At 72.0% G+C, this 347,037-nt stretch carries 314 protein-coding genes, 4 tRNA genes and 7 pseudogenes; 175 read left to right on the forward strand and 150 right to left on the reverse strand.

Annotation, left to right across the window (positions count from 1 at the left end; translation table 11 throughout):
* Positions 1-337 precede the first annotated feature (337 nt).
* The 6 genes from ACZ6ZT_RS13695 to ACZ6ZT_RS13720 form a co-directional block, all read right to left on the reverse strand.
* Positions 338-877, reverse strand: coding sequence for a bacterial proteasome activator family protein (locus ACZ6ZT_RS13695; RefSeq protein ID WP_469719101.1), 540 nt, complete (start codon positions 875-877; stop codon positions 338-340).
* A gap of 82 nt (positions 878-959) precedes the next feature.
* The gene (locus tag ACZ6ZT_RS13700; RefSeq protein ID WP_469719634.1) at positions 960-3,809 is read right to left on the reverse strand and encodes an FtsX-like permease family protein; all 2,850 of its coding nucleotides are present in this window, start codon (positions 3,807-3,809) and stop codon (positions 960-962) included.
* Positions 3,810-3,817: 8 nt separating this feature from the next.
* A complete protein-coding gene (locus ACZ6ZT_RS13705) occupies positions 3,818-4,561 on the reverse strand; it encodes an ABC transporter ATP-binding protein (RefSeq protein ID WP_469719103.1) in 744 nt (247 codons plus the stop codon).
* Positions 4,562-4,584: 23 nt separating this feature from the next.
* Positions 4,585-5,316: a PadR family transcriptional regulator gene (locus tag ACZ6ZT_RS13710; protein WP_469719106.1), complete on the reverse strand. Its 732-nt coding sequence runs from the start codon at positions 5,314-5,316 to the stop codon at positions 4,585-4,587.
* Positions 5,317-5,388: 72 nt separating this feature from the next.
* On the reverse strand, positions 5,389-6,036 hold the full coding sequence (locus ACZ6ZT_RS13715) for a hypothetical protein (protein ID WP_469719108.1): 648 nt from the start codon (positions 6,034-6,036) through the stop codon (positions 5,389-5,391).
* A gap of 219 nt (positions 6,037-6,255) precedes the next feature.
* Positions 6,256-7,905, reverse strand: coding sequence for a Stk1 family PASTA domain-containing Ser/Thr kinase (locus ACZ6ZT_RS13720; protein WP_469719110.1), 1,650 nt, complete (start codon positions 7,903-7,905; stop codon positions 6,256-6,258).
* A gap of 226 nt (positions 7,906-8,131) precedes the next feature.
* On the opposite strand from ACZ6ZT_RS13720, the gene ACZ6ZT_RS13725 reads away from it, so the two are divergent.
* Positions 8,132-9,754, forward strand: a complete 1,623-nt coding sequence (locus ACZ6ZT_RS13725) for a protein kinase domain-containing protein (protein ID WP_469719112.1) — start codon at positions 8,132-8,134, stop codon at positions 9,752-9,754.
* Between the two features lie 88 nt (positions 9,755-9,842).
* Here ACZ6ZT_RS13725 and ACZ6ZT_RS13730 read toward each other — a convergent pair whose 3' ends face one another.
* Together ACZ6ZT_RS13730 and ACZ6ZT_RS13735 are read right to left on the reverse strand one after the other, a co-directional pair.
* Positions 9,843-10,268: a pyridoxamine 5'-phosphate oxidase family protein gene (locus tag ACZ6ZT_RS13730; protein WP_469719114.1), complete on the reverse strand. Its 426-nt coding sequence runs from the start codon at positions 10,266-10,268 to the stop codon at positions 9,843-9,845.
* A gap of 166 nt (positions 10,269-10,434) precedes the next feature.
* Positions 10,435-11,094 carry a response regulator gene (locus ACZ6ZT_RS13735; RefSeq protein ID WP_469719117.1) on the reverse strand — a complete coding sequence of 220 codons (660 nt, stop codon included), beginning with the start codon at positions 11,092-11,094 and terminating at the stop codon, positions 10,435-10,437.
* Between the two features lie 325 nt (positions 11,095-11,419).
* Here ACZ6ZT_RS13735 and pdhA point away from each other — a divergent pair, with 325 nt between their 5' ends.
* The 4 genes from pdhA (at position 11,420) to ACZ6ZT_RS13755 (ending at position 16,193) form a co-directional block, all read left to right on the forward strand.
* Positions 11,420-12,628 carry a pyruvate dehydrogenase (acetyl-transferring) E1 component subunit alpha gene (gene pdhA, locus ACZ6ZT_RS13740; protein ID WP_469719119.1) on the forward strand — a complete coding sequence of 403 codons (1,209 nt, stop codon included), beginning with the start codon at positions 11,420-11,422 and terminating at the stop codon, positions 12,626-12,628.
* 5 nt (positions 12,629-12,633) lie between these two features.
* A complete protein-coding gene (locus ACZ6ZT_RS13745) occupies positions 12,634-13,614 on the forward strand; it encodes an alpha-ketoacid dehydrogenase subunit beta (RefSeq protein ID WP_469719121.1) in 981 nt (326 codons plus the stop codon).
* Positions 13,615-13,626: 12 nt separating this feature from the next.
* Complete coding sequence (locus tag ACZ6ZT_RS13750; protein ID WP_469719124.1) at positions 13,627-15,117, forward strand: dihydrolipoamide acetyltransferase family protein; 1,491 nt, start codon at positions 13,627-13,629, stop codon at positions 15,115-15,117.
* A gap of 128 nt (positions 15,118-15,245) precedes the next feature.
* Positions 15,246-16,193, forward strand: a complete 948-nt coding sequence (locus tag ACZ6ZT_RS13755; protein ID WP_469719127.1) for a GNAT family N-acetyltransferase — start codon at positions 15,246-15,248, stop codon at positions 16,191-16,193.
* Between the two features lie 55 nt (positions 16,194-16,248).
* Here the strand turns inward: ACZ6ZT_RS13755 and ACZ6ZT_RS13760 are convergent, their stop codons facing one another.
* Complete coding sequence (locus tag ACZ6ZT_RS13760) at positions 16,249-16,662, reverse strand: PPOX class F420-dependent oxidoreductase (RefSeq protein WP_469719129.1); 414 nt, start codon at positions 16,660-16,662, stop codon at positions 16,249-16,251.
* A gap of 104 nt (positions 16,663-16,766) precedes the next feature.
* Positions 16,767-17,975: a DUF1266 domain-containing protein gene (locus ACZ6ZT_RS13765; protein WP_469719131.1), complete on the reverse strand. Its 1,209-nt coding sequence runs from the start codon at positions 17,973-17,975 to the stop codon at positions 16,767-16,769.
* Positions 17,976-18,182: 207 nt separating this feature from the next.
* Between ACZ6ZT_RS13765 and ACZ6ZT_RS13770 the strand changes: the two genes are divergently transcribed.
* From ACZ6ZT_RS13770 to ACZ6ZT_RS13785, 4 genes are all read left to right on the forward strand, one after another.
* Positions 18,183-19,409 carry an FAD-dependent monooxygenase gene (locus tag ACZ6ZT_RS13770; RefSeq protein WP_469719133.1) on the forward strand — a complete coding sequence of 409 codons (1,227 nt, stop codon included), beginning with the start codon at positions 18,183-18,185 and terminating at the stop codon, positions 19,407-19,409.
* A gap of 551 nt (positions 19,410-19,960) precedes the next feature.
* Complete coding sequence (locus tag ACZ6ZT_RS13775; RefSeq protein ID WP_469719135.1) at positions 19,961-22,033, forward strand: C1 family peptidase; 2,073 nt, start codon at positions 19,961-19,963, stop codon at positions 22,031-22,033.
* A gap of 76 nt (positions 22,034-22,109) precedes the next feature.
* Positions 22,110-22,760 (forward strand): GntR family transcriptional regulator, encoded by a 651-nt coding sequence (locus ACZ6ZT_RS13780; RefSeq protein WP_469719137.1) that lies wholly within the window; start codon positions 22,110-22,112, stop codon positions 22,758-22,760.
* Positions 22,757-24,076, forward strand: a complete 1,320-nt coding sequence (locus ACZ6ZT_RS13785; RefSeq protein ID WP_469719139.1) for an MFS transporter — start codon at positions 22,757-22,759, stop codon at positions 24,074-24,076. Before ACZ6ZT_RS13780 ends, ACZ6ZT_RS13785 begins: the two co-directional genes overlap by 4 nt.
* Before the next feature lie 22 nt (positions 24,077-24,098).
* Here the strand turns inward: ACZ6ZT_RS13785 and ACZ6ZT_RS13790 are convergent, their stop codons facing one another.
* Positions 24,099-24,923, reverse strand: coding sequence for a maleylpyruvate isomerase family mycothiol-dependent enzyme (locus ACZ6ZT_RS13790; protein ID WP_469719141.1), 825 nt, complete (start codon positions 24,921-24,923; stop codon positions 24,099-24,101).
* Between the two features lie 138 nt (positions 24,924-25,061).
* On the opposite strand from ACZ6ZT_RS13790, the gene ACZ6ZT_RS13795 reads away from it, so the two are divergent.
* Both ACZ6ZT_RS13795 and ACZ6ZT_RS13800 read left to right on the forward strand, forming a co-directional pair.
* Entirely contained in the window at positions 25,062-25,874 is an 813-nt protein-coding gene (locus tag ACZ6ZT_RS13795; protein ID WP_469719142.1) for a carbon-nitrogen family hydrolase, read from the forward strand.
* 28 nt (positions 25,875-25,902) lie between these two features.
* Positions 25,903-26,286 (forward strand): hypothetical protein, encoded by a 384-nt coding sequence (locus tag ACZ6ZT_RS13800; RefSeq protein ID WP_469719144.1) that lies wholly within the window; start codon positions 25,903-25,905, stop codon positions 26,284-26,286.
* 9 nt (positions 26,287-26,295) lie between these two features.
* Here the strand turns inward: ACZ6ZT_RS13800 and ACZ6ZT_RS13805 are convergent, their stop codons facing one another.
* Positions 26,296-26,805 carry an LURP-one-related/scramblase family protein gene (locus ACZ6ZT_RS13805; protein ID WP_469719146.1) on the reverse strand — a complete coding sequence of 170 codons (510 nt, stop codon included), beginning with the start codon at positions 26,803-26,805 and terminating at the stop codon, positions 26,296-26,298.
* 32 nt (positions 26,806-26,837) lie between these two features.
* On the opposite strand from ACZ6ZT_RS13805, the gene ACZ6ZT_RS13810 reads away from it, so the two are divergent.
* On the forward strand, positions 26,838-27,644 hold the full coding sequence (locus ACZ6ZT_RS13810) for an ATP-grasp domain-containing protein (RefSeq protein WP_469719148.1): 807 nt from the start codon (positions 26,838-26,840) through the stop codon (positions 27,642-27,644).
* Here the strand turns inward: ACZ6ZT_RS13810 and ACZ6ZT_RS13815 are convergent.
* Both ACZ6ZT_RS13815 and ACZ6ZT_RS13820 read right to left on the reverse strand, forming a co-directional pair.
* Positions 27,607-28,767 carry an acyltransferase family protein gene (locus ACZ6ZT_RS13815; RefSeq protein WP_469719150.1) on the reverse strand — a complete coding sequence of 387 codons (1,161 nt, stop codon included), beginning with the start codon at positions 28,765-28,767 and terminating at the stop codon, positions 27,607-27,609. The two genes, ACZ6ZT_RS13810 and ACZ6ZT_RS13815, sit on opposite strands and share 38 nt — an antisense overlap.
* Positions 28,768-28,804: 37 nt before the next feature.
* Positions 28,805-29,359, reverse strand: a complete 555-nt coding sequence (locus ACZ6ZT_RS13820; RefSeq protein WP_469719154.1) for a Uma2 family endonuclease — start codon at positions 29,357-29,359, stop codon at positions 28,805-28,807.
* Between the two features lie 103 nt (positions 29,360-29,462).
* On the opposite strand from ACZ6ZT_RS13820, the gene ACZ6ZT_RS13825 reads away from it, so the two are divergent.
* Entirely contained in the window at positions 29,463-31,280 is a 1,818-nt protein-coding gene (locus ACZ6ZT_RS13825) for an NHL domain-containing thioredoxin family protein (protein WP_469719157.1), read from the forward strand.
* 64 nt (positions 31,281-31,344) lie between these two features.
* On the opposite strand, the gene ACZ6ZT_RS13830 is transcribed toward ACZ6ZT_RS13825, so the two are convergent.
* The 5 genes from ACZ6ZT_RS13830 to ACZ6ZT_RS13850 form a co-directional block, all read right to left on the reverse strand.
* Complete coding sequence (locus tag ACZ6ZT_RS13830; RefSeq protein WP_469719160.1) at positions 31,345-32,637, reverse strand: M18 family aminopeptidase; 1,293 nt, start codon at positions 32,635-32,637, stop codon at positions 31,345-31,347.
* Positions 32,638-32,740: 103 nt separating this feature from the next.
* Positions 32,741-33,475, reverse strand: a complete 735-nt coding sequence (locus ACZ6ZT_RS13835) for a hypothetical protein (protein WP_469719163.1) — start codon at positions 33,473-33,475, stop codon at positions 32,741-32,743.
* Positions 33,476-33,653: 178 nt separating this feature from the next.
* Positions 33,654-35,480, reverse strand: coding sequence for an acyl-CoA dehydrogenase (locus tag ACZ6ZT_RS13840; protein ID WP_469719635.1), 1,827 nt, complete (start codon positions 35,478-35,480; stop codon positions 33,654-33,656).
* A 94-nt stretch (positions 35,481-35,574) separates the two neighbouring features.
* Positions 35,575-35,958 (reverse strand): ATP-binding protein, encoded by a 384-nt coding sequence (locus tag ACZ6ZT_RS13845; RefSeq protein ID WP_469719165.1) that lies wholly within the window; start codon positions 35,956-35,958, stop codon positions 35,575-35,577.
* On the reverse strand, positions 35,955-36,164 hold the full coding sequence (locus tag ACZ6ZT_RS13850) for a hypothetical protein (protein WP_469719167.1): 210 nt from the start codon (positions 36,162-36,164) through the stop codon (positions 35,955-35,957). Before ACZ6ZT_RS13850 ends, ACZ6ZT_RS13845 begins: the two co-directional genes overlap by 4 nt.
* A 111-nt stretch (positions 36,165-36,275) precedes the next feature.
* On the opposite strand from ACZ6ZT_RS13850, the gene ACZ6ZT_RS13855 reads away from it, so the two are divergent.
* Genes ACZ6ZT_RS13855 through ACZ6ZT_RS13865 form a run of 3 tightly spaced genes read left to right on the forward strand, consistent with a single transcriptional unit; the run spans position 36,276 to position 37,801 of the window.
* Positions 36,276-37,196: a helix-turn-helix domain-containing protein gene (locus tag ACZ6ZT_RS13855; RefSeq protein WP_469719169.1), complete on the forward strand. Its 921-nt coding sequence runs from the start codon at positions 36,276-36,278 to the stop codon at positions 37,194-37,196.
* The gene (locus ACZ6ZT_RS13860; RefSeq protein ID WP_469719171.1) at positions 37,114-37,344 is read left to right on the forward strand and encodes a DUF397 domain-containing protein; all 231 of its coding nucleotides are present in this window, start codon (positions 37,114-37,116) and stop codon (positions 37,342-37,344) included. The genes ACZ6ZT_RS13855 and ACZ6ZT_RS13860 overlap by 83 nt, the downstream gene beginning before the upstream one ends.
* Before the next feature lie 10 nt (positions 37,345-37,354).
* The gene (locus ACZ6ZT_RS13865) at positions 37,355-37,801 is read left to right on the forward strand and encodes an SseB family protein (protein ID WP_469719173.1); all 447 of its coding nucleotides are present in this window, start codon (positions 37,355-37,357) and stop codon (positions 37,799-37,801) included.
* Here ACZ6ZT_RS13865 and ACZ6ZT_RS13870 read toward each other — a convergent pair.
* The gene (locus ACZ6ZT_RS13870; protein ID WP_469719175.1) at positions 37,798-38,727 is read right to left on the reverse strand and encodes a LysR family transcriptional regulator; all 930 of its coding nucleotides are present in this window, start codon (positions 38,725-38,727) and stop codon (positions 37,798-37,800) included. The genes ACZ6ZT_RS13865 and ACZ6ZT_RS13870 overlap by 4 nt on opposite strands.
* A gap of 126 nt (positions 38,728-38,853) precedes the next feature.
* Between ACZ6ZT_RS13870 and ACZ6ZT_RS13875 the strand changes: the two genes are divergently transcribed.
* Entirely contained in the window at positions 38,854-40,164 is a 1,311-nt protein-coding gene (locus ACZ6ZT_RS13875) for an MFS transporter (RefSeq protein ID WP_469719177.1), read from the forward strand.
* Positions 40,145-41,104, forward strand: coding sequence for a pirin family protein (locus tag ACZ6ZT_RS13880; protein WP_469719179.1), 960 nt, complete (start codon positions 40,145-40,147; stop codon positions 41,102-41,104). The genes ACZ6ZT_RS13875 and ACZ6ZT_RS13880 overlap by 20 nt, the downstream gene beginning before the upstream one ends.
* Positions 41,105-41,201: 97 nt before the next feature.
* On the opposite strand, the gene ACZ6ZT_RS13885 is transcribed toward ACZ6ZT_RS13880, so the two are convergent.
* Positions 41,202-43,391 carry a SpoIIE family protein phosphatase gene (locus ACZ6ZT_RS13885; RefSeq protein ID WP_469719182.1) on the reverse strand — a complete coding sequence of 730 codons (2,190 nt, stop codon included), beginning with the start codon at positions 43,389-43,391 and terminating at the stop codon, positions 41,202-41,204.
* 136 nt (positions 43,392-43,527) lie between these two features.
* Between ACZ6ZT_RS13885 and aspS (ACZ6ZT_RS13890) the strand changes: the two genes are divergently transcribed.
* The gene (gene aspS / locus ACZ6ZT_RS13890; protein ID WP_469719185.1) at positions 43,528-45,363 is read left to right on the forward strand and encodes an aspartate--tRNA ligase; all 1,836 of its coding nucleotides are present in this window, start codon (positions 43,528-43,530) and stop codon (positions 45,361-45,363) included.
* 85 nt (positions 45,364-45,448) lie between these two features.
* Here the strand turns inward: aspS (ACZ6ZT_RS13890) and ACZ6ZT_RS13895 are convergent, their stop codons facing one another.
* Positions 45,449-47,152, reverse strand: coding sequence for a VWA domain-containing protein (locus ACZ6ZT_RS13895; protein ID WP_469719188.1), 1,704 nt, complete (start codon positions 47,150-47,152; stop codon positions 45,449-45,451).
* 294 nt (positions 47,153-47,446) lie between these two features.
* Between ACZ6ZT_RS13895 and ACZ6ZT_RS13900 the strand changes: the two genes are divergently transcribed.
* Complete coding sequence (locus ACZ6ZT_RS13900; protein ID WP_469719190.1) at positions 47,447-49,537, forward strand: PhoX family protein; 2,091 nt, start codon at positions 47,447-47,449, stop codon at positions 49,535-49,537.
* Between the two features lie 118 nt (positions 49,538-49,655).
* Here the strand turns inward: ACZ6ZT_RS13900 and ACZ6ZT_RS13905 are convergent, their stop codons facing one another.
* Both ACZ6ZT_RS13905 and ACZ6ZT_RS13910 read right to left on the reverse strand, forming a co-directional pair.
* On the reverse strand, positions 49,656-51,653 hold the full coding sequence (locus ACZ6ZT_RS13905) for an FUSC family protein (protein ID WP_469719192.1): 1,998 nt from the start codon (positions 51,651-51,653) through the stop codon (positions 49,656-49,658).
* 72 nt (positions 51,654-51,725) lie between these two features.
* Positions 51,726-52,553, reverse strand: a complete 828-nt coding sequence (locus ACZ6ZT_RS13910) for a hypothetical protein (protein WP_469719194.1) — start codon at positions 52,551-52,553, stop codon at positions 51,726-51,728.
* Positions 52,554-52,794: 241 nt separating this feature from the next.
* Between ACZ6ZT_RS13910 and ACZ6ZT_RS13915 the strand changes: the two genes are divergently transcribed.
* Positions 52,795-53,208, forward strand: coding sequence for a hypothetical protein (locus ACZ6ZT_RS13915; protein WP_469719196.1), 414 nt, complete (start codon positions 52,795-52,797; stop codon positions 53,206-53,208).
* A 67-nt stretch (positions 53,209-53,275) separates the two neighbouring features.
* Here the strand turns inward: ACZ6ZT_RS13915 and ACZ6ZT_RS13920 are convergent, their stop codons facing one another.
* The 7 genes from ACZ6ZT_RS13920 to ACZ6ZT_RS13950 form a co-directional block, all read right to left on the reverse strand.
* On the reverse strand, positions 53,276-53,461 hold the full coding sequence (locus ACZ6ZT_RS13920) for a hypothetical protein (protein ID WP_469719197.1): 186 nt from the start codon (positions 53,459-53,461) through the stop codon (positions 53,276-53,278).
* Positions 53,462-53,519: 58 nt separating this feature from the next.
* Entirely contained in the window at positions 53,520-53,891 is a 372-nt protein-coding gene (locus ACZ6ZT_RS13925) for a hypothetical protein (RefSeq protein WP_469719199.1), read from the reverse strand.
* Positions 53,892-54,012: 121 nt separating this feature from the next.
* On the reverse strand, positions 54,013-54,705 hold the full coding sequence (locus ACZ6ZT_RS13930; RefSeq protein ID WP_469719201.1) for a class F sortase: 693 nt from the start codon (positions 54,703-54,705) through the stop codon (positions 54,013-54,015).
* A gap of 261 nt (positions 54,706-54,966) precedes the next feature.
* Positions 54,967-56,028: a PucR family transcriptional regulator gene (locus tag ACZ6ZT_RS13935; RefSeq protein ID WP_469719203.1), complete on the reverse strand. Its 1,062-nt coding sequence runs from the start codon at positions 56,026-56,028 to the stop codon at positions 54,967-54,969.
* Positions 56,029-56,143: 115 nt separating this feature from the next.
* Complete coding sequence (locus tag ACZ6ZT_RS13940; protein WP_469719205.1) at positions 56,144-56,389, reverse strand: hypothetical protein; 246 nt, start codon at positions 56,387-56,389, stop codon at positions 56,144-56,146.
* A gap of 43 nt (positions 56,390-56,432) precedes the next feature.
* Complete coding sequence (locus ACZ6ZT_RS13945; RefSeq protein ID WP_469719208.1) at positions 56,433-57,185, reverse strand: CbtA family protein; 753 nt, start codon at positions 57,183-57,185, stop codon at positions 56,433-56,435.
* 177 nt (positions 57,186-57,362) lie between these two features.
* A complete protein-coding gene (locus ACZ6ZT_RS13950; RefSeq protein WP_469719209.1) occupies positions 57,363-57,578 on the reverse strand; it encodes a CbtB domain-containing protein in 216 nt (71 codons plus the stop codon).
* A 252-nt stretch (positions 57,579-57,830) separates the two neighbouring features.
* On the opposite strand from ACZ6ZT_RS13950, the gene ACZ6ZT_RS13955 reads away from it, so the two are divergent.
* Positions 57,831-58,316 (forward strand): histidine phosphatase family protein, encoded by a 486-nt coding sequence (locus tag ACZ6ZT_RS13955; RefSeq protein WP_469719211.1) that lies wholly within the window; start codon positions 57,831-57,833, stop codon positions 58,314-58,316.
* Between the two features lie 30 nt (positions 58,317-58,346).
* Here ACZ6ZT_RS13955 and pucL read toward each other — a convergent pair whose 3' ends face one another.
* Positions 58,347-59,264, reverse strand: a complete 918-nt coding sequence (gene pucL / locus ACZ6ZT_RS13960) for a factor-independent urate hydroxylase (RefSeq protein ID WP_469719213.1) — start codon at positions 59,262-59,264, stop codon at positions 58,347-58,349.
* A 282-nt stretch (positions 59,265-59,546) separates the two neighbouring features.
* Entirely contained in the window at positions 59,547-60,899 is a 1,353-nt protein-coding gene (locus tag ACZ6ZT_RS13965; RefSeq protein ID WP_469719215.1) for an aminotransferase class III-fold pyridoxal phosphate-dependent enzyme, read from the reverse strand.
* A 324-nt stretch (positions 60,900-61,223) separates the two neighbouring features.
* Between ACZ6ZT_RS13965 and ACZ6ZT_RS13970 the strand changes: the two genes are divergently transcribed.
* Positions 61,224-61,643: an ATP-binding protein gene (locus tag ACZ6ZT_RS13970; protein WP_469719217.1), complete on the forward strand. Its 420-nt coding sequence runs from the start codon at positions 61,224-61,226 to the stop codon at positions 61,641-61,643.
* Positions 61,644-61,661: 18 nt separating this feature from the next.
* Here ACZ6ZT_RS13970 and ACZ6ZT_RS13975 read toward each other — a convergent pair whose 3' ends face one another.
* The 3 genes and pseudogenes from ACZ6ZT_RS13975 to ACZ6ZT_RS13985 all read right to left on the reverse strand — a co-directional run.
* A complete protein-coding gene (locus ACZ6ZT_RS13975) occupies positions 61,662-62,513 on the reverse strand; it encodes a SigB/SigF/SigG family RNA polymerase sigma factor (protein WP_469719219.1) in 852 nt (283 codons plus the stop codon).
* Positions 62,514-62,734: 221 nt separating this feature from the next.
* Entirely contained in the window at positions 62,735-63,634 is a 900-nt protein-coding gene (locus ACZ6ZT_RS13980) for a sigma-70 family RNA polymerase sigma factor (RefSeq protein WP_469719221.1), read from the reverse strand.
* A gap of 199 nt (positions 63,635-63,833) precedes the next feature.
* Positions 63,834-64,172 (reverse strand): annotated as a pseudogene (locus ACZ6ZT_RS13985) (MerR family transcriptional regulator); the annotation flags it as partial.
* A 130-nt stretch (positions 64,173-64,302) separates the two neighbouring features.
* Here ACZ6ZT_RS13985 and ACZ6ZT_RS13990 point away from each other — a divergent pair.
* Positions 64,303-64,683 carry a hypothetical protein gene (locus ACZ6ZT_RS13990; protein WP_469719223.1) on the forward strand — a complete coding sequence of 127 codons (381 nt, stop codon included), beginning with the start codon at positions 64,303-64,305 and terminating at the stop codon, positions 64,681-64,683.
* 101 nt (positions 64,684-64,784) lie between these two features.
* Here the strand turns inward: ACZ6ZT_RS13990 and ACZ6ZT_RS13995 are convergent, their stop codons facing one another.
* The 4 genes from ACZ6ZT_RS13995 to ACZ6ZT_RS14010 all read right to left on the reverse strand — a co-directional run bounded on the left by ACZ6ZT_RS13995 (position 64,785) and on the right by ACZ6ZT_RS14010 (position 68,376).
* Positions 64,785-66,164: a DEAD/DEAH box helicase gene (locus tag ACZ6ZT_RS13995; RefSeq protein ID WP_469719636.1), complete on the reverse strand. Its 1,380-nt coding sequence runs from the start codon at positions 66,162-66,164 to the stop codon at positions 64,785-64,787.
* A 149-nt stretch (positions 66,165-66,313) separates the two neighbouring features.
* Positions 66,314-66,517 carry a cold-shock protein gene (locus ACZ6ZT_RS14000; RefSeq protein WP_030224351.1) on the reverse strand — a complete coding sequence of 68 codons (204 nt, stop codon included), beginning with the start codon at positions 66,515-66,517 and terminating at the stop codon, positions 66,314-66,316.
* Positions 66,518-66,724: 207 nt separating this feature from the next.
* The gene (gene tsaD, locus ACZ6ZT_RS14005) at positions 66,725-67,786 is read right to left on the reverse strand and encodes a tRNA (adenosine(37)-N6)-threonylcarbamoyltransferase complex transferase subunit TsaD (protein ID WP_469719225.1); all 1,062 of its coding nucleotides are present in this window, start codon (positions 67,784-67,786) and stop codon (positions 66,725-66,727) included.
* 77 nt (positions 67,787-67,863) lie between these two features.
* Positions 67,864-68,376, reverse strand: coding sequence for a hypothetical protein (locus tag ACZ6ZT_RS14010; protein ID WP_469719227.1), 513 nt, complete (start codon positions 68,374-68,376; stop codon positions 67,864-67,866).
* 344 nt (positions 68,377-68,720) lie between these two features.
* Between ACZ6ZT_RS14010 and ACZ6ZT_RS14015 the strand changes: the two genes are divergently transcribed.
* The 5 genes from ACZ6ZT_RS14015 to ACZ6ZT_RS14035 all read left to right on the forward strand — a co-directional run bounded on the left by ACZ6ZT_RS14015 (position 68,721) and on the right by ACZ6ZT_RS14035 (position 72,333).
* Positions 68,721-68,861 (forward strand): hypothetical protein, encoded by a 141-nt coding sequence (locus tag ACZ6ZT_RS14015; RefSeq protein WP_469719229.1) that lies wholly within the window; start codon positions 68,721-68,723, stop codon positions 68,859-68,861.
* 300 nt (positions 68,862-69,161) lie between these two features.
* Entirely contained in the window at positions 69,162-69,377 is a 216-nt protein-coding gene (locus ACZ6ZT_RS14020; RefSeq protein WP_469719231.1) for a DUF6243 family protein, read from the forward strand.
* Between the two features lie 271 nt (positions 69,378-69,648).
* Positions 69,649-70,158 carry a hypothetical protein gene (locus ACZ6ZT_RS14025; protein WP_469719233.1) on the forward strand — a complete coding sequence of 170 codons (510 nt, stop codon included), beginning with the start codon at positions 69,649-69,651 and terminating at the stop codon, positions 70,156-70,158.
* A gap of 66 nt (positions 70,159-70,224) precedes the next feature.
* The gene (locus ACZ6ZT_RS14030) at positions 70,225-71,748 is read left to right on the forward strand and encodes a flotillin family protein (protein WP_469719235.1); all 1,524 of its coding nucleotides are present in this window, start codon (positions 70,225-70,227) and stop codon (positions 71,746-71,748) included.
* 21 nt (positions 71,749-71,769) lie between these two features.
* On the forward strand, positions 71,770-72,333 hold the full coding sequence (locus ACZ6ZT_RS14035; protein WP_469719238.1) for a hypothetical protein: 564 nt from the start codon (positions 71,770-71,772) through the stop codon (positions 72,331-72,333).
* Positions 72,334-72,380: 47 nt separating this feature from the next.
* Here ACZ6ZT_RS14035 and ACZ6ZT_RS14040 read toward each other — a convergent pair whose 3' ends face one another.
* The 6 genes from ACZ6ZT_RS14040 to ACZ6ZT_RS14065 form a co-directional block, all read right to left on the reverse strand.
* Entirely contained in the window at positions 72,381-72,719 is a 339-nt protein-coding gene (locus tag ACZ6ZT_RS14040) for a MerR family transcriptional regulator (RefSeq protein WP_469719242.1), read from the reverse strand.
* Between the two features lie 869 nt (positions 72,720-73,588).
* On the reverse strand, positions 73,589-73,909 hold the full coding sequence (locus ACZ6ZT_RS14045) for an SCO5918 family protein (protein WP_469719244.1): 321 nt from the start codon (positions 73,907-73,909) through the stop codon (positions 73,589-73,591).
* A gap of 52 nt (positions 73,910-73,961) precedes the next feature.
* The gene (locus ACZ6ZT_RS14050; RefSeq protein ID WP_469719246.1) at positions 73,962-74,363 is read right to left on the reverse strand and encodes a CBS domain-containing protein; all 402 of its coding nucleotides are present in this window, start codon (positions 74,361-74,363) and stop codon (positions 73,962-73,964) included.
* Between the two features lie 46 nt (positions 74,364-74,409).
* The gene (locus tag ACZ6ZT_RS14055) at positions 74,410-75,924 is read right to left on the reverse strand and encodes a DEAD/DEAH box helicase (protein ID WP_469719248.1); all 1,515 of its coding nucleotides are present in this window, start codon (positions 75,922-75,924) and stop codon (positions 74,410-74,412) included.
* Positions 75,925-76,230: 306 nt separating this feature from the next.
* Positions 76,231-76,434: a cold-shock protein gene (locus tag ACZ6ZT_RS14060; RefSeq protein ID WP_469719250.1), complete on the reverse strand. Its 204-nt coding sequence runs from the start codon at positions 76,432-76,434 to the stop codon at positions 76,231-76,233.
* 544 nt (positions 76,435-76,978) lie between these two features.
* Positions 76,979-78,481 (reverse strand): helix-turn-helix domain-containing protein, encoded by a 1,503-nt coding sequence (locus tag ACZ6ZT_RS14065; protein ID WP_469719252.1) that lies wholly within the window; start codon positions 78,479-78,481, stop codon positions 76,979-76,981.
* Positions 78,482-78,811: 330 nt separating this feature from the next.
* Here ACZ6ZT_RS14065 and ACZ6ZT_RS14070 point away from each other — a divergent pair, with 330 nt between their 5' ends.
* Positions 78,812-79,531: a DUF4232 domain-containing protein gene (locus ACZ6ZT_RS14070; RefSeq protein ID WP_469719254.1), complete on the forward strand. Its 720-nt coding sequence runs from the start codon at positions 78,812-78,814 to the stop codon at positions 79,529-79,531.
* Positions 79,532-79,581: 50 nt separating this feature from the next.
* On the opposite strand, the gene arsM is transcribed toward ACZ6ZT_RS14070, so the two are convergent.
* Positions 79,582-80,460 (reverse strand): arsenite methyltransferase, encoded by an 879-nt coding sequence (gene arsM, locus ACZ6ZT_RS14075; protein WP_469719256.1) that lies wholly within the window; start codon positions 80,458-80,460, stop codon positions 79,582-79,584.
* A 111-nt stretch (positions 80,461-80,571) separates the two neighbouring features.
* Here arsM and ACZ6ZT_RS14080 point away from each other — a divergent pair, with 111 nt between their 5' ends.
* The 3 genes from ACZ6ZT_RS14080 (at position 80,572) to ACZ6ZT_RS14090 (ending at position 82,125) form a co-directional block, all read left to right on the forward strand.
* Positions 80,572-80,946 (forward strand): ArsR/SmtB family transcription factor, encoded by a 375-nt coding sequence (locus ACZ6ZT_RS14080; protein ID WP_469719258.1) that lies wholly within the window; start codon positions 80,572-80,574, stop codon positions 80,944-80,946.
* Positions 80,943-81,683 carry an aquaporin gene (locus ACZ6ZT_RS14085; RefSeq protein ID WP_469719260.1) on the forward strand — a complete coding sequence of 247 codons (741 nt, stop codon included), beginning with the start codon at positions 80,943-80,945 and terminating at the stop codon, positions 81,681-81,683. Before ACZ6ZT_RS14080 ends, ACZ6ZT_RS14085 begins: the two co-directional genes overlap by 4 nt.
* A gap of 85 nt (positions 81,684-81,768) precedes the next feature.
* Complete coding sequence (locus ACZ6ZT_RS14090) at positions 81,769-82,125, forward strand: arsenate reductase ArsC (protein WP_469719637.1); 357 nt, start codon at positions 81,769-81,771, stop codon at positions 82,123-82,125.
* A 192-nt stretch (positions 82,126-82,317) separates the two neighbouring features.
* On the opposite strand, the gene ACZ6ZT_RS14095 is transcribed toward ACZ6ZT_RS14090, so the two are convergent.
* A tRNA-OTHER gene (locus ACZ6ZT_RS14095) sits at positions 82,318-82,413 on the reverse strand.
* Between ACZ6ZT_RS14095 and ACZ6ZT_RS14100 the strand changes: the two genes are divergently transcribed.
* From ACZ6ZT_RS14100 to ACZ6ZT_RS14130, 7 genes and pseudogenes are all read left to right on the forward strand, one after another.
* The gene (locus ACZ6ZT_RS14100) at positions 82,386-82,916 is read left to right on the forward strand and encodes a hypothetical protein (RefSeq protein ID WP_469719262.1); all 531 of its coding nucleotides are present in this window, start codon (positions 82,386-82,388) and stop codon (positions 82,914-82,916) included. The genes ACZ6ZT_RS14095 and ACZ6ZT_RS14100 overlap by 28 nt on opposite strands.
* A 167-nt stretch (positions 82,917-83,083) precedes the next feature.
* Entirely contained in the window at positions 83,084-84,280 is a 1,197-nt protein-coding gene (locus ACZ6ZT_RS14105) for a radical SAM protein (protein ID WP_469719264.1), read from the forward strand.
* A gap of 21 nt (positions 84,281-84,301) precedes the next feature.
* Positions 84,302-85,537, forward strand: a complete 1,236-nt coding sequence (locus tag ACZ6ZT_RS14110; protein WP_469719266.1) for an ATP-grasp domain-containing protein — start codon at positions 84,302-84,304, stop codon at positions 85,535-85,537.
* On the forward strand, positions 85,534-86,412 hold the full coding sequence (locus tag ACZ6ZT_RS14115; RefSeq protein ID WP_469719269.1) for a sulfurtransferase: 879 nt from the start codon (positions 85,534-85,536) through the stop codon (positions 86,410-86,412). Before ACZ6ZT_RS14110 ends, ACZ6ZT_RS14115 begins: the two co-directional genes overlap by 4 nt.
* A complete protein-coding gene (locus ACZ6ZT_RS14120) occupies positions 86,409-87,701 on the forward strand; it encodes an MFS transporter (protein ID WP_469719272.1) in 1,293 nt (430 codons plus the stop codon). The genes ACZ6ZT_RS14115 and ACZ6ZT_RS14120 overlap by 4 nt, the downstream gene beginning before the upstream one ends.
* The gene (gene metC, locus ACZ6ZT_RS14125) at positions 87,698-88,894 is read left to right on the forward strand and encodes a cystathionine beta-lyase (RefSeq protein ID WP_469719274.1); all 1,197 of its coding nucleotides are present in this window, start codon (positions 87,698-87,700) and stop codon (positions 88,892-88,894) included. The genes ACZ6ZT_RS14120 and metC overlap by 4 nt, the downstream gene beginning before the upstream one ends.
* A 101-nt stretch (positions 88,895-88,995) precedes the next feature.
* A pseudogene (locus ACZ6ZT_RS14130) lies at positions 88,996-89,637 on the forward strand (transposase); the annotation flags it as partial.
* Between the two features lie 23 nt (positions 89,638-89,660).
* Here the strand turns inward: ACZ6ZT_RS14130 and ACZ6ZT_RS14135 are convergent.
* Positions 89,661-89,731, reverse strand: a tRNA-Gly gene (locus tag ACZ6ZT_RS14135).
* A gap of 467 nt (positions 89,732-90,198) precedes the next feature.
* Here ACZ6ZT_RS14135 and dcd point away from each other — a divergent pair.
* A complete protein-coding gene (gene dcd, locus ACZ6ZT_RS14140) occupies positions 90,199-90,786 on the forward strand; it encodes a dCTP deaminase (RefSeq protein WP_469719276.1) in 588 nt (195 codons plus the stop codon).
* On the forward strand, positions 90,783-91,283 hold the full coding sequence (locus ACZ6ZT_RS14145; protein ID WP_469719278.1) for a phosphoribosyltransferase: 501 nt from the start codon (positions 90,783-90,785) through the stop codon (positions 91,281-91,283). The genes dcd and ACZ6ZT_RS14145 overlap by 4 nt, the downstream gene beginning before the upstream one ends.
* An 82-nt stretch (positions 91,284-91,365) precedes the next feature.
* Here ACZ6ZT_RS14145 and ACZ6ZT_RS14150 read toward each other — a convergent pair whose 3' ends face one another.
* The 3 genes and pseudogenes from ACZ6ZT_RS14150 to ACZ6ZT_RS14160 all read right to left on the reverse strand — a co-directional run bounded on the left by ACZ6ZT_RS14150 (position 91,366) and on the right by ACZ6ZT_RS14160 (position 96,074).
* A complete protein-coding gene (locus ACZ6ZT_RS14150) occupies positions 91,366-92,304 on the reverse strand; it encodes a Yip1 family protein (RefSeq protein WP_469719280.1) in 939 nt (312 codons plus the stop codon).
* Between the two features lie 903 nt (positions 92,305-93,207).
* A pseudogene (locus ACZ6ZT_RS14155) lies at positions 93,208-95,424 on the reverse strand (heterodisulfide reductase-related iron-sulfur binding cluster); the annotation flags it as partial.
* A gap of 110 nt (positions 95,425-95,534) precedes the next feature.
* The gene (locus ACZ6ZT_RS14160; protein WP_469719283.1) at positions 95,535-96,074 is read right to left on the reverse strand and encodes a sugar transferase; all 540 of its coding nucleotides are present in this window, start codon (positions 96,072-96,074) and stop codon (positions 95,535-95,537) included.
* A gap of 242 nt (positions 96,075-96,316) precedes the next feature.
* On the opposite strand from ACZ6ZT_RS14160, the gene dnaK reads away from it, so the two are divergent.
* Genes dnaK through ACZ6ZT_RS14180 form a run of 4 tightly spaced genes read left to right on the forward strand, consistent with a single transcriptional unit; the run spans position 96,317 to position 100,546 of the window.
* Positions 96,317-98,167, forward strand: coding sequence for a molecular chaperone DnaK (gene dnaK / locus ACZ6ZT_RS14165; protein ID WP_469719285.1), 1,851 nt, complete (start codon positions 96,317-96,319; stop codon positions 98,165-98,167).
* Positions 98,167-98,853: a nucleotide exchange factor GrpE gene (gene grpE, locus ACZ6ZT_RS14170; RefSeq protein ID WP_469719287.1), complete on the forward strand. Its 687-nt coding sequence runs from the start codon at positions 98,167-98,169 to the stop codon at positions 98,851-98,853. The genes dnaK and grpE overlap by 1 nt, the downstream gene beginning before the upstream one ends.
* Positions 98,854-98,892: 39 nt before the next feature.
* Positions 98,893-100,080: a molecular chaperone DnaJ gene (dnaJ, locus tag ACZ6ZT_RS14175; protein WP_469719289.1), complete on the forward strand. Its 1,188-nt coding sequence runs from the start codon at positions 98,893-98,895 to the stop codon at positions 100,078-100,080.
* Between the two features lies 1 nt (position 100,081).
* Entirely contained in the window at positions 100,082-100,546 is a 465-nt protein-coding gene (locus ACZ6ZT_RS14180; protein ID WP_469719291.1) for a heat shock protein transcriptional repressor HspR, read from the forward strand.
* Positions 100,547-100,641: 95 nt separating this feature from the next.
* On the opposite strand, the gene ACZ6ZT_RS14185 is transcribed toward ACZ6ZT_RS14180, so the two are convergent.
* The gene (locus ACZ6ZT_RS14185) at positions 100,642-101,673 is read right to left on the reverse strand and encodes a helix-turn-helix transcriptional regulator (RefSeq protein ID WP_469719295.1); all 1,032 of its coding nucleotides are present in this window, start codon (positions 101,671-101,673) and stop codon (positions 100,642-100,644) included.
* Between the two features lie 102 nt (positions 101,674-101,775).
* Between ACZ6ZT_RS14185 and ACZ6ZT_RS14190 the strand changes: the two genes are divergently transcribed.
* Complete coding sequence (locus ACZ6ZT_RS14190; RefSeq protein WP_469719297.1) at positions 101,776-102,054, forward strand: hypothetical protein; 279 nt, start codon at positions 101,776-101,778, stop codon at positions 102,052-102,054.
* Complete coding sequence (locus ACZ6ZT_RS14195; protein ID WP_362125672.1) at positions 102,054-102,368, forward strand: (2Fe-2S)-binding protein; 315 nt, start codon at positions 102,054-102,056, stop codon at positions 102,366-102,368. Before ACZ6ZT_RS14190 ends, ACZ6ZT_RS14195 begins: the two co-directional genes overlap by 1 nt.
* Before the next feature lie 167 nt (positions 102,369-102,535).
* On the opposite strand, the gene ACZ6ZT_RS14200 is transcribed toward ACZ6ZT_RS14195, so the two are convergent.
* Positions 102,536-102,940, reverse strand: coding sequence for a pyridoxamine 5'-phosphate oxidase family protein (locus ACZ6ZT_RS14200; RefSeq protein ID WP_469719300.1), 405 nt, complete (start codon positions 102,938-102,940; stop codon positions 102,536-102,538).
* 150 nt (positions 102,941-103,090) lie between these two features.
* Here ACZ6ZT_RS14200 and clpB point away from each other — a divergent pair, with 150 nt between their 5' ends.
* Both clpB and ACZ6ZT_RS14210 read left to right on the forward strand, forming a co-directional pair.
* Positions 103,091-105,694 (forward strand): ATP-dependent chaperone ClpB, encoded by a 2,604-nt coding sequence (gene clpB / locus ACZ6ZT_RS14205; RefSeq protein WP_469719303.1) that lies wholly within the window; start codon positions 103,091-103,093, stop codon positions 105,692-105,694.
* 142 nt (positions 105,695-105,836) lie between these two features.
* Positions 105,837-106,382, forward strand: coding sequence for a type III secretion system chaperone family protein (locus ACZ6ZT_RS14210; protein WP_469719305.1), 546 nt, complete (start codon positions 105,837-105,839; stop codon positions 106,380-106,382).
* Between the two features lie 13 nt (positions 106,383-106,395).
* Here the strand turns inward: ACZ6ZT_RS14210 and ACZ6ZT_RS14215 are convergent, their stop codons facing one another.
* Entirely contained in the window at positions 106,396-107,523 is a 1,128-nt protein-coding gene (locus ACZ6ZT_RS14215; RefSeq protein ID WP_469719308.1) for a hypothetical protein, read from the reverse strand.
* A 95-nt stretch (positions 107,524-107,618) separates the two neighbouring features.
* Positions 107,619-108,821, reverse strand: coding sequence for a pyridoxal phosphate-dependent aminotransferase (locus ACZ6ZT_RS14220; RefSeq protein WP_469719310.1), 1,203 nt, complete (start codon positions 108,819-108,821; stop codon positions 107,619-107,621).
* 233 nt (positions 108,822-109,054) lie between these two features.
* On the opposite strand from ACZ6ZT_RS14220, the gene ACZ6ZT_RS14225 reads away from it, so the two are divergent.
* The 10 genes from ACZ6ZT_RS14225 (at position 109,055) to ACZ6ZT_RS14270 (ending at position 119,312) form a co-directional block, all read left to right on the forward strand.
* Positions 109,055-109,324: a hypothetical protein gene (locus ACZ6ZT_RS14225; protein ID WP_469719312.1), complete on the forward strand. Its 270-nt coding sequence runs from the start codon at positions 109,055-109,057 to the stop codon at positions 109,322-109,324.
* A 218-nt stretch (positions 109,325-109,542) separates the two neighbouring features.
* Positions 109,543-110,061, forward strand: a complete 519-nt coding sequence (locus ACZ6ZT_RS14230; RefSeq protein WP_469719314.1) for a DUF2617 family protein — start codon at positions 109,543-109,545, stop codon at positions 110,059-110,061.
* 162 nt (positions 110,062-110,223) lie between these two features.
* Positions 110,224-111,864, forward strand: coding sequence for a polyamine aminopropyltransferase (locus ACZ6ZT_RS14235; RefSeq protein WP_469719316.1), 1,641 nt, complete (start codon positions 110,224-110,226; stop codon positions 111,862-111,864).
* Between the two features lie 82 nt (positions 111,865-111,946).
* Positions 111,947-112,879 carry an SRPBCC family protein gene (locus ACZ6ZT_RS14240; RefSeq protein WP_469719318.1) on the forward strand — a complete coding sequence of 311 codons (933 nt, stop codon included), beginning with the start codon at positions 111,947-111,949 and terminating at the stop codon, positions 112,877-112,879.
* A 19-nt stretch (positions 112,880-112,898) separates the two neighbouring features.
* Entirely contained in the window at positions 112,899-113,687 is a 789-nt protein-coding gene (locus ACZ6ZT_RS14245) for an aldose epimerase family protein (RefSeq protein ID WP_469719320.1), read from the forward strand.
* Between the two features lie 39 nt (positions 113,688-113,726).
* Positions 113,727-114,266, forward strand: coding sequence for an orotate phosphoribosyltransferase (gene pyrE, locus ACZ6ZT_RS14250; protein ID WP_469719322.1), 540 nt, complete (start codon positions 113,727-113,729; stop codon positions 114,264-114,266).
* A gap of 183 nt (positions 114,267-114,449) precedes the next feature.
* Positions 114,450-115,472, forward strand: a complete 1,023-nt coding sequence (gene fbaA / locus ACZ6ZT_RS14255; RefSeq protein ID WP_469719325.1) for a class II fructose-bisphosphate aldolase — start codon at positions 114,450-114,452, stop codon at positions 115,470-115,472.
* Between the two features lie 217 nt (positions 115,473-115,689).
* Positions 115,690-116,442, forward strand: coding sequence for a ScbR family autoregulator-binding transcription factor (locus ACZ6ZT_RS14260; RefSeq protein WP_469719327.1), 753 nt, complete (start codon positions 115,690-115,692; stop codon positions 116,440-116,442).
* Between the two features lie 81 nt (positions 116,443-116,523).
* Complete coding sequence (locus ACZ6ZT_RS14265) at positions 116,524-117,267, forward strand: AfsR/SARP family transcriptional regulator (RefSeq protein ID WP_469719329.1); 744 nt, start codon at positions 116,524-116,526, stop codon at positions 117,265-117,267.
* A gap of 107 nt (positions 117,268-117,374) precedes the next feature.
* Entirely contained in the window at positions 117,375-119,312 is a 1,938-nt protein-coding gene (locus tag ACZ6ZT_RS14270; protein ID WP_469719331.1) for a helix-turn-helix domain-containing protein, read from the forward strand.
* Between the two features lie 12 nt (positions 119,313-119,324).
* Here ACZ6ZT_RS14270 and ACZ6ZT_RS14275 read toward each other — a convergent pair whose 3' ends face one another.
* Positions 119,325-120,524, reverse strand: coding sequence for an IS701 family transposase (locus ACZ6ZT_RS14275; RefSeq protein ID WP_469719638.1), 1,200 nt, complete (start codon positions 120,522-120,524; stop codon positions 119,325-119,327).
* 298 nt (positions 120,525-120,822) lie between these two features.
* Between ACZ6ZT_RS14275 and ACZ6ZT_RS14280 the strand changes: the two genes are divergently transcribed.
* From ACZ6ZT_RS14280 to ACZ6ZT_RS14295, 4 genes are all read left to right on the forward strand, one after another.
* Positions 120,823-121,236, forward strand: coding sequence for a DUF3151 domain-containing protein (locus ACZ6ZT_RS14280; RefSeq protein WP_469719334.1), 414 nt, complete (start codon positions 120,823-120,825; stop codon positions 121,234-121,236).
* 150 nt (positions 121,237-121,386) lie between these two features.
* Positions 121,387-122,235, forward strand: coding sequence for a tryptophan 2,3-dioxygenase family protein (locus tag ACZ6ZT_RS14285; RefSeq protein ID WP_469719336.1), 849 nt, complete (start codon positions 121,387-121,389; stop codon positions 122,233-122,235).
* The gene (kynU, locus tag ACZ6ZT_RS14290) at positions 122,228-123,460 is read left to right on the forward strand and encodes a kynureninase (protein WP_469719338.1); all 1,233 of its coding nucleotides are present in this window, start codon (positions 122,228-122,230) and stop codon (positions 123,458-123,460) included. The genes ACZ6ZT_RS14285 and kynU overlap by 8 nt, the downstream gene beginning before the upstream one ends.
* 169 nt (positions 123,461-123,629) lie before the next feature.
* Positions 123,630-124,505 carry an alpha/beta hydrolase family protein gene (locus ACZ6ZT_RS14295; RefSeq protein WP_469719340.1) on the forward strand — a complete coding sequence of 292 codons (876 nt, stop codon included), beginning with the start codon at positions 123,630-123,632 and terminating at the stop codon, positions 124,503-124,505.
* Positions 124,506-124,535: 30 nt separating this feature from the next.
* On the opposite strand, the gene ACZ6ZT_RS14300 is transcribed toward ACZ6ZT_RS14295, so the two are convergent.
* From ACZ6ZT_RS14300 to ACZ6ZT_RS14310, 3 genes are all read right to left on the reverse strand, one after another.
* The gene (locus ACZ6ZT_RS14300) at positions 124,536-125,759 is read right to left on the reverse strand and encodes a serine hydrolase domain-containing protein (RefSeq protein WP_469719342.1); all 1,224 of its coding nucleotides are present in this window, start codon (positions 125,757-125,759) and stop codon (positions 124,536-124,538) included.
* A 95-nt stretch (positions 125,760-125,854) separates the two neighbouring features.
* Complete coding sequence (locus ACZ6ZT_RS14305; RefSeq protein WP_469719344.1) at positions 125,855-126,352, reverse strand: carboxymuconolactone decarboxylase family protein; 498 nt, start codon at positions 126,350-126,352, stop codon at positions 125,855-125,857.
* Between the two features lie 172 nt (positions 126,353-126,524).
* On the reverse strand, positions 126,525-127,808 hold the full coding sequence (locus ACZ6ZT_RS14310) for an adenylosuccinate synthase (protein WP_351815441.1): 1,284 nt from the start codon (positions 127,806-127,808) through the stop codon (positions 126,525-126,527).
* A gap of 184 nt (positions 127,809-127,992) precedes the next feature.
* Between ACZ6ZT_RS14310 and ACZ6ZT_RS14315 the strand changes: the two genes are divergently transcribed.
* Positions 127,993-128,799, forward strand: a complete 807-nt coding sequence (locus tag ACZ6ZT_RS14315) for a diacylglycerol kinase catalytic domain-containing protein (RefSeq protein WP_469719346.1) — start codon at positions 127,993-127,995, stop codon at positions 128,797-128,799.
* Positions 128,800-128,812: 13 nt separating this feature from the next.
* On the opposite strand, the gene ACZ6ZT_RS14320 is transcribed toward ACZ6ZT_RS14315, so the two are convergent.
* From ACZ6ZT_RS14320 to ACZ6ZT_RS14330, 3 genes are read right to left on the reverse strand one after another with little or no spacing between them, the layout of a single operon-like run.
* Entirely contained in the window at positions 128,813-130,030 is a 1,218-nt protein-coding gene (locus tag ACZ6ZT_RS14320; RefSeq protein ID WP_469719348.1) for a cytochrome P450, read from the reverse strand.
* 53 nt (positions 130,031-130,083) lie between these two features.
* The gene (locus tag ACZ6ZT_RS14325) at positions 130,084-130,743 is read right to left on the reverse strand and encodes a response regulator (protein ID WP_469719352.1); all 660 of its coding nucleotides are present in this window, start codon (positions 130,741-130,743) and stop codon (positions 130,084-130,086) included.
* On the reverse strand, positions 130,740-132,068 hold the full coding sequence (locus ACZ6ZT_RS14330; RefSeq protein WP_469719354.1) for a sensor histidine kinase: 1,329 nt from the start codon (positions 132,066-132,068) through the stop codon (positions 130,740-130,742). The genes ACZ6ZT_RS14325 and ACZ6ZT_RS14330 overlap by 4 nt, the downstream gene beginning before the upstream one ends.
* 214 nt (positions 132,069-132,282) lie before the next feature.
* Between ACZ6ZT_RS14330 and ACZ6ZT_RS14335 the strand changes: the two genes are divergently transcribed.
* Positions 132,283-132,765, forward strand: coding sequence for an HIT family protein (locus ACZ6ZT_RS14335; RefSeq protein WP_469719356.1), 483 nt, complete (start codon positions 132,283-132,285; stop codon positions 132,763-132,765).
* Positions 132,766-132,785: 20 nt separating this feature from the next.
* Here ACZ6ZT_RS14335 and ACZ6ZT_RS14340 read toward each other — a convergent pair whose 3' ends face one another.
* The 4 genes and pseudogenes from ACZ6ZT_RS14340 to ACZ6ZT_RS14355 all read right to left on the reverse strand — a co-directional run.
* Positions 132,786-133,403: a LysE family translocator gene (locus ACZ6ZT_RS14340; RefSeq protein ID WP_469719358.1), complete on the reverse strand. Its 618-nt coding sequence runs from the start codon at positions 133,401-133,403 to the stop codon at positions 132,786-132,788.
* Positions 133,404-133,408: 5 nt separating this feature from the next.
* Positions 133,409-133,828: a nuclear transport factor 2 family protein gene (locus ACZ6ZT_RS14345; protein WP_469719360.1), complete on the reverse strand. Its 420-nt coding sequence runs from the start codon at positions 133,826-133,828 to the stop codon at positions 133,409-133,411.
* A gap of 52 nt (positions 133,829-133,880) precedes the next feature.
* On the reverse strand, positions 133,881-134,387 hold the full coding sequence (locus tag ACZ6ZT_RS14350; protein ID WP_469719362.1) for a MarR family winged helix-turn-helix transcriptional regulator: 507 nt from the start codon (positions 134,385-134,387) through the stop codon (positions 133,881-133,883).
* A pseudogene (locus tag ACZ6ZT_RS14355) lies at positions 134,380-134,742 on the reverse strand (DJ-1/PfpI family protein); the annotation flags it as partial. The gene ACZ6ZT_RS14350 and the pseudogene ACZ6ZT_RS14355, both read right to left, overlap by 8 nt.
* Before the next feature lie 317 nt (positions 134,743-135,059).
* On the opposite strand from ACZ6ZT_RS14355, the gene ACZ6ZT_RS14360 reads away from it, so the two are divergent.
* The 3 genes from ACZ6ZT_RS14360 to ACZ6ZT_RS14370 all read left to right on the forward strand — a co-directional run bounded on the left by ACZ6ZT_RS14360 (position 135,060) and on the right by ACZ6ZT_RS14370 (position 138,009).
* Complete coding sequence (locus ACZ6ZT_RS14360) at positions 135,060-136,418, forward strand: aminotransferase class III-fold pyridoxal phosphate-dependent enzyme (RefSeq protein ID WP_469719364.1); 1,359 nt, start codon at positions 135,060-135,062, stop codon at positions 136,416-136,418.
* Between the two features lie 120 nt (positions 136,419-136,538).
* Positions 136,539-137,210 carry a GntR family transcriptional regulator gene (locus ACZ6ZT_RS14365; RefSeq protein WP_469719366.1) on the forward strand — a complete coding sequence of 224 codons (672 nt, stop codon included), beginning with the start codon at positions 136,539-136,541 and terminating at the stop codon, positions 137,208-137,210.
* A 148-nt stretch (positions 137,211-137,358) separates the two neighbouring features.
* The gene (locus ACZ6ZT_RS14370) at positions 137,359-138,009 is read left to right on the forward strand and encodes a hypothetical protein (protein ID WP_469719368.1); all 651 of its coding nucleotides are present in this window, start codon (positions 137,359-137,361) and stop codon (positions 138,007-138,009) included.
* A gap of 59 nt (positions 138,010-138,068) precedes the next feature.
* Here the strand turns inward: ACZ6ZT_RS14370 and ACZ6ZT_RS14375 are convergent, their stop codons facing one another.
* Positions 138,069-138,800, reverse strand: coding sequence for an SLATT domain-containing protein (locus tag ACZ6ZT_RS14375; protein ID WP_469719370.1), 732 nt, complete (start codon positions 138,798-138,800; stop codon positions 138,069-138,071).
* Positions 138,801-139,076: 276 nt separating this feature from the next.
* Here ACZ6ZT_RS14375 and ACZ6ZT_RS14380 point away from each other — a divergent pair, with 276 nt between their 5' ends.
* The 7 genes from ACZ6ZT_RS14380 to ACZ6ZT_RS14410 all read left to right on the forward strand — a co-directional run bounded on the left by ACZ6ZT_RS14380 (position 139,077) and on the right by ACZ6ZT_RS14410 (position 145,335).
* Positions 139,077-139,421 (forward strand): YbaB/EbfC family nucleoid-associated protein, encoded by a 345-nt coding sequence (locus tag ACZ6ZT_RS14380; protein ID WP_469719374.1) that lies wholly within the window; start codon positions 139,077-139,079, stop codon positions 139,419-139,421.
* 88 nt (positions 139,422-139,509) lie between these two features.
* Entirely contained in the window at positions 139,510-140,109 is a 600-nt protein-coding gene (gene recR, locus ACZ6ZT_RS14385) for a recombination mediator RecR (protein WP_469719376.1), read from the forward strand.
* Positions 140,102-140,749: a DUF5063 domain-containing protein gene (locus tag ACZ6ZT_RS14390; protein WP_469719378.1), complete on the forward strand. Its 648-nt coding sequence runs from the start codon at positions 140,102-140,104 to the stop codon at positions 140,747-140,749. Before recR ends, ACZ6ZT_RS14390 begins: the two co-directional genes overlap by 8 nt.
* A gap of 127 nt (positions 140,750-140,876) precedes the next feature.
* Positions 140,877-142,160 (forward strand): aspartate kinase, encoded by a 1,284-nt coding sequence (locus ACZ6ZT_RS14395; RefSeq protein ID WP_469719380.1) that lies wholly within the window; start codon positions 140,877-140,879, stop codon positions 142,158-142,160.
* Positions 142,157-143,230 carry an aspartate-semialdehyde dehydrogenase gene (locus tag ACZ6ZT_RS14400; RefSeq protein WP_469719383.1) on the forward strand — a complete coding sequence of 358 codons (1,074 nt, stop codon included), beginning with the start codon at positions 142,157-142,159 and terminating at the stop codon, positions 143,228-143,230. Before ACZ6ZT_RS14395 ends, ACZ6ZT_RS14400 begins: the two co-directional genes overlap by 4 nt.
* Before the next feature lie 216 nt (positions 143,231-143,446).
* The gene (locus ACZ6ZT_RS14405; RefSeq protein ID WP_469719639.1) at positions 143,447-144,190 is read left to right on the forward strand and encodes a SigE family RNA polymerase sigma factor; all 744 of its coding nucleotides are present in this window, start codon (positions 143,447-143,449) and stop codon (positions 144,188-144,190) included.
* Entirely contained in the window at positions 144,187-145,335 is a 1,149-nt protein-coding gene (locus tag ACZ6ZT_RS14410) for a hypothetical protein (protein ID WP_469719387.1), read from the forward strand. Before ACZ6ZT_RS14405 ends, ACZ6ZT_RS14410 begins: the two co-directional genes overlap by 4 nt.
* Here the strand turns inward: ACZ6ZT_RS14410 and ACZ6ZT_RS14415 are convergent.
* Positions 145,313-146,173 (reverse strand): SURF1 family protein, encoded by an 861-nt coding sequence (locus ACZ6ZT_RS14415; protein ID WP_469719389.1) that lies wholly within the window; start codon positions 146,171-146,173, stop codon positions 145,313-145,315. The genes ACZ6ZT_RS14410 and ACZ6ZT_RS14415 overlap by 23 nt on opposite strands.
* A 68-nt stretch (positions 146,174-146,241) precedes the next feature.
* Positions 146,242-148,068, reverse strand: a complete 1,827-nt coding sequence (locus tag ACZ6ZT_RS14420) for a S9 family peptidase (protein WP_469719391.1) — start codon at positions 148,066-148,068, stop codon at positions 146,242-146,244.
* A 177-nt stretch (positions 148,069-148,245) separates the two neighbouring features.
* Here ACZ6ZT_RS14420 and codA point away from each other — a divergent pair, with 177 nt between their 5' ends.
* Both codA and ACZ6ZT_RS14430 read left to right on the forward strand, forming a co-directional pair.
* Positions 148,246-149,544, forward strand: a complete 1,299-nt coding sequence (gene codA / locus ACZ6ZT_RS14425) for a cytosine deaminase (RefSeq protein ID WP_469719393.1) — start codon at positions 148,246-148,248, stop codon at positions 149,542-149,544.
* Positions 149,545-149,568: 24 nt separating this feature from the next.
* Entirely contained in the window at positions 149,569-150,171 is a 603-nt protein-coding gene (locus tag ACZ6ZT_RS14430; RefSeq protein ID WP_469719395.1) for an HD domain-containing protein, read from the forward strand.
* Positions 150,172-150,186: 15 nt separating this feature from the next.
* Here ACZ6ZT_RS14430 and ACZ6ZT_RS14435 read toward each other — a convergent pair whose 3' ends face one another.
* From ACZ6ZT_RS14435 to ACZ6ZT_RS14470, 8 genes are all read right to left on the reverse strand, one after another.
* Complete coding sequence (locus tag ACZ6ZT_RS14435) at positions 150,187-151,521, reverse strand: chloride channel protein (protein ID WP_469719397.1); 1,335 nt, start codon at positions 151,519-151,521, stop codon at positions 150,187-150,189.
* Entirely contained in the window at positions 151,518-152,051 is a 534-nt protein-coding gene (locus tag ACZ6ZT_RS14440) for a potassium channel family protein (RefSeq protein WP_469719399.1), read from the reverse strand. The genes ACZ6ZT_RS14435 and ACZ6ZT_RS14440 overlap by 4 nt, the downstream gene beginning before the upstream one ends.
* An 84-nt stretch (positions 152,052-152,135) precedes the next feature.
* On the reverse strand, positions 152,136-153,635 hold the full coding sequence (locus ACZ6ZT_RS14445) for a SulP family inorganic anion transporter (RefSeq protein ID WP_469719401.1): 1,500 nt from the start codon (positions 153,633-153,635) through the stop codon (positions 152,136-152,138).
* 564 nt (positions 153,636-154,199) lie between these two features.
* A complete protein-coding gene (locus tag ACZ6ZT_RS14450; protein WP_469719405.1) occupies positions 154,200-154,862 on the reverse strand; it encodes a hypothetical protein in 663 nt (220 codons plus the stop codon).
* A complete protein-coding gene (locus tag ACZ6ZT_RS14455) occupies positions 154,859-155,335 on the reverse strand; it encodes a hypothetical protein (protein WP_469719407.1) in 477 nt (158 codons plus the stop codon). Before ACZ6ZT_RS14455 ends, ACZ6ZT_RS14450 begins: the two co-directional genes overlap by 4 nt.
* Positions 155,336-155,490: 155 nt before the next feature.
* The gene (locus ACZ6ZT_RS14460; protein WP_469719409.1) at positions 155,491-158,685 is read right to left on the reverse strand and encodes a type I restriction endonuclease subunit R; all 3,195 of its coding nucleotides are present in this window, start codon (positions 158,683-158,685) and stop codon (positions 155,491-155,493) included.
* A gap of 2 nt (positions 158,686-158,687) precedes the next feature.
* Positions 158,688-159,974: a restriction endonuclease subunit S gene (locus ACZ6ZT_RS14465; protein WP_469719411.1), complete on the reverse strand. Its 1,287-nt coding sequence runs from the start codon at positions 159,972-159,974 to the stop codon at positions 158,688-158,690.
* Positions 159,971-161,962 carry a type I restriction-modification system subunit M gene (locus tag ACZ6ZT_RS14470; RefSeq protein ID WP_469719414.1) on the reverse strand — a complete coding sequence of 664 codons (1,992 nt, stop codon included), beginning with the start codon at positions 161,960-161,962 and terminating at the stop codon, positions 159,971-159,973. The genes ACZ6ZT_RS14465 and ACZ6ZT_RS14470 overlap by 4 nt, the downstream gene beginning before the upstream one ends.
* An 839-nt stretch (positions 161,963-162,801) precedes the next feature.
* Here ACZ6ZT_RS14470 and aspS (ACZ6ZT_RS14475) point away from each other — a divergent pair.
* Complete coding sequence (gene aspS / locus ACZ6ZT_RS14475) at positions 162,802-164,118, forward strand: aspartate--tRNA(Asn) ligase (RefSeq protein WP_469719417.1); 1,317 nt, start codon at positions 162,802-162,804, stop codon at positions 164,116-164,118.
* A 138-nt stretch (positions 164,119-164,256) separates the two neighbouring features.
* Here aspS (ACZ6ZT_RS14475) and ACZ6ZT_RS14480 read toward each other — a convergent pair whose 3' ends face one another.
* The 7 genes from ACZ6ZT_RS14480 to ACZ6ZT_RS14510 all read right to left on the reverse strand — a co-directional run bounded on the left by ACZ6ZT_RS14480 (position 164,257) and on the right by ACZ6ZT_RS14510 (position 169,504).
* Complete coding sequence (locus tag ACZ6ZT_RS14480; protein WP_469719419.1) at positions 164,257-164,757, reverse strand: ATP-binding protein; 501 nt, start codon at positions 164,755-164,757, stop codon at positions 164,257-164,259.
* A gap of 120 nt (positions 164,758-164,877) precedes the next feature.
* Positions 164,878-165,615, reverse strand: coding sequence for a class I SAM-dependent methyltransferase (locus ACZ6ZT_RS14485; protein ID WP_469719421.1), 738 nt, complete (start codon positions 165,613-165,615; stop codon positions 164,878-164,880).
* Positions 165,616-165,673: 58 nt separating this feature from the next.
* A complete protein-coding gene (locus ACZ6ZT_RS14490; protein ID WP_469719640.1) occupies positions 165,674-167,068 on the reverse strand; it encodes a hypothetical protein in 1,395 nt (464 codons plus the stop codon).
* Positions 167,069-167,070: 2 nt separating this feature from the next.
* Positions 167,071-167,835, reverse strand: a complete 765-nt coding sequence (locus ACZ6ZT_RS14495; protein WP_469719423.1) for a hypothetical protein — start codon at positions 167,833-167,835, stop codon at positions 167,071-167,073.
* A 40-nt stretch (positions 167,836-167,875) separates the two neighbouring features.
* Positions 167,876-168,460: a CYTH domain-containing protein gene (locus ACZ6ZT_RS14500; protein WP_469719425.1), complete on the reverse strand. Its 585-nt coding sequence runs from the start codon at positions 168,458-168,460 to the stop codon at positions 167,876-167,878.
* Positions 168,461-168,614: 154 nt separating this feature from the next.
* Complete coding sequence (locus ACZ6ZT_RS14505) at positions 168,615-168,914, reverse strand: hypothetical protein (protein WP_008743055.1); 300 nt, start codon at positions 168,912-168,914, stop codon at positions 168,615-168,617.
* Between the two features lie 80 nt (positions 168,915-168,994).
* On the reverse strand, positions 168,995-169,504 hold the full coding sequence (locus ACZ6ZT_RS14510) for a nucleoside-diphosphate kinase (RefSeq protein WP_267829344.1): 510 nt from the start codon (positions 169,502-169,504) through the stop codon (positions 168,995-168,997).
* Between the two features lie 405 nt (positions 169,505-169,909).
* Here ACZ6ZT_RS14510 and ACZ6ZT_RS14515 point away from each other — a divergent pair, with 405 nt between their 5' ends.
* Positions 169,910-170,569, forward strand: a complete 660-nt coding sequence (locus tag ACZ6ZT_RS14515; protein WP_469719428.1) for an NUDIX hydrolase — start codon at positions 169,910-169,912, stop codon at positions 170,567-170,569.
* On the forward strand, positions 170,566-170,979 hold the full coding sequence (locus tag ACZ6ZT_RS14520; protein WP_390360946.1) for an NUDIX hydrolase: 414 nt from the start codon (positions 170,566-170,568) through the stop codon (positions 170,977-170,979). Before ACZ6ZT_RS14515 ends, ACZ6ZT_RS14520 begins: the two co-directional genes overlap by 4 nt.
* Positions 170,980-171,129: 150 nt before the next feature.
* Here the strand turns inward: ACZ6ZT_RS14520 and ACZ6ZT_RS14525 are convergent, their stop codons facing one another.
* The 6 genes and pseudogenes from ACZ6ZT_RS14525 to ACZ6ZT_RS14550 form a co-directional block, all read right to left on the reverse strand.
* Positions 171,130-171,492, reverse strand: a complete 363-nt coding sequence (locus ACZ6ZT_RS14525) for a hypothetical protein (protein WP_469719431.1) — start codon at positions 171,490-171,492, stop codon at positions 171,130-171,132.
* Between the two features lie 251 nt (positions 171,493-171,743).
* Complete coding sequence (locus tag ACZ6ZT_RS14530) at positions 171,744-173,444, reverse strand: relaxase/mobilization nuclease domain-containing protein (RefSeq protein ID WP_469719436.1); 1,701 nt, start codon at positions 173,442-173,444, stop codon at positions 171,744-171,746.
* Positions 173,441-174,004 carry a plasmid mobilization relaxosome protein MobC gene (mobC, locus tag ACZ6ZT_RS14535; RefSeq protein WP_469719439.1) on the reverse strand — a complete coding sequence of 188 codons (564 nt, stop codon included), beginning with the start codon at positions 174,002-174,004 and terminating at the stop codon, positions 173,441-173,443. Before mobC ends, ACZ6ZT_RS14530 begins: the two co-directional genes overlap by 4 nt.
* Positions 174,005-174,337: 333 nt before the next feature.
* Entirely contained in the window at positions 174,338-175,630 is a 1,293-nt protein-coding gene (locus ACZ6ZT_RS14540) for a hypothetical protein (RefSeq protein ID WP_469719441.1), read from the reverse strand.
* A gap of 272 nt (positions 175,631-175,902) precedes the next feature.
* Positions 175,903-176,403 (reverse strand): annotated as a pseudogene (locus ACZ6ZT_RS14545) (zinc finger domain-containing protein); the annotation flags it as partial.
* Between the two features lie 5 nt (positions 176,404-176,408).
* Positions 176,409-177,248, reverse strand: a complete 840-nt coding sequence (locus ACZ6ZT_RS14550; protein ID WP_469719443.1) for a winged helix-turn-helix domain-containing protein — start codon at positions 177,246-177,248, stop codon at positions 176,409-176,411.
* A gap of 584 nt (positions 177,249-177,832) precedes the next feature.
* Between ACZ6ZT_RS14550 and ACZ6ZT_RS14555 the strand changes: the two genes are divergently transcribed.
* From ACZ6ZT_RS14555 to ACZ6ZT_RS14565, 3 genes are all read left to right on the forward strand, one after another.
* Complete coding sequence (locus tag ACZ6ZT_RS14555; RefSeq protein ID WP_469719445.1) at positions 177,833-178,084, forward strand: helix-turn-helix domain-containing protein; 252 nt, start codon at positions 177,833-177,835, stop codon at positions 178,082-178,084.
* 143 nt (positions 178,085-178,227) lie between these two features.
* Positions 178,228-178,551 carry a DNA-binding protein gene (locus ACZ6ZT_RS14560; protein ID WP_469719641.1) on the forward strand — a complete coding sequence of 108 codons (324 nt, stop codon included), beginning with the start codon at positions 178,228-178,230 and terminating at the stop codon, positions 178,549-178,551.
* Between the two features lie 51 nt (positions 178,552-178,602).
* A complete protein-coding gene (locus ACZ6ZT_RS14565; RefSeq protein WP_469719448.1) occupies positions 178,603-180,111 on the forward strand; it encodes a LacI family DNA-binding transcriptional regulator in 1,509 nt (502 codons plus the stop codon).
* A gap of 297 nt (positions 180,112-180,408) precedes the next feature.
* Here ACZ6ZT_RS14565 and ACZ6ZT_RS14570 read toward each other — a convergent pair whose 3' ends face one another.
* From ACZ6ZT_RS14570 to ACZ6ZT_RS14590, 5 genes are all read right to left on the reverse strand, one after another.
* Complete coding sequence (locus ACZ6ZT_RS14570) at positions 180,409-184,413, reverse strand: NACHT domain-containing protein (RefSeq protein ID WP_469719450.1); 4,005 nt, start codon at positions 184,411-184,413, stop codon at positions 180,409-180,411.
* A complete protein-coding gene (locus ACZ6ZT_RS14575; RefSeq protein WP_385314049.1) occupies positions 184,400-184,834 on the reverse strand; it encodes a DUF6375 family protein in 435 nt (144 codons plus the stop codon). The genes ACZ6ZT_RS14570 and ACZ6ZT_RS14575 overlap by 14 nt, the downstream gene beginning before the upstream one ends.
* Positions 184,831-185,730, reverse strand: coding sequence for a radical SAM protein (locus tag ACZ6ZT_RS14580; RefSeq protein WP_469719453.1), 900 nt, complete (start codon positions 185,728-185,730; stop codon positions 184,831-184,833). Before ACZ6ZT_RS14580 ends, ACZ6ZT_RS14575 begins: the two co-directional genes overlap by 4 nt.
* A 429-nt stretch (positions 185,731-186,159) precedes the next feature.
* Positions 186,160-186,233: transfer RNA gene (locus ACZ6ZT_RS14585), tRNA-Pro, on the reverse strand.
* A gap of 90 nt (positions 186,234-186,323) precedes the next feature.
* Positions 186,324-187,262, reverse strand: a complete 939-nt coding sequence (locus tag ACZ6ZT_RS14590; protein WP_469719455.1) for a metallophosphoesterase — start codon at positions 187,260-187,262, stop codon at positions 186,324-186,326.
* Between the two features lie 68 nt (positions 187,263-187,330).
* On the opposite strand from ACZ6ZT_RS14590, the gene ACZ6ZT_RS14595 reads away from it, so the two are divergent.
* Positions 187,331-187,792 carry a GatB/YqeY domain-containing protein gene (locus tag ACZ6ZT_RS14595; protein WP_469719457.1) on the forward strand — a complete coding sequence of 154 codons (462 nt, stop codon included), beginning with the start codon at positions 187,331-187,333 and terminating at the stop codon, positions 187,790-187,792.
* A 94-nt stretch (positions 187,793-187,886) separates the two neighbouring features.
* Here the strand turns inward: ACZ6ZT_RS14595 and ACZ6ZT_RS14600 are convergent, their stop codons facing one another.
* Positions 187,887-190,241, reverse strand: coding sequence for a transglycosylase domain-containing protein (locus tag ACZ6ZT_RS14600; RefSeq protein WP_469719459.1), 2,355 nt, complete (start codon positions 190,239-190,241; stop codon positions 187,887-187,889).
* A gap of 397 nt (positions 190,242-190,638) precedes the next feature.
* Between ACZ6ZT_RS14600 and ACZ6ZT_RS14605 the strand changes: the two genes are divergently transcribed.
* Positions 190,639-190,989, forward strand: coding sequence for a WhiB family transcriptional regulator (locus ACZ6ZT_RS14605; protein WP_469719462.1), 351 nt, complete (start codon positions 190,639-190,641; stop codon positions 190,987-190,989).
* Positions 190,990-191,050: 61 nt separating this feature from the next.
* On the opposite strand, the gene bagB is transcribed toward ACZ6ZT_RS14605, so the two are convergent.
* A complete protein-coding gene (gene bagB / locus ACZ6ZT_RS14610; protein ID WP_469719642.1) occupies positions 191,051-192,325 on the reverse strand; it encodes an ATPase BagB in 1,275 nt (424 codons plus the stop codon).
* 13 nt (positions 192,326-192,338) lie between these two features.
* Entirely contained in the window at positions 192,339-193,331 is a 993-nt protein-coding gene (gene bagA / locus ACZ6ZT_RS14615; protein WP_469719465.1) for an ATPase BagA, read from the reverse strand.
* Positions 193,332-193,377: 46 nt separating this feature from the next.
* On the opposite strand from bagA, the gene ACZ6ZT_RS14620 reads away from it, so the two are divergent.
* The 5 genes from ACZ6ZT_RS14620 to ACZ6ZT_RS14640 all read left to right on the forward strand — a co-directional run bounded on the left by ACZ6ZT_RS14620 (position 193,378) and on the right by ACZ6ZT_RS14640 (position 196,204).
* Complete coding sequence (locus ACZ6ZT_RS14620; protein ID WP_007264966.1) at positions 193,378-193,539, forward strand: DUF4177 domain-containing protein; 162 nt, start codon at positions 193,378-193,380, stop codon at positions 193,537-193,539.
* Positions 193,536-194,009: a RidA family protein gene (locus ACZ6ZT_RS14625; RefSeq protein ID WP_469719467.1), complete on the forward strand. Its 474-nt coding sequence runs from the start codon at positions 193,536-193,538 to the stop codon at positions 194,007-194,009. Before ACZ6ZT_RS14620 ends, ACZ6ZT_RS14625 begins: the two co-directional genes overlap by 4 nt.
* 154 nt (positions 194,010-194,163) lie before the next feature.
* A complete protein-coding gene (locus ACZ6ZT_RS14630; RefSeq protein WP_469719469.1) occupies positions 194,164-195,066 on the forward strand; it encodes an NUDIX hydrolase in 903 nt (300 codons plus the stop codon).
* Entirely contained in the window at positions 195,063-195,908 is an 846-nt protein-coding gene (locus ACZ6ZT_RS14635) for an MBL fold metallo-hydrolase (RefSeq protein ID WP_469719471.1), read from the forward strand. The genes ACZ6ZT_RS14630 and ACZ6ZT_RS14635 overlap by 4 nt, the downstream gene beginning before the upstream one ends.
* On the forward strand, positions 195,905-196,204 hold the full coding sequence (locus ACZ6ZT_RS14640) for a hypothetical protein (protein WP_469719473.1): 300 nt from the start codon (positions 195,905-195,907) through the stop codon (positions 196,202-196,204). Before ACZ6ZT_RS14635 ends, ACZ6ZT_RS14640 begins: the two co-directional genes overlap by 4 nt.
* A 39-nt stretch (positions 196,205-196,243) precedes the next feature.
* Here the strand turns inward: ACZ6ZT_RS14640 and ACZ6ZT_RS14645 are convergent, their stop codons facing one another.
* On the reverse strand, positions 196,244-197,044 hold the full coding sequence (locus ACZ6ZT_RS14645) for a nucleotidyltransferase domain-containing protein (protein ID WP_469719475.1): 801 nt from the start codon (positions 197,042-197,044) through the stop codon (positions 196,244-196,246).
* A gap of 101 nt (positions 197,045-197,145) precedes the next feature.
* A complete protein-coding gene (locus tag ACZ6ZT_RS14650) occupies positions 197,146-197,820 on the reverse strand; it encodes a Crp/Fnr family transcriptional regulator (protein ID WP_003981529.1) in 675 nt (224 codons plus the stop codon).
* A 254-nt stretch (positions 197,821-198,074) separates the two neighbouring features.
* On the opposite strand from ACZ6ZT_RS14650, the gene nth reads away from it, so the two are divergent.
* The 3 genes from nth (at position 198,075) to ACZ6ZT_RS14665 (ending at position 201,077) form a co-directional block, all read left to right on the forward strand.
* Entirely contained in the window at positions 198,075-198,986 is a 912-nt protein-coding gene (gene nth, locus ACZ6ZT_RS14655) for an endonuclease III (protein ID WP_469719477.1), read from the forward strand.
* 158 nt (positions 198,987-199,144) lie between these two features.
* Complete coding sequence (locus ACZ6ZT_RS14660; RefSeq protein ID WP_469719479.1) at positions 199,145-199,861, forward strand: NUDIX hydrolase; 717 nt, start codon at positions 199,145-199,147, stop codon at positions 199,859-199,861.
* 13 nt (positions 199,862-199,874) lie between these two features.
* Positions 199,875-201,077, forward strand: coding sequence for a MarP family serine protease (locus tag ACZ6ZT_RS14665; protein WP_469719643.1), 1,203 nt, complete (start codon positions 199,875-199,877; stop codon positions 201,075-201,077).
* A 319-nt stretch (positions 201,078-201,396) separates the two neighbouring features.
* On the opposite strand, the gene ACZ6ZT_RS14670 is transcribed toward ACZ6ZT_RS14665, so the two are convergent.
* The 5 genes from ACZ6ZT_RS14670 to ACZ6ZT_RS14690 all read right to left on the reverse strand — a co-directional run bounded on the left by ACZ6ZT_RS14670 (position 201,397) and on the right by ACZ6ZT_RS14690 (position 209,381).
* Positions 201,397-202,377, reverse strand: coding sequence for an alpha/beta fold hydrolase (locus ACZ6ZT_RS14670; protein WP_469719481.1), 981 nt, complete (start codon positions 202,375-202,377; stop codon positions 201,397-201,399).
* Positions 202,374-202,832, reverse strand: a complete 459-nt coding sequence (locus ACZ6ZT_RS14675; RefSeq protein WP_469719483.1) for a phage holin family protein — start codon at positions 202,830-202,832, stop codon at positions 202,374-202,376. The genes ACZ6ZT_RS14670 and ACZ6ZT_RS14675 overlap by 4 nt, the downstream gene beginning before the upstream one ends.
* 55 nt (positions 202,833-202,887) lie before the next feature.
* Complete coding sequence (nhaA, locus tag ACZ6ZT_RS14680; RefSeq protein ID WP_469719486.1) at positions 202,888-204,405, reverse strand: Na+/H+ antiporter NhaA; 1,518 nt, start codon at positions 204,403-204,405, stop codon at positions 202,888-202,890.
* A gap of 181 nt (positions 204,406-204,586) precedes the next feature.
* A complete protein-coding gene (gene acs, locus ACZ6ZT_RS14685; protein ID WP_469719489.1) occupies positions 204,587-206,584 on the reverse strand; it encodes an acetate--CoA ligase in 1,998 nt (665 codons plus the stop codon).
* Between the two features lie 202 nt (positions 206,585-206,786).
* Positions 206,787-209,381 (reverse strand): SulP family inorganic anion transporter, encoded by a 2,595-nt coding sequence (locus ACZ6ZT_RS14690; protein WP_469719491.1) that lies wholly within the window; start codon positions 209,379-209,381, stop codon positions 206,787-206,789.
* Positions 209,382-209,615: 234 nt separating this feature from the next.
* Between ACZ6ZT_RS14690 and ACZ6ZT_RS14695 the strand changes: the two genes are divergently transcribed.
* Positions 209,616-210,911, forward strand: a complete 1,296-nt coding sequence (locus tag ACZ6ZT_RS14695) for a polysaccharide deacetylase family protein (protein WP_469719494.1) — start codon at positions 209,616-209,618, stop codon at positions 210,909-210,911.
* Here ACZ6ZT_RS14695 and ACZ6ZT_RS14700 read toward each other — a convergent pair.
* Positions 210,880-211,878, reverse strand: coding sequence for an ATP-binding protein (locus ACZ6ZT_RS14700; RefSeq protein WP_469719496.1), 999 nt, complete (start codon positions 211,876-211,878; stop codon positions 210,880-210,882). The genes ACZ6ZT_RS14695 and ACZ6ZT_RS14700 overlap by 32 nt on opposite strands.
* Before the next feature lie 109 nt (positions 211,879-211,987).
* Here ACZ6ZT_RS14700 and ACZ6ZT_RS14705 point away from each other — a divergent pair, with 109 nt between their 5' ends.
* A complete protein-coding gene (locus ACZ6ZT_RS14705; protein ID WP_469719498.1) occupies positions 211,988-212,833 on the forward strand; it encodes a Fic family protein in 846 nt (281 codons plus the stop codon).
* Positions 212,834-213,279: 446 nt separating this feature from the next.
* Here ACZ6ZT_RS14705 and ACZ6ZT_RS14710 read toward each other — a convergent pair whose 3' ends face one another.
* Complete coding sequence (locus tag ACZ6ZT_RS14710) at positions 213,280-214,146, reverse strand: HAD family hydrolase (protein WP_469719502.1); 867 nt, start codon at positions 214,144-214,146, stop codon at positions 213,280-213,282.
* A gap of 510 nt (positions 214,147-214,656) precedes the next feature.
* Here ACZ6ZT_RS14710 and ssd point away from each other — a divergent pair.
* From ssd to ACZ6ZT_RS14735, 5 genes are all read left to right on the forward strand, one after another.
* Positions 214,657-215,814: a septum site-determining protein Ssd gene (gene ssd / locus ACZ6ZT_RS14715; RefSeq protein ID WP_469719644.1), complete on the forward strand. Its 1,158-nt coding sequence runs from the start codon at positions 214,657-214,659 to the stop codon at positions 215,812-215,814.
* Complete coding sequence (locus ACZ6ZT_RS14720) at positions 215,811-216,959, forward strand: TadA family conjugal transfer-associated ATPase (protein WP_469719504.1); 1,149 nt, start codon at positions 215,811-215,813, stop codon at positions 216,957-216,959. The genes ssd and ACZ6ZT_RS14720 overlap by 4 nt, the downstream gene beginning before the upstream one ends.
* A complete protein-coding gene (locus ACZ6ZT_RS14725) occupies positions 216,956-217,837 on the forward strand; it encodes a type II secretion system F family protein (RefSeq protein ID WP_469719506.1) in 882 nt (293 codons plus the stop codon). Before ACZ6ZT_RS14720 ends, ACZ6ZT_RS14725 begins: the two co-directional genes overlap by 4 nt.
* Positions 217,837-218,619, forward strand: a complete 783-nt coding sequence (locus ACZ6ZT_RS14730; RefSeq protein WP_469719508.1) for a type II secretion system F family protein — start codon at positions 217,837-217,839, stop codon at positions 218,617-218,619. Before ACZ6ZT_RS14725 ends, ACZ6ZT_RS14730 begins: the two co-directional genes overlap by 1 nt.
* Positions 218,620-219,135: 516 nt before the next feature.
* Positions 219,136-221,505 (forward strand): helicase C-terminal domain-containing protein, encoded by a 2,370-nt coding sequence (locus ACZ6ZT_RS14735; RefSeq protein ID WP_469719511.1) that lies wholly within the window; start codon positions 219,136-219,138, stop codon positions 221,503-221,505.
* An 88-nt stretch (positions 221,506-221,593) separates the two neighbouring features.
* Here the strand turns inward: ACZ6ZT_RS14735 and ACZ6ZT_RS14740 are convergent, their stop codons facing one another.
* Positions 221,594-222,292: an LbetaH domain-containing protein gene (locus ACZ6ZT_RS14740; RefSeq protein ID WP_469719513.1), complete on the reverse strand. Its 699-nt coding sequence runs from the start codon at positions 222,290-222,292 to the stop codon at positions 221,594-221,596.
* Positions 222,293-222,380: 88 nt separating this feature from the next.
* Between ACZ6ZT_RS14740 and ACZ6ZT_RS14745 the strand changes: the two genes are divergently transcribed.
* Positions 222,381-223,256, forward strand: a complete 876-nt coding sequence (locus tag ACZ6ZT_RS14745) for a glycosyltransferase family 2 protein (protein ID WP_469719515.1) — start codon at positions 222,381-222,383, stop codon at positions 223,254-223,256.
* Here the strand turns inward: ACZ6ZT_RS14745 and ACZ6ZT_RS14750 are convergent.
* Positions 223,253-224,347, reverse strand: coding sequence for an NAD-dependent epimerase/dehydratase family protein (locus ACZ6ZT_RS14750; protein WP_469719517.1), 1,095 nt, complete (start codon positions 224,345-224,347; stop codon positions 223,253-223,255). The genes ACZ6ZT_RS14745 and ACZ6ZT_RS14750 overlap by 4 nt on opposite strands.
* Positions 224,348-224,489: 142 nt before the next feature.
* Here ACZ6ZT_RS14750 and ACZ6ZT_RS14755 point away from each other — a divergent pair, with 142 nt between their 5' ends.
* The 5 genes from ACZ6ZT_RS14755 (at position 224,490) to ACZ6ZT_RS14775 (ending at position 229,388) form a co-directional block, all read left to right on the forward strand.
* Entirely contained in the window at positions 224,490-225,851 is a 1,362-nt protein-coding gene (locus tag ACZ6ZT_RS14755) for a tetratricopeptide repeat protein (protein WP_469719519.1), read from the forward strand.
* Positions 225,848-226,738, forward strand: coding sequence for a glycosyltransferase family 2 protein (locus ACZ6ZT_RS14760; protein WP_469719521.1), 891 nt, complete (start codon positions 225,848-225,850; stop codon positions 226,736-226,738). Before ACZ6ZT_RS14755 ends, ACZ6ZT_RS14760 begins: the two co-directional genes overlap by 4 nt.
* A gap of 255 nt (positions 226,739-226,993) precedes the next feature.
* Entirely contained in the window at positions 226,994-227,839 is an 846-nt protein-coding gene (locus ACZ6ZT_RS14765) for a hypothetical protein (protein WP_469719524.1), read from the forward strand.
* Positions 227,839-228,816 (forward strand): hypothetical protein, encoded by a 978-nt coding sequence (locus tag ACZ6ZT_RS14770; RefSeq protein ID WP_469719526.1) that lies wholly within the window; start codon positions 227,839-227,841, stop codon positions 228,814-228,816. Before ACZ6ZT_RS14765 ends, ACZ6ZT_RS14770 begins: the two co-directional genes overlap by 1 nt.
* Positions 228,813-229,388 carry a hypothetical protein gene (locus ACZ6ZT_RS14775; RefSeq protein WP_469719529.1) on the forward strand — a complete coding sequence of 192 codons (576 nt, stop codon included), beginning with the start codon at positions 228,813-228,815 and terminating at the stop codon, positions 229,386-229,388. Before ACZ6ZT_RS14770 ends, ACZ6ZT_RS14775 begins: the two co-directional genes overlap by 4 nt.
* A gap of 59 nt (positions 229,389-229,447) precedes the next feature.
* On the opposite strand, the gene ACZ6ZT_RS14780 is transcribed toward ACZ6ZT_RS14775, so the two are convergent.
* From ACZ6ZT_RS14780 to ACZ6ZT_RS14800, 5 genes are all read right to left on the reverse strand, one after another.
* Positions 229,448-229,831, reverse strand: coding sequence for a hypothetical protein (locus ACZ6ZT_RS14780; protein WP_469719533.1), 384 nt, complete (start codon positions 229,829-229,831; stop codon positions 229,448-229,450).
* 167 nt (positions 229,832-229,998) lie between these two features.
* Positions 229,999-230,841: a restriction endonuclease gene (locus ACZ6ZT_RS14785; protein WP_469719535.1), complete on the reverse strand. Its 843-nt coding sequence runs from the start codon at positions 230,839-230,841 to the stop codon at positions 229,999-230,001.
* Positions 230,842-230,930: 89 nt separating this feature from the next.
* Positions 230,931-231,518, reverse strand: a complete 588-nt coding sequence (locus tag ACZ6ZT_RS14790; RefSeq protein ID WP_469719537.1) for a DUF6262 family protein — start codon at positions 231,516-231,518, stop codon at positions 230,931-230,933.
* Positions 231,515-234,052, reverse strand: a complete 2,538-nt coding sequence (locus ACZ6ZT_RS14795) for a tyrosine-type recombinase/integrase (protein ID WP_469719539.1) — start codon at positions 234,050-234,052, stop codon at positions 231,515-231,517. Before ACZ6ZT_RS14795 ends, ACZ6ZT_RS14790 begins: the two co-directional genes overlap by 4 nt.
* Positions 234,049-235,095 (reverse strand): tyrosine-type recombinase/integrase, encoded by a 1,047-nt coding sequence (locus ACZ6ZT_RS14800; RefSeq protein WP_469719645.1) that lies wholly within the window; start codon positions 235,093-235,095, stop codon positions 234,049-234,051. The genes ACZ6ZT_RS14795 and ACZ6ZT_RS14800 overlap by 4 nt, the downstream gene beginning before the upstream one ends.
* Before the next feature lie 213 nt (positions 235,096-235,308).
* Between ACZ6ZT_RS14800 and ACZ6ZT_RS14805 the strand changes: the two are divergent.
* The 3 genes and pseudogenes from ACZ6ZT_RS14805 to ACZ6ZT_RS14815 all read left to right on the forward strand — a co-directional run.
* Positions 235,309-235,419 (forward strand): annotated as a pseudogene (locus ACZ6ZT_RS14805) (DUF4244 domain-containing protein); the annotation flags it as partial.
* Positions 235,420-235,513: 94 nt separating this feature from the next.
* Positions 235,514-235,843 carry a TadE family type IV pilus minor pilin gene (locus tag ACZ6ZT_RS14810; RefSeq protein ID WP_469719541.1) on the forward strand — a complete coding sequence of 110 codons (330 nt, stop codon included), beginning with the start codon at positions 235,514-235,516 and terminating at the stop codon, positions 235,841-235,843.
* Entirely contained in the window at positions 235,840-236,181 is a 342-nt protein-coding gene (locus ACZ6ZT_RS14815; RefSeq protein WP_469719542.1) for an Rv3654c family TadE-like protein, read from the forward strand. The genes ACZ6ZT_RS14810 and ACZ6ZT_RS14815 overlap by 4 nt, the downstream gene beginning before the upstream one ends.
* A 57-nt stretch (positions 236,182-236,238) precedes the next feature.
* Here ACZ6ZT_RS14815 and ACZ6ZT_RS14820 read toward each other — a convergent pair whose 3' ends face one another.
* Positions 236,239-238,773 carry a DEAD/DEAH box helicase gene (locus ACZ6ZT_RS14820; protein WP_469719543.1) on the reverse strand — a complete coding sequence of 845 codons (2,535 nt, stop codon included), beginning with the start codon at positions 238,771-238,773 and terminating at the stop codon, positions 236,239-236,241.
* Positions 238,774-238,854: 81 nt separating this feature from the next.
* Here ACZ6ZT_RS14820 and bldG point away from each other — a divergent pair, with 81 nt between their 5' ends.
* The 11 genes from bldG to ACZ6ZT_RS14875 all read left to right on the forward strand — a co-directional run bounded on the left by bldG (position 238,855) and on the right by ACZ6ZT_RS14875 (position 254,921).
* On the forward strand, positions 238,855-239,196 hold the full coding sequence (bldG, locus tag ACZ6ZT_RS14825; protein ID WP_073917433.1) for an anti-sigma factor antagonist BldG: 342 nt from the start codon (positions 238,855-238,857) through the stop codon (positions 239,194-239,196).
* Positions 239,197-239,311: 115 nt separating this feature from the next.
* On the forward strand, positions 239,312-239,758 hold the full coding sequence (locus ACZ6ZT_RS14830) for an ATP-binding protein (protein WP_469719544.1): 447 nt from the start codon (positions 239,312-239,314) through the stop codon (positions 239,756-239,758).
* Positions 239,759-239,995: 237 nt separating this feature from the next.
* Positions 239,996-242,398: a sodium-translocating pyrophosphatase gene (locus ACZ6ZT_RS14835; protein WP_469719545.1), complete on the forward strand. Its 2,403-nt coding sequence runs from the start codon at positions 239,996-239,998 to the stop codon at positions 242,396-242,398.
* 173 nt (positions 242,399-242,571) lie between these two features.
* A complete protein-coding gene (locus tag ACZ6ZT_RS14840) occupies positions 242,572-243,126 on the forward strand; it encodes a small secreted protein (RefSeq protein WP_469719546.1) in 555 nt (184 codons plus the stop codon).
* A gap of 174 nt (positions 243,127-243,300) precedes the next feature.
* Entirely contained in the window at positions 243,301-244,833 is a 1,533-nt protein-coding gene (locus ACZ6ZT_RS14845; protein ID WP_469719547.1) for a DUF7059 domain-containing protein, read from the forward strand.
* Between the two features lie 156 nt (positions 244,834-244,989).
* Positions 244,990-245,187 carry a hypothetical protein gene (locus ACZ6ZT_RS14850; RefSeq protein WP_469719548.1) on the forward strand — a complete coding sequence of 66 codons (198 nt, stop codon included), beginning with the start codon at positions 244,990-244,992 and terminating at the stop codon, positions 245,185-245,187.
* Positions 245,188-245,453: 266 nt separating this feature from the next.
* The gene (topA, locus tag ACZ6ZT_RS14855) at positions 245,454-248,315 is read left to right on the forward strand and encodes a type I DNA topoisomerase (RefSeq protein WP_469719549.1); all 2,862 of its coding nucleotides are present in this window, start codon (positions 245,454-245,456) and stop codon (positions 248,313-248,315) included.
* Positions 248,316-248,485: 170 nt separating this feature from the next.
* Positions 248,486-251,731, forward strand: a complete 3,246-nt coding sequence (tmk, locus tag ACZ6ZT_RS14860; RefSeq protein ID WP_469719550.1) for a dTMP kinase — start codon at positions 248,486-248,488, stop codon at positions 251,729-251,731.
* 95 nt (positions 251,732-251,826) lie between these two features.
* Positions 251,827-253,038: a DNA polymerase III subunit delta' gene (locus tag ACZ6ZT_RS14865; RefSeq protein ID WP_469719551.1), complete on the forward strand. Its 1,212-nt coding sequence runs from the start codon at positions 251,827-251,829 to the stop codon at positions 253,036-253,038.
* Positions 253,039-253,213: 175 nt separating this feature from the next.
* On the forward strand, positions 253,214-254,743 hold the full coding sequence (locus ACZ6ZT_RS14870) for an alpha/beta hydrolase (RefSeq protein WP_469719552.1): 1,530 nt from the start codon (positions 253,214-253,216) through the stop codon (positions 254,741-254,743).
* A gap of 104 nt (positions 254,744-254,847) precedes the next feature.
* A tRNA-Thr gene (locus ACZ6ZT_RS14875) sits at positions 254,848-254,921 on the forward strand.
* 224 nt (positions 254,922-255,145) lie between these two features.
* Here ACZ6ZT_RS14875 and ACZ6ZT_RS14880 read toward each other — a convergent pair.
* On the reverse strand, positions 255,146-256,204 hold the full coding sequence (locus ACZ6ZT_RS14880) for a cytochrome P450 family protein (RefSeq protein ID WP_469719646.1): 1,059 nt from the start codon (positions 256,202-256,204) through the stop codon (positions 255,146-255,148).
* A 670-nt stretch (positions 256,205-256,874) separates the two neighbouring features.
* Between ACZ6ZT_RS14880 and ACZ6ZT_RS14885 the strand changes: the two genes are divergently transcribed.
* The 4 genes from ACZ6ZT_RS14885 to ACZ6ZT_RS14900 all read left to right on the forward strand — a co-directional run bounded on the left by ACZ6ZT_RS14885 (position 256,875) and on the right by ACZ6ZT_RS14900 (position 259,770).
* Positions 256,875-257,441 (forward strand): NADPH-dependent FMN reductase, encoded by a 567-nt coding sequence (locus tag ACZ6ZT_RS14885; protein WP_469719553.1) that lies wholly within the window; start codon positions 256,875-256,877, stop codon positions 257,439-257,441.
* Positions 257,441-258,055, forward strand: coding sequence for a serine O-acetyltransferase EpsC (epsC, locus tag ACZ6ZT_RS14890; RefSeq protein ID WP_469719554.1), 615 nt, complete (start codon positions 257,441-257,443; stop codon positions 258,053-258,055). Before ACZ6ZT_RS14885 ends, epsC begins: the two co-directional genes overlap by 1 nt.
* A 75-nt stretch (positions 258,056-258,130) precedes the next feature.
* Positions 258,131-259,180, forward strand: coding sequence for a PLP-dependent cysteine synthase family protein (locus ACZ6ZT_RS14895; protein ID WP_469719555.1), 1,050 nt, complete (start codon positions 258,131-258,133; stop codon positions 259,178-259,180).
* A gap of 98 nt (positions 259,181-259,278) precedes the next feature.
* Positions 259,279-259,770 (forward strand): GNAT family N-acetyltransferase, encoded by a 492-nt coding sequence (locus ACZ6ZT_RS14900; protein ID WP_469719556.1) that lies wholly within the window; start codon positions 259,279-259,281, stop codon positions 259,768-259,770.
* A 25-nt stretch (positions 259,771-259,795) separates the two neighbouring features.
* Here the strand turns inward: ACZ6ZT_RS14900 and ACZ6ZT_RS14905 are convergent, their stop codons facing one another.
* Positions 259,796-261,529 (reverse strand): bifunctional 3'-5' exonuclease/DNA polymerase, encoded by a 1,734-nt coding sequence (locus tag ACZ6ZT_RS14905; RefSeq protein WP_469719557.1) that lies wholly within the window; start codon positions 261,527-261,529, stop codon positions 259,796-259,798.
* Between the two features lie 103 nt (positions 261,530-261,632).
* On the opposite strand from ACZ6ZT_RS14905, the gene ACZ6ZT_RS14910 reads away from it, so the two are divergent.
* Positions 261,633-262,805: a DUF2786 domain-containing protein gene (locus ACZ6ZT_RS14910; RefSeq protein ID WP_469719558.1), complete on the forward strand. Its 1,173-nt coding sequence runs from the start codon at positions 261,633-261,635 to the stop codon at positions 262,803-262,805.
* Positions 262,806-262,821: 16 nt separating this feature from the next.
* Here the strand turns inward: ACZ6ZT_RS14910 and tatA are convergent, their stop codons facing one another.
* Positions 262,822-263,010 carry a Sec-independent protein translocase subunit TatA gene (tatA, locus tag ACZ6ZT_RS14915; protein WP_469719559.1) on the reverse strand — a complete coding sequence of 63 codons (189 nt, stop codon included), beginning with the start codon at positions 263,008-263,010 and terminating at the stop codon, positions 262,822-262,824.
* A gap of 112 nt (positions 263,011-263,122) precedes the next feature.
* Between tatA and ACZ6ZT_RS14920 the strand changes: the two genes are divergently transcribed.
* Together ACZ6ZT_RS14920 and ACZ6ZT_RS14925 are read left to right on the forward strand one after the other, a co-directional pair.
* Positions 263,123-265,171: an FUSC family protein gene (locus tag ACZ6ZT_RS14920; RefSeq protein WP_469719560.1), complete on the forward strand. Its 2,049-nt coding sequence runs from the start codon at positions 263,123-263,125 to the stop codon at positions 265,169-265,171.
* 116 nt (positions 265,172-265,287) lie between these two features.
* Positions 265,288-265,533 (forward strand): DUF397 domain-containing protein, encoded by a 246-nt coding sequence (locus ACZ6ZT_RS14925; RefSeq protein WP_469719561.1) that lies wholly within the window; start codon positions 265,288-265,290, stop codon positions 265,531-265,533.
* A gap of 157 nt (positions 265,534-265,690) precedes the next feature.
* Here the strand turns inward: ACZ6ZT_RS14925 and ACZ6ZT_RS14930 are convergent, their stop codons facing one another.
* Complete coding sequence (locus ACZ6ZT_RS14930) at positions 265,691-266,200, reverse strand: ATP-binding protein (RefSeq protein ID WP_469719562.1); 510 nt, start codon at positions 266,198-266,200, stop codon at positions 265,691-265,693.
* A gap of 324 nt (positions 266,201-266,524) precedes the next feature.
* Here ACZ6ZT_RS14930 and ACZ6ZT_RS14935 point away from each other — a divergent pair, with 324 nt between their 5' ends.
* The 5 genes from ACZ6ZT_RS14935 to ACZ6ZT_RS14955 all read left to right on the forward strand — a co-directional run bounded on the left by ACZ6ZT_RS14935 (position 266,525) and on the right by ACZ6ZT_RS14955 (position 271,329).
* On the forward strand, positions 266,525-267,403 hold the full coding sequence (locus ACZ6ZT_RS14935; RefSeq protein ID WP_469719563.1) for a helix-turn-helix domain-containing protein: 879 nt from the start codon (positions 266,525-266,527) through the stop codon (positions 267,401-267,403).
* 89 nt (positions 267,404-267,492) lie between these two features.
* Positions 267,493-268,950 carry an aldehyde dehydrogenase family protein gene (locus ACZ6ZT_RS14940; protein WP_469719564.1) on the forward strand — a complete coding sequence of 486 codons (1,458 nt, stop codon included), beginning with the start codon at positions 267,493-267,495 and terminating at the stop codon, positions 268,948-268,950.
* Between the two features lie 148 nt (positions 268,951-269,098).
* Complete coding sequence (locus ACZ6ZT_RS14945; protein WP_469719565.1) at positions 269,099-269,608, forward strand: DinB family protein; 510 nt, start codon at positions 269,099-269,101, stop codon at positions 269,606-269,608.
* 97 nt (positions 269,609-269,705) lie between these two features.
* Positions 269,706-270,464, forward strand: a complete 759-nt coding sequence (locus ACZ6ZT_RS14950; protein WP_469719566.1) for a MerR family transcriptional regulator — start codon at positions 269,706-269,708, stop codon at positions 270,462-270,464.
* Between the two features lie 148 nt (positions 270,465-270,612).
* Positions 270,613-271,329, forward strand: a complete 717-nt coding sequence (locus ACZ6ZT_RS14955; protein WP_469719567.1) for a DedA family protein — start codon at positions 270,613-270,615, stop codon at positions 271,327-271,329.
* A 137-nt stretch (positions 271,330-271,466) separates the two neighbouring features.
* Here ACZ6ZT_RS14955 and ACZ6ZT_RS14960 read toward each other — a convergent pair whose 3' ends face one another.
* The gene (locus ACZ6ZT_RS14960; protein ID WP_469719568.1) at positions 271,467-273,101 is read right to left on the reverse strand and encodes a threonine/serine exporter family protein; all 1,635 of its coding nucleotides are present in this window, start codon (positions 273,099-273,101) and stop codon (positions 271,467-271,469) included.
* Between the two features lie 223 nt (positions 273,102-273,324).
* Positions 273,325-273,819, reverse strand: coding sequence for an inorganic diphosphatase (locus tag ACZ6ZT_RS14965; RefSeq protein ID WP_030031597.1), 495 nt, complete (start codon positions 273,817-273,819; stop codon positions 273,325-273,327).
* A 137-nt stretch (positions 273,820-273,956) separates the two neighbouring features.
* On the opposite strand from ACZ6ZT_RS14965, the gene dacB reads away from it, so the two are divergent.
* The 6 genes from dacB to folE all read left to right on the forward strand — a co-directional run bounded on the left by dacB (position 273,957) and on the right by folE (position 281,419).
* Positions 273,957-275,426, forward strand: a complete 1,470-nt coding sequence (gene dacB / locus ACZ6ZT_RS14970) for a D-alanyl-D-alanine carboxypeptidase/D-alanyl-D-alanine endopeptidase (protein ID WP_469719569.1) — start codon at positions 273,957-273,959, stop codon at positions 275,424-275,426.
* A 39-nt stretch (positions 275,427-275,465) separates the two neighbouring features.
* Complete coding sequence (locus ACZ6ZT_RS14975; protein WP_469719570.1) at positions 275,466-276,611, forward strand: zinc-dependent metalloprotease; 1,146 nt, start codon at positions 275,466-275,468, stop codon at positions 276,609-276,611.
* A 194-nt stretch (positions 276,612-276,805) separates the two neighbouring features.
* Positions 276,806-277,840, forward strand: coding sequence for a tRNA lysidine(34) synthetase TilS (tilS, locus tag ACZ6ZT_RS14980; RefSeq protein WP_469719571.1), 1,035 nt, complete (start codon positions 276,806-276,808; stop codon positions 277,838-277,840).
* Between the two features lie 66 nt (positions 277,841-277,906).
* On the forward strand, positions 277,907-278,467 hold the full coding sequence (gene hpt, locus ACZ6ZT_RS14985; protein ID WP_266576669.1) for a hypoxanthine phosphoribosyltransferase: 561 nt from the start codon (positions 277,907-277,909) through the stop codon (positions 278,465-278,467).
* Between the two features lie 217 nt (positions 278,468-278,684).
* The gene (gene ftsH / locus ACZ6ZT_RS14990; RefSeq protein ID WP_469719572.1) at positions 278,685-280,715 is read left to right on the forward strand and encodes an ATP-dependent zinc metalloprotease FtsH; all 2,031 of its coding nucleotides are present in this window, start codon (positions 278,685-278,687) and stop codon (positions 280,713-280,715) included.
* Positions 280,716-280,810: 95 nt separating this feature from the next.
* Entirely contained in the window at positions 280,811-281,419 is a 609-nt protein-coding gene (folE, locus tag ACZ6ZT_RS14995; protein ID WP_469719573.1) for a GTP cyclohydrolase I FolE, read from the forward strand.
* A 72-nt stretch (positions 281,420-281,491) separates the two neighbouring features.
* Here folE and ACZ6ZT_RS15000 read toward each other — a convergent pair whose 3' ends face one another.
* The 6 genes from ACZ6ZT_RS15000 to ACZ6ZT_RS15025 all read right to left on the reverse strand — a co-directional run bounded on the left by ACZ6ZT_RS15000 (position 281,492) and on the right by ACZ6ZT_RS15025 (position 286,811).
* Positions 281,492-281,980, reverse strand: a complete 489-nt coding sequence (locus ACZ6ZT_RS15000; RefSeq protein WP_469719574.1) for a DUF3180 domain-containing protein — start codon at positions 281,978-281,980, stop codon at positions 281,492-281,494.
* 58 nt (positions 281,981-282,038) lie between these two features.
* Positions 282,039-282,647 (reverse strand): 2-amino-4-hydroxy-6-hydroxymethyldihydropteridine diphosphokinase, encoded by a 609-nt coding sequence (gene folK, locus ACZ6ZT_RS15005; protein WP_469719575.1) that lies wholly within the window; start codon positions 282,645-282,647, stop codon positions 282,039-282,041.
* Entirely contained in the window at positions 282,644-283,003 is a 360-nt protein-coding gene (folB, locus tag ACZ6ZT_RS15010) for a dihydroneopterin aldolase (protein ID WP_469719576.1), read from the reverse strand. Before folB ends, folK begins: the two co-directional genes overlap by 4 nt.
* 130 nt (positions 283,004-283,133) lie before the next feature.
* Entirely contained in the window at positions 283,134-283,577 is a 444-nt protein-coding gene (locus ACZ6ZT_RS15015; RefSeq protein WP_469719577.1) for a nuclear transport factor 2 family protein, read from the reverse strand.
* 28 nt (positions 283,578-283,605) lie between these two features.
* Positions 283,606-284,463 carry a dihydropteroate synthase gene (gene folP / locus ACZ6ZT_RS15020; RefSeq protein WP_469719578.1) on the reverse strand — a complete coding sequence of 286 codons (858 nt, stop codon included), beginning with the start codon at positions 284,461-284,463 and terminating at the stop codon, positions 283,606-283,608.
* Positions 284,464-284,963: 500 nt separating this feature from the next.
* On the reverse strand, positions 284,964-286,811 hold the full coding sequence (locus ACZ6ZT_RS15025) for a phosphatidylglycerol lysyltransferase domain-containing protein (protein ID WP_469719579.1): 1,848 nt from the start codon (positions 286,809-286,811) through the stop codon (positions 284,964-284,966).
* A 152-nt stretch (positions 286,812-286,963) separates the two neighbouring features.
* Here ACZ6ZT_RS15025 and ACZ6ZT_RS15030 point away from each other — a divergent pair, with 152 nt between their 5' ends.
* Positions 286,964-288,073, forward strand: a complete 1,110-nt coding sequence (locus ACZ6ZT_RS15030) for an alpha/beta hydrolase (protein WP_469719580.1) — start codon at positions 286,964-286,966, stop codon at positions 288,071-288,073.
* A gap of 38 nt (positions 288,074-288,111) precedes the next feature.
* Here the strand turns inward: ACZ6ZT_RS15030 and ACZ6ZT_RS15035 are convergent, their stop codons facing one another.
* Complete coding sequence (locus ACZ6ZT_RS15035) at positions 288,112-289,080, reverse strand: ABC transporter ATP-binding protein (protein WP_469719581.1); 969 nt, start codon at positions 289,078-289,080, stop codon at positions 288,112-288,114.
* Positions 289,081-289,250: 170 nt separating this feature from the next.
* Between ACZ6ZT_RS15035 and ACZ6ZT_RS15040 the strand changes: the two genes are divergently transcribed.
* The 4 genes from ACZ6ZT_RS15040 (at position 289,251) to ACZ6ZT_RS15055 (ending at position 292,859) form a co-directional block, all read left to right on the forward strand.
* On the forward strand, positions 289,251-289,940 hold the full coding sequence (locus ACZ6ZT_RS15040; RefSeq protein WP_469719647.1) for an ABC transporter permease: 690 nt from the start codon (positions 289,251-289,253) through the stop codon (positions 289,938-289,940).
* A 4-nt stretch (positions 289,941-289,944) separates the two neighbouring features.
* The gene (locus ACZ6ZT_RS15045; protein WP_469719582.1) at positions 289,945-290,616 is read left to right on the forward strand and encodes an ABC transporter permease; all 672 of its coding nucleotides are present in this window, start codon (positions 289,945-289,947) and stop codon (positions 290,614-290,616) included.
* Between the two features lie 73 nt (positions 290,617-290,689).
* On the forward strand, positions 290,690-291,679 hold the full coding sequence (locus ACZ6ZT_RS15050; RefSeq protein ID WP_469719583.1) for an ABC transporter substrate-binding protein: 990 nt from the start codon (positions 290,690-290,692) through the stop codon (positions 291,677-291,679).
* 97 nt (positions 291,680-291,776) lie between these two features.
* Positions 291,777-292,859: a hypothetical protein gene (locus ACZ6ZT_RS15055; RefSeq protein WP_469719584.1), complete on the forward strand. Its 1,083-nt coding sequence runs from the start codon at positions 291,777-291,779 to the stop codon at positions 292,857-292,859.
* A 25-nt stretch (positions 292,860-292,884) separates the two neighbouring features.
* On the opposite strand, the gene ACZ6ZT_RS15060 is transcribed toward ACZ6ZT_RS15055, so the two are convergent.
* Positions 292,885-293,100 (reverse strand): hypothetical protein, encoded by a 216-nt coding sequence (locus tag ACZ6ZT_RS15060; RefSeq protein ID WP_469719585.1) that lies wholly within the window; start codon positions 293,098-293,100, stop codon positions 292,885-292,887.
* Positions 293,101-293,158: 58 nt separating this feature from the next.
* The gene (locus ACZ6ZT_RS15065; protein WP_469719586.1) at positions 293,159-294,301 is read right to left on the reverse strand and encodes an NADH-quinone oxidoreductase subunit D; all 1,143 of its coding nucleotides are present in this window, start codon (positions 294,299-294,301) and stop codon (positions 293,159-293,161) included.
* 31 nt (positions 294,302-294,332) lie between these two features.
* Here ACZ6ZT_RS15065 and ACZ6ZT_RS15070 point away from each other — a divergent pair, with 31 nt between their 5' ends.
* The 13 genes from ACZ6ZT_RS15070 (at position 294,333) to ACZ6ZT_RS15130 (ending at position 309,341) form a co-directional block, all read left to right on the forward strand.
* Positions 294,333-294,824 (forward strand): PH domain-containing protein, encoded by a 492-nt coding sequence (locus tag ACZ6ZT_RS15070; RefSeq protein WP_469719587.1) that lies wholly within the window; start codon positions 294,333-294,335, stop codon positions 294,822-294,824.
* Positions 294,821-296,158 (forward strand): PH domain-containing protein, encoded by a 1,338-nt coding sequence (locus ACZ6ZT_RS15075; protein WP_469719588.1) that lies wholly within the window; start codon positions 294,821-294,823, stop codon positions 296,156-296,158. Before ACZ6ZT_RS15070 ends, ACZ6ZT_RS15075 begins: the two co-directional genes overlap by 4 nt.
* Positions 296,159-296,341: 183 nt before the next feature.
* The gene (locus tag ACZ6ZT_RS15080) at positions 296,342-296,674 is read left to right on the forward strand and encodes a hypothetical protein (RefSeq protein WP_469719589.1); all 333 of its coding nucleotides are present in this window, start codon (positions 296,342-296,344) and stop codon (positions 296,672-296,674) included.
* A 20-nt stretch (positions 296,675-296,694) separates the two neighbouring features.
* Positions 296,695-297,006, forward strand: coding sequence for a pore-forming ESAT-6 family protein (locus ACZ6ZT_RS15085; RefSeq protein ID WP_469719590.1), 312 nt, complete (start codon positions 296,695-296,697; stop codon positions 297,004-297,006).
* A 63-nt stretch (positions 297,007-297,069) separates the two neighbouring features.
* Positions 297,070-297,450, forward strand: coding sequence for a DUF6507 family protein (locus tag ACZ6ZT_RS15090; RefSeq protein WP_469719591.1), 381 nt, complete (start codon positions 297,070-297,072; stop codon positions 297,448-297,450).
* A complete protein-coding gene (locus ACZ6ZT_RS15095; protein ID WP_469719592.1) occupies positions 297,447-299,828 on the forward strand; it encodes a hypothetical protein in 2,382 nt (793 codons plus the stop codon). Before ACZ6ZT_RS15090 ends, ACZ6ZT_RS15095 begins: the two co-directional genes overlap by 4 nt.
* Complete coding sequence (locus tag ACZ6ZT_RS15100; RefSeq protein ID WP_469719593.1) at positions 299,825-300,580, forward strand: hypothetical protein; 756 nt, start codon at positions 299,825-299,827, stop codon at positions 300,578-300,580. The genes ACZ6ZT_RS15095 and ACZ6ZT_RS15100 overlap by 4 nt, the downstream gene beginning before the upstream one ends.
* Before the next feature lie 72 nt (positions 300,581-300,652).
* The gene (locus ACZ6ZT_RS15105) at positions 300,653-300,955 is read left to right on the forward strand and encodes a hypothetical protein (protein ID WP_469719594.1); all 303 of its coding nucleotides are present in this window, start codon (positions 300,653-300,655) and stop codon (positions 300,953-300,955) included.
* A gap of 40 nt (positions 300,956-300,995) precedes the next feature.
* Positions 300,996-301,238: a hypothetical protein gene (locus ACZ6ZT_RS15110; protein WP_469719595.1), complete on the forward strand. Its 243-nt coding sequence runs from the start codon at positions 300,996-300,998 to the stop codon at positions 301,236-301,238.
* Positions 301,239-301,260: 22 nt separating this feature from the next.
* Positions 301,261-302,601 carry a type VII secretion integral membrane protein EccD gene (gene eccD / locus ACZ6ZT_RS15115; protein WP_469719648.1) on the forward strand — a complete coding sequence of 447 codons (1,341 nt, stop codon included), beginning with the start codon at positions 301,261-301,263 and terminating at the stop codon, positions 302,599-302,601.
* Between the two features lie 16 nt (positions 302,602-302,617).
* Positions 302,618-303,889 carry a hypothetical protein gene (locus ACZ6ZT_RS15120; RefSeq protein ID WP_469719596.1) on the forward strand — a complete coding sequence of 424 codons (1,272 nt, stop codon included), beginning with the start codon at positions 302,618-302,620 and terminating at the stop codon, positions 303,887-303,889.
* Complete coding sequence (gene eccCa / locus ACZ6ZT_RS15125) at positions 303,886-307,920, forward strand: type VII secretion protein EccCa (RefSeq protein WP_469719597.1); 4,035 nt, start codon at positions 303,886-303,888, stop codon at positions 307,918-307,920. Before ACZ6ZT_RS15120 ends, eccCa begins: the two co-directional genes overlap by 4 nt.
* Positions 307,917-309,341: a DUF6177 family protein gene (locus tag ACZ6ZT_RS15130; RefSeq protein WP_469719598.1), complete on the forward strand. Its 1,425-nt coding sequence runs from the start codon at positions 307,917-307,919 to the stop codon at positions 309,339-309,341. Before eccCa ends, ACZ6ZT_RS15130 begins: the two co-directional genes overlap by 4 nt.
* 18 nt (positions 309,342-309,359) lie before the next feature.
* On the opposite strand, the gene ACZ6ZT_RS15135 is transcribed toward ACZ6ZT_RS15130, so the two are convergent.
* Both ACZ6ZT_RS15135 and ACZ6ZT_RS15140 read right to left on the reverse strand, forming a co-directional pair.
* Entirely contained in the window at positions 309,360-310,028 is a 669-nt protein-coding gene (locus tag ACZ6ZT_RS15135; RefSeq protein WP_469719599.1) for a response regulator transcription factor, read from the reverse strand.
* Positions 310,029-310,045: 17 nt separating this feature from the next.
* Positions 310,046-311,257 carry a sensor histidine kinase gene (locus ACZ6ZT_RS15140; RefSeq protein ID WP_469719600.1) on the reverse strand — a complete coding sequence of 404 codons (1,212 nt, stop codon included), beginning with the start codon at positions 311,255-311,257 and terminating at the stop codon, positions 310,046-310,048.
* Between the two features lie 107 nt (positions 311,258-311,364).
* Here ACZ6ZT_RS15140 and ACZ6ZT_RS15145 point away from each other — a divergent pair, with 107 nt between their 5' ends.
* On the forward strand, positions 311,365-312,357 hold the full coding sequence (locus ACZ6ZT_RS15145; RefSeq protein WP_469719601.1) for an SAM-dependent methyltransferase: 993 nt from the start codon (positions 311,365-311,367) through the stop codon (positions 312,355-312,357).
* A 6-nt stretch (positions 312,358-312,363) separates the two neighbouring features.
* On the opposite strand, the gene ACZ6ZT_RS15150 is transcribed toward ACZ6ZT_RS15145, so the two are convergent.
* The 4 genes and pseudogenes from ACZ6ZT_RS15150 to ACZ6ZT_RS15165 all read right to left on the reverse strand — a co-directional run bounded on the left by ACZ6ZT_RS15150 (position 312,364) and on the right by ACZ6ZT_RS15165 (position 318,300).
* The gene (locus ACZ6ZT_RS15150; RefSeq protein WP_469719602.1) at positions 312,364-313,455 is read right to left on the reverse strand and encodes an NlpC/P60 family protein; all 1,092 of its coding nucleotides are present in this window, start codon (positions 313,453-313,455) and stop codon (positions 312,364-312,366) included.
* Between the two features lie 52 nt (positions 313,456-313,507).
* Positions 313,508-313,990: a poly-gamma-glutamate biosynthesis protein PgsC/CapC gene (locus ACZ6ZT_RS15155; protein WP_469719603.1), complete on the reverse strand. Its 483-nt coding sequence runs from the start codon at positions 313,988-313,990 to the stop codon at positions 313,508-313,510.
* 668 nt (positions 313,991-314,658) lie between these two features.
* Positions 314,659-315,900: pseudogene (gene pgsB, locus ACZ6ZT_RS15160) on the reverse strand (poly-gamma-glutamate synthase PgsB); the annotation flags it as partial.
* A 6-nt stretch (positions 315,901-315,906) separates the two neighbouring features.
* Positions 315,907-318,300 (reverse strand): HAMP domain-containing protein, encoded by a 2,394-nt coding sequence (locus ACZ6ZT_RS15165; protein ID WP_469719604.1) that lies wholly within the window; start codon positions 318,298-318,300, stop codon positions 315,907-315,909.
* Positions 318,301-318,404: 104 nt separating this feature from the next.
* On the opposite strand from ACZ6ZT_RS15165, the gene ACZ6ZT_RS15170 reads away from it, so the two are divergent.
* The gene (locus ACZ6ZT_RS15170) at positions 318,405-319,430 is read left to right on the forward strand and encodes a hypothetical protein (protein WP_469719605.1); all 1,026 of its coding nucleotides are present in this window, start codon (positions 318,405-318,407) and stop codon (positions 319,428-319,430) included.
* A 27-nt stretch (positions 319,431-319,457) separates the two neighbouring features.
* Here the strand turns inward: ACZ6ZT_RS15170 and ACZ6ZT_RS15175 are convergent, their stop codons facing one another.
* Both ACZ6ZT_RS15175 and ACZ6ZT_RS15180 read right to left on the reverse strand, forming a co-directional pair.
* The gene (locus ACZ6ZT_RS15175) at positions 319,458-321,032 is read right to left on the reverse strand and encodes a M28 family metallopeptidase (protein ID WP_469719606.1); all 1,575 of its coding nucleotides are present in this window, start codon (positions 321,030-321,032) and stop codon (positions 319,458-319,460) included.
* A 216-nt stretch (positions 321,033-321,248) separates the two neighbouring features.
* Positions 321,249-322,373, reverse strand: coding sequence for a DUF5937 family protein (locus ACZ6ZT_RS15180; protein WP_469719607.1), 1,125 nt, complete (start codon positions 322,371-322,373; stop codon positions 321,249-321,251).
* Between the two features lie 135 nt (positions 322,374-322,508).
* On the opposite strand from ACZ6ZT_RS15180, the gene ACZ6ZT_RS15185 reads away from it, so the two are divergent.
* Positions 322,509-322,721 carry a hypothetical protein gene (locus ACZ6ZT_RS15185; RefSeq protein ID WP_469719608.1) on the forward strand — a complete coding sequence of 71 codons (213 nt, stop codon included), beginning with the start codon at positions 322,509-322,511 and terminating at the stop codon, positions 322,719-322,721.
* Positions 322,722-323,148: 427 nt separating this feature from the next.
* Here ACZ6ZT_RS15185 and ACZ6ZT_RS15190 read toward each other — a convergent pair whose 3' ends face one another.
* The 3 genes from ACZ6ZT_RS15190 to ACZ6ZT_RS15200 all read right to left on the reverse strand — a co-directional run bounded on the left by ACZ6ZT_RS15190 (position 323,149) and on the right by ACZ6ZT_RS15200 (position 325,329).
* The gene (locus ACZ6ZT_RS15190; protein ID WP_469719609.1) at positions 323,149-323,562 is read right to left on the reverse strand and encodes a PIN domain-containing protein; all 414 of its coding nucleotides are present in this window, start codon (positions 323,560-323,562) and stop codon (positions 323,149-323,151) included.
* Entirely contained in the window at positions 323,544-323,828 is a 285-nt protein-coding gene (locus tag ACZ6ZT_RS15195; protein WP_469719610.1) for a hypothetical protein, read from the reverse strand. Before ACZ6ZT_RS15195 ends, ACZ6ZT_RS15190 begins: the two co-directional genes overlap by 19 nt.
* 343 nt (positions 323,829-324,171) lie before the next feature.
* Complete coding sequence (locus ACZ6ZT_RS15200) at positions 324,172-325,329, reverse strand: threonine aldolase family protein (protein WP_469719611.1); 1,158 nt, start codon at positions 325,327-325,329, stop codon at positions 324,172-324,174.
* A gap of 109 nt (positions 325,330-325,438) precedes the next feature.
* Here ACZ6ZT_RS15200 and ACZ6ZT_RS15205 point away from each other — a divergent pair, with 109 nt between their 5' ends.
* The 12 genes from ACZ6ZT_RS15205 to ACZ6ZT_RS15260 all read left to right on the forward strand — a co-directional run bounded on the left by ACZ6ZT_RS15205 (position 325,439) and on the right by ACZ6ZT_RS15260 (position 334,822).
* Complete coding sequence (locus tag ACZ6ZT_RS15205; RefSeq protein ID WP_469719612.1) at positions 325,439-326,386, forward strand: Rossmann-like and DUF2520 domain-containing protein; 948 nt, start codon at positions 325,439-325,441, stop codon at positions 326,384-326,386.
* Positions 326,383-327,381, forward strand: a complete 999-nt coding sequence (gene panC / locus ACZ6ZT_RS15210; RefSeq protein ID WP_469719613.1) for a pantoate--beta-alanine ligase — start codon at positions 326,383-326,385, stop codon at positions 327,379-327,381. Before ACZ6ZT_RS15205 ends, panC begins: the two co-directional genes overlap by 4 nt.
* On the forward strand, positions 327,378-329,132 hold the full coding sequence (locus tag ACZ6ZT_RS15215; protein ID WP_469719614.1) for an L-aspartate oxidase: 1,755 nt from the start codon (positions 327,378-327,380) through the stop codon (positions 329,130-329,132). Before panC ends, ACZ6ZT_RS15215 begins: the two co-directional genes overlap by 4 nt.
* 2 nt (positions 329,133-329,134) lie before the next feature.
* On the forward strand, positions 329,135-330,103 hold the full coding sequence (gene nadC / locus ACZ6ZT_RS15220; protein ID WP_469719615.1) for a carboxylating nicotinate-nucleotide diphosphorylase: 969 nt from the start codon (positions 329,135-329,137) through the stop codon (positions 330,101-330,103).
* Positions 330,104-330,106: 3 nt separating this feature from the next.
* Positions 330,107-330,916 (forward strand): type III pantothenate kinase, encoded by an 810-nt coding sequence (locus tag ACZ6ZT_RS15225; protein ID WP_469719616.1) that lies wholly within the window; start codon positions 330,107-330,109, stop codon positions 330,914-330,916.
* A gap of 149 nt (positions 330,917-331,065) precedes the next feature.
* Complete coding sequence (locus tag ACZ6ZT_RS15230; protein WP_469719617.1) at positions 331,066-331,818, forward strand: GntR family transcriptional regulator; 753 nt, start codon at positions 331,066-331,068, stop codon at positions 331,816-331,818.
* A gap of 133 nt (positions 331,819-331,951) precedes the next feature.
* Entirely contained in the window at positions 331,952-332,146 is a 195-nt protein-coding gene (locus tag ACZ6ZT_RS15235; RefSeq protein ID WP_469719618.1) for a DUF397 domain-containing protein, read from the forward strand.
* Between the two features lie 109 nt (positions 332,147-332,255).
* Entirely contained in the window at positions 332,256-333,038 is a 783-nt protein-coding gene (locus tag ACZ6ZT_RS15240) for a hypothetical protein (RefSeq protein ID WP_469719619.1), read from the forward strand.
* Positions 333,039-333,052: 14 nt separating this feature from the next.
* Entirely contained in the window at positions 333,053-333,220 is a 168-nt protein-coding gene (locus ACZ6ZT_RS15245) for a hypothetical protein (RefSeq protein ID WP_469719620.1), read from the forward strand.
* Positions 333,221-333,298: 78 nt separating this feature from the next.
* Entirely contained in the window at positions 333,299-333,775 is a 477-nt protein-coding gene (locus ACZ6ZT_RS15250; RefSeq protein WP_469719621.1) for a BlaI/MecI/CopY family transcriptional regulator, read from the forward strand.
* Between the two features lie 9 nt (positions 333,776-333,784).
* Positions 333,785-334,315, forward strand: coding sequence for an amino-acid N-acetyltransferase (locus ACZ6ZT_RS15255; protein WP_469719622.1), 531 nt, complete (start codon positions 333,785-333,787; stop codon positions 334,313-334,315).
* A gap of 165 nt (positions 334,316-334,480) precedes the next feature.
* Complete coding sequence (locus ACZ6ZT_RS15260) at positions 334,481-334,822, forward strand: histone-like nucleoid-structuring protein Lsr2 (protein WP_469719623.1); 342 nt, start codon at positions 334,481-334,483, stop codon at positions 334,820-334,822.
* On the opposite strand, the gene ACZ6ZT_RS15265 is transcribed toward ACZ6ZT_RS15260, so the two are convergent.
* On the reverse strand, positions 334,801-335,379 hold the full coding sequence (locus ACZ6ZT_RS15265; protein WP_469719624.1) for an SCO3374 family protein: 579 nt from the start codon (positions 335,377-335,379) through the stop codon (positions 334,801-334,803). The genes ACZ6ZT_RS15260 and ACZ6ZT_RS15265 overlap by 22 nt on opposite strands.
* 452 nt (positions 335,380-335,831) lie before the next feature.
* Here ACZ6ZT_RS15265 and ACZ6ZT_RS15270 point away from each other — a divergent pair, with 452 nt between their 5' ends.
* On the forward strand, positions 335,832-338,357 hold the full coding sequence (locus ACZ6ZT_RS15270) for an ATP-dependent Clp protease ATP-binding subunit (protein ID WP_469719625.1): 2,526 nt from the start codon (positions 335,832-335,834) through the stop codon (positions 338,355-338,357).
* A gap of 432 nt (positions 338,358-338,789) precedes the next feature.
* Complete coding sequence (locus ACZ6ZT_RS15275; RefSeq protein WP_469719626.1) at positions 338,790-339,404, forward strand: M23 family metallopeptidase; 615 nt, start codon at positions 338,790-338,792, stop codon at positions 339,402-339,404.
* A 52-nt stretch (positions 339,405-339,456) separates the two neighbouring features.
* Here ACZ6ZT_RS15275 and ACZ6ZT_RS15280 read toward each other — a convergent pair whose 3' ends face one another.
* The 7 genes from ACZ6ZT_RS15280 to ACZ6ZT_RS15310 form a co-directional block, all read right to left on the reverse strand.
* Entirely contained in the window at positions 339,457-340,629 is a 1,173-nt protein-coding gene (locus ACZ6ZT_RS15280; RefSeq protein ID WP_469719627.1) for a LamG-like jellyroll fold domain-containing protein, read from the reverse strand.
* Between the two features lie 85 nt (positions 340,630-340,714).
* The gene (cseC, locus tag ACZ6ZT_RS15285; protein WP_469719628.1) at positions 340,715-342,025 is read right to left on the reverse strand and encodes a two-component system sensor histidine kinase CseC; all 1,311 of its coding nucleotides are present in this window, start codon (positions 342,023-342,025) and stop codon (positions 340,715-340,717) included.
* Between the two features lie 63 nt (positions 342,026-342,088).
* Positions 342,089-342,802: a two-component system response regulator CseB gene (gene cseB, locus ACZ6ZT_RS15290; protein WP_469719629.1), complete on the reverse strand. Its 714-nt coding sequence runs from the start codon at positions 342,800-342,802 to the stop codon at positions 342,089-342,091.
* 16 nt (positions 342,803-342,818) lie between these two features.
* Positions 342,819-343,472, reverse strand: a complete 654-nt coding sequence (locus ACZ6ZT_RS15295) for a hypothetical protein (RefSeq protein ID WP_469719649.1) — start codon at positions 343,470-343,472, stop codon at positions 342,819-342,821.
* Positions 343,473-343,510: 38 nt separating this feature from the next.
* On the reverse strand, positions 343,511-344,071 hold the full coding sequence (locus ACZ6ZT_RS15300) for a SigE family RNA polymerase sigma factor (protein WP_469719630.1): 561 nt from the start codon (positions 344,069-344,071) through the stop codon (positions 343,511-343,513).
* Positions 344,072-344,290: 219 nt separating this feature from the next.
* Positions 344,291-345,226 (reverse strand): HhH-GPD family protein, encoded by a 936-nt coding sequence (locus ACZ6ZT_RS15305; protein ID WP_469719631.1) that lies wholly within the window; start codon positions 345,224-345,226, stop codon positions 344,291-344,293.
* A gap of 23 nt (positions 345,227-345,249) precedes the next feature.
* A complete protein-coding gene (locus ACZ6ZT_RS15310) occupies positions 345,250-345,864 on the reverse strand; it encodes a phosphatase PAP2 family protein (protein WP_469719632.1) in 615 nt (204 codons plus the stop codon).
* A 160-nt stretch (positions 345,865-346,024) separates the two neighbouring features.
* Here ACZ6ZT_RS15310 and ACZ6ZT_RS15315 point away from each other — a divergent pair, with 160 nt between their 5' ends.
* On the forward strand, positions 346,025-346,849 hold the full coding sequence (locus ACZ6ZT_RS15315; RefSeq protein ID WP_469719633.1) for a hypothetical protein: 825 nt from the start codon (positions 346,025-346,027) through the stop codon (positions 346,847-346,849).
* The last annotated feature ends 188 nt before the right edge of the window (positions 346,850-347,037 follow it).

Below are 347,037 nucleotides of genomic sequence, written 5' to 3' on the forward strand. Positions count from 1 at the left end.
GGGGCTGGAGGGGGGTGCGGTGGGTGGGGCGCCCACGCGCGGGGCTGGAGGGGGGTGCGGTGGGTGGGGCGCCCACGCGCGGGGCTGGAGGGGGGATGCAGTGGGTGGGGCGCCCACGCGCGGGGGTGGAGGGGGGATGCAGTGGGTGGGGCGCCCATGCGCGGGGGTGGAGGGGGATGCAGTGGGAGGGGCATCCACGCGCGGGGCGGTGTCGGTGTTCCAGGGCCCCGGGCCGGTGGAGGGGGCTGAGGGGGTGCCGGAGTGGCCGGTGAGGGCTCGGCGCCACCGGGGGTGGATGGGGGGGTGGCGCCGGAGGGGGGCCGGCGCCACCGGGGGTTTACAGGTAGGGGCCCGAGCGGATGGCGCCGTGGGGGCCCTCTTCTTCGTCTTCGTGGGAGGAGCCCGGGGGGAGGGCGCGGCGCATCTGTTCCAGTTGGGCGCGGGCCGCCATCTGCTGGGCGAACAGGGCCGTCTGGATGCCGTGGAACAGGCCCTCCAGCCAGCCCACCAACTGCGCCTGCGCGATGCGCAGTTCCGCCTCGGACGGAATGGCCTCCTCCGTGAAGGGGAGGGACAGGCGTTCCAGTTCCTCGACCAGCTCGGGGGCGAGGCCGTCCTCCAGCTCCTTCACCGAGGCGGCATGGATGTCCTTGAGCCGGACCCGGCTCGCCTCGTCGAGAGGCGCGGCACGGACCTCTTCCAGGAGTTGCTTGATCATGCTGCCGATCCGCATGACCTTGGCGGGCTGTTCGACCATCTCCGTCACCGGGACCTCGCGCGACTCGTCATCGGCGCCGCCGACCGCCATCCCGTCCTGTCCCAGGATCAGGACGTTCGGGGGGCTGTCCTGCGACCGTTCACTCCTCGGCATCTCCATGCCGTCATTGTCTCGCACACCTGCGTACTCACACGGTGTGCCCCCGTACGGGCGTGATCCACCCTGTACGGGGGCCGGGACATCAGCCCGCCGCCCGGCGGGCCAGCGCGCCGCTCGACCTCGTGACGAGCGCCGCCAGCAGGGCCGCGCCCAGCGGGACCAGGACCAGCAGCCCGGCGAGCGTCTCCCACGGCACCGCGATCGGCACGTAGAGCTCGCTGTCCTTCAGCGTGGCGTAGCCCATCTCGATGCCGTGGCGGACCAGCCGCTCCTGTTCGCGCTCCTGCGTGAGCCGCAGCCCGACCGCCGGCAGGATCCCCGCCGCCGAGCCGAGCACCACGCCCATCAGGGCGACCACCCCGCACTGGAACCCGCTGAGCGTGCGCCGCACGCGCGGGGCCGCGCCGACCGCCGCCAGCGTCTTCAGGTCGGCCTCCGAGTCGGCCTGGGCGAGGCCGGTCGCGATGCCGGCGGCGCCGATGGTGACCAGGCCCGCGAAGATGCCGAGGGCGAGCACGCCCAGGCTGCTCCGGCCCGTGTACCCCTCCTCGATCAGGAACCGGGCGTCGGCGCCCAGCCGGTCGATGTCCCCTTCGAGCCGCTGCCGCTGCTCGGTGGGGGCCTTGCCGTCGAGGCTGAAGTAGGAGCCGGCCGGGGCGGTGGCCAGGCCCGCCGACTTGGCGGCGGACGGCGGGACGACGAGTACGAAGCCCCAGCTCACGGCGCTCGCGGGCGCCTGGTGGACGGTGAGGACCTTGTCCTGGCCGGGCAGTTCGGCGTGCTTGGCGCCGGCCTCTTCGGCGGCGGCGGTGTCGGTGACGACCCGCAGGGTGACCTTGCCGTCCTTCACGGTGCGCCCGTCGAAGGAGACGGCCCTGCCGTTCTTCAGCGCCGCCACGGAGCCCGGGTCGGTGACCGCCAGCACGGCGAGCAGCTTCTCGTCGGCGACGACCGTCTCGAAGGGGGTGATGAATTCCCGCTGTGCGCACCGGGGGTCCTGCCGAAGGGCCTTGGCCTGGTCCGGTGGAAAGGAGGCGGGGCCGTTCTCGGCCTCCCAGAGCGGACAGCGCTGTTCCTTCGGGGTGATGAGCTCGACGCGCCCGCAGCCGGAATCCGAGGAACCGGCTTCACAGTTCGGGCTCCCGGCCACGAGCCGGTCCACGTCGGCCCGCACGCTGACCGGCAGGTCCTTCGCGAGCGCCGCGCGCAGACCGGGCACCTCCTTGTGGCCGAGGCTGTCGTCGGCGAGCAGATAGCCCGAGTGGGAGGGCAGCTCGGCCCGGTACTCGTGCCGTGCCTGGACGTCCTGGCTGTGCTGGTACGTGGAGACCGCGACCGTTCCGGCGACGGCGGCCAGGACGGCGGCCACGGCGGGCGCGGTACGCCCCCGGTTGCGGACGGCGTCGCGCAGCGCGAGCCGGGGCGACAGCGGCAGCCAGCGTCCGAGCCGCCCGAAGAGGCCGACCAGCACCGGGGTGAGGGCGACGACGCCCAGCTCGGCGATGGCGCTGCCGCCCGCGACGACGGTGGGGCTGACCCGGTAGTTGGTGCCGTAGAGGGCGATCGCGGCGCCGCCGGCGACGGCGAGCAGGCCGAGCACGGGCAGGATCCGGTTGGCACGGCGGGTGCCCCGGCGGCCGGTGAGGGAGGCCAGCACCGTCTGTCGGGACGCGGTGATCGCGGGGGCGACGGCGGCCAGCAGCCCGGTCAGCACGGCGAGCAGGGCGATGCCGAGGAGTTCCAGCGGGCGGACGACGAAGCCGCCGAAGCGGACGCCGAGCTGCTGCTCCAGTACGGGGCGCAGTCCGAGGGTCAGCGCCACGCCGATCACGGTTCCGGTGACGGCGGCGACGGCGCCGATCACCAGGCCGCCGGACAGCACGATGGAGCGGACGTGCCGCCGGTTGCCGCCGTTCGCGCCGACCAGGCCGAGCTGACGCCGCGAGCGCCGGGCGCCCACCGCGAAGGCCGGTCCGGCGAGCAGGCAGATCTCCAGCATGGCGAGGCCCACGACGGTGGCGAGCACGGCCTTCTCGGTGACCCGGCCGCCGTCGGAGACCGACTCGTACTGCTCCTTGCGCTGCTCCTTGAACAGCGGCACTTCGGAGTCGGCGGGCGGGTGCAGGCTCACGGCGCGGGAGAGCACGAGCGCGCCCTTGGCGTTGGCCTCCTTGACCATGTTCCACGTGAAACCATCACCGCCGCCGGCCTTGACCAGGTAGGAGGTGGCGGGGGACAGCCCGGAGCCGCCGGCGGCCCGGAGGTCCCGGTCGAGCGGGCCGAACAGGGTGCCGGGCAGCCCCAGCAGCTCGGTGTTCTTGAGCCGGGAGGGCAGTTCGTACGCGCCCACGATCCGGTACGGGGCGGCGGCGCCGCGCGGGGTGACCGCCGAGCCCACGTACAGCCCGGAGGCGTCGAGGAAGGCCTGCGTGGCGATGACCTCGCCGGGCCCCTGGGGCAGCCGTCCCCGGTCGAGGGTGATCAGGCCCCGGGTCAGCGGGTCGCGTACGTCCAGCTCGCGCAGGTCGGTCGAAAGCAGGCCGTGCGTGGTGTGCACCTTGAGGTGGCCGGTGCTGTCCTCGACGGCCCGGGCGCCGGCCGGGAGGGCCGACGTGAGGGGCTGTTCCTTCTCCTTGCCGGGCCGGTACTTCTCGTAGCCGCCGACCGGGGCGTAGTTGTCGCCGTTGGGGTGCTGGAAGATGGCGGCGTCCAGGCCGGATGCCGACACCCGGGCGTCGGCGGCGCCGATCTGCCGGGTCAGGCGCTGGTCGGTGGAGAGTTCGGAGCTGCGGAACGTGAGGTCGGCGGCGCTCACTCCGACGATCGGCAGGGCGATCATCGACAGGACGAGGGCGCTGCGGCCCTTGGCGCGCCAGGCGTCGCGGCGGGCGATGCGCAGGGCCGCGACCCAGGGGTGGTACCAGGAGCCGATCCGGGAGGTCACAGGCCGGCCGCCCGACCGGAGAGCAGGGAGTCGGCCCCGCTGCGCAGGGTCTCGTCGACGACGCTCCCGTCGCGCAGGAAGACGACTCGGTCGGCCCAGGCGGCGAAGCGGGGCTCGTGGGTGACGAGGACCCCGGCGGCCCCCGCGTCGCAGCGGGAGCGCAGCAGGGCGAGGACGGATTCGCCGGTCTCGGAGTCGAGGGCGCCGGTGGGTTCGTCGGCGAGGACCAGGCGGCGTTCGCCCACCAGGGCGCGGGCGATGGCGACGCGCTGCTGCTGGCCGCCGGACATCTCGTCGGGGAAGCGGTCGGCGAGCGGGCGCAGGCCTATCTCCTCCAGCGAGGCGTGGGCGGCGGCGCGGGCCCGGCGGGCGGAGGTCCCGTCGAGTTCGAGCGGGAGGGCCACGTTCTCGGCGGCGGTGAGGGCCGGGATGAGGTTGTAGTCCTGGAAGACGTAGCCGATGCTGCGGCGGCGCAGGGCGGCCAGCCGCTTGCGGCTCGCGGTGGTGAGGTCGACGCCCTCGACCAGGACGTGGCCGCTGGTGGGGGTGTCGAGTCCGCCCGCGAGGGTGAGCAGGGTGGACTTGCCGGAGCCGGACGGGCCCATGACGGCGACGAGTTCGCCGGGGTGGACGCGCAGGTCGATGCCGCGCAGGGCGTGCACCTCGGTGGCGCCGCTGCCGTGCGTGCGGACGAGGCGGTCGAGCAGGAGTACGGGCTGTGGACGGTGCTGGTCGGGCATGAGGGTCCCCCCTGGGATGGTGGTCAGCCCCGCCGCGTACGGGCGGTGCGGGGCCGGCCGGCGGTGGCGCCGGCGGTGGGGTCGGTGGCCGTGGCGGCGCCGGCCGGGGCGCCGCCGAGGTCCCCGGGCGCGCCGGCCGGGGCGGTGCCCCGAGCGGTGCCCGGAGCGGCCACCGGCGCGGCGCCCTGCGGTGCCGGTTCGGTGGCGGCGCGGGCGGCCAGCCGGACCAGCCGGGACTCGGAGTGGTCGAGCCAGCGGACCTCGGCCTCGGTCTGGAAGATGAGCTGTTCCAGGACCAGCAGCCAGGCCAGGTCGTCCCGTTCGTCGGAGCGGCCGCTCTCGATGGCGGTGAGCGCCTGGCCCTTGAGCCGGGTGTAGTCCTGCATCGCCTGGACCGTGGAGTGGCGCTGGGCCTGGATGACGGCGCGGATGTCCACGCCGGGGGCGCCGACGGCCATGGCGAGCTTGATGGACAGCTCGTCACGGGGCGGGTTGGTGCGGTCGACGGGGCGCTCGTACCACTCGCGGAGTTCGGCGCGTCCGGTGTCGGTGATGGCGTAGAGGGTGTGCCCGGCGGTGTCCTCGCCGCCGGGGGCGACGAGCCCGTCCCGCTCCAGACGGGCGAGGGTCGTGTACACCTGCCCGACGTTGAGGGGCCAGGTGGAGCCGGTGCGTGACTCGAATTCGGACCGGAGCTGGGAGCCGTAGCGCGGGCCCCGTTCCAGCAGGGCGAGAAGCCCGTGACGGATCGACATACTGAGTATGTATACCCAGTATGCTCATCTCCGCAAGCCTCCCCGGCCGCTCCGGCGGCCCGAAGGGAGGGCCTAGCGGCCCTGGCGCAGCCGCACGCCCATGTAGCCCAGACCCAGTCCCATCAGGGCCAGTCCGGTGCCGAGGGGCAGCAGGTGGGCGGCCAGGTCGGCGGCCCGTTCGTTGGGGTCCGTACCGAGCGCGCGGGCGCCGGGGGAGCTGCTCGGCGCGGTCCCGTCGGGGGTGCCCACCGGTTGCCGGGCCCCGGGGCTCGCGGCGGTGCCCGGCGGCCGGGTGCCGTGCGGCAGCGCGCCCGTCGGCAGGTGTCCCGGCCGCTCGTGTCCTGGCTGGTCGCGCCCCGGCTGCTCGTGCCCCGGCTGCTCATGTCCCGGCCGCTCGTGCCCCGGCGGTACGGCGGGCTCCCGGCGGGGCGGGCGCACGGGCGGACGGGCCTGGCGCGCGGGCCGTACGGCGGGGACGAGGTCCTCGGCGGCGGGCTCGCCGACGGGCCGCCCCGGGTGCTCCCGCCCGACGCCCGCCGCGCTGCCGGCGAGCTCCTCGTACGCCTCTTCCGGTACGTCGGCCACCGCGACCACGCTCGTGGGCGCGGCGGCGCCGGGGGCGCGGGCGGAGGTCGCTCCCGCGGGCGCGGCGGCCAGCAGCGCGGCCCCGGCCAGTGCGGCTCCGGCGGTCCAGCGCGGCGCGCGGGGACGTCGAGTCACGGGGAGCCCCTCCCCTTCCGTGCGGCCGGGACGCCGGGACGCCGAGGCACCAGAATGACGCCCTCAGCGTTACACGGTGGGACAAAAGCGGCATCCCGGACCGCCCATGGGGGTGGTCCGGGATGCCGGTGTCAGTCCTTCGGCGGCGCCCCGCCGCTCTCCTGCGGGCCGCCGCCGGAGACGACCGCTCTCCCGCGGGTCGCTCTCCCGCCGGTCGCTCTACTGCGGGTCGCCGGTCGAGACGACCAGCGTGAACTCCGCACCGTCCTTGGCGACGTCCGTGCCCGCCGCCGGGAGCTGCTCCAGGACGGTGTCCTGGCCCCAGACCGCCTCGTCGCGGTTCTGGATGGTGAACTTCCAGCCCGCGGCCTGGAGGCACTCCTTCACCGAGCGCAGGTTCTTGTAGCGCAGGTCCGGCGCGATCACCTTCGAGGCGTCCCGGTAGGACTTCGAGGCGCTCTTGCACTTCTCCGGGTCGATCGTGCGCGAGGTGTCCGGCCCCTTGTGCCCCGCGGCGGCGGGGGCGGAGGCGGACGGGCTCCCGCCGCCGCTCGCGCTCGAACCGCCGGCTTCGTCGCGGTTGTCCCCGCCCATGTTCAGCACCGCGATCAGGCCGCCGACGGCCAGCAGGGCCACCACGACCGCCCCGACCACCACCGGCGTGTTCCGCCTGCCGCCGCCCGACGCGGGGGCCGGAGCCGACGCCGGAGAGAGTGTGAACGGCGGCGGGGTCTGCGGGGCGTACTGCTGCTGCGGCGCCGGGGTGTGCGGGTACGCGTACCCGCCCTGGGCCGGGGCCTGCGGCGCGTACGGGGACGGGGCCGGGGTGTGCGGCGCCTGGTAGGGCTGCTGGAGCGACTGCGGCGGCGGCGCCTGGAAACCGGAGTCCACCGGCGGGAACACGGCCGAGCTCACGCCCGCCCCGCTGCCACCGGGCAGGACGCCCGGAACGATGGCCGGAGCCCCCGTCTGCCCCGCCGACAGGACCCGCTGGATCTCGTCCCGCATGGCCGCCGCCGTCGGGAAACGCTCGTTCGGGTTCTTCTTCAGGGCCCGCGCCACCAGCGCGTCCATCGCCGGGGTGACCGACCGGTTGATGGACGACGGAGCCACCGGCTCCTCCTGGACGTGCGCGTACGCGATCGCCAGCGGGGAGTCCGCCTCGAACGGGATCCGGCCCGTCAGCAGTTGGAAGAGCATGATGCCGACCGAATAGAGGTCGGAGCGGGCGTCCACGCCCCGCCCCAGCGCCTGCTCGGGCGAGAGGTACTGCGGGGTGCCGACGACCATGCCGGTCTGCGTCATCGAGGTGACCCCGGACTGCATGGCCCGCGCGATGCCGAAGTCCATCACCTTGACCACGCCGCGCTTGGTCATCATCACGTTGCCGGGCTTGATGTCGCGGTGGACCAGGCCCATCTCGTGGCTGGTCTCCAGCGCGGCCAGCACGTCGGAGGTCAGCTTCAGCGCCTTGTCGGCCGGCATCGCCCCGTACTGGCGGACGTCCGCCTCCAGGACGGAGCCGAGGGGCAGCCCCTCCACGTACTCCATGACGATGTACGGCATGACCGTGCCGTCGCCCGAGCCGCCGAAGGTCACCTCGCCCTCGCCCGTGTCGAAGACCGAGACGATGTTGGTGTGCGACAGTTTCGCAACAGCCTGTGCCTCACGCCGGAACCGCTCGCGGAAGGACGCCTCGCGGCCCAGTTCGCTGTGCAGGGTCTTGATGGCGACCTGCCGGTCCAGGGCGGAGTCGTACGCGAGGTAGACGGCGGCCATGCCGCCTTCGCCCAGCAAATCCCTTAGCTGGTAACGGCCACCGGCCAGAGAGCCGCCTGCGTACCGGCCCTGTGTGCCGTCCTGGCTCATGACTGTTGCTTCCCCTCGGGCTGTGTCCCTACGCGTCCGGCTGAGCGCATGTCGCGCCCAGTCTGCCGGAGGGCAAGCACACGTCAAGCCGGTGCCCGCTCCGTGACCGGGAGGCCACGGGGCGTCTGTGTCCGAACGGTGACCGGTTCCGAGGCTGTAGCGTTCATCGGAGCACCCGATGAGGACCCACCGCTAGAGCGGACGAGAGAGACGACGGCGAGGACTGATGGCACCCGAACCCGAGGGAAACGGCGCCGGGATGGCCGATGGTCCTGAGCACTGGGGCGCCGGCGGCCTGGTGGGCGACGGACGTTACCGCCTGACCCACCGGCTGGGCCGGGGCGGCATGGCCGAGGTGTTCGCCGCCGAGGACGTGCGCCTGGGCCGCACCGTGGCCGTGAAGCTGCTGCGCGCCGACCTCGCCGAGGACCCGGTGTCCAAGGCCCGCTTCACCCGCGAGGCACAGTCGGTCGCCGGGCTGAACCACCACGCCGTCGTCGCCGTGTACGACTCGGGCGAGGACCGGGTCGGCCCGAACGTCGTCCCCTACATCGTGATGGAGCTGGTCGAGGGCCGCACCATCCGGGACCTGCTGCTCAGCGCCGAAGCCCCCGGCCCCGACCAGGCGCTCATCATCGTCTCGGGCGTGCTGGAGGCACTCGCCTACTCGCACCAGCACGGCATCGTGCACCGCGACATCAAGCCCGCCAACGTCATCATCACCCACAGCGGCGCCGTGAAGGTGATGGACTTCGGCATCGCCCGCGCCCTGCACGGCGCGCAGTCGACGATGACCCAGACCGGCATGGTCATGGGCACCCCGCAGTACCTGTCGCCTGAACAGGCCCTCGGCAAGGCCGTCGACCACCGCAGCGACCTGTACGCGACCGGCTGCCTGCTCTACGAACTCCTCGCGCTGCGGCCCCCCTTCACCGGCGAGACCCCGCTGTCGGTGGTCTACCAGCACGTCCAGGACGCGCCGGTGCCGCCCTCGCAGCTGCCCGAGGGCCACGACATCCCGCAGGAACTCGACGGCCTGGTCATGCGGTCGCTGGCCAAGGACCCGGACGACCGGTTCCAGAGCGCCGAGGAGATGCGCGGGCTCGTCCAGTACGCGCTCCAGATGCTCCAGGACCAGGGGCCGAACACCGGCACCTGGAACACCGGCCCCGTCACCATGTCCCTCCCGCACGGCCAGCCGGGCGGCTCGCCCACCGCGGCGATGCCGGCGGGCGGCAACGGCGGTCCGCGCCAGCAGTACAACGCGCACGCCACGACCTCGCAGTTCCAGCAGCCGATGGTGCCCCCGCTGAACCCCGACGACGGCACCGCCTTCCCGGGCGGCGGCGGTCACGGCGGTCCGGGCGGCGGCCGGGGCGGGCACGGCGGTTACGGCGGCTATGACGGGTACGACGACCGCCGGGGCGGCGGCCGCTGGAAGATGTGGGTCTTCGCGCTGCTCGCGGTCCTCGCCATCGCCGGCGGCGTCGCGTACGCGGTGAAGACGATGGGCGGCGACAGCGCCGGTGGCGGCGGCAAGCCCGGCACCGGCCAGAGCTCTCCGGGCGCGACGCAGAGCAGCCCGGGGGCGACGCCGGACACCCCGTCGGACCCGCCGAGCAGCGACTCGGGCGGCTCCACGCACGAGGAGACGTACTCGCCCGCGCCGAGCCGCAGCAAGTACTCGCCGAGCAACGTCCCGACGCCCTCGGCGAGCAGCTCGCCGCCGAAGACCGAGGACGCGACCACGCCGCCGCCCTCGCCGGTGACCAAGCCGCCGACGACGCCGCCGAAGACGCCGCCGCCCTCGGGCGGCGGCGGGGACCCCCAGGGCAGCGATTCGCAGTGACGCGGTGACGCGGTGACGTGAGAGGGCCCGGCGGAATGAATTCCGCCGGGCCCTCTCACGTACGCGTGTGCGCTTCCGTGCCGGTGTTTCAGAGCGCGTGCTGGTACCGCATGCCGGCGCGGTTCGGATTCGCCGCGAGGGTGTGCACGGTGACGAACTGGGGCTCGATGCGCAGATAGACGGGATCGAAGACCGCGCCGTCCACGAAATGCGGACCCGGACCGAATAGTTCCAGTTCAGCGGTGGTCGGTTCGGCGATCTCCGCCATCCCGGTGAACTGGACGGACCACAGGCGGGGGTCCCGGGAATTGAAGTTGTCCGCCCCGTAGGAGACGACGCTGCCGTTGCAGGCGTGGTGGTGGCCGAAGCCGGCGTGCATCCTCAGCACGACCCTGCCCTCCACCACGATGTGCCGGGCGAGGGCGAGGAAGGGCAGCGCGCGCATGCTGGTGGCGACCCGGCCGTAGGGCACGCGGCGCAGCATTTCGAGGGCGTGGAGATCCTCAGGGGACATGCCGACCACTCTGCGGCACCGGCCCGCCGCCGGGACAGGGGATCCCGCCCCGATGATCAGGGACGTTGGTCCCGAATGACACGGCGCGCCGCGGTGGACCCGGTGGACGGCCGGCCGGGCCGGGGTGGAGGAACGGTCGCGGCGGGCCGGAGGGCCGCCGGAGCGGTCAGCGCTTCTCGGCCTGGAGGCGCGCCACGTACGCGGCGGCCTGGGAGCGGCGCTCCATGCCCAGCTTCGACAGCAGGCTGGAGACGTAGTTCTTGATCGTCTTCTCGGCGAGGTGCAGCCGCTCGCCGATGACGCGGTTGGTCAGGCCCTCGCCGATCAGGTCGAGGATCTTCCGCTCCTGTTCGGTGAGGTTCGACAGCCGGTCGTCGCCCTTGCCGTTCTTGCCGTCACGCAGCCGCTCCAGCACCCGCGCGGTGGCGACCGGGTCCAGCAGGGACTTGCCCTCCGCGACGTCCCGTACGGCGCTGAGCAGCTCGTTCCCGCGGATTGCCTTCAGGACGTAGCCCGAGGCGCCCGCCATGATCGCGTCGAAGAGGGCCTCGTCGTCGGCGAACGAGGTCAGCATCAGGCACTTGATGTCCTCGTCCAGGGAGCGGACCTCGCGGCAGACCTCCACGCCGCTGCCGTCCGGCAGCCGGACGTCGAGCACCGCGACGTCGGGACGGGTGGCCGGAATGCGGACGAGCGCGTCCGCCGCCGTACCGGCCTCGCCGACGATCTCGATGTCGTCTTCGACCGACAAGAGCTCATGAACGCCCCGACGTACCACTTCGTGGTCGTCCAGGAGGAATACCTTGATTTTGCCGTCTTCGCGCACAAAGTCATCTTCACACACTCACCCCTTCCCTGCCGGAGTTACCCGGGATAACGTGCCGTTGTTCCGGCCCCCTGCAAGGCTGTGACCAGTCGTTGTTCCCGCGACCGCCGATTTACTTGGATATCCAAGCAAAAACGCAGGTCAAGCGGGGTTTCGCAGTTATGCGAAGCACTGGGTAACGTGCATTGCGCAGGGCACTCGCCGGGGCACCTGTCACGCCTGAATCCCGTACGTGCCGTGCACCCACCCCGTGCCCGGGTACGGATACAGGTGAGCCGCACTGGTCCCCGGAGAACCCGGGTGCCGGACCGACGGAGGAGCACACGTGACCGTGGAGAGCACTGCCGCGCGCAAGCCGCGACGCAGCAGCGGCACCAAGCGGGCGGCAGGCGCGGCGAGCGCCCGCAAGACCGCCGCTGCCACCGCAACGCCGCACGACGCCGAGCCTCAGCTCGTACAGCTGCTGACGCCCGAGGGCGAACGGATCGAGGCCGGGGCCAACCCCGACGCCGCCGAGTTCGCGCCCTTCGTCGCGGACATCACCACCGAGGACCTGCGCGGGCTCTACCGCGACATGGTCCTCACCCGCCGCTTCGACGGCGAGGCCACCGCTCTCCAGCGCCAGGGCGAGCTGGGCCTGTGGGCCTCGCTGCTCGGCCAGGAGGCCGCCCAGATCGGCTCCGGCCGGGCCCTGCGCGACGACGACTACGTCTTCCCGACCTACCGCGAGCACGGCGTGGCCTGGTGCCGCGGCGTCGACCCGACGAACCTGCTCGGCATGTTCCGCGGCGTCAACCACGGCGGCTGGGACCCGAACACCAACAACTTCCACCTGTACACGATCGTCATCGGCTCGCAGACGCTGCACGCGACCGGGTACGCGATGGGCGTGGCCAAGGACGGCGCGGATTCGGCCGTCATCGCCTACTTCGGCGACGGCGCCTCCAGCCAGGGCGACGTGGCCGAGGCCTTCACCTTCTCCGCGGTCTACAACTCCCCCGTGGTCTTCTTCTGCCAGAACAACCAGTGGGCCATCTCCGAGCCCACCGAGCGGCAGATGCGCGTCCCGCTGTACCAGCGCGCCCAGGGCTTCGGCTTCCCGGGCGTCCGCGTCGACGGCAACGACGTCCTGGCCTGCCTCGCGGTCACCCGCTGGGCGCTGGAGCGGGCGCGCCGGGGCGAGGGCCCGACCCTGGTCGAGGCGTTCACGTACCGCATGGGCGCGCACACCACCTCCGACGACCCGACGAAGTACCGGCGCGACGAGGAGACGGCCGCCTGGGAGGCGAAGGACCCGATCCTGCGCCTGAAGGCCCACCTGCTGGCCTCCGGCGGCGCCGACGAGGCGTTCTTCGCGGAGCTGGAGGCGGAGAGCGAGGCGCTGGGCAAGCGGGTGCGCGAGGTCGTGCGCGCCATGCCCGACCCCGACACCATGGCGATCTTCGAGAACGTCTACGCGGACGGGCACGCGCTCGTCGACGAGGAGCGCGCCCAGTTCGCCGCCTACCTCGCGTCCTTCGAAGGCGGGGAGTGACCACCATGGCCGTACAGAAGCTGACCATCGCGAAGGCGCTCAACGACTCGCTGCGCAAGGCCCTGGAGACCGACCCCAAGGTCCTGATCATGGGTGAGGACGTCGGCAAGCTGGGCGGTGTCTTCCGCATCACCGACGGGCTCCAGAAGGACTTCGGCGAGGAGCGGGTCATCGACACCCCGCTCGCCGAGTCGGGCATCGTCGGCACCGCCATCGGCCTGGCCCTGCGCGGCTACCGGCCGGTCGTGGAGATCCAGTTCGACGGGTTCGTCTTCCCCGCGTACGACCAGATCGTCACGCAGCTCGCGAAGATGCACGCGCGCTCGCTCGGCAAGATCAAGATGCCGGTCGTCATCCGCATCCCGTACGCGGGCGGCATCGGCGCCGTCGAACACCACAGCGAGTCTCCCGAGACGCTCTTCGCGCACGTCCCGGGCCTCAAGGTGGTCTCGCCGTCGAACGCGAGCGACGCCTACTGGATGCTCCAGCAGGCGATCCTCAGCGACGACCCGGTGATCTTCTTCGAGCCGAAGCGGCGCTACTGGGACAAGGGCGAGGTCGACGTCGAGGCGATCCCGGACGCCCTGCACGCCGCCCGCGTCGCACGCGCCGGTACGGACCTCACGCTGGCCGCGTACGGCCCGATGGTGAAGGTCTGCCTGGAGGCGGCGGCCGCGGCGGCCGAGGAGGGCAAGTCGGTGGAGGTCGTCGACCTGCGGTCGATGTCCCCGATCGACTTCGACGGTCTGCAGGCCTCGGTGGAGCGCACCCGGCGACTGGTGATCGTCCACGAGGCCCCGGTGTTCCTGGGCGTGGGCTCGGAGATCGCCGCGCGCATCACGGAGCGGTGTTTCTACCACCTGGAGGCGCCGGTGCTGCGCGTGGGCGGGTTCCACGCCCCGTACCCGCCGGCCCGCCTGGAGGACGAGTACCTGCCGGGCCTGGACAGGGTGCTCGACGCCGTCGACCGCTCGCTGGCGTACTGAGGAGCCACGTTCATGACCATCCGCGAATTCAAGATGCCCGACGTGGGCGAGGGCCTCACCGAGGCCGAGATCCTCAAGTGGTACGTCCAGCCGGGTGACACCGTCACCGACGGGCAGGTCGTCTGCGAGGTCGAGACCGCGAAGGCGGCCGTGGAGCTGCCGATCCCCTTCGACGGGGTGGTGCACGCGCTGCTCTTCGAGGAGGGCGTGACGGTCGACGTCGGCCAGGTCATCATCTCGGTCGAGACGGGTCCCTCCGGGGGTGACGCGGAGGAGGCCGTCGCGGTCGCCGCCGCGCCGGCCGCCGCTGCCGAGGAAGCCACCGTGGCCGCCGCCGGGGAGGCGGCGCCCGCGGCGCGGCAGCCCGTACTGGTGGGCTACGGCGTTTCCACGGCCTCCACCAAGCGCCGCCCGCGCAAGGCGGTCGCGGGCACGGCGGCGGTTCCGGCCGCGGCCCCGGCGCAGAACGGAACCACCGTTCCCGCCCCCGCTCCCGCCCCCGCTCCCGCCCCCGCTCCCGCCCCCGCTCCGGCGGAGCAGAACGGCAGCGCCGTCCGCGTGCCCGGTTCCGGCGCGGGCCGCGCCCTGGCCAAGCCCCCGGTGCGCAAGCTCGCCAAGGACCTCGGCATCGACCTGGCCTCGGTGGTCCCCACCGGCGAGGGCGGGGTCGTGACCCGGGAGGACGTCCACGCGGCGGCCGCCGCGGCGATCACCCCGCAGGCCGCCGTCCCCGCCCCCGCGGCGGCGCCGGCCCCGGCCCCGGCGGCCCCCGTGGCCGCGGCGCCCGTCACCGACGCCCCGGCGCGGGAGACCCGTATCCCGGTCAAGGGCGTCCGCAAGGTCACCGCCCAGGCCATGGTGGGCTCCGCCTTCACCGCGCCGCACGTCACCGAGTTCATCACCCTCGACGTGACCCGCACGATGAAGCTGGTCCAGGAGCTGAAGGACGACCCGGACCTCGCGGGGCTGCGGATCAACCCGCTGCTCCTGATCGCCAAGGCCGTCCTCGTCGCGATCCGCCGCAACCCCGACGTCAACGCGTCGTGGGACGAGGCGGCCCAGGAGATCGTGCTCAAGCACTACGTGAACCTGGGCATCGCGGCGGCCACCCCGCGCGGTCTGATCGTGCCGAACATCAAGGACGCGCACACCAAGACCCTCGGCGAGCTGTCCACGGCCCTGTCCGAGCTGGTCGCCACGGCCCGCGACGGCAAGACCTCCCCGGCCGACATGCAGAACGGCACGATCACCATCACCAACGTCGGCGTCTTCGGCGTCGACACCGGTACGCCGATCCTGAACCCGGGCGAGTCCGCGATCCTCGCGGTCGGCGCGATCAAGCTCCAGCCGTGGGTCCACAAGGGCAAGGTGAAGCCCCGTCAGGTCACCACGCTGGCGCTGTCGTTCGACCACCGCCTGATCGACGGCGAGCTCGGCTCCCGCTTCCTGGCCGACATCGCGGCCGTCCTGGAGCAGCCGCGCCGGCTCGTCACCTGGTCGTAGCGGTACGCGGTACCCCCGAGGGGCCGGTCCCACGCCGCACGGCGCGCGCGGGACCGGCCCCTCGCACCTTTGCCGGAGCCCCACGAAATCGCTGGTCAGCGCAGGTCTGACCGTGTGACCATCGCCGGATGTTCTTCCGCGCTGCCACCGCAGACCCCACCACCGCCGCCGCCGCTGACCGCGCCGCCGCCTACCCCGCCGACGGCCCCGTCGCCGCCCTGGACGCCGACCGCGTGCGCGCGGAGTTCGCCGCGAACCGGCTGCGCCCCGAGTGGACCTGGTTCGCCGAGGACGCGGACGGGCGGCCGCTGGCCCGCGCCCTGTGGTGGGGCCGGGCCGACAGCGAGCGGCCCGTCGCCCTCGACTGCCTCCAGGTCCGCGCGGGCGTCGCCGACCCGGCCGCCGTCGCCGCCGGGCTGCTGGAGGCCGGACACGCCGCCTTCGCCGACGCCCCCGGCTACCACCTGTCGCTGCCGCGCGGCTGGCGGGCCGACCCGGCACTGGGCGCGGCGGTGGCCTGGCGCGTGGAGGCCGCGTACCGGGCCGGCCTGACCCGGGAGATCGAGCGCCTGCGCTACGAGTGGACCCCGGCCGCCGGGATCCCCGCGCCCGGCGGGCGCCTCGTCTTCCGGGAGGGCACCGACGAGGAGTTCCTCGACGTCTTCGCCCGGCTCTCCCGGGGCAGCCTCGACCTGAACACCCAGAGCGAGCTGGCCACCATGACGGAGGAGGAGTTCGCCCGCGCCGACCTCGACTTCTACCTCGGCTGCCCGGGCGAGCGCTCCTGGTGGCGCCTGGCCCACCTGCCCGACGGCACCCCGGCCGGGATGGCCATCCCCTCCGCGACCCCGTACCACCGCAACGTCGGGTACCTGGGCGTCGTCCCCGAGCTGCGCGGCCGGGGCCTGATCGACGAGATCCTCGGGGAGATCACCCGCTTCCACGCCGCCGCCGGCGCCGAGCGCGTCACCGCGACCACCGACACCGTCAACGCGCCGATGGCCGCCGCCTTCGACCGGGCCGGTTACGAGGTCACCGAGATCCGCCTCGTCCTGGAGCGTCCGGCCGCCGGGTGACGCGGTGACCTCCCGCGCCGGGAAAGGGGGCGGGGGTGTCGCCAGGGAAGGGGGCTCAGGCCTTGGCGGCGTTGCCGACGATCTTGGACGGGGTGATGCGCACGATCACCCGTACCGCGCCGTCACCGGTGTCCTGGTACTCCTTGCCGGCGCCCGGGCCCAGGTACTCCTCGGCGATGCGGGCGGCGACCACGCGGCCGGTGTCCTCGGTGATGGCGGCGGTGCCGCGGATCTCCACGTAGAGGTAGGGGTTGGCCAGGTCGAAGACGGTCAGGCCGACCCGCCCGTCGCGGACCATGTTGCGCTCCTTGCGGCGGCCGCGCTCGGTGGAGATCAGGACGTCGTCGCCGTCGCGGCTGACCCAGACCACCGAACTCTGCGGGCTGCCGTCGGGGTTGAGGGTGGAGAGCACGGCCGGGTGCGGGGCGTCGAGGAGCTGCCGGACGGTGTCGTTCATCGCGATCGTCATGCGGGTGAGGGTAGTTGGCGCCCCCGGCGCGCGGGACCCGGCGGGGGCGGCGCGGGGGGACTACCCGAAGTCGGGCCCGCCCGGAGCCCGGGAGCCGCGCCCGGCTACCGCCAGGGGATGTGCAGCCAGGGGCTGGCCGGATCGGTGGTCAGCGTCAGGTGGGTGGCGAGCGAGGAGGCGTACCACTCCCCGAACTCCTCCTCGTCGAAGTGCAGGCAGCGGCCGAGGCAGTACCCGGCGGAGAAGTCGGCCCAGGAGCGGTAGGTCTGGCGGACGGCCGCGCCCGCGCGGAGCACGCCCCGCTCGGCGTCCTCCAGGGTGCCGTAGCGGGTCGCGACGCCCCAGCGGGCCATCTGCGAGGCCCGGCCGAGGTCCCAGCCCTCCACGGAGCGCACCCAGCCGTCCGGGGGGAGCAGCCCGTCCGCGCGGAAGCGCTGCTCGTAGCGGGCGATGCGGCCGATGAGCCGCCGTACGCCGGCGATCTCGCCCTCGACCTCGGCGCTGGGACGCGGCTGGGCGACCGTGACCCCGTCCGGGGTGAGCTGGGGCTCGGCGGAGCGTTCGGCGCTGCGGCGCAGGCTGGTCTCGGCGGCGTGGCGCCAGTGCTCGACGTCGACGGGCCCGGCGAAGTCGGAGGCGAGGACGCGGCGCACGCGCAGCGCGAACTCCCAGACGGGGCTGACGGCTTCGGTGTGCAGCAGCTGCCGCAGGGTCTCCAGCCAGCCCGCGCTGTCCGTGACGTTCCACCACGTACGCAGCCGCTCGCGCTCGCGGGTGTAGCCGCGGCCGTGGTAGGCGAGGGCGTTCCAGAACTCCCCGTTGGAGACGGCCAGATGGGCGCCGACGGCCAGGCCGTGCGCGACCGGCCCGTGCAACGGTCCGCCGGTGTGCAGGGCGTGCACGGCGCCTTCGGCCAGGCCCCAGGATGGGGCCGCGTCCCAGTGCGCCTGCCAGCGGGCGCGGTCGGCGGGGGTGGTGGTGAGGTAGGCCTCGGCGGGCGAGCCGGGGTTCACCGCCAGGTGGGCGGGGTCCCGGTCGTCCCAGGCGTGCGCGAACCAGGCGAGGCTCTGGCGCAGGTACACGGTGTACGGGTCTGGCGCGGGGAGCATGCCCGCGGTGTAGACCGCCAGGGAGGCCCCGCCGGGCGCGGGGTGGAAGCGGGCCAGCGTCGGGTCGGCGTCGACCGCGGCGCGCTGCTGGGGGAGGAACAGTTCGGCGCGGGCGAGGGCGTCCAGGTAGCCGGACCAGTCCCCGCGGGCCTTGGCCCCGTACAGCTCTCTCTCGATCGCGCTCGGCGCCGTCCAGCCATCCATACGGCCCGACTGTATAGGGGCGCCCGGAAGCCGCCGCGGTCCGGTCGGGGCCCTTGCGGGGGGTGGGGTGGTCACCGGCCGGCCGGCCGGTGGGTACGCCCTCCGTACGGTCCTCAACCCGGCTGCCGTCTACGGAAGTTAAGGTGTTCCGCGCGCCGGGGTTCGGCCGGCCGGGGCGACCTTTCCCACGAACGTCAGGAGACGGGCATGCGGGGCGGAACGGTAGCGGTCGTCGGCGGGAGCATCGCGGGGTGCGCGTTCGCGTCGGCGGCGGTACGGGCGGGGGCGGACGGGGTCGTCGTACTGGAGCGCACGCGCGGGCGGCTCGCCGACCGGGGGCTCGGGCTGTGCGTCCACGACGACCGGGCCACCGAGCTGGCCGCGGCCGGGGCGCTGCCCGGGGGGATCCCGGCGCACCGCCTGGAGCGGCGCCGGTGGGTGGTGCGGGATCCGGGGGCGGCCGGGGGCCGGCTCATCTGGGAGCAGCCGTTCCCGTTCCACTCCTACCACTGGGGGCTGCTGTGGCGCGGGCTGCGCGCGGCGACGCCCGACGCCGTGGTCTACCGGCCGGGGGAGACGGTCGAGCGTGTGGCGGGGGCCGGGGGCGGCGCCGCCGAGGTCCGCCTCGCGGGGGGCGCGGCCGAGCGGTACGACCTGGTGGTGGGCGCCGACGGGTACCGCTCGGTGGTGCGCGAGGCGCTCTGCCCGGGGGCGCGTCCGCACTACGCCGGGTACGTGTGCTGGCGCGGGAACCTCGACGCGGGGCGGCTCGCCGGGCTCGGCGGCGACGCGGCCGCCGCGCACCCCGAGTCGGTGACCACCGTGTGCTTCGCGGGCGGGAGCTGCGTGATCTACCGGATCCCCGGGCCGGAGGGGCCCCGGGTGAACTGGGTGCTGTACGCGCCACCGCCGCGCGGCGGCGGGCTGCGCTACGACGACCCCACCAGCTTCCCGGCGGGGGCGCTGACCCCGGAACTCACGGAGCACCTGGGGGCGTTGCTGGAGCGGGAGTTCCCGGCGTACTGGGGGGCGGCGCTCGCGCTGACCGACCCGGCGGACACCTTCGTGCAGCCCATCTACGACCTGGAGACCGAGCGGGTCGGCGGCGGGCGGCTGCTGCTCGCGGGGGACGCGGCCACGGTGGTGCGCCCGCACAACACCAGCGGCGCCGCCAAGGCCCTCCAGGACGCCACCGCCTTCGGCGCGGCCTGGCGGGGCGCGGGGTCCTGGGAGGAGCTGGTGGACGGCTACCAGTCGGCCCGGGGCCCGGCGGGCCGCGACCTGGTCGCCCTGGCGCGACGACTCGGGCGCGCCCAGGTGGAGCGGACCCCGGCCTGGGCCTCGATGAACCCGGACGACCTGGCGGCCTGGTGGCGCACCCAACTGGGCGACGCCCCGAACATCGGCGGCCAGTCCCTCACCCCGACGCCGTAACCGGGGCCGCGGGCCGGCGGCCGTCCCCGGCCCGCAGCCGCGCTGCACCGTAGCCCCGGCCTCCGGTGGCCGCCGGGCTGTTGCCACCCCGACCGGGGGCCGGGCCGCGCCCCCTCCCCCCGACGAGGTAGCCCCGGGCGCCGTGGCCGCCGGGTGGCTGCCGCCCCGGCCGGGAGTCGGGCCGTGCCCTCCCCCCGACGAGGTAGCTCCGGGTGCCGGGGCGCCGGGTGGCTGCCCCCCCGGCCGGGAGTCGGGCCGTGCCCTCGCCCGACGACGTAGCGCCGGGCGCCGGCCCCGCCGGGGGGCGGCCACCCCGGACTGGCGCCGCGCCGTAGCCCCGGGCACCGGGCCCGCCGGGCGGTTGCCCCCCCCCCCCCCCCCCGCCCGGAGCCGCGTCGCCGCCCCGGCCGTCGTCGCACGCGCCCCTCGTTCCTTCCCGTTCCGTACGACGTCCGTGCCCCCGTGCGCCCGCGCGGACTCCCTTGACGGGGGCAGGCGCCGGGGAGACGCTCCCGGGGCTGGGGACCGGGCGGTGACGGCTGGGGGGCGGTATGCCGGGGGAGTCTGTCCAGACGGCGGGGGAGTTGCGGGCGCGGCTCGTGGCGTACGGGGCGCGGTGGTCGGTGAGCGAGCACCTGGCCGACGACGACCCCCTGCCCCGCCCCGCGCTCGGCCTGGAGCCGGGGGTGAACCTGACGCCCGCCGCCGAGGCGGGGACGGTGGACCTGCGGGCGCTGGCCGGCCACCCGAGCGGCAACCCGCACCTGACCCGCCGCCGCGCCGCGCACGGCCTGCTCACCGGAACCCCGGACGGCACCCCGGGTGGCCCCCTAAACGGCCCCCTGGGCGGCTCCCCGGGCGGCCCCCTGGGTGGCCCGCGGGGCGGCCCCCCGTACGGCTCCCCGGGTGGCCCGCCGGGTGGCCCCCCGGGCGGCACCTCGTACGGTCCCCCGGCCAGCCCCCCGTACCGCTCCCCCACCCCCCGCCCCACGGCAGTGGACTGGCGTAGCCGCTGGGGGCGGTCCTGGCTCACCCGGGTGAAGGACCAGAACCCCTGTGCCTCCGGCTGGGTCTTCGCCGCCGCCGGCCTCGTCGAGTCGATGGCCCGCATCGAGCACTGCGTATGGGCGGAGCGCTCCGAGGGGGACGTCCACGACGGGCTGAAGTCCGCCTGCGGGACGGGCGGCAACCCGGAGACCGCGCTGGACTGGATCCAGGACAACGGCGGCCTCGCCGATCCCGGCTGCTGGCCGTACGGCACCCCGCCCCCCGGCCTGCCCGCCGAGCGGCGCGAGGCCTGGCGCGCCGAGTACACGCCCAGCTGGGACCGCTCCGGGCGGACCGTCCGGATCCCCGGCTACGTACGCCTCGGGGACGTGGCGCAGCAGAAGGCCTGGCTGGACACGGTCGGCCCGCTGACCGCCTGCTTCGACGTCTACGAGGACTTCTTCGGGCTCGGCTCCGGCGTCTACCACCACACCGGCGGCCGGCTCGTGGGCGGCCAGTGCGTGCTGGTCGTCGGCTACGACGACGCGGCGGGCTGCTGGCTGTTCAAGAACTCCTGGGGGACCGGCCACCACGTCGGCGGCTACGGCCGGATCGCGTACGGGGAGGTGAACATCGACTACTGGGCCAAGTGCGGCCTGCTCGGCACCAACATCGACCCCTGGAGCAAGCGGCGCCTGCACGCGGGCAACGTCTACGAGAGCGGCAACGGCCGGGCCCACCGCAACTTCGAGCTCGCCGCGACGGCGGGCGGCGGCCGGCTGCGGCACTGGTGGCGCGAGGGCGACGCCCCCTTCCGCTGGACCCGGGCGGCGGCCTTCGCCCAGGACGCCTCCGGCCAGCCCGCCTTCACCGGCTCCACCTACAACCGGAACATGGAGTCCCTGCACGTCACCACCGGTGGCCGGCTGCGCCACTGGTACTACGAGCAGGCCGTCGGCGTCTGGCGCGACGGCGGCGCCTTCGGCCCGGGCGACGCGGCGATCGGCTCGACCCCGGCGTTCATCCAGAGCGACTACGGCAAGCCGGGCAACTTCGAGGTGGTCGTGCGCACCGCCGACGGCCGCCTGGGGCACTGGTGGCGGATCAACGGCGCGCCCTGGACCTGGCACGACGGCGGCCGCTTCGCCTCCGGCATCGCCCACTACGGGCCCGCCCTGGTGCAGACCCGCGGCCGTCACCTGGACCTGGTGGCGGCCCGCACCGACGGCACGATGCAGCTGTGGTGGCGCGACGACCCGAACGGTTTCGTCTGGCGCCCCGGCGAGGTCTTCGGCGACGCCATCACCTCCGCCCCCTGCATGATCGAGGGCCAGTACGGGGCGGCGGACGAGGACACCGCCGGGAACTACGAACTGTGCGCGGCCCGCGCCGACGGCCGCGTCGAGCACTGGTGGCGCGGGAACGCGGCGGGCGCCGCCTGGCGGCGCGGCGCGGTGTTCGGGCACGACGTGCTCACCGTCACCGGGATGCTCCAGGGCAGCTTCGGGTTCAACCTGGAGGTCGTCGTCCTGCGCACGGACCGGCTGCTCCAGCACTACTGGCGGGACGCGGCGGGCTGGCACGAGGGGGCGGAGATCGGCCCGGTGGGGCCGGTGGGACTGTCGAGCCCGGAGTGACGGCGTAACGGCCTGACCGTTGTCCGGATGATGGACGGCGATACCCGTGGCCCCCACATGTATCTATCCTGTGCGCATGTCCGCCCCCCTGAAGCCACCGCCCGCCGCCGACCGCGTCTACCGCCACGTCAAGGAAGGCGTGCTGGAGCGCCGGTACGAGGGCGGGGTGCTGCTCACCGAGGGCGAACTCGCCGAGGCCGTCGGGGTCTCCCGTACGCCCGTGCGCGAGGCGCTGCTGCGGCTGGAGACCGAGGGGCTGCTGAAGCTGTACCCGAAGAAGGGCGCGCTGGTGCTGCCGGTCTCCGCGCAGGAGATCGCCGACGTGCTCGAAACCCGGCTGCTGGTCGAGGAGTTCACCGTACGCGCGGCCGTGCCCGCCCCGCCCGGCCTGCTGGACCGGCTGGCCGCGCTGGTCGCGGAGCACCGGCTGCGCGCCGCCGCCGGGGACCTGCCCGCCGTGATGGCCGCCGACCGGGCCTTCCACGCGGAGATCGTGCGCGGCGCCGGCAACCAGATCCTGTGCCGCCTCTACGACCAGCTGCGCGACCGGCAGTTGCGGATGGGCGTGGCCCTGCTGCACGCCCACCCCGACCGGATCGAGCGCAGCATCGCCGAACACGCCGAGATCCTGGACGCGCTGCGCGCCGGGGACGCGGAGGGCGCCGCCGCCGCCGTACGGGCGCACATCGGGCGGGTCGAGGCGCTGGTGCGGGGGTCCGGCCGGTGAACGGACTCGTCAAGGATCCGCCCGGCGGGCGCCGGGCCGTGGCCGTCTGGTCGATCGGCGTCGCCGTCTACTTCGTCGCCGTGATCTTCCGTACCAGCCTGGGCGTGGCCGGACTCGACGCCGCCGACCGCTTCCACGTCAGCGCCTCCGCGCTGTCCACCTTCTCCCTGCTCCAACTGCTGGTCTACGCGGGGATGCAGATACCCGTCGGCCTGATGGTGGACCGGCTCGGCACCAAGAAGGTGCTGACGCTGGGCGCCGTGCTCTTCACCGCCGGGCAGCTCGGCTTCGCGCTGGCCCCGTCGTACGGGACGGCGCTGGCCGCCCGCGCCCTGCTGGGCTGCGGCGACGCCATGACCTTCATCTCCGTGCTGCGGCTGGGCACCCGCTGGTTCCCCGCCCGGCGCGGGCCGCTGATGGCGCAGCTGGCCGGGCTGGTGGGGATGGCGGGCAACCTCGTCTCCACCCTGGTGCTCGCCCCCGTCCTGCACGGCCTCGGCTGGGTGCCCGCCTTCGCGGGCAGCGCGGTGGCCGGGCTGGCGGTGCTGGTGCCGCTGGTGCTGTTCCTGCGGGACCACCCCGAGGGCCACGGGCCGGCGCCCGCCACCGGGCCCGCCGCGGGGGGCTTCGTACGCCGTCATATCGCCGACTCCTGGCGGGAGCCCGGCACGAAGCTGGGGCTGTGGGTGCACTTCACCACCCAGTTCCCCGCGATGGTCTTCCTGCTGCTGTGGGGGATGCCGTTCCTCGTGGAGGCCCAGGGTCTGTCCCGGACCACCGCGGGCGGGCTGATGACCCTGGTGGTCGCCGCCAACATGGGGTTCGGGCTGCTCTACGGGCAGCTCGTCGGCCGCCGTCAGGGCGCCCGGATCCCGCTCGCCCTCACCACCGTGGGGGTCACCGCCACGCTGTGGGGCGCCGTCCTCGCGAGCCCCGGGGGCCGGGCGCCGATGTGGCTGCTGGTCACCCTGTGCGTGGTCCTCGGCACCTGCGGACCGGCCTCGATGATCGGATTCGACTTCGCCCGGCCCGCCAACCCCGCCGAGCGTCAGGGCACCGCCTCCGGCATCACCAACATGGGTGGTTTCCTCGCCTCGATGACGACCCTGCTGGCGGTGGGCGTGCTGCTCGACGCCACCGGCGACGACTACCGCGTCGCCTTCTCGTCGGTCTTCGTGCTGGAGGCCCTCGGCGTGGCCCAGATCCTGCGGCTGCGCGGCCGGGCCCTGGCCCGCGAACGGGAGCGCGCCGTCCCCGCGCCGGTGCGGCCGGCCTGCCCGGCGCCCTCCAGCCCGGCCGGGGTCTCGGGGATCTGAGGGCGGGCGGCGGCGTCCGGGGCTACGGAGTCACCGCGAAGGCCGCCAGGATCGCGTCGGCCAGCTCCGGGTCGCCCTCCGTCTTCACCCGGTCGGCCACCGCCCGCGGCCGCACCCGGCCCGCGGCGAGCCGTACGTACGTCTCCCAGTCCAGGGTGAGCGTCACGGCGGGGCCCAGCGAGGGCGTCTCGTCCAGGGTGGCCCGGCCCGTCGCATCGACGCGTACGGTCCGCATGAACTCCAGCTGCCCGTGCACGTCCAGGACCACCGCCGAGTTCGGCGGCGCGCCAGCGCCCTTCGCGACCACCTTGGGCAGTCCGGCCAGCAGGATGTCCCGCGCCACGTACGCGCCCGGCGAGTCCCAGTTGCCGGGTACGCCCAGCGCCGCCCGCAGGTCCTGCTCGTGGATCCACACGTCGAACGCGCGCAGCCGCAGCGCGAACTCCAGCGTCACCTGTTGGCCCAGCGGCCCCCGCACCAGGGTGGCCGGATCCCGCTTCTCGTTGCGGAGCTGACGCTGCCGCCGGATGACCGTGTACTCCAGCTCGGAGGTCATCTCCGGGGCGGTGTGGTGGCGTCGGACGTCGACCTGCACCTCCATGTACCGGGTGAACTCGTCGACCACGTGCCGCAGGTCGCGGGGGAGCGTGTGGATCGGCCGGGGGTCCCCGAGCTGCTCGCATTCGATGCCGATGATGTGGGACACGACGTCCCGGACGGACCATCCGGGGCAGGGAGTCGCCCGGTTCCACTCGCTTTCGGCCAGCGGGAGGACCAGCTCGGTTATCGCCTCGATGGAATGCGTCCACGCGTCGGCATAGGGCTCAAGGCTGGGATGGACGGTCAACGGGACCCCTCGCGTGCAGTTTCAGTGGCGCGTTGTGGACTATTCCCAAAACTACGCTGCCGATGAGCACCCCGGCAGCGCTTTCGTGTGACGATCGTAGGCCCGAGTTGACGGCCGATGAGCCAGGACGGTGGTACTGTGCGCGCTTCTCTGATCCAAATCGCGGTGGACGACGGGGAGTCGGTGGCGGCCCGGCGCTCGCGCGCGGCCGAACTCGTACGGGACCAGGGGGACAGCGACCTCGTCGTGCTGCCCGAGCTGTGGACGGTCGGGGCGTTCGCCTACGAGCGGTTCGAGACCGAGGCCGAACCGCTGGACGGCCCCACGTACGCGGCCATGTCCAAGGCCGCTCGCGACGCCGGGGTCTGGCTGCACGCCGGCTCGGTCGTCGAGCGCGCCGGGGACGGCTCGCTCTACAACACCGCGCTCGTGCTGAACCCGGCGGGCGAGCTCGCCGCGACCTACCGCAAGGTCCACCGGTTCGGCTTCGACGAGGGCGAGGCGGTGCTGATGTCGGCCGGGGACTCGCTGACGACGGTGGCCCTGCCGGAGCAGACCCTGGGCCTGGCCACCTGCTACGACCTGCGCTTCCCCGAGCTGTTCCGGGGCCTGGTCGACGCGGGCGCCACCACCCTGGTCGTCTCGGCGGGCTGGCCGGCCCGGCGGCGGGCCCACTGGACCCTGCTGAACCGGGCGCGGGCCGTCGAGGACCAGTCGTACGTACTCGCCTGCGCGCTGGCCGGCACGCACGCGGGCGTCGAGCAGTCCGGGCACAGCCTGGTGGTCGACCCGTGGGGCGAGGTGCTCGCGGAGGCGGGGCCGGGGGAGGGCGTCCTGACGGTGGATCTGGACCCGGCGAAGGTGGCGGCGACGCGGGAGCAGTTCCCGGCGCTGAAGGACCGGGTGCTGGGCCTGCGCACCCCGGGCGGGGCAGCGGACACCGGCTCATGATCCGGCGCGGACGGGGCAGGACACGGCCATGAGCCAGCGCAGCGAAGTCGCGACAGGCACCGCCGAAGCCGCCGAAGCCGCCGGGGCCGACGCCACCGATGCCGACGGCGGCGGAGCCACCGAAGCCGCAGTCGAGGCCGCCGCCGAGCCGCACGACCCCGCGCCCGGCGAGTGCGCGGCGCGCGACCGGGTGCGCGCCGAGGCCACCGGCATGGCCCACCACGAGGCCGAACACGCCCTGGAGGCCGCCCGCCGCGCCGGGGCGGCTCCGGCCGTCGTGGCGGAGTGGGAGCGCATCGAGGAGCACCTCGTGGACCACGGCGGGCCCTACGCCCCCGAGTCCGACCCCTACGTGCAGGGCCAGCTCACCGCCCGCGCCCACCACGACGGCCCGCACGGCCGCCGCCCCTGACCCGGAGCCCTACTCCCCCTCCCCGTCCCCCTCCCGCTCCTTCTCGGCCATCCGGATCACGCACACCGCGACCGCGATCAGCAGCGCCGGGTCGGCGTCCTCGCGGACCACATCGACGGCGTACGTCTCACGGACCCGGTACCACTGGCGGGAGATCAGCGCGAGCAGCTCGCCCTCGTACTCGACCCGGAACTCGCGGTCCAGGATCCGCCCGCTGACGTCGAGTTCCGTGTCGCCGTCGGCCAGCGTGACGCGGAAGTGGTTGCGCAGCAGGGACAGCCGCTTGCGGCGGATCACCGCGAGCCGCCGCTCGTCCCGCTCCAGCGTCATCGCGTCGCGCAGGGCGAACAGCTTCGCCCGCAGGGTGATCAGGATCCGGCCGTCGCGGTCCTTCAGCTCCAGGGTGTCCCGGAAGCGCAGCGCCTTCCCGTCGACCAGGAAGGCGGGGCGGCCGTCCTCGTCCTCGATCCAGTAGTCGTCCCCGATGGCCAGCAGTTTGTCCCGTACGAGGTATTTCATGCGCTGATCGTTGCCCGCGATAGGTTGCCGCCATGCCTCTCCTCTACGTGACCGACCTGGCCTACCCGGCGCGCGGGCGCCGCTACGGCGACGAGGACATATTCCTCACCGCCCGGCTCCGCGAGCACTTCCCCCTGGCCCTGTGCCACCCGCTGGACGCGGCGGCCCTGCTGCCCGGCTTCGACGCGGTGATCGTCCGCAACAGCGGCCCGGTCCTGCACTACCAGGAGGCGTACGACGCCTTCCGCGCCGCCGCGCTCGCCGCCGGGACCCGCGTCTACAACCCGCTCACCGGGCGCGGCGACATGGCCGGGAAGCAGTACCTGCTCGACCTGACCGCCGCCGGGTTCCCGGTCATCCCGACCGTCGACGACCCGGCCGACCTGCGCCTGCTGCCGCGCGTCCCCGCGTACGCCGTCAAGCCCAAGCAGGGCGCCGACTCCATCGGCCTGACCTTCACCGCCGAGCCGGCCGGGACGCCCGGGGAGGTGCTGATCCAGCCGCGGATCGACTTCGCGTACGAGGTGTCCTTCTACTTCGTGGACGACGCCTTCCAGTACGCCCTCTACGCACCCGACCCGGAGCGCCGCTGGGAGCTGGCCCCGTACGAGCCCACGGAGGCGGACCTGGTGTTCGCGCGCCGCTTCGTGGAGTGGAACACCCTCGCGCACGGCATCCAGCGCGTCGACGCCTGCCGCGCCCCCTCCGGCGACCTCCTCCTGGTCGAACTGGAGGACCTGAACCCCTACCTCTCCCTGGACCTGCTCCCGCCCCGCACCCGCGATTCCTTCGTCGCGGCCCTCACGGCCTCGCTGCGCTCGTTCCTCGCCACGCCCTGAGCAGCAGCCGCCGCCCGGGAACCTCCACCCAGCTGTGCAGGGCCCAGGCAAGGGCGAGCGACACCGAGAAGGCGGCCGCGAGCGCCAGGAGGCCGCCGTTCCACATGGGGAGCTTGGGGTGCCCGCCGAAGAGGTGCTCGCCGGTCCGGATCACCAGGATGTGGACCATGTAGAACGCGAAGGAGACCTCGCCCAGCCGGACGCTGAGCCGGCCCCGCCAGGGCGAGGGCTCCCCCGCCAGGTCGGCCCGCGCGGCGGCGGCGATCAGGCAGGTGAAGCCGACGACGGTGCAAGCGACGGAGCGGTAGGCGTAGTCGGCCTGGTAGCTGAGGAAGTAGCCGCCCATGGCCAGCGCGAGGGAGACGGTCAGGCCCGGGCCGCGCCAGCGCCCGGAGCGCACCAGTTCGGCGACGGCGATGCCGAGCACGAACTCGGGGAGGCGCACCAGCGGGAAGAAGTACCGGGACCAGACCGTGCCGTCGGGAACACCGGTCAGCGCCCAGACGGTCGGCACGGCCACCACCGCGGCCAGCGCGAGCCCCGCGACGGGCCAGGCCCAGCGCGGCCCGAGGCGGCGCAGCGGCCACAGCAGCAACGGGAAGCAGAGGTAGAAGAACGCCTCGCAGGCCAGGGACCAGCTGACCGGGTTGAGCCCCTGGAAGTACGGGATCTCCAGCACCCAGGACTGCACGAGCCCCAGGTTCGCCGCGAGCGGCCCCGCCCCCTGCCGGGTGTCGGGCGCGAAGACGACGCCCATCACCAGCGCGAACCCGGCGGTGACCAGGTGCAGCGGGTACACCCGCGCGAACCGGCGCCGGTAGAACGTCAGGATCCGCCACCCGGTCGGCGCGGTGGCACTGGACCACGCGAGGACGAACCCGGAGAGGACGAAGAAGAACGACACCCCGCTGCTGCCGGCCCCGAAGGCGAAGGTGACGAGGTCGTTGGAGCGGCCGCCGAAGTACTCCACGATGTGCACGTGATACAGGAACACCATCAACGCGGCGGTCCACCGCAAACCGGTCAACGACGGCAACGGGACGGGCCGCCCGCCCTGCGGAGCGCGCGTACGGTCGGTTCCGGATATGAGCTCGGTCGTCGCCACGGCCGGAAAAACTAGCACGCCCGGCTATTCCGCTTCCCGTGCGCGCCGACCGGCGTCAGAGGCCGCTGGTGTCCAGCTCGATCCCGAACGGCTCCGGCAGCCGCACCGGCGTCCCGAAGGGGTGGGGCCCGTCGACCCCGGTGTAGCCGAGCCGGCCGGGGCCGGAGAAGAGGGTGACGGTCTTGTCGAGCCGGTCGACCAGCAGGTAGAGGGGGGCGCCGTACTCGGCGTACCGCTTCCGCTTGACGACGCGGTCGGTCTCGGCGTCGGACTCGGAGGTGATCTCGACGATCAGCAGCGTCTGGTCGGGGAGCAGGGACGCGGCGCCGCGCGTGATGTCCTCGGGGACGACGGCGATGTCGGGCACGTACCAGTTCGGTGATCCGGGCAGATCCAGATCACCGGAGCCCATCATGCAGCCGAGCGCTTCCACGACGCCCGAAAGCCGCGTACGGACGCTGTCCCGAGCGGACTCGTGACCCCAGTCGGGACACACGGAGCCGACGACGCCCTCGACGAGTTCGTCCCGCCCGCCCCGGGCCCGTCGCACGGCGTGCTTGAGCGCCCTTTCGGGGCCGGTTCCCGCGCCGGAGGCGTCCGCGGTGGTCATCCCGTACGCCTCCTTCGGTACCTGCGGCCAGGCTCGCACGGCGGCCTGCGGGCTGTCGTCACCCCTTCGGGTGCACTTCGGCGCAGGTGGCACTCTTGGGGGCATGAATGCTGCCGCGCCCGCACCCCGCCGTGCCCGAGTCCGTGCCCCCGAGCTGATCGGCAAGGGGGGGTGGCTCAATACCGGAGGGGTCTCCTACAGCCTGGCCGATCTGCGGGGGCGCATCGTCATCCTCGACTTCTGGACCTTCTGCTGTGTGAACTGCCTGCACGTCCTCGACGAGCTGCGTGAGCTGGAGGCGAAGCACCGGGACACCGTGGTGATCATCGGGGTGCATTCGCCGAAGTTCGTGCACGAGGCAGAGCACGCGGCGGTCGTGGACGCCGTCGAGCGGTACGGGGTGCACCACCCCGTCCTCGACGACCCCGAGCTGGCCACCTGGAAGCAGTACGCGGTGCGGGCGTGGCCCACGCTCGTGGTGATCGACCCCGAGGGGTACGTCGTCGCGCAGCATGCCGGTGAGGGGCACGCGCACGCCATCGAGCGGCTCGTGGAGGAGCTGGAGGCCGAGCACGCCGCCAAGGGGACGCTGCGGCGCGGTGACGGGCCGTACGTGGCGCCCGAGCCGGTCGCGACCGACCTGCGCTTCCCCGGGAAGGCCCTGCTGCTCGACAGCGGGAACCTGCTGGTGTCGGACTCCACGCGGCACCAGCTCGTGGAGCTGGCCCCGGACGGGGAGAGCGTCGTACGCCGCGTCGGCGGCGGGGAGCGCGGTTTCGGGCCGGACGCCTTCAGCGAGCCGCAGGGTCTGGCGCTGCTGCCCGACGGCCGGGTGGTCGTCGCCGACACCGTCAACCACGCGCTGCGGACGTACGACCCCGCCACCGGCGCCGTCGAGACCGTCGCCGGGACCGGCCGGCAGTGGTGGCAGGGTTCGCCCACCTCCGGCCCGGCCCTGGAGGTGGACCTCTCCTCGCCCTGGGACGTGGCCTGGTGGCGGGGCCGGGTGTGGATCGCCATGGCGGGCGTGCACCAGCTGTGGACGTGGGACCCGCAGACGGGCACGGTCGCGGTGGCCGCCGGGACGACCAACGAGGGGCTCGTGGACGGCCCGGCCGCCGAGGCCTGGTTCGCGCAGCCGTCGGGGCTGTCCGCCGCCGGGGACCGGCTGTGGATCGCCGACTCCGAGACCAGCGCACTGCGCTACGTGGAGCCCGACGGCGACGGCTACGCCGTCCGCACCGCTGTCGGCACCGGTCTGTTCGACTTCGGCCACCGCGACGGCGACGCCGCCCAGGCCCTGCTCCAGCACCCCCTCGGGGTGACCGCCCTGCCGGACGGCTCGGTCGCGGTCTGCGACACGTACAACCACGCGCTGCGCCGTTACGACCCCGCCACCGGCCAGGTCACCACCCTCGCCACCGATCTGCGCGAGCCCAGCGACGCCGTCCTCGTCGGCGAGGACATCGTGGTCGTGGAGTCGGCCCGGCACCGGCTGACCCGGCTGCGGCTGCCCGAGGAGGCCGTACGGGTCGACGCGGTCGCCCACCGCACCCGGCGGGCCGCCACCGACGTGGCCCCCGGCACGCTCCGCCTCGACGTGGTCTTCCAGGCCCCGGCCGGGCAGAAGCTCGACACCCGTTACGGGCCCTCCACCCGGCTGCTGGTCTCCTCGACCCCGCCGGAGCTCCTCACGGCGGGCGAGGGCCCCGGCACGGACCTGTTCCGCGAGCTGGCGCTGAACCCGGACGTCACCGAGGGGGTCCTGCACGTGTCGGCGATGGCCGCCTCCTGCGACGACGACCCGGCCAACGAGTACCCGGCCTGCCACGTCCACCAGCAGGACTGGGGCGTCCCCGTCAGCGTCACCCCGGACGGCGCCACCCGCCTGCCGCTGGTCCTGGCCGGCCTGGACGCCTGACCCCGCGCACCCGCGTGCCCGGCCGCCCGTCTCCGAGAAGCGGCCGGCCGGGCACGCGGGCCGCTCAGCCCTCCAGGAAGGACAGGAGGGCGTTGGCCAGGAGGAACGGGTCGTCGGCGCCGCACAGTTCGCGGGCGGAGTGCATCGAGAGGATCGCGACGCCGATGTCGACCGTCTGGATGCCGTGGCGGGCGGCCGTGATCGGGCCGATCGTGGTTCCGCAGGGCATCGAGTTGTTGGAGACGAACGTCTGCCACGGCACCCCGGCCCGCTCGCAGGCCCCCGCGAAGACGGCGCGCCCGCTGCCGTCCGTCGCGTACCGCTGGTTGACGTTGACCTTCAGGATGGGGCCGCCGTTGGCGCGCGGGTGGTGCGAAGGGTCGTGCCGCTCCGCGTAGTTGGGGTGCACCGCGTGCCCGGTGTCGGAGGAGAGGCAGATGGTGCCGGCGAAGGCCCGTGCCCGGTCCTCGTAGCTGCCGCCGCGCGAGAAGACAGAACGTTCCAGCACGTTGCCCAGCAGCGGCCCGTCGGCGCCGGTGTCGGACTGCGAGCCGTTCTCCTCGTGGTCGAAGGCCGCCAGCACCGGGATGTGGTCCAGAGCCGGGTTCGCCGAGACGGCGGCGAGCGCGGCGACGCCCGCGTGCACCGACAGCAGGTTGTCCATGCGCGGGCCGGCCAGCAGCTCGCGGTCGCGGCCCAGGTAGGCGGGCGGCTCGATCGAGTGGACCATCAGGTCCCAGCCCGCCACCGAGCCCTGCGCCAGGCCCTCTTCCTCCTCCAGGAAGGCGATCAGGTCGCCCTCGCGCGCGTCGCCGAGTCCCCAGATGGGCTGCATGTGGCGCTGCTTGTCCAGCTTGAGGCCGTCGGTGTTGACCGACCGGTCCAGGTGCACGGCGAGTTGGGGTACGCGCAGCAGCGCGCGGTCCACGTTCACCAGCCGCTCGGTGCCGTCGCGCAGGCTCAGCCGCCCGGCGAGGCCGAGGTCGCGGTCGAGCCAGGTGTTGAGCAGGGTGCCTCCGTAGATCTCCACGGCGACCTGCCGCCAGCCCTGCGAGCCCGTGTCCGGGACCGGCTTGACCCGCAGGTTGGGGGAGTCGGTGTGCGCGCCGACGATCCGGAAGGGGGTGTGCGGGGCCGCGCCTTCCGGTACGTACCAGGCGATGAGCGCGCCGCCGCGCAGGACGAACCGGCCTCCCGTGCCCGAGTCCCAGGCGTCCTGTTCCGACAACTGCCTGAAGCCTGCCTTTTCCAGCCGCTCCGCCGCGTTGGCCACGGCGTGGTACGGCGACGGACTGGCCGTCAGGAAGGTCATCAGGTCGTCGGTGTGGCCGCGGTCGAAGCGGGCGGGAGAGCTCATGTGGTTCACCTTAACGACGGTCGTGTTCGCCATGTCCGGGCCGCGGCGGATAGCCGGAACGGCAGGGGGCCAGGGGCTGTTTGGCCCCGCGGTCCCGTCGTTCTCAGCCCGGTGGGCGCTCGAATCTGCGCTGCAATTGTCGGCGCTCGCCCCGGCGGATGCGCGGGAGCATCTCGGGGGTCTGCGGCGGGCGCTGCGCGCGTCTTCTGCGTCCGGCGCAGAAGATACAGGCCTCACCGGGCGGGGCATCGGGGTCGACGGGCGCGCCGGGGTGCTCGGAGCAGCCGGAGGCGCCGCGCGGCCGGGACAGTTCGCGGGCGACGATGAAGGCCCGGTGGAGGTCGTCGGCGATGCGCACGAAGTCCTGGTCGGGCGAGCCGAGCGTGAGGTGGAAGCGCTGCTCGTCGATGGCGCGCAGGTACCGGCGGAGCACGTCGAGCGTGTACGGGGGCTCGGGCACGGGGTAGCCCAGGCGCCGCTGCTCGCCCGCCGGGGCGGGGCCCGCGGCGCGGCCGCCGTGCAGTCGGCGGCCGAGGCGGCGCCGGTCGTTGCAGATCAGGCAGCGGCCCCAGCCCTCGGGGGCCTCGGGGTCGAGGGCGCCGTTGGGGTGCTCGGGGCAGCCGGTGTAGCTCTTGGCGGGGGCGAGGGCGGAGGCCGTCCGGAAGGCGATGTAGAGGGCGTCGGCGACGGGCTCGTACTCGGCCGGGTGCGCGCCGTCGTAGAGCTCGGTGATCCGGTCGCCGAGGGCGCCCACGTTCGCCTGGAGCTCCTTGAGGGCGTACGGCCGCCCGGTGGGGACGGAATACCCCCTGCTGGTGTGCTGCTCCTGTGGACTCATGCCTACGAGCGTCCCATGAACGGCCGACATCGGAGAACGCCCCCGGTGGGGGGCTCGTCACACGTGGCGCACGCGGCACACCCGGCGGGCGGCCTCGCACGCGCCGGCGGCCGGGCCTCCGTGCGGAAGGCCCGGCCGCTGTGCGCTCAGCGCGTGCGCGCGGGGGGAGCGGAGCCGGCTAGAAGGCGGCCTCGTCCAGCTCCATGAGGGAGTTGTCGACCGACTCGGCCAGCGCGCGCTGGACGGAGACGCCCGGCAGCACCTGACCGGCGAAGAACTTCGCGGCGGCGATCTTGCCGGTGTAGAAGGCCACGTCCTTGGCGGAGGCGGTGGCGAGCTTCTCGGCGGCCACGGCCGCGCCCTTGAGCAGCAGGTATCCGACGACGACGTCGCCGGAGGCCATCAGCAGGCGGGTGGTGTTCTGGCCGACCTTGTAGATGTTCTTGACGTCCTCGCCGGTGGCGGTGAGGTCGACGATCATCTGGCCGACTATGGCCTCCAGGTCCACGGCGGCCTTGGCGAGGGCGTCGCGGGCGGGGGCCAGGTCGTCGCCGCCGGGGCCCTCGGCGAGGAACTTCTTGATCGTCTCGGAGAGGACGTTCAGCGAGGCGCCCTGGTCGCGGACGATCTTGCGGAAGAAGAAGTCCTGGCCCTGGATCGCCGTGGTGCCCTCGTAGAGGGTGTCGATCTTGGCGTCGCGGATGTACTGCTCGATCGGGTATTCCTGGAGGTAACCGGAACCGCCGAAGGTCTGCAGCGACTGGGCGAGCTGCTCGTAGGACTTCTCCGAGCCGTAGCCCTTGACGATCGGCAGGAGCAGGTCGTTCAGGCCGATCTCGGCGGAGGCGTCCTCGCCCGCGGCCTGCTTGACCTGGATCGTGTCCTGGACGGAGGCGGTGTACAGGACGAGGGCGCGCATGCCCTCGGCGTACGCCTTCTGCGTCATGAGGGAGCGGCGCACGTCGGGGTGGTGCGTGATGGTGACCTTGGGGGCCGTCTTGTCCATGAAGTTGGCCAGGTCCGGACCCTGCACGCGCTCCTTGGCGTACTCCAGGGCGTTCAGGTAGCCGGTGGAGAGCGTCGCGATGGCCTTCGTGCCGACCATCATGCGGGCGAACTCGATGATCATGAACATCTGGCGGATGCCGTCGTGCTTGTCGCCGATCAGCCAGCCCTTGGCGGGGTGGCGGTCGCCGAAGGTCATCTCGCACGTGTTGGAGGCCTTGAGGCCCATCTTGTGCTCGACGTTCGTCGCGTACACGCCGTTGCGCTCGCCCAGCTCGCCGGTCTCCCAGTCGAAGTGGAACTTCGGGACGAGGAAGAGGGACAGGCCCTTGGTGCCGGGGCCGTGGCCCTCGGGACGGGCGAGGACGTAGTGGAGGATGTTCTCCTCCATGTCGTGCTCACCGGACGTGATGAAGCGCTTGACGCCCTCGATGTGCCAGGAGCCGTCGTCCTGCTGGACGGCCTTGGTGCGGCCGGCGCCGACGTCCGAGCCGGCGTCCGGCTCGGTCAGGACCATGGTGGAGCCCCAGCGCTTCTCGACGGCGAGCTGCGCGACCTTCTTCTGCGCCTCGTTGCCCTCTTCGAAGAGGATCCCGGCGAAGGCCGGGCCGGAGGAGTACATCCAGATGGCCGGGTTGGCGCCGAGCAGCAGCTCCGCGTAGGCCCAGATGAGGGAGCGGGGCGAGGTGGTGCCGCCGATCTCCTCGGGCAGGCCGAGCCGCCAGTACTCGGACTCCATGAAGGCCTCGTAGCTCTTCTTGAAGGAGGCCGGGACCGGGGCGGTGTTGGTGGCGGGGTCGAAGACCGGCGGGTTGCGGTCGGCGTCCTCGAAGGAGGCGGCCAGCTCGTTCTCGGCGAGGCGGGTCAGCTCGGAGAGGACGCTCTTGGCGGTCTCGGTGTCCATCTCCTCGAAGGGACCGGTGCCGTACAGCTTGTCGCGGCCGAGTACCTCGAAGAGGTTGAACTCGATGTCGCGGAGATTCGACTTGTAGTGCCCCATGGCGACGGCTCCGTTAAGGCTCGGGGAGACAGGTTCCTCGTACATACCAATCGGTAATGTCATGATGCTACCCGCCGGTAATAACGCGCAACCCTTACCGCCGGGACTGTGACGCTGCTCTCGGCAGCTCGCACCAGACCGTCTTGCCGTCCGGCCGCGGCACCACCCCCCACCGCAGCGCCAGCGCCGCCACCAGGGCGAGCCCCCGCCCGGATTCCTCGTCCGGCTCCGCGCGGCGGTGTACGGGGCGGGTGTGCGGATCGGGGTCGGTGAGCTCGACCCGCGTACGGGTTGCCCTTCCGGTGATCCGCAGCGTGACGGGCGTGCCTTCGCCGAGGTGGGCGATCACGTTGGCCAGCAGTTCGGTGACGCAGAGCTCCGCGTCGGGGGAGTCCCGGGCCCCGAGGTGTTCCCGTACGGCGTGCCGCAGCAGGGGGGCCGCCTGCGGTACGGCGCGCAGCCGGATGGTGAGCGTCACCGGCCGGCCAGCACGTCCGCGAGGCGCTGCGCGGTGGCGGCGCTGCAGTTGCCGAGGCTGATCAGGGGCGGGCGGGTGGTGCCGATCGCGGCGTACGAGGGGAGGTGCAGGTCCAGCGAGGGAAGCGTGATCCCGTGCGAGGCCAGCGCGGTGCGGAGTTCTGTGAGGGCGGTGATCGCTACGCGGTCGGCGGTGTGGTCGCTCATGGGGGTTCCGTTCTGTGCGGAGTGTGACGAACCCCTCACAGGCTGCTGCCCATCGCCGTACCGTGGGAAGGGTTTCCAGTCCACAGCGCGAAGTGTGGAAGGCAGGCGAAGGTGGCCCGACGCAAGGAGATCGACGGCTCGGCGAGCGTTCCGGCGTTCTACGGCAAGGAACTCCGTTGGAAACGGGAGCGGCTGGGCCTCACACTCGAAGAGGCCGTCGAGGGCAGCTACTACGGAGTGAGCTACCTCAGCGAGATCGAACGGGCTCAGCGCCGAATGCCGTTGGACCTGGCTCGGCACGTGGACCGTGTGCTGGGCACGGACGGATTCTTCGAGCGGTGCTGCGAGGACGCGCGCAAGGCCCGTCACGTTGGCCATACCGACTACGCCGAGAAGGTCTTGGAGGCGGAGAAGATCGCCGAGACGATCGAGGAGTGGTGTCCGAACGCCATCCCGGGGCTGTTGCAGACGGCTGACTACGCGCGTGCGCTGGCGAAGGCCGAAAGCCCGCTGGAACACCCCGAGGAGACGAACGTGCTGATCCAGGCACGGCTGTCACGGGCGGCACTCTTCGACGGCGACCACACGAAGCCTGCGTACTGGGTCGTGATGCACGAATCGCTGCTTCGGCTGCCGATCGTCGCGCCCGAGTTGATGGCGGCGCAGCTCGACCACATCGCGGCCTTGGTGCGGCGGCGGCGCATCGTTCCACAGATCGTTCCGTGGAACGTCGGAGCGCACCCTTTCATGTCAGCGGGCATCACCCTCATCATGACCTTCGCCGCCGCACCGCCGCTGGTCTATACGGAGTCGCTGCACAGCGGTCTGACCGTCGAAGATCCGGCCAGCGTGCAGCGGTACCGAAGGTCGTACGATCTGCTGAGGGCCGTCGCGCTACCGCCGGAGGCGTCCCTCGCCATGATGGAGGCGGCCGCAGAGGACTACCGAAATGGCAAGCAGGGAAACCAACTTGAGCGCGGCGCGCTGGCGCACGAGCAGCTATACGAACAGCGAGGGCGGCACATGCGTTGAGGTGGCGGACGGGGTCACAGGGTTCGTCCCCGTCAGAGACTCCAAGCGGCCCGGCGGGGACGTCCTCGTCCTCACGGCGGCGGCGTGGGAACCGTTCCTCTCCTCACTAAAGGGCGGTCTCGGCCCGGGCGGCTCCCGGCCTCGGTAGGCTTCGGCCCATGTACGGCTACGACCAGAACCCGGGCGCCCAGCAGCAGTACGCGCAGCCCCAGCAGGGCTACGCGCCGCCGCTGTACCCCGAGCCGTCCCCGCCCTCGCTCGCGGACGCCGTACGGGCCTTCACCACCGGGTCGCTGTCCGCCGAGGACTTCCAGCAGATCTTCTCCGGTTCGAAGGTCTACTGCCCGCGCGGCGACACCCCGGGGTTCCTCGCGCTGCACAACACGCAGCAGCCGGTGATCCCGATGTTCACCACGCTCAAGGAGCTCCGCCGGTACGCCGGCAAGGACTCGAAGTACTTCGTGATCACCGGCGCCGAGGTGATCGACCTGCTCCCCACCGGCTACGGCTTCGTCCTCGACATGGAGGGCGACCACCGGATGGTCTTCGACGCCAAGGCGGTCGAGCAGATGGTCGACTTCGCCATGCGCCGCATGTACGGCTAGCGCGGGAGCGTCCAGCGCGGGACCCAGGTCCCGGCGGCGCCGGGTGCCGTGGTGGCCAGGTGCTCGCGGAGCGCGGCCAGGCCGGGGTGCGGGTTGTCCCGGTGCCAGAGCAGCGAGTGCGGGTAGACCGGCGTCGGGCCGGTCACCGGGATGCGGCGCAGGCCGTGACCGGCGGGCCAGATGAGGCGGGTGTGCTCCCCCATGAAGGTGGCCAGGGCCGGGGTGTCGGCGACGGTGTCGAGGAGCGCGTCGGAGCCGAAGTTGGGGCCGGTGGCCTCGATGGTGAGCCCGTACTCGGCGACGAGGTCGTCGTAATAGGCGCCCCACTCGGTGCCGGGGACGATGCCGGGCATCCAGATCCGGTGCCCGGTGAGCCGGGCCAGGGGCACCGACCGGGCGCCCGCCAGCGCGTGGGCCGGGCCGGTGAGCAGCTGGAGCGGCTCGTCCAGCACCCGGACGGACTCGATGTCCTCGGGCAGGGGCCGGCCGGGCGCGGCGACGGCGCGGAACGACGCGTCGATGGCCCCCGAGCGCAGCGCGGTGACGGCCGCCTCGATCTCGAACAGCATCAGCACGTCGAGCTCGATACCGGGGTGCGCGCGGTGGAAGCCGCGCAGCAGGCCCGAGCCCGCGCCGCGTGAGTTGATCACGTCGACGCGCAGCGGGCGGTGGCCGCCCCGTACGGAGGCGGCCGCGCGCTCGGCGACGCGCAGCAGCTCGCGCGCGTGGGGCAGGAACGCCTGGCCGTCGATGGTGGGTTCGGCGCCGCGCGGGGTGCGGGTGAACAGCCGCACGCCGAGGGTGTGCTCCAGCGCGGCGACGCGTTTGGAGACGGCCTGCTGGGTGATCGACAGGTCGGCGGCGGCCCGCTGGAACTGGCCCGCCTCCGCGACGGCGACGAAGGTCCGTACCGCTTCGAGGTCCATGCCGGCCCACCCTAGTGAACAACCGGTGGTTGTGGTGGGTCGGCGCATCGGTTGTTTGACCTGCGGTGGTCCCGCGCGGTTGGGTCCCACGGGTCAACGTCGGTTTGTGCGGATGGGGGGCCCGGCATGGCCAGGAGACGGCTGGGGCGGCGTTTCGGCTGGCTGTGGGCGGCCTACGCGGTGAGCGCGTACGGGTCCGGGGTGGGGTTCGGGGCCCTGCCGCTGATCGCCGTCCTGGTGCTGCGGGCCGGCCCCGCCGAGGTGTCCGTGCTGTCCGCGGTGGGGCCCGCGGTGGGGGCGCTGCTCGCGGTGCCGCTCGGGCCGTGGGTGGAGTTCCGGCGCAAGCGCCCGGTGATGATCGCGGCGGACCTGGTCCGGTGCGCGGTGATGGCGACGATCCCGGTCGCCTACGCCTTCGGCCGGCTCGGGTTCGTCCAGCTGCTGGTGGTCTCGGCCGTCGTGGCCGCGTCCAAGACCGCGTTCAACGCGGCGAGCGGCGCCCACCTGAAGGCCCTCGTCGGGCCGGACGACCTGCTCGTCGCCAACGCCCGGTTCGAGTCGACGAACTGGAGCTCCATCGCGGTCGGGCCCCCGCTCGGCGGGGCGGCCATCGGCCTGTTCGGGCCGGTGGTCACCGTGGTGGCCGACGCGCTGAGCTACCTGCTCTCGGCGCTCGGCATCGCCGCGATCCGCGGCCGGGAGGAACCCCCGCCGAGGGCCGTCGCGGGCGCGGGCCGGGGCGGCGGGCTGCTCGACGGCTGGCGGCACATCCTGGGTCACCCGGGCCTGCGGGGCCTCTACCTCAACCAGCTGTTCGTCGGGGGTCTGATCATGGCCACCGAGCCGCTGCTGGCCGTGCTCCTGCTCGGCCGGCTCGGGTTCCCGCCCTGGCAGTACGCCCTCGCCTTCGCCGCCCCCTGCCTGGGCGGCCTGGTCGGCTCGCGGCTGGCCCGCCCGGTCGCCGCCCGCTTCGGCCGGCGCCGGGTCTTCCGTACCGTCGGCACCCTGCGCGCCGTCTGGCTGATCGGGCTGGCCTTCGTCCGTCCCGGCGTGGCCGGGCTCGTCACGGTGATGGCCGTCGAGCTGGCGATCATCGTCAACATGAGCCTCTTCACCCCGGTGCTGGCCACCTACCGGCTCGAACAGACCCCCGCGCACCTGGTCGCCCGGACCCTGTCGGCCTGGTCGATCGGCCAGCAGGCGTCCATCGCGCTCCTCACCGCGCTCGGCGGGCTGCTCGCCGGCCTCACCGGCCCGCGCACCGCCCTCGCGGCGGCGGGGCTGCTCATCCTGGCCACGCCCCTGCTGCTGCCCCGGTGGTGCGACCGGGAATGCGACGGGGGTGGGGGCTGTTCTCTGCGGTGTGGCAGAAAGTTCGACTTTCAACTAAAGTCGATGCCAGAAGGAGGTCCTGACCATGCCCGCAGTGACTGTTGAGAACCCGTTGACCCTTCCGCGCGTGGCCGCGCCCCAGGCGGCCCAGGCGCGCAAGGTGGTGGCCGTGTCCACGGCCCCGGGCGGTTTCGAGGGCGAGGGGTTCCCGGTGCGCCGCGCGTTCGCCGGGATCGACTACCAGCACCTCGACCCGTTCATCATGATGGACCAGATGGGCGAGGTGGAGTACGCGCCGGGCGAGCCCAAGGGCACCCCCTGGCACCCGCACCGCGGCTTCGAGACCGTCACCTACCTGATCGACGGAACCTTCGTCCACCAGGACAGCAACGGCGGCGGCGGAGTCATCAACGGCGGTGACACCCAGTGGATGACCGCCGGGTCCGGCCTCCTGCACATCGAGGCCCCGCCGGAGTCCCTCGTCGTGTCCGGCGGGCTCTTCCACGGCCTCCAGCTGTGGGTGAACCTCCCGGCCTCCGACAAGATGATGCCGCCGCGCTACCAGGACATCGGCGGCGGCCAGGTCCAGCTGCTCACCACCCCCGACGGCGGCGCCCTCCTCCGCGTCATCGCCGGTGAGCTGGACGGGCACCAGGGCCCCGGCATCACCCACACGCCGATCACGATGATCCACGCCACCGTCTCCCCCGGCGCCGAGGTCACCCTGCCGTGGCGCGAGGACTTCAACGCCCTCGCCTACGTCATGGCCGGGCGCGGCACGGTCGGCGAGGAGCGCAGGCCCGTCCAGACCGGACGGACCGCGGTGTTCGGCGCGGGCGGCTCGCTCACGGTACGGGCGGACGAGTCCCAGGACTCCAACGCCCCGGACCTGGAGGTCGTCCTGCTCGGCGGCCGGCCCATCCGTGAGCCGATGGCGCACTACGGCCCGTTCGTCATGAACAGCCGGCACGAGCTCCAGCAGGCCTTCGACGACTTCCAGGCGGGCCGGCTCGGCCGGATCCCGACCACGGAGCGCACGAAGTAGCGCGGGGGGTTCACAGGGGAGCGGGTCCGCAGGGGTCCGCTTCCCGGGGGTGAGGGTGCCAGGGGTGCCCCCGCCCCGTTCCGGCGGCGGGGCGGGCCTACCGCGTGGCCGCGTCCTCGGCCTCGTCTTCGCCCTCGTCCTCGTCCGGTTTCGAGCGTTCGTACAGCTCGAACCAGATCGACTTGCCGGCGCCCCGGGGGTCGACCCCCCAGGTGTCGGCGAGCATCTCCATCAGCAGCACCCCGCGCCCGCTCGACGCCATCTCACCGGGGTGGCGCTTGTGCGGCAGCTCGTCGCTGGCGTCCGCGACCTCGACGCGCAGCCGCCGTGTGCCCAGCTCGCCGGCCGCCTCCGCGACCAGCAGCGCGTCGCCGTCGGTGTGCACCAGCACGTTGGTCACCATCTCGGACACCATCAGCACCGCCGAGTCCACCTGGTCGGCGTCCGCCCAGTCGTGCAGCAGCTCCCGGACCTGGCGCCGCGCGCCCGCGATCCGCTCCGGCTCCGCCTGCGCCACCGTCAGCACCGTGCGCCGCGCGGGCCGGGTCCCGTGCGGGTCGGGGGTGCCGCAGCCGCGGGCCGCGCCCTCGCGGCAGAGCAGCAGCACGGCTATGTCGTCCTCGCGGCGGTCGGCCAGCGGGCCGGTGGTGTGGTGCGAAGAGGGCCCGTGCACGGCCTGGACCAGCTGGTCGGCCAGTTCCTCCAGGCTCTGCGCCTCGTGCGCCCAGGACTCCAGCACGGACCGCAGCCGGGCCCAGCCGGTGTCCAGGTCGTGCCCGCCGGTCTCGATCAGCCCGTCGGTGCAGAGCATCATCGTCTCGCCGGGTTCCAGGGCGAAGCGGGTCGTCGGGTAGTCGGTGTCCGGAACGATGCCGAGCGGCAGGCCGCCCGCCGTCGGCCGCATCAGGACGGTGCCGTCCGGCATCCGGACCGCCGGGTCGGGGTGCCCGGCCCGGGCCACCTCCAGCCGGCCGGTCTCCGGGTCGCACTCCACGTACAGGCAGGTCGCGAAGCGCGGGCTCTGGTAGTCGGAGTCCCCGGAACCGGCGGGGTCCGACTCCTGGGAGGAGCAGAGCCCGGCCAGGAAGCGGGAGGCCCGCGAGAGCACCGCGTCCGGCCGGTGCCCCTCGGACGCGTAGGCCCGTACGGCGATCCGGAGCTGCCCCATCAGGCCCGCGGCCCGTACGTCGTGCCCCTGGACGTCGCCGATGACCAGCGCGAACCGGCCCGAGGGCAGCGGGATCATGTCGTACCAGTCCCCGCCCACCTGGAGCCCGCCGCCGGTCGGGACGTAGCGCGCGGCGATGGCCATGCCGGGGATCTCGGGCCCCAGCTGGGGCATCATCGACCGCTGGAGACCGGTGGTGAGTTCCCGTTCGGACTCGGCGACGCCGGCCCGCTGGAGGGCCTGGGCCAGCATCCGGGCCACCGTCGTCAGCACGGAGCGCTCGTCGGGCGAGAACGTCACCGGGTGCTTGAAGGCGGCCATCCAGGCGCCCATGGTCCGCCCGGCCACGATCAGCGGCAGGAAGGCCCACGAGACCCGGCCGAAGCGCCGGGCCAGCGGCCAGGTGACCGGGAAGCGCTCCCGGTACTCCTCCGGGGTGGGCAGGTAGATCGCCCGGCCGGTCCGGACCACCTCGGCCGCCGGGTAGTCCGTGTCCAGCCGCATGTCCGCGAAGGGGCTCTCCTCCCCGGGCTCGTGCCCGTGGTGCCCGATGACCGACAGCCGCTCGCCCGATACCCCGAAGACGGCCAGCCCGTCCGGGCTGAAGCCCGGCATCGACAGGGAGGCCGCCACCCGCAGCACCTCCTCCGTGGAGCGGGCCTCGGCCAGCGCCCGGCCCGCGTCCAGCAGGAAGGCCTCGCGGGAGCGGCGCCAGTCGCCGGTGATGGTGGTGTGCACGGCCGTGGTGCCGGGCTGCGGCTCGGCGATCTCCTGGATGGTGCCGATCAGCTCGTAGTCGACGCGGCCGTCGGGGCACCGGTTCTCCACCGGCTTGCTGCGGCTGCGGACGGTGCGCAGCACGCGTCCGTCCTCGTCCATGATCCGCAGCCGGGCCTCGGCGAGGGTGTCCTCGGCCACCGCCAGGTTCACGATGCCGTTGATCTCGTTCCAGTCGACCGGGTGGAACCGGGAGCGTACGGCCACCTCCGGGAGGGTGACGGGCTCGGCGGGCAGCCCGAGCAGCCGGGCGGCCTCGCCGTCGAGGGTGACCGTCCCGGAGGCGTTGTCCCATCGCCACAGGCCGGTCGCGATGGCGGCCAGGACGTCCTCGGTGCGCACCCGGTCATTTTGACAGGTGATCCCACCGGGGTGCCTGTTCACCGCCCTCTCCGGGCGCGCCCGCCGGGCGGCCCGCCCGGACGGTAACCTTGGGACGGTTGAATCCACCCTGGTATCGCGTAGAACTGGATGACTGATGCATCGGTACAGGTCCCACACGTGCGGCGAGCTCCGTGCCTCCGACGTCGCCTCCGACGTCCGGCTGAGCGGCTGGCTGCACAATCGTCGAGACCTGGGCGGCATCCTCTTCATCGATCTGCGTGACCACTACGGCATCACGCAGCTCGTCGCCCGCCCCGGCACCGCGGCCGCCGCCGTCCTGGACAAGCTGTCCAAGGAGACGGTCGTGCGGGTCGACGGCAAGGTCGTCTCCCGTGGCGCCGAGAACGTCAACCCCGACCTGCCCACCGGCGAGATCGAGATCGAGGCCGCCGAGGTCGAGGTGCTGGGCGCCGCCGCCCCGCTGCCCTTCACGATCAACACGGACGACGGGGTGAACGAGGAGCGGCGCCTGGAGTACCGCTTCCTCGACCTGCGCCGCGAGCGCATGCACCGCAACATCATGCTGCGCTCGGCGGTCATCGCGTCGATCCGCTCCAAGATGGTGGCCCTCGGCTTCAACGAGATGGCGACCCCGATCCTCACCGCGACCTCCCCCGAGGGCGCCCGTGACTTCGTCGTCCCCTCCCGCCTGAACCCGGGCAAGTTCTACGCGCTGCCGCAGGCGCCGCAGCAGTTCAAGCAGCTGCTGATGATCTCCGGCTTCGACCGGTACTTCCAGATCGCGCCCTGCTTCCGCGACGAGGACGCCCGCGCCGACCGCTCGCCGGGCGAGTTCTACCAGCTCGACGTCGAGATGTCCTTCGTCGAGCAGGAGGACGTCTTCCAGCCGATCGAGCGCCTGATGACCGAGCTCTTCACCGAGTTCGGCAACGGCCGCGAGGTCACCTCCCCCTTCCCGCGGATCCCGTTCCGCGAGTCGATGCTGAAGTACGGCAACGACAAGCCCGACCTGCGCGCCAAGCTGGAGCTCGTCGACATCACCGACGTCTTCGCGGGTTCGGAGTTCAAGGCGTTCGCCGGCAAGCACGTGCGCGCGCTGGCCGTCCCGGACACCGCCGGGCAGCCGCGCAAGTTCTTCGACGGGCTCGGCGAGTACGCGATCTCGCTGGGCGCCAAGGGCCTGGCCTGGGTGCGCGTCGGCGAGGACGGCGCCCTGACCGGCCCGATCGCCAAGTTCCTCACCGAGGAGAACGTCAAGGTCCTCACCGAGCGGCTGGGCCTGGCGGCCGGGCACGCGGTGTTCTTCGGCGCGGGCGAGTTCGACGAGGTCTCCAAGATCATGTCGGGCGTGCGCGTGGAGGCGGCCAAGCGGGCCGGGCAGTTCGAGGAGAACGTCTTCCGCTTCTGCTGGATCGTCGACTTCCCGATGTACGAGAAGGACGAGGAGACCGGCAAGATCGACTTCTCCCACAACCCCTTCTCGATGCCGCAGGGCGGCATGAAGGACCTGGAGGAGAAGGACCCGCTCGACATCCTGGCCTGGCAGTACGACATCGTCTGCAACGGCATCGAGCTGTCCTCCGGCGCCATCCGCAACCACGAGCCCGAGGTCATGCTGAAGGCCTTCGAGATCGCCGGTTACGAGGCCGAGACGGTCGAGCGGGAGTTCGCGGGCATGCTGCGCGCGTTCCGCCTCGGCGCCCCGCCGCACGGTGGCATCGCCCCGGGCGTGGACCGCATCGTGATGCTGCTGGCCGACGAGCCGAACATCCGCGAGACCATCGCCTTCCCGCTGAACGGCAACGCCCAGGACCTGATGATGGGCGCGCCGACGGTGCTGGAGGAGTCCCGTCTGCGCGAGCTGAACATCGCGCTGCGCAAGCCGGTCGAGACGAAGTCCGCCGCCTCCGGCTCGGAGCGGCCGGTGTCGGACGCGGTCGTCCCGGACGCGGGGTCGCCGCGCGGCTGATCCGCCGCCGCAGCGCCGTAACGCGTGAAGGCGGCGCCCCCTCCGGGTGGAGGGGGCGCCGCCTTCGGCGTTTTCGCGGAGTCTTTTAGAAGTGCTCCAGGACGCCCTTGAGGAGGGCGGCCGAGGTCAGGTCGGCGGGGGCCGGGCCGGCGTGGAAGAAGCCGGCGTTCTCGGCGTCCAGCTTGCGCAGGAAGTCGAAGGCCTTGTTGTCGTGGTCGCCGAACGCGACGAACTGCCAGTGCACCTCGGGGGCGGTCTCCGCCGCGTCGGTGAGGGCCTGGCGGGCGGGCTGGCGGTTGTCGGGCGCGCCGTCCGTCTGGAAGACGACCAGGGCCGGGCCGCTGCCGCCGTCCTTGCGGTAGCGCTCCAGGACGGCCTCCACGGCCACGTGGTAGCTGGTGCGGCCCATGCGGCCGAGCTCGGCGTGCCGGGTCTCGACCCAGGCCGCGTCGTGGTCGTCGAGGGTCAGCTCGGCGGTGCCGTCCACCTCGGTGGAGAAGAACACCGTGTGGACGGTGGCCTCCTCGTCGAGGTGCGCGGCCAGGGCGAGGGTGTGGTCGGCGAGGTACTGGGCGCTGCCGTCCTTGTAGAAACCGCGCATGGAGCCGGAGCGGTCCAGCACCAGGTACACCTTGGCGCGGGCGCCGGTCCTGCCCTTGGTGCGGAGCACCTGGGCGGCGGCCTTGTACGGGGCGGCCACACCGGCCGCCCGCCGCCGTACCGCTGCCGCGGGGATGGCGGGACCCTGCTCGGCGCCGGTGCCGGCGCCGGACTCCGCCGGGGCGTCGGTCCGGGATTCCGTGTCGGCGGCGACGGCCTGGGGCTCGACGGCCTCGGGCTCCGCCTTGGCGGCGGGCTTCGCCTCGGGTTCGGCCTCGGCGGCCACCTCCGGGGCCGCAGCCTCGGGCTCGACGGCTTCGGGCTCCGCGTCGGCGGTGACGGCCTGGGCCGGGGCGGCCGCGGGCTTCGCCTTGGCGGCGCGCTTCGCCCTGGGCTTCGCCGGCGCCTCGGGCTCCGCGTCGGTGGCGGCGGCTACCGCCAGTGCGGCCTTGGGCTCGGTGTCTACGGGCTTCGCCTCGGCGGCGGGCTCGGCCTCGGGCTCGGTGGCTACGGGTTCCGCGTCAGCGGTGATGGCCTCCGGCTCGGCGGCTTCGGGTTCCGCCTTGGCGGCGGGCTCGGCCTCCGGCTCAGCGGCCTCGGGCTCCGCGTGGGTGGCGGCGGCTTCCGGTTCGGCGGGTGCGGGCTCGGGTTCCGCCGTGGCCTGGGCCGGGGTGGCCTCCGGCTCGGCGGTCTCGGGCTGCGCGTCGGCCCGTACGGTCTCCGGCTCGGCGGCCTCGGCCTCGGGCTCCGCCTGGGCGGCGACGGCTTCGGCCCGTACGTCGGCCTCCGGCTCGGTGGCTTCGGGCTCCGCGTCGGCCCGTACGGGCTCCGGCTCGGCGGGGGCGGGCTCGGGGCGCGCCTCCGCCTGGGCCGGTACGCCGGCCGCGGCGGCGGGCTCCGAGGGGGTCTCGGCAGCCGCCGGAGGCGACGGGCGGCGGGCCTCCGGGACGGTCGGGTCCGCCACCGGCGTCGGGGCGGTGAGCACCGTACCCGGCTCGCGGTCCCGGGGCGCGGACTGCGGGGGGACGGTGGGGTTGTCGAAGGAGGCCGCCACCAGTTCGGCGGCCGCGTCCAGGGGGTTGCGTTCCGCCTGGCTGGGGACCGCCGCCGAGGTGGAGGAGTCCGACGTCTCCGGAACCGGCTCGGCAGACCGTCCGAACACCTTGCGCAACAAGCTCCGAATACCCATGGGCCAGGCCTTTCGCATGAGTGTGTGAGTCATTTGTCCGTGCTGCGCGGTTGATCCCTGCCCAGAGTGGACACGTAAGGTTATCGGCCCCTTGGCTGGAACTTCGGCAGGGGCGTCATTCGTGGCGCCCAGCCAACCAGGGATTCGGCCGCTCCGCCCGAACTGCCGCTCCGCCGTGCCGGGTTCATCCGGCGTTCACTCCGGCGCCGCCGCCCCGGCGCACCCCCCGCCTAGCGTCACCGCTGATTCGTACCGACACGCTGTCGGCGCCGTGCACTCACCGGAGGACACCTCGTGCGCAAGCTCCTGCCGCTCCTCGGCAACCCGCATGGGAGCGGCCGTTCCGCTCTCACCTGCCGCTACCGCTGCGGCGACGCATGCTTCCACGAGGTGCCCAACACCAGCGACAACGAGTACGTCGGCGACGTCATAGCCCGCGCCTACTCGCGCCGCTCGATGCTGCGTTCCGCCGCCATCGTGACGATGGCGACCGCCGCCGGCACCGCCGTCACCCTCGGCGCGGGCGGCGGCCAGTCCGCCGAGGCGACCCCGACCGCCGACCCCAAGGCCGGTACCGGCGAGGCCGCCCGCGGCCTGCGCTTCAAGGCCGTCGCGCCGAACACCGACGACCGCGTCACCGTCCCCGAGGGCCACGACCAGAACGTGGTCATCCGCTGGGGCGACCCGATCGTCAAGGGCGCGCCCGGGTTCAACCCGGACAAGCAGAGCGCCGCCGCCCAGGCCGGGCAGTTCGGGTACAACAACGACTTCCTCAGCCTGCTCCCGCTCGGCAGCGGCTACGAGCGCCAGCAGCTGCTCGTGGCCAACCACGAGTACACCGACGAGAACCTGATGTTCAAGGGCTACGACCCGGCGAACCCGACCCGCGAGCAGGTCGAGATCGCCTGGGCCGCGCACGGCCTCGGCGTCGTAGTCGTCCAGGAGGACCACCGCTCCGGCAAGCTGACGGCGGTAGGCCGCCACCAGCTCAACCGCCGCCTCACCGCCACCAGCGAGTTCCGCCTCACCGGCCCGGCCGCCGGCAGCCCGCTGCTGAAGACCTCCGCCGACCCGACCGGTACGAAGGTGCTCGGCACGCTCAACAACTGCTCGGGCGGCACCACCCCGTGGGGCACCACCCTGCACGGCGAGGAGAACTTCAACCAGTACTTCGCCAACGCCGGGCAGGTCACCGACCCGGCCGAGGCCGCCCGCCTGAAGCGCTACGGCGTGACCGCCGGCGCCACCGAGCGCAAGTGGGAGCGGTTCGACAAGCGCTTCGACTGCGTCCAGGAGCCCAACGAGACCCACCGCTTCGGCTGGGTCGTCGAGCTGGACCCGTACGACCCGGACTCCACCCCGCGCAAGCGCACCGCGCTCGGCCGCTTCAAGCACGAGGGCGCCCAGCCCCGGCTCACCGAGGACGGCCGTCCGGTCGTCTACATGGGCGACGACGAGCGCTTCGACTACTTCTACAAGTTCGTCTCCTCGAAGCAGATGAAGAAGGGCGACTCGCGCGCGGCGAAGGAGCACAACCTCACGCTGCTCGACGAGGGCACCCTCTACGTCGCCAAGCTCAGCGGCGACTCCCCGGCCGAGCAGTTCGACGGCTCCGGCAAGCTGCCCGAGGACGGCCAGTTCGACGGTTCCGGCGTCTGGATCAAGCTCGCCACCGCTGCCCCCTCCGGCAACGTCTCGCACGTGCCCGGCATGAGCGCCGAGGAGGTGTTCGTCTTCACCCGCGAGGCCGGTGACAAGGTCGGCGCCACCAAGATGGACCGCCCCGAGGACATCGAGCCGAGCCCGCGCACCGGCCGCGTCTACGTGGTCCTGACGAACAACACCGACCGCGGCAAGCCGGGCAAGGAAGGCGCCACCGAGCCCAACCCGCGCAACCAGAACAAGCACGGCCAGATCCTGGAGCTCGCCGAGAACTTCGACGACCCGGCGGGCGACGGCTTCGCCTGGCGGCTGTTCCTCGTCGCCGGTGACCCGAAGGACCCGTCGACCTTCTTCGCGGGCTTCCCGAAGGAGAAGGTCAGCCCGATCTCCTGCCCGGACAACGTGACCTTCGACCCGCACGGCAACCTGTGGATCTCCACGGACGGCAACCAGCTCGGCTCGCACGACGGCCTGTTCGGCGTCGCCACCGCCGGTGAGCGCCGCGGTGAGCTCAAGCAGTTCCTCACCGTGCCGCGCGGCGCCGAGACCTGCGGTCCGCTGGTCCAGGACAAGCGCGTGCTGGTCGCCGTGCAGCACCCGGGCGAGATCGACGGCGCGTCCGTCGAGAAGCCGCAGTCGGTATGGCCAGACGGACCGGGCAAGATCGTCCGCCCGGCGGTCGTGTCGGTGTGGCGCAAGGACGGCAAGAACATCGGCGTCTGACCCCGGTACGCCGAACCGCCCCGTGCGCGGGGCCGGTTGACCGCCCTGTGGCAGCCGCCCGACCGGCAGCCGCAGGGCCGTCACCGCGCCCCCGTCCGGGGCGTCGGCGTACCCGAGGTCAGCGGGCCGGCTGGGTGATGGCGCGGGCCGCCGCCACCTCGTGGTGGACCGGGGCGAGCACGGAGTCCTCCGCGTCCGGCGCGGGCGGGGGGACCTGTACCTCCTTCGGGGTCCGGCTGCCGCGCACCCCCTCGGCCAGCCCGTGCAGTGCGGCGCTGAGGGCGGCCACCTCCGCGGCGTCGGGGGCCGGCGCGCCGTGGTTGACCCGGACCCGGGCGGCGGTCGTCGCGTCCACGATCCGCTCCAGGGCCACCACCAGCGGCCACCACGCGGCGGCCCGGGCCCCGGTGGGCGGCGGCTCGGTCAGCGCCCGCTGGAACTCGCTGCGCACCCCGGAGAGGTCCCGGTAGATGCGGCGCCGCGCCTGGAGCCGGATCTGCCGGGCCTCCCGGAGCGCGGCCTCGTCCGCGACGGGGGCGAAGGCGCGTTCCACGTAACGGGCGGCGTCGTCCACGGTGTCGGCGAGCCGGTCCCCGATCCGCACGTGCCAGCTCTCCGGCCACAGCAGGTAGCCGAAGACGAGGGCGATGGCGCAGCCGATCAGGCTGTCCAGCAACCGGGGCCGGATGAGGTCGAAGCCCTGGTGGTTGAGCATGTCCGAGAGGAGCAGGATCACCGGGGTGATGGCCGCCGTCTGGAAGGCGTACCCCTTGGCGGAGAACGCCGGGATCAGCGCGGCCAGCACCACCATGACCGGTACGTCCCACCAGCCGCGCGGCACCTCGCCGAGGACGGCGGCGGCGAGGACCAGCCCGGCGGCCGTCCCCAGGGCGCGCAGCACGGCCCGGGAGAACACCGAGCCGAAGTCGGGCTTGAGGACGAAGGTGACGGTCAGCGCGACCCAGTAGGACCGTTCCACGGGGATGAGGGAGACCAGCGACTGCGCGAGCCCGATGCACAGGGCCAGGCGCAGCCCGTACCGCCAGGAGGCCCCGGAGAACATCATGTCCCGCACCGCCCGGCGGGCCCGCACGCCCAGGGCGGCGGGCCGGCCGAGGTGGTCGTCGACGTTGTACGGGTCCGGTTCGGCCAGGCGTACGGTGACGGCGGCGTACCGCAGGGCGGAGTCCAGGGCCCTCCCGGACGGCCCCTCGGGCACGGGCAGGGCCGGATCGGGGGCGCCGGTGCGGCCGTCCTCGACGGCCCGGGCCAGCTCCCGTACGGCCGCCGGGACGGCGGGCGCCAGGGGCGTGCCGCGCAGGTGGACGGCGGGGGCGGCCTCGACCAGCGGGATCAGCGCGTTCAGCTGGGCCAGCATCCGCACCAGTGCGGGGCTGCGGCCGTGCACCCGGGCCCGGCGGGCCAGGACGAGGTCGTAGGCGTGGTTCAGGGCCTGGGTGACCTGCTGGCGGCGTTCCTCGTACGCGGGCCCGCCCGCGGCCTCCAGGCTGTCGGCGAGCGCCCGGTAGGCGGCGGCGACGGCGGTCCGTTCGGGGCCGCGACCGCGCAGCGGCCACCCCAGCAGGGTCAGGACGAGGACGAACAGGCCGCCGACGGTGAGCAGCAGCGGCGCGGTCCACCAGGGCCGGGGCATCGGCAGTCCGGCGCCCACGACGGCGTTGAGCAGGAGCAGCAGTCCGGACACGGAGGCGACCGTGCCGATCGAGGAGATCATCCCGGAGACGAGGGCGATCAGGGTGAGGACGCCGACGGCGAGCCAGCCCTGCCCGAAGACGAGGGTCCCGACGGCCACCCCGACCGCGCCGAAGAACTGCGGGACGGCGATGTTCAGGATCCGCATCCGGTAGGCGTCGGCGGTGTCGCCGATCACCCCGGACAGGGCGCCCATGGAGACGAGGGCCCCGTACTGGGGCTCGTCCACGGCGAAGCCGACGGCCAGCGGGGTGGCGAGGGCGATCCCGGCCCGGACGGCCGCCGCCCAGGGGACGGGGGCGCGGTTCGGGCGCAGTCCGGCGAGCAGCCAGGCGGGGGGTGCCAGCGGCTTCGGGCGCGATCTCCCGGACGGTATGTGCTCGGTGCGTCGTTCGGTGGTCATTCCGCTTCCGTGTCGCCGCTCGCGAATCGGTGGTTCTTGGGGGGTTCTGCGGAGTATGGGTACCTTCCGAGCTTATGGGGTGCGGCGGAGCCGGCCCGCCAGCCATGCGGCCAGCGCGGCGGCCAGTCCGACGGTGAGGACCACCCAGGCGGTGGTCCGCAGGAACGCGGTCAGCGCGTCGTACACCGCCGCGGCGGCGCCCCGGTCGATGTCGGCCGGCAGGTCGTCGAGGGTGAGGCGGCGCCCCAGGACCACCGCGAGCCACAGCAGCGCGGCCCCGGCGGCCAGACCGAGGCCGGTGGCCAGGACGGCCCGTCGCCTGTGGACGGCGAGGGCGATCGCCGAGGCGGCGAGGACGAGGGTGAGCACGGGCAGCCAGACTCCGGCGATCTGCAGCATGTGGAACCTCTTCCGGAGGGCGCCGAGGTTGTCGTACTCCATGACCTTCACGGTCAGGTGCGTCTGCGGGATGCGGTCCGCGAAGGGCACCCCGTCGGCGACGAGCTCGCCCCTGACCGCCGCCGTCACCGGCGCGAGGTCGATGGTGACGGCGTCGCCGCGGCCGCTCTGGAGGGCGTCGAGGAAGGCGGTGTGCGCGGCCCGGTTGGCGGCGTCCCAGGCCGTCCGGTAGGCGGGGGTCCCGGCGAAGGAGTGCAGGGCCTCGCCGAGCAGGGCGTCCACGCTGCCCTGGAAGGGGCCTGCGTCGATCTGCCCGGATAGGGCGCGGGTGGCCTGGGTGACGACCACGCCCTGGACGGCGGGGTTCTCGGCGAGCGGGGACATGGCAGCGGTGTAGCGGCCGGCGTCGCCCAGCTCGTGGTCGGCCCAGAAGGCGACCGCGCTCAGGGGCACGAGGAGGGCCACGAGCACGATCAGGGCCGCCGACAGGTAGGTGCGCACGTCACCAGGGAACGCCCGGCGGGAAGGGCCGCGCCAGCGGCATTGCTGTATCCGGGTGGTGCGGGCGCGGATCCGCGCCGGAGCCGGTCGTGGGAGCGGGCCGTCCCGGGGACGGTGCGGATTCGGATCCAGGCCGGAGCCGGTCCCGGGAGCCGGCCGTCCCGGCTCACCCGGACGAGTGATCCACTTGCCGCCCCGCGACGGCGGGTGTGCCCTGGAGGCTGGAAGAGAGGAGCCCGCCATGGCACACGCGGCACCCACCGCCCCCCGGCGGCACCGCCCGACGGCATCGGCGGCGAACGCGGACCACACGGCCAGGAACGCCCTGGTCCGCGCCCTGCTGATGGGCCTCGTCTACGGAGTGTGGGCGGCCTTCATCAAGCGCCAGATGGGCCCGGTCGACGCGGGCAACGTCTTCTACGGGATCCTGTGCGGCGCCCTCTTCGCCGCGATCATGTTCGGCCTCAACCGGGTCGGTCCGCGGCTCGTGCGCGAGGTGCACGCCGCCGCGTACGGCGTCTACCTCGGGGTGGCCGCCGGCTATCTGCACAGCCTCGCCAGCGGGTCGGTCCTGCGGGCCGCCGCCGTCGGCCTGGGGGTCGGCGCGGGGTGCGGGATCGTCGCGTTCTACCGCTACCACACACGGGAACCCTGACCGGGCGGGCACGGGCGGCGCCGGTTCCCGTGCCCCGAGGGGCCGGGAACCGGCGCCGCCCCGGTCGTTACGCGGCCGGGTCGGCGGGCTGCCGACGCCGTTCGGCCTCTGCCTCTCCCTCGGCGGCGGTGGCGGCGACCGCCGCGGGAGGCTGCGGGGCGGGCCGTTCGGCCTTCTGCTGGGCGGGCGGCGAGAAGCGGGCGACCTCGGCGCGGAGCATGGCGTTCAGGGCGGCGTACGGGTCGATGGGCATGGCGGAACCTCACGATGGTTCGAGGAGTGTGTGGGGGGCGCGCTGCTGCTCGGACCGCTCAGCAGCGCAGGACCACACTCCGCAGCGCCCGCGCGGACGCGGCCGGCGCCGCCTCCGCACCCGCAGGCGCGGGGGCCGGCCGCGTCGTCTCGTACGCGTGTTTCACGTGAAACATGCCCGGGGGCAGCCGGCGTACGGCCGCCGCTCCGCGCGGCTCCGTGCGTACGGCGGCCCGGGCATCGCAGTCCGCGGCGCCGTCGGACTGCCCTTCGGTGGGCTCGGCCGGGGCGGAGGACGCGGGACGGGAGTCGGCGCCCGGCGCGGCGGCCGTGCTCGCCGCCGGACCGGCGCCGAACAGGCACAGCAGGGCGACGCAGGCCACCGTCAGGGCCCGGGCCAGCACCGTCCGCGCGTACCGCGTACCGCTCATGACCGCTTCCATGCCCCGCCACGCCGGGCGACTCCCCACCCGGCCCCCAGAAGCCCCCGACCGGGGGACGAAGACGCCCCCCAGGGCTGACGGCCGACGTGCCGTCGGCCCCGGCGGCACGTCAGCGGGAGCGGGCGGGGCCGGTGAGCCGGGCCAGGACCACGGTCTCGCCGCCGACCAAGCGCAGCCGGGCCCGCCCCGGCCGGTCGGGCGAGGGGGAGACCCCGCCGGGCGAGACCCGCTCGACGGTGAACACGGCCGTACGGTGGTCCGCGCGCGGGATCTCGATGGTGTGGCCCCGCCGCAGCCCGCCCAGCGGAAGCCCGTCGACGGTGATCACGGCGGTACCGGCGCTCCCGGGGACGGGGGCGCCGGGATCCCACCCGGCCGCGCCTCCCCACCCGGCGGCGCCTCCCCGCCCGGCCGTGTCCTCCCCCCGGGCCGCGTGCTCCCGCCCGGCCACACCCTCCCGGCCCGTGGCGCCTTCCCAGCCGGGCGTTCCCTCGTCGCCCCGAGGCGTGCGCTCCAGCGGGACGTCCACCCCCAGGCCGGGGATGCGCAGCCGCAGCGGCCGCGAGGGCCGCAGAGGCGGGACGGACGCCTTCCGGGGGGCGTGCCCCGGGCCGTGGGCTCCGGCGTGCTCCAGTCCGCGTACCAGCCGCCGGTGCCCGGACAGCCCCAGGGCCCGGGAGGGCAGCGCGTCGGCCGCCCCCTGGGCCGCGGGCTCGGCGCCCTCACTGCCGCGCAACAGGGTCACCCCGGTGGCGAGCAGAGTGACCGTCAGCGCGGCGACGATCCACTGGGCACGGGCCATGTCGTTCCTCCCGGTCCGGCTCGGGCGGCCGGCTCCTGTGAGCAGTGCACCCCTCCAGGGTCGCCCGCAACGCGCCACGGCAACGGGAGGTGACGGCGCGTCAACGGTGTGTCGGGCCCCGGAGCCGGAGTCTTCGCAGCTGACAGGGGTTGCGCCGGGCACGCTGCCGCGACCGGACCACGTACCGCCGATCGGGTGAGGCCCGTCAGCCCGCCCGACTCGTCAGCCTGACAGCCCGGCCGTCCTCCCCGCCCCGGCCGGCTACAGCGGGCGCGTCGGCCAGTCCAGCAGCCGGGCCCCGATCACCGCCGTCTGGAGGGTGTAGCGCTGCACCGGATCCCCGGGGTCGGTCCCCGTCAGCCGGTGTATCCGCTCCAGCCGGTAGGTCAGGGCCCGCACGCTCAGGCTCAGCCGCCGGGCCGCCTCGGCGGCCACGCAGCCCGAGTCGAAGTAGGCGGTCAGGGTGTCCAGCAGCGGTACGGCCCCGCCGCGCCCCGCCCGCAGCGGCCCGAGGACGCTCAGCACCAGATCGGCCATGGCGGCCCGGTCCCGGGTCAGCACGGGGAAGACCAGCAGGTCGGCGGCGCGCAGCACGGGCCCCTCGAAGCCGAGCCGGTCCGCGAGCCGCAGGGCGCCCAGCGCCTCCTCGTACGAGGTCACGACCCCGCCCGCGCCCGGGTGCGGCCGCCCCACCGCGACGAGCCCCCGGCCGCCGAACGCCGTGGACGCCTGCTGCGCGAAGCAGGACAGCACCTCGTCGTCGTCGCCCGGCGCCACGCAGACGATCCGGCCGTCCTTGGTGGCGAGCAGGACGGTGCGGTCCCCGAACCGGGCGGTGAGGGCCAGGTCCACCTGGCGGACGGCAGCGCCGGTGTCCTCGTACGCCTCGGGGCCGCCCGCGACGGCCACCGCGTGCGCCCGCGCCAGGTGCAGCCCGAAGCGGGCCGCGCGCTCGCTGAGGCGGCCGAGGTCGCTGCGTCCGAGCAGCAGGTCGTCGATGAACTCCCGGCGTTCGGACTCCTCCTGGCGGACGGCCAGGCGCTGGGCCCGCTCGTACCCCTCGGCGAAGGCGTCCACGGCCGCTTCCACCGCCGCCAGCACGTGGTGCGGGACGGTCCGGCCGCCGAGGGCGGCGCGGGTGGCGGCCAGATGGGCGCCGACCAGGCCGCGCAGCCCGTACCCGGCTTCTGCGGCCTTCTCGCCGAGCGCCCGCCGGGCGTCGAGCGCCTCGCGCCCGGGGCGGCGGCCGGTGCCGCGGACGTCGGCGAGGATCTCCGCGTACCCCCGCAGATACTCCTCGGGTATGTCCCGCCCTGACGTCACACCAGCTCCCCGGCTCGGTTTCCGGCCCCCATTGTCTCCGCAGGACCGGGAACGTGCCTGGTCCGGGCCCTTGTTCAGGCCTCCGGCCGGGAACGGACCAGTGAAGGGGCGGTGGTCAGATCACCACGAACGCGATCGCCGCCGCCCCCATGAGGGCGGCGGCGAGGTGGATCGCGGGGTGGCCGTAGTCGCCGAACAGGAGCTGACGGGCCAGTCCGCCCAGGGCGGCCAGTGCCGTGATGACGCCGATCTGCGCGAGCAGGGTGGCTGCCGTGAAGGGCGCCACGAGCAGGAGTAACGAGTTCAGCCAGAAGGGGGCGGCGCCGGTCCAGCCCCGCCATTCCCAGATCGCGGTCGGCATGTCCCGGCTCCCACCTTTCACACCAGCAACAGGTGTGTCTTGCTCAACTCGTCGGCTGTACAGCCTCCTTGGGTGCGGTGGCCGGGGCAATAGCGCGTTCGGCTAGAAAACCGAAGGCGAGGCCGAAAGTCGTCCACAGGGCGACCTGGATGCCCAGGGACGCGAGCCGGAACTGCCAGATCAGTCCGGCCGGGAAGTCCGCCGGGACCTCGTTGACGGCGGGCAGCAAGGCGTAGGCCAGGCCGATCGCGACGACGAAGGCGAGCGAGGCGGTGATCGAGGCGTTCCAGTTGCCGAGGGCCGGGGCGAGGCGGCGGCCCAGGATCAGGGCGCCCGCCGCGAGCAGCACGCTCAGGGCGATCATCAGGACGAACAGGGTGGTCCGCCGGACCACGGTGTCGGGATCGCCCACGGCGGGCGGGTTGGCCGGGTACTTCAGGAACGGCACCAGGTTCAGGGTGAGGAACAGGCCGCCGGAGACCAGCGCGGCGGTGGCCCGGGGGCCGAAGCGGCCGATGCGGCCCAGGGCGTAGCAGAAGACGAGCGCGGCGATGCCGCCGAAGGCGACGCCGTAGAGGAGGGTGCCGGTGCCGAGGCCGGCGGTCGCCTGGAGGGCCCGGCTGACGGGGGCCTCCTCGGCGTGGCCGTGCATGGCCGAGCCGGCTTCCTCGATGGCGATGGCGGCGTCGACCTTGGACTCGCCGAGCAGGTACGCGACGAGGAAGGCGGCGGCACCGGCCAGCAGGCCGGCGAGCATGCCCCGGACGAGCAGGACACGGGGGGTGATGGGGTTCATGCGGCGGTTTCCCTTGCTGGGGGTGGAGACGACGAGCGGGATACCGGAGGGCCGCGAGGCCCGCGCGGGCGCGCGGCAGCCGCACGCGAGCGGGGCGCGGCGGACCTCCGTACGGGCGGGCCGTACGGAGGAGCCGTGGCGAGCTCGCGCGCGGGGGAGTCCCGGGCGGTCAGCCGGTCAGTGGCAGGGGAAACCGAGCAGGTGGCGGCCGTCGTGCATCCACTCGTGGATGTTCTCGCCCTGGAAGACCGCGGTGGCACCCTGTTCGGCGCCGACGAGGTAGAGCAGGACGAGCATCAGCACGCCCACGAACAGCGCCCAGGGGGCCAGTTCCTTCAGGGACAGCGGGGTGACGGCGACGGGCGCCGACGTGGGAACGGCGGAGTGGGCCATGGCGAACCTCCAGAGGGAACACGCGTCCCGGTCAGTGGTGCTCTCGAAGAAGGTGGCGGGTCTGACTTCCCTGCCCACGTCGCCGCGGGAGGATTCACAGTGGCGCGACCGTGCCGGACTCTCACCGGTACTTCCGTCATACCTTCTTCATGTCGTCCGAGACCGTACCGCGCGCGTGGCTGGAACACCACGGCGTGTGTCCGCCATCTCACGCCCTGGGCGTGCGCTCCAGCTGGCCCTACGCTCCCTGGCATGGCCCCCGCGATGCCCCCCGAGACCCGCCAGGATGCCCCCGTACGGGTGCGCCTGACGACCCCGCCGCTCGACGAAGCCGCCCGCCGGGGCCGCTTCGGGTACGGGGACCACTGCCCGGGACACGAGGGACTGGCGGCTCCGGCGACGGGCGCGTGGGCGGGCCGGACGCTGGAGGAGGTCGCCGCCGAGGACCCGCAGGGGGTCCGGAACTGGCTGACCGACCCGGAGTACGCGCCGCCGGGCGGCGGGGAGTCGGTGGCCGACCTGGTGGCCCGGACGGGGGCGCACCTGGCCGCGCTGCCGCCCGGCCCGCACCACGCGGTGGTCGCGCAGGCCGTCGTACGGGCGGCGGTGGTGTGGGCCCTGGACCTCCCCGCGGCGGCCTTCTGGCGGCTGGACGTACGGCCGCGGACCGTGACCACCCTCAGCGGGCGCTCGGGCCGCTGGAACCTGCTGCTGGGCAGCCCGGCGGACGAAGGCTGAGTCGGGCGTAAAACATCAGGCGCCGAGGCGTCAGGCCACGATCCAGTCGGAGGTGGCGATCACCGGCCGCACGCCGTCGCGGTGGATGGTGCCCTCGATGAGGCCGTACATCCGGTCCGCCGCGAAGTACACCTCGTTCTCGTTCTTCAGCCCGAAGGGCTCCAGGTCGACGAGGAAGTGGTGCTTGTTCGGCAGGTTGAGCCGCACCTCGTTGACCTTGGGGCAGTTGTCGAGGACCCGCTCGGCCATCTGGTTCAGGGTCTGCTGGAGCGAGTAGGAGTACGTCTCCGCGAAGGCCTCCAGCATGTGCTTGCGGACCTTCTTGTACGACCGGTCCCAGTCGTACTCCGCGTCGTCGGCGGCGAGCGCCGAGTGCGCCCAGCGGGAGGTCACCTTGGTCGCCAGGATGCGGTCGTACGCCTCGGGGAGGGTCGTGTACCGGTCCTTGATGTAGCCGTGGAACTCGGAGTTGGTCGAGTTCATCACCGTCAGGTCCTTCAGGCCCGAGATGACCTGGAGGCCGGAGCTCTCGCCGTAGGTGATCTGCGCGGTGCGCACCTCCTGGCCCTTGCGGACGAAGGAGTGCTGCTCCTTGCGGGTGGGGACGGGGATCCGCTCCCAGGCGTACTCCTCGACGCGGATCTGCGCCTCGCGGATCGGCGTCTGGGAGGAGACGAAGTGCTTGGCGAGCAGGATGCCGAAGGCCTCCGGGGAGGCGATGCCGTGCTCCTTGCCGAAGGCGTACACGGTGTTCTTGGTGGTGTCGGTCGGCAGGCAGTTGGCGTTGTCGCCGGTCAGGTGGACGTCGCGGAACTCGCCGCGGAGCGCGACCGAGACGTTGAGGTCGCGGATCTCGTGCCAGGAACCGTCGCTGCCCTTGCGGGTCACCGTCACGATGCGGTTCTCGGCCTTGCCGTACTGGTTCTGGGCCAGGACGTGCTTGCTCATGGTGTCTTCCTTCGGGTACTCGGGAACACGGAGTCCGGTCGTCTGGATCCCGTACGCCCGGCGTCCAGCGCCCGCCCGAAAAGAAGACGTGCCGCTCCCCGCCGTTCGGCCCGTGGGGCCGCCCCGGGACTGACGTGCATCCCGGTCCGTAGGTGCCGAGTCGTGCTGGTTCGTGTCGACTCGTGCTGACTGGATTGCAGCACGCGTACGGCGGATCGACCCCCGTACGGATCATCCGAACCCCGGCAGCCGCGGCTTGGGCGACCCCACAAACGGCGCGGGTCAGGCCATGTGCGCGTCGGTGACCGACAGGGCCTCGTCGATGACGGCCAGGCCCTTGGCCACGTCCTCGGCGGAGATGGTGCAGGGCGGGGCGACGTGCATGCGGTTCCCGGCGAGCAGCGGCCACACGCCGCCCTTCTTCAGGGCCGCGCCGAAGGCCGCCATCGGCGCGTTGTCGGCGCCGGAGGCGTTGTACGGCACGAGCGGCTCGCGGGTGTCCGCGTCCCGTACGAGTTCCAGGGCCCAGAACGTGCCGAGACCCCGGACCTCGCCCACCGAGGGGTGCCGGGCGGCGATCTCGCGCAGGCCCGGACCGAGGAGTTCGGCGCCGGTGCGGGCGGAGCGGCCGACGATGTCCTCCTCCTCCATCACGTTGATCGTCGCGACGGCGGCGGCGCAGGCCAGCACGTGCCCCGAGTACGTCAGCCCGCCCGGGTAGGGGCGGCGGGCGAAGGTCTCGGCGATGGCGGCGGAGATGGCGACGCCGCCGAGCGGCACGTAGCCGCTGGTGACGCCCTTGGCGAAGCAGATGAGGTCGGGGGTGACGTCCCAGTGCTCGGCGGCGAACCAGGTGCCGGTGCGGCCGAAGCCGACCATCACCTCGTCCAGGATGAAGACGATCCCGTACCGGTCACAGAGCGCGCGGACGCCCGCCAGGTAGCCGGCCGGGGGCACGAGCACGCCCGGGGCGCCGCCGACGGTCTCCAGGATGACCGCGGCGATCGACTGCGGCCCCTCGAAGACGATCGTGTCCTCCAGGTGGCGCAGGGCCCGCTCGCTCTCCTCGGCCTCGGTGGCGGCGTGGAAGGGCGAGCGGTAGAGGAACGGCCCCCAGAAGTGCACGACCCCGGCTGTCGCGCTGTCGTTGCCGAAGCGGCGGGCGTCCCCGGTGAGGTTGATCGCGGCGGACGTCGCCCCGTGGTAGGAGCGGTACGCGGACAGCACCTTGGGCCGCCCGGTGTGCACCCGGGCCATCCGTACGGCGTTCTCGACGGCCTCGGCGCCCGCGTTGGTGAAGAAGATCTTGTCCAGGTCCCCCGGGGTGCGCTCGGCGATCAGCCGGGCGGCCTCGGAGCGAACGTCGACGGCGAAGCCGGGCGCGACGGTGCACAGCTTCGCGGCCTGCTCGGCGATGGCGGCCGCGACCTTGGGGTGCTGGTAGCCGATGTTCGTGTAGACGAGCGCGCTGGAGAAATCGAGGAAGCGGTTGCCCTCGTAGTCCCAGAAGTACGAGCCCTCGGCCCCGGCGACGGCCGGCGGGTCGATGAGCTCCTGCGCCGACCAGGAATGGAAAACGTGCTTCCGGTCGGCGTCTTTCACGGCGGCGAGGGCGGCGGCGGCGTCTGCGTTCATGTGCCGAGGGTAGTTGTCCGGGATGTGGACACCGGGGCGCCTCCGGCGTGGGGAAGCCGTGGCGGGACTTGACGGACCGGCCGGTCCGGGGTCGACGGCCCGGGCCGGGCGCCCTAGCGTCGCCCGCACCGGCGCTCCACGGGGGAGAGCGGCGGGACACCGCGCGACGGGCCCCCTTCGCCGCTTTCCGCGCCCGTGGAGGGCGCTGAAGGGGGCCCCGCCGTACTCGGCCGGACCGGCCACACCGCACGATGGGATTTGTGCCTCCAGGTCGGGGGTAGGTGCGGCGCCGGGGATACGGGCGGCGGTGGAGACGGGAGAGCTGTGGCCGAGCAGACGCGGAGGCTGGTCCTCGGCGGTGGCACGACGGGCGTCGTGACCCGCTGTAGGGACTTCACGCGGCGTGCCCTCGCGGACTGGTGCTGGCCGGCCGGCGCGGAGGCCGAGGACGATGTGCTCCTCCTGGTGTCGGAGGTGGTCACCAACGCCTGCCTGCACGCGGGTGGCCCGCGCGAGCTGGTGCTGCGGCACGGGCCGGGGTGGTTGCGCGTGGAGGTCACCGACGACAACCCCGAGCCGCCGAGCCCCCGGCCGCCGGACCGGGCGCGGCCGGGCGGGCACGGGCTGATCCTGCTGCGCCGGCTCGCCCGCCGCTGGGGCTGGGCCCCGGCGCCGCCCGGCAAGACCGTCTGGCTGGAGCTCCCGGCCCCGCCCCGCCTCGACGCGGACCGACCCGCGGACTGACCTTGGGGGCGGCCGCCCTCAGGCCTGCGCGCCCGCCTCCGCGTCCGCGTCGGCGTCCGTGAGCAGGCCGCCGCGCAGCCGGGTCAGGGTGCGGTTCAGCAGCCGGGACACGTGCATCTGGGACAGCCCCATCCGCGCGCCGATCTCGGACTGCGTGAGCTCCTGGCCGAACCGCAGCGACAGCAGCATCCGCTCCCGCTCCGGCAGCCCGGCCAGCATCGGCTTCAGCGACTCCAGGCACTCGATCAGGTCGTACGCGGGCTCCTCCTCGCCCAGCGAGGCCCGCTCGGCCTGCGGATCGCGCTCCGCGTCCTCCTGCGGCGGCGCGTCCAGCGAGCGCGCGGAGTACGCGGAGGCGGCCTTGCGCCCCTCGGTGAACTCCTCGTCGGTGACCTTCAGCGCCCGCGCCATCTCGCTGTCGGTGGGCTCGCGTCCGAGGTCCTGTTCCAGGGCGTCGTGCGCCTTCGCGGTGTCGATCCGCAGTTCCTGGAGCCGGCGGGGGACCTTCACCGCCCAGCTCGTGTCACGGAAGAACCGCTTGATCTCACCGCTGATCGTCGGCATCGCGAAGGTCGTGAATTCCACCCCGCGCTCCGGGTCGAACCGGTTGATGGCCTTGATCAGCCCGATCGTGCCGACCTGGACGATGTCCTCCATCGGCTCGCTGCGCCCCCGGAACCGGCGGGCGGCGAACTTCACCAGGCTGAGGTTCAGCTCGACCAGGGTGTTGCGGACGTACGAGTACTCGGCCGTTCCCTCGCGTAGTTCCGCCAGTCTGCGGAACAGGGCCACCGACAGCGCCCGGGCTTCGCTGGTCGCTACGTCCGTGTGATCGGTGCGGTCGGTGAGGGTGAGGTCCGTGGGTTCCATTTCTGCGCTCCTCGGACGGGGTCTCCCGGTACGGGGCCGTCGTCATGCGCGGCCGTGACGTGTCCAGGTTGATATACCCGATCCAATCAGCGCATACCCGTCTTAAACGCCCATCGGCCTCCCGAATGGCTCCCCGCCCGTGCGCCGCCCGCGATGTTTCACGTGAAACCACGGAGCGTGACGACGGCTGCGGCGTCCGTCGCCACCGCAGCCGCCCCCGCTCAGCCGCCCAGCACCGGCCCCAGGTCGATCCGCGCCAGCCGCTCCGGGTCGGTGAGGATGTCGAGAGCGGTGATCACGCCACCACGGATCGTGAACGACATCACCGACAGCGGGGTGCCGTCCTGGGCCAGCGAGACCACTCCCGGCGTCCCGTTGACCAGCGCCGGGTACGCGGCTTCGGCGAACCGGGCGAAGGCGATCGCCTGCGAGGCCACGTCGGTCGCACCCCGCCGCAGCACCCCGGGCCGCAGCGTGCCGCCGTCGGCACGGGCCACGATGTCCGGGTCGAGGAGCGCCACCAGGGCGTCGAGGTCCCCGCCGCGTGCGGCGGCGAGGAAGGCGTCGACGACCTCCCGGCGCCGGGCCGGGCTGCTGTCGGGGGCCGGGGCGGCCCCCTGGACGCGGCGGCGGGCGCGGCTGGCGAGCTGGCGCGTGGCCGCCGCCGTCCGCCCGAGGACGGGCGCGATCTCCTCGAAGGGCACCGCGAACAGGTCGTGCAGGACGAACGCCAGCCGTTCGGCGGGCGCGAGGGCCTCCAGTACGACCATCAGCGCGAGGCCCACCGAATCCGCGAGCAGCACCTCCTGCTCGGGGTCGAGCCGGTCGGGGCCGCTGACGACCGGGTCGGGCAGCCGGACGGGCCCGTCCCGGAGCTCCAGCGGCTGCTCGCGGCGCGTGCCGCGCGTGCGCAGCATGTCGAGGCAGACCCGCCCGCACACCGTGGTGAGCCAGCCGCCCAGGTTCGCGACGCCCCCGACGTCGGAGCGGTTCAGCTTGAGCCAGGTCTCCTGCACGGCGTCCTCGGCGTCGCTGAGCGAGCCGAGCATCCGGTAGGCGACCGCCCGCAGGTGCGGGCGTTGCTCGTCGAACCGTTCGGCCAGCCGGTCGTTCTCGTTCATCCGCCCCGTCCCCGTCCCCGTGATCCACCCCTGCCACAGGGACAGTAACGGGCGCGCGACTGCGAACGGCGGGGGGACGGGCGCGGCGGCGGCGTCCTCAGCCGGCCCCGCCCGCCCCCGCCCGCCCCGCGCCGTCGCCGGGCCCGTCGGATGCCCCGGAACCCCCAGGGCCTTCGGAGCCCCCAGGGCCTTCGGGTCCCTCAGGGCCTTCCGAGCCCCCGGCCGCGGCGGCCCGGCGGAACTCCGCGTTGATGCGCTGGGCCTCCTCCAGCTGGTCCTCCAGGATGACGATGCGGCACGCCGCCTCGACGGGAGTGCCCTGGTCGACGAGCTCCCGCGCCCGGGCCGCGATGCGCAGCTGGTAGCGGGAGTACCGGCGGTGCCCGCCCTCGGAGCGCAGCGGGGTGATCAGCCGGGCCTCGCCGATCGCTCGCAGGAAGCCGGGCGTGGTGCCGAGCAGCTCGGCGGCCCGGCCCATCGTGTAGGCGGGGTAGTCATCGTCGTCCAGCCGGCCGCCGAGCGATTCGTCAGCTGTCATCTGCACCTCTTCGTACCTCTTCGTACGTCTCGTCGAACGCGTCGCGGGGCCGGGGTGCCACACGGCACCCGGCCCCGGGGGAAATACAACACCATCCGCCCGGACGGCGCGGTGCATAGAATCCGCTTCCATGTCGAAGCCTGACGAGCTGCTCGTGGACATCGCCACCCTGGTGGAGTCCGCGCAGAGCAATCAGATGTCCCTGACCGTCGTCACCGGGGGAGCCGTCATCACCGGTCGGCTCGCCCCCGAAGCCGTCTGGAGGCAGCGGGTGGCGGAGGTCCTCAACGACTCGACCCGCCTGGGCGAGTTCTCCGCCGCCTTCACCGGACCGGCCCGACCGGCCGCCTCCCCGGGCGAGGCGGCCGGTCCACCCACCCACCTCCACTTCCACGTCGCCCGCATCATCCAGGGCACCGTGGGCATCCCGGAGACCGGCGGCATGTACCGCGTCGCCATCGCGGATGTCAGCGCCTGGACCGTGGGTGACTTCAGCTATTCCGACCACTGACCGCGAACACACGGGAAGGGCCCCACCGGTACGCACCGGTGGGGCCCTTCCCGTGTGTCTGACTGTCCTTGCTGTCCTTGCTGCCCTTCTGGGCTACGTCCTCACGCCGCCGCGCCGACCTCGGGCCGCCGTACGGTCGAACGCCGTCCCTGGCCTCCGCGCGACCCGCGGGCCGCGCGGGGGCCGCGCGCCGGCCGTTCCGAGGCGGGGGCGGTCACCGTCACCGGTACGCCGGACGGGGTCCGGGCCCCGGTGATCCGGCGCAGCGCCTCCTCACCGGAGCGGACCTGGGTGGTCAGCGGGGTGATCCCGGCGGCCGCCAGCAGCCGGGCCATGTCCCGCCGCTGGCGCGGGGTGACCAGGGTGACCACGCTGCCCGACTCCCCGGCGCGGGCGGTGCGGCCGCCGCGGTGCAGGTAGTCCTTGGGGTCGGTCGGCGGATCGACGTTGACGACGAGGTCGAGGTTGTCGACGTGGATGCCCCGGGCGGCGACGTTGGTGGCGACCAGCACCGTCACGTGCCCGGACCGGAACCGGGACAGCGTCCGGGTGCGCTGCGGCTGCGACTTCCCGCCGTGCAGCGCTTCGGCCCGTACGCCGCTGTCGAGCAGGTCCTGGGTCAGCCGGTCGACCGCGTGCTTGGTGTCCAGGAACATGATCACCCGGCCCTCGCGGGCGGCGATCTCGGTGGTGGCCGCCTGCTTGTCGTGGCCCTGCACGTGCAGGACGTGGTGCTCCATGGTGGTGACCGCACCGGCCGAGGGGTCCACCGAGTGGACCACCGGGTCGTTCAGGTAGCGGCGTACGAGGAGGTCGACGTTGCGGTCGAGGGTCGCGGAGAACAGCATCCGCTGACCACCGGGCCGCACCTGGTCGAGCAGCGCGGTGACCTGCGGCATGAAGCCCATGTCGGCCATCTGGTCGGCCTCGTCGAGGACGGTGACGTCGACCTGGTCCAGCCGGCAGTCGCCGCGCTCGATGAGGTCCTTCAGCCGTCCCGGCGTCGCGATGACGACCTCGGAGCCGCCGCGCAGCGCGGCGGCCTGGCGGCCGATCGGCATCCCGCCGACGACGGCCGCCAGGCGCAGGCGCAGCGCCCTGGCGTACGGCGTGAGGGCCTCGGTGACCTGCTGCGCGAGCTCGCGCGTCGGTACGAGGATCAGCGCGAGCGGCTGCTTCGGCTCGGCGCGCCGGCCCGCCGTACGGGCGAGCAGCGCCAGCCCGAAGGCGAGCGTCTTGCCGGAGCCGGTCCGGCCGCGGCCGAGCACGTCGCGGCCCGCGAGCGAGTTGGGCAGCGTCGCCGCCTGGATCGGGAACGGCGCGGTCACGCCCGCCACCCCCAGCGCGGTCAGCAGCGGCCCGGGCATGCCGAGGTCCCCGAACGCCTCGACGGCGGGCAGGGCGGGGGTGACGGTGCGGGGCAGCGCGAACTCGCGGGCCGGGCCGCGCGAACTACGGGAGTGACTCTGCTGATGGAAAATGGGGAACCCTTTCCTCGATGTGCGGCACGGCGCATATCAAGGGATTCCCTGGCCTGGTGCGGTACGGCGGAGAATCGCGAGAACAGGCCGAATGAATGAAGCTGGGGCCCGCACCCCGAAGGATGCGGGCCCCAGCTGGAACGTCAGCGTCAGGCGGGAACGATGTTCTCGGCCGTCGGGCCCTTCTGGCCCTGCGCGATGTCGAAGGACACCTTCTGGCCTTCCTGGAGCTCACGGAAGCCCTGGGCGGCGATGTTCGAGTAGTGGGCGAACACGTCAGCGCCGCCACCGTCCTGCTCGATGAAGCCAAAACCCTTTTCGGCGTTGAACCACTTCACGGTGCCAGTAGCCATGTCATATCTCCTTCGGGGATGTGCGGACCCCGTCCGGAAAAGACCGGCAAATGCGAGAACATCTCGGGAACCACAACTTCAACTGTTATGGACAGTAGCACGCGGAACGGGCCCGTGCGGGGCGGCAAACCGGCCCACTTCAAGGCCCCAAAAACCCTCACCCGGCGCCCCTTTGAATTCTCATTCGGCCGGAACAGATATTCCCCCTCAGGGGCGGGAGAGGGCGACGGGGTGCAGGGCCGCGTACTCCAGCGGCGCGGACGGATCGATCGACACGTCCAGCGGGGCCGGCCGGGCGCCCGACCGCACCAGCAGGTCGCCGACGGCGGCGATCATCGCGCCGTTGTCGGTGCACAGCCGCAGCGGCGGGACCCGCAGCGTGATGCCGGCCGCCCGGCAGCGCTCCTCGGCCAGGGCCCGGACCCGCGAGTTCGCGGCCACCCCGCCGACCACGACCAGGGTGTCCACCCCGTGCTCCCGGCAGGCGTCGACCGCCTTGCGGGTCAGGACGTCGGCGACGGCCTCCTGGAGGGAGGCCGCACCGTCGGCGAGCGGCAGCTCCTCGCCGCGGCTCCGGTGCTGCTCGGCCCAGCGGGCGGCGGCGGTCTTGAGGCCGGAGAAGGAGAAGTCGTAGCGGGAGTCCTTCGGCCCGGTCAGCGGGCGTGGGAACCGCACGGCGCGCGGATCGCCCTCCCGCGCCGTGCGGTCGATGGCCGGCCCGCCCGGGTACGGCAGCCCGAAGACCCGGGCCACCTTGTCGAAGCACTCGCCGGCCGCGTCGTCGACGGTGTCCCCGAGGTGGACGATCGGATCGCGCGCGAGATCCCGTACGAGCAGCAGCGAGGTGTGGCCGCCGGAGACGATCAGCACCATGCACGGGTCGGGCAGCGGCCCGTGCTCCAGGGTGTCGGCGGCCACGTGCCCGGCCAGGTGGTGCACGCCGTACAGCGGGACACCGAGGGAGAAGGCCAGCGCCTTGGCCCCGGCGAGCCCGACCTGGAGGGCGCCGGACAGCCCCGGCCCGGTGGTCACGGCCACGGCCCCGATGTCCGCCATCCGCAGCCCGGCCCGCTCCAGCGCCTCCCGCACCACCGGGCCGAAGGCCTGCACATGGGCCCGCGCCGCGATCTCGGGCACGACCCCGCCGAAGCGCGCGTGCTCGTCCATGCTCGAAGCGACGGCATGCCCCAACAACCGTCCGTCCCGCACCAGCCCGGCCCCGGTCTCGTCGCAGGACGACTCGACACCGAGCACCACCGGAAAGCTCACCACAGCACCTTCTTGCAGCCGAAAAGTAATTGCATCCTTGTCGCAAGAAGGCTAGGTCAAGGCATCGGCGTCCCGCGCTACGCCTGCTGCCGCGCCCCCGCCCGCAGGCCGGTGTACACGGCTCCGGCCCACAGCACGGCCGCGCAGCCGATGCCCGGCACGGCCCGCCAGACGTTCTCGGTCGCACCCGGCAGCAGCGTGGCCAGCGCCGCGAGGCCGACGGTGGCGAGCATCGCGGCGCCGAGCCAGCGCAGCACCGGCGCGCGCAGGCTCCTGGCCAGCGGGAAGAAGTGCGCCCCGACCACCAGCGCCGACCAGGCCAGCATCAGCTCGGGGCGGTGCAGGCTGCCGCGTATGTAGCTGTTGCCCCCCGCGAGCACGGCAGTCTCGATCAGCACGACCGTAAGGAACTTCGGCCCCCCACCCGCCGCCACCACGGGCGCGCCCCCCTCGCCGGGCGGCGTACTCCGGGCCAGCAGGAAGAGCCGGACCACGGCGCCCACAGCGGCGGCGAACAGCAACCCTCCGCCGACGAGCACGGCCGGCCGGCCACCCCCGTGCACCCCGGCCTGCCCTAACGCGAACCACATCACCCCGAAACCGGTCCCGATGAGCGATCCCCGCCCCCCATTGCGCAACTGATCCCTTCGCGTCCGAAAAACGGGACGAACATCGGTCTTCTCCACGCGCCTTGCCTCCTGTTGTACGTATAAGCCCCACATCCTCTCCCGCCCCACGGCACCCCCCGCCGACGGGAGAGGCGAACCACCGACCGGTGAGGTCTGACGGTCGGAGCGGCGGTGCGGCCGGCCGCGTCCGGATCGGTTCGATGCGGGTGTACGACGGACCTGGGAGAGAGGGGCCTGTTGTGGGGTGGCGAGGGCTCGTACGGGTCGGAGGGGTCATCGCACGCCTGACTCCTGACCGTGCGCTGGTGTGGGCGATGTTCTTCATGGAGTCCAACCCGTTCGACCGGATCCGGCTGATCCGGGGCATCGCCGCCTTCAGCTCGACCTCGGGCGTCGAGATCACCGTCGACGCCGACGATCCGCGCACCCTTTTTCGGATCCGCTGAGGGCTCTCAACCCGTCGGGTAAAGCTCCTCCCGGCTCCTCTTCGCGGAGGGTTTCCTGGCAGACCAGCGGCGTTTTCCGTCCTCCTCGGAGGTCCCGCGCAAGGACGTCCATGTCGCCAGGGGCGGCGAAAGGCGTGGCGTCGTGTGCCGACGGGACCGGGTAACGTCATTGGCATGTTCTTCCAGACGTCGATTCACGAGTGAGAGCGTGACGGGCCGCCCGCTGACGCCCTTGACGTCGCCGCGCCCGTCCCCCACCGCCGAATCCGTAGATCACTCCACCTCGTACCGGGAGAACCCATGACCGTGAGCAAGAACATCGACAACCCCGTGGGCATGGGCGGTGGCCAGCGCAAGAGGCAGTCCCGCGCCGAGCGCCAGAACAACGGCCCGCACCGCAACCTCGACCGCCGCAGCGCCGCCGACCAGAGGGCGGAACTGGTACGCAAGATGCGCGAAAAGGCGGCCGCGCCCGAAAACCCCGCACAGGCGAGCACCCCCACCCCCCAGAGCTGACACCGGGGACCATCCGGCCGAGCCAAGCGCCTCGACAGCCGGGCCCCTGCCCATCGCCACAGCCCCAGGTCACTGACCTGGGGCTTTGTCGTGGGGCGGGGCAAGGGAAGCGAACCCGGCTGCCGCCCGCCGCCGACCGTGGCGGCCCGCTGCCGTCCCCGGTGCGTTAAAGCCCCGTAAAGATTGCCGGAAGTGGGCAATGTGTGGGGGGCGGGTCGGCTGACACGATGCCGTTGTCCGGCGGAAACACGTGTCAAGCAGGGAGGTGCTCATGGGCTTGTTTCTGGGTCTCGGCATCGGGGGAATCGCCCTGCTGGCCTGTTCGCTGGTGTTCGACGGGGTGCTGGAGGGGGTTTTCGACGGCGCCCTGGACGGACTGTTCGACGGATGGCTGTCGCTGCCGGTGGTCGCGGGCTTCGTTTCGATGCTCGGTTTCACGGGGGCGATCGTGCTCGGGGCCACCGGCCTAGGGCCGGGAGCGGCAGCCGCCGCGGGGGCCGTGGCCGGTTCGGGGGCGGGCTGGCTGACGTACCGCTTCAGCCGCGCCCTCGCCCGGGCCGGCGGCGGGACCGCCCCGCGCGCGTCCGAACTCCTCGGCTCGGCCGGGACCGTCGTCACCGCCATCCCGGCGGGTGGCTACGGCGAGGTGCTGCTGCGCCTCGGTGGCCAGCCGGCCAAGTACGCGGCGACCGCCGAGGAGCCACTGGCCCGGGGCGCGGAGGTCTGGGTGACGGCGACGCCGTCGTCCTCCTCGGTCAGCGTCCGCGCCGTCGAGCGCTGACGGACGCCCGCCACCACCTCATCCACCACCGATCTGCCCCTTGAGAGCGGGCAGGGGGGATCAACCATGAGTTCAGTCGTCATCGCGGTCGTGGGAGTGGTCGTACTCCTCGTCCTGCTCGCCCTGGTGGTCGTCACCCGCTACAAGGTCGCGGGTCCCAGCGAGGCGTTCATCATCACGGGCCGGCGCGGCAAGAAGTCCACGGATCCCGACACCGGGCAGATATCCACCGACAACAGCGGCCAGAAGGTCGTGGTCGGCGGCGGCGTGTTCGTCGTCCCCTTCGTCCAGCAGCGCTACTCCCTCGACCTCTCCAGCCGGCACATCCCGATCGCCGTCCGCGGCGCGGTCACCCTGCGCGGTATCAAGGCCAACCTGGAGGGTGTCGCGATCGTCAAGGTCGGCGGCAACGAGGACGCCATCCGCGCCGCCGCCCAGCGTTTCCTGCAACAGCAGGACGGCATCGTCGGCTTCACCCAGGAAGTGCTGTCGGGCGCGCTGCGCGCCATCGTCGGCCGGATGTCGGTCGAGGACATCATCCGCGACCGAGCCGCCTTCGCCGGCCAGGTCGCCGAGGAGGCCGAGGCCAGCCTGTCCGGGCAGGGCCTGGTGCTGGACGCCTTCCAGATCCAGGACATCACCACCGAGGGCTCCTACCTGGAGGACCTCGGCCGCCCCGAGGCCGCCCGCGCCAAGCAGGAAGCGGACATCGCCGAGGCCAACTCCCGGCAGGCCGCCGAGCAGGCCCGGCTGAAGGCGGAGGAGGAGATCGCCGTCGCGCAGCGCACCCTGTACCTGCGCCAGGCCGAGATCAAGGCGGAGACCGACGCGGCCACCGCCCAGGCGAACGCCGCCGGTCCGCTGGCCGACGCCGACCGCCAGCAGCAGATCCTCACCGAGCAGGAGAAGGTCGCCGCACGCCAGGCCGCCCTGACCGACCGCCAGCTCGACACCCAGGTACGCAAGCCCGCCGACGCCCGGCGCTACGAGGCCGAGCAGGAAGCGGAAGCCAAGCGCGTGGCCCGGGTCAAGCAGGCCGAGGCCGAGCGCCTGGCGGCCATCGCGGCCGCCCAGGCGGAGGCCGAGCGGGCCCGGCTGACCGGTGAGGGCGAGAAGCAGCGCCGCTCCGCCCTCGCCGAGGCCGAAGCCATCGAAGGCGCCAAGCGCGGTGAGGCCGAACTGGCCCGCCGGGCCGCCGTCGCCGACGCCGTCCGCCTGGAGGGCGCCGCGGAAGCCTCCGCCATCGCGGCCAAGGGCGCGGCCGAGGCCGAGGCCATGCAGAAGAAGGCCGAGGCCTTCGAGAGCTACGGCGACGCGGCGAAGATCCAGATGCTGGTCGAGGTCCTGCCGCAGGTCGTCGCCAAGGCAGCCGAACCGCTGTCCGCCATCGACAAGATGACCGTCATCTCCACCGACGGCGCCGGCAAGCTCACTCGTACCGTGGCCGACAACGTCGCCCAGGGCATGGAACTCCTCGGCTCCACCACCGGCGTCGACCTCGCCCAGCTCCTCAAGGGCCTCACCGCGCCCAAGCCGGACACGGCTGCGGCGTCCGTCCCGGCCAACGGGAAGATCGCCATCACCGACTGAGAGCAGGCCGAGCCGAACCGAATGATGCTGGCCGAGTCGTTCCACAGCTCGGGAACCACCACCGCCTTCCCCGGTGCCACGCAGGAAACCTGGTGGGACCCGGAGCACGGACTGCACATGCGGGTCACGGGGTCGGTCTCCGGCGACATCTACTGCAAAGCCGGCACCTCCTACACCAGCGCCCCCCTGTTCGCCGCCGCGTTGCGCCAGCGCGGGCAGTCGCTCACCGTCCCCGACCGCCTTGCCGACTCGTACGTGACCAGCCCGACGGCGTCCGGCTGCGACATGTACTTCCGGATCCCGGAGACGGTCCGGGCCGCGCCGGGCAAGGACGGCCCCCTGAACGGCAAGCGGGCATCGGCCTTCGAGACCCCGGTCGGCAGTACCCAGGACGTCTACTACCTGGAGGACGGCCAACTCCGGCTGACCAAGCTTGAGTCGACGCGGGCAGGCCGCACGAGCACCACCGACTACGACTCCTTCGGCACGCCGTTCACCTTCGGCATGCCGGCCGCGGACAAGACCCTCACCATGGACCAGCTGCGGGCCGTAACCAGCGGCTCGACGAAGAGCCGGACACCGTAGGCGGTGGAGGGGGAGTTTCCTGTTGGCCCGGACGGGTGCATCACACCTCAGGCCGAGGCCGGCGGCGCGGACGATTCGGCGGCGCGGCGGTATTCGGCGTTGATGCGCTGGGCTTCTTCGAGTTGGTCTTCGAGGATGATGATGCGGCAGGCGGACTCGATGGGGGTGCCCTGGTCGACGAGCTCGCGGGCGCGGGCGGCGATGCGCAGCTGGTAGCGGGAATAGCGCCGATGGCCACCGGCCGAGCGCAGCGGGGTGATGAGGCGGGCTTCGCCGAGTGCCCGGAGAAAACCCTGCGTGGTCCCGAGCATTTCTGCGGCCCGGCCCATCGTGTAGGCCGGGTAGTCGTTGTCATCAAGCCGGCCGAGCGAATCGTCTGCTGTCATTGCACCTCTTCATGGAACGCGTGGAGGGGCCCTGGTGCCTATGGCACCAGGGCCCCGAAGGAACTACTACACCATCTGTCGGCCCTGATACTGCGCCGACCCTGCGTTTCCGCCGCCCCGGCCGAAATGCTGCCGGAAGCGCGGGGATCGCCTTTGTTCACCGGGCGATCCTGATAGTGACGGCTCCTCCGTTCTTCCCTCGGTGATCAACTGCTTACCTTCTGGGAACTGCGTACTGCTGATACTGCGTACTGCTGGTACTGCCTACTACTGGTACTACGTACTGCTCTGCGGCCTTACCCAGCGCCGCTCTCCGGCAGCCAGCCCCGTCGCCCATCGTGCGTCTGCTCTGGCTTGGAACCCCACTGCCGAACCTCCCGGTGCGTGCGCCCGCAGCCGACGCCTTCACCGAGGTGCTGCTCACTGTGCCACTGCGTTCACTGCGTCCTGCTCTTGGCGGCCCCTGATCACTGCGGGCCGCCCGGTCCGGTCGTCAGTCCCGTCGCCGTCCTGCACAACCTTGGCTTCGACACTCCACGACCGCACCGCCCTGCTGAACTGCAACTACTTCAACTGCGAGTACTGCTGCCGGCAGTTCGTCTCTGCCAGGCCCTGCTGTCTCTCTGGGCTACGAGAGAAACCATAACCAGGCGGTCGCGGAATGTCTACTCCAGCCACCATAGATTTTCGTGCGGTCGGGGAGGAGGTAATCGGCATCCGCCGACAGGGGCGGACACGTGGGGACGCTGCGGGCCGGGCCTGGCCGCTCAGACGGCCAGGTGAGAAGTCCCCGGGTACACGACAGGGCCCGACCGGTGCTCCGGTCGGGCCCTGCGTGCGGTGCGGGTGCGGCTCGCGCTGCCCCTCGGTCAGACGGCGACCGAGGTGCCGAGCATCGCGGATGCGTGCTGAAGCGGACTGAGGACGCGCGCGGGCGCGGCGGCCCGGGGGGCCTGGGACACACCGCGGCAGGTGAAGCCGAGCTGGGTCATGGCCCGGAGGACTTCACCAGCGCTGAAGTCACGGCGGTCCTGGCGGGTGATGACCTGGCCGACCTGCTTCACGGGGTAGACGCGGCGGCCGATGATCACGGAGTCGCCGACGACTTCCTCGGGCTTGATGCCCTTCATCGATTCCAGGACGCCGCTCTTGGTCAGGTCGAACGGGAAGCGGGCGATGACACAGCGCATTGTTGCCTCACAGGAAGGAGAGGGGGCGATTCTGGAGTGACGACAAGGCGGATCAGCGGGCGAGGGCGAGGACGCCCGGGGCGCTGCCTTGTCCGTCGACCACGGGCGGGGCGTCGAGCCGGCGGCCCCTCGCCTGCCCGGCCTGGGCCAGGGGGGTCATGGGCGAGGTGAACGGCCCGTGGTCGCCGAGGGCCTCGCGCAGCCGGATGCGGTCCGTGTACGCGCTGCTGTTGCGGATGGCGGAGAGCCGGTCCCGGGTGACCAGCCCTGTCAGCAGCCCGTACTCGTCGAAGACCGGCAGGCGGACCGCGCGGGCACTGGCCATGACGGACAGAGCCACCTCGACCGTCATGTCGTCACCGACCTGAAGGCCTGCCGCCTCCATGGCGTCGTCCACCGGCCGGGGAGCCGGGTTGGCTCCGGCGGAACGGGCCTGCATGCGAACCAGCGTCACCACGTGCCCCCTGCAGAGATAGGTCAGTCTTCTGATCACGTGGTGGTCAGGCCGCCGCGTCGAAGGCGGACTGACGCGCACTCGCGCGCCGTGCGGCCGAGACGGATCCCCGCCTGCCGCGGGAGGCCGGACCGCGCTTGGCGCGTTCGACGACCGGCGCGGTGATGGTGACGGGGATCCCCGAGGGGGTCCGGGCGCCGGTGATCCGGTGCAGGGCCTCTTCGCCGGAGCGGACCTGAGCGGTCTGCGGGACGATCCCGGCGGCCTGCATGAGGCGGGTCATGTCGCGGCGCTGGTTGGGGGTGACCAGGGTGACGACGCGGCCGGACTCGCCGGCGCGGGCGGTGCGGCCGCCGCGGTGCAGGTAGTCCTTGGGGTCGGTCGGCGGGTCGACGTTGACGACGAGGTCCAGGTTGTCGACGTGGATGCCCCGCGCGGCCACGTTCGTGGCGACCAGCACGGTGACGTGTCCGGTCTTGAACTGAGCCAGGGTCCGGGTCCGCTGCGGCTGGGACTTCCCGCCGTGCAGGGCCGCGGCCCGGACGCCGCTGTCGAGGAGGTCCTGGGTGAGGCGGTCCACGGCGTGCTTGGTGTCGAGGAACATGATCACGCGGCCGTCGCGGGCGGCGATCTCCGTCGTCGTCCGCTGCTTGTCGGCGCCGTGGACGTGCAGGACGTGGTGCTCCATCGTGGTCACCGCGCCCTGCGAGGGATCGACGGAGTGCACGACCGGGTCCGTCAGGTAGCGGCGTACCAGGAGGTCGACGTTGCGGTCGAGGGTGGCGGAGAACAGCATCCGCTGGCCCTCGGGGCGTACCTGGTCGAGGAGCGCGGTGACCTGGGGCATGAAGCCCATGTCGGCCATCTGGTCCGCCTCGTCGAGGACGGTGATCCCGACCTGGTTCAGCCGGCAGTCGCCACGGTCGATGAGGTCCTTCAGCCGGCCCGGGGTGGCGACCACGACCTCGGCGCCGCCGCGCAGGGCGTTGGCCTGGCGGCCGATGGGCATGCCGCCGACCACGGTGGCCAGGCGGAGCTTCACCGAGCGGGCGTACGGGGTGAGCGCGTCGGTCACCTGCTGGGCCAGTTCGCGGGTGGGTACGAGGATCAGCGCGAGCGGCTGGCGGGGCTCGGCGCGCTGCCCGGCGGTACGGGCCAGCAGCGCCAGACCGAAGGCGAGCGTCTTGCCGGAGCCGGTACGGCCACGGCCGAGGACGTCCCGGCCCGCAAGGGTGTTGGGCAGGGTGGCGCCCTGGATCGGGAAGGGCACGCTCACGCCCTGCGCGCCGAGGGCGGCCAGCAGCTCGGCCGGCATGTCGAGATCGGAGAAGGCCTCGACGGCCGCCAGGGCGGGCGTGATCGTCTTCGGCGGCGCGAACTCGCCCTGAACGGCGGCGGGCCGACGGCCTGAGCCGCCCGAGCGGATCGGACCTGCGGAACGATTCCGGGCCGGAGCACCGAATCGGCCGCCCCGATCCGAACCGGCGCCCGCACCGAAAGCGGGGCCGCCGGTACGGCTGCGGGTACGGGACGAGCGCTCGTTCTTACGCGTGGGATTCATGCGAAACCTTCCTTGATACGGCACGCATCAAGGAATTCCCACAGCGGAAGAGCAGCACGGGGAATTGCGAGAACGGGCCGAATGGAATGTGCAGTCGGATCCGGCACGGAAAATACGTGCGGGGTCGGTCGCTGCGATGAGGGTGGCGTCATACGGACGCGAAAACGGAGAAACAAGCTCGGGAGCGGCTCCAAGGCGGCGCCATCCCGTGCGGGGTCCCGCGGGTAGACGCACCGCGGGAACTGTGTGCAGCTGGGGCCCGCACCCCAAGGGATGCGGGCCCCAGCTGCGAAACGCGGTTCAGCGTCAGGCGGGAACGATGTTCTCCGCCGTCGGGCCCTTCTGGCCCGCCGCGATGTCGAAGGTGACCTTCTGGCCCTCCAGCAGCTCGCGGAAGCCCTGGGCGGCGATGTTCGAGAAGTGGGCGAACACGTCGGGGCCGCCGTCTTCCTGCTCGATGAAGCCGAAACCCTTTGCCGCGTTGAACCACTTCACGGTGCCAGCAGTCATGTCATATCTCCTTGGGGGGCAGTACACCGGCTCCCGCACTATGCGGAAACCGTGTCGCCGCGATGATGCCCCGCCCGGATATTGACCGGAAATATGAAGCCCCACCATGCGGCACGGAGGCCGGCTGGAGGCGCTTTAAGTTTGTGGGTACCAAAACTGCAACCGAGATGACAGTAGCACGCCGCAGCCGATTTCGATGGTCGAATATTTACTTCCCGGTACCGCCGCGAAAACCCTCCTCGCGTTGCCCGCTAAAGTCTCAGCCCGCCGGGACAGATATTGATTCGCACCGAGCGCAGCGTTGCGCCAGCCGGCCTCCGAACATCACAAAAGCCCCAGGTCGCTGACTCACACGCGGGCGGCACGCCATCGCCCGCGACCCCATCCGGTGTGCTGGGCGGGGCCCACAACGAATGGTTGTGACCAGCACTTTCACCACAGGCCCTGGTTGGGATGGCCGCCGTCTGCGATGCACTGGCGGTCCCATCCAGCTGGACGGAATCCCCTTCCCCGAGGTCGCGTGCTGCCAGGCCGGTCGGTCCTTTCACTCCGTGTCCGGCAGCCAGGCGTTCTTGTTCGCGTTGTACCAGTAGCGGTGGCCGGCGTTCAGGGCGACCGTGCGGAACGGGCGGCCGTGGTCGTCGATGCGGGTGGTGCCCTGGCGGTCGCCACTGCTCCAGGCCAGCTCCAGGTACCAACTGACGTCCTGACCGAGTGTGGCGGCGTCGATGTTCAGCACCTGGGGGTCGGTGGCGGAGACCTTGTACGGGAAATCGGTCGAGGCCGTCGGCCGCTCGCCCTCCTTGCCGGGTGCCGGCCTGGCCCTCGGGGAGGCGTCGTCCAGGTCCACGGCGAAGGACGCCGGCACCAGTGCGCCGCCGCAACCGGCGCCCATGGTGTACGCGTTCCAGCCGGGAGCCTTGCGGCCGCTCACGACATGGACGTACAGCGCGTGCAGGATCGCGGCCTTGCCCTCGGTGCCCTGGACGGTCAGCTGCATGCGCAGGTGCCCCGCCGGGACGGCGTCCAGGGCCCGGGCCCACCCTCCGGTCGCCTGCCCGGCCGGGGGCGGGGGGACCGTGCCGGGTGCCTTGTCCAGGGCGAACCACTGGTCGCAGGGGCTGTCCCAGTTGTCGGGCAGGACGTTGACCGTGAACGGGGCGGTGGGGGAGGCCCCCTCCTTGCCGGTGGCCGGCGGAGTGGACGCGGACGTTGCCGGGGGCGACGACGGTGCCTGGCTGGACGGGGGTGCGGAATCGGCTGGGGGCGTGGGTGACGACGACCCGCCGGACGGCGAGGCCGGGCCCGCCGCCCGCTCGCGCGAGGACGGCTGGACGGCGCCGTGGCCCGTGTCCCCGTGACCCGTATCTCCCATGGCGGAGACGGCGGCGGCGGTCCCGGCCACCGCGGCGGTGGCCACGGCGGCCGCAACGGCGAGCCACAGCCGAGGACGCCGGGCCCCGGGTACGGAGGCCCCGGCCGGGCCCGGCTGGACAAGGGCGGCGGGAGCGTGTGCGGGTGCCTCCGGTGCCTCCGGTGCCGGTGCCGGCGCGGGAGCGGGCGCGGAAGCGGGGATGGGCGCCGGGGCAGGTGTCTCCGCAGCGGCAGGTCCGGGCGCCGGGGCGGACCCGGCCGCGGACGCCGGGGTCGGTGCGGGGCCGGTCTCCGCCTGCGGCCGCACCTCCGAAGCCTCCCCGGCCGTCACCGACGCGGGTGGCGATTCCGGCACGGCGTCACCGCCCCGCGGCGCCGTGGAGTTCGCCGCCCCCGGCCCCGAGGCCTGCCCCTCCGTCACCCCCCGCCGCCGTTCCACCAGCGCCAGCAGCCACTGCCGGTGCAGCGCGAGCAGTTCGTCGGCCGAGGCACCGCAGACCCGGGCGAACCGCTCGACCGGGGCGTAATCCGTGGGCACCGCCACGCCGCTGCAATAGCGGTGCAGCGTCGAGTTGCTGGAGTGCAGACGCTTCGCGAGCATGCCGTAGCTGCGCCCCGAGCGCTCTTTGAATCCGCGCATCAGCTCCGCGAACCGCTCCGTCTCCGTGGCCATTCCACCCTCCCCCTCATCCCGGAAGCACGTTCCAGGCTCACCCGATCGCCCAGGTGAGAGGGGCTGCGGGCGTTCCAGGGTTCCTACTATCCCGGCCCAGACGCCACTGGAACGAATCCGGCCCCACAGTTGCGCCATCAGCTCGTCGGTCCGCCGTCGGATCGGCGATCGGATTCGGCGGTCGCAACGGGAGGGCCCCCACCCGCCCCACCGACACGCCCCCGGCCGTCCGCGGCAGCAGCCCACCGCAACAGCAGCCCCACCCAATGTCTCGTCAGGCGGCAAGCGGAAGCCTACGTCCGACGACCGTACCGATACGGAGAGTTACCCATGCGCACCTACCGACTCCGCACCACCGCCCTGGCCACCGCCACCGTCGGCCTCGCCCTGGCCCTGACCGCCTGCGGCGGCTCGGACAGCGCAGGCGGGCCGACCGCGAACCCCGCCGCGGCCACGAGCGCGGACAAGCCGGTCTCGACCGGGACCGTGACGCCGTCCGGGGAGGGTGCCTCCGCCGCCCCTTCCGCCGGCAAGGGCACCGGAACCGGCACGGCCAACGCCACCCCGGCGAAGGCCGGTTCGGGCGGCAAGAACACAGGGGGCACCACCGGTGACTCCTACGCCTACTCCCACCCCTGCTCGGCGCACAACCTGACCGTCAAGGTCACTTCCCCGACGGGCGCTCGGGCCACCGTCCGCGTCATCGCCGTGACCAACAACGGTTCCACCTCCTGCGGTCTGGACTACTTCCCCACCGTCGGCTTCAGTGCCAAGGGCGGCGCGCTGGGTCTCCAGGCCACTGCCCCCGGTGGACTGGGCGGCGCCCCGGCGTACCCGGTGCACCCCGGCGCCACCGCGTACGCGGCCGTGGACCTCAACCCGTCGGGTGGCAACGGCCCCGTGGCCGACGAGATCAACGTCCTGGCCGACAAGGAGCACATGCCGAACGCGGACGGCGTCAGCCTCCAGCTGGCCAAGCCGGGCAGCGTCGCCAGCCCGAAGGTCGGCCTGTACCGCACCAACACCCACGACGCCCTGAGCGCCTTCTGAACGGAGCTCGGCGGGCCTGGGCCGGACCTCGGTGCCGATCGTCTGCGGACTCAGCCCGCGCAGCCGCACCCAGCGGCGGCTTTGGCCTCGCTGACGGTCGTGTCCGTGGTGGCGGCTTCCTCGGTCGGAGTGCAGCAGGCGTTGACCCCGCAGCATTCCGGTGAGGGTGTGGAGACGGCGACGGCGGGCTTGACGGCCCGGACGATGGCCGAGTGCATGCCGTCGGCGACCGAGTGGGTCGCAGTGATCTCGATGTCCGTGAACCCGGCCGCCGCGAGCCCGTGGCGGTACTCGGTGAAGGAGAGAGCGCCGGCGATGCAGCCGACGTAGTCCCCGCGCTCGGCCCGCTGCTCGGGAGTGAGGGCGTCCTCGGCGACGACGTCGGAGACGCCGATCCGTCCGCCGGCCTTGAGGACCCGGTAGGTCTCGGCGAAGACCGCGGGCTTGTCGGTGGACAGGTTGATCACGCAGTTGGAGATGACGACGTCGATGGTGTTCGCGGGCAGCGGGATGGCCTCGATGGTGCCCTTGAGGAACTCGACGTTTACCGCTCCGGCCTTGGCGGCGTTGGCGAGGGCCAGGGTGAGCATCTCCTCGGTCATGTCCAGGCCGTACGCCTTGCCGGTGGGGCCGACGCGGCGGGCGGAGAGGAGGACGTCGATGCCCCCGCCGGAGCCCAGGTCCAGGACCCGTTCTCCTTCGTTCAAGTCGGCGACGGCTGCGGGGTTGCCGCAGCCCAGGGAGGCGGCGACGGCCTCGGCGGGCAGGGTCCCGCGCTCGTCGGCGGCGTAGAGGGTGGAGCCGAAGTTCTCGTCGACCTCGACGGCCTGCGGCCCACAGCAGGCGGTGCCGCCCTCGGTGACCTGGACGGCTGCTGCGGCGTAGCGGCGGCGGACGGTCTCGCGCAGGTCGGTGGACTGCTCGCTCATGACGACGACTCCCAACGGACGAATGTCCTGCCGGCCTGGGGCAGGACATGCTGCTTCGATGTTCTTCGATTCAACCTTGCGCCTTGGTTCGAAGAACGTCAACATAGAAGCATGTCGAAACAAGAGCTCGTGGTGCTCGACCAGGACGCCGACGGTTGCTGCGGCCAGCTCGCGGCCGCGCCGCTGGACGAGGACCAGGCCGCCGACCTGGCGAGGGTGTTCAAGGCCCTGGGCGACCCGGTCCGGCTGCGGCTGCTGTCGATGATCGCCTCGCGGGAGGGGGGTGAGGTCTGCGTGTGCGAGCTGACCCCGGCCTTCGAGCTGTCCCAGCCGACGATCTCCCACCACCTCAAGCTGCTGCGGCAGGCCGGCCTGGTCGACTGCGAACGTCGCGGAACCTGGGTCTACTACTGGGTCTTGCCCGCAGCACTGGACCGGCTCGCCACCGTGCTGAAGGCTCCGCAGCCCGCCGGGGTGAACGCATGAGTGGCCAGCTGGTGCCGCTGAGACGCCGTGTGGCGGCCGAGGCGGTCGGCACCGCTCTGCTGGTGGCGGTCGTAGTGGGCTCCGGCATCCAGGCCACCGAGCTGTCGAAGGACGTCGGCATCCAGTTGCTCGCCAACTGCCTGGCGACGGTGTTCGGGCTCGGCGTGCTGATCGCGGTGCTCGGCCCGGTCTCCGGCGCCCACCTCAACCCCGCAGTCACCCTCGCCGCGTGGTTCACCGGCCGCCGCTCAGGCGACGGACCTTCCCTGCGGGACGTGGGCGCATACATACCCGCCCAGATCGGCGGCGCGATCACCGGCGCAATCCTGGCCGACGCAGTGTTCGGCCGGCAGGTGCTGGCCTTCTCCACCCACGACCGCTCGGCGCCCCACCTGTGGCTGGGCGAGATCGTCGCCACGGCAGGGTTGCTGCTGGTGGCGTTCGGCCTGAACCGGGCCGGCCGGGCGAACCTGGCGCCTGCGGTGGTGGCCGCGTACATCGGTGCGGCGTACTGGTTCACCTCCTCCACCTCCTTCGCGAACCCGGCGGTCACCATCGGCCGGGCCTTCACCGAGTCCTTCGCCGGAATCGCCCCCGCCTCGGTCCCCGCTTTCATCGCCGCCCAGCTGCTCGGCGCCGCCGCCGGCCTCGGCATGCTGACCCTCGTCTTCGGCCCGCTCGCCCGGCAGACCACGGAACGATCCGCAGCTCCCGCCGCCGTCCCCGCCTCCCGCTGAACCTCTGGAGCCTCCTGCCGTGAATCCGTCCCCCATACGCCCGTCGGTTCTGTTCGTCTGCGTCCACAACGCCGGCCGCTCGCAGATGGGTGCCGCCTTCCTCACCCACCTCGGCCAAGACCGCGTCGAGGTCCGCTCAGCCGGCTCCGCCCCGGCCGACGCCGTCAACCCCGCCGTGGTCGAAGCCATGAAGGAGGTCGGGATCGACATCTCCGCTGAAACGCCCAAGGTGCTGACTGCCGGGGCCGTCCAAGCGTCCGACATCGTGATCACCATGGGCTGCGGCGACGCCTGCCCCTACTTCCCTGGCAAGCGCTACCTTGACTGGACTCTCGAAGACCCCGCTGGACAGGGTGTCGCGGCGGTCCGGCCCATCCGCGACCAGATCGAGCAGCGCGTCCGTGACCTGCTCGACGAGCTCGGGCTCCGGGCGGCCGAGTGATCGCGTCGTGACGGGCCGGCTAACCGCATCCGGGTCGACGGTTCGACGTTTGGCGGAGCGCCACCAACTGGCACTTCCGGCATGACGATCGGCCGTGTTCGCGGGAGTTGGGGCATGCGGAGGGCACGGCCCTGCTGGAGAGGTCTGGACAATGACGAAGGCCCAGGTCTGTGACCTGGGCCTTCGTATAAGAGCGGATGACGGGAATCGAACCCATCGCCGAGAAGGGCACCACGGACGGCTTCATCGAGGTCAGCCACATGATGCCGCCGCCCTCCCTGGACCCGCGCCGTCAGGAGCTGGTCGCCCGGGCGGTCGGCGAGCTGCTCGACGCCATCGGCCTCACCGACGGCCCCAGCCACACCGAGGTCATGGTCGACGGCGACAAGGTCGTCGTGATCGAGACCCACACCCGGCTCGGCGGCGACGGCATCGCGGACCTGGTCCGTCTCACCACCGGGGTCGAATGGCGGCGCGCCGCCCTCGGCTGGGCGGTCGGCGCGGCGGTCGGCCGCGGCCCCGCCACAGCGGCCGCAGCCGCCACCGTCTTCCTTACCGCCTCGCCCGGGCGGGTGACGGCCGTCGGGCCGCCGCCCACCCTCGCCCACGGGCATGTCCACGCCTGGGACCTCTCCGTCCTCCCCGGAGACCAGGTCCACCCCCTGCGCTCCTCCTCGGACCGGCTCGGCATGGCCGTCCTGACCGCAGCAGACACCAACGCTTGTGCGGCGGCCGTCGCGGAACTGATCGGCCACCCGGTGGTCACCACCGCTCCCGATCCGACCCTTTGACGCGAACACCGTTCAGACCGCCGATCCGCCCACCCCGCACACCCCGCACACCCCGCACACCCCTCACACCCCTCATTTGTTCATTGACCACGTCACCGCTCGGGGGATACATGTCCATCCAGAACGCTCCTATTTCCTATGATTTCCATGGTGATGCCCCATTCTCGATGCCCTTCAAGGACATCAAGCCTGAGGACATCCACATCTACCTCGACCTCGACACCAAGGTCGGAAAGAACACCTGCGGCCAGAAGTGCACCCACTGCTGGTTCGTCAACTACGAGAAGGTCTACGACAAGTCCTTCACCATGGAGGAAGGCCCCCGCATCCTGGAGGGCCTCCAGTCGCACGGCTACCACGTCTACCCCCGCTACGTGGACAGCTTCGCCTACGACGGCGAGTTCATGCGGATCTACGGGCCCGCCAACAACCGGGAGTTCCGGCAGGAGTCCGACCACAAGCCCACCGAGACGATGGAGAGGGGCGACGCCTGGACCAGCGGCCGCCCGTTGCTCGCCGACAACTGGACCGAGCTCCTCGACCTGGCTGTCAAGAACGGCTACGGCACCATCTCCATCACCTACCACGGCGTGATCGACGAGGACCTCAACGTCATCGACCACAAGACGTACCCCATCAAGGGCGTCTTCTCCGGCGAGGACACCGAGGAAGTGCTGCGCCGCATCGCCGAGTACAACAAGGGCGTCGACCCCGCGGACGCCCTCCGCGTCAACATCGGCGTCACCATCGGCCGCCACAACCACGGCCGCACCTCCCTGGAGCGCTACGCCCACTACTTCAACAAGCTGGGCGTGGCCACCGTCCGGTTCAACAACTTCACCGACCACGGCGGCCGCCACCCCGAACTGCGCCTGTCCCGCGAGGAGATCGAGCAGGCGTACCTCGACTTCAAGTGGGTCCACGAGACGATCCCGCTCGGCTTCCAGCTCGGCGTCAGCGAGGACTTCGGCACCTTCGGCATCAAGGCCATGGGCTTCCCGGGCCACGTCGGCTGGTGCCGGGCCGGCCGCCAGCTGTTCGCCGCCATCCCCGCGCAGGAGGAAGTCCTCTCCGACGGCCCTGAAGGCCGCCGCGAGAAGATCGGCGACGTCGTCGGCTGCGTCAACACCTTCGAGCCGCACCTGGGGATCCTGGTCCGCACGGTCACCACCGGCGAGGCGGGCGAGAACGCCTCGTACGACGTCGAGTTCGACCACGACGAAATCGAGGCATTCACCGCCAAGCGGCTCTCCGGTACGTACAAGGACGGCTGCTTCGCCACCGAACTGTCCGAGGAACTCGGCCTGATCTCCCGCGTCCCCGAGCGGCGCCGGCTGCCGCTCCTCGTCGACTCGCAGTCCTGACCCGAGAGGAAGACCGCCGCGATGCGCCCGATGCGCCACATCCTCGTCTTCGCCAAGACGCCCTACGCCAAGACCCCGTACGACCAGTGGCTGGCCGGCTCGGGGATCGTCCCGGTGATCGTGACCGCGACGGAGTACGCGGCGGGCTACTCCCACCTCCCGCACGTGCACGCCTTCGACGCGTACGACACCAACCAGCTGGTCGAGAAGACCGCGCTGCGCCTGGCCCGCGAATTCGCTGTCGACGCGGTCTTCGCCCGCGCCGAGGCCGACGTCGTACGGGCCGCCCAACTGCGGGAGCTGCTCGGCCTGCCGGGCCAGCACACCGCGAGCGCGCTCGCCTTCCGCGACAAGGTGGTCATGAAGGACCATCTCGCGGGCGGCCCCGTCGACGTCCCCGCCTTCCGGCGGATCGACTCGGCGTACACCGCCCTCGACTTCGTCGCCGAGCACGGCTACCCGGTCGTGATCAAGCCGGTGTCCGAGTCGGGCTCGCTGGGCGCGGCGATCATCCGCGATGAGGCGGAGCTGGACGCGTACCTGGCCAGCCCGTGGCGGGGGACCAGCGAGATCGAGGTGTTCGTGCCCGGCCAGATGTACCACGTGGACGGGTTGGTGGCGGGCGGCGAAGTGGTCTTCGTCCACCCCTTCCGCTACCTCAACGATTGCCTGTCCTTCCGGGACAACGACTGGGTGGCCAACCTCCCGCTCACCGTGCAGGAGCCGTCGTACGAACGGCTGGTCAAGGCGGCGCGTGCGGTCCTCGCGGAGCTGCCGACCCCGCCGCAGACCGCCTTCCACGCCGAGTTCTGGATCACGCCCGACGACCGGCTGGTCTTCTGCGAGATCGCCAGCCGCACCGGCGGCGGCATGATCAGCGCGATGGTCCGGCACGCGTTCGGGTTCGACCTGGACAAGGAGTGGCTGTACGCGGAGTGCGGCCTGCCCTCGACGCTCGGCACCCCTGTGTACCGGCCCGCCGGGGCGCTGTGCGTCCCGCCGCAGAACGGGGTTCTGGAGCAGCTGCCGGCGGCCGGGACCGGCGCCGAGCAGCCCGGGTGCGTCCGCGAGGTGATGCTGACCGGGGCGGCCGGCCAGGAGTTCCACGGCGGGGTCAAGTCTGGGCTGTTCCTGGCCGGCTACGTGGTCGATGGGGACACGGAGGAGGATGTGGCAGCCAATCTCGAACGTGTGGCGGCCTGGTTCTCCGACAACACCCGGTGGCTGCCCGCCGATTCCTCCGGAGGTAACGCATGAGCGCGACGACATCCACCACCGCTGCCGCCGGACTGCCCGGCCCGCTCGTCGGCGCCGACTGGCTGGCCGCGCGGCGTGGGGCGGGCGTAGTCCTCTTCGACGCCTCCGTCGGCGCCCACCGGGGCGCGGCCGCGCGCATCCCCGGGGCCCGGCCCTTCGACCTCGACGGGGAACTGTCCGACCACACCTCCGCCGTGCCGCACACCATGCACGGCGCCCAGGAGTTCACCGAGGCCCTGCGCGCGCTCGGTGTGCACGACACCGACACGGTCGTCGTCTACGACGCACAGGGCATCTACTCCAGCGCCCGCGCCTGGTGGATGCTGCGCGCCATGGGCTTCGACCGGGTCGCCGTCCTCGACGGCGGCCTGCCCGCCTGGACCGCGGCCGGCCACCCGGTCGAGCCCGTACCCGCCGCGTACGACGGCCCGCGCGGCACCTTCACCGCCCGGCTCCGGACCGGCCTGATCGTGGACGCCGACGCCGTCACCGCCGCCCTCGCCGACCCGGCCGCCGCCGTCCTCGACGCACGCACCCGCGAGCGGTACGCCGGCACCGCGCCCGAGCCGCGCCCGGGCCTGCGCGGCGGCCACATGCCGGGTTCCGTCAGCCTGCCCTTCGCAGAGCTCCAGCGGGACGGCGGCGTGATGCGGTCGGCGGACGAGCTGCGCACGGCGTTCGAGGCGGCGGTGGGGGACCGCGAGCAGTTGTACTTCAGTTGCGGCTCCGGGGTCACCGCCTGCGTCCTCGCGCTCGGGGCCACCCTGGCCGGCTACCGTGACCTCGCCGTGTACGACGGCTCGTGGAGCGAGTGGGGCCTGCCCTCCGACCGGCCGGTGGCCACCGGCGCGGCGGCCGGCGAGAGCTCACCATGACCGGGGGACGCCGTCGCGGCGGGCTCACCGCAAAATGGCAGACCTTCACCGGTCTGCCGACCGGCCTCAAGGCCTTGATCGGCCTGTCCTTCGTCGTCGCCCTCGGCAGCTACATGGTCACCCCGTTCATCGGGGTGCTCCTGGTCAAGGCCGTCGGCCTGGACATCCGGGTGGCCGGCATCCTGGTGGCGGTGGCCACCTTCATCCAGTTCGGCGGCAGCATCCTCGGCGGCCCGGTCGTCGACCGGGCCGGGCTCAAGCGGACCATGGTGCTCGCGCTCACCCTGCGCACGGTCGGCCTGGTCCTGCTCGGCCTGGCCGTCAAGGTGCCCTGGGTCGCGTACCCGGCCGTTGTCCTCGTAGCGGGCGGTCCGGCGCTGTACCTCCCGGCGAACAAGGCGTACATCGTCACCAGCGTCTCAGACACACTGCGCCCGCTCTTCCTCGGGGTGAGCAGCGCCGCCCTCAACGCGGGCATGGGGCTCGGGCCGCTGCTCGCCGCGCTGCTGATCGAGGCCGACCCGGTACTGCTGCTCATCGGTCTGGCCGGGCTCTTCGCACTGATCACCGCGGCCCACCAGGCTGCCCTGAAGCCGGTCGAGCGTCGGCCGGCCGCGGCCCCGGCGGCGACCGGAACCGACGGGGCCACCGGGAAACGGGCGGCGCTGCGCGGCGCGCTCCGCCCGGTCCTCTTCACCGCCCTCGCCTTCTACCTCTACTTCTTCTTCCAGAGCTTCATGGGCCTGTACGCGGCCGGGGTGACCAACATTCAGGTCCTCGCCTGGGTGATGCTGCTCAACTGCGCCATGGTGGTGCTGATCCAACCGGTATGCGCCGACCGCATCGCGCGCGCCGACTACCGCCTGCTGGTGGTCGGCTCGTTCGCCCTGATGGCCCTCGGCATGGCGGCCATGGCCCTCGGCGGCACTCCGGCCCTGCTGGCCGGCACCGCTCTGTTCACCCTCGGCGAGATATTCCTCTTCCTGCGCTGCGACCTGGAACTCGTCGACCGTGTGCCGGGCAACCCCGCCTTCGCCTTCGGCGTTCAGCGGCTGACCGCCGGCATCGGCGGACTCCTCGCCGGCATCGTCGGCGGATTCGTCTTCGCCCACTACGAAGCCGTCGGCGATCTGGACACGTTCTGGCTGGTGGTGGCCGCACAGTGCGCGGGCGCGGCGCTTCTCGCCATGCTGCTGGGTGGCGGCCGACGGCCCGCCGTGCCCGAACTGCCGCTGCCCGAACCGGCGGGGACCGGACAGGCGGGGACCGGACAGGCGGTGGCCCGGTGAACGAGTCCACCCCCTCGCGGGAGACGCGGTTCGTCCACGCCGGCTTTGACCCGCGTCGGCAGGGCGGCTACGTCAACCCGCCCGTGCACCGCGCCTCCACCGTCCTCTACCAGGACATGGCCGAGATGGACGCCTCCCAGGCGGACCCGCTCAAGCGCGGCACCCCGGTCTACGGCCGCTTCGGCACCCCCACCGGCCGCGCCTTCGAGGAGGCGCTGACCGAACTGGAGGGCGGCCACGCGGCGGTGGCGACCTGCTCCGGCCTCTCGGCGATCACCACGGCGTTCCTCGCCTACGTCCGGGCCGGCGACCACATCCTCGTCAGCGACTCCGTCTACCTGCCGACACGGAAGTTCTGCGACTCGCTCGCCGCGCTGGGAGTGGAGACCGAGTACTACGACCCGTGCGCGGGCGGAGCCGCGATCGAGGAGCTGATCCGCCCCCGGACCCGGCTGCTCTACCTGGAGTCCCCGGGCTCGACCACCTTCGACGTGCAGGACATCCCGGCGATCACCGCCGTCTGCCGGGCCCGGGGGGTGGCCACCATCGCGGACAACACCTGGGCCACGCCCGCCTTCTGCCGGCCGCTGGCGCTGGGCGCGGGCGTGGACGCGGTGGTGCACTCCGCGACCAAGTACCTGACTGGGCACGCGGACAGCATCCTCGGCGCGATCGTCTGCACGGAGGAGAGTTACCCGGTCATCCGGGGCGCGGCCATCCGCCTCGGCCAGTGCGCGAGCGCCGACGACGTCTACCTGGGCCTGCGCGGGTTGCGCACCCTGAACCTACGGCTGGGCCGGCACCAGGACCAGGGACTGGAGCTGGCCCGCTGGGCTGCCGAGCAGGACGGCGTGGCGGCCGTCCTGCATCCGGGGCTGCCCGAGGACCCCGGACACGACCTGTGGCGCCGCGACTTCACCGGCGCGGCGGGACTGTTCGGGGTGGAACTGGAGCCGCGCTTCGGCAAGTCGGCCGTCGACGCGATGCTCAACCGGCTGCGGGTCTTCGGCCTCGGCCACAGCTACGGCGGCTACGAGAGCCTCATCGTGCCCGCCGACCCGGTCTCCCACCGCCTCCCGGGCACCTGGGCAGGACGCGGGCCGCTGGTCCGGGTGCATGTCGGCTTCGAGGGGCTGGACGACCTGAAGGAGGACCTGAAGGCGGGCTTCGAAGCCCTGCTGGGCGGGGGCTAGTGAGCTGGTGGTGAGGTGCTTCCTCAACACGTGAGTCGCTTTGCGTACCAGTTCGCGGGTTTGGCTGACGGGTGCTGGTCGGCTTCGCTGTGCTGTTGTCCATGGGGGACAGCAGGCTGGAGCCGCTGGTCCTGAGTGAGGCCGAGCGGCAGGTGTTGACCAACTGGGTCAAGCGCCGGACTACCGCGCGGGGACTGGCCCTGCGGGCGAGGATCGTGCTGGCGTGTGCGGAGGGCGGGCCGAACCTGGCGGTCGCCGCCCGCCTCGGCGCGAACCAGGGCACCGTCGCCAAGTGGCGGAGCCGGTCCCTGCGTCACCGGCCAGACGGCCTCGCGGCCGAGCCGAGGCCCGGGGTGCCGCGGACCATCACCGACGCCCAGGTGGAAGAGGTGGTGCTCCGCACCCTGGGCATCACGAAACTGTCCGCCCAGCACCGGGCCGTGGACTTCCGTGACTTCCTCGACGAGATCGACCGCCAGACCGACAGGGGCCTGGTAGTCCACGTGATCTGCGACAACCTCTCCGCCCACAAGGCACCCGTGGTGCACAAGTGGCTGCTCGCGCACCCGCGCTTCCAGCTGCACTTCGCGCCCACGTACTCGTCGTGGATCAACCAGGTCGAGCGGTGGTTCGCCGAGCTGGAGCGACGTTGTCTGGAGCGCGGAGTGTTCTGCTCGGTCGATGACCTCAAGGCCGCACTCGAAGGCTGGATCAAGGTCTGGACAACGAAGAAGCCCCAGGTCGCTGACCTGGGGCTTCGTTCAAGAGCGGATGACGGGAATCGAACCCGCGCTATAAGCTTGGGAAGCTCATGTTCTACCATTAAACTACATCCGCACTGCGGTCCAGTGTCCTGGAGCCGTACCGTTGCACACTGTACCCCATGATCGACCCCCGGTGAATTCCCCCGGGTGGTGGGGCTCCGGGCCCGGGTGGTAGGAGGGGGCGGGGGAGCGGGAGTTGGGGCGTAGCGTGGGGGCGGAGTGGTGGCTGGAGTGGGTCCCGATCATCCCCTAATGTGGCGATTCATCGCAGTACGGCTCGTTGGGGAAAGGGACTCGATGGAGCACACAGTCGTCCGTTGTGCCGAAGGGCATGTATTCAGCACCGCCTCGTTCCCGTTGCAGCACCTCGGTGCCGGCCGGATCGGGCCCGGGCGGCTGTTGCGGTGTCCGCGGTGCGCGCGGTTGCGGCACGCGGTGCCGGTGGGCGGCGGCGCCAAGCGGTAAGCGGTAGGTGGTGGGCCGGGCGCGCGGGCGTCGCTCCGATTGGGGTGGTCCGCGCGCTCTGCGTATCCTCGGGACGTGCTTCTCTCCGACAAAGACATCCGGGCCGAGATCGACAGCGGACGGGTTCGCATTGACCCGTTCGACGAGTCGATGGTGCAGCCCTCCAGCATCGACGTGCGCCTCGACCGGTTCTTCCGGGTCTTCGAGAATCACCGCTACGCGCACATCGACCCCGCCATCGAGCAGCCCGACCTGACCCGCATGGTCGAGCCCGACGGGGACGAGGCCTTCATCCTGCACCCGGGCGAGTTCGTGCTCGCCTCGACGTACGAGGTCATCTCGCTGCCCGAGGACATCGCCTCCCGTCTGGAGGGGAAGTCCAGCCTGGGCCGGCTGGGTCTGGTGACGCATTCGACCGCCGGGTTCATCGACCCGGGGTTCTCGGGCCACGTGACCCTGGAACTGTCGAACCTCGCCACCCTGCCGATCAAGCTGTGGCCGGGGATGAAGATCGGCCAGCTGTGCCTGTTCCGGCTCAGCTCGCCCGCGGAGTTCCCGTACGGCAGTGAGCGGTACGAGTCCCGTTACCAGGGGCAGCGCGGGCCGACCGCCTCGCGCTCCTTCCAGAACTTCCACCGCACCCAGGTGAGGCACGACGCATGACTGACGCAGTACGCGAGAACCTCGACTACGAGGGGTTCGGACGCGCCGTCCGCGAGCTGGCGCAGACGATCGCAGACGACGGCTACGAGCCGGACATCATCCTGAGCATCGCCCGCGGCGGCGTGTTCGTGGCCGGCGGTCTGGCGTACGCGCTCGACTGCAAGAACATCCACCTGGTCAACGTGGAGTTCTACACCGGTGTGGGCACCACGCTCGAAATGCCCGTCATGCTGGCCCCGGTGCCCGAGGCGATCGACTTCACCGACAAGAAGGTGCTGATCGCCGACGACGTCGCCGACACCGGTAAGACGCTCAAGCTGGTGCACGACTTCTGTCTCGGGCACGTCGCCGAGGTGCGTTCGGCCGTGATCTACGAGAAGTCCCACTCGCTCGTGAAGTGCGAGTACGTGTGGAAGAAGACCGACGACTGGATCAACTTCCCGTGGTCGGTCGAGCCGCCCGTGGTGCGGCGTGAGGGACAGGTTCTCGACGCCTGACCGTACGCGAGTACCGGTAGCGGCAGAGGGCCCACCGCGTTGTGCGGGGGGCCCTCTGCGTGTGTGCGGGGGTGGCCGGCGGCTAGAGCGTGCCCAGCTTGAGGAGGGACAGCAGGGCTACCAGCTGGATCGCGGACGCGCCGAGCGCCTTCTGCCACGGCAGGTCGTGCGACTTGCTGACCAGCGAGGTGAAGAGCGCGCCAGCCGCCAGCCAGGTGGCCCAGCCCAGGATCTGGACGAGCATGTTGTCGCCGCCCAGGAAGATCGCGAAGAGCAGGCGCGGGGCGTCCGTCAGCGACATGACCAGCATCGACAGGCCGACCGTCGGCTGCCAGGCGCCGTCGCCACCGAGCTGGCGGGCGAGCGTGTGGGTGACTGCGCCCAGGATCAGGCCGCAGATGACGAAGGCGACGCCGGTGCTGAGGACGATCGGGACCGCCTGGGTGAGGGTCGCCTTGATGGCGTCCTCGCGGGCCTTGTCGAAGCCGAAGACCGCGAACATCCCGTAGAGGAAGGTCACGATCAGCGCGGGGCCCCACACGGCGTAGTCGCGCATCTGGAGGAAGGTCGGCCCGGGGCGCATCACGATGCCGCGCAGGAGTTCCTTCCAGGGCAGTCGCGGCCCGACGGGGGCGGCCGCCGCCGCGCCGGCCTGGTAGGTCGCGCCCTGGCCGTACGGGTCCTCGTGGACGGAGAAGGCCTGGGTGTGCCCCGGGTTGTTCGCGTACGAGGTCTCGTGCGGAGCCGTGTACGCGTCCCCGTACGGGTCCTGCGGCTGCGGCGGCCGGCCGTAGGGGTCGAAGTACTCGGGCTCGCCGTGGTCCCCGGGGCCGCCGCCCTGCTGCGGCCAGTGCTGCTGCGGGGGTGGCCCGGCGGGCGGGTAGGGCTGACGGCCGTACGGCGCCTGCGGGGGCACCTGGGGCGCCTGCCGCTGACCGTACGGCTGCTGCCGCGGGGTGTGCGGGGGTTGTTGCGGGGTGCGGTTGTTGTCCCGGCCGCGTCCGATCCTGAATCCAGCCACGTGATCGAAAGTACCTGCTCCGCGGGGGTTCGGGGGCCGGGCCGCCGGAAGTGGGGGGCTTTGCGGCTGAGCTGTGACATCCCCTAGGGGGAGTCGGGGTGGGCCGTGCGGGGCTGCTGCGCAGCGGGTTGCGGGGTGCCGCGGACGCGGGAACGGCCGGCCCCCCTGGCGGGGGACCGGCCGTTCCTGTGTGTATCGGGCAGTGGGCTGGGGCGCCGCCTACTTGGCGCCCTCGGCCTCGGCCTTCGTCTCGGCGGCGGGGCCACCACCACCGTCCTTCGGCTCGTCACCGTCGGCCGTGGTGCCGGTCTTGGCGTCTGCCGTGGTGTCTGCCTCGGTGGCTGCCTTGGCCGCAGACTCCGCCGGGGCCTCGTCCTTGGCCTCGGCGGAGGCCTCGGGCTCCGGCTCCGCCGGAGCCTCGGCCGGGGTTACCGGCTTCGCGGCGGCCGGAACCTCGCTCGCGGGCTTCGCCGGAACCTTCGGCTCGGTCACAGCGACGGCCTCGGCTTCCGCCTCGGCAGCCGGTGCCTCCGCCTTCGGCTCGGCCGTCGAGTCCTTGGCCTTCGGCTCGGCCGTCGGAACTCCGGCCTTCGCCTCGGCGGCCGGAGCTCCGGCCTTCGGCTGGGCGGCCGGGGCCTCGGTCTTCGGCTCGGCCGTCGGGGCCTCCGCCTTCGGCTCGGCGGCCGGAACCTCGGCTTCCGGCTTCGGTTCGGCGGCCTTCGCTTCGGCTTCGGCCTTGGCGGTGGCTTCCTTGTCGGCCTTCACCTTCGCAGCGGCAGCGGCCTCCGCGTCCGCCTTCGCCTTCGCAGCGGCAGCGGCCTCCGCGTCGGCCTTCGCCTTCGCAGCCTCCGCTGCCTCCTCCTCCTGAGCGGCAGCGGCAGCGGCAGCCGCGAGTTCGGCCTCCGTCGGTTCCGGGGTCTTCACCGATTCCAGCAGCAGCTGCGCCACGTCCACGACCTGGACGGATTCCTTCGCCTGGCCGTCGTTCTTCTTGCCGTTCACCGAGTCGGTCAGCATCACCAGGCAGAACGGGCACGCCGTCGACACGATGTCCGGGTTCAGGGACAGGGCCTCGTCGACGCGCTCGTTGTTGATGCGCTTGCCGATCCGCTCCTCCATCCACATCCGCGCGCCGCCCGCGCCACAGCAGAAGCCCCGCTCCTTGTGGCGGTGCATCTCCTGCTGGCGCAGCCCCGGCACGGCCGACATGATCTCGCGCGGCGGCGTGTAGACCTTGTTGTGCCGGCCCAGGTAGCAGGGGTCGTGGTACGTGATCAGCCCGTCGACCGGCGTCACCGGCGTCAGCCGGCCCTCGTCGATCAGGTGCTGGAGCAGCTGCGTGTGGTGGATGACCTCGTACTCGCCGCCCAGCTGCGGGTACTCGTTCGCGATGGTGTTGAAGCAGTGCGGGCAGGTCGAGACGATCCGCTTCGCCGACTTCGGCTTCTTCGTCGCCGCGTCCTCGTCGTCCTCGCCGAAGGCCATGTTCAGCATGGCCACGTTCTCCTGGGCCAGCTGCTGGAACAGCGGCTCGTTGCCCAGGCGGCGCGGCGAGTCACCCGTGCACTTCTCGTCGCCGCCCATGATCGCGAACTTGACGCCCGCGATGTTCAGCAGCTCCGCGAAGGCCTTCGTGGTCTTCTTCGCCCGGTCCTCCAGCGCGCCCGCGCAGCCGACCCAGTACAGGTAGTCGAACTCCGAGAGGTCCTCCGCGTCCTTCCCGATGATCGGGACCTCGAAGTCGACCTCCTTCGTCCACTCCACGCGCTGCTTCTTGGCCAGGCCCCAGGGGTTGCCCTTCTTCTCCAGGTTCTTGAGCATCGTGCCCGCCTCCGACGGGAACGCGCTCTCGATCATCACCTGGTAGCGCCGCATGTCGACGATGTGGTCGATGTGCTCGATGTCGACCGGGCACTGCTCCACGCACGCGCCGCAGGTCGTGCAGGACCACAGCACGTCCGGGTCGATGACGCCGTTCTCCTCGGCGGTGCCGATCAGCGGGCGCTCGGCCTCCGCGAGGGCGGCGGCGGGGACCCCGGCGAGCTGCTCCGCCGTGGCCTTCTCGTTGCCCTCCATGTCCTTGCCGCCGCCCGCGAGCAGGTACGGGGCCTTGGCGTGCGCGTGGTCGCGCAGCGACATGATCAGGAGCTTCGGCGACAGCGGCTTGCCGGTGTTCCAGGCGGGGCACTGCGACTGGCAGCGGCCGCACTCGGTGCAGGTGGAGAAGTCGAGGATGCCCTTCCAGGAGAACTGCTCGACCTGGGAGACGCCGAAGACGTCGTCCTCGCCCGGGTCCTCGAAGTCGATCTCCTTGCCGCCGCTGGTCATCGGCTGGAGCGCGCCGAGGGCCGTCGAACCGTCCGCGTTCCGCTTGAACCAGATGTTCGGGAAGCCGAGGAAGCGGTGCCAGGCCACACCCATGTTGGTGTTGAGCGAGACCGTGATCATCCAGATCAGCGAGACGCTGATCTTGACCATCGCGGTGAAGTAGATGGCGTTCTGCAGGGTGCCGAGCGAGAGCGACTTGAAGGCCAGCACCAGCGGGTACGAGGCGAAGTACGCCGGCTCGTACGCGTCCACGTGGTGGATCGCGCCCTCCAGGCCGCGCAGGGCGAGGATGGCGAGGCCGATGGTGAGGATGACGTACTCGACGAAGTACGCCTGCCAGGCCTTCGAGCCCGCGAAGCGCGACTTGCGACCGGCCCGCGAGGGAAGGTTGAGCAGCCGGATCGCCATCAGGATGACGATGCCCACGACCGTCATGACGCCGATGAACTCGGTGTACATCTCGAAGGGCAGGAAGTCGCCGACGATCGGCAGCAGCCAGTCCGCCTGGAAGAGCTGGCCGTACGCCTGCACCAGCGTCGGCGGCAGCGTCAGGAAGCCGATGGCCACGAACCAGTGGGCGAAGCCGACGATGCCCCAGCGGTTCATCCGGCTGTGGCCGAGGAACTCCCGGACCAGGGTGAGCGTTCGTTCCTTCGGACGGTCCGTGCGGCTGCCCGCCGGTACGGGCTGGCCGATCTTCACGAACCGATAGATCTGGGCCACGGCTCGGGCGAGCAGCGCGACGCCGACCACGGTCAGGACCAGCGACACGATGATCGCGGCGAGTTGCATGGAGGGGCTCCTCGGGCGGGACTTACTAAGCGGTAACTTATTGAGTCAAGGCTTGAGGTTACCCAGTTCCCGCGCCGCAATGTAGGTGAGCGAGCGGTGATCTGTGTCGCTCAGGCATGCCTCTGTCGGTAGGCCGCCCGAGGCGTCTGCGCGAGGATCGCGAGATCCATCCCCAGCCAATGGCTCTCCACATAGTGCCGGTCCAGCAGCGCCATCTCCTCCCAGGGGAGGTCCGAACGCGCGCTGACCTGCCACAATCCGGTCATTCCAGGACGTACGTGCAAGCGTTCGGGCCGGCCCGGCCGGGCGTCCGGACGCGGGCCGACCAGCGACATCTCCCCGCGCACCACGTTGACCAGCTGCGGCAGCGCGTCCAGGGCGCACCGCTCCACCGCCTCGCCGGCCCATCCGGCGTCCTGCGTGCGCAGCCGCCAGGTGCGGAAGGGGCGCCCGCCGAGGCCGAGCGCCGGTTCGCGTACGAGGACACCCGCGCGGCCGGTCGCGTACAGCAGGGCGGCGGCGAGCAGCACCGGCAGGGCGCACACCGTCAGCAGGGCCAGCGCGCCGGCCAGGTCGAACACCCGCTTGGCCGGCCAGGGGCGCAGCCGCGGCCGGGGGAGGGGGCGGGGGAGTGTGAGCAGCTGGGGCATGCCAGCACCGTGCCGGATGCCTCCGGCGGTGCGGGGGTGGCGCGCGGCCGGGGTGACCCGTTCGGGCGCGGCGGTGCGGCCGCCGACGGGCCCCGGGCCGCCGTAACGCCACCGGACCGGCCCCAGGCATGAGCGTAAGGCGCACCTAAAGGTTGAGCGGACTCGACTCACCTCTGTTGACGCGTGCGCCGCCTTCGGGCATCCTTGAGTCCGTTGCACTCAAGTCAGCTGGAGGAATCGAAATGGCACGTGCGGTCGGCATCGACCTGGGCACCACTAACTCCGTCGTCAGCGTTCTGGAAGGCGGAGAGCCCACCGTCATCACCAACGCCGAGGGCGCCAGGACCACGCCGTCCGTCGTCGCCTTCGCCAAGAACGGCGAGGTCCTCGTCGGCGAGGTGGCCAAGCGCCAGGCGGTCACGAACGTGGACCGGACCATCCGCTCCGTCAAGCGCCACATGGGCACTGACTGGAAGATCAACCTGGATGGCAAGGACTTCAACCCGCAGCAGATGAGCGCCTTCATCCTGCAGAAGCTGAAGCGCGACGCCGAGGCGTACCTGGGCGAGAAGGTCACGGACGCGGTCATCACCGTCCCGGCCTACTTCAACGACTCCGAGCGTCAGGCGACGAAGGAGGCCGGTGAGATCGCGGGTCTGAACGTCCTGCGCATCGTCAACGAGCCGACCGCCGCCGCCCTGGCCTACGGTCTCGACAAGGACGACCAGACCATTCTCGTCTTCGACCTCGGTGGCGGCACCTTCGACGTGTCGCTCCTGGAGATCGGCGACGGCGTCGTCGAGGTGAAGGCCACCAACGGTGACAACCACCTCGGTGGCGACGACTGGGACCAGCGCGTCGTCGACTACCTGGTGAAGCAGTTCCAGAACGGCCACGGCGTCGACCTGTCCAAGGACAAGATGGCGCTCCAGCGTCTGCGCGAGGCCGCCGAGAAGGCGAAGATCGAGCTGTCCTCCTCCACGGAGACCACGATCAACCTGCCGTACATCACGGCCTCCGCCGAGGGCCCGCTGCACCTGGACGAGAAGCTCACGCGCTCGCAGTTCCAGCAGCTCACCGCGGACCTGCTCGACCGCTGCAAGACCCCGTTCCACAACGTCATCAAGGACGCCGGCATCCAGCTGTCCGAGATCGACCACGTGGTCCTGGTCGGCGGCTCCACCCGCATGCCGGCCGTCGCCGAGCTCGTCAAGGAGCTCACCGGCGGTCAGGACGCCAACAAGGGCGTCAACCCGGACGAGGTCGTCGCCATCGGCGCCACCCTCCAGGCCGGTGTGCTCAAGGGTGAGGTCAAGGACGTCCTGCTCCTCGACGTGACCCCGCTGTCCCTCGGCATCGAGACCAAGGGCGGCATCATGACCAAGCTCATCGAGCGCAACACCACGATCCCGACCAAGCGGTCCGAGATCTTCACGACGGCCGAGGACAACCAGCCGTCCGTGCAGATCCAGGTCTACCAGGGCGAGCGCGAGATCGCGGCGTACAACAAGAAGCTCGGCATGTTCGAGCTGACCGGTCTGCCGCCGGCGCCCCGCGGCGTCCCGCAGATCGAGGTCTCCTTCGACATCGACGCCAACGGCATCATGCACGTGACGGCGAAGGACCTCGGCACCGGCAAGGAGCAGAAGATGACCGTCACCGGCGGCTCTTCGCTCGGCAAGGACGAGGTCGACCGCATGCGCCAGGAGGCGGAGCAGTACGCGGACGAGGACCTGCGCCGCAAGGAGGCCGCCGAGTCCCGCAACCAGGGTGAGCAGCTCGTCTACCAGACGGAGAAGTTCCTCTCGGAGAACGCGGACAAGGTCCCGGCCGACGTCAAGACCGAGGTCGAGACGGCGATCACCGAGCTCAAGGAGAAGCTGAAGGGCGAGGACACCGCGGAGATCCGCACCTCGACCGAGAAGCTCGCCGCGATCAGCCAGAAGCTGGGCCAGGCCATCTACGCCGACGCCCAGGCCGCCCAGGGCGGCGCCGCCGGCGCCGGTGACGCGGGCCAGGCCAAGGCCGCCGACGACGACGTCGTCGACGCCGAGATCGTGGACGACGAGAAGCCGAAGGGCGGCGCTGCCTGATGCCGGAGGAGACCCCGGGCTTCGACGAGAAGCCCGAAGTCCCCGCCGACGGCACGCCCGACGACGCCGCCGAGCCGAAGGCCGCCGCCCCCTCCGACAAGGAGGAGGCCGCGGCCCCGGCCGGGGACTCCGCAGCAGCACAGGCCGGGGGCCAGGAGACGGCTCTGCTGGCGCAGCTGGACCAGGCCCGTACCGCGCTCGGTGAGCGCACCGCGGACCTCCAGCGGCTCCAGGCGGAGTACCAGAACTACCGCCGCCGCGTGGAGCGGGACCGGATCGCCGTCAAGGAGGTCGCGGTCGCGAACCTCCTGACGGAGCTCCTGCCGACCCTGGACGACATCGGCCGGGCGCGCGAGCACGGCGAACTGGTCGGCGGCTTCAAGTCGGTGGCCGAGTCGCTGGAGACGGCGGCGGCCAAGATGGGCCTGCAGCAGTTCGGCAAGGAGGGCGAGCCCTTCGACCCGACGATCCACGAGGCCCTGATGCACTCGTACGCGCCGGACGTCACCGAGGACACCTGCGTGGCGATCCTGCAGCCGGGGTACCGGATCGGCGAGCGTACGATCCGCCCCGCGCGGGTCGCGGTCGCCGAGCCCCAGCCGGGCGCGGCGCCCGCCGCCAAGTCCGAGTCGGCGGAGGGCGAGAAGCCGTCCGACAAGGACCAGGATGACCCCGAAAAGGGCTGACGCGACACACGTAGGGAACCGAGAGGAGGGCCACCGGGGATGAGCACGAAGGACTTCGTCGAGAAGGACTACTACAAGGTCCTCGGTGTCCCGAAGGACGCCACCGAGGCCGAGATCAAGAAGGCGTACCGGAAGCTCGCGCGCGAGTTCCACCCGGACGCCAACAAGGGCGACGCCGCGGCCGAGGAGCGCTTCAAGGAGATCTCCGAGGCGAACGACGTCCTCGGCGACGCCAAGAAGCGCAAGGAGTACGACGAGGCCCGCGCCCTGTTCGGCAACGGCGGCTTCCGCCCCGGTCCGGGCGGGGCCGGCGGCTCCTTCAACTTCGACCTGGGCGACCTCTTCGGGGGCGCCCAGGGCGGGGGCGGCGCGGGAGCCGGCGGCTTCGGCGGCGGCCTCGGCGACGTCTTCGGCGGCCTGTTCAACCGGGGCGCCGGCCCGGGCGCGGGGACCCGTGCCCAGCCGCGCCGCGGCCAGGACGTCGAGTCCGAGGTGACGCTCTCCTTCACGGAGGCGGTGGACGGCGCGACCGTCCCGCTGCGGATGTCCTCGCAGGCCCCCTGCAAGGCCTGTTCCGGCACCGGCGACAAGAACGGCACCCCCCGGGTGTGCCCGACCTGCGTCGGCACCGGCCAGGTGTCCCGCGGCAGCGGCGGCGGCTTCTCGCTGACCGACCCCTGCGCGGACTGCAAGGGCCGCGGCCTGATCGCGGAGACCCCCTGTGACGTCTGCAAGGGCAGCGGGCGGGCCCGCAGCTCGCGGACCATGCAGGTCCGCATCCCGGCGGGCGTCTCCGACGGCCAGCGGATCCGGCTGCGCGGCAAGGGCGCTCCCGGCGAGCGCGGCGGCCCGGCGGGCGACCTCTACGTGGTCGTCCGCGTGGACAGCCACCCGGTGTTCGGCCGCAAGGGCGACAACCTCACGGTGACGGTCCCGGTGACCTTCACGGAGGCCGCGCTGGGCGCCGACATCAAGGTGCCGACCCTGAACGGTCCGGCGGTCACGCTGAAACTCCCCCCGGGCACCCCCGGCGGCCGTACGATGCGGGCCCGCGGCAAGGGCGCCCTCCGCAAGGACGGCACCCGCGGCGACCTGCTCGTCACGGTGGAGGTGGCGGTGCCGACGGACCTGTCCGACAAGGCCCGCGAGGCCCTGGAGACGTATCGCGACGCGGTGGGGTCCGAGGACCCGCGCGCCCTGCTGTTCGAGTCCGCGAAGGGAGCATGACATGGACGGCCGTCGACGACAGACCCGTTTCGGCAGTGGTGCCTACCAGCTGACCGACGAGACCCCGGTCTACGTGATCTCGGTGGCCGCCCAGCTCTCGGGCCTGCATCCGCAGACCCTCCGCCAGTACGACCGGCTCGGCCTGGTCTCCCCGGACCGCACGGCCGGCCGCGGCCGGCGCTACTCCGCCCGGGACATCGAACTGCTCCGCACGGTGCAGGCGCTGTCCCAGGACGAGGGCATCAATCTGGCGGGAATCAAGCGGATCATCGAGCTGGAGAACCAGGTGGCCGCGCTCCAGCAGCGCGTCGCCGAGCTGTCCAGCGCGGTGGACGGGGCGGCCGCCGCCCTCAAGGCCCGCGAGGCCCAGGTGCACGCCTCCTACCGGCGCGACCTGGTCCCGTACCAGCCGCCGCAGCCGGGCAACGCGCTGGTCGTCTGGCGCCCCAAGCGCCCGCTGGACTGACGCGCGCCCCCTCCCGTACGTACGAAGGCCCCGCCCGGAATCCCGGGCGGGGCCTTCGTACGTACGGGGGGTGTCCGAGGCCCTGTGCGGCCCTCTCAGGCCTCCGGAAGGTCCGGGGGGCCCTCGGTGTGCAGGATGCCGGACTGGGCGATGAGATAGCCCAGCTGGGCCCTGCTGCCGCTGCCCAGGGCGGTGGCCAGCCGGGCGATGTGGGCGCGGCAGGTCCGTACGTTCATCCCCAGCCGGCGCGCGATGGCCTCGTCCACGTGCCCCTCGATCAGCAGCTGGGCGATGGAGCGCTGGACGCCGGAGATCCCGTCGGGCATGTGCGTGTACGTGACCTCGTCGCTGAGCGGCACGGCCCGCCGCCACAGCTGCTCGAACACCTTGATCAGGTAGTCGACCAGCCCGGGATGGCGCAGCTCCAGCGCCACCCGCCGGTCGTCGCTGACCGGGATGAAGGCCACCGTGCGGTCGAAGACGATGAGCCGCTCGATCAGCTCCTCCAGGGTGCGGATCTCCACCTTGCCCGCGGAGATCCGGTCCACGTAGGCGAGCGTGCCCTGGCTGTGCCGGGCGGTGTGCTGGTAGAGCGTGCGGATGCTGACCCCGCGGTCGATCAGCGGGGCGTCGCGCTCCAGGGCCTCGCTGAGGGCGTAGGAGGGGCGGGCGCCGCCCGGCTGGACCGTCAGCATCTCCGTGTGGCACTCGGCCGTCGCCAGGTCCAGGGCCGCGTTGATCTGGTCGAACCCCTCCAGCACGGTGATGGCGTGGGTGTTGGCGGGGTTCTGCGCGCTGATGGTCAGGAACGGCTCGAATGCGTCGGTAAGGTCGATCGCACTGCGCCGCCGGTCCTGGATCTCGCGCTCCAGCGGGTGGAGGCGCTGCGCCAGTGCGACGGCGGGCGGAACCGCGCGGAGCTGGTTCGCGTCATCCGGGTCGGGACGCAGCAGAGCGAATTCCAGCAGGCAGGGAACGTTTTCCACCTCGCTGCGCGGTACCCGTCCGGTGCTCAGCGCCGCCGCGTAGAGCCGGGCCCCCTCGTCGCACATCGCCGTCACGGGGTGGGGATGTGTCGGGTTTGTGTCGCTTATGGGCAAATCTCCACCCCCCAGGGTCCTGAACATGCAAGAACATGATGCATCGTCCCTGTGGCCGTAACGTGCCTGAATGAGCCATGGTCTGACATGCGGGGGAGAGGATTCCATCAAGTGAGGACGAAGCCGACCATGTACAAGAGAATGCTTCGCTCGGCGCTTGCCGTTGTTTTCTCCGCTGTTGCGGTCTTTGGGGCAGTCGGCGCTGTCAACGGCGACGCGGGGGGTGCTCTGGCCGACAGCGGTTGGAACGTCGCGCCGACGGACAGCGGTACGAACGCCAGGCCGGCCGGCAAGGCGGACAGCGGCTGGAACACCGTGGCGGACGGTGAGCTCGACAGCGGTTGGAACGTCGTGCCGACCGTCCAGTCCGACAGCGGCTGGAACACCGCGCCCGTGACGGCCGCCTGATGACCCCCGACGACCGCGACTTCCGACGTGAGATGGCTTCCGCCTACCGGTCCGGCTGGCAGTTCATCGACCTTGCGACCGCCATCCCCTACACGGGCGACTCGCTGATGGTCACCCTGTTCGGCCAGCCGATCGTCGTCGTGCGCGAGGAGGACGAAGACGTCCGCGCCTACCGCTGTCTGCGCCGCCCCCGGGGCGCACCGCAGCCCGTCCGCTGCGAGGTCCGCTACGGCATGGTCTTCGTCAACCTCGATCAGCGCGACCACCAGCTCTTCGAACCCGATATCACCGCCGCCACCCCCCGCAGTGCCTGAGGCGATTCCCCCGTCGTTGCAGATCGCCCCAGGTGCTTCCCCCACACAACGGCGCCATCGTGGACCTGACCACGATGGCGCCGTTGTGATGTCCGCGTCCAGTGGTTGAACCGGACAATCACCGCCGCGGGCGGCTCCACCCGCGGGCCGGCCGTCGTCCGGCGCCGTCAGGCCCGGCCCATCGCCCGGTCCAGGGTGATCTCCAGGACCACCCGGTCGGGATTGGGCGAGGGCGTGCGTCCGTAGCGCTCCGCGTAGCGCGCCACCGCGTCGGCGACCGACGCCTCGTCCGTACGCACCACCGCGCGCCCCTCCAGCGTCGCCCAGCGCCGACCCTGCATCTGGCAGACCGCCACCCGCGCCGTGCCGTCCGGCGCCGCCAGGACGTTGCGCACCTTCTTGCTGTGCTTGTTGCTGATCACCCGCGCCAGCCCCGCCTGCGGGTCGTAGGTCACGCCCACCGGTACCACGTGCGGCGTGCCGTCCGGCCGCGGGGTGGTCAGGGTGCAGACGTGCCGTTCCCGCCAGAAGGCGAGGTACTCGGGCGTCGGGTGGAGTACGTCATGGGACATGCGGCGAAGCGTACGCGGAGGGCCCTGGAACGGCCTTGAGTGGAATAGACTCAACTTTGCGTACGCTGAAACTGTCAGACTTAGCCGGTAGCGCCGCGAAACCCCGCGCACACCGTGACACCGTGCCCCCGCCGGAGAGGAGACCCGAGAGTGGACGCCGAGCTGACCAACAAGAGCCGCGACGCCCTGAACGCGGCCACCAGCAGGGCCGTCAAGGACGGCCACGCCGACCTGACCCCCGCCCACCTGCTGCTGGCGCTGCTCGCCGGCGAGGACAACGAGAACGTCACCGACCTGCTCGCCGCGGCCGACGCCGACCAGGCCGCCGTCCGGGCCGGAGCGGAGAAGCTGCTCGCCGCGCTGCCCAGCGTCACCGGCTCCACGGTCGCGCCCCCGCAGCCCACCCGGGAGCTGCTCGCCGTACTGGCCGAGGCCGACGCCGAGGCCGGCAAGCTCGGCGACGACTACCTCTCCACCGAACACCTCCTCATCGCCACCGCCGCCAAGGGCGGAGCCGCCGGTGAGGTCCTTTCCGCCCAGGGCGCGACCGCGAAGAAGCTGCTGGCCGCCTTCGAGAACGCACGAGGAGGACGGCGGGTGACCACCCCCGATCCCGAGGGCCAGTACAAGGCCCTGGAGAAGTTCGGCACGGACTTCACGGCAGCCGCCCGCGAGGGCAAGCTCGACCCCGTCATCGGCCGCGACCACGAGATCCGGCGCGTTGTCCAGGTACTTTCACGCCGTACGAAGAACAACCCGGTGCTCATCGGCGAGCCCGGCGTCGGCAAGACCGCCGTCGTCGAGGGCCTGGCCCAGCGCATCGTCAAGGGCGACGTCCCCGAGTCGCTGAAGAACAAGCGGCTCGTCTCGCTCGACCTCGGCGCGATGGTCGCCGGCGCGAAGTACCGCGGCGAGTTCGAGGAGCGCCTCAAGACCGTCCTGGCGGAGATCAAGGCCAGCGAGGGCCAGATCATCACCTTCATCGACGAGCTGCACACCGTCGTCGGCGCGGGCGCCGGCGGGGACTCCGCCATGGACGCGGGCAACATGCTCAAGCCCATGCTGGCCCGCGGCGAACTGCGGATGGTCGGCGCGACCACCCTCGACGAGTACCGCGAGCGCATCGAGAAGGACCCGGCGCTGGAGCGCCGCTTCCAGCAGGTGCTGGTCGCCGAGCCGTCCGTCGAGGACACCATCGCGATCCTGCGCGGGCTCAAGGGCCGTTACGAGGCCCACCACAAGGTCGTCATCAACGACAGCGCGCTCGTCGCCGCCGCCACCCTCTCCGACCGGTACATCACCTCCCGCTTCCTGCCCGACAAGGCCATCGACCTCGTCGACGAGGCCGCCTCCCGCCTCCGCATGGAGATCGACTCCTCGCCGGTCGAGATCGACGAGCTCCAGCGCTCCGTCGACCGCCTGCGGATGGAGGAGCTGGCCCTCAAGAACGAATCGGACGCCGCCTCCCGCGAGCGCCTCGACAAGCTCCGCAAGGACCTCGCGGACCGGGAGGAGGAGCTGCGCGGCCTCACCGCCCGCTGGGAGAAGGAGAAGCAGTCCCTCAACCGCGTCGGCGAGCTCAAGGAGCGCCTGGACGACCTGCGCGGCCAGGCCGAGCGCGCCCAGCGCGACGGGGACTTCGACTCCGCCTCCAAGCTGCTGTACGGGGAGATCCCGGCCCTGGAGCGCGAGCTGGCCGAGGCCACCGAGGAGGAGGAGGCCTCCAAGGCGGGCGGAGCCGCCGCCAAGGACAGCATGGTCAAGGACGAGGTCGGCCCGGACGACATCGCCGACGTGGTCGGCGCCTGGACCGGCATCCCGGCGGGCCGGCTGCTGGAGGGCGAGACGCAGAAGCTGCTGCGCATGGAGGAGGAGCTGGGCCGGCGCCTGATCGGCCAGGGCGAGGCCGTACGCGCCGTCTCCGACGCCGTGCGCCGCACCCGCGCCGGCATCGCCGACCCGGACCGGCCGACCGGCTCGTTCCTCTTCCTCGGACCGACCGGCGTCGGCAAGACCGAGCTGGCGAAGGCCCTCGCGGACTTCCTCTTCGACGACGAGCGGGCCATGGTCCGCATCGACATGTCGGAGTACTCCGAGAAGCACAGCGTGGCCCGCCTCGTCGGCGCCCCGCCCGGGTACGTCGGCTACGAGGAGGGCGGCCAGCTCACCGAGGCCGTCCGGCGCCGCCCGTACTCCGTCGTGCTGCTGGACGAGGTCGAAAAGGCCCACCCCGAGGTCTTCGACATCCTGCTCCAGGTCCTCGACGACGGCCGCCTCACGGACGGCCAGGGCCGCACCGTGGACTTCCGCAACACCATCCTGATCCTGACCTCGAACCTGGGCAGCCAGTACCTGGTGGACCCGGCGGTCTCCGCCGAGGACAAGAAGGCCCGCGTCCTGGAGGTGGTCCGGGCGAGCTTCAAGCCGGAGTTCCTCAACCGCCTCGACGACCTGGTCGTCTTCTCCGCCCTCACCCGCGACGAGCTGGCGCACATCGCGGAGCTCCAGATCGGCCGCCTCGCCAAGCGCCTGGCCGACCGCCGCCTGACCCTGGACGTCACGCCCGCGGCCCTGGCCTGGCTGGCCGACGAGGGCAACGACCCGGCGTACGGAGCCCGCCCGCTGCGCCGCCTGATCCAGACGGCGATCGGCGACCGCCTGGCCCGGGAGATCCTCTCCGGCGAGGTCAAGGACGGCGACACCGTCCGCGTCGACGTGGCCGGCGACGGCCTGCTGGTCGGCAAGGCGCTGTAGCCCGTCCGGGCAGCCGCCCCCGCCCCGCCGCCGCCCCGCCCCCGCCCCCGTGTCCGCCCGGAGCGGATCGGGGGTGCGGGGCTGGACACGGGGTGGGAGCGATGGGGGAGGATGGCTGTATCCGCACGAAGGGAAGTACACGGTGAGCATCGACCCGGCCTCGATTCCGAACTTCGGGGGTAAGCCCGAACCGCAGGCCACAGGACCGGCGGGCCCCGTCGTCCCCGACCAGGATCTGGTCAAGCAGCTCCTGGAGCAGATGGAGCTCAAGTACGTCGTCGACGACGAGGGTGACCTCGCGGCGCCGTGGGAGGACTTCCGGACGTACTTCATGTTCCGCGGCGAAGACGAGCAGCAGGTCTTCTCCGTGCGGACCTTCTACGACCGCCCCCACGCGATCGACGACAAGCCGCAGCTGCTGGAGTCGATCGACGACTGGAACCGCCGCACCCTGTGGCCCAAGGTCTACAGCCACACGCACGACGACGGCTCGGTCCGTCTGATCGGCGAGGCGCAGATGCTGATCGGCACCGGCGTCAGCCTGGAGCACTTCGTGTCCTCCACGGTCAGCTGGGTCCGCGCCTCCATCGAGTTCGACAAGTGGCTCGTCGAGCAGCTCGGCCTGGAGAAGGACGTCGACTCCGCGACGGGCGACGACGACAAGACCGAGGGCGACGGCGCCGAATAGCCGCCCCCGGCCCTCACAGGGGTACCCGCGCCACCAGGAGCAGGTACACCCCGTAGCCGTACGAGAGCCCGGCCAGGCACCCGGTCACCACGACCGCCGTGCGCGGCCGGGCTCTCGCCATGACGGCCGCCAGCGGCAGCAGCAGCGGGAACGCGGGCAGCAGGAAGCGCGGCTTCGACTCGAAGAACCCCGCCCCGCCGAAGGTGATCAGCAGCAGGGTCCCGGTGTACGCGAGCAGCGGCAGCGGGACGCGTTCCAGTACGAGGGCCGCCGCGAGCAGCCCCGACGCGGCCAGCACGGCCACCGTCACGGTCGTCGCGAGCGGCACGTGCCCGCCGGTCAGCACGCTCTCGACGGAGCGCAGCGTCCCGGCGCCGAAGTCGAAGCACGAGCCCCACTGCCGCTGGACGGCGAAGTAGCCGAGCGGATCGCCCCGCCGCGCCCCCACGGCCAGGACGTACGCCGCCCAGCCCGCCGGCGCCAGCAGCGCGGCCGCCCACACGGCGGGGGCCCGGTTGCCCCGCAGCGCCAGTTCCCGTACCGCCAGCGCCGTCACGGCGGCGGCCACGGCGATCCCGGTGGGCCGGGTCAGCCCGGCGAGCACCGCCAGGGCGGCGGCCCAGGCCCAGCGCTCCCGCAGCAGGGCGTACAGGGCCCAGGCGGCCAGGGCGGCGAGCAGGGCCTCCGTATAGGCCAGGGTCAGCACCACGGCGTGCGGGAGCGCCGCCCACAGCCCGACGAGCAGCACGGCGGCCCGTACCCCGAGGAGCCGCTCCCCGACCCGGTGGACGCCGACGGCGGCCACCGCGGCGGCCGCCCAGGCCACCGCCAGCGCGGCGGGCGGGGTGCCGCCGGCGAGGCGGACGAGGGCGGGGTAGAGCGGGAAGAAGGCGTAGTCGCTCTGGATGGAGCCGGTGGCCCACATCTGGGTCCGGCCGTAGCCGTGGGCGGCGATGCCGAGGTACCAGACGGAGTCCCAGGAGGCCCCGAGCACCCGCGCCGGACTCCGCCCGGCCCACCAGGCCCCGACGGCCACCACCAGCACCCCGGCCCCGCGCACGGCCGCGAAGACGCCGAGCGCGACGAGGGCCGCCGGCGGCGCGCCCTCCCGTACCCGCGGGCGCAGGGACACCGTCGTCATGTTCTGCCCGGCTTTCCCGTGCCGCGCCGGAACGCTCGTCGGACGATGCGCACGGCGGTCACTTTCGAGGTCGTCGTCCCCCTCCGGGCGCCACCCTACGAGGCCGGACCCCCCAGCCGCCCGAGGCGGGCCACGGCCTCTTCGAGGATTTCCGTCCGCTTGCAGAACGCCCAGCGGACCTGGGTGGCGCCGGCGGACTTGTCGTCGTAGAAGACCTGGTTGGGGATGGCGACGAGGCCGCAGCGTTCGGGGAGGGCGCGGCAGAAGGACAGGCCGTCGGTTTCGCCGAGCGGGGAGACGTCGGTGGTGATGAAGTACGTGCCCTGCGGGCGGTAGACCTCCAGGCCGGCGGCGGTGAGGCCGTCGGCGAGGAGGTCGCGCTTGGCGGCCAGGGTGGCGCGGAAGTCCTCGTAGTAGGCGTCGGGGAGGGCGAGGGCCTCGGCGACCGCGTACTGGAAGGGGCCCGACGAGACGTACGTGAGGAACTGCTTCGCGGAGCGGACCGCCGAGACCAGCGCGGGCGGGGCGGTGATCCAGCCGACCTTCCAGCCGGTGAAGGAGAAGGTCTTGCCCGCCGAGGAGATGGTGACGGTGCGCTCGCGCATGCCGGGCAGCGAGGCCAGCGGGGTGTGGCGGCCCGCGAAGACGAGGTGTTCGTAGACCTCGTCGGTGACGACGAGGAGGTCCCGCTCGACGGCGAGCTCGGCGATGGCGGCCAGTTCGGCGGGGGTGAGGACGGTGCCGGTCGGGTTGTGCGGGGTGTTGAGCAGGAGCAGCCGGGTGCGCGGGGTGACCGCGTCGCGCAGGGCGTCCAGGTCGGGGCGGAAGTCCGGGGCGCGCAGGGTGAGCGGGACGCGGACGGCGCCGGCCATGGCGATGCAGGCGGCGTAGGAGTCGTAGAACGGTTCGAAGGCGATGACCTCGTCGCCGGGCTCCAGGAGGGCGAGGAGGGAGGCGGCGATGGCCTCGGTGGCGCCCGCGGTGACGAGCACCTCCGTGTCCGGGTCGTACGCCAGCCCGTAGAAGCGGTGCTGGTGGGCGGCGACGGCCTCGCGCAGCTCGGGGACGCCGGGGCCGGGCGGGTACTGGTTGCCGCGGCCGTCGCGCAGGGCCCGGACCGCTGCCTCCCGGACGGCTTCGGGGCCGTCGGTGTCGGGGAACCCCTGGCCCAGGTTGATGGAGCCGGTGCGGGCGGCCAGCGCCGACATCTCCGCGAAGATCGTGGTGCCGAAGGCGGCCAGGCGGCGGTTGAGGAAGGGGCGGCTGCTGCTGTTCGCGGGTGCGCTCATGGGCGCCATCCTGGGGGGAACCTCTGGAGTTGCTCAAGTGTGCTTTGGCGGCGTTGGCCTGCGGGCATCTCCCCGGCACGCCGGGACACGGGGGTTCCGGCACCCGGGGGACCGGTGTGTCAGAAGGGGGGCGATCACATGCTCCTGGTGTTCGTGATGCTGGGGATCGTCGCGGTGGGGATCATCTGGATCGTCAAGAAGGTCGTCGGTGGTGGGGGCGGTACGGGCAGCGGCGGCAGCTGGTGGGCCGGCGGGAGCGGGAGCTCCTCGTCCTCCTCTTCCTCCTGTGGGTCCTCTTCCTCCTGCGGGTCCTCCTCGTCCTGCGGGTCCTCGTCCTCGTGCGGTTCGTCGTCCTCCTGCGGGTCCTCCTGCGGTGGCGGCGGCTGCGGGTCCAGCTGACACTGGGAAGGACCTGCGGGACCTGCGTGAACGGGCGCTCCGGCGGGGACAACTACCCCGGGGCGTCCTGTTGTTCGGGCCCGCGCTACGGCGTACGGGCGGCATGTCGTTGAACACGTGAACTGGGTAGCCCCCGGGGGGATGTAAACCCCGTCAAGTTGGGTAAAAACGCTGTGAGTGCCGTGCCTTTCATGATTCCCTCGGTTGAGTAGACCAGTCCTCGGACCTACCTCCCTGGACTTCCTGCGGACCCGTGCCGGTGACCCCCCACCCGTTGACTACCGCTGGCGGGCTCCGGCCCATCTCCCTCGCGCGTTTGCGGAGCCGACTCATGCTCACGACCCTCCAGACCACCTATACCGACACGCGTGCCGCCGACCTGGCCTGGGCCCTGGGACGGGAGCGGCTGCCCGCCCTGGCCGTACTGAACCTCCAGCTCGCGCACGCGAAGGTGGAGTTGCGCCTGCTCGGCGCCTCCCACCAGGTGCTCCTGGAGGAGGGCGAGGTGCTCTGTTCCGAGACGGTCGCCTGTATGCCCGGCAGCAGTACACCGCTGCCGCTCGGCGTGGCCAAGCGGGTGGGCGACTGGGAGTACGAGTTCGCCGCGCGGGTCGAGACCCTCACCCGCGGCTCCTTCGCCGGGCGGGCTCAGGAACTGCTCGCCCTGGTCGCCGACCACCCGAACGGACTAGCGGGCACGTTCCCGGGCGATGAACACGCCTTCACCGCCCTGCTGGCGCAGCGCCGGGACGGGCAGGTGCGCTGGCGGACCTGGCACGCGTACCCGCAGGAGGGCCAGCTGGTGGCCACCCGCACCCGGGTCGGCGTGCGGATGGGGGCCGTCGTCTAGGCATCGGGGACGGCCCTCCGGGAGCGCGGGCGGGCCGGGTTCCGAGGGGCCGGGAGGGTCGCGGGGGTCGCGCGCCGATTACGCCAACTGGCCGATTAGGTGCGCCACTTGCACCCATGTGGGTGACAGGGTGTCGATGGACGGTAACGTACGGTTCGCTGCATGATCGACCGTTCCGCCCCCCGCGGGGTGCTCCCGACGCCGGAGCCGCGGGGCGTGCAGACCGTCCCGGCCGCCCTGCCCGTACACCCCAGGACCGGCCGACTCCTCGTCCTGGCCACGGTGTTCGTGTGTGCCGCCTGCGGACTGGTGTACGAGCTGGAGCTCCTCGCCCTCGGCTCGTACCTCATCGGCGACTCCGTCACCCAGGCGTCCGTCGTGCTGTCCGTCATGGTCTTCGCCATGGGCGTCGGCTCCCTGCTCGCCAAACGCCTGCGCGCCCGGCCCGCCTTCGGCTTCGGCGCCATCGAGGCCGCGCTCGCCCTGCTCGGCGGGTTCTCCGCGATGGCGCTGTACGCGAGCTTCGCCTGGCTCGGGGAGTCCCGCCCCGCCCTCGTCGGCTTCTCCTTCGCCATCGGCGTGCTCATCGGCGCGGAGATCCCCCTGCTGATGGTCCTCATCCAGCGCATCCGCAGACAGGACGCCGGCGGGGCGGTCGCCGACCTCTTCGCCGCCGACTACGTGGGCGCCCTCGTGGGCGGCCTGGCCTTCCCCTTCCTGCTGCTCCCGATGGTCGGGCAGCTCACCGGGGCGATGCTCACCGGCACGGTCAACGCGGTCGTCGGGGGCGGCCTCGTCCTGTGGCTGTTCCGCCGCGACCTCAGCCGCCGCGGCCGCTGGCTGCTGATCGCCGCCAACGCCGCCGTCCTCGCCGTCCTCGCCTGCGCGACCCTGCTCGCCGACGACTTCGAACGGATCGCGCGCACCGCCGTCTACGGCGGGGAGGTGCGGGTCGCCGTCCAGACCGGCGTCCAGGAACTGGTGCTCACCGGCCCGGCCACCGGATCCCCCCGCTCCCTCGACCTCTACCTCGACGGACGGCTGCGCGTCTCCGGCTACGACGAGTACCGCTACCACGAGGCGCTCGTCCACCCCGCGATGACCGGCCCGCACGCCCGCGTCCTGGTCCTCGGCGGGGGAGACGGGCTCGCCGCCCGCGAGGTGCTGCGCTACCGGGACGTCGCCTCCGTCACCGTCGTCGAGCTCGACCCCGGCGTCGTCCGGCTCGCCCGCACCGACCCGATGCTCTCCGCGCTCAACGGCCGGGCCTACGAGGACCCCCGCCTCGGCGTCGTCACCGAGGACGCCTTCCGCTGGCTGCGCGGCCCCGCCGCCCGCGCCCGTTTCGACGTCATCGTCTCCGACCTGCCCGATCCCGGCATCACCCCGAGCACGAAGCTCTACTCCCAGGAGTTCTACGGGCTGGCCGCGCGGGCCCTGGGGCCGGGCGGGCGGCTCGCCGTACACGCCGGGCCGCTGACCTCCCGGCCGCGTACGTACTGGACCGTCGACGCCACCCTCCGGGCCGCCGGGCTGCTCACCACCCCGTACAGCGCGGGCGGCCGGCTCGCCGGCTTCACCGCCGGGCCCGACCGCACGGCGGGGGCCGCCGGCTCGCCGCCGCAGGACTGGGGCTTCGTCCTCGCCGCCCGGGGGCGGGCCCCCGCGCTGCGCGTGGACCGCGACACGCCCGCCCTGCGCGCGGTGTCCACCCGGGACCTCCAGGACGCCGCCCGGGACGCCGCCCGCACCCGCCTGCGCGGGTTCCCGCCCTCCACGCTCCCGCACCCGCGCTACTCCTGATCGCGGGCGCGCGGGCGGCGCGCACGCCCCCGCGCTGTCGTGTCCGTGTGCACGGCGGGGTCTCGTCGGTAGGCTCGACCACATGGAGCATCAGGTGTTCGTTCCGGTACCGGCAGACGATCTCCGCGCAGTGCTGCGCGACCCCGCCCGGGTGGCCCGCTGCGTCCCCGGGCTCCAGCAGGACGCCGACACGCAGGCCGGGCCGCTGGCCGGTCGGCTCAAGGTACGGGTCGGCGGGCACACGGTCACCTACCGCGGGGCCCTGACCCTCACCGAACCGGAACCGGACCGCTTCACGGCGGCCGGCGAGGGCACCGAGGTGCGCGGCAGCGGCGCCGTCGTCCTCTCCCTCGGGCTGCGGCTGATCCCGCACGAGGGCGGGACCCGGATGGAGTTCGACGCCACGGCCGAGGCCGGGGGGCGGACCGCCGGCTTCGACCCCGAGGCCACGGCGTCCGCCGCCCGGCGCCTGCTCGACCGGCTCGCCGCCAACCTGGCCGGAGCCTCGGCGCCCGAGCGCGAGCAGCCGCACGATGTGGTGGCCGAGCCGGAGGAGCGCGAGCAGCCGCACGACCCGGTGGCCGAGGCGGAGGAGGCCGAGGAGGCCCGGGGGGCGACGGAGCCGGGGGCGGACGGGGAGTCCGGGACGGACGTCACCGAGGTCAGCGCCTCCGTGTTCGACACCGACGTGCCGCCGCCCGCCCTCGACCCCGCCCTCGACCCCTTCCTGGACGCGGACTTCGGCGCGGACGGCCTCCCGGCCGTGCCCGGCATCCCCGAGGGCGGCCCCGACGGCCCGCCCAGCCCGCCGGCCGAGGCCGCGCACGCCCGCCGCACGATGATCGGCCGCAGCGCCGAGGAGGTCGACCACCTGCCGCCGCGCGGCCGCTACGCCCCCGTCCCCGCGCCCTCCGGCGGCGGAGCGGGAGCCGGCATGCGCTGGGTCGCCCCGGCCGCGGCCCTCGCCCTGGCCTCGGCGGTCGTCGTCGGAAGGGCGTTGCGCCGCCGCCGCTGACGGGCCGTAGGGTCGCCGTATGAGTACGCGACTGAGCGCCGGCGGCGCCGACATCACCATCGACCGGGAGAACGGCTGCCGGATCAGCAGTCTGCGCGTCGACGGCACCGAGCTGCTGCGCCAGGGCGCGCACTACGGGTCCTTCCCGATGGTCCCCTGGTGCGGCCGGACGGCGAACGGGCGGTTCCGCGACGGCGCGACCGTCCACCAGCTGCCCCTGAACCACCCGCCGCACGCCATCCACGGCTTCGGCCGGGACGCGGTCTGGCGCTCCGCCGGGGCGAGCGACACCCGCGCCGCCTTCGTCTACGACCTCACCGACCCGTGGCCGTACGCCGGCCGGGTCACGCAGGTCTTCGAGCTCGGCGAGGACGCGCTGACGCTGACCATGGGCGTGGAGACGTACGAGGACTCCTTCCCGGCGCAGGCGGGCTGGCACCCCTGGTTCCACCGCGCGCTGACCCCCGGCGGGCCCGAGGCGCGGATCGCCTTCGACGCCGGGTGGCAGGAGGAGCGCGGCGCGGACCACCTGCCGACCGGCCGCAGGACCGACCCGGAGCCGGGTCCCTGGGACGACTGCTTCGGGATGCCCGGGGGCGTCGACGTCACCCTCACCTGGCCCGGGCAGCTGGAGCTGAAGGTCACCAGCCGGGCCGAATGGGTGGTGGTCTACGACGAGGAGTCCGAGGCCGTCTGCGTCGAGCCCCAGTCCGGCCCGCCGAACGGTCTGAACACCCTCCCGCAGCTGGTCACGCCCGTGGACCCGCTGGAGATCTCCAGCACCTGGACCTGGCGGCGGCTGGGCTGAGGCGCCTGCGCGGGCCGGCGCCCCTTTAAGCTCGACGGCATGACTGACGTACGCGATGCGCTTCTGCAGCAGATCAAGGACAAGGCCGTCGTGCACGGCAAGGTGACGCTCTCCTCCGGCAAGGAGGCCGACTACTACATCGACCTCCGCCGGATCACCCTCGACGGCGAGGCCGCCCCGCTGGTCGGGCAGCTCATGCTCGACCTCACCGCCGACCTCGAATTCGACTGCGTCGGCGGCCTGACCCTGGGCGCCGACCCGGTCGCCACCTCGATGCTGCACGCCGCCGCCGCGCGCGGCGGGCGCCTCGACGCCTTCGTCGTCCGCAAGGCGCAGAAGGCGCACGGCATGCAGCGCCGCATCGAGGGCACCGAGGTCAAGGGCAAGCGCTGCCTGGTCGTGGAGGACACCTCCACCACCGGCGGCTCCCCGCTGACCGCCGTCGAGGCGGTCCGCGAGGCCGGCGGCGAGGTCGTCGCCGTCGCCACGATCGTGGACCGCGGGGCGGCCGACGCCATCGACGCGGCGGGCCTGCCCTACCTCACCGGCTACCGCCTCGGAGACCTCGGCCTCGGCTGACCTGCGCCTTTACCGGCGGGCGGCGCGCTCCTCGCGGGGCGCTCGGCCCGCGTCGGTCCGGATGGCGGGACGGGTGGGCCGGAGTGCCGCGCCGTATCTGGAAAGATGGGGGCGACGTCTGACGTCGCCCCCAGGTCAGGGCCCGCAATAAGCACACTCCCCGCACATCCAAGGAGCGGACAGATGCCCATCGCAACCCCCGAGGTCTACAACGAGATGCTCGACCGGGCGAAGGCAGGCAAGTTCGCCTACCCGGCCATCAACGTGACCTCGACCCAGACCCTGCACGCTGCGCTGCGCGGCTTCGCGGAGGCCGAGAGCGACGGCATCATCCAGATCTCCACCGGCGGTGCCGAGTTCCTGGGTGGCCAGTACAACAAGGACATGGTCACGGGCGCGGTCGCCCTGGCCGAGTTCGCCCACGTCGTCGCCGCCAAGTACGACATCACGGTCGCGCTGCACACCGACCACTGCCCCAAGGACAAGCTGGACGGCTACGTACGTCCGCTCCTGGAGGTCTCCGCCGAGCGCGTGGCCCGCGGTCTGAACCCGCTCTTCCAGTCGCACATGTGGGACGGTTCCGCCGAGACCCTGGCCGACAACCTGGCCATCGGCCAGGAGCTGCTCGCCAAGGCCGCCGCCGCCAAGATCATCCTTGAGGTCGAGATCACCCCGACCGGCGGCGAGGAGGACGGCGTCAGCCACGAGATCAACGACGAGCTGTACACCACCGTCGACGACGCGCTGCGCACCGCCGAGGCCCTCGGCCTGGGCGAGAAGGGCCGCTACCTGCTGGCCGCCTCCTTCGGCAACGTGCACGGCGTCTACAAGCCGGGCAACGTCGTGCTGCGCCCCGAGCTGCTGAAGGACCTCCAGGCCGGTGTCGGCGAGAAGTACGGCAAGGCGTCGCCGTTCGACTTCGTCTTCCACGGCGGCTCGGGCTCCACGGCCGAGGAGATCGCCACCGCGCTGGAGAACGGCGTCGTGAAGATGAACCTCGACACCGACACCCAGTACGCCTTCACCCGCCCGGTCGCGGACCACATGTTCCGCAACTACGACGGTGTGCTGAAGGTCGACGGCGAGGTCGGCAAGAAGTCCACCTACGACCCGCGCACCTGGGGCAAGCTGGCCGAGGCCGGCATGGCCAAGCGCGTCACCGAGGCCTGCGCGAACCTGCGCTCCACGGGCACCCGGCTGAAGTAACCCCCACGGGTCCCGGTCAGGGGGTCCGCCGGTCCGCACCACGGACCGGCGGGCCCCCTTTCCGCTGCGCCGGGGCGGCCGGGCCGCCGGGGCGGGCCGTTGTGACGGAGCCGGGAGACCCCGGTGGACGGAGGGCCGGGCGATGGTGTGGAATCGGCGCACAGAAACGTACCCGTGGGGATGTAATGCCGGCGGGCCAGGAGAGGCGACGCCAGACATGAGGACAGAGCGACCCCAGGTGAAGCAGGACCGGGCGGTGCGCACGCGTCGGGCGATCCTGGAGGCGGCGGCCGAGGTCTTCGAGGAGCACGGCTACGACGCGGCCAAGCTCTCCGACATCGTCAACATCGCGAAGGTCACCAAGGGCGCGCTCTACTTCCACTTCGACTCCAAGGAAGCCCTGGCCCAGGCGGTCATCGACGCGCAGAACGAGTCCCGGCCGGACCTGCCCGCGCAGCCGTACAAGACGCAGGAGTTCGTGGACATCGGCATGGTGTTCTCGCACCGGCTGCGGCACGAGACGCTGATGCGGGCGAGCGCCCGGCTGACCCTGGAGCACGCCGGCCGCCACCTCGACAAGGCCGCCCCCTACCAGGCCTGGATCGACCAGCACGTGGTGGTGCTGGAGGAGGCGCGGCGGCGCGGCGAGCTGCTGCCCAACGTGGACCCGCTGGTGCCGTCGCGGCTGATCGTGGGCGCGTACGCGGGGCTGAACACCATGTCCCAGACGCTGCGGCTGGGGCTGGACGCCCAGGTCTCGGAGCTGTACGCGCACGTGATGCCGAACGTGGTGGTGCCGGCCGTCGCGATCCGGCTCGACACCCGTCCCGGCCGGGGCGCGCGGGCGCTGTACGGTCCGGACGGGGGCCACGTGTGCCGGACGGGCTGCCCGGACGGGGTGGCGCCGAAGGGAGTGGCGCCGGACGCGGCGCCGAACGCGGTGGTACCGGCCGCGGAGATGTCCGCCTGAGGCGAGGACGGCCCGCTCCACCCCTTCCCCAGAAGATCCTTCCGGGTATTATTTTTCTGCCGCCTGCCCAGGGAGAAGACTGTGGACATCGAGGTGCTCGGACCCCCGCGGGTCACCGAGAACGGCGTGCCCGTCATGCCCCCCACCCCGGAGTCCCGGCACGTCCTCGCGGTCCTCGCCGCCTGCCCCGACCAGGTCGTACCGGTCTCGGTGCTCGCCGACGAGCTGGCCGGCCGCGTCCCGCCCGAGCACGCCCGGGCCGCCCTGCACGCCGCCGTACGCCGCCTGCGCGAGCGGATCGCCGAGGCGCTGGGGGCCGACGGGGTACGGACTCCCGAAACGGTGCTCTCGTCCCGTTCCGGCGGGTATCTTCTCGACACCGGCGGCGGCCGCTGCGACGTGCGGGAGTTCGAGCGCGAGGCGGGCGCCGGGTACCGGGCCATGAGCCGGGGCGACTTCGCCGGGGCCGCCGCCCGGCTGCGCCGCGCCCTGGACCTGTGGACCGGGCCCGCCCTGGCCGGCGTCGACGCCGGCCCCTGGCTGCGCCGCCGGATCGCGGTGCTCGACGCGGACCGGCTCTCCGTACTCGGCCAGTGGGTCGAAGCGGAACTCGCGCTCGGCCGCCGCCGCGCACTGCGCCTGGAACTGGCGGGCCTGCGCGGCGCGGCGGCCCAACGGGCCGACGGCCCCTACCTGGACGCGCTGCGCCGGGCGCAGGCCCGGGCGCAGGCCGGCCGCCCCGCCCCCGGAAGCGGCCTCGTGCACCGCGCGCCGCCCCCGGCGCCCGGCCCGGACCTCGCGCCGGCCTGCGGCGCCCCCTGCTGATCCGGACCGGGGCGGCGGCCCTGGCGCGTCCTGCTTGACCCCTCGCCGGACGGAACCTAGGTTCGGCACCCGGGGGAAAACAGCTGGTCGGACGGGGGTACGGGGCGATGGGCGGGGGCGGAGGGGACGACGGGGGCGGCTCACTGGCCGTACTGGAACTGCTCGCGGCTGACGCCCCGCGGAGCCGCTACGACGCCCTGCTCGCCGAGGCCCGCGGCGCGGGCGCCGGCGAAGCCGCCCTCGCGGAACTCACCCGGGCCGTCGAACTCGCCCACACCGTACGGGCCGGCGCGGACCGCCGCCGACAGCGCGAGGCCGCCCTCACCGCCCTCGTCGACACCGCGCACGACCTCACCTCCCCGTACGACATCGACGGCCTGCTGCGCCTGATCACCCGCCGCGCCCGGCGCCTGCTCGGCTTCGACATGGCCTGGCTCTCGCTCAGCCGCCCCGACGGGACGACGTACGTCCGCACCTCGGAGGGCGAGACCACCTCCCTCAACGTCGGCCTCGAACTCGGCACGGGCCGGGGCCTCGGCAGCATCGCCCGGGCCCGCCGCTCCCCGGTGTGGACCGCCGACTACCTCGCCGACCCGTCCATCGTGCACGCCCCCGGCATCGACGCCGTCGTCCGGGCGGAGGGCCTGCGCGCGGTCATCGCCGTCCCGCTGCGCCGCGGGGACTCCAGCCTCGGCGCGCTCTACGGATCCGACCGCGCCGTACGGCAGTTCACCCCGGACGAGATCGGCATCATGCTCTCCCTCGCCGACCTGGCGGCCGTCGCCATCGAGAAGGCCCGGCTGCTGGAGCAGACCCGGGACGAGGTCACCGAACTGGAGGCCTTCGGCTCGCGCACCAACACCGCCCTCACCCGGGTCCGTTACCTGTGGGAGTGCCACGCCCGGCTGGCCGGACTGGTCCTCGACGGGGCTGGGCTGCCCACCCTGGCCCGGGCCGCCGCCGACGCGCTGGACGGGGTGCTCCAGGTACGGGACCCGGGCGGCCGGCCGCTGACCGCCACCGGCGAACTTGCGGACCTGGACGAGGAGTCGGTGACCAGGGCCGCCCTCCAGGCGCTGACCGGCCGGCGGCCCGTCCGCCTCCCCGGCGACCTGTGGCTGGCCCCCGTACTCGCCGGGGCCGAGGACCTCGGGGTGCTGCTGCTGCGCGCGTCGGCCCCGCTCGCCGAGGAGGACGTACGGCTGCTCCAGCTGGCCGCGCAGTCCGTGGCCTGCCTCATGCTGATCCAGCGCGGCACGGCCGCCGCCGAAGGACCCGTCCACGACGAACTCCTCGCCGACCTGCTGGAGCGGCCGCACTCCGTCGACCCGCACCTGCTGGAGCGCACCCGGCGGCTCGGCATCGACCTCGACCGGCCGCACGTGGTGGTCGTGGCCCGGCCCGAGGGCGGCGAGCTGGGCAAGGCGGTCGCCTGGGCGTCCTCGTACGCGTACCGGATGGGCGGCCTCAAGGGCGTCCGCCGCGGCTGCCTCGTCCTGGTGCTGCCCGGCACCGACGCCTCGGCCGCCGCGCACCGGGCCTCCGGCGAGCTCTCCCCGCTCCTCGGCCACGCCGTCTCCACCGGCGCCGCCGGGCCCACCGCGGGGCCGGGCGGGGTGGCCCGCGTGTACGCCGAGGCGGTGCGCTGCCTGGACGCGCTGACCGCCCTGGACGGGGTGGGCGGCACGGCCTCGCTGCGCGAACTGGGCTTCCTCGGACTGCTGCTGTCCGCCGACCACGACGTGGAGTCCTTCATCGCCTGCACCATCGGCCCGGTCCTGGAGTACGACGCCGACCGGCTGACGGAGCTCACCCGCACCCTGGAGGCCTACTTCGCCGCCGGGTCCAGCCCCACCCACGCGGCCGAGACCCTGCACGTGCACCCCAACACCGTCTCCCGCCGCCTGGAACGCATCGCCGAACTGCTGGGCCCGCACTGGCAGAAGCCGGCCCGGGCCCTGGAGATCCAGATGGCGCTGCGCCTGCGCAAGGCCCGTACGGTCCTCCACGACCGGCGCACGGCGGCGGCGCACCGGCCCGGCTGAGCGCCCCGCGGCCTACGCCGTCAGGGCGCGGGCCGCGTGGGCGACGGAGGCCAGGGTGACGTGGCGGTGCCAGCCGGGCAGGTTGCGGCCGGCGAAGTCGCGCAGCCCCGCCTCGCGGCCGCTGCGTCCGGCGGCGGAGCCGACGCGCAGCCCCTGCTTCGTCAGCCGTAGCAGCGGGCCCACCGGCAGGCGTACCAGGTCCGTCAGCCACAGCTGCGCCGGGGCGGCGGCGCGGGAATCCGTCCACTCCCCGACCAGCAGCAGGTGGCGGCGGCGGGCCGGCGCGGGGTCGGGCATCATCACCGGCACCGCGACGGCGAGGGTGCTGCGGTGCCGGCCCCCCGCCTGCGCCGGGTCGGGATCGGTCCACTCCACCGGCGTGCACAGGCCGCGCACCGAGCGCAGGACCTCCCGCGCGCTGCGGGGACCCGCTCCGCAGCCGGGCAGCGCCGGGTCGGTGACGAGCAGCGGGGTCGCCGGATCGGCCCGGGCGATGACGGGAACCCCGGCCCGCGCGAAGCGGTTCATGGTGGACCGGGTGCCGATGCGGCGGATGTCCAGCACCACCGGCCGGGGAACGCCCCCGGCGCGGCGGACGGTGTCCAGGACGGCGGCGGTCGCGGACTCCGCGTACGCGGCCTCCTCGCACGCGGCCCGCTCGGCCGGCGAGCGCGGGACGGCGGCGGGCCCGGGCTCGGACTCCGCGTCGGGCAGGAACATCCGCCACCCGACCGGCGTCACCAGCCCGGCGGACGCGAACCAGGTCCCGAAGGCCTGCTGACCCCGGAACATCTGACCCAGGTGCGGGTCGAAGCGGTGCGCCACGCCCACCGAATGCTCGCCGCCCTTGGGGATCGCCATCGGCTGCGCCACCCAGGCCGTCTGCGGGGCGGCGGCCCGCAGGTGTCCGGCGAGGGCGTCGCGGATGGGCTCCCAGTCCCAGGTGGAGCCGGAGATGAAGTGGTGCGTGCTCTGCTCGGCGGCGCCCCCGCCGGCCTGCCCGGCGATCCCGCGCATCGACTTGCGGCCGGGCAGGGCGAGCAGTCCCCGTACGTACTGGCGGCCCTTCTCGCGCTGGTCCTTGCGGCGCAGCGAGGCCAGGACGGTGTCACACAGGTCGTCGGCCATCGCGTAGGCCGGGTCGCGGCCGGACGCGGACGCGGACGCCGCGCGCCCCGTGACGGTGCTGGTGCTGCTGGTGGTGCTGCTCATGATCGTTGCCACGACATCCCCCTAGGCGTGCATCGATTGCACCCCCACGGTCCGCCGCCGGCCCGCCCGCGCGGGAGGTGCCCCGGCCACCGCACTTCCCCGGAACGTGGTGGGGGCGCCACCACCCCGGTCTTCCGCACCGCCGCCAGTCCGGTACCCGACCGTGCGGGACGGCCGGGGCGCGGGTCGAGGCGATCGGGGCAGTCCGTCAAGTCGGCGGCGAGGGCGCGGCGCCCGGATGCCGTGGTGGTGCGAGGCCGTGCTCCCGCCCGTCCGGCCCATCGGACACACTGAGGCCATGTCGATTCACCAGAACCTGCTCGGGGGCCCCGCCCCCACCCACCTGCCCGACGAGCCCGCGCCCCGCGAGGCCCTCGCCGCCGGCACCGACCCGGCCGAGGTGGCCGCCGCCCACCCGACGTCCTCGCTGGCCTGGGCCACCCTCGCCGACCGCGCCTTCGCGGCGGGCAGCACCGTCGAGTCGTACGCGTACGCCCGGACGGGCTATCACCGCGGCCTCGACGCGCTACGCCGGGCCGGCTGGAAGGGCCACGGCCCGGTGCCGTGGGAGCACGAGCCGAACCGCGGCTTCCTGCGCGCCCTGCACGCCCTGGCCCGGGCCGCCGGGGCCATCGGGGAGAAGGAGGAGTACGAGCGCTGCTCGACCTTCCTGCGCGACTCCTCGGCGACGGCGGCGGACACGCTCGCGTAACCGGGGGCGGACACGCTCGCATAACCCCGGGCGTTCGCCCTAGAGGGCTTCCGGATCCCCTGCTTATGATGCGAGCAGGGGACCGGGGCTCCACTTACCTCACCGGAAGGAGCGGACCGCTACCCGGAAGCACGTGTCGAGGAGACAGAGATGTCGCACGCCCTTGATGCCTCCGGAGCCGGTTCGGACACCCCGAACCTCGACTTCGCGGGCACGACTCCGTACGAGGACTACGTCCAGGCGGACGTCCTCACCCACCTCCAGCACCTCCGCTCGGACGATCCCGGCGAGATGGTCTTCCTGGTGACGACCCAGGTGATGGAGCTGTGGTTCACGGTCATCGTCCACGAATGGGAGACGGCGGCCCGCGCCCTGCGCGAGGACGACCTCCCGGTCGCGATGGACGCGCTGAAACGATCCCTCCGTGAGCTGGAGGCCCTGAACGCCTCCTGGCGGCCCCTCGCCCAGCTCACTCCCTCGCAGTTCAACGCCTACCGCTCGGCGCTGGGCGAGGGTTCCGGTTTCCAGTCGGCGATGTACCGCCGGATGGAGTTCCTGCTCGGCGAGAAGTCGGCGTCGATGCTGGTCCCGCACCGGGGCGCGCCGCGCGTCCACGGGGAGCTGGAGAAGGCCCTTCAGGAGCCCAGCCTCTACGACGAGACCCTGCGCCTGCTGTCCCGCCGCGGCCTGCCGGTCCCCCAGTCGGTCCTGACGCGGGACCTGGCCCTGCGGTACGAGCCCTCGGCGGAGGTCGAGGCGGTCTGGACGGCCCTGTACGCGGAGCCGGACGGCCGCCACGCCGATCTGCACCGGCTCGGCGAGGTCCTCACGGACGTGGCGGAACTCGTCTGGCGCTGGCGCAACGACCACCTGGTGGCCACCCGCCGCGCGATGGGCGCGAAGACCGGCACGGGCGGCTCCGCCGGGGTGACCTGGCTGGAGAAGCGCGCCACGAAGAACGTCTTCCCCGAACTCTGGACGGCCCGCAGCCATGTCTGACGCCACCACGCCGCAGGCTCCCCGGCCCGGACAGGACGCGGCGGACCTCCGCGCCCGCGCCGAGCGCCTCGACGCCCACGACGGCCTCGCCAAGCTCCGCTCCCGCTTCACCCTCCCCGACGGGGTCGTCTACCTCGACGGCAACTCCCTCGGCGCGCTCCCGGCCGCCGTCCCGGACGCCCTGGCGGACGTCGCGCGCCGCCAGTGGGGCGAGCTCCTCATCCGGTCCTGGGACGAGAGCGGCTGGTGGACCGCCCCCGAGCGGATCGGCGATCTGATCGCCCCGCTCGTCGGCGCGGCCCCCGGCCAGGTGACCGTCGGCGACTCCACCAGCGTCAACCTCTTCAAGGCCCTGGTCGGCGCCGCCCGTCTCGCGGCTCCCGGCCGGACCAGGCTGCTGGTCGACGCCACCACCTTCCCGACGGACGGCTACATCGCCGCCTCCGCCGCCCGGCTGACCGGCCTGGAACTCGTCCCGGTCGACCCGGCCGACGCGGCGGCCGCCTTCGGCGACGACACCGCCGTGGTGCTGCTCAACCACGTCGACTACCGCACCGGCCGGCTGCACGACCTGCCCGCCCTGACCGCGGCCGCGCACGCCGCGGGCGCGCTGATCGTCTGGGACCTGTGCCACAGCGCGGGCGCCCTGCCGGTCGGCCTGGACGCGCACGGCGTGGACCTCGCGGTGGGATGCACGTACAAGTACCTCAACGGCGGTCCCGGCTCCCCGGCGTACATCTACGTGGCCGCCCGCCACCAGGGCGCCTTCGACTCCCCGCTCCCCGGCTGGAACAGCCACGCCGAGCCGTTCGCGATGACCCCGGGCTACGAGCCGGCCGAGGGCGCGGCCCGGGCGCGGGTCGGCACCCCGGACATCCTGTCCATGCTCGCCCTGGAGGCGGCCCTCGGGGCGTGGGAGGGCGTGGCGATCGAGGACGTCCGCGCCAAGTCGCTCGCGCTGACGGACTTCTTCCTGGAGTGCGTGGCGGCGTACGTCCCCGCGGGCGCGGTCGAGCCGGTCACCCCGGCCGGGCACGCCGAGCGCGGCAGCCAGGTCTCGCTGCGCTGCGCGAACGCGCGCGAGGTGATGGCCGAGCTCATCTCCCGGGGGGTCGTCGGGGACTTCCGGGCCCCCGACGTCCTGCGCTTCGGATTCACCCCCCTCTACGTCGGATTCGCCGACGCGGAGCGCGCGGCGCGCACACTGGGTCACATCTTCGGGTGACCCGGTAGCGAAACGTCACTGCGACGGGCGGGCGGGGCTACGGCTCCGCCCGCTCCCGTTCCGCGCCGTCCGGCCTCCGGACGGCGGGTGCCGGACTGATACGGTCCCGCTCTGCCGAACACCGAAACATCAGTCCCCGCTGTCCCACGCGTTACCGAGAGGTTGAGCCATGACGGACCCCGCAGTCGAACGGGACGCCGCCGAGGCCGCCTCGGCCTTCTCGCACCCCCCGGTCGCCCCTGACGCCAGCGCCGCGTACGGGGAACATCCCGACCAGGTCATCGACTTCTACGCCCCGCGCGGTGCTGCCGCGGGGCCGGCCCCGCTGGTCGTGGTCCTGCACGGCGGGGCCTGGAGGGCCCCCTACGACCGCCGCCACGTCACCCCCTTCGCGGAGTTCCTGGCCCGCCGGGGCTTCGCCGTCGCCAACGTCGAGTACCGGCGCGGGAGTTCCCTGCCGCACCAGGGTGCCGACGGGCCGGTGGCCGGGCGCTGGCCGGAGACCTTCGACGACGTCGCCGCCGCCATGGACGCGCTGCCCGGCCTGGCCGCCGGGGCCCTGCCCGCCGCCGACTCCCGCCGGACGGTGGTGACGGGGCATTCGGCGGGCGGGCACCTCGCGCTGTGGGCCGCCGCCCGGCACGTCCTGCCGGCCGGGTCCCCGTGGCGGCTGCCCGCCCCACCGATGCTGCGCGGTGTGGTGGCGCTGGCCCCGATCGCCGACTTCACGGTGGCGGCGGAACTGGGCGTGTGCGGGGGCGCGCCGGAGCAGCTGCTGGGCGGCCCGGAGCACTGGGCCGCCCGGCTGCCCGGCGCCGACCCGGCGGCCCTGCTCCCGACGGGCATCGCGACCGCCGTCGTCCACGGCCGGGAGGACATCGTGGTCCCGTACGCGGTGGCGGAGTCGTACGTGGCAGCCGCCGGGGAGGCGGGGGAGCTGGTCGGCCTGACCCTGCTGGACGGCGTCGGCCACTTCCCGCTGATCGACCCGGCGGCCGACGCCTGCGCGGTGGTCTGCGAGGAGATCGCCCAACTGGCCTGGTAGCGCCCGGCCGTACCGCGCGCGGCCTCGGCCTCACCGGCCGGCGGGCGCCACCTTCCCCGGGTAGACGTGGGCCGGGCTGACGATGCCCGTGACCGCGCTGCCGAAGAGGGTGGACGGCTCCTGCCCGTGGACCGTGACGTCGGTGTTGAGGACGATGACCATGGTGGCCCGCGCCTCCGGTAGGTAGACCGTCAGCGTCTCGTACCCGGGGATCGAGCCGTTGTGGCCGATCCAGCCCTGGACGTCGAAGATGCCCAGGCCGTAGCCGTCGCCGGGAACGCCGATGGGCCGGGTCTTCAGGCGCTGGGCCTGGGTCGCCGGGGTCAGCAGGGTGCCCGTGGCGACGGTCTTCGCCCAGCTGCGCAGGTCCTGGAGGTCGGAGATCATCGCTCCGGCCGCCCAGGCCCACGAGGGGTCCCAGCGCGTGGAGTTCTCGACCTTCCCGGAGGCCGTCTGATTCGTGTACCCCTGCGCGTGCGGGGCGGGGAACTCCGCGCCGGTGGGGAAGACGGTGTGGCCGAGCCCGGCCGGCTTCAGGACGTTCTGGTTCACGACCTCGGCGAGCGGGCGGCCGGTGATCTTCTCGATCACCAGGCCGAGCAGGATCAGGTTGGTGTTGGAGTACTCGAACCTGGCGTCCGGCGCGAAGTTCACCGGGTGCTTGAAGGAGTACGCGAGCAGCTGCCGCGGGGTGAACACCCGGTCCGGGGTGGCGGTGAGCGCCTTGTCGAAGCCGGGGTCCTCGCTGTAGTTGAAGAGCCCGCTGCGCATGCCGGCCAGTTCGCGCAGGGTGATGCGATCCCCGTTCGGGACGCCGGACACGTACCTCCCGATGGGGTCGTCCAGGCCGGTCTTCCCCTGGTCGACGAGCTGGAGCAGGGCGGTGACGGTGAACGTCTTGGTCTCGCTGCCGATGCGGACCCTGAGGTCCGGCCGCATCGGGGCGCCGCTCGCCTTGTCGGCCACGCCGAAGGACTTCACGTAGCTGCCCTTGCCGGGCGCCCACAGGCCCACGGTCACACCAGGGACCCCGCTCTCGCGCAGGGTCCGCAGGACGGCCGCGTCCAGCTTCGCGGCGACGGCCGGGGTGAGCCGTACGAAGGCGTCGTCCGCCGCCCGGGACGCCGACGGGGGCGGGGGCGGGGAGGGCGCGGCCCCGTACGCGGAGGCGGCGCCCGCCGGGACGAGGAGTACGGTCGCCGCCGCGGCGGCGGCGCAGGCCCGGCGCAGGGGTAGGGGGGTGGCCTTCGGCACGGTTCCTCCTGTTGCCCGAGGGAACTTTCAGGCTAGGCCCGCCCCGCCCCGGCCGCCCGCCGGGCGGCCGGGGCCCCGCTCTGGCGTCCCGGGTGTCAGTCCCACTGCCGGTCGGCGAGGGAGTCGACCGGGGCCGGCTTGCCGATCAGCGCCAGGGCGATGAAGAAGTTGATCTGACCGATCGCGATGGTGAGGGTGGCCAGGGCCTTCTCGTCGTAGTGCCGGGCCGCCTCCGCGTACAGCTCGTCGCAGACCCGCTCCCGGCCCCGCGGGGCGGGCTGGAGGACCGCCTCCACCAGGGCGAAGGCGGCCCGCTCGGCGGGGGTGAAGTAGGGGGCGTCCTGCCACGACGAGACGGCCGTGATGCGCTCCTCGGTCTCGCCCGCCTTGCGCAGGAAACCGGTGTTCAGGATGGTCAGGTACGTGTTGTGGACGATCTGCCCGGCCCGCAGGTGGACCAGGCTGATCGTGGTGCGCGGCACGGAGCGGTTGCCCGTCGCCCGGAAGAGGGCGGCGCTGATGTCGCTCATCTCGGGGACGAATTCGCCCGGGTTGGCCATCCGCGAGATCGAGGGGGTGGCGGCGTCCGTCATGGTGTCTCTCCAGTGACCGGGGCCGCTGCCCGCTGCGGCGGCCTCACCGCACTGACGGACGGGACGGCGGAAGTGTGACGGGCCGGGGGAGAGGACTTTCCGGAACGGGCAGGGCCCCGGAGCGCGAAGCTCCGGGGCCCTGGCCACGAGGGTGCCGCTGTCCCTGGAGGAACTACAGGAACGAGTTGATCTCGATCGTCTCGGTGCGGCCGGGGCCGACGCCGATCGCGGAGATCGGGGCGCCCGACATCTCCTCCAGGGCCTTCACGTACGCCTGGGCGTTCTTCGGCAGGTCCGCGAAGGTCTTGGCCTTGGTGATGTCCTCGGACCAGCCGGGAAGGGTTTCGTAGATCGGCTTCGCGTGGTGGAAGTCGGTCTGCGAGTACGGGAGCTCCTCGACGCGCTTGCCGTCGATCTCGTACGCGACGCAGACGGGGATCTCCTCCCAGCCGGTCAGTACGTCGAGCTTGGTGAGGAAGAAGTCCGTCAGGCCGTTCACGCGGGTCGCGTAGCGGGCGATCGGGGCGTCGAACCAGCCGCAGCGGCGGTCACGGCCGGTGGTCACGCCGCGCTCGCCGCCGATGCGGCGCAGGGCCTCGCCGTCCTCGTCGAACAGCTCGGTCGGGAACGGGCCGGCGCCGACGCGGGTCGTGTACGCCTTGAGGATGCCGATGACGCGGCTGATCTTCGTCGGGCCCACACCGGTACCGGTGCAGGCGCCGCCCGCGGTCGGGTTCGAGGAGGTGACGAAGGGGTACGTGCCGTGGTCGACGTCGAGCAGGGTGCCCTGGCCGCCCTCGAAGAGCACGACCTTGTCCTCGTCCAGCGCGTTGTTGAGGATCAGGGTGGTGTCGGCGACGTAGCCCTTGATCTGGTCCGCGTACTGGAGCATCTCCTCCACGATCGCGCCGGCCTCGATGGCCCGGCGGTTGTAGAGCTTCGCGAGGAGCTGGTTCTTGCCCTCCAGCGCCGCTTCGACCTTCTGGGTGAGGATCGACTCGTCGTAGAGGTCCTGGACGCGGATGCCGATGCGGTTGATCTTGTCGGCGTAGGTCGGGCCGATGCCGCGGCCGGTCGTACCGATCTTGCGCTTGCCGAGGAAGCGCTCGCCGACCTTGTCGAGGGTGACGTTGTACGGCGTGATCAGGTGCGCGTTGCCGCTGATGAGCAGCTTGGAGGTGTCGATGCCGCGCTCGTTCAGGCCGCGCAGCTCGGAGAGCAGGACGGCCGGGTCGACGACGACACCGTTGCCGATGACCGGGGTGCATCCGGGGGAGAGGATGCCGGAAGGGAGAAGGTGCAGCGCGTACTTCTGGTCACCTACGACGACCGTGTGGCCGGCGTTGTTGCCACCCTGATAGCGCACTACATAGTCGACGGAACCACCGAGCAGGTCGGTGGCCTTTCCCTTGCCCTCGTCACCCCACTGAGCTCCGAGCAGCACAAGAGCGGGCACAGGCGTACACCTCTTCCGGATGGGGCATGTCCAAGGTCAGGGGGCGTACGACGATGTACACCGCAGGCTGAGCCGTCGGACCGGTACCCCGGAATAGACGAAGGCCCTGGCGCAATAGCGCAAGGGCCTCTTGCACAAAGATGCTACCCGAGGAAGGACCGAGGTGTCGGCTCCAGAGCCCACCATGAGCCATGCGGGCGCGCCGGTAGGCGGCCTGCTCGTGCTCGTCGACCCGGTCGCCCGCCGACTTGACGGCGAGTCCGTGCGGATCGCGAAGGATGTGCTGTCAGCGGGGGCGGCGGCGAAAATCTGCCTCCCCGATTCGCAGGAGGAATTCGCGCGGGCCCTCGCCCGCCGGGGTCATCGGCGGCCGGTGATCGTGGGGGACGACCGGGCGCTGGTGCGCGCCGTGGCGCTGCTGCACCGGGAGCGGGGGCCGGCGGACCGGGCGCTCGCGCTGGTGCCGGTGGGCCCGGCGGGGTCGCTGGCGCTGGCCCGCTCGCTCGGCGTGCCGCTGTCGGCGGTGCTCGCGGCGCGGGCGGCGCTGGACGGGGTGTCGCGGCCGCGGGACCTGCTGGTCGACGACAGCGACGGGGTGGTGCTGGGCGGGCTGCGGATCGCCGGGCCGGCGGCGGCGGGGGCCTCGGCGCGGCGCGCCGGGGGGTACCGCTCGCTGCTGCGGACGCTGCTGCCCGGGCCGGCGGCGGGGGCGGGGCACCGGCTGAGGGTGGAGGTCCGGGTGGACGGGGTGGTGCTCGCGGACGTGGACCAGCCGGTGCAGGACGTGGCGGTGCGGACCGGGGAAGGGGGCGGGCCGGCGCAGGTGGTGGTCCGGCTGGCGGGGGCCGCGCCGCTGACGGGCCGGGCGCAGGCGGTGACGGTGTCCGGGGCGGACTTCCGCTACCGCGCCGACGACGTCCTGACCGGGCCGGTCCGCCGCCGCACCTGGACCCACCACCCGGCGGCCTGGTCACTGACGCTGCCGCGCTGAGCCCCGCCGGATCTCAGAACTCCACGAGCAGTTCGCGAAGGCCCCGGATGACGAAGCCGTCGCCCCACCGGGGCTCGCGGACGAGCCGCACGGGCGGGAGCGCGGGGTCCAGGAGGGCGCCGAAGGAGGCGGCCAGCTCCAGGCGGGCCAGGGGGGCGCCGAGGCAGTAGTGGATCCCGGCGCCCAGGGTGAGGTGGGGGTTGTCGGCCCGGGCGATGTCCAGTTCGTCCGGGTTTGTGAAGCGCGCCGGATCCCGGTTCGCGGAGCCGAACAGCAGCGCGACCTCGGCGCCGCGGGGGATCTCGGTGTCCCCGATCCGGATGTCGTCGAGCACCCAGCGCTCGAACAGCTGGAGCGGTGTGTCGTAGCGCATGAGTTCATCCACAGCTGTGGACAACTTTTCGGGATCCGCCGGTCCGCGGTGCGCGCGCAGCCGCGCGAGCTGCTCGGGATTGCGGAACAGGGCCCACCAGCCGTTCACCGTCGTGTTGACGGTCGCCTCGTGCCCGGCGTTCAGCAGGAGGACGCAGGTGGAGATCATCTCCTGCTCGCTGAGGCGGCCCTCGTCGTCGTGGGCGGCGATCAGACCGGAGATCAGATCGGTGCCGGGCCGCTTGCGGCGCTCGCCGATCAGCTCCCTCAGGTAGGCGCTGAACTCCAGGCTCGCCGTCACCGCGCGCCGCGCCGTCTCCGGGCCCGGCCGCAGCTCGTACATCCCGCAGATGTCCGCCGACCAGGGCCGCAGCAACGCCCGGTCGGCCTCCGGGATGCCCAGCAGCTCCGCGATCACCGCCACCGGCAGCGGCTCGGCGACCGCGGTCAGCAGGTCTCCGCCGCCCTCGCGGCGCAGCCCGTCCGCCAACTCCCGGGCGAGCCGCTCCACCGCGGGCGCGAGCCGCTCCACCGTGCGCGGGGTGAAGGCCTTCGCCACCAGCCGCCGTACCCGCCCGTGCGCGGGATCCTCCAGGTCCAGCAGGCCGTTGTCGTTGAGCACGTGGAAGGGCTCGTGCTCCGGCGGGGGTGCCTGCCGGCCGAACTCCTCGTGGCTGAAGCGGTGCAGGTACGTCCGCCCCAGCCGCCGGTCCCGCAGCAGCGCGCTGACGTCGGCGTAGTGCGGCACCAGCCACTGCCCGGTCGCCTCCGACCACAGCGCCCGCCCCCGTTCCCGCAACTCCCGGTAGGCGGGGTACGGATCGGCGACGAACGCGGGGTCCCACGGATCAAAGCCCATCCCCGCAGACTAACCGCGCCCCCCGGAGTCCGCCCCGAAAGAGGAGCCCGCGCCTAACCCGGCGTCACCAGCCGCGTCTCGTAGGCGAACACCGCCGCTTGCGTCCGGTCCCGCAGCCCCAGTTTCACCAGGATCCGGCTCACGTGCGTCTTGATCGTGGACTCCGCCACCAGCAGCCGGTCGGCCATCTCCGCGTTGGACAGGCCCTGCGCGATCAGCACCAGCACCTCCGTCTCCCGCTCCGTCAGCTCCGTCACCCCCGCCGGATCCGCCACCCGCGAGGCCTGCGCCAGCTTCGAGAACTCCACGATCAGACGCTTCGTCACCGAGGGCGCCAACAGCGCCTCCCCGGCCGCCACCACCCGCACCCCCTCCGCCAGCTGCCGGGCCGAGGCGTCCTTCAGCAGGAACCCCGAAGCCCCCGCCCGCAGCGCCTGGTACACGTACTCGTCGAGGTCGAAGGTCGTCAGGACCAGCACCTTCGCGTCCGTGTCCGCCGCCACGATCTGCCGCGTCGCCTCCAGGCCGTTCATCTCCGGCATCCGGATGTCCATCAGCACCACGTCCGGCCGCAGGGCCGCCACCCGCGCGATGGCCTGCCGGCCGTCGACGGCCTCGCCGACCACCTCGATGCCCTCCATCGCGTTCAGCAGGACGGAGAACCCCTCGCGGACCATCATCTGGTCGTCGACGATCAGCACCCTGATCGTCATGCCCGGTCCCCCTCCGCCCGCGCGCGGCCGGGCACCGGTATGAACACGGCCACCTCGTACCCGCCCGACTCGTCCTCCCCGGCCGTCATCTCCCCCTCCAGCATGGCCACCCGCTCCCGCATCCCCGTGATCCCGTGCCCGGCACCCGGCGAGGGGCGCACGTCCCCGACGGCCGGACCGTTGACCACCCGTATCCCCAGCCCTCCCAGCACGTACGACACCTCGACCCCGGCCGCCGCCCCCGGCGCGTGCCGCAGGGTGTTGCTCAGCGCCTCCTGCACGATCCGGTACGCCGACAGCTCCACCCCCTGCGGCAGCTCGCGCACCGCACCCGTCACGGTCTTCTCCACGCTCAGCCCGGCCTCCCGCACATTGGCCAGCAGCCCGTCCAGGGAGGCCAGCGTCGGCTGCGGCGCGTCCGGCGCCTCGTAGTCCGCGGACCGCACCACGCCCAGCACCCGGCGCAGCTCCGTCAGCGCCGCCACCGCGTTCTCCCGGATGGTGACGAACGCCGCCTCCAGCTCCGGCGGCGGATTCTTCACCCGGTACGGAGCCGCCTCCGCCTGGATCGCCACCACCGACATGTGGTGCGCGACCACGTCGTGCAGCTCCCGCGCGATGGTCGTCCGCTCCTCCAGCAGCGTCCGCCGGTCCCGTTCGAAGGCCGTGACCTCCAGCTGCGCGGTGACCTCCTGCTTCGCCTCCCGACGGGTGTTGCGGACCGTCACCAGGAGCAGCGCCACCGCCGACGCGGCCGCCATCGGCGCGACACTGCCCGAGTCGCGCGCCCCGGTCAGGACCTGTACGGCCGTCCCGAACAGCACGGTGACGACCCACATCCCCCCGGCCACCCGGGGCCTGGTCCGCAGCGCGACGAACACCAGCACGGCGAGGTAGGCGACGAAGGTGGCCGGCGACCAGGGCCAGCTGAACTCCCGGGGGTGGATCACCGCGAGCACGGCGGTGGCCGCCACCGCCAGCCAGAACGCTCCCAGGGGCCGCACCAGCGTCATGATCACCGGCACCGCGGCCACCAGCCCCGCCAGCGCGCCCTCGACCGGGGGTACGCCCCCCAGCCCGCCGGCCCCCGCGAGCAGGAACACGAAGAAGGCCGTGGCCAGCACCACCCCGTGCGGCAGGTAGGCCGCCGAGGCGCGCATCCGCCGCGGCAGCCGCCGGGTCAGCGGACCGTCCGTCCGCATCGGTCCGAGCGGCCGGTAGGCGAAGGCGTCGGTGAGCAGGTCGTCTCGCAGGCTCCGGAGCACGCCCGAAGCCATCCGTACTTCGGGCGGCCGGCTCGCGGTCCCGCTGATCGTCTCGGTCATGTCCACACCGTAGGCCGCCGCTCTCGTGGTCCGCGTCGCCTCCGAAGGGGATGTCCGGGGGTCCCCCGCAAGTACTACGCGACCCCCTCAGTAGCCCGCCGGACGGACCAGCCCCGTCTCGTACGCGAACACGGCGAAGACCGCCGGAGCGGGTGCCGGCCCCCGGCCCGCGCCCGCCAACCCTCCAGCCCAGCCCCCGCATTAGGGTCGCGGGATGAACGCGACCACCGACTGGCGACACGACCGCATAGGCAGCGCGCACCGCGGCGAGAACCCCACCGTCCTGCGCCGCCTCGACGCGGGTTTCGCGGCGATCGGGGACCGGCAGTTCCTGCCCGGGTACGCGGTGCTGCTGACCGACGACCCCGCCGTGACCCGGCTCTCCGACCTGCCCCCCGCACGCCGGATCGCCTACCTCACCGACCTGGAGCGGCTCGCCGAAGCCGTCGAGCGCGCCTGCGCCCGCCTCGATCCGGCCTTCCGCCGCGTGAACATCGAGATCCTGGGCAACACCGACCCCTACCTCCACGCCCACATCTGGCCCCGCTACGACTGGGAGCCCGACGACCTCGTCCGGATGCCGGTGTGGCTCTACGAGGACGAGGAGTGCTGGCGCGGCGACCGCCACGCCCTGGCGCCCCGGCACGACGCACTGCGCGCCGCGATCGCGCAGGAACTCGAAGCCCTCCTCGGGTAGCCCCCGCCTCCCCCGCGGAGCTACGCCGTGGACGTCGCCACGCGCACTCCGAACCCGATCAGGACGATCCCCGTCACCCGGTCCATCGCCCGCCGCACGCGCGGCCGCGCGAAGAACTGCCGGGCGCGCGTGAGCACGTACACGTACGTCCCCAGCCAGAGCAGCGTCAGCAGGACGTGGACCACGACCAGGAGCGCCATCCCCGCCGCCGGGCGCAGGCCCGGCGGCGCGAGGGTGGGGAGGAGGCCGGTGTAGAACACGGCGATCTTCGGGTTGAGGGCGTTGCTCACCAGCCCGGTGCGCCAGGCGCCACCGCCACCGCCACCTGCATCCGGGCCTTCCGCGTCGGGGCCACCGCCCGGGCGGCGCAGGGACTGGACGCCGAGGAAGCACAGGTACGCCGCCCCCGCGAGTCTGACCACCAGGTACACCTCGGCCGAGGCGGCGAGCAGCGCCGCGAGCCCGGCGACGGTCAGGGCGCCCCAGAGCAGCAGACCGGCGGCGATCCCGCCGACCGTGCGCAGCCCGTCGGCCCGCCCGCGCGAGACGGCCCGCCGGGTGACGACGGCCATGTCCGGGCCGGGGACGAGGGTGAGCAGGCCTAGGACGCCGGTCGCCGCGGCGAGTTGCGTGAGCACGGGGCTCAGTCTGCCACCAGCGGCTCGACGTAACCGGCTCTCCAGCGGGGCGCGGGGTCCTGTCCAGGGCTCGTCCAGTACTCCCGCGCACCGGCGATCTCCCCGTCGCGCACGGTCCACAGGGAAACGGCCCGGTAGAGGACGTGTTCCTCGGGTATCTCCACCTCGGTGACGACGAGGTCCCCGTCCGCGAGGATGCGCAGCACCTCGACCGTGCCGAGGGGTCTTTCGCCGAGGAAAACGGAGGAGTCCGGAGCCTCGCCCTCGTCGCGGAGCACGGCGAGGAAGTTGGCCCGGCCCACGATGCGCTCGCCGCTGACCGGCCATTCGATGACGGCGTCCTCGGCGATGAGCCCGGCCACGCCGGCCCAGTCGCGTGCCCCGATCCGCTCCCACAGTCGTGCCACTACCTTCAACGGCTCCATGTGCCGCAGTGTGCGACGGGCTTCTCGCACGTAACAAGCTCTGCTCGCAGGCTTATTGACTTCGACACAATCGATCGGTGCCGTCGGCGATCGCGGTGAGGGCCGCGCCGAGGCGGGTCAGCACGCGGGCCGTTTCGGCGAAGTCCTCGTCACCGAGTTCGGCGGCCAGACGGGTCGCCAGCGCGGCGTGCGCGGGGTCGATGCGGGCGACCGCGGCGCGCCCCCGCGGCGTCGGGCGCAGCAGCTTCGCACGCCGGTGCACGGGATTCGGGGCGTACTCCGCGAGGCCCTTGGCGGCCAGCAGGTCCGCCACCCGCTGCACGCTCTGCCGGGTGATCCCCATGGCCCGGGCGATGCCCGCCACGGGCAGCGGCTCGCGCAGCACCGCGCCGAGCACCTGCCACCACGCCGCCGTCAGCCCGGCCGGACGGGCCAGTTCCTCCGAGACGCCGAGGAACTGGCCGTTGAGCCGGAAGACGCCGAGCGCGGTACGGCTCAGCAGGTCCTGCCGTTCGCGCGGCGAGAGCGGCGGCCGCTCCGGACCGGCCCCGTCAGGCACGCCCGGCCTCCGCCGCCGCCATCAGGACCGGGAAAGCGCTCGCGTCCGAGTCGTGGAAGAGCCGGTACCACGCGTCCAGCACCTCCGGGTCGTAGACGCCGAGCCGCGCGAACACCTCGCGGGCGAAGGCCACCGGCTGGGTCGGCCCCGCCGTGATCAGGTCGCCGTCCGTCACGGCGTCGGCCTCCACGTACCGCCCGGCGCCCCCGTACCCGGGCTGGTGCGCCAGATAGCCGGCGGCCCCGCTGGTGTGCGCGCGCCCGTCGAGCAGGCCCTCGCGGGCGCGACCGGCGGTGGCTCCGCAGATGGCCGCGACCGGCACCCCGGCCGCCAGGCACGCGCGGGCCTTCGCGGCGTCCGCGTACGTGTCGTAGACGGTGAGGTGGACGGGTTTGGGCGGGTTCTCGCTCATGGTGCTCGCCTCCGTAAGCAGGGCAGCAGGGCAGCAGGGCAGCGGGGCAGCGGGGCAGCGGTGCGGCAGTGCAGCAGATGACAGCCGGGCAGCGGTACAGCGGTGCAGCAGATGACAGCAGGCTGTCATCCCTCCCGCACCCCGTCAACGGCCATCCGGGTGCAACCGCCCCGGCGGCCGACAGACTGCCGAGGGCCGGAGCCCACCCCCATACAGTCCGCCGATATCCCTTCCGACCTGCGCACTTCTAGCGTGACGGCATGACCCCTCATGTCACCGGCGCCGGCGCGACCGTCAAGGCCGCCGACCGCGCTCACGTCTTCCACTCGTGGTCCGCCCAGGCCCTGATCGACCCCCTGCCCGTCGCCGGGGCCGAGGGCTCGTACTTCTGGGACTACGACGGGAACCGCTTCCTCGACTTCTCCTCCCAGCTGGTCAACACCAACATCGGCCACCAGCACCCCAAGGTGGTCGCCGCCGTGCAGGAGCAGGCCGCCCGGCTCTGCACCCTCGCGCCCGGCTTCGCCGTGGACGTCCGCTCCGAGGCCGCACGCCTCATCGCCGAGCGCACCCCCGGCGACCTGGACAAGATCTTCTTCACCAACGGCGGCGCCGAGGCCGTGGAGAACGCCGTCCGGATGGCCCGGCTGCACACCGGCCGCCAGAAGGTGCTGTCCACGTACCGCTCGTACCACGGCGCCACCTCCGCCGCGATCAACCTGACCGGCGACCCGCGCCGCTGGCCCTCGGACACCGCCTCCGCCGGCGTCGTGCACTTCTGGGGCCCGTTCCTCTACCGCTCGCCCTTCCACTCCACCACCGAGGCCGAGGAGTGCGAGCGCGCCCTCGCCCACCTCGCCGACACCCTCGCCTTCGAGGGCCCGCAGACCGTCGCCGCGATCATCCTGGAGTCGGTGCCGGGCACGGCCGGCATCATGACCCCGCCGCCCGGCTACCTCGCCGGCGTGCGCGAGCTCTGCGACCGCCACGGCATCGTCTTCATCCTCGACGAGGTCATGTCCGGCTTCGGCCGCACCGGCACGTGGTTCGCCGCCGAGCACTGGGACGTCACTCCCGACCTGATCACCTTCGCCAAGGGCGTGAACAGCGGTTACGTACCGCTCGGCGGCGTCGCCATCTCCGCCGCCATCGCCGAGACCTTCGCCACCCGCCCCTACCCGGGCGGACTGACCTACTCCGGCCACCCGCTGGCCTGCGCCGCCGCCGTCGCGACGATGAACGCGATGGAGGAGGAGGACATCGTGGGCAACGCCGCCCGCATCGGCGCGCAGGTGATCGCCCCGGGCCTGGCCGAGATCGCCGAACGGCACCCCTCCGTCGGCGAGGTCCGCGGGCTCGGGGTCTTCTGGGCCCTGGAACTCGTACGGGACAAGGAGACGCGCGAGCCCCTCGTCCCGTACAACGCCTCGGGCGCCGCGAACGCGCCGATGGCCGAATTCACCGCGGCCTGCAAGGCCTCCGGCCTGTGGCCCTTCGTCAACATGAACCGGACGCACGTCGTCCCGCCCTGCACGGTCACGGAAGCCGAGGCCAAGGAGGGTCTGGCGCTCCTCGACGAGGCGCTGACGGTGGCCGACCGCCACACCACGGGCGGCTAGCGGGTACCGCCTCGTCCGCATAACGGTCGGTGCCTCCGCATAACGACCGGGAAACCGTTCGGTTTCAGCCGCGCTGCCTGGCCTAAGGTGTCCGAAGATCTACGGAGGAGACGGACCCCTATGCCAGGCAGCGGAAGCGGAGCTGTCACCCGCAACACACTTCGCCAGCAGATCGCGGACGCGCTGCGCGACGAGGTGCTCGCGGGTCGTCTGCCGCCGGGGACCGAGTTCACGGTCAAGCAGATCGCCGAGCAGTACGAGGTCTCCGCGACCCCGGTGCGCGAGGCGCTCGTCGACCTCTCGGCCCAGGGGCTGCTGGAGTCCGTGCAGCACCGGGGCTTCCGGGTGCGGACGTACACCGTCGACGACTTCCGCGGCATGATCGAGGCCCGGACCGTGATCCTGGACGGGATCTTCCGCCGGCTCGTCGAACGCGGGGTCGCCCCCGGGGCGGCCGAGCTGCTGGTCTCGGTGCGCCGCCGGGCCGAGGAGGCCCGGCGGGCCGCGCGCAGCGGTTCGCTGGAAGTGCTGATCGGCTACGACCTGAGGTTCTGGCGGGAGCTCAGCGGGCTGGTCGGCAACACGTACATCTCGGAGTTCCTGCACCGCATCCGGGTGCAGTGCTGGGTCTTCTCCGTCCCGCACCTCCAGGGTGTGCCCGAGCTGCGGACCACGCTCTGGGACGGGCACAACGAGCTGGTGGAAGCCGTGACGCTGGCCGACACCGACGAGGTACGCCGCCTCGTGCGCGCGTACAACCAGCACGGGCTGGACTGGGCCGCCCGACTCTGAAGCCTCCGGCCCGGCTGCCGGCCCCGCCCCCTCCTCCCCTCCACGGCGTCGATCACGGCGTCGGTCACGGGTTCCGCGCACCCCTTCGCGGAGCGTGTCCGGCGCATTACCCTGGCCCGATCGGCGGCAACGACTGATCGGAGCCCGCGTGGCCTGTGATCTGTGGCTGGTCCCCCTTGTCGACGTGCTGTGCCACAGCCCCGACAACCCCTTCGCGGAAGAGATCGCCTCGTACGACAAGGCGCTGGGCGAGGCGGGTCTGCCGTCGGTGCCCGTGTTCGCTTACATGCCGGGCCTGAGCGGGGAAGTGGCCCCCGTCGCCGGCTTCGACTACGACGCCCTGCACTTCCTGCGCCGGGCGTACCTGCTCCAGATCTGCGGACTGCCGGTGACGCCGGTGGACGAGCTGGGCGGGGACTACGAGCAGCTGCTGGAGATGTTCGAGCCGACGGCGCAGCAGTCGCACCTGGTGTGGCACTACGACCACGCCGGGGCGTACGTCCCGGTGGACTTCACGGCTCCGCTGGCCAACGAGGAGCTGCTCGCCGGGGGCGGGCCGCTGGGATCGGCGCAGGGGCTGCTGCGGGAGCTGGCCCTCGTGGCTCCCGCGATCGGGATAGACCCGGGGAACCCGCCGGCCGCGCCCGCGCCGCCGGGGAGACCGACGTCGCCGGAGGAGCCCGCCGGGCCGATCCCGTACGACGCGAGCCCCTTCGCGCGGGAGCGGCACGTGTGGCTCGGCCTGCACGCGGCGGCCACGCGCAGCCTCGGCCAGGGCTCGATGATCATCTTCAGCTGAGGTACGGGGACGGCGTACGAGGGGGGAGTACGGGGTGCCGTCGCTCGGCGGCACCCCGCTCAGCGCGGCTGCTCCGGAGGCCGCTGGCGGGGCATGTTCGGCCGGGTCCCCGGGGGCAGGGGGAAGCGGGCCGGGGGGAAGCCGGGGTCCGGGCGGGCCGCGGTGCCGCCCAGGGACTGCATCACCAGCGGCGTCGGACCCGCGCGGAATTCCACCATCCAGTCGGCGGTCTCGGAGCGCACGAGCTCCGTGACGTCCTCCGAGAACCGGCGCAGCACCGTCAGGCAGCGCTCCGCGGCCTCGCTCGCCGTGCCCTCCGTCGGCCCGAGCACCTCCCGTACGTTCTCCGAGGCCCAGTCGAACTGGAGGGTCTGCAGGCGCCGCTGCACCGCCTGGGCGGTGGCGACGTCGCGCATCCAGCCCGAGGTCAGCCCGAAGAACCGGTCGCAGGCCAGACAGGCGGCGGCCAGCAGCAGCGCGAGGTACCCGTACGAGGCCGCGCCCCGCGCCGACCCGGTCAGCTCCAGCAGTGGCATCGCCGCCCCCGTGACGGCGCCCACGGCCGCGCCCGCCCGCAGGATCCGCGCACCCCGGCGCTTCCACGCCCGGTCGGAGAAGTACCACTCGGCGGTGCGCAGCGCGTCGGCCTCCACCCGCCGGTAGAGCTCGTCGAGCCGCTCGGCGGGTTCGCCCCAGTCCCCGAGCGGGAACGGCCGGCCGGTCAGGTCGCCGTCGCCGTCCTCTGCGGGATCCCGGGGTGGCCCCTCGGGCTGCATCTCCGGCTGACTCACCCGGCACTCCCTCTGCCTGCGCTGACGTCTCGTGGTGCGCGTGTGCGCAATGATGCGCATGCTCTTCCTACCTTCGAATGACACGCGATGGACAACGAATCCCGGGTTTTCCGCCCGCACGGACGGCTCCAGCAGGTACGCGCACGCCGTGTCTCTCACTCGAAAGAGTTGGTCCTCCCGGCGTAGGGCGCGCCGCCCGGGGAGCACGTAGGCTCGGATTGACCGAGCGTTCCCGAAGGTCGTCGTCTGACGTACGTGATGTAGGAGTGAGTACCTGTGATTCCCGGTGGTGGCCAGCCCAACATGCAGCAGCTGCTCCAGCAGGCCCAGAAGATGCAGCAGGACCTCGCCGCGGCGCAGGAGGAACTGGCGCTGGCGGAGGTCGAGGGCCAGGCCGGAGGCGGTCTGGTGAAGGCGACCGTCACCGGTTCCGGTGAGCTCCGGGCGCTGGTGATCGACCCGAAGGCCGTGGACCCGGAGGACACCGAGACCCTCGCCGACCTGGTGGTCGCGGCGGTCCAGGCGGCCAACGAGAACGCGCAGGCCCTCCAGCAGGAGAAGCTGGGCCCGCTGGCCCAGGGCCTGGGCGGCGGCAGCGGCATCCCCGGCCTGCCGTTCTAGTACGGCTCCGTTTTTTCCGGCTCCAGTACCGCCCCCGCACACAAGATCCAGCCCCCGCACACAAGATCCAGAGAGAGAAGGCAGTCCGTTGTACGAAGGCGTGGTCCAGGACCTGATCGACGAACTGGGCAGGCTGCCCGGCGTCGGGCCCAAGAGCGCGCAGCGGATCGCCTTCCACATCCTGCAGGCCGAGCCCACCGACGTCCGCCGCCTCGCGCACGCGCTGCTGGAGGTCAAGGACAAGGTCCGGTTCTGCGCGGTGTGCGGGAACGTCGCGCAGGAGGAGCGGTGCGGGATCTGCCGCGACCCCCGGCGCGACACCACGGTCATCTGCGTGGTCGAGGAGCCGAAGGACGTCGTCGCGGTCGAGCGGACCCGCGAGTTCCGGGGCAAGTACCACGTCCTGGGCGGGGCGATCAGCCCGATCGAGGGCGTCGGCCCGGACGACCTGCGGATCCGCGAGCTGCTGGCGCGGCTGGCGGACGGTACGGTCACCGAGCTGATCCTCGCGACCGACCCGAACCTGGAGGGCGAGGCGACCGCGACCTACCTCGCCCGCATGATCAAGCCCATGGGCCTGAAGGTCACCCGCCTGGCCAGCGGGCTCCCCGTCGGGGGAGATCTGGAGTACGCGGACGAGGTCACGCTCGGGCGGGCCTTTGAAGGAAGGCGACTTCTCGATGTCTGACGCAACGCTGCACGCCCTGGGACAGGATCCGGACGACTTCGCCGCGTCGATCGCGGACCAGATCGAGTCCTTCCTCGTCGCGGTCACCGAGGTGGCCAAGGGGGAGGACCCGGACAGCGCGGTGCCCTTCCTCCTCCTGGAGGTGTCCCAGCTGCTGCTGGCGGGCGGCCGGCTGGGCGCGTACCAGGACGTCCTGCCCGACGAGCGCTACGAGCCCGACCTTGGCCCGGAGCCGGACGTGGACGACCTGCGCGAGCGCTTCGCGGTCATGCTGGAGCCGGTCGACGTCTACTCCGAGGTCTTCGACCCGTACGAGCCGCGCAAGGCCCCGGTCGCGCACCGCATCTCCGACGACCTCGCCGACGTGGTCGCCGACCTGCGCCACGGCCTCATCCACCACCAGGCGGGCCGCATCACCGAGGCGCTGTGGTGGTGGCAGTTCTCGTACTTCACCAACTGGGGTCCGACGGCCTCGGCGACCCTGCGCGCCCTCCAGTCGCTGATCGCGCACGTCCGCCTCGACCAGCCCCTCGCCGCCCTGGACGGCCTGGACACGGACGAGGACGTGGCCGAGGACGAGCTCGCGGAGCAGGCCGGACTGGTGATGGCGGAGGAGCTCGGCCAGATCGGCCGCAAGTAGCTCCGCCGCCGCCCGTGCGGCAACCGGAGCGCTGATCTTTTCGTCTCATGATGTGGTACGAGGCGGTCGGATCGCGACCGCTCGTTACACTGCACCAGCAATGAGACGGACCGAGCGAGGAGCGCACGTGGGCCTTGTCGTGCAGAAGTACGGAGGCTCCTCCGTAGCCGATGCCGAGGGCATCAAGCGCGTCGCCAAGCGGATCGTGGATGCCAAGAAGAACGGCCACCAGGTGGTCGTCGTGGTTTCCGCGATGGGCGACACGACGGACGAGCTGATCGATCTCGCCGAGCAGGTATCCCCGATGCCTGCCGGGCGCGAATTCGACATGCTGCTGACCGCCGGAGAGCGGATCTCCATGGCCCTGCTGGCCATGGCGATCAAAAACCTGGGCCACGAGGCCCAGTCGTTCACCGGCAGCCAGGCAGGCGTGATCACCGACTCGGTCCACAACAAAGCGCGCATCATCGATGTGACGCCGGGCCGGATCCGCACCGCGCTGGACGAGGGCAACATCGCCATCGTCGCCGGTTTCCAGGGGGTGTCCGCGGACTCCAAGGACATCACCACCCTGGGCCGGGGCGGCTCGGACACCACCGCCGTGGCGCTCGCCGCGGCGCTGGACGCCGAGGTCTGCGAGATCTACACCGATGTCGACGGCGTCTTCACCGCGGACCCCCGCGTCGTGAAGAAGGCCCGGAAGATCGAGTGGATCTCCTCCGAGGACATGCTGGAACTGGCCGCGTCCGGTTCCAAGGTGCTGCTCCACCGCTGTGTCGAGTACGCCCGCCGTTACAACATCCCGATCCACGTGCGCTCGTCCTTCTCCGGGCTGCCGGGCACCTGGGTCAGCAACGAGAATCCCAACGTTTCACAAGGGGACGAGCAGGTGGAGCACGCCATCATCTCCGGAGTCGCCCACGACGTCTCCGAAGCCAAGATCACCGTCGTCGGCGTTCCGGACAAGCCGGGCGAGGCCGCGGCGATCTTCCGCGCCATCGCGGACGCCGAGATCAACATCGACATGATCGTCCAGAACGTGTCGGCGGCCTCCACGGGGCTGACGGACATCTCCTTCACCCTCCCCAAGGCCGAGGGCCACAAGGCCATCGACGCCCTGGAGAAGGCGAAGGCCCAGATCGACTTCGACTCGCTGCGCTACGACGACCAGATCGGCAAGATCTCCCTGGTCGGCGCGGGCATGAAGACGAACCCGGGCGTCACCGCCTCCTTCTTCCAGGCGCTGTCCGACGCGGGCGTGAACATCGAGCTGATCTCGACCTCCGAGATCCGCATCTCGGTCGTCACCCGCCAGGACGACGTCAACGAGGCCGTCCGCGCCGTGCACTCCGCCTTCGGGCTCGACTCCGACAGCGACGAGGCCGTCGTCTACGGAGGCACCGGACGATGACGGCGCCCCGGTCCTCCGGCCCGGCGCTCGCCGTGGTCGGGGCGACCGGAGCCGTCGGCACGGTCCTGCTCCCGATCCTGTCCCAGCGGGCGGACATCTGGGGCGACATCCGCCTGATCGCCTCACCGCGGTCGGCCGGCCGCCTGCTGGCCGTGCGCGGAGAGTCGACCGAGGTGCTCGCCCTCACCGAGGACGCCTTCGACGGCTTCGGCGCGGGCGACGTCGCGCTTTTCCTGACCCCGGCGGAGGTGTCCGCGCGCTGGGCTCCCGTCGTGACCGCGCGCGGCGCCGTCGTGGTGGACCAGTCCGCCGCGTTCCGGGAGGACCCCGAGGTGCCCCTGGTGGTGCCCGAGGTGAACGCCGGTGCCGTACGGAACCGGCCGCGCGGGATCGTGGCGGGCCCGGACTGCGTGACCGCCGCGATGATCGCCGCCGTGGGCGCGCTGCACGCCGAGTACGGGCTGGCCGAGCTGGCCGTTTCCTCGTACCAGGCCGCCAGTGCGGCGGGCCGGGCCGGCGCCGAGGCACTGCGCCGGCAGCTCTCGCTGGTCGCCGGGACCTCCCTCGGGGAACACCCCGGGGACGTGCGCCGGGCCGTCGGCGAGGACACCGGCCCCTTCGCGGCTCCGCTCGCGCTGAACGTGGTGCCCTGGTCCGGGGAGCTGCGCGAGGGCGGCTGGTCCTCGCACGAGCTGGCCGTACGGGCGCAGACCCGGCGGATCCTCGGGCTGGAGTCGCTGCCCGTCGCGGTGACCTGCGTACAAGTGCCCGTGCTGACCGGGCATTCGCTGACCGTGCGGGCGCGCTTCGAGCGGGAGGTGACCGCCGGGCACGCCCGGGAGATCCTGGAGGCGGCGCCCGGGGTGGTCCTCGTGGACGATCCGGCGGCGGGGGAGTTCCCGACGCCCGTGGACGCGGCCGGGACGGATCCGGCGTGGGTGGGCCGGGTGCGGGCCTCGCTCGACGACGCGTGCGCGCTGGAGTTCTTCGTGTGCGCGGACAACCTGCGCAAAGGGGCCGCATTGAATGCCACGCAGATCTCGGAACTGATCGCGGGTGAATCCGCGTAATTCGCTTTGTAGGATCGGGTCCGATCCCTTGATCAAGGTGATGGCCCGACTGCCGCCTGGATAAATGGGGCAATCGGGAGAGCGGGTACGCATGAAGGCAATGGGGAAATTGCTGGTCACTCTGCCGCACGCGTACAACCCTGACGGGGGGACGGGTGTCCAACCGGCGTGGCAGAGGCACTGTTGGAGTGGTCCGTCCTACCGGCGCGCACCGGGATCGTTGCGCCGCGCCGTCGTTCAGGTGTGCCCGGCGACCCCGGAGATCCGGGCGGTCCCGGTGGCTCCCCGGTGATCGTGCCCATCCCGCCGGTGAGCGTTCCGGCCCCCGCGCCCACCGTCCTGCCGGTCCGGGGCGCCCGCGTGCCGACGCCCCGCGACGGCGCGTCCGCCAAGGCGGGCGCGGGCGCGGCTCCGGCGGGCGCCGCTTCCGCGGGCGCCGCCGCCGAGGCGCGGCCGGTCGTGGCCGGCACCACGGTCGACCACCTCACCGAGACCTACCAGGCCCACTACCGCTCCCTGCTGGGCCTGGCCGCCCTCCTCCTCGACGACACCGCCTCCTGCGAGGACGTCGTCCAGGAGGCCTTCATCCGCGTCCACTCGGCCCGCAACCGGGTACGGGACCGGGACAAGACGCTGGCCTACCTCCGCCAGACCGTCGTGAACCTCTCGCGCTCCGCGCTGCGCCGCCGCATCCTCGGGCTCAAGCTGCTGTCCAAGCCGATGCCGGACATGGCGAGCGCCGAGGAAGGGGCGTACGACCAGCTGGAGCGCGACGACCTGATCAAGGCGATGCGCGGACTCCAGCGCCGCCAGCGCGAGGTGCTCGTGCTGCGCTACTTCGCCGACATGACGGAAGCCCAGGTCGCCGACACCCTGGGGATATCGCTCGGCTCGGTCAAGGCGTACGGATCGCGGGGCATTGCCGCGCTGCGGGTGGCGATGGAGGCAGCGCAGTCATGAGGGACGACGACATGAACGCGCCGGGCCCCTCGGGGCGCCCGGCCCCCGACGAACAGGCCCTGCGCGACCTGCTGGCCGAAGCCGTCCAGGGCCTGGAGCCCTCCGACGGCGCCCTGGAGCGGCTCCGGCACGCGGTGCCCGCCCGCCGGGCCCGCAAACGCCAGGCCCTGGTCGGCGCGGCCGCAGTGGCCCTGCTGGCCGGCACCGTGATCCCGGCCGCCCTGCACCTGGGCACCGACCAGGGCGCGGCCGCCGGGCACTCGGCGATGGCCGGTCACGGCGAGTCCCGGGACGGCACGGCCGGCGGCCCCACCGATCCGCACCAGAACGGCTCCGGCGACCAGCCCGGGGACCGCCCCGGCCCCGGCAGGAGCCCCGGTACGGGCCAGGCGACGGGCGGCGCGGACCCGGCCCCGTCACCCCGGACGGGCGGCTCCCCCTCGGGCGCCGACGCGGGCGCCGCCACCGCCGGGGCCACCGCGGGCACCACGAGCGGCGTCGGCAACGGACCGCAGCCGCCGGCGGGTGCGGCCCCCGGGGTGCCCGCCTGCACCGCCGGACAGCTCGGGGTGGCCGGCAGCGCCCGCGCCCCCGAGTCCGACGGCAAGGTCGTCGGCAGCTTCAAGGTGACCAACGTCTCCGACCGGGGCTGTACGGTCACCGGCCCGGACACCGTGACGGCGACGCCGCTCCCCGCGACCCCGCCGCCCGTCCAGGCGCCCGGGGTGACGGTGACCGGCCATACGGCGGGCGACCCGGCGAGCGGGCTGCTGCCCGACCCGTCGGCGGAGGCTCCGGTGCTGGTCCTGGCCCCGAACACGGCGTACGAGGTGCGCTTCGCCTGGGTGCCGTCCGCCCGGCCCTGCCCGGCGGTCAGCCCCGGACCGACGTCCAAGCCGGCCCCCGGCGGCGAGGCACAGACCCCGGCGGGCGAGCCGGGCGGTACCGGCGCGGCGGGCGCCGAGGCAGCCGCGGCGCAGGACGCGGGGAGCGGGAGCGGCGGCGCGACGGGCGGGCAGGAGGGCGCCGGGGTGTCGGTGTCACACACCCCGGCCACCGGCGAGCCGGTCACCCGGACCACCATCCCGGACGCCTGCGGCGGGACGGTCTACCGGACGGGCATCATTCCGCAGGCCGCGCCGTAGCGGCAGGCGCCGCCCCGGCAGGCGCCGCCCCGGCAGGCGACGCCTCGGCGGGTGCCGCTTCGCCGGACGCCCCGGCGTCCGGCCCCGCCGGGAGCAGCCCGGCCTCGGCGTCGCGCAGGGTCTCCACCTCGCGGCGGTAGAGCCGGAACCACATGAACAGCACGAAGGCGGCGAAGACGAACCACTCGCCGGTGTAGCCGAGGTTCTGGAAGGCCTTCAGGTCGAGCCCGGTGTTGACCGGGGCCTGCGCCGGCACCGGGACCATGCCGTCCGCCGGCGTCTGCACCGTGAGCCAGGCGTCGTAGAGCGGGTCCTGCACCAGGTTGACCAGCGTGGCCGCGCCGATCACCCCGACCTGCCCGGCGGGCAGCCCGCCCTGGGAGTGGACGCCCTTGGTCCCGGAGTTCTCGGAGGCCTGCAGGGCGCCCGTCACCTCGGTCCGCCCGGCCGGCGGGGCCGGGGCCTTCGCCGGATCGGGGGCGCCCGGCAGCCAGCCCCGTACGACGGGAACGGTCTTGCCGGTATCGGTCCGCAGCAGCGTCAGGACGTAGAAGCCGGTCTTCCCGTCGATCTCCCGGTCCGGGACCAGCAGCTGGCGCCCGTACTCCCCGCTCGCCGAGGCGAGCCGTCCCGAGGTCTTCGTGTCGACCGGGAGCAGCGAGTCGAGCGGCGCGGCCGCCTGGTCGGCGGGACGCTCGGCGCTCGCCTCGCGGTGGCTGCCGACGCGGTCCTCGAAGCGGCCGAGCTGCCAGGTCCCCATGAACAGGCAGAAGGGGATGGCGAGCACGACGAAGACGTTGATCCCCCACCAGCGCGGGGTCAGGAGAAACCGGTGCACCCCACCACCGTACGGGGGGTACACCGGGCGCCCGTCCCCGGGGCTCGGCCGGGGCGGGCGCCGCGGCCTCAGCGGGGCAGGTGCTTCAGGGCGAACTCCAGGTCCATCCGCACCTGCTTGATGCGCTCCTCCACGACCAGCGAGCCGTGGCCCGCGTCGTAGCGGTACACCTCGTGGACGGCGCCGCGCGCCGCGAGCCGGTCGACGTAGTTGTCGATCTGCCGGATCGGGCAGCGCGGGTCGTTGACGCCGGCCGCGATGTGCACGGGGGCCTTCACCGCGTCGACGTACGTCAGCGGCGAGGAGGCCGCGAAGCGCTCCGGGACCTCTTCCGGCGTCCCGCCGAAGAGGGTGCGGTCCAGGGCCTTCAGCGCCTCCATCTCGTCGTGGTACGCCGTCACGTAGTCGGCCACCGGTACGGCGGCCAGCCCGACCGCCCAGGCGTCCGGCTCGGTGCCCAGGCCCAGCAGCGTCAGGTAGCCGCCCCAGGAACCGCCGGACAGGACGAGGCGCGCCGGGTCGGCGAGGCCGGAGGCCACCGCCCACTCCCGGACGGCCGCGATGTCCTCCAGCTCGATCAGGCCGACGCGGTGCTTGAGGGCGTCGGTCCACTCCCGGCCGTAGCCGGTCGAACCCCGGTAGTTGACCCGGACCACCGCGAAGCCGTGGTCCAGCCAGGCCGCCGGAGTGGCCAGGAAGGAGTCGCTGTCGTGCCAGGTCGGGCCGCCGTGGATCTCGAAGATCGTCGGGAAGGGGCCCTCGCCGTGACCCGTCGGGCGCTGTGCGAGCGCGTGGATGCGCCCGCCGGGGCCCTCCACCCACACGTCCTCGACGGGCACCGAGCCCGGCGGCCGGAAACCGGGCGGGTCGAGGACGACGCCGCCCGCGGTGGACCGTACGGTGGCCGGCTCGGCCGCCGAGGACCACTGGTACTCCACCGTCCCGTCCGGGCGGGCGGTAGCGCCCGACACCGTCCCGGGGGGCGTTTCGACGCGCCGGAGCTCCCGTCCGGCGAGCTCGTAGCGCCACAGCTCGCTGCGGGCCTCGAAGCTGTGCGCGATGAGCAGGGCGGACCCGTCCGGGTACCACTCGGCGCTCACGTCACCCGGCAGGTCGACCGCGAGGTCCTCCTGGGTGCCGGTGGCGACGTCCCACACCATCGGCTCCCACCGGCCGCGCCGCTGGTGGCCCACGAGCAGCCGGGTGTCACCGGCGACCGGCGCGAAGCCGAGCACCTCCAGGCCCAGCTCCACGGTGCCGCCGCGGGAGTCGTCGAGCTCGGCGACGGTCTTCCCGTCGAGGGTGACCACGCGCACGGCCGAGTGCATGGCGTCGCCGTGCTCGGTGTGCTCGATGGCGAGCAGGGTCCCGTCGCGGGACAGGTCGCCGACGCCGGCGGACTCGCGGTGGCGGTAGACGACGGTGGGGGCGCTGCCGTCAGGGCGTACGACGTGGATCGTGGAGCCGTCCTCGTCGGTGGACCGGCCGACGACCGCCGTACCGTCGCGGGCGATGGCGAGCCCGGCCGGGTAGGAGGGCTCCAGGCCCGGGGTGGCGGGTTCGTCGGGGCCGCCCGCGAAGGGCTGGCGGACCCAGGTGCCGAACTCGTCGCCGTCGGTGTCGGAGAACCACCAGATCCACTCGCCGTCGGGGGAGAGGGTGCCGTCGGTGGTGCCGTTGGGACGGTCGGTGGCCTGGCGCTGGCTGCCGGTGGCCCGGTCCCAGGCGTAGAGCTCGTAGGTCCCGGTGGCGTTCGAGACGAAGAGCGAGCGGTCCGGGGCGTCCTCCGCCCAGTCGGGGAGCCCGACGCGCGGCGCCCGGAAGCGCTTCTCCCAGTCGGGCATCTCGGGCGTCTCCGCGGCTGTGCCGGGGGTCAGATCGCTGTCGCTGGTCATGCCCTCCATTCTTGCCGCACCCACGTGCCTGCCGTGTCGGGCGGGGTCGCCGGGCCGGTCCGGTCCGGGATGCCGCCGGGGCACCACGGCCGGTGTTTCACGTGAAACACCGGCCCGTGGGGGCACGCAGCCGGACGTTTCACGTGAAACACCGGGCCGCGTGCGTACGCTGACCGCATGCGGATGATCGTCCGGGGTGCCCGGCTGCTCCACACCGATGGCCTGTCCGACGTGGAGGTCGCGGAGGACGGCCGCATCGCGCGGGTGCTCCCGCATGACGACCAGAAGGAACCGCCGGCGACCGGCGTACTCATCGAGGCCCACGGCGGCCTGCTCACCGCCCCCTTCGTCGAGCCCCACATCCACCTGGACACCGCCCTGACCGCCGGGCAGCCGCGCCCCAACGCCTCCGGCACCCTCTGGGAGGGCATCGCCTGCTGGAGCGAGCGCAAACGAGCCCTGACCCGCGAGGACGTCGTCTCCCGGGCCACCCAGGTGCTGCGCTGGCAGGCGGCGCACGGCGTGCTGCACGTCCGTACGCACTGCGACGTCACCGACCCCTCCCTCACCGCGCTCGACGCGCTGCTGGAGGTCCGCGACCGGGTGCGGGACGTAATGACCCTCCAGATCGTGGCCTTCCCGCAGGAGGGCATCGCCTCCTTCCCGGACGGTGAGGCGCTGCTGCGCGAGGCGGTGCGGCGCGGGGCCGACGTCGTCGGCGCGATCCCGCACTTCGAGGACACCCGCGAGGACGGCGTCGCCTCGCTGCGGACCGCCTTCGCGCTCGCCGAGGAGCACGGACTGCGCGTGGACGCCCACTGCGACGAGATCGACGACGAACAGTCCCGCTTCGTGGAGGTGCTGGCCACCCTCGCCCTGCGCTCGGGGCTCGGCGCCCGCGCGACCGCCTCGCACACCACCGCGATGGGCTCCTACAACGGCGCGTACAGCTTCAAACTCCAGCGGCTGCTCTCCCGTTCGGGCATCAACCTGGTCTCCAACCCCTTCGCCAACCTCAACCTCCAGGGCCGCTTCGATGCCTATCCGCGCCGGCGCGGCCTGACCCAGGTCAAGGAGATGCTGGCAGCCGGGGTCAACGTGGCCTTCGGGCACGACGACGTGATGGACCCCTGGAACGCCCTCGGCACCGCCAACCCGCTCCAGACCGCCCTCGTCGGCCTGTACGCCGCCCAGCTCACCGGAGCCGACGAGATCCCGGTCGCGTTCTCGATGGTGACCGACCGCGCGGCACGCGTCCTCGGCCTCGACGCCTCGGAGTACGGCATCACGGAGGGCGCCCCCGCGTCCTTCGTCCTCCTCCCCGCGCCCACGCCCGCGGAGGCCATCCGCCGTCAGGTCCGGCCCCGTTACGTGATCGCACGCGGCAGCGTCCTGGCCGAGACCCCGCCCGCGCCGACCCGGCTGCTCTCCTGGCCGGGGGAGGAACCCTCAGAGGTGGACTTCGTTCCGGCCTGAGCCCCGGCCGCCTAAGGTCATGCCATGACACGGACCCTTCACACCTCTTACAACCTCGACTCCGACACGGCCCGTTCGGCCTTCGAAGCGGCCTCGGAATACGCGGACCCGGCACTGCTCAACCACTCCGTCCGCTCCTACGCCTTCGGCGCCGCGTACGCCCACCGGCACGCTCTCGCGTACGACGCGGAGCTCTTCTACGTCAGCGCCCTGCTCCACGACCTGGGCCTGACCCCGCCCTTCGACAGCCACACCCTCCCCTTCGAGGAGGCCGGCGGCCACGTGGCCCGGATCTTCACCGCGGGCCTCGGCTGGGCCCCCGAACGCCGCGCCCGCGCCCAGGAGGTGATCGTGCTGCACATGCGCGACGACGTCACCGCCGCCGAGGACGTCGAGAGCCACCTCCTCCAGGTCGGCACCAGCGCGGACGTCTCGGGCCTGCGCGTCGACACCTTCGACCCGGCCTTCCGCGCCGCCCTCCTGGAGGCCTACCCCCGCCTGGACTTCGGCCCCTCCTTCCTCGCCCTGATGGAATCCCAGGCCACCCGCAAACCCACCTGCGCGGCGGCCACGTACGTCGCGAACGGCGCCGCGGAGCGCATCGCGGCCAACCCGCTGGACGCCTGAGCCGGACGGGTGGCCTCAGAGGGCGGCGACCGCGGGCTTCCCGGCCGGGAGGAGTTCCGTGGTGATCAGGGAGGCCACCACCGCGAGGATGATCAGGGGGGTCACCGCCAGGTTGCCCAGCAGGACCGTCACCAGGACCGCGCTGCTCACCGGGGAGCGCAGGACGCCCGCCGTGGCGGCCGCCAGGCCCGCCGCCACGGCGGGGACGAGGTCGAGACCCGGCAGCGGGGACAGCAGCAGACCCGTCGCCGCGCCGAGGAACAGCGCGGGGAAGACCGGGCCGCCGCGCAGGCTGCCGAGGCAGAGGGCGTAGCCGGCGGCCTTGCACAGTACGACGGCGATCAGGGCGCCGACGCCCCACGCCCGCGGGTCGGCGGTGAGCGCGGCCAGCGTCGCCTGCCCGGAGGAGGCCACGTCCTGCGGGTCACGGCCGGTGCTCAGCGCGTACACCGCCGCGCAGACGCCCGCGCCGAGCGCGCACAGCGGCGTACGCATCAGCGGCCGCCCCGCGACGTACCGCGCCACGGCCCGGCCGGTGGCCATCGCCCGGTGCTGGACGACCGCCACGAGGACGGCGATGAGCAGGCCCCAGGCCACGTCCGGGGCGTCCAGCCGGGTGAACGTCCCGGGCAGCTTCGTGGTCAGCCCGCCCGTCTCCAGGCCGGTCCACCGCCCGAAGCCGGTGAACACCAGGGCCCCCAGCCCGCTGGAGAGCAGCGCGGGCAGCATGACGGCGAACAGCCGGACCCCGCCCACCCCGACCAGCTCGATCAGGAGCACCCCCGCGATCAGCGGGCTGCCGAAGATGGCCGCGATGGCGGCGGCCGAGCCCGCCGCGCCCAGCAGCATGGTGCTCTGCGGGGTCGCGGGCCCCCGCGTGAGGTCCCGCAGCAACAGTGCGAGCCCGCCACCGAGAGCGATCAGCGGCGCCTCCGGGCCCAGGACCGCGCCCAGGGGCAGGCTCGCGACCGCCGCCAGCACCACCCCGGGCAGTACGGCCGTAGAAGCCCCGCCCATCGCCATGCCGTTGGCGGGGATGTGGCCGCCCGCCCCGGTCAGGTGCGTGACGACGAGCCCGACGAGGACACCGGAGACCAGGAGCAGCGGCAGCGGCCACCACCACGGCGCGGTGTCCCAGCCGAGGGCCCTCGGCGCGTTCGTCCACAGCAGGTGCTGGAGCTCGCGCATGCCGGCGAGGAACCAGAAGGACACCAGCGACACCGGGATGCCGACGAGGGCGCCGAGCAGCAGCGTCTTCAGGTAGCCGGGCGCCTTCAGCACGTCGGCCGGCCGGGACGGCTCCACGGGGGGCGCGGGGCGCGCGGGTTGCGCGGGTTGCGCGGCGCTCATGGCCCGCTCTTTCCCGGCCTGCGGGCCAGCCCGACCCGCACCGCCCCGAAGAGCACCTTGGCGACGAGACCCACCACGACGAGGTCGGCCACCATCTGTACGGTCGTCAGCACCCGGCCGGGCCCGTCCACGGCCACGATGTCGCCGAAGCCGACCGTGGCGAACACCGACACCGTGTAGTAGAGGGAGTCGGTGCGGCTCAGCGGCTCGGAGAACGATGAGGGGCGTTGCTCCGCGAGCAGGTAGTACGCGGCGGAGAACATCACCAGGAACAGCGGCACGGCGGTGGCCAGCGCCTCCAGTCCGCGCAGCCGCGGATGCTCCGACCGGGCGATGGCGGACACCTGCCAGGCCACCAGGCCCCCGAACAGCGCCAGCCCGGCCAGCAGCGCCAGGGCGGTCGCCACGCCGAAGCCGCGTTGCAGCGGGGCCACGTAATAGAGGACGGTCAGCAGCACCGGTGTCCCGACGATCCGCACCGCGGGCCCCAGGAGCCGCACCCGCCGCCCGCCGGACCCGTCGCCACCCATGACCCTCCTCACCCACACCCCGGCGACCCGCCCGGCCGGCGGACCCCTCACCGCATTCCAGCACCCCCCACCCCCGACCGCACCTCAGCCGCTCAGTTCGCCGCTGAGGGTTTCGTGGAGGTGGGCGCTCGGGGTGTTCAGGCCGGTGATGCGGACGGTCTTGCCGCGCTGGGCGTAGCGGTGCTCGATCGCGTCGAGGGCGGCGACGGAGGAGGCGTCCCAGATGTGGGCGGCGGAGAGGTCGATGACCACCTCGGCCGGGTCGCCCGCGTAGTCGAACTGCTCGACCAGGTCGTTCGAGGAGGCGAAGAACAACTCGCCCGTCACGCGGTGGACGACCCGTCCGCCGTCCGGGTCGAGGACGGAGGCGACCTTCGCCAGGTGCGCGACGCGCCTGGCGAAGATGACCATCGCGGTGAGGGAGCCCACCACCACGCCCACGGCCAGGTTGTGGCTGAGGACCACGCACACGACGGTGACCACCATGACGGCGATCTCACCGGCGGGCATCCTCCTGAGGGTCTTCGGGGCAATGGAGTGCCAGTCGAAGGTCGCGATACAGACCATGATCATGACGGCGACGAGCGCCGCCATCGGAATGTCGGAGACCACCGGCCCGAAGACGATGCACAGCACCATCAGGAAGGACCCGGCGAGGAAGGTCGACAGCCGCGTACGGGCGCCCGACACCTTCACGTTGATCATCGTCTGGCCGATCACCGCGCAGCCGCCCATGCCGCCGAGGAACCCGGTGACGATGTTCGCGACGCCCTGCCCGATGGACTCCCGCGTCTTCGAGGACCGGGTGTCGGTGATCTCGTCGACCAGCTTCGCCGTCATCAGCGACTCCATCAGCCCGACGAGCGCCATGGCCAGCGCGTACGGCGCGATGAGGGTCAGCGTGTCCAGGGTGAACGGCACGTCCGGCAGCCCCGGCACCGGCAGCGCGGACGGCAGCGCCCCCTTGTCGCCGACGGTCGGCACCGCGATGCCCGCCGCCACGGTGATCGCGGTGAGGGCGACAATGGACACGAGCGGCGCCGGGACCACCTTCGTGATCTTCGGGAGAAACACCATCAGCGCCAGCCCGGCCCCCATCAGCGGGTAGACCGCCCACGGAACCCCGTACATCTCCGGCACCTGGGCCATGAACACCAGGATGGCCAGCGCGTTGACGAAGCCGACCATCACCGAGCGCGGGATGAAGCGCATCAGCTTCGCCACCCCCAGCGCCCCGAGCACGATCTGGAAGACGCCGGCCAGGATCACCCCGGCGATCAGGTAGCCCAGCCCGTGCTCCCGGTTCAGCGGGGCGATCACGAGGGCCACCGCCCCCGTCGCGGCGGAGATCATCGCCGGCCGCCCGCCCACGACCGAGATCACGACGGCCATCGTGAACGAGGCGAACAGCCCGATCGCCGGATCCACCCCGGCGATGACCGAGAACGAGATGGCCTCGGGAATCAGCGCCAGCGCGACGACCAGACCGGCGAGGACCTCGGTCCGGAACACCTTCGGCGAGAGCCAGACCGGCCGACGGAACGCACGCAGTCGCGCGGATATGGACGCGGGGGAGGAAGACACGGGCACGGACCTCGGGTTCGGGCACACCCGAACCGGCAGACGGGCGCGCGGAGAAGACGCGAAGAAGACACGAAGATCTCCGGAGAAGCAGGAAGGGCCTGATCCGCGATGCGGATCAAGCCCTTGACCTGGTCTTACGAAGTCGGGGTGGCGGGATTTGAACCCACGACCTCTTCGTCCCGAAGAACGTCCAACCAAGATCCGCATCAGTGCGAACGGGATTTCCGCAGGTCAGGGCGTTGGAGTGGGTGGGTCTGAAGCGGTCTCGCAGGGTCTCTGGGAGAACTTCTTCTCCCAGATTTCTCCCACTCCCGTACTGCTGGAGGGCCTGGCTGCCGCTGCCTCTTACGTTGCCTGTCCAAGGCTGTGCGGGAGCCGCGCCCTGGCGTTCTGGTCGCGCCATACTTGTCGCGGCTCCATGGAGGGCAGGGGCCGCCACACGTGATGTAGCAGCCTGTACGGATGGGCACGACGGAGCCGCCGTCGGCACACCAAGCGGTGCCGGCGGGCGCCAGCGGGAACTCTGTTTGCGCCCCCCGTTGTACGTAGACCGATTCGGTGTCCCTACAACTGGTCCTTCCAGTTGCGGATTGCCTGGTCGAGCTTGGCGCGAAGCCGGTCAGCGGCCGTCGTTCCGGGGAGCAGCTGGGGGTACGCCTCGCTGTCCCTCCTGGCGATCAAAGCGCCGAGGGTGGTGGAGCTCTGCGACGGGAAGACCAACGAGCACTTCTTGCCGCCCATCTCCTGCGCCAGTCCCAAGAATCCGCGGCCGATCCCGAGGCCAGGTGAGGTGCCGTAGTGCTTCGCCTCGATCGCGGCGACGAGCCCCTTGCCCCGTGGGTGAACCATGGCCCGGCGGCTACGCTCAGCCTCCTGGTGGTCCAGCACCGCGACGTCGCACTCATGCGCCACCTTCGACGTGGTGGCCGCCACGTACACGCCCAGGTGGATCTCCAGCTTCTTCTGCGTGTCCGGGAAGCTCACCACAGCACGGGTGAAATCGCCGGACCACAGGTTGCCGGGGGACCGGCGGAAGCGCAGCGCGGTGGCCGGCTTCGTACCGTCCTGCGTGAGGAGCGTGGTTCCGCCTGCAGTCCTCGCGGCATCGAGGCACACGACGAGCAGGGATGCCTCGTACAGGTCCGACTCATCCGCCTTGCCACGGTAGACCGGCTCAAGGACGCCGATCGCCTGCTCGATGGCGTGTACCAGGCTGGGCTTGTTCACTGGATCACTCCCACCGACACGTCGGTTCCTTCGGACAGCAGCGCGCGGACGGTTGCCAGAGCGGCCCGCGCGCGCTCGGTCTCAGCTTTGAGGTCGAGCGATGAGAGAGTCTCCAACTCCGGATCACCGAACTCGACCGTCAGCTCCATGTCCCGCTTCGAGGCGATCTCCAGAGCCGCCTGCCGCGACGCGTACATGGTCTCGGCAAGGGTCAGCACGGCGATGCGCGCGAGCTCGATGCTCTCGTCGTCGGTGTAGGGGAGCACGGCAATGTCCGCCTTGCCAAGAGGTGGCAGATCTGCCGCCGCCAGCCGGCTGGCACGCGCCTGGTACTCCCCTACCTGCTTGAGCCGCTGCTCAGAGGCGACTCGGCCCTGTCGGACCTCCTGCCTCAGCTCGTCGGCGAGATCCGGCAGGCTCGCTGCGAGATGCGCCATGAGCTGTACGAACTGATCACTTCCGTCGACAGACACGCTGCCCCTCCCTTGGTGTTCTGGGCAGGACTGTAGATCGGCCCACTGACAGTGATGCTGAAGCAGCCGTGGTTGTGCTGATCATTGGTTTGACCGAGCGCTCACTTCATTGCCCTGCAATGTCGATGGTCGAGGTGTCGCCCTGGCGGCTGAGGTCATGCTTTCGGATCTTCCGGCCCTGCCTCCGGCTCTGTTCGCCCGCGCCGGGATTGGTAGAGGTAGCCACCGATCAGTCGGATGAGTTCTTCGGCTCGCTCACTCTCGCCGGTTAGCGCGCCAGTCAGCTTCCCGAAGGCCCCCTCGTTGAGCACGGCCGCGTCGGTAAGGGCCTCGCGCAGGTTGGGGGAGAGGAGGAACTGGTCCTGGGCGTTGTTGTCGATCTGCTCGGCGATCCGCGGGTCCTCCTCGGCCATCCCGGCCGCGGCCGTGACGAAGCCGCCGATCTGGGGATCCGCGAATTCGCCGCCGAACAGGCTGTTGATCTTGGCGATCACCTCCGACAGCAGCACCTGCTGTGGATCGCGGGCCATAGCGGTACCGATTCCAGTGACGCCCCGCAGCCCTGGCGTTTCCTGGCCTCCGGACAGGGCTATGGCCGCCTTGCCCTGGTCAATGTGCCGTACCCGCTTGAGGACTATCCCGGACAGGTCTACGTCGGCGCGGGGATCGTCGACTGCGAGCAGGCGAGCCAGCTGGCGCAGGAACTCGGCGAGTTTCTCCAGGTCTGTGGTCGCGTAGTCGACGACCTGAGACATGAAGTCGTAGAGGCGCACGTAGGAGCCGCAGTCCTTGCGGAAGGTCCGCAGCTCGTTCAAGGCTTCGCTGTCGTCCCTCTCGGTTGCGTCGGCCCATCGATTGGTGAACTCGTCGCGGGCCGGCGTGATAGCCGCCGTCAGCGCCGAGTGCCGCTGCTGGCCCCACCAGGCTTCGGCGTAGCGTTCGACGTCGGCGCGGGTGTAGATGCCGGGATGGGCGAGCTTCGTGGCGAGCTGGTGCACGAGGTTGGGGTCAGTAGCAGTCTCGACGTGGGCCTCGGTGTAGTACTGCAGGAACGCATTCTGGATGTCGACGGGGTCGTTGGCGAAGTCGAGGACGAATGTCCGGTCCTTCGCCTCGCCAGACGGGGCGCGGTAGGTGCGGTTGAGGCGGGAGAGTGTCTGTACGGCGTGGACGTCGGGGAGTGGCTTGTCGACGTACATCGCGCACAACAGCGGCTGGTCAAAGCCTGTCTGGAACTTCTCCGCTACCAGCATCAAGCGGTAGTCGGGGCGTCGGAACTCTCGGGCGAGATCGGAGCCGAGGCCCGGGTTCAGGGACGCTTCGGTAGCGTTCTCCAGGCCGTAGTCCTCGTCGGTGATGTCACCGGAGAAGGCGACGATTGTCTTGAGCTTGTAACCCCTAGCGCGGATGTACTTGTCCGTCTCGATCTTGTAGCGGACGGCTGCGTGGCGCGAGGAGGTGACAATCATGGCCTTGGCCTGGCCGTCGAGGAGGTGCGCGACGTTGGCCCGGAAGTGCTCGACGATAATCTCGACCTTCTGCCCGATGTTGGACGGGTGAAGGTTCTTAAACCGCATGATCTTCTTCGTCGCGGCCTTCGGGTCGACCAGTTGGCCCTCATCGTCGCTACTGATCGTGGTAACGACGCCCTCGGCGCTGCGCTCCTCGATCTCGAAGGCAGTTCTGTACGTCTGGTAGCCACGCAGGACGTCGAGGATGAACCCCTCCTCGATGGCCTGCCGCATTGTGTACACGTCGAACGACTCAGGCGTGCCATCGTCGCCGGGGCGCCCGAAAAGGGTCTTCGTCTTGTGTTTCGGCGTGGCGGTAAACGCGAGGAACGACACGTTCGGTGACACGGCTCGGGCAGCCGTCTCCGCGGAGATCCGCCGCTCGCGCTCGTCGTCGGCGGAGAGGAGCTCGTTGACCACGTCCTGGGTGTCAACCGCCTCGTCCTCGTCTATCTGCCCACCCTCGGTGAGGACCTTCTTCAGGGCGTTGGCTGTCTTGCCAGACTGGGAGGTGTGAGCCTCGTCGACGATAACGGCGAATACCTTGTCGCTGAGCGTCGTGTCGATCAGGCCCTTGACGTAGGGGAACGTCTGGATCGTGACCACAACGACCAGCGCAGGCCCGGTGAGCGCGTCGAGTAGGGCCCGGGACTTCGAGCCGCCGGAGCGGCGCACCGCGGCGGAATCGATGACGGCCACCGAGCCGCCGGAGTCGTCGACCTGGCTGACGGCATCCTGGAGCTGCCGGTCGAGGACCTTGCGGTCGGAGATGATCAGGACCTTGTCGAAGATCTTGTGATTGTCCCCATCGTGTAGCTGGGCGAGGTGATGCGCGGCCCAGGCGATTGTGTTGGTTTTGCCCGAACCGGCCGAGTGCTCGATCAGATACCGCCGACCCGGCCCGCCGGCGCGGACCTCGTTGACGATCCGCCGCACCGCACGCCACTGGTGGTAGCGGGGGAACAAGAGCGTCGTCGTCCGCTTGATCTTCCTGGTGGCTGGGTCCTCGTCTTCGTCCTTGCGCAGGAACATCAGCGCGCCGAGGATATGGAGCCAGTTGTGTCGCTCGAGGACCTCCTCCCACAGATACGAGGTGGCCGCGCCGTTCGGGTTTGAGGGGTTGCCTTTCGCGCCGTCTGCATGGCCCCGGTTGAACGGTAGGAAGTGGGTCTTGTCGCCAGCAAGCTTCGTGGTCATCCAGACTTCGTCGTCGTCGACGGCAAAGTGGACCAAGGCGCGAGTGCCGAAGCCGAGGAGCGGCTGGCCTTTTGGTTGGCGGTCCTGCTTGTACTGCCTGACGGCGGTGCGCCACTCCTGCTTGAAGAACGACTTCAGCTCCAGCGTCGCCACCGGCAGCCCATTCACGAAGAACACCAGGTCGATCGACCGGTTGTCGCCGCGGGCCGATGAGAAGTGCACCTGCCGGGCCACCCGCAGTCGTACCGACTCGTATGCCTTAGCTACCGTCGGATTCAAGGTCGTCGCTGGCGCGAACTGGCACATCCGGAAGTGCGCTGTCGCACCACGGGTGTGAGAAAATCGCCGCCGCAGCACGTTCAGCGTGCCACCGCCCGAACCCATCGGAGTGTCCAGGCGCGCCACGAGTGCATCAAGCAGTGCGTCCTTGTCAGCCTGCTCCGTCGGGGTACCGACTTTGACGACCTTTCCGTATTCCTCGGGCTGAGTGGTGCTCAGCCACCAATGGACGTCTTCGGGCCACAGGGCGCGCTTCGCGTCGTAGCCGTCGTCGGACGGACTGCACTCCCAGCCATGGCAAGCTAGGTGCTTGGCGATCTCGGTTTCGAATGCTTCCTCGCGGGTCTGATCCGACGCAGCCATCGTCAGTCTGCCTTCCGGGCGGTGTGTACGTTGATCTGTCCGGTCACGGCGGCCGTGATGAGCGCGGCACGACGCTCCTTGGCGTAGGAAATGTGTTCCTGGGCCTTGGCGATGAGGGCGTTGATCTTTGCCGTCTGCTCGTCAAGCCTATCGGCGATCTGTCGCTGCACAGATGAGGGCGGGATCATCATGGGCATTGCCGCCAGCTTTTCGGCAGTCAGGTGAGGCATTGAGACGATGTTGCAGTATGCCGTGATGAAGCCCTTTTGCCTGGCCATGATGAGAAAATAGGTAAGATAGCGACCATCGTTCTCGCCAACCGGACGGATCCGGTTGATAGAATTTTGAAAGCCCCAGCCCTCGAGTGGCTCGGAGATGAAAGCCGCGCGACCGTAGCCACCGATCCCTCCCTCGACTACGACCACGTCGCCTGATTTCAGGTCGAGCATGCGCAATTCGCGAGGGTTGAACCACATGGATTTCACATCGGCGAGGGCGAGTTCGCCATCGGGTTGAACGTTAGCGGCTCGCATATATGGGGCGAGGGCATCGGAGCCCTTATTATCGCTCTGCAGCATTTTTCCAAGCGTCACCGATCCGAAGTGCTTGACCTGGCCGCGAGTCCATCCCGGAGGACAGGGCCCGATCCAGGATGCGTGATCCGACTCCAGATTGGCGCCACGCTCGAGACCCGCCAGGGCGCTGGCGATGAGCCCAGATCGCCTTTCCCGGAGGAATTCGATGAACTCCTCCTGTTTGGAGACTAGAGCATCGATCTGTTCGGTTTCACGGTCCAGAAAGTCGGCGATGGCGTGCTGTTCATCCAGTGGCGGTACTGGTACAGAAAGCGCTCGGATTGCCGAGACATTGATCCGTCGGAATGTGGCCCCCACCATGGCGCTCTCAATCGCATGAGTTGCGATGTGTGACGTCAGCGAGTAACGCAAGAACCTGGAATCAGATCCTGACCGCCGGCGAATCAGAACGGTTTCTTGGCCCAATGCAAATTCCGGGGTCTCGGGTGTGACGATTGAAATGAGACCGACTGAGACGTTGCGGATGAATACAAGATCACCGGCACGTGGTGTGCGTCCTGAATCCCGGAGAAGTTTAAAGAATTCGGCAGTTGTGTGGTTGCATCCAGTCAAATCGATCGCCGGGGAAGCGCATTCTCGAATGCTGGCAACCGGGTATTGGTTATCTTCGATAAATGGCGCGGTTAGGTGTGCGCAGTCAATAACTTCAGCAATTCGGCGAAGTGAAACGATCGGCCAAGGACCTGTGCTCATGCTTCCACCTCCCGCAGCATCTCCATGATTTCACCGACGATGCGGTTGAGATCGGTGTCGATCTCCTCGAGCGGTCGGGGCGGGATGTACTGGTAGAAGTGCCGGGTGAATGGGATCTCGTAGCCGGTCTTCGTCCTGGTCTTGTCAATCCAGGCATCGGGCACGTGCGGCTTGACCTCGGCTTCGAAGTAGGCATCCGAGGTTTCCTCGGCCGCATCGTGGGTCTTCGGGTGACCGCCCCAGCCGAAGGGGATGTTCTCGGTGTCGCGCAGCGCGGGGTCGGGCTCGATCTCGTCTTTGCGCGGGCCGGAGGTGTAGCGACAGACGTCAGCGTCGTCATCGTGTTCGCCGATCGTCTGCCACAGTGACTTCCGCTGAGCCGCGGTCAGTGTGACTGGACACTCACGCAGGTGCTTCCCGAGGTCGAGAAGGAACTTCTCCCTGTTGAGGTAGGCCTGCTCGCCGAAGGAGCCGAGGGCCTCAACCAGGTCTGGGATCTTGCCAAGGGTCTTGTGGTCGGCCACGTCTCTGATCCGCTCGGCGGTGCACTCGAACCTGAGGCGCAGGGGACGCTCGACGGTGATCGTCCAGTAGGCGAAGTCGCGGTTCTCGAAGATCTTCGAGGTGTCCGATTCCTCGCGGGAGGCGAACGCCTGGACGATCCTGGTGCGGGCCTTGTCGGCCACCTCGACTCGCTTGGAGCCGATCGACTTGCGCAGTTTGGAGCCGAGCCCAGTGGCGTCGATGAGCTGGATGGTGCCCTTGCGCTCGTCGGGCTTGGCGTTCGAGAGGATCCACAGGTAGGTGGCGATTCCGGTGTTGTAGAACATGTCGTTGGGGAGGGCGACGATGGCCTCTACCAGGTCGTTCTCCAACATGTGCCCACGGATGTTGGACGGTCCGGATCCTGCACCGCCGTTGAAGAGTGGCGAACCGTTGAGGACGATGCCTGCCTTTCCGCCGCGGCCGCTCTCGTCCACGTCTCGCATCTTCGAGGCGACGTGGAGCAGGAACAGCATCGCGGCGTCCCCAACGGTGGGAAGGCCCGAGGCGAAACGTCCTTGGCCGCCGCGTTCGTGCTCGGCGGTCACCTGGGAGGCGACGGCCTTCCAGTCGGTGCCGAACGGCGGGTTGGACAGGACGTAGTCGAACTTGTGGTCCTCGAATCGGTCGACGACGAGAGTGTCGCCCTGGCGGACGTTGGTCGGGTCCTGCCCCCTGATAAGCAAGTCTGCTTTGCAGATCGCGTAGGTGCGCGGGTTGATCTCCTGGCCGAACAGGGCCGTTGAGGCGGACAGGTTGAGGCCATGGAGGTGCTCGTCGGCGACGGTCAGCATGCCGCCGGTGCCGACGGTGGGGTCGTAGATGGAGCGAACCTGACCTCGGTCTCGTAGTGCCTCGGTGTCCTCGGCATAGACGAGGTCAACGAGGAGGCGGACGACGTCGCGGGGGGTATAGAACTGGCCAGCACCGTCGTTGGCGGACTCGGCGAACCGGTAGATGAGGTTCTCGAACAGGTCGCCCATGTCCGCGTTCGAGACGGTCTCCGGGCTCAGGTCGATCCCTTGGAAGTGCTTGGCGACCGGCGAGAGGCGGTCGCGGGCATCGAGGGTGCGTAGGACGTTCTCGAAGTCGAATGATTTGAAAACGTCCAGATTCGACGAGAAGCCAGAGGCATAGTCGATGAGGTTGGCCACGAGGTTGTGCGGGTCCTGCAGAGCCTTTTCCAGGGTGTACTTGCTGGTGGTCCAGAAGTTCAGCCCCGCATTGTCCGGGGTGCGCGTCTTGAGCTTCAGGTGGGTGCGTCGCTGCTGATCAGCGGGGTACTGGCTGATGATCTCAGCCATCGTCTCCCGGTGCGGCTCCATCACGCACTCCAGCCGACGCAACACGGTGAACGGCAGGATCACCGAGCCGTACTCGGCTTCCTGGTAGGGGCCGCGCAGGGTGTCGGCGACGCTCCATACGAATTGGCTGAGGACGCTCACGCAGGTCTTCTCCGGTCTAAGGCTCGGGTGCTCACAGCTCTGCTCGACGAGAGCCGTGCTGCGTTACCGAACCCTATCCGCGACCTACACGGGGCGGAGCAAGATCCAACAAATGTGGGTGGTTGCTTGGCGAACAGGCGGCAGCGGTCTCGACGCGTTCGACGAGGAGGCTGTTCTCGAAGGGTGGCCCCAGCGGGGGCTCCTCCGACCCCCGTGAAATCGGGGCCCGTCGATTGGAGGTGTTAGCTGGCTTCAGCCACTGAGACCCACGATTGTCAGGTGGCCCGCGAAGCTGTCCGCCAGGCTGGTGAGTACGGCCTTGCCCTTATCCACGATCGCGTGGGACGGGAAGCCGATGACACGCGGTCCCCTCCTGATCGGGAGCCGCGAGCGGCCCCGGAGGGCTTCGCGCTCTGATCGTAGTTGCCGCGCATTCTCGTGACGGCTTGCAGAGCACCAGCGATGGGCGAAGGGGCGTCCTGTGTGGCCTCGGCAGGGACACCGTTCGGTCACCTGATGCGCCACCACGGTGAATCCGTTGCGAGGCGCTTGTGGCATCCCTATCCTCGTGACCAACGCGTCGACGGAGACGATTAGCCACGGATCACGCGAGCAGAGAGAGCCGCCGGCAGCTGTGAAGGCGGACTCGCACCCGTAGTGAAGACCCTCCCGAGCGCGGGGAGGAAAGGCCCCCGGGCCCAATGCCCCGCCGGTTTGCCCCCGTCATCGGGCTGAATGAGGCCGCCGCTGTCTGGCGGTGGCAAAGGCGTGGTGGCACCGCGAGTACCCTTCTCGCCCACGCTTCCAAGGGATCATGACGACGCCCCTGGAGGGCTGCGATGATCCACACGACTAGCCGCGTACTGGCTTCTGACCTACGCGCACACCTCGACCAGACCGTCACGGTCTCCGGCTGGGTGAACGCACTCCGGCTGCAACGCAAGATGCAGTTCGTCATCCTGCGGGACCACTCCGGCATGATCCAGGTATCCCACAAGCGCGACGGCGGCCCGCTTGAAGCCGCCATCGAATCGCTGACCCCCGAGTCCGCCGTCCGGATCACTGGCCGAATCGTAGAGGCGGCCCAGGTCAACCTGGGTGGCCTGGAGCTCGTCCTCGAGACGGTCGAGGTGCTGAACCGGGCGGAGACGCCCCTGCCGATCGACGAGAAGACCGGCCCCGAGCACCGGCTCGACTGGCGCTTCCTCGACGTACGCAAGCGGGCCACCGCGCAGATGGTGTTCGCCGCGCAGACGACCCTGGAGCAGGGGCTGCGCGAGTACGCCATGCGGAACGGCTGCACGGAGATGCACACGCCGAAGCTGATGGGCACCGCCTCGGAGTCTGGAGCGGAGGTGTTCAAGCTCGGGTACTTCGACCGCTCGGCCTACCTCGCCCAGTCGCCGCAGTTCTACAAGCAGATGGCCGTGGCCGCCGGCATCGACAGGGTCTTCGAGATCGGCCCCGTCTTCCGGGCCGAGCCGTCGTACACCTCCCGGCACGCGACCGAGTTCACCGGCGTGGACGTCGAGCTGTCGTGGATCGAGGACGTCGAGGACGTGATGGCGTTCGAGGAGCAGATGCTCGCCCACGCCATTGCGAAGATCGCCGAGGTCCATGGTGAGGCGATCCGGGAGGTTTTCGGTATCGAGGTCGTGGTGCCGGAAGCTCCGTTCCCCAGGATCACGATGGCTGAGGCGCAGGAGATCCTGCGGGCCGGCGGCTGGGACCCCGAAGGCGTCAAGGAGGACCTGGACCCGGAGGGTGAGCGCACCATCGCCGCCCACATGAAGGAGTTCAGGGGCCACGAGTTCGTGTTCATCACGCACTACCCGGCCAGCATCCGGCCCTTCTACCACATGCGTCCGGCGGACCGGCCGGACCTGACGCTCAGCTTCGACTTGCTCTGGAAGGGCCTGGAGATCACCACCGGGGCTCAGCGTGAGCACCGCTCCGACGTGCTGCTGAAGCAGGCGGAGGAGAAGAGCATGGACACCGAGCCGATGCAGGACTACATGAACATCTTCCGGTTCGGGTGCCCGCCTCACGGCGGCCTCGGCGCCGGCCTGGGCCGGATCCTGATGGTCATGCTCGGCCTGGACTCGATCCGCGAGGCCGCGTTCCTGTTCCGGGGACCGAACCGCCTCACGCCCTGATCCCGGCTGTGCACGCTGTATCGGGGCCAGGACCGGCAGAGGTGCTGGCCCCGGGGGAATGTGCTTGCGGCTGTCGCTCGCTGCGCACCCTCGACGGGCCCGTCCCAGCGCGCCATGCCTAGAGCTCCCGGAGCGCTGTCAGGACCTGTCCCAGCAGAAGCGGGGTCGTCTCCTGACGGGCCGTGCGCTGATCACTGAGAGCGCCTTCTGGCCGGGCTGGGATCTCGGCCCAGACGAACTTCCCGGGGTGCGGGTGCCGGGAGTAGTAGCCCCATCGGCTGGCCATAGCTGCGGTAAGGAGGAGGCCGCGGCCTCCGGTGGCGCTGTTGCTTGGCGTGCGGGGCGTTGGCAGGTGGGGGTCGTTGTGCCGACGAGTAGAACTACCCCTGCGTTGGTCGGCCAGAGCCTGAGAAGGATCGTGCCGGGAGCTGCTGGGTCGGTGGCTGCGATGCCTGGTGGGCGTGCGTGGCGGATGGCATTGGTGGCGAGTTCCGAGATGAGGAGGCGGGCAACCTCGGTTCCTTCGGCTGGGAAGCGCCAGCTTCGGAGTATGTCCACTGTGTGGCGGCGGGCCCAGGCAACGGCGTTGGGTGTGGTCGCGAGCGTGAGATCGCTGACGGGCGGGAGGGGCTGGCTCATGCGGGTGGCTCCCTCAGCGGCGGGGCCGGGTGGGGTGCGGTGTGCCGTGGATAGCAGGCGGGGAGGCAGCCCTTGGGTGGCGGGATCAGCGCCGCCCAAGGGACCTCAGGGTTTCGTGGGCTACTTCGTCGCTATGACGTAGACGCTGCCCCAGCGGCGCTTCGGGTTGGCCATGGTGGGATCGAAGGTCCACGGCTCGACGGTGGTGAAGCCGGCCTCGGTGAAGAGCTGGACGAGCTTCTCGTGGTCGTAGGCCCACAGGTGCTGGGTGTAGGTGGGGTCGTCGTCCTGGTCGCGGAAGACGAGGTTGACGAGGTCGAGCTGGGTGTTGATGTCGCCGAGGCAGTTCCGCTTGGCGTACCAGCGCTCGATCGTCTCGGCGGAGGTGTCGAGGGGGCCGGGGTAGCGGCTGAGGGCGAAGGCGGCGTCGGGGACGCCCGTGATGATCTGGCTGCCGGGCGCGAGGACGCGGTGGGCCTCGCTGGCGTACTGCTTGGCGGAGCGGGGGTAGTCGATGTGCTCCAGGAAGTGCTCGGAGAACAGCGTCTGGGCGGTGTTGTCGTGCAGGGGGATGCCCTCGCGGACGTCCCAGAGAAGGTCGGCCGGCGGGACGGCGTCGATGTTGAAGAAGCCGTCGATCCGGTGGGCTCCACCGCCGATCTGGACCCTGGCGGGCTTGTCGTCGATGCGGCCGTTGGGCCAGGCACGCCGGCTGGTGTGGTGGTAGCGGTGGAGTTCGATCTCGCGGGCGGCGGCGCGGAGGCCGCGGGCCAGTCCGTGGGTGGTGGCCGGGTCGTTGAGGAGGGAGGCGATCTGCTCGCCGAGGAGGTCGGCCGAGGGCATGCCGGAGGTGCTCATGACAGGGCTCCTGATCACGAGGGGCTGGGTGAGGTGGCGCTGTGGGTGAAGTGGTGGGTTACGCGGCGCTGGGCGCCGGAGGGGTCCACTGCTTGTTGCGCATCAGCGTGTACTTGATGTCCACCAGGCGCGGGGTGATGGTGAGGGAGAGCTCCTCGGCCGGGTGGAGGTGGCCGGTGTCGTCCTGCTCGGCGCGCCAGATGCGGTAGGCCAGGTTGGGGTAGGCCGGATTGATGCCGATCTCGCCCTTGGGCATCGTCCCGTTGAACGGGGCGACGATGTCCATGTGGTTCCAGTAGTTCCAGGCTTGCAGGGCCTTGTACTGGTCGAAGTAGAAGTAGAAATCGGGGTAGCGGCCGAAGGTGCGCAGCTCCCGATGGATGAGGTGGCCCAGGAGCGGGCCGAGCTGGGTGGCGAGGGCGTCGAACTCCCAGCGGGTGTGGTGCCAGGCTTCGGGGATCTCACCGGGGGTGAAGAGCCGTGCGGCCACGAGGTGGCTGATGCGCTCGACGAGGTACGTGGCGGCGTGCTCGGGGTCGATGGCGGGGTCGACGCGGTGGAGGAGCGCGGCCAGCTCGTCGGGCCGGGGGCGGAACTTGGCGAGGTCGAACTTGCCGGACAGGGCCGGGAAGGAGGCGAACAGCAGCTCCTTGTAGAGCCAGTTGTTCAGCTCCCCCAGTTCCGCCAGGCGGCGGGTGTGGCGCGACGTGGAGTGGAGCATCAGGTACTCCGCCACGGCTTCGAAGTAGAGGTAGCCGAGGATCGGCAGGCGGGGGATCGTCTCGTCGAGCTGCTGGAGGAAGGCTTCCGGGGCGATGGCTGTGCTCTGGTAGGCCACGGCGGAGGCGGTGGCGAGGAAGGCGGCGGAGTTCTTGACCCGGGCCACGACGGTCTCGCGGAGCTGGTGCCGCTCGTTCTTGCTGAGCAGGTACTCGAGGTGGCTGTAGATCTGTAGATGGATGAGGCCCAGCCTGAGGTAGTCGATGCCAGCCAGCCCCTGGTACGACTCCGGAGGCGTGTCGATCTCGATAATCAGTGGGGTGGGCCTGCGGTCGGTGATGCCGAGCTTGGCCAGGAAGGCCGGTGCCTCCCTGGTCAGGACGTACGAGGCCAGGTTGTGCATGCGGAAGCCCTGCTCGGTGGGCGTGAGCGGCGCGCAGTAGATGCTTCCGACGAGGCAGCCGCCGGAGGGGTAGAGCATGCCCTCCTGGTTGATCTCCTCCAGTGCGTGGGTGACGTGGAGGAGGTGCAGCTTGCCCTCGCCGCTCAGGGTGTCGAACAGGGCGTTGCGGCGCAGCAGGTGGCCGTTCGGGGTGCCCTCCGCGAGGCGCTGGTCCCATGCGGCGGACTGGGCCGCGAGCGGGTCGACGGGGTCGGCAGGGCTGGGGACGAGGCCGCTGCCGTAGAAGGCGTGGGCATCGGCCCATAGGTGGTAGGCGTCGAGGAAGTCCACGGTCACACCAGCCCTGCCTGGGCCAGCGCGAAGCGGACGGCCTCCGGGCTGCTGGCCCCTGCCAGGTGGGCCTTCTCGGAGGTGAGGACCAGATCGAAGGCCAGGCCGCGGTACCGGTCGAAGGCCGGCTCGCGGACGTGCCGGGGGTCCGGCCACCAGGTTGCCTTCGGCAGCCGGTATCGGTCGAGGGCGTCGGCGGCCTTCAGGATGTCCGCCGCCGACTCGGCCTTCGCGTGGTCGTGCCAGTCATCGGCGGTGAAGGCGTCGTACGGGACGTCGTGCAGGCGGACGGCGGTCGCCGCCTGCACGATCCGGCGGGGGCTGGCCGTGAGGCCGAAGTGCCCCCAGACGGTGTCCGCATTGGCGGCGAGCCAGATGGCCGCTCGGGCGCCGTGCCCCTGATCGTCCTTGTCGTGACGGCGCTGGCAGTCGTGGACGGCCGCGGCCACGACCGCCGTGGCCGTATCGGCGTCGTCGAGCCCATGGACCTTGGCGAGTACGGCGGCCAGCGCTGCCGTGCGCATGCTGTGGCGAACGCCGTGGATCGAGGTGTACAGGCGTGGTGTCGCCATCCAAGCGGCCGGCGACGCGGACTGTTCGATCAGGGTCCGCGCGGCCGGCGCCAAGGCCGGCGGCGCCGACGCGGTGAAGTCGGGCCGGTTCTCCTCGATCCACTCGACGGTGGCCCGGTCCATGTACTGGTGGAGCGGCAGCTGCCGACGGGCCGCCTGGTCGATCAGGGTTGCGGTTGCTGGGGTCGTGCTCATCTGTGCCCACCCCCTTGGTGGTCTCCGCGGTGACGTGCTCCTACCTGAGGGGCGCGGCCTGCTGCTCGCGCTCCTTGCGCTCCTGCTCGGCGGCCTCGAAGGCGGCGGTGAAGTCGGCCAGCTCCTGCTCGGACATCAGAGTGACGCCCAGGCTCGCGGCCACATCCGTGATCTTGGCCTGTGCCTCGTCCCGGGCTGCGTCCGAGGCGCCGTCGTCGAGCAGCAGCTCGAACTCGGCGTGGTAGCCCCACGCCTCGCTCCACTTGACCGCGATCTCGACACCGTCGAGGCGGAAGTTGTGACGGAAGTTGAATGCCTGGTGCATGGCCGTCTCGAAGCCGAGGGCGTTGAACACGTGGACCGCAGCGGGCACGTCGGCGGGGGAGATCGCGAACTCGGTCTCCGCGAAGGCGGCGCCCTGCCCGATCTTGCTGCCCTTGAGGGTGATCTTGGCGGTGCCGGCAGCCGTGTTGTCGGTGACCTTCAGCAGTTGGTCGGGCAGTACGTAGAAGTAGATGTGCTTGTCGTCGTTGCCCAGGTCCTCGCCGTCTGCCTTCAGGCGGACGACCAGCTGGTCGTGGGCTTCCTTGGTGAAGCGGGCTCGCATCTCGATCTCGACGGGCACGGGGTGCTGCCTCCTCGTTTCAGGCATGGCGAAGCCGTTCGGAGCGGGCCGCAGGGGGGCCTGTCCATTAGGTCGCGTGTCGTGGAGTTGATGGTCAGGAGCGGGGGGATGCGGCCGGGCCGGCCAGCCGCATCCCCGTCGTGCAACTGAGGTGTCAGCCCAGGTCGCCGAAGCGGTCCCGGACGACACCCGAGTGCAGGTAGGTCGGCAGCTGGACGCCACCCACAGACGTGCGGCTAGTGGCGACCTGCTCCTCCGTCTCGCTGGGGAAGCCCTCCAGGAGGCGCAGGCACTGCTCGACCCATTCACGCGACTTGGGCCAGTCGCCCAGGTCGCGGTATCGCACCGCCAGGGCGTACGAGGTCTCGGTGGCTGCCCACCGGTCGGTCACCAGCTCGCGCTGGAAGATCGACTCCAGTTCGTCGGCGGACGCCAGGCGGGTCTGGTTGGTCATGGTGCCCTCTCAGATCAGACGGTCGTGCCCCAGTGGTGAACAACGCACCGGTACCGACGCAGTGACGCCGTAACACGCCGCTAATAGGTGTAGATCTCGGCGAGCGTCTTGTAGTCCTGCAGTTCGTCCTTGTCGAACCACAGCTCCACTTCCTGCTTGGCCTCCTCCGCGTTGCCGGAGGCGTGCACGAGGTTCGCGACCGCCTTGCCGGTGGCGGTGCTGGCTGCGGAGCTGTAGTGCGAGAAGTCGCCGCGTACGGTGCCGGCCGGGGCCTGGTTCGGGTAGGTGCTGCCGACGATCTTGCGGACGGTGGCGACGGCGTCGTAGCCCTCCAACACCAGGGCGATGACCGGTCCCTGCTGCATGAACGTGGCGAGGACGTTGTAGACCTCCGACCCCAGCCTCTCTTCAAGGTCGAAGTAGTGGCGGCGGGTGAATTCCTCGTCCATCCACTTCATCTTGGTTCCGATGATCTTCAGCGCGGCATCCTCGAACCGCGTGATGATCCTCCCTGCCAGGCCACGCGCCAGCGCATCGGGCTTGAGCAGGACGAGCGTGCGCTCGACGGTGTGTGCCTGATCCTCGGGCATTGGCTCCCTTTCGCCTTGCTAGCAACCGGAGATGACGGACGATCAGCCGTCAGGTGCCGAGGTTACCGGCGGCGGCGGAGTGGCCAGAACGAGTGGGAGTCGCCTCCAGGTGAAAGGCGCGCAAACGGTGTCAGCGGCATGTCCGCCTAGGGGCTGTATCGAGCCAAGTTTCCCGTCCCAGTTACCCGAAGTGGGTGCGCATCTAGAATCTCCCTGTGTTCGCCCGGCGCGTGTGCCCCTCTCAAATGACCTTGACGCTAAGAGGATCACCGCAGAATTCCCTGCCCGGTGATTCCGATTCTGCCGGGACCTGGCCGGCGAGACCATGAAGCGCCAGTGCAGTGGGAGTGCACGTTTGGCGCGCAGCTTCCTGCACCGACAGCAGCGACGACGAAGGGTCGGCTCGTGGACGTGATCGAGCGCTGGAGCGGGCGGTACGCGTGCCTGCTGCAGGCCGCACTGCGCCTCACCAACGAGCAGTTCGCCGCCCAGCTCGGCATCGCCGTCAGGACCGTCGCCACCTGGCACTCCGACGCGGCCGTCGTGCCGCGCAAGGAGATGCAGCAGCTCCTCGACTCCGCCCACGAGAAGGCTGCGCCGACGGCACGGCAGCGGTTCGCCCTACTGGTGGCAGGCGAGCGGGCCCCGGCGGCCTCCTCGCTGGCGGGGGCCCAAGCCCTCCGTGTCGCCATCGCCGTGGTGATCCGGGACCACCAGGTCTTGCTGGTGTGCCGCCGGGACGACGATGTCTCTGGGATCACCTGGCAGTTCCCGGCTGGTGTGATCAAGCCCGGAGGCAAGGCGGAGAGCACCACGGTGCGAGAAACCTTGGACGAGACCGGGGTCCACTGCGCCGTCCGCCAGCACCTGGGAAACCGCCTCCACCCAGTGACCGGAGTGCTGTGCGAGTACTTCCTGTGTGAGTACCTGGCTGGCGAGGCCACCAACACCGACGCCGTCGAGAACGTGGACGTCATGTGGGTTCCGAAAAACTCGCTGACTCGGTTCATCCCCGTCGATACGATCTTCCCACCCATCCTGGCCGTCCTGGAGGAGCAGACGTGACGCAGCAGAACGCTGAGGAGCGACCGGGCATCGCCGCAGCCATCGTGGTGCACGAAGGCCGCGTGCTCATGGTCCGGCGCCGGGTCAGCGAGGGCCAGCTCTCCTGGCAGTTTCCGGCCGGCGAGGTCGAGCCGGGCGAAGCCCGCGAGGACGCCGCCGCACGCGAGACCCAGGAGGAGACCGGCCTGACCGTGAAGGCGATGAAGCTGCTCGGCGAGCGGATCCACCCCGCCACTGGCCGGCTGATGTCCTACACCGCCTGCGAGGTGATCGGCGGCCACGCACACGTCGCGGACACCGACGAGCTGGCGGAACTCGCTTGGGTTGCCCATGCCGAGATCCCTCACTACGTTCCGTACGGCCTGTTCGAGCCGGTGCAGGAGCACTTGGACACCGCCCTCCATCGCTGACGCTGGCCATCCGGTGCCGGGATCCGTACCGCAGGCGCGGACGCGCCGACGTAGCAACTTGCTTGGGCTGCACTGAGCAAAGCGGACGGCGGCTGGGAGGCCCTCCCAGCCGCCGTCCGAGTTCCCTGCATGGGCGCCTTGTCCCTGTGATCAGTCGTGCGGGAGGAACCTGTCGGCTCCCGCAGCGACGATGACGCCCAATCGGTCGTACTCGATGAGGTCTTCGTCGGTCATGAGGGCGGCGAGGGTTCGGTGGTGCTTGACGGCGTACTCGAGCAGGAGCTCTGCCAGTGTGGTCGCGGCTGCCTCTGCCTCCGCTTGGGCTTCGGGGTTGTCGACGTGGACGCCTGCGGCCTGGAGTTCTTCGATGGTGGCGTTGCGGACGATGGCCTGCTCCTCCTCGGTGAAGAGGCGTCCGTCGAGGTGGCGGAAGACGAGGGAATCCGCCGGGCGCTTGAAGTCTGTGTCGAACAGCAGGGCCATGACGTGAGGGCGAGGGGTGACTGCGGGCATGGAGGTGCTCCCTAAGGAGGGGGTGGGTAGGTGTATCCATGGTCTGGAGAATCCCCGGTTTGGCTGACCGGGGATTGTCGGCTATATCTGTCTGCCCTGTCGTCGTGCGCGCACGAGCGGCTTCGCATGTGCGCCTCGTCCCGGCTATCGCCCTGGTAGCGGTCCACCACGTTGGCTGGTCGGCTGTCCTGTATGGAGAGCCCCGGCTGGCGGAGGGTGGAGAACGGTGCTCCGAGCAGGGCGCTTGGAGCTCAGCGTCGGGGACGGTTCGGCGGGGTCGCGGGCACGGCGGGCGGCTGCGTGCCGTGTCCCGGCTGGCCGATCCACGATGCCGCTGTGCGTCGGCGGGCGGCTTCGGCGCGGGGGCTGGGGCTGGGGTTGCGACCGGTGTGCTGAAGTCGGGTGATCAGGACGCGGGCGGGTTGGCGGGCTGTGCCGAGTTCTCGCTGGGCTGCGGCTTCCTTCAGGAGTTGGTGGGGTTGGTGGCCTCGGGCCTCCGCGTCGGCCAGGAGGGCGGCGAGGGCGGGCCAGCTGGGGTCGATCAGGATGCGGTCGGCCTGGTCGGGGACAGCGGCGCGTACGTCGCGGGCGAGGGTCCGGCGGGCTTCCTCCCTCGGCTGACGCTGTTCGAGTACGACGAGCGTCGGTTTGAGGGCTTGCTCGGCGGCTGCCTGCAGGTGGTGGAGGGCTTGGCGGGCGGCGTCGGCCTGGTGGGCGTGGCCCTTGGCCTCGTGCCAGCGGCCGGCGATGATCCCAGCCCACAGGAGGGCTGCGATGAGGGCTGCGAGGGCGCTGCCATCGGGGCCGGTGGCGGTGTGGACGATGTCGCGGGCCGCATGGCGGATGGCGTGGGCGGCGCGGTCTTCCGCCCGGATCTGGGAGCGCTGGGCGCGTGCGAATGCCTTCGATGCCGCCTGGAGTTCGGCGCGTAGGTGGGTGGGGACGTTCTGGGCGGTGGCTTCAAGGAGTTCGCCGAGGGCAGTGATGTGGGCCTGGGCGTGGGTGTCGTCGGTGAGGTCGGTGCGGAAGGTATCGAGGGCTTCGGTGGCCTGGTGCCAGGCTGTGGCGGGCTGGTTGCGGCGGGCGGTGGGGTGTTCTTCGGGCTGGCCGCCTTCGAGGCGGTCGCGGAGTTTGGGGAGGGTGAGGTCGGGGGCGATCTTCCCGCCGGGGTGGAAGACCTGTTCGCCGTCCTTGTTGAGGTCACCGGGGCGGCCTGCGGCGTAGCCGAGGAGGTCTCCGGAGGGGCCGCGCCGGGCCTTGACCGCGATGCCGTCGGCTTCGAGGTAGGCGAGGAGTTCCTCGGCGGTGCGGGCGTGGGGGATGGCGGCGCGGATGCGGTCCTGGAGCCATTCGCGGCTGGTCTGCTCCCAGCCGAGGCGTTCAGCCTTGTGCATCTCGGCCGGGGTGGGGGCGCGGGTGCCGGTGCGGTCGCCCTTCTTCAGGCGGCGCAGGCCGTAGTCCTTCTCGATCTGGCGGCATGCGTCGCCGACGCGGATGCCGCTGTCGTGGAGCTTGGGGCGGCGGCCGTCCTCGCGGACGGTGGTGGCGAGGATGTGGATGTGGTCGTCGGCATGCCGTACGGCGATCCAGCGGCAGGCCAGGTCGTCGCCTTCGGGGGCGATGCCTGCTGCGGCGACGATGCGCTGGGCGATCTCGCCCCACTCGGCGTCGGAGAGGTGGCGGTCTTCGGGGGCTGCGCGGACGGGGCAGTGCCAGACGTGGTCGGTGATCTTCTTGCCGAACTCGCTGTTGCGGAGCCGGATGGGTTCGTCGAGGTAGCGGGCGAGCTGGGTGAGGGTGGCGTTCTCGTCGCGGCCGGGGTCGGGCATGGCGAGCATGGCAAAGCCGGCCACGATGTGCGGGTCGGTGTGCTCGTCGTGTCGGCCGGGGCCGTAGAGGTAGGCGAGCAGTCCGCGGGTGTTGGCGCCGGAAGGCTTGATGGCTGCGATCACGGCTGTCGGACCTCCTGCGGGTTGGCGGGCTGGCGCAGGGTCTCGGCGATCAGGGTGAGCAGGTCGTGGAGTTCGTCGAGGCGCTGGCGTATGTCGGACGGGGTGAGATCGCTGTTCAGGGCGCGGGCGATCTGGTTGATGTTGACGCCGATGCGGTTGCACTGGCGTAGGACCTGGGCGCGGAAGACGTGCGTGCGGCGCCGGTCCTCGGACAGTGGCAGGTTGGCGGTGAACCGGCCGTTGATGAAGGCGAGGACGATGTCGGCGGCGAAGCCGGATTCGCCTTTGTAGCCGTGCTCGGCTGCTGCTTCCTGGAGGCGGGGGCGTTCGTCGTCGGTGAAGCGCAGGGGGCCGACGCGGTCGCCGCGCTTGTTGCCGGTGAAGCGGCGGATCGTGGGCTGGGCGCTCTTAACCGTCGGCTCTCCGCCGGCGGTGAGCTCGGCGTTGCGTTCGGCGTGGAGGATGTCGCGCTGGACAGCGTGGAGCGTGCCCTGGTCGGGGCCGCCCTCGGACCCGACCTCACGGTCCGGCGCCCCCTGGCGCTGGGCCGTCTCCGCCACCCCCGGGGCGGAGATCCCCGAAGACCGGCCGTGAGTCGGACTCGGGGTACTACTGGCTCCCCGGTCGGTGGCTGGGGTGGGGGCTGATTGCTGCTGTGCGTGGTGGGTGGCTATGGCGGGCTGATCGTGGATGGAAGAAGCTCCTTGTGTGGAGGTGGATTGGGTGAGGTGGGCGAGCAGTTTGGCGGCGGCCTTGCCTCGCGGCGTTCGGGAGGAGGGAAGGCGGGCCGGGCCACTGCTTGCGCGGTCGGGCGAGTAGAACGACTACGGACCAGCTGGAGCCGCTGATCCGTAGTCCCCGTTCCGGTGTTTCGCGACTGACCGGAGATCCGGTCAGTCGCTGGTAGCGCTGGTACCGCTGCCCTGTTCCATGAGCAGCAGTGCCCTGAGCTCGGTGAGCCGGTGCTCGGCGATGGGGAGCCCGGCAGCGTACACGGCGTCCCGCAAGACAGCTCGAGTGGGCTTTCCGTGCACTGCTATGGCCTGGCGGCCGATGACGAGCAACTCGTCCATTTCGGCGCCGGGAGGGCGACCGTAGCGTTGCGTCGTAGGACCGCCCTTCTCAGTGGACGGCTCCATGCCGTCGGGGGCAGGGATCGTTTCGTGCAGGGGCAGGTGGGGCTGCACAGATGTAGGCGGCGAGCCTTCGGGGTGAGCGTCGGGAGCGGGGTGTTTCCTGGCTTCCTCTTCTTCCGTGCTGTTGTCGATGCCCGATCGGCTGGGTGAACTCCTCGGCTCGCAGGAGGGCGCGACGTTCCGGTCAGGGCTGGACTCGGTCCAGGGCGAAGGCAGCTCGATGGTCGCCAGCGCTACTGCGTGGCGCCGGGCCGCGAGCTGCTGGAGCAGGTCGCGGAGCTGGCGATCGTCGATGCCTACCGCGGCTTGGGCGACGGCCCGTGACAACCGCCGTGCAATGCGCCGGCCGCGCCACCCGCTGCGCTGCTTGGGGGTGCGCTCGGCGAGGCGTGCGGCCAGGGCAACGGCCTTTCGGGTGGCGCGGTCGCGGGTGATCTGTGCCGCGTCGCGATCGCGTTCGGCGATGCCCAGGCGGGAGAGCAGGCGTTCACGTATCTCGCGGCCGGTCCGGGCGAGGATGCTGTGGGAGGAGGCTTCCGGTTTGTGGAGGCGTAGCTCGATGCCCATGGCCTGGTGCCAGAGCAGTGCGGCGAGGACCGGGCCCACGAAGGCTCGCACGGTGCCGCCGACCAGGCCGGACTCGGCGTACGCGGGGATCACCTGCACGGTGGTGATCACCCAGGTTAGGGTGCCCGGCAAGCCGGGTGCCTGCTTGGGGCCGTGGAGGTTCTGCCGTGCCAGCAGCGCCGTGGCGAACAGGGCGAACTCCGCGGCGGCGAACATGGCGGCGCGTTCGGCCGTGCCGCTCATGTCCAGGTAGTCGGCGGCGAACCGCCAGCTGGTGTCGGCGCTGTACGCGGTGCAGCCGACCGCGGCCAGCGCGGCGATGGTGACGGCGGGCGACGCAGGCTTGCGGATGCCGCCGTTTCGACGTGCGCGTTGCTGCGCCAGCCGCTTGATCAGCAGCGCGGAGCAGGTCAGTGCGAGGGCGATGAGAGTGAGGGACGTGGCGTTCCAGTGCCCGAGTGCGGGCAGGGCGAGTGGTGTCATGCAGGGGTCTCCGGAGACTCGCCCGCGCCATGCAGGGGCGCGGGCGGGCGGTGTGGTGATGGCGATGAGGCGGGGAGGCTGCGCCGGAGGCGGGCGAGGCCGTCGCGACGAGACCAGGAGCACGGTGGGTGGCCGACCCAGAGGCCGGACCGGCACGAGTGGGGGGCGGCTCAGCGTCTGCTGGAGCGAGCGGGACCCGAAGAGGGAGTGCCGATGCCGCCCGCCACGCCGGTGGTCGGGCGTGGCGGGGCCGACTGCCGGGTGGGAGGCGTGGCGGTGACGGCTTCGCGGCCCGCACGACCGGACCGGTAGGGCGCGAGCTGGGCGCGTACCGCTGGAGGGATTACGGATCCGACGGAGCGCAGGCGGGCCTCGACGTCGGGGTGCGGGCCGACGGTGAGCTCGTGGAGGGTGGACGGTGCTGTCTCGCCGATCGCGACGGCGCGCCGGTTTCCGCGCAGTTCGGATAGGTATGCGGTCACGTCGTCCGGATCCGCGACCGGGAGGGGATCGGTGTGCCGTGCCAGGCGGTCGCGGCGGTAGGCGTCCCACTGGCGGGCGATGTCCACCGGCAGGATCCGAAATCCGGAGGTGCGGGTGTGTGCCGTTACCGCTTCGCGGACGTCCCAGCCGTGGGCGGTGAAGGGAACGTCGGCCAGGATCTCGTGCCACTGGGCGATCTGGTCACGGGCAGTGCCGCTGTCGGTGTGGGCGGTGCGGGTGTCGAGGCGTCCGACGTAGGCGAGCAGGAGGGCGATCTCTCGGAGGTCCAGGGTAGTTATTCCGTTCCGGTAGGGGTGTCATGGGCTTCGAGCTCGGTGAGGGCATCGAGCAGGGCGCTGGTGTGCTGTTCGGCGCGGGTCCTTCCGGTCGCAGGACCGGAGGAGGCGCCGCCTGGCAGGGAGCGCAGGTGCGGGCGGCCAGGAGCGGGAGTGTGTTCGCGGGTGATCCACTCGCGCCAGTCGGCGGACCAGGCGGCGGCGGTGCGCGGTCCCCAGACCGCCCGGTAGTTGCGCCACTTCTCGTCAGCCGCTCGCAGGGCGTGCTCGCCGAGCCGGTCGACGTGGCCTTGCTGCCGCAGCCACGTCTGGGTGGTGTCGTCGATGTGCCACTGGGCGGCGGGGATGAGCGGAGAGCTGCTGCTCTTACTACCGTTCATCTTTGGTTCTCTACTGTTCTGGGGGTCGGATTCCGGTCCCCGTCCCGGTGGGAATCCGGTCCCCCCAGGGGTTGGATTCCGGTCCCCGGGGCCGGTTTCAGGCCCCCCTTCAAGTGGCTTCGACGGGCCGGATTCCGGCCCGGTGGGGGCCGGATCCCGGTCCCTCGCTGAGGCCTGCTCGGCGAGGAACCGGGCCGCGTCGGGAAGGTGGTAGTACCTCTCGCCGCGAGGGCCCTTGCGATCCTCGATCCACACCAGCTCGCCGCTGGCGATCAGCTTGTCGAGGGCGTCCCGCACAGCGCTGCGGGACGCGTTGGCCCGCTTCATGAGGGCGGAGACCGAGGCGTACGCGATGCAGCGGCCATCGACGCATCGGTCGGCGATCAGCACGAGGATCATGCGGGCGGTGCCCTTGCTGCGGCTGTGGTCCCACACCCATGCGCGGGCGTCGTGACTCATCGGGTGGCGGCTCCTTGGTAAGGGCGGGCAGGGGGTAGCCCGTTTCGGGTGGGGGAGGGGGGCGGGGTGTGACGGTTGCGGCCTGCCGGCGTGCGGTGCTGGCAGCTTCGCTGCCCGGCCTTGGAGTGCTGGGGCTTGCCGTGTCCCCCGGGATCAGCGTTCGGGGTGCATGGACAAGACAGCCACATTGGTTCGCGCAAGTCCAGCATTCCACCGAGAAAGCAAACAGCTCACGGCGAACATGCCCCTGTGGGTGTGTAAAAACGGTAGACCCGAATCCCCGGTTGACCAAATAGCTCGGGAAATTGGCGGGACGAATAGGGCAAGTCGCGACGCTTCGGCAATGTCTCCGTGCACCCCCGCCGTTACCTCCAGGTCCTCCATCTGTGCAGGTTGGAAGGGTGCAGCCTGCGGGCAGCCCTCCAGTCGACGGACCTGGCGGGCCATTATTTGGTCAACCGGGGATCCGCTGCTATGTTTCGCAATCTTTCGGCGGCAGGGTAGGGAACCTGACAACAAAGCGGCGGAATGTAGCAGCAGATCCCCGGTTACCCAAACCGGGGATCCCAAGTTACAAAATATGCATGCCCCTAACACCTCTGGAAATCGGTCCGGCCGGGAATCGAGTCGCCCGTGCCATCGAGCGAGCCCGCACCGCGCGTGGTGTCGCCCAGCGCCAGCTGGCAGCCCGTGCCACCGCGCTGGGCCATCCCATGACCGTCACGACGATTTCCCGCATCGAACGCCGACGCCGCCGCTGCGACGTCGACGACCTCGTCGCCATCGCCGCCGCCCTCGGCGTCTCCCCGCTCGTGCTGCTCCACGGAGCCCCATAGCGAGCCGAGCCTGCGCCCACCCCTCACGCCGCAGACGCTCAGAGACGTTCGTGCCAGAGCTTCGCCGTCGCCGTGACCGAACCTCCAACCCGCTACACACCAGAGAAGGACCACCTTTGCCTGAAGAGGCCAGCTTGCTCGCTCTGCCCCGTCTGTTCCGCCCCGAGGAGATCGCTGCCGCTCTTGGCTGCTCTGCCTGGTGGGTCAAGGATCGGGCCCGCCGACGCCTCATTCCGTTCACGTACGTCGGTGGCGCGTACCGGTTCACTGCGAACCACCTCGCCGACATCGTCCACCTTCACGAGCAGCGCCCCGCCCGTGCCACCCCAAGGCACTCCGCTTATGTGCTTCCCCAGCCGAAGGCCGCCACGGCTCCCCGGAAGCCCGACCCGACCATGCCCGCTCCGCGGTTGAGGGCCCGGCCTCCTCGACGGGCGCTTAAGTCCCAGTACGGCACCGCCGCGTAACCGCTGGGAGAAGGACCCACACCGCACAGCCATCGCAACGAGAGGAGAACCGTGGGTTACGGCGAAAGGCGGGCCGGCTACTGGCGGGGCCGCTACAAGATCGAGGACGGCAAGTACGGCACGGTCGCCGACCCGACCGGCACGGTGGTCAAGTTCGCCACCAAGCGGGAGGCCAAGCAGGCGGCCGACGAGGAAGAGGCCAAGGTCCGGCGGGGCAACTGGCGTGACCCGTCGCTAGGCCAGGAGACGTTCGGCGAGTACGCCAGCCGCTGGTACGACGACCAGGACCTGGCCGCCTCCACCATGCAGAACTACCGGCGCCACATCGAGGAGCACCTGCTCCCCGCCTTCGAGGACAAGGCACTCGCCGCGGTACTGCGCAGGGACGTCGACGCCTGGGAGAAGAGCGAGAAGGCCGTGTACGCGGCCTCCAGCGTCAAGACCTGGCGCTCGACGCTCCACCTGATCTTGGAGGACGCGATCGACGAGGGCCTGATCTCGGCCAATCCGGCGGCCAGGCGCCGTGGTCGAGGCAAGCGCGCCGGCCGTTCGCGGGACCGAGGACCGGAGAAGGTCATCACCGATGCCCTTGGCGTGCTGTTGACCGCCGAGCGGGCTGCCCTCCTCTCCGGCCGTGATGACGAGTTCGTCGCTGTGGTGCACAAGGTGTACACCGGCATGCGCTGGGCCGAGATCGTCGGGCTCGAGACGGAGTTCGTCCGCCGCGATTCCGTGCGGGTCGAGTGGCAGCTGTACGAGCTGGACAACGGCGAGTTCGTGCGTTGCCCGCCCAAGGACGACAGTTACCGCACCATCGACACGATGGACTGGTTGTCCGCCCTGGTCGCCGACCACGTCGCCCGTACGAAGCCGCGGTCCTGCCCTTGTCACGGCAGGACCTACGTCTATCGCGGGCTTGGGACAGCCCGCACCGGTGGCCATCACGGTGCGAAGCTGGTTGACGTGGCTCGTCACGCGGGCGTCTCCACCGGCACGGTCTCCAATGTCCTCAACCACCCGGACCGAGTCCGCGAAGAGACCCGTATCCGCGTCGAGCTCGCCATTGCTGAGCTCGGATTCATCCGCAACGGACCGGCATCCAGTGACCCAGCCGCCCACTGGCGCCGCAACGGCTTCGCGACCTGGCTCTTTCGGCCGGCTGCTGACGGCTGGTACCCACGGAAGGCTCCGCAGGAGGCTCGCCCGGTTCCGATCGTCGGCGAACCCTGGCCCGGCATCCCAGTCCGGGGACGAAACTCCCAGGGCCGCGCCGACGCCTGCTGGCTGCCCATTGCCAAGGGGCTCACCCCACACGGCCTGCGCCACACCCACCGGACCGTGATGGAAGACCTCGGCACGGAGAAGGTGCTCATGGACGAGCGCATGGGCCACCTCGACGGCTCGGTCTCCGCCCGCTATGCCCACGTGACCCCGGGTATGCGCCGACGCCTCATGCTTGGCCTCACCGACCAGTGGGAGGCATCCCTCGAAGCCCGTCGGGCGATGAGCCCGAGGTCACCGGTTGCCGTCCTCGACCAGCTGCTGGTGGCTAAGGCCTGACTGGGGTGCCCGGCCGGGACGAGTTGGGCCCCGTCCTCACCCGGTGACCGGGTCCGATGGGTCCTGCCCTCCGGCCGCCGGTGCTCGCTCGACGATGTTGGACAGTGGGCCGCCGTAGGTAGTGCCCAGCTTGGTCACTGCGCCTGCCGTGGGGCCGGGGCCGTCCTTCATCCGGCTTACGTAGTTCTCAGGCAGCAGGACGCGGTCCCCTACCACGAGGGGCTTGTTCCCGCGCCAGCGATACGTGTACCTGCCGACCTCCACGACTTGATGGCCGCCCACCTGGAGCATGACCCGTTAGTTCCCCGCACTGCGCTGATCCGCCCCGAGCATTCGGATGTGGCGCCACACATGCGCATAGCTGCGGTGCACCGTGCGAATCCAGGAAGGAACAGAGCTCCAGTCGGTGGCCACCTCGCGCTCGCCCCACGCCACCTGCATGATCCGGCGATCACCAGCGAAGGCCTCGACAAGATCACGGCGCAGGAAGAGCAGGTGGCCGCGCCAGGGCTTGTCCGCGCGGAGGACTGCGGAGGCGCGCTGGCCATCCAGGCCCACGAGGTCGACCGTGCCGGGCAGTTGGCGCAGACCGAACTTGGCAGCGAACTCGAACGACGGCACGTCAAAGCTTCCGCCGAGTCCGATCTCCGAAGCGCTGTCGGGGGCGAACTCCACAGCGATCTGGTCGAGCCCGATGCCGTCGTCCTGCCAGTCGCGACGCAGCGCTCGGTACGGGAAGACGCCTGAGGCATCATCGTCGAGGGGCAGCTCGAACCGGGGGCTCCACGGCATCTCAGCGGCCAGCACGTTGCGGACCATCGGCAGGGGAGGGAAGAAGTGGTTTCCCGGATACTCGTGCTCCCTGGCGAGCTGTTGGGCGGGTTCCGCATTCTCCGGCTCCAGCAGGAGAGTCCGGAAGAACCCGAACACGGTCCGCCCGTCGTGACGGTGGTTCAAGTACCCCTCAACTAGGAGCCAGCCGCCCTTCACTCCGTGGATCTCCTCGGGTGACCACAGCTGGTCTGGGACATCCACTGTCCCCGAGGTAAGCCAAGTCCGGTCGTCGGTCGGTTCCACGGGGGCCCACAGGGGAAGAGGCATGGGTGCCACCGGCGGCCTGTCGGGGAAGGTCGGGTCGATGTCGGGCATCAAGCGTTCTGCGTCGTCGAAGGAGGCCGGTGCGCGGCCCACATCCACGAGGCGGCCAATCATTTCGTGGTAGGCGATCCAGCCGTACTTCTTGCCGTACCGCTCCACCCTCCTCTTGGAGCTGTAAGACCGCTCGGCGTTCGCAGCAATGGACTGGTCAACGCTGCCGAATTCCGCCTCGCGCCAGCCCAGTTCCCAGACCCGGGCCATGACCTCGGCGCGGGCCCTGCGGTAGTCCGGGTGGGCGAAGTCGTAGTTGTTCCTGCCGTTGATGGCGGACCCGATGATGTAGTTCTCGAAGTCCATGCCGAAGGTGCGGGCGCACTCTTCGGCGTTGGGGTCGTCGTCCTCCATCACCTCAGCGGGCGCCACGGCAGCGAACCTAGGCGCGAAGGCGTTGATCTCGTCCGGGACGACGGCAGGGTGGAGAGCGCCGGCGAGTTCATAGGTGGCCCGTACGTGGCCGCGCAGTTGCTCATGGGAGGTAGGTGTGGTCCCGCCGTCGAGGAAGCGGCGCAGTTGCACTAGCCAGTCCCGCAGCGCGCCTTCGAGCGGTCCGCCGGGATCTGGCATCTGGTGGGCGCTGACGGCGCCGAACGCTGCGGCGACCACCCGTTCGACGACGTAAGGGTCATCGATATCGAGCATCCGGGTGGCGAGGTCGAACAGCCGCTTGGGTTCTGGCCGGCCGTAGCGCTGCAGGGCTTTCGTCGCCAGGTCCCGCAAGCTCGTGTCCGTGGAAGTCAGTAGCCAGGCGATGGCCAGTGCGTCCAGATCGTCGCTCTCGGCGCGATTGCTGTTTCCGGACCACCTGCCGATTGCTCGTTCCAGGTCTGCTGTTAGCCGGCCTGGAGCCTGGCCTCGAGCCCATTCGGTCCAGCGCAGGTCACGTTCCGGAAGGGGCAGCTGGCGCAGGACGCGGTCGAGGAATACGGCATTCAGGCGGTGTGGGGCAGACCTGCGGATCTCCCACAGACGGCTGAAGGCTGGTCGGCCCTTCCGCTTGCTGGGATGCGCGGTAACGAGCGTGGTTGCGAGCACGTCGACGGTCTCGTCGTCGAGGAATTCCGACTCGGTGGTGAGTTCCTGGGCGAGCACCAACGAACGGTGCTCATCCGGGGCGACGCGCCACAGGTGGTGCCGGGTGAAACGGCGTGGCAGCAGTGAGATGAGACTGATGACGATGTCCTCGCCAAGGGGGTGCGCTTGGTCGCCCAAGAGGGACTGCCAGAGAGCTGTCTCCGCGAGCTGCTCGTTGACGTCCGCGGGGGGAATGCGCACCAGAACCGCGTCGGCGATCAAGTATCCAGCGAGGCGGTCAAAGACGAATCCGCACTCAGTGTCGTCGGAACCGCTGATCTCCTCGCGGAAGATCACTCCCTCCTCTACGAGGCGTCGGAGCAGGCTTTCGTCCCAGTTCGGCTGGTCAGCGTCGAGGATTGTTCGCGCTTCGTCGAACGGAAGCCGACGGACGTTGTGTGTCCACATGTGTCTCGCCAGAGACGTGAGGCGGCGCTGGATCTGATCGGCCGGCACCGGGATGCGAGCCGGATCCTGGGCCAGCCGCTCGACCACGCCCTTGCGGTACAACTCGAAGACACCGATGAGAGACTGAGGCAGCGCCTCCACGCCCACAGGCACTCGCCGGTCGTGGTTTGCGGCCTCGCAATACATGCGGACGAAGAGCGGGTTGTGGAACTCTTCCATCGGTAGCCAGGCGTCAGCCGGGCTGATCAGGTAGTGACGGAAGTAGACGCGGAGGATGTCTTCGACTTCCGCGCGCTGCCACTCCAGTTCCAGGTGCACCGTGTCCTTCGGGAGGGCCTGGTCGGCGAGCGCCTCGCGGAGGGTGACGATCACCGCCACGTGGGGGTAGGCCCCCAGGGCAGGTGTCAGCCCGGCGAGGAGTGGCTTCCACTCCGAGGGCCGTTCGGCCTCGTTGAGGCCGTCGATGATCAACGGAATCCGGCAGCCGGCTCGGTGACCGGCTGAGTTGAGAGCTTCCAGCAGGTCCTCGAAGTAGTCGACCTTGAGTCCGGGGATCCTTCGCGCGAGGTCGTCGAGGGTACCGCCGGCGCGCAGGTTCCCTCCCTGGATGAAGACTCCTGCCGTGGGCTGGTCGCTTGGTGAGGTCACCTGCGCGGCAAGGTGCGTCTTGCCCTGTCCCGCGGCGGCGATGACGGCGAGCAGGGGGGCTTCGGTGTCCGCCCGCGTATCGTGCAGCCACTGGACGATGTCGCGGATCTCCGCGCCGAGACCGGTAACCAGCAGCGCTTCGGGCAGGCGACGCTGCCTCAGTTTGAGCACCAGGCGTCGCAGCGTTCGGGGAGAGGTTGCGGGCGGCCGCTGTGCGGCGAGGCGCTCGCGGACCTCCCAGGGCCGGAGGCTCCGTCCGGCGTCAAAGACATCCCGCAGGTCGTCGACGAATCGGTCCAGGTCGTCGGCAATCTCTACGGCGTCTTGGCGGAAGGTGTTGTCGAGGCCGTCGATGGCTCCGCGCAGCGCCTGGATCCGGGCTGCGATGTCGTCGGTGCGCTCCTGCAGCCACCCGAACGACGCCGGGCGCAGCAAGGCCCGGTCGATGCGTTGCTCCACGTGGTGGGAGGTGTGCAGCTGTGGAGTCCACCGGGCTTCGATGGGTGCAACAGATCGCTTGTGGGCTTGCGCCAGTACGTCTGCGGTGAGGGCGAGTTCACCGAAGAAGGTGGAGCGGAGCTCGTCGTGTCCCGCGAGTTGTTCGTCGTGGTTCTCGGTGGACCAGAGTTTGACGCGGACCGCCTGCTGACCGAGTGCGTTGATCCACGTCTCGTCCTTCTTGGCGGGCCGCTCTGGAAGGCAGAGCACAAAGTCGGTCAGCCCTACGACGTGCTCGATAGCCTTAGAGAGCGAGTCCTCGATCTGCTTGCGCTGGTCTGCGCTGAGCTCATTCCTGTTGTTGAGGATGAACCACTTGCACGACCAACCCCAGACGCGGCCGGGGTCGCCGAGAGCACCGGCGTGGTCGACGTGCAGGTAGAACTCGACGCCGGGCTGGTTGCGGCGTTCCCGCATCGTGCCCAGCGCGCCATAGCGGCGGGAGACGATGGCCCGTGTGAGCGCTTCGAAGTTCCGGTCGGCGGCGCCGGGCAGACATTCCAGCTCAGTCAGATCCACTGTCGCTCCGAGTGCTTGCATCCGACCGAGTGATCGCGTCCTCATCCCATTCGTGACGGGAGAAGATCTCGACTTTCGCACCGTAGTGGAGAAGCGCCTTCAGGAATCCCTGGACCTCGGACTCGTCGGTCCAGATCCGGACCGTCTCTCCGGTGCGGGTGACAGTGTGGTCAAAGGCGAAGACGTCGACGTCGTACCTCCCCATGTCGTACGCCTTCATTTCGGCGAGTGCTTCGCCGAGTTCGCGAGGCATGCGCTCGCCTGGGCTCTGCCAGTCGTCATCGGACCACGCGTTCTCGGCAAGAGCCTTCAGAGCCTCCATGCGCTCCTCTGCTGCCTTGGCACCGGTGACCGTCTGAAATCGGCCGATCAAGACCAGGTCCATCGAGTGCTCCGAGCCGTAGCCGTTCCAGATCCTCATCGTGCCTCCCTCAAGGCCTGCACGGCCTCCATGATGGAACTTCCGACTGGCAATCCCGTGGGCGCGTAGGCGTGAGGGCGCAGGACGCCGGCCGCGTCGACGTGCATGTGCGCGTCGAGGGGGTGCTCGCCTGGGACGGCCGTCGTCGTGGGCAGCGCAGCTTCGAGGCCGGTTCGGGAGATCGCGAGCCGAACCCCGTTCTTGGCGCTCGCGACCCATTCGACGAGGCGCTGAGCGTGGGCGTCGCTGATGCCGGGAGTTGCCGCGGTCGGCTGCTCCGGCAGAAGGAGGAGTTCCGACGCGCCTACCTTGTCGGCGAACTCGGCGAGGTCATCCAGTTCGTCGACCGTGTCGGCATTGATGACGGCGTTGATGCCGAACGGGGCGAGGGAGCCGAGCAACGCGGCCGCCTGGACCACGGCCGCGAACGGTCGGCCGCGGAGCCGTTCGTAGGTGGCTCCGACCCCGTCGACTGACAGGCGGACGAAGTGCACGGCCCCGCGCAGGGATTCGATGAGTTCGGGTGTGAGCCGGTGCCCATGAGTCGTGAAGGTCACCGCCATAGACGTGGACTGGGCTATGTCCGCACACAGCTGGGCGAACCTTCTGTACGCGGTCGGTTCTCCTCCTCCGAAGCCGACACCGAGGCACCCGGCAGCATCCAGTTCGATCGCCCAGGCCAGCACACGCTCCCTGTCGAGAGCGGCGGCGTGCTTGGGTGCATAGCAGTAGGCGCAGCGGAGTTCGCAGGCGTTAGTCAGCGCGACGGACAGGTACCGGGGAGCCCGGGAGAATTGAGCAGCGGGAACGAGGATCTCGTCGAGCAGAACGTTCACTCCCGAGACGCGGTCGAACAGGTGTACACCAGCTGCGGACAGGCGAATCTTGCACGTCACCGACGGCATGATGCCACCGCATCCCGTCATACCGGGAGGGGTCGCGCATGGTGCCGTGCCCGCACTGGGGCATCGGGCGCGTTGTGACTGAGCGCAGCACTATGAGGGTGCCACGACGACAACCAGCGTCAAGGTGGAGCGGCTGTAGGAATGACGGTTGAGGTCCTTGATGCGGTCGGCCATGGGGACCGTGCCCTGCGCATGCGCCCCTATAGATCCAACTGGCCGGCCCGGCCGACTCCGGGGGCCGCATTCGCGAACGCGCAGGTCCGAGTGGGCTCAGCCGCCGCACTTCAGACGGCCTCACCGGTTACCCCTTGGGAGAAGCCGACCAAGATCTTCTCCCAGATTTCTCCCAAACGATCACCTGAGACGCAGGAAGGGCCTGATCCGCGATGCGGATCAAGCCCTTGACCTGGTCTTACGAAGTCGGGGTGGCGGGATTTGAACCCACGACCTCTTCGTCCCGAACGAAGCGCGCTGCCAAGCTGCGCTACACCCCGATGTCCACCGTGCAGGCTCGCTGCCTGGCGACATCGATTACTTTAGCGGACCCTTGGCCGGAGACGAAATCCGGTTTTCGCGGGTGGGCGTCAGGCCTTCGGGGTGAGGGTCAGGAGGGTCGCCTCCGGGGGGCAGGCGAAGCGGACCGGGGTGAAGCGGTTGGTACCGCAGCCGGCCGAGACGTGCAGGTACGCGCGCTCTCCCTCGGCTTCGTACGTGGACAGCCCCTTCACGCGCTTGGTGTCGAGGTCGCAGTTGGTGACGAGCGCCCCGTAGAAGGGGACGCACAGCTGCCCGCCATGGGTGTGCCCGGCGAGGATCAGCGGGTACCGGTCGGCGGTGAAGGCCTCCAGGACCCGCAGGTAGGGGGCGTGTACGACGGCCATCGAGAAGTCCGCGTCCGCCTCGGGGCCGCCCGCCACCCGCTCGTAGCGGTCCCGCTTGATGTGGGGGTCGTCCAGGCCGGTGAAGGCCAGCTCCAGCCCGTCCAGCTTCAGCCGGGCCCGGGTGTTGGTGAGGTTCAGCCAGCCCGCGGCGTCGAAGGCGTCCCGCAGGTCCTCCCACGGGTTGTGGACGGCGCCGACGACCGGCTTGTTGCCGTTCAGCCCGTGCCGGCCCTGGGCCTTCTCGATCAGGTAGCGGCCTGGGTTGCGCAGCCGCGGCCCGTAGTAGTCGTTCGACCCGAAGACGTACACCCCGGGAAACTCCATCAGCGGACCCAGCGCGTCCAGCACCTCCGGCACGCCCTCCGTGTCGGAGAGGTTGTCCCCCGTGTTGACCACGAAGTCGGGGCGCAGCCCGGCCAGGGACTGCAGCCAGGCGCGCTTCTTGCGCTGGCCGCCGACCATGTGGATGTCCGACACCTGGAGCACGCGCAGCGGTCGCATCCCGGCGGGGAGGACCGGCACCGTGACCCGGCGGAGCCGGAAGGAACGGGCCTCGAAACCGGCGGCATAGGCCACTCCCGCGGCCCCCACCGCCGCGAGTCCGGCCGTGACCTTCAGGGGGACTTCGTAACGCGCGCGCATGCCCCCATCGTCGCAGACCCGGAAAACCGGCGGGCGCCACGGCCCCCGCACCTGGCAGACTCAAGGGCATGACCACGCTCAAGGCCAAGCTCCAGGAAGACCTCACCACCGCCATCAGGGCGCGCGACGAACTCGCCTCGTCCACGCTGCGCCTGACCCTTTCCGCCATCACCAAGGAGGAGGTCGCGGGCAAGGAAGCGCGCGTGCTCTCCGACGAGGAAGTCCTCAAGGTGATCGCCAAGGAGGCGAAGAAGCGCCGCGAGGCCGCGGAGGCCTTCGCCCAGGGCGGCCGGGCCGAGCAGTCCGCGCGGGAGACGGCGGAGGGCGAGTTCCTCGACGGCTACCTGCCCAAGCAACTCGGGGACGACGAGCTCGCCGCGATCGTCGCGTCGGCCGTCGAGGAGGCCAGGGCGGCGGGCGCCGAGGGGCCGCGGGCCATGGGCGCCGTCATGAAGATCGTGAACCCGAAGGTGGCGGGTCTGGCGGAGGGCGGCCGCGTCGCCGCCGCCGTCAAGAAGCAGCTTTCTTAATACGTACAGAAGTACAGAAGTACAGAAGTAGATACGGAGAGGGCCTCGGCGGACGTGTCCGCCGAGGCCCTCCTCTCTTCCCTTGTACTTTCCGCTACTGGGGCTCCCCGCCGCCGATCAGGCCGCCGTCGCCCGAGGTGGTGCCGCCGGTGAGGGGGTCGGTCGCGCCGCCGCCCGTGGCGCCGCCGAAGAGGCCGCCGGTGGGGCCGGCCGCCGTGGCGCCGCCGGGACGGTTGTCGCCCGGCTTGTTGTCACCGCCGGGCTTGCCCGGCTTGCCGCCCGGCTTGCGGGTGGCCGGCGGGTTGGTGCGTCCGCCGCCGTTGGTCCCGCCGTTGCCGTTGCCGTTCCCGCCGCCACCGCCCGGGACCGAGGGCTCCGGGATGCTGACCGTCACGAAGTTCGGGGCCTCGCGGCCGGACAGCGAGCCGGAGACCGCGTCCTTCCAGATCGGACCCGGCAGGCCACCACCGAAGACCTTCGGGTAGTACTGCCCGCCGATGGTGATGTCCTCCATCGTGATCTTCTTCGCGCCGCCCGAACCGACCCACACCGCGCCCGACAGGTTCGGCGTGTAGCCGACGAACCAGGCGTTGTAGCGGTTGTCCGTGGTACCGGTCTTGCCCGCGTTGTCCCGGTCGCTCAGACCGGCCCGTTCACCCGTACCGGAGTCGACCACGCCGCGCAGCAGCGTGTTGATGGTGTCGGCCGTGTCCTGGGCCATGGCCCGGTCGCACTTGGACTTCGGCACCGCGAGCGCCTTGCCGTGCGCGTTGGTGATCGACTCCAGGGCGATCGGGGTGCAGTAGACGCCCCGGTTGGCGAAGGTCGCGTACGCGTTGGCCATCGTCAGCGGGGACATCTCCGCCGAGCCGAGCGCGATGGACGGCTCCTCCGGCAGCTTCACACCGCTCGCCGGGACGACGCCGAGCTTCTGCGTCATCTCCGTGACCGGGCACAGGCCGATGTCGGAGATCATCTGCACGAAGTACGTGTTGATGGACTTCTCCATCGCCGTCTTCAGCGCGTACGGACCGTACTCGTCCGAGGTCTCGTTCTCGGCGGTCTGCAGCTTGCCGTTGGCGAGCGGCAGGTTCTGCCAGTTCGAGCCGTCGCAGCGCGGCACCGGGCTCGGGTACTCCATCTTGTTCGGCGCCGAGTACACCTTCGTCGGCTCCATGCCCCGCTCTATGGCGGCGGCCGCGATGAAAGGCTTGAACGTCGAACCGACCTGGAAGCCGAAGTTGGACCCGCCCATCCGCTTGTCCACGGAGTAGTTGATCTGGGTCTCGTTCTTCCCGAAGCCGTACGGCTTCGACTGCCCCATCGCCAGGACGCGACCCGTGCCCGGCTGGACCATGGTCACGGCCGTCGCGATCGAGTCGTCCTCGTTCACGTGGTCCTTGATCGAGGCGTTGGCCGCGTCCTGCGACTGCGGGTCCAGCGTCGTACGGACCGTCAGGCCGCCCTGGTTCCAGACCTTGGCGCGCTCCTCGCGGGTCTTGCCGAAGACCGGGTCCGTCAGGAAGGTGTTGCGCACGTAGTCGCAGAAGAAGCCCGCGCCCTTGACCGCGGTGATGCAGCCGTTCTTCGGCCGCGTCACCTTCAGCACGACCGGCTTCTTCTTCGCCTCGTCCGCCTCGGCCTGGGAGATGTCCTTCATGTCGGCCATCCGCTGGAGGACGACGTTGCGGCGCTTCATCGCCTCCTGCGCGTCGTTCACCGGGTCGAACCGGCTCGGCGACTGCACGACGCCCGCCAGGAGCGCCGACTCCTCCAGGGTCAGGTCCTTGGCCGGCTTGCTGAAGTAGCGCTGCGCCGCGGACTCGATCCCGTACGCCTGCTGACCGAAGTAGGTGATGTTCAGGTAGTTCTCAAGGATCTTCTTCTTACCGAGCTCCTCCTCGACCTGGATCGAGTACTTCAGCTCGCGGATCTTGCGCCCGAGGCTCTTCTCCTGAGCCTCGCGGACCTTCGACTCGTCGTCGCCCGCCTCCTCGACGAAGACGTTCTTGACGTACTGCTGCGTCAGTGTGGAGGCGCCCTGCGCGGCGCCGCCCTCCTGCGCGTTGCGGTTGACCGCGCGCAGGATGCCCTTGAGGTCGACCGCGCCGTGCTCGTAGAAACGCGAGTCCTCGATCGCGACGATCGCCTTCTGCATGTACGGCGACATGTCCGTGAGCGGGACCACCTGCCGGTCCCGTGAATAGACAGTGGCGATCAAGCCACCTTCCGCGTCCAGAATCGTGGTGCGCTGGCTCAGCGGAGGGGTCTTGAGATTGGCCGGGATCTCGTCGAAACCCTCGACGGTCCCTTTGGCCGCGAGCCCCAGCGCGCCTGCGCCCGGGATCGCGATGCCGGCGAGTACGACTCCGGAGAGAACGGACACCCCGAGGAACTTGGCGGCCTGCTGTGGCCCCGTGAGCCCGCCGCCCGAGCGCTTCTTTCCCATGGAGGGCAGCCTACGTTCTGATTCGCCGGACACACGCGAATGCCTTGGCCTAAGCTGACCCCAACTGTCACAGGAGCGCGGTGCGACATCAACCCCTCGGCTTGATTTTCACCCTTCCCGAATGGGGTGGACGCATGTCCGAATCCCGCCCTTCCCTCTGACGGCCGCGCACCGGAACTTTCCCGATTTCACCCGAATCGCCGGAATGGCCGGGCATGTCGCCGGATCACTCCGTCGGGTGATCTGCCGCTTACCCATAGTCCGTTCGGACCATTCAAGATTGGGCCCGTCGGGGGTGTTGCACTCTGCTCGCCTTCCGTAACGTCCTCAACTGGCAGCGGTGAATATGCCGCTACCGCCGTGGGGGAGCCTCGATTCGGGAGAGGACGGCGCCGGGATGGGCTGGGTTACCGACTGGAGTGCGCAGGCAGCCTGCCGCACTACCGATCCGGATGAATTGTTCGTTCAAGGAGCGGCACAGAACAGGGCCAAGGCGGTGTGCACCGGGTGTCCGGTGCGGACCGAGTGCCTGGCCGACGCGCTCGACAACCGTGTCGAGTTCGGAGTATGGGGCGGAATGACCGAGCGGGAACGCCGTGCGCTGCTGCGCAGGCGCCCCACCGTCACCTCGTGGCGACGGCTGCTCGAAACCGCCCGCACGGAGTACGAGCGCAGCACGGGCATCCTCACCATGGATGTCGACGCGGAGATCGACGTGACGTACGAGACGTACGCGGCGGCCGGGTAGCCAGGGGGTCAGCGCACCCACCTCCCGGCACACCACGGCGCCATGTCTGTCGTACGTACGCCTATGCTCCGGCCGGAACACCGGCCGCGAGTCGCTCTCCAATGGCCCGCAGCCCGGCGAGGTCGTGCACATCGCCGGGCAGGGCGGCCACCTCCGCCACCGCCACCTCGGGATGCAGCGAGGTGAAGCGGTCACGCGTGCGTTGCTCGCGCGCGATCACCTGCATCCGCTCGGCGTGCAGGCGCAGCAGCCCCGCCGTGATCTCGTCCACGTCGCTCACGTCGTGTACGTCGTCGCCGTCGTGCCCATTCTGGTTCCCGCTCTCCGCGTCCGCGCCGGGGGAGCCGTCCTCGGCAGCGTCACGAAGTCCAGTTTTCCCGGACTCCTGATCGACAATGCCGCCTTCCTCAAGATTCTCTGCGGCGGCCAACGCCCGCTCCGCGGACAGCTGTCCGGCCTCGCTCCCGTGCACCCGGTTCAGCACCAGCCCGGCCAGCGGCATCCGTTCCGCGGCCAGCCGCTCCACGAAGTACGCCGCCTCGCGCAGCGCGTCCGGCTCCGGAGCCGCGACCACGAGGAAGGCCGTCCCCGGGGCCTGGAGCAGCCGGAACGTCGCGTCCGCGCGCGTGCGGAAGCCGCCGAACATCGTGTCCATCGCCGCCACGAAGGTCTGGACGTCCTTCAGCAGCGAGGCACCCATCAGCTTGCTCAGCGTCCCGGTCATCAGCGACATGCCGACGTTCAGGAACTTCATGCCGGCCCGCCCGCCGACCTTCGCCGGCGCCATCAGCACCCGGATGAACTTCCCGTCGAGGAAGGACCCGAGGCGCTTCGGCGCGTCGAGGAAGTCCAGCGCCGACCGGCTCGGCGGGGTGTCCACCACGATCAGGTCCCAGTCGTCCCGGGCCCGCAGCTGCCCCAGCTTCTCCATCGCCATGTACTCCTGCGTGCCCGCGAAGCCGGCCGACAGGGACTGGTAGAAGGGGTTCGCCAGGATCGCCTTCGCGCGCTCGCCGTCCGCGTGCGACTCGACGATCTCGTCGAACGTCCGCTTCATGTCCAGCATCATGGCGTGCAGTTCGCCAGCACCTCCCACGCCCGCGACCCGGCGCGGGGTGTTGTCGAGGGAGTCGATCCCCATCGACTGGGCCAGCCGGCGGGCCGGGTCGATGGTCAGCACGACCGCCTTGCGGCCCCGTTCGGCCGCCCGGACGCCGAGGGCGGCGGCCGTCGTGGTCTTGCCGACCCCGCCCGCCCCGCAGCACACGATGATCCGGGTCTTCGGGTCGTCCAGCAGCGCGTCGACCGCCAGCCGCGCGGGCGTGTCCAGGCCCATGGTCTTCCCACCCTCACTCATCGTCGGCGTCCGCCTGCTTGCGCAGTTCCGAGGCCAGCTCGTACAGCCCGGCCAGCTCCATCCCCGAGCCGAGCAGGGGGAGTTCGTACGTCGGCACGTCGAGCCCCGCCAGCACCGCGCGCTGCTCCCGTTCCAGCTCCACCCGGCTCGCGTGTTCGGCGGCCTGCGTCAGCAGCGGCTCCACCAGCCGTTCGGCCAGCCCGCCGCGCCGCGCGCCGCCGAGTCCCGCCCGGGACAGGGCCTGGGCGATCTCGGCGCGGCGGCCGTCGGCGGCCTCGCGCAGGGTGCTCTCGTCCAGGTGGTGCGGGCGCACCATGTTCACGAAGACCCGGCCCACCGGCAGCCCCGCCGCGCGGAGTTCCGTAATGCCGTCCGCGGTCTCCTGGACGGGCATCTCCTCCAGCAGGGTCACCAGGTGCACGGCGGTGTCCGGGGACTTGAGCACCTTCATCACCGCCTGCGCCTGGTTGTGGATCGGCCCGAACCGGGCCAGCCCCGCCACCTCGTCGTTCACGTTCAGGAAGCGGGTGATCCGCCCGGTCGGCGGCGCGTCCATGATCACGTGGTCGTAGACGAACCGGCCCGTCTTGTCCTTGCGCCGCACCGCCTCGCACGCCTTGCCGGTCAGCAGGACGTCCCGCAGACCCGGCGCGATCGTCGTCGCGAAGTCGATGGCGCCCAGTTTCTTCAGGGCGCGCCCGGCCGAGCCGAGTTTGTAGAACATCTGGAGGTAGTCCAGCAGCGCCCGCTCCGCGTCGATGGCGAGCGCGTACACCTCGCCCCCGCCGCCGCCGGGCGCGACGGCGATCTTCCGCTCCTCGTAAGGGAGCGCCTCCGTGCCGAAAAGCTGTGCGATGCCCTGCCTGCCCTCGACCTCCACGAGAAGAGTCCGCCTGCCCTCGCGTGCGAGGGAAAGCGCGAGTGCCGCGGCGACCGTGGTCTTGCCGGTGCCGCCCTTGCCGCTGACCACCTGGAGCCTGCTCACAGCGTCCGAGCCTAACCACTCGCGCCCAGGCATTACGCTCGGGCCCATGACCAAGAAGTTCGAATACGCGACGGTCCCCCTGCTGGTTCACGCCACCAAGCAGATCCTGGACACCTGGGGCGAGGACGGCTGGGAGCTCGTCCAGGTCGTGCCCGGCCCGAACAACCCCGAGCAGCTCGTGGCCTACCTCAAGCGGGAGAAGGCATGAGCGGCGTCGTCGAGGCACGCCTCGCGGAGCTGGGCCTGACCCTGCCCGACGTGGTTCCGCCGCTGGCCACCTACCAGCCGGCCGTCCGGTCGGGCGCGTACGTGTACACCGCGGGGCAGCTGCCGATGGTGCAGGGCAAGCTGCCGGTGACCGGCAAGGTCGGCGCGGAGGTGTCGGCGGAGCAGGCGAAGGAGCTGGCCGCGACCTGCGCGCTGAACGCGCTGGCCGCCGTCAAGTCGGTGGTCGGTGACCTCGACAAGATCGCCCGCGTGGTCAAGGTCGTCGGCTTCGTCGCCTCGGCCCCCGACTTCACGGCCCAGCCGGGCGTGCTGAACGGCGCGAGCGAGCTGCTGGGCGAGGTCCTCGGCGACAAGGGCGTCCACGCCCGCAGCGCGGTCGGCGTGGCGGTCCTCCCGCTGGACGCCCCGGTCGAGGTCGAGATCCAGGTGGAACTCATCCCGTCCGCCTGACCCTCACCCCGTCGAGCTCCACCCCCCGGCTCCGCGTCCGCGCGGAGCCGGCGGCATTTCCGGACCCCGCCGGACCCCGCCCGCCGGACCCGGCCAGGCCCCCCGCCAGGGGGAGGCCCTCGAACATCGGGCCGGATGGTCGTAGCATCCGGCCATGCCGAATGGTCAGCACCGTCCGTCGCCCACCCCGCCCGCCGGAGGCCAGTGGTACCCCCCGGAGTGGCCCGACCGCATCCGCGCCCTCGCGGCCGGCGCCCTCACCCCGGTCGCCCCCAGACGTGCCGCCACGGTGATGCTGCTCCGTGACACCCCCGCCGGCCCGGCCGTGCACATGCTCCGCCGCCGCGCCTCGATGGCCTTCGCCGGAGGCGCCTACGCCTACCCCGGCGGCGGGGTCGACCCCCGCGACGAGGACCTCCGCATCGGCTGGGCCGGACCCGCCCGGGACGCCTGGGCCGAGCGCCTCGGCACCGACGCCGCCTCCGCCCAGGCCATCGTCTGCGGGGCCGTCCGCGAGACCTTCGAGGAGGCCGGCGTACTCCTCGCCGGGGAAACCCCCGACACCGTCGTCGGCGACACCACCGGCGACGACTGGGAGGCCGACCGCGCGGCCCTCGTCGCCCGCGAGCTCTCCTTCGCCGAGTTCCTCGCCCGCCGCAGCCTGCTGCTGCGCTCCGACCTGCTCGGGGCATGGGCCCGCTGGATCACCCCCGAGTTCGAGCCCCGCCGCTACGACACGTGGTTCTTCGTCGCCGCCCTCCCGGAGGGCCAGCGCACCCGCAACGCCTCCACCGAGGCCGACCGGACCGTCTGGATCCGCCCCACCGACGCCGCCGCCCGCTACGACGCCGGCGAGCTGCTGATGATGCCGCCCACCATCTCCACCCTGCGCTCCCTGGAGCCCCACCCGACCGCCTCCGCCGCCCTCACCGCGGCCGCGGGCCAGGACCTGACGCCGGTGCTGGCGCAGGCCGCCCTGGTCGACGGGGAGCTGGTGCTCAGCTGGCCGGGGCACGATGAGTTCACGAAGCGAGTCCGCCCTGGAGGCCCCGTATGACCGACGCAGGCGCCCTCCCCGGCCAGCCCCGAGCCGTCGTGGTCTCCGGGCCCGCGACCGCCCGCGCCGTCAACGTCCTGGCCCCCAACGCCTCGGCCATGACCCTGGACGGCACCAACACCTGGCTCGTCTCGGAGCCCGGTTCCGAGCTGGCCGTCGTCATCGACCCCGGACCGCTGGACGAGGGCCACCTGCGGGCCGTCATCTCCACCGCCGAGCAGGCCGGCAAGCGCGTCGCGCTCACCCTCCTCACCCACGGCCACCCCGACCACGCCGAGGGCGCCGGCCGCTTCGCGGAGCTCACCGGTACGAAGGTCCGCGCGCTCGACCCCGCGCTGCGCCTCGGCGACGAGGGCCTGGCCGCGGGCAGTGTGATCCGGACCGGCGGCCTGGAACTGCACGTCGTCGCCACCCCCGGCCACACCGCCGACTCGCTCTGCTTCCACCTGCCCGCCGACCGGGCCGTCCTGACCGGCGACACGATCCTGGGCCGCGGCACGACCGTCGTCGCGCACCCCGACGGCCGTCTCGGCGACTACCTGGACTCCCTGCGCCGGCTGCGCTCGCTCACCGTCGACGACGGGGTCACCACCGTCCTCCCGGGCCACGGGCCCGTCCTGGAGGACGCCCAGGGCGCCGTCGAGTACTACCTGGCCCACCGCGCCCACCGGCTCGCGCAGGTCGAGACGGCGGTGGAGAACGGATTCGTCACCCCGGAGGCGGTCGTCGCCCAGGTCTACGCCGACGTGGACCGCTCGCTGTGGCCGGCGGCGACCTGGTCGGTCCAGGCCCAGCTGGAGTACCTTCAAGATCACGGACTGATCCCGGGGGGCCCCGAATGAACACGCTGTTCCTGCTGCTCGCGCTGCTCGCCGTGGCCGGCTGGATCACCTCGACGGTGAGCATGCGGATGAGGACCCTGGCGGAGCGCGCCGACCGGCTGGAGCGCCGGCTGGGACTGGTGCTGGACCACTTCGGCATCGAGGAGCCGGAGCCGGCCGGGCTGGACGACGTACGGGCCCTGGTGCGCGGGGGCCGCGAGGTGGCGGCCATCAAGCGCTACCGGGAGATCACGGGCGCGGGGCTGCTGGAGGCGAAGCAGGCGGTCCAGGCGCTGGACGTCTCCGAGCGCGCCTGACCCCGTCCGGGACCGCCCCTCGGTTCCCGTCACCGCCCCTCAGCGCGGCGCCTTCGTCCCGTGCCGGGCCGTGTACTCGTCCGCGAGCCACGGGCCCAGGTCCTCCACGTACGCCCGCACCACCTCCGGATCCGCGACCGGCGCCAGCGCCACGGCCGCCGCGTCCCGCATCTGGGCGGCCCGCCCCGGGTAGTACCGGCCGAAGACCTCCGCCGACTGGGCGAGATCGCTGGTCCAGCCGCCCCACCGGGGCATCACCAGCGTGAACCCGGTCCGTACGAGGTGCCGCGCGAAGCCCCGGCTCATCCGGCGGTACTCGGCGGGCTCCGACGCGGCCTCGAAGCGCTCGCGCCATCGCGGCAGCAAGCGGGCCAGGTCCCCGTTGGTCTCCCGGGCCAGCAGGCTGTCCGGACGGTACCGGGGCAGGTGCTCGGCCAGGTCGGCGCCGAGCAGTGGCGTACACAGGCAGGCCAGGAACCAGCCCATGTCGAAACGTTCCTGCTCGCTCAGCAGCCGGTCCTTGCCGTACAGCAGGATGCCGACGCCGTCGATCGCGGCGAAGTCCTCGTCGAGCCCCCGGCCCAGCACCTCGGCGGTGTCCCGGCCCTCGTCGCAGGGCTCCCGGTGCAGGGCGATCAGCAGGTCGAGGTCGGAGCGGCCCGGGCGGGCGCTCCCGCGCGGCACGGACCCGTACAGGTAGGCGCTGTGCAGCCGGGGTCCGTACGCCTCGGCGATCCGGCCGCGCGCGGTGGCGACCAGGTCCGAGAAGGCGGGCTGGATCCGGCCGAGGGACCCCTCCCGCTCGAAGTACCCGTACGCGTCCAGGCCTCTGTGCTCCACGAGCCGTACTCTGCCCGCCCCGGGGGCCCCGATTCAGCCCCCGGGTACGCCGAAGGGGGCCCCGCCCCTGCGGGCAGGACCCCCTCACGGCGAGGCGCGGGTCAGCGCGAGCGCTTCGCCAGGCGCTCCACGTCCAGCAGGATCACGGCGCGCGCCTCCAGGCGCAGCCAGCCGCGGCCCGCGAAGTCGGCCAGGGCCTTGTTCACGGTCTCGCGGGAGGCGCCGACGAGCTGGGCCAGCTCCTCCTGCGTCAGGTCGTGCACGACGTGGATGCCCTCCTCCGACTGCACGCCGAAGCGGCGCGACAGATCGAGGAGCGCGCGGGCCACGCGGCCCGGAACGTCGGAGAAGACCAGGTCGGACATCTGGTCGTTGGTCTTGCGCAGGCGCCGGGCGACGGCGCGTAGCAGCGCGGTCGCGACCTCGGGCCGGGCGTTGAGCCACGGCTGGAGGTCACCGTGGCCGAGGCCGAGGAGCTTGACCTCGGTCAGCGCGGTGGCGGTGGCGGTACGCGGGCCCGGGTCGAAGAGCGACAGCTCGCCGATCAGCTCGCCGGGGCCGAGGACGGCCAGCATGTTCTCGCGACCGTCGGGGGAGGTGCGGTGGAGCTTCACCTTGCCCTCGGTCACGACATACAGCCGGTCGCCGGGGTCGCCCTCGTGGAACAGGGCGTCACCGCGTGCGAGGGTCACCTCGCCCATGGAGGCGCGGAGCTCCGCGGCCTGCTCGTCATCGAGCGCCGCGAAGAGCGGGGCGCGCCGCAGAACGTCGTCCACGAGTCTCTCTCCTATGTCGACCAGCTCAGGGGACCGGTCTCCCATTTTGCCGGACGGCTCAAACGGTGCGATCAATCACTACCAAGGATGCCGGACGGACGCCCGTGCTGTGTGGTGGGTGACCGATCAGGGTGGTGTTACCTGAGGTCCGGGCGGGTGTCGGCGGTCGGCCTTAGGCTGGCCGGGTGTCCAATAAGCCGGTGAGAGCACAGGCCAAGGGGTCCGCAGGAGTGACGGAGCCCCACAATTCAGCCGTGGGCGAACAAGCCCCTGCGGGGGCGTCGGGGACGGCCAGACCGGCCCCTCAGGGCAAAGCTTCGGCCAAGAAACCGAAGCCCGCGACCGCTGAGGCGGCCGTGCCCGCCCCCGCCTCCGGGGCCCGGGCCGCCAAGCCCGAATCACGCCTGGCCATGACCCGCAGAGCCCGCCGCATCAACCGGGAACTGGCGGAGGTCTACCCGTACGCCCATCCGGAGCTCGACTTCCGCAATCCCTTCGAGCTCCTGGTCGCCACCGTCCTGTCCGCGCAGACCACCGACCTGCGCGTGAACCAGACGACCCCCGCGCTCTTCGCCGCCTACCCGACCCCCGAGGACATGGCGGCGGCCGTGCCGGAGGAGCTGGAGGAGCTGATCCGGCCGACCGGGTTCTTCCGGATGAAGGCGAAGTCCCTCCTGGGCCTCTCGCAGGCGCTGCGCGACCGGTTCGGCGGGGAGGTCCCCGGCCGCCTCGAAGACCTGGTCACCCTGCCCGGCGTCGGCCGCAAGACGGCCAACGTGGTCCTCGGCAACGCCTTCGGCGTCCCCGGGATCACCGTCGACACCCACTTCGGACGGCTGGTGCGCCGCTTCAAGTGGACCGAGCAGGAGGACCCGGAGAAGGTCGAGGCGGAGATCTGCGCGATCTTCCCCAAGAGCGAGTGGACGATGCTCTCGCACCGCGTCGTCTTCCACGGCCGCCGGATCTGCCACGCCCGCAAGCCCGCCTGCGGCGCCTGCCCCATCGCCCCGCTCTGCCCGGCGTACGGGGAGGGCGAGACCGACCCGGAGAAGGCGAAGAAGCTGCTCAAGTACGAGAAGGGCGGCTACCCGGGCCAGCGGCTCTCCCCGCCCCCCGACTACCCGGGCCGCCCGGCGCCCCCGCTGGGAGCCCGTACGGAGGCCTGAGCGCGGCCCGGAGGGGTACGGGAGACCCGGGCGCGGCCGGGGGCGTGCGGCGGCCCCGCCGCACGCCCCCGGCGGAACGAATCGGCGCCCGGACCGCGTTCAGCGGTGTGGGAGAGGGTGTGCGCAGGAATGTTCAAGGGACATGGACAGGGGTGCCTATGACGCGCGGTACGCAGGACGACACCACGGCCGCCGCCCCCGGGGGCGGCGGCCTCACCCTCAGCACCGAGGGGCTGCCGGCCTGGCTCGACCCGGTGGTGGAGGCCGCCCGCACCGTGCGCCCGCGCCAGCTGAGCCGCTTCCTGCCGCCCGAGGACGGCCGGGGCCGCCAGTCCGCCGTCCTGGTCCTCTTCGGCGAGGGCCCGCGCGGCCCCGAGCTGCTGCTCCAGGAGCGCGCCGGCACCCTGCGTTCGCACGCGGGCCAGCCCTCCTTCCCCGGCGGCGCCCTCGACCCGGAGGACGGCGACCCGCACACCACCGGCCCGCTGCGCGCCGCGCTGCGCGAGGCCGAGGAGGAGACCGGCCTCGATCCGGCCGGCGTCCAGCTGTTCGGGGTGCTGCCCCGGCTCTACATCCCGGTGAGCGAGTTCGTCGTCACCCCGGTGCTCGGCTGGTGGCGCGAGCCCTCGCCGGTCGGCGCCGTGGACCCGGCCGAGACCGCCCGGGTCTTCACGGTCCCCGTGGCGGATCTCACGGAGCCCGAGCACCGGGTCACCGTGGTCCACCCGCGCGGCCACCAAGGTCCCGCGTTCACGGTCGAATCGGCCCTCGTCTGGGGTTTCACCGCCGGGGTGATCGACCGGATCCTGCACTTCGCCGGCTGGGAGCGTCCGTGGGACCGATCACGTCACGTCCCGCTCGACTGGCACGCATGAGACGGTGACCCTCGTGAACGTGCTGGACATCCTGTTGCTGGTCGCCGCCGTGTGGTTCGCGATCGTGGGCTACCGCCAGGGGTTCGTCGTCGGCATCCTGTCGGTGATCGGCTTCCTCGGCGGTGGTCTCATCGCCGTGTCCCTGCTGCCCCTGATCTGGGACCGGGTGACCGACAACGGCACCCAGGTGACCACCACCGTCGTCGTGATCGCCGTCGTCGTGATCATCATCTGCGCCTCGATCGGCCAGGCGCTGACCACCCATGTGGGCAACCGGCTGCGGCGCCACATCACCTGGTCGCCCGCCCGCGCGCTCGACGCGACCGGCGGCGGGCTGGTCAACGTCGTCGCGATGCTGCTGGTGGCCTGGCTGATCGGCTCCGCGCTCGCCGGGACCTCGCTGCCGACGCTCGGCAAGGAGGTGCGCAACTCCAAGGTGCTCCTCGGCGTGTCCCAGGTGCTCCCGACACAGGCGAACACCTGGTTCTCGGACTTCAGTTCCACCCTCGCCCGCAACGGCTTCCCGCAGGTCTTCAGCCCGTTCTCCAACGAGCCCATCACCGAGGTGAAGCCCCCCGACCCGGCCCTCGCCGGCGGCGCGGTCGCCCAGCAGGCGAAGCTCTCGATCGTGAAGGTCGTCGGTACGGCGCCCAGTTGCAGCAAGGTCCTGGAGGGCACCGGCTTCGTCTTCGCCCCGGGCAAGGTGATGACCAACGCCCATGTCGTCGGCGGGGTCGTCGAGCCGACCGTGCAGGTCGGCGGCGAGGGCAAGCTCTACGACGGCAAGGTCGTGCTCTACGACTGGGAGCGCGACGTCGCCGTGCTGGACGTGCCCCGGCTGCGCGCCCCGGCCCTGGAGTTCACCGACAAGGACGCCACGAGCAGCAGCGACGCGATCGTGGCCGGCTTCCCCGAGAACGGCGCCTACGACGTGCGCGCGGCCCGTGTTCGGGGCCGGATCAACGCCAAGGGCCCGGACATCTACCACCGGGGCATCGTCCGCCGCGACGTCTACTCCCTGTACGCGACCGTCCGCCAGGGCAACTCCGGCGGGCCGCTGCTGACGCCCGAAGGCCGGGTGTACGGGGTCGTCTTCGCGAAGTCGCTGGACGACCCGAACACCGGTTACGCCCTGACGGGGAACGAGATCCGCGACGACATCCGCCTCGGCAAGACCGCGCAGCACCGGGTCGACACCCAGGGCTGCGCCCTCTGACCCCCGCGGGCGCCGCCGCCCGCTCCCTACATCCGTGGATGGCGCAGCCGCGCCGAGACCCAGCGGGCGCGGCGGCGCAGGATGCGCGGGATCCCCAGCCGGGGGTCGTCATGACCGTCCCGGACGGTCCTGTCGTGCGTGCCCGGCGCTGTGGCCGTGCGGCGTTCTCGTGCGGTGTCACCGTGGTCGTGCGTCCAGCCCATACAACGAGCTGTGCCCGGGCCCCAAGGTCCGTAACCCCCCTCGGGGCGGCCAATTGGCCTATGCGCCGGGCAATTGAACGCTCGTAAGACAGTCGTACGAGTGACCTGTCGGCCTGTCAGCGGTCGGGCTCGGGGTCCTTCAGCCAGTTCACCAGCTCGGTGGAGAACGCCGCCGGGTCCTCCTCGTGCGGGAAGTGCCCCAGACCGTCGAAGAGCCGCCAGCGGTACGGGGCTTCGACGTACACCCCGGAACCGGCCGCGCTCCGGGTCCGCATCACCGGGTCGAGCGAGCCGTGCAGATGGAGCGTGGGGACCCGTACGGGCCGCTTCATCCGCCGGTAGAACTGCAGTCCGTCCGGCCGGGCCATCGAGCGCATCATCCAGCGGTAGGGCTCGACCGAGCAGTGCGCGGTCGAGGGGATGCACATCGCCCTGCGGTACACGGCGAGGGCCTCCTCGTCGGCGCCCTCCGAGCCGTCGGCCAGCAGCCGGGGTCCGGACCACTGCCGGATCAGGTCCCCCACCAGGGCCCCGTCGTCGGCGACGAGCTGCCGCTCGGGGACGAACGGCCGCTGGAAGCCCCAGATGTGGGAACTGGCCCGGGTCTGGCCGAAGTCGGCCAGCATCGCCGAACGCCAGCGGCGCGGATGCGGCATGGAGGAGACGACCAGCCGGCGCACCAGCTTGGGCCGCATCACCGCCGCCGTCCAGGCGAGGTATCCGCCCAGGTCGTGCCCCACGAGGGCGGCGTCCGGCTCGCCGAGGGACCGGATGACCCCGGTGATGTCCAGCGCCAGGTTCGCGGGGTCGTAGCCGCGCGGGGTGCGGTCGCTGCCGCCCACCCCGCGCAGGTCCATGGCCACCGCGCGGTACCCGGCGTCCGCGAGCGCGGTCAGCTGGTGCCGCCAGGTCCACCAGAACTGCGGGAACCCGTGCAGCAGGAGGACCAGCGGGCCGTCGCCGAGCTCCGCGACGTGGAAGCGGGCTCCGTTCGCGGCGACGTCCCGGTGGGTCACCGTTCTCCCGCCGGGGAGGTCGATCCGTACCGCCGTGGCAGCGGTAGGGGCGGGGCTGGAGTCCGGCGAGGGGGCTGTCATGAGGACGAGCGTGCCACACCCACGGCCTGGTCACTCACCGGCCGCGGATGCGGCTTGACGGTGCCGATGACCGCCGCGGTCTGCTTGACGGAGTCGATGGTCTTCACCGGCGGCTTGACCTTCTTGAACTTCGCCATCGCCAGGAGCCCGATCAGGCCCGCGAGCAGCCAGAACGCGCCGCCGACGATGAGGAAGGACCAGGCGAGACCGAGGCCGAGATTGTGGATGCCGTAGGCCGCGGCGAAACTCAGTACGGGGAGGGAGAACAGCAGCAGCACGCCCGCCACGATCGCGGCCCCGCTGCCGATTCCCGCACGCTTGACGTCCTGCTTGATCTCGACCTTGGCGAGGGCGATCTCGTCGTGCACCAGGGCCGACATCTCGGCGGTGGCCGAGGCGACCAGCTGACCGAGCGTGCGCTCGGCTCCCGGAGCCCCTTGGTCCACTGCGCTCATCTCTGATCTCCCTCTGTCGTCCGCCGTCGGCGGCTGTCCTCCGTCGTCAGTCAGATCATGCCGGACGGCCGGCTCCGGCGCTGGACCCGCCCGCCGGTCCGTCGCCCGAGCCGTCGCCCGATCCGTCCATCGATCCTTCCCCCACCCGGTCCAGCGGGCCCCGGGCCGCCACGGCCGCGGAGCCGGCCCTGCGGCGGTGTTCGGCGGCCTTGTCCTCGTAGATCTTCGCCATCCGCAGGTGGTACGCCGGGTTGTCCTGCTCGTAGATGTCCGGGATCCCGTCGAGGTCCTCGTCGCGCTCCTCCTCGTCGGTCAGCGTCTTGTACCGGCGGTCGCGCATCTTGAGCAGCACGCTCGCCACGATCGCCGCCGTCAGGGAGCCGAACAGGACGGCGGCCTTGATCTCGTCGGTCAGCACGGGGTCGTCGGCGAAGGCGAGTTCGCCGATCAGCAGGGACACGGTGAAGCCGATGCCGGCGAGGGAGGCCACGGCCAGGACGTCGGGCCAGGCGAGGTCCTCGTTCAGTTCGGCCCGGGTGAAGCGGGCCGCGAGCCAGGTGCCGCCGAAGATGCCGACCGTCTTGCCGACGACCAGGCCGAGGACCACGCCGAGGGTCTCGGGACGGGTGAAGACCTGCGCGATGGCCTCGTCGGTGAGCGGGACACCGGCCGAGAAGAGGGCGAAGAGCGGCACGGCCAGCCCGGCCGAGAGGGGCCGTACGAGATGCTCGATGTGCTCGCCGGGGGAGTGCTCCTCGCCCTCCCGTCGGGTGCAGCGCAGCATCAGGCCCATCGCCACGCCGGCGATGGTGGAGTGGACGCCGCTGTTGTACATCAGGCCCCAGATGACCAGGGCGAGCGGCACGTACACGTACCAGCCCCGGACGCCGGCGCGCAGCAGGAACCAGAAGAGGACCAGCCCCAGGACGGCCCCGCCGAGCGCCAGGAAGTCGAGGTCGCTGGTGAAGAAGACCGCGATGATCAGGATGGCGAAGAGGTCGTCCACGACCGCCAGCGTCAGCAGGACGGCGCGCAGCGCGGAGGGCAGCGAGGTCCCGATGACGGCGAGGACGGCGAGCGCGAAGGCGATGTCGGTGGCGGTCGGAACCGCCCATCCGCCGAGCGAACCGCCGCCGCCCACGTTGACCAGTACGTAGACCAGCGCGGGCACGGCCATGCCGCACAGGGCGGCGATGACGGGGAGGGCGGCCGCCTTGGGGTCGCGCAGGTCGCCCGCGACCAGCTCGCGCTTGAGCTCGATCCCGGCGACGAAGAAGAAGATCGCGAGCAGGCCGTCGGCCGCCCAGTGCTGGATCGAGAGATCCAGGCCGAGGGCGGCGGGGCCGATGTGGAAGGACCGTACGCTCTCGAAGCTGTCGGCCAGCGCGGGAACGTTCGCCCAGATGAGGGCGGCGATGGCGGCCACCAGCAGCAGGACGCCGCCCACGGTCTCGGTGCGCAGGGCGTTCGCGACGAAGCGGCGCTCGGGCAGGGAGAGCAGGCCGAGGAACTTGCGGCGGGCGCTGGACGGGGGCGTGTCCACGGTGGGGAACCTCCGGGTGGTCGACGGCATGGCACATGCAGTTGCCGACCAGACTTCCCGGCGCACCCTGAGTTCTTGACGTTTCCTTTACCCTACAGGGTCCGCGCGGTCGTATCGGGTGATCTTCACCTTAAACGGCGGGAGGACGTCCGTCGCGCTGTGCGCCGGACGCCCTCCGGGCCGGGCGGCCCGCCTGCCGCCGCGCTGCCGGTCAGTCCTCGCTGGAGGCGCTGGGCAGCTTGGTCTGGATCAGGTCCATCACCGAGGAGTCGGCCAGAGTGGTGACGTCACCGACCGCGCGGTCCTCCGCCACGTCACGCAGCAGGCGCCGCATGATCTTGCCGGAACGCGTCTTCGGCAGCTCCTGCACCGGGACGATCCGCTTCGGCTTGGCGATCGGGCCGAGCGTGGCGCCGACGTGGTCGCGCAGCTCGCCGACCAGGGTGTCCGTCTCGGTGGCGCTGCCGCGCAGGATGACGAAGGCCACGATGGCCTGGCCGGTGGTCTCGTCCTTGGCGCCCACGACGGCCGCCTCGGCGACGGCGGGGTGGGAGACGAGCGCCGACTCCACCTCCGTGGTCGAGATGTTGTGGCCGGACACCAGCATCACGTCGTCGACCCGGCCGAGCAGCCAGATGTCGCCGTCGTCGTCCTTCTTGGCGCCGTCGCCCGCGAAGTACTTGCCCTCGAAGCGCGACCAGTAGGTGTCGACGAACCGCTGGTCGTCGCCCCAGATGGTGCGCAGCATCGACGGCCACGGCTCGGTGAGGACCAGGTAGCCGCCCCCGCCGTCCGGGACCTCGCGGCCCTCGTCGTCCACGACGGTGGCGCCGATGCCGGGCAGCGCGCGCTGCGCCGAGCCGGGCTTGGTGTGGGTGACGCCCGGCAGCGGGGAGATCATCATGGCGCCGGTCTCGGTCTGCCACCAGGTGTCCACGATCGGGCAGCGGTCGCCGCCGATGTGCTTGCGGTACCAGATCCACGCCTCGGGGTTGATCGGCTCGCCGACCGATCCCAGCACCCGCAGGCTGGACAGGTCGAACTTCGCGGGGATGTCGTCGCCCCACTTCATGAACGTACGGATCGCGGTCGGCGCGGTGTAGAGGATGGTGACGCCGTACTTCTGCACGACCTCCCAGAACCGGCCCTGGTGCGGGGTGTCCGGCGTGCCCTCGTACATCACCTGGGTGGCGCCGTTGGCGAGCGGCCCGTAGACGATGTAGGAGTGCCCGGTCACCCAGCCGATGTCGGCGGTGCACCAGTAGACGTCGCTCTCCGGCTTGAGGTCGAAGACGGCGTGGTGGGTGTACGAGGCCTGCGTGAGGTAGCCGCCCGAGGTGTGCAGGATGCCCTTCGGCTTCCCCGTGGTGCCCGAGGTGTACAGGATGAACAGCGGGTGCTCGGCGTCGAAGGCCTGCGGGACGTGCTCGGTGGACTGGCGGCCGACCACGTCGTGCCACCAGACGTCGCGGCCCTCGGTGACGGCGGTGTCCTGGCCGGTCCGCCGGACCACGAGGACGTGCTCGACCTGCGGGCACTTGGCGACGGCCTCGTCGATGGCGGGCTTGAGCGCGCTCGGCTTGCCACGGCGGTAGCCGCCGTCGGCGGTGATCACCAGCTTGGCGTCGGCGTCCTGGATGCGGGAGGCCACCGCGTCGGCGGAGAAGCCGCCGAAGACCACCGAGTGCGCGGCGCCGAGCCGGGCGCACGCGAGCATCGCGACGACCGCCTCGGGGATCATCGGCAGGTAGACGGCGACCCGGTCGCCCGCCCGGACACCGAGCTCGGTGAGGGCGTTGGCGGCCTGCGCGACCTCGTCCTTGAGCTGGGCGTAGGTGATCGAGCGGCTGTCGCCGGGCTCGCCCTCGAAGTGGATGGCCACGCGGTCGCCGTTGCCGGCCTCGACGTGCCGGTCCACGCAGTTGTACGCCACGTTCAGCTTGCCGTCCGCGAACCACTTCGCGAAGGGCGGGTTGCTCCAGTCGAGCGTCTGCGTCGGCTCCGTGTCCCAGGTCAGCCGCCGGGCCTGCTCGGCCCAGAAGCCCAGCCGGTCCGCGTCGGCCTGCGCGTACGCCGCCTCGGTCACGTTGGCGGTGGCGGCCAGATCGGCGGGCGGTGCGAACCGCCGCTCCTCTTTGAGCAGATTGGCCAGGCTGTCATTGCTCACGACATCTCCCTTTCCCAGGGTGTCCGTTGTGTCCCCGGGCATAGCTCATCAGGTCAGACGCCCAGGTGACAAGGGGTAGCCTGGAATTGGTTTAGACCTATACCACGGCTGGGCCCGCCCGCCGCAGGCGCGTCCGGTCCGCGTCGGCGGACCGCGCAGAGCGGCCCCTCCCCGCTGCAGGGTGCGGGAAGGGGCCAACAGCTTGCACGGATAGGGGAGGCTATCGGTTCGGGCGGGAAGTCGGTCAGGCGTTCTGGCCCACGCTGTCGAAAACCCGGCAGTCGAAGAAGTCCTCACCCTCCGACAGCAGGTATGCCTGCGCCTCGCCCACGTGGAAGTACATCCCGTGCAGCTCCAGCGTGCCCTCGGCGAGCCGGCGGGCCACGGACTCGTGGGCCCGCAGGTGCTCCAGCTGCTGCACCACGTTGGTCAGGCACAGCTGCTCCACGGCGTCCGCCGGGAGCCGGCCGGCGATCCGGGCCCAGGGGTGGTGCCGGCTGGCCATCCGCTCCAGGCTCGGCAGGCCGTGCCGCAGCCAGCGGCGCAGCGGGGTCATCGGGGCTCCGGGGTGGGAGTTCAGCAGGGCCTGCATGGCCCCGCAGCCCGAGTGTCCGCACACCGTGATGCTGTCCACCTTGAGCACGTCCACCGCGTACTCGATGGCCGCCGCGACCGAGTCGTCGGTGGCCTCGGCGCCGGGCAGCGGGACCAGGTTCCCCACGTTGCGGACGGTGAACAGGTCCCCCGGGCCGCTGGCCGTGATCATGCTGGTCACCAGGCGGGAGTCCGCGCACGTCAGGAAGAGCTGCGAGGGCCGCTGCCCCTCCCGGGCCAGCCGGGCCAGCTCGTCGCGGACGTGCGGGGCGGTGTCCCGCTGGAAGGCGCTGATGCCGCTGGCGAGTTGCCCCGCGCCGCGGCGCCGGGGCGCGGCCGCCGCGGGGTCCCGGGGCTCGGCGGCGCTGGGGATCGCCCCGGCCGCCTCGCCCGCCGGGACGGGCCCGGGGGCCTCCGGGTGGGCGGCGTGCGGGGCGTGCGCGGCACGGTGGTCGCAGTGGTTCTGCCAGGGAGTCCAGGGGCGGCAGCAGTGGTGCGCCGCCCGCCCCTCGGCCCGGTGGCCGCCGGCCCCGCTGAGCGCGGTGGCCCCGCTGAGCGCGGTGGCTCCGCCGAGCGCGGTGGCTCCGCCGAGCGCGGTGGCTCCGCCGGCCGTCGTGCCCGGGCCGGTCTGTTGCCGTCCGGAGCCGGCGGGGGTGCCGTCCTCGCAGGGCCCGGTACCGCCGGCTGCGGTCGTGGGCGTCGTACCGGCGGGCCACACGGGGACACCGCCGCGGGAGATGGCGGCTCCGGCCCGGCCGGTGAGCTCCGTGGACCCCCCGTGCGCGCGGTGGGAGTCCTGCCAGTCCTGGAGGATCTCGTACGCCGCGTGGTCGATGAACGAGCCGTCCAACTCGACGACGACATGGCCCCCGTGGGGAACCGAGTTCAGCACCCGGCTCAGGCGCGGCACGGCGAGGAAGGTCAACTGCCCGCGCGCCCGCACCCGGTGGCCGCCGTCCGCCTCCTCCACGGTGATCCTCGTACGCGCCAGCCGGTGCATGGCCAGGGCCACGGCCACCGCGATGCCGACGGCGACGCCCTCCAGCACCCCGCCCAGCACCACGGCTACGATGGTGGCCGCGTAGACCAGGGCCTCCCGGTACCGGGTGACCGTCCTCAGATGCGTGATGCTGACCACTTGGATGCCGACGGCCAGCACCAGCGCCGCCAGCGCCGCGAGCGGGATCAGGTCGAGCACCGGGACGAGCAGTCCGGCCGCGAGCACCACCCACAAGCCGTGCAGCATGGCCGATCTTCGGCTGACGGCACCGGACTTGACGTTCGCCGCGCTGCGGACGGCCACCGCCGCGACGGGCAGCCCGCCGAGCATTCCGGAGACGATGTTGGCGGCGCCCTGCCCGCGCAGCTCACGGTCGAGGTCGGCGCGGGGCGGCCGGTCGGCCGTGGCGCGCGCGGAGGTGATCAGCTTGTCGGTGGCGACGCAGGACATGAGGGACTCGACGCTGCCGACCAGGGTGATGGTCAGCACGGCGGCGATGATCGCGAGCACCGGTCCTTGCGGCAGCTCCGGCAGTGCGTGGCTGCTCCAGGACGGCAGGTCCACCCGGGGCAGGTCGAGCCCGGCCAGGGCCGCGAAGGCGGTGGCCGCGGCGACGGCCGCCAGGGCGGCGGGCACCTTGCGCAGGGCCCGGCCGGTCCGCCCGGGGATCCGGGACCAGCCCAGCAGGACGCCCAGCGTCAGCACGCTCACCCCGAGCGCGGCCGGATGCGGATCGGCCAACTGGGCGGGAAGACCCAATACGTTGGCGACGGCCGAACTCTGCGGGGCGCCGCCGAGCACGATGTGCAGCTGGGCCAGCGCGATGGTCACGCCGATGCCGGCCAGCATTCCGTGCATGATCGCCGGGCTCACCATCAGGGCCGAGCGCGCGGTGCGCAGGAAGGCCAGCCCGAGCTGGCAGCAGCCCGCCAGGACCGTGATGGCGCAGGTGGTGCGCCAGCCGTAGTGCTGGATCAACCCGGCGGTCACCACGGTGAGTCCGGCGGTCGGCCCGCTCACCTGGAGCGGGGCGCCGCCGAGCCGTCCGGCCACGATCCCGCCCACCGCGGCGGCCACCAGCCCCGCCTGCAAGGGGGCTCCGGTGGCCAGGGCGATGCCCAGCGAGAGGGGTAGCGCGATCAGGAAGACGGCGACGGACGCGGACAGATCCGCGGAGAGCCCCTTGAAGCGCGATCCGGCTCCGTCGGGGCCTGTGGTCGGGGCGGGGGAAGTGGCTGTCGTCATGGGTTCCCGTCTCCTCGGGGGAGGGATGAAGCGGCGGGAGTCTCAACACTCGGTAAATGGAGGGTAATGGAGAGTAAAGAGCGCTGGTGGGAAATGCGAGCAAATGGTCTAGGAATTAACACGCAAGAGTGATTAGGCATTTTGTCTGGCTTGTCACACCTTCCTTTAAGCGGACCGCATGGGACGTTGCGTCGCGGAAGTCCCGCCATGGAACTGCGAGGGAGAGGTGTGCGGATGATCGCCGCCACGAAGAAGATCGCCGGCGGCCTGGTCGCCACGGCCCTGGTGCTGGGCGTCGCCGGGTGCGGCACCTCCGAGCCCGCGAAGCCCGGCGCCCCCGGCGGGCAGAACGCCCGGAAGGGCCCCGCCCCGGAGGCCGCCCCCGGCAGCGTCAACCGTCCCATCGGTGACGGCTCGACCGCCTACACCGGCGCGCAGCCGAACGTACGCAAGCCGCAGAAGCTGGCGCCCGGTGAGAAGCCCCCGCAGTTCGTGGTGTTCTCGTGGGACGGGGCCGGCGAGGACAGCCAGAAGCTCTTCTCGCACTTCCGGGAGGTCGGCAAGCAGTACAACGCCCGGATGACGTACTTCCTCAGCGGCCTGTACATGCTGCCGGAGGAGAAGCGTTCCCTCTACACCGCGCCGCAGCACGGCCCGGGTCTGTCCGACATCGGCTTCGGCGACGTGCAGGGCATCAAGGACACCGCCACCCAGGTCCGCGAGGCCTGGCTGGAGGGCAACGAGATCGGCACCCACTTCAACGGCCACTTCTGCGGTCCCGACGGGGGCGTCGGCACCTGGTCCGTGGACGAGTGGAAGAGCGAGATCAGCCAGGCCAGGTCGTTCGTCAAGAACTGGAAGACGAACACCCCGGCCCTCAAGGACATGGCGCCGCTGCCCTTCGACTACGACAAGGAGCTCATCGGCGCCCGCACCCCCTGCCTCGAAGGCCAGAAGAACTTCATGCGGGCGGCGAAGGACCTGGGCTTCCGCTACGACTCCAGCGGCATCAGCAAGCAGATCTGGCCGAAGAAGACGGACGGCCTCTGGGACATCCCGCTCCAGCTGGTCCCCATGCCGGGCCGCGCCTTCGACACCCTGAGCATGGATTACAACTACATGGTCAACCAGTCCGGGACGACCACCCAGGGCGACCCCGCGCAGCACGAGTACTGGGGCGACCAGATGCGCGACGGCCTGCGCCAGGCCTTCGACCGCGTCTACCAGGGCAACCGGGCGCCGCTGATCATCGGCAACCACTTCGAGTCGTGGAACGGCGGCACCTACATGCGTGCCGTCGAGGAGTCCATCAAGACCATGTGCACCAAGCCGGAGGTCCGCTGCGTGCCCTTCCGCGAGCTGGTCGACTGGCTGGACGCGCAGGACCCGAAGACCCTGGAGTGGATGCGCCGCCTCGACGTCGGCCAGACCCCGAAGGAGGGGTGGACGAAGTTCCTCACCGCGGGGCCGCCCGCCACGCCGGCGGCCCCGGCCGCGGTCAAGCCGGCTGGGGAGTCGGACGAGGGCTGATCAGGGCCTCGCCCAGGACGAAGCCGGGGTCGATCTGGTCCGCCAGATCGGCCCCGGTCTTGGCGTTGCCCCAGCTCTCCGCGTTGCGGAGGTGGAAGTGCACCATCTGCTCGGTGTACCGGCCCCAGTCGCGGTCGGCGTAGCTGTCCTCGGCCGCGTCCTGGAGGGCCTGTAGCGCGAACCGGTTGGCCGCCTCCAGCAGCTCGAACGGCGCCGGGCGGCCCTTCTCCATCGCCCGCACCCAGTCGGAGTGCCCGAAGGTGACCAGCAGGTCCTCACCCACCTCGTCCTGGAGGAACTCGATGTCCTCCGGCCCCTGCACCTTGTTGCCGACCACCTTGAGCGCGACCCCGAAGTCCCGCGCGTAGTCCTTGTACTGACGGTAGACGGAGACGCCCTTGCGGGTCGGCTCGGCGACGAGGAAGGTCACGTCGAAGCGGGTGAACAGGCCCGAGGCGAAGGAGTCCGAGCCGGCCGTCATGTCGACGACGACGTACTCGTCCGGGCCGTCGACCAGGTGGTTGAGGCAGAGTTCGACCGCGCCGACCTTCGAGTGGTAGCAGGCCACCCCGAGGTCCGCCTCGGTGAACGGTCCCGTCGCCATCAGCCGTACGGGATCGCCGTCGAGCAGCAGCGTCCGCGCGCAGGCCTCGTACACCGGGTTGTCCTCGGTGACGCGCAGCAGACGCGAACCGGCGCCGGGCGGCGTGGTCTTGATCATCGTCTCGGCGGACGCGATGCGCGGGTTGGACCCGCGCAGGTACTCCTTGATGAGGGGGAGGTGCGCGCCCAGGGCGGGCAGCGCGGCCGCCTCCTCCTCGTCGAGACCGAGGGCCGCCGCGAGGTGCTGGTTGATGTCGGCGTCCACCGCGACGACGGGGGCTTCATTGGCTGCGAGGTGGCGGATGAAGAGGGAGGACAGCGTCGTCTTCCCGCTGCCGCCCTTTCCCACGAAAGCGATCTTCATGTTCACCAAGCGTAGTGGACCGTTCGCTGCGAGTGGTCGGTGTGAGTGAAGAAGACCACTCCAAGGAGGGGTCGGTGCTAAGGCCGCGCAGTGCGTAGGCTCCCTACTTATGAGTAGCGCTTCTGCCCCGGCTCCCGGCCCGGCTTCCGACCCGCTGGCCGCCCTGGGATCCCTTCCGGGCGTCGCGGAGTCCGTGGATTCCGTACGCAAGGCCGTCGACCGGGTCTACGGGCACCGCGTCATGCGCCGGCGCGGTGCGGAGATCACCTCGGAGGCCGCGCTGCGCGGCGCCCGGGCGAGCGCGGCGCTGTCCGGGGCCGACTGGGCGCTGGAGGAGGTGCGCCGCCGGAGCGACTTCGGTGCGGAGCGGCAGGCGCTGACGGTGGGCGCCGCGCTGCGCCTGACCGCCGAGGCGGGTCAGCTGCTGAGCATCTGGCGCCAGTCGCCGCTACGGGTCCTCGCGCGGCTGCACCTCGTGGCGTCCGGCTCGGCCGGGCCCGGGGACGCGGTGGGCCGGCCGCGGCTGGCCGGTGAGCCGGTGGACGAACCCCTGGTGGACCTGCCGCTGCCCGGCGCCGACGAGGTGGCGGCCCGGCTGGACGGCCTGTCCCGGCTGATCATCGCCGGCGGCTCGGCCCCGGCCCTGATCACCGGCGCCGTGGTGCACGGCGAACTGCTGGCCCTGCGGCCCTTCGGTACGTACAACGGCCTGGTCGCGCGCGCCGCCGAACGGATCGTGCTGATCAACAGCGGTCTCGACCCGAAGGCGATCTGCCCGGCGGAGGTCGGCCACGCCGAGCAGGGGCCGAAGGCCTACCTGGAGGCCTTCGAGGGCTACGTGTCCGGGACTCCGGAGGGAATGGCGGCCTGGATCGCGCACTGCGGGCGGGCGGTCGAACTCGGGGTGCGCGAGTCGACGGCGGTCTGCGAAGCGCTCCAGCGCGGCGCGGCGTAGGGGTCCTGCGACTCCTGCGGCTCGGGCGCGTGTCTCGCGCCTGCGCCCGACATGGGTTGCGGCGACACCGTACTGCTCTGGTGTCGCCGCTGGCATTCACGCCCAGTTACCAAGCGTCCTCGAAGTGTGCCCATCAGGTCGGGAACTTTGCCCGGTTACCTGGTGCGGCTGGCCCGTAATCGACGGGTCGACGTCGCGTGGGTGCTCGGCGTTCATGCTTCGGTCCGTGGGCCTTGCTGCGTTGTAAAGATGATCCTCTCGGATGTTCTTTGGTCTCGCGGGCCGTTGACTCCTTTGTACTCCGCTTGCGAGCAGAGCGAAACCCCTGGCCGGGGTTCTTTACTTTTATGGATGAATCGGGGCGATATGGACACCGGAAATCGCCCCGATTCGGGTGTGGCGTATGTCCCGGCTCGGCTTCGGCGGATACGGACGAAACCGGCGGGTCAGGCCGAGGTGGCGGCAGCGGCCCGGCGGCGGCTGGCGTACCAGACGAGACCGGCGGTGGCCGCGGCCGCGCCGACCGCGGCCGCGGCGACGAGGGCCGGACGCGCGGGCATCGACAGTCCGGGCAGCCGCTGCTTCAGCCGCACCGGCTTGCTGAACATCAGGACCGGCCACTCCCGCGCCACGGCCTCCTTGCGCAGTGCCCGGTCCGGATTGACCGCGTGCGGGTGCCCCACGGCTTCGAGCATCGGCACGTCGGTGATCGAGTCGCTGTACGCGTAGCAGCGGGCGAGGTCGTACCCCTCGGACTCCGCGAGCTCCCGCACGGCTTCCGCCTTCGTGGGCCCGTAGGCGTAGTACTCGATCTCCCCGGTGAAGCAGCCGTCCTCGCCGACCACCATGCGGGTGGCCACGACCCGGTCCGCGCCGAGCATCTCGCCGATCGGCTCGACGACTTCGGCGCCGGAGGACGACACGACCACCACGTCACGGCCCGCGGTGTGGTGGGCCTCGATGAGGGACGCGGCCTCGTCGTAGATGATCGGGTCGATCAGCTCGTGGAGCGCCTCGGCGACGATCTCCCGGACCTGCCGCACGTTCCACCCCTTGCAGAGGGCGGACAGGTACTCGCGCATCCGCTCCATCTGGTCGTGGTCGGCGCCGCCGGCCAGGAAGATGAACTGCGTGTACGCGGTGCGCAGCACGGCCCGCCGGTTGATCAGGCCGCCCTGGTAGAAGGACTTGCTGAACGTCAGTGCGCTGGACTTCGCAATGACCGTCTTGTCCAGGTCGAAGAAGGCTGCGGTCCGGGGCGAGGAGTGCGGCAAGGGCTGATTTTCCACGCACCGAGCATATGCGCCCACCATTCGGCGTAAGGTGTGGCGCGTGGGTTTGCCTGAGAAGGCTCTCGGGTACACCATGGAAGTCACGGATCGTTCGCGACCGTGCTAACCCGGTCTGGCTCCTCCCCCCCCGAGTCGGACCGTGGGGACGACCCCCGCTCTCCCCCCCGGCGGGGGTCGTCGCATGTCCGGACGCGGTTCGCGTCCCATGCCTCCGGCCTTCAGTGGTCATCCTCCCGGCCCCTCCCTGTTCGGTGAGCCAGCCGATCGCGGGCCCGCACTCCTTGAACTCGTCACGCTGCGTAGTGGTTCCGGCGCGCTCCGGAACTCACCTGATGGGGTGGCGGAGTTATTCACAAGCGCCTTCTTGTCCACAGTTTTGGAACAAGATCCACTTCCTTTTCCGGATCCCTGCACCGTGATTCCAGCCGCGAAGTCCGCGGCTTGTGGATTTACGGCGAGAAGGAGGCGGAGATCGTGGCTGGATCGAAGTCGTGTGAAGCACCGGAACCCCTGGCGGCCGGCGGGGGCGGGATGCCCGTCCGTGCCCTCGGGGCCGTGCCCGGCGGCGGGCGGCCGCTGATCATCACCGAGGACCCGCTGCTGCTCGACGACCTGCTGCGGCTGTGCGCCGCCGCCGGCGCCGAGCCGTATGTGCACCATGCGGTGCCGGAGCAAAGCGGAAGCGGCGGTGACCGGGGTGGCGGGGGTGGAGGGAGCGTTCGTGGCGCGCTCGGGCCGGTCGGCGCCATGGGATGGGAATCGGCCCCGCTCGTCCTGGTCGGGGACGACGCCGCCCGCCGGGTGAGCGGAGCGCCGCGCCGGGACGGGGTGTTCCTGGTCGGCCGGGATCTCGACGATCCCCGGGTGTGGCAGCGGGCGGTGGAGATCGGCGCCGAAGAGGTGCTGCGCCTGCCCGACGCCGAGAGCCTGCTCGTGGACCGCATCGCCGATGTGGTGGAGGGAGCCGGACGGCCCGCTCTGGCGGTCGGCGTGATCGGCGGCAGCGGCGGGGCCGGCGCCTCGACCCTGGCCTGCGCCCTCGCGCTGCGGGCCGTCCGGGCCGGGCAGCGCACCATCCTCATCGACGGGGACCCGCTCGGCGGGGGCATGGACGTCATGCTCGGGGGCGAGAGTGTCACGGGGCTGCGCTGGCCGGACTTCGCCGCCTCGCGCGGCCGGGTCGGAGCCGGGGCGCTGGAGGAGTCCCTGCCCGAACTGCACGCCCTGCGGGTGCTGAGCTGGGACCGCGGAGACCGGGTGGTCGTACCGCCCGCCGCGATGCGGTCGGTCGTGGCCGCCGCGCGCAGGCGGGGCGGGGTGGTGGTGGTCGACCTGCCCCGCCGGGTGGACGAAGCCGTGGCGGAGGTGCTGGCCCAGCTCGACCTGGTGCTGCTCGTGGTGCCGGGTGAGCTGCGGTCGGTGGCCGCGGCGGGGCGGGTGGCCGCCGGGGTGCGGATGGTGGCCCGGGACGTGCGGGTCGTCGTACGCGGGCGCTGCCGGGAGGGGCTCGACGCCGAGGCGGTGGCGCGGCTGCTGGGTGCGCCGCTGGCCGGGGAGGTGCCCGTGGAGGTGGGGCTTCCGGGGCGGGTGGCCGACGGGGAGCCACCGGGGGCGCGGGGCGCGCTGGCCCGCTTCTGCGACGGCTTCTGGCAACGGGTGCTCGGCCCCGCGCAGGGGGTGCCGGCATGAGCGCGGTACTGCTGGACGCGGTGCGCCGGCACCTGGCCGAGAGCGGGGCCGAGCCCACCCCGGCCCGGGTCGCGGCGGCCCTGCGGGCCCGGGGCCGGCTGCTCGGGGACACCGAAGTGCTCGGCGCCGCCGAGGAGATGCGCTCCGAACTGGTCGGCGCCGGCCCGCTGGAGCGGCTGCTCACCGACCCCGAGGTCACCGACGTGCTGGTGGCCGCCCCGGACCGGGTGTGGGTGGACCGGGGCGGCGGGCTGGAGCTGACGGCGGTGACCTTCGCCGACGCCGAGGCCGTGCGCAGGCTGGCCCAGCGGCTGGCCGCCGTCGCCGGGCGGCGCCTGGACGACGCCCGGCCCTGGGTGGACGCCCGGCTGCCCGACGGCACCCGGCTGCACGCCGTGCTGCCCCCGGTGTCCGTCGGATCGGCCTGCCTGTCGCTGCGCGTGGTGCGGCCCAAGGCGTTCACGCTGGACGAGCTGGTGGCCGCCGGGACCCTGCCGCCCGGCGGGCAGCGGCTGCTGCGGGACATGGTGGAGGCGCGGCTGTCGTTCCTCGTCTCCGGAGGGACCGGGACCGGTAAGACCACCCTGCTCAGTGCCCTGCTGGGGCTGGTCGGGCCGGGCGAGCGGATCGTGCTCGCGGAGGACTCCGCCGAACTGCGCCCCGACCATCCGCACGTGGTGCGGCTGGAGACCCGGCCCGCCAATCAGGAAGGGGCCGGGCTGGTGACCCTGGCGGACCTGGTCCGTCAGGCCCTGCGGATGCGGCCCGACCGGCTGGTGGTCGGCGAGGTGCGGGGCGCGGAGGTGGCCGACCTGCTCGCCGCCCTCAACACCGGGCACGAAGGCGGCTGCGGGACGGTGCACGCCAATGCCGCGGCGCACGTTCCGGCCCGGCTGGAGGCGCTGGGGACGGCCGCGGGGCTCGACCGGGCCGCCCTGCACAGCCAGTTGGCGGCCGCGCTGACCTTGGTGGTCCACCTGGTCCGGGACCGGGCCGGTCGGCGCCGCGTGGCCGAGGTGCACGTCCTGGAACGGGATCCGGCCGGGCTCGTGGTGACCGTTCCGGCGCTGCGCTGGGGGAGCCGCGGCTTCGTGCGGGAGCGGGGCTGGGCGCGGCTGGGCCCGCTGCTGGGGGGTGCGCGGTGAGCGCCGGGCCGCCGGTGGCGGTGCCCGTCTTCGCGGGGGTGCTGTGCGCCGGGGCGGCCGCCTGGGTGCTGGCCGGCGCGGACCGGCTGCCGCGGCGGGCCCGGCTGGTGCTGGCCGCGGGCGGGCCGGTGGTGCCCGGCGGGCCGGCGCCCGGGCGGCTGGTGGCCCTGCTGCGGGTGCGGGCCGCCCGGGGCCGGGAGTGGGCCGCGCTGATGGCGGGGCTGGTGGTCGCCGCCCTGGGCGGGTCGGTGATTCCGCTGGTGCTCGGGGCGCTGGCGGTGCCGTTGGTGCGGCGCCGGCTGCGGGCGCGGGAGCGTGAACGGGCGCGCGGGGCCCGGGCCGCGGAAGTGGTGGCGCTGTGCGGGGCCGTGGTGGGGGAGCTGCGGGCCGGGTCCCAGCCCGGACAGGCACTGACGGCGGCGATACGCCGTACGGTGGCCGGCCCCGGCGGCCCGGGCGCGGCCGAGGCGGCGGTGCTGGCCGCGGCGGCCTTCGGCGGGGACGTGGCCGGAGCGCTCCGCGAGGCGGCCCGCGAGCCGGGCGCCGAGGGGCTGGCGGCGATGGCGGCCTGCTGGCGGGTCTCCGTGGACGGGGGCGCCGGACTGGCGGCCGGACTGGACCGGCTGGAAGGGGCGTTGCGGGCCGAGCGGGACCGGCAGGAGTCACTGCGGGCGCAGTTGGCGGGGGCCAGGTCGACGACGGTCGTCCTCGCGTTGCTGCCGCTCGTGGGACTGCTGATCGGTACCGGGCTGGGGGCGGATCCGCTGCGGGTGCTGCTGCATTCCCCGGTCGGGTGGGGCTGCCTGCTGGCGGGCGGGGTGCTGGAAGCGCTGGGACTGCTGTGGTGCCGGCGGATCGTGCGGACGGGGGAGCGGTGATGGGCGGGCCGGTGGTCCACAGGCTGGGGATGGCGCTGTGCCTGGCGGTGGCGGTGTGGTGTCTGGTGTCGGGGTGTTCCGCCTGGCTGCGGCGGCGGGCGGCGCGGCGCAGATGCACGGGGCTGTTCCCGGTGCAGGAGGAGCGGCGGGGGCCGGCCCGGTGGCCCCGGCTGCGGACGGTGGCCGGGGCCTGGGCGGGGCCGGCCGGGGCGCTGCTGGCGGCCTGGGTGCTCGTCGGCGGGGCCATGGGAGCGCTGGCCGGGTGCGGGGCGGCGTTCGGGGTGTGGCGGCTGCTCGCCCGGTCCCGGGCCCGGCCGGCCGCCGGGGTCGATCCCCGGGAGGCCGAGCGGCAGTTGCCCTTCGCCGCGGATCTCCTCGCGGCCTGCCTGGCGGCGGGGGCGGGGCCCGTGGAGGCGGCCGAGGTGGTCGGGGAGTCACTGGGCGGGCCGGTGGGTGAGCGGCTGGCGCTCGCGGGCGCGGAGCTGCGGCTCGGGGGCGAACCGGGGGCCGCGTGGGGGAGGTTGGCGCGGATACCGGGCGCCGGGCAACTGGCGGAGTGCCTGGAGCGGGCCGCACGGACCGGGGCTCCGGCCGCGGAGCCGGTCTCCCGGCTGGCGACGGCGCTGAGGGCGGACCGGTCCCGGCGGTCGGGCGCCAGGGCGCAGCGGGCGGCGGTGCTCGTCACCGCGCCGGTGGGGCTGTGCTTCCTCCCCGCGTTCCTCGCGGTCGGGGTGGCGCCGGTGGTGATCGGAATGGCGTCCGGACTGCTGTCGGGCGGCTGAAAGAACGACTCGAAAAGATCTCTCATCAGATCAAGAAAGCAATCCCACAGGAGGTTGTCATGAGGATCATCTGGTTTCGTGTGCGGACCGCGCTGAAGGGCCGGTCGGGGGACGCGGGAATGTCGACTTCGGAATACGCCATGGGCACATCCCTTATCTAGGGTTGTCAACCCTTCCCGGCAGTTCAGACGGGCTGTGGGATCTTCTGACACATGAGGCAAGTGCAACGGACGGGTTGGAGGGGCCGTCTTCGTCTGAGCTCGCCGACCCCGTGGTCGCGGTGTTGAAAATCGACCGCGGTGGCTGCTGCGATGCCGCGATGATGGGGGCGAGCAGATCAGATCGAAGGGGGCGGGCAACGTGCCGTTGGACTGGAGCAAGGTTGACTCTGGTGAGACCGAACCACTGCTGCGACCACGGGACATCTATGCAGCCGGTCCCCGACCGTGGCCATATCTCCGTCATGAGCAGGGCGAGGTGCTGGACCGCTGGTTCGCTCGTCGCACTGACAGGGACGTGGTGATCAAGCAGAACACGGGCGGTGGCAAGACTGCCGCGGGCCTGTTGATCGCCCAGAGCACATTGAACGAAGGCATCGGCAAGGCTGTCTATCTCGCAGGAGACACTCACTACGCAACAGGTCAGGTTCGGGCGGAAGCCGCGAAGCTCGGGCTCGTGACGGTCGTGGACCCGAGAGACCCCGCCTTCCAGGCGGAGCAAGCCATCCTCGTGACCAACTTCAAGAAGTTGTTCAATGGCATGTCCGCATTCGGAGTAGCTGGTAGCAATCGCCCTACCCTGCCGCTCGGCGTCGTCGTCATCGATGACGCTCACGCAGCCCTGACGACCGTCACCGGCCAGTTCCAACTGTTCATCCCCCGTGAACACAAGGTCCACGACGCACTGGTGGCCATGTTCGCAAGCGAACTGAAAACCCAGGCGCCCAAGCATTGGCGTGACGTCCAGGCCGGCGACTCCTCTGCACTCGTGCGCATCCCCTTCTGGGCCTGGTCCGATCGGCACCAAGAGGTCATGGATCTACTCCACCCTCACGGAGACGATGAGACCTTCAAGTACACCTGGCCGCTTGTTGCGGACGTGCTGCCTCTGTGCGCCGCGTCCGTGACCAGCCGTGGCGTGGAGATCCGGCCTCCGTGCCCTCCCATCAGCGCGATCCCGGCCTTCACCAATGCTCAGCGACGCGTTTACCTGACAGCAACGCTGGCGGACGACAGCGCCCTGGCCACCGTCCTGGATGCTGCTCCACCGCTTCTGTCGCGTCCGGTTACTCCGGGCAGTGCCGCAGACCTGGGGGACCGTCTGATCCTGGCACCGCTTGCCCTCAATCCGGCACTGGATGAAGAGGCAGTACGCCGCATGGCTCAGCAGTTCGCGCACGGCGACCGAAACGGTGACGGTGTTCCCGACAGCAAGCCGGTCAACGTAGTCGTCATCGTGCCCAGCGCGAATCGGGCCTCTGCCTGGAAGCCGTACGCCGACCGGATCCACGCGGCGAGCACTCTGGAGGCCGGGGTCAAGGAGCTGCGCGAGACTGAGCACGTCGGACTCGTCGTACTGGTCAACAAGTACGACGGAATCGACCTGCCCAACGACGCCTGCCGACTGCTCATCCTCGATGGGGTCCCCCTGCCCTTGGACGCTGCCGAGCGCCGAGAGGCATCGCTTCTCCCCGACAGTCGCTTCCGCGTGGGCCAGAGCATCCAGCGGATCGAACAGGGCATGGGCCGCGGGGTACGGGACCGAGAAGACTACTGTGCAGTTCTTCTCATGGGTGCCGAACTCGGTCTCGCCATTCGTGATCCCCGACGTCTCGATCTCTTCTCCCCCGCGACCCGCGCGCAACTGCGGGTGAGCCAGCGCGTCGCCGACATGATCGCCGGCGAGGGACTGCCGCAGGTGAGAGAGGCCATCGATGCCTGTCTGGAACGCCAACAACACTGGTTGACCCCCAGTCGGCGGGCCCTGGCTGATGTCCAGTACGACCAAGTGAGCACCGTTCGTGCTGAGGCCTCAGCTGGCCGAGAGGCGTTCAACCTGGCCTGTGTTGGGCAGTACCGGGCCTCGGCCGATCGCCTTCAGGTCGCAATCAACAGCCTGGAGGACAAGGCACTCCGCGGCTGGCTGATGGAACAGAAGGCGACTTACCTCCATCACGTAGACCCCCTTGCAGCACAGAACGTACTGACAACCGCAGTAATGGAGAACCCAAGGGTTCAGCGTCCGGTTGACGATGTGACTCCACGCCGGATCAGAGCTACGGCCGTCCAGGCCCGTGCCGCTGCCGATTTCCTAGGGAAGACCTACTCAGACGGGGTCCAATTGGTGCTCGGCGTCCGTCAGATCTTCGACCGCATCGTGTGGGGCGATGAGGAGAGATCGGATGACGCTGAGGCTGCATGGGAACTGTTGGGAAGCCATCTTGGGTTCCGTAGCGACCGGCCTGACAAGACGTTCAAGATCGGCCCCGATAATCGGTGGGCGATGACGAGCGATCACCACGGAATCATCGAGCTCAAGACTGGCTGCACCACTAACTCGATCTCCAAGGACGATGTTGACCAGCTCGGCGGCAGCGTCCGTTGGCATGAATCGATCGATCCCAACGTCCGTGCTGTTCCGGTCATGCTTCACCCAAGCAGCACGCTCCATGAGCAGACTCCGCCCCTGCCCGGCCTACGGGTGGTGACGCCGTCGAAGCTAGACGATCTGAGGGAGGCAGTGGCAAGCGTCGCCACGGCCTTGGGTACCGGCCAAGGCAGGTGGGCCGATGAACAGGCCGTCGCTGCCGAGTTCACCCGCGCCAAGCTCACCGCGGGAGTGCTCTTCGCTACGTATGCAGAGGCGGCGCGACCGGCGCTAGCGTGAATATCCGGGCCCGTCAGGCGGTTCGGAGCCCTCCCATGAAGCTACGCGTGGCAGCGGTCGACCCGCTGCCACGCACCGAACAGAGAGATCACATGCAGAAGGCGCGACGTCGGCGAACGTTCGTTTCCGAGGTGTGTGGGGCGGTGACGGTGCAGTCCTTCGGCACGGTCCGGATGGCGATGGTGACGCCGCTGGTGATCTGGCATCGGCGGCCGATGGTGACGCCGGGCCCGATGCTGATGTTGTTGCCGGTCTGGGTGTCGTCGCCGATGACGGCCCCGAACTGGGTCGTGCCGCACCGGTAGAGGCCGGTCATGGTGCGGATGATCACTTCTCGGTCAGGATTGCGCATGTCGGCGGTCATGTTGATCGCGGCGACGGTGACGCTGGCGGACAGGTGGGCCCGGGCCCCGAGGATCGTCCGGTTGACGCCGATCCGGTGCCCGAGGACGGCACCTTCCCCGACGAATGTGGCGGTGACTTCGCAGTTGAAGCCGACCTGGGCGCCGGCACACAGGACGCTGCCCTTTCTCACGGTGGTGAATTCGTGGACCTTGACGTCCGGCCCGATGATCACGTCGTCCCCGATGATCGCCGTGGGGTGGATGAACGCGGAGGGGTGGATACGCTGGTCCTCCCCCAGCGCGACCAGGGCTTCGCGCTGGAGGCCCTTCCACTGGGCCAGGAACTCGGCCAGCTCGAACTTCTCCAGACCGCCGTAGACGGTCGTGGCGATGGCTCCCTCGGTGGGGGCAGTGACGTAGTCGCCGAGGTTGATCCGATCCATTGCGATGGCCTCTCGTACGGTCCGGGGCTCGGGTTCGGCGGGGGTACGCTCGCCGTTCACCTGGCCCCGGAAGGAAGTGGTGGTGGTCGTGATCCGGCCGCGTGTGGGTGTCGCCGTGCTGACCATGGGCGACCGGATGCCCGAACTGCTGGCCCTGCTGGCCTCGGTGGCCAAGCAGGACGAACCCGCGGTCCGGGTCGTGGTCGTAGGGAACGGCACGGCCCTGCCGGGTCTGCCCGAAGGCGTGACCGTGGTGGAGCTGGAGGAGAACCTGGGGGTGTCCGGCGGCCGGAACGTCGCCTGGCGCCGCCTGCGGGACTTCGGGGACGTCGATGTCCTGGTGGACCTGGACGACGACGGCCTGTTGACCGAGGCCGATGTGATCCGCCGGATCGCCGACCTGTACGAGGCGGATGCCCGGCTGGGCATCGTGTCCTTCCGGATCGCGGACGAGAGCGGCCACACGCAGCGGCGGCATGTGCCCCGCCTGCGGGCGGGTGACCCGATGCGGCGGGGCCTGGTGACGACGTTCCTGGGTGGCGGACACGCCCTGTCCATGACGATGTTGGAGCAGACCGGAGGCTGGCCGGACGCGTTCTTCTTCACCCACGAGGAGACCGACCTGGCATGGCGGGCCGTCGACCGGGGATGGAAGATCCTGTACGAACCGCAGCTGGTGCTCCAGCACCCGAAGACGTCCCCGGCCCGGCACGCGGTCTACTACCGGATGACCGCCCGCAACCGGGTCTGGCTGGCCCGCCGCCACCTGCCCGCCCCGCTGGTCCCGGTCTACCTGGGGGTGTGGACGCTCCTGACCGTGGCCCGCACGCGGTCCCTGGCCGGCCTGCGGGCCTGGTTCGCCGGGTTCACCGAGGGCGTCCGTACGAGCGGCGGCCCCCGGCGCCCGATGCGGTGGCGGACGGTGTGGCGGCTGACCCGGCTGGGCCGGCCCCCGATCATCTAGGCCGGGCTGGACTCCCGCTGGAGCCAGTCCGGGGCAGCGGCCGGGGTTTCCCTCAGCCAGTTCACGTATCGGGCCACCCCCTCGGTGATGGTGATCTTCGGCTTCCAGCCCAGGATGTTCTCCATCCGGCGGGTGGCCGCGTACCCGCCGAGGGGGTCACCGGCCGGGAGTGGCGTCTCGAGGAACGGCGCGTTCGGGTAGTGGGCCTGGACCAGCTGGGCGACCTTCCTGACGCTGGTGGGGACGCCGGTGCCGATGTTCACGGTCTCGGTGTGCGCGCGGGGGCTGGCCAGGGCCCGCAAGGTGCCCTCGGCGATGTCGTCCACGTGGACCATGTCCCGCACCTGCCGGCCGCCGCCGTTCAGGTGGAGCGGGAGACCGAGGTGGGCCCGTGCGGCGAACCAGGCCACGACCCAGGAGTGGGAGTCCGGCTTGATCGTCTGCGGTTCGCCGTACACGGAGAAGTACCGCACGATCGCGTAGGACGTGCCGACCTGGCCGAGAACGAGCGCGGTCTGTTCCTCGCCCCACGCCTTCGTGTTGCCGTACACGGACTTAGGGCGCATGCGGGTGAACTCGTGGAACTGGGGCGGGATGCGCCCGTGGACGGACTCCAGGAGCTGGCGCATGGTCAGCAGCTCGGGGCTGTCGCTCTCCTCGGGGTTGCCGTCGCCATAGACGCTGGCGGAGGAGACGAACACCATCCGGCGGACGCGGTCCGTCGCGGCGACGGCGTCCAGCACGTTCTGGGTCCCGGCCACGTTGGTGTCGATGGCAGCCAGCGGGTCGCGGGTGCAGGCGGCGACGTCCGCCAGGGCAGCGGCGTGGATCACGAAGTCCGAATCCGCGACCAGCTTCCGCACCAGCGCCGTGTCCCGAATGTCCCCCAGAACCACATCCGGGTCCCCGGCGCTGACGCCGAACAGGTCGGAGTACACGCGCTCGGGATAGGCGTTCATGGTGCACAGGGCCACGGGGCGAGCGCCGAGGTCCCGCAGCTGGGTGGTGATGCGGGAGCCGATGAGTCCGGCGCCGCCGGTCACCAGGACGGTGGCGCCGACCAGGGCGCCGAGGTCTGAGCGGTGGTGCACGATGCCTCCAGAAACAGGGTTCGGGTGGAACGTGACAGGCGGCCGGCCTTGCAATCAGTGAAGCGGCGGTCACTGTCCGCGGGTACCGTGGGCGACGCAGCAGCCTGTTCAATCTGTTCAAGATCGGTTCAGGGAGTGCGAGTTGACGGAGAGCCGGAGTCCGAACACCGCGCTGGCGGACGTCATCGCCGAGGCCGGGTGCACCTACGAGGCCCTGGCCAGGGAAATCCGTACCGTCGCCGCCGAGGCCGGGGAGGAACTGCACACCTCCCGCTCGGCCGTGCACTCCTGGGTCAACGGTGGTACCCCAAGCGGCCAGAGCCGCTCGTACATCGCCGAGGCTCTCACCAGAAGGATGAAGCGGAAGGTCACGCTCACCGAGATCGGTCTAGGCTGCGAAGGCATCGGGGAGGCCCTGGGAGCCGATCCACTGGCTAGCGCCACTGACCTCGGGAGATTCGTGATGCTCCGTCGCAGGGACTTCCTCAACGCCGCCTTCGCGACGGCCGCCGTCGGTCTGCCGCTCGCCTACGACCACGAAGCCGTCGCCGCCACCCTCAGGGCGGCCGAGCGCGGCGGCAGCGTCGGCGCCGCGGAGGTCGACACGGTCCGCCAGCTCACCGAGACGTTCCGGAGCGTGGACGACCGGCTGGGCGGTGGACACGGCCTGACGACGGTGACCGCATACCTCACGGACACGGTTGTCCCCATGCTGGAGAGTCGCTTCCCATCGGATTCGGTGCGGCGAAGCGCCTTCGGCGCGGCGGCCACGCTGGCGTGCCTGGTCGGCTGGAAGCACCACGACCTCGGCCGCGAGGGCGCCGCCCAGCGCTACTACCTGCTCGGCTTCCAACTGGCCTGCGAGTCCGACCCGGCTGGGCACGGCGCATGGATGATGCGGGCCCTGACCCACCAGGCACTCGACCTCGGCCACCCCGGCTCGTGCATCGGCCTGGCCGAGGAAGCACTGCGGCGTGCGTCGGGCAAGGTCGACCGGCAGACCGAGGCACTCCTGCTCGTCACGTGCGCCAGGGCGTACGGGGCCGGCGGAGAGGGCGAGCGGGCAGCGGCCTCCCTGCTGTCGGCCGAAGACGCGATGCTGGCCAGAGATGACCTGGTGCCGTCGTACGCCGCCACCTCCGGGCCGGTCTCGGCCACCGTCGCCTCGCACACCGGCAAGACCCTGACCGAGATGCGCGACCACAGGGCGGCCGAGAAGCACTACCGCACGGCGCTCAAGGGCCGGCTGCCTGGCACCTACCAGCGTGTGCACGGCCTGACCATGGTCAACCTCGGTAAGTCGGTCGCCGCCCAGCACCGGCACGAAGAGGCCGTGGCCCTGTGGAGTCGCTCACTCGACTTCATGGACGGCGTGGTCTCCGACCGGAACGGGAAGGAGATCAGGGCGATCCAGTCCGCGGCGGCCAGCTACCAAAGGCGCCGGGTTCCAGGAGCGGAAGCCCTAAACCAGCGTGCCGCCGACCTGCTGCGATCTCAGTCATGAGCGGCCCCGGTACGGGCATGCCGACGGTCGGCGTCGTGATCCTCACCATGGGAGACCGGGAGAAGGAACTGCGGACCCTCCTCGATTCGGTGGCGTCCCAGGAAGGAGACCCCGCGACGGTCGTCGTGCTCGCCCAGGGGGTGAAGCTCCCGGGCCTGCCCGACGGGGTCGCGGCCGTCGAGCTGCCGGAGAACCTGGGTATCCCCGGAGGCAGGAACGCCGGGGTGCAGTGGTTGCGCGAGCACGGAGGCGTCGACGTCGTCCTGGTCCTCGATGACGACGGCCGACTACCCCAGACCGACACGCTGCAACTCGTCAGGGAAGCATTCACCGCGAACCCCCGCCTCGGGATCGTGGGCTTCCGCATCGCGGACGAGGAAGGCATCTCCCAGCGCAGGCACGTACCCCGCCTCGGCGGCGCCGACCCGCTCATCTCCGGCCCGGTCACCACCTTCCTGGGCGGCGCCCACGCCATCCGGATGCACGTAATCGACCAAGTCGGCAATTTCCCCTCGCAGTTCTTCTACGCCCACGAGGAAACCGACTTCGCCTGGCGTGCGCTCGACGCCGGCTGGGAGATCGACTACCGGGCTGACCTGGTCCTGACCCACCCCCGAACAGCGGCCTCCCGCCACGCGGCCTACTACCGCAACACCGGTCGCAACCGCGTCTGGCTGGCGAAGCGGCACCTGCCCGCCGTCCTGGTCCCGGTGTACCTCGCCTCATGGGCGGCATACACCCTGGTCCAACGCCCGCCGCTGGCAGGGCTGAAGTCATGGTGGGCCGGATTCTTCGAAGGCATGCGGGTGCCATGCCCGCCGCGGCGTCCCATGCGGTGGCGGACTGTGTGGCGCATGACCCGGCTAGGCAGGCCCCCGGTGATCTAAACCTCAGCCCGGCCCCAGGACGCAGGCCGGAGAGCTGACGTCCGGTCGCCACAGGGGCCGCGAAGGTCTCGGCTGGACGCATTGTTCCGCCGTCACCAGCACGGGTGCACCTCGACCCACGAGCCCAAGAGGTTCGGGCTGGTCAGTACCGGCGTCCGTCAACACCGGTCAGAAAAGCCGCACTTGAAGATCACACGCTCGGCATCCAGCCGATTACGCTGTGTGTTCGTCCAATCGGCTCAATGAGGAATCCGTATGAGCTACACAGACCAGGACGTACACGACGGCCGTCGACTCATGAACGATGGCCGCGACAACCGGCTCGTGATCGGCGACAAGCTCCTATCAGTCGCAGCCCTAGGCCAGGACGATGCTCTCGACCACTTCTGCGACGAGATCAGCCTCAATCCCCGGACCGCACGCCAATACCAGCACACCGCCCGCATGTGCACCCCGCCCGTACGGCAGACCGTGGCGGACAGCGGCGTCCACGTCAGCTACAGCGCTCTGCGGGAAGGCGCCCGCCTGGCGCCCTCCGGGAAGCCGTACGACGAGGGTTTCACCACCCTCCGCTCGCTCCTGGCGGAAGCCCGCGAGACCGGCGCCGGCCGCGTTTCGGTGGCCCAGTACAAGCGAGCCCTCGGCATCGGACCGGCCTTGAAGGATCTGCTGGACCCCTCCGCCGAGACGTCGGTCTCCGACTACCTTCGAGCGCTGTCCGAAGGCGATCCCGTCCAGCGGGACAAGGTGCTGCGCGAGCTGGTGGAGGAAGACGACGCCTTCCGCAACGCGATGAAGGCGGCGATGGACGACAAGCGCCGCCGGGACCGTGAGGGCCGCATCGGGGAACCCGGGCAGAGGCCCACCAAGGCCCAGGCCCTGACACGAGACCTGGTGCGGGTGCAAGACCAGGCCACTGCCCTCATGAACAGGTATCCGCCTTCAACCCCACTGGATTTCACCGACGAACAGCACGCTGCTTGCCAGGAGGCGCTGGGCACCCTGGAAGTCCTCACGACATGGATCAGGGTCAGGGCCGACAGTCAGGCCTCCCCGGCCGCCCCCACCCGCAGTGAGTCCCGGACCCTGGTAGCCGTGTGATGGAGGCGGCCGCAGACGACGGCGAAGACCTCCTGGCCGCCGATATCGAAGAGTTCTCCACCCACGACCGCAAGGGCGGCTGGGCCCGAGCACTTCTGATCGCCCGCCGCGTCGAGCCCGACGACAACAACGGCGTTGGAATCGGACAGGAGTCCACGAAGTGGTTCGGCCGAACCACTTTCCGCCGGATCAGCGCTCGGGAGTTCGCCCGTCGCTCGCACACCAGCCACAAGCGGGTCATGGCCTTCCACGAGGCGTGGAAGCGTGCGGCTGCCGACGACATCGTCCCCTCGGTCCACGAGCTCGAACCGGGCGTCTACGTGGATCTGCCGGACGAGGAGGAAGTCCCGTTCTTTGGGGAGCACGGGTATTACCGCAGCTACGAGGCCCGCATGAGGGACGGGGAACGGCGGCAGGCGATCGAGCAGGAAGCCGTGCGGGCGGGTGTGAAGCCGACGGCGCCGGTCTACGTGGCCCAGCAGCCGAAGGCCCTGAAGACTGCGATCCTGGCCGACCCCACCGCCCGTGCCGCCGCGAGGGAGGCTATTGAGGAGTTCGAGCGGCGCCAGACCGTGGCCGACGCCGAAGACCGTGCTGCGGCACGGCAATCGGCGGATGTCCGGGACAGGCAGCTTGACCAGGAGGAACCGGGGCCGGCCCACCCGGTGGCGGACACAGAGGCCGCGGAGATCGCGCGGGCTGTCCGAGCCGCTTCTCAGGGCAACGGCAACCCCGACGTGGCCTTGCAGGTCTTCACTGAGATGACCCAGGTCCGTCTCGGTACCCTGCGAGCGCTTTCGCTGCTCCAGCGGCACCAGATCAGCTTCACCGACGAGCGGAGCCAGGCGATCTCGGAGTTGTGCTCGGCCACCGAGGCAGCCGTCACTTTCATCCGCGACCTGGCCGCCAGCAGTTCCACAACGCTCAATGATGCCGCCCTGCGGGCCTTCCTGGACGAAAGCGAGAAGCTGCGATGACCACCCGGGACGAGGGCCGGCCGCCCACGCAGCTGGAGCAGGACGCCGTCGAGGTCCTGCTCTGGTTCAAGCACAACGCCGGCCGGGAGGTCGCCTACAAAGATATCGCCTCCGGGGTCGGCATCCCCGAAGGCCGCCGCCTCCAGGCAGCCGTCCGCCATGCCCGCAGGGCAGCCGAGCACATGGGACACCGGCTGGAGAACTTCCTTCCCTCACGTGATCCGCGACGCAGGGGCGCCCGTGTCACCCGCTTCAACCTCAAGGGACACGGCGACGAGTTCAGTGCCCGTGACGCGCTGTACGCCTCCAAGGTGGCGGTCTCCGCGATGTACGACATGCGGCGTTCGTGCACGTACGAGGCCGACAACGTCAACGGAGTCGCACCCAAGGCATTCCAGGAGATGGCCTCCGCTGTCGACGGCTGCATCCAGACCGTCAGCGGGGTCGGGGAACTTGGACAGGAAGTATGCCGACTCCAAGGCGAGAACCGCGACTTGTCCCGGCGCATTGCCGAGCTGGAGGCCCAGCTCGGCGAAGCAAATTTTGATGGAACGCCGTACATGACCGCTTGAATCGGGTCGACAGTGCCCAGCAGGCCATGCTGGGCACTCCGGCAACGAGATTCGGATGGTCACTCGTGCTGGATGCGGAACCGATCGTACGTATCCATGATGAAGTCTGAAGGATCCTGCCCCTGATCCTTCAGATCCATCATCTCTTTGAGATCGGCAGTCGTAATGAACAGGATGATCTTTTTCTGGTCGCTGAAGATGGAGTTCCTGCGAGTGTGAGCCGATTTGTTGGGCTCTACGTTGGTGCAAAGTATAGCCAGCCGCCCCCAATCCCCGCGGAGGTAGTTGGCTGTCTGATCTACCTCTTCCCTGCCTATGCCAGTCTTGTCGTAGTTCTTGAACTCGACAGGAATTAGCTGCGCATCCAGATCGTGTCGCAACATGCCCCAATTACTCTGTAGGTCTTCGTAGCGATTGGGGAAGACGGCATCGCGACGTTCCACGCCAGAGTAAGTATGAGCCTGCGGTGTCGGCTTTCGCAGGGGTGGCACAAAGAGGTGGACTAGGGTATCAAGGGCGACTCTCTCGAACGCTTGCCATCCGGCAAACCCAGGGGGGCACGCTTCCAAGCGGTCGCGTAGTTGCTTGCTGGTCGATACGTTCGGAGAGTTCAACGCTCCCCACCGGCCTTGGAGGGGTTGCCATACTTGAGCACGAGCTCCGGGTACTTGAGCAGTCGGTACTTTACATCCGCGCCGTCCAGCACTTGAATCCTCGGCAGGCTTGATGACGCCACGAGGTCGCCCAATGCCCTTTTCGCTACTGAAGTCAGCTGACCGTTAGTGACGATCAGGCCGTCGCGTCCTCCGCTAACCTCCGCGAACCTCGCGGCGATCTCATAGAGATTTGCGACAGAGAGCCGATGGTGGCGGTACGCCTTTACCTCGACGATGTACTCGGTTGCTTCTGCCCCATCAATTCCCGGGGTGTGGAGAAGCAGATCATATCCGCGATCTCCTGGCCCGCGAGAGGGTGTTACGGCGTAACCCTCATGCTGAAGCAGGTCTGCCACGAGCACTTCGAACGCATGTGGAGTGAGGTCGAGCAAGTCGAGCGATCTAGCCCCTGTGATCCTCCGAGCCAGTGAGTCGATTTCCGTACCGGGTTGGGTCATATCGATTGCGACGCGATTCAGCAGTGGCTCGGGAATTTTGCGAGGGCTAATTAGCGTCGGGATCACGTCCACGCCACGTTGATCCATGGCGCGATCCAGGTCAAACAACTCCTCATCCTTCGGGAGGTCTCCGGAAGAGATGAGGAAGACGAACGAGTCGCCTGACTCGGCAAGTTCCAGGATTCTCGAATTCCAGGACCGTGCTTCATCGGAGCCCAATTGCACAACTTGGGCGTCCAACTTGCTCATCCTGAGCTCTGTCGCAATCTCCTCTGCTGCCAGCCGATCCGCCGGCCAATGGCCGACAAGCACTCTTCTGTAATACCTCTCCTGCGCCAACGCCTTTTCCCCCTCGGTGACTTGTGTGCGATAGCTGCATGCCCAATGCGCTGTCTCCGCTGCACTCGGTGGCTCGCAAGCTAGTCGTCTCAAGCAGAAGCCGCGCCCTGTTGCCGGTTTGTCTGTCTCATCAACTGGCGTCCGGCCTCCCGCGCGGCAACAAGATCGTCCTGGGTCTCTGCGAGCCTCGCCCTGAGTTCGTCGCGTTCAGTACGTAGCTCGTCCCGTTCCCAGGTGAGGCCTTCCACGGCCTTCAGGAGCTCGTTGACGCGGGCCGCCAGCTCCTTGGTACCAGCCTGTTCCACCTGGGCCCCCAAAGACCGCTGGACGGCCTTCTTGAGGCGGTCGCGCTCCTCGCGCAGAGCCTTGTTCTCATCGCGGACCAGAGCGAGGTCCGTGGCCAAGCTCGCCGCCGAGGCGTTCACGCCCGCCTGCCGAGTACGGCGCTCGGCCTTGCCCTGGCCCTTCATGGCGGCCTCGATGTGCTCGCGGACGCCTTCGGCGTAGACGAGCCAGTTCGAGACCCCGGCCGCACGTGCGACCCCGAGGAAGGTGACCGTCTCGCCGCTGGCCTTCATGCCGTCCAGGGCCGCGAGGACCTTGGCGCGTTTGGCCTGGCTGTCCTTCCTGCGGGACTCCCGCAGGATGTCGCCAGGGGTGCGCTTGTCCTGCGTCATGCCGTGCTCCCACTCCGCGGCGCCGGGAAGGTGGGCATGGGCAGCGAGACGGCGGCTCCGCCGCCGGCGGCCCGCACCTTGCGCAAGACGGCCGACGCCTGCTCGACCTCCTCGCGCTCGTCCGCGCCCATGGCCTCCATCAGCTTCCGCATCGTCTCCACGACTCCCTTGAAGGCGCCGATCTGGTCTTCCAGGTTCCGGACGACGAACTCGTCTACTTCCATGATGACCGCCATCTCCCGGTTGGCCTTAAGCGACCGGATGTGATCCTCGATGTGCGGAAGGTATGAGGGGTCGGGCCGGTAGGAGGGGCAGGCCGCACACTGGAACCGGATCGGACAGGCATTGCCGCCCGCCTTGACGTTGGACGGCTCCGTGCAGTTGCCGAACGGCACGGCCACCGCACGTGCCTGGTAGGCGGTGGCCGATGCCATCGGCGCGGGCCTGCCCGCCCGGTCCACGGTATGCAGGCGCATCACGTTGACCGCCTGGCGCTTCCGCTTCTGGCTGACCTTGTAGTAGCCCTGAGTCGTCGCGGTCGACCGGTGGTCCATCAGGTCGCACAGCACGTCGATAGGCACCCCGGCGTCCGCGTGCCGCTGGCAGTACGAGTGCCGGAACGCGTACGGGAAGATGAGCGACCGGTCGAACGGGACACGCTCGCCGTCCAGCCCGAACTCCTCGGCGAGGATCACCGGAACGCTGTCAGCCCACTTCCGGATGATCGCCCAGATTTGCTCCGAGACCAGGTGCCGCACGATCCCGTTCTCACCAGCCGGAGGGAACAAGTACGGCTCGCTGCCGGTGGGCAGGTCGATCGTCTCCCGCACGGCGAGCCAGGTCTGGACGACCTTCACGGTGTCGGAAGTGATCTCCAGACGCCGGCCGTTGCGGCGGCCCTTGCGGTTGTCCCAGATCAGCAACCACTCGCCGTCCACACGTTCGAGGCAGGTGGTCCGCAGTTCGGCGATCTCGTACGGCCGCCGTCCGGTATCCCGCAGCAGCTCATACACGGCACGGGCCATGGCCCCCACCTGCTCGGGAGTCATCCGGCCGTGCGAAACGCCGCGCCCCAGCAGGTGCATGTGCTGATCGAGCTGGGCGATCACCGACTCCGGCAGGGCCTTGCCCGCCTCGTCCTCGGTGACCTCCTCGGCCTTGATGACGTGGCTGGAGTGGCGGGCGAAGCTGGCCGACATGTTGTCCAGGTGCCCGGCCGCACGGGTGTAGTCGAGGATCTTGAAGAAGAACGAGAGCAGGGCGCCCCGCTGCTTGCTCCCCATCGGGGTGCCGTCCAGCTTGAGCAGGTGGCGGAATGTGTCGACTACTGCGTTCATGTCGGCGAAGGCCAGGACGGCTGCGTCCTGGCCGCCTCCTGGCCGCATGTCCAGAGCCCGTGAAGCCGCCAGGCAAGCTCGCAGCCCCCGCCGGACTTCGGCCGTCTTCGGCTTTGTCTCGGCGATCCAGGTGACCAGGATGTTCCGCAGCCACGGCTGGCGGATCTCGGTCACGTCCAGATCTCCGGGGCGGTGCGTCGGTGTACCACGTAGGCCCCGCACGCCGAGTTCGGACAGGTCCAGGACATCCCTGCTGGTCGGCTCGATGCCCTGGGACCGGTCGAGTGCGCCGGTCAGGATGCGCTGGGTCTCGCGCAGGAAGGCGTCCACGTTCGTCTGCTTGGGGCGGGGCAGCCGTTCCGCCGGCAACAGGGCGATGCTCACCATGCCGTCCGGGAACTGGGCGATGGCCTGGCGGACCGCTACCGGGTCAATCTTCTGGCCGCGCACGTCGCGCTGCTGGAGCGCGTAGAGCACTTCCAGCCGGGCCACCAGGTGCAAGGGAGCCAGGGAGAACTGGTGGACGTTGAGGAAGGGTGCCTGGCGGTCCAGCCACTCGGGGTCAACCCTCGCCAAGTCCCGCCGCCCGCGCAAGCTGGCTGTGTACTTCTTCCAGCGGGCCGTGTGTACGGAGCACAGGCCGAAGGTGGCCCGTGCGTCATGGCCGCAGCCGGACACCGAGCACGCGGGGGAAGCCGGGTACGGCTCCTGCCGGGCGATCCAGGAGTCCAGTTTGGAGCCGGGATTGCGCTGCAAGTCCTTCTGCCTCAGAGAGCCGTGGGCGTTGCACAGCCCCCACACCGCCGACTCCCGCGGACAGTCGTCCACGCGGCACAGGGCCCGCTGGCCCCCTATCACCCGGTTGCGGTCCGGAACAAAGGTCGCCTTGAACGCCTTCAGGTCCAAGACGCTTGCGCGGAAAGCCTTCTCGCAGGTCGGGCACAGGTTCCGGGTCCGGGCCATCGCGTCACAGGCCGCCGTGCCGCACCGGTAGACCACCGTGCCCGCGTTGTCGACGTCCCCGGTGAACAGCCTCCTTCCGGCGTCCCACTCGCCAAGCCGCCATGCGGGGTCGACCTGTTCGCGAAGCCATGCAGCCCAGGCTGTGAGGACTTCGGACGCCTCATCGTCGACGGGGGTATCGTCCGGCGCGGGCCGGGGCTGGTGGAGCGGTACGACATTCCCCGTCGCCGTCACGTGCGGGCTTCCTTCCTCTTGGCGGCCACCAGCTCGACGGCGTCGCGCTTGTCCTGGTCTGTGGTGTGGGTGTACGGGTCCATCGACTGCGGCGACACGTGCCCGGCCATGTCCTGGGCCACGTCGCGGGGCACGCCGGAGCGGACCCAGCGGGTAATCGCGGAGTGCCTGAACATGTGCGGGCGGGCGCGGACCCCGGCCCGCTTGGCCAGCCGCTTGAACAGCTCGTATGTGCTGGGGTACTTCATCGGCTCGCCCAGCGGAGCGTGGAAGAGGTTGACGAACACCATGTCGCAGTCAGCGGCTTCGGCCACCGCATCGCGCTCGTAGCGGTAGTCGGCATACAAGGCGACAGCCTCGATCTCGACCGGTATCCAGCGAGGCTGGCGGGACTTGGCATACGCGCCATTGCTGTTCCGGCGTCGGCGCACATGGACATGGGGCCCTTCAACCTTGCAACCCAGCGAAGTCGAATCAGGCAGGAAATGCATATCTTCTCGGCGCAGCCCCAGAGCCTCCCCGATTCGCATGCCGGTCACCGCGAGCAGGGAGACGAGAAAACGATCACGGGCATGAGTGGTGAAGTTGATCAAGTGGTTGATCTGATCGTCGGAAAGCCACTCGTAGCCAGGCACCGCGATGCGGAATTTGATCCGCCGCGCCTGCACCGTGCGGTACTGGCCGTCTTCGCCGGGGTCGAATCCGGGCGGGGTGTACCGAAGGTATTTCGGCTGAACGAGCTGGCTGACGACGGTCGGTGGCACCCAGCCTTGAAGCGAGCACCACGTCAGGAACTCGCCGATCGTGCCCATGATGGCGTTCGCCGTGCCTTCGTCGCGATACCGCGGCTCGGCGCCGGGCTTGCGGCTCCTGCTCGGCAGTGGCTCATCGACCAGCCACCGCATCATGGCTATCAGTTGGGCCAGCTTGGGGCGCGTCCAGTCCACGCCGTTCTGGACGCAGTACGAGAGGTACAGGGCGATGCGTCCCGCGTACGTCCGCTCCGTGTTGTACGAACGGCTGGCACCCCGAAGACCCTCCAGGTAGGCGCACGCCTCGGTGTGCAGCTCGAAGGAGTCGTTGACGACCACCCAGTACGTGGAGTTGTCGGCGAGGAGGGCACGTTCGGCCCGGTAGTGCCGGGTCAGGACAGCAGAGATGACCAACGTGCCTAACACCCCTTGGATATCGTTAAGGCAAGTACATGATTACCCTACTTGCCTCACATGTCTGAATGTAATCAGGTACCCAAGATAACGATCGCGGCCTGTGCGTTCGCTGCCGTTCTGTACAAGGTGGTGACGAGTGACGTGGTCTCCGCGGCCCTTCAGTCGACCATCGGGAAGGCGCTCGATGCGCCCTTCTGAGCCGCCTTCCGAGCACCCTTCTGCACATCCTTACGGGCGCCCCTCCGGGCCTCCTTACGGGCGAAAGCGGGCAGGAATCCAGGACCGGGGATATGTGACGGCGGAGGCCGCGTTGATCATTCCGGCGCTGGTGCTGTTCGCGGCGCTGCTGGTGTGGGCGCTGATGGCGGCGGCCGCGCAGATCCGGTGTGTGGACGCCGCTCGGGCCGGTGCCCGGGCGGCGGGCCGCTCGGAACCGGTGGCGGCGGCCGTGGCGGCGGCCCGGGCGGCGGCCCCGCCGGGGGCCCGGGTGGAGGTGGAGCGCTCGGGCGACCTGTGGCGGGTCCGGGTCGAGGCCCCGCCGCCGGGGCCGACCGGGCTGCCGGTACGGATCGGGGCGCTGGCGGTGGCCCTGGCGGAGGACAGCGTGGGGGCGCCGCCGTGAACCGGGAGCGGGGCTCGGCGACGGTGTGGGCCACGGTGGTCGCGACGGCCCTGGTGGCGGTGTTCGGGGGCGTGCTGCTGCTCGGGCAGGCGGTGGTGGCCCGCCACCGGGCGGGGGCGGCCGCGGACCTGGCGGCCCTGGCCGCGGCGGCGACCTGGGCGCGGGGGCCGCAGGAGGCCTGTGCGGTGGCCGGTCGGGTGGCGCGGGCCCAGGGGGCGGAGGTGGCGGAGTGCCGGCTCGGGGGCGAAGTGGCGGATGTCACAGCCCGGACCCGGTCCGGCCTCTTCACCCCGACGGCTCCGGCCCGCGCGGGCCCCCCGCTCCCGCCGGAGGGCTGAGCGGGCGGGTGCGGGTCTCTCCCCGGGAGGGGCGAGCGTGCGGGCCCCCGGCCCGTGTCAGGGGCTGGGCGGGGTGTCTGCGGGGTCGCTCGGGGCGGGTGTGGCCACAGGGTCCGACGGGGTCGGGGTCGGGGCCACCGGGTCCGTCGGGGCCGACGTGAGGAGGTGGGTGAGGAGGCGGAGCGCGCCGCGTTTGTGGAGGGGGTCGTTGCCGTTGCCGCACTTGGGGGACTGGATGCAGGAGGGGCAGCCCGCGTCGCACTCGCACGCGGCGATGGCGTCCCGGGTGGCCGTGAGCCAGGCCCGGGCGGTGTGGAAGCCCCGCTCGGCGAAGCCGGCGCCGCCGGGGTGGCCGTCGTAGACGAAAACGGTCGGGAGGAGGGTGTCGGGATGCAGCGGGACCGAGACCCCGCCGATGTCCCAGCGGTCGCAGGTGGCGAACAGCGGGAGCAGGCCGATGGAGGCGTGCTCGGCGGCGTGCAGGGCGCCGCCGAGGATCTCCGGGTTGATCCGGGCCTCGTCGAGCTGGTCCTCGGTGACCGTCCACCACACGGCCCGGGTCCGCAGGGTGCGCGGCGGCAGGTCCAGCTTGGCCTCGCCGAGCACCTCGCCGGTGATCAGCTTGCGCCGCAGGTAGGAGACGACCTGGTTGGTGACCTCCACGGAGCCGAAGCAGAGCCGGGCCGCGCCCCAGGGGATCTCCGTCTCGGTCTCCAGGATGGCGATGGAGGTGGTGTCCCGGGCGGTGGTGGAGAACGGCGGGGACGCCTCCTCGACCAGGGCCACGGAGTCCTCCAGGTCCAGGTGCCGCACCAGGTAGGTGCGGCCCTGGTGGAGGTGGACGGCGCCGTCGTGGACGGCGGTGTGGGACGCGGACTCGTCCACGGTGCCCAGCAGCCGGCCGGTCGCGGCTTCGACGATCTGCACCGGGCGGCCGCCGCCCCCGCGGATGTCCGCCAGGTCGCAGGCCCGCTCCCGGCGGGTCCAGTGCCAGGCCGTGGCCCGCCGCCGCAGCAGCTTGGCGGCCTCCAGCTGGGGCAGCAGCTCGCGCGCGGCGGGGCCGAAGAGGTCCAGGTCGGGCTCGGTCAGCGGGATCTCGGAGGCGGCCGCGCACAGGTGCGGGGCCAGGACGTACGGGTTGTCGGGGTCCAGGACGGTGGCCTCCACGGGCCGCCGGAAGAGCGCCTCGGGGTGGTGGACCAGGTAGGTGTCCAGTGGGTCGTCCCGGGCGATCAGCACGGCCAGGGCGCCCTGGCCGGCGCGTCCCGCCCGGCCCGCCTGCTGCCACAGGGAGGCCCGCGTGCCCGGGTAGCCGGTGATCAGCACGGCGTCCAGGCCGGACACGTCGATGCCCAGCTCCAGGGCGGTCGTGGCGGCCAGTCCCAGCAGGTCACCGGAGTGCAGGGCGCGCTCCAGGGCCCGCCGCTCCTCGGGCAGGTAGCCGCCCCGGTAGGCCGCGACACGCCCGGGCAGCGAGCGGTCCACCTCCGCGAGGCGTTCCTTGGCGATCACGGAGATCAGCTCGGCGCCGCGCCGGGAGCGGACGAAGGCCACCGTACGGACGCCCTGCGCGACCAGGTCGGTCAGCAGGTCGGCGGTCTCAGCGGTCGCCGTACGGCGCACCGGGGCGCCCTTCTCGCCCCTCAGGTCGGTCAGCGGCGGCTCCCAGAGGGCGAAGACGACCTCGCCGCGCGGGGAGGCGTCGTCGGCCACCTCGGTGACCGCCACGCCCGTCAGCCGGGACGCGGCGGCCGCCGGGTCGCTCGCGGTGGCGGAGGCCAGCAGGAACACCGGCTCGGAGCCGTAGCGGGCGCAGAGCCGGCGCAGCCGCCGCAGGACCTGGGCGACGTGGGAGCCGAACACGCCCCGGTAGGTGTGGCACTCGTCGATGACCACGTAGCGCAGCGCCTTCAGGAAGGCCGACCAGCGCGGATGGGAGGGCAGGATCCCCCGGTGCAGCATGTCGGGGTTGGTCAGCACGTAGTTCGCGTACTGGCGCACCCACTCGCGTTCCTCGAAGGGGGTGTCGCCGTCGTACACGGCGGGCCGTACGGCGTTCCCGAGCGGCGCGGCCAGCTGCCGCACCCCCCGGCGCTGGTCGGCCGCCAGAGCCTTGGTCGGGGCCAGGTAGAGGGCGGTCGCGCCCCTGCCGTTCGGGGCCTCGGCGCCGTCCGCGAGGGCGGAGAGCACCGGCGCGAGGTACGCCAGCGACTTGCCGGAGGCGGTGCCGGTGGCGACGACCACCGACTCGCCGTCCAGGGCGTGCTCGGCGGCCGCGGCCTGGTGTTCCCACGGATGTTCGATCCCGGCGGCCTGGATGGCGGCCACGACATCCGTTCGGATGCGGTCCGGCCAGACCGCATGACGACCCGCCCTAGGGGGCAAGTGCTCCGTATGAGTGATGCGCGCAGCTCGGGAAGGCCCCCGTGACAGGCGGTCCAGGACCGCGCCGGGAGTGGGTCGTGGGTCCGCCGCGGGCGTGGCCGGACCCGGGCGCTGAATGTTGGCCATTGGAACCGAGTGTGTCACCGGCGTGCGGGACAATGGACCCAAGGCGTCGTGCGCGCCTGCCGGTAAGTGATTGAATGCCATCGCGGCAGCCGATCCCTCCCCTACCTTCGGACGGGGAGGCCCCTGGGGGGCGCCGCTCGATAGCAAGGTGCTGGAGGATCCGTGGACCTGTCCCTGTCGACTCGCACTGTCGGCGACCGCACGGTCGTAGAGGTCGGTGGCGAGATTGATGTGTATACCGCGCCCAAGCTGCGCGAGCAGTTGGTGGAGTTGGTGAACGACGGCAGCTACCACTTGGTTGTCGACATGGAGCGAGTGGACTTCCTCGACTCCACCGGCCTCGGTGTGCTCGTGGGAGGCCTCAAGCGCGTGCGCGCGCACGAGGGCTCGCTGCGTCTGGTCTGCAACCAGGAGCGCATCCTGAAGATCTTCCGAATCACCGGTCTGACCAAGGTGTTCCCGATCCACACCACCGTGGAAGACGCCGTCAGCGCCACCGACTGACGGCTCCGGCGACTGCCGCCGCGGCGGCACAGGAGCCGACGAGGAGCAGGGGGTACCGGACCGTGGACGGTCCGGGCCCCTGTCAAGGCACGCCCGTAGTCCGAGGGGGACGTACATGGCCACCGTTGAACTGCGCTTCAGCGCCCAGCCCGAACACGTCCGGACGGCCCGCCTGGTCGCGGCCGCCGTGGCGCGCCGGGCGGGGGTGGAGGAAGCCGTCCTCGACGAGGTCCGCCTCGCCGTGGGCGAGGCCTGTTCACGTGCCGTCGGACTGCACCGCAGCAACGGGCTGACCGCGCCCGTCCGGGTGGTGCTGACCGAGGAGGAGAAGGCTTTCTCCATCGAGGTCGGCGACGAGGTGCCCGGACCGGCCGGCGGTTCCGCCGAGGCCGTGTCCGGGATCACCGCTGTCCTGGATCCGGACACCGACGGCGAGGACGAGATGGGCCTCGCCGTGATCAGCGGTCTCGTCGACGACGTCTCGGTGACCGCCGGCGAGCATGGCGGAACGATCCGGATGAGCTGGCCCGTCGCCGGCGGCGGTGGCTCCGACCACCGGTAGGCGCTGGTCCCGTCGTATCTTCCGATCTTTTTAAAGGCCCTGCTGAGCAGGGCCTTTTTTATTTCCGAACGACCGTCAATGCCTTTGCCCCATTACTTCTTTCGGGGGTAATGGAGTGGCGTGATCTATTGGTGAGGGGCGAGTGCGGGCCAATTCCGTTTCACGCCCACTGTTTTGATCGGGGCGCGCTCCCTACAATCCGTCCACATCTTGAGCTCATCACGTCAAGGAGGACGAATGACGGGGCTCTTCACCCCTATCGCGCCCGATCGCGTCAATGATCTGGCAGCCGCAGTACTGACCGATGACAATCGGCTCATCGTGTACGTCATCGCGGGAGTCGCGCTGGCGGCCCTCGTCGTCGCGCAGATCCTGGTCCGCCAGGTCCTCGCCGCCGACGAGGGCACCGACAGCATGAAGACGATCGCCGCGGCGGTCCAGGAAGGTGCCAACGCCTATCTGGGACGCCAGTTGCGGACCCTCGGCGTCTTCGCCGTCGTGGTCTTCTTCCTGCTCTTCCTGCTTCCCGCGGACGACTGGTCGCAGCGGGCGGGACGTTCCGCCTTCTTCCTCGTCGGCGCGCTCTTCTCCGCCACCACCGGCTACGTCGGCATGCGCCTCGCGGTCCGCGCCAACGTGCGCGTCGCGGCCGCCGCCCGGGAAGCCACCCCGGCCGAGGGCGAACCCGCCAAGGACCTGACCGAGGTCTCCCACAAGGCGATGAAGATCGCCTTCCGCACGGGCGGCGTCGTCGGCATGTTCACCGTCGGCCTCGGCCTGCTCGGCGCGTCCTGCGTCGTCCTGGTCTACGCCGCCGATGCCCCCAAGGTGCTGGAGGGCTTCGGCCTCGGCGCCGCGCTGATCGCGATGTTCATGCGCGTGGGCGGCGGCATCTTCACGAAGGCCGCCGACGTCGGCGCCGACCTGGTCGGCAAGGTCGAGCAGGGCATTCCGGAGGACGATCCGCGCAATGCCGCGACCATCGCCGACAACGTGGGCGACAACGTCGGCGACTGCGCGGGGATGGCGGCCGACCTCTTCGAGTCCTACGCGGTCACCCTCGTTGCCGCGCTGATCCTCGGCAAGGTCGCCTTCGGCGACCTCGGCCTGGCCTTCCCGCTGATCGTGCCCGCCATCGGCGTCATCACCGCCATGATCGGCATCTTCGCCGTCGCGCCGCGCCGCTCCGACCGCAGCGGGATGACCGCCATCAACCGCGGGTTCTTCATCTCCGCGGTGATCTCCCTCGTGCTCGTCGGGATCGCCGTCTACGCGTACCTCCCGGCCACCTACAAGGAGCTCGTCGGCGTCGAGGACGCCGCCATCTCGAGCCACTCCGGGGACCCGCGCGTGCTGGCGGTGGTCGCCGTCGCCATCGGCATCGTGCTCGCGGCCCTGATCCAGCAGCTCACGGGGTACTTCACCGAGACCACCCGGCGTCCCGTCCGGGACATCGGCAAGTCCTCGCTGACCGGCGCCGCCACCGTGGTCCTCGCCGGCATCTCCGTCGGCCTGGAGTCCGCCGTGTACACGGCGCTCCTCATCGGCCTCGGCGTCTACGGGGCGTTCCTGCTCGGCGGCACGTCGATCATGCTGGCACTGTTCGCGGTGGCCCTGGCCGGTACCGGCCTGCTGACCACCGTAGGCGTCATCGTCGCCATGGACACCTTCGGGCCGGTCTCGGACAACGCCCAGGGCATCGCGGAGATGTCCGGCGACGTCGAGGGCGCGGGCGCCCAGGTGCTCACCGACCTCGACGCGGTCGGCAACACCACCAAGGCCATCACCAAGGGCATCGCCATCGCCACCGCCGTGCTCGCCGCGGCCGCGCTCTTCGGCTCGTACAACGACGCGATCGCCACCGCGGTCAAGTCGGTCGGCGCCAAGGCGGGCGAGATGAACCTCAGCCTGGACATCGCCCAGCCCAACAACCTGGTCGGGCTGATCCTCGGCGCGGCCGTGGTGTTCCTGTTCTCCGGTCTGGCCATCAACGCCGTCTCCCGCTCCGCGGGCGCCGTCGTCTACGAGGTGCGCCGCCAGTTCCGCGAGCACCCCGGGATCATGGACTACAGCGAGAAGCCCGAGTACGGGCGCGTCGTGGACATCTGCACCAAGGACGCGCTGCGCGAACTCGCCACGCCCGGCCTGCTCGCCGTCCTCACCCCGATCGCGGTGGGCTTCTGCCTCGGCGTCGGCGCGCTCGGCTCCTTCCTCGCGGGCGCCATCGGCACCGGCACCCTGATGGCCGTCTTCCTCGCCAACTCCGGTGGCGCGTGGGACAACGCGAAGAAGCTCGTCGAGGACGGCCACCACGGCGGCAAGGGCAGTGAGGCCCACGCCGCGGTCGTCATCGGCGACACCGTCGGCGACCCGTTCAAGGACACCGCGGGCCCGGCCATCAACCCGCTGCTCAAGGTCATGAACCTGGTGGCCCTGCTGATCGCGCCGGCCGTCGTCCAGTTCAGCTACGGGGACGACGCCAGCGCGGTCGTACGGGCCGTGGTCGCGGCCCTGGCCATCGGGGTGATCGTGATCGCGGTCTACGTCTCCAAGCGCCGCGGCATCGCCGTCGGCGACGAGGGCGACGACGGCGCCGCCGAGAGGGTGGCCCAGCCGGCCGGCCAGGCGGTGGTTTCCTGACCCTGCGGACGCCTCGACCGCGTCGGCACCGGCCCCTGCGGCCGTCCGGCTCGAAGATGCGCCCGAACGGCGGACGGGCGGCGCGGACTGACGCGCCGTCCGTCCGCCTTTGCGCGTACCCGGATGGAGGCCGTGTATCTTCCGGGCCGAGAGCCTTCGAAGGGACCAATCCGGTGAACAAGAAGCTTGCGGCCGCGGTGTCCGGCGGTGCGGTACTGATGCTCGTCCTGTCCGGCTGTGGCGGTGGGGACGACGGTGACAAGAAGGCCGACGCCTGGGCCAAGAAGGTCTGCGACAAATGGGAGCCCGAGCTCACCAAGATCAAGAGCACCAATGACGAGCTGAAGCGGGTGGCCAGCACGAGCAGCAAGCCGGAGGAGGTCCAGAAGACCGACTCGGCCGCGTTCCAGACGCTGTCCGACGCCTACAAGACGATGGGCGGGGCCCTTTCGGGCGCCGGCGACGCACCGGTCCAGGACGGCAAGACCGCCCAGGACGCCGTCGTCAAGAGCTACGGGGAGATCTCCAAGGGCTACACCGAGCTCAAGACGAAGATCGACGCGCTCGACGCGAAGGACCAGACGAAGTTCGCGGAGGGCCTCCAGCAGGTCGCCGGGGGGCTGACCCAGATCGCGGCGAACGAGACCGCGAGCAAGGAGAAGCTCAACTCGACCGGCCTGAAGGTGATCTACAGCCAGAAGGGCTGCCAGGTCTCCAGCAAGGGCTGAGCCGCGTGCACTCCAGCAAAGGCTGAGCCGCGCGTACTCCAGCAAGGGCTGAGCACGCGCGTACGCCGTCCAGGGCGGCCGGGACCCCGCACGGGCCCGGCCGCCCCGGCGCGCGCGGGGCACCGCGCACCGGGGTTCGTACGCATCGGGGGTCCCAGCGGCCACAATGGGCGGGTGAGTACCACCAGTCTCCCCACGCCCGCCCGCGCCGCCGAACTCCGCGCCGCCCTCCTCGCCGCCGGGTTCACCGCCGACGGCCTGCTCGAGATGCTCGGGGCCCCCGCCTACGCCGCGCTCGCCCGCAGCGAGACGGTGCCCGCCCTGCGCGCCGCCCGCGCCCACGGGGACGGCCCGCTCGCCTGCCTGGTCCGCCTGTTCCTGCTCCAGGGCTCCGTGCCGTACGCGCACGCCGCCGCCGCGCTGCCCGTCGAGGCCGCGCTCGCCGACGGCTGGCTGCGGCGGGAGGAGAGCGCCGGCGGCGCGGACACGGTGCGCGCCAGCGTCGACGTGCGCCCGTACGGCGGGCCCGACGGCGAGGACTGGTTCATCGTCTCGGACCTCGGCTGCGCCGTCGGCGGGGCCGGCGGAATCGGCAGCCGGGACGAGGGCGTCGTGCTCGGCGTCGGCGGCGCCTCCACCACCCTGGCCGGAATCACCGTCCGCGTCCCGGTCGGATCGGCCCTCGACCTCGGCACCGGGTCGGGCATCCAGGCCCTGCACGCGGCCCAGCACGCCACCCGGGTCACCGCCACCGACGTCAACCCGCGCGCCCTGGACATCACCCGGCTGACGCTCGCGCTCTCGGGGGCGCCCGCGGCCGAGCTGCTCGCCGGGTCCCTCTTCGAGCCCGTCGGCGAGGCGACGTACGACCTGATCGTCTCGAACCCGCCCTTCGTGATCTCCCCCGGCGCCCGGCTCACGTACCGGGACGGCGGGATGGGCGGCGACGACCTGTGCCGGACGCTGGTCCAGCAGGCGGGGGCCCACCTCAACCCGGGCGGCTACGCGCAGTTCCTCGGCAACTGGCAGCACGTCGAGGGCGAGGACTGGCACGACCGGGTCCGCGCCTGGGTGCCGCGCGGCTGCGACGCGTGGATCGTGCAGCGTGACGTACAGGACGTGACGCAGTACGCGGAGCTGTGGCTGCGCGACGCGGGCGACCACCGCGCCGATCCGGCCGAGTACGCGCGGCGGTACGAGGACTGGCTGGACGAGTTCGAGGCACGGGGGACCAAGGCCGTCGGCTTCGGCTGGATCACCCTGCGGCGCAGCGACGCGGCGGAGCCGTCGATCGTGGTCGAGGAGTGGCCGCACTCGGTGGAGCAGCCGCTCGGCGACACCGTCCTCGCGCACTTCGCCCGCCAGGACTACCTGCGCGAACACGACGACGCGGCCCTGCTGGCCGGGTACTTCCAGCTCACCGAGGAGATCGTCCAGGAGCAGGTCGGCGCGCCCGGGGCGGAGGACCCGGAGCACGTGGTGCTGCGGCAGCACCGCGGGATGCGCCGCGCCACCAAGGTGGACACGGTCGGGGCGGGATTCGCGGGAGTGTGTGACGGCTCACTCAGCGCGGGCCGGATCCTGGACGCGATCGCGCAGCTGGTCGAGGAGGACCCGGTCGTCCTGCGGGACCGGACGCCGGACGCGATCCGGATGCTGGTCGAGCAGGGCTTCCTGGAGCCGGTGAAGGGGCCGGCGGCGGGCTGAGGGGCCCGGCTGCGGGCTTCAGGGGCCCGCGCGGGACCGCGTAACCGCGATGTCACCCGGGGTTCGCCCGCCGTCTCCCCGGGGCTGGCAGGCTCCGGGCGGGCGGTCCGAGCGGCGGTCCGAGCGGTTCGGGGCGAGCAGTGAGCGGGGAGCGGTATGGAGAGCGGTCCGGCGGTCTTCGCGGCAGCCGTCTTCCTGCTGTTCGGAGCCGCGCTGCTGGTCTGGACCGGGGCGCGTGTCCTGCACCGCGCGCCGGTGGCGGACGGAGTGCGCCCCACGGTCGCCGTACCGGTGGCCCTGCTGGCCGGAACGGCCTCCCTGGCCCTCGGCGTCTGGTGCCTCCAAAGGTTCTGAAGCGTCCGCCCGCAGTGATCTCCGCGAGGTGAGAAACCCGACGTCGCGGCGGGTGCGGAAGCGGGGCCAGACGGCCCCGCGGCCACCCGGCCCGGTGACCGGAAGGGGGCCGCCGCGGCATCCGGGCGGCAGAAACGGCACTTGTCGGGTTACCGTTCGAGTGGCCGTTGCGGGCTTGTGCCGTTTGACACGGGGGCGGGTTGTACCGTCACACTCCGCAGCGTCGCCGTACAGCGACCGAGTGCCGACCGGAGAGAAGAGCCAAGTTGTCCCCGACTAGCGAGACCGCAAAGGGCGGCCGCCGACTCGTCATCGTCGAGTCCCCTGCCAAGGCGAAGACGATCAAGGGCTACCTCGGCCCGGGATACGTCGTCGAGGCGAGCGTCGGGCACATCCGCGACCTCCCGAACGGCGCGGCCGAGGTTCCCGACAAGTACACCGGCGAGGTCCGTCGGCTCGGCGTGGACGTCGAGCACGATTTCCAGCCGATCTACGTCGTCAACGCGGACAAGAAGGCGCAGGTCCGCAAGCTCAAGGAGCTGCTGGCCGAGTCCGACGAGCTCTTCCTCGCCACCGATGAGGACCGCGAGGGCGAAGCCATCGCGTGGCACCTGCAGGAAGTCCTCAAGCCCAAGGTCCCCGTCCACCGGATGGTCTTCCACGAGATCACCAAGGACGCGATCCGCGACGCCGTCGCCAACCCGCGCGAGCTGAACCAGCGCATGGTCGACGCCCAGGAGACCCGCCGCATCCTCGACCGCCTCTACGGCTACGAGGTCTCGCCGGTCCTGTGGAAGAAGGTCATGCCGAAGCTGTCGGCGGGCCGCGTGCAGTCCGTGGCCACCCGCCTGGTCGTCGAGCGGGAGCGCGAGCGCATCGCCTTCCGCTCCGCCGAGTACTGGGACCTGACCGGCACATTCGCCACCGGCCGCACCGGTGACGCCTCCGACCCCTCGACCCTGGTCGCCCGCCTGAACACGGTGGACGGCAAGCGCGTCGCGCAGGGCCGCGACTTCGGCGCGAACGGGCGGCTCAAGAGCGAGGTGCTGCACCTCGACGAGGCGAACGCGCGGGCGCTGGCCGCCGCGCTGGCGGACACCTCGTTCGCCGTCCGCTCGGTCGAGTCGAAGCCGTACCGCCGTTCCCCGTACGCCCCGTTCCGCACGACGACGCTCCAGCAGGAGGCCTCGCGCAAGCTCGGCTTCGGTGCGAAGGCGACGATGCAGGTGGCGCAGAAGCTGTACGAGAACGGCTTCATCACCTATATGCGTACGGACTCTACGACGCTGTCCGACACCGCGGTGTCGGCGGCGCGGGCGCAGGTCACCCAGCTCTACGGGGCCGACTACCTGCCGGAGAAGCCGCGCGTGTACGCCGGCAAGGTCAAGAACGCGCAGGAGGCGCACGAGGCGATCCGGCCTTCGGGTGATCGTTTCCGCACTCCGGCCGAGACCGGTCTGAGCGGCGACCAGTTCCGCCTGTACGAGCTGATCTGGAAGCGGACCGTCGCCTCCCAGATGAAGGACGCCGTCGGAAACTCCGTCACCGTCAGGATCGGCGGCCGGGCGGCCGACGGGCGGGACGCCGAGTTCACCGCCTCCGGCAAGACGATCACCTTCCACGGCTTCATGAAGGCCTACGTCGAGGGCGCGGACGACCCGAACGCCGAGCTCGACGACCGCGAGAAGCGGCTGCCGCAGGTCGCCGAAGGCGACGCGCTGAGCGCCGAGGAGATCACCGCCGACGGCCACTCGACCAAGCCGCCGGCCCGCTACACCGAGGCCTCGCTGGTCAAGGAGCTGGAAGAGCGCGAGATCGGCCGCCCGTCGACGTACGCGTCGATCATCGGCACGATCCTCGACCGCGGCTACGTCTTCAAGAAGGGCACGGCGCTCGTCCCGTCCTTCCTGTCGTTCGCCGTCGTGAACCTGCTGGAGACGCACTTCGGCCGGCTCGTCGACTACGACTTCACCGCGAAGATGGAGGACGACCTCGACCGCATCGCGCGGGGCGAGGCCCGGTCCGTGCCGTGGCTGAAGCGGTTCTACTTCGGCTCGGAGGAGGCCTCGGAGGTCGTACCGGCCAACGGCGACCACCTCGGCGGGCTGAAGGAGCTGGTCACGGACCTGGGCGCGATCGACGCCCGGGAGATCTCCTCCTTCCCGGTCGGCGACGGCATCGTGCTGCGCGTGGGCCGGTACGGGCCGTACGTGGAGCGGGGCGAGAAGGACGCCGAGGGCCACCAGCGGGCGGACGTACCGGACGACCTGGCTCCGGACGAGCTGACGGTCGAGTACGCGCAGGAGCTGTTCGCGAAGCCGAGCGGTGAATTCGAGCTCGGTGCGGACCCGGTGAGCGGGAACCAGATCGTCGCGAAGGACGGTCGCTACGGGCCGTACGTCACGGAGATCCTGCCCGAGGGCACGCCGAAGACCGGCAAGAACGCGGTCAAGCCGCGGACGGCCTCGCTGTTCAAGTCGATGAGCCTGGACACGGTCACCCTCGACGAGGCGCTGAAGCTGATGTCGCTGCCGCGCGTGGTGGGCGTGGACGCGGAGGGCGTGGAGATCACGGCCCAGAACGGCCGCTACGGCCCGTACCTGAAGAAGGGCACGGACTCGCGGTCGCTGGAGACCGAGGACCAGCTCTTCTCGATCACCCTGGACGAGGCGCTCGCGATCTACGCGCAGCCCAAGCAGCGGGGCCGGGCCGCGGCCAAGCCGCCGCTGAAGGAGCTGGGCACGGACCCGGTGAGCGAGAAGCCGGTGGTGGTCAAGGACGGCCGCTTCGGGCCGTACGTGACGGACGGCGAGACGAACGCGACGCTGCGGCGGGACGACGACGTCGAGACGATCACGCCGGAGCGGGGCTACGAGCTGCTCGCGGAGAAGCGGGCGAAGACGCCGGCGAAGAAGACGGCGAAGAAGGCACCCGCGAAGAAGGCCGCCGCCAAGAAGGCTCCGGCGAAGAAGACGGCGACGGCGACGAAGGCGGCTGCCGCGAAGAAGACGGCGACGAAGACGGCGACTGCGACGAAGACGGCTGCCGCGAAGAAGACGACGGCGAAGAAGGCCGTGGCGAAGAAGGCGGTCGCGGAGGCGGCGGTCGCCGCTCCGGCGGACGAGTAACCGCGGCTCCGAGCCGACCCGGGCCCCTGTGCGAGGTGATCGCGCGGGGGCCCGGGTGTTTTGCGTGGTGGGGGCGGGCGGTGGCCGGGGTGTGGAGGTGGGTCCGGGGTCACAGCCGGGGTTGTCCACAGGCCCCCGCACCTGCCAGGCGTAGCGGATAGGCTGGGCGGATGACGCGAGCCGAGCAGCCGACGGTCGTGACCGCCTCCGAGACCCCCACCTACGACGAAGCCCTGGCCGCGGACTCCCGCGAGCGAGCGGTGCGCGCCCTGTTGCGCACGCCCGGGCTGCGCCGGCTGTGGAGCGCCCAGCTGGTGAGCGGCATCGGCGACGCCCTGGCCCTGCTGGTCCTGGTGCTGCTGACCCTCCAGGCGGCCGTCACGGCCGGCCCCGGGGGCCTGTTCGGCGGCGGCTACCGGGGAGCGGCCTTCGCCGTCGCCGCGGTCTTCGCGGTCCGGATCCTCGCCACCGTGCTGTTCGGCGCGGTCCTGCTGGGGCCGCTGGCCAAGCTCACCGCCCCCGGCGGCAAGCTCGACCGCCGCTGGACGATGGCCGGCGCCGACGGGCTGCGGATCGCCCTGTTCGTCGTCGCCCCGCTCTGGCTCGACTGGATCCCCGCGCACGCCACGACCGCGCTGCTCGCCACCGTCTTCGTGGCCGGCGCCGCCGAGCGGATGTGGACCCTGGCCAAGGAGAGCGCCGCGCCCGCGCTGCTGCCGGCGACGCCGCCGGAGGGCGCGACCGTACGGCCGCTGCCCGACCACCTCGACGCCCTGCGGCGCCTGACGCTGCGTACCGGCTTCGTGGCGATGCCCGTCGCGGCCGCCGCGCTGCTCGCCGCGACCCTGGTCGGGCGGGCGCTGGGCCTCGGCGTGGACTGGTTCGCCGCGAACCCCTCCGCGCTGGGTTCGTACGTCGCCGCCGGGCTGTTCGCCGCGTCCGTCTCGCTGCTGCTCCCGCTGACGCTGCCCGCCGGGAAGACCCCGAGGCCGCGCTCGCCGCTGGAGGGGCTGCGGGCTCCCCGGGTGGGCGAGCGGACCGAGAAGGGGCGTACGGGTTCCGTCGCGCTGTTCGTGCTGGCCTGCGCCGCCGTCGCGGGGGCGGTCGCCAGTGCCGCCTCCGTCGCCGTACTGCACGCCTTCGACCTGGGCGGCGGCCCGTCGGCGTACGCCCTGCTGGTGCTCGCCCTGGTCGGCGGTACCGGCCTCGGCATCCGCGCGGCCCAGGCCGGCAAGGCGCTGCCCGGGCTGTCGCGGCGCCGGATGCTGGCCCTCTCCATCGCGGTGACCGGGCTCGCGCTGCTGCTGACCGGGCTGGTCCCGGACACGGCGACCGTGCTCTTCCTGGCGCTGCTCGCGGGCACCGCCGCGGGCGTGGCCGCCAACACCGGCCACACCCTGCTGGACCAGGAGACCGAGGAGTTCCGCCGGGCCCGGGTCACCGCGCACCTCCAGGCCGTGGTCCGGGTCGCCGTCGCCGTCGGGGCCGTCGCCGCGCCGCTGCTGGCCGCCGCGATCGGACCGCACCGGCTGACCGGCGGCGAGGTCGTCTTCGCCCACGGCGGGGCCGCCTTCACCCTGATGCTGGCCGGCGCGCTGCTGCTGCCGGTGGCCGTCGTGGTCCTGGCCAAGGCCGATGACCGCAGCGGCGTACCGCTGCGCCGCGACCTGCGCGAGGCGCTGCGCGGCGGGGAGCCGCTCCAGGCCCCCTCGGCGACCGGGTTCTTCATCGCCCTGGAGGGCGGGGACGGAGCCGGGAAGTCCACCCAGGTGGAGGCGCTGGCCGACTGGATACGGGGCAAGGGCCACGAGGTCGTCGTGACGCGCGAGCCGGGGGCCACCCCGGTCGGCAAGCGGCTGCGCTCGATCCTGCTCGACATCTCCTCCGCCGGGCTGTCCAACCGCGCCGAGGCGCTGCTGTACGCCGCCGACCGCGCGGAGCACGTGGACACGGTGGTCCGGCCCGCGCTGGAGCGGGGCGCCGTGGTCATCTCCGACCGTTACATCGACTCCTCGGTGGCCTACCAGGGCGCCGGCCGGGACCTGTCCCCGACCGAGATCGCCCGGATCTCGCGCTGGGCCACCGACGGCCTGGTCCCGAATCTGACCGTGCTGCTCGACGTGTCGCCGGAGGCCGCCCGGGAGCGGTTCACGGAGGCACCCGACCGGCTGGAGTCCGAGCCGACCGAGTTCCACCAGCGGGTGCGGGCCGGCTTCCTGACACTCGCCGCGTCCGACCCGGGGCGCTACCTCGTGGTGGACGCGGGCCAGGACCCCGGCTCCGTGACCACCGTCGTACGCCACCGGCTGGACCGGATGCTGCCGCTCTCGGAGGCCGAGGTCGCGGCGCAGATCGAGGCCCGGCGGCTTGCGGAGGAAGAGGCCCGGCGCAGGGCCGAGGAAGAGGCCGCCCGCAAGGCGGAGGCGGCCCGGCTCAAGGCCGAGGAAGAGGCCCGGCTGGCCCGGGAGGCCGAGGAGGCGCGGCTGCGGGCCGAGGCGGAGGCCGCCGAGGCGCGCCGGATCGCCGAGGAGGAGGCGGCCCGCAAGGCGGAGGCCGAGCGGCTGCGCGCCGCCGAGGAGGCCCGGGCCCGGGCGGAGGCCGAGAGGCTGCGTGCCGAGGCCGAGGAGCGGGCCCGCGCCGCCGAGCAGGAGCGGCTCCGGCTGGAGGAGGCGGAGGCGGCCCGGCTGCGCGCCGAGGCCGAGGCGCGGCGGCGGGAGAAGCAGCGCCGCGCAGAGGAGGCCCTGCTGCGGGCGGAGGAGGCGCGCCGGCTGGCGGAGGCCTCGGCTGCCGCCGCTGCCGCCGCGGCGGCTTCGGCTGCCCCGCCGACGGCTCCTTCCGGCCCGGCGGCTGCTTCCGCTCCGGCGGCGCCCGCGCGGAAGGTGGCGATGCGCAAGGAGCCGCTCCACCCGGATCCGTACCACGCGGAGCCCCACCCGGACGACGCCGTCACGGTCGAGACCCCGGTGGTCAAGCGGACGGTGCGGCCCGACGACGTGACGCAGACGGTGCCGGTGCCGAAGGTGGGCCCGGCGATGGACGAGACGGCCGTGCTGCCGCCCGTACGCCCTGACGGCCCGGCCCCCCGGGAGGCCTCGGCCCGTCCCGCGCAGCAGCCCGCCGCCCAGCCGTCGGCCCCGGCCACGCGGCCGACGGTCCGGCACTCGCAGGAGAGCCCGGCCGACCGGGTGCCGCCCGGCATCTTCCGGGACTCGGGCGACGACGTGACCCGTGAGCTCCCGGTCGTCGGCGAGGACGGCCGGCCGCGCCGGGCGCCGTCCGCGTGGGCCGAGGCCACCCCGATGGACGACCTGCCCACCCTGGCGGACGAGCTGCTGGGTCCGGCGCGGGACGGCCACGCGGACGACGACGGGGACGAGGGGCAGGGCGGGGGCCGGGGCGGCCGGCGCCGCCGCTGAACCGGATTGTCGGTGGCGGACGCCACAATGTGAGCAGGACGCGGGGCTCGCGGACGCGGGGCCGCGGGACGAGGCGGGGAAAGGTGGTGGGCGGGATGCCCGTGTGGGACGACCTGGTGGGCCAGGAGCGCGTGCAGACGCAGCTCGCCGCCGCCGCCCGGGATGCCGACGGCCTCGTCACGGCCATCTCCCAGGGGAACCCGCCGCCGCCCTCCTCCAAGATGACCCACGCCTGGCTGTTCACCGGACCGCCCGGCTCCGGACGGTCCACCGCCGCCCGGGCCTTCGCGGCCGCCCTCCAGTGCGTCAGTCCGGACCGCGCCCTCGGCGGGGAACCGGGTTGCGGATTCTGCGACGGCTGCCACACCACCATGGTCGGTACGCACGCCGACGTGGAGATCGTCCGCACCGATCTGCTGTCCATCGGCGTCAAGGAGACCCGTGACCTGGTGCGCCGGGCCCAGCTCTCACCGGCCGTGGGGCGCTGGCAGGTCATCGTCCTGGAGGACGCGGACCGGCTCACCGAGGGCGCGGGCAACGTCCTGCTGAAGGCCGTGGAGGAGCCCGCGCCGAGGACGGTGTGGCTGCTGTGCGCGCCCTCGCTGGAGGACGTGCTGCCCACCATCCGCTCCCGCTGCCGGCACCTGACCCTGGGCACCCCGTCGGTGGCGGCCGTCGCCGACCTGCTGGTGCGCCGGGACGGGGTCGAGCCCGCCGTCGCCGCGAGCGCCGCCCGCGCGACCCAGGGCCACATCGACCGGGCCCGGCGGCTCGCCACCGACGAGTCCGCCCGGACGCGCCGGGCCACCGTGCTGAAGCTGCCCCTGCGCGTGGATGACGTGGGCGGCTGCCTCAAGGCCGCCCAGGAGCTGGTCGACGCCGCCGGCGAGGACGCCAAGCAGATGGCGGAAGAGGTCGACACCAAGGAGACCGAGGACCTGAGGGCGGCGCTCGGCGCCGGAGCCGGCGCGGGCGGCCGCATGCCCCGGGGCACGGCCGGGGTGATGAAGGAGCTCGAAGACCGCCAGAAGCGCCGCCGTACCCGTACCCAGCGCGACAGCCTCGACCTGGCGCTGACCGAGCTGACGGGCTTCTACCGGGACGTACTGGCCCTCCAGCTCGGCTCGGGCCTGGCCATCGCCAACGAGGACGTACGCCAGGACCTCGACCGGGTCGCCCGCGCCTCGCGCCCCGAACGCACCCTGCGGCGCATCGAGGCGATCATCGCCTGCCGGGACGCCCTCGACCGGAACGTGGCGCCGCTCCTCGCGGTCGAGGCGATGACGATGGCGCTACGAGCGGGCTGACCGCCCCACTGCCGGGCTTCGACGCTTCACCCGTCCGAGGGATCCCGTACGCACCGCGCGGAGGGCCCGGATCGGGCGGGTGGCCGCGTCACGCCGTCGGCCACCGGCCGGCGGGCCGCGCGGCCGGGCCCGCGGACACCGGACGCGCGCCGCGGGCAGCACGTAGGCTCCCCGCATGGACACCAGGCGTCTGCTGCGTACCACCGCAACCGTGACCGCAGCCGCCGGGCTGCTCCTCTCCGGCTGCACCTCGGGAGGCACGAAGGCGGCCTCGGCCGAGCCGTCGGCGGTGCCGGCCGCGCTGCGCCCGTACTACGAGCAGAAGCTGAGCTGGCGCGACTGCGGTGTCGCCGGCTTCCAGTGCTCCACCATGAAGGCGCCGCTGGACTACGCGAACCTGGGCTCCGGGCAGGACGTCGACCTCGCGGTGTCCCGCCGCGCGGCCACCGGCCCGGGCAAGCGGCTCGGCTCCCTGCTGGTCAACCCGGGCGGCCCCGGCGGCTCCGGCATCGGCTACCTCCAGGGCTACGCGGGCATCGGCTACCCGGCCGCCGTACGGGCCCAGTACGACATGGTCTCCTTCGACCCGCGCGGGGTGGCCCGCAGCACCCCCGTCGAGTGCCTGACCGGCCCGGCGATGGACCGTTTCACCCAGGTGGACCAGACCCCGGACGACGCGGCGGAGCGCGCCCGGCTCGTGACGGCGTTCAAGGAGTTCGCCGCGTCCTGCCAGGCGCGCTCGCCGCGCGTCCTGCCGCACGTCTCCACGGTCGAGGCGGCCCGGGACATGGACATGCTCCGCGGGGTGCTGGGCGACGACAAGCTGAACTACGTCGGGGCCTCGTACGGCACCCTCCTCGGGGCGACGTACGCCGACCTCTTCCCGAGCCGGGCCGGCCGGCTGGTCCTGGACGGCGCCATGGACCCCAAGCGGTCCGCCCTGGAGCTGAACCGCGACCAGACGGAGGGCTTCGAGACCGCCTTCCGCTCCTTCGCGAAGGACTGCGCCAAGCAGTCGGACTGCCCGCTGGGGCGGGACAACCCGGACGCGGTGGCGCAGGGCCTGAAGGAGTTCTTCCGCAAGCTCGACGCCCAGCCCGTCCCGTCGGGCGACGCGGGCCGCCCGCTCGGCGAGTCCCTCGCGACGACCGGGGTGATCGCGGCCCTGTACGACGAGAGCGCCTGGCCGCAGCTGCGTGCCGCCCTCGGCCGGGCCGTGAACGGCGACGGGGCCGGGCTGCTGGCCCTGGCCGACAGCTACTACGAACGCGAGGAGGACGGCACGTACGCGAACCTGATGTTCGCGAACGCCGCCGTGAACTGCCTCGACCAGCCGGCGGCCTTCGACGGCCCGGAGGCGGTCCAGGCGGCCCTGCCGTCCTTCGAGAAGGCCTCACCGGTCTTCGGCGCCGGCCTCGCCTGGGCCTCGCTGAACTGCGCGTACTGGCCGGTGAAGGCCACGGGCTCGGCGAAACCGCTGGTGGCGAAGGGGGCCGCGCCGATCGTGGTGGTCGGCACGACCCGCGACCCGGCGACCCCGTACAAGTGGGCCCAGGCCCTGGCGGGCCAGCTGGACTCCGGCACCCTGCTGACGTACGACGGCGACGGCCACACGGCGTACGGCCGCGGCAGCGACTGCGTCGACACGGCACTCAACCTCTACCTCCTGGAAGGCCAGGCCCCCCCACCGAACAAGCGCTGCTGACCCCTCTCCCACCCTGGTTCGGGGCACCCCGTTCAACCCTGTAGACTTGGCGCCGCTGCTGATGAGAGCCTCCCTACCGGGGATTTTCCTCGTCTTCCAGCGGTGCCGCCTTAGCTCAGTTGGCCAGAGCAACGCACTCGTAATGCGTAGGTCTCGGGTTCGAATCCCGAAGGCGGCTCGGATTAGCCCCAGGACTCACTCGCCGTGACCTGGGGCTTTTTCATGTCCTGATTCGGCGGGGGCGGAAGGCGATGATCTTCGCGCCCTCATGTGATGCCGCCGTGAGGCCATCCTGTTCCGGAACTTCGGGCGTTCCCCCGGGTCTGGGATGAGCCGTCGGCAGCCTAACTCAAGGCCGGTGGGGGCGTCTTGAGCTGGGGGTTCCGCTTCGTGGGGCGTTGGTTACACCGTGATCGGGAGGGTGATCAGGCCGCGGACGAGGCGGGTGTGTCGCCATTTCAGTTGGTCGGGTGGGACCGCCAGGCGGATGCCGGGGAAGCGGGTCAGTACCGCGCGCAGGGCGATCTCCGCCTCGGCCTTGGCGAGGGGGGCGCCGACGCAGCGGTGGATGCCGTGGCCGAAGGCGAGGTGGGCGGCGGCGTCGCGGTCCAGGTCGAGGACGTCCGGCGACGGGAACCGGTCCGGGTCCCGGTTCGCGGTGCCCAGGGCGACCAGGACCGGGGCCCCGGCCGGGATGTCGGTGCCGCCGAGGGTGAGGGCCTCCGTGGCGAAGCGGAAGGTGGCCGTCCCGACGGGGGAGTCGAACCGGAGCAGCTCGTCCAGCGCCGCGGGCACCCCGTCCGGGTCCCGGCGCAGGCGCTCCAGCGCGGCGGGGTGCCGCAGCAGTGCCAGGGCCGCGTTGCCGAGGAAGTGGGTGGTGGTCTCGTGCCCCGCCACGAGCAGCAGCGCCGCCAGGGAGACGAGTTCCTCCTCGCCGAGGCGGTCGTCCCCGTCGCGGGCCGCGACGAGCCGGTCGAGCAGGGAGCGGCCGGGGTCGCGGCGCTTGGCGGTGATGAGGCCGGTCAGGTAGCCGGCCAGCGCGTGCGAGGCCGTGTCGATGACGTCGGGCTCGCCCGCGGCGAACAGTTCTCCGGACCAGCGCCGGACGTCGGGGCGGTCCTCCTCCGGGACTCCGAGCAGCTCGCAGATCACGATGACCGGCAGCGGTACCGCCAGGGCGGCCACGAAGTCGAACGGCTCGCCGGTGGGCCACCGGTCCAGCAGCTCGTCGGTGACCCGGGCGATGAACGGACGCAGCCCGGCGACGGCCCCGGTCGTGAACGCCCTGGTCACGAGTGCGCGCAGCCGGGTGTGCCGGGGCGGGTCGCTGGCCAGCATGGTGTGCGCCACGGCGGGGTGCAGGCGGCGCCGGGACTCCTTGCCCGCGAAGAAGGCGGCGGTGTCCTTCGAGAGCCGGGCGTCGCCGAGGGCCTGCCTGGCCTCCGCGTACCCGGTGACCAGGTAGCGGGCGGGCTCACCGGGGGCGGTGGGGCCTGTGGGGCCCCCGCCGCCGGATCCGCCGGATCCGCCGGATCCGCCGGGCACCCCGAGCCCGCCGGGCACCCCGGGGACGGGGGGTGTCCCGGGGCTGGCGGGTGTCCCGGGCACATTGGTCATCCCGGGACCGCCCTGCATCCCGGAGCCGCCCTGCTCCTCGGGCTCCCCGGGTGTTCCGAGTCCGCCGGGTGTTTCGGGTCCGGCGGGTGTCCCGGGCCTGCCGGGTGTCCCCGGCACCCCGGGCTCGCCGGGCACTCCGGGCTCGCCGGGCACTCCGGGCTCGCCGGGCACTCCGGGCTCGCCGGGCACCCCGGGCTCGCCGGGCACACCGGGCCCGCCCGGCACCCCGGGCCCGCCGGCCACTCCGGGCCCGCCCGGCCCGCCCCGTACGGCCTGGACCGGGCAGCCCGAGCGCAGGGTCGCGTAGACGGCGTACGGGTCCTGGAGGGGGTGGGGGTGCTGCGTCGGGTCGGTCGTCATGTACGGAGTCTCCAGCGGGGATCGAGTGGCGCATCGGCGGGGGGTGGCACCTTTGCGTCGAGGGACGCGGACCTGATCGGTGGCGTTCCGTCGAGTGAGTTCGGGAACCGCGGACAGGGGTCTCCGGGCGGCCGAGGAGGAGGAGATTCCTGTGGTGAAGATCGTTTTGATGTCCGGCAGCACGCGCCGGGACTCGGTGAACACCGCTGTACTGGAGACCGTGCGTCACATCCTGGCGGGTCTGCCGGGTGAACACGAGACGGTGACGCTCTCCGTGGCGGAACTGCCGTTCTACGAAGCGGAGCTGGAGCGCACCGACGGCTCGGCGGCGGTGCGCGCGGCGAAGGAGCTCGTCGCCGGGGCGGACGCGCTGTTCATCAGCACCCCCGCCTACAACGGCGAGATGCCCGGAGCGCTGAAGAACGCCCTGGACTGGCTCTCCCGCGGCATCGACGGCCCGAGCCCGCTGACCGGCCGGATCGCGGCCGTGGCCAGCGCCTCCCCCGGAGCGCGCGGCGCGCTGGACGCGCAGGCCGGGCTGGTCGGCGTACTGGGGCGCTGCGGGGCGCGGGTCGTCGAGCACGAGCCGGTCGCCGTCGGCGGGGCGGGCGCGCTGGCCACCGAGGCCGGGCGGTACACCGACCCGGAGCTCGTGGCGCGGCTGGCGAGCCTGACGGAGGCGGTCCTGGCCGAGGTGGCCGCCGCGAAGGTGCTGGTCTGATGGCCGCCGATGACCGGATAGGGCTCTTCCGGCTGATGAAGGAGGACCTGGAGGTGGTGGTCGCACGGGATCCGTCCATGCGCAACCGCCGCGAGGCCCTGCTGCACGCGGCGCTGCCCGCGCTGTGGTCGCACCGGGTGGCGCACCGGCTGCACGCGCGCGGGCTGCGGATGACCGCGCGGCTCATCGCCTGGTACGCCCGCCGGGGCACCGCCGTCGAGATCCACCCCGGCGCGGTGCTCGGGCGCCGGGTGTTCATCGACCACGGCGCGGCCGTGGTGATCGGTGAGACCGCGGTGGTCGGCGACGACGTGACCATCTACCACCAGGTGACGCTCGGCGCGGTCGGCTGGTGGAGCGACAACGCCCGGCCCGAGGGGCAGCGCCGCCATCCGGTGGTCGGCCGCAACGTCGTCCTCGGTACCAATGCCACCGTGCTGGGGCCCGTCACCATCGGCGAACACGCCGTCATCGGGGCGCAGGCGCTGGTGAACAAGGACGTGCCGGCCGGGGCGCGGGTGCTCGCCGCCACCGCCGTGATCAAGGCGGTCGGGCAGGAGCCGCAGCCCATGGAGGACCTGTACGCGGTGACCGCTTCGGCCGGCTCCTGGTAGCCGGACCGGCCGACCGTGCGCCCCCGATCCGCAGCCGTACGAGAACCGTGCGAACCGATTTGTGAGGAAGCAGACGTGGAAAGCCGTGACACCCGCCGCATCGCCGACAGCATCGAGGACCTGATCGGTTCGACCCCGCTGATCCGCCTGCGGTTCGAGGACGCCGCACCCGGCACCGAGGTGCTGGCCAAGCTGGAGTCGGCCAACCCGATGTCCACCAGCAAGGACCGGGCGGCCCTGTACATGCTGAAGGCCGCCGAGGAGCGGGGTGACCTCACTCCGGGCAGCGGGACCGTCATCGAGGCGACCTCCGGCAACACCGGCATCTCGCTGGCCGCGCTCTGTGCCGCCCGCGGCTACCGCTGCGTCATCGTGCTGCCCGACAGCGCGACCAGCGAGCGGGTCGCCCTGCTCCGGGCGCTCGGCGCGGAGATCGTGCAGACCCCGCGGGACGCCGGGTACCCCGGGGCCATCGCCAAGGCAGAGGAGCTGCACGCGGCGACGCCCGGGTCCTGGTTCCCGTGCCAGCACGAGAACCCCGACAACGTACGGGCGCACTACGAGACGACCGGCCCGGAGATCTGGGCCGACACCGCCGGCCGGGTCGACGTCCTCGTCTGCGGCGTGGGCACGGGCGGCACGCTGAGCGGCATCGCGAAGTACCTGAAGGAGCAGGACCCCACCATCAGGGTCGTCGCGGTCGAGCCGGAGAACTCCCCGGTGCTCTCCGAGGGCACCGGCGGCCTGCACCGCATCCCCGGTCTCAACGGCGGGTTCGTCGCCGCGACCACGGACGTGGACCTGATCGACAGCGTCGTGACCGTCTCCGACGAGGACGCCCTGGCCGGGGCGCGTACGCTCGCCCGCCGGCAGGGGATCTTCGTCGGGGTCTCCTCCGGCGCCGTCGCCCACGCCTGCTCCCGGCTGGCGGCGCACCCGGACTACATCGGCGCCACGATCGTCACCGTGCTGCCCGACACCGGCGAGCGCTACCTCAGCCTCTGGGACGAGGACGCCGTCCCCGCCGCCCGGCCGGCCGAACGGCCCGTCGCGCAGCAGCAGGTCACCCCGCGGCCGGTCGTCCGCCCGGCCGGCCAGAGCACGGTGGCGACCGCCACGTCCTGACGCGCGCCACCGGTACGCCGGTCGCCACCCCCGGTACGCCGGCTCCCGCCCGCTGAGCACAATGGGGGCGGGCGCACCGGAACGCGGAGGAGACGTACGTGTCGTACGACAGGGAGAACGACCGGACCGTGCGGGTCCGGGTGGCGGGCGAGACCGACGTCGAGGTGGCCGCGGAGCTGTTCCGCGGCTACCTCGACTTCTACGAGGTGCCGCCGGCGGACCCCGACGGGCCGCGCGCCTTCCTCGCCGAACGCATCGCGAAGGGGGAGTCGCTGGTGCTGCTCGCCGACGTGCCGGGCGCCGGGACGGTCGGCTTCGCGCAGGTCTACCGCGCCTTCTCCTCGCTCACGCTGAGCACCGGGTGGATCCTGAACGACCTGTACGTGGCCCCGTCCGGCCGCCGCACCGGCGCGGGCCGGGCGCTGCTGCGCGAGGTGGTGCGCCGGGCGCGGGAGGAGGGGGTGGCGGGGGTGCAGCTGGAGACCGCCTACGACAACCACACCGCGCAGGCGCTGTACGAGTCGGAGGGGTTCGTACGGGAGGCGTTCCACGTGTACGTCCACGACCTCGGCGGTGGCGCGGCGGGCTGAGGGAGCCTCAGCCGGCCGGCCCTCCTCATTTGGCGTCGGCGTAGCACTCCACGGTCGCGGTGGTGAAGGGGAAGCGGACCGGGGTCTCGCCGAAGCAGAGCCGGCCCGCGCGCTCCGAGGCGGCGCGGATCGCCTCGGTGACGGCCGGGGCCTCTTCGGCGGGGCAGTGCACGATCACCTCGTCGTGCTGGAAGAACACCAGCTCGGCGCGCATCCCGGAGCCGGTGAGGGACTGCCGCAGCGCGGCCAGGAGCAGCAGGGCCCAGTCGGCGGCGCTGCCCTGGACGACGAAGTTACGGGTGAAGCGGCCGCGGGCGCGGGAGTCGGCGGAGGCGTAGCCCGGGGTCCAGCCGTCGGGGCGCTCTTGCCCCGGGCGGGACTGCGGAAGGCCGGCCTCACCGCCGCCGCCGTCGTCGTCGGGGCCGGTGACGGGCGGCGGGCAGGTCCGGCCGAGCCAGGTCCGTACGAGCCGGCCCTCCTCGCCCGCGCGGGCGGCGTCGTCCACGTAGGCCACGGCCCGGGGGAAGCGTCGGCGGAGCGCGGCGAGGTTCTTCAGGCCGTCGCCGGAGGTCTGCCCGTAGACGGCGCCGAGCACGGCGAGCTTGGCCTTGTCCCGGTCGCCGGAGAAGCCCTGGCGAGAGACGGCCGTATAGAGGTCCTCGCCCCGGCCGGCCACCTCCATGAAGGCCGGGTCGCGGGAGATCGCGGCGAGGATACGCGGTTCCATCTGGTCGGCGTCGGCGACGACGAGCCGCCAGCCGGGGTCGGCGACGACGGCCCGCCGGATCACCTTGGGGATCTGCAGGGCGCCGCCGCCGTGGGTGACCCAGCGGCCGGTGAGGGTGCCGCCGGGGACGAACTCGGGGCGGAAGCGGCCGTCGTGGACCCAGTCGGCGAGCCAGGACCAGCCGTGGGCGGTGTAGATCCGGTAGAGCTTCTTGTAGGCGAGCAGCGGCTCCACGGCGGGGTGGTCGACCTCCCGCAGGACCCAGCGGCGGGTGGAGGCGATCTTGATCCCGGCCTCCGCGAAGGCCTTGACGACATCGGCCGGCAGGTCGGGGCGGACGCGGCGGCCGAATGCGGCGGACACCTCGTCGGCGAGCGCGGCGAGGCGGCGGGGTTCGCCGCCGCCCGCGTAGCGCTCGCCGAGCAGCTCGGTCAGCAGCGCGCGGTGGACGTCCGCCCGCCAGGGCAGGCCGGCCCGGTGCATCTCGGCGGCGAGCAGGAAGGCGGCCGACTCCGAGGCGATGAGCAGCCGCATCCGGTCGGGGTGGGCGGTGGCGGCGATGCGGCGGGCCTGGTCGGCGTGGACGGCGAGCAGGGCGTCGAGGGGCACCGGGGTGGCGGGCTGGGGGTCGAAGAGGGAGTCCTGGGTGCCGGGCTCGGCGGCGCGCGCCGGGGGGTCGGGCGGGACGGGGGCGCCGCTGAGGCGGGCCCAGGCGGCCGCCGCCGAGCGGGGTTCGCCGGAGCGGCCCTCGTGGCCGAGGAGCAGCAGCTCGGCGTCCTCGACGTCGTAGCAGCGCTCGACGCGGATGCCCGCCGCGAGCAGCCGGGGGTGGAGCGCGGGGGTGGACCGCCAGACCCACCGGGTGGCGGCGGGCGCGTCCCGGACCGCCTCGGCGGGGTCCCGCACGCGCAGCCGGACCCCGGTGCCGGGGGCCACGGGCGCGGCCTCCCACCACCCGTCGCCGCCGTCGGCGAGGGCCCACGGCCCGGCTACGTCGCTCACGAGTGCGAGTCTCCCACCGCCCTCTGACATCCCCGCCCCGGCCCGCCGGACCCCTCCGGGCGGGCAGCGCGGCCCGGGCGCCCGGGTCCGGGCCGGGAATCGGGCCGGGGTGGGGGCGTGCCAAGCTGAGGGGGTGAGTGAGTTCGTCGGGATCGTCGACCGGGCCTTTGCCGCCGCGCTGTACGCCCAGGATGACGCCGGGCTCGATACGGGGGCCTCCGTGCTCGCCGCCGAGTGGGGCGGGGTCGGGCCGGAGCTGCTCGGGCGCGGGGAGGCGTACGTACGGCAGGCCTGGGAGCGGGGGTGGCGGCCGGCCGACGTGCTGCGGCTGGTGCGCCGCGACCTGGAGGGGCTCCACCTGCGGATCGCCGAGGACGTCATCGCCGCCGAGGCCCGCCGCTACCCGCGCCTGCCCGAGCGGTGGACGGACGCCGAGGTCTGGTGGGGTGAGGACACCGCGTACGCCGAGGAGCTCGCGCGCCGCGTCCGGGCGGACCGGTTCACGCTGGCCACCGCCGTGCTGGAGGTGTACCGGCTGCTGATCCGGCTGCCCGGCATCGAGCCCGTGGGGCCGGTTCCCGGCGATCCCGCCGACGCCCTCGCCGAACACGCGCACATCGAGCCCCGCATGCTCGGCCGGATCCGGGCGCTGCTGGCCAAGGCGGAGGCGACCACCTTCCCGGAGGAGGCGGAGGCCCTGAGCGCGAAGGCGCAGGAGCTGATGGCCCGCCACACGGTGGACGAGGCGCTGCTCGCCGCCCGCGGCGGCGGCCGGGGCCGGCTGCCCGGCGCCTGCCGGATCGGGGTCGAGCCCCCGTACGAGGAGGCCAAGGCGGTGCTGCTGGACGCGGTCGCGACGGCCAACCGCTGCCGGGCGGTGTGGAACAGCGGCTTCGAGTTCTCCACGGTGGTCGGCTTCGAGAGCGACCTGGAGGCGGTGGAGCTGCTCTACACCTCGCTCCTGGTGCAGGGCACGGCGGCGATGACCCGCGCCGAGGCGGCCCAGCGGGCCGGCGGACGTAAGCGGACCAAGACCTTCCGGCAGTCCTTCCTGCTCGCCTACGCCAGCCGGCTCGGGCGGCGCCTCGCGGAGACCGCCGAACACACCGCGGCCGAGGCACCGGACAACCTGCCCGCGCTGGTGGCCCGCGACGTCGCGGTCACCTCCCGGGCGGAGGAGATGTTCCCCCGGACCACGACGACCCGGCTGCGCGGCGCCACCGACCACGCGGGCTGGGAGGACGGCACCGCGGCCGCCGACGCCGCGCACGTGGGCGCGGCCCGGGGCCGGCCCGCCCTCCCCTAGAACGCGGCCCAGGCCCTTAGGCCGCCGGGCCCTCCGGGCGGGCGGCCGGGTCGTCGGTGCGCAGCGCCCGGGCCTCGGACTTCAGGATGCGGGCCGAACGGCCCAGCGACCGGGCCATGTCCGGGAGCTTCTTCGAGCCGAACACGAGCAGGCACACCACCAGGACGATGACGAGGTGCCAGGGTTCGAGGCCGTTGCGGAGCATGTGCGGACCCACCTTCGAGAGGACGACCGGTCGATGATGCGTCCCAGCGAACCCCGCGGCAAGGGATCCGTACAAACCTGAAGAAACCCTGAAAACCGTTACGCTCGGCGTCATGAGCTGGCTCCGGGCGCTGAGAGACACGGTCCGCTCGGGCATGAAGGTCGAACGGGCCCGCCTGGAACCCCTCGTGGCGGTCCGGGCGGCCGTCGGCCTCGCGCTCGTCATCGGTTTCGGGCTGGCCTTCCTCGGGCCCGGCGCGGCGGCCAGTTCCGCCTTCGGGGCCTTCACGGCCGCCATCGCCAGCTTCCAGCAGAGCTGGCGCCCGCGCCCGGTGCTCGCCCTGGCCTCCGGGCTGACCCTGGCGGTCTCCACCTTCGTCGGCTACCTCGTCGGCTCCTCGGACATCTGGCTCTTCCTGCTCCTGCTCGCCGTCTGGTCGTTCTCGGCGGGCATGCTGTGGGCGGCCGGGCCCACCGCCGGGATCATCGCCACCGGCAACGTCGCGATCATGCTGGTCACCGTCACCCTGCCGACCTCCCTGCCGCAGGCCGCCGGGCACGCCGCCGTGATCGCCGCCGGCGGGGTGGTCCAGGCGCTGCTGATCGTGCTGTTCCCGATCCGCCGCTGGGGCGCCCAGCGCGACGCCCTGGCCGACGCCCTGGCCGCCGAGGCCGACTACGCCCGCCGCCTGCGCCACGACCCGGCCGCCCCCTTCGACCCCGTCCCGCTGATGAAGGCCCGCGACGCCGCCGCCGTCACCGTCCGCCAGGCCCGCCGGCGCCCCTCCGAGCTGCACGGGGCGCGGGGGCTCGCCGAGCGGATCCGGCCCGTGCTGGCCTCCCTCGCCGACCCGGCCGTGGGGGCGCCCGCCGAGGGGCCGGCCCGGGACCGGGTGCGGGAGCTGCTCGCCGCCGCCGCGACGGCGCTGGACGCCGCCGCTCGCGCGATCCGGCACGGGGACCCCGTACGGCTGCCCGCCCCGGCGCTGGCCGTGCTGCAGGCCCCCGACCTGCCGGAGGTGCTCCGGGGGGCGCCGCTGCGGGCCGCGCGGCGGCTGACCGCGCTGCTGGAGGACGTACTGGAGACGGCATCGCCCGGGTCGGGCCGGACCGCCGACCCGGCCGAGGCGATGCTGCGGCCCTCGCTGGCGCGGCTGGTGCCGCTGGTGCTGAGGGACGTACGGAGCGAGCTGCGGCCGGCCTCGCCGATCCTGCGGCACGCCGTCCGGGTCACCGCCGTGGCCTGCGCCGGGTACCTGATCGGGCACGCGCTGCCGTTCGGGCACGGCTACTGGGCGCCGATGGCCTCGGTGATGGTGATGCGGCCCGACTTCTCGCAGACCTGGTCCCGGGCCGTGGCCCGCTTCGCCGGGACCCTGGCCGGCGTCGGCGTCGCCACCGCGATCGTGCGACTGGCGCAGCCCGGGATGTACCTGTCGGGGCTGCTCGCCGTGATCAGCGCGGGTCTGATGTACGTGCTGCTGCGCACCGGGTACGCCGTCTCGCAGGTCTGCGTCTCCGCGTACGTGGTCTTCCTGCTCGGCATGGGCGGCGTCCGCTGGGACCAGACCGTGCCCGACCGGATCGCCCTGACCCTGGTCGGCGGGGTGCTCGCGATGGTGGCGTACGCCGTCTACCCGGCCTGGGAGACGCCGCGGCTGCGCACCCGGCTCGCCGACTGGCTGGCCGCCCTCGGGCGGTACGCGGCCGCCGTGCTGGCCCAGTACGGCGACCCGGCCGGAGCCCGGCGCGCCGACGTCCGGGAGACCCTGCTGGCCACCCGGGACGCCCGCATCGCCTGGCAGGAGGCGCTCGCGCGGGCGGCGGGGGAGCCGGTGCGCCACCGGGGCCTCTCGCACGCGGCGGCCGAGGGGGCGGGGGAGGCGCTGGCGGCCCTGGGCCGGCACGCGATGCTGCTGGAGGCCCATTTGCCCGACCGGGACCGGGAGCCGGTGCCGGGAGCGGCGGAGCTGGCGCACGCCCTGCGCGAGGCGACGGAGAAGGGCGCGAAGGCGGTGCGCGAACGCCGGGTGCCGGAGTGGGACGGGGTCCGCGGCCTGCTGCCCGACGGGGACGGGCCGGGGACGGCCGTGCTGCGCGGGGCGGCGCAGCAGCTGCTGGACGCGCTGGACGAGTTCTCCGAGGCGCTGCGGTCGGGATAGGTGATCAACGGGTGACGGACCCGGCACCGCGCGTGCACGTGCATCTGCCCATGCATGCGCCGATGAACACAGCTATGATCCGGTGCAGTTGACATCTGCACTATCGGGGGCTTCCTGTGGACCACGCGTACAACGGGATGGCAGCTGCAGAACTCGCAACCTTGTATGAGCTGACCTGGCAGAAGAGCAGACACAGCAACTCGCAGGGATCCTGCGTGGAGTTCGCCAGACTGCCGGGCGGGGACGTCGCCATGCGCAACTCGCGCTTTCCCGACGGGCCGGCGCTCGTCTACACGCCGGCCGAGATAGAGGCGCTGCTGCTGGGCGTCAAAGACGGCGAGTTCGATCATCTGATCGCCTGAAGAAACGCCGACGGCATTCCGGCGGCACTCCGACGGCGCCCCACGGAACAGCGCACTGGATCAAGCCATGCACGTGCACTGGCCGGGACTGATCGAAATGATCAACCCCGGCCAGTCGTCCTGTATGTGATGGTCCGTCCCCGGCGCTGCGGACCGGTCAGTCCTGGAGCATGAACAGCGCCCAGACGACCTTCCCGGTCAGCCGCCCCGCGAGCGGGTGCCAGCCCCAGTTGTCGCTGTAGGCGTCCACGAGGAACAGCCCGCGCCCCGACTCCAGGTCGCAGTTCTCGTCCGTCCGCTCCGGCGCGAACGAGCCGCCCGGCCGCTCCTCGCTCGGGTCGCGCACCGCGCACACCAGCCGGGTGCTCCACCGCATCAGGTGCAGCCGTACGCAGCCCTCCGGCTCCCCGGCGGACCCGCGCGGTTCGTCCGGCAGGGCATGGCGCAGCGCGTTGGTGACGAGTTCGGAGACCACCAGCGAGACGTCGTCGAAGCGGTCGTCCAGGCCCCACTGGGACAACGTGGACCGGGTGAACGAGCGGGCGCCGCGCACCGCCTCGAAGCGGGCGGGCAGGGCGCACGACGCGGACCCGGAGACAGCCGTGGGGTCGACCGGGGGCAGCCCCTGCCGTAACGGCTCCAGCATGGTCGATCCATTCGTCCCCATGCGAGGCACTCCCGGGATTCGCGGACGGGGCGGGCGGCTCCGTCCAAAGAGAACTGCGGGGTGGGTCCGGCGCCGGCGCGAAGAGCACGCAGGTGCGCGAGACCATCGTTCCGAATGGCGCAGCCGGATGCAAGGGCAGATGCACGTGCACGCGCCGGACCTGTCCGCTCCCGTGACGGTTCTTGCTCATTTCTTCCTACGCATACTTACGGACTTCTTTTCCGGGACGCCGGATTCCGTTACAGAACGAGTACGGTCCGATGCGTTTTGGTGGCAGACTGCGGCACCGGGGTACGGGGGCCCACGACGCACACGTACATCGCGATGGGGAGGGCAGGACTGGTGACCGCAGAAGCCAGCGGTTCCGTAGTGCGCCGCATCCTCCTGGGCTCGCAGCTCAGGCGACTCCGAGAATCCCGCGGCATCACCCGTGAGGCGGCCGGCTACTCGATCCGCGCATCAGAATCGAAGATCAGCCGCTTGGAGTTGGGAAGGGTGAGCTTCAAGGCCAGGGACGTCGAAGACCTCCTGACGCTCTACGGGGTCACGGACGGCGCGGAGCGCGAGTCCCTCCTGGGACTGGTCCGCGAGGCCAACGCGGCCGGCTGGTGGCACAGTTACGGCGACGTACTGCCCGGCTGGTTCCAGACGTACATCGGCCTGGAGGGCGCCGCCTCGCTCATCCGGATCTACGAGGTCCAGTTCATCCACGGCCTGCTCCAGACCGAGGCGTACGCGCACGCCGTCGTCCAGCGCGGCATGCCCGGCGCGAGCGCCGCCGAGATCGACCGCCGCGTCGCCCTGCGCCTGGAACGCCAGAAGGTCCTCGTCTCCGAGAACGCCCCCGTCTTCCACGCCGTCCTCGACGAGGCCGCGCTGCGCCGCCCGTACGGCGACCGCGACGTGATGCGCGGGCAGTTGGAGCACCTCGTCGAGATCAGCCAGCGGCCCAACGTCCAGCTCCAGGTGATGCCCTTCTCCTTCGGCGGACACGCGGGGGAGAGCGGCGCCTTCACGCTGCTGCGCTTTCCCGAGTCCGACCTCCAGGACATCGTCTATCTGGAACAGCTCACCAGCGCCCTCTACCTGGACAAAGAAGAGGAAGTGGGGCAGTACTCGCGGGCGATGCAGCGGCTACAGGCCGATTGCCCCGATCCCGACCGGACCCGGGATCTCCTGCGCGGACTGCTCCAACTGTCCTGAACCGCACGTACTATGACGTCTGATCAGTGCATGATGACCGATCGGTCTCCGGTGCAGCGCACGGGTGCGCGCTCGCAGTAAGGGATGGCATGTCCATATTCACCGACCTGGCTCACCAGTACATCGACGGCGAATGGCTGGCCGGCACCGGTTCGTGGGACATCATCGACGTCAACCCCTACAACGGGGAGAAGCTCGCGGCCATCACGGTGGCCACCACCGAGCAGGTGGACCGGGCCTACCGCGCGGCCGAACGGGCGCAGCGGTCCTGGGCGGCCACCAGCCCCTACGCGAGACGTCTCGTCCTCGAACGCGCCCTGCGCATCACCGAGGAGCGCCAGAAGGAGATCGTCGAGGCGATGATCGACGAGCTCGGCGGGACCCGTCCCAAGGCCGAGTACGAGGTCCACCTGGCGATGGAGTTCCTGCGCGAGGCGATCCAGCTGGCCGTCCGGCCCGACGGCCGCACCCTGCCCTCGCCGGTCGCGGGCAAGGAGAACCGGGTCCAGCGCCTCCCGGTCGGTGTCGTCGCCGTGATCAGCCCGTTCAACTTCCCGCTGCTGGTCACCCTGAAGTCGGTCGCCCCGGCGCTCGCCCTGGGCAACGCCGTCGTGATCAAGCCGAACCAGAACGCCCCGGTCGCGGGCGGCGGGATCATCGCCAAGATCTTCGAGGACGCGGGCCTGCCGGCCGGCCTCCTCAACGTCCTGGTCACCGACATCGCCGAGATAGGCGACGCGATCCTGACCCACCCCGTCCCCAAGGTCATCTCCTTCGCCGGATCCGACCGCACCGGCCGGCACGTCGGCTCCGTCGCCGCCCGCCACTTCAAGCGGACCGTCCTGGAACTGAGCGGCAACAGCGCCCTGGTCGTCCTCGACGACGCCGACGTCGACTACGCCGTCGACGCGGCCGTCTTCAGCCGCTTCGTCTTCCAGGGCCAGGTCTGCATGGCCGCCAACCGGATCCTCGTCGACGCCTCCCTGGCCGAGGAGTTCACCGAGAAGTTCACCGCCCGGGTGCGCGCCCTGAAGACCGGCGACCCGCGCGAGGCCGACACCCACATCGGCCCCCTGATCAACTCCTTCCAGGCCGACGCCCTGACCGCCCTCGTGGACCGCGCCGTCGCGTCCGGCGCCCGGGCGCTCGTACGGGGGTCTACGCGCGGCAACCTGGTCGAACCGACCGTCCTCGCCGGTCTCCCCGAGGACTCCCCGCTGCTCGGCCAGGAGATCTTCGGCCCCGTCGCGCTGCTGGTGGTCTTCGACGGCGAGGACGAGGCCGTGCGGCTGACCAACGCCACCCCGTACGGGCTGAGCGGCGCCGTGCACACGCGGGACATCGAGCGCGGCGTCAGCTTCGCCCAGCGCGTCGAGACCGGCATGTTCCACGTCAACGACTCCACCATCGGCGACGAGCCGCTGACCGCCTTCGGCGGCGAGAAGGCCTCGGGCCTCGGCCGGCTGGGCGGCGAGGCCACCGTCGAGGCCTTCACCACCCAGAAGTGGATCTCGGTCCAGCACGGCCGGACGGTCTTCCCCTTCTAACCGGGCGCCGGCCCGGCCGGGGCCGGGCCGGGCTCGGCCCGGCGCCGGTAGCGGACACAACCTGGCCGCAATGCTCCGTAGCGTGGTTCCCGTCAGATCAGCACGAGGAACGGGGCGCGGCACGCGCCCCCCGCGGAAGGCGGCCGTCATGCCCCACCCCACCGAGGAGATCGCCGGAGACGAGCGCGGGACGCTGCTCCTCTTCGTCGAGGACCAGCGCCAGGCGCTCCGCAAGGCCGCCGAGGGCGTCACGCCCGAGCAGGCCGCGAGCCGCCCCACCGCGAGCGAGCTGTCCCTGTCCGGGCTCGTCAAGCACGCGGCCGAGGTCGAGCTCAACTGGCTGCGCCTGGCGCAGCGGCGGCCCAACGAGCACCAGCGGTCCTTCGAGACCTGGCTGGAGGGCTTCCACCTCGCCGGGGGCGAGACCCTGGACTCCGCCCTCGCCTTCTGGGACGGGGTGAAGAAGGAGACCGCCGACTTCGTGGCCTCCGTGCCCACCCTCGACCAGTCCTTCCCGCTGCCCGAGGCGCCCTGGATGCCGAAGGCGGACGTCTCGGTCCGCTGGATGCTGCTGCACCTGGTGCGGGAATTCGCCCGGCACGCGGGCCACGCCGACATCCTGCGGGAGACCATCGACGGGACGAAGGCGATGGGCTGAGCGGCGCCCCGCGCGGGTCCGTGGTGAACGGACTTGCACCTCACGCGGCGTGAGGAGCCACAGTGAAGGGCGTACCCAACCGAAGGAGCGGAAGGCGATGGGCTACTCCGTGGGACAGGTCGCCGGTTTCGCCGGAGTGACGGTGCGCGCGCTGCACCACTACGACGAGATCGGCCTGCTCCGCCCGAGCGGGCGCAGCACGGCGGGACACCGGCGGTACGACGACGCCGACCTCGACCGGCTGCAGCGGATCCTGTTCTACCGGGAGCTCGGCTTCCCGCTCGACGAGGTCGCGGCCCTGCTGGACGATCCGTCCTCGGACCCGGGGGAGCAGCTGCGCCGGCAGCACGCCCTCCTGACCGACCGGATCGCCCGGCTCCAGCAGATGGCCAAGGCCGTTGAGCACGCCATGGAGGCGAAGAAGATGGGCATCAACCTCACGCCGCAGGAGAGGTTCGAGGTCTTCGGGGAGCAGGACCCCGGGCAGTACGCCGAGGAGGCCGAGCAGCGGTGGGGCCACACCGACTCCTATGCGGAGTCGCAGCGCCGGGCCGCCTCGTACACCAAGGCCGACTGGCAGCGGATCCAGGACGAGGCCGCCGACTGGGGCGCCCGGTACGCGGCCCTGATGGAGGCGGGGGAGCCGGCCGGGGGCGAGGCGGCGATGGACCTGGCCGAGGAGCACCGCCGGCACATCTCCAGGTGGTTCTACGCGTGCCCGTACGAGATGCACACCTGCCTGGGCGAGATGTACGTCGCGGACGCGCGCTTCACCGCCTTCTACGACGCGATCCGGCCGGGCATGGCCGGGCACCTGAAGGACGCGATCACGGCCAACGCCGTGCGCGGGGCGTAACCGCGCCGTCGCCGCGCGGTGGCCGCGAGGTTGCTCACACGACCCCCACCGGGCCTGGAACCCGGTGGGGGTCGTGTGCGTTGATAATTGAGAGCCGTCCCGCCCCCCACCGCCGATACCCCCCCTGATCCAGGAGAGCCCGGAACTCGTGTACACGCTTGCGCTCGCCCCTGAGTGGCTGTCCCCGGATTACCTCATCGGGCAGTTCGGCCTGATCGGCATCCTGGTCATCGTCTTCGCGGAATCCGGTCTCTTCGCGTTCCTGCCCGGTGACTCCCTGCTGTTCACGGCGGGCCTGTTCACCGCGAGCGGGGCCATCAGCCAGCCGCTGTGGCTGGTCTGCACGCTGATCGCGGTCGCCGCGATCATCGGCGACCAGGTGGGCTACCTGATCGGCAAGTACTTCGGCCCGAAGCTGTTCAACCGGCCGAAGAGCAAGGTGTTCAAGCGGGAGAACCTCGACTCGGCGCACGAGTTCATGGAGAAGCACGGCCCCAAGGCGATCGTGCTCGCCCGTTTCGTGCCCATCATCCGCACCTTCGCTCCCATGGTCGCGGGCGCCGGCGCGATGAAGTACCGGACCTTCCTGACCTTCAACGTCATCGGCGGCATCGCCTGGGGCGCGGGCGTCACCTGCCTCGGCTACCAGCTCGGCCGGTTCGACGTCATCAAGGACAACGTCGAGACGATCTTCATCGGCATCGTGCTGATCTCGGTCATCCCGGTGGTCTTCGAGGTGCTCAAGTCCCGCAAGGCCAGGGCCAAGGCGAACGCCGCGGTCCCCGCCGCCCCCGTGGCCCCGTACGGCGCGCCGGAGGAGCCCCAGCAGGTGCCCGGGCAGCGCGGGCGGCACGCCAAGCGCTAGCGGGCCCGTACGAGCCCTCGTACGCCCCTGTACGCCCCTTCACGCCCTGCGCGCGCCCCGGGAGACCTGGTCTCCCCGGGGCGTTCGCGTGCCCGGGGTGTTCCCGTACCCGGGGCGACCGCGTGCCCCGGGGCGGCTCAGAAGCCGCGGGTGCGCTTCGCCGCGCGGCGTTTGGCCGCGCTCTGGGCGCCCGGGATCCGCATGAAGAGCCGGGAGGCCTCCGACCCCAGGTTCACCCCGACGGCGATGGCCAGGGCGATGGCGGCGGCCTTGGTGAGCGAGGCGAGCCCCTCGTCGAGGTGGTTCTCGGCGATCGAGAGCAGCCCGAAGTACGTCGCCGAGCCGGGCAGCAGCGGACCGATGGCCGCCGTCACGTACGGCAGGGCGGAGGCGAAGCGGTAGCGGGAGAAGAGCTGCCCGAACAGGCCGACCAGCCCGGCCGCGATGGCCGTGGACGGCACGGGGGGCAGCTCGGCGGCCCGCAGCGCCCCGAAGGTGACCCAGGCGACCCCGCCGTTGAGGGTCACGATCGCCACCGTGGACCACTCCTGCTGGAGCAGGATCGCGAAGGTGAACACCAGCACCATCGAGGCCAGGGTCTGGATCACCGGCCGGTCCGGGATCTGGAGCGCCTCGTCCGGGTTCGGCTGGGCGCCGAACTGGAGGCCCACGTAGATCACCACCAGGACCCCGCTGATGATCCCGATGAAGAGGTACATCACCTCCAGCAGCCGGGCCGAGGCGGTGATGTAGTAGCCGGTCAGCCCGTCCTGCACGGCCGCGACCAGGGCCCGCCCGGGGAGCAGCGCGAAGAGGCCACCGGTGATCACGGCGGAGGCCCGTACGTCGATCGTGGCGATCTTCAGGGCCACGCCGATGGCGGCGGGCGGCATCGCGGCCACCACGAACTGGTAGAACTCCGGCAGCCCGCGCCCGGCGCAGTACCAGGCCAGCCGGTCGCCGAGGACGGCGCCGAGGGCGGCGCAGAAGAACACCGTGACCCCGCCGCCGACCAGGATGGAGGCGGCGCCCGCGAGCAGTCCCGCGGCGGCCGTGAGGACCCAGGTGGGGTACGGGTGGCGGTTGCGGCGGATCTCGGCGAGCCGGCGGTAGGCCTCCTCCAGGGAGACCTCCTCGTCGGGCGCGCTGATGTCGTCCACCAGCCGGTAGACGGCGGCCAGCCGGGTGTAGTCGGTGCCGCGGCGGCGCACCGTGCGGTTCGCGGAGACCGGGTGGTCCACCAGGGAGGGCTGGTGGGTGATCGACAGCATGGTGAAGGTGACGGTGGGCTCGCAGCGGTCGAGCCCGTAGGAGCGGGCCACGGCGAACATCGCGGCCTCCACGTCCTCGGCGCCCTCGCCGCCCGCGAGCAGCAGCTCGCCGATGCGCAGGGTGAGGTCGAGGACGCGGCCCACGGCGGGACCGCTCTCGCTCTGCCGCTGCACCGGCTCGGCCACCGGGCGCACGTCGACCGGCATGCGCAGCATCGTGCGCATCCGGTCCTGCCAGGGGGACTCCTTCATCCGTGAGACGGGGAAGCCGCCGGGGGTGTAGGCGGGCGGCGAGTGCTGGGCGCTGTAGGTGGCCGGGGCGGCGAAGGCGGAGCCCTCGGGCTCGGCGGGCAGCGCGGCCATGCCGTCGGGGACGGCGAACTCCGAGGTCGGCTGGTCCTCGTCCAGGGCCTCCGGTGCCATCCCGGGCGGCCGGGTGAAGGCGCTGTGCGCCTCGTCGGACTTGGGCTTCCTGTCCTCTGCCCCGTCGGCCTCCGCCACGCGCCCTCCAGTCCGTGATCATCCGCGGTACCAGTATGCGGAATCGATTCCTCCTGCGCGTTCCCGCGCCCGGGCCGGGTACGCGGCCCGCCCCGCACACGACGACGGGCGGCACCCCCTCCGGAGAGGGGATGCCGCCCGCGATGTCACGGAGCCCGGGGAGGTGCCCCCGGCCCGCTCACGCCCGGCGTGGCGGAAGGCTCAGCGAGGGCTCAGCGAGGGCTCAGTGGTGGCCGCCCTGCGCCTCCAGGCGCTTGTACGAGGCCTCGATCTCGGCCTCGGCCTCGGCGCGGCCGACCCAGTTGGCGCCCTCGACCGACTTGCCCGGCTCCAGGTCCTTGTAGACCTCGAAGAAGTGCTGGATCTCCAGGCGGTCGAACTCCGACACGTGGTGGATGTCGCGCAGGTGCTCCACGCGCGGGTCCGAGGCCGGCACGCACAGCAGCTTGTCGTCGCCGCCCGCCTCGTCCGTCATGCGGAACATGCCGATCGCGCGGCACTTGATCAGGCAGCCCGGGAAGGTCGGCTCGTCCAGGATGACCAGCGCGTCCAGCGGGTCGCCGTCCTCGCCGAGGGTGTTCTCGACGAAGCCGTAGTCGGCCGGGTAGCTGGTCGAGGTGAAGAGGCGACGGTCCAGACGGATCCGGCCGGTCTCGTGGTCGACCTCGTACTTGTTCCGCGAACCCTTGGGGATCTCGATGGTGACGTCGAACTCCACGTCCTGCTCCTCCATGATCAGCTTCATTGCTTCGGGACTGCTCTGCATTGATCCATCTGCGCGCGCGTCCGGCCCAGCCTCGCGGGTGGGGTGCCATGCTCGCGGCAAGACGCAGTGGTTAAGTGTCCCTCACGCATATGTGTGATCGCGAAAGGGGCTGGTCCGAGGTGCCCTTGGCCAAGACATGGCAGCTCATCGCGGGGTCGGCCGTCGCCGGCTTCGCGCTCTCGGCCGCGGTGGTGTCCGCCACCGGGCCGTGGGACTCCGGCCAGCGTAAGGCCGAGCGGGACAGGGCCGCCTCCTGGAGCCGTACGGGTGGCGCAGATCACGCCGAGGGGAGCCGTCCCGACCGGTCCGGGCTGCCGCGGGCGGCGCCGAGCGCCCCCGGGGTGCTCACCGGGGTCGCCCCCCGCCCCGCCGACGCGGCCGGTGACGGCCCCGACGCCCTCGCCGGGGCGCTGAAGCCCCTCCTCGCCGACCCGGCGCTGGGCACCGTACGGGGCGCCAGCGTGGTCGACACCGCCACCGGCCGGGTCCTCTTCGAGTCCGGGTCGGGCGAGCCCATGACCCCGGCCTCCACCGTCAAGATCGCCACCGCGAGCGCCGCCCTGGCCGCCCTCGGGCCCGAGCACCGCTTCCGGACCACCGTGACCCCCGGCGCGGGCCCCGGCACGCTCGTCCTGGTCGGCGGCGGGGACCCCTCCCTCACCGCCAAGAAGAAGAGCCCCGCCGGATCCGGCGGCAGCCTCGTCGCCCTCGCCGCCGACACCGCCCAGGCGCTCCGGGCCGCCGGCACCGACACGGTCACCCTCGGCTACGACGACTCGCTCTACACCGGGCCCGTCCGCCACCCGATCGGCCGCAACGACAACCTCGCGCCCGTCACCGCCCTCACCGCCGACGAGGGCCGCCCCGACGACTCCGCCTCCGGGCCCGTCACCCGCACCGACGACCCCTCCGGCGACACCGCCCGCGCCTTCGCCGGCCTGCTGCGCGACCGCGGCATCACGGTGAACGGCGACCCGGCCCGGACCACGGCGCCCGCCGGGGCGCAGCCGCTGGCCACCACCCTGTCCACCCCGCTCGCCGGGCTCGTCGAGCGGATGCTGACCAACAGCGACAACGACATCGCCGAGGCCCTCGCCCGCCAGACGGCCCTCGCCGCCGGGCAGAGCGCCGGCTTCGAGGGCGCCGAGAAGGCCGTCTCCGCGAAGCTGGCCTCCCTCGGCGTCGACGTCACCGGCACCCGCTTCGCCGACGGCAGCGGCCTCGACCGGGCCGACAAGGTCACCACCCGCCTCCTGACCGGCCTCCTCGCCGCCGCCGCCGACCCCCGCCACCCGGAGCTGCGGCCCGTCCTGACCGGGCTGCCCGTGGCCGGGTTCACCGGCACCCTGCGCGCCCGCAACGCCGGCACCTCCCCGGCCGCCGGCCTGCTCCGGGCCAAGACCGGCACCCTCACCGGGGTCAACTCCCTCGCCGGGACCGTCGTCGACTCCTCCGGGCGACTGCTCGCCTTCGCCTTCCTGACGGCGGGAGCCGCCGACGGCCCCGCCGCCGAGAAGGGCCTCGACAAGCTCGCGGCCGCCGTGGCCGGCACCTCGTAAGGGGATCCGCCGGAGCGCCGGTCCACGTACGGTTGACGCATGACGAGCATCGGTGGTGCGGAGATGGTCGACTGGAACCTCGCGGTGGCGACCGCGACCCGGCTCGTGCGGCCGGGTCCTGAGGTCAGCCGCGACGAGGCACGGGCGGTGGTGGCGGAACTGCGCCGGCACGCCCGGACCTCCGAGGAGCACGTGCGCGCGTTCACCAGGATGGGACCCGACGGCACCGGCCGGCCCGACACCCCCGTCCTCGTCGTCGACCGGGCCGGCTGGGTCAGGGCCAACGTCGCGGGCTTCCGCGAACTGCTCGGCCCGCTGCTCGGCAAGATGCAGGACCGCCGGGCCGGCGCCCCCGGCGGCGCCGTCCTCGGCGCGGTCGGCGGCAAGGTCACCGGCGTCGAGCTGGGCATGCTGCTGAGCTTCCTGGCCTCCCGCGTGCTCGGCCAGTACGAGACCTTCGCGCCCGCCCTCCCGGACCTCCCCGGCGGCTCCGCCACCGGCGGCAGGCTGCTCCTCGTCGCCCCCAACATCGTGCACGTCGAGCGCGAGCTGGAGGTGAACCCGCACGACTTCCGGCTCTGGGTGTGCCTGCACGAGGAGACGCACCGTACCCAGTTCACGGCCGTCCCGTGGCTGCGCGCCCACCTGGAGGGCGAAATCCAGTCGTTCCTCGGCGCCACCGAGATGGAGCCCGGGGCCGTCCTGGAACGGCTGCGCGAGGCCGTGCAGTCCTTCTCCGGAGCCCGCCCCGAGGCCGACCGCGGCGACGGGGGCCGCTCCCTCGTCGAACTCGTCCAGACGCCCCGGCAGCGCGAGGTGCTCGCCCGGCTGACCGCCGTCATGTCCCTGCTGGAGGGGCACGCCGACTTCGTGATGGACGGCGTCGGACCCGAGGTGGTGCCCTCCGTCGCCGAGATCCGCGAGAAGTTCCAGCAGCGCCGCGCCACCGGGGCCGGCCGTCTCGACGCCGCCCTGCGCAAGCTGCTCGGCCTCGACGCCAAGCTCCGCCAGTACCGCGACGGCGAACGCTTCGTCCGCGCCGTCGTCGGCCAGGTCGGCATGGACGGCTTCAACCGCGTCTGGACCTCGCCCAACACCCTGCCCACCAAAGCCGAGATCGCCCGGCCCGCGGACTGGGTCACCCGGGTGCACGGAAAGGGGAGCGCGGGGAGCGAAGAAGGGTGACGCAAGGGGCGTAAGCATGTCCCACTGGGGGAAGCAGCATCACCCGTCCGAGGGACCGTGGGCCGTGGAAGGGCGTGCGATGCTCGGAGAACGGCTCGCCTCTGTCACCATCGACGCACTCTGAGTGACGAAGTGCCGTTCTCCGCGCAACACCCCACTCTCCGAGCATCCGAACTCCACGAAGGGCACCGGACATGGGTCCCCATCCTGCGGTCGCGGCGATACGCCTGGCGGTCCGCCGCGTACTCCACGACATCCTGAACGACCACGCCCCCGCTCCCGCCGCCGGCCCCCGCACCGGGACCGGTACGCCACTCGTCCTCGTCGCCTGCTCCGGCGGCGCCGACTCCATGGCCCTCGCCTCCGCCCTCGCCTTCGAGGCCCCCAAGCTCGGGGTCCGGGCCGGCGGCGTCACCGTGGACCACGGCCTCCAGCCCGGCTCCGACCTGCGCGCCGCGGAGGTCGTCTCCCGCATGACCGCGCTCCGCCTCGACCCGGTGGAGTCCGTCGCCGTGCGCGTCGGCCGCGAGGGCGGACCCGAGGCCGCCGCCCGCGACGCCCGCTACGCCGCCCTCGACGAGGCCGCCGACCGGCTGGGCGCCTGCGCCGTGCTGCTCGGCCACACGCGTGACGACCAGGCCGAAACCGTCCTGCTGGGCCTCGCGCGCGGCTCCGGCATCCGCTCGCTGTCCGGCATGGCCGAGGTCTCGGGAGGTACGGGCCGCAGCCACCGCTACCGCCGCCCCTTCCTCCAGATCGACCGGCAGACCGCCCGCAAGGCCTGCATGGTCCAGTCCCTCCCCGTCTGGGACGACCCGCACAACATCGACCCCGCCTACACCCGCTCCCGGCTGCGCCACGAGGGCCTGCCCGCCCTGGAGAAGGCGCTCGGCAAGGGAGTCGTGGAGGCGCTCGCCCGCACCGCCCAGCTCTCCCGGGACGACGCCGACGCCCTCGACTCCTGGGCCGCCGACGCCGAGGCCGGCGTACGCGACGAGGACGGCCGCCTGGAGTGCGCCAAGCTGTACGCCCTGCCCCCGGCCGTCCGCCGCCGGGTGCTGCGCAGGGCCGTGGTCGCGGCCGGATCCCCCGCCGGCTCCCTCTTCGCCCGGCACATCGAGGAAGTCGACCGCCTCATCACCGGATGGCGGGGCCAGGGCGCCATCAACCTGCCCGGCCGCGTCGAGGCCCAGCGGCAGGGTGGCAGACTTGTCATCCGGCAGGGCTGATTGGTGCTGAAGCACGGCTGAGTCCTCCGGGGGCATCCCCCGGAGCCCCGGCCGCCAACGAAAGTGATGCGGGTGGACGAGAAGGACATGGGCAGCGACCTCCAGTCGGTGCTCATCACCAAGGAAGAGATCGACGCGAAGCTGGCCGAGCTGGCCGCGAAGATCGACGCGGAGTACGCGGGCAAGGACCTGCTCATCGTCGGTGTGCTCAAGGGCGCCGTGATGGTGATGGCGGACCTGGCGCGCGCCTTGTCCACCCCGCTCACCATGGACTGGATGGCGGTGTCCTCCTACGGCGCCGGGACCCAGTCCTCGGGCGTCGTCCGGATCCTCAAGGACCTGGACACCGACATCAAGGGCAAGCACGTCCTGATCGTCGAGGACATCATCGACTCGGGCCTGACCCTGTCCTGGCTGCTGTCGAACCTGGGCTCCCGCGAGCCGGCCTCCCTCAAGGTCGTCACGCTGCTGCGCAAGCCCGAGGCCGCGAAGGTCGCGATCGACGTCGAGTGGGTCGGCTTCGACATCCCGAACGAGTTCGTCGTCGGCTACGGCCTCGACTACGCGGAGAAGTACCGCAACCTGCCGTTCGTCGGCACGCTCGCCCCGCACGTCTACGGCGGCTGAACCCCCCGGCCGGCGGTAACGTCGGCCGTTTCCGGCCGCTCGCGGCCCCCGGGGAACCTGGGGGCGGTCCCCCGCGTTGAGCAGGGGAAGGCGGGTCTGTCAGCCGTCCCACGAGGCCGCGGGTGACAATACAGGGGTACATTCCGAAGAACAGTCTTTACTCACAGCAGCATTTACCTACGGGCAGGAGGGACGGGGTGCCTGGCGCCCCGTATGGATGGACGTGAAGCGATACTTCCGTGGGCCGGTCATGTGGATCGTGCTGGCCGTCCTCGCCGTGGTCGTGTTGATGAACGTCGTCGGCTCCGGCGGCGGCTACAAGTCGGTGGAGACCAGCGAGGTCATCAAGGCGATCAACAGTGGCCAGGTGGAAAGCGCCAAGCTGACCACCGGTGACAGCCAGATGATCAAGATCGAGCTGAAGAAGGACCAGAAGCTCGGCAACAACGACGGCACCAAGTTCCAGGCCAACTACATCGGGGATCAGGGCGTACAGCTCGCCCAGAACCTCCAGACCAAGTTCGAGGCCGGTCAGATCCCTGACGGGTACTCCGTCACTCCGGACAAGACCAGCCCGTTCCTGAGCGTGCTGCTCTCGCTCCTGCCCTTCGTCCTCATCGTCGTCGTCTTCCTGTTCCTGATGAACCAGATGCAGGGCGGCGGCTCCCGGGTCATGAACTTCGGGAAGTCCAAGGCGAAGCTCATCACCAAGGACACCCCGAAGACGACGTTCGCGGACGTCGCGGGTGCGGACGAGGCCGTCGAGGAACTCCACGAGATCAAGGAGTTCCTCCAGGAGCCGGCGAAGTTCCAGGCCGTCGGCGCGAAGATCCCCAAGGGCGTGCTGCTCTACGGCCCGCCCGGCACCGGCAAGACCCTGCTCGCGCGCGCCGTCGCGGGGGAGGCCGGCGTTCCCTTCTACTCGATCTCCGGTTCCGACTTCGTCGAGATGTTCGTCGGTGTCGGTGCCTCGCGTGTCCGCGACCTGTTCGAGCAGGCCAAGGCCAACGCGCCGGCGATCGTCTTCGTCGACGAGATCGACGCCGTCGGCCGGCACCGCGGTGCGGGCCTCGGCGGCGGTCACGACGAGCGTGAGCAGACCCTCAACCAGCTGCTCGTCGAGATGGACGGCTTCGACGTGAAGGGCGGCGTCATCCTGATCGCCGCCACGAACCGGCCCGACATCCTCGACCCGGCGCTGCTGCGCCCGGGCCGCTTCGACCGGCAGATCGCGGTCGACCGGCCGGACATGCAGGGCCGTCTGGAGATCCTCAAGGTCCACCAGAAGGGCAAGCCGGTCGCTCCGGACGTCGACCTCTCGGCCGTCGCCCGCCGCACCCCCGGCTTCACCGGTGCCGATCTGTCCAACGTCCTGAACGAGGCGGCCCTGCTGACCGCGCGCTCGGACCTCAAGCTGATCGACAACCACATGCTGGACGAGGCGATCGACCGCGTCGTGGCGGGCCCGCAGAAGCGGACCCGGATCATGTCGGACAAGGAAAAGAAGATCACCGCGTACCACGAGGGCGGACACGCCCTGGTCGCGGCGGCCTCCCCGAACTCCGACCCGGTCCACAAGATCACGATCCTGTCCCGCGGCCGGGCCCTGGGTTACACCATGGTCCTGCCCGACGAGGACAAGTACTCGACCACGCGCAACGAGATGCTCGACCAGCTGGCGTACATGCTGGGCGGGCGCGCGGCCGAGGAGCTGGTCTTCCACGACCCGACCACGGGCGCGGCGAACGACATCGAGAAGGCCACCGCCACGGCGCGGGCCATGGTCACGCAGTACGGCATGACCGAGCGTCTCGGTGCGATCAAGTTCGGCGGCGACAACACCGAGCCGTTCCTGGGCCGCGAGATGTCGCACCCGCGGGACTACTCGGAAGAGGTCGCGGCGCTGGTCGACGAAGAGGTCAAGAAGCTCATCGAGACCGCGCACAACGAGGCCTGGGAGATCCTGGTCGAGAACCGGGACGTCCTGGACAACCTGGTCCTCGCGCTGCTGGAGAAGGAGACGCTGAACAAGGAGCAGATCGCCGAGATCTTCTCCACGATCGTGAAGCGTCCGGCCCGTCCCGCGTGGACCGGCTCCTCCCGCCGCACCCCCTCCACCCGTCCGCCGGTGCTCTCGCCCAAGGAGCTCCAGCTGACGAACTCCGCCAACGGCACCTCGGCGTCCGCGCCGGCCGTGTCGGTGGAGAAGGCCCCGGAGCCCTCCCCGGAGGACCGTCCGGAGGCCTGATCAGGTCCGGAATGGATGCCGCGCCCCCCAGGTTCTAGCCTGGGGGGCGCGGCATTCTTGTATGACCGCGTGGTGTGGACAGGAACGAGGATGAGATGACCGACCCAGTGACCCTGACCGGTGGCGAGGGCACGATCGGCGAGTTCGACGAGAAGCGCGCCGAGGCGGCGGTCCGCGAGCTCCTGATCGCGGTCGGCGAGGACCCGGACCGCGAGGGTCTCCTGGCGACACCGGGCCGCGTGGCGCGCGCGTACAAGGAGATATTCGCCGGTCTGCGCCAACGCCCCGAGGAGGTCCTGACGACGACGTTCGACCTGGGCCACGACGAGATGGTCCTGGTCAAGGACATCGAGGTCATGAGCACCTGCGAGCACCACCTCGTCCCGTTCCACGGCGTGGCGCACGTCGGCTACATCCCGTCCGTCGACGGCAAGATCACCGGCCTGTCGAAGCTGGCCCGGCTGGTGGACGTGTTCGCCCGCCGCCCCCAGGTGCAGGAGCGGCTCACCACCCAGATCGCCGAGTCGGTCATGGAGATCCTGGACCCGCGCGGGGTCATCGTGGTCATCGAGTGCGAGCACATGTGCATGACCATGCGCGGCGTCCGCAAGCCCGGCGCCAAGACCATCACCTCGGCGGTCCGCGGGCAGCTCCGCGACCCCGCGACCCGTAACGAGGCCATGAGCCTCATCATGGCGCGCTGACGGGTCCGCCCGGCCCCCGGGGCCCGGGAGACGGGGTCGGCCGTCACAGGAGCCTCAGGAGCCCCGGCCGGTTCAGGCCGGGGCCGGGGCCGCCTTGTCGGAGTCGTCGTCCTCCGGGAGCTTCAGGACGTGCTCCAGGAAGAGGGCCGCGGCGATCACGGCGGCGCCGGCCAGCACCGAGCCGCCCGCGTACCAGGCCTGGTCCTGGCGGGCCGGGACGTCGAGGGACTCCGTCAGGAGGAAGACCCCGACGCCGCCGTACATGCCCGCCACCAGGGCCGCGACCAGGGCGCTGGCCTGGGCGAAGACCACCGCGCGGGCCGCCATCAGCGGCTCGACGCCCTTCGCCCCCGGCCGGCGCTCGCGCTGGGCCTTCAGCCGGGCGCGCAGCGACAGCGCGGTGGCGAACAGCACGACGGCGATCACCGCCAGTACGACCGGCGCCGCCAGCGGCACGCCCGGCAGGGTGCCGTACGCGTTCCACAGCCGGGCGCCCGCCCAGGACAGCACCCCGGCGATCACGAAGATGCCCGCCAGGACCGCCGGCCTCAGTTGCTTCACTTGCCCGTTCCCCGCTCTCAGTGACTGGCCCGCACGGCCGTGAACAGGCTACTAACGACTACTCCGGCAGACGGAGTTCCAGGTCGGGGCGTGCCGTGATGCCCGACGGGCCGATTCCGGCCAGCAGCGAGGCCACCGGACCGTGACCGGGGAGCTGCGCCTCGGGGTCGACGTCGTTCCAGGGGGCCAGGACGAAGGCGCGCAGGTGGGCCCGGGGGTGCGGGAGGGTCAGGACGGGGTCGTCGGAGACCACGTCGGCGTACGCCACGATGTCGACGTCGATGGTGCGCGGCCCCCAGCGCTCCTCGCGGACCCGGTCGAAGGCCTCCTCGATGGCGTGGCCGCGCTCCAGCAGGCTGGAGGGGGGCAAGGTGGTCTTCACCAGCGCGACGGCGTTGAAGTACGAGGGCTGCGAGCCGGGGTCGACGCCCCACGGCTCGGTCTCGTAGACGGCGGAGACGGCCTTGACCCGCAGGCCGGGGGTGTCGCCGAGCGCGTCGACGGCGCCCTGGAGGGTGTCCAGGCGGTTGCCGAGGTTCGCGCCGAGCGCGATGACGGCCCACTTGGGGTTGGACAGGGTCACGTCCGCCGCATCGACCGTCTCGACGACGGAGGCGGGTACCGGCTGGACGGTGGGGTCGCTCTGGGCGTTCAGGCCGTTGTTCATGCGCGGCTCCGGGTGATCGTGATGGTCACGTCGTCGAAGGGGACGGTGATGGGCGCGTCCGGCTTGTGGACGACGACCTCCACCTCTGCCACCGCTTCGTGCTTCAGGCACTGCTGGGCGATCCGCTCGGCGAGGGTTTCGATCAGGTCGACGGGCTCGCCCCGCACCACGTCGACGACCTCCTCGGCGACGACGCCGTAGTGCACGGTCTTGGCCAGGTCGTCCCCGGCCGCCGCGGGGCGGGTGTCCAGGTGCAGTACGAGGTCGACGATGAAGGTCTGGCCCTCTTCGCGCTCCCGGGGGAAGACGCCGTGGTGCCCGCGAGCCTTGAGGCCGCGCAGTGCGACACGATCCACGCGAATCACTCCTGCTTTCGTAGGTGCTCCGGTCCCGGGACTCCCCGGGGCCATGGGCCTACGCCGAGTGCGGTCGGCGTCGTCCGCCTTCGAATTTACCTGCGGCGGGGCTTCGTCCCCGCCCTTGGGGTCAGTCGGTGCCCGCTTCGTCCTCGTCTTCGGAGTCCGTGAGCACCGGAGAACCGTGGTGGGACCAGAGCCGCCACCCCTGCGGTGTGCGTCGGAACACATTCGTGGCGACGACGAGCTGGCCGACGAGCGGTCCCAGTTCCCCGGCCTCCTCGGCGGGGCCGCCGCTGAGGATGTTCTCGGTACAGGTGACCAGGGCGGTGTCGCCTATGAGGGCCACCTTGGTGTCGGTGAGGAAGAACTGGATGTACTCGGTGTGCGACATGATCAGCGCGTACGAGCGCAGCACCTCGCCGCGCCCCGAGAGCACCGGCCAGCCCGGGTGCACGCAGGAGATCTCGTCGTCGAGCCAGAGCGCCGACAGTACGTCGAAGTCCCCCTGCTCCATGGCCTCGTAGAAGGCCGCGTTGACCTCTTCGACGGCTTCGATGTCGGTACGGCTCACCGTGCCCCTTCCTTGTGCGTACGGCCGGTCACAGTGCCCCTTCCACGGCGCGGGCCACCCGAACCGCGTCGGCGCTCGCCCGTACCTCGTGCACCCGTACGGCCCAGGCGCCCTGGTGGGCGGCGATGGCCGAGACGGCGGCGGTGGCGGCGTCGCGCTCGCGCGCGGGCGGCGGGGCGGCGTCGGCGGCGCCGGCCAGGACGCGGCCGAGGAAACGCTTCCGCGAGGCGGCGACCAGCAGCGGGAAGCCGAGGGCGCGCAGCTCGGGGAGGTGGGCGACCAGGGCCAGGTCGTGCTCGGCGTTCTTGGCGAAGCCGAGGCCGGGGTCGACGACGAGGCGCTCGGGGGCGATGCCGCCGGAGACGACGGCGTCGATGCGGGTGCGGAGTTCGGCGGTGACCTCGGCGAGGACGTCCTCGTAGACGGCGAGACGGTTCATGCCCTCGCTGAAGCCGCGCCAGTGCATGACGACGAAGGGCACCTCGGCGGCGGCGACCGCCGGGATCATGCCGGGGTCGGCGAGGCCGCCGCTGACGTCGTTGACGAGGGTGGCGCCCGCGGCGACGGCCTGGGCGGCGACGGCCGCGCGCATGGTGTCGACGGAGACGGTGACGCCCTCGGAGGCGAGGCCGCGGACGACGGGGACGACGCGGCGGAGCTCTTCGTCGGCGTCGACGCGGGAGGCGCCGGGGCGGGTGGATTCGCCGCCGACGTCGACGAGGTCGGCGCCTTGGGCGACGAGGTCGAGGCCGCGTTTGACGGCGGCGGTGGTGTCGAACCAGCGGCCGCCGTCGGAGAAGGAGTCCGGGGTGACGTTGACCACGCCCATGACGCCGCAGCGGTGCCAGTCGGGCAGCCCGGCCACCCGGCCGCGGTTGATGTTCATGGGGTCCAGCGTAGGCCCCGCCCCCACCCGTCCGGCCCCAGGGCCGCTGCGCGGGCTTGCTCCCCGCCCCGCCCTTCGCCCGTTCCCCGGAGCTGCGCCCCGGCCCCCTCGGGGGCTCCGCCCCCGAACCCCCGCGCCTCAAACGCCGGCGGGGCTGGGTGGGGCCGGGCAGCCGGATGGCTGGCTCGCGGGTGGGTGGGGCTCCGCCCCCGGGTCCTCGCGCCTCGAACGTCGGCGGGGCTGGTGGGGGGCGGGTAGGGGATGGCCGGCTCGCGGGCGGGTGGGGGCTTCGCCCCCCGGCCCCCGCGCCTCGAACGTCGGCGGGGCTGGTTGGGGGCGGGCTGGGATGCCTGGCTCGGTGGGGTGACGGGGCCGGGCGGAGCCCGGGGAACGGGGGAAGGGCGGGTAGGGGACCCTTCCGCGCAGCGGCGCCCCCCGCAGCCGGGTGGGCTGTGGGGGGCGCGGGCGTGCCGTGGGGGCGGAGTGCCCCCGGCCAGGGGCTAGGCCGGCTGGGTTTCGCGGTCTTTCTGGGGCGGGACCGCGGCGTGGTTGTGGGCGCAGGTGCGGACCGGCTTCGGGCGGCGGCGGCCGGCGAAGAGGCGGGGGAGGGCCAGCGTGACGAAACCCTCGGCCTGCATCACGGCGAAGCCGATGCGGGGCAGGTCGCGGGTCTGCCGGTAGACCATGAAGCGGGGCTCCCAGCGCGGGCGGAACTTCTCGTTGAACTTGTACAGGGACTCGATCTGGAACCAGCGCGACAGGAAGACCAGCAGGCCGCGCCACATCCGCAGCACCGGTCCGGCGCCGATCTTCTCGCCGCGGGCCAGCGCCGCGCGGAACATCGCGAAGTTCAGGGAGACCTTCTCGATGCCGAGCTCCGGGCAGGCCCCCAGGGAGGCCACGATCAGCAGTTCGTTCATGCCGGGGTCGGCGGCGCGGTCGCGGCGCATCAGCTCCAGCGACATGCCGTCCTTGCCCCAGGGGACGAAGTGCAAGATGGCCTTGAGGTCGCCGAAGGGGCTGGTGTCGCCCTCCTCCACGCGGTGCGCGGTGGCGATGAAGCAGTCCCCGTCGCCCGGGTCGCCGACCCGGCCCAGCGCCATGGAGAAGCCGCGCTCGGTGTCGGTGCCGCGCCAGGCCTCGGCGGCGCCGCGGACCTGCTCCAGCTCCTCCTCGGTCAGCTCGCTGACCCGGCGGACCTTGGTGGTGTAGCCGTTGCGCTCGATGCGCTTCACCATCTGGCGGACGTTGCGCATGGCGCGTCCGGCGAGGGAGAAGTCTTTGACGTCGACGATCGCCTCGTCACCGAGTTCCAGGGCGTCCAGGCCGGTCTCACGGGTCCAGACCTCGCCGCCGGTCTCGCTGCATCCCACGACGGCCGGGGTCCAGGAGTGGGCCTTGGCCTCCTCCATGAACCGCTCGATCGCGCCGGGCCACGCCTCGACGTCGCCGACCGGGTCGCCGGAGGCGAGCATCACACCGGAGACGACGCGGTAGGTGACGGCCGCCTTGCCGCTGGGCGAGAAGACGACGGCCTTGTCGCGGCGCAGCGCGAAGTGGCCGAGCGAGTCGCGCCCGCCGTGCTTGGCGAGCAGCTCGCGCAGCTTCACCTCGTCGTCGCTGGTGAGCCGCGCGGCCGGGTGCTCGGGGCGGAAGGCCAGGTAGATGGTGGTGACGGCGGTCAGCATGCCGAGGGCGCCGAGGGAGTAGCCGACGGTCCACGACACGCGGCCCATGTAGTCGACGGGTCCCTCGAAGCCGAAGAGGCCGTAGACGACGTGGGTGATCTGCTCGTACAGGCTCGGGTGGCCGACGACCTTGCCCGGGTGGACGTTGACGATCACCAGGCCGAGGCCGATGGAGCCGGCGCTCATCAGCACGAAGTTCGCGAGCGCCCGCCAGCGGCTGCGCGGGTCCGGCAGGGCCTTGAACTCACCCTGGTGGCGCAGCAGCAGCGCGAGGAGCACGGCCGCGATGACCACGCCGATGACGGAGTGGCGGTACGCGAACTGCGCCACGGCGCCGGCCGGCAGCAGGACGACGGCGGCCCGCCAGGCCCGCCGCTTGCGTCGCTTGAGGCCGTGGGCGAGCAGCAGGATGAGGACGCCCGCGCTCAGGGACAGGGCGGCGGCGAAGGGGCCCAGGGATCCGGGCAGCACTTCGGTGACCGCGTGGAAACGGCTGTGACGGAACCGCGGGAAGACGGCCGCGGCGATGTCCAGCAGTCCGACGATCATGACTGCCGTGCCTACGAGGCCGGGGACGGCCTCCGGTCGTGGGCCTCGGAGGATTCGGCCGACCCGCTTCGGAACCTGTCCGGACTTATCGCCATCTATCCTGCTAGACATCGCTTCCCGTTGCTCCGCGAGAGATCATGTGGCCGAAGGCCGTGACAGCCTCCGGGGTGTGGTGCGTCCACTAGGACGACATCCGGGAGGAGGCGGTTCACTCTTCCGTCGGAATAATCCAGTCCTGCCATCAGAAAGTCGACTGACTGCTCATGGGTCTCACCAGTAATACGGTTCTGGTCCTGGCCATCATCGCCGGTGTGCTGCTGTTCGGGGTGACGGTCTGGTTCTGGCCGAAGCTCTCGGGCCGCTCCTGGCGCTCGATCGCCGGCCGGATCGCCCTCCTGCTCGCGACCCAGCTGGCGCTGTTCTCGGCAGTCGGTCTCGCCGCCAACAAGTCGTTCCTCTTCTACGGTTCGTGGGCCGACCTCTTCGGCCAGGAGACGTCCATCGGCAAGGTCGTCGACCACTCGATGAGCAGCAGGGACATCAAGGTCGTCGACAAGCAGAAGCTGGACGTGCCCGGCGGCGGCAAGCCGCAGGTCGGTGGTCAGATCCTGAAGGTTGCCATAACCGGGCAGAAGTCGAAGATAACCAGCCCCGGCTACGTCTGGCTCCCGCCGGAGTACTTCCAGCCGCAGCACAAGGCGCAGAACTTCCCGGCGTCCATCGTCCTGACGGGGTACCCGGGCACGGCCGAGAATCTGATCAAAGGGCTGAACTACCCGATGACGGCCTTCAAGCAGGCCAAGCAGGGCAAGATGAAGCCGATGATCCTGGTCATGCTGCGGCCGACCATCGCGCCGCCGCGCGACACCGAGTGCGTGGACATCCCGGGCGGCCCGCAGACCGAGACCTTCTTCGCGCAGGACCTGCCGCAGGCCATCCAGAGCACCTTCCGGGTCGGCAAGAAGCCGGAGAACATGGGCTTCATCGGCAACTCCACGGGCGGCTACTGCGCCCTGAAGATCGCCGCGCACCACCCGCAGACCTTCGGCGCGGCCGTGGGTCTGTCCGCGTACTACAAGGCGGCGGACGACGCCACGACCGGTGACCTCTTCCGCGGCGACGACAAGCTGAAGAAGCGCGCGGACGTCCTGCACAGCCTGGAGAACAAGAAGCCGGCCGGTACGTCCTTCCTCGTCACCACGAGCGAGAAGGGCGAGGACAACCTGAACGACACCAAGAAGTTCATCAAGCTGGTCAAGGGCTCGGACCGGGTCTCCTCGATCATCCTCGACAGCGGCGGCCACAACTTCAACACCTGGCGCCGCGAGATCCCGCCGATGCTGGTGTGGATGAGCGGGCGCATGCAGGCCTGACGGCCCGGCGCTTACGTCTCGCGCCTGCGCCCCCGCGCCTACGCCTCTTGCAGGTGGGCCCGGCGCAGTGCGCGGTGGACGGCCTCCGGGGTCAGTACGCCGACCAGCGCGCCGGTGTCCGGATGCGTGACGCCGATCCGCCCGGAGTCCTCCTGGAGCAGGGCGGCGAGGGCTTCGCGCAGCGAGGCCCCCAGGGCGACGGAGGCGGCGGGGGCGGGGGCGGCGCCCTCCGCGGGGGCCAGGTCGGCCGCCTCCACCGGGGTGACGGCGAGCCGCTTGAGTCCCCGGTCGGCGCCGACGAACCCCGCGACGTACTCGGTGGCCGGGGCGCCGAGCACGGCGGCCGGCCGGGCGAACTGCTCGATCGTGCCCTCCCCGTACACCGCGATCCGGTCGCCGAGCCGGACGGCCTCCTCCAGGTCGTGCGTGACCAGCAGGATCGTCTTGCGGACGGTGCGCTGGAGGGTGAGGAACTCGTTCTGGAGGCGTTCGCGCACCACCGGGTCCACCGCGCCGAACGGCTCGTCCATCAGCAGCACCGGGGGATCGGCGGCGAGCGCGCGGGCCACGCCGACGCGCTGGCGCTGGCCGCCGGACAGCTGCTCCGGGTACCGGTCCCCGTACACGGCCGGATCCAGCCCCACCAGTTCGAGCAGCTCGGCCGCCCGCGCGCGGGCCCGGGCCTTGGGGGTGCCGATCAGCTGGGGCACGGTCGCCGTGTTCTCCAGCACCGTCTTGTGCGGGAACAGCCCGACCTGCTGGATCACGTAGCCGATCCGGCGGCGCAGCTCGACCGGGTCGGCGGCCGCGATGTCCTCGCCGCCGAGCAGGATCCTGCCGGAGGTGGGCTCGATCAGCCGGTTGACCATCTTCATCGTGGTGGTCTTGCCGCAGCCGGACGGGCCCACGAGCGTGACGAGCTCGCCCTCCGCCACCTCGAAGGACAGGTCCTCGACGGCCATGGTCCCGTCGGGGTAGCGCTTGGTCACGTGCTCGAATCGGATCACACCGCCCATCCTTCCTCACGGGCGTCCGGGATGTGTACCGGGATGTGTAAAGGCCGTGTTGCCTCCGTGCGAAGGATTCCGGCCAATGTCGGCGGCGGGGGTTATGGTCGCTGGTGGCCGTGCATGCGGTCGTCAGGAGCACGACCGCGCGGGTGACGGGGGTGGAGAGCATGGCCGGGCAGAACTGCCTGGTGGCCAATGACTGGATCTGCTGGGACTACGTCAGCTCCCGCTCCCAGGAACTCACCGACGCCACCGTCCAGCACGTCTGGATCACCGGCGTCTCGGTGCTCATCGGCATCGCCGTGTCCGTACCGCTCGCCCTGCTGGCCCGGCGCGGCCGCCGCTGGGCGGCCCCCGTGCTCGGGCTCACCACCCTGCTCTACACGATCCCCTCGCTGGCCATGTTCTCGCTGCTGCTGCCCCTCTTCGGGCTCTCGGCGGCCCTGGTGGTGACCGGGCTCGTGCTGTACTCGCTGACCATCCTCGTGCGCAACGTGCTGGCCGGCCTGGAGGCCGTCCCCGAAGACGTACGGGAGGCCGCGCGCGGGATGGGGTACGGCCCGGGCCGGCTGCTGTGGCAGGTCGAGCTGCCGCTGGCGCTGCCCGCCCTGCTCGCCGGGGTGCGGATCGCGACCGTCTCGACGGTGGCGCTGACCACCGTCGGCTCCATCGTCGGCAAGGGCGGGCTGGGCAACCTGATCGCCCCGGCCGTGAACAGCTCCTTCAAGGCGCAGGTGCTGACCGCCTCCGTGCTGTGCGTGCTGCTCGCGCTCGTCGCCGATCTGCTGCTGCTCGGACTCCAGCGGCTGCTGACGCCGTGGACCCGGGCCGGCGCCCGCTCCGCGAAGGGGGCCTGAGGGCATGGGTGTACTCGGACAGACCTGGGACTGGCTGGCCGACGGCGCCAACTGGTCCGGTGAGAGCGGCGTCTGGCACCGCCTGGGCGAGCACGTCTACGTCAGCGGGATCGCCCTGGCCATCGCCTGCGCCCTCGCCCTGCCCGTCGGGCTGTGGCTCGGCCACCTCGGCAAGGGCGGCGCCCTCGCCGTCAACGTCTCCAACGCCGGCCGGGCCGTGCCGGTCTTCGCGGTGCTGGCCCTGTTCATGGTCTCGCCGCTGCGCAGCGCCGGTTACCTGCCGACCATCGTCGCGCTGGTGCTGTTCGCGGTGCCGCCGCTGCTGACCAACGCGTACGTGGGCATGCGCGAGGTGGACCGCTCGGTGGTCGAGGCCGCCCGGGGCATGGGCATGTCCGGCCGACAGCTCTTCCTGAAGGTGGAACTGCCGCTCGCGCGCGGCCTGGTGATGACCGGGCTGCGCTCGGGCGCCGTGCAGGTCATCGCCACCGCCACGATCGCCGCGATGGTCGGGCAGGGCGGCCTGGGCCGGATCATCACCGCCGGCTTCAACACGTACAACACCCCGCAGGTCGTGGCCGGGGCCCTGCTGGTGGCCGCGCTGGCCCTGCTGGTGGAGGGCGCGCTGGTGGCGGCGGAGCGGCTGCTGCCGAGCCGTCGGCCGGTGGCGCGCTGAGCCGTTGGTTCCGTTCCGTTCCGTTGTTCCGTTTCGAGTTTTTCCCGTACCCCCCTTTCCCGTAGGAGCTTTGATGAGCAAGTCCACGCGCATCCTCGGCGCGACCCTGGGCGCGGTGGCCCTGACCGTTTCGCTCAGCGCGTGCGGGGGCGACAGCCTGGAGAAGACCAAGGACGGCGGCTCCTCGTCCGCCGCGTCCTCCTCCGGCGGGGGCGCCAAGGGCAAGCTGGTGATTGGCTCGGCCGGCTTCACCGAGTCCAACGTGCTGGCCGAGCTGTACGCGCAGCTCCTCAAGGGCGCCGGTTACGACACCTCCCTCACCACGGTCAACAACCGTGAACTGTACGAGCCGTCGCTGGAGAAGGGCGAGATCGACGTCGTCCCGGAGTACGCGGCCACCCTCGCGGAGTTCCTCAACGCCAAGGTGAACGGCCCGAACGCGCCGAAGGAGAAGCCGGTCGCCTCCAGCGACGCGGCGGTGACCGTCGCGGCCCTGGAGAAGCTCGCGGCGCCGCTCGGCCTGAAGGCCCTGCCCGCGGGCGCGGCGGTCGACCAGAACGCCTTCGCGGTGAGCCGGGAATTCGCCCAGAAGAACAACCTGAAGACGCTTTCCGATCTGGGAAAGTCGGGGCTGAAGGTGAAGATCGCGGCGGGTGACGAATGCTCCGTCCGGCCTTTCTGCGCACCGGGGTTGGAGAAGACGTACGGAATCTCGGTTTCCGGTATCGACCCCAAGGGCGTCGGCACCCCGCAGGCCAAGCAGGCCGTGAAGGACGGGGTGGACCAGCTGGTGCTGACCACCACCACCGACGCCACGCTGGACGGCTACGGTCTGGTCCTGCTGGAGGACGACAAGAAGCTCCAGAACGCCGACAACGTCCTGCCCGTCGTCAACGCCAAGGACGCCGGGGCGCCGGAGGTCGCGGCCGCCCTCGACAAGCTCACCAAGGTGCTCACCACCGCCGACCTCGTCGACCTCAACCGGAAGGTGGACGCCGAGCGCGCCAAGCCGGCGGACGTCGCGAAGGCCTACCTCCAGTCCAAGGGCCTGCTCGACAAGTAGGGTTACCGGATTGATGGAGAATTGTGGGGTAACCGCCCGGCAAGAGATTGCCGGACGGGTACCCCACGCGCCGTCCACGCACTGTAAATTTCAGGCCATGCCCCGTGGACGCCACCGCAATCCCGAGCCCCTGCACCGACTCCTCACGCCGACGGCCGTCGCCGGGGTTTCCGTCGCCAGCGCCGGCGCGGCCTGGCTGCTCGCGGAACCGCTCGCGCTGCGCCTGCTCGTGGCCCTTTCGGCAGCCGCCGGCGTCGGCGGCGCCGTGCTCATGCGCTCCTGGGACCGGGCGGCCGGCCGCCGCGTCGCGGAGCTCGCGCGCGACCGCGTCAAGGACGAGTGGAAGACCGAGGAGCGGATAGCCGAGCTCGAATCCGACCTGGAGGAGGCGCGCGTCCTGCGCGCCAGGCTCGACACCAAGCTCCGCGCCAAGCGGGTCGAACTGGCCGGCCTGCGCGGCGAACACGCCGCCCTGCTGCGCCGCTACGCGACCGCCGAGACCGAGCGCGCCAGCGCCCTGGAGAAGCGCCGGCTGCTGGCCCTGGAGGCGGCCGCGGCCCCGGCCGCCGCCGCGAAGGAGCTGCCCGCGGTCTCGCACGACCGCACCTCCAGTGGCGCCCCCACCCCCGTCGGGTACGCCCGCGCCAACGCCGCCCTGGTCGCGCTGCTGCGCAAGGCGGAGGCGAAGGCCGCGGACGCCGCCGGGCCGAAGGCGCTCGCCGCCGGGGCCGCGGCCCCCGCCGCCCCGACCCCGACCCCGACTCCGCCCACGGGCGGCGGAGTTCCGGTTCCCGCCGCCGGGACCACCCATACCCGTACGGCCGCGGCCACGCCCTCGGCGGCGACCGTCCCGGCCCGCCGGCCGGCCGCCGCGGTGGCCCCGTACGCCTCCCCGCGCCGCTCCGCCTCGCGCGTCGAGGGCGGCTTCGACTTCTTCGGCACCAAGACCACCGCGCAGGCCCGCGCCGCCATCGAGTCCGTACAGAACGAGGACCTGGCCGACGTCGTGGGAGCCGAGGCCCTCGCCGTGCACAAGGCGGAGACCGCCGGCGCCGCCTCCGGGCCGGAGTTCAAGCCGGTCACCGCCGAGCAGCGCGCGCTGGGCCAGGTCATCGACCTGACCGCCCACGACGAGACCGAGCCGATCGACGTCGTCGGGCTGCGCACCGCGATCTCGTAGCGCGGCGCCCGCCTCGACGGGTGGTTCAGAACAGCGGCAGCTGGCCCGGATGCGGGCCGAGCGTGAACCCGTCCAGCGTCGGGGCCGAGGCGCCGAGGACCACCCGGGCCCGGGAGCCGGGGCAGGACACCAGGTCGCCCCGTCCGCGCCCGGCCGGGGGGTCGTGGCGGGCGATCCGGCCGGCCGTCACGGCGCAGTCGCGGCCGCAGGCGGGGCAGGCCCGCCGGGGGGAGTGGGACATGCCCCCAGTCTGCCCTGTCCCGCTGACAGCGCGGCTCCAGGCCGCCCGCCCGCCCCGGCTACTTGTCGATGTCACCGACGACGAAGAAGAGCGAGCCCAGGATCGACACCATGTCGGCGACCAGCTGCCCCGGCAGCAGCACCGCCAGGGCCTGGATGTTGTTGAAGGAGGCGCTGCGCAGCTTCAGCCGGTACGGGGTCTTCTCGCCCTTCGAGACGAGGTAGTAGCCGTTGATGCCGAGCGGGTTCTCGGTCCAGGCGTACGTACTGCCCTCGGGCGCCTTCAGCACCTTCGGCAGCCGCTGGTTGACCGGCCCCGGCGGCAGCTCGTCCATCCGGTCCAGGCAGGCCACCGCGAGGTCGAGGGCGTTGTGCGTCTGGCCGAGCAGGACCTCGAAGCGGGACAGGCAGTCCCCGTCGGTGCGGGTGACCACCTTGAGGACGTCCTGGAGCTCCCCGTAGGCGAGGTACGGCTCGTCCCGGCGCAGGTCGAAGTCGACGCCGGAGGCGCGGGCGATCGGGCCCGAGACCCCGTACGCGTGCACCGCCTCGGCGGACAGGACGCCGACGCCGCGCGTGCGGCCCCGGAAGATCTCGTTGCCGTGGACCAGCTTGTCGTAGACGTCCATGCGGGTGCGGACGTCGGCGACGGCGGCGCGGGCCCGGCCGAGCCAGCCGGCCGGAAGGTCCTCCTTGAGGCCGCCGACGCGGTTGAACATGTAGTGCATCCGGCCGCCGGAGATCTCCTCCATGACCGCCTGGAGCTCCTCGCGCTCGCGGAAGGCGTGGAAGATCGGGGTGATCCCGCCCAGCTCCAGCGGGTACGAGCCGAGGAACATCAGGTGGTTCAGGACCCGGTTCAGCTCGGCGAGCAGCGTCCGCATCCACACCGCGCGCTCGGGGACCTCCATGCCGAGCATCCGCTCGACGGCCATGACCACGCCGAGCTCGTTGGAGAACGCCGACAGCCAGTCGTGGCGGTTGGCCAGCATCACGATCTGGCGGTAGTCGCGGGCCTCGAACAGCTTCTCCGCGCCGCGGTGCATGTAGCCGACCACCGGCTCGGCGCTGACGATGCGCTCGCCGTCCAGGACGAGCCGCAGGCGCAGCACGCCGTGCGTGGAAGGGTGCTGCGGTCCGATGTTGAGCACCATGTCGGTGCTCTCCGCCGCACCGCCGATGCCGACCGTGGTCTCCGTCATGCGCGCATTGTCTCAGCCCTAGGGTGGGGGGATGGGAACCGGGACGAGGCGTGGGCCGGACGGGCCCGAGTGGGTGGGGCTGCCGGGCGGGCTGCTCACCCTGCGGCGGCTGCTGCTGGTGGTGTGGACGGTGGCGCTGACGGTGGCGACCGGTGTCTGCCTGGGGCTGCTGGCCGGTCCGGGGTGGGCGGTGGTCGCGGCGCTCTGGCCTTGCGCACTGGTCTGGGGGTGGGTGTTGCTCGGGCGGAACTGGCGGTCCTGGCGGTACGCGGAACGGGCCGACGACCTGCTGATCAGCCGGGGCGTGCTGTGGCGGGAGCAGACGGTGGTCCCGTACGGGCGGATGCAGCTGGTGGAGGTCACCTCCGGGCCGCTGGAGCGGCGTTTCGGGCTGGCCTCCGTACAGCTGCACACGGCCGCCGCCGCGTCGGACGCCCGGATTCCGGGGCTGGACCCGGCGGAGGCGGAGCGGCTGCGGGACCGGCTGTCGGAACGGGGCGAGGCAAGGTCGGCGGGGCTGTGAGCGGGGCGGGTGGGGCTGGGGGGTCGGGCGGGCCGGGTGGGTCGGGTGGTGAGCGGCGGTTGCACGTGCTGACGCCGTTGCGGCGGGCGTGGGTGCCGGTCGCCGCGACCGTCGGGCTGGTCCTCCAGCAGGGCGAGCGGGCCCAGGAGTGGGTGCGCTCCTACCCCGTCGGGCCGCGGCTGCTCGCGCTGGCCGCGCTGGTCCTCGTCTTCGGTGCGTACGGACTGCTCAGCTGGTGGTTCACCCACTACTCCGTCACCGACACCGAGCTCCGCATCCGCACCGGCCTGATCTTCCGCCGCACCGCCCACATCCGCCTCGACCGCCTCCAGGCCGTGGACGTCACCCGTCCGATGCCGGCCCGGATCGCGGGCGTCGCGAAGCTCCGGCTCGACGTCATCGGCGCCGAGGCCAAGGACGAGCTGGCCTTCCTCGGTGAGCGGGAGGCCGTCGCGCTGCGCGCCGAGCTGCTGGCGCGGGCGGCCGGTTTCGCCCCGGCCGAGGCGGCCGGCCTCGGTGAGGCCCCGCAGCGGGAGCTGCTGCGGGTGCCGGTGCGCGACCTGGCCGTCTCCCTGCTGCTCAGCCTCGGGGTGTGGGCCGCGCTGGCAGCCGGGCTCGTCGCCCCGGTGGTGGTGTGGCGGCTCGGTGACAGCCCCTGGGCGGCGGTGGCCGTCCTGCTGCCGCTGCTGGGGGCGGTGTGGAGGGGCAGTCTGGGCCGGTTCCTCGCCGAGTACGACTGGACGGTCGCCGAGTCCCCCGACGGGCTGCGGCTGGACCACGGGCTGCTGGACCGGGCGCACGAGACCGTCCCGCCGGGGCGGGTGCAGACCGTACGGATCGTGGAGCCGCTGCTGTGGCGGCGGCGCGGCTGGGTGCGGGTGGAGCTGGCCGTGGCGGGCTCGAAGAACGATGTGCTGGTGCCGGTGGCGACCCGGGCCGCCGCCCACGCCGTGATCGCCCGGGTGCTGCCGGGCGCCGACCTGACGTCCCTGGCCTTCAGCCCGTCGCCGCGCGCGGGCTCGCGATGGGTGGTGCCGGTGTGGTGGAAGGGGTACGGGCTGGCCCTCTCGGCGGAGCTGTTCGCGGCCCGGCGCGGGCGGCTGTGCCGGCGTACGGAGATCGTTCCGCACGCGAAGGTGCAGAGCGTGCGCTTCTCGCAGGGGCCCTGGGAGCGCGCCCGCGGCGTGGCTGACCTGCACGTGGACACCGGAGCGAACGGCACCGTCACCGCCCGGCTGCGGCCCGCCGCGGAGGCGGCCGCGCTGCTGGACGAACAGGCGGTCCGCTCGCGTACGTCCCGGGCGGCGGCCCGCCCCGACCGCTGGATGACCTGACACGAGGACGCGTATGGCCCGTATGGCCTCACCCGCCCGCCGGATTGGAAGCGACGGTTCCGGTCGGGGATTATTTTCGGACAGTCGTTCAGGCCATGTGAAACCGCGTTTGTGTTCGCAACGTCCCTTGGGTAGACAGGTACGCGCATGCGCGTGACGCAACGACACGTCAGGGGTGGGTGAATGAAGTTCGACATGGGCAGCACGACGCTGTCCGAGCTGGGCAAGGCCACGAGCGGCTCCAGCGAGGACCTCGGCACGCTGATCAAGCTGCTGATCGCCGCGGCGGACCCGCTGGAGGGCAAGTTCAACGGGGCCGGCAAGGCCGCGTTCGACTCCTTCAAGCGTCGCTCGGACGCGATCACGGCGGAGCTGAACGCCTCGCTGCGCGCGATCCTCGGCGGCCAGAAGGGCATGGACACCTCCTTCGTCACCGGTGACCAGGAGCAGCAGGACAACGCCCACCAGAACCAGGGTTCGGCGAACTTCGACGCGGCTCGCTTCGGCGCGCGCTGATACCAGGGGGATTGAGAGACATGGGACAGAACCTGGACCGCACGTCGTACGACGTCGCCGCCTCCGTCGAGGTGCAGGGCGGCCTGGCCGGGATCATCGGCCAGCTGGAGCGGGTACTCGCCGACCGCGAGGCGGCCGTGAAGGCGGCGATGTCCGAATTCACCGCCGACGGCGTCTCGGACGAGTACCACGGCAAGGAACTGCGCTGGCACAAGGCGGCCAACGAGGTGCGCGACATCATCCGCCTGGTGCGCGGCACGCTGGAGCAGAACGACACCACCGCGCAGGCCACGCTCGCCAGGGCCAAGGCGGCGGTGGACAACATCGGCTGACGGCGCACGCCGTACGGGGCCGTACGGGATCGACGAGGGACACGAAGGACACGGGGGCAGTTCATGGGCTGGGACATCAAGCCGTCCGGTGTGCAGGGGGTCGTCAACAAGACGGTCACCGCGGCGGAGGGCTTCCAGACGGCGGGCAAGTCGCTGCAGACGGAGCTGCCGGAGGCGGCCAAGCACGCCGGCACGGTGACTCCGGGCGGCGGCACGGGCGGTGAGGGCGGTGGGATGGGTCCGATCGCCGGTGCGCTGGGCGGGCTCATGAACTCCCACGAGCACCGGCTCGCGTACATCTCGGCGCGTACGGAGGCCTCGATCAACGGCGCCATCAAGGCGACGACGGCTTACGTGCACGGCAACCTGGAGCAGGCGGCGAACGCGCAGCGCGAGGCGCTGAAGGAGCCGAAGGTCGATCTTCCGGGGGCGGAGAAGAAGTGACGGACCACGTACCGATCAATCCGTGCACGATCCCGCAGTTCACCGGCGACCTGGACGCGCTCCAGCAGGACCACACCGCGATCACGGCGGCGGCGGGCACCTTCCGGGACGCGGGTTCGAACGTCGACTCGGAGTTCCAGGGGCTGTCGGCGTTCTACTCGGCGCCGGAGGCGGAGCAGTTGTTCGCGACGACGAAGCCGGTCAAGACGGACAGTGATTTCTTCGCGGACCAGCTGGAGACGGCGGCGAAGGCGCTGGGTGAGTACATCACCGAGGCGCGGCCGATCGTGGCGCGGCTGAAGGAGCTGCAGGCGAAGGCGACCACCTTCAGCAGCAAGATCAGCGGGGATGAGCACTGGAAGGACGACGGGGACAAGATCGATGAGAACAACGATCTGATCCACGACGTGAACGCGGCGGTCTCGGCGTTCTGGGCGGCCGAGCGGACGTGCGCGAACAAGATCCGTGCCCTGTACGGGGCGGCGGCGCTGACGGCGGACGACGGTTCGCACGGCGAGAACATGTACGGGTACAAGGGCGAGGACCTCAACAAGGCGCAGGACCTGCCGTGGGGTTCGCAGCTGGAGGAGACCCACCGGGTCTGGGAGATCGGCTACTGGGCCAAGTCCTTCGTGTGGGACGGGCTGATCGTCGACGGGATCTGGGGCACGATCCGGGGTCTGGGCACGCTGGTGGGCGTGGACGGCTGGGACAAGGCCGGGCAGGCGTGGACGGGTCTGGCGAAGCTGGCGACCGGGCTGGCGATCATGTCGGTGCCGGGGATGAGCACGGCGTTCTGGATGGCCGACGACAAGGACCTGCCGGGCTGGATCCGTGATTCGCGTACGGCGGTGAAGGAGACCGGCAAGGCGCTGGTCGCGTGGGACGAGTGGGGCAAGAACCCGGCGCGGGCGGCGGGCGCGGTCACCTTCAACGTGCTGACCACGGTGTTCACGGGTGGTGCGGGGACGGCGGCCAAGGCGGGCACGGTCGCGAAGGTGATCAGTGTGGCGGGCAAGGCGGGCCGGCTCATCGACCCGATGACGTACATCGGCAAGGCCGGCTCGCTGGCGAAGATCAAGATCGGGGACCTGTTCAGCGGCCTCGGCAAGGTCGACGGGGCCTTCCCGAAGGTCGACGACGTGGTGTGGCGCGACCTCCCCAAGGCCGACTCCCCGGGCATCACCTTCCCGCACCCCGAGGACACCGTCCGTCTCCCGGACGACGCGCTGGGCCGCCCCCAGTACTTCGACAAGACCACGAACCAGCTCCTGGACCACAAGGGCCTCCCGAAACAGGACCTCACCTCGGTCCCCAAGGGCCCGGACCACCCCCTGGCGGAGATCCCGAAACACGAACCGATCCCGGCCGGCGTCGGCGCCCACACCCCGGGCGGCCTCGCGGAACACACCCCGGGCGGCGTGGCGGGCCACACGCCGGGCGGTGTCGCGGCCCACACCCCGGGCGGTGTCACGGAACACACCCCGCACAACAGCCACACCGACCCCACCGGCACCGGCCCAGGCACCCACCACGGCACGGACACCACCCCGACCACGGGCGGTCACGGTGACGGCCCGACGGCAGGCGGCCACGACGGCCCCACCACGGGCGGCCACGGCGACGGTGGGGGAACGGGCGGCGGCCACGACGGCCCGGGCATTCCGCACCAGGGTGAAGGCCCAGGCGGTGGCGCTCTCCCGGACGGCCCCCACGGGGGTGCCGACGAAGGGGTCTTCCCCGGCGGGTCCGAGCCCAGGCCGGACGGCGCGCGCTACATCGAGGAGCCCACCGCTGAGCACGTGAAGGCGGCTCAGTTCTACGACGAAATCCGAGCCAACCCGGAAAACCTGAATATTGGGGCCATTTCCGATAACACCGGTATCAGTTCGCAGGTTCTGGACCGTGTCCGCACCCACTTCTTCCTCACCGAGCACGTGGTGCCCGAGGGACCGGCCCTTTCCAGGCACGGCTACTTCACCCCGCGGAGCGACATCGCGGAAATCTGGGAAGCGGCGAGCAGGCGTGAGCTGACCCCTGAAGAGGCGACGAAGTTCGAGCGGTACATCGGGCACGAATACGTCGAGAGCCGGCTGATGGAAGCGGGACTGCCGTACACCGTCGACGCCCCGCACCTCTGGGAGTCCTTCCAGAACAGCGGCGGTCCGGTCGAGTACTATCGCGATTTCCCCGGGAACCCTCGTGACGCCGGTGCACACGACCTTGCGGTGAACGAGGCGAGGGGCGGATTCGGGCAGTGGGCCAGGGCAGGGTTCGACGTTCCGGACGTCCGCCTGGCGTCCGATCTGTCCAACATCGACGAAGTGGTCGCGGCTCTCAAGGATGAGCTGCGTGCGAAGGGAATTGAGCTCAAGTGACCGCTCCGACGGCATCGGCCGTGCTGAACCGCCTCCGCGCCGTTGAGTGGATGAGCGACTGGGACTTCGCGTTCGGGCACGTCAAGTCGCGTCGCGTCCTGTTCCGCGAGTACCTCCGACGGGCAGCAGTGTGGTCGCGGGCATACCCGGAAGCGGGAAGCGGGTGGCCCTTCTTCGACGTGACCGGCCATGTGGCTCCGGAATTCCGGCTTTCCCCGGAATCGGACGCCGAACTCGCCGAACTCCTCAAGCGCCTTCCCAACGGGGAGGTCCGGAACACCTGCGCCGGCGCCGTCCGTCTGGCGGAGCTCCGGGCGCAGAATCCAGACGCCGTCACGGGCCTTCCCGACCTTTACGAGCCGTTGGTCCTCTTCTACGAGAGGGGCGGCGAGTTCATCCGGGACAACTCCGGGGCCGTTGACCTGACGGGTGTGAGCTTCCGTCTCGGTGCCCTGGCGGACTTCCTCGGCAACCCGCCCGTCACCCTTCTCGGCGATGCCGTCCTCGATGCGCTCGACGCCGATGGGCGAATCGCGTACTACACCGCGGAGGATGGCCAGGGTCCCATCCTCAGGCGACGGGTGCTGCGGGGAGGACAGACGGACGAACTGTTCAGCCGGGAGCTGCGGTGGGAGCCGACGGACCTGATTCCCGCGACCGAGACGCAGCTGAAGGAGGCGGGCCTGGCCGAGCTCGACGAGATCAAGGCGGCCAGGCTCATCGGGGAGATCGTGGCCGCCGTCTCCGGCTGAGGGCCGGCCTGGTGATGACCGACGAACACCCTGTGCGGAAGGCCACGTGGGTGAACACCTGGGGGTGCCGCAATGCTGAGGGACGCGCGGTTTGAGGGGTTCGTGCGGAGTTATCTCGGTGAGGTGGAGGGGTTCGACACCGGGTGGGATCTGCGGGGGGTGCTGTACGGGTGTGGGGCGGAGTATGTCGAGGCCGTGCGGGGCGGGTTCTTGGCGGCTGTGGCCGAGGCGGACGCGTGGGGTGCGCGGTATGAGTGGCTGACGAACATCGAGCCGGCCGGCGCGCACGCGTTGCGGGAGTACCTGCGTGCCGTCCACGCCTACCTCTTCGAGGGAAGTGGGGGCTGGCCCCCGCCGCCGGTTTCGGTGGGGTGAGGGGGGAGGGCTAGCGTTCGGGGTGGAGGAAGGGGGTCGGGTGGCGGCCGAGGATTATGACAGTCAGTTGCTGGAGTCCGTCGCGGTGCGGCGGCGGCGGTTGCGGGACGCCGTGTTGTTCGGGGCGCAGCGCGGGCGGCGGGTGGCCGACGAGCGGATCGGGAAGGCCGTCGCGGGGCTGGTCATCGCGGCCGTGCTGTGCGCGGGCTGCGTCGGCTGGTCGTTCGTCTCGCACCGGCTGATCGGCAAGGTCGGTGCCCCGGGGCAGGTCAGTACTCGGTGATAGGTTCGGGCGCGTGGTGAGCATGGGGGCGGGAAGCGGTACGGCACTGAGCCGGGTCACCCTGGTCGGTGAGCGGCGGCGGATGGACCTCGTACTGCCCTCGCGGGAACCCGTCGGGCGGCTGCTGCCCGACGTCATACGGATGCTGGACGACCGGGTCGCCGCGCAGCCGATGCTGCGCCACCTCGTCACCGGCGACGGGTCGGTCATCGCGCACGACACCTGCCTGGCGGACGCCGGCGTCGCCGACGGCGCGGTGCTGCGGCTCGTGCGGATGCAGGACGTGCCGTCCGCGCCCGTCGTGCACGACGTGACGGACGAGGCCGCCGAGGACCTCGGCGTACGGGCCTGGCGCTGGCGGCCGGCCGCGCGGCGGGTCACCGCCGGGGCCGGGCTCGTCGGCTGGGCGCTGCTCGCCGGCTGGTTCGCGCGGCGGGAGTTCGCGCCGGGCGCCGTGGCGGGGGCGCTGCTCGCGGCGGCCGCCGTGTGCGGGGTCGTCGGGGCGCTGGCCGGGCGGCTGAAGCGGTCCGGGCTGGCGGCGGCGCTGCTGGCGAGCGCCGGGGCCGTCGGGGTGCTCGGGGCGTGGACCCTCGGCGACGCGCAGCACTGGGGTCCGATGGGGCGGCTCGCCGCCGTGGCGGGCGCGCTCGCGGTGGCGCTGGCGCTGCTGGGGTGGTTCACGCCGCTCGGGCGGGGCGGGTTCGTCGGGGCCGTCGCGCTGGTGGCGCTGACCGGGGGCTGGGAGGCCGTCGCCGTCGCGCAGGGCGGCTCGGGGGCCCGTACCGGGGCCGTACTCGCCGTCGTGTCGGTGGTGCTGCTCGGGGTGCTGCCGCGGCTCGCGCTGGCGGCGGCCGGGCTGACCGGGCTGGACGACCGGCGGGCGCGGGGGGCTTCGGTCAGCCGGTACAAGGTCGCGACCGCCCTGGGCGCCACCCACCGGGGCATGGCGCTGGCCACCCTCGCCTCCGCCGTCTCGGCGGGCGCGGCCGGGGTGCTCGCGCTGCGGGAGCCGGATGTGTGGACGGTGTCGCTGGCCGTGGCCGTCGCCGCCGTGCTGTGGCTGCGCGCGCGGGCGTTCCCGCTCGTCGCGGAGGTGGTCGCGCTGCTGCTGGCCGGGGCCGCCGTCACCGTCGCCGCGCTGCTGGTGTGGGCGGACCGGGCGGGTGCGGCCGGGCCGCTGGCGACGCTGCTGGCGCTGGCGCTGGCGGCGCTCGGGGTGCTGGCCGTACAGCCGCCCGAGCACGTACGGGTGCGGCTGCGGCGACTCGGGGACACCGCCGAGTCGTTCGGCGTCATCGTGCTGTTCCCGCTGCTCATCGGGGTGTTCGGCGTGTACGGGCGGCTGCTCGGCACCTTCGCGTAAGGGTTGCGACACAGACATGTCAGACATGAGCCAGAGCCAGGGCCGGCGTGACGACTGGCAGGCCGGGGTCCTCGGCGAACTGACGGCCGCAGCCTCCTCCGCCACACCCCGTGCGGCGGACCCGGCCCCGGACCCGGCCGAGCCGCCGATAGCGGCCGGGCCGCACGACCCGTCCCGGGATTACGCGTCCCTTCCGTCCCCGGACCGCTACGGACGGGCTCCCGCCCCCGTCCCGGCGCCCGGCCCGGGCTCCGCCGGCGCCGGGTCACCGCAGCCCCAGCCCCAGCCGCAGCACCAGCCCCAGCCCCAGCCCCAGCACCCCCGCCCCTACCCGCCCGCCCCCCACGGGCACCGCCTCGCGCCCGAGACCGTGTCCGTGCGCGGTGCCGAGGCGGCCGGGCGGCCCCGGCACGGGGATCCCGCCGGGCGGCGGGTGGTGCGCGCGCTGCGCGGGGCGTTCGGGGCGTCGGCCGCGCGGGCCGTCGCCACCGGGAGCGGGCTCGCCGCGCAGGTGCAGCAGCCGGTCACCACCGGCCGGCACATCGTCGTCACCAGCATCCGCGGCGGCTCCGGCAAGACCACCGTCACCGCCCTGCTCAGCCGCACCTACAACCACTTCCGCCACGACCCGGTGCTGACCCTGGAGGCCGACGCCGCCCTCGGCACCCTCCCCGTCCGGCTCGGCGTCGAGTCCCTGCGCTGGACCTGCGGCGACCTCGCCCAGATCGTCCGCCCCTCCATGCAGCTCACCGACGTCACCGGCTACCTCGTCCCGCTCGCCGACGGCGGCTGGCTGCTGCCCGGCAGCCAGGGCCGCATCGGGGCCCAGGTCGACGTGGCCACGTACCGCACGGTGACGGTCGCGCTGCGCCGCTACTTCGGCGTCACCGTCGTCGACTGCGAGACGCTGCCCGGCGAGGTGGCCCGTACCGCGCTCGACACCGCGCACGCCCGCGTCCTGACCACCCCCGCCACCGCCGAGGGCCTCGTCTCCACCCACGCCGTCCTCGACTGGCTGGCCACCCTGCCCGTGCCCGTCCTGCCCCGCACCACCGTCGTGCTGACCTGCCAGTCCCCGCACCCCGCCCTCGACCTCGGCAAGGCCGCCGAGCGGCTGGCCGCGACCGGCGCCGGGGTCGTCGTCCTCCCGTACGACCGCCACCTCGCCTCCGGCGGCGCCGTCCGCACCGAACTCCTCGGCGCCGGGACCCGGGAGGCCGCCGTACGCCTCGCCGCCGACGTGCTCCAGCGCTCCCTCGCGCTCCCGGCGGCCGGAGCGCCCCGGTGACCCAGCAGCTCGTCCACCGGCCCGCCCGCACCGCCCTGCCCCCGGCCGCCGCCGAACCCCGCACGGTCGAGGCCCCGCCCAACCTGCCCGAGGGCAAGATCGGCAGCCCGGCGACCGCGCTGCTGCCGATGGCGGGCGTGATGGGCTCGGTCGTGATGATGACCGTCATCCGCAACAGCCAGTTCGCCGCCGTCGGCGCGATCGTGCTGGTCTTCGCGCTGATCGGGGCCGTCGCCCTCTTCTGGTCCCAGCGCGGCAAGGCCCAGCGCACCCGGCGCGCCCAGCGCGAGCGCTACCTGGAGTACCTGGAGGAGCAGCGCGAGGAACTCGGCGCCCGCGAGAAGGAACTCCGCGCGGAGGCCCGCCGGCTCAACCCGCCCCCGGAGGCCCTCTACGACCTCGTGCGCGACCCGGCGCGGCTGTGGGAACGCCGCCGCGCCGACCCCGACTTCCTGTGCCCCCGCCTCGGCACCGGCGACGTCGCCGTCCAGCCGCTGGCCCTCGGCTCGGGCGGCGGCGGCGTCCTCACCCCGCCCGACCGGTTCATGCTCAACGAGGCCGGCGCGCTCATGTCCCGCTTCGCCCGCGCCGGCGACTTCCCGCTGACCGTCCCCCTCGACCGGGCCGGGAACATCAGCGTCGTCGGCGACCGCGAAGGCGTCCTGCGCGTGGCCCGCGCCCTGCTCGTGCACACCGCCGTGCTGCACGCCCCCGACGACGTCGCCCTCGCCCTCGGCGTCCCCGGCGACCGGCTCGCCGCGGACTGGGAGTGGGCCAAGTGGCTCCCGCACGTCCTCGACCCCCAGGAACAGGACGGCCCCGTCGCCGCCCGGCGGATCGCCCCCAGCCTGCCCCAGCTCGCCGACGTCCTCGCCCCCGAGCTGCGCCGCCGCGCCTCGTACGCCGCCGAGGTCCGCCGCGGCCTGTCCGACCGGCGCGCGCTCGCCCTCGCCGGGCGGCTCCTCGTCGTCAGCGACGAGTACGGGGAGAACGCCGTCGAACTGCCCCGCCCCGACACCGCCGTGGGCCTGGCCGACATGAACACCACCGTGCTCCACCTGCTCGCCGAGCAGGTCCACGAGCCCGACGAGGTGACGATACGGATCACCGTGGACGGCCCCCACGTCACCGTCCGGGACCTGCGCACCCCGCAGGCCCCCGCCGCCGAGGGCCTGTGCGACGACCTCGGCCCCGCCACCGCCGAGGGCCTGGCCCGGATGCTCGCCCCGTTGCGGCTGTCCGCCGAGTCCGTCGCCGAGGGCACCCCCGTCTCCGGGCCCGTCGACTTCATGGGCCTGCTCGGCATCACCGACCCCGCCGCCCTCGACGTGTCCCGGCTGTGGGCGCCGCGCGGGGAGCGGGACTTCCTGCGCGTCCCCATCGGCATCGACGACCGCCACGGGCCCGTCCTGCTGGACCTCAAGGAGTCCTCGCAGCTCGGCATGGGCCCGCACGGGCTGTGCGTCGGCGCGACCGGCTCCGGCAAGAGCGAGCTGCTGCGTACGCTCGTCCTCGCGCTGGTCGCCACGCACGCGCCCGAAGACCTCGCGATGGTCCTGGTCGACTACAAGGGCGGCGCCACCTTCGCCCCCTTCGAGAAGCTCCCGCACGTCGCCGGGGTCATCACCAACCTGGAGAACCAGGCCGGGCTCGTCGAACGCGTGCACACCAGCCTCGCGGGCGAGGTCAAGCGCCGCCAGCAGGTCCTCAAGGACGCCGGGCACGTCGCCGACATCGGCCACTACGCCGTCCTGCGCGCCGAGAAGCCCGAACTGGAGCCGCTGCCGCACCTGTTCGTCGTCATCGACGAGTTCGGCGAACTCCTCACCGCCAAGCCCGACTTCATCGACCTGTTCCTGTCCATCGGCCGCATCGGCCGCTCCATCGGCGTGCACCTGCTGCTCTCCAGCCAGCGCATCGAGGGCGGCAAGCTCAAGGGCCTGGACACCTACCTCTCCTACCGGCTCGGCCTGCGCACCTTCTCCGCCGACGAGTCCCGCACCGTCCTCGACACCACCGACGCCTTCCAGCTGCCGCCGCTGCCGGGTTTCGGCTACCTCAAGGTGGACACCTCCACCTACACCCGCTTCAAGGCCGGTTACGTCTCCGGGCGCTACCGGGGTCCCGTCGCGGACCGCGACCCCGCCGAGCGGGGGCCGCTGGCGCTGGAGTACCCGGCCTTCAACACCCTGCGGGACAACAGTGGTTCCGCCGGTTCCGCCTCCGTCGGGGCCGCCGAGGAGAAGCCCGCCGCCACCGCCCGGGAGACCGGCCCCAGCGTCCTCGGCGTCATCGTCGGCCAGCTCGCCGGCGCCGCCCCGCCCGTACGCCGCATCTGGCTCCCGCCGCTGCCCGACGCGATCCCCCTCGACGCCGCCGCCGGGCCGCTGTCCGTCACCGGACACGGACTCCGGCTCGGCGCGGACCGGCGCCCGCCGATGCGCGTACCGCTCGGCGTCCTCGACGACCCCGCCCGGCAGTGGCGCGGCCCCTGGGAGCTGGACCTGAAGGTGGCCGGCGGGCACACCGCCGTCACCGGCGGCCCCCAGTCCGGCAAGACCACCCTGCTGCGCACCCTCGCCCTGTCCCTCGCGCTCACCCACACCCCGCAGGAAGTCGCCCTGTACGGCCTCGACCTGGCCGGCGGCGGCCTCGCCGCGCTCGCCGGGCTCCCGCACGTCGGCGGGATCGCCGGCCGCGCGGACCGCGAACGGGCCGCCCGTACGGTCGCCGAGGTACGGGGCATGCTGGCCGCCCGGGAGGAACTCTTCCGCGAGCACTCCGTCGACTCCGTCGAGCAGCTGCGCCGGCTGCGCGCCGACGGGCGGCTGCCCGAGCTGGCGTCCACCGACATCGTGCTCCTCGTCGACGGGTACGGGGCCCTGCGCGAGGAGTTCTCCGACCTCGACGACGCCGTCACCGACCTGCTCAAGCGCGGCGGCGGCTACGGCATCCACGTCGTCGCGGGCATGCTGCGCTGGAACGACGTGCGCATCGCCAACCAGTCGCTCTTCGGCAGCCGCGTCGAACTGCGCCTCGGCGACCCCTCCGACTCCGCCATCGACCGCAAGCTGTCCGAGACGATCTCCCCCGACACCCCGGGCCGGGTCCTCACCGACGGCAAGCTGTTCGCGCAGGCCGCCCTGCCCCGGATCGACTCCGGCCTCGGCACCACCGACCTCGCCGCCGCCCTGGAGGACGCCGCCGGGACGGTCCGCGCGACCTGGCACGGCGACCTCGCCTCCCCCGTACGGGTCCTGCCCGCGCGGCTGCCCGCCGACCGGCTGCCCTCCGCCGCCGAGGAGCCCCGCCGGCTGCCCGTCGGCGTGGACCAGGACGTGCTCGCGCCCGTCCTGCTGGATCTCTTCGAGCAGGACCAGCACCTGCTGGTCCTCGGCGACAACGAGTGCGGCAAGACCAACCTGCTCTCCCTGATCGCCCGCCAGCTCATCGCCCGCTACGGCGAGGACGAGCTGGTCTTCGCCGTGTACGACCCCCGGCGCGGGCTGCGCGGCGTCGTCCCCGAGCCCTACCGGGGCGGGTACGCGCACAACGCGAAGCTCGCCGCGGCCCTGTCGGCGGGCATCGCCAAGGAACTCGACAAGCGGCTCCCCGAGGACGGGATCGACCCCGACGCCGAACCGGGGGAGGGCCCCGGCTTCACGGGCCCGCGCATCGTGGTCCTCGTCGACGACTACGACATCCTCACCACCGCCGGGCAGCAGCCCCTCCAGGCGTTCGTGCCCTACCTGCCGTCCGCCCAGGACATCGGCCTGCACTTCGTCATCGCCCGGCGCGTCGCCGGCGCCTCGCGGGCCCTGTACGAACCGCTGCTGACCACGCTGCGCGAATCCGGCACCACCGCCCTCGTCATGAACGGCGACCGCTCGGAGGGCCAGCTCTTCCCGCAGCTCTACGCGAGCGCCCAGCCGCCGGGCCGCGGCACCCTGGTCCGGCGCGGGCGCCCGCACCAGATCGTGCAGACCGCGCTGGCCGCGCCCCCTACCGCCCCGGAGGCACCGAAACCGTGACCAAGGACGTCATCGCCCTCACCCCGAAGATGCCGGACACGGCCGCGCTGGTCGTGGCCCTCGCGGCGGGCGGCACCGGGCTGGACGCCGCGTCCGCCGCCGACGGGGCCGTCATCCAGCTGCTGGGCGCGGGGGGCCGGCCGCTGGTCTCGGTGGAGGCGCCGGTCCTGGTCCAGGTCCCCGGCGAGGCGGAACGGCTCCTCGGCACCCCGGCCCGGGTTCCCTTCTGGTGGACGGAGACCCGTGCCTCCACCGCCGTCCCCGAGGCGGCCGACCTGGCCGGAGGCGTGGCCGGGCGGCTCGCGGAGGTGCTGGGCGGGACGGTCTGGCCCCCCGGCGCCGGGCGCGTCACCGAGGTCCCCGTCACCTCCGAGGCCTCGGCGGCGCCCGCGCCCGTCGGCGCGCTGCCGACCGTCGACGTGGTCACCGAGTCCACCGCCGTGGTCCTCGCCGACCGGCCCGTGATCCCGCTGACGGCCTGGCTGTCGGACGTCCTGCGCACCACCGCCGGCTTCGGCGCGGCCCTGCACCTCGTCACCCCGGCCCACTGCCGGCTCAGCCTGCCGCTGCGGACCGCGCTGACCGGCGTGCCCAACCGGTGGGTCGTCCAGGACCCCGACTGCGGTTATTACGACGGCCTCTCCGGGGCGGTGTTGAGCTGGCAGGACGGCACGTTCGCCCCGGTCCGCGACGCCGCCGGGAAGACCCGGGCGGCGCAGGCCTTCACCCGCGCCGACACCGCCGACCCCGCCGACCCCGCCGTCGCCTCCGACACCCGGGACCGCCGGCTGACCGTGTCCTTCCGTACGGAGCACCCCGCCGAGGAGGACACGCTGCTCGGCCGCTCCGTCGAGGCCGCCTGGCAGGCCCTGACCGGGTCCGCGCCCGCCGGCTGGGGCACCGCCGAGCCGGTGAACCTCCCCTGGTCGCCGCGCCAGCTCACCGGGCTCGCGCGGGGGCGGGCGCCGGAGCCGACCCTGCTCACGGTGGTGGGGCCGGGCGCGCTGGCCGTCGTACGGATCAGCCGGACGGCCGCCGGGGTCGAGGAGGACGTCACCCTCACCCTCGGTCACGGCCCCGGCGACCCGCTGCCGCTGGCCGCCCTGCCGGATCTGGCCGGGCAGTTGACCGCCGAGCACGGCCTGGTCAGCATGCTGGCCTCCGTCGGCCCGGGCCGCCGCGACCTCGGCGTGGTCCCGCGCTTCGGCGCCGCGCCGCTGCCGGTGTCGTTCACCCTGGGCGGCAAGGGCGTAGCCGAGGTCACCCTGACCCACGCCCGCCGCCCCCCGCTGGCCCTGCGCCCCGCCACGGTCGGCCCCGCCCACCGCCCCGGCCTGCACTACCCCCTGGGCGACGGCACCGACCCGACGGCCTGGGACACCCTCACCACCCTGCTGACCCACCTGCGCAGAACGCCCTGACGGGCGGGGCGGGCGGAACTACATCCCGCCCGCCCGCACGAGCCCGGTCTCATAGGCCAGCACCACGACCTGCACCCGGTCGCGCAGCCCCAGCTTGGTCAGGATGCGGCCCACGTGCGTCTTCACGGTGGCCTCCGACAGCACCAGCCGCGCCGCGATCTCGCCGTTCGACAGCCCCTGCGCCACCAGCAGCATGACCTCCCGCTCCCGGTCCGTCAGCCGCTCGACCTGCTTGTTCCGCGGCTCCTCCGTCGTGGAGGGCAGCATCGGCGCGAACCGGTCCAGCAGCCGCCGCGTCGTGGACGGCGCCACCACCGCGTCCCCGCTGTGCACGGACCGGATCGCCGCCAGCAGCTCCGCGGGCGGCACGTCCTTCAGCATGAACCCGCTCGCCCCTGCCTTGAGCCCGGAGAACGCGTACTCGTCCAGGTCGAAGGTGGTCAGGATGATCACCTTCGGATGCTCCTCCGGCTCACAGATCCGCCGCGTCGCCTCCACCCCGTCGAGCCGCGGCATCCGCACGTCCATCAGCACCACGTCCACCTTGGTGGCCCGCAACACCTCCAACGCCTCCAGCCCGTCCCCCGCCTCGGCGACGACCTCCATGTCCGGCTGAGCCGCCAGCACCATCCGGAAACCGGTGCGCAGCAACACCTGATCGTCGACGAGCATCACGCGAATGGACATCAGTTACCTCGACCTCGTCATCTCTTCTTCAGCGGGAGCAGTGCGCTGATGCGGAAGCCGCCGCCCGGGCGGGGGCCCGCGTCCAGGGTGCCTCCGACCATACCGATGCGTTCGCGCATGCCGATCAGGCCGTGGCCCGCGCCGTCGGCGCCGCCGTCCTCGTACAGTTCGTGCGCCGCGCCGCGGCCGTCGTCCTCGACCAGGAGGCCGAGTCCGTCGTCGAAGTAGACCAGCCGGACGCTGGCCCTGGCCTCCGGGCCGCCGTGCTTGCGGGTGTTCGTCAGGGCCTCCTGCACGATGCGGTACGCCGTCAGTTCGACCCCGCTCGGCAGGGGGCGCCGGGCGCCCTCGACCTCGAAGTCCACCGTCAGGCCGGCTGCCCGCACCTGTTCGACCAGGACCTCGATCTGTTCGACGTCGGGCTGCGGGACGTAGTCCTCCGACTCCTGCGGTTCGCCCGTGCGCAGCACGCCCAGCAGGCGCCGCATCTCCGCGAGGGCCTGCCGGCCCGTCCCGGAGATGGTCTGGAGGGCCTCCTTGGCCTGGTCGGGCGCCACGTCCATGACGTACGCCGCCCCATCGGCCTGGACCACCATCACCGACACGTTGTGCGCGACGACGTCGTGCAGCTCGCGGGCGATCCGGGCGCGCTCGGCGGCCACCGCCACCTTGGCCTGCGCCTCGCGCTCCTTCTCCAGCCGCTGGTTGCGCTCCACGAGCTGCGCGTAATAGGCGCGCCGGGTGCGCAGCGAATCGCCCAGCACCCAGGCGAGGGCGAACGGCACCGTCATGAACAGGGTGAACAGCACGGCCTCCGCGGTGCTGGGGCCCTTGTCCACGCCGAAGCGCGCGAAGTACAGCGGCGAGGCCAGCAGCCCGAAGCCCAGCGCGGTGCGCGAGACCCACCGCGGGACGTCCCCGGCGGCCACGGTGAACAGGACCACCAGCATCGCGAAGTCGAAGAGGCTCGCCTCCGGGCCCAGCACCAGCTGGTAGACGCCCGCCCCGACGGTCAGCCAGAACATCGGCACCGTCCACTTGCGCCGCAGCGCGACGGCGGTGCACAGCGCGACCACGCACGGGACGGCCAGCAGCCGGCGCGGCGTGCTCACCTCGGCCGCGCCGCCGGCCTCCGCGACGATCAGCATCGACAGCCCGAAGAGGAGGACAGCCCAGAAGCTGTCGACGCCCGTCGGGTGTCTGCGGATGAAGTCGTAGAGGCGCTGCACGTAACCCAGAGTAGGGAAAGGAGATAGGTGCTGGAGTCAACCACAGGTGCGATCCCTGTGACGGGGGCGTACTCCCCAAGGTGGAGGGTGACCTTAGCCTGTGGGGGATGAGCGCTGAGGGTGGAGTGAGGGGACCGGTCCGGTGGCGGACCGCGATGGAGGCCGCGCTGTACGGGCCGGGCGGTTTCTACGTGCGGCCCGGCGGCTCCGGGCCCGCCGGGCACTTCCGGACGTCCGTCCACGCCTCGCCCCTGTACGCGGGTGCGGTGGCCCGGCTGCTGCGCGTCGTGGACGAGGCCCTCGGCCGGCCGCGGCGCCTCGACCTGGTCGACGTCGGGGCCGGGCGCGGCGAACTGCTGACCGGGGTGCTGGCGGCGCTGCCGGCCGGGGTGGCGGCGCGGGTGCGCCCGTACGCCGTGGAGCGCGCGGCGGAGCCGGCCGGGCTGGACCCGCGGATCCGCTGGGTCGCCGCCCCGCCCGAGGGGGCGACGGGCCTGCTGTTCGCGAACGAATGGCTGGACAACGTACCCCTCGACGTCGTGGAGGACGGCCGGTACGTCCTGGTCGCGCCGGACGGTACGGAGACCCTTGGCGGCCCCGTCGACGCGGCGGACCGGGCCTGGCTGGAGCGGTGGTGGCCCGGCGCGGCGGCCGGGGAGGGCCGGGCGGAGGTCGGCCGGGCCCGCGACGAGGCCTGGGCGGCGGCCGTCGCCACCCTGGAGCGGGGCCTGGCGGTGGCGGTGGACTACGCCCACACCCGCGCGGCCCGGCCCCCCTGCGGCACCCTGACCGGGTTCCGGTCGGGACGGGAGGTCCCGCCGGTCCCCGACGGCGGCTGCGACATCACCGCGCACGTCGCGCTCGACGCCTGCGCGGGGCCGGGCGCGGCTCTGCTCGGCCAGCGCGAGGCCCTGACCGCGCTCGGCGTCTCGGGCGGCCGCCCGCCGCTGGCGCTGGCCACCACCGACCCGGCGGCGTACGTCCGGGCCCTGGCGGCGGCGGGCGAGGCGGCGGAACTCACCGCCCGCGGGGGCCTCGGCGACTTCGGCTGGCTGGTCCAGCCGGTCGGCGTCCCGCCGTGGCCGGGGCCGGTCCGCTGAGCGGGGTCAGAGCCGCTTCACGCTGCGCAGGGTCGTCGCGTAGTAGCCGTTCCCGTCGAGGCGCGAGGCACCGCCCTTGTCGCCGATGGTCGGGCCGTTGGCCTCTTCCCGGCTGGAGATGAAGATCTTGTGCCCGTCGGTGTCGGTGCCCAGGTAGATGCCCGTGTGGTCGAGGCGGTCCTTGGTACGGGCGTCGAGCTTGAAGAACAGCAGGTCGCCCGGCTGGACCACATCGGTGGACGCGGGCCGGTGCTCCGGGCCGGTCCCCTTGAGCGGGATGACGTCCGTACCGAGCGCGGAGCGGGCGATGCCGTTGGCGGTGCGCGGCAGGCCGGCGCCCGGGGTGTCGTCGGGCAGGAGGGGGTAGCGGGACCGGTAGCCGAAGACGATGCGGACGAAGCCCGAGCAGTCGATCGACCGGTAACGGGCGGGCTGCGGCTGCTTGCTGACGCCGTTGCGGAACGCGTACGGCTTGCCGAGGTAGTCGTAGAAGTCGGACTGCTCCAGGCGCAGGTCGTTGCCGAGCGAGCCGGCCGGGTTGAGCGGTCCGAAGGCGGCGTCGCCGGCGTACGGGGTGCCCTGCGGGTCCTTCTTCACCGGGGCCTGGTCGCCGTACTGGAAGGCGGTCGCGAAGATGTCGTCCTCGCGGCTGCCGTAGTACTTCTTGAACCAGTCCTTGAACCACGGCTGGTTCTCGGCGCCCTCCTTCCACGCCTCCGGCATCAGCCGGACCCAGGCGTCGGTGACGACCCGGGAGGTGGTGGTGGCGGGCTCGCTGAAGGTGCGGCTGGGGCCGGTGAGGGTGGCGGTACGGGCGCCGTCGGTGAAGGTGGCCAGCACCTGCCCGCCGGCGTCGCGCAGCACCGAGCGGGCGGGGCTCTGCACGCGTTCCCACTTCTGGGCGCCGGCCGCGCCGCTCCCGTCGGCGACGACGTGCACGGCGGGCGTCTTGGCCTGCTCCTCCGTCCGCAGCGCGTACGTGAAGTAGGCGCTGCCGGCCAGCAGGGCGAGCACGGTGACCGTGTGCACGGCGGGGAGGGAGCGGCGGCCCTTCGGCCGCTTCTGCGTCTTCTTCTTCGTCTTCGACGGGGCGCTCATGCGGGGCTCCGGGCGGCTGCGGTGGGTGCGGGCGGGCGGGGGCGGTGGCGCGTCAGGCGCTGGGCATGACGCCGAGCAGGATCCCGGCGGTCAGGACGACGTACGTCATGAGCGTGGCGCTGCCGGTGGCGAGCAGGGTGGCCCCCTTGGGCTGGCGGACCAGCTGGTAGGCGATCAGGCCCGGGACGATGAAGCCGAGCGTCTGGTTCGCGTACAGGAGCGGGAACTCCATCTGGAGCACGATCACCACGGTGGCCTGGAGGAGGACGCCGATGAGGACGACGGCGGCGAAGAGGCGCTTGCCGTAGAGGATGACGAACTTCTGCGTGAGCAGGGTCAGGAGGTACGTCGTCACGGTGATGCCGACGACGAGGGCGGCGCGCTGGAGGTCCTCGATGAGGGTGAGCGCGAGCCACCCCGGGGTGATCATGCCGCCGGGGGAGAGGTTGGTGGTGAGGTAGCAGAGCAGGGAGAAGAGCAGGCCCAGGGCGATGCCGATCGCGGCGATCTCGGGGGTGAGGACGGCGGGGATCAACGGGGCTCTCCTGGGTGGTCGTGCGGGTGCCCTGGCCGGGCGGGGTCGGCCTGTTGCTGCGGCTGCTGCGGGTGCTGCTGCTGCGGCCAGGCCGGTACGGGGGTGGCGCTGGCGATGCCGAACGGCTCGGGCGCGGGGCGGGGAACTCCCGCGTACGGGTCCTGCCCGGACGGGCCCGCGGGGCCGCCGGGCTGCGCCTGCGGGGGCTGCCAGGGCTGCCCGTTCGGGTCGGCCGCGTAGGGGTGCCCGGTGTGGGGCCGCTGGGCGTACGGGTCCTGCGGGGACGGCGCCTGGGCGTGGGGCCGCTGCCCGGCCGGGTCCTGCCCCGCCAGATCGTGCGCGGACCGGTGCTGCCCGTAGCGGTGCTGGCCGTACGACTGCTGCTCGTGCGGGGTCTGGCCGTGCGGGGTCTGGCCTTGCGGACCCTGCCCGTGCGGGGCCTGCCCGTACGTGTCCCCCGCATAGGGGGCCTGGCCGTTCGGGTGCTCACCGTACGGGGCCTGGCCGTGTGGGTTCTGGGCGTAGGAGGCCTGCCCGTGCGGGGCCTGCCCGTACGCGGCCTGTCCGTACGGGGCCTGCCCGTAGGCGGACTGCTCCTGCCGGAGGTGGCCGTACGGGTTTTCGCCGTACGGGTCCTCTTCGTACGGCTGTTCCGCGTACGGGTCGAGGGGGCGGGTGAAGGCCGGGGTCGCGGGCTCCGCGCGCGGCGTCTCGGTGTCCGGGTCGGACTCGTCCGGCGGGAGTTCCGCGAGGTGCTCCAGCAGGATCTCGCCCTGGCCGTGAATGTTGCCGATGGCGACCAGCGAGGAGCTGGCCCCCAGGTGACCCAGCAGCTCGTGCATGAACTCCTCGCCGTCGCGCTGGTCACCGCCCAGGTCCACGGCCCGGTCGCGCCAGGCCGCCGGGATGGCGTCGATGGCGCTCTTGGCGGGATGCCCGATCACGAACACCTTGTCCGGCTGGAGCTCGGGAACGATCGACCCCATCTGGCCGTTGCGCTCGACCCGGTCGGGCCGGCAGTTGATCACCACGTTCAGCGGGCGGTCCACCGCCCCCAGGTCCAGCAGCTGGTTGATGTTCATCAGCGTGGACTCGGGGTCGTTCGCCGCGAAGACGTTGGCGAAGCGCAGCCGCTTGCCGCCCGGCGCCAGGTACCGCTCGACCGACAGCACACCCGGGTCCGGCGGGGCCTCGTACATGCCCTTCAACGCGGTGGCCCGGTCGACGCCGAGGAGACCGGCGACGGTGAGGGCGATCGCGACGTTCTCCTTGAACGTGAACCAGCTGAACCCGCGCAGCTCCTCGTCGGAGACCGTGTCCGGGTCGGCGTAGATCAGCTCGCAGTTCCGCGCGTCCGCCTCCAGCTGGAGTACGTCGAAACGTTCCTTCTCGGCGGTGACGCAGATCCCGCCGTGCGGCATCGAACGCGACAGGGACCGGGCGATGTCGTCGAGGGTCGGGCCCATCTCGGCGACGTGGTCCTCGCGGACGTTGCACAGGACGCCGATGGTCGACTGGATCAGCTTGGACTGGTTGATCTCCTGGAGCGCCGGCATGACCGCCATGCACTCCATGACCAGCGCGTCCGGCCGGTAGGCGGCGGCGCGCCGCACGATGCCGATCTGCTCGACCACGTTGGCGATGCCGAACTTGCGGTAGACCGGCTCCTCGGTGGCGTCGGGGTGGATGAACCGGGCCGCCGTGCCGGTGGTCTTCGCGACCGTGGTCAGGCCGCCGCCGCGCAGCGCGCCCGCGCACAGCCGGGTGATGGAGCTCTTGCCGCGGATGCCGTTGACGAGCACCCGGTTCGGTATCCGGTCCAGGTTGGAGAAGTGGCGGCGCTGCTCCACGATGCCCGCGACCAGCATGATCAGGCAGCAGACGAGCAGCACGCAGTAGAGGAAGAGCACGGCGGATCAGTTCTTTCCGGCCGGTGCGGACGGCTGTCCGGCGGCCTGCTTGCGCTGCTGCTGTCGCTGCTGGAGCTGCTGACGGATGATCTCCAGGCTGCGGGTGACGGCGCCGACCTCGTCGTGGTGGCGCGGGTAGAGCACCGAGCGGCGGTCCCCGTCGGCGAGCGCCTCGGCCCGCCGGGCCAGCTCGCGCAGCGGTGCGACCACGACGATCTGGAGCCAGCCCAGGCAGGCCGCGCCGACCGCGAAGCCGAGGAGGCCGGCCAGGACGGTGCGGTTCTGCAGGCTGTACTCCGGGATGGCCAGGCCCTTGGCGGACTGCCGGCTGACGACGGTCCACTTCAGGGCGGCCGCCGGTCCGTCGCCCGCGAAGGGCGCGGCGGCGGCGATGACGTGGTCCGTGCCGCTGCGGTAGAGGGTGCTGCTCGGGTGCGGGGTCGCAGCGGTGGCCGCGGCTGCCGCAGCGGCGGCAGCCGGGGTGGCGGAGGGGGCGGGCGTGGCGGCCGTACTCCCCGCCTTCGGGGTGGAGCGGTCGACGAGGGCGTCGAGGTGTGCGTCGTCGAGCTTCTGGAAGGCGCGGTAGCCGCCGTTCGAGGCGATGATCCGGTGCTTGGCGTCGACGACCCGGACCTCCCCGAGACCGGGCCGCTTGATCAGGGAGTTGAGGAAGTCGATGCGCAGCTCGCCGACGACGGCGGTGCCCTGCTTCCCGGGGAGCGGGGCGGTCGCCACGATCACCGGGGTCTTCCCGCTGTCGTCCAGGGCCACCGCCTGCTTGCGCGGCCCCTTGCCGTCGGCGGCCTTCGGGGAGCCGCCCGCCTGGGCGAGGACCTTGCCGGCCGGGTCGAGGACGTAGAGGGACTGGTAGCGCTGGTGCTCCTCGGCGGTGCGCTTCAGGACGGACGTCATGTGCTCCGGGGTGGTGTCGCCGTCCATCAGCGAGGCCACGGACAGCAGGTCGGCCTGGCCCTCGTTGAGGGCGCGCCGGACCCGGTCGTTGAGGGTGTCGGTGCGTTCGCGCTGGTCGCTGACCAGCTGCTTCGGTATGACGACGGCGTCCGCGGCCCGGTTGACGAGCAGCCCCAGCGGGACGCACCAGGCCAGGAGCAGGACCGCGCACAGGGCGAGGAGCGTACGGGCCCCCGTACGGCGCCCGCGGCGGGCGCGGGAGGCGGGGGCGGGGGCGGAGGCGGCCGGGTCGGCCGCGGCGCCGTCCCGCAGCTGGAGGCGCAGGCGCTCCAGGGCGGTGGCGATCCGGGCCGCCTCGGCGCCGCGCGGGACGGCGACGGGGCGGGTGAGGTCGCCGCGGGTCAGCCGGCGGCTGTCCAGGAACAGGGCGATCAGCGGGCGCTGGACGGTGGCGAGGAGCAGGGCCACGACCAGGGCGCCGACCAGCAGCAGCGCGCCGGCCAGGACCAGGCCGGCGAAGGCGTCGGTGGCGTGCGCCGGGTTCTGCGGCACGTTGACCATGGCGACGACGGTGAGGTCCAGGCTGGTGGCGGTGGTGCCGACACCCGCCGCGGGCCCGGCGACGCCCGCGTAACCGGCGGCGGCCCGGTTCGCGCCGGACTCGGCGCCGAGCAGGCTGCCGCTGACCCCCGGGAAGCCGCCGGAGCCGGGTTCCTTGGCGGTGAGGGGGTTGGCGCGGGTCTTCTGGACGGCGGTCTTCGCGAAGGAGGCCAGCTGCTTGGTGTCGCGCTTGACGCCGGCGCGCTGGGCCTCCGTGACCCGCTCGGGCTGCGGGATGCCGTCGCTGCTGAGCACGGCGCCGTCGGCGCCGGCCACGGCGATGGCGCGGGACTTGCCGAGGCTGATGCCGGGGAAGCGCAGGCTGCTGGAGGCCACCAGCAGCTCCTGGGGGCGGTCCTTCCAGTTCAGCAGGGAGAGGGTGAGCAGCCGGGTCTCACCGCCGGCCAGCCGGACCATGCGGGGGGACAGGCCGCCCGGGCCGGAGAGCTTGGTGCGGTCGACGGCGGTCAGCGGGAGGTTCTCGCCGCGGGCGGCGAGCAGCCGGCCGGAGCCGATCTCGACGACGGCGGTGCCGCGCCACTTCTGGTAGACGCTGCCGATGCGGTCGAGGACGGCGTCGGGGGCGATCGGCTTGCCGGTGGAGAAGAGGGACGCGACCCGGTCGAGGTCGCTGACGCTCTCGTCCAGGGAGGCGCGCAGGGAGATCGCGCCGTCCTCGGCGAAGTGCTGCTGCGAGGTGAGCACGGCCTCGGGCAGCCGGTCCTCGCGGATGGTGCCGAGGCTGAACGCGGTGAAGCCCGCCAGGGCGAGCAGCAGCACCGACAGGACGGTGATCGGGGGCCTGATGCCACCGAGCAGCGACATGTCGGCCCTGCGGCGGGCCTTGCGCCGCCGGGGAGAGGCCGGGCGGCCGGGGGCATTTTTCACTCGGCTATTTTCGGTCAGTGATGACTCGGAAATTCACAAAAAAGATCACGATCATGGCGCTTATGGCCGTGATGATCATGGCGGGGGTCGGTTATGTCGCTTTCATGCGCTCATATGCGCCCGAAAAGCAGGACAAGTCCGCCCCGTCGGATGTGGTGCGGGCCACTGACCTGATGGGCAGGGTGACCCGATTCACCTCCGAATTCGGGACGTCCGGCGGGTACCGCATCCCGACGCACGCGGAGCGGGACACCTTGCTGGAGGGTGTTTCGGCCCTTTTCGACGGGAATGTCGACAAGGCTCGTACCCGGCTCGCCGACGTGGATTACCGCATCGACACCTTCACCGACGGCGTCCCCGGGGGACGCCGCTACGCCGAGGTCGCCGACGCGGCGGCCCGCCCCGGATCCGCGAACCGCGGCTGGGGCCGGGTGTACGTCGACCTCGGCGCGGCCCCGCGCTGGTCCGTCCAGGTTCCGCACCCCATCGCCGACCAGGACACCGAACGGCTCGGCGTCGAGGTGCTCCGCGGGGCCCCCGGCGGGGTCATGGTCCTGGCGGGCGCCCACCGCAAGGCGGGGGCCGGCGCGGGGGGCCGGGCGGGCGGGGGCGAGCAGGAGGACTCCGCCGACACGGAGTCGGGGGAGACCGCCCCGGATGAGGCGGCGTCCGGGGATCCGGCCGCGGGGGACCCCTCCTCGGGGGACCCCGCCGACATGGCGCACCGCACCGACTCCGTCTTCCACGCCGTCGTCACCGAGCTCACCCGGCGCGGCCTGCCCGGAATCCAGCTCCACGGCTTCGCCGACTCCTCCGTCCGCGCCGCCGCAGCCGTCGTCTCCACCGGCGCCGGGAACACCGCCGCCGCCGACGCCGAACGGCTCGCCGGGCAGCTCCAGGAGCAGGGGATCAAACCCTGCCGGGCCTGGTCCGGCTCCTGCCACCTCGGGGGCCGCGACAACGCGCAGGGCCGGCTGGCCGCCGAGCGCGGGACCCGCTTCCTGCACCTCGAACTGGCCCGCTCCGTCCGGGCCGACCCCGGCCGCACCGCCGGGACCGCCCGCGCCATCGCCTCCGTCACCGCGCGGTGGGCCGCGGACGACGCGGGGGCCGCCACCCCGACGGGATGACGGCCCCTGTGGTGCGCGCGAAGGGGGTTACCGCGTGACGCGGTCGTGGTCGTGGTCGTGGCCCGGCCGCAGACCGCCGCCGCCGTTGCCCGAACCGGTGGTCGGCTTCGAGACGACCGGCGTCGTCAGCGGGGCCAGGTCGTACGCGTAGTGGCCGACCGCGTTCGCGATGACGTCGACGTTGATGTCGAGCGCCTTCTGGTCGATGTTGGTGATGTCGTCACCCTTGCCGTGGTAGTTCACGTCGTAGGCGACACCCGCCTGGCCGCCGAACTTGGCCGCCTGCTCCGGCGTCTTGATGCCCTCGGCGCCCGTGTCCGTACCACCGGACGGGATGCCGGCCTCGATGAACGGGCCGTAGTCCGAGCGGCCGGTGAAGTCACTGCCCTCGTGCGGGATCTTCTGCGCGTCGAGGAAGTCGGTGATCTGCTTCTCCAGTTGCGCCGAGCCCTCGGGGCCGGGGCCCGAGCCGACCTTGTCGGAGTCGTCACCGTCGTAGACGAAGTACGCGGCGTTCGGCGAGGCGATCATGTCGAAGTTGAGGTAGAGCCGGATCTGCTTCTTCTGCTCCGGGGTCAGCGAGGCGACGTACGCCTCGGAGCCGAGCAGGCCGAACTCCTCCGCCGACCACCAGGCGAACTTGACCTTGTTCTTGATCTTCGACTGGCTGCTCGCCAGCCGCTGCGCGACCTGGAGGATGCCCGCCGAGCCCGAGCCGTTGTCGTTGATGCCGGGGCCGGCCTGGACCGAGTCCAGGTGCGCGCCGAGGAAGACGGTGTTGTCCGCGTCACCGCCCCGGGTCTCCGCGACCACGTTGAACGTCTTGCGGTTCTCGCGCAGTTCGCGGATGTCGAGGGTGAGCTCGACCGGGCCGGCGGCGGCCTCGGCGGCCAGCTTCTGCCCCTCCTCCTGGGAGACGCCACCGGTGGGGATCTTGCCCGCGGCCGGGTCGCCGATGGTGCCGCTGAGCGCGCCGGCCGTGTTGTTGTAGATGACCGCGCCCAGCGCGCCGGCCGCCGCCGCGTTCGCCTGCTTCACCGCGAAGGCGCAGCCGCCGCGCTGGATCAGCGCGATCCTGCCCGTGAAGGCGCCGGCCGCGAAGTCGCCGGGCTCGCAGCCGGTGCTGCCGTCGGCGTCGACCGGGGCGACCGCGAGCCGCGCGGTGATGCCGTCCTGCGGGCCGCTGGCGGTGTACGTCATCAGCTTGATCGGGACGTCGCGCTCGTCCGCGCCGTTCACCTTCAGCGTTTCCGCGACGGTCTCGACGTACACGAACTCGAACTCGTTGCGCGTGACCTGGTACCCGGCCGCCTTCAGCACGCCCTCGACGTACGTGGCGGACTGGACGTGGCCCTTGGAGCCGGCCACGCGGGTGCCCTTGTTGTAGTCGGCGATCGACTGGAAGACCTTCAGGTGGTTGTTGGCACCCTTGCCGGTCGACTCCCGGACCAGCTTCGCGGCCAGCGCGTCTCCCTTCGCGGCATCGCTCTCGGGGCTTGCGGCGGCGCCCGCCGGACCGGCCACCAGGAGCGGGGAGACGAGGGCGGCGGCCGCCAGTGCGGCGGTGGCTGCGGCTATACGGCGAGAGGGGCGAGAGGGCATGAAGGTCCTTTCACGGCACGCGGGCAAGGAGGTGGTCCGGGTGGAGCGGATGGACCGGGTGGGTCGGTGGTGGACGCACGTTAGGCAGCAACCGACCGCTCTCGCCAGACCTTTGACTGCTACCGGTGTGTGAAATCCGGATATCGGTGTGTCTTCGCCGATCGAATTCGGCCACCGTCCGGAGGGGGAGCGCCGCCGGCGTCACCGCAGAATGGGTCACCGCAGAATCCCCTCGATGAAATCGGAACCTATGCGGGCCACCACCGACAGATCCAACTGGTGCTGGACGTAGCGCCCCTGACGGCGCGTGTGCAGCAGCCCCGCCTTCTTCAGCACCGCCAGGTGCCGGGACACCTCCGGCGGGGTGATCCCGTACACCCGCGCCAACTCGCTCGTCGTGTACGGGGCCCGCGCCAGGCTCCGGCACAGCATCATCCGCATCGGGTGCGCGAGCGCCTCCATCCGGCGGGTGAGCAGCTCCACCGAGCCGGGCGCGGAGCCCAGTTCGGGCGAGTCCAGCGGGTAGTGCACCACCGGCCGCCAGCCGGGCGCGTGCAGCACGAGCAGGTGCGGCCAGCCGAAGTTCGTCGGTACGAAGAGCAGCCCGGTCCCCACCTGCGGATCGGTCGCCGTCGTCTGGCCGTTGACCATCTTGTCGGCGGTGACCGTGGTGAGCGCGTCGTCCACGCTCAGCGCCGCCGACACCTCCCGCAGCGCCGCGGGCAGCCCCTTGTGGCGCAGCACCTCCGCCTTGTGGCGGACGTCCGCCGTCTGCCGGGGTTCCAGCCGCCGCCAGGTCTCGGCGAAGAAGGCCTCCTCGCAGTCCTCCAGCAGCCGGCGCAGCCAGACGCGCACCGCCTCGGTGTCGTCGAGCAGCCGGACCGAGAACGCCAGCTGGCGGGGCCCGCGCGCGGCGGCCGTCTCCAGCGCCTTCGCCCGGGCGCCGGCGTCCTTCAGCGGGGAGGGGCCGCCGCCCTCGTTGTAGAGGGCGAGCCAGCAGTGCTCCAGGGCGGCCATCACGAACCGCTCGTCGTCCAGCCGGTCGAGCGTGTCCAGGTCCTCGGCCAGGGTCGCACCGGGGCGGCCGCTGCCGCCGGGGATCCCGGCGAAGGGCATGAACACGTCGGAGAAGGAGCTGCGCCACATGAAGTCGGCTTCGAGCAGCCGGTCCGCCAGACAGGGGTCCAGCGCGGCCCGGGTGGCGGCCGTCCAGGACTGCAGACGCGGGTGGTGGGCGGGCTGCGACAACGCGTGCAGCGCCATGCAGAGCTCGGCGAGGGGAGCGGGCGCGAAGCCGATCCGCTCCGCGGGGAGCCCGTCGATGTCGATGGTGACGCTCATCGCGCCATTCTGACCGCTGCGCCGGCCCGGCCGGCACGCCCCGCCGGGGCGGGCTCCGCCGCAGGTGGGAGGCCACGATTGACGGGGAACGTCAATCGTCGCGCGGGTCGCCGCCGACGGGGTGAGGGTGGATGCATGAGCGCCATCGAGCAGTACCTCCTCGACACCTACCGAGCCACCCAGCACGGCACCCCACCGCCCCCGCCGCCCGGCCGCCACGACCTGGCGGTCCTGCGCGCCGCCCGCACCCGCGCCCAGTTCACCGCCGTCCTGGACGGCCACCCCGCGACCCACCCCTGGCTCCACGCCCTCCGCCGCCGCCTCCGCCCGGGGGCGGGGGTGTGCTGAGGGGGGTGGGCGGCACGGGCCCCGGGGAAGCGGGGTGCCCTTGACCCGCGTCAGGGAGGGTTCGGGGGTTTCCCGTCCGTCTCATCGTCCTTCCGTGGCGGGGCGGTCCCTCAAGGGCGCTCCCTCCGGTCGCGTCGCTTCGCGATGGCCTTCGGCCACCCTTGACCGACCACCCCGCCACGAAAAGCCGAAGACTCCCGGGAAACCCCCAAAAGAACGGTTACCGGGCACCCTACGGAGGAGCGGCCCCGTCAGCGTCGCCAGCCCCGCCTCCGCCGGCCCAAGCCCCGGACTCGACCGGCCATCCACGGCATCCCGAACCACCGACAGCCAGAACGCACGGAACGTCGCCATACCCGCCCCCGGCCCCCGGCGCAGCAGATCGCTACGTGCTCGCCCCGTACGGCGTCCGCCGCTCGTCGTCGGCTCAGACGCCGACGACGCGGACACGATCGCCGCACAGCTTCGTCATGTCGTCGACGTCCGAGGTCAGAAGGACAACCGGGTGGTGCTGGCGCAGGGCGGCCTCTGCGACGGTCGCGTCGATCGCGTATTTGTGCCCGTGGAGACCTGACTCCAGCAGGAGGGCAGATGCGGCACGGGCCTCTTCATCCCCCACCGGAATCACGCGCATACCGGAGAGGATCCAGCTCAGCCGGGCTCGGTTGGTCCGCGCGTGCACGGCCTCGACGATCGTCAAGGCGCAGATCACGACTTCCATGCCACGACTGCGCGCCTCGGCCACCAGGGCGACGACGGGCTCGTCGTCGCTCAGCAGTTTGGACAGGCCTTCGCTGTCCAGGAGCAAGGTCCCCGCGCGGGTCAGCTTGCGGCGGGCCATTCCTGACCTTCCGCGAAAACCTCGTCAAAGATGTGGCGTGCCGACTGCTGCGCTTCCGGAGAAATGGGTCCGCAGCGCTGCTCGTAGTCGGCCAGGTACTCGTCCAGGATCTGGCCGCGCAGCTGTCGTTCCACGGCCGCGGCGATGTAGGCGGAGAACTCTCGCTTGCCCACGCGGGAGCGGATCGCCTCGGCCGTTCCTTCCGGCAGCGACAGACTCACTCGGGCGGCCGGACCCTCACCGATTCCGTACGTCGTTTCAGACACCCCGCCAAAGTATCAAAGGAGTAGGAAAAAGGCCTCGCCTGCTACGGGAAGGGCCGCCTCTCGGGTCCTGGGGGGTCTGTTCTGGAGGGGTCGAGGGTCGGTGACGGGGTCGCTCCTCCCCGGTCTCGGGCCCGTGAACGTTCTTTTGGGGGTTTCCCGGGAGTCTTCGTTTTTCCGGGGTGGGGCGGTGGGTCAAGGGTGGCCTAGGGCCATCGCGAAGCGACGCGACGAAGGAGCGCCCTTGACGCGCCGTCCTGCCCCGGAAGGACGATGAGACGGACGGGAAACCACCAGATGCTCCCTGGCGCGGACCCGCCGAGGCCCCGCCCCCCCCCGAGCCCCCCTACAGCCGGTCCGTGAAGTCCCGGGCTGCCCTCGTCACGTCCTCCCGGGTCCACGTCAGGCCCGGGCGCGTGATCGTGAGTTCCGTCATGGACAGGCCCGGCGGGGACTGGGGGGACCACGTGTGGAACAGGGCCGTGCCCGTTTCCTCCGCCTGGCGGACGGCCGCCTCCGTCAGGCGGTCCGCCTCGTACGGGAGCCAGACCTGGAACTGGTGCGTGTGCGGGGGCTCCGGGTGGACGCGGAACCACGGCAGGCCGGCCCCCGCGAAGCCCTCCCGCAGGGCCTCGGCGACGACCTTCGCCTGGGCCGCGTACGAGGGGAGCAGCGGCAGCTCCCGTTCCAGGCCCGCCAGCGCCGCCAGGGCCTGCGGGAACTGCCGGAACACCTGGCCCCCGTACCGGTGGCGCCAGACGCGGGTCTCCTCCACGAAGCTACGGGCCCCGGCCAGGCAGGCCCCGCTCAGCCCGCCGAGGGACTTGTAGAAGGAGACGTAGACGGAGTCCGCGAGCCCCGCGACCTCCGCCAGGGGCCGGCCGAAGTGGGCGGCGCACTCCCAGAGCCGGGCCCCGTCGAAGTGCACCACCGCGTCCCGCTCCCGGGCGGCGTCCACCAGATCCACCAGCTCCACCCAGGTGGGCAGCAGGAACCCCGCGTCGCGCAGGGGCAGCTCCACCAGCAGGCTGCCGAAGGGCTCCGCCAGCGCGGCGACCTCCTCCGCGGTGGGCTGGCGCGGCTCCGCCGTGGGGTGGACCGTCCGCAGCCCGGAGACCACCGACAGCGCCCCGCCCTCCCAGCGCTCCGGATGGCTCAGCGGGTGCAGGGCGACCACGGGGTTGCCGGTGCGCCCGGCCCAGCAGCGCAGCGCGATCTGCTGGGCCATCGTCCCGGAGGGGAAGAACGCCGCGTCCTCGGTGCCCAGCAGCCGCGCGACCCGGCGTTCCAGTTCCGCGACGGCCCCGTCGCCGTACACGTCGGCCGGCGCGTCCAGGTCGTACGGGGCCTCGGCGAGCGCGGTCAGCAGCTCGCGGACCGTCCCCTCCCGGGGTCCCCGCGCCAGCACCCGCTCCGCGCCCCGCCAGGCCGCCAGCCGCCGGGCCGTGCGCCGCGTCTCTTCGTCCGGGCCGGCCGCCCCGTCCCCCACCGTGTGGTCCGTCATGGCCCGATCATGCCCTCCGGCGCCGCCGACCGGGCCGTCCCCCCAGGGGCTAGCATGGCGGCGTATCGTCCGGTACCCCCCGCGGACTGGAACGGAAGGCCCTCCCCGCGTGAACGCACCCCATCAGACGGAGCCCCGGGATCCGTCCGCCCGCCCTGCCCGGCTCACGGTCGGCGTCGTCGGCGCGGGCCGGGTCGGTCCCGCGCTGGCCCGCGCGCTCCAGCAGGCCGGGCACCGGCCCGTCGCCGTGTCCGGAGTCTCCGACGCCTCCCGGCGCCGCGCCGAGCGGATGCTGCCCGGCGTGCCACTGGTCAGCCCGGCGCAGGTGATGGAGCGCGCCGAGCTGGTGCTGCTGACCGTCCCCGACGACGCGCTGCCCGGCCTGGTCGAGGGCCTCGCCGAGACGGGCGCGGTGCGCCCCGGGCAGCTCCTCGTGCACACCTCCGGGCGGTACGGGGCCTCCGTGCTCGACCCCGCGCGCCGCGCGGGCGCCCTCCCACTGGCCCTGCACCCCGCGATGACCTTCACCGGCACCGAGGTCGACGTGCAGCGCCTCGGCGGCTGCTCCTTCGGCGTGACCGCCCCCGAGGAACTGCGGCTGGCCGCGCAGGCCCTGGTCATCGAGATGGGCGGGGAGCCCGAGTGGATCGCGGAGGAGAGCCGTCCGCTCTACCACGCCGCCCTCGCCTTGGGCGCGAACCACCTGGTCACCCTGGTCGCCCAGTCGATGGAGGTGCTCCGTACGGCCGGGGTCGAGCACCCCGACCGGATGCTCGGCCCGCTGCTGGGCGCCGCCCTCGACAACGCCCTGCGTTCCGGTGACGCCGCGCTGACCGGCCCGGTGGCCCGCGGTGACGCCGGTACGGTCGCCGCCCACGTCGCCGAGCTGCGCCGGCACGCCCCCGCCACCGTCGCCGGGTACCTCGCGATGGCCCGCACCACCGCCGACCGCGCCCTCGTGCACGGCCTGCTCAAGCCCGAACTCGCCGAGGACCTGCTGGGCGTCCTCGCCGACCCCGCCGAACCGACCGCAGAACCGGAGGGTGGCGAGCGATGACCGCCCCGCTGCTGCTGCTGAACACCGCCGAAGAGCTGCACGGGCTGCCGCGCACCGGCCGCCGCGCCGTCGTGATGACGATGGGGGCCCTGCACGAGGGCCACGCCACCCTGGTGCGCAGCGCCCGCGCGCAGGCCGGTCCGGACGGGCAGGTCGTGGTCACCGTCTTCGTCAATCCGCTCCAGTTCGGGGCGAACGAGGACCTCGACCGCTACCCCCGCACCCTCGACGCCGACCTGCGGATCGCCGCGGAGGCGGGCGCCGACGCCGTGTTCGCCCCGGCCGTCGACGAGGTCTACCCGGGCGGCGACCCCCAGGTGCGGATCACCGCCGGACCGATGGGCGGGCGCCTCGAAGGCTCGACGCGGCCCGGCCACTTCGACGGGATGCTCACCGTCGTCGCCAAGCTGCTCCACCTGACCCGCCCCGACCTGGCGCTGTTCGGCCAGAAGGACGCCCAGCAGCTGGCCCTGATCCGGCGCATGGTGACCGACCTGAACTTCCCCGTCGCGGTGGCCGGCGTGCCGACCGTACGGGAGGACGACGGGCTCGCCCTGTCCTCCCGCAACCGCTACCTGGACCCGGCCGAGCGGCGCACCGCCCTGGCCCTGTCCCGCGCCCTGTTCGCGGGCCGCGACCGGCTCGCCGCCCAGGCGGCCCTGCGCGCCCGCGCCGAGGCCGCCCCCGCCAGCGACGAGCGCGCGGCCGGCCTGGCCCGGCTGGGCGAGATCCGCGCCTCCGCCGACGCGCACGCCGTCTCGGCGGCCGGCGCGGGCCTGCCGGACGCCGTACGGGCCGCGGCCCGGCACGTCCTGGAGGAGGCGGGCCGCCACGACCCGCCGCTGGTCCTGGACTACCTGGCCCTGGTGGACCCGCAGGACTTCACCGAGGTCGGTCCCGACTTCACCGGCGAGGCCGTCCTGGCCGTCGCGGCGAAGGTGGGCGCGACCCGGCTGATCGACAACATCCCCATGGAGTTCGGAGCACACGCGTGAGCACCACAGGCAGAGGCACCCCGGCGGCCGGGACCGGCGGCACCGGCATACGGCTGCACGCCCCCGCCCCCGGCTGGGCCGTCGAGGCGGACGTCGTGGTCGTCGGCTCGGGCGTCGCGGGCCTGACCGCCGCACTGCGCTGCGCCGCCGCGGGCCGCCGTACGGTCGTGGTGACCAAGGCGCGCCTGGACGACGGTTCCACCCGCTGGGCCCAGGGCGGCATCGCCGCCGCCCTCGGCGAGGGCGACACCCCCGAGCAGCACCTGGACGACACCCTGGTGGCGGGCGCGGGCCTGTGCGACGAGGCGGCCGTACGGCTCCTCGTGACCGAGGGCCCCGACGCGGTCCGCCGGCTGATCGCCACCGGCGCCGTTTTCGACACCTCCGCCGCCACCGGGGAGATAGAGCTGACCCGCGAGGGCGGCCACCACCGCCGCCGCATCGCGCACGCGGGCGGCGACGCCACGGGCGCCGAGATCTCCCGCGCGCTGGTCGAGGCCGTCCACGCGGCGGGCATCGAGACCGTCGAGAACGCGCTGGTCCTGGACCTGCTCCAGGACGCCGAGGGCCGTACCGCCGGCGTCACCCTGCACGTGATGGGCGAGGGCCAGCACGACGGGGTCGGCGCCGTCCACGCGCCCGCCGTGATCCTCGCGACCGGCGGCATGGGCCAGGTCTTCTCCGCCACCACCAACCCGGCGGTGTCCACCGGCGACGGGGTGGCGCTCGCGCTGCGCGCCGGGGCCGAGGTCTCCGACCTGGAGTTCGTGCAGTTCCACCCGACGGTGCTGTTCCTGGGGCCCGACGCCGAAGGACAGCAGCCCCTGGTGTCGGAGGCGGTCCGCGGCGAGGGCGCGTACCTGGTCGACGCGGACGGGGTCCGCTTCATGACCGGGCAGCACGAGCTGGCCGAGCTGGCCCCGCGGGACATCGTCGCCAAGGGCATCATGCGCCGCATGCAGCAGCAGGACGCCCGGCACATGTACCTCGACGCCCGGCACTTCGGCGCCGAGATGTGGGAGCACCGCTTCCCGACGATCCTCGCCGCCTGCCGCTCCCACGGCATCGACCCGGTGACCGAGCCCATCCCGGTCGCGCCCGCCGCGCACTACGCCTCCGGCGGCGTCCGCACCGACCTGCACGGCCGCACCACCGTCCCCGGCCTGTACGCCTGCGGGGAGGTGGCCTGCACCGGCGTGCACGGCGCGAACCGGCTCGCCTCGAACTCCCTGCTGGAGGGCCTGGTCTTCGCCGAGCGCATCGCGGACGACATCATCGCCCACGCCCCGGCGGGCGGCAGCCCCGTCCCGCTCCCCGTTCCCGCGACGGGCCCCCTCCAGCCCGCCGAGGCGCGCTACGAGATCCAGCGGATCATGACGGACGGCGCGGGCGTGCTCCGCTCCGGCGCGTCCCTCGGCACGGCCGCCGCCGCGCTGGAGTCCCTGTACACGACGGCCCTGGGCGAGCTGGAGGCCCACGGCAAGACCGCCGTCCCGGGCGTCGAGAGCTGGGAGGCGACCAACCTGCTGTGCGTGGCCCGCGTCCTGGTGGCCGCCGCCCAGCGGCGCGCCGAGACCCGCGGCTGCCATTGGCGCGAGGACCACCCCGACCGGGACGACGCCGCCTGGCGCCGTCACCTCGTGGTCCGGCTGTCGGCGACCGAGCGGCGGGCCCTGGTCGTCACCCCCACCGACTGCGCGGACTTCCCGTCCGTGGACGTCCCCCTCACCCCCCAGAGCCTGGAGCAGTGACCGTGAGCACCCCCGAACTCCCCCTGATCGACGAGAACGAAGGCGGCTGCGGCGACGACTGCGGCTGCGGCGAGGGCGAGGAGACCGGCCTGGACCCGGCGCTGGCCCAGCTGCTGGTGGACGCGGGCCTGGACCCCATCGAGGTCGAGGACATCGCGCACATGGCGCTCTCCGAGGACCTGGACGGCGGCGTCGACGTGACCACCGTCGCCACCGTCCCCGAGGACGCCGAGGCCGTCGCCGACTTCGTGGCCCGCGAGGCCGGCGTGGTGGCGGGCCTGCGCATCGCCGAGGCCGTGTTCTCCATCGTCTGCACCGAGGCCTTCGAGGTCGAGCGCAGCGCCGAGGACGGCGACCCGGTCCAGGCCGGCCAGGTGCTGCTGTCGGTCCGCGCCCGTACCCGCGACCTGCTGACCGCCGAGCGCAGCGCCCTGAACATCGTCTGCCGCCTCTCCGGCATCGCGACCGCCACCCGCCGTTGGGCCGACGCCCTGGAGGGCACGGCCGCCCAGGTCCGTGACACCCGCAAGACCACCCCGGGCCTGCGCGCGCTGGAGAAGTACGCGGTCCGCTGCGGCGGCGGCGTCAACCACCGCATGTCCCTGTCGGACGCGGCGCTGGTCAAGGACAACCACGTCATCGCCGCCGGCGGCGTCGCCCAGGCCTTCAAGGCCGTCCGCGAGGCCTTCCCGGACGTCCCCGTCGAGGTCGAGGTCGACACGATGCACCAGGTCCGCGAGGTCGTCGACGCGGGCGCCGACCTGATCCTGCTGGACAACTTCACCGTCCCGGAGACCGAGGAGGCCGTCACGCTCGTCGCGGGCCGCGCCGTCCTGGAGTCCTCGGGCCGGCTGACCCTGGAGACCGCCCGCGCCTACGCCGAGACCGGCGTGGACTTCCTGGCGGTCGGCGCGCTGACGCACTCCTCGCCGATCCTGGACATCGGCCTCGACCTGCGCGAGGCGGTGTAAGCGGTGCTGCTCACCATCGACGTGGGCAACACCCACACGGTCCTGGGTCTGTTCGACGGCGACGAGATCGTCGAGCACTGGCGGGTCTCCACCGACCCGCGCCGGACGGCCGACGAGCTGGCCGTCCTGATGCAGGGCCTGATGGGGATGCACCCGATGCTCGGCAACGAGCTCGGCGACGGGATCCACGGCATCGCGATCTGCGCGACGGTGCCCTCGGTCCTGCACGAGCTGCGCGAGGTGACCCGCCGCTACTACGGCGACGTCCCGTCGATCCTGGTGGAGCCCGGCGTCAAGACGGGCGTGCCGATCCTGATGGACAACCCGAAGGAGGTCGGCGCGGACCGCATCGTCAACGCGGTCGCGGCCGTCGAGCTGTACGGGGGCCCGGCGATCGTCGTCGACTTCGGCACGGCCACCACCTTCGACGCGGTCTCCGCGAAGGGCGAGTACGCGGGCGGGGTGATCTCCCCGGGCATCGAGATCTCGGTGGAGGCGCTCGGCGCCCGCAGCGCCCAGCTCCGCAAGATCGAGCTGGCCCGCCCGCGCAACGTGATCGGCAAGTCCACGGTCGAGGCGATGCAGTCGGGCGTGGTCTACGGCTTCGCGGGCCAGGTCGACGGCATCGTCGCCCGCATGGCCAAGGAGCTGGTGGGCCCGGCGGGCGACCCGGACGACGTCCGCGTCATCGCCACCGGCGGTCTCGCCCCGGTCGTCCTCGGCGAGTCCGCGGTGATCGACGAGCACGAGCCGTGGCTCACCCTGATCGGCCTGCGGCTGGTCTACGAGCGCAACGCGCCGAACTTCGTGTGACGCGGGCCGACGCCGCGTGCCTGCGTCCCTCCGGGCGGAGGCACGCGGCGTCAAGCCGAACCTTCAGCTTCAAGCTGATCGGTTAGCTTGACGGCGTCGGACGCACGCGCACCGAGGCGACACCGCCAAGACGGCACAGGAGGGCCCATATGCCCCGTGTTTCCCCGTACTTGCAGGTGGTCGACTCGCTCCGGGCCCGGATCGAGGCGGGCGAGTGGGCGGTCGGCGACAAGCTCCCCTCCCGCGCCCGGTTCGCCGACGAGTACGCCGTCGGGCAGAGCGTCACGCAGCGCGCGATGGAACAGCTGATCATCGAGGGCTTCCTCGAAGGCCGCGCCGGCTCCGGCACCTACGTCCGCACCCCGCGCCGCCGCATGCGGATGCTCCGCAGCCGCCGCCGCGTCCCCGGGGCCGGCAACACCTTCCGCTCCGAGGCCGCCGCGCACGGCATCGCCGCGTCCTGGGACTCCCGGACCGTCCCCGAGACCCCGGCCCCCGCGCGCATCGCCGCCCGCCTCGCGATCGAGCCCGGCGCCCCGTGCGTGCTGACCCGCTACGAGTTCATGGCCGACGGAAGTCCCGCCGAGCTCTCCGAGTCCTGGGAGCCGTTGGCGCTCACCTCCGGAACCCCGGTCGTCCTGCCCGAGGAGGGCGAGCTGCGCGGCGCCGGAGTGGTGGCCCGGATGCGGTCCATCGGGATCACGGTGGCCTCCGTGGTGGAGATCCCGCGGCCCTCCCGCGCCAACCAGGACCAGGCCAACCTCCTCGGCATCAGCCTCGGTTCCATGATCACCGAGATCGAGCGCACCTACCTCGACACGCACGGCCGCCCGGTGGAAACCGCCGACCTGGTGATCCCCGACTCCCGTTACGAGATCGCGTACGCCTTCCCCGTGGAGTGAGAACCGGCCGGATCGCCGCACGATTTTTCACGGAAATGGCCGGAGTACGCCTCCGGCGGAGATAGCGTCGCCGTGGAAAGACGCCGCAGCCCCGGAAGGGCGGCGACCCCGTCCACGGCGGAGGAGACACACCATGACCGCGAACACCCGGCCCGACTGGCGCAAATCGTCCCACTGCGCCCCTGGGGAGGACGCCTGCGTCTACGTGGCCGCGGCGCCCGGGACGCTCGTGCGGGTGGCCGACCGGGCCGACCCGGCGCACCTGGTGATGGCCACGACCCACGCCGCCTGGGCCGACTTCGTCCGCTCGGTGAAGGACGCCGGGTGACGGCCGCCGGGTGAAGGCATCCGGCTGAGTGGGTGAGGGCCGCCCGCCCGCCGCGCCGCGCGCCCGCCCCATAAGGGGCTTTTGTCCGATTAGCGCGTATCTTCGCCCCATGCCCACGCCCTACGGACCCCGCGGCGGCATGGCGTTCAGCGCCGCCGAGCTGCACGTGCTCAGGCGGCTCCTCGCCCACGCCCTCCAGCCCTCCACGGCCCCCCTGACACCCGCGGAGACGCGGGACTGCCTGCGGCTCGCGGCCGCGGTGGACGAGGCGGCCCTGGAGGCGGGCCGGCTCCGAGCGTTCCTGCTCGACGACCTCGCCCGCTACCGCGATGCCCTGCCGGGCAGCCTCTGCGGCTATCTGGAACTGCTCCAGGACGCCCTGGCCGCCGGGTACGAGCCACGGCCCGACGACTTCGCCGCCCTGCGCGCGCTGCGGGCCAACCCGCGCGCGGCGGCCGTACTGGAACGCGCCCAGGCCGTCGCGGAGCGCTCCGTACGCCGCCGGGCCACCCCCGCGCCCCGCACCCGGCTGCTGGCCCCGGCCCCGGACCGCTCGCACCCGGAGCCGGCCATGTCGGAGCCGGACGCGGCGGGGCCGGCCGCCGGGGAACCGGACGCCGAGGAGGCGTACGCGGCGGAGCCGGCCCCCGGGGAAGCCCCGCACGCCGCCACCGCGGCCGGTGCGGACCCCGGGACCCCCGGCCCCGAGCGCCCGCGCCCACCCGCACCCGCCCCCAAGCCCGCCCCGGCACCCGCCCCCAAGCCCGCCCCCGCGCCCGAGGAGCCGCCGCGGCCCGCCCGGCCGGGGCGGCCCGTCCCGACCCCCGGCGAGGCCTTCCCGCCACGCCGCAAGCCCACCGCGCCCCCGGCGGCCGGGCGCGCGGTGGGGTAGCTACGCTGGGGGGCATGGACTACGTCTCCGCGCTCGTGCCCCCCATCGTGATGGCCGCGTTCTTCATCGTCCTCGTCAAGACGATCGTGAAGAGCCAGGGCGGTGCCAACAAGGCCAAGGAAGACGCGGCCGTCGACGCCGTGCTCGCCCGCGCGGAAGCCGCCCAGCAGGCACGCAAGTAACCGCCGACGCGCGGTTTTCACCGCGCGTTGCCGTCGAATAGTCGGGCAATTCATCCCATCCCGCACTATCGTGCTGTTGTGCCTCGCCCCTTGGGAGAACTCGAAGACGCAGTGATGACGCGGGTGTGGCAGTGGAACCGCCCGGTCACCGTTCGGGAAGTCCTGGAAGACCTCCAGCGGGAACGGTCCATCGCGTACACCACGGTCATGACCGTTATGGACAATCTCCATCAGAAGGGCTGGGTCCGCCGGGAAGCCGAAGGCCGCGCCTATCGGTATACGGCGGTTTCCACCCGCGCCGCCTACTCGGCCGCACTGATGAACGAAGCCTGGTCCACCAGCGACAACCCCGCGGCCGCCCTCGTGGCCTTCTTCGGCATGATGTCCCAGGAACAGCGGGAAGCCCTCCGCGCGGCCGTGCGGATCGTCCAGCACGACGAGCCCGAAGGCGCCGAGAGCCCCGATGCCGCCGCCCCCGCGGTCGCCGCTCCCGCCCCCGCTCCGGCACAAGACGAAGGGGACTCCGGCGCACCCCGGCCCGAGCCGGGGCGATAGCGTCCGGGTATGGGAGAGCTTTCCACCACAGACGCGAAAACAGTCACCATCCGCCGCGCGCGCACCCGTGATGTTCCGGCGCTGCGCCACCTGCTCGACCAGTACGTGCAGCAGCGGATCCTCCTCGACAAAGCCCCCGTGGTCCTTTACGAGGACATCCAGGAGTTCTGGGTCGCGGAACGCGTCCACGACGGCCGTGTCGTCGGCTGCGGGGCTCTCCACGTCATGTGGGAAGACCTCGCCGAAGTGCGCACGCTCGCCGTCGACCGGGAGCTGAAGGGCGCCGGCGTGGGACATCGGGTGCTCGCCAAGTTGTTGGAGACGGCCCGCCTGCTCGGGGTCAGCCGGGTATTCTGCCTGACCTTCGAAGTGGACTTCTTCGCGAAGCACGGGTTCGTCGAGATCGGCGAGACCCCGGTGGAGACCGATGTCTACATGGAGCTGCTGCGTTCCTATGACGAGGGAGTCGCGGAGTTCCTCGGTCTCGAACGAGTGAAGCCGAACACCTTGGGCAACAGCCGGATGCTTCTGCACCTGTGAACGATCACGGCGGCTATTACAGGCCCCGGCGGCCCTGTGGCCTATGTCCGAATCGCGCACGTTTCCCGCCTTGTTGCGTCCCTGAACCTCTCACCGGGGGTTTGTGTTTTCCAGGCAAAAGCGGTTTCCTTTCCGCGTACTGCATTTTCGATGAAAGGAAATCCGGTGGCACAGAAGGTTCAGGTCCTTCTTGTCGACGACCTCGACGGCGGCGAGGCGGACGAGACCGTGACGTTCGCTCTGGACGGCAAGACCTACGAGATCGACCTCACCACCGCCAACGCTGAAAAGCTCCGCGGGCTGCTCGACCCGTACACCAAGGGCGGCCGCCGCACCGGCGGACGCGTTTCCACGGGCCGGGCCAAGGGCGGTCGTGCCGCCGCGTCGGCCGGCAACCCGGACACCGCCGAGATCCGCGCGTGGGCGAAGGTGAACGGCTACAACGTGAACGACCGCGGTCGCGTTCCGGCGGACATCCGCGAGGCCTACGAAAAGGCCAAGGGCTGAGGCGTACGCCGCAGCAGCCGCGCCCGGTGGCATTCCGTCGCCGCCGCGGCCACCAGGCGTACGAGGTCGGGCCCGTCGGCCCGTTGTCCGGGACAGGCACCCTGCCCCGGACCGGGCAGGGCCGGCAGTGACGCCTCGCACCCCAGCTCGGGGGGCCGCAGCCACACCGCGGCCCCCCGAGGGCGTTCCCCCGGCGCGGCGGGGGCGGTGATGCTGCCCCCGCCGCCGAGGGCGGTCAGGTCCAGCGCCACCCCGCCCCACTCCAGCCAGCCGAGGAGCCCCTCCAGCTCGTCCGCGGCCCCCGGGGCCACCAGGAACCGCGTCTTCGACCCGGACGCGGCCACCGGCCCGGTGTCCGGGAAACGGCGCAGCAGCGCGGCCCCGGCGTCGGAGGGCACCTCCAGCACGTCGAACCGGACCCCGGTGACGAGCCGGCCGGGCGGCCCACCCGTGACGGGCCACCCGAGCACCCGCTCGTACCAGGAACGGACGGGCCGGGTGACCCGCTCCGGCGGGACGCGGGGCGAGGGGACGGCGCTCGCGGGGATGACGGCCATGACCGGAGCAACTCCGGACGGCGCCGTCCGGTTACGCGGAGCACACACGTCAGTGCGCAGCGTGAGCGAAAGCGGAGCGCAGTCCTACATTCGGGACACAAGCGTGTTCGCCCGTAGCGGAGGGAACCGTGCCCACCGGCATGGAGTGTCCGCCCTTACGGGTAAGACATTCCTAGTGGATCGGGGCGACACGCTGATTTGACCGGGTCCCGTTCGCCATCGGCGTACACGCGTGACGGGTATCTGCCTGGCCTGCGGGAACATCGTCTCCCACTATCGGGTTGGAGCAGTTGTCGGCTCTTCAAGCCGGTTTTTCCTCACCGACGTGGGGGTGAGCCGCGGACGGATGTCGGCAGTTGGAATGAGCTGTCCCGCCCCGCGGGACTAGCATGCGGAAGGACAGGGCGGGGACCGACCCCGAACTGCCCGACCGCTCTGAGGAGCGATAAACGATGTTCGAGAGGTTCACCGACCGCGCGCGGCGGGTTGTCGTCCTGGCTCAGGAAGAAGCCCGGATGCTCAACCACAACTACATCGGCACCGAGCACATCCTCCTGGGCTTGATCCACGAGGGTGAGGGTGTCGCCGCTAAGGCCCTGGAGAGCCTCGGGATTTCGCTCGAGGCTGTTCGCCAGCAGGTTGAGGAGATCATCGGTCAGGGCCAGCAGGCCCCGTCCGGCCACATCCCCTTCACCCCGCGGGCGAAGAAGGTCCTGGAGCTTTCGCTCCGAGAGGCCCTCCAGCTCGGCCACAACTACATCGGCACCGAGCACATCCTGCTCGGCCTGATCCGCGAGGGCGAGGGCGTCGCCGCCCAGGTCCTCGTGAAGCTGGGCGCCGATCTCAACAGGGTCCGGCAGCAGGTCATCCAGCTGCTCTCCGGCTACACCGGGGGCGGCAAGGAGTCGGCCACCGCGGGCGGCCCGGCCGAGGGCACCCCCTCGACCTCGCTGGTCCTCGACCAGTTCGGCCGCAATCTCACCCAGGCGGCCCGCGAATCCAAGCTCGACCCGGTCATCGGGCGCGAGAAGGAGATCGAGCGGGTCATGCAGGTGCTGTCCCGCCGGACCAAGAACAACCCGGTCCTCATCGGCGAGCCCGGCGTCGGCAAGACCGCCGTCGTCGAGGGCCTGGCCCAGGCGATCGTCAAGGGCGAGGTGCCCGAGACCCTCAAGGACAAGCACCTCTACACCCTGGACCTGGGTGCCCTGGTCGCCGGATCCCGCTACCGCGGTGACTTCGAGGAGCGCCTGAAGAAGGTCCTCAAGGAGATCCGCACCCGCGGCGACATCATCCTGTTCATCGACGAGCTCCACACCCTCGTGGGTGCGGGCGCCGCCGAGGGCGCGATCGACGCCGCTAGCATCCTGAAGCCCATGCTGGCCCGTGGTGAGCTCCAGACCATCGGTGCCACGACGCTCGACGAGTACCGCAAGCACCTTGAGAAGGACGCGGCGCTGGAGCGCCGTTTCCAGCCGATCCAGGTGGCGGAGCCTTCCCTCCCCCACACGATCGAGATCCTCAAGGGCCTGCGCGACCGCTACGAGGCCCACCACCGCGTCTCCATCACGGACGAGGCCCTCGTCCAGGCGGCGACGCTGGCGGACCGCTACATCTCGGACCGCTTCCTGCCGGACAAGGCGATCGACCTGATCGACGAGGCCGGATCCCGGATGCGCATCCGCCGGATGACGGCGCCGCCGGACCTCCGCGAGTTCGACGAGAAGATCGCGGCCGTGCGCCGCGACAAGGAGTCGGCCATCGACTCCCAGGACTTCGAGAAGGCGGCTTCGCTCCGTGATTCGGAGAAGCAGCTGCTCGCCGCGAAGTCCAAGCGCGAGAAGGAATGGAAGGCCGGCGACATGGACGTCGTCGCCGAGGTCGACGGCGAGCTCATCGCCGAAGTCCTCGCGACCGCGACCGGCATTCCCGTCTTCAAGCTCACGGAGGAGGAGTCTTCCCGCCTCCTGCGCATGGAGGACGAGCTCCACAAGCGCGTCATCGGCCAGAAGGACGCCATCAAGGCGCTCTCCCAGGCCATCCGCCGTACCCGTGCGGGTCTGAAGGACCCGAAGCGTCCCGGTGGCTCGTTCATCTTCGCCGGCCCGTCCGGTGTCGGTAAGACCGAGCTGTCCAAGACGCTCGCCGAATTCCTCTTCGGCGATGAGGACGCGCTGATCTCCCTCGACATGTCGGAGTTCAGCGAGAAGCACACGGTTTCCCGCCTCTTCGGTTCGCCCCCCGGCTACGTGGGCTACGAAGAGGGCGGCCAGCTGACCGAGAAGGTCCGCCGGAAGCCGTTCTCCGTCGTCCTCTTCGACGAGGTCGAGAAGGCGCACCCGGATATCTTCAATTCCCTTCTCCAGATCCTGGAGGACGGTCGCCTGACCGACTCCCAGGGCCGGGTCGTGGACTTCAAGAACACGGTCATCATCATGACGACCAACCTGGGTACGCGGGACATCTCCAAGGGCTTCAACCTGGGCTTCGCCGCCCAGGGTGACGTCAAGAGCGGTTACGACCGGATGAAGGCGAAGGTCAACGAAGAGCTCAAGCAGCACTTCCGGCCCGAGTTCCTGAACCGTGTCGACGACACGGTCGTCTTCCACCAGCTCAGCCAGGAAGACATCATCCAGATCGTCGACCTGATGATCGCCAAGGTGGACGAGCGCCTCAAGGACCGCGACATGGGCATCGAGCTCAGCGGTGACGCGAAGCAGCTCCTGGCCAAGCGCGGTTACGACCCGATCATGGGTGCGCGCCCGCTGCGCCGGACCATCCAGCGCGAGATCGAGGACCTGCTGTCGGAGAAGATCCTCTTCGGCGAGCTGCGTCCCGGTCACATCGTGGTCGTCGGCGTGGAGGGTGAGGGCGAGAACGCCAAGTTCACCTTCCGCGGCGAGGAGAAGTCCGCTCTGCCGGACCTCCCCCCGATCGAGGCCACGGGCTCCGGCCCGGACCTGTCCAAGGGCGCGTAAGGCCCCGCGGACGGCAGGACGAAGGGGCGGCCCCGGAACCGACAGGTTCCGGGGCCGCCCCTTTTGGCGTGGGGCCGGAGCCCCTTTCAGGCGCGTGACAGCCGTGTGACCGCCGTCCCATTCGTCCTGTGAGCGGGGCCACTTGGGGTTCGGCGGCCGGTGACAAGCCGCACAGGGCAAATCGGACCTACTAGGACCTCTCGTAGATTTTCCGGCCGGTGCGACCATGCATTCGTCCAGCCCGGGAGCAGTCAACAGGCCGGACCGCCTCCGCACCCCTACGAGGCCGGGTAGTAACCGGGACATTTGAGGATGCCCCGGAGCACGGGTTACCAAGGATGGGCAAGCCCGGCACCGACGGCTCAGCGGCCGCAGCGCCGGGTCCTTTCTTGCCCGATCCACGTCCTTGTCCCCGGCCCCGGAGGTCCCCGCATGTCCGCGAAGCGCGTCAGCACCCGTCGTACCCGTATCGCCCTCGCCGCCACCGGTCTCGGCGCGGCCCTGGCTCTCGGGGCCGGCACGACCGCCGCCTTCGCCGACGCGGCCCCCGCCGCCCTCCCCGCCGCCGCTGCCGAGCAGGTCGCCCTCCAGGCCCAGGCGCAGTCCCAGGCCGCCGCCGCGAAGACCGGCGTGTGGAACAAGCCGGTGAAGAGCTACACGCTCTCCGCGACCTTCGGCAAGGGCGGCACCATGTGGTCGCACAAGCACTCCGGCCAGGACTTCGCCGTCCCCGTCGGCACCTCGGTCAAGGCCGCGGCAGCCGGCACCGTCGTCAAGGCCGGCCCCAACGGTGGCGGCGACGGCCCCGCGTACGGCAACGCCATCGTGATCAAGCACGCGAACCAGACGTACTCGCAGTACGCGCACCTCTCGAAGATCCAGGTCGGCATCGGCCAGAAGGTCTCCGCGAACCAGCAGATCGCGCTGTCCGGCAACACCGGCAACTCCAGCGGTCCGCACCTGCACTTCGAGATCCGCACCACCCCGAACTACGGCTCCGCCATCAACCCGGTCGCCTTCCTGCGCACCGTCGGCGTCACCGTCTGACGGACGGCCGCGCCCCCCGCCCCGGGCCTCCGGGGCGGGATCGGAACAGCGATCAGATCAGCCACTGGTGCGTGGGCCTGACCTTCTTGTCGAGCTTGTTGTTCTTCAGCCCGGTGATCTGCTCCTTGCCCAGGGCCTGGTCGAAGACCCGGATGTGGTCGAGCGGGCCGTCCCACGCGGCGCTCCAGATCCCGTGGTGGCGGGCCCGGCCCAGCTGGAGCGGGCCGGGACCGGCCCAGATGCCGGAGACCTGCGCCTGACCGGCCTGCTTGTCGTCCACCCACAGCGCGATGGTCTTCTTCTCCGCGTCGTAGGTCCCCGTCAGCAGGGCCCACGTCCGCGTCGTGTCGACGTTGTCCACGACCACCTGCTGGGCCGTCGCCGCCTGGCCCTTGTCACCGGTCTGCACCCGGAACACCCAGGCCTTCTTGCCGTTCACCACCTCGAAGCCCAGCTCGAACGCGTACGAGTCCCCGTCGCCCTGGCTCACCGCCATGTGGGAGCCGGTCTCGGACACGTTGTAGGCGCGGGTGGAGACGGTGAAGCTCCGCGTGACGTCCACGGCCGCCTCGGCGCCCTGCGCGTACGAGTCCGCCGTCCCCTTGAACCGCACCTCGGTCCGCTTGGCCAGCTCGCCCAGCGAGGCGCCCGGCCCCAGGGCGATGCCCATCCTGCCGCTGCGGTCGCGCAGCAGGTTCGGCTCGCCCGGCACCGTCGGGGAGTCGTCCTCCGAGGGCTTGGGATCCGCGGACTGCGACGGGCCCGAGGGGCCGGGGGAGTCCGAGGAGGCCGTCACGGGCTGCTTGCCCGGCTCGTCCGACCCCTTCAGCACGAAGAAGGCCGCGCCCCCCGCCACGAGGACCACCGCGAGCGCCCCGATCCCGACCGTCAGCATCCGGCGCTTGCGCTGCTGCGCCTCGGTGCGGTCGGCCATCGCCTGCCAGTCCGGCTGCGCGGCCGACGGCGCGGGCGGGAACGGTTCCGCGCCCAGCGGCGGCTGCGGCTGCTGCGGCGCCTGCGGGGGCCCGAAGCCCTGCCCGGCGGCGGGCTGCCCCGGCGCGGGCTGCGGCGGGTAGGGGTTGGGTCCCGGCTGGGGGGCGGCCTGTCCCGGCTGCGGATAGCCGTACCCGCCGGGTATCCGCCCGGGCGGGAATCCGTAGCCGCCGCCGCTCCCGGAGGCGGGGTCGGGCTGGGGGCTGTGGGGGCGATCCGTACCGTCAGTCATGGCACGGATGCTAAAACATCGCGGTGTGCGCGCGAACGCCCACCGGTCCCGATCCGGCACCGATCCGGCACCGGCCCGCGGCTCCTCAGCCCGGGAGCTTGATGACCGGGAAGCTGCCCGTCGCCGTCGGGGCGTGCTCCGGGAGCCACAGGACCGCCACCGCACCCGCCGCCGCGCCCCCGCCCGCGTCCCCGCCCGGGGCCGCCACGTTGCGGAACGTCAGCCGGGCGCCCAGCACCCGCGCCTGCCCCTCCGCGATGGTCAGCCCCAGCCCGTGCCCGACCCCGGCCCGGTCCGTCGACCCGGTCCGGAAGCGGCTCGGCCCCTCCAGCAGCAGTGCCTCGGGGAAGCCCGGCCCGTGGTCCCGCACGCGCACGACCCGGCCCTCGATGTCGACCTGGACCGGCGGCCTCCCGTAACGGGCGGCGTTCGCGAGCAGGTTCCCGAGGATCCGCTCCAGGCGGCGCGGATCGGTGCTGACGATCTCGTCGGCCACCACCCGTACCGAGGCCTCCGGCATCAGCGCGGTCACCCGCCGGCTCACGAACTCGCCCAGCGCCACGTCCTGGAGCTCGGCCCGCTCCGAGGCGCTGTCCAGCCGGGCCACCTCCAGCACATCCTCCACCAAGGCCCGCATGGCCTGCGCCCGGTCGCGCACCAGCTCCGTCGGCCGGCCCGGAGGCAGCAGTTCCGCCGCCGTGAGCAGGCCCGTCACCGGGGTGCGCAGCTCGTGCGCGATGTCGGCGGTCACCCGCCGCTCCGCCTCCAGCCGCTGCTGGAGGGCGTCGGCCATGGCGTCCACGGCCCGGGCGAGGTCGTCGGTCTCATCCCGTACGACACCGCCCACCGCGTCCCGCACCCGTACGTCGGGATCGCCGTGCGCCACCCGCTGCGCGGCGGTCGCGGCCTTGCGCAGCCGGCTGGAGATCTGGCCGCCGATCAGCACCCCGAGGGCCGATCCGCCGATCACCACGGCGAGGGAGCCGACCACCAGGGCCCGGTCCAGGTCGCGCACCATGTTGGCGCTCTCCCGGAACTGGTGGTTGAGCGAGAGCACCTGCCCGTTGCCGAGCGGGACCGCGGCCCACACCACCGGCCCCTTGCGGGACTCCTGGACGTAGGTGCCGCGCCGCCCCGAGCGGGCTTTGTCGCGCAGTTCGGCGGGCAGCTCGGGGTCGTTGAGCTTGGCGCCCCAGATGGGCTTGCGGCCGGCCTCGGCGGTGCGGGCGATGAACTGCACCCGTTCCAGCTCCTGCTCGCGAGCGCTCTCAAGCATCGACACGCGGGCAGCGCTGTGCACCACCAGGCTCAGCGCCAGCGCGGTGAGCGCGCCGACGGCGGCGATGGCGAGGGTGATCTTCCAGCGGATCCCCGTGCGCAGGGTGAAGCGCCTCATGGGGCCGCGGTCCTCATGGTGCTCATGCGGTCGCGTCCCTCATGACCTCCGCCTTCCTCATCGCTATGCCTTGAGTTTGTATCCGAAGCCCCGGACCGTCTCGATCCGGTCCTGCCCGATCTTGGTGCGCAGCCGCTGGACGTGGACGTCCACGACGCGGGTGTCACCGCCCCAGTCGTAGTCCCAGACCCGCTCCAGCAGCCGGTCGCGCGAGAGTACGGTGCCGGGCGCGGAGGAGAACTCCAGCAGCAGCCGCATCTCGGTCGGCGTCAGGGCCACGGGGACGCCGGACTTGCGGACCTCCATGCCCTCGGTGTCGACCTCCAGGTCGCCGAAGGACAGTACCCCGCGCTCGTCGGAGCCGTCCGCCTCGGAGCCGCCGGAGGCACCGCCCCGCGCCCCGCCCGCATGCCCGAAGCGGCGCAACACGGCGCGGATGCGGGCGACGAGGACGGAGCCGTCGAAGGGTTTGGTGACGTAGTCGTCGGCGCCCGCCTCCAGGCCGAGGACCACGTCGATGGAGTCGGCGCGCGCCGACAGCATGATCACGGGGACGGTCGACTCGTCGCGGATGCGGCGGCACAGGCTGACGCCGTCCATGCCGGGCACCATCACGTCGAGCAGCGCGATGTCGGGCCGGTTGGCCCGGAAGGACTCCAGGCCGGACAGGCCGTCGGGCATGGAGGTGACCACGAACCCGTCGCGTTCCAGCGCCAGCGTCGTGGCCTCGCGGATGACGTCGTCGTCCTCCACGAACAGCACATGGGTCTCGGCCATCCCCAGCCTCACTTCGTCAGCTCTTCTGCGAGAAGGCCGGGGCGGGCTGACTGCCGCCGTCGACCACATTGCTGTAATCGGTGTGGACGCGGTCGTGCTCGGTGAACCGCTCGCCGTTCCAGCGGTAGGTGATCACGTCCTCGCCCGAGGGGTAGTCGAGCGCGTCGCTCTTGCCGTACACGGGCTTGTTCAGGACCAGCTCGCCGCGGTCGATCTCCGCGTAGACGGGCGGCTGCTCGTCGGTGAAGACGTTCTCGTACCGGCCGTCGGCGGACCGGTAGACGTATGAGCCGCGGCCCATCGCGTCGGCGCAGGACAGCACGTTCACCACGATGTCGGCGACGGTGTTCCCGGTGACCTTCCCGTAGCTCACGTCGATCGGGTACTCCTTGCCGGAGCAGGGCTTGAGGTCCCGTTTGACGGCGGCGCTCACCTTCGGGTCCGCCTTGAGGAGCGCCACCGGGTCGACCCGGCTCACCTGACCGCCGGTGGAGGCGGCCGGTGAGTGGCCGGGGGCCGCCGACTCGGGGTCCGCGCCGGGGGGCGGCGGGCTGGTCCGGGACACCGTCTCGGTGTGGGCCGGGCCGCCGTCCTTGAGCCCGGTGCCGCCGGTGGAGCAGCCGGCCGCGAACAGCACGGTGCCGACGAGGACGACCGTCCCCGCCGACATCAGTGCCACGGAGCTTTTCCCGCCCAGTTCTTGGCCCGTCAGGCCGCGCACCGCTCCCGCCCCTCGTACCGGATGGTGTGGTCGCCGCGTTCGAGCGCACGCATGTCCAGGTCCCGGCTCTCCAGCTCCTGACGGAGCCGGGCCAGTGCGCGGTGCAGTGTGCTCTTCACGGTTCCCGCCGACATACCGAGCGCCGCGGCCGTTTCCTCGGTGCTCATCTGCTCCCAGTGTCGCAGCACGACCACACTGCGCTGCTTGGGCGCGAGGACCTTGAGGATGTCCATGAGCAGGGCGCGGTCGGCGCGCTGGTCCGAGCCGTCCTCGACGCGGGCGTCGGGGAGCTGCTCGGTGGGGACCTCGTCGAGCTTGCGGGCCCGCCACCACTCGGTACGGGTGTTGATCATGACCCGGCGCAGGTAGGCGTCGGCCAGCGACTTGTCGGCGATGCCCTCCCAGCGGCCGTAGGTGCGCACGAGGGCGGTCTGGAGGAGGTCCTGGGCGTCGGTGGGGTCCGGGACGAGGCGCCGGGCGCTGCGCAGCAGGGCGTCCTGCCGGGTGCGTACGTACTCCTCGAATTCGAGTACCTCGCCGTGCGCCATCTCAGACCGCCTCCGTTCCGACCAACCGCTCATCCGCTGGCTTCCGGATCCGAAGGTACGGAGGGGTTGTCACGGCACTGTGCGGACCAGCCTGCGGTGGACGCACGGACACCCGTAGGTTGTGTAACAGCCCCGGTGAGCTGGGCTTTCCCGGCCCGAAGTGGAATGTCCAAGTCAACTTCGAGCCGGGCGGGCGGGCCCGGGGGCCGGCCCCCGGGGTCAGCTCCGGGGCCGGCCCTGCGGCAGCCGGTACAGGCCGTGCGCCAGCGGTTCCACGAGCCCGTCGGACACCAGCCCGTCCAGCGCCCGCGCCCGCTGCACCGGCTCCCCCCAGACGGTGTCCAGCACCGACCGCGGCACCGGCCCGACCGCCTCGCGCAGCACGGCCAGCAGCTTCCCGCGCACCTGCCGGTCCGTCCCCGCGTACGTCTGACCGCGCCGCGGCGGCCCGTCGTGCGCGGGCTTGCCCGCCAGCCGCCACGCGCACAGGGACGCCACCGGGCAGCGCGCGCAGTCCGGGCTCTTGGCCGTGCACACCAGCGCGCCCAGCTCCATCGACGCCGCCGCCCAGCGGGCCGCCGTCGTCTCGTCCGCGGGCAGCAGCTCCCGGGCCAGGCGCCGCTCGGCGGCGGTGGTCGCGTTCGGTGGGTACTCGACGCCGGTGGAGGTGCGGGCGAGGACCCGGCGCACGTTGGTGTCCAGGACCGCGTGCCGCTGCCCGTACGCGAACGAGGCCACCGCGGCGGCCGTGTACTCGCCGATCCCCGGCAGCGACAGCAGCTGCGCGTGGTCGCGCGGTACGTCGCCGCCGTGCCGTTCCGTTATGGCGACGGCCGCGCCGTGCAGGCGCAGCGCCCGGCGCGGGTAGCCCAGGCGCCCCCAGGCCCGTACGGCCTCGCCCGGCGCCTCGGCGGCCAGGTCGGCGGGCCGGGGCCAGCGCTCCAGCCACTGCTCGTAGATGGGCAGGACCCGGCTGACGGGGGTCTGCTGGAGCATGAACTCGCTGACCATCACCCCCCAGGGGCCCGCCCCGGGGCGGCGCCAGGGCAGGTCACGGGCGTGCTCGTCGAACCACGCGATGACGGGGGAGTGCAGCGCGGAGGCCGCGGGCGCGGGGGTCGCGGGCGCGGACGCGGATACGGGAGGTGCAGTCATGGCACTCGGCATCCTGGCACGTTTCACCCCCGCCGTGCCCGGCCCGGGCCGGTGAACCAGACAGCGGCGGGGTTCCCGCTCGCCCGTACGGCGGTGGTCACCCGGGCCAGCGGCGGGACGAGCGCGAGGACGGCCAGCGTCCCCAGCGAGGCGCCCAGCAGCAGGCCCATGGCCACGTCGTGCGGGTAGTGCACGCCGACGAAGACCCGGGAGAAGGCCATCAGCACCGCGACCGGCACGGTCAGCAGGGCGAGCCGGGGCACGGCGAGCGCCAGCGCGACGGCGGCCGCGCCCGCGATGGCCGAGTGGTTGCTGGGGAAGGACCAGTCCCCGTACGGGGGGCAGGGGACCAGCGGGGCGAGCGCCCCGGCCACCGCCCGGCAGGGCCGCTCCTCGCCGACGCTGGACTTCACCAGCTCGGAGGCGACGTACACGAGCGCGGTGGCCAGCGGCGCGAGGACGGCCCGGGCCAGTTCCCCGGGGTCGTCCCGCCGGCGCGCCCGCCACCAGACGGCTATGAAGAGCAGACCGAACAGCAGCAGCCCGTACTCGGTCCACGCCTCGAAGACCGAGCGCACCCAGGGCGGCGTGTCGTGGGCGAAGTCGGTGACGGTGCGGTAGAGGGCGGAGCTGTCCATGGTCACAGACCGTACTGGGCGTACGGTCGGGCCCCGGTCAGCAGGCTGGCCGGTTCTCGGCGCTCGCGGGTACGCCCGCAGGATGATCATCGGCAAAACCCGCCGGGCGCGCGGCATGGGGGGCGCTGATCTCGGCGGGAGTTCTCGTAAGGTTCGGTGCGTGGGATCTCTGCGCAATCCGGTCGGGCCGCTCCCCTCCTCCATTTACTGGCGACGGAGGGCCGTTCTGGCGTCCGTCGCGGCGCTGTTGGCGCTGCTCGCCGTATGGACCGTCAGTTCCGGCGGGGGCGGCTCCAGTACGAACGGCAAGGGCGGCGGCGACGGATCCGGACCGGCGCGCACGATCACCCCGGGCCCCTCGGGCTCCGGCCCGGCGATCAGTCAGGCGCCGGGCGGGCGGGGGGAGTCGGGCGGCGCAGGCTCCGGCAAGAACGGTGATCCCGGGGCGGGTACGGGTACGGGTACGGGTGCGGGTGCCGCTGCCGGTACGGGTGGCGGTCCGGGCTCGGGCGGCGGCCCGGGGGGCGGGGCGGGCGCCAACGCCGCCTCCTCTTCGCAGGTCCCGGCGGACTCGCCGCTGCCGACGTGCCCGGCGAGTGCGCTGCAGTGGGAGGTGCGGAGCGTGAAGAACGAGTACGAGACGAACGAGAAGCCGCGTCTGGAACTCATCGTCCGCAACACCTCCGGCAGCACCTGCAAGGTCGGACTCGGTCCGAAGCAGGCGGTGGTGACGATCTTCCAGACGCAGGGGGCGAAGGCGGTGTGGTCCTCGGCCGACTGCCCGACGGGTGAGGCGAACGCGTTCTTCCGCCTGCCGGCGCAGGGGGAGACGAAGCAGTCCCTGGAGTGGGACCGCAAGGCCAGCGCCCCGGACCAGTGCCAGACCCCGCCGACGACGACCCCGCCCGCCGACACCTACGTGGTCGAAGTAAAGTCCCCGGGCCTCCCGGTGGCCCGCACCTCATTCGTCCTGAAACAGGACTGAGACCTTCTTGACGCGCCGGGCCCATTTCCGACGCGTCGCTCGCGCCGCTCAGCGCTGGCGCGCTTCCCGGGCTTCGCATCGCTGCGCCGGACTCCGTCCGTCGGCCGGCCGGGCGGGGCCGCTTTGGGTGGTCGGGGCGGGTTGTCGCGTGCGGGTGGTTGCCGCTGCGCGGGGCTGTCCCCTACCCG

The organism is Streptomyces sp. NPDC102258 (assembly GCF_055584685.1).

What these genes read in the sequence shown, in the direction of transcription:
- ACZ6ZT_RS13695 (WP_469719101.1), bottom strand. Translation starts at nt 877, where the DNA reads ATGGAGATGCCGAGGAGTGAACGGTCGCAGGACAGCCCCCCGAACGTC.
- ACZ6ZT_RS13705 (WP_469719103.1), bottom strand. Translation starts at nt 4,561, where the DNA reads ATGCCCGACCAGCACCGTCCACAGCCCGTACTCCTGCTCGACCGCCTC.
- ACZ6ZT_RS13710 (WP_469719106.1), bottom strand. Translation starts at nt 5,316, where the DNA reads ATGTCGATCCGTCACGGGCTTCTCGCCCTGCTGGAACGGGGCCCGCGC.
- ACZ6ZT_RS13720 (WP_469719110.1), bottom strand. Translation starts at nt 7,905, where the DNA reads ATGAGCCAGGACGGCACACAGGGCCGGTACGCAGGCGGCTCTCTGGCC.
- ACZ6ZT_RS13725 (WP_469719112.1), top strand. Translation starts at nt 8,132, where the DNA reads ATGGCACCCGAACCCGAGGGAAACGGCGCCGGGATGGCCGATGGTCCT.
- ACZ6ZT_RS13730 (WP_469719114.1), bottom strand. Translation starts at nt 10,268, where the DNA reads ATGTCCCCTGAGGATCTCCACGCCCTCGAAATGCTGCGCCGCGTGCCC.
- ACZ6ZT_RS13745 (WP_469719121.1), top strand. Translation starts at nt 12,634, where the DNA reads ATGGCCGTACAGAAGCTGACCATCGCGAAGGCGCTCAACGACTCGCTG.
- ACZ6ZT_RS13750 (WP_469719124.1), top strand. Translation starts at nt 13,627, where the DNA reads ATGACCATCCGCGAATTCAAGATGCCCGACGTGGGCGAGGGCCTCACC.
- ACZ6ZT_RS13755 (WP_469719127.1), top strand. Translation starts at nt 15,246, where the DNA reads ATGTTCTTCCGCGCTGCCACCGCAGACCCCACCACCGCCGCCGCCGCT.
- ACZ6ZT_RS13760 (WP_469719129.1), bottom strand. Translation starts at nt 16,662, where the DNA reads ATGACGATCGCGATGAACGACACCGTCCGGCAGCTCCTCGACGCCCCG.
- ACZ6ZT_RS13765 (WP_469719131.1), bottom strand. Translation starts at nt 17,975, where the DNA reads ATGGATGGCTGGACGGCGCCGAGCGCGATCGAGAGAGAGCTGTACGGG.
- ACZ6ZT_RS13770 (WP_469719133.1), top strand. Translation starts at nt 18,183, where the DNA reads ATGCGGGGCGGAACGGTAGCGGTCGTCGGCGGGAGCATCGCGGGGTGC.
- ACZ6ZT_RS13775 (WP_469719135.1), top strand. Translation starts at nt 19,961, where the DNA reads ATGCCGGGGGAGTCTGTCCAGACGGCGGGGGAGTTGCGGGCGCGGCTC.
- ACZ6ZT_RS13780 (WP_469719137.1), top strand. Translation starts at nt 22,110, where the DNA reads ATGTCCGCCCCCCTGAAGCCACCGCCCGCCGCCGACCGCGTCTACCGC.
- ACZ6ZT_RS13800 (WP_469719144.1), top strand. Translation starts at nt 25,903, where the DNA reads ATGAGCCAGCGCAGCGAAGTCGCGACAGGCACCGCCGAAGCCGCCGAA.
- ACZ6ZT_RS13805 (WP_469719146.1), bottom strand. Translation starts at nt 26,805, where the DNA reads ATGAAATACCTCGTACGGGACAAACTGCTGGCCATCGGGGACGACTAC.
- ACZ6ZT_RS13810 (WP_469719148.1), top strand. Translation starts at nt 26,838, where the DNA reads ATGCCTCTCCTCTACGTGACCGACCTGGCCTACCCGGCGCGCGGGCGC.
- ACZ6ZT_RS13820 (WP_469719154.1), bottom strand. Translation starts at nt 29,359, where the DNA reads ATGACCACCGCGGACGCCTCCGGCGCGGGAACCGGCCCCGAAAGGGCG.
- ACZ6ZT_RS13825 (WP_469719157.1), top strand. Translation starts at nt 29,463, where the DNA reads ATGAATGCTGCCGCGCCCGCACCCCGCCGTGCCCGAGTCCGTGCCCCC.
- ACZ6ZT_RS13830 (WP_469719160.1), bottom strand. Translation starts at nt 32,637, where the DNA reads ATGAGCTCTCCCGCCCGCTTCGACCGCGGCCACACCGACGACCTGATG.
- ACZ6ZT_RS13835 (WP_469719163.1), bottom strand. Translation starts at nt 33,475, where the DNA reads ATGAGTCCACAGGAGCAGCACACCAGCAGGGGGTATTCCGTCCCCACC.
- ACZ6ZT_RS13840 (WP_469719635.1), bottom strand. Translation starts at nt 35,480, where the DNA reads ATGGGGCACTACAAGTCGAATCTCCGCGACATCGAGTTCAACCTCTTC.
- ACZ6ZT_RS13850 (WP_469719167.1), bottom strand. Translation starts at nt 36,164, where the DNA reads ATGAGCGACCACACCGCCGACCGCGTAGCGATCACCGCCCTCACAGAA.
- ACZ6ZT_RS13860 (WP_469719171.1), top strand. Translation starts at nt 37,114, where the DNA reads ATGGCAAGCAGGGAAACCAACTTGAGCGCGGCGCGCTGGCGCACGAGC.
- ACZ6ZT_RS13865 (WP_469719173.1), top strand. Translation starts at nt 37,355, where the DNA reads ATGTACGGCTACGACCAGAACCCGGGCGCCCAGCAGCAGTACGCGCAG.
- ACZ6ZT_RS13870 (WP_469719175.1), bottom strand. Translation starts at nt 38,727, where the DNA reads ATGGACCTCGAAGCGGTACGGACCTTCGTCGCCGTCGCGGAGGCGGGC.
- ACZ6ZT_RS13875 (WP_469719177.1), top strand. Translation starts at nt 38,854, where the DNA reads ATGGCCAGGAGACGGCTGGGGCGGCGTTTCGGCTGGCTGTGGGCGGCC.
- ACZ6ZT_RS13880 (WP_469719179.1), top strand. Translation starts at nt 40,145, where the DNA reads ATGCCCGCAGTGACTGTTGAGAACCCGTTGACCCTTCCGCGCGTGGCC.
- aspS (WP_469719185.1), top strand. Translation starts at nt 43,528, where the DNA reads ATGCATCGGTACAGGTCCCACACGTGCGGCGAGCTCCGTGCCTCCGAC.
- ACZ6ZT_RS13895 (WP_469719188.1), bottom strand. Translation starts at nt 47,152, where the DNA reads ATGGGTATTCGGAGCTTGTTGCGCAAGGTGTTCGGACGGTCTGCCGAG.
- ACZ6ZT_RS13905 (WP_469719192.1), bottom strand. Translation starts at nt 51,653, where the DNA reads ATGACCACCGAACGACGCACCGAGCACATACCGTCCGGGAGATCGCGC.
- ACZ6ZT_RS13915 (WP_469719196.1), top strand. Translation starts at nt 52,795, where the DNA reads ATGGCACACGCGGCACCCACCGCCCCCCGGCGGCACCGCCCGACGGCA.
- ACZ6ZT_RS13920 (WP_469719197.1), bottom strand. Translation starts at nt 53,461, where the DNA reads ATGCCCATCGACCCGTACGCCGCCCTGAACGCCATGCTCCGCGCCGAG.
- ACZ6ZT_RS13925 (WP_469719199.1), bottom strand. Translation starts at nt 53,891, where the DNA reads ATGAGCGGTACGCGGTACGCGCGGACGGTGCTGGCCCGGGCCCTGACG.
- ACZ6ZT_RS13930 (WP_469719201.1), bottom strand. Translation starts at nt 54,705, where the DNA reads ATGGCCCGTGCCCAGTGGATCGTCGCCGCGCTGACGGTCACTCTGCTC.
- ACZ6ZT_RS13940 (WP_469719205.1), bottom strand. Translation starts at nt 56,389, where the DNA reads ATGCCGACCGCGATCTGGGAATGGCGGGGCTGGACCGGCGCCGCCCCC.
- ACZ6ZT_RS13945 (WP_469719208.1), bottom strand. Translation starts at nt 57,185, where the DNA reads ATGAACCCCATCACCCCCCGTGTCCTGCTCGTCCGGGGCATGCTCGCC.
- ACZ6ZT_RS13950 (WP_469719209.1), bottom strand. Translation starts at nt 57,578, where the DNA reads ATGGCCCACTCCGCCGTTCCCACGTCGGCGCCCGTCGCCGTCACCCCG.
- ACZ6ZT_RS13955 (WP_469719211.1), top strand. Translation starts at nt 57,831, where the DNA reads ATGGCCCCCGCGATGCCCCCCGAGACCCGCCAGGATGCCCCCGTACGG.
- pucL (WP_469719213.1), bottom strand. Translation starts at nt 59,264, where the DNA reads ATGAGCAAGCACGTCCTGGCCCAGAACCAGTACGGCAAGGCCGAGAAC.
- ACZ6ZT_RS13965 (WP_469719215.1), bottom strand. Translation starts at nt 60,899, where the DNA reads ATGAACGCAGACGCCGCCGCCGCCCTCGCCGCCGTGAAAGACGCCGAC.
- ACZ6ZT_RS13975 (WP_469719219.1), bottom strand. Translation starts at nt 62,513, where the DNA reads ATGGAACCCACGGACCTCACCCTCACCGACCGCACCGATCACACGGAC.
- ACZ6ZT_RS13980 (WP_469719221.1), bottom strand. Translation starts at nt 63,634, where the DNA reads ATGAACGAGAACGACCGGCTGGCCGAACGGTTCGACGAGCAACGCCCG.
- ACZ6ZT_RS13990 (WP_469719223.1), top strand. Translation starts at nt 64,303, where the DNA reads ATGTCGAAGCCTGACGAGCTGCTCGTGGACATCGCCACCCTGGTGGAG.
- ACZ6ZT_RS14000 (WP_030224351.1), bottom strand. Translation starts at nt 66,517, where the DNA reads ATGGCTACTGGCACCGTGAAGTGGTTCAACGCCGAAAAGGGTTTTGGC.
- ACZ6ZT_RS14010 (WP_469719227.1), bottom strand. Translation starts at nt 68,376, where the DNA reads ATGTGGTTCGCGTTAGGGCAGGCCGGGGTGCACGGGGGTGGCCGGCCG.
- ACZ6ZT_RS14020 (WP_469719231.1), top strand. Translation starts at nt 69,162, where the DNA reads ATGACCGTGAGCAAGAACATCGACAACCCCGTGGGCATGGGCGGTGGC.
- ACZ6ZT_RS14025 (WP_469719233.1), top strand. Translation starts at nt 69,649, where the DNA reads ATGGGCTTGTTTCTGGGTCTCGGCATCGGGGGAATCGCCCTGCTGGCC.
- ACZ6ZT_RS14030 (WP_469719235.1), top strand. Translation starts at nt 70,225, where the DNA reads ATGAGTTCAGTCGTCATCGCGGTCGTGGGAGTGGTCGTACTCCTCGTC.
- ACZ6ZT_RS14035 (WP_469719238.1), top strand. Translation starts at nt 71,770, where the DNA reads ATGATGCTGGCCGAGTCGTTCCACAGCTCGGGAACCACCACCGCCTTC.
- ACZ6ZT_RS14040 (WP_469719242.1), bottom strand. Translation starts at nt 72,719, where the DNA reads ATGACAGCAGACGATTCGCTCGGCCGGCTTGATGACAACGACTACCCG.
- ACZ6ZT_RS14045 (WP_469719244.1), bottom strand. Translation starts at nt 73,909, where the DNA reads ATGCGCTGTGTCATCGCCCGCTTCCCGTTCGACCTGACCAAGAGCGGC.
- ACZ6ZT_RS14055 (WP_469719248.1), bottom strand. Translation starts at nt 75,924, where the DNA reads ATGAATCCCACGCGTAAGAACGAGCGCTCGTCCCGTACCCGCAGCCGT.
- ACZ6ZT_RS14060 (WP_469719250.1), bottom strand. Translation starts at nt 76,434, where the DNA reads ATGACTGCTGGCACCGTGAAGTGGTTCAACGCGGCAAAGGGTTTCGGC.
- ACZ6ZT_RS14065 (WP_469719252.1), bottom strand. Translation starts at nt 78,481, where the DNA reads ATGGCCACGGAGACGGAGCGGTTCGCGGAGCTGATGCGCGGATTCAAA.
- ACZ6ZT_RS14070 (WP_469719254.1), top strand. Translation starts at nt 78,812, where the DNA reads ATGCGCACCTACCGACTCCGCACCACCGCCCTGGCCACCGCCACCGTC.
- arsM (WP_469719256.1), bottom strand. Translation starts at nt 80,460, where the DNA reads ATGAGCGAGCAGTCCACCGACCTGCGCGAGACCGTCCGCCGCCGCTAC.
- ACZ6ZT_RS14080 (WP_469719258.1), top strand. Translation starts at nt 80,572, where the DNA reads ATGTCGAAACAAGAGCTCGTGGTGCTCGACCAGGACGCCGACGGTTGC.
- ACZ6ZT_RS14085 (WP_469719260.1), top strand. Translation starts at nt 80,943, where the DNA reads ATGAGTGGCCAGCTGGTGCCGCTGAGACGCCGTGTGGCGGCCGAGGCG.
- ACZ6ZT_RS14090 (WP_469719637.1), top strand. Translation starts at nt 81,769, where the DNA reads ATGGGTGCCGCCTTCCTCACCCACCTCGGCCAAGACCGCGTCGAGGTC.
- ACZ6ZT_RS14100 (WP_469719262.1), top strand. Translation starts at nt 82,386, where the DNA reads ATGATGCCGCCGCCCTCCCTGGACCCGCGCCGTCAGGAGCTGGTCGCC.
- ACZ6ZT_RS14105 (WP_469719264.1), top strand. Translation starts at nt 83,084, where the DNA reads ATGCCCTTCAAGGACATCAAGCCTGAGGACATCCACATCTACCTCGAC.
- ACZ6ZT_RS14110 (WP_469719266.1), top strand. Translation starts at nt 84,302, where the DNA reads ATGCGCCCGATGCGCCACATCCTCGTCTTCGCCAAGACGCCCTACGCC.
- ACZ6ZT_RS14115 (WP_469719269.1), top strand. Translation starts at nt 85,534, where the DNA reads ATGAGCGCGACGACATCCACCACCGCTGCCGCCGGACTGCCCGGCCCG.
- ACZ6ZT_RS14120 (WP_469719272.1), top strand. Translation starts at nt 86,409, where the DNA reads ATGACCGGGGGACGCCGTCGCGGCGGGCTCACCGCAAAATGGCAGACC.
- ACZ6ZT_RS14145 (WP_469719278.1), top strand. Translation starts at nt 90,783, where the DNA reads ATGACTGACGCAGTACGCGAGAACCTCGACTACGAGGGGTTCGGACGC.
- ACZ6ZT_RS14160 (WP_469719283.1), bottom strand. Translation starts at nt 96,074, where the DNA reads ATGCCCCAGCTGCTCACACTCCCCCGCCCCCTCCCCCGGCCGCGGCTG.
- dnaK (WP_469719285.1), top strand. Translation starts at nt 96,317, where the DNA reads ATGGCACGTGCGGTCGGCATCGACCTGGGCACCACTAACTCCGTCGTC.
- grpE (WP_469719287.1), top strand. Translation starts at nt 98,167, where the DNA reads ATGCCGGAGGAGACCCCGGGCTTCGACGAGAAGCCCGAAGTCCCCGCC.
- dnaJ (WP_469719289.1), top strand. Translation starts at nt 98,893, where the DNA reads ATGAGCACGAAGGACTTCGTCGAGAAGGACTACTACAAGGTCCTCGGT.
- ACZ6ZT_RS14180 (WP_469719291.1), top strand. Translation starts at nt 100,082, where the DNA reads ATGGACGGCCGTCGACGACAGACCCGTTTCGGCAGTGGTGCCTACCAG.
- ACZ6ZT_RS14185 (WP_469719295.1), bottom strand. Translation starts at nt 101,673, where the DNA reads ATGTTCAGGACCCTGGGGGGTGGAGATTTGCCCATAAGCGACACAAAC.
- ACZ6ZT_RS14190 (WP_469719297.1), top strand. Translation starts at nt 101,776, where the DNA reads ATGTACAAGAGAATGCTTCGCTCGGCGCTTGCCGTTGTTTTCTCCGCT.
- ACZ6ZT_RS14195 (WP_362125672.1), top strand. Translation starts at nt 102,054, where the DNA reads ATGACCCCCGACGACCGCGACTTCCGACGTGAGATGGCTTCCGCCTAC.
- ACZ6ZT_RS14200 (WP_469719300.1), bottom strand. Translation starts at nt 102,940, where the DNA reads ATGTCCCATGACGTACTCCACCCGACGCCCGAGTACCTCGCCTTCTGG.
- ACZ6ZT_RS14215 (WP_469719308.1), bottom strand. Translation starts at nt 107,523, where the DNA reads ATGACGACGGTGTCCCTGCGCCCGCGGGTACGGGAGGGCGCGCCGCCG.
- ACZ6ZT_RS14220 (WP_469719310.1), bottom strand. Translation starts at nt 108,821, where the DNA reads ATGGCGCCCATGAGCGCACCCGCGAACAGCAGCAGCCGCCCCTTCCTC.
- ACZ6ZT_RS14230 (WP_469719314.1), top strand. Translation starts at nt 109,543, where the DNA reads ATGCTCACGACCCTCCAGACCACCTATACCGACACGCGTGCCGCCGAC.
- ACZ6ZT_RS14235 (WP_469719316.1), top strand. Translation starts at nt 110,224, where the DNA reads ATGATCGACCGTTCCGCCCCCCGCGGGGTGCTCCCGACGCCGGAGCCG.
- ACZ6ZT_RS14240 (WP_469719318.1), top strand. Translation starts at nt 111,947, where the DNA reads ATGGAGCATCAGGTGTTCGTTCCGGTACCGGCAGACGATCTCCGCGCA.
- ACZ6ZT_RS14245 (WP_469719320.1), top strand. Translation starts at nt 112,899, where the DNA reads ATGAGTACGCGACTGAGCGCCGGCGGCGCCGACATCACCATCGACCGG.
- pyrE (WP_469719322.1), top strand. Translation starts at nt 113,727, where the DNA reads ATGACTGACGTACGCGATGCGCTTCTGCAGCAGATCAAGGACAAGGCC.
- fbaA (WP_469719325.1), top strand. Translation starts at nt 114,450, where the DNA reads ATGCCCATCGCAACCCCCGAGGTCTACAACGAGATGCTCGACCGGGCG.
- ACZ6ZT_RS14260 (WP_469719327.1), top strand. Translation starts at nt 115,690, where the DNA reads ATGAGGACAGAGCGACCCCAGGTGAAGCAGGACCGGGCGGTGCGCACG.
- ACZ6ZT_RS14270 (WP_469719331.1), top strand. Translation starts at nt 117,375, where the DNA reads ATGGGCGGGGGCGGAGGGGACGACGGGGGCGGCTCACTGGCCGTACTG.
- ACZ6ZT_RS14275 (WP_469719638.1), bottom strand. Translation starts at nt 120,524, where the DNA reads ATGAGCAGCACCACCAGCAGCACCAGCACCGTCACGGGGCGCGCGGCG.
- ACZ6ZT_RS14280 (WP_469719334.1), top strand. Translation starts at nt 120,823, where the DNA reads ATGTCGATTCACCAGAACCTGCTCGGGGGCCCCGCCCCCACCCACCTG.
- ACZ6ZT_RS14285 (WP_469719336.1), top strand. Translation starts at nt 121,387, where the DNA reads ATGTCGCACGCCCTTGATGCCTCCGGAGCCGGTTCGGACACCCCGAAC.
- kynU (WP_469719338.1), top strand. Translation starts at nt 122,228, where the DNA reads ATGTCTGACGCCACCACGCCGCAGGCTCCCCGGCCCGGACAGGACGCG.
- ACZ6ZT_RS14295 (WP_469719340.1), top strand. Translation starts at nt 123,630, where the DNA reads ATGACGGACCCCGCAGTCGAACGGGACGCCGCCGAGGCCGCCTCGGCC.
- ACZ6ZT_RS14305 (WP_469719344.1), bottom strand. Translation starts at nt 126,352, where the DNA reads ATGACGGACGCCGCCACCCCCTCGATCTCGCGGATGGCCAACCCGGGC.
- ACZ6ZT_RS14315 (WP_469719346.1), top strand. Translation starts at nt 127,993, where the DNA reads ATGAGCCATGCGGGCGCGCCGGTAGGCGGCCTGCTCGTGCTCGTCGAC.
- ACZ6ZT_RS14320 (WP_469719348.1), bottom strand. Translation starts at nt 130,030, where the DNA reads ATGGGCTTTGATCCGTGGGACCCCGCGTTCGTCGCCGATCCGTACCCC.
- ACZ6ZT_RS14325 (WP_469719352.1), bottom strand. Translation starts at nt 130,743, where the DNA reads ATGACGATCAGGGTGCTGATCGTCGACGACCAGATGATGGTCCGCGAG.
- ACZ6ZT_RS14330 (WP_469719354.1), bottom strand. Translation starts at nt 132,068, where the DNA reads ATGACCGAGACGATCAGCGGGACCGCGAGCCGGCCGCCCGAAGTACGG.
- ACZ6ZT_RS14335 (WP_469719356.1), top strand. Translation starts at nt 132,283, where the DNA reads ATGAACGCGACCACCGACTGGCGACACGACCGCATAGGCAGCGCGCAC.
- ACZ6ZT_RS14345 (WP_469719360.1), bottom strand. Translation starts at nt 133,828, where the DNA reads ATGGAGCCGTTGAAGGTAGTGGCACGACTGTGGGAGCGGATCGGGGCA.
- ACZ6ZT_RS14360 (WP_469719364.1), top strand. Translation starts at nt 135,060, where the DNA reads ATGACCCCTCATGTCACCGGCGCCGGCGCGACCGTCAAGGCCGCCGAC.
- ACZ6ZT_RS14365 (WP_469719366.1), top strand. Translation starts at nt 136,539, where the DNA reads ATGCCAGGCAGCGGAAGCGGAGCTGTCACCCGCAACACACTTCGCCAG.
- ACZ6ZT_RS14390 (WP_469719378.1), top strand. Translation starts at nt 140,102, where the DNA reads ATGTCTGACGCAACGCTGCACGCCCTGGGACAGGATCCGGACGACTTC.
- ACZ6ZT_RS14400 (WP_469719383.1), top strand. Translation starts at nt 142,157, where the DNA reads ATGACGGCGCCCCGGTCCTCCGGCCCGGCGCTCGCCGTGGTCGGGGCG.
- ACZ6ZT_RS14410 (WP_469719387.1), top strand. Translation starts at nt 144,187, where the DNA reads ATGAGGGACGACGACATGAACGCGCCGGGCCCCTCGGGGCGCCCGGCC.
- ACZ6ZT_RS14420 (WP_469719391.1), bottom strand. Translation starts at nt 148,068, where the DNA reads ATGACCAGCGACAGCGATCTGACCCCCGGCACAGCCGCGGAGACGCCC.
- codA (WP_469719393.1), top strand. Translation starts at nt 148,246, where the DNA reads ATGCGGATGATCGTCCGGGGTGCCCGGCTGCTCCACACCGATGGCCTG.
- ACZ6ZT_RS14430 (WP_469719395.1), top strand. Translation starts at nt 149,569, where the DNA reads ATGACACGGACCCTTCACACCTCTTACAACCTCGACTCCGACACGGCC.
- ACZ6ZT_RS14435 (WP_469719397.1), bottom strand. Translation starts at nt 151,521, where the DNA reads ATGAGCGCCGCGCAACCCGCGCAACCCGCGCGCCCCGCGCCCCCCGTG.
- ACZ6ZT_RS14440 (WP_469719399.1), bottom strand. Translation starts at nt 152,051, where the DNA reads ATGGGTGGCGACGGGTCCGGCGGGCGGCGGGTGCGGCTCCTGGGGCCC.
- ACZ6ZT_RS14460 (WP_469719409.1), bottom strand. Translation starts at nt 158,685, where the DNA reads ATGGCTGCGTCGGATCAGACCCGCGAGGAAGCATTCGAAACCGAGATC.
- ACZ6ZT_RS14465 (WP_469719411.1), bottom strand. Translation starts at nt 159,974, where the DNA reads ATGAGCACAGGTCCTTGGCCGATCGTTTCACTTCGCCGAATTGCTGAA.
- aspS (WP_469719417.1), top strand. Translation starts at nt 162,802, where the DNA reads ATGATCCACACGACTAGCCGCGTACTGGCTTCTGACCTACGCGCACAC.
- ACZ6ZT_RS14480 (WP_469719419.1), bottom strand. Translation starts at nt 164,757, where the DNA reads ATGAGCCAGCCCCTCCCGCCCGTCAGCGATCTCACGCTCGCGACCACA.
- ACZ6ZT_RS14485 (WP_469719421.1), bottom strand. Translation starts at nt 165,615, where the DNA reads ATGAGCACCTCCGGCATGCCCTCGGCCGACCTCCTCGGCGAGCAGATC.
- ACZ6ZT_RS14495 (WP_469719423.1), bottom strand. Translation starts at nt 167,835, where the DNA reads ATGAGCACGACCCCAGCAACCGCAACCCTGATCGACCAGGCGGCCCGT.
- ACZ6ZT_RS14505 (WP_008743055.1), bottom strand. Translation starts at nt 168,914, where the DNA reads ATGACCAACCAGACCCGCCTGGCGTCCGCCGACGAACTGGAGTCGATC.
- ACZ6ZT_RS14510 (WP_267829344.1), bottom strand. Translation starts at nt 169,504, where the DNA reads ATGCCCGAGGATCAGGCACACACCGTCGAGCGCACGCTCGTCCTGCTC.
- ACZ6ZT_RS14525 (WP_469719431.1), bottom strand. Translation starts at nt 171,492, where the DNA reads ATGCCCGCAGTCACCCCTCGCCCTCACGTCATGGCCCTGCTGTTCGAC.
- ACZ6ZT_RS14540 (WP_469719441.1), bottom strand. Translation starts at nt 175,630, where the DNA reads ATGACACCACTCGCCCTGCCCGCACTCGGGCACTGGAACGCCACGTCC.
- ACZ6ZT_RS14550 (WP_469719443.1), bottom strand. Translation starts at nt 177,248, where the DNA reads ATGAGTCACGACGCCCGCGCATGGGTGTGGGACCACAGCCGCAGCAAG.
- ACZ6ZT_RS14555 (WP_469719445.1), top strand. Translation starts at nt 177,833, where the DNA reads ATGCCCCTAACACCTCTGGAAATCGGTCCGGCCGGGAATCGAGTCGCC.
- ACZ6ZT_RS14575 (WP_385314049.1), bottom strand. Translation starts at nt 184,834, where the DNA reads ATGAGGATCTGGAACGGCTACGGCTCGGAGCACTCGATGGACCTGGTC.
- ACZ6ZT_RS14590 (WP_469719455.1), bottom strand. Translation starts at nt 187,262, where the DNA reads ATGCGCGCGCGTTACGAAGTCCCCCTGAAGGTCACGGCCGGACTCGCG.
- ACZ6ZT_RS14595 (WP_469719457.1), top strand. Translation starts at nt 187,331, where the DNA reads ATGACCACGCTCAAGGCCAAGCTCCAGGAAGACCTCACCACCGCCATC.
- ACZ6ZT_RS14600 (WP_469719459.1), bottom strand. Translation starts at nt 190,241, where the DNA reads ATGGGAAAGAAGCGCTCGGGCGGCGGGCTCACGGGGCCACAGCAGGCC.
- ACZ6ZT_RS14605 (WP_469719462.1), top strand. Translation starts at nt 190,639, where the DNA reads ATGGGCTGGGTTACCGACTGGAGTGCGCAGGCAGCCTGCCGCACTACC.
- bagB (WP_469719642.1), bottom strand. Translation starts at nt 192,325, where the DNA reads ATGGGCCTGGACACGCCCGCGCGGCTGGCGGTCGACGCGCTGCTGGAC.
- ACZ6ZT_RS14620 (WP_007264966.1), top strand. Translation starts at nt 193,378, where the DNA reads ATGACCAAGAAGTTCGAATACGCGACGGTCCCCCTGCTGGTTCACGCC.
- ACZ6ZT_RS14625 (WP_469719467.1), top strand. Translation starts at nt 193,536, where the DNA reads ATGAGCGGCGTCGTCGAGGCACGCCTCGCGGAGCTGGGCCTGACCCTG.
- ACZ6ZT_RS14630 (WP_469719469.1), top strand. Translation starts at nt 194,164, where the DNA reads ATGCCGAATGGTCAGCACCGTCCGTCGCCCACCCCGCCCGCCGGAGGC.
- ACZ6ZT_RS14635 (WP_469719471.1), top strand. Translation starts at nt 195,063, where the DNA reads ATGACCGACGCAGGCGCCCTCCCCGGCCAGCCCCGAGCCGTCGTGGTC.
- ACZ6ZT_RS14640 (WP_469719473.1), top strand. Translation starts at nt 195,905, where the DNA reads ATGAACACGCTGTTCCTGCTGCTCGCGCTGCTCGCCGTGGCCGGCTGG.
- ACZ6ZT_RS14660 (WP_469719479.1), top strand. Translation starts at nt 199,145, where the DNA reads ATGACGCGCGGTACGCAGGACGACACCACGGCCGCCGCCCCCGGGGGC.
- ACZ6ZT_RS14670 (WP_469719481.1), bottom strand. Translation starts at nt 202,377, where the DNA reads ATGACAGCCCCCTCGCCGGACTCCAGCCCCGCCCCTACCGCTGCCACG.
- ACZ6ZT_RS14675 (WP_469719483.1), bottom strand. Translation starts at nt 202,832, where the DNA reads ATGAGCGCAGTGGACCAAGGGGCTCCGGGAGCCGAGCGCACGCTCGGT.
- nhaA (WP_469719486.1), bottom strand. Translation starts at nt 204,405, where the DNA reads ATGCCGTCGACCACCCGGAGGTTCCCCACCGTGGACACGCCCCCGTCC.
- acs (WP_469719489.1), bottom strand. Translation starts at nt 206,584, where the DNA reads ATGCCCGGGGACACAACGGACACCCTGGGAAAGGGAGATGTCGTGAGC.
- ACZ6ZT_RS14690 (WP_469719491.1), bottom strand. Translation starts at nt 209,381, where the DNA reads ATGACGACAGCCACTTCCCCCGCCCCGACCACAGGCCCCGACGGAGCC.
- ACZ6ZT_RS14695 (WP_469719494.1), top strand. Translation starts at nt 209,616, where the DNA reads ATGATCGCCGCCACGAAGAAGATCGCCGGCGGCCTGGTCGCCACGGCC.
- ACZ6ZT_RS14700 (WP_469719496.1), bottom strand. Translation starts at nt 211,878, where the DNA reads ATGAAGATCGCTTTCGTGGGAAAGGGCGGCAGCGGGAAGACGACGCTG.
- ACZ6ZT_RS14705 (WP_469719498.1), top strand. Translation starts at nt 211,988, where the DNA reads ATGAGTAGCGCTTCTGCCCCGGCTCCCGGCCCGGCTTCCGACCCGCTG.
- ACZ6ZT_RS14710 (WP_469719502.1), bottom strand. Translation starts at nt 214,146, where the DNA reads ATGGTGGGCGCATATGCTCGGTGCGTGGAAAATCAGCCCTTGCCGCAC.
- ssd (WP_469719644.1), top strand. Translation starts at nt 214,657, where the DNA reads ATGCCCGTCCGTGCCCTCGGGGCCGTGCCCGGCGGCGGGCGGCCGCTG.
- ACZ6ZT_RS14720 (WP_469719504.1), top strand. Translation starts at nt 215,811, where the DNA reads ATGAGCGCGGTACTGCTGGACGCGGTGCGCCGGCACCTGGCCGAGAGC.
- ACZ6ZT_RS14730 (WP_469719508.1), top strand. Translation starts at nt 217,837, where the DNA reads ATGGGCGGGCCGGTGGTCCACAGGCTGGGGATGGCGCTGTGCCTGGCG.
- ACZ6ZT_RS14740 (WP_469719513.1), bottom strand. Translation starts at nt 222,292, where the DNA reads ATGGATCGGATCAACCTCGGCGACTACGTCACTGCCCCCACCGAGGGA.
- ACZ6ZT_RS14760 (WP_469719521.1), top strand. Translation starts at nt 225,848, where the DNA reads ATGAGCGGCCCCGGTACGGGCATGCCGACGGTCGGCGTCGTGATCCTC.
- ACZ6ZT_RS14765 (WP_469719524.1), top strand. Translation starts at nt 226,994, where the DNA reads ATGAGCTACACAGACCAGGACGTACACGACGGCCGTCGACTCATGAAC.
- ACZ6ZT_RS14770 (WP_469719526.1), top strand. Translation starts at nt 227,839, where the DNA reads ATGGAGGCGGCCGCAGACGACGGCGAAGACCTCCTGGCCGCCGATATC.
- ACZ6ZT_RS14775 (WP_469719529.1), top strand. Translation starts at nt 228,813, where the DNA reads ATGACCACCCGGGACGAGGGCCGGCCGCCCACGCAGCTGGAGCAGGAC.
- ACZ6ZT_RS14790 (WP_469719537.1), bottom strand. Translation starts at nt 231,518, where the DNA reads ATGACGCAGGACAAGCGCACCCCTGGCGACATCCTGCGGGAGTCCCGC.
- ACZ6ZT_RS14820 (WP_469719543.1), bottom strand. Translation starts at nt 238,773, where the DNA reads ATGGCATTCAATCACTTACCGGCAGGCGCGCACGACGCCTTGGGTCCA.
- ACZ6ZT_RS14830 (WP_469719544.1), top strand. Translation starts at nt 239,312, where the DNA reads ATGGCCACCGTTGAACTGCGCTTCAGCGCCCAGCCCGAACACGTCCGG.
- ACZ6ZT_RS14835 (WP_469719545.1), top strand. Translation starts at nt 239,996, where the DNA reads ATGACGGGGCTCTTCACCCCTATCGCGCCCGATCGCGTCAATGATCTG.
- ACZ6ZT_RS14850 (WP_469719548.1), top strand. Translation starts at nt 244,990, where the DNA reads ATGGAGAGCGGTCCGGCGGTCTTCGCGGCAGCCGTCTTCCTGCTGTTC.
- tmk (WP_469719550.1), top strand. Translation starts at nt 248,486, where the DNA reads ATGACGCGAGCCGAGCAGCCGACGGTCGTGACCGCCTCCGAGACCCCC.
- ACZ6ZT_RS14865 (WP_469719551.1), top strand. Translation starts at nt 251,827, where the DNA reads ATGCCCGTGTGGGACGACCTGGTGGGCCAGGAGCGCGTGCAGACGCAG.
- ACZ6ZT_RS14870 (WP_469719552.1), top strand. Translation starts at nt 253,214, where the DNA reads ATGGACACCAGGCGTCTGCTGCGTACCACCGCAACCGTGACCGCAGCC.
- epsC (WP_469719554.1), top strand. Translation starts at nt 257,441, where the DNA reads ATGGCCGCCGATGACCGGATAGGGCTCTTCCGGCTGATGAAGGAGGAC.
- ACZ6ZT_RS14905 (WP_469719557.1), bottom strand. Translation starts at nt 261,529, where the DNA reads ATGTCAGAGGGCGGTGGGAGACTCGCACTCGTGAGCGACGTAGCCGGG.
- tatA (WP_469719559.1), bottom strand. Translation starts at nt 263,010, where the DNA reads ATGCTCCGCAACGGCCTCGAACCCTGGCACCTCGTCATCGTCCTGGTG.
- ACZ6ZT_RS14920 (WP_469719560.1), top strand. Translation starts at nt 263,123, where the DNA reads ATGAGCTGGCTCCGGGCGCTGAGAGACACGGTCCGCTCGGGCATGAAG.
- ACZ6ZT_RS14930 (WP_469719562.1), bottom strand. Translation starts at nt 266,200, where the DNA reads ATGGGGACGAATGGATCGACCATGCTGGAGCCGTTACGGCAGGGGCTG.
- ACZ6ZT_RS14935 (WP_469719563.1), top strand. Translation starts at nt 266,525, where the DNA reads ATGGGGAGGGCAGGACTGGTGACCGCAGAAGCCAGCGGTTCCGTAGTG.
- ACZ6ZT_RS14940 (WP_469719564.1), top strand. Translation starts at nt 267,493, where the DNA reads ATGTCCATATTCACCGACCTGGCTCACCAGTACATCGACGGCGAATGG.
- ACZ6ZT_RS14945 (WP_469719565.1), top strand. Translation starts at nt 269,099, where the DNA reads ATGCCCCACCCCACCGAGGAGATCGCCGGAGACGAGCGCGGGACGCTG.
- ACZ6ZT_RS14950 (WP_469719566.1), top strand. Translation starts at nt 269,706, where the DNA reads ATGGGCTACTCCGTGGGACAGGTCGCCGGTTTCGCCGGAGTGACGGTG.
- dacB (WP_469719569.1), top strand. Translation starts at nt 273,957, where the DNA reads ATGTGTGATCGCGAAAGGGGCTGGTCCGAGGTGCCCTTGGCCAAGACA.
- ACZ6ZT_RS14975 (WP_469719570.1), top strand. Translation starts at nt 275,466, where the DNA reads ATGACGAGCATCGGTGGTGCGGAGATGGTCGACTGGAACCTCGCGGTG.
- tilS (WP_469719571.1), top strand. Translation starts at nt 276,806, where the DNA reads ATGGGTCCCCATCCTGCGGTCGCGGCGATACGCCTGGCGGTCCGCCGC.
- hpt (WP_266576669.1), top strand. Translation starts at nt 277,907, where the DNA reads ATGCGGGTGGACGAGAAGGACATGGGCAGCGACCTCCAGTCGGTGCTC.
- ftsH (WP_469719572.1), top strand. Translation starts at nt 278,685, where the DNA reads ATGGACGTGAAGCGATACTTCCGTGGGCCGGTCATGTGGATCGTGCTG.
- folE (WP_469719573.1), top strand. Translation starts at nt 280,811, where the DNA reads ATGACCGACCCAGTGACCCTGACCGGTGGCGAGGGCACGATCGGCGAG.
- folK (WP_469719575.1), bottom strand. Translation starts at nt 282,647, where the DNA reads ATGAACAACGGCCTGAACGCCCAGAGCGACCCCACCGTCCAGCCGGTA.
- folP (WP_469719578.1), bottom strand. Translation starts at nt 284,463, where the DNA reads ATGAACATCAACCGCGGCCGGGTGGCCGGGCTGCCCGACTGGCACCGC.
- ACZ6ZT_RS15025 (WP_469719579.1), bottom strand. Translation starts at nt 286,811, where the DNA reads ATGTCTAGCAGGATAGATGGCGATAAGTCCGGACAGGTTCCGAAGCGG.
- ACZ6ZT_RS15030 (WP_469719580.1), top strand. Translation starts at nt 286,964, where the DNA reads ATGGGTCTCACCAGTAATACGGTTCTGGTCCTGGCCATCATCGCCGGT.
- ACZ6ZT_RS15040 (WP_469719647.1), top strand. Translation starts at nt 289,251, where the DNA reads ATGGCCGGGCAGAACTGCCTGGTGGCCAATGACTGGATCTGCTGGGAC.
- ACZ6ZT_RS15045 (WP_469719582.1), top strand. Translation starts at nt 289,945, where the DNA reads ATGGGTGTACTCGGACAGACCTGGGACTGGCTGGCCGACGGCGCCAAC.
- ACZ6ZT_RS15050 (WP_469719583.1), top strand. Translation starts at nt 290,690, where the DNA reads ATGAGCAAGTCCACGCGCATCCTCGGCGCGACCCTGGGCGCGGTGGCC.
- ACZ6ZT_RS15055 (WP_469719584.1), top strand. Translation starts at nt 291,777, where the DNA reads ATGCCCCGTGGACGCCACCGCAATCCCGAGCCCCTGCACCGACTCCTC.
- ACZ6ZT_RS15060 (WP_469719585.1), bottom strand. Translation starts at nt 293,100, where the DNA reads ATGTCCCACTCCCCCCGGCGGGCCTGCCCCGCCTGCGGCCGCGACTGC.
- ACZ6ZT_RS15065 (WP_469719586.1), bottom strand. Translation starts at nt 294,301, where the DNA reads ATGACGGAGACCACGGTCGGCATCGGCGGTGCGGCGGAGAGCACCGAC.
- ACZ6ZT_RS15070 (WP_469719587.1), top strand. Translation starts at nt 294,333, where the DNA reads ATGGGAACCGGGACGAGGCGTGGGCCGGACGGGCCCGAGTGGGTGGGG.
- ACZ6ZT_RS15080 (WP_469719589.1), top strand. Translation starts at nt 296,342, where the DNA reads ATGAAGTTCGACATGGGCAGCACGACGCTGTCCGAGCTGGGCAAGGCC.
- ACZ6ZT_RS15085 (WP_469719590.1), top strand. Translation starts at nt 296,695, where the DNA reads ATGGGACAGAACCTGGACCGCACGTCGTACGACGTCGCCGCCTCCGTC.
- ACZ6ZT_RS15090 (WP_469719591.1), top strand. Translation starts at nt 297,070, where the DNA reads ATGGGCTGGGACATCAAGCCGTCCGGTGTGCAGGGGGTCGTCAACAAG.
- ACZ6ZT_RS15105 (WP_469719594.1), top strand. Translation starts at nt 300,653, where the DNA reads ATGCTGAGGGACGCGCGGTTTGAGGGGTTCGTGCGGAGTTATCTCGGT.
- eccD (WP_469719648.1), top strand. Translation starts at nt 301,261, where the DNA reads ATGGGGGCGGGAAGCGGTACGGCACTGAGCCGGGTCACCCTGGTCGGT.
- ACZ6ZT_RS15120 (WP_469719596.1), top strand. Translation starts at nt 302,618, where the DNA reads ATGTCAGACATGAGCCAGAGCCAGGGCCGGCGTGACGACTGGCAGGCC.
- ACZ6ZT_RS15135 (WP_469719599.1), bottom strand. Translation starts at nt 310,028, where the DNA reads ATGTCCATTCGCGTGATGCTCGTCGACGATCAGGTGTTGCTGCGCACC.
- ACZ6ZT_RS15145 (WP_469719601.1), top strand. Translation starts at nt 311,365, where the DNA reads ATGAGCGCTGAGGGTGGAGTGAGGGGACCGGTCCGGTGGCGGACCGCG.
- ACZ6ZT_RS15150 (WP_469719602.1), bottom strand. Translation starts at nt 313,455, where the DNA reads ATGAGCGCCCCGTCGAAGACGAAGAAGAAGACGCAGAAGCGGCCGAAG.
- ACZ6ZT_RS15170 (WP_469719605.1), top strand. Translation starts at nt 318,405, where the DNA reads ATGCGCTCATATGCGCCCGAAAAGCAGGACAAGTCCGCCCCGTCGGAT.
- ACZ6ZT_RS15175 (WP_469719606.1), bottom strand. Translation starts at nt 321,032, where the DNA reads ATGCCCTCTCGCCCCTCTCGCCGTATAGCCGCAGCCACCGCCGCACTG.
- ACZ6ZT_RS15180 (WP_469719607.1), bottom strand. Translation starts at nt 322,373, where the DNA reads ATGAGCGTCACCATCGACATCGACGGGCTCCCCGCGGAGCGGATCGGC.
- ACZ6ZT_RS15185 (WP_469719608.1), top strand. Translation starts at nt 322,509, where the DNA reads ATGAGCGCCATCGAGCAGTACCTCCTCGACACCTACCGAGCCACCCAG.
- ACZ6ZT_RS15190 (WP_469719609.1), bottom strand. Translation starts at nt 323,562, where the DNA reads ATGGCCCGCCGCAAGCTGACCCGCGCGGGGACCTTGCTCCTGGACAGC.
- ACZ6ZT_RS15200 (WP_469719611.1), bottom strand. Translation starts at nt 325,329, where the DNA reads ATGACGGACCACACGGTGGGGGACGGGGCGGCCGGCCCGGACGAAGAG.
- panC (WP_469719613.1), top strand. Translation starts at nt 326,383, where the DNA reads ATGACCGCCCCGCTGCTGCTGCTGAACACCGCCGAAGAGCTGCACGGG.
- ACZ6ZT_RS15230 (WP_469719617.1), top strand. Translation starts at nt 331,066, where the DNA reads ATGCCCCGTGTTTCCCCGTACTTGCAGGTGGTCGACTCGCTCCGGGCC.
- ACZ6ZT_RS15235 (WP_469719618.1), top strand. Translation starts at nt 331,952, where the DNA reads ATGACCGCGAACACCCGGCCCGACTGGCGCAAATCGTCCCACTGCGCC.
- ACZ6ZT_RS15240 (WP_469719619.1), top strand. Translation starts at nt 332,256, where the DNA reads ATGCCCACGCCCTACGGACCCCGCGGCGGCATGGCGTTCAGCGCCGCC.
- ACZ6ZT_RS15245 (WP_469719620.1), top strand. Translation starts at nt 333,053, where the DNA reads ATGGACTACGTCTCCGCGCTCGTGCCCCCCATCGTGATGGCCGCGTTC.
- ACZ6ZT_RS15255 (WP_469719622.1), top strand. Translation starts at nt 333,785, where the DNA reads ATGGGAGAGCTTTCCACCACAGACGCGAAAACAGTCACCATCCGCCGC.
- ACZ6ZT_RS15265 (WP_469719624.1), bottom strand. Translation starts at nt 335,379, where the DNA reads ATGGCCGTCATCCCCGCGAGCGCCGTCCCCTCGCCCCGCGTCCCGCCG.
- ACZ6ZT_RS15270 (WP_469719625.1), top strand. Translation starts at nt 335,832, where the DNA reads ATGTTCGAGAGGTTCACCGACCGCGCGCGGCGGGTTGTCGTCCTGGCT.
- ACZ6ZT_RS15275 (WP_469719626.1), top strand. Translation starts at nt 338,790, where the DNA reads ATGTCCGCGAAGCGCGTCAGCACCCGTCGTACCCGTATCGCCCTCGCC.
- ACZ6ZT_RS15280 (WP_469719627.1), bottom strand. Translation starts at nt 340,629, where the DNA reads ATGACTGACGGTACGGATCGCCCCCACAGCCCCCAGCCCGACCCCGCC.
- cseC (WP_469719628.1), bottom strand. Translation starts at nt 342,025, where the DNA reads ATGAGGCGCTTCACCCTGCGCACGGGGATCCGCTGGAAGATCACCCTC.
- cseB (WP_469719629.1), bottom strand. Translation starts at nt 342,802, where the DNA reads ATGGCCGAGACCCATGTGCTGTTCGTGGAGGACGACGACGTCATCCGC.
- ACZ6ZT_RS15295 (WP_469719649.1), bottom strand. Translation starts at nt 343,472, where the DNA reads ATGTCGGCGGGGACGGTCGTCCTCGTCGGCACCGTGCTGTTCGCGGCC.
- ACZ6ZT_RS15300 (WP_469719630.1), bottom strand. Translation starts at nt 344,071, where the DNA reads ATGGCGCACGGCGAGGTACTCGAATTCGAGGAGTACGTACGCACCCGG.
- ACZ6ZT_RS15305 (WP_469719631.1), bottom strand. Translation starts at nt 345,226, where the DNA reads ATGACTGCACCTCCCGTATCCGCGTCCGCGCCCGCGACCCCCGCGCCC.
- ACZ6ZT_RS15310 (WP_469719632.1), bottom strand. Translation starts at nt 345,864, where the DNA reads ATGGACAGCTCCGCCCTCTACCGCACCGTCACCGACTTCGCCCACGAC.